The organism is Salinimicrobium terrae DSM 17865, from assembly GCF_000424665.1.
Lineage (GTDB): Bacteria > Bacteroidota > Bacteroidia > Flavobacteriales > Flavobacteriaceae > Salinimicrobium > Salinimicrobium terrae.
The window spans coordinates 115,343-576,715 of sequence record NZ_AUKI01000011.1 but is presented as its reverse complement, the minus strand read 5'-3'; the positions used below and the strand labels follow the sequence as shown (position 1 = coordinate 576,715).

375 protein-coding genes, 3 tRNA genes, 1 other RNA gene, 3 pseudogenes and 2 riboswitches (2 of these 384 only partly in view) are annotated in these 461,373 nt (G+C 40.4%); of the genes and pseudogenes, 180 read left to right on the top strand and 202 right to left on the bottom strand.

The window, feature by feature from the left end; all coding sequences use genetic code 11:
• The 11 genes from H148_RS0105095 to H148_RS0105040 all read left to right on the top strand — a co-directional run.
• A protein-coding gene (locus H148_RS0105095) for an alpha/beta hydrolase-fold protein (protein WP_029033841.1) crosses the window boundary here: on the top strand, positions 1-1,594 show its 3' portion. Its footprint begins 1,094 nt before the window's first position; only the last 1,594 of its 2,688 coding nucleotides appear in the window; its start codon lies off the left edge, out of view; the stop codon is at positions 1,592-1,594.
• 44 nt (positions 1,595-1,638) lie between these two features.
• Positions 1,639-2,805, top strand: a complete 1,167-nt coding sequence (locus tag H148_RS0105090; RefSeq protein ID WP_029033840.1) for an alpha/beta hydrolase-fold protein — start codon at positions 1,639-1,641, stop codon at positions 2,803-2,805.
• A gap of 75 nt (positions 2,806-2,880) precedes the next feature.
• A complete protein-coding gene (locus H148_RS0105085) occupies positions 2,881-3,840 on the top strand; it encodes a glycoside hydrolase family 43 protein (protein ID WP_029033839.1) in 960 nt (319 codons plus the stop codon).
• 100 nt (positions 3,841-3,940) lie between these two features.
• A complete protein-coding gene (locus tag H148_RS0105080; RefSeq protein ID WP_029033838.1) occupies positions 3,941-5,251 on the top strand; it encodes a family 8 glycosyl hydrolase in 1,311 nt (436 codons plus the stop codon).
• A gap of 89 nt (positions 5,252-5,340) precedes the next feature.
• Positions 5,341-6,879 (top strand): alpha-N-arabinofuranosidase, encoded by a 1,539-nt coding sequence (locus H148_RS0105075; protein WP_029033837.1) that lies wholly within the window; start codon positions 5,341-5,343, stop codon positions 6,877-6,879.
• 7 nt (positions 6,880-6,886) lie between these two features.
• A complete protein-coding gene (locus tag H148_RS0105070) occupies positions 6,887-9,274 on the top strand; it encodes a glycoside hydrolase family 127 protein (protein ID WP_211222974.1) in 2,388 nt (795 codons plus the stop codon).
• Between the two features lie 92 nt (positions 9,275-9,366).
• A complete protein-coding gene (locus tag H148_RS0105060; RefSeq protein ID WP_029033835.1) occupies positions 9,367-11,052 on the top strand; it encodes a ribulokinase in 1,686 nt (561 codons plus the stop codon).
• Complete coding sequence (locus tag H148_RS0105055) at positions 11,049-11,753, top strand: L-ribulose-5-phosphate 4-epimerase (RefSeq protein ID WP_029033834.1); 705 nt, start codon at positions 11,049-11,051, stop codon at positions 11,751-11,753. Before H148_RS0105060 ends, H148_RS0105055 begins: the two co-directional genes overlap by 4 nt.
• A gap of 9 nt (positions 11,754-11,762) precedes the next feature.
• Positions 11,763-13,271: an L-arabinose isomerase gene (araA, locus tag H148_RS0105050; RefSeq protein WP_029033833.1), complete on the top strand. Its 1,509-nt coding sequence runs from the start codon at positions 11,763-11,765 to the stop codon at positions 13,269-13,271.
• 18 nt (positions 13,272-13,289) lie between these two features.
• Entirely contained in the window at positions 13,290-14,480 is a 1,191-nt protein-coding gene (locus H148_RS0105045; RefSeq protein ID WP_029033832.1) for an aldose epimerase family protein, read from the top strand.
• A gap of 1 nt (position 14,481) precedes the next feature.
• Entirely contained in the window at positions 14,482-16,095 is a 1,614-nt protein-coding gene (locus H148_RS0105040) for a sodium:solute symporter (RefSeq protein ID WP_029033831.1), read from the top strand.
• A gap of 254 nt (positions 16,096-16,349) precedes the next feature.
• Here H148_RS0105040 and H148_RS0105035 read toward each other — a convergent pair whose 3' ends face one another.
• Entirely contained in the window at positions 16,350-18,326 is a 1,977-nt protein-coding gene (locus H148_RS0105035; protein ID WP_029033830.1) for a hypothetical protein, read from the bottom strand.
• 81 nt (positions 18,327-18,407) lie between these two features.
• A complete protein-coding gene (locus H148_RS0105030; protein WP_029033829.1) occupies positions 18,408-20,894 on the bottom strand; it encodes a glycoside hydrolase family 9 protein in 2,487 nt (828 codons plus the stop codon).
• A 141-nt stretch (positions 20,895-21,035) separates the two neighbouring features.
• Here H148_RS0105030 and H148_RS0105025 point away from each other — a divergent pair, with 141 nt between their 5' ends.
• Positions 21,036-22,406 (top strand): AGE family epimerase/isomerase, encoded by a 1,371-nt coding sequence (locus tag H148_RS0105025; protein ID WP_029033828.1) that lies wholly within the window; start codon positions 21,036-21,038, stop codon positions 22,404-22,406.
• A 164-nt stretch (positions 22,407-22,570) separates the two neighbouring features.
• Positions 22,571-23,695 (top strand): glycoside hydrolase family 16 protein, encoded by a 1,125-nt coding sequence (locus tag H148_RS17260; RefSeq protein WP_051286193.1) that lies wholly within the window; start codon positions 22,571-22,573, stop codon positions 23,693-23,695.
• 98 nt (positions 23,696-23,793) lie between these two features.
• On the opposite strand, the gene H148_RS0105015 is transcribed toward H148_RS17260, so the two are convergent.
• The 6 genes from H148_RS0105015 to H148_RS0104990 all read right to left on the bottom strand — a co-directional run bounded on the left by H148_RS0105015 (position 23,794) and on the right by H148_RS0104990 (position 34,789).
• The gene (locus H148_RS0105015) at positions 23,794-24,999 is read right to left on the bottom strand and encodes a glycoside hydrolase family 27 protein (RefSeq protein WP_029033827.1); all 1,206 of its coding nucleotides are present in this window, start codon (positions 24,997-24,999) and stop codon (positions 23,794-23,796) included.
• A 78-nt stretch (positions 25,000-25,077) separates the two neighbouring features.
• Positions 25,078-27,573 carry a glycan-binding surface protein gene (locus tag H148_RS0105010; protein WP_083961573.1) on the bottom strand — a complete coding sequence of 832 codons (2,496 nt, stop codon included), beginning with the start codon at positions 27,571-27,573 and terminating at the stop codon, positions 25,078-25,080.
• Positions 27,574-27,680: 107 nt separating this feature from the next.
• Positions 27,681-28,751, bottom strand: coding sequence for a hypothetical protein (locus tag H148_RS0105005; RefSeq protein ID WP_156877202.1), 1,071 nt, complete (start codon positions 28,749-28,751; stop codon positions 27,681-27,683).
• Between the two features lie 23 nt (positions 28,752-28,774).
• Positions 28,775-30,316, bottom strand: a complete 1,542-nt coding sequence (locus tag H148_RS0105000) for a RagB/SusD family nutrient uptake outer membrane protein (RefSeq protein ID WP_169578543.1) — start codon at positions 30,314-30,316, stop codon at positions 28,775-28,777.
• Between the two features lie 7 nt (positions 30,317-30,323).
• On the bottom strand, positions 30,324-33,443 hold the full coding sequence (locus H148_RS0104995; protein ID WP_051286188.1) for a SusC/RagA family TonB-linked outer membrane protein: 3,120 nt from the start codon (positions 33,441-33,443) through the stop codon (positions 30,324-30,326).
• Between the two features lie 473 nt (positions 33,444-33,916).
• The gene (locus H148_RS0104990) at positions 33,917-34,789 is read right to left on the bottom strand and encodes an AraC family transcriptional regulator (protein ID WP_029033822.1); all 873 of its coding nucleotides are present in this window, start codon (positions 34,787-34,789) and stop codon (positions 33,917-33,919) included.
• Positions 34,790-34,978: 189 nt separating this feature from the next.
• Between H148_RS0104990 and H148_RS17255 the strand changes: the two genes are divergently transcribed.
• The 7 genes from H148_RS17255 to bglX are packed head-to-tail and all read left to right on the top strand — an operon-like array spanning position 34,979 to position 45,337.
• A complete protein-coding gene (locus H148_RS17255; RefSeq protein ID WP_051286187.1) occupies positions 34,979-36,124 on the top strand; it encodes a glycoside hydrolase family 26 protein in 1,146 nt (381 codons plus the stop codon).
• Between the two features lie 16 nt (positions 36,125-36,140).
• Complete coding sequence (locus H148_RS0104980) at positions 36,141-37,976, top strand: sodium:solute symporter family protein (RefSeq protein WP_029033821.1); 1,836 nt, start codon at positions 36,141-36,143, stop codon at positions 37,974-37,976.
• 43 nt (positions 37,977-38,019) lie between these two features.
• Positions 38,020-39,183 (top strand): glycoside hydrolase family 130 protein, encoded by a 1,164-nt coding sequence (locus H148_RS0104975; RefSeq protein WP_037324616.1) that lies wholly within the window; start codon positions 38,020-38,022, stop codon positions 39,181-39,183.
• The gene (locus H148_RS0104970; protein ID WP_029033819.1) at positions 39,183-40,373 is read left to right on the top strand and encodes an AGE family epimerase/isomerase; all 1,191 of its coding nucleotides are present in this window, start codon (positions 39,183-39,185) and stop codon (positions 40,371-40,373) included. The genes H148_RS0104975 and H148_RS0104970 overlap by 1 nt, the downstream gene beginning before the upstream one ends.
• A 3-nt stretch (positions 40,374-40,376) precedes the next feature.
• Positions 40,377-41,627, top strand: coding sequence for a glycoside hydrolase family 26 protein (locus tag H148_RS0104965; protein ID WP_029033818.1), 1,251 nt, complete (start codon positions 40,377-40,379; stop codon positions 41,625-41,627).
• 15 nt (positions 41,628-41,642) lie between these two features.
• Positions 41,643-42,959 (top strand): glycoside hydrolase 5 family protein, encoded by a 1,317-nt coding sequence (locus tag H148_RS0104960; protein ID WP_029033817.1) that lies wholly within the window; start codon positions 41,643-41,645, stop codon positions 42,957-42,959.
• Between the two features lie 41 nt (positions 42,960-43,000).
• Positions 43,001-45,337 carry a beta-glucosidase BglX gene (gene bglX, locus H148_RS17250; RefSeq protein ID WP_037324614.1) on the top strand — a complete coding sequence of 779 codons (2,337 nt, stop codon included), beginning with the start codon at positions 43,001-43,003 and terminating at the stop codon, positions 45,335-45,337.
• Between the two features lie 168 nt (positions 45,338-45,505).
• Here the strand turns inward: bglX and H148_RS17245 are convergent, their stop codons facing one another.
• Positions 45,506-47,641 carry a CRTAC1 family protein gene (locus H148_RS17245; protein WP_051286185.1) on the bottom strand — a complete coding sequence of 712 codons (2,136 nt, stop codon included), beginning with the start codon at positions 47,639-47,641 and terminating at the stop codon, positions 45,506-45,508.
• A 465-nt stretch (positions 47,642-48,106) separates the two neighbouring features.
• Here H148_RS17245 and H148_RS0104945 point away from each other — a divergent pair, with 465 nt between their 5' ends.
• The 5 genes from H148_RS0104945 (at position 48,107) to H148_RS18800 (ending at position 57,989) form a co-directional block, all read left to right on the top strand.
• Positions 48,107-51,442, top strand: a complete 3,336-nt coding sequence (locus tag H148_RS0104945) for a CRTAC1 family protein (RefSeq protein WP_029033816.1) — start codon at positions 48,107-48,109, stop codon at positions 51,440-51,442.
• A gap of 130 nt (positions 51,443-51,572) precedes the next feature.
• Positions 51,573-54,605, top strand: a complete 3,033-nt coding sequence (locus H148_RS0104940; protein ID WP_029033815.1) for a SusC/RagA family TonB-linked outer membrane protein — start codon at positions 51,573-51,575, stop codon at positions 54,603-54,605.
• A 12-nt stretch (positions 54,606-54,617) separates the two neighbouring features.
• A complete protein-coding gene (locus tag H148_RS0104935) occupies positions 54,618-56,084 on the top strand; it encodes a RagB/SusD family nutrient uptake outer membrane protein (RefSeq protein ID WP_029033814.1) in 1,467 nt (488 codons plus the stop codon).
• Between the two features lie 95 nt (positions 56,085-56,179).
• The gene (locus H148_RS17240) at positions 56,180-57,583 is read left to right on the top strand and encodes a glycoside hydrolase family 2 protein (RefSeq protein WP_245583386.1); all 1,404 of its coding nucleotides are present in this window, start codon (positions 56,180-56,182) and stop codon (positions 57,581-57,583) included.
• Positions 57,522-57,989 (top strand): hypothetical protein, encoded by a 468-nt coding sequence (locus tag H148_RS18800; protein ID WP_245583385.1) that lies wholly within the window; start codon positions 57,522-57,524, stop codon positions 57,987-57,989. Before H148_RS17240 ends, H148_RS18800 begins: the two co-directional genes overlap by 62 nt.
• A gap of 97 nt (positions 57,990-58,086) precedes the next feature.
• Here H148_RS18800 and H148_RS0104925 read toward each other — a convergent pair whose 3' ends face one another.
• Positions 58,087-60,612, bottom strand: coding sequence for a glycoside hydrolase family 9 protein (locus H148_RS0104925; RefSeq protein WP_051286183.1), 2,526 nt, complete (start codon positions 60,610-60,612; stop codon positions 58,087-58,089).
• Between the two features lie 129 nt (positions 60,613-60,741).
• On the opposite strand from H148_RS0104925, the gene H148_RS17235 reads away from it, so the two are divergent.
• Both H148_RS17235 and H148_RS0104915 read left to right on the top strand, forming a co-directional pair.
• A complete protein-coding gene (locus H148_RS17235) occupies positions 60,742-62,886 on the top strand; it encodes a thioredoxin domain-containing protein (protein WP_051286180.1) in 2,145 nt (714 codons plus the stop codon).
• Positions 62,887-63,102: 216 nt separating this feature from the next.
• Positions 63,103-64,074, top strand: a complete 972-nt coding sequence (locus tag H148_RS0104915) for a type I phosphomannose isomerase catalytic subunit (protein WP_029033812.1) — start codon at positions 63,103-63,105, stop codon at positions 64,072-64,074.
• 77 nt (positions 64,075-64,151) lie between these two features.
• Here the strand turns inward: H148_RS0104915 and H148_RS0104910 are convergent, their stop codons facing one another.
• Genes H148_RS0104910 through H148_RS0104895 form a run of 4 tightly spaced genes read right to left on the bottom strand, consistent with a single transcriptional unit; the run spans position 64,152 to position 68,568 of the window.
• Positions 64,152-65,042, bottom strand: a complete 891-nt coding sequence (locus H148_RS0104910; RefSeq protein WP_029033811.1) for an SMP-30/gluconolactonase/LRE family protein — start codon at positions 65,040-65,042, stop codon at positions 64,152-64,154.
• A gap of 48 nt (positions 65,043-65,090) precedes the next feature.
• Positions 65,091-66,470 (bottom strand): sialate O-acetylesterase, encoded by a 1,380-nt coding sequence (locus H148_RS0104905; protein WP_029033810.1) that lies wholly within the window; start codon positions 66,468-66,470, stop codon positions 65,091-65,093.
• A 1-nt stretch (position 66,471) separates the two neighbouring features.
• Positions 66,472-67,470 carry an L-glyceraldehyde 3-phosphate reductase gene (gene mgrA, locus H148_RS0104900; RefSeq protein ID WP_029033809.1) on the bottom strand — a complete coding sequence of 333 codons (999 nt, stop codon included), beginning with the start codon at positions 67,468-67,470 and terminating at the stop codon, positions 66,472-66,474.
• 3 nt (positions 67,471-67,473) lie between these two features.
• Complete coding sequence (locus H148_RS0104895) at positions 67,474-68,568, bottom strand: SGNH/GDSL hydrolase family protein (protein WP_029033808.1); 1,095 nt, start codon at positions 68,566-68,568, stop codon at positions 67,474-67,476.
• 380 nt (positions 68,569-68,948) lie between these two features.
• Here H148_RS0104895 and fsa point away from each other — a divergent pair, with 380 nt between their 5' ends.
• The 7 genes from fsa (at position 68,949) to H148_RS0104860 (ending at position 76,707) form a co-directional block, all read left to right on the top strand.
• The gene (fsa, locus tag H148_RS0104890; protein ID WP_029033807.1) at positions 68,949-69,596 is read left to right on the top strand and encodes a fructose-6-phosphate aldolase; all 648 of its coding nucleotides are present in this window, start codon (positions 68,949-68,951) and stop codon (positions 69,594-69,596) included.
• Between the two features lie 11 nt (positions 69,597-69,607).
• Positions 69,608-70,450, top strand: a complete 843-nt coding sequence (locus H148_RS0104885; RefSeq protein WP_029033806.1) for a transketolase — start codon at positions 69,608-69,610, stop codon at positions 70,448-70,450.
• A 21-nt stretch (positions 70,451-70,471) separates the two neighbouring features.
• Positions 70,472-71,425, top strand: coding sequence for a transketolase family protein (locus H148_RS0104880; RefSeq protein WP_029033805.1), 954 nt, complete (start codon positions 70,472-70,474; stop codon positions 71,423-71,425).
• A gap of 215 nt (positions 71,426-71,640) precedes the next feature.
• Positions 71,641-73,320: a glycoside hydrolase family 43 protein gene (locus tag H148_RS0104875; protein ID WP_029033804.1), complete on the top strand. Its 1,680-nt coding sequence runs from the start codon at positions 71,641-71,643 to the stop codon at positions 73,318-73,320.
• A 52-nt stretch (positions 73,321-73,372) separates the two neighbouring features.
• Positions 73,373-74,554 (top strand): aldose epimerase family protein, encoded by a 1,182-nt coding sequence (locus H148_RS0104870; protein WP_029033803.1) that lies wholly within the window; start codon positions 73,373-73,375, stop codon positions 74,552-74,554.
• 128 nt (positions 74,555-74,682) lie between these two features.
• Positions 74,683-75,531 carry an aldo/keto reductase gene (locus H148_RS0104865; RefSeq protein WP_029033802.1) on the top strand — a complete coding sequence of 283 codons (849 nt, stop codon included), beginning with the start codon at positions 74,683-74,685 and terminating at the stop codon, positions 75,529-75,531.
• Between the two features lie 15 nt (positions 75,532-75,546).
• Entirely contained in the window at positions 75,547-76,707 is a 1,161-nt protein-coding gene (locus H148_RS0104860) for an endo-1,4-beta-xylanase (protein WP_029033801.1), read from the top strand.
• Positions 76,708-76,965: 258 nt separating this feature from the next.
• Here H148_RS0104860 and H148_RS0104855 read toward each other — a convergent pair whose 3' ends face one another.
• Positions 76,966-78,294, bottom strand: a complete 1,329-nt coding sequence (locus tag H148_RS0104855; RefSeq protein ID WP_029033800.1) for a glucuronyl esterase domain-containing protein — start codon at positions 78,292-78,294, stop codon at positions 76,966-76,968.
• 1,272 nt (positions 78,295-79,566) lie between these two features.
• On the opposite strand from H148_RS0104855, the gene H148_RS0104840 reads away from it, so the two are divergent.
• The 4 genes from H148_RS0104840 to H148_RS0104825 are packed head-to-tail and all read left to right on the top strand — an operon-like array spanning position 79,567 to position 87,974.
• Complete coding sequence (locus tag H148_RS0104840) at positions 79,567-82,734, top strand: SusC/RagA family TonB-linked outer membrane protein (protein WP_029033797.1); 3,168 nt, start codon at positions 79,567-79,569, stop codon at positions 82,732-82,734.
• 12 nt (positions 82,735-82,746) lie between these two features.
• A complete protein-coding gene (locus H148_RS0104835) occupies positions 82,747-84,384 on the top strand; it encodes a RagB/SusD family nutrient uptake outer membrane protein (RefSeq protein WP_029033796.1) in 1,638 nt (545 codons plus the stop codon).
• Between the two features lie 30 nt (positions 84,385-84,414).
• Positions 84,415-85,779, top strand: coding sequence for a glycan-binding surface protein (locus H148_RS0104830; protein WP_029033795.1), 1,365 nt, complete (start codon positions 84,415-84,417; stop codon positions 85,777-85,779).
• A 17-nt stretch (positions 85,780-85,796) separates the two neighbouring features.
• A complete protein-coding gene (locus H148_RS0104825; protein WP_029033794.1) occupies positions 85,797-87,974 on the top strand; it encodes an endo-1,4-beta-xylanase in 2,178 nt (725 codons plus the stop codon).
• Positions 87,975-88,562: 588 nt separating this feature from the next.
• Here the strand turns inward: H148_RS0104825 and H148_RS0104815 are convergent.
• The 6 genes from H148_RS0104815 to xylE all read right to left on the bottom strand — a co-directional run bounded on the left by H148_RS0104815 (position 88,563) and on the right by xylE (position 100,643).
• Positions 88,563-92,774, bottom strand: coding sequence for a hybrid sensor histidine kinase/response regulator transcription factor (locus H148_RS0104815; RefSeq protein ID WP_051286178.1), 4,212 nt, complete (start codon positions 92,772-92,774; stop codon positions 88,563-88,565).
• A 248-nt stretch (positions 92,775-93,022) separates the two neighbouring features.
• Positions 93,023-95,014 carry a sialate O-acetylesterase gene (locus tag H148_RS0104810; RefSeq protein WP_245583384.1) on the bottom strand — a complete coding sequence of 664 codons (1,992 nt, stop codon included), beginning with the start codon at positions 95,012-95,014 and terminating at the stop codon, positions 93,023-93,025.
• The gene (locus H148_RS0104805; protein WP_029033790.1) at positions 94,959-96,086 is read right to left on the bottom strand and encodes a glycoside hydrolase family 43 protein; all 1,128 of its coding nucleotides are present in this window, start codon (positions 96,084-96,086) and stop codon (positions 94,959-94,961) included. The genes H148_RS0104810 and H148_RS0104805 overlap by 56 nt, the downstream gene beginning before the upstream one ends.
• A gap of 129 nt (positions 96,087-96,215) precedes the next feature.
• Entirely contained in the window at positions 96,216-97,532 is a 1,317-nt protein-coding gene (xylA, locus tag H148_RS0104800; RefSeq protein WP_029033789.1) for a xylose isomerase, read from the bottom strand.
• A gap of 2 nt (positions 97,533-97,534) precedes the next feature.
• A complete protein-coding gene (locus H148_RS0104795; protein WP_029033788.1) occupies positions 97,535-99,028 on the bottom strand; it encodes a xylulokinase in 1,494 nt (497 codons plus the stop codon).
• A 1-nt stretch (position 99,029) separates the two neighbouring features.
• Entirely contained in the window at positions 99,030-100,643 is a 1,614-nt protein-coding gene (gene xylE, locus H148_RS0104790) for a D-xylose transporter XylE (RefSeq protein WP_029033787.1), read from the bottom strand.
• A 157-nt stretch (positions 100,644-100,800) separates the two neighbouring features.
• On the opposite strand from xylE, the gene H148_RS0104785 reads away from it, so the two are divergent.
• Together H148_RS0104785 and H148_RS0104780 are read left to right on the top strand one after the other, a co-directional pair.
• A complete protein-coding gene (locus H148_RS0104785; RefSeq protein WP_029033786.1) occupies positions 100,801-101,517 on the top strand; it encodes an NUDIX hydrolase in 717 nt (238 codons plus the stop codon).
• A 190-nt stretch (positions 101,518-101,707) separates the two neighbouring features.
• Positions 101,708-102,751, top strand: a complete 1,044-nt coding sequence (locus H148_RS0104780) for a LacI family DNA-binding transcriptional regulator (protein WP_029033785.1) — start codon at positions 101,708-101,710, stop codon at positions 102,749-102,751.
• Positions 102,752-102,767: 16 nt separating this feature from the next.
• On the opposite strand, the gene uxaC is transcribed toward H148_RS0104780, so the two are convergent.
• Both uxaC and H148_RS0104770 read right to left on the bottom strand, forming a co-directional pair.
• Entirely contained in the window at positions 102,768-104,195 is a 1,428-nt protein-coding gene (uxaC, locus tag H148_RS0104775) for a glucuronate isomerase (protein ID WP_029033784.1), read from the bottom strand.
• A 21-nt stretch (positions 104,196-104,216) separates the two neighbouring features.
• Complete coding sequence (locus H148_RS0104770) at positions 104,217-106,424, bottom strand: glycoside hydrolase family 3 C-terminal domain-containing protein (protein ID WP_029033783.1); 2,208 nt, start codon at positions 106,422-106,424, stop codon at positions 104,217-104,219.
• Positions 106,425-106,603: 179 nt separating this feature from the next.
• Here H148_RS0104770 and H148_RS0104765 point away from each other — a divergent pair, with 179 nt between their 5' ends.
• The 6 genes from H148_RS0104765 to H148_RS0104740 are packed head-to-tail and all read left to right on the top strand — an operon-like array spanning position 106,604 to position 115,741.
• Positions 106,604-108,769, top strand: coding sequence for an alpha-glucuronidase family glycosyl hydrolase (locus H148_RS0104765; protein ID WP_037324612.1), 2,166 nt, complete (start codon positions 106,604-106,606; stop codon positions 108,767-108,769).
• Between the two features lie 26 nt (positions 108,770-108,795).
• A complete protein-coding gene (locus H148_RS0104760; protein ID WP_029033781.1) occupies positions 108,796-109,539 on the top strand; it encodes an SDR family NAD(P)-dependent oxidoreductase in 744 nt (247 codons plus the stop codon).
• 10 nt (positions 109,540-109,549) lie between these two features.
• Entirely contained in the window at positions 109,550-110,710 is a 1,161-nt protein-coding gene (uxuA, locus tag H148_RS0104755) for a mannonate dehydratase (RefSeq protein ID WP_211222973.1), read from the top strand.
• A gap of 5 nt (positions 110,711-110,715) precedes the next feature.
• The gene (locus H148_RS17230; RefSeq protein WP_037324611.1) at positions 110,716-111,873 is read left to right on the top strand and encodes an endo-1,4-beta-xylanase; all 1,158 of its coding nucleotides are present in this window, start codon (positions 110,716-110,718) and stop codon (positions 111,871-111,873) included.
• A 13-nt stretch (positions 111,874-111,886) separates the two neighbouring features.
• A complete protein-coding gene (locus H148_RS0104745) occupies positions 111,887-114,742 on the top strand; it encodes a glycosyl hydrolase 115 family protein (RefSeq protein WP_029033779.1) in 2,856 nt (951 codons plus the stop codon).
• Positions 114,743-114,754: 12 nt separating this feature from the next.
• Positions 114,755-115,741: an aldo/keto reductase gene (locus tag H148_RS0104740; RefSeq protein ID WP_029033778.1), complete on the top strand. Its 987-nt coding sequence runs from the start codon at positions 114,755-114,757 to the stop codon at positions 115,739-115,741.
• Positions 115,742-115,841: 100 nt separating this feature from the next.
• Here H148_RS0104740 and H148_RS0104730 read toward each other — a convergent pair whose 3' ends face one another.
• Together H148_RS0104730 and H148_RS0104725 are read right to left on the bottom strand one after the other, a co-directional pair.
• Positions 115,842-117,617 carry an AMP-dependent synthetase/ligase gene (locus H148_RS0104730; protein WP_029033777.1) on the bottom strand — a complete coding sequence of 592 codons (1,776 nt, stop codon included), beginning with the start codon at positions 117,615-117,617 and terminating at the stop codon, positions 115,842-115,844.
• A gap of 79 nt (positions 117,618-117,696) precedes the next feature.
• The gene (locus tag H148_RS0104725) at positions 117,697-118,875 is read right to left on the bottom strand and encodes a class-III pyridoxal-phosphate-dependent aminotransferase (protein ID WP_051286176.1); all 1,179 of its coding nucleotides are present in this window, start codon (positions 118,873-118,875) and stop codon (positions 117,697-117,699) included.
• A gap of 198 nt (positions 118,876-119,073) precedes the next feature.
• On the opposite strand from H148_RS0104725, the gene H148_RS0104720 reads away from it, so the two are divergent.
• Positions 119,074-119,664: a DUF4136 domain-containing protein gene (locus tag H148_RS0104720; RefSeq protein WP_029033775.1), complete on the top strand. Its 591-nt coding sequence runs from the start codon at positions 119,074-119,076 to the stop codon at positions 119,662-119,664.
• A 64-nt stretch (positions 119,665-119,728) separates the two neighbouring features.
• Here H148_RS0104720 and purL read toward each other — a convergent pair whose 3' ends face one another.
• The gene (purL, locus tag H148_RS0104715; RefSeq protein ID WP_029033774.1) at positions 119,729-123,397 is read right to left on the bottom strand and encodes a phosphoribosylformylglycinamidine synthase; all 3,669 of its coding nucleotides are present in this window, start codon (positions 123,395-123,397) and stop codon (positions 119,729-119,731) included.
• Positions 123,398-123,704: 307 nt separating this feature from the next.
• A complete protein-coding gene (locus tag H148_RS0104705; RefSeq protein WP_029033773.1) occupies positions 123,705-124,922 on the bottom strand; it encodes an RsmB/NOP family class I SAM-dependent RNA methyltransferase in 1,218 nt (405 codons plus the stop codon).
• 75 nt (positions 124,923-124,997) lie between these two features.
• Between H148_RS0104705 and H148_RS0104700 the strand changes: the two genes are divergently transcribed.
• Positions 124,998-126,038 carry a WD40/YVTN/BNR-like repeat-containing protein gene (locus tag H148_RS0104700; protein ID WP_029033772.1) on the top strand — a complete coding sequence of 347 codons (1,041 nt, stop codon included), beginning with the start codon at positions 124,998-125,000 and terminating at the stop codon, positions 126,036-126,038.
• Between the two features lie 63 nt (positions 126,039-126,101).
• Here H148_RS0104700 and H148_RS0104695 read toward each other — a convergent pair whose 3' ends face one another.
• The 7 genes from H148_RS0104695 to H148_RS0104665 all read right to left on the bottom strand — a co-directional run bounded on the left by H148_RS0104695 (position 126,102) and on the right by H148_RS0104665 (position 133,079).
• Complete coding sequence (locus H148_RS0104695; RefSeq protein ID WP_029033771.1) at positions 126,102-126,530, bottom strand: Spy/CpxP family protein refolding chaperone; 429 nt, start codon at positions 126,528-126,530, stop codon at positions 126,102-126,104.
• A 1-nt stretch (position 126,531) separates the two neighbouring features.
• The gene (locus H148_RS18275; RefSeq protein WP_051286174.1) at positions 126,532-127,041 is read right to left on the bottom strand and encodes a hypothetical protein; all 510 of its coding nucleotides are present in this window, start codon (positions 127,039-127,041) and stop codon (positions 126,532-126,534) included.
• Between the two features lie 32 nt (positions 127,042-127,073).
• Complete coding sequence (locus H148_RS0104685; RefSeq protein WP_029033770.1) at positions 127,074-127,619, bottom strand: RNA polymerase sigma factor; 546 nt, start codon at positions 127,617-127,619, stop codon at positions 127,074-127,076.
• A gap of 342 nt (positions 127,620-127,961) precedes the next feature.
• Positions 127,962-129,785, bottom strand: coding sequence for an ABC transporter ATP-binding protein (locus H148_RS0104680; RefSeq protein WP_029033769.1), 1,824 nt, complete (start codon positions 129,783-129,785; stop codon positions 127,962-127,964).
• A gap of 10 nt (positions 129,786-129,795) precedes the next feature.
• Complete coding sequence (locus tag H148_RS0104675; protein ID WP_029033768.1) at positions 129,796-131,526, bottom strand: phospho-sugar mutase; 1,731 nt, start codon at positions 131,524-131,526, stop codon at positions 129,796-129,798.
• A gap of 52 nt (positions 131,527-131,578) precedes the next feature.
• Positions 131,579-132,538 carry a glycosyltransferase gene (locus H148_RS0104670; RefSeq protein WP_029033767.1) on the bottom strand — a complete coding sequence of 320 codons (960 nt, stop codon included), beginning with the start codon at positions 132,536-132,538 and terminating at the stop codon, positions 131,579-131,581.
• A gap of 10 nt (positions 132,539-132,548) precedes the next feature.
• On the bottom strand, positions 132,549-133,079 hold the full coding sequence (locus tag H148_RS0104665; RefSeq protein WP_029033766.1) for a DUF4199 domain-containing protein: 531 nt from the start codon (positions 133,077-133,079) through the stop codon (positions 132,549-132,551).
• Positions 133,080-133,252: 173 nt separating this feature from the next.
• On the opposite strand from H148_RS0104665, the gene H148_RS0104660 reads away from it, so the two are divergent.
• The 3 genes from H148_RS0104660 (at position 133,253) to mtaB (ending at position 136,371) form a co-directional block, all read left to right on the top strand.
• Entirely contained in the window at positions 133,253-133,504 is a 252-nt protein-coding gene (locus tag H148_RS0104660) for a type B 50S ribosomal protein L31 (RefSeq protein ID WP_029033765.1), read from the top strand.
• A 124-nt stretch (positions 133,505-133,628) separates the two neighbouring features.
• Positions 133,629-134,801, top strand: coding sequence for a GlmU family protein (locus H148_RS0104655; protein WP_029033764.1), 1,173 nt, complete (start codon positions 133,629-133,631; stop codon positions 134,799-134,801).
• A gap of 235 nt (positions 134,802-135,036) precedes the next feature.
• Positions 135,037-136,371, top strand: coding sequence for a tRNA (N(6)-L-threonylcarbamoyladenosine(37)-C(2))-methylthiotransferase MtaB (gene mtaB, locus H148_RS0104650; RefSeq protein WP_029033763.1), 1,335 nt, complete (start codon positions 135,037-135,039; stop codon positions 136,369-136,371).
• Here mtaB and H148_RS0104645 read toward each other — a convergent pair.
• On the bottom strand, positions 136,368-136,667 hold the full coding sequence (locus tag H148_RS0104645; protein WP_029033762.1) for a GNAT family N-acetyltransferase: 300 nt from the start codon (positions 136,665-136,667) through the stop codon (positions 136,368-136,370). The two genes, mtaB and H148_RS0104645, sit on opposite strands and share 4 nt — an antisense overlap.
• 202 nt (positions 136,668-136,869) lie before the next feature.
• Here H148_RS0104645 and H148_RS0104635 point away from each other — a divergent pair, with 202 nt between their 5' ends.
• Entirely contained in the window at positions 136,870-137,574 is a 705-nt protein-coding gene (locus H148_RS0104635) for an alpha/beta fold hydrolase (RefSeq protein ID WP_037324610.1), read from the top strand.
• Between the two features lies 1 nt (position 137,575).
• Positions 137,576-138,502 carry a lytic transglycosylase domain-containing protein gene (locus H148_RS0104630; RefSeq protein WP_029033760.1) on the top strand — a complete coding sequence of 309 codons (927 nt, stop codon included), beginning with the start codon at positions 137,576-137,578 and terminating at the stop codon, positions 138,500-138,502.
• A 55-nt stretch (positions 138,503-138,557) separates the two neighbouring features.
• On the opposite strand, the gene H148_RS0104625 is transcribed toward H148_RS0104630, so the two are convergent.
• Positions 138,558-139,259 (bottom strand): TlpA family protein disulfide reductase, encoded by a 702-nt coding sequence (locus H148_RS0104625; RefSeq protein ID WP_029033759.1) that lies wholly within the window; start codon positions 139,257-139,259, stop codon positions 138,558-138,560.
• A gap of 151 nt (positions 139,260-139,410) precedes the next feature.
• On the bottom strand, positions 139,411-139,926 hold the full coding sequence (locus H148_RS0104620) for a hypothetical protein (protein ID WP_029033758.1): 516 nt from the start codon (positions 139,924-139,926) through the stop codon (positions 139,411-139,413).
• Positions 139,927-140,091: 165 nt separating this feature from the next.
• On the opposite strand from H148_RS0104620, the gene rpmH reads away from it, so the two are divergent.
• From rpmH to H148_RS0104610, 3 genes are all read left to right on the top strand, one after another.
• Positions 140,092-140,250 carry a 50S ribosomal protein L34 gene (gene rpmH / locus H148_RS18470; protein ID WP_083961569.1) on the top strand — a complete coding sequence of 53 codons (159 nt, stop codon included), beginning with the start codon at positions 140,092-140,094 and terminating at the stop codon, positions 140,248-140,250.
• A gap of 103 nt (positions 140,251-140,353) precedes the next feature.
• Positions 140,354-143,206, top strand: a complete 2,853-nt coding sequence (gene carB, locus H148_RS0104615) for a carbamoyl-phosphate synthase large subunit (protein WP_029033757.1) — start codon at positions 140,354-140,356, stop codon at positions 143,204-143,206.
• A 185-nt stretch (positions 143,207-143,391) separates the two neighbouring features.
• Entirely contained in the window at positions 143,392-143,790 is a 399-nt protein-coding gene (locus tag H148_RS0104610) for a DUF423 domain-containing protein (protein WP_029033756.1), read from the top strand.
• Here H148_RS0104610 and H148_RS0104605 read toward each other — a convergent pair.
• The 7 genes from H148_RS0104605 to H148_RS0104575 all read right to left on the bottom strand — a co-directional run bounded on the left by H148_RS0104605 (position 143,780) and on the right by H148_RS0104575 (position 150,845).
• Entirely contained in the window at positions 143,780-144,742 is a 963-nt protein-coding gene (locus H148_RS0104605) for a bile acid:sodium symporter family protein (protein ID WP_029033755.1), read from the bottom strand. The two genes, H148_RS0104610 and H148_RS0104605, sit on opposite strands and share 11 nt — an antisense overlap.
• Complete coding sequence (locus H148_RS0104600; RefSeq protein ID WP_029033754.1) at positions 144,742-145,287, bottom strand: acyl-CoA thioesterase; 546 nt, start codon at positions 145,285-145,287, stop codon at positions 144,742-144,744. Before H148_RS0104600 ends, H148_RS0104605 begins: the two co-directional genes overlap by 1 nt.
• A 1-nt stretch (position 145,288) precedes the next feature.
• Entirely contained in the window at positions 145,289-146,428 is a 1,140-nt protein-coding gene (locus H148_RS0104595) for a serine hydrolase domain-containing protein (protein WP_029033753.1), read from the bottom strand.
• Between the two features lie 4 nt (positions 146,429-146,432).
• Positions 146,433-147,833 (bottom strand): DNA recombination protein RmuC, encoded by a 1,401-nt coding sequence (locus tag H148_RS0104590; RefSeq protein ID WP_029033752.1) that lies wholly within the window; start codon positions 147,831-147,833, stop codon positions 146,433-146,435.
• 30 nt (positions 147,834-147,863) lie between these two features.
• Entirely contained in the window at positions 147,864-148,577 is a 714-nt protein-coding gene (locus H148_RS0104585) for an ABC transporter ATP-binding protein (protein WP_342663238.1), read from the bottom strand.
• Positions 148,578-148,667: 90 nt separating this feature from the next.
• A complete protein-coding gene (locus H148_RS0104580; protein WP_029033750.1) occupies positions 148,668-149,699 on the bottom strand; it encodes a FecCD family ABC transporter permease in 1,032 nt (343 codons plus the stop codon).
• Positions 149,700-150,845 carry an ABC transporter substrate-binding protein gene (locus H148_RS0104575; protein WP_029033749.1) on the bottom strand — a complete coding sequence of 382 codons (1,146 nt, stop codon included), beginning with the start codon at positions 150,843-150,845 and terminating at the stop codon, positions 149,700-149,702.
• 58 nt (positions 150,846-150,903) lie between these two features.
• Positions 150,904-151,236, top strand: a riboswitch (cobalamin riboswitch).
• Positions 151,237-151,267: 31 nt separating this feature from the next.
• Here H148_RS0104575 and H148_RS0104565 point away from each other — a divergent pair.
• Together H148_RS0104565 and H148_RS0104560 are read left to right on the top strand one after the other, a co-directional pair.
• Complete coding sequence (locus H148_RS0104565) at positions 151,268-153,106, top strand: TonB-dependent receptor plug domain-containing protein (RefSeq protein WP_156877201.1); 1,839 nt, start codon at positions 151,268-151,270, stop codon at positions 153,104-153,106.
• A 2-nt stretch (positions 153,107-153,108) separates the two neighbouring features.
• Positions 153,109-154,149, top strand: coding sequence for a YncE family protein (locus tag H148_RS0104560; RefSeq protein WP_029033747.1), 1,041 nt, complete (start codon positions 153,109-153,111; stop codon positions 154,147-154,149).
• 68 nt (positions 154,150-154,217) lie between these two features.
• Here the strand turns inward: H148_RS0104560 and H148_RS0104555 are convergent, their stop codons facing one another.
• Together H148_RS0104555 and H148_RS0104550 are read right to left on the bottom strand one after the other, a co-directional pair.
• Positions 154,218-155,687: a S41 family peptidase gene (locus tag H148_RS0104555; protein WP_029033746.1), complete on the bottom strand. Its 1,470-nt coding sequence runs from the start codon at positions 155,685-155,687 to the stop codon at positions 154,218-154,220.
• A 72-nt stretch (positions 155,688-155,759) separates the two neighbouring features.
• A complete protein-coding gene (locus tag H148_RS0104550; RefSeq protein WP_029033745.1) occupies positions 155,760-157,208 on the bottom strand; it encodes a S41 family peptidase in 1,449 nt (482 codons plus the stop codon).
• Between the two features lie 131 nt (positions 157,209-157,339).
• Between H148_RS0104550 and H148_RS0104545 the strand changes: the two genes are divergently transcribed.
• From H148_RS0104545 to H148_RS17220, 4 genes are read left to right on the top strand one after another with little or no spacing between them, the layout of a single operon-like run.
• Positions 157,340-157,855: an RNA polymerase sigma factor gene (locus H148_RS0104545; RefSeq protein ID WP_029033744.1), complete on the top strand. Its 516-nt coding sequence runs from the start codon at positions 157,340-157,342 to the stop codon at positions 157,853-157,855.
• Complete coding sequence (locus H148_RS0104540; RefSeq protein ID WP_029033743.1) at positions 157,836-158,288, top strand: hypothetical protein; 453 nt, start codon at positions 157,836-157,838, stop codon at positions 158,286-158,288. Before H148_RS0104545 ends, H148_RS0104540 begins: the two co-directional genes overlap by 20 nt.
• A gap of 15 nt (positions 158,289-158,303) precedes the next feature.
• Positions 158,304-158,828 carry a DUF4252 domain-containing protein gene (locus tag H148_RS0104535; protein ID WP_037324609.1) on the top strand — a complete coding sequence of 175 codons (525 nt, stop codon included), beginning with the start codon at positions 158,304-158,306 and terminating at the stop codon, positions 158,826-158,828.
• Between the two features lies 1 nt (position 158,829).
• The gene (locus H148_RS17220; RefSeq protein ID WP_037324608.1) at positions 158,830-159,363 is read left to right on the top strand and encodes a DUF4252 domain-containing protein; all 534 of its coding nucleotides are present in this window, start codon (positions 158,830-158,832) and stop codon (positions 159,361-159,363) included.
• A 233-nt stretch (positions 159,364-159,596) separates the two neighbouring features.
• Here the strand turns inward: H148_RS17220 and purB are convergent, their stop codons facing one another.
• Together purB and H148_RS0104520 are read right to left on the bottom strand one after the other, a co-directional pair.
• On the bottom strand, positions 159,597-160,934 hold the full coding sequence (purB, locus tag H148_RS0104525; protein ID WP_029033741.1) for an adenylosuccinate lyase: 1,338 nt from the start codon (positions 160,932-160,934) through the stop codon (positions 159,597-159,599).
• A gap of 67 nt (positions 160,935-161,001) precedes the next feature.
• Positions 161,002-161,694 carry an SIR2 family NAD-dependent protein deacylase gene (locus tag H148_RS0104520; protein ID WP_029033740.1) on the bottom strand — a complete coding sequence of 231 codons (693 nt, stop codon included), beginning with the start codon at positions 161,692-161,694 and terminating at the stop codon, positions 161,002-161,004.
• 118 nt (positions 161,695-161,812) lie between these two features.
• Between H148_RS0104520 and H148_RS0104515 the strand changes: the two genes are divergently transcribed.
• Together H148_RS0104515 and H148_RS0104510 are read left to right on the top strand one after the other, a co-directional pair.
• Entirely contained in the window at positions 161,813-162,469 is a 657-nt protein-coding gene (locus tag H148_RS0104515) for a TrmH family RNA methyltransferase (RefSeq protein ID WP_029033739.1), read from the top strand.
• 36 nt (positions 162,470-162,505) lie between these two features.
• Positions 162,506-163,036, top strand: coding sequence for an SRPBCC family protein (locus tag H148_RS0104510; protein ID WP_029033738.1), 531 nt, complete (start codon positions 162,506-162,508; stop codon positions 163,034-163,036).
• A gap of 127 nt (positions 163,037-163,163) precedes the next feature.
• On the opposite strand, the gene H148_RS0104505 is transcribed toward H148_RS0104510, so the two are convergent.
• Genes H148_RS0104505 through rlmH form a run of 4 tightly spaced genes read right to left on the bottom strand, consistent with a single transcriptional unit; the run spans position 163,164 to position 166,934 of the window.
• Complete coding sequence (locus tag H148_RS0104505) at positions 163,164-163,919, bottom strand: carboxypeptidase-like regulatory domain-containing protein (RefSeq protein WP_029033737.1); 756 nt, start codon at positions 163,917-163,919, stop codon at positions 163,164-163,166.
• Positions 163,920-163,977: 58 nt separating this feature from the next.
• Entirely contained in the window at positions 163,978-165,816 is a 1,839-nt protein-coding gene (locus tag H148_RS0104500) for a DEAD/DEAH box helicase (protein WP_029033736.1), read from the bottom strand.
• 56 nt (positions 165,817-165,872) lie between these two features.
• Positions 165,873-166,454: a non-canonical purine NTP diphosphatase gene (locus H148_RS0104495; RefSeq protein WP_029033735.1), complete on the bottom strand. Its 582-nt coding sequence runs from the start codon at positions 166,452-166,454 to the stop codon at positions 165,873-165,875.
• Between the two features lie 6 nt (positions 166,455-166,460).
• On the bottom strand, positions 166,461-166,934 hold the full coding sequence (gene rlmH / locus H148_RS0104490) for a 23S rRNA (pseudouridine(1915)-N(3))-methyltransferase RlmH (protein WP_029033734.1): 474 nt from the start codon (positions 166,932-166,934) through the stop codon (positions 166,461-166,463).
• A 50-nt stretch (positions 166,935-166,984) separates the two neighbouring features.
• Here rlmH and nadC point away from each other — a divergent pair, with 50 nt between their 5' ends.
• From nadC to priA, 4 genes are all read left to right on the top strand, one after another.
• On the top strand, positions 166,985-167,842 hold the full coding sequence (gene nadC, locus H148_RS0104485; RefSeq protein WP_029033733.1) for a carboxylating nicotinate-nucleotide diphosphorylase: 858 nt from the start codon (positions 166,985-166,987) through the stop codon (positions 167,840-167,842).
• A gap of 3 nt (positions 167,843-167,845) precedes the next feature.
• Positions 167,846-168,772: a YihY/virulence factor BrkB family protein gene (locus H148_RS0104480; RefSeq protein WP_051286171.1), complete on the top strand. Its 927-nt coding sequence runs from the start codon at positions 167,846-167,848 to the stop codon at positions 168,770-168,772.
• Between the two features lie 22 nt (positions 168,773-168,794).
• A complete protein-coding gene (locus tag H148_RS0104475; protein WP_029033731.1) occupies positions 168,795-169,358 on the top strand; it encodes a chalcone isomerase family protein in 564 nt (187 codons plus the stop codon).
• A 97-nt stretch (positions 169,359-169,455) separates the two neighbouring features.
• The gene (gene priA, locus H148_RS0104470) at positions 169,456-171,909 is read left to right on the top strand and encodes a replication restart helicase PriA (protein ID WP_029033730.1); all 2,454 of its coding nucleotides are present in this window, start codon (positions 169,456-169,458) and stop codon (positions 171,907-171,909) included.
• Here the strand turns inward: priA and H148_RS0104465 are convergent.
• A complete protein-coding gene (locus tag H148_RS0104465) occupies positions 171,903-172,613 on the bottom strand; it encodes a LytR/AlgR family response regulator transcription factor (RefSeq protein ID WP_029033729.1) in 711 nt (236 codons plus the stop codon). The two genes, priA and H148_RS0104465, sit on opposite strands and share 7 nt — an antisense overlap.
• Before the next feature lie 163 nt (positions 172,614-172,776).
• Here H148_RS0104465 and rpsF point away from each other — a divergent pair, with 163 nt between their 5' ends.
• From rpsF to H148_RS0104450, 4 genes are all read left to right on the top strand, one after another.
• Positions 172,777-173,115: a 30S ribosomal protein S6 gene (gene rpsF, locus H148_RS0104460; protein WP_029033728.1), complete on the top strand. Its 339-nt coding sequence runs from the start codon at positions 172,777-172,779 to the stop codon at positions 173,113-173,115.
• Positions 173,116-173,118: 3 nt separating this feature from the next.
• A complete protein-coding gene (rpsR, locus tag H148_RS17215) occupies positions 173,119-173,415 on the top strand; it encodes a 30S ribosomal protein S18 (RefSeq protein ID WP_037324607.1) in 297 nt (98 codons plus the stop codon).
• 12 nt (positions 173,416-173,427) lie between these two features.
• Complete coding sequence (gene rplI, locus H148_RS0104455) at positions 173,428-173,877, top strand: 50S ribosomal protein L9 (RefSeq protein WP_029033727.1); 450 nt, start codon at positions 173,428-173,430, stop codon at positions 173,875-173,877.
• A gap of 180 nt (positions 173,878-174,057) precedes the next feature.
• Positions 174,058-174,531: a DUF6495 family protein gene (locus H148_RS0104450; protein WP_029033726.1), complete on the top strand. Its 474-nt coding sequence runs from the start codon at positions 174,058-174,060 to the stop codon at positions 174,529-174,531.
• 67 nt (positions 174,532-174,598) lie between these two features.
• On the opposite strand, the gene H148_RS0104445 is transcribed toward H148_RS0104450, so the two are convergent.
• Positions 174,599-175,837 carry an ABC transporter permease gene (locus H148_RS0104445; RefSeq protein ID WP_029033725.1) on the bottom strand — a complete coding sequence of 413 codons (1,239 nt, stop codon included), beginning with the start codon at positions 175,835-175,837 and terminating at the stop codon, positions 174,599-174,601.
• 126 nt (positions 175,838-175,963) lie between these two features.
• Between H148_RS0104445 and hisS the strand changes: the two genes are divergently transcribed.
• Together hisS and H148_RS0104435 are read left to right on the top strand one after the other, a co-directional pair.
• Positions 175,964-177,340: a histidine--tRNA ligase gene (gene hisS, locus H148_RS0104440; protein ID WP_029033724.1), complete on the top strand. Its 1,377-nt coding sequence runs from the start codon at positions 175,964-175,966 to the stop codon at positions 177,338-177,340.
• Complete coding sequence (locus tag H148_RS0104435) at positions 177,333-177,794, top strand: hypothetical protein (protein ID WP_029033723.1); 462 nt, start codon at positions 177,333-177,335, stop codon at positions 177,792-177,794. Before hisS ends, H148_RS0104435 begins: the two co-directional genes overlap by 8 nt.
• A gap of 79 nt (positions 177,795-177,873) precedes the next feature.
• Here H148_RS0104435 and hemG read toward each other — a convergent pair whose 3' ends face one another.
• From hemG to H148_RS0104415, 4 genes are all read right to left on the bottom strand, one after another.
• Complete coding sequence (hemG, locus tag H148_RS17210) at positions 177,874-178,443, bottom strand: menaquinone-dependent protoporphyrinogen IX dehydrogenase (RefSeq protein ID WP_051286169.1); 570 nt, start codon at positions 178,441-178,443, stop codon at positions 177,874-177,876.
• 167 nt (positions 178,444-178,610) lie between these two features.
• Complete coding sequence (locus tag H148_RS0104425; protein ID WP_029033722.1) at positions 178,611-179,543, bottom strand: aldo/keto reductase; 933 nt, start codon at positions 179,541-179,543, stop codon at positions 178,611-178,613.
• Between the two features lie 215 nt (positions 179,544-179,758).
• Positions 179,759-180,142 (bottom strand): hypothetical protein, encoded by a 384-nt coding sequence (locus tag H148_RS0104420; RefSeq protein WP_156877200.1) that lies wholly within the window; start codon positions 180,140-180,142, stop codon positions 179,759-179,761.
• Between the two features lie 228 nt (positions 180,143-180,370).
• Positions 180,371-180,444, bottom strand: a tRNA-Met gene (locus H148_RS0104415).
• A 166-nt stretch (positions 180,445-180,610) separates the two neighbouring features.
• Between H148_RS0104415 and H148_RS0104410 the strand changes: the two genes are divergently transcribed.
• The gene (locus tag H148_RS0104410; protein ID WP_029033720.1) at positions 180,611-180,997 is read left to right on the top strand and encodes an START-like domain-containing protein; all 387 of its coding nucleotides are present in this window, start codon (positions 180,611-180,613) and stop codon (positions 180,995-180,997) included.
• 49 nt (positions 180,998-181,046) lie between these two features.
• Positions 181,047-181,892: an aminotransferase class IV gene (locus H148_RS0104405; RefSeq protein WP_029033719.1), complete on the top strand. Its 846-nt coding sequence runs from the start codon at positions 181,047-181,049 to the stop codon at positions 181,890-181,892.
• Here the strand turns inward: H148_RS0104405 and H148_RS0104400 are convergent.
• The 5 genes and pseudogenes from H148_RS0104400 to H148_RS0104380 all read right to left on the bottom strand — a co-directional run bounded on the left by H148_RS0104400 (position 181,889) and on the right by H148_RS0104380 (position 186,414).
• The gene (locus H148_RS0104400; RefSeq protein ID WP_029033718.1) at positions 181,889-182,449 is read right to left on the bottom strand and encodes a YqgE/AlgH family protein; all 561 of its coding nucleotides are present in this window, start codon (positions 182,447-182,449) and stop codon (positions 181,889-181,891) included. The genes H148_RS0104405 and H148_RS0104400 overlap by 4 nt on opposite strands.
• Before the next feature lie 131 nt (positions 182,450-182,580).
• Positions 182,581-182,862 (bottom strand): annotated as a pseudogene (locus H148_RS0104395) (HU family DNA-binding protein); the annotation flags it as partial.
• A 174-nt stretch (positions 182,863-183,036) separates the two neighbouring features.
• Positions 183,037-183,984, bottom strand: coding sequence for a methionyl-tRNA formyltransferase (gene fmt, locus H148_RS0104390; RefSeq protein WP_029033716.1), 948 nt, complete (start codon positions 183,982-183,984; stop codon positions 183,037-183,039).
• Positions 183,981-185,885, bottom strand: a complete 1,905-nt coding sequence (locus H148_RS0104385) for a RecQ family ATP-dependent DNA helicase (protein ID WP_029033715.1) — start codon at positions 185,883-185,885, stop codon at positions 183,981-183,983. Before H148_RS0104385 ends, fmt begins: the two co-directional genes overlap by 4 nt.
• Positions 185,878-186,414 (bottom strand): AAA family ATPase, encoded by a 537-nt coding sequence (locus tag H148_RS0104380; RefSeq protein ID WP_029033714.1) that lies wholly within the window; start codon positions 186,412-186,414, stop codon positions 185,878-185,880. The genes H148_RS0104385 and H148_RS0104380 overlap by 8 nt, the downstream gene beginning before the upstream one ends.
• An 81-nt stretch (positions 186,415-186,495) precedes the next feature.
• On the opposite strand from H148_RS0104380, the gene H148_RS0104375 reads away from it, so the two are divergent.
• The 3 genes from H148_RS0104375 (at position 186,496) to murA (ending at position 188,863) form a co-directional block, all read left to right on the top strand.
• The gene (locus tag H148_RS0104375) at positions 186,496-186,789 is read left to right on the top strand and encodes a DUF493 family protein (RefSeq protein WP_029033713.1); all 294 of its coding nucleotides are present in this window, start codon (positions 186,496-186,498) and stop codon (positions 186,787-186,789) included.
• 103 nt (positions 186,790-186,892) lie between these two features.
• Entirely contained in the window at positions 186,893-187,534 is a 642-nt protein-coding gene (locus H148_RS0104370; RefSeq protein WP_029033712.1) for a DUF4290 domain-containing protein, read from the top strand.
• 15 nt (positions 187,535-187,549) lie between these two features.
• Positions 187,550-188,863, top strand: coding sequence for a UDP-N-acetylglucosamine 1-carboxyvinyltransferase (murA, locus tag H148_RS0104365; protein ID WP_029033711.1), 1,314 nt, complete (start codon positions 187,550-187,552; stop codon positions 188,861-188,863).
• A gap of 147 nt (positions 188,864-189,010) precedes the next feature.
• Here the strand turns inward: murA and H148_RS0104360 are convergent, their stop codons facing one another.
• From H148_RS0104360 to xerD, 4 genes are all read right to left on the bottom strand, one after another.
• Positions 189,011-189,310, bottom strand: coding sequence for an HPF/RaiA family ribosome-associated protein (locus tag H148_RS0104360; RefSeq protein WP_029033710.1), 300 nt, complete (start codon positions 189,308-189,310; stop codon positions 189,011-189,013).
• A 104-nt stretch (positions 189,311-189,414) separates the two neighbouring features.
• Positions 189,415-189,882 carry a hypothetical protein gene (locus H148_RS0104355; RefSeq protein ID WP_029033709.1) on the bottom strand — a complete coding sequence of 156 codons (468 nt, stop codon included), beginning with the start codon at positions 189,880-189,882 and terminating at the stop codon, positions 189,415-189,417.
• Positions 189,872-190,819 (bottom strand): aldo/keto reductase, encoded by a 948-nt coding sequence (locus H148_RS0104350; RefSeq protein WP_029033708.1) that lies wholly within the window; start codon positions 190,817-190,819, stop codon positions 189,872-189,874. The genes H148_RS0104355 and H148_RS0104350 overlap by 11 nt, the downstream gene beginning before the upstream one ends.
• 393 nt (positions 190,820-191,212) lie before the next feature.
• Positions 191,213-192,109: a site-specific tyrosine recombinase XerD gene (gene xerD / locus H148_RS0104345; protein WP_029033707.1), complete on the bottom strand. Its 897-nt coding sequence runs from the start codon at positions 192,107-192,109 to the stop codon at positions 191,213-191,215.
• Positions 192,110-192,219: 110 nt separating this feature from the next.
• Here xerD and H148_RS0104340 point away from each other — a divergent pair, with 110 nt between their 5' ends.
• The 7 genes from H148_RS0104340 to H148_RS0104310 all read left to right on the top strand — a co-directional run bounded on the left by H148_RS0104340 (position 192,220) and on the right by H148_RS0104310 (position 198,268).
• Entirely contained in the window at positions 192,220-192,807 is a 588-nt protein-coding gene (locus H148_RS0104340) for a porin family protein (protein WP_029033706.1), read from the top strand.
• 165 nt (positions 192,808-192,972) lie between these two features.
• A complete protein-coding gene (locus tag H148_RS0104335; protein WP_029033705.1) occupies positions 192,973-193,467 on the top strand; it encodes a hypothetical protein in 495 nt (164 codons plus the stop codon).
• A gap of 85 nt (positions 193,468-193,552) precedes the next feature.
• Entirely contained in the window at positions 193,553-193,966 is a 414-nt protein-coding gene (aroQ, locus tag H148_RS0104330; RefSeq protein WP_029033704.1) for a type II 3-dehydroquinate dehydratase, read from the top strand.
• 121 nt (positions 193,967-194,087) lie between these two features.
• Positions 194,088-194,660 (top strand): porin family protein, encoded by a 573-nt coding sequence (locus tag H148_RS0104325; RefSeq protein ID WP_029033703.1) that lies wholly within the window; start codon positions 194,088-194,090, stop codon positions 194,658-194,660.
• A gap of 72 nt (positions 194,661-194,732) precedes the next feature.
• Positions 194,733-195,455: a Dph6-related ATP pyrophosphatase gene (locus tag H148_RS0104320; protein ID WP_029033702.1), complete on the top strand. Its 723-nt coding sequence runs from the start codon at positions 194,733-194,735 to the stop codon at positions 195,453-195,455.
• A gap of 169 nt (positions 195,456-195,624) precedes the next feature.
• Positions 195,625-196,743, top strand: a complete 1,119-nt coding sequence (locus tag H148_RS0104315; RefSeq protein ID WP_029033701.1) for a vWA domain-containing protein — start codon at positions 195,625-195,627, stop codon at positions 196,741-196,743.
• Positions 196,744-196,792: 49 nt separating this feature from the next.
• On the top strand, positions 196,793-198,268 hold the full coding sequence (locus tag H148_RS0104310; RefSeq protein WP_029033700.1) for an AAA family ATPase: 1,476 nt from the start codon (positions 196,793-196,795) through the stop codon (positions 198,266-198,268).
• Between the two features lie 158 nt (positions 198,269-198,426).
• Here the strand turns inward: H148_RS0104310 and lpdA (H148_RS0104305) are convergent, their stop codons facing one another.
• The 5 genes from lpdA (H148_RS0104305) to H148_RS0104280 all read right to left on the bottom strand — a co-directional run bounded on the left by lpdA (H148_RS0104305) (position 198,427) and on the right by H148_RS0104280 (position 202,398).
• The gene (gene lpdA, locus H148_RS0104305; RefSeq protein ID WP_029033699.1) at positions 198,427-199,818 is read right to left on the bottom strand and encodes a dihydrolipoyl dehydrogenase; all 1,392 of its coding nucleotides are present in this window, start codon (positions 199,816-199,818) and stop codon (positions 198,427-198,429) included.
• 176 nt (positions 199,819-199,994) lie between these two features.
• Positions 199,995-200,504, bottom strand: a complete 510-nt coding sequence (locus tag H148_RS0104295) for a hypothetical protein (RefSeq protein ID WP_029033698.1) — start codon at positions 200,502-200,504, stop codon at positions 199,995-199,997.
• 2 nt (positions 200,505-200,506) lie between these two features.
• Positions 200,507-200,911, bottom strand: a complete 405-nt coding sequence (gene msrB, locus H148_RS0104290; RefSeq protein WP_029033697.1) for a peptide-methionine (R)-S-oxide reductase MsrB — start codon at positions 200,909-200,911, stop codon at positions 200,507-200,509.
• 100 nt (positions 200,912-201,011) lie between these two features.
• The gene (msrB, locus tag H148_RS0104285) at positions 201,012-201,500 is read right to left on the bottom strand and encodes a peptide-methionine (R)-S-oxide reductase MsrB (RefSeq protein ID WP_029033696.1); all 489 of its coding nucleotides are present in this window, start codon (positions 201,498-201,500) and stop codon (positions 201,012-201,014) included.
• Between the two features lie 28 nt (positions 201,501-201,528).
• Positions 201,529-202,398: an alpha/beta fold hydrolase gene (locus H148_RS0104280; RefSeq protein WP_029033695.1), complete on the bottom strand. Its 870-nt coding sequence runs from the start codon at positions 202,396-202,398 to the stop codon at positions 201,529-201,531.
• A gap of 151 nt (positions 202,399-202,549) precedes the next feature.
• Here H148_RS0104280 and H148_RS0104275 point away from each other — a divergent pair, with 151 nt between their 5' ends.
• Positions 202,550-203,374 (top strand): M48 family metallopeptidase, encoded by an 825-nt coding sequence (locus tag H148_RS0104275; protein ID WP_029033694.1) that lies wholly within the window; start codon positions 202,550-202,552, stop codon positions 203,372-203,374.
• A gap of 64 nt (positions 203,375-203,438) precedes the next feature.
• A complete protein-coding gene (locus H148_RS0104270) occupies positions 203,439-204,770 on the top strand; it encodes an MFS transporter (protein WP_029033693.1) in 1,332 nt (443 codons plus the stop codon).
• 69 nt (positions 204,771-204,839) lie between these two features.
• Here H148_RS0104270 and H148_RS0104265 read toward each other — a convergent pair whose 3' ends face one another.
• From H148_RS0104265 to H148_RS0104250, 4 genes are read right to left on the bottom strand one after another with little or no spacing between them, the layout of a single operon-like run.
• Positions 204,840-205,574 (bottom strand): head GIN domain-containing protein, encoded by a 735-nt coding sequence (locus H148_RS0104265; protein WP_029033692.1) that lies wholly within the window; start codon positions 205,572-205,574, stop codon positions 204,840-204,842.
• A 33-nt stretch (positions 205,575-205,607) separates the two neighbouring features.
• Positions 205,608-206,705: a hypothetical protein gene (locus H148_RS0104260; RefSeq protein ID WP_029033691.1), complete on the bottom strand. Its 1,098-nt coding sequence runs from the start codon at positions 206,703-206,705 to the stop codon at positions 205,608-205,610.
• Complete coding sequence (locus tag H148_RS0104255; protein ID WP_029033690.1) at positions 206,686-207,249, bottom strand: hypothetical protein; 564 nt, start codon at positions 207,247-207,249, stop codon at positions 206,686-206,688. Before H148_RS0104255 ends, H148_RS0104260 begins: the two co-directional genes overlap by 20 nt.
• Positions 207,239-207,799 (bottom strand): RNA polymerase sigma factor, encoded by a 561-nt coding sequence (locus H148_RS0104250; protein ID WP_029033689.1) that lies wholly within the window; start codon positions 207,797-207,799, stop codon positions 207,239-207,241. Before H148_RS0104250 ends, H148_RS0104255 begins: the two co-directional genes overlap by 11 nt.
• Before the next feature lie 217 nt (positions 207,800-208,016).
• On the opposite strand from H148_RS0104250, the gene lon reads away from it, so the two are divergent.
• The 4 genes from lon to H148_RS0104230 all read left to right on the top strand — a co-directional run bounded on the left by lon (position 208,017) and on the right by H148_RS0104230 (position 214,674).
• Entirely contained in the window at positions 208,017-210,467 is a 2,451-nt protein-coding gene (lon, locus tag H148_RS0104245) for an endopeptidase La (protein WP_029033688.1), read from the top strand.
• Positions 210,468-210,627: 160 nt separating this feature from the next.
• Positions 210,628-211,323: a (d)CMP kinase gene (gene cmk / locus H148_RS0104240; protein WP_029033687.1), complete on the top strand. Its 696-nt coding sequence runs from the start codon at positions 210,628-210,630 to the stop codon at positions 211,321-211,323.
• Positions 211,324-211,668: 345 nt separating this feature from the next.
• A complete protein-coding gene (gene rpsA / locus H148_RS0104235; protein WP_029033686.1) occupies positions 211,669-213,528 on the top strand; it encodes a 30S ribosomal protein S1 in 1,860 nt (619 codons plus the stop codon).
• Between the two features lie 150 nt (positions 213,529-213,678).
• Positions 213,679-214,674, top strand: a complete 996-nt coding sequence (locus H148_RS0104230; protein ID WP_029033685.1) for an NADP-dependent oxidoreductase — start codon at positions 213,679-213,681, stop codon at positions 214,672-214,674.
• Positions 214,675-214,764: 90 nt separating this feature from the next.
• On the opposite strand, the gene H148_RS0104225 is transcribed toward H148_RS0104230, so the two are convergent.
• A complete protein-coding gene (locus H148_RS0104225) occupies positions 214,765-215,316 on the bottom strand; it encodes a macro domain-containing protein (protein ID WP_029033684.1) in 552 nt (183 codons plus the stop codon).
• Between the two features lie 108 nt (positions 215,317-215,424).
• Between H148_RS0104225 and H148_RS0104220 the strand changes: the two genes are divergently transcribed.
• On the top strand, positions 215,425-216,165 hold the full coding sequence (locus H148_RS0104220) for an SDR family NAD(P)-dependent oxidoreductase (protein ID WP_029033683.1): 741 nt from the start codon (positions 215,425-215,427) through the stop codon (positions 216,163-216,165).
• 178 nt (positions 216,166-216,343) lie between these two features.
• Here the strand turns inward: H148_RS0104220 and H148_RS0104215 are convergent, their stop codons facing one another.
• The 4 genes from H148_RS0104215 to H148_RS0104195 all read right to left on the bottom strand — a co-directional run bounded on the left by H148_RS0104215 (position 216,344) and on the right by H148_RS0104195 (position 219,431).
• A complete protein-coding gene (locus H148_RS0104215) occupies positions 216,344-217,543 on the bottom strand; it encodes a DEAD/DEAH box helicase (RefSeq protein WP_029033682.1) in 1,200 nt (399 codons plus the stop codon).
• A 186-nt stretch (positions 217,544-217,729) separates the two neighbouring features.
• Complete coding sequence (locus H148_RS18270) at positions 217,730-218,455, bottom strand: DUF2927 domain-containing protein (protein ID WP_029033681.1); 726 nt, start codon at positions 218,453-218,455, stop codon at positions 217,730-217,732.
• Positions 218,456-218,466: 11 nt separating this feature from the next.
• Complete coding sequence (locus H148_RS0104200; RefSeq protein WP_029033680.1) at positions 218,467-219,042, bottom strand: pentapeptide repeat-containing protein; 576 nt, start codon at positions 219,040-219,042, stop codon at positions 218,467-218,469.
• Between the two features lie 5 nt (positions 219,043-219,047).
• Entirely contained in the window at positions 219,048-219,431 is a 384-nt protein-coding gene (locus H148_RS0104195) for an LPS-assembly protein LptD (RefSeq protein ID WP_029033679.1), read from the bottom strand.
• A 255-nt stretch (positions 219,432-219,686) separates the two neighbouring features.
• Between H148_RS0104195 and H148_RS17200 the strand changes: the two genes are divergently transcribed.
• Complete coding sequence (locus tag H148_RS17200) at positions 219,687-220,652, top strand: L,D-transpeptidase (RefSeq protein WP_083961567.1); 966 nt, start codon at positions 219,687-219,689, stop codon at positions 220,650-220,652.
• Positions 220,653-220,710: 58 nt separating this feature from the next.
• Here H148_RS17200 and H148_RS18265 read toward each other — a convergent pair whose 3' ends face one another.
• From H148_RS18265 to H148_RS0104110, 16 genes are all read right to left on the bottom strand, one after another.
• A complete protein-coding gene (locus H148_RS18265; RefSeq protein WP_051286167.1) occupies positions 220,711-221,616 on the bottom strand; it encodes an alpha/beta fold hydrolase in 906 nt (301 codons plus the stop codon).
• A 105-nt stretch (positions 221,617-221,721) separates the two neighbouring features.
• Positions 221,722-222,243 carry a VOC family protein gene (locus H148_RS17190; RefSeq protein ID WP_211222972.1) on the bottom strand — a complete coding sequence of 174 codons (522 nt, stop codon included), beginning with the start codon at positions 222,241-222,243 and terminating at the stop codon, positions 221,722-221,724.
• A gap of 62 nt (positions 222,244-222,305) precedes the next feature.
• On the bottom strand, positions 222,306-222,896 hold the full coding sequence (locus H148_RS0104175; protein ID WP_029033678.1) for a sigma-70 family RNA polymerase sigma factor: 591 nt from the start codon (positions 222,894-222,896) through the stop codon (positions 222,306-222,308).
• 118 nt (positions 222,897-223,014) lie between these two features.
• Positions 223,015-223,464 (bottom strand): OsmC family protein, encoded by a 450-nt coding sequence (locus tag H148_RS0104170; protein ID WP_037324606.1) that lies wholly within the window; start codon positions 223,462-223,464, stop codon positions 223,015-223,017.
• A gap of 32 nt (positions 223,465-223,496) precedes the next feature.
• Complete coding sequence (locus tag H148_RS0104165) at positions 223,497-223,721, bottom strand: hypothetical protein (protein WP_029033676.1); 225 nt, start codon at positions 223,719-223,721, stop codon at positions 223,497-223,499.
• Positions 223,718-224,035, bottom strand: a complete 318-nt coding sequence (locus tag H148_RS0104160) for a rhodanese-like domain-containing protein (RefSeq protein ID WP_029033675.1) — start codon at positions 224,033-224,035, stop codon at positions 223,718-223,720. Before H148_RS0104160 ends, H148_RS0104165 begins: the two co-directional genes overlap by 4 nt.
• Before the next feature lies 1 nt (position 224,036).
• Positions 224,037-224,321 (bottom strand): rhodanese-like domain-containing protein, encoded by a 285-nt coding sequence (locus H148_RS0104155; RefSeq protein ID WP_029033674.1) that lies wholly within the window; start codon positions 224,319-224,321, stop codon positions 224,037-224,039.
• A gap of 144 nt (positions 224,322-224,465) precedes the next feature.
• The gene (locus tag H148_RS0104150; protein ID WP_029033673.1) at positions 224,466-224,855 is read right to left on the bottom strand and encodes a DUF302 domain-containing protein; all 390 of its coding nucleotides are present in this window, start codon (positions 224,853-224,855) and stop codon (positions 224,466-224,468) included.
• A 219-nt stretch (positions 224,856-225,074) separates the two neighbouring features.
• The gene (locus H148_RS17185) at positions 225,075-226,673 is read right to left on the bottom strand and encodes a GMC oxidoreductase (RefSeq protein ID WP_051286164.1); all 1,599 of its coding nucleotides are present in this window, start codon (positions 226,671-226,673) and stop codon (positions 225,075-225,077) included.
• 45 nt (positions 226,674-226,718) lie between these two features.
• Positions 226,719-227,909: an MFS transporter gene (locus H148_RS0104140; protein WP_029033672.1), complete on the bottom strand. Its 1,191-nt coding sequence runs from the start codon at positions 227,907-227,909 to the stop codon at positions 226,719-226,721.
• A gap of 49 nt (positions 227,910-227,958) precedes the next feature.
• Positions 227,959-228,228, bottom strand: a complete 270-nt coding sequence (locus H148_RS0104135) for a YgaP family membrane protein (protein WP_029033671.1) — start codon at positions 228,226-228,228, stop codon at positions 227,959-227,961.
• A gap of 286 nt (positions 228,229-228,514) precedes the next feature.
• On the bottom strand, positions 228,515-228,787 hold the full coding sequence (locus H148_RS18725) for a carboxymuconolactone decarboxylase family protein (RefSeq protein WP_211222971.1): 273 nt from the start codon (positions 228,785-228,787) through the stop codon (positions 228,515-228,517).
• A 270-nt stretch (positions 228,788-229,057) separates the two neighbouring features.
• Complete coding sequence (locus H148_RS0104125) at positions 229,058-230,938, bottom strand: S9 family peptidase (RefSeq protein ID WP_029033670.1); 1,881 nt, start codon at positions 230,936-230,938, stop codon at positions 229,058-229,060.
• 131 nt (positions 230,939-231,069) lie between these two features.
• Positions 231,070-232,512: an SDR family oxidoreductase gene (locus tag H148_RS0104120; protein WP_029033669.1), complete on the bottom strand. Its 1,443-nt coding sequence runs from the start codon at positions 232,510-232,512 to the stop codon at positions 231,070-231,072.
• A gap of 93 nt (positions 232,513-232,605) precedes the next feature.
• The gene (locus H148_RS0104115; RefSeq protein WP_029033668.1) at positions 232,606-234,003 is read right to left on the bottom strand and encodes an amidohydrolase family protein; all 1,398 of its coding nucleotides are present in this window, start codon (positions 234,001-234,003) and stop codon (positions 232,606-232,608) included.
• 8 nt (positions 234,004-234,011) lie between these two features.
• Positions 234,012-234,395, bottom strand: a complete 384-nt coding sequence (locus H148_RS0104110; RefSeq protein WP_029033667.1) for a methylglyoxal synthase — start codon at positions 234,393-234,395, stop codon at positions 234,012-234,014.
• A gap of 278 nt (positions 234,396-234,673) precedes the next feature.
• Between H148_RS0104110 and H148_RS17175 the strand changes: the two genes are divergently transcribed.
• Entirely contained in the window at positions 234,674-235,438 is a 765-nt protein-coding gene (locus tag H148_RS17175) for a sterol desaturase family protein (RefSeq protein WP_037324605.1), read from the top strand.
• Between the two features lie 135 nt (positions 235,439-235,573).
• Here H148_RS17175 and H148_RS0104095 read toward each other — a convergent pair whose 3' ends face one another.
• Together H148_RS0104095 and H148_RS0104090 are read right to left on the bottom strand one after the other, a co-directional pair.
• Positions 235,574-236,827 (bottom strand): hypothetical protein, encoded by a 1,254-nt coding sequence (locus H148_RS0104095; protein WP_029033666.1) that lies wholly within the window; start codon positions 236,825-236,827, stop codon positions 235,574-235,576.
• 133 nt (positions 236,828-236,960) lie between these two features.
• Positions 236,961-238,829, bottom strand: a complete 1,869-nt coding sequence (locus H148_RS0104090; RefSeq protein ID WP_029033665.1) for a DUF389 domain-containing protein — start codon at positions 238,827-238,829, stop codon at positions 236,961-236,963.
• A gap of 159 nt (positions 238,830-238,988) precedes the next feature.
• Here H148_RS0104090 and pyrR point away from each other — a divergent pair, with 159 nt between their 5' ends.
• From pyrR to H148_RS0104065, 5 genes are all read left to right on the top strand, one after another.
• A complete protein-coding gene (gene pyrR, locus H148_RS0104085; RefSeq protein WP_029033664.1) occupies positions 238,989-239,531 on the top strand; it encodes a bifunctional pyr operon transcriptional regulator/uracil phosphoribosyltransferase PyrR in 543 nt (180 codons plus the stop codon).
• A gap of 2 nt (positions 239,532-239,533) precedes the next feature.
• Positions 239,534-240,466: an aspartate carbamoyltransferase catalytic subunit gene (locus H148_RS0104080; RefSeq protein ID WP_029033663.1), complete on the top strand. Its 933-nt coding sequence runs from the start codon at positions 239,534-239,536 to the stop codon at positions 240,464-240,466.
• Positions 240,463-240,795 (top strand): hypothetical protein, encoded by a 333-nt coding sequence (locus H148_RS0104075; protein ID WP_029033662.1) that lies wholly within the window; start codon positions 240,463-240,465, stop codon positions 240,793-240,795. Before H148_RS0104080 ends, H148_RS0104075 begins: the two co-directional genes overlap by 4 nt.
• Positions 240,796-240,822: 27 nt before the next feature.
• Positions 240,823-241,734, top strand: coding sequence for a ribonuclease Z (locus tag H148_RS0104070; protein ID WP_029033661.1), 912 nt, complete (start codon positions 240,823-240,825; stop codon positions 241,732-241,734).
• Positions 241,735-241,908: 174 nt separating this feature from the next.
• Positions 241,909-242,409: a CAP domain-containing protein gene (locus H148_RS0104065; protein WP_029033660.1), complete on the top strand. Its 501-nt coding sequence runs from the start codon at positions 241,909-241,911 to the stop codon at positions 242,407-242,409.
• A 319-nt stretch (positions 242,410-242,728) separates the two neighbouring features.
• Here H148_RS0104065 and H148_RS0104060 read toward each other — a convergent pair whose 3' ends face one another.
• The 3 genes from H148_RS0104060 to H148_RS0104050 are packed head-to-tail and all read right to left on the bottom strand — an operon-like array spanning position 242,729 to position 253,839.
• Positions 242,729-244,603, bottom strand: coding sequence for an OmpA family protein (locus H148_RS0104060; protein ID WP_037324603.1), 1,875 nt, complete (start codon positions 244,601-244,603; stop codon positions 242,729-242,731).
• A 16-nt stretch (positions 244,604-244,619) separates the two neighbouring features.
• A complete protein-coding gene (locus tag H148_RS0104055) occupies positions 244,620-245,528 on the bottom strand; it encodes a PorP/SprF family type IX secretion system membrane protein (protein ID WP_083961580.1) in 909 nt (302 codons plus the stop codon).
• 10 nt (positions 245,529-245,538) lie between these two features.
• Positions 245,539-253,839, bottom strand: coding sequence for a T9SS type B sorting domain-containing protein (locus tag H148_RS0104050; RefSeq protein WP_156877199.1), 8,301 nt, complete (start codon positions 253,837-253,839; stop codon positions 245,539-245,541).
• A gap of 544 nt (positions 253,840-254,383) precedes the next feature.
• Here H148_RS0104050 and pdxH point away from each other — a divergent pair.
• Genes pdxH through H148_RS0104025 form a run of 4 tightly spaced genes read left to right on the top strand, consistent with a single transcriptional unit; the run spans position 254,384 to position 258,530 of the window.
• The gene (gene pdxH / locus H148_RS0104040; RefSeq protein WP_029033656.1) at positions 254,384-255,028 is read left to right on the top strand and encodes a pyridoxamine 5'-phosphate oxidase; all 645 of its coding nucleotides are present in this window, start codon (positions 254,384-254,386) and stop codon (positions 255,026-255,028) included.
• Between the two features lie 2 nt (positions 255,029-255,030).
• Positions 255,031-255,516: a SixA phosphatase family protein gene (locus tag H148_RS0104035; protein ID WP_029033655.1), complete on the top strand. Its 486-nt coding sequence runs from the start codon at positions 255,031-255,033 to the stop codon at positions 255,514-255,516.
• Positions 255,517-257,625: a polyphosphate kinase 1 gene (gene ppk1 / locus H148_RS0104030; protein WP_029033654.1), complete on the top strand. Its 2,109-nt coding sequence runs from the start codon at positions 255,517-255,519 to the stop codon at positions 257,623-257,625.
• Positions 257,622-258,530, top strand: coding sequence for a Ppx/GppA phosphatase family protein (locus tag H148_RS0104025; protein WP_029033653.1), 909 nt, complete (start codon positions 257,622-257,624; stop codon positions 258,528-258,530). The genes ppk1 and H148_RS0104025 overlap by 4 nt, the downstream gene beginning before the upstream one ends.
• Here the strand turns inward: H148_RS0104025 and H148_RS0104020 are convergent.
• Together H148_RS0104020 and H148_RS0104015 are read right to left on the bottom strand one after the other, a co-directional pair.
• Entirely contained in the window at positions 258,517-259,098 is a 582-nt protein-coding gene (locus tag H148_RS0104020) for a MiaE family protein (protein WP_029033652.1), read from the bottom strand. The two genes, H148_RS0104025 and H148_RS0104020, sit on opposite strands and share 14 nt — an antisense overlap.
• Positions 259,099-260,991 (bottom strand): DNA polymerase III subunit gamma/tau, encoded by a 1,893-nt coding sequence (locus tag H148_RS0104015; RefSeq protein WP_029033651.1) that lies wholly within the window; start codon positions 260,989-260,991, stop codon positions 259,099-259,101.
• Positions 260,992-261,139: 148 nt separating this feature from the next.
• Here H148_RS0104015 and rnpB point away from each other — a divergent pair.
• Positions 261,140-261,461, top strand: an RNA gene (rnpB, locus tag H148_RS18280) — RNase P RNA component class A.
• A 388-nt stretch (positions 261,462-261,849) separates the two neighbouring features.
• On the opposite strand, the gene H148_RS0104005 is transcribed toward rnpB, so the two are convergent.
• From H148_RS0104005 to H148_RS0103995, 3 genes are read right to left on the bottom strand one after another with little or no spacing between them, the layout of a single operon-like run.
• Positions 261,850-262,383, bottom strand: a complete 534-nt coding sequence (locus tag H148_RS0104005; RefSeq protein WP_029033649.1) for an RsmD family RNA methyltransferase — start codon at positions 262,381-262,383, stop codon at positions 261,850-261,852.
• Positions 262,380-263,210, bottom strand: a complete 831-nt coding sequence (locus H148_RS17170; RefSeq protein WP_037324643.1) for a DUF3822 family protein — start codon at positions 263,208-263,210, stop codon at positions 262,380-262,382. Before H148_RS17170 ends, H148_RS0104005 begins: the two co-directional genes overlap by 4 nt.
• Positions 263,194-263,844 (bottom strand): hypothetical protein, encoded by a 651-nt coding sequence (locus H148_RS0103995; protein ID WP_029033648.1) that lies wholly within the window; start codon positions 263,842-263,844, stop codon positions 263,194-263,196. Before H148_RS0103995 ends, H148_RS17170 begins: the two co-directional genes overlap by 17 nt.
• A 116-nt stretch (positions 263,845-263,960) precedes the next feature.
• On the opposite strand from H148_RS0103995, the gene H148_RS0103990 reads away from it, so the two are divergent.
• From H148_RS0103990 to H148_RS0103980, 3 genes are all read left to right on the top strand, one after another.
• The gene (locus H148_RS0103990) at positions 263,961-265,400 is read left to right on the top strand and encodes an ATP-dependent DNA helicase (protein WP_029033647.1); all 1,440 of its coding nucleotides are present in this window, start codon (positions 263,961-263,963) and stop codon (positions 265,398-265,400) included.
• Between the two features lie 103 nt (positions 265,401-265,503).
• Positions 265,504-266,259, top strand: coding sequence for a 3-deoxy-manno-octulosonate cytidylyltransferase (kdsB, locus tag H148_RS0103985; RefSeq protein WP_245583383.1), 756 nt, complete (start codon positions 265,504-265,506; stop codon positions 266,257-266,259).
• Between the two features lie 98 nt (positions 266,260-266,357).
• Positions 266,358-267,203, top strand: coding sequence for a DUF2911 domain-containing protein (locus H148_RS0103980; protein ID WP_029033645.1), 846 nt, complete (start codon positions 266,358-266,360; stop codon positions 267,201-267,203).
• 50 nt (positions 267,204-267,253) lie between these two features.
• On the opposite strand, the gene H148_RS0103975 is transcribed toward H148_RS0103980, so the two are convergent.
• The 9 genes from H148_RS0103975 to H148_RS0103930 form a co-directional block, all read right to left on the bottom strand.
• Positions 267,254-268,228, bottom strand: a complete 975-nt coding sequence (locus H148_RS0103975) for a Gfo/Idh/MocA family protein (protein ID WP_029033644.1) — start codon at positions 268,226-268,228, stop codon at positions 267,254-267,256.
• Positions 268,218-269,930, bottom strand: coding sequence for a sodium:solute symporter family protein (locus H148_RS0103970; RefSeq protein ID WP_029033643.1), 1,713 nt, complete (start codon positions 269,928-269,930; stop codon positions 268,218-268,220). Before H148_RS0103970 ends, H148_RS0103975 begins: the two co-directional genes overlap by 11 nt.
• 108 nt (positions 269,931-270,038) lie before the next feature.
• Entirely contained in the window at positions 270,039-272,567 is a 2,529-nt protein-coding gene (locus tag H148_RS17165; RefSeq protein ID WP_051286160.1) for a PIG-L family deacetylase, read from the bottom strand.
• A 54-nt stretch (positions 272,568-272,621) separates the two neighbouring features.
• On the bottom strand, positions 272,622-273,161 hold the full coding sequence (locus tag H148_RS0103955; protein ID WP_029033642.1) for a mechanosensitive ion channel domain-containing protein: 540 nt from the start codon (positions 273,159-273,161) through the stop codon (positions 272,622-272,624).
• 66 nt (positions 273,162-273,227) lie between these two features.
• Complete coding sequence (locus H148_RS0103950) at positions 273,228-273,815, bottom strand: Maf-like protein (RefSeq protein WP_029033641.1); 588 nt, start codon at positions 273,813-273,815, stop codon at positions 273,228-273,230.
• Between the two features lie 2 nt (positions 273,816-273,817).
• Complete coding sequence (locus tag H148_RS0103945) at positions 273,818-274,729, bottom strand: geranylgeranylglycerol-phosphate geranylgeranyltransferase (protein ID WP_083961565.1); 912 nt, start codon at positions 274,727-274,729, stop codon at positions 273,818-273,820.
• Between the two features lie 12 nt (positions 274,730-274,741).
• Positions 274,742-275,068 carry a DMT family transporter gene (locus H148_RS0103940; RefSeq protein ID WP_029033639.1) on the bottom strand — a complete coding sequence of 109 codons (327 nt, stop codon included), beginning with the start codon at positions 275,066-275,068 and terminating at the stop codon, positions 274,742-274,744.
• Positions 275,065-275,577, bottom strand: coding sequence for a KdsC family phosphatase (locus tag H148_RS0103935; RefSeq protein WP_029033638.1), 513 nt, complete (start codon positions 275,575-275,577; stop codon positions 275,065-275,067). Before H148_RS0103935 ends, H148_RS0103940 begins: the two co-directional genes overlap by 4 nt.
• The gene (locus tag H148_RS0103930; protein WP_029033637.1) at positions 275,561-276,328 is read right to left on the bottom strand and encodes a Rossmann-like and DUF2520 domain-containing protein; all 768 of its coding nucleotides are present in this window, start codon (positions 276,326-276,328) and stop codon (positions 275,561-275,563) included. The genes H148_RS0103935 and H148_RS0103930 overlap by 17 nt, the downstream gene beginning before the upstream one ends.
• 129 nt (positions 276,329-276,457) lie before the next feature.
• Between H148_RS0103930 and H148_RS0103925 the strand changes: the two genes are divergently transcribed.
• Positions 276,458-279,661, top strand: a complete 3,204-nt coding sequence (locus tag H148_RS0103925) for a cytochrome c biogenesis protein (RefSeq protein WP_037324598.1) — start codon at positions 276,458-276,460, stop codon at positions 279,659-279,661.
• Between the two features lie 61 nt (positions 279,662-279,722).
• Here H148_RS0103925 and H148_RS0103920 read toward each other — a convergent pair whose 3' ends face one another.
• From H148_RS0103920 to gcvT, 7 genes are all read right to left on the bottom strand, one after another.
• Positions 279,723-280,565 carry a pirin family protein gene (locus tag H148_RS0103920; protein ID WP_029033635.1) on the bottom strand — a complete coding sequence of 281 codons (843 nt, stop codon included), beginning with the start codon at positions 280,563-280,565 and terminating at the stop codon, positions 279,723-279,725.
• A 43-nt stretch (positions 280,566-280,608) separates the two neighbouring features.
• Positions 280,609-281,337 carry an NYN domain-containing protein gene (locus H148_RS0103915; protein ID WP_029033634.1) on the bottom strand — a complete coding sequence of 243 codons (729 nt, stop codon included), beginning with the start codon at positions 281,335-281,337 and terminating at the stop codon, positions 280,609-280,611.
• Between the two features lie 133 nt (positions 281,338-281,470).
• Positions 281,471-282,358: a cation diffusion facilitator family transporter gene (locus tag H148_RS0103910; protein ID WP_029033633.1), complete on the bottom strand. Its 888-nt coding sequence runs from the start codon at positions 282,356-282,358 to the stop codon at positions 281,471-281,473.
• Between the two features lie 162 nt (positions 282,359-282,520).
• Positions 282,521-283,249: a YebC/PmpR family DNA-binding transcriptional regulator gene (locus tag H148_RS0103905; RefSeq protein ID WP_029033632.1), complete on the bottom strand. Its 729-nt coding sequence runs from the start codon at positions 283,247-283,249 to the stop codon at positions 282,521-282,523.
• 57 nt (positions 283,250-283,306) lie between these two features.
• Complete coding sequence (locus H148_RS0103900; protein ID WP_029033631.1) at positions 283,307-283,597, bottom strand: 4a-hydroxytetrahydrobiopterin dehydratase; 291 nt, start codon at positions 283,595-283,597, stop codon at positions 283,307-283,309.
• 72 nt (positions 283,598-283,669) lie between these two features.
• Entirely contained in the window at positions 283,670-284,488 is an 819-nt protein-coding gene (locus H148_RS0103895; RefSeq protein WP_029033630.1) for a sugar nucleotide-binding protein, read from the bottom strand.
• A 3-nt stretch (positions 284,489-284,491) separates the two neighbouring features.
• Positions 284,492-285,574, bottom strand: a complete 1,083-nt coding sequence (gene gcvT / locus H148_RS0103890; protein ID WP_029033629.1) for a glycine cleavage system aminomethyltransferase GcvT — start codon at positions 285,572-285,574, stop codon at positions 284,492-284,494.
• 141 nt (positions 285,575-285,715) lie between these two features.
• On the opposite strand from gcvT, the gene H148_RS0103885 reads away from it, so the two are divergent.
• Both H148_RS0103885 and hutH read left to right on the top strand, forming a co-directional pair.
• A complete protein-coding gene (locus H148_RS0103885) occupies positions 285,716-287,245 on the top strand; it encodes a bifunctional ADP-dependent NAD(P)H-hydrate dehydratase/NAD(P)H-hydrate epimerase (RefSeq protein ID WP_029033628.1) in 1,530 nt (509 codons plus the stop codon).
• A complete protein-coding gene (hutH, locus tag H148_RS0103880; RefSeq protein WP_029033627.1) occupies positions 287,245-288,750 on the top strand; it encodes a histidine ammonia-lyase in 1,506 nt (501 codons plus the stop codon). The genes H148_RS0103885 and hutH overlap by 1 nt, the downstream gene beginning before the upstream one ends.
• On the opposite strand, the gene H148_RS17160 is transcribed toward hutH, so the two are convergent.
• A complete protein-coding gene (locus H148_RS17160; RefSeq protein WP_051286158.1) occupies positions 288,720-289,121 on the bottom strand; it encodes a hypothetical protein in 402 nt (133 codons plus the stop codon). The two genes, hutH and H148_RS17160, sit on opposite strands and share 31 nt — an antisense overlap.
• Positions 289,122-289,248: 127 nt before the next feature.
• On the bottom strand, positions 289,249-290,646 hold the full coding sequence (fumC, locus tag H148_RS0103870) for a class II fumarate hydratase (protein ID WP_029033626.1): 1,398 nt from the start codon (positions 290,644-290,646) through the stop codon (positions 289,249-289,251).
• 195 nt (positions 290,647-290,841) lie between these two features.
• Here fumC and H148_RS18665 point away from each other — a divergent pair, with 195 nt between their 5' ends.
• Positions 290,842-291,015 carry a hypothetical protein gene (locus tag H148_RS18665; protein WP_029033625.1) on the top strand — a complete coding sequence of 58 codons (174 nt, stop codon included), beginning with the start codon at positions 290,842-290,844 and terminating at the stop codon, positions 291,013-291,015.
• 103 nt (positions 291,016-291,118) lie between these two features.
• Here the strand turns inward: H148_RS18665 and H148_RS0103855 are convergent, their stop codons facing one another.
• The 3 genes from H148_RS0103855 to prfB form a co-directional block, all read right to left on the bottom strand.
• Positions 291,119-293,650 carry a TonB-dependent receptor gene (locus H148_RS0103855; protein ID WP_037324595.1) on the bottom strand — a complete coding sequence of 844 codons (2,532 nt, stop codon included), beginning with the start codon at positions 293,648-293,650 and terminating at the stop codon, positions 291,119-291,121.
• Between the two features lie 203 nt (positions 293,651-293,853).
• Positions 293,854-294,198, bottom strand: a complete 345-nt coding sequence (locus H148_RS0103850) for an ArsC/Spx/MgsR family protein (protein ID WP_029033623.1) — start codon at positions 294,196-294,198, stop codon at positions 293,854-293,856.
• A 129-nt stretch (positions 294,199-294,327) separates the two neighbouring features.
• Positions 294,328-295,426 (bottom strand): peptide chain release factor 2 gene (gene prfB / locus H148_RS0103845; RefSeq protein WP_156877198.1). Its coding sequence is split into 2 segments (ribosomal slippage): positions 294,328-295,362 and positions 295,364-295,426, totalling 1,098 coding nucleotides; the frame shifts between segments, so codons are not numbered across the junction.
• Between the two features lie 91 nt (positions 295,427-295,517).
• Between prfB and H148_RS0103840 the strand changes: the two genes are divergently transcribed.
• Together H148_RS0103840 and H148_RS0103835 are read left to right on the top strand one after the other, a co-directional pair.
• A complete protein-coding gene (locus H148_RS0103840; protein ID WP_029033621.1) occupies positions 295,518-297,917 on the top strand; it encodes a zinc-dependent metalloprotease in 2,400 nt (799 codons plus the stop codon).
• Positions 297,918-297,952: 35 nt separating this feature from the next.
• Positions 297,953-298,981: a threonine aldolase family protein gene (locus H148_RS0103835; protein ID WP_029033620.1), complete on the top strand. Its 1,029-nt coding sequence runs from the start codon at positions 297,953-297,955 to the stop codon at positions 298,979-298,981.
• A gap of 104 nt (positions 298,982-299,085) precedes the next feature.
• Here the strand turns inward: H148_RS0103835 and H148_RS0103830 are convergent, their stop codons facing one another.
• Positions 299,086-299,415 carry a YbaB/EbfC family nucleoid-associated protein gene (locus tag H148_RS0103830; protein WP_029033619.1) on the bottom strand — a complete coding sequence of 110 codons (330 nt, stop codon included), beginning with the start codon at positions 299,413-299,415 and terminating at the stop codon, positions 299,086-299,088.
• A 125-nt stretch (positions 299,416-299,540) separates the two neighbouring features.
• Here H148_RS0103830 and H148_RS17155 point away from each other — a divergent pair, with 125 nt between their 5' ends.
• The 4 genes from H148_RS17155 to wrbA all read left to right on the top strand — a co-directional run bounded on the left by H148_RS17155 (position 299,541) and on the right by wrbA (position 304,943).
• Positions 299,541-301,610: a S9 family peptidase gene (locus H148_RS17155; RefSeq protein WP_037324592.1), complete on the top strand. Its 2,070-nt coding sequence runs from the start codon at positions 299,541-299,543 to the stop codon at positions 301,608-301,610.
• 87 nt (positions 301,611-301,697) lie between these two features.
• A complete protein-coding gene (gene capA / locus H148_RS0103820) occupies positions 301,698-302,738 on the top strand; it encodes a cysteate synthase (protein WP_029033618.1) in 1,041 nt (346 codons plus the stop codon).
• Positions 302,739-302,926: 188 nt separating this feature from the next.
• Positions 302,927-304,186 (top strand): cysteate-C-fatty acyltransferase, encoded by a 1,260-nt coding sequence (capB, locus tag H148_RS0103815; protein WP_029033617.1) that lies wholly within the window; start codon positions 302,927-302,929, stop codon positions 304,184-304,186.
• Positions 304,187-304,334: 148 nt separating this feature from the next.
• Complete coding sequence (wrbA, locus tag H148_RS0103810) at positions 304,335-304,943, top strand: NAD(P)H:quinone oxidoreductase (protein WP_029033616.1); 609 nt, start codon at positions 304,335-304,337, stop codon at positions 304,941-304,943.
• Positions 304,944-304,997: 54 nt separating this feature from the next.
• Here the strand turns inward: wrbA and H148_RS0103805 are convergent, their stop codons facing one another.
• From H148_RS0103805 to H148_RS0103785, 5 genes are all read right to left on the bottom strand, one after another.
• Positions 304,998-305,381 carry a DUF3037 domain-containing protein gene (locus H148_RS0103805; RefSeq protein WP_029033615.1) on the bottom strand — a complete coding sequence of 128 codons (384 nt, stop codon included), beginning with the start codon at positions 305,379-305,381 and terminating at the stop codon, positions 304,998-305,000.
• A complete protein-coding gene (locus H148_RS0103800) occupies positions 305,359-306,153 on the bottom strand; it encodes a HipA family kinase (protein ID WP_029033614.1) in 795 nt (264 codons plus the stop codon). The genes H148_RS0103805 and H148_RS0103800 overlap by 23 nt, the downstream gene beginning before the upstream one ends.
• 84 nt (positions 306,154-306,237) lie before the next feature.
• The gene (locus H148_RS0103795; protein WP_029033613.1) at positions 306,238-306,855 is read right to left on the bottom strand and encodes an SOS response-associated peptidase; all 618 of its coding nucleotides are present in this window, start codon (positions 306,853-306,855) and stop codon (positions 306,238-306,240) included.
• A 148-nt stretch (positions 306,856-307,003) separates the two neighbouring features.
• Positions 307,004-307,447 carry a hypothetical protein gene (locus H148_RS0103790; RefSeq protein ID WP_029033612.1) on the bottom strand — a complete coding sequence of 148 codons (444 nt, stop codon included), beginning with the start codon at positions 307,445-307,447 and terminating at the stop codon, positions 307,004-307,006.
• Positions 307,448-307,467: 20 nt separating this feature from the next.
• Positions 307,468-307,899 carry a hypothetical protein gene (locus H148_RS0103785; protein ID WP_029033611.1) on the bottom strand — a complete coding sequence of 144 codons (432 nt, stop codon included), beginning with the start codon at positions 307,897-307,899 and terminating at the stop codon, positions 307,468-307,470.
• A 213-nt stretch (positions 307,900-308,112) separates the two neighbouring features.
• Between H148_RS0103785 and H148_RS17150 the strand changes: the two genes are divergently transcribed.
• The gene (locus H148_RS17150; protein ID WP_037324589.1) at positions 308,113-308,337 is read left to right on the top strand and encodes a hypothetical protein; all 225 of its coding nucleotides are present in this window, start codon (positions 308,113-308,115) and stop codon (positions 308,335-308,337) included.
• A 192-nt stretch (positions 308,338-308,529) separates the two neighbouring features.
• On the opposite strand, the gene H148_RS0103775 is transcribed toward H148_RS17150, so the two are convergent.
• The 5 genes and pseudogenes from H148_RS0103775 to H148_RS0103755 all read right to left on the bottom strand — a co-directional run bounded on the left by H148_RS0103775 (position 308,530) and on the right by H148_RS0103755 (position 312,584).
• Positions 308,530-309,384, bottom strand: coding sequence for a universal stress protein (locus H148_RS0103775; RefSeq protein ID WP_029033610.1), 855 nt, complete (start codon positions 309,382-309,384; stop codon positions 308,530-308,532).
• Position 309,385: 1 nt separating this feature from the next.
• Complete coding sequence (locus H148_RS0103770; RefSeq protein ID WP_029033609.1) at positions 309,386-310,231, bottom strand: universal stress protein; 846 nt, start codon at positions 310,229-310,231, stop codon at positions 309,386-309,388.
• A gap of 11 nt (positions 310,232-310,242) precedes the next feature.
• On the bottom strand, positions 310,243-311,091 hold the full coding sequence (locus H148_RS0103765; protein ID WP_029033608.1) for a universal stress protein: 849 nt from the start codon (positions 311,089-311,091) through the stop codon (positions 310,243-310,245).
• A gap of 193 nt (positions 311,092-311,284) precedes the next feature.
• Positions 311,285-311,458, bottom strand: a pseudogene (locus H148_RS18465) (Hsp20/alpha crystallin family protein); the annotation flags it as partial.
• An 88-nt stretch (positions 311,459-311,546) separates the two neighbouring features.
• A complete protein-coding gene (locus H148_RS0103755) occupies positions 311,547-312,584 on the bottom strand; it encodes a response regulator (protein WP_037324587.1) in 1,038 nt (345 codons plus the stop codon).
• A gap of 215 nt (positions 312,585-312,799) precedes the next feature.
• Between H148_RS0103755 and H148_RS0103750 the strand changes: the two genes are divergently transcribed.
• Positions 312,800-313,066, top strand: coding sequence for a zinc ribbon domain-containing protein (locus H148_RS0103750; RefSeq protein WP_029033606.1), 267 nt, complete (start codon positions 312,800-312,802; stop codon positions 313,064-313,066).
• 115 nt (positions 313,067-313,181) lie between these two features.
• Positions 313,182-313,745 (top strand): plastocyanin/azurin family copper-binding protein, encoded by a 564-nt coding sequence (locus H148_RS0103745; RefSeq protein WP_029033605.1) that lies wholly within the window; start codon positions 313,182-313,184, stop codon positions 313,743-313,745.
• A 49-nt stretch (positions 313,746-313,794) separates the two neighbouring features.
• Here H148_RS0103745 and H148_RS0103740 read toward each other — a convergent pair whose 3' ends face one another.
• The 3 genes from H148_RS0103740 to H148_RS0103730 are packed head-to-tail and all read right to left on the bottom strand — an operon-like array spanning position 313,795 to position 316,346.
• Positions 313,795-314,796, bottom strand: coding sequence for an MlaD family protein (locus H148_RS0103740; protein ID WP_029033604.1), 1,002 nt, complete (start codon positions 314,794-314,796; stop codon positions 313,795-313,797).
• A 6-nt stretch (positions 314,797-314,802) separates the two neighbouring features.
• Positions 314,803-315,567 carry an ABC transporter ATP-binding protein gene (locus H148_RS0103735; protein WP_051286154.1) on the bottom strand — a complete coding sequence of 255 codons (765 nt, stop codon included), beginning with the start codon at positions 315,565-315,567 and terminating at the stop codon, positions 314,803-314,805.
• On the bottom strand, positions 315,564-316,346 hold the full coding sequence (locus tag H148_RS0103730) for an MlaE family ABC transporter permease (RefSeq protein WP_029033602.1): 783 nt from the start codon (positions 316,344-316,346) through the stop codon (positions 315,564-315,566). The genes H148_RS0103735 and H148_RS0103730 overlap by 4 nt, the downstream gene beginning before the upstream one ends.
• A gap of 189 nt (positions 316,347-316,535) precedes the next feature.
• On the opposite strand from H148_RS0103730, the gene H148_RS0103725 reads away from it, so the two are divergent.
• The 4 genes from H148_RS0103725 to H148_RS0103710 are packed head-to-tail and all read left to right on the top strand — an operon-like array spanning position 316,536 to position 324,303.
• Positions 316,536-317,483 carry a 1-phosphofructokinase family hexose kinase gene (locus H148_RS0103725; protein ID WP_029033601.1) on the top strand — a complete coding sequence of 316 codons (948 nt, stop codon included), beginning with the start codon at positions 316,536-316,538 and terminating at the stop codon, positions 317,481-317,483.
• Between the two features lie 56 nt (positions 317,484-317,539).
• Entirely contained in the window at positions 317,540-320,344 is a 2,805-nt protein-coding gene (locus H148_RS17140; protein ID WP_037324586.1) for a cation-translocating P-type ATPase, read from the top strand.
• 10 nt (positions 320,345-320,354) lie between these two features.
• A complete protein-coding gene (gene otsB, locus H148_RS0103715; protein ID WP_037324585.1) occupies positions 320,355-321,884 on the top strand; it encodes a trehalose-phosphatase in 1,530 nt (509 codons plus the stop codon).
• Positions 321,885-321,888: 4 nt separating this feature from the next.
• Positions 321,889-324,303 carry a glycoside hydrolase family 65 protein gene (locus H148_RS0103710; protein WP_029033599.1) on the top strand — a complete coding sequence of 805 codons (2,415 nt, stop codon included), beginning with the start codon at positions 321,889-321,891 and terminating at the stop codon, positions 324,301-324,303.
• A gap of 77 nt (positions 324,304-324,380) precedes the next feature.
• Here H148_RS0103710 and H148_RS0103705 read toward each other — a convergent pair whose 3' ends face one another.
• The 8 genes from H148_RS0103705 to H148_RS0103665 all read right to left on the bottom strand — a co-directional run bounded on the left by H148_RS0103705 (position 324,381) and on the right by H148_RS0103665 (position 333,723).
• Positions 324,381-324,701, bottom strand: a complete 321-nt coding sequence (locus H148_RS0103705; protein ID WP_156877197.1) for a hypothetical protein — start codon at positions 324,699-324,701, stop codon at positions 324,381-324,383.
• Positions 324,698-325,555: a protein-tyrosine phosphatase family protein gene (locus H148_RS0103700; protein ID WP_029033597.1), complete on the bottom strand. Its 858-nt coding sequence runs from the start codon at positions 325,553-325,555 to the stop codon at positions 324,698-324,700. The genes H148_RS0103705 and H148_RS0103700 overlap by 4 nt, the downstream gene beginning before the upstream one ends.
• Before the next feature lie 66 nt (positions 325,556-325,621).
• Complete coding sequence (locus H148_RS0103695; protein ID WP_029033596.1) at positions 325,622-326,194, bottom strand: pseudouridine synthase; 573 nt, start codon at positions 326,192-326,194, stop codon at positions 325,622-325,624.
• Between the two features lie 221 nt (positions 326,195-326,415).
• Positions 326,416-327,084: a helix-turn-helix transcriptional regulator gene (locus H148_RS18790; protein WP_029033594.1), complete on the bottom strand. Its 669-nt coding sequence runs from the start codon at positions 327,082-327,084 to the stop codon at positions 326,416-326,418.
• A gap of 215 nt (positions 327,085-327,299) precedes the next feature.
• Entirely contained in the window at positions 327,300-327,980 is a 681-nt protein-coding gene (locus H148_RS0103680; RefSeq protein ID WP_037324583.1) for a type 1 glutamine amidotransferase domain-containing protein, read from the bottom strand.
• A gap of 94 nt (positions 327,981-328,074) precedes the next feature.
• A complete protein-coding gene (locus H148_RS0103675; protein ID WP_029033592.1) occupies positions 328,075-331,095 on the bottom strand; it encodes an SbcC/MukB-like Walker B domain-containing protein in 3,021 nt (1,006 codons plus the stop codon).
• Positions 331,092-332,315 carry an exonuclease SbcCD subunit D C-terminal domain-containing protein gene (locus tag H148_RS0103670; protein WP_029033591.1) on the bottom strand — a complete coding sequence of 408 codons (1,224 nt, stop codon included), beginning with the start codon at positions 332,313-332,315 and terminating at the stop codon, positions 331,092-331,094. The genes H148_RS0103675 and H148_RS0103670 overlap by 4 nt, the downstream gene beginning before the upstream one ends.
• Positions 332,316-332,451: 136 nt before the next feature.
• Positions 332,452-333,723 carry a carboxypeptidase-like regulatory domain-containing protein gene (locus H148_RS0103665; RefSeq protein WP_029033590.1) on the bottom strand — a complete coding sequence of 424 codons (1,272 nt, stop codon included), beginning with the start codon at positions 333,721-333,723 and terminating at the stop codon, positions 332,452-332,454.
• Between the two features lie 533 nt (positions 333,724-334,256).
• Here H148_RS0103665 and H148_RS0103655 point away from each other — a divergent pair.
• Genes H148_RS0103655 through H148_RS0103640 form a run of 4 tightly spaced genes read left to right on the top strand, consistent with a single transcriptional unit; the run spans position 334,257 to position 341,239 of the window.
• On the top strand, positions 334,257-337,898 hold the full coding sequence (locus H148_RS0103655) for a chemotaxis protein CheB (RefSeq protein WP_037324582.1): 3,642 nt from the start codon (positions 334,257-334,259) through the stop codon (positions 337,896-337,898).
• Between the two features lie 2 nt (positions 337,899-337,900).
• Positions 337,901-340,120, top strand: a complete 2,220-nt coding sequence (locus H148_RS0103650; protein ID WP_029033588.1) for an ATP-binding protein — start codon at positions 337,901-337,903, stop codon at positions 340,118-340,120.
• Between the two features lie 11 nt (positions 340,121-340,131).
• A complete protein-coding gene (locus H148_RS0103645) occupies positions 340,132-340,701 on the top strand; it encodes a response regulator (protein ID WP_029033587.1) in 570 nt (189 codons plus the stop codon).
• Positions 340,679-341,239 carry a biliverdin-producing heme oxygenase gene (locus H148_RS0103640; RefSeq protein ID WP_037324581.1) on the top strand — a complete coding sequence of 187 codons (561 nt, stop codon included), beginning with the start codon at positions 340,679-340,681 and terminating at the stop codon, positions 341,237-341,239. The genes H148_RS0103645 and H148_RS0103640 overlap by 23 nt, the downstream gene beginning before the upstream one ends.
• On the opposite strand, the gene H148_RS0103635 is transcribed toward H148_RS0103640, so the two are convergent.
• A complete protein-coding gene (locus tag H148_RS0103635) occupies positions 341,232-341,864 on the bottom strand; it encodes a class I SAM-dependent DNA methyltransferase (protein ID WP_037324579.1) in 633 nt (210 codons plus the stop codon). The genes H148_RS0103640 and H148_RS0103635 overlap by 8 nt on opposite strands.
• The gene (locus tag H148_RS0103630; RefSeq protein WP_037324578.1) at positions 341,864-342,220 is read right to left on the bottom strand and encodes a SpoIIAA family protein; all 357 of its coding nucleotides are present in this window, start codon (positions 342,218-342,220) and stop codon (positions 341,864-341,866) included. The genes H148_RS0103635 and H148_RS0103630 overlap by 1 nt, the downstream gene beginning before the upstream one ends.
• A gap of 275 nt (positions 342,221-342,495) precedes the next feature.
• Between H148_RS0103630 and H148_RS0103625 the strand changes: the two genes are divergently transcribed.
• Together H148_RS0103625 and H148_RS0103620 are read left to right on the top strand one after the other, a co-directional pair.
• Positions 342,496-343,635: an MFS transporter gene (locus tag H148_RS0103625; protein ID WP_029033583.1), complete on the top strand. Its 1,140-nt coding sequence runs from the start codon at positions 342,496-342,498 to the stop codon at positions 343,633-343,635.
• A gap of 168 nt (positions 343,636-343,803) precedes the next feature.
• Positions 343,804-344,301, top strand: a complete 498-nt coding sequence (locus H148_RS0103620; protein ID WP_029033582.1) for a VOC family protein — start codon at positions 343,804-343,806, stop codon at positions 344,299-344,301.
• Here H148_RS0103620 and H148_RS0103615 read toward each other — a convergent pair whose 3' ends face one another.
• The 3 genes from H148_RS0103615 to H148_RS0103605 all read right to left on the bottom strand — a co-directional run bounded on the left by H148_RS0103615 (position 344,302) and on the right by H148_RS0103605 (position 347,065).
• Positions 344,302-344,802 carry a rhodanese-like domain-containing protein gene (locus H148_RS0103615; protein WP_156877196.1) on the bottom strand — a complete coding sequence of 167 codons (501 nt, stop codon included), beginning with the start codon at positions 344,800-344,802 and terminating at the stop codon, positions 344,302-344,304.
• A gap of 114 nt (positions 344,803-344,916) precedes the next feature.
• Positions 344,917-345,438 carry a DUF7935 family protein gene (locus H148_RS0103610; protein ID WP_029033580.1) on the bottom strand — a complete coding sequence of 174 codons (522 nt, stop codon included), beginning with the start codon at positions 345,436-345,438 and terminating at the stop codon, positions 344,917-344,919.
• A 7-nt stretch (positions 345,439-345,445) separates the two neighbouring features.
• The gene (locus tag H148_RS0103605; RefSeq protein WP_029033579.1) at positions 345,446-347,065 is read right to left on the bottom strand and encodes an FMN-binding glutamate synthase family protein; all 1,620 of its coding nucleotides are present in this window, start codon (positions 347,063-347,065) and stop codon (positions 345,446-345,448) included.
• A 181-nt stretch (positions 347,066-347,246) separates the two neighbouring features.
• On the opposite strand from H148_RS0103605, the gene H148_RS0103600 reads away from it, so the two are divergent.
• From H148_RS0103600 to H148_RS0103590, 3 genes are all read left to right on the top strand, one after another.
• Positions 347,247-349,571 carry an ATP-dependent helicase gene (locus tag H148_RS0103600; RefSeq protein WP_029033578.1) on the top strand — a complete coding sequence of 775 codons (2,325 nt, stop codon included), beginning with the start codon at positions 347,247-347,249 and terminating at the stop codon, positions 349,569-349,571.
• Positions 349,572-349,640: 69 nt separating this feature from the next.
• Complete coding sequence (locus tag H148_RS0103595) at positions 349,641-349,853, top strand: hypervirulence associated TUDOR domain-containing protein (RefSeq protein ID WP_029033577.1); 213 nt, start codon at positions 349,641-349,643, stop codon at positions 349,851-349,853.
• 70 nt (positions 349,854-349,923) lie between these two features.
• Positions 349,924-350,544 carry an L-threonylcarbamoyladenylate synthase gene (locus H148_RS0103590; protein WP_029033576.1) on the top strand — a complete coding sequence of 207 codons (621 nt, stop codon included), beginning with the start codon at positions 349,924-349,926 and terminating at the stop codon, positions 350,542-350,544.
• Positions 350,545-350,642: 98 nt separating this feature from the next.
• Here H148_RS0103590 and H148_RS0103585 read toward each other — a convergent pair whose 3' ends face one another.
• The 3 genes from H148_RS0103585 to H148_RS0103575 all read right to left on the bottom strand — a co-directional run bounded on the left by H148_RS0103585 (position 350,643) and on the right by H148_RS0103575 (position 353,072).
• Positions 350,643-351,476, bottom strand: a complete 834-nt coding sequence (locus H148_RS0103585) for an OmpA family protein (protein WP_029033575.1) — start codon at positions 351,474-351,476, stop codon at positions 350,643-350,645.
• A 91-nt stretch (positions 351,477-351,567) separates the two neighbouring features.
• On the bottom strand, positions 351,568-352,560 hold the full coding sequence (locus H148_RS0103580; protein WP_029033574.1) for a glycosyltransferase family 2 protein: 993 nt from the start codon (positions 352,558-352,560) through the stop codon (positions 351,568-351,570).
• A 68-nt stretch (positions 352,561-352,628) separates the two neighbouring features.
• Entirely contained in the window at positions 352,629-353,072 is a 444-nt protein-coding gene (locus H148_RS0103575) for a type I restriction enzyme HsdR N-terminal domain-containing protein (protein WP_029033573.1), read from the bottom strand.
• A 61-nt stretch (positions 353,073-353,133) separates the two neighbouring features.
• Between H148_RS0103575 and holA the strand changes: the two genes are divergently transcribed.
• The 6 genes from holA to H148_RS0103545 all read left to right on the top strand — a co-directional run bounded on the left by holA (position 353,134) and on the right by H148_RS0103545 (position 358,942).
• Positions 353,134-354,138, top strand: coding sequence for a DNA polymerase III subunit delta (holA, locus tag H148_RS0103570; RefSeq protein ID WP_029033572.1), 1,005 nt, complete (start codon positions 353,134-353,136; stop codon positions 354,136-354,138).
• A gap of 1 nt (position 354,139) precedes the next feature.
• On the top strand, positions 354,140-355,042 hold the full coding sequence (locus H148_RS0103565; protein ID WP_029033571.1) for a 1,4-dihydroxy-2-naphthoate polyprenyltransferase: 903 nt from the start codon (positions 354,140-354,142) through the stop codon (positions 355,040-355,042).
• Between the two features lie 70 nt (positions 355,043-355,112).
• Positions 355,113-355,793, top strand: a complete 681-nt coding sequence (locus H148_RS0103560; protein WP_029033570.1) for a metal-dependent hydrolase — start codon at positions 355,113-355,115, stop codon at positions 355,791-355,793.
• 8 nt (positions 355,794-355,801) lie between these two features.
• Entirely contained in the window at positions 355,802-356,836 is a 1,035-nt protein-coding gene (locus H148_RS0103555) for an o-succinylbenzoate synthase (RefSeq protein WP_029033569.1), read from the top strand.
• A 5-nt stretch (positions 356,837-356,841) separates the two neighbouring features.
• Complete coding sequence (locus H148_RS0103550; RefSeq protein ID WP_029033568.1) at positions 356,842-357,786, top strand: CPBP family intramembrane glutamic endopeptidase; 945 nt, start codon at positions 356,842-356,844, stop codon at positions 357,784-357,786.
• A gap of 55 nt (positions 357,787-357,841) precedes the next feature.
• Entirely contained in the window at positions 357,842-358,942 is a 1,101-nt protein-coding gene (locus H148_RS0103545) for an AMP-binding protein (RefSeq protein ID WP_029033567.1), read from the top strand.
• 117 nt (positions 358,943-359,059) lie between these two features.
• Here the strand turns inward: H148_RS0103545 and H148_RS0103540 are convergent, their stop codons facing one another.
• Together H148_RS0103540 and H148_RS0103535 are read right to left on the bottom strand one after the other, a co-directional pair.
• Complete coding sequence (locus H148_RS0103540) at positions 359,060-360,700, bottom strand: M1 family metallopeptidase (protein WP_029033566.1); 1,641 nt, start codon at positions 360,698-360,700, stop codon at positions 359,060-359,062.
• Positions 360,701-360,712: 12 nt separating this feature from the next.
• Positions 360,713-362,341: an acyl-CoA carboxylase subunit beta gene (locus H148_RS0103535; RefSeq protein WP_029033565.1), complete on the bottom strand. Its 1,629-nt coding sequence runs from the start codon at positions 362,339-362,341 to the stop codon at positions 360,713-360,715.
• 226 nt (positions 362,342-362,567) lie between these two features.
• Between H148_RS0103535 and H148_RS0103530 the strand changes: the two genes are divergently transcribed.
• The gene (locus H148_RS0103530; RefSeq protein ID WP_029033564.1) at positions 362,568-362,747 is read left to right on the top strand and encodes a CAL67264 family membrane protein; all 180 of its coding nucleotides are present in this window, start codon (positions 362,568-362,570) and stop codon (positions 362,745-362,747) included.
• Between the two features lie 93 nt (positions 362,748-362,840).
• On the opposite strand, the gene H148_RS0103525 is transcribed toward H148_RS0103530, so the two are convergent.
• Complete coding sequence (locus H148_RS0103525; RefSeq protein WP_029033563.1) at positions 362,841-363,506, bottom strand: hypothetical protein; 666 nt, start codon at positions 363,504-363,506, stop codon at positions 362,841-362,843.
• 99 nt (positions 363,507-363,605) lie between these two features.
• Here H148_RS0103525 and H148_RS0103520 point away from each other — a divergent pair, with 99 nt between their 5' ends.
• Both H148_RS0103520 and ettA read left to right on the top strand, forming a co-directional pair.
• A complete protein-coding gene (locus tag H148_RS0103520) occupies positions 363,606-364,088 on the top strand; it encodes a DinB family protein (RefSeq protein WP_029033562.1) in 483 nt (160 codons plus the stop codon).
• A gap of 104 nt (positions 364,089-364,192) precedes the next feature.
• Positions 364,193-365,881 (top strand): energy-dependent translational throttle protein EttA, encoded by a 1,689-nt coding sequence (gene ettA, locus H148_RS0103515; protein WP_029033561.1) that lies wholly within the window; start codon positions 364,193-364,195, stop codon positions 365,879-365,881.
• Positions 365,882-365,961: 80 nt separating this feature from the next.
• Here the strand turns inward: ettA and H148_RS0103510 are convergent, their stop codons facing one another.
• The 7 genes from H148_RS0103510 to hutI form a co-directional block, all read right to left on the bottom strand.
• Entirely contained in the window at positions 365,962-366,558 is a 597-nt protein-coding gene (locus tag H148_RS0103510; protein WP_029033560.1) for a response regulator transcription factor, read from the bottom strand.
• 34 nt (positions 366,559-366,592) lie between these two features.
• Complete coding sequence (locus tag H148_RS0103505) at positions 366,593-369,661, bottom strand: ligand-binding sensor domain-containing protein (RefSeq protein ID WP_029033559.1); 3,069 nt, start codon at positions 369,659-369,661, stop codon at positions 366,593-366,595.
• Positions 369,662-369,845: 184 nt separating this feature from the next.
• Complete coding sequence (locus tag H148_RS0103500; protein WP_029033558.1) at positions 369,846-370,643, bottom strand: MBL fold metallo-hydrolase; 798 nt, start codon at positions 370,641-370,643, stop codon at positions 369,846-369,848.
• A 62-nt stretch (positions 370,644-370,705) separates the two neighbouring features.
• The gene (locus H148_RS0103495) at positions 370,706-371,164 is read right to left on the bottom strand and encodes a GNAT family N-acetyltransferase (protein WP_029033557.1); all 459 of its coding nucleotides are present in this window, start codon (positions 371,162-371,164) and stop codon (positions 370,706-370,708) included.
• A 3-nt stretch (positions 371,165-371,167) separates the two neighbouring features.
• A complete protein-coding gene (locus tag H148_RS0103490; protein WP_029033556.1) occupies positions 371,168-371,518 on the bottom strand; it encodes a DUF1622 domain-containing protein in 351 nt (116 codons plus the stop codon).
• Positions 371,511-372,506, bottom strand: a complete 996-nt coding sequence (locus tag H148_RS0103485) for a formimidoylglutamase (protein WP_029033555.1) — start codon at positions 372,504-372,506, stop codon at positions 371,511-371,513. The genes H148_RS0103490 and H148_RS0103485 overlap by 8 nt, the downstream gene beginning before the upstream one ends.
• Positions 372,503-373,741: an imidazolonepropionase gene (hutI, locus tag H148_RS0103480; protein ID WP_029033554.1), complete on the bottom strand. Its 1,239-nt coding sequence runs from the start codon at positions 373,739-373,741 to the stop codon at positions 372,503-372,505. The genes H148_RS0103485 and hutI overlap by 4 nt, the downstream gene beginning before the upstream one ends.
• A 129-nt stretch (positions 373,742-373,870) precedes the next feature.
• Here hutI and H148_RS0103470 point away from each other — a divergent pair, with 129 nt between their 5' ends.
• The 3 genes from H148_RS0103470 to H148_RS0103460 all read left to right on the top strand — a co-directional run bounded on the left by H148_RS0103470 (position 373,871) and on the right by H148_RS0103460 (position 376,096).
• Positions 373,871-375,043 (top strand): trans-sulfuration enzyme family protein, encoded by a 1,173-nt coding sequence (locus H148_RS0103470; RefSeq protein ID WP_029033553.1) that lies wholly within the window; start codon positions 373,871-373,873, stop codon positions 375,041-375,043.
• A gap of 197 nt (positions 375,044-375,240) precedes the next feature.
• The gene (gene bshB1, locus H148_RS0103465; protein WP_029033552.1) at positions 375,241-375,957 is read left to right on the top strand and encodes a bacillithiol biosynthesis deacetylase BshB1; all 717 of its coding nucleotides are present in this window, start codon (positions 375,241-375,243) and stop codon (positions 375,955-375,957) included.
• Between the two features lie 63 nt (positions 375,958-376,020).
• A tRNA-His gene (locus H148_RS0103460) sits at positions 376,021-376,096 on the top strand.
• A gap of 413 nt (positions 376,097-376,509) precedes the next feature.
• Here H148_RS0103460 and H148_RS0103450 read toward each other — a convergent pair.
• Positions 376,510-377,538: a M28 family metallopeptidase gene (locus tag H148_RS0103450; protein ID WP_029033550.1), complete on the bottom strand. Its 1,029-nt coding sequence runs from the start codon at positions 377,536-377,538 to the stop codon at positions 376,510-376,512.
• A gap of 166 nt (positions 377,539-377,704) precedes the next feature.
• Between H148_RS0103450 and H148_RS0103445 the strand changes: the two genes are divergently transcribed.
• The 6 genes from H148_RS0103445 to H148_RS17135 all read left to right on the top strand — a co-directional run bounded on the left by H148_RS0103445 (position 377,705) and on the right by H148_RS17135 (position 385,867).
• A complete protein-coding gene (locus H148_RS0103445; RefSeq protein WP_029033549.1) occupies positions 377,705-378,124 on the top strand; it encodes a CBS domain-containing protein in 420 nt (139 codons plus the stop codon).
• A gap of 1,322 nt (positions 378,125-379,446) precedes the next feature.
• Positions 379,447-379,531, top strand: a tRNA-Ser gene (locus tag H148_RS0103430).
• 302 nt (positions 379,532-379,833) lie between these two features.
• A riboswitch (SAM riboswitch) is annotated at positions 379,834-379,935 on the top strand.
• A gap of 48 nt (positions 379,936-379,983) precedes the next feature.
• Positions 379,984-381,003 (top strand): homocysteine S-methyltransferase family protein, encoded by a 1,020-nt coding sequence (locus tag H148_RS0103425; RefSeq protein ID WP_029033546.1) that lies wholly within the window; start codon positions 379,984-379,986, stop codon positions 381,001-381,003.
• 4 nt (positions 381,004-381,007) lie between these two features.
• Positions 381,008-383,767, top strand: a complete 2,760-nt coding sequence (metH, locus tag H148_RS0103420; protein ID WP_029033545.1) for a methionine synthase — start codon at positions 381,008-381,010, stop codon at positions 383,765-383,767.
• Positions 383,768-383,808: 41 nt separating this feature from the next.
• Positions 383,809-384,765, top strand: coding sequence for a methylenetetrahydrofolate reductase [NAD(P)H] (gene metF / locus H148_RS0103415; protein WP_029033544.1), 957 nt, complete (start codon positions 383,809-383,811; stop codon positions 384,763-384,765).
• Between the two features lie 193 nt (positions 384,766-384,958).
• Positions 384,959-385,867: a hypothetical protein gene (locus H148_RS17135; RefSeq protein WP_051286153.1), complete on the top strand. Its 909-nt coding sequence runs from the start codon at positions 384,959-384,961 to the stop codon at positions 385,865-385,867.
• Here the strand turns inward: H148_RS17135 and xth are convergent.
• From xth to xseA, 5 genes are all read right to left on the bottom strand, one after another.
• Positions 385,834-386,610, bottom strand: a complete 777-nt coding sequence (gene xth, locus H148_RS0103405) for an exodeoxyribonuclease III (RefSeq protein ID WP_029033543.1) — start codon at positions 386,608-386,610, stop codon at positions 385,834-385,836. The genes H148_RS17135 and xth overlap by 34 nt on opposite strands.
• Positions 386,607-387,773, bottom strand: a complete 1,167-nt coding sequence (locus tag H148_RS0103400; RefSeq protein ID WP_211222970.1) for a PQQ-dependent sugar dehydrogenase — start codon at positions 387,771-387,773, stop codon at positions 386,607-386,609. The genes xth and H148_RS0103400 overlap by 4 nt, the downstream gene beginning before the upstream one ends.
• Positions 387,774-388,091: 318 nt before the next feature.
• A complete protein-coding gene (locus H148_RS0103395) occupies positions 388,092-389,222 on the bottom strand; it encodes a GAF domain-containing sensor histidine kinase (RefSeq protein WP_211222969.1) in 1,131 nt (376 codons plus the stop codon).
• Between the two features lie 200 nt (positions 389,223-389,422).
• On the bottom strand, positions 389,423-389,623 hold the full coding sequence (gene xseB, locus H148_RS0103390) for an exodeoxyribonuclease VII small subunit (protein WP_029033540.1): 201 nt from the start codon (positions 389,621-389,623) through the stop codon (positions 389,423-389,425).
• Positions 389,623-390,873 carry an exodeoxyribonuclease VII large subunit gene (xseA, locus tag H148_RS0103385; RefSeq protein ID WP_029033539.1) on the bottom strand — a complete coding sequence of 417 codons (1,251 nt, stop codon included), beginning with the start codon at positions 390,871-390,873 and terminating at the stop codon, positions 389,623-389,625. Before xseA ends, xseB begins: the two co-directional genes overlap by 1 nt.
• Before the next feature lie 189 nt (positions 390,874-391,062).
• Between xseA and H148_RS0103380 the strand changes: the two genes are divergently transcribed.
• Entirely contained in the window at positions 391,063-392,145 is a 1,083-nt protein-coding gene (locus tag H148_RS0103380; protein ID WP_037324575.1) for an NADH:flavin oxidoreductase/NADH oxidase, read from the top strand.
• A gap of 51 nt (positions 392,146-392,196) precedes the next feature.
• Here the strand turns inward: H148_RS0103380 and H148_RS0103375 are convergent, their stop codons facing one another.
• Both H148_RS0103375 and H148_RS0103370 read right to left on the bottom strand, forming a co-directional pair.
• Complete coding sequence (locus H148_RS0103375) at positions 392,197-392,553, bottom strand: phage holin family protein (protein WP_029033537.1); 357 nt, start codon at positions 392,551-392,553, stop codon at positions 392,197-392,199.
• 18 nt (positions 392,554-392,571) lie between these two features.
• Positions 392,572-393,231 (bottom strand): flavodoxin family protein, encoded by a 660-nt coding sequence (locus H148_RS0103370; RefSeq protein ID WP_029033536.1) that lies wholly within the window; start codon positions 393,229-393,231, stop codon positions 392,572-392,574.
• A 291-nt stretch (positions 393,232-393,522) separates the two neighbouring features.
• Between H148_RS0103370 and ku the strand changes: the two genes are divergently transcribed.
• Entirely contained in the window at positions 393,523-394,302 is a 780-nt protein-coding gene (gene ku / locus H148_RS0103365; RefSeq protein WP_029033535.1) for a non-homologous end joining protein Ku, read from the top strand.
• Complete coding sequence (gene ligD / locus H148_RS0103360; protein WP_029033534.1) at positions 394,303-396,726, top strand: DNA ligase D; 2,424 nt, start codon at positions 394,303-394,305, stop codon at positions 396,724-396,726.
• Between the two features lie 3 nt (positions 396,727-396,729).
• On the opposite strand, the gene H148_RS0103355 is transcribed toward ligD, so the two are convergent.
• Positions 396,730-397,776 carry a helix-turn-helix domain-containing protein gene (locus H148_RS0103355; protein ID WP_029033533.1) on the bottom strand — a complete coding sequence of 349 codons (1,047 nt, stop codon included), beginning with the start codon at positions 397,774-397,776 and terminating at the stop codon, positions 396,730-396,732.
• A gap of 231 nt (positions 397,777-398,007) precedes the next feature.
• On the opposite strand from H148_RS0103355, the gene H148_RS18940 reads away from it, so the two are divergent.
• Positions 398,008-398,130, top strand: a complete 123-nt coding sequence (locus H148_RS18940) for a hypothetical protein (protein WP_281169091.1) — start codon at positions 398,008-398,010, stop codon at positions 398,128-398,130.
• Between the two features lie 73 nt (positions 398,131-398,203).
• Positions 398,204-398,833, top strand: coding sequence for an NAD(P)H-dependent oxidoreductase (locus H148_RS0103350; RefSeq protein WP_029033532.1), 630 nt, complete (start codon positions 398,204-398,206; stop codon positions 398,831-398,833).
• Here H148_RS0103350 and ribB read toward each other — a convergent pair.
• The 13 genes from ribB to H148_RS0103270 all read right to left on the bottom strand — a co-directional run bounded on the left by ribB (position 398,830) and on the right by H148_RS0103270 (position 411,577).
• Entirely contained in the window at positions 398,830-399,966 is a 1,137-nt protein-coding gene (gene ribB, locus H148_RS0103345) for a 3,4-dihydroxy-2-butanone-4-phosphate synthase (RefSeq protein WP_425414059.1), read from the bottom strand. The genes H148_RS0103350 and ribB overlap by 4 nt on opposite strands.
• Before the next feature lie 31 nt (positions 399,967-399,997).
• Complete coding sequence (locus tag H148_RS0103340) at positions 399,998-401,449, bottom strand: LptF/LptG family permease (RefSeq protein ID WP_029033530.1); 1,452 nt, start codon at positions 401,447-401,449, stop codon at positions 399,998-400,000.
• Between the two features lie 6 nt (positions 401,450-401,455).
• Positions 401,456-402,100, bottom strand: coding sequence for an outer membrane lipoprotein periplasmic chaperone LolA1 (gene lolA1, locus H148_RS0103335; RefSeq protein ID WP_029033529.1), 645 nt, complete (start codon positions 402,098-402,100; stop codon positions 401,456-401,458).
• A gap of 16 nt (positions 402,101-402,116) precedes the next feature.
• Complete coding sequence (locus tag H148_RS0103330) at positions 402,117-404,477, bottom strand: FtsK/SpoIIIE family DNA translocase (protein WP_029033528.1); 2,361 nt, start codon at positions 404,475-404,477, stop codon at positions 402,117-402,119.
• A 289-nt stretch (positions 404,478-404,766) separates the two neighbouring features.
• Positions 404,767-405,126: a diacylglycerol kinase gene (locus H148_RS0103315; protein ID WP_029033527.1), complete on the bottom strand. Its 360-nt coding sequence runs from the start codon at positions 405,124-405,126 to the stop codon at positions 404,767-404,769.
• A complete protein-coding gene (gene tpx / locus H148_RS0103310) occupies positions 405,126-405,626 on the bottom strand; it encodes a thiol peroxidase (RefSeq protein WP_029033526.1) in 501 nt (166 codons plus the stop codon). Before tpx ends, H148_RS0103315 begins: the two co-directional genes overlap by 1 nt.
• Before the next feature lie 131 nt (positions 405,627-405,757).
• On the bottom strand, positions 405,758-406,006 hold the full coding sequence (locus H148_RS0103305; protein WP_029033525.1) for a DUF6952 family protein: 249 nt from the start codon (positions 406,004-406,006) through the stop codon (positions 405,758-405,760).
• Positions 405,987-406,298, bottom strand: a complete 312-nt coding sequence (locus H148_RS0103300; RefSeq protein WP_029033524.1) for a thioredoxin family protein — start codon at positions 406,296-406,298, stop codon at positions 405,987-405,989. Before H148_RS0103300 ends, H148_RS0103305 begins: the two co-directional genes overlap by 20 nt.
• A gap of 11 nt (positions 406,299-406,309) precedes the next feature.
• Entirely contained in the window at positions 406,310-406,948 is a 639-nt protein-coding gene (locus H148_RS0103295; RefSeq protein ID WP_029033523.1) for a peroxiredoxin, read from the bottom strand.
• A gap of 146 nt (positions 406,949-407,094) precedes the next feature.
• Positions 407,095-408,573: a Na+/H+ antiporter NhaC gene (gene nhaC, locus H148_RS0103290; RefSeq protein ID WP_029033522.1), complete on the bottom strand. Its 1,479-nt coding sequence runs from the start codon at positions 408,571-408,573 to the stop codon at positions 407,095-407,097.
• Positions 408,574-408,773: 200 nt separating this feature from the next.
• Positions 408,774-409,472: a purine-nucleoside phosphorylase gene (gene deoD / locus H148_RS0103280; protein WP_029033521.1), complete on the bottom strand. Its 699-nt coding sequence runs from the start codon at positions 409,470-409,472 to the stop codon at positions 408,774-408,776.
• On the bottom strand, positions 409,469-410,119 hold the full coding sequence (gene deoC, locus H148_RS0103275) for a deoxyribose-phosphate aldolase (RefSeq protein ID WP_029033520.1): 651 nt from the start codon (positions 410,117-410,119) through the stop codon (positions 409,469-409,471). The genes deoD and deoC overlap by 4 nt, the downstream gene beginning before the upstream one ends.
• Positions 410,120-410,353: 234 nt before the next feature.
• Positions 410,354-411,577: an aminotransferase class I/II-fold pyridoxal phosphate-dependent enzyme gene (locus tag H148_RS0103270; protein WP_037324572.1), complete on the bottom strand. Its 1,224-nt coding sequence runs from the start codon at positions 411,575-411,577 to the stop codon at positions 410,354-410,356.
• A 161-nt stretch (positions 411,578-411,738) separates the two neighbouring features.
• Between H148_RS0103270 and H148_RS0103265 the strand changes: the two genes are divergently transcribed.
• The 9 genes from H148_RS0103265 (at position 411,739) to lpdA (H148_RS0103220) (ending at position 424,700) form a co-directional block, all read left to right on the top strand.
• The gene (locus tag H148_RS0103265) at positions 411,739-412,194 is read left to right on the top strand and encodes an Lrp/AsnC family transcriptional regulator (protein ID WP_037324571.1); all 456 of its coding nucleotides are present in this window, start codon (positions 411,739-411,741) and stop codon (positions 412,192-412,194) included.
• Positions 412,195-412,498: 304 nt separating this feature from the next.
• Positions 412,499-413,806 carry a 4-aminobutyrate--2-oxoglutarate transaminase gene (gene gabT / locus H148_RS17130; RefSeq protein WP_037324570.1) on the top strand — a complete coding sequence of 436 codons (1,308 nt, stop codon included), beginning with the start codon at positions 412,499-412,501 and terminating at the stop codon, positions 413,804-413,806.
• Between the two features lie 115 nt (positions 413,807-413,921).
• Entirely contained in the window at positions 413,922-414,854 is a 933-nt protein-coding gene (locus H148_RS0103250; RefSeq protein WP_029033516.1) for a carbon-nitrogen hydrolase family protein, read from the top strand.
• Positions 414,855-414,870: 16 nt separating this feature from the next.
• Positions 414,871-415,278, top strand: a complete 408-nt coding sequence (locus H148_RS0103245; RefSeq protein ID WP_029033515.1) for a VOC family protein — start codon at positions 414,871-414,873, stop codon at positions 415,276-415,278.
• Positions 415,279-415,281: 3 nt separating this feature from the next.
• Positions 415,282-418,035: an aminotransferase class I/II-fold pyridoxal phosphate-dependent enzyme gene (locus H148_RS0103240; RefSeq protein ID WP_029033514.1), complete on the top strand. Its 2,754-nt coding sequence runs from the start codon at positions 415,282-415,284 to the stop codon at positions 418,033-418,035.
• Positions 418,036-418,045: 10 nt separating this feature from the next.
• The gene (locus H148_RS17125) at positions 418,046-419,998 is read left to right on the top strand and encodes a biotin carboxylase (protein WP_245583381.1); all 1,953 of its coding nucleotides are present in this window, start codon (positions 418,046-418,048) and stop codon (positions 419,996-419,998) included.
• A gap of 74 nt (positions 419,999-420,072) precedes the next feature.
• Entirely contained in the window at positions 420,073-421,338 is a 1,266-nt protein-coding gene (locus tag H148_RS0103230; RefSeq protein WP_029033513.1) for a C45 family autoproteolytic acyltransferase/hydrolase, read from the top strand.
• A 103-nt stretch (positions 421,339-421,441) separates the two neighbouring features.
• Positions 421,442-422,800, top strand: coding sequence for an NAD-dependent succinate-semialdehyde dehydrogenase (locus H148_RS0103225; protein ID WP_029033512.1), 1,359 nt, complete (start codon positions 421,442-421,444; stop codon positions 422,798-422,800).
• 493 nt (positions 422,801-423,293) lie between these two features.
• A complete protein-coding gene (lpdA, locus tag H148_RS0103220; RefSeq protein WP_029033511.1) occupies positions 423,294-424,700 on the top strand; it encodes a dihydrolipoyl dehydrogenase in 1,407 nt (468 codons plus the stop codon).
• Between the two features lie 323 nt (positions 424,701-425,023).
• Here lpdA (H148_RS0103220) and H148_RS0103210 read toward each other — a convergent pair whose 3' ends face one another.
• On the bottom strand, positions 425,024-425,308 hold the full coding sequence (locus H148_RS0103210) for a hypothetical protein (protein ID WP_029033510.1): 285 nt from the start codon (positions 425,306-425,308) through the stop codon (positions 425,024-425,026).
• 117 nt (positions 425,309-425,425) lie between these two features.
• Positions 425,426-426,790: an MATE family efflux transporter gene (locus H148_RS0103205; protein WP_029033509.1), complete on the bottom strand. Its 1,365-nt coding sequence runs from the start codon at positions 426,788-426,790 to the stop codon at positions 425,426-425,428.
• A gap of 238 nt (positions 426,791-427,028) precedes the next feature.
• Between H148_RS0103205 and H148_RS18575 the strand changes: the two genes are divergently transcribed.
• The 4 genes from H148_RS18575 (at position 427,029) to H148_RS0103190 (ending at position 429,940) form a co-directional block, all read left to right on the top strand.
• Positions 427,029-427,172 carry a hypothetical protein gene (locus tag H148_RS18575; protein WP_156877194.1) on the top strand — a complete coding sequence of 48 codons (144 nt, stop codon included), beginning with the start codon at positions 427,029-427,031 and terminating at the stop codon, positions 427,170-427,172.
• A gap of 181 nt (positions 427,173-427,353) precedes the next feature.
• Complete coding sequence (locus H148_RS0103200) at positions 427,354-427,566, top strand: hypothetical protein (protein ID WP_029033508.1); 213 nt, start codon at positions 427,354-427,356, stop codon at positions 427,564-427,566.
• A 74-nt stretch (positions 427,567-427,640) separates the two neighbouring features.
• Entirely contained in the window at positions 427,641-428,510 is an 870-nt protein-coding gene (locus tag H148_RS0103195; RefSeq protein WP_029033507.1) for an NAD(P)H-binding protein, read from the top strand.
• The gene (locus tag H148_RS0103190) at positions 428,510-429,940 is read left to right on the top strand and encodes a phytoene desaturase family protein (protein ID WP_029033506.1); all 1,431 of its coding nucleotides are present in this window, start codon (positions 428,510-428,512) and stop codon (positions 429,938-429,940) included. Before H148_RS0103195 ends, H148_RS0103190 begins: the two co-directional genes overlap by 1 nt.
• Before the next feature lie 152 nt (positions 429,941-430,092).
• Here the strand turns inward: H148_RS0103190 and H148_RS0103185 are convergent, their stop codons facing one another.
• A complete protein-coding gene (locus H148_RS0103185) occupies positions 430,093-432,285 on the bottom strand; it encodes a M3 family metallopeptidase (RefSeq protein WP_037324567.1) in 2,193 nt (730 codons plus the stop codon).
• Between the two features lie 126 nt (positions 432,286-432,411).
• Between H148_RS0103185 and H148_RS0103180 the strand changes: the two genes are divergently transcribed.
• Positions 432,412-432,975 (top strand): TlpA family protein disulfide reductase, encoded by a 564-nt coding sequence (locus tag H148_RS0103180; RefSeq protein WP_029033504.1) that lies wholly within the window; start codon positions 432,412-432,414, stop codon positions 432,973-432,975.
• Here H148_RS0103180 and H148_RS17120 read toward each other — a convergent pair.
• From H148_RS17120 to H148_RS0103165, 3 genes and pseudogenes are all read right to left on the bottom strand, one after another.
• Positions 432,972-434,506: pseudogene (locus H148_RS17120) on the bottom strand (GH3 auxin-responsive promoter family protein). The gene H148_RS0103180 and the pseudogene H148_RS17120 sit on opposite strands and share 4 nt — an antisense overlap.
• 109 nt (positions 434,507-434,615) lie before the next feature.
• Positions 434,616-436,988 (bottom strand): PAS domain-containing sensor histidine kinase, encoded by a 2,373-nt coding sequence (locus H148_RS0103170; RefSeq protein ID WP_029033503.1) that lies wholly within the window; start codon positions 436,986-436,988, stop codon positions 434,616-434,618.
• 428 nt (positions 436,989-437,416) lie between these two features.
• On the bottom strand, positions 437,417-438,766 hold the full coding sequence (locus tag H148_RS0103165; RefSeq protein ID WP_029033502.1) for a DEAD/DEAH box helicase: 1,350 nt from the start codon (positions 438,764-438,766) through the stop codon (positions 437,417-437,419).
• Between the two features lie 127 nt (positions 438,767-438,893).
• Between H148_RS0103165 and H148_RS0103160 the strand changes: the two genes are divergently transcribed.
• The 7 genes from H148_RS0103160 to H148_RS0103130 all read left to right on the top strand — a co-directional run bounded on the left by H148_RS0103160 (position 438,894) and on the right by H148_RS0103130 (position 449,916).
• Entirely contained in the window at positions 438,894-439,433 is a 540-nt protein-coding gene (locus tag H148_RS0103160) for an NADPH-dependent FMN reductase (protein ID WP_029033501.1), read from the top strand.
• Positions 439,433-440,743 carry an anthranilate synthase component I family protein gene (locus H148_RS0103155; RefSeq protein ID WP_029033500.1) on the top strand — a complete coding sequence of 437 codons (1,311 nt, stop codon included), beginning with the start codon at positions 439,433-439,435 and terminating at the stop codon, positions 440,741-440,743. The genes H148_RS0103160 and H148_RS0103155 overlap by 1 nt, the downstream gene beginning before the upstream one ends.
• 60 nt (positions 440,744-440,803) lie before the next feature.
• Positions 440,804-442,114 carry a tRNA lysidine(34) synthetase TilS gene (gene tilS / locus H148_RS0103150; protein ID WP_029033499.1) on the top strand — a complete coding sequence of 437 codons (1,311 nt, stop codon included), beginning with the start codon at positions 440,804-440,806 and terminating at the stop codon, positions 442,112-442,114.
• Complete coding sequence (locus H148_RS0103145) at positions 442,111-444,120, top strand: protein-disulfide reductase DsbD family protein (RefSeq protein ID WP_051286151.1); 2,010 nt, start codon at positions 442,111-442,113, stop codon at positions 444,118-444,120. The genes tilS and H148_RS0103145 overlap by 4 nt, the downstream gene beginning before the upstream one ends.
• 65 nt (positions 444,121-444,185) lie before the next feature.
• A complete protein-coding gene (locus H148_RS0103140) occupies positions 444,186-446,054 on the top strand; it encodes a CocE/NonD family hydrolase (RefSeq protein WP_029033497.1) in 1,869 nt (622 codons plus the stop codon).
• Between the two features lie 118 nt (positions 446,055-446,172).
• Entirely contained in the window at positions 446,173-448,008 is a 1,836-nt protein-coding gene (locus H148_RS0103135; RefSeq protein WP_051286206.1) for a DUF885 domain-containing protein, read from the top strand.
• A gap of 231 nt (positions 448,009-448,239) precedes the next feature.
• Positions 448,240-449,916 carry a sodium/sugar symporter gene (locus tag H148_RS0103130; protein WP_029033495.1) on the top strand — a complete coding sequence of 559 codons (1,677 nt, stop codon included), beginning with the start codon at positions 448,240-448,242 and terminating at the stop codon, positions 449,914-449,916.
• A gap of 252 nt (positions 449,917-450,168) precedes the next feature.
• Here H148_RS0103130 and H148_RS0103125 read toward each other — a convergent pair whose 3' ends face one another.
• Positions 450,169-451,215, bottom strand: coding sequence for a UDP-glucose--hexose-1-phosphate uridylyltransferase (locus tag H148_RS0103125; RefSeq protein WP_037324565.1), 1,047 nt, complete (start codon positions 451,213-451,215; stop codon positions 450,169-450,171).
• Positions 451,216-451,220: 5 nt separating this feature from the next.
• The gene (galK, locus tag H148_RS0103120; RefSeq protein WP_342663234.1) at positions 451,221-452,378 is read right to left on the bottom strand and encodes a galactokinase; all 1,158 of its coding nucleotides are present in this window, start codon (positions 452,376-452,378) and stop codon (positions 451,221-451,223) included.
• A 101-nt stretch (positions 452,379-452,479) separates the two neighbouring features.
• On the opposite strand from galK, the gene H148_RS0103115 reads away from it, so the two are divergent.
• Positions 452,480-453,205, top strand: coding sequence for an NUDIX hydrolase (locus H148_RS0103115; RefSeq protein WP_037324564.1), 726 nt, complete (start codon positions 452,480-452,482; stop codon positions 453,203-453,205).
• Positions 453,206-453,356: 151 nt separating this feature from the next.
• Positions 453,357-455,951, top strand: coding sequence for a cellulase family glycosylhydrolase (locus H148_RS0103110; protein ID WP_029033491.1), 2,595 nt, complete (start codon positions 453,357-453,359; stop codon positions 455,949-455,951).
• Positions 455,952-456,013: 62 nt separating this feature from the next.
• On the opposite strand, the gene H148_RS0103105 is transcribed toward H148_RS0103110, so the two are convergent.
• The 4 genes in view from H148_RS0103105 to H148_RS0103090 are tightly spaced (at most 56 nt apart) and all read right to left on the bottom strand, a layout consistent with a single transcriptional unit that may run on beyond the window.
• On the bottom strand, positions 456,014-457,456 hold the full coding sequence (locus H148_RS0103105) for an alpha-amylase (RefSeq protein ID WP_029033490.1): 1,443 nt from the start codon (positions 457,454-457,456) through the stop codon (positions 456,014-456,016).
• A gap of 56 nt (positions 457,457-457,512) precedes the next feature.
• Complete coding sequence (locus tag H148_RS0103100) at positions 457,513-458,652, bottom strand: SusE domain-containing protein (RefSeq protein ID WP_029033489.1); 1,140 nt, start codon at positions 458,650-458,652, stop codon at positions 457,513-457,515.
• 16 nt (positions 458,653-458,668) lie between these two features.
• A complete protein-coding gene (locus H148_RS0103095; protein WP_037324563.1) occupies positions 458,669-460,264 on the bottom strand; it encodes a RagB/SusD family nutrient uptake outer membrane protein in 1,596 nt (531 codons plus the stop codon).
• A 19-nt stretch (positions 460,265-460,283) separates the two neighbouring features.
• Positions 460,284-461,373 carry the 3' end of a SusC/RagA family TonB-linked outer membrane protein gene (locus H148_RS0103090; protein WP_029033487.1) on the bottom strand. Its footprint extends 1,835 nt past the window's final position, so only the last 1,090 of its 2,925 coding nucleotides appear in the window; its start codon lies beyond the right edge, outside the window; it ends in the stop codon at positions 460,284-460,286.

Sequence of the window (461,373 nt, the reverse complement as noted above, 5' to 3'; positions counted from 1 at the left end):
ACCAATGATCGTAGTGATGCCAAATGGGAGAGCTATGAAAGATGATCGCGCAGTGGGAAATATTTTTGACAGCACAAAGGTTGCCGCCTTTGCAACATTTGAAGAGGATCTTCTTAATGATCTGATTCCATTTATAGAAAAAAACTACCCGGTAATTGAGAATAGTGAGAACCGGGCTATTGCCGGACTTTCTATGGGTGGAGGACAGACTTTAAATTTTGGCCTGGGAAACCTGGATACTTTCTCATGGGTAGGTGCATTCTCAGCAGCGCCAAATACCAAAAGTCCTGAAAACTTGGTTTCACAGCCTGAAAAAGCCAAAAATAAGCTCAATTTGCTGTGGATATCCTGTGGAGATAAGGACAACCTGCTACCTATTAGTCAGCGAACTCATGAGTATCTGGTAGAAAAAGAGGTGCCACATATTTATTATATTGAGCCGGGAGGTCATGATTTTAAGGTTTGGAAAAATGGGTTATACATGTTTTCAAAACTTCTGTTTAAACCTGTAGATACTTCATTATTTAATAAATACAGTTTACTGGGGACACCCGCTTCGACAAATGTGGGTAATTCAAAATACCCTCAGATATTACCCGATGGCCGTGCTAATTTTCGTCTTAAAGCTCCTGCGGCAAGAGATGTAAAGCTGGATTTGGGCCGTAAATATGATATGGACAAGAACAGTGAGGGTGTCTGGGAAGTCACCACCGATTCCCTGAGTGAAGGTTTTCATTATTATTCTTTAATTATTGATGGAGTATCTGTTGCCGATCCCAATAGTGAAACATTCTATGGAATGGGAAGAAAGGCCAGCGGCATTGAGGTGCCTTTTAGAGGTGACGATTATTATACTTTGAAAAATGTACCCCATGGAGATGTGAGAATGGAACAATACTTCTCTCCTGTTTTGAACAGCTGGCGAAAGTTCTTCGTGTATACTCCACCGGGATATGATAAGGAGATCAATAAAAAGTACCCTGCACTTTATATCTATCATGGTGGCGGTGAAGATGAAAGAGGATGGGTGGAACAGGGAAGAACTAATATAATTCTGGATAATCTTATTGCTGAAGGCAAAGCAGAACCTATGTTGGTGATCATGCCGGACGGGAATATGCCTGTTACAGGATTTAGTGAAAACGGACTCAGGATGTTTGAAAGGGAATTAAAGGAAGGCCTGATCCCTTTTGTTGAAAATAAGTATCGGGTTATCGATAATGCAGAGAACAGAGCCCTTGCAGGTTTATCCATGGGGGGACTTCAAACGCTTTACGCGGGAGTACAGAATACAGATCTATTCTCTTACCTAGGGGTTTTCAGTTCAGGATGGTTCGCCAATGATAATGAAATAGCTGAGGGACAGTATAAATTCATGGCTGAAAATTCAGAAAAGATAAATAAGGATCTTAATGAATTCTGGTTATCTATGGGAGGTAAGGAAGATATTGCTTTTAATAATAACAAAGTTATGATGCAGCGATTTGATGAGATGGGTATTGATTATATCTATAGTGAATATCCCGGAGGCCATACCTGGCCAGTGTGGAGAAATGACTTATATAGATTCGCACCATTACTGTTTAAAAACTGAATACTGAAATAAGAGTCAATTAGGGAACCTGTAAATACGTAATTATGAGACATCAAATATTGCTGTTATCTTTTATTTTTTCCAGTGCCTTTTGTTTTTCACAAACAGGAGAGGAAAAAGTTGTGGAGGATTTCGAGCCTTCTGTCGTTAACCAGCCGGGAAAGGAATTTCCCAAGGTGAATTCAGAGGGAAGAGTGAGGGTGCAGATAGAAGCTCCCGAAGCAAACACTGTACAATTGGATATTGGCGGCGTAAAATACGATCTGCAAAAGGATGACAAAGGTGTGTGGATAGGAGAGTCGGCGCCGCAGGATGAAGGATTTCATTATTATCAGCTGAATATAGATGGCGCTTCGATACCAGATCCCGGTTCTAAATATTATTATGGTGCGGGCCGTTGGGGGAGCGGGATTGAAATTCCTGCGAACGATAAAGAGATTTATGCATTGAATAATGTTCCCCACGGTACCGTCTCTGAAAATCTATATTTTTCTGAAATTACTCAGCAATGGAGACGAAATTTCGTCTATACCCCTCCCGGATATTTTGAGAATTTAGATAAGGAGTATCCTGTGCTTTATCTTCAGCATGGGAGTTATGAAGATGAAACCGGCTGGTCCTCTCAGGGTCATGCAAACCTGATTTTGGATAACCTGATTGCTTCAGGTGATGCAGTACCTATGATCATCGTTATGGATAATGGCTATGCCTATAGACCTGAAGATCTGGAAAATACTTCAGAAAATCGTCCGCGGTCATCTTTTGAGAATGTGCTCATTGAGGAAGTAATCCCTCAAATTGATCATAAATTCAGAACGATTGCTGATCGGGAGCACCGGGCCATCGCCGGGCTTTCCATGGGTGCCAGCCAAACCATGAGCATTATTATGAACAACCTGGATCATTTTTCTTATTACGGCGGTTTTAGCGGCACGGCAAATTTTCCCGGCGATAAAGAACTTGATGCCGGAACTTTTTTGAATGGTGCCTTTAGCAATGCTGAAGATGTTGAGGAAAAATTGAATGTGATCTTTTTAAGCCTGGGTACCAAAGAGGCTGAAGTTTTCTTTAAAACCGTAAATGCATTTCGTGATATGCTTGAAAAACAGGATATTGAATATGTTTTATACTCATCTCCTGAAACCGGCCACGAATGGTTAACCTGGAGAAGAAGTTTATATCAATATGCACAATTATTATTTAATGAGTAACGGAAAGCATATTTCCAGCGCACAATAAAAGATTAAAATTTGACTAAAAATTCATTAACTGTAAAAAAATATACTATGAGGATTCAAAAAATTTTAACCGGCTTCAGCTTTATCTTGGCAGTGGGGACAGGCTTTTCCCAAAACCCTATTATCGAGACCCCTTTTACGGCCGATCCGGCACCGATTGTACATAATGACACATTATACCTGTACACCAGTCATGATACAGCATCTGTAGCTTCCACTAATTATGAAATGAAAGACTGGTTGGTATTTTCTACTACAGATATGAAGAACTGGACTAATCACGGTCCCAAACTCTCGCCTAAAGATTTCTCCTGGGCAACCGGAGATGCCTATGCAGCCGAGGTTGAGGAAAGGGATGGAAAATTCTATTTTTATGTTTCCACTTTTCATAAGGAGGATGACAGGAGTAGCGGTGGTGGAGCAATAGGAGTAGCAGTTGCCGATTCACCTCTTGGACCATTTAAGGATGCCAAAGGAGAAGCATTGATATACAATGAAATGACTACAGATAATCCACATGGCTGGGATGATATAGATCCTTCAGTATTTGTAGATGATGATGGACAGGCATATATGTACTGGGGTAATGGCAGTCTTAAAACTGTTAAATTGAAAGATAACATGGTGGAATTAGATGGTCCTATTCAGTATGATAATCCTAAGAATTTTATAGAAGGCCCCTGGGTTTACAAAAGAAAAGGAATCTATTATTTAGTCTATGCCAGCAAGGGAGAAGAGCGTGAAAGAATTGAATATGCAACCTCAGATAGTCCGGTAGGTCCCTGGGAGTATCAGGGAATTATAACCGGTAGTGCACCAAATAGTTTTACAATACATCCGGGAATTATCGAGTACAAAGGAAAGGACTATTTCTTTTACCATAACGGAGTGTTACCTACAGGAGGAAGTTATCGTCGCTCTGTCGCGGTAGATTACATGCATTACAATGATGACGGTACTATCCAGAGAGTAGAACAAACCGAAGAAGGGGTAGCGCCCATAGAGTAATTCTTTACCATTAAATCCCTGATCTAACTTCGAACAGGTGCCAAACCGTCAAGTCATTGGAGATAATCTGTAAGTACTCAATAATTAAAAACCCGGAAAAATGAAAAAAATATTTTTATCCTGTTTAAGTATTATCGCTCTGGTATTTTTTCCCTCAGACTCAATTGCACAAAATTGTGATGAGGAAGTAAAAGATCCACGTGGAAAAATGGAGCCCTGGACAAAGGGGGCCTGGGAAACCGGGGAATACCGAAACCTTTTCTTAGAAGCCGGTTATTCACAAGAAGATATTGACGCCAAACTGGCAAAAGCCTACTACGATGTTTTTGAAGGGCCTGAAAGAGTGTATTTTGAAGTTGAGGATTCTCTGGCCTATGTTTCTGATTTAAAAAATGAAGATGCCCGGACTGAAGGTCTTTCTTATGGTCTCATGGTCGCAGTTCAATTCGATAAAAAGGAGGTATTTGACCGACTTTGGCGTTGGACAGTAAAATATATGCAACATCAGGAAGGACCTCGAGAAGGCTATTTTGCCTGGAGTGTGGATCCTAAAACCGGAGAAAAGAATGCCGAAGGATCAGCCTCAGACGGGGAATTGTTTTTTGTAACTGCACTACTTTTCGCTTCAAATCTCTGGGGTAATGATACAGGGATAGACTATTATGCGGAAGCAAGGAGAATTTTGGATGCTATGTGGAGTAAAGATGGCACTGAAGGCGTGCGAAATGTGTTTAATGTGGAACACAAGCAGATTAATTTTGTGCCTCATGATGGCGGGTATGACTGGACCGACCCATCTTACCATGTCCCCGCTTTCCTTGAGATTTGGGCAGAATATGCCAACGATGGTCATGAAGAGTTTTATAGTGCGGCCGCCGATACTGCCCGGGTGTTTTTACATCGTGCAACACACCCTGAAACCGGGTTAACCCCAGATTATGCCGAATTTAGTGGTGCGCCACACAGCCGTGGTCAAATGGGGGACGCATTTAGGTACGATTCCTGGCGAGTTCCTATGAACATAGCTATGGATTACAGTTGGTTTGCAAAAGACAAGGAATGGCAACAACAATATGCAAACCGAATTCAAAATTTCCTATACTGTGAAGGTATTGAAACTTACGTAGATCAATATAACATAGATGGATCAACTCCAGACTGGATACTTCCCGCAGGAGGCTATCAAAAATTAAGGCATTCCCTTGGTTTGGTTTCCACTGCCGGCACAGCCTCTTTAATGGCTACACATCCTAAAGGTTGGAAGTTTGTTGACGAGGTGTGGAATGCCAAATTGGAACCGTATGAAGATGGATATTTTGATCCTTATTTTGATGGGCTTATGTACCTATTCAGCCTTATGCACCTAAGTGGAAATTATCAGATAATTACTCCTGAAATGGGTCCAAAGTAATGCGAAAGTGTCTACGATGTATTGTGGTTTTGTAAATTAATGGAAACAGAAAAAATTATTGAGCATTAAATATTTTAAATTAATAAGTCATGAAAATTATAAGCCTATTTTTTTCCCTTTTTATGTGCCATGCTTTGGTGCTAGCACAGGAGACGATAATAACTGTGAGTCAAGACCAGGAGGCTCCTGTCATTAGTAAACATATCTATGGCCATTTTGCCGAACATCTTGGCAGGTCAATTTACGACGGATTTTATGTAGGGGATACAAGTGCCATTCCTAATAAAGATGGTGTGAGAAAGGATATTATTAAGGCTTTAAAGGAAATCCAAATACCTAACCTGAGATGGCCCGGTGGATGCTTTGCCGACACGTACCAATGGAAAGATGGTATTGGTCCACAAGAAGACAGGCCTACTATGGTAAACGCATGGTGGGGTGGGGTGACAGAGGATAATAGCTTTGGCACTCATAATTTCCTGAACCTATGTGAAGAACTGGGAGCTGAGCCTTTTATTTCTGCAAATGTAGGTAGTGGAACGGTTCAGGATTTTATGGACTGGGTGCAGTATACTAATCACCCTGAAGGAAGTCCTATGGCCAAGCTGAGAAAAGAAAATGGAAGGGAAGAGCCGTGGAATGTAAAATATTGGGGAATTGGAAATGAAATGTGGGGCTGTGGCGGCAATATGACAGTCGAATATTATACCAACATCTACAAGCAATATGCAACGTTTATGGGCAGTGGAGGAAATGAAGATGAACTCTATAGAATTGCTGCCGGAGCTACGGGAGACGACTATCATTGGACAGAAGTTCTAATGCGTGATGTGCCAAAATCACTTATTGAAGCAGTTGGATTACACCATTACGCAGTAATAGATTGGGAAGAAAAAGGACCAGCCACAGGATATGATGAGGAGATCTATTTTAAAAGCATGAAAGAAGCCCTTAAAATGGATGAATTCGTAAGAAAACATATCGAGGTAATGGAGAAATATGATCCGGAAAAAGAAGTAGATCTTGTTGTAGATGAATGGGGCGGATGGTATGATGTTGAAGAAGGCACCAACCCGGGATTTTTATATCAGCAGAACACTATGAGAGATGCTATGATTGCCGGGGCGACCCTTAATATCTTCAATAATCATAGTGAAAGGGTGAAAATGGCCAATATTGCTCAGACGGTTAATGTTTTACAGGCAGTAGTACTTACCGAGGGAGAGAAAATGATCCTCACCCCAACCTACCACGTCTTTAAGATGTATACGGTACACCACGATGCACAGTTGTTACCGGTAAAGTTTGATTCTCCGGAATATATGTTTGAAGGTGAATCTTTACCGGCAATTTCTGTTTCAGCTTCTAAGGATGAAGCTGGAAACACCAATATTTCTCTCGTTAATATTGATGCTAAGAAGGAACATAAGGTTCAATTTGATTTGGCAGGCCTGGATGTGAAAAATATAGAAGGGCAAATTCTAAGATCGGATAAGATCCAGGATCATAATACTTTTGACGACCCCGATAATATTAACATCACTGAATTCAAAGATTTTGAACTTAGTGATGGTAATCTTGAAGTTAGTCTGCCACCGTTTTCTGTGGTTGTGTTATCTTCTAAATAGTGCTATTATGAAATCATTCTTTGCTGACATGAGAACAAATCTTTTAGGCTTAATCGTTTTTTTTGCTGCTTCAGCAATGCTGGGGCAGCAGTCGAAAATAGAAACTTTTAAGCTTGAAGATGTCAGCTTAGAGGAGGGACCTTTTCGGAATGCGATGTTAGTCGATTTAAACTATATTTTAGAGTTAGATCCCGACAAACTTTTAGCACCTTTTTTATGGGAAGCCGGATTAAATCCAAAAGAAGAAAGTTATCCTAATTGGGAAGATTCAGGTCTTGACGGCCATATTGGAGGGCACTATCTTACCGCCCTGGCACAAATGCAGGCTTCGGCGGGAAGTAAAAAAGCAGATTCCCTGCTTACATACAGTTTAAATGAACTAGAAAGAGTGCAGGAGGCGAATGGGGACGGTTATATTGGAGGAGTTCCCGGCAGTAAAGAACTATGGAGTGAAATTGCTAAAGGCAATATTGATGCAGCAAGTTTTAACCTGAATGGCAAATGGGTGCCTTTATATAATATTCATAAAACTTATGCGGGACTTCGAGATGCCCACGAAATTTCCGGAAAAGTCAAAGCCAAAGAAATGTTGGTCAAATTTTCTGACTGGATGCTGGAGGTTACCAAAGATTTTTCCGAAGAGCAAATCCAGGAATTATTGGTTTCTGAACACGGCGGGTTAAATGAAGTTTTTGCCGACGTCGCAGAAATCACAGGAGATGAAAAGTATCTGAAACTAGCCTATAAATTTTCACATCGAAAATTGCTGGAACCCTTAGCTTCCAAGAATGATATTCTCAACGGGATGCACGCTAATACCCAAATACCTAAAGTTATTGGATTTGAAACAATTGCCAGCTTAGATAATAATGAAAATTTTCATGAAGCGACCACTTATTTTTGGAACAATGTCGTCAATAAACGTTCGGTAGCCATAGGAGGAAACAGCGTAAGAGAACATTTTCATCCCAAGAATGACTTTTCGGAAATGATTTCCAGCGTACAGGGACCTGAGACCTGCAATACCTACAACATGCTTAAACTGAGCAAAAAATTGTTTGAAGCAGAGGGATTGGAAAAATATATTGATTATTATGAGGAAGGTCTTTACAATCATATTCTCTCCTCACAACATCCTGAAAAAGGAGGCTTCGTGTATTTTACTCCCATGCGCCCCGGACATTATAGGGTATATTCCCAGCCGGAAACCAGCTTTTGGTGCTGCGTTGGATCGGGAATAGAAAATCATGGAAAATATAATGAGCTTATTTATGCTCATACAGATGATGAACTCTATGTAAATCTTTTTATTCCTTCTACTTTGAATTGGAAAGACAAAGGATTTAAGCTAAGGCAGGAGACCAATTTTCCGAATGAGGAATCAACAACCTTTTTTGTTGAGAGTAAAAGACCTCAAAAATTGGGCATCAAAATAAGATATCCTCAATGGGTTATGCCAGGGAAATTGTCAGTCCTGGTAAATGGTGATTCAGTAGAAGTTACTGCAGAGCCTGGTAGCTTTATCTCTCTCAATAGAACATGGGAAAACACAGACAAAATAGAAGTTAAACTTCCAATGCATCTCTCTTCAGAAAGATTGCCAGACGGTTCCGATTATAAAGCTTTAAAATATGGACCTGTCGTCCTTGCTGCGAAAACCGGAAATCAGGACATGGATGGCCTTTTCGCTGATGCCAGTAGGGGAGGCCACATTGCTGCAGGAAAGGAGATACCCTTAACCGAAATGCCGTTCTTCTTGTCTGATAAGACAGAAGAAATTGAAAAGCTTGTAAAAAAGGTTCCGGGGAAAGCCTTGACATTTACCGCATCTGAGGTTTTATATCCTTCCAAATTTAAAGGTCTCGAATTTATCCCATTTTACAGGCTCCATGATTCCCGGTATGTAATTTATCTTCCTTTAGAAACTACTGAAGGAATTCAGAAAATCAGGAAGCAACTTAAACAAAAGGAGAATGAAGAAAATATGTTGGCTGCAATGACCATAGATAGAGTTGCTCCCGGCGAACAACAGCCCGAGTCCGATCATTTTATTGAAAGCGAAGATTCCAATATTGGGGTTAATCGGGACAGACACTGGCGGGATGCTGAAGGCTGGTTCAGCTATCGTCTTGTGGACAATGATAAGCAGGCACGCACCCTTAGAATAACTTATTTTGGAGGAGACAACGATCGTAATTTTAAAGTTCTGGTGAATGAGGAGGTAATTGCTGAAGAGAGTTTCCATGGATTAGAAGGAAACCGCTTCTTTGAAAAGAATTATACACTTCCAGCAGGACTTGTACAGGAGAGTAATGGATTAATTAAAATAAAATTTGAAGCACTTCCGGGCTCACGCACTGCCGGAATATACGACGTCAGATTAATGAAAAATTAAAAATGAAGATTAAATATGGGTGGTCGGGGTGAAAATCCAGAACACTTTTTAAAATTAATAAGCTTTGAATTTTTTATAAAGGAAGAAATTATATGAAAAGTTATGTAATAGGACTGGATTATGGGACAGATTCAGTACGAGCTGTTTTAATAAATACCGGGGACGGAGCAGAACTTGCTAAAGCAGTCTATCTGTATCCAAGATGGAAAGCAAAAAAATTCTGTGAACCAGCCGCTAACCAGTTCCGCCAACATCCCTTAGATCACATAGAGGGTCTGGAAAACACGATTAAAGAAGTGATCAAAAATAGTAAGGTTGATCCCAAACTGGTTAAGGGTATTTGTGTGGATACAACAGGTTCATCGCCAATACCCGTGGATAGTAAAGGAGAACCTCTTTCCCTGCAGGAGAAGTTTAAAGAGAATCCTAATGCCATGATGGTATTATGGAAAGACCATACAGCCATTCAAGAGGCCAATGAAATCAATGCTCTGGCCGCAAATTGGGGAGGTGAAGAGTATACCAAATATGAAGGAGGAATTTATTCTTCCGAATGGTTTTGGGCGAAGATTCTGCACATCGCCAGAGAAGATCAGGAAGTAAAAAATGCCGCTTTTTCATGGATGGAGCATTGTGATCTCATGACTTTTATACTTTGTGGGAGTTCCGATTTAGCATCCTTTAAAAGGAGCCGTTGCGCTGCAGGTCATAAAGCTATGTGGCATGAGGAGTGGGGAGGATTACCTTCTAAAGAGTTTTTGCGACAGCTGGATCCTTACCTGGCCGAATTAAGAGATCGTCTTTATGAAAAAACATATACATCAAATGAGGTTGCCGGCAATCTTAGTGAAGAATGGGCGCAGCGCTTAGGACTGACTACAGATACTGTTATTGCTGTAGGAACATTTGACGCACATGCGGGTGCTATTGGAGCTAAAATTGAAGAATATGCGCTGGTAAGGGTTATGGGTACTTCTACCTGTGATATCATTGTCTCTTCAAAAGAAGTCATTGGAACTAACACCGTAAGGGGAATTTGCGGACAGGTAGATGGCTCTGTTATTCCCGGTCTAATTGGCCTGGAAGCAGGACAATCGGCATTTGGAGATTTGCTGGCATGGTTCAAGGATGTCCTTTCATGGCCATTAGATAATTTGGTGTACACATCCGATGTACTTTCTGATGCACAGAAATCTCAATTGAGAGAGGAAATTGAACAAAACTTCATAAAAACCTTGTCCGAACAAGCTGAAAAAATTGAACTCTCCGAAAGTATTCCGGTTGCGCTGGACTGGATCAATGGACGCAGAACGCCCGATGCTAATCAGGAATTAAAAAGTGCTATAAGTAATTTATCTCTTGGCAGTAAAGCCCCCCATATTTTTAAGGCCCTGGTCAATGCAATCTGTTTTGGGTCCAAAATGATTGTAGACAGATTTGAACAGGAGGACGTTAAAATTGAATCTGTTATCGGAATTGGAGGAGTAGCGAGGAAATCCCCATTTATTATGCAAACACTTTCTAATGTCTTAAAAATGCCAATAAAAGTGGCTTCTTCAGATGAAGCACCTGCTTTGGGAGCGGCTATTTATGCTGCAGTGGCGGCAGGTCTTTACCCAAATGTCATAGAGGCAGGAAGGAAGCTGGGAAGTTCGTATGAAGCAGAATATTATCCTCAGCAAGGAAATTTGGAAGAGCTTGAAAATCATTTACAGGCATATAGGGAATTAAGTTCCTTTATTGAAGAAACCGTTAACGCCAAAAAACAGCTGATATGATTTCACAATTTAAAACACTGAAAGAGGAGTGTTATGAGGCCAATATTCAACTTAATAATCTTGGATTGGTCATTTATACTTTTGGAAACGTAAGTGCTGTAGATCGGGGAAGAGGAGTTTTTGCGATAAAACCCAGTGGAGTTCCTTACGAAGACCTAAAGCCGGAAGATATTGTAATACTTGATTTTGAGAACAATGTGGTTGAAGGTAAAATGCGACCTTCTTCAGATACCAAGACTCACGCGTACCTCTACAAAAACTGGGAAGATATTGGAGGAATAGCCCACACCCATGCAACTTATTCTGTAGCCTGGGCCCAGGCGCAGAGGGATATCCCTATTTTCGGAACCACGCATGCAGATCATCTTACTGCCGATATTCCGTGCGCACCTCCTATGAAGGATGAACTAATAGCCGGTAATTATGAACACAATACAGGAATTCAAATCCTGGATTGTTTTAAGGAAAAACAGATTTCCCATACCGAGGTTCAAATGGTACTTTTAGGTAATCATGGTCCGTTTACCTGGGGTGAAAATGCTGCCAAGGCAGTATATAATAGTAAGGTTTTGGAAGAGGTGGCAAAAATGGCATTTTTGACACGTCAGATAAATCCTGAGGCACCCCGTTTAAAAGATTCACTTATTAAAAAACACTACGAGCGTAAGCACGGCAAAGATGCTTATTACGGTCAAAAATAATTCACTAAAATGATAGATATACAAAAAAAGGAGATCTGGTTTGTCACAGGAAGTCAGCATCTCTATGGGGAAGAAACACTTAGACAGGTTGCTAAGAATTCTTCAGAAATAGTTAAAGGTTTAAACAACAGTGAACTTGTACCTTTAAAAATAATCCATAAAGACACGGTAAAGACTCCCGATGAAATCACTCTTTTACTTCAGCAAGCTAACGCGGCACAGGAGTGTATTGGAATTATTACATGGATGCACACCTTCTCACCGGCTAAAATGTGGATTAATGGTTTAAGCATTTTAAAGAAACCAATTTGTCACCTGCACACTCAGTTTAATGCTGAAATTCCCTGGGATAAGATTGATATGGACTTTATGAACCTGAACCAGTCAGCGCATGGAGACCGGGAATTCGGGTTCATAATGTCCAGGATGCGAAAAAAGAGGAAAGTTATTGTGGGTCATTGGAAGACTGAAGCTACCCAGAAAAAATTGGGTAACTGGCAGAGAGTAGCTTTAGGATGGGATGAACTTCAGAATCTCAAAGTGGCAAGGATCGGCGATAACATGAGACAGGTAGCCGTTACGGAAGGTGATAAAGTAGCTGCCCAAATTAAATTTGGTGTTGAGGTCAATGGTTATGACTCTTCCGATGTTGTAAAACATATCGAAGCGGTATCAGATTCAGATTTGAAGAAGCTTCTGAAAGAATATGAAGATTCTTATAAGTTAGCAGACTCCTTAAAAGAAGACGGAAAAAACCGCCAGTCCCTTATCGAGGCGGCCAGAATAGAACTTGGTCTTAGAGCCTTTTTAGAAGAGGGAGGTTTTAAAGCTTTTACAGACACTTTTGAAAATTTGGGTGAGCTAAAGCAGTTGCCGGGACTGGCAGTTCAAAGACTAATGGCAGACGGTTATGGCTTTGGAGCCGAGGGAGATTGGAAGACAGCTGCCCTGTTGAGGGCCATGAAGGTAATGTCCCCGGGAATGGACGGGGGAACCTCTTTTATGGAAGATTATACGAATCATTTCACAGGAGGACGTGATTACGTGCTTGGATCCCACATGCTCGAGATCTGTCCAACAATTGCCGATGGAAAACCGTCTTGCGAAGTTCATCCCCTGGGTATCGGAGGAAAAGAAGATCCTGTAAGACTGGTTTTTAATTCTCCTAAAGGTCCTGCCCTTAATGCCTCATTAATTGATATGGGGAACAGGTTCAGACTTATTGTTAATGAAGTGGAAGCAGTAGAGCCGGAAGCAGATCTTCCTAATCTTCCTGTAGCACGGGTGCTTTGGGACCCAAAGCCGGATCTGGACACAGCAGCAACTTCATGGATCCTAGCCGGGGGAGCGCATCATACTGTTTATACGCAGGCTTTGACAACAGAATTTCTGGAAGATTTTGCCGATATCGCCGGAATCGAACTTCTTGTAATAGATCAGGATACAAAGGTGCGAACTTTCAAAGATACCCTTAACGCTAATGAAGCTTATTACCACTTGTTCCAGCACGGAATGTAACTAACCAATTCAATTTAAATGAAAACTTCAAACATTAATCTATTCAAAACGGCATTTTTGGCCATAATTTTAATTTTTGCCAGTTGCAAAAATTCTGAAAAAGACAACATTTCGACCGTTGAAAACGAAGTTGAAGAAACAGAATTCAGCATCACTGAAGAAAGTTTTGGAACGACCTCAGGTGGTGAAGCAGTAAAAAAATACATCATCACAAACGGAAGCGGACTTGAAATGAGTGTGATCTCCTACGGCGGGATCATTACTTCCCTGAAGGTTCCTGACGAAGGTGGCAATTATGAAGATGTCGTCCTTGGTCTGGACGCAATATCTCAATATGAGGAAGGAAGTCCATACTTCGGGGCAATAATTGGACGCTATGGCAACCGGATTGCCAAAGGTAGATTTTCTCTGGAAGGTGAGGAATACGTTTTGGAGACCAATGACGGTCTAAATCACCTTCATGGTGGAGAAATAGGATTTGATAAGGTTATCTGGAGTGTGGAGCCTATAGAGGGAACAGACTCGGCTTCTCTAAGACTTACCCATACGAGTCCCGACGGGGCGGGCGGTTATCCCGGCACTTTAGAAACAACGGTTATATATACTCTGAATGAAGACAACTCCCTTGACATTGAGTACGAGGCAACAACCGATAAAACAACTATTGTCAACCTTACTCAACACTCTTATTTTAATCTGTCCGGTGATTTCAGTGAGACAATTCTTGATCACGTAGTAGAAATCAATGCTGACCAATTTTTACCGGTTGGAGAAACTTTAATTCCTACAGGAGAATTAAGATCTGTTGAAGGAACTCCTTTTGATTTTACTGAACCTACAGAGATAGGAGAATTAATTGTTCAGGAAGAGACAAATGAGCAGCTGGGAAGAGGTCCGGGATTTGATCATTGCTGGGTTTTGAATAACCCTGATAGTGGAGTGAGGTATGCAGCTTCTGCTTATCACCCTGAAAGTGGTCGTTTTATGGAAGTCTATACCAATGAACCGGGTCTTCAGTTATATACTGGAAATTTCCTTGATGGGACATTACCGGCAAAAGGTGGTGGTAACTATGAAAAGAGAACAGGGTTCTGTATGGAAACTCAACATTATCCGGACTCTCCCAATCAGGAAGGCTTTCCATCGGTAGTTTTAAAACCCGGTGAAAGGTATTCTTCTACAACTTCTTATAAATTCTCAGTAAAATAATATGCAGACTTTAGATACTTTTGACTGGCTCTCGATTGGTATTTATTTTGCCATTCTTTTAGGGATTGTAGTTTGGGTGATCAGAAAGAAACAATCTAATACAGAAGATTATTTTCTAGCAGGAAGGAATGTTGGATGGTTCGTAGTGGGAGCCTCCATATTTGCCTCAAATATAGGTTCTGAACACGTCGTGGGACTGGCGGGCGCCGGTGCCGGAGACAAGCTCCCCATGTTAATTTATGAAATTCAGGCATGGGTCGTTCTCATCCTGGGATGGGTATTCCTACCTTTTTATGCCAGAAGCGGGGTTTTTACAATGCCCGAATTTCTGGAAAAAAGATTTGATGCCCGCTCCAGGTGGGTGCTTTCCATTTTTTCCATTATTGCTTATGTGCTCACAAAGATTTCGGTAACCATCTACGCGGGAGGAATTGTTGTTTCTGCATTGTTAGGTATAGATTTCTGGACAGGGGCACTTTCTACCGTTATTCTCACTGGTATTTATACAGTGCTTGGCGGGATGAGAGCAGTGGTATATACCGAAACTCTGCAGGCTATAATCCTGGTATTGGGTGCCGCTTCATTAACCTTTATTGGCCTTGATCGGGTAGGAGGCTGGGAGAGTATGGTGGACACAGTTGGTCCCGAATATTTTGATATGTGGCGTCCTGCAACAGATCCCGATTTTCCATGGCCTTCCCTGTTGATCACCAGTACAATCGTGGGGATATGGTATTGGTGTACCGATCAATATATTGTTCAACGGGCATTAACGGCAAGAAATATTAAAGAAGGACGGAGAGGAACTATTTTTGGAGCATTATTAAAATTATTACCTGTATTCCTATTCCTTATTCCGGGGATCATTGCACTTACTCTTAAAATGAGAGGAGAACTCCATTGGGATTCCCCAGATGAAGCTTTTCCTGTTCTTATGAGTAACTTACTACCTTCAGGTCTAAGAGGTCTTGTTGCAGCAGGATTGCTTGCTGCTTTAATGAGTTCTCTCGCATCTGTTTTTAACTCCTGTTCTACTTTATTTACAGTGGACATCTATAAAAAGCTCCGACCAAATACCCCGGAGAAGAAACTTGTAAGAACGGGGCAGATAGCCACAGTGATCATTGTAATCATTGGAATTATCTGGATCCCTATTATGGCCAACATTTCAGGAGTATTGTATGAATATCTGCAAAGTGTGCAGTCATATATTGCACCTCCAATTACTGCAGTTTTCCTTCTGGGAATATTTTACAAGAGAATTAATGCTACAGGAGCCTTTGTGACTTTAATTACAGGTCTTATTGTGGGTGCAGTACGTATCGTTCTTGAGATAACCAAAGAATCCCTTGATCCCGATGGTTTCCTATATGTTGTTGGAGGTAGTAACTTCCTTTCTTTTGGAGCCTGGTTTTTCTTGTTCTGTATCATTCTGATTGTAGTTGTAAGTCATCTTACTGCTATTCCGGCCAAAGAAAAAACCGACAACCTTACTTTTCAGACCATTTCTGAGGAAGAGAAAAGAAATAATAAAAACAGTTATAACTGGAAGGATATTGTTGTCTCCATATTAATCCTAATCATTGTGGCAGCAGTTATGATCTTTTTTAGTTAATTAAAAAACAGGAAATATTTTTCTGTGGCAGTAGAAAATCCAGGAGTTAGGCTAGGCCAACTTCTGGATTTTCAATTTCAATGAATGAGCAGTTGAGGCATTTTAATTTACCGGAATCGCGGAAAGATCTGGTGCAGCTCCGGATGATTGTATGAGTTAATCCTTTTTAAGGTAATATCGCGCTCTACAATCAAAAAAACTCCTCATGATAAGGAGTTTTAATTTAATGCGCAGAATGAAAAGGGATTTCGGCCTTAATTTGTACTAAACAGAGACACATAACTTGCTCCCTCTAATAGGAATTTTGCATTGCCATTCTTTACTGGTACTGATTTTACTTTTTCAAAACCGGAGTTTTTATTGGTAATGTAGAGGTCCATCGACTTAACAGTAGATGGTATTCCTGTTAGGTCTACATTTCTTGTGGCGCCCCTATTCACCAGGTGGATCGTGTAATTTCCTTTACTTTGATCACCAAAAGCGGCAGCTGTCACTTCATCTTTGTCGGCAGTGATGGGGATTGCAAATACACCTTCGGGAGTGGAACCTAATTGTTTTAAATTGAAAAAACGCTGAGTAGGATAGAGTTCGTCTTCATAATTGCCGAAGATTCCACCTCCAGACATTACTGAATAATCTGCCGTAAGTTGCCACTGTAGGATTGTAAGTGGGGTAGCAGTTCTCAAAATTTTTAGGTAAACATCGATTTCATCCAGGGCATAAGTGGGCTCTTCAAATATTTGTGGATATCTCCATGCGCCGGCATCAATACTACCTTCCCCAATAAACAATGGTGCATCTACCCGATTGGAAATATCGGCCCATTTCAAGAGATTTTCGGGGGTCCAGCCACGCCAGGAATGAAAAGATACTCCCCCAATAAAAGGAATTGATTCCGGGTCGGTGGAGGCGAGGGTGGTGAAGTCCCAACCATTTGCATCGGCTGTATCTCCCAGGAGAAATTTTGTTTCCAGACCTTCCTGTCTGAATTTTCGCCCAAGCTCCTTGATCAACTCGTTGTGCTCCTCGGCTGTTTGCCGCACATCAATTCCAAGATCCGATTCATTAAAAGAAAACATCACCGTTTTCACGCCGTATTCCTCTTTTAAAAATAAAATATAAGAAGTTAGAGATTCATAGATTTTTTCCTTTTTTGACAGTTCCAATGGATTTCCCATGCTGCCGTCAGGATGTTTGCCTTTAAAGGGTTCTCCAATTATCGCCCATTCCGGGGCGAACCAGGCAGCCAGAATAACCGGAATTCCCTGCCGGTCGAGTCGTTGCGCCATTTCCATGGCTGCTTTCACCTTTGGATGGAGATTACCCTTTCTGGCCTCTGCCAATGGATCTTCATTTTCATTTTGATGCCACTCACGCCAGGGCATCTCAACCCTGGACCACGCTACCCTGAGGTTTTCAAGGGAATAATCAATTACCTGTGGGTCTGTTTTTGCATTTTGTAATCTAAAATTACCACCAATTCCCGCAAATTTATCTCCTTCCTGTTCCGGATAAATCTTCAGGTTTAAGGCTGAAGTGTCAATATCCCCTTCTGCTTCAATATTAAAAGTATTGCTGAAGGTTTTGTTGGCAGGAATATTTCCGGAAGCCAAAACAAAATCCAATTTAAGACTGGTATTTTCATTACTTCCAGATCTAATAATAACTTCTGTTGGCTTGGCAAAATTAACGGTTAGCTTGCGGGTAGGAGATTGGATAACCACTCCATTGGCCGGGGCTTTATACTGTGCTTCGGAAGTATTAGTGTTTATATCCTGCAAACTGATTTTTTCCGGTGCAATGAAACTAAAAGTTGTTTCCGGTCCAAATTCTTCAGGTAGAGCAATGCTGTAGTAAGCTCCGTCAATAATAGTGTCTTTAGGAGAGCGGAAAGAAATTTCAACTTTTGCAGTGCCTTTTCCAGTAGATTCAATAGAATTTGTCCATTCAATTTCTCCCATCTTATAGGAAAAGATCTTTTTGTTTCCGTTTCTTTTAAAATCAATTTCCTGACCTTCTTTCCGGGTGCGCCATATATCGCCCCATTGATTTTCCACAGCCAGACTACTATTGAATTCCATTAATTGATTGTCTACCTGAATTCCTGTCATATTTCCCCAGGTTGTAAACTCGGCCTGAGCACTGGAGTTCCAGGAGATTAGTATCACTGCGAAAAAGGCAACGGCCTTGATAAAGTTTTTTAAGGGGTTGTAGGTTAATCTGAATTTCATCATTATTTTTTTAAAATTTCTTCAGCCTTGGTTTTATAAGACCTAAAACTGGGTTCTCAAAAAGGGCATTTTTGAAACAATTTATTTTTCATTAAGCAGTTTATCGGCTGCGAGGATCAGGAAGAGATAATCTGTGGTTCCACCACCTAAGACGTATTCCGTTTGCTGCCACAGGAACGGCCACTCAAGCAATTCAGGGAAATCAGGACGAATTAGAGCTGTTCCCGAGCCAATTCCCCCCGGAATATGTGAAAAATCACCTCTGTTAACCCCATACGCCTGAGTAAGAGATCTGGATCCCACTCCCGAGGCAAAGGACGAGGTGTTAACCCCTGGATGAACTCCTAAAACGAAGTTCATGGCACTCAACATGTATTTGGCAGGGAAAATATCAGGGTAGCTGGTATGAAAATAATATTGTTTTACCCCAAAATCCTGAATTCCCCAACCTGCTCCCCAAATGTCGGGCTCATAAGGCATTCCGTAAGGCGTCTTTTTTTCCTGTTCCTGAACAGTCTGTAAGTGTCCTTTTACAGCTGCTCTTACCTTTTCTGTAAAGTTTTCATTATTGATTAACGGAAGAGCGGGACCTACTATCCAACCGGTGCGGGCGATGTTTTCAGCAATAAGATCTGTATTTGCTATAAGAAAATCTGAATATTTTTCCTCTTTTGTGGTTCTCAAAAGTTCCACGGCCAGCATCACTTTTTGAAGCTTATTGTCTGTCTCGGTAATGTCCCAGATCTCTTCGGAAATTTTCAAGCTTTGAAGTGCAAGATCGGGATTATAATCATTCATCACCCTGGCTGCAGCTGCCAATCCTGCTGCAGCGTCCAGTTCCCTTGCCGGATTATTCTCCGTGAAGACCCAACGGTCATCCGGTGCTCCTTCCAGACCCATTGCGATATCCTCATCTTCGGGATCATTTGAAAACGGGACATTGTCACTGTGCGTGACAGGATCACCAAGTAAAATATATTGTCGGTTGGTGGGTACAATAATTCCGCGGTAAAACCTACCGAGGGATTCATAGCCTCCAACGATGGAGAGCAGACCATGTTCAATCTGCTGAAGAATATCTGGTTTTCCATCGGGTCTCAGGATCTCAACAATTCTGGTATCCTGGTCAATGCTGGTGTTATCATAGTCCTCCTGAAATATCTCATAGATGTGAGATAAGCCCTGTACGGTGGCTGCCTGCGACTCTATTCGTAAATCGTAATCTCCCGCGTCATGCCAACCCCCTTGATTCAGTCTTGGCACATGTTCTCCGGGCTCAAACTTGGTGAGCGTTTCAGAGCCCTGAATATATCCGTCAAAATGATTATAATCTGTAGGAGCCATCCGGGCATCATCCATGTGACACAGCCCGTGCCATACCTTATAGCGGTCGTTTACCCGCATATGGCACATTTGAACCGGAAGAAAATATTCAAGAGTTGGCTGCCACACATCTCTTTTGTATACGTCCCTGCTAATCTGAAAAGGCTCTGTGGTATAATCCCCATATTCCAGAACGTACATTCCGGGATCAGTAATATTGGTAAAATCCAGCTGATAATATCTGTACCTCATAAAATCACCCCACAATTCAGGTTGTTGAGAGATAACTTCAGTAAAACCTCCGTCAGATTTTACTTTCAGAAGTTTAATTTGCTTTATGTCGGTGTCATTTTTGTCGGTTTCAACAACGGCTATTTTTTCCTGGGCAGGATGGTAGCCTACCTGGGAAACCTGCACTACGGGATCGTAGGTAAAGTTTTCAATAACATTAGGAGTTACGAGCCATTCGATAGCATTATTTGTAACGTTTGCAGGAACCAGCGACCGGACAATAAACCAGCCATTGCTATGAATGGCACGGCCGTCAAGAAGTTCCAGCTCGTTGTCCTTGAGATTTCGAATAGTTAAGGTTTGTCTAGGGTCTTCGGGTACTATGGTAAGTTCTTTTCCGGTAGCCATCGGTTCGAGACGGTATTCGCCGTCATCGGTATAAAATCCGGGGCCATTTGCCTGCCGGTTGAAGATTCCAAACTCATCTCCCATATAATAAGATTTTCCGAAGAGGATTCCCGGAAAAAGTTCAATGTTCATTCCCACTTTTCCAACCCATTCCTCCGGAAGCGGCTCGTCAAGATCAACTATAATCCTGAAGGATTTACCTTCGGGAAGAACTTTTAAGGTGTATGACATGTCAAGATCGGGATAGATGATCGGGTTGAAGCCCACCCGATCTTTAGAAGGATCTGGATAGCTCATGTCCACGCTTATTTCTCCTGTTTCACGATCAACCTGTCTTTCACTCACTTTGGGTACCGGCTGCCATTGACCCGGTGCAGGCTCCAACCGAAGATCGCCGTTGGTAGCAACTCTTATTCCATTTTGAATAATCCCAACTCCGCCCTGATGACTTTCGGGATAAAAATCATGGGCGAGCGTTACGTTTGCGCCTCTTATTTCAAGATATTCCTGATCATTAATTTTAAAAATATCAGTGGTGTCCGGAGTTTGCTGTGCAAATGCACCCATAAATAAAAAGAACGGGAGAAACTGTAGGTAAGTCTTCATGAAATGAAATTTAAAAATAAAAATATGGCTTTAATGAATTGTTAATTTAATACTTTTTTGTCGATTTCAGGTAGTATTCTTTCAGTAGGCCCGGGGTTTGAGCTAATATTTTATCTTTAAAGTTTAAAACCTCTATCCTCAATGAAATTCATTTTTCTCAACCTTTTTTCAGTCTTAATTTTCACAAGTTGTGTCACTACTCCAAAGTCTGAAAATGTAGACAATGGAATTCTACTTCAGGAATTGGAATTTGCTGCAAAAGAGCAGCTGCTTGATAAATGGTATCCTCTAACATTGGATTACGATGAAGGAGGATATTACAGCCAGATTACCCGAAAATTTGAGATAGGGGAAGTGCATGATAAAATGATTGTTACGCAGGCCCGGCACATTTGGACCAATGCAAAAGCAGCGGGTTTTTACTCTGAAAAAGAAGAATATCTGGAGAATGCGGAACACGGATTTAACTTTTTACGTGATAGGATGTGGGACCCGGTCCACGGTGGATTCTACAGTCTTGTGACCAAAGAGGGTGAGCCCATACTGCAAAAAGGTCAGGAAAAGTCCGCCTACGGGAATGCGTTTGCTATATATGGTTTGGCGGAATTTTATCGCGCCTCCGGAAATGAAGAGGCCCTGGAACTTGCCAGAAATACCTTTTACTGGATGGAAGCAATGGCTCATGATCCCGAACATAAGGGATACTTCAATGTTTTAGGATTGGACGGCAAGCCAATTGAACGAACTCCGGAATGGCCTTCCACCTCTGATGTTGGTTATAAGGACCAGAACAGTTCTATCCATCTTCTGGAAGCCTTTACCACATTATATGAAGTTTGGCCCGATGCATTACTCAGGGAGCGCCTTGAGGAAATGCTTATTTTAATCCGTGACACTATTACCACTGAAAAAGGGCATATGAACCTGTTCTTTCAGCCCGATTGGACGCCGGTAAGTTTTAAGGATAAGTCGAAAGAAGAAATAGCAAAGCATTATTATCTGGACCATGTTTCCTTTGGACACGATGTGGAAACCGCTTACCTGATGTTGGAAGCTGCTCATGCTCTTGGGCGGGAAAACGATTCGCTTACCCTTCAAAAAGGGAAAATAATGGTGGATCATTCCCTAAGAACCGGATGGGACCCTAAAGCCGGCGGATTTTATGACGGTGGCTATTATTACCAGGGTGAGGATCAAATTAAAATAGTTAACCATCGTAAAAACTGGTGGGCACAGGCAGAAGGTTTGAATACCTTATTAATAATGAGCCAGTATTTTCCCGAAGATGAAATGAATTACAGGCGCTATTTTGAAGAGCAATGGGATTACATCCAGACCTATATTTTGGATGATGAATATGGTGGCTGGTACGAGTGGGGGCTGGATAAAAACCCTGAAGCAAAGGATGGTTTAAAAGGGCATATCTGGAAAGCTTCCTATCATAATTTCAGAGCTTTGAACAATGTCATTACCGAATTGGAGCAAATGGAAAATCCTGAGGTTCAGAATTAATTTCTTGGATCTAACAAAGATACAATTAATTCATTTTTAGTTTAACAATTTACTTGTAACCTCTTTAAATACACCTACTAATAGGTATATTTGTTAATCTAAAATGATCTTCACGAAACACGATAATTATCATCAAATTGGATTTTGTAATAAAACCTGAGAATATGAATAGTAAAGTGGCACTCCTGCTATTGCTCTTTTTTATTTCCTGTGGAAACGAAGACGAATTAACCGATTCTTCCGCACCCGAAATTTCTGTAGCAACCGATAATAAAATTTATCTGCCGGGGGAAATGGCAACCATTTCAGTTGATGTGGAGGCTCCGGGTGGATTAAAAGAAGTCAAGATAGGACCCACGTCAATAACGACTTTTAAAGACGAAATTTCTGTAAATGATATTATTTCGGAGTACAGGATTCCCGAGGATGCTCTCCCCGGTGATCACAAAGTAATTGTAGTGGCTATAGATAAGCAAAATCCTCCTAAGACAGATACGGCAGAAGCAATCTTAAATATTGGGGAAAAACCTTGTCCGAATTATGACGAATCCGAATCATTAGATGGGGGATGGACAATGGTCTTTGAAGAAGAATTTTCGAGCGATCTTTCGAAGTGGGATGTCTGGACGGGCGGAGCATATAACAATGAACTGCAACATTATCAGGGTGACAACCTGGAAATCAATGATGGTGTATTGAAAATTTCTGCAAAAAAGGAGACGGTAAATGGATCGACTGACCCAAATAATGCTACTACTAAAGAGTTTAATTATACGTCCGGCAGAATTGAGTCGAAAGAATCCTTTTCTGCAAATACAGGAAGTCCCAAGGTAAGGATGGTGGCGAAAATCATGTGGCCCAACGGACACGGTTTATGGCCGGCCTTTTGGAGCTATGGTGATCCCTGGCCAACCCAGGGGGAGATAGATATTTTAGAAGCAAGAGGAAATGAGCCCACAGAATACCACACAAATTATTTCTACGGCACCCAGGAAGGTGTAAATTTGGTTCAGAATGCCACAGGAACAATAAACGCAGATACCGATTTAACTGCGTGTTACCATGTTTATGAATTAATATGGGAAGAAAATAAATTAACTTCTTATCTGGACGGGAAATTAGTGGAAGTGAAAACCGCTGGGGGTTACATTGATGAACTCTTTGGTAAAACACAGAATATCGTACTTAATTTGGCCGTAGGAGGTGATTATTTTAATAATCTCGATCCTGCATCAATTGATGAAGGAGTTATGTTCATCGATTATGTAAGAGTATATACAGCTGAATAATTTTTTTATCAATAGAAAACCGGAATGAGCTGGTGGCCAAAAAAATAAATGACCCCAAATTTCTCAGGGGTCATTAAATACTTGATATGGCAAAACCGTTAATTTTTAAGACGCACCATAAGAACATCGTGGGATCCTATTGTGGCTTTTAAGTTATTACCGGTATTTCCAATTTCTGTATGGTTGTAGAGATCCCGAATCTGAAATGTATTGTTTTTAACATCCAATCTTCTATTATTTAAATCGTCGCCAATTTGATGCTTGTTCCAATCAAAGTCGAGGTTTTTTGGTTCTTCTGCCATATTGACAAAAGCCATTGCCCACTCTCCGTCAGCCAGAGGTTTAACCCAGATTTCAAAGTCTCCTTCATTGCTGAAGCGCAAAGCCTGTATTCCAAGTTTATCCTGGTTTACAGCAATAACCTCTTTATTCGATAAAGTTTTGACAGTTTCTTTTGAGGCTGCTCTAAGGTCATTGCCCATAATAAGGGGAGAGGTCAGCATGCTCCACATTGCAAAATGAGTTCGGTCTTCAGCATCAGTAAGGCCATTTCCCACTTCCATCATATCATAATCGTTCCAATGCCCGGGGCCTGCTGCCTTGCGAATATTTCCACGCATATTGATTATTGGCCATATGCCCCAGGAGGACCATGTGCCATGACCTACTTCACAATCCCAGCAATTGATAATATCACCGGTAACGCGCCACATATGTCCAATATCTTCTGCCCAGGTCCAGGGTTCATTGTCTCCCCATTCGCAGATACTTAAAACGACCGGTCTACCGGCTTTATAAAGGGCGTCACGCATGGTTATATAGGAGGCTTCTGCGTTTTGCTTCCCGGTGTTGCACCAATCGTATTTTAAAAAGTCAACTCCCCATTCTGCGTATTTTTTTGCATCCTGGTACTCGTACCCACGACTTCCCGGATAACCTGCACAGGTCTTTGTGCCGGCATCGTTGTAAAGACCAAATTTAAGGCCTTTAGAATGCACATAATCTGCAAGAGCCTTCATTCCGCTTGGAAATTTGACAGGATCGGGAACCAGATCCCCATTCTCATCCCGTTCCATGCTCATCCAGCCATCATCAAGAACTATATATTCATAACCGGCATCTTTTAGACCCAATTCAACAAATTTGTCTGCAATGTCTTTTACAAGTTCTTCATTAATATCTGTAGCAAAAGTATTCCAGCTGTTCCATCCCATTGGTGGCGTTTCAGCGAGACCTTCAAATTTTTGTGAAAAGGCGTTTATACTAATAAAGATAAAAAGGAGAAGGAGGGTTCTATTTTTCATTTTAATTCAGGTTTGAAAAAAATATTCCCTGTCGAAAATTAAAACGGCAGGGAATATTTATAGGCTAATCAATATTGTTTATTTTTCTTCAAATCGCACGTTATCTATGGCAAAATTCAGTAACACGTCGGCGCCTTCGAAGGCCATACCGAATTCTGCATCAACCAGGCTGTAGTCGGGTTGCCCGATTAATGACAAAGGAATGGTTACGGTTACCCATTGCCCATCTGTAGAGAAAGGTTCCCCGGTTTCTTCCCACGGGGCCCAGTTGTAAAAAGCATCTACACCATCGGCATCACGGAATCTTATTCTGAAAACGCCGTCGGTAATTGGTTCAAACGTGGCTATGTCAAATTTCAGGACATAATCGTCAATATTTGATCCAACCATGTCTGCACCGTGAAAAGTGGAGGCGTCATTTCTCCAGAAAAGATCTACCCATCCGGTACCGCCGGTTTGGAAGTTTGCTCTTCCATAGCTACTACCGTCAAGGGTGATGCTTGGATCATTTTCGGCAACAACCTGGCCCCACCAGGGACCATTTGCATCCCAGTCGAAAAATACGGCATCGGCGTTTTCTACAGGATCGGGTCCTGCACAACCTCCAGGGGTATCAAAACGTACATTGTCAATGGCAAAGTTCAACATCGTATCTGCACCTTCGAACGCCATTCCAAATTCGGCATCTACGAGGCTAAAATCGGGTACACCCAATACAGAAAGAGGGATCTCGATGGTTTCCCATCCATCAGTGCTGAAAGGTTGCCCGGTGTCGTTCCATGGCTGCCAGTTATAGAAAGCATCTACGCCATCTGCATCACGGAACCTTATTCTGAACATCCCGTCTGTAATCGGTTCGATTGTGTTGATGTCAAACTTCAGGGAGTAACCTTCAAGATCATCTCCAACTATTTGAGCCCCATAAAGGGTTGAAGCATCATTTCTCCAGAAAAGATCAACCCAGCCAGTTCCACCGGTTTGGAAATTAGCCCTACCATAGCTGCTGCCATCAAGGCTAAGTGCAGGATCATTCTCTGCTACTACAGAACCCCACCAGGGCCCCTTTGCATCCCAGTCAAAGAAAACAAGCTCCGGATTGCCCACAGGGCAAACTCCTCCTTCATCTGTGGGGAAGCCAAGAACACTTACCAGTTCATTTGGAACGAGGACCCTGTTGATCTCGTGAATTATACCGTTTGTTGCCCCTATATTAGCATCAACAATTCCTGAAGGGATTGCATCGGCATAAGTCGGTCTTAACCTTGCATCTTCACCAGATAAATCGGCAGTGATTTCATCCCCCTGAAGAGTTGATATAGTGCCACCATCTGTTAATTGGCTTGACATTAAAACACCTTCGTGTAAGTGATATTTTAACAAGGCTTCAAGAGTTGCCAATTCTTCCTCTGTATTAAAATCATCAAGACTTGCAAAATTTTCAATAACTGCAAAGAGCGCAACAAAAGCCTCATTATTAGGTGCAAAAAGTGTTAATTCCTCGGTTTCAAGGGTGCTACCTATCCCTACTTTTTCTACAGCAGCAAGGAAAGAAGTATAACCCCGGTCTTCAGCACGAGCTTTTAAATTTAAAGTTGCCCCCAAAACGTTTTGAAAAACGGATTCAGGCAATAAAACCTTGTCGATTCCGTGAATCACCCCATTTATCGCTTGTACATCGGTAAGGACTACATTTCCAGTACTATAGCTGGCATCAGAAATAACTGAATTTCCATCTACAAAGAATGTATTACCATCCATGGCAGTAAATTCCGATCCGGGAACTAAAGCAGCCAGGGTGTTCTCTCCTGCTATCACATGGTACATCAAAATTTCCTGTAAGGTTTCGACGGGAATATCGGCCAAAGTTTCATAGCCAAAAGCACCATTCATTTGCATCATAAATGCTTCAAAAGCAGTATTGTTAGGTGCGAACACAGTAAATGGAAAGTTCTCATTTTCAGGGTTCGTAACTGAAAGAGCTTCAGCTAATCCTGCCAATTCAATAGCTTCAGCCAGCATGGAAAAATCTGGGTTTATCTGCGTGTGATGGACAATGGTAGGAGGTGCCAGCACCCCGTCCACTATATGCAATACCCCGTTGGTCGTACCAATATCAAAAGAGCCTTCTACAAAAGAGGCGGTCCCGTTTACTATCACTGTGCCCGAGGTGTTGATAAAAGCATCAAGAAATTCTCCATCCGGGCCGCTAGCCATTGTGGGGACATAACCTGTTGCCAGGTTTGGAGTAAAATCGGCGGTAGTAGTATTGATCACATGGTTTAGTAGCAGGTTCTCAAATTCGGCTTCTGAATAGGCTGAAACATCTATTCCATCAAAAGCTGTATTGTTGGGTGCGAATACTGTGTAGGTGGTGGAATTCCTTAGTATCGAATCCAAATCGACCTGTACCATGGCTTCAGAAAATGTACTTAGTTCAAGAGTCGATTCAATTACTTCAGTAAGATTTCGCGGATCGTCCCCTAGTTGCGGATACAGTTCCTCCTCCTTTTCGCAAGAGCTGAGACCCACGCAGAAAACGAGCATTAACAAGTAATAAATTCTATTTATTTTCATCTGTGTGTTTTTATTTAATTCTCAGATGCAGTCCACATTTTAAACTATTGTAAGCCGAAACTTTTTGTGTCAAAAATGTGGATTTACATCATGATTTTTTTTACCCATTAAAGGAATCCAAAATCATCTACATAAAAGATATACTGTGCAGCTCCTGTATTAGTAGCTTCCTGGAAATCCATCCTGGTGATAGTAGTTGGTGCCCCACCAGTTGGGTACCAGTCCCTAAGAGGAATTACATATTTAGTCCATTGTCCGGGAACCAGATCTACCTGTACGAACGAATCGAAATCGTTGAGGGCAATATTTACTAACTGTCCGGGAACAGTGCCATATAGTGAAACAGTTATAGCAGTATAAGCATTATAGGAAATAGGGGTCACAGGATTAAATGTCAATCCTGACCATCCTTCCCTTACACTTTCTATGGAATACTGGCCAAGTGCAGGGTCGGTGTTCTCCAAATCATAAGTTCCTCCCCATTGGCTCATTGTCCATTCGGGATTCAAAGTATCGATGTAAATAGAGTAACTAAATCCATAGGAATCTGACTGTGCCACTGCACCTCCGGCTGTTTCCACGTAAATGTAGGCCTGTTCTACCCCATCCGGCACTTCTACTGTAACCTGAGTTTCAGACATTGAAAGAATTTCTGCCTCACGTTCTACAAGGTTGCCTTCTTCTGCAGTGCCAGAAACGAAAGTTACTTTGCTGGTCTCAGAAAAGTCTCCTCCCAACAGCGTTACAGTTTTTACACCTTCATCTGTTGTTGCCTCCGTGAAATCCTCGATCGTCAAAAGTGAGAAATCATAGGTTGTTTCCCCTGCAAGATTTACCAACCTTAGTTGATTATCCTGTCCCACATACGGTGCCTCTTCGGGAATCGTAGTAAAGGTAAGATCATCGGTAGTCAAAGCAGGGTTAAAGCTCGCTCTTACACCATTAAAGTAAATTGCGGTTAAGGTGGAGAAATTTTCACCCCTAATAATATAGGTGTTTTCCAGCACTCCCTGAGTTACGGGAATATCTTCCCGGGCTTCGCTTACGCTTTCAATCACAGGTGGTTGGTCTCCGCCTTCTATCTCTTCAACATCAAACTCACTTTCACAAGAAGTGAAAGTAAAGACTGATAATATCAGGAACAAGAACGGAAATTTTGTTTTTCTACTAAATTTCATGGTTTTCATTTTATACTTAAAAATTAGTTTTCATCACCAAAATCGTAAGGAACCGGTGCTTCCAAAAGTGCCGGATTGTTTTGCGTTTCATTACTTGGGTAAGGGAACAACAGATCATCCAGGGTAGGAGTGAATGTTTCTGAAGCAACAGTTGGAGGGGTGACACTATTGTCAAAAGTTCCTTTTTCCTGCTCTGCCAAAAATGCAATAGCAAAATCAGGTCCCTGTCTCACAACATCGTACCAGAATTCCCCTTCGAGAGCTAGCTCAAGTCTCCTTTCCCGGAAAACATCATCCCAGGTGTAGGACTGGAGAGGTTCCAGGTCGGCCCTTAGCCTTACTTTATTAAGTGCCTGTAAACCTTGATCAATAGGTCCTCCGCCCATAATGGCAGCTTCAGCTTTTATTAGGAGGACTTCGGCATATCTCATAATATACGTGTTGTTGGGATAGCTCATCATTCCTCCACCCACATTTCCAACCACATACTTTTTGATTCCCACATTGGTCCCCTGGAAATTAATATTCTCAGGTACTGTAAACCCTCCATTTAAGTCCGGGTAAACAGCTCCGGGTTCCATAATGGTGGCGTAGAAGCGAGCATCATCTTCTTCATATAGTTGTTGTAAAGTTATTGATGGTCCTAATGCAGACCACCCATCAGCAAAACCTGTAATTCCTGAGGAACCGTAGAAGGATTGAATTGAATTCCCTTCAGAGTAAACTCCTGAACCAGCCCATTGTAAAGCGAATACTGATTCCGGATTATTATCGTTCTCAAGGAGGAAAAGATCATAATAATCTTCCATTAGATTAAAGGCCCCGGAGTTTATTACTTCATTAGCCAGTTGGTAGGCCATTGACCAATTTTCCTGATACAGGTGTACTTTGGCCAACATTGCTTTTGCCGAATTACTGGAAACTCTTCCTATCTCATAATTTGGATTTTCATTTCGCACATAAAGATTTTCAACAGCAAACCTCAGATCCCTTTCGATAAATTCATAGATATCTTCCACAAGGTGTCGCGGCACTACAGGCTCCAGAACAATCTCGGTGTTATCTGCTATTAACGGTACAGATCCAAAAATACGCACCAGATAAAAATAAGCAGTTGCCCTGATCATTCTTGCTTCAGCAATAGCGTTGTTCACAACTGCTTCAGGAACTTCGGGACTTACCTTTTCAGGTAAAGTGTTTATTACTGAATTTGACTGGGCTATTACAGCGTAAAGACTTTCCCATGCCTGAGTAAGTGTTCCGTGTTCACCAGTAATCGCAAAAGTTTGAAATTCAGAGTTTCGCGCATCCCAGGTCCGGGCATTACCCGAAGCCAATTCACCTATTCCCCAGGAAACATTGCTAACAAAGGCATACCACGGTCTGGAATAGAGGTGGTTCGTTGCAGCCTGCACTTCAGCCGGAGTTTGATAAAACTTATCTACGTTGTACGAGTCTTCCGGTGGTCTCTCTAAAAAATCCTCGCTACAAGAGGGAAAGAAGAGCACAGCGGAAAGTACTGCCAGTAAGAGTACTTTTTTGGATTCAATTAATTTCTTCATCATATTTTTTTTATAATTCGACATTCAGTCCCAGTGTAAAGGTTCTGGGGGAAGGATAACGCCCGTTATCAACACCCATCAATAATGTGTTCTGATTAAAAGTTCCTACTTCAGGGTCATATCCGGAGTAATTTGTAAAAGTGTAAAGGTTTTGGATACTTCCGTAGACCTTCAACCGGTCAATCCCAATCCTTTCGCCTATTTCTGAATCCAAAGTGTATCCTAAACTAACGTTTTGAACCCTAAGATATGAACCATCATCTATATAACGGCTTGACATTATAATGTTTGGATTGGCCTCACTACCTCTCACCAATCGTGGCTGTTGTCCGTCCGGGTTTGCCACAGACCAGTAATCAAGTACAATTGGATCCTGGTTTACGTAATAACTACTTCCAGCAGTTAAAGTGCGTTTTACTCCGTTAAAAATATCATTTCCGTAAGATCCCTGGAGGAAAACCGCAAGATCAAAGTTTTTATAGGTAAAATTATTTTGGAAGCCAAAGGTGAAATCAGGGTGGGGGTTTCCAATAAACGTCCTGTCATTGCTGTCTACCACGCCGTCTCCATTCACGTCCACGTATTTGATGTCCCCGAGCCAGGTAGTTCCAAAAAGGGCATCTCCAACTGGTCTTCCGAATTGAATAGGTGCATCTTCTAAATCCTCCAGGGTTCTAAAAAGACCTTCTACCTTATATCCGTAGAACATCCCGACAGGCTCTCCCACTTCAGTACGGGTGACGTTCATGTTTGAATCACTTATGTAAAGTGATTCATTGATAGGAAGACCTTCCCACAGTTCAGTCACTTCATTTTTGTAATGGGAAAAGGTAAGGGTTGAGGACCAGTTGAAATCAGAATCGCCAAGAGTGTTGTATGATATTGCAATATCAACACCCCTGTTCACCATCTCTCCCATGTTGATCCAGGGTGCTTCAATGGCTCCGGGGGATGCACCTCCGGTAACGAAATCTGTACCTGCATATTGGAATAAGAAATCTTTTGAAACTTTATTATAGAGTTCAATGGTGGCATTTAAACGATGGTTGAAAACACCAAAATCAATCCCTATGTTGGTTTGGGTTGAAGATTCCCATGTAAGGTCTTCATTCTTATAGTTTGCGTATTCAAATCCTGTTCCTAGTCCGGTGTTTATGGGAGTTAACCTTGTGCCGTAAGCGAAGTTAGGGATATTCTGGTTTCCTACTTCCCCATATCCTCCATAGATCTTTATGTCCCGCAGGCCATCAAAATCTTCCATGAAAGATTCGTTCGAGAGTCTCCATGATGCGGACACCGAAGGAAAATATCCCCATTTATTTCCTGCTGCAAACTTTGAAGAACCATCTGCCCTTAAAGATACTGTAAGGTTGTATCTGCTATCATAAGAATATATAGCTCGACCAAAATAAGATTCGAGGGCAGAGCTGCCTATATATTGATCGACTAAATCATCAGCATTCCCCTGACCCAAAACAGGAAGGTTGTTATTGACAAAATCAGCGTCAAACGCAGTGATTCCCTGCCAGCTGGATTCCTGGACCTCCTGTCCCAAAAGAACAGTAAGATCATGAACCTCTGCAAAAGAGTTGTTGTAGGTCAAAAGGTTTTTCAATATCCAGAAAGTGCTGTTTTCTCTTACCGTATTAAGTTCGTTTTGTCCACTTTGGATTTCCCCATAGTAATAGGTTGGCTGGAAACGGTCTCTGAGGTTGTTGCCAATATCCCCACCAATTTCTGTTCTAAAACTGAAATTTTGAGGTAGGTTAAATTCGATAAACATGTTTCCAAAAACTCTGTTTCTCTCAACGGTATTCTGAATGCTCAAAGCTTCAGCAATAGGGTTTCTAAGCCCGTAAGCTATCTCATCGGGAGTTACAGGGCCCGCAAAAGTTCCGTCGGGATTATACACCGGCGTCGCAGGATTATTTAAAAGTGACAAAGAGATGATACCATTACTGGCATTGTTCAAGGTAATCCTATCGTTGGTTCGGCTGGCAGACATATTAATTCCTGTAGTAATCCAGTCTTTAATATCTGCATTAACGTTTGCTCTTACAGTCAGACGGTCAAATCCTGAACCAATTACAGTTCCTTCCTGATCTGTATAAGATGTAGAGAGGAAATAGTTAACGCCCTCTTTTGCACCAGAAAACGCCAACTGGTGGTTTTCAAGCAAGGCATCATCAAATACCTGTGCTTGCCAGTCCGTTCCAGAACCTAAAAGACTGGGGTTGAGGAATTCAATTTGGGGATCAAGGGAGTAGATGGCGCCAATATTGTTTTGGTGAGTAGCGTACTGCTGTAAATTCATAACCTCCATCTTGTTTGTAGGTCTTTGAACTGCCAGATAGCCGTTATAAATTAATTTACTTTCCCCCAATTTACCTTTCTTGGTAGTGATCAAAACCACCCCGTTAGAACCTCTTGATCCATAAATGGCAGTGGCAGAAGCATCTTTAAGGATGTTGATTGATTCAATGTCATTAGGGTTAAGTGCGGCCAGAGGACTAAGGCCTTCGGGGCCGGCCTCACCTCCCGTAGGTACACCGTCTATGATGTACAGGGGTTCGCTGGAGCCGGTAATTGAGTTTACCCCACGGATTCTTACTGAAACAGCTGCTCCAGGTTGTCCAGAGTTTTTGGTCACGGCAACACCGGCAGCTCGGCCCTGCATAAGCTGGTCCACACTTACTTGAGGTACATTCTCCAGCTCCTCAGAACTTATTCGTGATACAGAGCCGGTAATGTTTTCCTCTAATTGTGTACCGTACCCTATAACCACCACTTCCTCGAGGGCTTCTGCATCTTCTGAAAGAACTATACTTAATTGTTGTCCCGGTCTTACCGATACTTCCTGAGTAACGAAACCTACATAGCTAAAAACAATGGCAGTGTTTCCTTCTATCTCAAGTTCAAATTTACCATCAAAATCTGTTGTGGTACCATTAGTAGTACCTTGTTCAATTACGTTTACTCCCAATAAAGGAATTCCGTTACTGTCGGTTACAGTACCACTCACTGTACCTTGTGCCTGTGCAATAGCAGTAGCCGTGCAAAAAATAAATATGAGGAGGATTTTGCCATAGCGATAGAAAACGTTTTCGCCCTCGATTGGATTTTTGTACATAAGATTGTATTATTAATAAAATTGGTTAACTGGGTAAAACTATCAGAAAGTCTTCTAACAAGATATGAGCAAAATCATTAGAATTAGAAGAATTCTTTTATCTCAAATTTAAAGCACTTGTTAAGTTGTTGTTAATATTATTTTATCATTTAATGATGATATTTTTTCCCTATTTATAAAAAAAATATGGCTATACTGAGAATTATTACCCTGGAAATTACACGTAATACCTGCGAAGTTTCCTTTGTGAAAGATTTCAGAAAATGGATTTATAAATTAATTCCTTCTTGCTTCAGGTTAGTTTTGTCCATTTCCTAAAGTGGGAACTTTTCATCCTCATTTATTTTATGGAGTAGACTGGTTGGCCCGGGAAAGTTGGTGGCGCTCCTTATAGTTGATCCATTTCCCCGCATCCATTGAATAAAAGATAAATTGTGATTTTGAGGAGGTTCGTTCGAAATATAAAAATTGTATTAGAGAACTCTTTTAATTCCGCTAAACTCTTCGCGATATTGGGAAGGAGTGCAATTTTTGCTCTTTTTGAATACCCTGTTAAAATTAGCGATATTATTAAAGCCACATTTAAAGGCAATTTCTGCAATACTAAGATCTTTTTCAATTAACCATCGGGACGCATAGCCGATACGAGTGTCATTGACATACTCAATTAGGGTTTTACCTGTTCTTTTTTTGATAAAACGATTAAAGGATACGGGGCTCATATTTACCAATCCCGAGATTGTATTTAATGAGATCTTGTTTTGGTAATTTTCCTGAACGTATTCATATATGATCTTGATCTTGTCACTGTTTTCAAAATCCTTATTATTAGAAGTATATGAAGAAAGTAAACGCTGGTTTCTTGAAGTTGCAAGGTCCTGAAGAATGGATATGAGTTCAAGAAAGTAATCAATACTGTCAATTTTTGAAAGCCTTAGGATCTTTGGTTTAACCTCTTTTGTAATTTTTTCTGAAAAAAGGATTCCATGAGCAGAACGTTCAAACATATCTTTAATAGGTTTCATAATTCTTCGACTTAATAGTTTTTCGTCAAAAAGGTCATTATGAAACTGTATTGTAATCTCATGGATGTTTTTATTCCTGCAGTTATGAAGTTCCCACCCGTGCTGAAGATTAGGTCCAACGAGTACCAGCTCAATATCTTCAATCTCTTCCATGCTGTCACCTATTACTCTTCTCACTGCTTTTCCATTCAGAATGAAATTGAGTTCATATTCCGGATGAAAATGTATGGGAAAGTCAAAATCATCTTTTACCCTGTCAAATACCAGAAAACTGTCTTCAGGGGAAAGAGGGGTTATTTCCCGGTGCACTTCAGGAGTCATTTTGGGTCCTATTTTGGTTCAGGAAAAAATTTCATTATTAAATGACAAAATCATATTAATTAAATCCCCACGGGCAGAGTAAATTTGAAAGTCATAATTTATTCGCGCAAAGTTTTTGAATTTGCAAATTTGGGCAGTTAAATATAAGCTAAGATTTTTTTAATATAAAATATATTGTCAATTAGAAGCATGAAATTCACATTAGACTTCAAGTATTTTGTTTCCAGGCTCATTATTTTTTCAATTCTTATTCAATTAATGGGTTGTAAATCCTTTTCAGGAGTTGATTTTAACGCTATCGATGTATCAGATGCAGAGGCAACCAATTCTGCCAAAATGCTGTATTATAACATACATAAAATATCAGAAAAAGGCATTGCATTTGGTCATGAGGATGCCACGGCTTATGGAATTGGCTGGAAGCATACAGACGATCCCTCCAGACTTCGAAGCGATATAAAAGAAGTTACAGGGTCATTTCCTGCGGTGCATGGTTATGATGTGGGCCACATTGAGCTTGAAAGAGAACATAACCTGGATACCGTTTCTTTTAATTTAATGAGAGATCACATTCAGCAGTTGCATGACAAAGGAGCGATCATCACTATAAGCTGGCATCTCGAAAATCCAGTTACAGATGGCAGTTCCTGGGATAAAACCCCGGCGGCTACTTCAATTTTAGAGGGTGGGGAGCAACGGGAGAAATATGAACTCTGGATAAAAAGGCTTTCCCTGTTTTTTAATTCTTTAAAAGATGATGAGGGGAATGTGATTCCTGTAGTCTTCCGGCCATATCATGAAATGAATGGTTCGTGGTTTTGGTGGGGAGGAGACAATATTTCTCCCGAAAATTATAAACAACTTTGGAAAGAAACCTTTCAGCTCTTAAGACAAAATAATGTACACAGTTTATTATACGCATACTCTCCTAATACTGTAAATAGTGTAGAAGAGTTCGATAAATATTATCCCGGCGACGAATACGTGGACATTCTTGGAGTGGACATCTACAACCACAGCGGAAATGAGTCTTTCACAAGAGATGTAAAAAGTAATTTAGAAATCGTGGGTCAAAAGGCACTTTTAGCCGATAAACCTTTTGCACTAACAGAAACCGGAAATAACAATTTTGGTGAAGATCCATATTGGTGGACGCAAACGTTATATCCGGGTATAAAAGATTCCGGGGCTGCATGGGTTTTGTTATGGAGAAATGCGCGTCCATCACATTATTTTGCTACCTATCCCGGAGAAATTTCTGAAGAGGATTTTAAAGAATTTGCAGAACTGGAAGAAATTCTGTTCCTGGATGAAGTAGAAGAGATCACCAATTAACAAAAGATAGTCCCCTATGTTACAAGGTTTAGACATTGCAATAATCTTAGCTTATCTGGTTGGCACCATTCTCATTGGTCTTGCACTTAGAAAGAAAGCGCAGAAAAGTAAGGATGATTATCTATTAGGAGGCAAGGACCTGCCCTGGTATATGCTCGGACTTTCTAATGCTTCCGGAATGTTCGATATTTCCGGCACCATGTGGCTGGTGACTTTGACCTTTGTATATGGTCTTAAAAGTATTTGGATTCCCTGGCTCTGGCCGGTTTTTAACCAGGTGTTTTTAATGGTATTCCTCGCCACCTGGCTTCGCCGCTCCCAAGTCACAACAGGTGCAGAATGGATTCATTTTCGCTTCGGAAGAGGGAAAGGTGGGAACCGTTCCCATAGTATTATTGTCATTTTTGCCATTTTAAGCTGTTTAGGTTTTCTAGCCTATGGCTTTATTGGTCTCGGGAAATTTGTGGAAATTTTCATTCCGTGGGAAGTGGTTTCCGCATATATTCCTTTCGATGTTCCGGCGCTCTATATTCCCCATTTCTACGGAATTGTTTTTACTTTGTTTGCTGTATTTTATTCCATCTTGGGAGGTATGTCGGGTATTGTGTGGACAGATCTTCTACAGTATTCCATCATGACCGTTTCTTCAATTGCTATTGCAGTTATCGCCTGGCAAGCGATGGGAGAGAGCACTATGAATGTGCCGGAGGGTTGGATGGATCCTCTTTTTGGTTGGAATCTGGACATTGACTGGACCGGAATTATTGATGAAGTAAACGTGAAGATTGCTCAGGATCAATATTCCCTGTTCGGCCTCTTTTTTATGCTCATGGTTTTCAAAGGAATACTCTCCAGTATTGCCGGGCCTGCACCAAATTATGATATGCAGAAGATCCTTTCTACAAAGTCCCCTTTGGAAGCTGCCAAGATGAGCGGGTTTGCTATTGTAGCTTTGATGCCTACAAGATATTTGATGGTAGGTGGTTTCTCTGTTTTAGCAATTATTTTTTACAATGATCTAAATCTTGAAACAGCCGGAATCCTGGATTTTGAGAAAATTTTACCGGCAGCTATTAGTCAGTTTGTGCCGGTGGGATTACTTGGTTTGCTATTGGCAGGACTTTTAGCGGCTTTTATGTCCACTTTTGCAGGAACTTTGAATGCCGCACAGGCATATATCGTGAACGATATTTACCTCAAGCGAAATCCCGATGCCTCTCCAACCAAGGTGAAAAACATGAACTACGGAAGCGGAATGCTGGTGGTACTTGTAAGTATTATTCTGGGCTTCTTCGTGCTCGACGTAAACTCCATTCTACAATGGATCGTTTCGGCGCTCTACGGTAGCTATGTCATTTCCAACACCCTCAAATGGTACTGGTGGCGATTTAACGGAGAAGGCTACTTCTGGGGAATGGTTTCCGGGATTATTCCGGCAATGATTTTTCCGCTGGTTACAGATACTCTTGATCTTTATTATTTCCCGGCTATTCTGGTGATATCGTTGATTGGAAGTATTATAGGAACGTATTCTGCTCCACCTACGAATGAAAAAATCCTTACCGATTTTTATAAAAAAACCCGTCCCTGGGGATTTTGGAAACCTGTACTGAACAAGGTCAAAGAACAGGATCCCGGATTTACTAAAAATTCAAATTTTTCAAGGGATATGTTCAACGTTTTCATTGGTGTGATTGCGCAGACGCTTTTGGTGATAATCCCGCTGTATCTCATTTTACATGACAATATTTCCATGATAGTTTCATTGGTCGTTCTTATAATATGTGTGGTGATCCTTAAAAAGAATTGGTGGGATCATATCAAAAAAGAATCCGGTGTAAACATTAAATAACATTCAGTATAATTCTTACAAAAAATAAAGCAAAAAGAAGTTAATGAGTAAAATACCTCAATACGAAAAGCTGATAAAAGAGCATAAAGAGTTTATTCAAATCCCGAATAAACCTTTGGAGCAATCCAACGGAATTGTCCATCGTTATCAAAATCCTGTTGTCACAGCAGCCCATGCACCCCTTCACTGGAGGTATGACTTTAATGCTGAAACTAATCCGTTAGGATTAGAAAGAATCGGTGTTAATGCCACTTTTAATCCGGGAGCCATAAAGTGGAATGGAAAATATGTTTTGTGCGTCAGGGTAGAAGGGAATGATAGAAAGTCATTTTTTGCGCTGACCGAAAGCTCTAATGGCGTTGACAATTTTGAATTCTGGGACAAACCTGTTGAGCTACCACAAACTGGAGAACCCGATACCAATGTATACGACATGAGGCTAACCCAGCATGAAGACGGCTGGATCTACGGAGTTTTTTGTACAGAGCGTAAAGATAAAAGTAACCCCGATACCAGCGCAGCAGTTGCGAATGCGGGAATTGTTAGAACTAAAGATCTTGTAAATTGGGAAAGACTTCCCGATTTAATTTCAACTTCAGGTCAACAAAGAAATGTCGTCATGCATCCGGAATTTGTCAATGGGAAATACGCTTTGTACACCCGCCCGCAGGATGGATTTATTGAAGTTGGAAAAGGTGGCGGTATTGGTCTGGGGTATATTTCAGACATGTCTAATCCAGCTTTGGAAAACGAGAAGATCATCAACCACAAGGTCTATCATACGGTTTATGAATTGAAAAATGGTTTGGGACCTGCACCGATAAAAACTGAAGAGGGTTGGCTACATCTTGCCCACGGTGTTAGAAACACAGCCGGAGGTTTGAGATATACCCTTTACCTTTTCATGACCGATCTCAATGATATTTCTAAAGTAATTCACCAGCCTGCGGGTTACTTTATGGCTCCAAATTATGACGAGACAGTTGGGGATGTGCCGAATGTACTGTTCGGAAATGGGTGGATCAAAGACAACGATGGAAAAATTTTCATCTATTACGCATCATCAGACACACGCTGCCATGTTGCAGTTTCTTCAATAGATAAGTTGGTGGATTATGTAAAGAATACCCCGGAAGATGGTCTTACATCACGAGCTTCGGTAAACGCGATCGTAGCTCTTGTAAACAGGAATAAAGAAGTAAGGTAATGACAAATTCCGTAGCACAATTAAAAACCGAACTTTCAGAAGAACTGGAAAATATCCTGGAATACTGGATAAATTTTAGTGTGGATGAAAAAAATGGCGGTTTTGTTGGGCAAAGGGATCATTACAATAAAGAAATACAGGGCGCTCCAAAAGGGATAATTCTCAATACCCGAATTCTATGGACATTTTCTGCCGTTGCTAATCATAAAACCGAAAAATCAGCTGTGCTGAGATCCCTGGCCGACCGTGCTTACGGGTATCTAAAAAAGGCATTTCAGGATGACATTTTTGGTGGCGTGTTTTGGGAATTGGATGCTGGAGGAAATCCTATTAATAGAAGAAAGCAGATCTATGCCCAGGCTTTTGCCATTTATGCACTTTCGGAATATTATATTCTTTCCGAAGATAAAGATGCTAAGGAATGGGCGTTAGAGCTTTTTGGAATGGTCGAAAAATACGCAAGGGAGAGAGAATTCAATGGTTATCTGGAAGCTTTTCAGGAGGATTGGTCTCCAATTGAAGACATGCGGCTGAGTGAAAAGGATAAGAATTCGGCCAAAACCATGAATACCCATTTGCATGTGCTGGAGGCTTACACTACGCTCTACAAGATCATAAAAGCTGATGCTGTAAAAGAAGCCCTTGATAATCTGATCGAACTTTTTCTTGAGAAGTTTTATGAATCTAAAAATCAGCATTTTCAGCTATTTTTTGATAATAGGTGGAACCGGGAAGGAAATATTGTTTCTTATGGGCACGACATCGAAGCCATCTGGCTCATGATCGAAGCCGCAAAGACATCAGGAAACAAGGAATTAATTTACAGGGCAGAAGGGATTGCTGTGCCTGTAGCAGAAACTTTTTTAAAGGAAGGGTATGTCTCCGGGAAAGGAGTTGTCAACGAAAAGGATCTGGATTCCGGGGAAATTGATACCGATCGCCACTGGTGGCCACAAGCCGAAGCTCTGGTTGGGCTTGATTATGCTTTAAAAATTTCTGGAGAAAAGAAATTTAGAGACGCGATTTTGGATATCTGGAAGTTCACCCGGGAAAATATTATTGATCACGAAAATGGTGAATGGTTCTTCAGAGTAAATGATATTAATCAACCTTATGTGCAGGAGGATAAATTGGGGATGTGGAAATGTCCTTATCACAATTCCCGTGCATGTATGGTCTTAACGAAATAAACCATGAAAAAAATATTTCTTTTTATGTTCATGTCATTGGTTCTTGCCGGGTGTAGCGAAGACAATGACCCAATTAATCCTGATCCGGATCCTGTAGATCCAGTGAGCCCGGTTGATCCAGTAGACCCACCGGAAGAGGAGGATTTTATCCTCCAGCCCGAAGATACCAGGACTTACATGGTTGATGCTGCAGCTACAGAAGAAACCGTTGCACTTTTCTATCGTCTAAAAACCCTGTCCAGAACCAATTTTATTGTAGGGCAGCAGGATGCCTTTAATGCATTTTTCGGCAATAATGGCGGAGATTCAGACATAAAAAAGGTCACAGGTAGCGATCCGGGTATGCTGGGATCGGACTTTATGTTCATTACAGACGACAATAACAACGGGGAACCCAACAATTGGTTTTATCAACAGGAACAGCAGATAATTGCAGATGCTGTTGAAGCTTACAACAAGGGAATGGTTAATCATTTTACCTGGCACTTAAGAGAGCCTTATGCAGGTGATCATTTCTACGCAGAAGACATGACCGCATTTCAACGGGAAAATGCATTTACCAGCATACTTCCGGGAGGTGCCAATCATGAATATTACAAAGAAAAACTACAGAAAGTTGCCCAGGTAACTAAAAGTCTAAAAGGGAGTGACGGAAAATTAATTCCTATAATTTTCAGACCTTTTCATGAGTTCGATGGAGGATGGTTCTGGTGGGGGGCTCCTTATGTTAGTGCGCAGGAATTCAAGACCCTCTGGAGGTTTACCGTAGAATATTTAAGGGATGAGCTTGAAGTGAATAATATTCTCTATGCCTATGCTCCCGATAATTCTTATACGACGGCGGCTACCTACCTGCAGAGATATCCGGGAGATGAGTATGTAGATATTCTGGGTATGGATAACTACGGCGACTTTTTACCCGGAGATGCTTCAAAACTTGCGGCTGCAAACGCGAAACTTAGAATGGTTTCAGAACTGGCAAAAGAAAAAGTGAAGATTGCGGCAATGACCGAAACCGGATTCTTTGTTCCGAACAACCCTTTGCCGGCAAATTTTTATTCAGAAAATCTTTACGAGGTGCTTACCGATAATTATATTCAGATTGGTTTTGTGATGTTCTGGTCGAATGCAGAAAACATTTATACCATTCCTGTGCCGGGACTGGATGGTGAAGAAGATTTCCTGGAATTCATTCAGAAGGAGGAGCCGCTGCTACTTCATGAAATGCCGAATATGTATAACATCCCTAATTAATTTCAAATTTTCACCATGAAAAAAGCATTTTTTATAATTCTAACTTCAGCATTTTTTCTTAGCTCTTGTGGCAGCATGAAAACTGTAGATGAAAGACCGGAGCTTATCACTGTGAAAGATGGGGTCTTTTACAAGGGCAACGAACCTTATTATTTTGTAGGTGCGAATTACTGGTATGGCCCCCTCATTGGAGCGCAAAATATTGGCGACAGGGAGAGGCTCATTAAGGAGCTTGACCTTATGAAGAGTAAAGGAATAGACAACCTGAGAATTTTAGTGGGTGCAGAAGGTGGTACCCAGGATTTTCAGGTCAAGCCTGCACTTCAGCCTCAACAAGGTGAGTATAACGAAGACCTGCTGGCCGGGCTTGATTTTCTTCTGGCCGAAATGGCAAAAAGAGATATGTATGCTGTTTTATATCTCAACAACAATTGGATATGGTCTGGTGGTATGTCGGCCTATCTTGAATGGAATGGATATGGTGAGGTTGCAAACCCATTTTTGGAGAAGTACTCATGGGATGATTATTTTCAATACACCCAACAGTTTCACACATGTACTCCCTGTCGGGAAGCTTTTATGGATCACGTGAAATTTATTATTGGCAGAACGAATCAATACACCGGCCTAAAATATACAGATGATACTACCATTATGTCCTGGCAGGTGGCCAATGAACCACGAATCTTCACCGAGGAGGACAGGGAGCCGTTCAGGGACTGGCTTGCAGAGGTAGTTGATCTTCTTGATGCTTTAGATCCCAATACCCTTGTTTCCACCGGGGCCGAAGGAAAAGCCAGCTATCTGCAGGACCTTAATGAATTTGAAAGCTTGCACTCCAATCCAAAAATAGATTATTTAACTGCTCATATGTGGCCAAAGAACTGGGGTTGGTATGACATTGAGAATGAAAAAGAAAGTCTGCAAGTTTCAATTGAAAATGCTTACGCTTATATTACTGAGCATGTTGAGGTCGCACAGAAATTGAACAAACCTATTGTGCTTTCAGAATTTGGTTTTCCCAGAAAAAAAGAAAGTTTATCTTTGAGTGCATCTGTTGAAAACAGGAATGAATTTTATGAAGCTCTCTTTATTAAACTAAAGGAAAGTTATGAGAGAAGAGGAGTTTTAGCAGGAGCAAATTTTTGGGGATTTGGCGGATTCGCTGAAACTGATCAAAAACGTGGAAAGTGGGAAGTGGGAGATGACTTTAGTGGAGACCCACCACAAGAGCCACAGGGCTTAAATACCGTGTTTGCACAGGATGAATCTACCCTCCAACTAATTAAACAGTATAACCAAATAGTTAATCCTGAAGCTGTTAAAAATTAGACTGAGGTCAGGATTTGATATAAACTCCTAATTTTTTTACAATGAAAATTAAATTTTCTTATTTACTGCTATTCTGTACTTCGCTTTCAATTACGGCTTGCAGTGCCCAGCAAAATAAAACAGATGATATTATGCCACAAAACGAACCTAAGGCTGTTGCTCTGCATAACGACCCGTATGCCAAAAAAATAGATTCCTTGTTGAGTATCATGACACTGGAAGAAAAAGCCGGGCAAATGAACCAATATAATGGCTTTTGGGAAGTGACCGGCCCTGCGCCAAAAGACGGGGATGCTGCTTTAAAGTACGAGCACCTGAGAAATGGTCGGGTTGGTTCCATGTTGACTGTACGGGGAGTGGATCAGGTTAGAGCCGTGCAGGAATTGGTAGTGGAAGAAAGCCGACTTGGAATTCCGCTTATCATTGGATTTGATGTGATTCACGGCTACAAAACCCTTAGCCCAATTCCTTTGGCTGAAGCTGCAAGTTGGGATATGGATGCAATAAAAAGATCGGCTGAAGTTGGGGCTGCGGAAGCTGCTGCTTCAGGAATCAACTGGACTTTTGCACCAATGGTTGACGTTTCACGAGATGCCAGATGGGGCCGCGTGATGGAAGGCGGAGGAGAAGATCCTTACCTGGGGAGTAAGATCGCAGCTGCAAGAGTAAAAGGTTTCCAGGGAGAAGATCTTTCAGATCCTCTTACGGTTGCTGCTACCGCAAAACATTTCGCAGGTTATGGTTTTGCTGAAGCGGGTCGCGAGTACAACAAAGCAGACATAGGAAACTCAACTTTATATAATATTATATTACCACCATTCAGGGCTGCGGAAGAAGCAGGAGTCAGGACGTTTATGACAGGTTTTAATACCCTTGATGAGATTCCTGTGACCGGAAATGAATTTATTTTAAGAGACATCCTGAAAGGAAAGTGGGGCTTTGATGGCTTTGTAATCTCAGATTATGCTTCTATTGAGGAAATGGTTACTCATGGTTTTGTAAGAGATGAGAAAATGGCTACTAAACAAGCCATTAGGGCAGGAGTAGATATGGATATGGAATCTTATTCCTATGTAAATGAGATCATGGCACTGGTAGAAGAAGGAAAACTGGATGAAGCGCTTGTTGACGATGCGGTGAGAAGAATTCTTCGGGTGAAATATGAACTGGGTCTTATGGATGATCCTTACAAATATTTAGATAAAGAAAGAGAGGCTGAAGTTGTTGGTAATCCCGCTCACCATGAAGCTGTACTGGATATGGCTAAGAAGTCAATTGTACTTCTTAAAAACGAAAGAAACCTCCTTCCGCTGAAGAAAAACGGACAAAAAATTGCCCTTATTGGAGATTTGGCAGATGATAAGAACAGTCCGCTTGGAAGCTGGAGAATAGCATCAGACGATAATACCGCGGTTTCTGTTCTTGAAGGAATGCAGAAATATGAAGGTAATGAACTTACTTTTGAACAGGGAGCTCAATTGGTAGTGGGAGAGGAGTCTTTTTTAACGGAGGTTAATTTCAATACTACCGATAAAAGTGGATTCCCTGCAGCTGTCGAGGCAGCTAAAAATGCAGACGTGGTGGTAATGGTTCTTGGGGAGCATGGATTCCAGAGCGGGGAAGGAAGAAGCCGTACGAATCTTGACCTTCCGGGCGTACAGCAGGAACTTCTTGAAAAAGTATATGAAGCCAACAAGAATGTAGTGCTTGTTTTAAATAATGGAAGACCTCTTGCCATTGACTGGGCTGCAGAAAATATTCCGGCTATTGTCGAAGCATGGCAATTGGGTACAGAAACCGGAAATGCAGTCGCGCAGGTTCTTTATGGGGACTATAATCCAAGCGGAAAATTACCTATGACTTTCCCACGAAATATAGGGCAGACTCCAATTTACTACAATCACCAAAATACAGGTCGTCCTGAAGATCCTGCACCGGGAGAGGAAAGAGTGTGGTGGTCTCATTACATGGATGTGGAAAATACTCCGCTCTATCCTTTTGGATATGGATTAAGTTATACCACTTTCAACTACGATAATCTAAAATTAAACAAGGATCAGTATGAAATGGGAGAGGATGTTCAGGTTTCAGTGGATCTTACCAACACCGGGAACTATGACGGGAAGGAAGTAGTACAGCTTTATATCAGAGATCTTTATGGGAGCACAGTGAGGCCTGTAAGAGAACTTAAAGGTTTTGAACTGGTGAACCTTAAAAAGGGAGAAAAAAGGACAATAAACTTTACGCTGACTGAAGATGAACTTGGCTTTTATACCAATGATGGGGAATACGTGGTAGAACCTGGAGAATTTGAAGTTTTTGTGGGAGGAAACTCCGTGGAGACATTGAAAACTTCATTTATGCTTGGGGAAGAATAATGACGCACGACTTTTATCTGCTAACCCCTCCTAAAACCAGAAAGAGAAATAAAACCTGAAGGAGCAGGACCGCCGGGAGGTGTTGTAAATAAAGTTTCATGTACAAAACAAAAGATACCCGTCAAAAATGCCATTTTTGACGGGTATCTTTTTTCTGCTTTTTCTAAATTACATCGAGATGGGCTGTAGATCTAATTCTTCTGCTTTAGCTTTACCTTCTTTAATTTTGTAGAAGGTATTTAAATCCAGGTTTCTAAATATTTGTTTGTTATTGCTGCCGGCCCAGTGCACCTTAACCTCCTGGATTGCCGATGCTTTGCCTAAACCTATTTGTGCTCTTAAAGTAGAAGCGCCAAAGCTACCTCCTGAACTTATCGTTTGAAAGATGGAGCGTTTTATCCCTTCTTCCATAATTATGACTTCGATCTTACTGCCAATGGCTCCTCTGTTTGCCTTTGTTCCTTCCAGCTTTAACGTAATCCAATTGTTATCATCCTGATATGGATTTATATAGACTGAATTAAAAAAATTATCCCCTACATAGGCTCCTCCCATGACCACGTGGATATCCTGGTCCCCATCATTATCAATATCTGAAAATGAGACGCCGTGACCTTTCTGAATATGCCCTAAACCTCCGGCAGTGGTCACATCCTGGAAGTCTTTTCCGGAATTATTGCGAAAAACCCTGTTTGGAATAATAGATTCAAAATTTACTTCTCCTGTGCTTAGGTAGATGTCGGGATAACCATCATTGTCTAGATCCCCATAATTGGCGCCCATGGCATAACCAACTTTGTTCAATCCTACTTCAGAAGAGACATCAGTAAAAAAGCCTTTATTATTTTTGTAAAGGCGCATAGTTTCCGCCTTATTTGGTTCTTTTAAATATTCTTTCACTATATCCGGAACAATAGTGTGAAAATCGCTTCTTCTATAACCGGCCACAAAAATATCCACCCATCCATCATTGTTGTAGTCAAAGGACCAGGTGGGAAAACTCGAAATTTTTTCCTTTAATCCCCTGCGGGATCCTTCTTCCTTAAAACTTATGTTCCCGTTTTTATCTTTTCCCTGGTTTATGTATAACAAATTTTTGCTTGAAGAATGAAGCGTGGAAACATAAATATCCATCCATCCGTCATTATTAAAATCTCCACTGGTCACTCCTTTTACATAGTAAGGTTCCTCTTCACTACTCACAGTAAGACCTGCACTGGTAGTTAAATTTGAAAAAGTTCCATCTCCATTATTTCTATAAAATTCAGAAGGATGAAAATCATCTTTGTCCGACTCATTTCCAATAAACATATCAATCCATCCATCATTGTCAAAATCGGCCCAGGTTGCCGTTTGAGTAGGATGAAAAGAAAGTAGGCCTGCCTCTATCGTAACATCGGTAAAGGTATTATCTCCATTATTTCTTAATAGGGAATTTGGGTGTTTGCCTAAAGTTCCCATCCAGGCACCTCTTAAAATAAAAACATCCAGAAAACCGTCATTATTATAGTCGGCCGGCACCATGTTCAAACCTCCCTTAACTTCTTCTAAACCTGCAGATGCGGTCTTTTCTATAAAACCACCTTTTCCATCATTGATAAAGTAATTAAGTTTACCAGATGGAAACCAACTTGAAACAAGCACGTCTAAAAGATTATCATTATTAAAATCATCTACTATACTTCCTCCCGATAAATCATTAACATTCAGACCAAGTTGAGGAGCTTTATCTTCGAACTTTTTTAAAGGATATTCCGATTCAAAAACACTTTCAGGAATTAACCATTTTTCAGGTACCCCTTCAGGATATTCTCCCAATGTCATATAGGCAATATTTAAAATCCAGAGACTATTGTAATCATGTGAATTCTGCCGTAAAAACTCCTCAAAAAGTTGAATAGCTTTTCTGGATCCTTCCGGAACCTGATGATAACCTTCAGGATCAATTGGAATAATACAGGACGCCGAAGCCTTATGATGATGTATGCAATTTTGTTGTTCCCCCAGGCGCATGTAGGCAAGAGCCAGTTTTGGGCCAATCTTTTCTTCTTCAAAGGCTTCCAGTTGATATCGTAACGTACCCATATTACTTTCCTTCCATAACCTTTCCAGAATCTCAATGGCATCTTTGGTTCTACCTGCATAAAGTAGTGCGTCAGCTTTTTTGAGGTTATAACGTTCTTTTTGATTTTGAGGGGCTATTCTGGAAAGACTATCGAAATAAGCAATTCTTAAAGGAGATGCATAAATATTTTCAGGAATATAAAATTGTTCTTCAGCTGTTCTATTTATTATTTCGGGCATGGTTTTCTGATTGTCACATGAAACAAATAGCAGAAATAGAATAAAAATATTGCCATTTATGCACTTTATAATATTATTCATCTTCTTGATTTTCAAGTAAAAAATTAGAGAGTATATTCTTTATGTTTGTGGTTTGACAAAGATATAAGAGAAATAGGAACTGTTTCATTTATTGTAAGACCATGAAGAGGTTTTGTACTAGTAATACTTTTCTAGGGAACTAATGCTTATTTTCGGCTAATTTTTAAGATGTCACTCTATTTGCCATAAGTGCAAAGGGCTGGGGAGAACAGGTAAAAGATTTCCTGCTTTTATTTCGGCTAACAGGTTATTAAAACTCACTGAATCAGGTAACTCATCAACACGTGGTTCAATTTTTTTTTAAATTTTGTTTCAGGAAATTAGGAATTCCATACATTGCATCCTAATTTTATGTTAATAACATTACTCTTAAATTGTAGTAATATGAGATTTTTTTTAAAGACAGTAGTAGTAGCGACTTTAATTGTACTAAGTAGTTGTAATAAAGAGAAAGATGTAGTGGCATCTAAATCTTCAGAACCTGAAATTTTTCGAAATATTTCTTCGGAAAGTTCCGCAATCGATTTCAGTAATAATTTAACCGAAAGTGATTCTTTGAATTACTTTAATTATTCCTATATATATATGGGTGGAGGTGTTGCGGCCGGAGATATAAATAATGATGGCCTGGAGGATCTTTATTTTACTGGTAACCAGGTACCCAATAAGCTTTATCTTAATAAAGGGAACCTTGAATTTGAAGATATCTCTGAAGCTGCAGGGGTTGCCGGAGACGACAGATGGTATACCGGAGTTACAATGGCCGATGTGAATGGGGATGGTTACCTCGATATTTATCTCTCTGTAGGCGGGAAATATGAACCTAAGAATAATCAGCTTTTCATCAATAATGGCGATGGGACTTTTGAGGAAAAAGCGCAGGAATATGGCCTGGATGATCCCGGAAACAGTGTGCAGACTACCTTTTTTGACTATGATAAGGACGGCGATCTTGATGCTTACATTGCCAACTATCCCCCAACTAGATTCGATTCTCCTAATTTTATTTACGAGTATAAAATGAAGAATGTCAGCGATCTCGAATCTGATCATTTATTGAGAAACGACGGTGGTAAATTTACAGATGTTACAGATGAGGCGGGAGTACGAAGCTTCGGATTGTCATTGTCTGCGACTGTTGCCGATTTAAATAACGACAGCTGGCCCGACATATACATTTCTAACGACTTTAGTTCTCCCGATTTTTTATATATGAACAACGGAGACGGAACCTTTAGAGAGGTTGTCAAAGAATCAACTTCACATACTGCATTTTTTGGCATGGGTGTGGACATTGCGGATTATAATAATGATGGGAATCTGGATATATATCAGGTAGATATGTCGGCCAGGAAGAACAGAAGACAGAAAGCCAATATGGCGAGTATGAACCCAGACCTGTTTTGGAGCACTGTTGATGCCGGTTTCCATTATCAATATATGCAAAATACTCTTCAAACTAATACGGGAGTTTTTGAAGATGAGAATCCGTTTTTTGCCGATCTGGCGCGAATAACAGGATCTGCTTCTACAGACTGGAGTTGGGGACCTTTGTTTGCAGATTTTAATAATGATGGGCACAAGGATTTATTTGTGACGAATGGAACAAGAAGAGAGATTAATAATAATGACTACTTTAATAGCCTTAAGGATACCAGGATGGCCACGGAAAATCAACTGGAAAAAAGTTTAAATATTCCGTCGGAAAAAGTAGATAACTTCATGTTTGAGAACAAAGGAGATCTATCTTTTGAAATTGCAAATGAAAAATGGGGTATTGAATTTGAAGGTTGGTCCAATGGTGTTGTGTATGCAGATTTAGATAACGATGGGGATTTGGAAATTGTCATTAATAACATTGATGATAAAGCTTCTTTCTTCGCAAATACAAGTTCTGAACACAATAATTTCGTCCAGATACAATTTGAAGGCAATGAAAAAAACGCTTTTGGACTGGGCACACGGGCTTATGTAAAAGCAAACGGAATGGAACAAATGCAGGAGCTTACTCTTACAAGAGGTTTCCAGTCTTCTGTAGCTCCTCAATTACATTTCGGTTTAGCACAAGCTGAAGTTGTTGATGAAATAAGAATAGTCTGGCCCAATGGAAAGGCCGAGATCGTGAAAGATGTGGAAGCTAATCAGCGACTCACTTTCAATTATTTAAATGCAACGGAAATGCCAGAAGAGGAACTCATCAAAAATGATCTTCTTTTTGCAACAGTAAAGGATACTATTTCATTCCCACAGTATCAACATGTTGAAAATGAGTACAATGATTTTGTGAAAGAGGTTCTTTTGCCTCACCGTACCTCTACTTTTGGACCGGGTGCCGCAGTAGGGGATCTTAATGGAGATGGCAGGGAGGATTTATTTGTTGGGGCTGCTTCGACTTATGAAGCAGGTCTGTATTTTCAAACTGCATCCGGTTTTGAAAAAAAGAGTAGTCCAGCATTTCAGCAGGATAAAATATATGAAGACTTAGGCGCATTAATATTTGATGCCAATGATGATGGACATAATGATATTTATGTGGTAAGTGGTGGAAACGAATTCGAACCAAACTCAGAATATTTACAGGACAGGTTGTACATTAATGATGGTCAGGGTAATTTCGAGAGAGATGAATCAGCGCTACCAGAAATGCGCACCAGTGGATCCAGGGTTTATCAAGCTGATTTCGATAAAGATGGTAAAGAAGATTTGTTAGTACTGGGACGGCTGGTTCCCGGAAATTATCCTTTGCCTGCAAAATCTTACATTCTTAAAAACGTGGGGGAGAATGGAAAAGCTAAATATAAGGATATTACTAAAAATATAGCTCCGGAGTTTCAGTCGTTAGGTATGGCTACCAGTGCGGAAATTTTAGATTTTGATCAGGACGGATGGGAAGACATAGTTGTAGTAGGAGAATGGATGCCTATACGGGTTTTTAAAAATTCTGAAAAAGGCTTTACAGAAGTTTCAGAAGAGCTTGGATTAACAGATACTACCGGATGGTGGTGGAGCATCAAATCAGGGGATTTTGACCAGGATGGTGATCAGGATTTTATTGTTGGCAATCTTGGCCGCAATTATAAATATTCGGCCAATGAAGATGAGACATTTGACATTTATTTTAATGATTTTGATGAAAATAATAAGCAGGATATCGTTCTGAGTTATTATAATGATGGGGAAAAATTTCCTCTAAGGGGACGAGAGTGTTCTTCTCAGCAGATTCCGGGAATAAAGAATAAATTTCCAGATTATCAATCTTTTTCGACTGCAACTCTTGAGGATGTTTATACTAAAGAAGAACTGGAGAATTCCCTTCATTACCAGGTTAAATCCTTTGCAAGCGTTTATCTTGAGAACAGAGACGGAAAATTCGTGCAGCATGAACTTCCTTCCGGTGCCCAGATTTCATCAATAAACCAGATTCTTATTGATGATTATGATAAGGATGGAAATCTTGATGCTTTGATTGCCGGGAACCTTTTTTGGTCAGAAGTAGAGACAACAAGGAATGATGCCGGCTATGGTATGTTTTTAAAAGGTGATGGAGCTGGTAATTTTGAAGGAGTCAATGCGTCAGAGAGTGGCTTTTTTGTTCCAGGCGATGTCAAAGATATGTTAAGATTAAATTTCGGGCAAAAAGATATAATTGTTGCAATTAAAAACAGTGACTTATTACAATTTGTGGAGGTAAACGAGGATGATTTCTCAGAAATTCAATAGACGGTTCTTGTAATATTTGAGGGGCTACACAGCGTTTTCCTTATAGGTTTGTTAATTTTTTATCGAAACCGATTGCGTATTGGAAATGTTTTTTATACATTTATCTCTAACTAACTTACAACCAATTAATATGAGAAAAAATCACTTAAAAAGTAGTTTGTACTTTTTATTCTTCCTATGCTCTGGATTAATTTCGGCACAGGAAGTAATAACAGGAACAGTTACTGACGCAACTGGTCCACTTCCCGGAGTGAACGTGGTGCTGGAAGGAACAACCATAGGAACTGTAACAGGTTTTGATGGAAATTATATCCTGGAAATCGATGAAGATCTGGGACCTGATGCCAGGTTAATTTTTAGCTACATTGGATTTGAGACACAGCAAGTAGCAATAAATGGTCGGTCTGTTGTTGATGTAAATATGGTTGCCGATGCAGAAGCATTGGACGATGTTGTGATCGTAGGATATGGTACCCAGTCCAGAGCTGAGGTTACCGGAGCCATTTCAAGTATAGATAGTGAAGCAATTAGCAGTCTTCCGGTAGCCACTGCAGAGCAAGCCTTGCAGGGTAGGGCTGCAGGAGTTACCGTAATTAATTCTGGTGCCCCGGGAAATTCACCGGCAGTGAGGATTAGAGGACTGGCCACGCCTAATAATAATGACCCGTTATATGTAATAGATGGTGTTATAGCAGGTGGATTAGGTAGTCTTAACCCAAATGACATTCAAAACGTACAGGTTTTGAAAGATGCTTCCACTACTGCTGTTTACGGTTCAAGAGGTGCGAATGGTGTCGTACTGGTAACCACTAAATCCGGAAAAGCTTCTCAGGAAGCCCAGCTAAGCCTTGATGCTTATTCGGGGGTGCAATTTCTTACCAACCGTTACGACCTACTAAATACCGAGCAATACATACAGTATGCAAGGGAGATAGCAGATCCTATCCCGCCCCGTATTACAGATCCTCAATATGCAGATTTCCTGGATAATGAAACAGACTGGCAGGATGAAATTTTTAGAACTGGAGTTCTAAAAAGCATTACACTGGGTCTTTCCGGAGGTAATGAAAGCAGTAACTATAGATTTTCAGGAGGTTACCTTAATCAGGAGGGTGCCTTAATTGAAACAGAATATGAAAGATTTAACTTTAGATCTAATAGTAATTTTAATTTTGGAAGACTTCGCTTTGGACAAACATTAAATGAGGCTCTTACTGCGCAGAATCCTGAACGATCCGATGGTGGTAGATCAGTTTTAGAACACGCAATTAAATCGGCACCTTATTTACCTGTCTATAATCCCGAAAACAGAGGAGGTTTTCAAGGTCCAAATACGGTAATTGATGGTCAGGATGCTGCAAACCCGGTTCGGGTGCAAACATTAGGTAGTGCTTTAAATAGAGGACTTACTATTTTAGGTAGTCTTTTTGCGGAATATGAAATAGTTGATGGACTTGTTTTTAAAAGCCAGGCAGGTTTAGATTATTACAAGTACAATGATGAAATTTTTATTCCTTCTTTTAATGATGACAGCGCGGGAGCAACCGGGGCAATAGGTTTTGCTCAAATTACTAAGAACAGCGGGACAAATCAATCCCTCACCCTTACTAATAGTTTAACCTATAAGTTTGATGTTGCAGATGTACACAATTTTGAGATTCTGGCTTTAGCTGAAGATCAAAGAATTGATAGTGAAAGTTTAAATGCGAGTAGCCAGAATCCTATTACTGATGATGTGGAAGAATTGTCTTTAAATCAGGCAGGATTGACTTCAGCATCTTCAGAATATAGAAGAGTAGGGTTTTTAGGCCGGATAAATTATAATTATGATCAAAAATATCTTTTAGCCGGTTCTTTCCGTAGAGATGCTTCTTCCCGCTTTGGTGGCAATAATCGTTGGGGGAACTTCTGGTCTGTTGCTGCAGGATGGAATGTAGCAAAAGAAAGTTTTATGGAAGATTCAGATATTAATAACCTGAAAATTAGAGGAAGTTGGGGTACAACCGGTAACGATTTGATTGGAAATTATCGTTATGCATCAACATTGGTAACAAGTTTCCTCTATCCAATTGGAGGTGCAGCCCTTGAAGGTACTACCGCTGAAGGTCTACCTAATCCAAACCTTAAATGGGAAGAAGTTACTATGAAAAATATTGGGGTGGATATAGGTGTATTTGATAACACCTTTACAGCTTCCCTGGAATATTATAGTAACCGTAGTGATGATCTTCTTTATGAATTACCATTGCCTTTAAGTTTGGGGTATAATGTCTCTACATTAGCGTCCAATGTTGGGTCTGTAAAAACCAATGGATTCGAGGCTGATTTAGGTTATAATGATTATAATGGAGATTTTACCTGGTCTGCTAACTTAAACCTGGGAACCAGTGATAATGAAGTGCTTTCTATAGGAAGCCTGACGGAGGTTCCGGGAGGATTTTTTGAAAACGAATACCTTACAAGAATTGCTCCGGGAGAAGCTTTATTCCATTTCTATGGTTTAAGAACAGATGGGATTTACCAGAATCAAGCAGAAGTGGATGCTGTGTTTACAGCGAACCCAGATCAAACAGCTGTGGAACCGGGAGATATCCGTTTTGTAGATATTAACGGCGATGGTACTATTAATGCCGCAGATAAAACGGTAATAGGAAATCCCTATCCAACATTTACCATGGGACTCAGTTTAAATGCTCAATATGGAAATTTTGATGCCTCTATATTTATTCAGGGAGCCTATGGACAGGATATTTATAATACAAATTTATATGACCTTGAGGGGATGCCGAGATTATTTAACAGTGGCGTGGCTGTTCTGGACAGATGGACCGGAGAAGGTACATCGAATACAATACCACGTGCTTTGGGAGCTCCGCAAAATCTTGGTGCATCAGACCGCTTTGTAGAGGATGGATCTTATACCAGACTTAAAAATTTAAATATTGGGTATACTTTTGATGATGATATTTTCGGTGACTCGATAGCTGACTTAAGAATATATTTAAGTGGACAGAATTTAATTACTTTAACAGATTATTCTGGTCTGGACCCCGAAATAGGTGTTGATAATGTTTTATTCCAGGGAACCGGAGCTATAGGTATAGACAGAGGGTTATATCCTCAACCTACTTCTATAACATTTGGTGTTCAACTAGGATTTTAAAAAAAAATAATTATGAAAAAAATAAAAATAATTTTAACGGTCTTTCTTGCAATATTCATTGTGAATGGATGTAATGAAGAAGATTTTGAACTAACGAATCCGAGCGGTCTTTCACCTGAAACATATTTTAGGACTGAAGCCCAGGTCCAGTCTGCAGTAAATGCTGTATATGCTAACTTGCAGACAATTGGTTTGTACACCAGAACTTATTTCTTTGCGATGGATCTTATGTCCCGTGAAGCTTTGGGGAATCCTCAGCTAGAAGCAGACAAGAGAGTTTATCTTGAATGGTCTTTTGATGCAAGTCATGCTCCAATTAGCTGGTACTGGGATTCCGCTTACAGAGGAATTAATAAAGCAAATTTTGTCATTAATAATGAGGAAAGAATTGATGCTATTCCATCTTCTCTTTTGACTGAAGAGAAAAAAGATAAATTTATTGGGGAAGCCAAGTTTTTAAGAGCTTTTTATTATTTTATATTAGTGACCCGTTTTGGTGATATACCGTTAATTACCACAATTCCTGAAAGTGGAGAGGGCTTCCCTCGTGCTCCCAAGGAAGAGGTTTACGATCAAATTGAAGCAGATCTTATTGACGCAACGCAGTTATTACTTCCTAAAGAAGCGACTGAGGACGGTAGAGCTGACAGAGGTGCTGCTTATGCACTCTTAGGAAAGGCGTACTTATATCAGGAACAATATCAGGAAGCTCTCGACGCGTTTAATGAAATTTATGGGGAGTATTCCCTCGAAGAAGATTACTTTGCTAATTTCAGGGAAGAAGATGAATTTGGACCGGAATCTATTTTTGAAATTCAGTTTGATGATGATTTAGGTAACTCTGCAGTTTGGAATTCCAATGCAGCAGGTGAAGATGCGAATGAAGTTACCTTCCGTGGCCAGGAATATGGATTTAATGACTGGTTTAATGCGTACCCGTCAGATGATCTTCTGGATGAATATGAAGAAGGTGATATCAGGTTTGATGAAACTTTCTATGTTGTTGGAGACACATTTGCAGGTGGAGTTATTGAAGAACTTCCTCTTGACAGAAATGCAGCCTGGAGAAAATATCAGAATTATTACAAAGATGTTAATGAGGACATGGCTTCGGGAATTAATTTTAAAGTAATAAGATACGCTGACGTTCTGTTGATGATGGCTGAAGCCGCCAATGCTCTTGGTATGCAGGAGGAAGCTATAGGATACATTAATCAGGTTAGAGAACGGGCAGAGTTGCCATTACTGGATTTAGATCTTGTTCAGGACGAGGTATTTGATGCCATAGTACATGAAAGGTTCGTTGAATTAGCCGGTGAACAAGTACGTTTCCCTGACCTTGTGAGATGGGGACTTGCTGCCGATTATCTTGGGGAATATGGTTTTCAGGAAGGAATAAACGAAATCTGGCCTATTCCTAATGATGAAATCGTGTCAAATGAGGCTATAGGACCGGAAGATCAGAATCCCGGATACTAATAAATTTAATATGTAAAATTGAAGCCCTTTCATTAAATTGAAGGGGCTTTTTTCATCTTACAGGTTTCTTTAATACTTTTAAAATATTAGATTATATGAAACATTTATTCATTTGTGTGTCACTTATTTTTACCACGATTTCCTCTATAAGCGTTTCTGCTCAGACCTTGATTCAGAATGTGGAAAACAGAGAAAAATTAAATCTTAATGGTCGCTGGAATTATATCGTAGACCCCTATCGAATGGGTTACCTGGACTACAGGCAGGAACCTTTCGATGAAAGCCCTTCTGGTAAAGGAGGTTTCTATGAAAATCTCAACGAAGGGAATGCTCCGGGTCGGATAGAGTACAATTTTGACCTTTCACCTACGTTGAAGGTGCCAGGGGACTGGAATTCTCAGGAGGAGAATCTCGAATTGTACGAAGGAACTTTGTGGTATAAAAGAGATTTTACGATTTTTCCGGATGAGGATAACCGGTATTTTATACATTTTGGGGCCGTGAATTATGAAGCTCACGTTTACCTGAATGGTGAGAAACTAGGAATCCATAAAGGAGGTTTTACACCTTTTCAATTTGAGGTGACAAATAATTTACAGGACGGTGAAAACTTCCTGGTGGTGATGGTAGATAATACCAGAAAGCAGGATGAAGTTCCTACAGTGAATACCGATTGGTGGAACTATGGTGGTATTACAAGAGATGTAAACCTTGTAATTACACCCGCAACTTTCATATCCGATTACAAGGTTCAATTGGCAGATAACATTCCTAACCTAATTAAAGGTCATATTCAATTAGATGGTGATTCCGGAAAGAATTCTGTTGAAGTTGAAATTCCTGAACTTGAAATAAGAAAAGTTTTTGATACCGATGCATCAGGAAAAGTTGAATTTGAAGTTCCTGTAGATGATGTGAGGTATTGGTCTCCCATGGATCCTAAGCTCTATACCGTAACTATTTCTTTAGAAAACGAAAGTATTAGTGATCAGATTGGCTTTAGAACCATAGAAACAGTGGGCAAAAATATCTTACTGAACGACAAATCCATTTTTCTCAAAGGAATTTCAATTCATGATGAAAATCCATTGATTGAAGGAAGACTGAGAACAGAAGGCGATATGAGGATGATGTTGCAGTGGGCAAAAGATTTGGGATGCAATTTTGTTCGGTTGGCCCACTACACGCATAACGAAACAATGATACGCCTGGCAGACGAAATGGGACTAATGGTATGGGCAGAAATCCCTGTGTATTGGACAATTTCCTGGGAAAACGAAGCAACATATCGGAATGCTGAGAGTCAATTAATAACGACAATAGAAAGAGATAAAAACAGGGCAAGTGTGATTATTTGGTCAGTTGGGAATGAAACGCCGGTCACAGAAGCCAGGAATACATTCATGGGTAATCTGGTATCAAAAGCAAGGAGTTTGGATGACACGGCTTGTTGCTGCTGCCCTGGAAGTAGAGCGAGAGGGCTACACAATAAAAGTTGATGATTCTTTAGGGGAAAAGCTGGATCTCGCCAGTTTTAATGAGTATGGAGGCTGGTACTGGGAAAAACCAGAAGAATTGTCGAAATATAATTTTGATATTCAGTTTGATAAACCTGTAGTGATTACAGAATTTGGCGGTGGAGCATTGGCAGGTTTCCACGGCGATAAAAATACCATGTGGAGTGAGGAGCATCAGGAATTTCTTTATGAAGAGCAGTTAAAAATGCTGACTAAGATTGACGGATTAAGAGGTATGACTCCGTGGATACTTGTAGATTTTAAATCTCCGAGAAGGCAACATCCGGTTTACCAGAACTTCTGGAATAGAAAAGGATTAATTTCTGAAACCGGCGAAAAAAAGAAAGCATTTTTTGTACTCCAGGAATATTATCAAAGTTTGAATTAAACTATTAAAGCAATAAAAATTCGGAGTTACCCAACTCCGGATTTTTATGTTTTAACTCTATCAATCTTATAATTTTCATATCCCGTTTTAAAGTCCTCTATTCATTCAAAAGGGAATTTACAGCATTTACGAGGTAAATGTAAGTTGAGCCTACACTTATAACATATTCATTTTGTCCCCAAAGGAATGGCCAATCTTCTCTGTTCTCGGGAAAGTCTGGCTTAAGGATCAATACCCCGGGCACTACTCCACCTGCAATAAAAGAAAAATCTGCGCGGTTCATCCCGTATGCAACTTTTTTGGATCTGGTTCCAACTCCGGAAACAAATGAGATAGAGGAATCAGGATGAGTTCCATAAATATAGTTTAATCCCTTAAAAACATATTCCTTGTCAATAAGATCTGGAAAAGCTTTGTGAAGCAGGTAATTATTCATTGCAAAAGAAATCACCTGTCCGTTTCCTGCCCAGCCGCCACGACCAATTGGTACACCAAATGGATTTTCCTCATAATGTGCATCCAGCTCACTCTGGTAAGCTTTTGTTCTTTCCCTCATCTTCTTCTCAAAAGAATTGTCCATAAAAGGAATTACCCTGGTAGCGCGACCGGCATGAGAAGCAAAATTAGTATCAATAACCGGCCACATTTCAGCAATACGATCGCCGTATTTTTGGTCTTTTGTTGCAAGTAAGAGTTCTACAGCTGCTTTTAGCTCTTCATCTTCTAATCTTCCTCCCGTGGTGTTGCCATGATGGAAAAGATCGGGCTCCTTAGCATGTTCTTCGTCCCAAACTCTTTTTGCAGTATTAAGAGATTCTTCTGCCAGTGCATCATTATAACCTTTAAGCACTCTGCTGGCCGCAGCAAGAGCGGCTATTGATCCATAGTTTAAAGGGGTAGATTTACTCGTGAACGCCCACCTGTCATCGAACTTACCACTTCTGTAACCGTCAGATTCAAGGGAATCCATGCTTTTGTCGTAGATAAGATTATCTGTCATCGTTAGGCCGTCACCCAGATGAGTGTACTGGGAGATATCAGGAACAATGATCCCGGGAATAGCATGACCTACGGCTCTATGCTGTGCAATTAAAGCCAGGGTCCCATGCTGGATTTGCTGAAGCATATCCGGCTCTCCATCAGGATTATGAATATCCACATATTTGGCTTCATAATCAACCAGGGTCTGATCGCGCTGAAGATTAAAATCTTCGTAAGCATATACTAAATTATTTACTACGTAGTAATGGGTTTGGGTTCTAATATCATAGTCTCCGGCATCGTACCAGCCTCCAATATTTAACCCGGGAATATGTTCCCCGGGCTCATATTGAGTATCTGTTGTTGGTCCCTGGGCATAGAGATCAAAGTGTACATGATTTACCGGTGCCTGTAAAGCATCATCTAAATGGGAAGCACCATGCCACACGCGGTAAGCCTCATTAACAAGCATGTGGTCCATTTGAACGGGGAAAAAAATGTCGTTTGTAGGATACCATGCGTCCTCATAAATGTTTTCACCTATTATAAACGGCGCGGTGGTTTCTTCCCCGTAACTAATTACATATGTGCCCGGCTCTCTTACTTCAGAAAAATCATAGTGTAAGTAGTTGTACCGGGTATATTGCCCCCATCTGGAAAGTTCACCTGTTTGCACATTCACTTTTTCGCCTTCTTCGGAAATTTTGTGAAGAGTGGCAGTTTCTTCAGGCGTAGCATTTTTATCCAATTCAATTACGGCTACTTTTTTCTGGTCGGGATGATATCCAACCTGGGAATGTGCAATTACAGGTTTACGGGTCCATCCCGGAATGGAGTTTGGAGTTATAAACCATTCCAAAACTTTTCCTGTTTTATCTTCCGGGAGCAGGCTTCTTACCACGAACCAGCCATTTTGTGCCTTGTCCCTTCCGTCGTGCAGCATTAATTCGGCACTTTCTGAAGTTATGGTTACCCTACGCTCGGGATCTTCCGGTGCCAATACAAGTTTTTGACCTGTAGCCATGGGTTTTGGTGAAGTGTAGCCGGTATGATCTTTTTTCATATCACTACTTGGATATAGCGGAAAAATATCTGCCTTTCCATCCATGTAATAGGTTTTTTCCCAATAAGCGGAAGGAATAAATTCCAGATTTAAACCGGCTCTTCCAACAAGGGCTTGGGGGACGGGCTCCTCCAGGTGCACACTTAGAATAACACCATTACCTTTAGCTTCGGCACGAATCATATATTCAAAATCGTAGTCGGGGTATTCCTGGTAGGTCTCGATTCGCCCGTTTGCCTGATCAACTATTCTTTCAGAAAAAGTAGGGATGGCATCCCATTGTTCAGGAGTGGCATGTAGTCTTACATCGCCATTGGTAGCCGTGCGCTCCCCAAAATGTATAATTTCAATGCCGCTTATTTTTGAATCACTAAAAAGACCATTGTACCAGTTGCTAAAGGCAAGGATATTCACCCCCGGTGCTTCAAAATACTCTTCCTCATTTAATTCCAGATCGGTTTTCTGGGCAAATAATGAAGGCAAGGAGAATAAAAAAATAAAAAGAAGAAGAAAAGCTCTCGGCCGTTTTAGCGGATAATAAGTCTGCTTTTTTTTTGAAATAAAATAGTAGTTTTCCATAGGGGACTTGTTTATAATGGTTCTCAAATCGAAGTATCGGTTCAAAGGACGCAATCGGTTCCGTTGAATATAATTAATTTGTTTAAAACCTCTTATATTTATCCCATAAAAATTTTATGTGAAATTGTTATGCCAATCAGAATAAACTTGAAACTTCCGTTGTTAATCATTTTGATTTGCAGCATAACAGCATGTAAAGATGACCCAAAAGAAGAGAATGTCAAAAGAAGTCGTCTTGCCGATGCCAGTAGTCCTTACTTAAGGGGGCACGCAGACAATCCCGTTGACTGGTATGAATGGGGACCTGAAGCTCTTGAGAAAGCCAAAGAAGAGGACAAGCCTATAGTTATTAGTGTTGGTTATGCTTCCTGTCACTGGTGCCATGTCATGGAAAGGGAGAGTTTTATGGATACCAGCGTGGCTGCGATTATGAACCGGGATTTTATATCTATTAAAATTGACCGTGAGGAGCGGCCGGACATTGATAAGATTTATATGAATGCCGCACAGCTATTGAATGGTAGCGGTGGCTGGCCATTAAATGCAGTAACACTTCCCAACGGAAAACCTTTTTTCGCAGGAACTTATTTTCCACCTGAAGAATGGAAGAATATTTTAACTCAAATTGCCAGGGCTTATAAAGAGAACAGGGAGCCTCTAATTGAAACTGCAAATGCTTTAACCGAAGGTATTAAAAGCACAAATAGCCTGAGTGGCCTTGGGGTGCAGAAGAATGAAATTTCCGAAGCTGAATATCTAACTGTAATGGAAAGCTGGGAGCCCAGGTTTGACAGAGAAAAAGGTGGTTACCTGGAGGAGCAGAAGTTTCCGTTGCCCGTGAGTTGGGATGCTCTTTTACAGCATTACTACCTTACTGAAGATGAGGAAGTGCTGGAAATAGTGAAAACTACCTTGGATAACATGGCCCGGGGAGGAATTTACGATCAACTTGGTGGTGGGTTTTCCAGATATACCATAGATCCTGAATGGCTAATTCCGCATTTTGAAAAAATGCTTTATGATAATGCACAATTGATTAGTCTATACTCCAAAGCTTATAAAGTTATTCCTTCAGAAGAATATAAAACGGTTATAGAGGAGAGTATTAAGTTTGTGGAGCGGAGATTGGCCAATGATGAAGGTGGTTTTTATTCTTCATTGAATGCAGATACCGACGGGGAAGAAGGCAAATATTACGTGTGGTCTACCGAAGAACTTCGCGGGATATTAAATCCTTCTGAAGTTGAGTTGGTCACGAACTACTACAACATCGAACCTTATGGGAATTGGGAAAGAGGAAAAAATATTCTTTATCACAGGTTTTCCCCGGAAGAGTTTGCCCGGGAAGAAGTTTTGGATTACAACAAGTTTAAAACATCTCTGGATAATGCTAAGGAAAAGCTGCTAAAAGCAAGGCAAAATAGAAATAAACCAACTGTTGATGACAAATCCCTGACATCCTGGAATGCACTCATGGTCGATGCTTATCTTAATGCTTATTTAGCTCTCGGTAATCCCGAATATCTGGAAAATGCAGTAAAAGGTGCCGAATTTTTAAGTGAAAAAATGCTAAAGTCAGATTATAGCTTGTGGAGAAGTTATAAAGATGGAGAAAGCGGGATAAATGCTTTTCTGGATGATTACGCCTTGTTGAGTCAGGCTTACATTAATCTTTACCAGGTTACGTTCGATATTGAATGGTTGCAGAAAGCACAGAATATTATTGACTACGCAATTAGTCATTTCAAAGAGGAGGGAAGTAGTATGTTTTATTATACTTCCGATGATCACAATAACCTTGTCGCAAGAAAAATGGAACTGGATGATAACGTAATTCCTTCTTCCAACTCAGTCATGGCACAAAATCTTTATGTCCTCGGTACGCTTTTGGAAAATGAAAGATATTTAATCATGAGTGAAGAAATGCTTGGCCAAATGTATGACCAGGTAATGGAAGATCCTTCTTTTTATGCCAATTGGACAAAATTAATCGGCACAAAAGCTTTTGGAGCATATGAAATTGCCATTGTAGGCAAGGATGCTCAACAGAAGAATTTTCATGTTCAGAAAGAGTATTTGCCAACATCCATTTTTATGGGAGGCAAAGAGGAAAATCTACCACTCCTAAAAAGCAAACTGATAGAAGGAAAAACGCTTATTTACGTATGCCAGAATAAAACCTGCAAATATCCTGTTGCTTTAGCAGCGGAAGCTATTGACATTATAGAAAACTACCGCACCGGTACGGAAGAGAATAGTAGCATCTGGAACTAATTTTTCTCGGGAGAAGTTAAGAAAATACGGAAATAATATATATCTGAACTAAACTAAAGATGTCTGATTCTAATTTAGAAACTCTTTTGACCAGGAGGGGGGCATGGGAATGTATTTTGCAGATTTTATAAATCATTTTAAATTAGTTAGAACCTTAATTCCTGTGAGATCAATTCCTGCAGCAATAACTATCTTTGTTGTTTTAAAGAATATTAAATGCTGAATTACCCAATCCGATTTGAACCCATTCTTAAGGAAAAGATCTGGGGTGGAAATAAATTGAAACAAATTCTAAATAAGGCTTCAACTTCCGAAAATACCGGCGAAAGCTGGGAAATTTCGGGTGTTAAGGGTGATATATCTGTTGTCGGAAATGGTTCTTTAAAAGGGCAGACTTTAAATGCCCTTTTAGAGGAGTATAAAGAGCGACTGTTAGGGGAGAAGAACTACAAAAAGTTTGGTGCCGAATTTCCCCTTTTGATCAAGTTTATAGATGCCAAAACCGAACTTTCTGTTCAGTTGCATCCACATGACAACATTGCCAAAAAGCGGCACAATTCCTTTGGAAAGACCGAAATGTGGTACATCATGCAGGCAGATGAAGGGGCAGAGATCAACGTAGGTTTCAAAAAGAGCATTTCCAAAGAGGATTATCTTGAGCACCTCAATTGTGGAAAGATCACCGATTTACTGAACTTTGAAAAAGTGGAAAAAGGAGATTCCTTCTTTATCAACACCGGCAAAGTTCACGCCATTGGCGCCGGAGTTCTCTTAGCTGAAATCCAGCAAACTTCAGATATTACCTATCGAATTTACGATTGGGATAGGGTGGACGATCAGGGGAAGTCCCGGGAACTTCATACAGATCTTGCTCTGGACGCGATAGATTTTGAGAAAAAGGAGGATTTCAAGTTGAAATATTCCCGGGTAGAGAATAAGTCTTCTAGTATTGCCGCCTGTGAATACTTTACCACCAATTTTCTTCCTGTAAAGGGGAATATAATCCAGGATTATTCAGGTTTGGATTCCTTCGTGATTTATATGTGTGTAAGCGGGGAGGCTGAGATCTGTGTTGATGGTAATTCAGAAAGAATAGTTCAAGGCGAGACGCTTCTTTTTGCCGCAGAGATTACGGAAGTAAAAATAGCTTCTAAAGGGGCAGAACTTCTTGAGGTTTATGTAGCCTAAATCAGAAAGATTAACCTAAAAGACCTTTCAAAAATGCCATTTTGAAAGGTCTTCTTGTAAAATCATTTAAGGTAAAATTACACCCCGCAAACATTCAGCCTTAGACTGAAAAGGGAATCCATGGCCGTGATAAATAAGGTTTTTTTATCCTTCCCACCAAAAGTGACATTGGCAGTCCAGTACTTATCGATTGGAATATGAAGAATTTTCTCTCCCTCTTTGTTAAAGACCGTTACTCCATCTCCGGTGAGGTAAAGGTTTCCCTGCTCGTCTAAGGTCATCCCGTCCGATCCCATTTCAGTAAAAAGCGTTTTCTCTTCCAGTTTTCCATCTTTACCTATGCTGTATTTCCAGGTCTTATTGTCTTCAATATCGGCTACAAATAAGGTTTGGCCATCGGGAGTTCCAATGATCCCATTGGGTTTTACTAAACCATCGGCAGCGATAAAAAATCCTTTACGATTTGGCGTGAGGTAATACACCCGTTGCTCTTTTATAGGTTGTTCGCTGTGAGTCCAGTAATCCCTTTTGTAAAAGGGATCTGTAAAAAAGATTCCGCCGTCGGGAGCGACCCAAAGGTCATTTGGTCCGTTAAGTCTTTTTCCCCGGAATCCTTCAAGCAGAACGGTGACTTCCTTTTTATTGTTAATCTTCCAGATCTCAGAATGTTTATCGGCAGCGGCGTAGAGATTACCTTCAGCGTCAAAGTAAAGTCCGTTTGCCCGACCTGCTTCTTCCATAAAAACAGAAACTTCATTTTTGTCAACAGACCACTTATGTATGCGATTGTTGGGTTGATCTGTGAAATAAACATTCCCCTCAGCATCGGAAGCAGGGCCTTCGGTAAATTCAAATCCGTCAGAAACTAGCTGCAATTCAGCGCCTTCTGATATTAAGTTGTTTTCCTGCGCCCTTCCGGTAACGCTGAATAGAATTGTGACAAAAAACAGGCTGGAGGGTATTTTCATTAATTTACAATTAAGTGGAAAAGATAAGGCTTTCCGGAATTTTATTCTTTATTTAATTTCTTCAGTAAAACTTGAGGCCGGAAGTCCTGCATCATTAAAAATATTTGAGACACTGGTATTTCCCCAGGAATATCTCACTGCTTTTGGATCCTGAATATTTTTTACATCCAGTTCAATAAAATTGTTTTTTAATTTCATCTTCACGGGCTCAAATCTTCCATCTGTCCCTGCCACCTCAAATTGAGACTTTTTATCTTGTGAATTCAGTTCTAGTTCGTCGGCATGAGAAAAATAAATCTGGAGTTTGCTCCCCTTTTTTTCTACCCTCTCAAAAAGGGGAAAATAAGCAGCTGTTTCTTTTTCATAAATTTCATGTAAGGCGAGATTGGCAAAGCGAAGACCCACACCTTTTTTATTGCGCGGGTGGATATCGTCTAAATCACCAATGTCACTGGTCATAACCATGCCCGTTTTTGGCATTTTAAGCACCCTACGCTGTGCATCTCTCACTTTCACACCCGAGAAGTTGTCGCCGTAATCATAAGGAGCTATCTGGGCGTAATAGAAAGGAAATTCATAATTCCATTTTTGGCGCCAGGAATTTATGAGAGCTGAGAAGATCTGTTCATAATGATCTGCATTTTCTGTATTCGATTCTCCCTGATACCAAAGTATACCCGCGAGCTTAAAAGGAGTTAGTGGAGAGATCATGGCGTTATACAACATACCCGGATCTCTCGGTCCATATTCAACTTCAGGTAACATTTTAGCTGCGCGGGAAAGCTCCTCATTTTTCTCTATAATTTCCGCCGGCATCCATACTTCAGCAGGAGTACCGCCCCAACTGGAATTTATAAGGCCTACGGGCACACCAAGCTCTTCGTTAAGTTTTTTTCCGAAGAAATAGGCAACTGCGCTAAAATGCTTCATCGTTTCGGGAGTACTGGCTCTCCATTCTCCATCGAGATCCTGTTGTGGGCATGATGCTGTTCTATTTAGTACAGTAAAAAACCTTATTTGGTCATTTTCTGCACCGGCAATAGCTTCTTCAGCATTATCAATCCCTGCAGCGGCAGTCCATTCCATATTTGATTGGCCGCTTACCAGCCAAACCTCTCCCAAAAGCACGTTTTTGAGCACCACAGTATTATACCCGCTGATGGTGATTTCCTGTGGCTCCCTAACGTCGGGCGTAGAAAGAAGAATTTCCCAGGTTCCATTGTTTCCAACTTTAGTTTGTAAGGTGTCGGCAGCCCAGGTAGTGGATATTCTTACTACTTCTCCGGGTTTCGCCCATCCCCAAATTTTTACTTCATCATTTCGCTGTAAGACCATATTATCTGAAAATATTGAAGGCAGGCTTACATTGGAAAAAGCTTCGACAGTGGACATGAGCGTTAGGAGAATTAAGGAAGTAATTTTTCTCATTTTATTCCTTCTTTAAAATAGATTCTATTCGGGTAATTTCATCTTTACTGAACTGGAGGTTTTGAAGTCCTTCAATATTGTCTTTTAGCTGTGAAACTTTACTCACTCCCACCAGCACCGAGGTAACTCTATGATCTTTTAACAGCCATGCAATAGCCATTTGTGCAAGGGTTTGATTACGATTCTCGGCCATGTGATTTAAATCTTTAACCTGCTTCAGGACCTGGGGAGTTATCTTATTTTGATCCAGATATCCACCTTCAATTGCTGCGCGGGAATCTTTGGGGATTCCGTCAAGGTATTTCGAAGTAAGAATTCCCTGCTCCAAAGGAGAGAAAACTATGCTGCCTAAACCTTCTTGTTCAAGAGTGTTAAGAAGTCCGTCTTCAACCCACCGGTCAAACATATTATAACGGGGCTGGTGAATTATGAAGGGAGTGCCCAGGTTGCGGAGAATTTCTGCAGCTTTTGCAGTTTGCCCTGCAGAATACTGAGAAACACCAACGTATAGTGCTTTTCCTTGTCGCACGATTTGATCCAGGGCACCCATGGTCTCTTCTAATGGGGTGGCGGGATCGGGTCTATGGTGGTAAAAAATGTCTACATAATCCAGTCCCATTCTTTGCAGGGATTGGTCCAGGCTGGCAATAAGATATTTCCTGGAGCCGAAATTACCGTATGGCCCGGGCCACATATCCCAACCTGCCTTAGTAGAAATTAGCAGCTCATCGCGATAAGAAAGGAAATCTTCTTTAAAAATTTTTCCAAAGTTGATTTCGGCCGACCCATAGGGTGGTCCGTAATTGTTGGCAAGATCGAAATGGGTAATTCCATTGTCAAAAGCTGTTCGTAGAAGCTGCCGGGAATTCTCAAAACTGGTAGTATTCCCAAAGTTGTGCCATAGTCCCAAAGAAAGAAGTGGAAGCTTAATTCCGCTTTTTCCACAACGGCGATATTGAATTTGCTCGTACCGGTCTTCGGCCGCGGTATATGGTTCCATAATCTATTTTTTATTTAGAAGGTTCCGGTAAAAAGGCACTAGTTCTTCGGCAAGGACCTCGTGATCGTCAACATTGGGATGACCGGTACATCCCCCGGCATTCATTTTTTGAAATTCAAAAATTTCAATGGGATGATCTGCCAGTTCTTCTTTGATCTCCTTTAGAATTTGAATTAATTCTTTTCCCTCTTCTGTTCCGGTCATAGGGCTGGAGAGAAGGGCCATCTGTGTTTCAGGATATATTTCAAATAAAGACTCGATAAAGGTTTTATAATTTTCCTTAAATTTTTCAGATTTAAAAGGGAGTCGGGTTTTTTGTCCGTCCCCAAGAGAGAAATCATTCGTGCCAAGGGCTATACTTACAATATCGGGGGCATCCTCTTTTTTAATTTTAGCTCTTTTGCCCTGGTTTCCATTGAGGTGGAGATAAGGATAAACTTCGGGCATTACCGGTTGATCTTCATCATTCCAGTTGCGGTAAATCCCCATACCCGAAACACAATTCACTTCAAAATCTACATCCAGTATTCGTGCCACCCGTGGGCCATAAGCCATGTAAACATTGTGCTGATCGTACCATTCTCCTTCCTCACAATTAATTTCACTGGGATCTGCACCCATACCACATGTTATGGAATCTCCTATAAACTCAATTTTAGCCCGCTTTTCTTCAGCGGGCTTTTCCATATTTTGAGCCCTGAGGCCATTGAATATAATAGCTCCGTTGGAGGCCTCAGTTTCTTTGTAAATGGCCAGGGTATTGACTGAATCTCTGTTAGGAAGGGCAAATTTCAAGGTGTCCTTGGTAATTCTAAACCGCCCCTGATATTCATTATTCAATTCTACCGCCACATAATGATGCTGTAGATTATCACTTTTGAGAAAGACAGTAACTGTATCTCCATAGACGTCTGCTTTTACTGAAGCTGCAGAGGCTATCAATTTTTCACCTTCAGATGAATTTAAGGTGCGGCCAGAGTAAATAAAACTATCATTTTCAGCATCAAAATATTGATTTTGAACGGTTTTTTCAGAAGCTTGTTCAGATTTGCAGCTGCTCAGAAAAAGCAGAGCGAGAATAAAAATTATTTGGCGCATTTATTCCATTTTAGAAACCCTAATTTACGGCTTTCCTGCAGATCCTGTTTTACCGATTCTTTCAAATCCTAATATTATTTTTTAATATTTTTCGAAATGCATTACCCGACTTTTTATTAATATAATTCCTTGTTGTTAGAGCTTAAGGGTATATCTACATTTGAATTAAAAAATAAAATCAGTTCCTCCTCTTCAATTCATTGAACCTTAATAATCTATTCGAAATTTGAGATTTCTTTTCTGCTTCTAGAAATTGATTTATTTTTGTAATCAGGCGTGAAAATAGCTGCAAATATGCTTTTAATTGTCATGAAAATTTGTTATTATTGTCTTATAGTAAATTTGACTATTAGAAGTTTAAATATAAATTAAATAATTATATGAAGTTTTTTATTGATACAGCTAACCTCGATGACATTAAAGAGGCACAGGAATTAGGAGTGCTGGATGGAGTGACAACTAACCCATCTCTCATGGCGAAGGAAGGAATTAAAGGCAAGGACAATATCCTGAAGCATTATTTAAAAATTTGCGAGATAGTAGAGGGAGATGTTTCTGCAGAAGTTATTGCAACAACCTTTGATGAGATTATAAAAGAAGGCGAGGAGCTGGCAGAGCTTCATCCTCAAATCGTGGTAAAAGTGCCAATGATACGGGAAGGGATTAAGGCAATAAAATATTTCTCAGACCAGGGGATACGTACCAACTGTACACTTGTTTTTTCTGCAGGTCAGGCTTTATTAGCAGCCAAAGCAGGGGCAACCTATGTTTCTCCATTTCTGGGAAGGCTTGATGATATTTCTACAGACGGACTTCAATTGATTTCGGAAATCCGGCTTATTTATGATAATTATGATTTCGATACGCAGATTCTGGCCGCATCCATAAGACACACGATGCACGTGGTTAATTGTGCAAAACTCGGAGCAGATGTGATGACAGGTCCGCTTTCTTCCATTGACGGTCTCTTAAAACATCCTCTGACCGATAGCGGATTGGCAAAATTCTTAGAGGACGCTAAATCTTAAAATAAACGAATATGAATATTAAGAAACTTGAAGCCTTCACTACACAGGTGCGAAGGGATATATTGAGACAAGTACATAAGGTAGATTCTGGTCATCCCGGAGGATCTTTGGGTTGCACAGAATTTTTTACCGCTCTCTATCAGGAAGTGATGGAGCATAATCCTGACTTTAACATGGACGGGAAAGGAGAGGATCTATTCTTTCTTTCCAATGGACATATTTCACCGGTATTTTATAGTGTTCTTGCCCGTAGCGGGTATTTTCCTGTAGAAGAGTTGAATACCTTTAGACTTATAGATTCAAGGTTACAGGGGCATCCTACTACTCATGAAGGTTTACCGGGCGTAAGAGTTGCCTCGGGATCCCTGGGGCAGGGAATGTCTGTAGCTATTGGAGCTGCGCAGGCTAAAAAACTTAATAAGGATTCTCATCTTGTCTATACATTGCATGGAGATGGAGAGTTGCAGGAAGGTCAAAACTGGGAAGCTATTATGTACGCTGCCGGGAATAAGGTGGATAACTTAATTTCCACTGTAGATCTTAATGGACAGCAAATCGACGGTAGTACAGATAATGTACTTCCAATGGGGAACCTGAAGGCAAAATTTGAAGCTTTTGGCTGGGATGTGATGGAGATCGAGAATGGAAACGATCTTAAGCAGGTGATCGACGGATTAAATGAGGCAAAGAGCCGGACAGGAAAAGGAAAACCTGTATGTATTCTGATGCATACAGAGATGGGTCACGGAGTGGACTTTATGATGCACACCCACGCCTGGCACGGGAAAGCTCCCAATGATGAACAACTTGAAAAAGCACTTTCTCAAAATCCTGAAACGCTGGGGGACTATTAAAATTTAAAAAGTAAAAAACAAATGAAGAAATATACAGATACAGGTAAAAAAGATACGCGCTCTGGTTTTGGAGCCGGTCTTACAGAACTGGGAAGGACCAATCCTAATGTAGTTGCTCTTTGTGCAGATTTAGTAGGTTCTTTAAAAATGCAGGATTTTATTGATGAAAACCCGGAACGTTTTTTCCAGGTAGGGATTGCTGAAGCCAACATGATTGGAATGGCTGCCGGTTTAACAATTGGTGGAAAGATTCCTTTTGCGGGAACCTTTGCAAATTTCGCAACCGGAAGGGTGTATGATCAGATAAGACAAAGTGTTGCTTACTCTGACAAGAACGTGAAAATTTGTGCCTCTCACTCGGGTGTAACTCTTGGTGAAGACGGAGCAACTCACCAGATCCTTGAGGATATAGGATTAATGAAGATGCTGCCCGGGATGACGGTTATTAATACTTGTGATTATAATCAGACAAAAGCTGCCACCCTTGCAATTGCAGAATATGAGGGTCCGGTTTATTTACGTTTTGGTAGGCCTAAAGTTGCTAATTTCACACCTGAAGATGGAAAATTTGAAATTGGAAAGGCTGTTCATTTGCTGGAAGGTAATGATGTGACCATAATTGCAACAGGTCACCTGGTTTGGGAAGCGATCAAAGCTGCAGAGCAACTGGAAGAAAAAGGCATCTCTTGTGATGTAATAAATATTCACACAATTAAACCTCTGGATGACGAAGCAATTCTCAAATCTGTGAAGAAAACAAGGTGTGTTGTTACCGCCGAGGAGCATAATTACCTCGGGGGACTTGGTGAAAGTGTCGCCCGGGTCCTGGTAAATAATCACCCTGCTCCCCAGGAATTTGTTGCAACACAAGATACTTTTGGTGAAAGCGGAACTCCCGAGCAGCTAATGGATAAATATGGCCTCAATGCTGAAGCTATTGTAAAAGCTTCACAAAAGGTTATCGGTAGAAAATAAACCTAAAGATTTTTTAATGTTGATAAAAAAAATGTAGAGAAGGGACAGGAGAAGCACGCTTGAGAAGGACATTTTGGAAGGTTTGTGCCATCAGGTCTTGATGGTTTCTCCAACAATATTTCAGTTAAAATTAAGGATTCCTTGTTTGAGTCCGTGTTTTTCACTCTATGGCATACTTTTTACACTGAAAAAACTTTAAAAATAAATTACTCAACATGAACTTTTTTCTAAAATTTAAAAAGTGCTTTTTTGTAGTACTTGTTGTCGTTGGAACTTTATTTCCTGCCGATGCTCAGAATACATTTCAAAACCCAATTCTTGCCGGATGGTACCCAGACCCTGCGATAACCAGTGATGGTAATGGCAATTTCTATATGGTACATTCCACCTTTGCGTTTTATCCCGGCATACCGATTTTTCATAGTACAGATCTGGTAAACTGGGAACAGATAGGCAATGTTATCGACCGGCCCGATCAAATAGATCTTGAAGGTTTTGGGGTTTCCCGGGCTATTTTTGCACCCGATATCAGTTACGATGAAGGTATCTTTTATGTGACCTGTACCGTTGTAGACGGCAAAGGAAATTTTGTAGTTACAGCCAAAGATCCTGCGGGTCCCTGGAGTGATCCCGTTTGGTTGCCGGAAGTTATTGGAATTGATCCAGGATTGTTTTTTGATGAGGAAAAATCTTATATCGTTTATAACAGTGATCCACCGAACAATGAGCCCTTGTACGATGGCCATCGCACCATCAGGATGATGGAATTTGACAAAGAAAATCTCAGAACAATCGGAGAGGATCGTATCCTGGTAAATGGAGGAGTAGATATTTCTACTGAACCGGTTTGGGCCGAAGGTCCACGTATCTACAAGCTCAATGGATATTATTACCTAATGACTGCAGAAGGAGGAACAGCTGTGAATCATTCAGAAATGATCTACAGAAACCGGGATATTGACGATGAATTCATTCCTTTTGAAGACAATCCTATTCTAACACAAAGGCACCTGGATCCAAATCGGGAAAATCCTATTACCTCGGCAGGACATGCAGATATTGTACAGCATCCAAACGGGGACTGGTATGGCGTTTTTCTAGCCGTGAGACCTTATGAAGGTGATTACTATAACACCGGAAGAGAAACTTTTATGACTCCTGTAAAATGGGAGAATGACTGGCCGATTTTTGATCTGGACGGTGAGGAGATCAAATATGAATATCCACTTCCTGAGGGAGTAAGCATTAATGAGTCTCTTTTTCCTTTAAATGGTAATTTTCAATTTAAAAAAGATTTTGATGATAGTGAACTTGATCTTCACTGGTTATTCTTGCGGAATCCAAAGGAAAAGTGGTATGACTTAAATGAGCGGAAGGGTTACCTCATAATGGACACCCGGCCCGAAACTGTCTCAGGGACTTCCAATCCCAGCTTTATTGCACACAGGCAACAACATTTGACTGGAGAGGCCGCTGTTTCCATGGAATTTGAAACAGAAAACTCAAATGAAAAAGCCGGACTGATAGCTTTCCAGAATGAATCTCACTACTACTTTATAGCAAAATCCTTTGAAGATAATTCTCCGGTTGTGCAGCTTTTCAAAGGTACCGAGGACGGAAAAGAGCTCTTGGCAAGTCAGAAGCTTTCTTCTTCAGGTGAAGCAATAGAATTTAAAGTGGAATTTAATGAAGATAACTATAGATTTTACTTTAAGACAGATTCCGGATGGAACAACCTTGGAGGTGACCTCAGTGGGAAATATTTAAGTACAAAAGAAGCAGGTGGTTTTGTAGGAAATAATATCGGAATGTATACTACCTCTCATGGAGAAGCTTCAGAAAACAAGGCTGTATTTGACTGGTTCAGTTATCTGGGAAATGATACAGTTTATTAATACGGGAGTGGGATTTTATTTTTAGTTCAGCTTTTAGAAATAAAACAAATCCATGAGAGCAATATCCAGATTTACTGTAAAAATTGGGGTTATATGTCTCGTCTTTGTATTTGCACAGTGTAAAAATAATCAGGAAAATTCCGTAGAACAGAAATCGCCGACTCAGGAAGAACAAGGAGTAATGGAAAAAACAGTATTTGGAACCACTCCGGAAGGGGAACAGGTGGAACAATTTATCCTAAAGAATGAGCATGGTATGGAAGTGAAGATCATCACCTATGGTGGCCGAATTACTTCCCTCAAAGTGCCCGATAAAGCCGGAAATTTTGAAGATGTAGTATTAGGTTTTGATGACCTGGAGCTATACCTGGAAGAAAATCCTTTTTTTGGAGCATTGATAGGACGTTACGGAAATCGAATTGCACAGGGAAAATTTTCCCTGGACGGGGAAGAATATACACTAGCCAGGAACAATGGTGAAAATCATCTGCATGGCGGGGAAAAAGGATTTGATAAGGTAGTCTGGAGCGTCAAAGAAAGTGCAAAGCCAAATACACTTGTCTTATCATACATTAGTGAACACATGGAAGAAGGTTACCCCGGCAGGCTTGAAACCTTTGTAACTTATACATTAAATGAAGATAATTCATTAGATGTGGTGTATGAGGCAACTACAGACAGAAAGACTATCGTTAATCTTACCCAACATGCTTACTTTAATTTGTCGGGCGATTTTTCTGAGACTATCCTGGATCATGTGATTCGAATAAATGCAGACGAGATCGTTCCGGTAAACGAGAACCTGATTCCTACGGGAAAATTCATGTCGGTTAACGATACTCCCTTTGATTTTACTGATCCGAAAACTATAGGAAGCCGAATAGATGCTGCTCATGAGCAGTTGGAAATCGCAGATGGTTACGACCACACCTGGGTTTTAAATGGACAGGACAATAAAATGACGTTTGCGGCTGTAGCATGGCACCCGGAGTCTGGCAGAAAAATGGAAGTATTCACCACTGAACCCGGAATGCAATTTTATACGGGTAATTTTCTCGATGGAACATTACCATTGCAGTATGGAGAGGGGACTTATGAAAAAAGAAGTGGTTTCTGTTTTGAAACACAACATTATCCCGATTCTCCAAACCAGGAAAGTTTTCCTTCGGTAGTATTGGAAGCCGGAGAAACTTATTCGAGTAAAACAAGTTTTAGGTTTTCAGTAGAGGAATAGGACGAATTAGGATCAGTTATTATTGATCAATTTTTTATGAAGCTATTCATTATTTATGAGTTGCAAATTTATAACGGAAAATGTCATTTTTGAGAACCCGCCTCATTTTTCAGGCGTAAATAATTACTATGGATATTAAAGATATTTCCGGTACGACAACATTAAGAAACGGGATAGCTATGCCTGTTCTTGGTTTGGGAGTTTATAAGGCTAAAGAAGGTAGGGAGGTTATCGAATCGGTGCAGCATGCTCTGGAAGCTGGTTATCGACATATAGATACTGCTTCTTTTTATGGAAATGAAAATGGCGTGGGGGAAGCAATTAGAACTTCAAATATTCCCAGGGAAGATGTTTTTGTTACTACAAAGGTGTGGAATGATGATCAGGGTTTTGAGCAAACGCTTTCGGCTTTTGACAGTTCTTTGAAGGAATTGGGAATGGATTACGCAGATCTTTATTTAATACACTGGCCGGTACCGGGGAAATATCTTGAAACCTGGAAAGCTTTGGAAAAACTTTACAATGAAGGTAGGGTAAAAGCCATTGGAGTATCAAATTGTCTTGAACATCATTTAAATGAAATTCTTGAAAATTTCGAAATTGTCCCTATGGTTCTTCAAAATGAATTCCATCCCAGACTTGTCCAACAGCCATTGCTGAACTTTTGTAAACGAAATAATATACAATATGAGGCGTGGTCTCCATTAATGAGGGGTGAAGTCTTTAAATTGGATATTTTAAAAGAGTTGGCAGATAATTATAACAAGACGGTTGCACAACTAATCATAAGGTGGAATTTGCAGAAGGGCGTGGTTACCATTCCAAAAAGTGTACACCGGGATCGGATTTTTGAAAATGCGGATGTTTTTGATTTCGTAATTTCAGGTGAATGTGTACGGCGTATAGATTCTTTAGACCGAGGAGAGCGCACAGGAGCACATCCCAATAATTTTATGGATCATTTTAGAGACAATTAATACTAAACAGGAGTTATGAAATTTCGGTTCAAAAAACACGTGCAGATCTTTTGCTTTTGCCTCTTTGGGAGCCTCATCTTTGGGAACGATAATGCAATGGCGCAAGCAGATTACGCAAAAGAAATCGATGATCCTTCTTTAAAAGAAGCTCTGGAAGATAATTTTCTCATAGGTACGGCGTTAAATGTGTGGCAAATTACAGGGAGACAGCCGGAAGCCATCGAAATCGTGAAACAGCATTTCAATTCTATAGTTGCCGAAAATGTCATGAAAAGTTCCAGAATCCAGCCCAGGGAGGGAGATTTTAATTTTGAACTGGCGGATCAATTTGTGGAATTTGGAGAGGAAAATGATATGCACATTCATGGGCACACCCTAATCTGGCATTCCCAGGCCCCGGATTGGTTTTTTGTGGATGATGAAGGAGAAACTGTTTCCCCGGAAGTTCTTAAACAGCGAATGAAAGATCACATTACGGCGGTAGTTGGTCGTTATAAGGGGCGGGTTCATTCCTGGGATGTAGTAAATGAAGCTATTGAAGATGACGGTAGTTATCGAGAAAGTGAGTTCTTTAAAATTCTTGGAGACGACTTTGTTAAACTGGCTTTTCAATATACACATGAAGTAGATCCTGAAGCAGAGCTTTACTATAATGATTATTCCATGGCCAATCCCGGTAAACGTGCAGGAGTCGTAAAAATGGTGAAAGAGCTCCAGGAAGCCGGAGTTACTATACACGGTATAGGAATGCAGGGGCATATTGGTTTAAATCATCCCGACCTAACTGAATTTGAAAAAAGCCTGGAAGCGTATGGTGCTCTTGGAAAAGTTGTAATTTCTGAACTTGATTTAAGCGTGCTGCCTTCTCCATGGGGGGATGCCGGAGCTGAAATTTCTCAGAATTTTGATTATGATGATAAAATGAATCCATTCCCTAATGGTTTGCCTGAAGAAGTGGAGCAGCAGTTTACCGACCGTTATGCAGAATTTTTTAAGCTTTTTCTAAAACATCAGGATGTTATTGCAAGGGTAACATTGTGGGGAGTTAATGATGGCCATTCATGGAAAAATAATTGGCCGGTAAGAGGAAGAACAGATTACCCACTTTTGTTTGACAGGCAGAATAATCCTAAGCCTGTGGTAAAGGAAATAATCCGATTAGGCTTAGAAGGATAATTTAATTTAAAGTTGAGCTGCCAGAAATAATTGGAGTGATACCTGCTTTTATTATCTGATTTATTGAAAAGCTAAGGCGCATTATACTGGGCTAATATTTTTAAAAACACCTTTTACATAGCCTATACCGTTATTGATTGATGGATCAAGGTATAAATTAGAACAAAATAGGACGGGATGATCTACGATTTCACCGGGTTTTAGAATAATTGTATTTTTAAATCTTCACAACAAATCCTTACATATAAATAGGTCGTTTTAAAAAAATCTTTCTGCAAATTGGATAAAGTATGGCCAATTTGGTTCTACCGTATGTCCGCCTTCGTGAATCCTGAATGCAATTTTTCCATCGGAAAGAAATTGACCTACATCGGGAAAATTAGTGGTACCCAATCCTTTTTCGTTTAAAAGCTCATAAACCGGGCTGGCGTTTACAGCGGCTAAAAACATTCCCCTGGCATCGACCCAGTTTCCTTCCACAGCAGGATCCCCGGTGCTAATAAAGACTGGACGCGGAGCTGCAAGGGCAATTAAATGATGAGCATCTACGGGAAGATCATCCACCGTTAAAGGTCCGGCATATTTGATGAAATTCGGAGCAAACCAATGGTATTCTGCGCTGGAGGCAAGATTTTCCACCTGTTCTCCAAAATTTCTTCTAAGGATCTTTGTTCCGCCCGCACCGGCAGAACCAATAAAACCAATGGCAAAACGGTCATCATATGCCATAGTGACCATAGCCGCTTTGCCATACCGGGACAAACCTTCTATAGCAACTTTAGAAGAATTTACATCCTGGTCTTTTTCAAAGTAATCCAGGGCTTTGGTTGCACCCCATGCCCAGGCGCGTAAAGCTCCCCAATCATCAACCTTTCTGGGTTCTCCTTTATTTACCAGGCCAATAATTCCTTCACGGAGTCCGGCGCCATTGTCGGCCTGATAACTGGTAGGAATCAAACTGGCGTACCCCCAGTTTTTTGCAAGCAACTGCTCTTGCCAGGGATTTTGAGTTTTTCCCTGGGGACTAAATCCTGCAGGCCAGTTCCAATCGAATTTGAGAACCACCGGTATTGCTTTTTCTGCATTTAATGGCGTTGTCAGGGTCATTTTGATGTTTACCTCAATCTCAGGATGTGAGGAATTATTCACAACCCCTAAGAGTTCCTTTACTTTGACCGGAAAATCACCAATTAAAGTATCTTCTTCGGAGATGACTTTCCAATTCACAGCTGGGATATTTTCTGGTAACTTGCCATACATTTCCCGGTTAAAAACTTCTAAGATCTCTTTCCTTCTTTCCTGCCATTGTTCCCTTGTACTGACTTTTCGGCCATCCTGAAATATCAATGGATCTGGTAAATTTCTTAGGTCAGACACTTTTGATTCGTCACTGTTGGCTGCATTGGGATCTGTGGGATTTCCCGATGGTCCGGGTCTGAGGGTATTTATACCTAACTTCCTCATCATCAGCTGATGATCATCGGTATTTAATCGGTTAATACTGTCCATTTTTGTCTGTGAGAATTGTGCAAACGAAGGTGAGCAGAACGAGATCAGGACAATAATCGAAGTCAGGATAGTTTTCATAATAAACAAGTTTAATTCGTTTAAAAAGATTTATTCAAGCTCCTCTGGCGATGTCATTACCAGGAGGGTATTACTTTGTAACTAATCCATTATAATAATATCTAATTATGCTATTTTATGCAATCGATTGATTAAAGATATGCGATTTTCTTAAGTTAGCCGCAAGGTTACAATTTATCTTTCAGTTTTCATCCTGAAGCAGCTTGGTACCGCAAAAAAAATGATCTTCAGGAATTTGATAGAAGTAAATCTATTTTCTGGTTGTTGATCGCACAATGTCTTATGCAATGGTCTGGGTCAATGTGCGACTGGCAGGAGGATGGCCATTTAGTTAGTCATCCAGACTTCTTGATTAGAATCGGGAAGAGAGAATCAGTTTACGACGCCTTTCATAGGAAGCTTCCTATAAAAATTGTTATAAGTAGTGGGAACATAGCAGCAGTGAGTAGTCGTGACACCTAAACTTTTTCTGTTACACCGGGGTTAAGGGCATCGGTGTGTGATACTGCGGGAGGGTATCCAGAAGATCAATGAATTCTAAATTGAAGTGGTGGTGAAGACAACCGGAAGCCAGAGAAAATTTTAGCAACAGTAGATCGTTCTCAAGTAAAGGTCAACCGGTAATATTTGATTTTTGTGACTGTTGAAGTTATTCTTCACACCAGCGGTCTCTTCTAAGGGAAAGTCGCTGGTGATTAGCTTTTATTGGGTACTTCCCGGCTTATTGAACTAAAGGCTCTATTTCACAGTCTTCAATCCTCAGAGATTAATATTCAAAAGAATTAATTTTTTTTGACCACCGTAAATTAACCATGTTTTTCCTGCACGCTGGCTTCTGAAGTTAGGTGTTAAGGAACTTAATTTCCTGCCTCGGCATTTTCGGGTTCCTTTTAGAGGACCATAGGGCGTACAACACTTTAACAAGACATAAAGATTTTCATCATGAAAAGGTTCTTTAGGGGGAGAAACATAATAGTTAGGATATAAGAAAGATTTCAGGTCGTGAAAAAATAAATAAAAATACATTTTGATCGGCAAGGCCCTATTAATACGGTAAATGCTTCAAAATTTATAGAGAGTTGCAACAAATGTGCTACATCTTTTGGGTTGAGCAGGATATATTTGTTGTTGACTCCAAGAGATTTTTAACTTATCTTTAGGAAATCAATCGATTTCGTAATACCGCTTAAAAATGGGATTTTGAGAGTATAATTTTTTCTAAAACAGGCAATCAATATTTATCTACAATTTTTTATTAAACCAAGTTCGACAATGACAAATCATTTAATCAGCGAATTACGCTTCAGGATTCGAAGTTTTTATTTCTTTATTCTACTGAGCCTAATAAGTTTTTCTGCTTTCGCACAGACTACGACAGTTACAGGAACAGTCACTGATGAAACCGGTCCACTACCGGGTGTGACTGTATTATTAAAGGGAACTTCCAATGGGGTAGTTACAGATTTTGACGGAGACTATGAAATAACCGATGTCCCTGCAAATGGGGTGCTGGTTTTTAGCTATGTAGGCTTTGTAACTGAAGAAATGTCTGTAAACGGGCAATCGGAAATTAATGTTACTCTAATACCAGATGTTTCAACTTTAGATGAAGTTGTTGTAGTTGGGTACGGGAGTATGAAAAGAAGTGATGTGACGGGAGCCATGGTTTCCATTGCCAGTGAATCTATTGAGGAGGCAGTTCCTACTACAATTGATCAGGTACTACAGGGACGCGCTGCCGGGGTACAGATACAGCAAAACAGTGGTGCTCCTGGAGCCAGTTCTTCCATTCGTATTAGAGGTATTAGTTCCATTACGGGTTCTAACGAACCAATTTTCGTTATAGACGGAGTTATTATAGATAGTAATACAGGGCAGGGTGGTCAAAATGCTTTTGCATCTATTAACCCATCTGATATTGCATCTATAGAAATTCTGAAAGATGCTTCTGCTACCGCTATTTATGGTTCCAGGGCGGCGAATGGGGTAATTATTATTACCACAAAAAGAGGACAGGCCGGGGAGATGAGAGTTAATTTTGACAGTTCAATAGGTTTTCAGGAGTTACCTAACAGGCTGGACCTGCTTAATCTACAGGAATATGCTATACATAGAAATACCAGGGCCGATTTAGGTATTGTGGAGCAGGATCCTTATTTTATACGTCCCGATCTTCTTGGAGAAGGGACCGATTGGCAGGAGGAGATGTTTACAAGAGCACAGAGGGAAAGTTACAATCTTTCTGTCTCGGGAGGTAACGAAAAGAGTAGTTACTCTATGAGCATGGGGTATTTGGAACAGGAAGGTATTGCTCTTGGTTCTTCTTTTGATCGATTGAACTTAAGAGGTTTGTTTGATACCCAGGTTAAGGAATATCTCAAAACTGGTATAAATTTTGCCTTTAGTGAAATTGATCAGAACACTACGTTTTCTGATGCATCACTAATCTTAACTGCTTTGAGACAAACTCCTAATGTTGCGGTGCGAAACGCTGAGGGTACATTTGATGGTCCCGTGACAGATGAATTTGTACAAACTAACCCGGTAGGTTTAGCGAGTATTAGAACAAATCGCAATGAAAACATAAATCTTAGAGCAAATACATACGCAGAACTCGAAATGTTAGAAGGCCTTACACTAAGATCTGAATATTCGATGGACTACGGTTTTCAAAATGGATACACTTTTAACCCTTCCTATACATTTGGGGCTATTGTGAATCCAACCAGAGAGGGTTCCAGGACGAAGGGCTACAGTAAGAACTATAGTATTCGAAATGTTTTAACCTTTGATCGCACTTTTGGAAATCATAGTATAAATGCCATTTTAGGACAGGAATTTCAGGAAAACTTCTATGAGAATCTCTATGGTTATAGGACCGGATATTTGACTAATGGTGCTACAGATTTGAACTTAGGGGATCCCTTAACTGCGAGAAATTCAAACTTTAGTTCCAGAAGTGCACTCTCCTCTTATTTCACAAGGGCCTTCTATTCCTTTGATGACAGATACTTATTAACTGCAACTTTAAGATATGATGGTTCTTCACAATTTAGTGAAGAAAATCGCTGGGGATGGTTTCCTTCTGCCGCATTGGCCTGGAGAATTTCAAATGAAGAGTTTCTTACAGACAATGATTACATAAACAATTTAAAATTGCGTCTTGGATATGGTGCTGTTGGAAACCAGAGTGCACCTAACTATGCATATACTTCTGTTTATGCCGCATCTGCAACTCCCTTTGGAACAGGACTCCTGGCTGCAAATACCGCTAACCCCGATTTACAATGGGAGACTACGTATTCCACGAACCTTGGTTTGGATTTGAATATGTTTAATAACCGATTGGAATTTATTGCAGATGTTTATTATAAGAAGACCGACAACCTGTTGCTTGCGGCTCCATATCCGGACTATTCAGGTACTACAGGTATAGGTTCAACCGCTCCACCGATTGTAAATATTGGTGCTCTTGAAAATAAAGGTCTTGAACTTACCCTGAATACTGTAAATGTTGATGACGGTAACTTTGCCTGGAGTTCGAATCTTGTATTTACATTGAACCGGAATGAAGTTCTGGCTTTAGCAACTGAAACAGGAATTATAAATCAAACGCTTCAACAAGGTTCAGATATTACTATTGTCACCAGGACGACAGTTGGAAAACCTATAGCACAGTTTTATGGATACCAGGTTATTGGCCGCTTTGAAGAGGCCACAGATTTCTACTATAGAAATGAAGCCGGAGACATAGTGCCTACCGCTTTACCTGAAGATATGGAGATTGGGGAAAATGGAGTTTGGATTGGTGATTATATCTTTAAAGATGTAAACAATGACGGAGTCATTAATGAACAGGATCGGGATTATATCGGAAATCCTCATCCGGATTTCACCTTTGGTATCGGTAATTCTTTTAGGTACAAAAACTTTGATCTAAATGTGCAACTTTCCGGAGTTTACGGGAATGAAGTGGTGAATTATCAAAGACGTTTTCTGGAAAATCCCAGGGAAAGCACCAACTTACTTCAATCGGCCCTCGGCTATGCCGAATTAGGACTAATTGATCCTGCCGGACCGGTTGATTATCGAAATGTAGCGGTAATTGGAGGAGATCCTTTTATGCCAAGGATCGCGGCTTCTTCGGCAGCTTCGGCCTCTAATTTCAGGTTTAGCGACAGATTTCTGGAAGATGGATCTTATCTGCGAGTTCAGAATATCTCCTTTGGATACAGATTTCCGGTTGATTGGATTGAAAGATTTAGACTTGATAATCTAAAAGTCTACACGAACTTACAGAATGTCTATACTTTTACTAATTATTCAGGCTTTGATCCTGAAATAGGGGCAATTAATCAGAATGTTCTTCTAACAGGAATAGATAATGGTCGTTACCCTTCGCCACGTATATATACCGTGGGCGTGAACCTCACCTTTTAAAAAAAACACGTTATGAATACAAAAAGAATATTTAAAACGCTTTTTATAGCGGGTCTGCTTTTCAGCTCTTATAGCTGTAGCGATGAACTAAATGTAGAACCAAACGATCGGATAGCCAAAGAAAACTTCTTTCAGTCTGAAGAAGATTTTCAGGCTGCAACCGGACCTCTCTATAACAGAGTATGGTTTTCCTTTAATGACAAATTCTATTTTGGATTAGGAGATGGCCGGTCGTATAATTTATACGCGCCGTATTCAGATTATGTTTACCCTTTCAGTGATCTAACCGAGACCGGATTAACCGGTCCTTTGGTAGAAGCATGGAGATCATTTTATATCGTTATTCAGCAGTCAAATAATACTATTGCTGCGATTAGTGAAAGTAGTGTTGAAGAAGAAATAAAAAACCAGTACATAGCTGAAGCCCGCTTCATGAGAGGTGTTGCTTACTGGTATTTAGCTTCATTATGGGGAGATGCCATAATTACTACAAGCCAGGCGGAAATAATCAGCAATCCTCTTATACCTAAAAGTCCTAGGAATGATGTTTTTGAATTTGCTATAAGAGATCTTGAATATGCCGCAATGTATTTACCTGAACAAGCGGGGCAGGCTGGACGTTTAACGCGATATGCAGCCTACGGAATGTTATCAAGAGTTTACCTTTCTTATTCAGGACTTATTGATGGCCCAAATAGCGGCAACAGAGATCCGGAACTTCTTAATCTTGCACAAATGGCTGCGCATAAAACTATTACTGAAGGGCCTTACGCTCTTCTGGATGATTACGCAGATCTTTTCATGATTGAAAACAATAACAATGCAGAGTCTATCTTTGCCCTGCAATGGGTTCCGAATGGAGAATATGGAGTTATAAATCCACACCAGGCTTATTTCGCTTTAGGATCGGAAATTACAGGTGATGATGCAGCGTGGGGATATTGGACACGAGCTTCTTACGATGTTCTTGCGGAGTATGAGCAAAATGACAGGCGCCGCAAGGTTACCTGGATGGCAGATGGAGATTTTTATCCGGAGTTAAGTAAAATCACTGGTGGTTATTTAGTTGACCATGAAAATACTTATGTGAATGTCAAAAAAGGGGTAGTTGGTTCCACCAGAGATAATCCTGCTATTTCAAGGATGAATTCCGGTTTAAATACTTACATGCTAAGACTGGGTGAAGTATACCTGAATTACGCTGAAGCAGTTCTGGGAAATAATGCCTCTACGAGTGATGCTACAGCATTAATGTACGTTAATGCACTCCGCGAGAGGGCCGGTCTTGCACCAAAGACAACTCTTACATTTGAAGATCTTTTACACGAGAGAAGGGTAGAGCTGGCATTGGAAGGTCAATTCTGGTACGATCTGGTGAGATGGTCTTATTATGAGCAACAGGAAGTGATTAATTATATTGAAAATCAGGAGAGAGCTGAGATCCTTCCATTTACCTACGATGCTGCGACTAATACAGTCACCATTGACGAAACAGTTGATGTAGGTACACGTGCTGTCGGAAATGTTGATGAAAGTATATTCCTATTGCCATACCCTGAATCTGAAGTAGTTCAGAATCCATTACTTCGTGACGCCCCTGTTCCTTATGAATTCACAGAAGAGCGTTTAACAGATGAATTGTTCAATTAAAACCGATTTTAAAATTAAATCCATATAAAAATGAAGGAAAATAATTTAAGCAATAGTTTTTGGGGCCGGATCTCCGTTTTTGGAATCCTCCTTTTTGGGTTGCTCTTCACAGCCTGTACGACAGACGATGAGACTAACGACAGTGAGATCACCGTTGATGCTGTTTATCTACAGGATGTGGATTCAAGTGTGCCGGACAGAGAGGTAACGTTTGCACGGATAGGTCAGCTGTTGCGTCTCGAAGGATCAGGATTTACAGGAGTTAGAAGGATTTATATTAATGGATTCCAAACAGATTTTAATCCTGTTTATGTTTCAGATAATTCAATGTTAATTCGGGTCTCATCAGATACTCCCATTATTGAAGCACCTGAAGATGTGCGCAACACTATTCGTTTAGTAAAAGATAACAGTGAAACTGTTGTTGCCTTTGATATACGATCATCATCCCCATCTATTTTTAATATTTCGCATACCTTACCTATGCCGGGAACAGAAATTACTGTTTATGGAACAGGTTTGTTTGAGGTAAGTAGGGTTGTCTTTCCAGGTGACGTGGCAGTTACAGAAGGAATTACTTACGACGAAGAAGACGGTGAATTTTTTACGGTTACCGTTCCTGAAGGTGTGTCGGAAGATGGTGGACCTATTTATATCGAATCTGCTAGCGGGGCAGCTTATTCTCCTGCTTTCTTTAATGTAGAAAGAGGGGTTATTCTCAATTTTGACGGCGTAGGTGCTATTGGAGAATTTGGTAATACTATTCGTCAGGACGAATTGGAATCTGCACCAATAGGAGAAGGTCATGTTTCACAGGGAACTTATGTACCTCACGGTCCTGCCGAAGGTGAGACATTCGATGCCGGTAAGAACCGTCTATCTGAAGTCTTTACCACCGGTAGTGAGAGCTGGCGTTCACAATTAACGCCGTTTATCCCGGCAGATACTCCGCTGGAAGAAGTGGCTTTCCAATTTGATATTTTTGTTCCCGAACCATGGGTAGGTACAGGATTTTTAAAGATCTTGTTGATTAACAACTTTAATGGTGGCGAATGGGCCGGTGGTGTTTACAACTATGTTCCATGGATTGTAGATGGCGAAGTAGTACCATTTGAAACTGAAGGTTGGAGAACGGTTACTATACCATTTACCGAATTCTATATGTTTAGCGATGACGGCGATTATACCTTTGGCGATCTGCTACAGTACCGTGAGTCTGCAACATACAAGAACTTTGGAATGTTCTTTGAGAATTCCAATATTTTGTTAAGCAACGTAACCGGAGTCCCCAGTGATATTGAATTTACTCCTTCAGAAACTTCAGTCCAGATCTATACGGATAACTGGCGGGTAGTTTCTTTGGAAACCCCCATCGTTACTGATTTTCCTGAATAATTAAAAAAGTTAGAAAAATGAAACAATTAAAAGCAATATCAGTATTTATACTTTGCACAGTTCTTTTGACAGGATGCGAAAGGGAGATCATGGAGTGGGAAGAGAGACCTGAGGATCAGCAAATAACCACGGCAGAACTACCTTTAGAACTGGAGGAAAAGATTGCCAGATATGAAGCATTAAAAACCTATACAGATTATATATTGGGCGTAGGTATCATCCTCGACCTTTACATGAATGATGAACTTTACAGAAATATTGTAAATGAAAACTTTGATGAAGTTACTGTAGGTTACGCCATGAAACATGCTGCAATGGTAAATGCAGAAGGGGAAATCAATTTTCAACCTATAGATGATTTTGTTGCACTCACAAACGAAGCGGGAGTAGATATTTATGGACACACGCTAGTGTGGCACGCTAACCAGAATGCAAGTTATTTGAACAGTTTAATAGCTCCAACCGTTATCCCGGGATCAAGCGGTTCAAATGCATTGGATTTGTCAGGATTACAGGATGGTAGCTTTACCGGTTGGGGAAAGAATAATCCCGGCGACGGTATTACTATCGTTGAAGGTGAAGGCCTTGCAGGCGGTGAAGCAATTGAATTAATTGCAAGTTCCGGTTCTGCAAATGCATGGGATTTACAGCTTGCCACTCCTGCAATTCCTGTTGTGGCCGGAAATGAATATGAAGTTTCATTTTACATTCGATCTGATCAACCTGGACAGGGACGTGTTTCTTTTGTCGGACTTGAGAATAACTATCCATGGAAGGATTGGTTAGGCACGGGAAGTCAAACTGAAGCTTTTGAAACCACTTCGCAATGGCAGCAGGTAAAATTCACTGTGAATGATTTTACGGCTGAGACTTTTGCTATGAATCTAGATCTTGGTTACATTCCAGGGGTGACCTATTATATTGATGTAGATAGTTTTAGTGTAGTAGATCTTGATGCTGAAACTGAGGTTGTAAATCTTATAGGCAACAGTGATTTTGAAGCTGGTAATCTTGACGGATGGAATGGCTGGGGAAATAGCTCTACAAGAGCAGTTTCTGCTGAAGGAGAAGGGTATGACTCTGGTTATGCCATGGTTTTAACCAACCCGACTGAAGCGCAATTATGGGAAGCGCAGCAGTTATACACTTTTGATGAGCCTCTGGAGGCAGGAACTGAGTATACCATTTCCTTCTTTATAAAAGCAGACTCACCCGCTACTATTCAATTTCAACTTCAAAATCCCGAGTATGCTGCGGATTATTCCGGTCCTATTGAGGTGGGAACAACCTGGAGTCAGGTGGTAAGAACTATTACACCTACTACAGATGATCGTAATAAATTCGTTTTTGATTTTGGACAAACAGCAACTACTTTATACATTGATGATGTTGTGGTAACCTCTGGCGAAGTAGCCACAGGAACCGGGCCGGTTATTATTGAAATGTCAGAAGAAGAGAAAGCTGAAGTTATTGGTGAAGCTATGGAATACTGGATAACAGAGATGGTTTCTCGCTATACAGATGAAGTTACTGGTTGGGATGTAGTAAACGAGCCTATGAGAGAAGGAGGTAGTCTTCGAGATGGAAATGTTACAGATCCTGCGAGTGATGATTTCTACTGGGTAAAATATCTTGGTAAAGATTACGCTGTTACTGCTTTTAAACTGGCACGGGAACATGCCGAACCATCAGATGTGCTTTTCATCAATGATTACAACCTGGAAGCCAGTATGGCTAAACTAGATGGTCTAATCGAATATGTGAATTATATAGAAAGCCAGGGAGCTACTGTTGATGGGATTGGAACCCAAATGCACGTAACTTTAAATACCAGCCGGGAAAATATTGTTGAAATGTTCCAAAAACTTGCAGCTACCGGAAAGATGATCAAGATATCTGAACTGGATGTTAGACTTGGAACGGCTTCCCCAACAATGGATCAGTTAATTGCGCAGGCCGATATGTATCAGTTCATCCTGGATTCTTTCAGTGAAATTGTTCCTGCAGCTCAGCAATATGGAGTAACAATTTGGAATGTTTCTGACAATCCGCAGGAACATGAATACTGGCTACCCGATGAGTCTCCTAACCTTTGGAATGCAGATTACGAAAGAAAACCTGCTTATAAAGGAGTGGCAGACGGGCTTGCCGGTCGTGATGTAAGTGAAGATTTCACCGGCGATTTAGAATTCTAAAGTTTAGATTAGTCATAGTAAAACAAAAAAACCGGGCATAATTGCCCGGTTTTTTTGTTTTACTATGAGTTTTTTTAATATCTGGTGATCAATTTTACCAGACTGTCTAATTACAATAATCGAATGAAAAAACATAATTGACCTTTTAAGAAAGGTAATTCTGAAAGAAGATTTTTTCAAGGCTATGGAAAGAAGCACAAATAAACCGCTGTAAGAAACATGAATCAGGATAATCTTCAATAAATGCATCGACTGGTGCTTAAAGATCAGGGAGAAATGGAAAATGTAACTCCAGTTCATTTCATTCGATATAATCCCGATAGCGGCTCACTTGAATAGAATTTCAAGACATTTACGTGATTACGAAAATAATTTTTGAGATTGTGAGGGAGCTGTAGAATTGAATAAACAAGAAATTCAGACTGTACAGATTTTAAAAAAGAGGGCTCAAAAATGTCATTTTAAAAACCTGTTGTGGAAACTTTCAACACGATCTTTCCACAATATTAGGAAATATCGGGAGGTGTAAACCGTGCTAATTTTCGTGCCTTTTTTCAGGCTTTTATAGCTATTTAGAAAAGCAATAAGCTACTCCTCTTTTATTTCCTTGGGAAGTACACCAAAGTGAGCTTTAAAGCATTTCGAGAAGTAGGAGGGAGACGAAAAACCTACGTTATAGCTTATTTCACTTACAGAAGAATCGCTACTTTCCTCAAGAAGTTCTTTTGCCCGTTCAAGGCGAATTTTTCGTATAAGTTCATTGGCAGTAAGTCCGGTTAAGGTTTTGATCTTTCGGTAAAGCTGACTTCTGCTAAGATTGAATTCGTCTGCAAGTTTTTCCACATTTAAATTCGCTTCCTTTATATTTTCCTGTGTATACCTGATGATCTCCAATATAAATTGTTGATCCAAAGAGGTAGAATTAGGCTCAATTTCCGTTTTATTGAAATCCCCCATGAACTTTGAAAAAAGTAGGGCTCTGTTTGAAATAAGCTGTTTCAATTGAGAGCGCATAATTTTCATCTCAAAAGGTTTATTTAAATAAACATCTGCACCTGCTTCAAAACCTTCTACCCAATCATCTGTCATGGCTTTTGCTGTTAACATCAATACGGGGATGTGGCTCGTCTTAATGTCTTTTTTCAATGTGGAACAGAATTCAATTCCATTCATTTTAGGCATAATCACGTCTGTGATGACAACATCGGGCATGTATTTTTTAGCCTTTTCCAGTCCTTCCCGTCCATCTTCGGCTACTACCACTTTATATTCAGCAACGAGTTCCTGCTGAATGTATGACCTCAACTCCAAATTGTCTTCTACAACTAAAACGGTTTTTTTATGGTATTCTTCCGGATCTTTTGGATATTCGATTTCCTCTGTTTTGAGGTCAGGTTGATTTTCGACAGATTCAGAATTTACTATTTCTGAAGGGTCAAAGTGTTCTTTATCTAGTGGAATTATAATTCTGAATTTTGTTCCTACACCTACCTCACTTTCTACCTCGATATCTCCTCTATGTAGCTCAACAAAACTCCTTACGACCTCCAGTCCTATTCCTGTTCCACTATAGTATTGTTCATTTCGCTCCTTTATTTGATAGAACCTATCGAAAATTTTATTGAGTTCACCGGGATCAATTCCTTTTCCTGTATCTTCTATATTAATCTCCAGAGCCTCCAAAGGGGTAGTACTATCTATAAGCTTAAAAAAATGTTCCTTCTTTCTGGCTACTATTGCGGTGATTATTCCGTTATTGGGAGTGCTTTTAAATGCATTGGAAAGGATGTTAAAAAGAATTTTTTCAATCTTATTTTTATCAGCCCATACCTTTGAAACTCCATTATCTGTTTCTATTGAAAGCGCGATGTTTCTCTGCTGAGCCTCTTCTCTAAAATATTCTACACTTTCATGCAGGAGTGCCTCCACATCAAAACAGGAAACATTAAGAGGGATTTTATCAAACTGAAGTTTTCTGAAATCCATCAGTTCGTCAATAAGCCGTTTTAACCGAATGGTATTTTTGTTAATGATCTTAAGTTTTTCCTTAAGTCTTAACGGAAGTTTGCCTTCTTGTAAAATGTCCTGAAGCGGACTTGAAATAAGTGTCAGCGGGGTTCTGAACTCGTGAGAGATATTTGTGAAGAACTGAATCTTTTTGTCATTAAGGGCCTCTTCATGAAGATGTCTTGCCCTTTCCTGTTCAATCGCGCGCTTTGTTTTTACTCGTAAATTGATGAAACGGTAAGAGGCATAACATATACTTAGAAAAACTACGAGATAAAGGAGAATTGCAGTATAGGAAAACCACCAGGGACGAAGTATCTCTATTTCCAGAGTCGTTGGTTCATCCTTCCATATTCCATCGCTGTTCGTGGCTTTTACTTTAAAGGTGTATTTTCCCGGCGGCAGGTTGGTATATGTAGCACTTCTGGTGTTTTGAACATAGTTCCAGCTGTCTTCAAACCCATCAAGATAATAGGCATATTGGATCTTTTCGGGTCTTGTAAAATCTATTGGGGCATAATCTATTGTAAACACCGAGCTTGAATGGCTAAGTGTTACTTTTTCAGTTTGCGAAATTACCTTTTCTAATGGAGAGCCCTCTTTCCCGGGTTGCACAGGCTCATTGAAAATCTTTAGATCTGTGAGATAAATGTTTGCCGGATTCTTGTTGATTATAAGCTTATCGGGATTAAAAAAATTGACTCCTTCATAAGAACCAAAATAAAGTGTTCCATTTTGATCTTTATATGCCGTGTTATTGTTAAAGTCGTCACTTAGTAAACCGTCATTTATAGAAAAGTTTTTCAAGGTATTGGTGTTCCTGTCCAGTTTTGTAAGTCCATTGTTACCGGCGGCCCATATAGAACCATTATTATCCTGGATAATTGATGATACCGTTATTTTATCAAAACCGTCTTCAGGTTTAATCCAGGAAAAAGAATCCTTCTTCATATTATAAACACCAAGACCGGAACTTTCTGTTCCTATCCAGATTCTTTGAGATGAATCTTCATAAATATCCAGGATTTGTCCGTTGTAGGATTGATTGTTCGAGTTTTGATAAAATCTGGAGGACATCACTTCAAGATCAAAATCCCCATTAATAATTTTTAATCTGAACAAGCCTGAACTTCCACCAATCCAGATATTATCCCTACTGTCCACATAAATTCTTCTAACATCACTGTAACTTATTCTTTCTTCTAAAAATGGCTCATGATCGTGAATAGTAAATTTTTTAGAAACCGGATTGTAAGAATGAACGCCCCGGGAGAATGTTCCAATCCAGATAGTGCCTTTTGAATCTTCAGAAAAGCTTAAAATCCGGTTAGAAGCTATTTCACCATTGGTATTTTTAACGCTGTAATTTCTAAAGGAATTCGATCCCTTCGCCAGGAAATAGATTCCGTAATCCCATGTCCCAACCCAAATATTTCCTTTGCTATCGATAAAGAGAGTCTGAACATCTGGCGAATCGAGACCATTGGCGATGTCATTCGGGTTATTTAATAAATGAGTAAAGGTGTCCGATTCTGGATTGTAGACATCTATGCCACCACCATCCATACCAATCCACAATCTTCCTCTTCTATCCTTAAGAATGCCGGTAACAGAACTTGACTGAAGGGAGTTTGGATTGTTTAACTTGCTTTCAATATCGGCAAACTTGTCGTAGGCTTTATCATAGATGCCAACGCCATTGTTATAATAAGCAATCCAGATTCGTTCCTGGTCGTCTAAAAATAAGGACCAGATCGAATTTGATTTTATACCATTATCATCAAATTTATCATTCAGGTAATGATTTAGGATATTTCCATTCCTGTCTATCTCAAACATCCCATCGTTCTCTGTACCGCACAAGATGGTTTTACGCGGGGTATCCAAAAGGGAAAGAATTCTTTTTGTAGTGATTGGAAAATGCTCAATCACATATCGACCATTTTCATTTCCATCTACTTTATACAAACCTTGTGCTGTGGTACCAAGCCAGAGGGTTCCTTTGCTGTCCACCCTGGTGGTTTGGATATGAGCAGCAATTTCTTCCTTTCCCTTGAATGTTATGAATTCAAAAGGGACTACTTCCTGAGATTCCTGAACATATTCGAAAAGACCTTTATCTGTGCCTATTAGAATTTTATTATCAAAACGAGCAATAGAGTTTATTAAAAAATTTCTAACCTCCTCAATGCCCTTTATTTCAATTTCTGAAGTTTTTAGAGTTCGAGGATTTATTATATACAACCCATGTTGATGTGTGCCTACGAGGATATTATCATTTGCCATTTCAAGAATGGCATGTACTGCAATATTGGGGACTTTTGATTTTCCTGAAAAATTGATTCTGATAAAATTGTCTAAGTCTCTGTTGTAAAGATCCAGTCCTGCTTCTGTACCTGCCCATAACCTGTTTTGGCTGTCCAGGTAAGTGATGTGAACCAGAGAATTACTTAAACTTGTAGTATCTCCCTCCTTAAACCGATAGGAGGTATAATCTAAGCCATTGTATTTGTTAAGTCCCAACCCATTTGTCCCCATCCATATAAAACCCTGCTGATCCTGAGAAATACTGGCGACAGCTCTTTGAGTAGGAATACTTCGCAGGGTCTCAAAATGATATTCCTGAAGTACTTTTTCCTGTCCGTAAAAAGGATTTACCAGCAAAAGAAAGATAGCAGTAGTAAAAGAGAAAAAAACCGCTTTACCCTTTCTGGTTTTTATCCTGCGGAAGTATGCAGCCAATGGTTGCAGGGCACTTTGGAAGATATTACATAAAGATAATTGCCCGGTCATTAATAAATATTAGATTTAAAGAACCTCATTTAAATTTATGAAAATTGAGGTCCTGCTTTCATCCTGAAGGATTTAAATCAGAAAAATAATATGTTTAATTAAAAACAATTTCTGTTCCACGTTTCCTTAAAAAGTTTTTATTCTTCTTTTTAAGGAATTATTGACGAAAAAGGCCATCATTCCAAATTTTACAATTTGGAATAATGGGTGCTAATTGAAATGATGAATTTTTGGAACTTAAAATATAATTAATCCCAATCATCTGTTCTAAAAGGAGATGCAGGCAAGCCTTCTTTGTTGTAAAGATTTGCGCTTTCAGGGTTGTCTGCCCAGGCATATCGTACGGCTACAGGTTCCTTAATTTCCGGATGATACACAAGAACTTTGTCTCCAATGATTTTTGCTTTTGCCCATTTGAATTTACCGTCTTTGCCTGCGAGGGCAAAATGAGAGAGAGATTTGCCATTTTTTGATATTAATCCTCCACCAACATTTTTAAAAGAAAGAATGATAGAATCTCCTTCCCTGGAAAAAGAATCAAAGAGAGGTCCGGCAGGAACTATATCTTCCTTATAGGCTACTTTTTTAGCTGTCCGGGCCAGTCGTTCTCCAATATCTTTTTTGTTGAGTGGGTGTATGTCATTCCATTCACCGACATCTATGGCAACTGCCATTCCGGTGTGAGGTACAGATAGAGTTTTTCTCTGAGCCTCTCTAAGCCTGGCCCAATTACTATCGCCCGGTTGGTCTTTGCTTTCCATAAAATTTGCAAGCTGCACATATAGGAAAGGCAAATTTTCCTGTCCCCATTTATTTCTCCAATCCTGGATTAGAGTTGTCATAAGAGCTTCGTATTCTTCGGGGGTGTCGGCATTAGATTCTCCCTGGTACCAAATAATACCTCTGAGTGTATAATTGGTCAAAGGATTTATCATTGCGTTGTAAAGACCCAGAGGTTTCCATCTAATAAAGGTTTGTCCCTGTAGACGTGGCATTTCAGCACCTAATTTAAATTTCCAGGTTCCGGTAAGGTCTATTTCTTCTTCCCCGGAAATAAGCTTGTATTTCTTATCTGTAACAAATCCTCCCTGCCCACTTTCGTTAATGATCCTAATACTGATAATATTCTCCCCCGGTTTCAAAACTTCCGCAGGAATTTCATAGCGCCGTGGAGGATATTGGTATGTCGTGTTCCCGATAAATTTTCCGTTCACAAAAACAGAATCTGCATCTACTATTCTTCCCAGTAGAAGTTTTGCCGGTCTTTGAGCCCAATCCTCCGGAAGATCAATTTTTTTCCGGAACCAGACAACTCCATTCTTAGGTCCCAATTCTGTGTCTGCCCAGTATCCAGGAATGTTCATCGATTTCCAGGAAGAGTCATCAATATTTGGAGATTTCCAGTTTTGTGCAAGACCCTTATCCTTTTCCTGAATTTCACTATACCATTTCCCAATACGGGTTCTGTCAGCTTGTTCTATGCTGTCAATAAGAGTGGGATCTTTATAACGTAAAGCCTCCTGGTAATGCTCAGGGAATTTTTTTAAGGCATCTTCACTAATCCATGCTTCAGCAGGAGATCCCCCTAAGGCAGAATTTATAATACCTATTGGAACATGATATTTTTCATACAGATCTTTGGCAAAGAAATAAGCTACTGCAGAAAATTCAGCAATATTGGTTGGGGTGACAGGCTTCCATTCTCCACCCTCTAACTTTTTTTTAGCCTCTGCAAAGTTATAGGTCTTTGGAACTTCAAAGAACCGTATTGCTTCGTTAGATGCATTTGCTATTTCCTCAGGATACAAAGGTGCGACTCTGGACATGGATAGTTCCATATTCGATTGTCCAGATGCAAGCCATACATCACCAAGGTATATATCCTCGAGATTAATTTTATTAATACCTGCGATTGTCATTCGGTAAGGTCCTCCTGCGGGGAGTTCGTCAAGAGAGATTGACCAGTTACCATTATCATCTGCAATAGTCTTGTACTCTTCTCCAAGGAAAGAAATAGAAATGGGCTCCTCTTCAGAAGCCCATCCCCATATATTTATCTCTGCATCTCGTTGCAGTACCATCCCGTCATTAATGAGCTTTGGTAGTTTGACCTGTCCAAAACTAACGAGGGAAGAGCTGCTAAAAAGGAGTGCAGTAACAAATAATCTTAGTATTAACATTTTACTAAAGATCAATGTCATCCTCATCTGCAAATGAGCTAATAGTCTTAATGGTTCCATCTTCGTTATATTCCATTTCTGCAACCTTCATACTTCTTAAATATGTTTTCCCACCCGAAAGGGAGCTGTCGTGATAAAACAAATACCATTTACCATTGTGTTCTACTATAGAATGGTGATTGGTCCATCCCAAAACCGGCTCCAGGATTACTCCCTGATAAGTAAATGGTCCATAAGGACTGTCTCCAATGGCGTAGGCAATATTATGAGTGTCACCGGTAGAGTAGGAGAAATAGTATTTGTCGTTATACTTATGAACCCAGGCTGCTTCAAAGAACCTTCTTTCATTGTCCCCTGTAGTAATGGGATTTCCTTCCTGATCTAAAATCTCAACATCTCTTAACTCCTCAGCAAACCCCATCATATCATCGCTCATACGGGCTACCTTTGGATTCAGTGCAGGTTCGTCATCTGCAGGATAAATGTCATCTTCACCCTGATACACGTTATCGCGATATCGCTGAAGCTGTCCTCCCCATATTCCTCCCACATACATATAGTATTCTCCGTCTGTATCTTTATACACGGCAGGATCTATACTGTAGCTGTTGGCGATAGGTTCATCTTGTGGAGTAAAGGGTCCTGCGGGAGAATCCCCAACTGCAACCCCAATTCTAAAGATGTCATTTTCATCCTTTGCAGGAAAATAGAGATAGTACTTTCCATCTTTTTCGGCAGCATCCGGTGCCCATAATTGTCTGCTGGCCCAGGGCACATCATCTACGTCGAATACCATTCCGTGATCTGTTACTTCACCTCCCACACTATCCATGGAATATACATGGTAGTCTCTCATGTTAAAGTGTGCACCTGTATCATCTTCGGGAATTCCGGAGTCCCAGTCATGGGAAGGATATACATAGATTTTTCCTTCAAAAACATGAGCAGAAGGATCTGCAGTGTAATTGTCTGTAACTAATGGTTCTGAAGCAAATTCGGGTAATGTATCATTTGAAACATTAAGATTTTCTTCCGTCTCTTCAGACTTACTTTCGTCACGGCATCCTGTCAATACAAGAACTGATAAGAAAAGTAAAGCGGTTTTTTGAAATTTTTTTAAATTCTGTTCCATCAAGGTAAATTTAGTGAGTAATGTAAAAGGATCTGTGGTAAGTTTTAATTAAAAATAATATGGTGTGTAAAACCGAAGCCATTACGGCTCCGGCTTTTATATTTGGTCGAAAATGGTGTTACTAAAATACTAGTATGAATTTGCAATAATTTGCTCTAGCAACTCCTGCTTTCCGCTTATTTGCTTTGGTTCACCATTTTCACGTCCTATTTTACTAAGTTCTTCAAGAGAAAGCTCTCCCTTTTCAAACTTCGCTCCGTTACCGGAATCAAAGGATGCATAGCGATCTTTTCGAATCTTTTTATAGTTTGTATTTTCAAGAACATTATTAGCGCAGATCAATCCTCTGGCGAATACATCCATTCCGGCAATATGTGCGATAAATTTATCTTCCAGGTCGGTTGAATTACGACGTACTTTAGCATCAAAATTAATTCCTCCGCCCTGTATTCCTCCACCTTCAAGAATGATGAGCATTGCCTGAGTTATCTCAAAAATATCAATTGGGAATTGATCTGTATCCCATCCATTCTGATAATCTCCTCTATTCGCATCAATGCTTCCCAACATTCCGGCATCAACAGCCACCTGCAATTCATGTTCAAAGGTGTGGCCTGCAAGAGTACCGTGGTTCACCTCAAGATTTAATTTGAAATCATTCTCTAATCCATATTTGTTGATGAACTGGAGGGAAGTGGCTGCATCATAATCATATTGATGCTTGGTAGGCTCCATTGGTTTGGGCTCAATAAAGAAATTCCCTTTAAATCCTTGTTTGCGGGCATAGTCTTTACAGGTGTTCAGAAAACGACCAAGATGGTCTAATTCTCTTTTCATATCTGTGTTTAGAAGGCTCATATATCCTTCACGGCCACCCCAGAAAACGTAGTTTTCTCCTCCAAGTTCCATTGTAGCATCCAGGGCAATCTTGGCCTGGGCCCCGGCAAAGGCTACTACATCAAAATTAGGATTTGTGGCTGCACCATTCATATAGCGGGGATTACTAAAAAGATTTGATGTTCCCCAAAGAAGTTTGATTCCGCTTTCCTTCTGCTTTTGTTTAGCATATTCGACCATTGTCTGAAGTCTTTTTTCAAACTCCGCCAGGGTTGGAGCTTCATCTACGACGTCCACATCGTGGAAACAGTAAAACGGGCTCCCTAACTTTGTCATGAATTCAAAAGCAGCGTCCATTTTGTCTTTTGCGCGTGTAATTGGATCATTGCTCTTGTCCCAGGCAAAAGTTTCTGTTCCGGGTCCAAAAGGATCTGCTCCCGTATTATTGAATGTGTGCCAGTATGCAGTTGCAAACCTTAAATGTTCTTTTAAGGTTTTTCCTGCAACTACTTTATTCTCGTCATACCACTTAAAAGCTAAAGGGTTGTCACTATCTCTACCTTCAAATTTTATTTGGTCAATGTCTTTAAAAAATTTATTTGTACTCATAATTAGTCATTTTCTATTTTAATATTCATTTTCCATTGTTCATAAATGTCCTGATATTTTTGGGACAGTTCCTTATTAGGCTCTAAGGTTTCCAGGCATTCTAATTTTCCCAATGCGTCCTTCAAACTGTCATAGTAACCAAAACCATAGGCAGCGCCCCTGGCTGCTCCTTCAGCTCCAGAGGTATTGTAAAGTTCAAGTTTGGCCTGAGTGGTGTTGCAAAAAATTTCTCTAAAAACCGGACTGAGGAAAAGATTTCCTTTTCCGGCGCGCACCACTTCTCCAGATGTACCCAGAGATTTAATGACATCAAAACCATAATTCATTGCAAACACAATACCTTCACATGCTGAACGAATTAAATGCGGGGGTTGATGGATATTAAAGTTAAGATTTTCTATGCCGGAATTTGCCTGTTTATTGTTAAAAATCCGTTCCACACCGTTACCAAAAGGATAAAATCGAAGATTTTCACTGCCGGGTTTTACCTTTGCAGCTTCCCGGTTAAGTACATCATAGGAAAGGAGTTCCTGGTTACCCACAGATACCACTTTTCGTAACCATTGATATAGAATTCCCGAACCATTAATAATCCCTAGGAGTCCGTTACGCTTTTCTTCCGGAGTATTACTTACGTGCAGAAAAGTATTAATTCGGCTTTTTTCATCATACACATCCTTATCGGTAACTGCGTAAATTACAGCAGAAGTTCCTGCTGTAGTGGCAATTTCCCCGGGGTTCAAAACATTTAGAGACAACGCGTTATTTGGCTGGTCTCCTGCGCGATACGTTATTTCCACATCACTGTTAAGACCTAATTCGCTTGCCACATCTGCATGGATTTTTGCCTGATGTCCAAATGTGGGTACGATCTCTGGTACAACTTCTTCAGGAAGTCCCATTTGTTCCAGGATTTTTTTGGCCAGTTTTCCTTCAGAAAAATTCCACAATGCAGCTTCAGAAAGACCGGAAGATGTAGTTTGGGGAACTTTGGACAATTTTGCCGCTATATAATCGCCGGGCAGCATCATGTATTTTGCTTTGGCGAAAAGCTCCGGCTCGTTTTCTTTTACCCACTTGAGTTTGGAAGCAGTAAAATTTCCGGGGCTTCCTAAAATTTGTTTTTGGCAATTTTCCAGCCCAATTTTATCGGCGGCCGCATTTCCTATCTCTGCTGCCCGGCTATCACACCAAATGATGGAAGGTCTTACTGGCTCCAGATTCTCATCTGTAAGAACCAGACCATGCATTTGATAAGCTATGCCAATACCTTTTACTTTTTTAAGGTCCAGGCCCTTCTGGCTTAACTCGCCCAGTCCTTGTTTTACATATTGCCACCATTTTTCAGGGTGTTGTTCTGCCCATCCAAACTGTGGTGCAATCATTTCCATCTCAAATTCGGGAGCGGTTACAGAACCTATAATTTTCCCTTTTTCAGCATCCAGAAGGGATAACTTTATAGAAGAGCTTCCCAGGTCAATTCCTAAAAAATACATATTAATCTTGTTTTTTGCGAATCCACAGGTTTTCCATGTCTTCGAGTGTTCTTCCTTTAGTTTCCGGTACATATTTCCAGATGAATAAGCCGGAAAGGATTGCCATTATTCCATATATCCAGTATGAAAAGCCATGATTAAAACTTTCAACAAGAGCTTCGTTATTGTTCATCATTGGGAAAGTCCATGAAACCGCCAGGTTAGCAAGCCATTGTACCGCTACGGCAACTGCCATGACTCCTTTGATCTTGTTTGGGAAAATTTCCGAAAGCAGTACCCACACTACAGGACCCCACGACATTGCGAAAGCCGCTATGTATAGTAGCATAAGGAGTAAAGCAGGAAGTCCTTCCACCTCAAGGTAAAGAGTGAAGCCCAGGCCTATCATTGCAATTGCCATAACAGCGCTACCTATCATCATTAACTTCTTTCTTCCAAATTTATCTACTGTCATGATTGCCAGTACAGTAAACAACATGTTTATAGCACCTACGATAATAGTTTGCAGCATAGAAGCATCTGTTTCCATACCCATTCCCCTAAAAATTTCGGGAGCATAATAAAGGACAACGTTAATTCCCACGAATTGCTGAAAAATAGAAAGCATAATTCCTATTACAACGACTCCCCAACCAAATGTGAGCCAGTGTGATCTGGTTCTACTGAAAGAAGCTTTAATTTCTGCTAAAATCTCGGTAGCTCTTTCGGGTCCGTTTAATTTTGTAAGAACTTTTATGGCATTCTCTTCATTGCCTTTCATGGTCTGGAATCTTGGGGTTTTCGGGACCATTAAAAGGAAAAGAAGGAATAAAAGAGCGGGAATACCTTCAGATAAAAACATGAGTCTCCATCCTGTCTCATTAATCCACTCCTCAGTTTGTCCGCTAACGATAAAGTAATTAACGAAATAGACGATTAGCATCCCTGTAACGATTGCGAACTGGTTAAAAGAAACCAGTTTTCCCCTGATATCAGCAGGGGCCATTTCAGCTATATAAAGTGGCGCAAGCATACTGGCAAGCCCCACTCCAATACCACCAATTATCCTATAAATTATAAACGAAGAAAGGTTATTTCCAGGAAATATATCCATGGCTTCAGGATAAGCTGAACCACATGCCGAAATTAGGAAAAGAAAGGCCGCTACGATTAAACCGTTCCGGCGGCCAATTGAATTGGCAATATTATCTCCAAAAGAGGCCCCTATTATACATCCCACCAGTGCACTGCTTATCATGAAGCCCAGTATAGAGTTTCTAAGGTTTTCTGTAAGAACATCGGGCAAAGCAAGAAACTGGAAATAGTATAAAGCCCCACCTATAATAAAGAATAGAGCAATGATCGTGTATGCTGTACTGCGTTTAAAAAATTTGAGGATAAAAGAACTAAAAAGCAGTACAATCGCACCAATACATATACTTAGAATTACCTTGAACTGGAAAATACTCGTGGCTGCAAACACTGGATCTGATTCCAGTGCAAAGATGAAATAATTTTCAAGAGCCCCTACAGCCCCGGATATCACTGCAGTGTCATAACCAAAGAGTAGACCGCCTAAACTGGCTACCACCGTTATGAGATAAATGCTTTTCTTACTTGTGGGTGTTGTCGCCATCTATTGAAGTGTTAAATATATCTTATAGTTTATTTGACTACAAGTTTAAATATTAATTTTTACTTTAGCAATATATTGATAACATATTCCTGAGTTTTACTATATATTTTGCCAGGTTGCATTCTTCAATTTGGCAGTCCAATAATTTGAGCCTCGTATGCACAAGGATGCCGTAAATAATAAGAAGGATTTAATTGAGACCGATGCCATGACGTCAATTACTATTGACTGCGTGATCTTTGGATTTCAGGAGGGGAGCCTGGAGATTCTGTTAGTAAAGCATGCCGAAGGAATCAGTAAAGGGAAATGGGGTCTTCCGGGAGGATGGATAAAGAAAAAGGAAAGTACCGACGCTGCAGCTTATCGTTTATTGCGGGAATTAACAGGATTGGATAAGTTATTTCTGGAGCAGCTGAAGGCTTTTGGTGATCCAGACCGGTTTCCTTTGGATAGAGTAATAACCATAGGATATTATGCGCTTGTGAAGCGGGAAAATTACAGGTTGAAGGCCGGTTTTACGGCTTCTGAGGTAGGTTGGTTTAAGATGAAGGATATCCCGGATCTCATCTATGACCACAACCAAATCCTGAATTTCAGCCTACGACATTTGCGAAACCGCATCCGTCAGGCTCCTATCGGATTTAATCTTCTACCAGAAAAATTCACTCTTTTGGAGTTAATGCATCTTTACGAGGAAATATTGGGAATTGAGATGGATAAACCCAATTTCCGAAGGAAAATTTTAAAAATGAAACTTCTACGTGATCTCAATGAAAAACAGGTAGGGGTTTCTCACAGGGCGGCTAAGCTTTATAGTTTTGATGAAAAAATTTACCACAAGTTGACAGAAAAAGGCTTCAATTTTGAATTTTAGAGAAGGAGAAATTGAAGCTTTTGTTAAAAGGTTTACCTGTTTCATCTTATCTCCTGTTGTACGTTAGCTGCTGTTGATACTTAAAAATTTATGGATAATCGGGCTGTATTAACATTTTCTTCTAACAGTTTCGTACATTCGTAAGGCGGATGGTTTTAAACCTCCTTTTTAGGCTCCTCAAAAATTACGAATGAAAAAAAAGAAGGAAGTTACCATTTATGATTTAGCCAGGCAGCTGAATTATTCTCCCTCCACAATTTCCAGAGCTCTTAATAATCATAAGAGTATTGGTCAGAAAACTAAAAAAGAGATTCAAAAGGTCGCTTCAGATCTTGGGTACCGTCCGAATTCCATAGCCGCGAGTCTGCGAAATAACAAAAGCAAAACCATCGGAATAATGGTAGCCAGGATTAACAGTCCTTTCATGTCTACCTTAATCAGTGGGGTTGAAGATGCTGCGAGGAAAGCAGGTTATAATGTAATTATAAGCCAGTCTAATGAAAAATATGAAAATGAGGTAAGAAATGCTAAAGCTATGTTTGACAGCAGGATTGGAGGTCTTATAGTATCTCTTGCCATGGAAACCCGTAATAATAGCCATTTTCAGCTGTTTTTAGATAAAAATATACCTGTGGTTTTTGTTGATCGGGTGCCTCAGGATTTTAATTCCTATCGGGTAATTATTGATAATTATGCAGCAGGATACAGGGCTACAAGACATCTTATTGAACAAGGATGTAAAAGAATTGCTCACTTTGCCGGCTTAGAGCATGTGAATGTTTATAACATGCGAAAAAAAGGATATTTGGATGCGCTTTTAGAAAACGGACAAGTCGTCGACGAAGAACTCATTATTGAACTCGATACAATGAGCCTCGAGGAGGGGAAAGAGGCAATGATGAAGTTGCTAGAGGGGAATGTGCCGCCAGATGGTTTGTTCTGCGCAAATGATGCTGCGGCTGTTGGAGCTATCCTTGGCGCCAAAAAGGTGGGGGTGAAAATTCCTGATGAACTTGCCATTATAGGTTTCAATGATGACCCTGTCGCCTCTATCGTGGAACCTTCTCTATCCACAATTTCTCATCCTGCACGAAAAATGGGAGAACTCTCTACTAAAAGGATCCTGGATCACTCCGAAGACAGTGAAGGTTCCAGGGTTTCAGAAATAACCATGTTGGATACAGAGGTTATTGTTAGGGATTCCAGCCTAAGAAAAAAACCCATAACAGAATAGTCAAAAATGTCTTTTTTTAAGATTGTTTTTCCACATCTGCCAATTGAGGGAATTGAAAGAATTCATTGGCATTATAATAGCAAATATCCTGGATAAGTTTACCTATCCAATCAAAATCTGCAGGGAGCTCATTCTTTTCAATGTCATTCCCGAACAAATTACATAAAATCCTTCTAAAATATTCGTGACGCGGCACAGAAAGAAAGCTTCTGCTATCGGTAAGCATCCCAACAAAACAACTAAGTAAACCCATGTTGGAGATTGTATTTAATTGTTTTTCAATGCCGTCCTTTTGATCCAAAAACCACCAGGCAGAACCATGTTGGATTTTGCCTTTTTGGGAATCCCCCACAAAATTCCCGGCCATGGTAGCCATAACTTCATTTTCTGCAGGATTTACGTTGTATAGAATAGTTTTTGGAAGTGACTTAATGCGGTCCAGAGAATCAAGGAATTTCGCTAGCGGCTTTGCTTGTTCAAAATCTCCTATGCTATCTACTCCTGCATTAGCTCCCAGATTTTCTAACATCCTGCTATTGGTGTCTCTTATGGGTCCCAGGTGTAACTGCATAGACCAGTTTTTGGCCGCATAAAATTTTCCAAGGTAAAACAGTAAACCGGACTTGTAGATCATTACTTCTTCAGAATTGAGGTTTTTTCCGGCTAACCTTTTCTGAAGAATTTCATTAAGCTGCTCTTCAGTAAAATCTTCGGAGTAGGCGAATTCCAATCCGTGATCAGATAATCTGCAGCTGTGGTCATGGAAATGATTTATCCTGCTTTCTGTCGCCTTCAGCAAGGATTTGAGATCTCTAATTTCAATTTCTGTTTTCCCCGATATTAGCTGTAAATAATCGACAAAACCTGCATTTTCAATATTCAGAAGACTGTCCGGTCGAAAAGTGGGTAAAACCTGAACTTCAAAGTTGTCCTCCGCTATTTGCCGGTGATAATCAAGATCATCTGCAGGATCGTCTGTAGTGCAAACAACTTTCACGTCCATTTTAACCAGTAAATTCCGGGTAGAGTAGGCGGGGGTTTTAATCAGGGAATTACACTGGTTGTAAATCTTCCTTGCATTGGCAGGGCTAAGGATATCTGTTATTCCAAAGTATCGCTGGAGCTCAAGGTGCGTCCAGTGATAAAGTGGATTTCTCATAGCATATGGAATTGTTTCGGCCCACTTCCCAAACTTTTCTTCGGGGGTACTGTTGCCGGTAATAAATTTCTCCGGTACACCAAGAGTCCGCATTGCCCGCCATTTATAATGATCACCTTCAATCCAAAGTTCAGTAAGGTTATTGAACCGGCGGTCATTGGCAATATCTTCTACCGGTAAATGGCAGTGATAATCAATTATAGGCATGTCTTTAGCATACTCGTGGTATAACTTTCTTGCAGCCTCTGTTTCCAAAAGGAAATTATCGTCTATAAAATTTTTCATTTTTCTTCTGGATTTTAGAAACTACTTTAAGGTGAAAATTGCTTCCTTTGTTGGAGCAACTCCAAGTTCTGTACTTCTTTTGCCCGGACTTGAACCTCCGAGATAGATTTTAAAATCGCCTGGTTCCAGCACTCTTTCTCCCTCCAGGTTCACTAGTTCCATCATTTCGGGTGTGATCTCGAATGTTAATTCTTCGGAAGCACCAGGTTCCAGTTCTATTCTCTGCACTCCAAAAAGCTGATATTTAGGTGCTCTTACAGAAGCATTTAAATCTGAAACATATAATTGAACAACTTCTTCTGCTTTAGCATTCCCCGTGTTTGTTACTGTTATCGCTGCATTTAGTGAATTACCTTTCCTGATCTTTTTATCTGAAAGGCTAATGTCTGAGTAAGTAAAATCTGTAAAACTTAAGCCAAATCCAAAAGGATACATGGGTTCTTCATTCATGTATTTATACGTTCTGCCCTCCATAGTGTAATCTTCATACGGCGGAAGGTCATCCAAGGATTTGGGGAAAGTTATGGGTAGTCTTCCGGAAGGTGATACTTTTCCAAAAATGACATCTGCAACGGCGTTTCCTCCTTCTTCTCCGGGATACCACACAAGAAGTACAGCGTCTGCAAGTTCATGAACTTCCTGAAGGTTCATAGGACTACCACCTGTAATTACGGCTATAAGTGGTGCATCACCTGCCGCTTCATTCAGTTTCTTAAGGTAATCTATCTGGTTTCGAGGCAGGTTATAATCCAAACGATCTCCAAAAGTTTCTGAAGCGATAGACTCTCCTTCTTCCCCTTCCAAAACTCCTGAAATTCCTAATACTGCAATTGTAGCATCGCTATTTCCGGCATTGGGCGAAGCCCAGTCCTGGGGGTTGGCGTTGGGATGATTTAGTAAGGTTCCCTGCCTGTACTGCATCTGGCTTTGAGGTTCAATAGCTCCTGCGAGACCTTCAAGAATAGTAACAAGATTGGGATTTATTCCGTGGTAATTTCCTAGAAGGACTTCAATACTGGTGGCGTTTGGGCCGGTAATAAAGTACTTGGAAAGATCATTTTTGAGAGGAAGGACATCGTCGTTCTTAAGCAGGACGATCGACTTCTGGGCAACTTTCCTGGCCAGAGCCCTGTTTTCATCAGTATCCAGATTTTCAGCTGATAGCTGTGAATATGGATTGTCCTCTGCCGGGTCAAAAAGGCCTAATTTGAATTTGGTTTTTAAGAGGATGGCGAGTTGCTCATCAATTTCTGCTTCAGTTACCAGCCCCTGGTTTACAGCCTCCACGAGGGAAGGATAAACGCTTCCGCAGTTTAGATTTACACCGCTTTTAATCCCCAAAGCAGCAGCTTCTTCAGGGGTTTCTACTACATTGTGACCTTCATAAAAATCCACCAGTGCCCAGCAGTCGCTTACAATATGACCATCAAAATTCCATTTATCCCGGAGCACGTCCTGTAATAAATATTTATTTGCACAACAAGGCTCCCCATTCGTGGCATTGTAGGCGCACATGATTGTTTCAACATCTGCATCTACCAAAGCTTTAAATGCAGGTAAATAAGTTTCCCACATGTCTTTTGGTGAGGCAACGGCATTAAATTCGTGACGCAGTTTCTCAGGACCGCTGTGAACTGCGTAATGTTTTGCGGCCGCTGCTGTCTTAAGATATTTAGGATGATCTCCTTGCAGGCCTTTTACAAAGGCAGTTCCGAGGAGGGCTGTTAAAAACGGATCTTCCCCGTACGTTTCCTGACCTCGTCCCCAGCGAGGATCTCTGAATATATTGATGTTGGGCGTCCAAAAGGTAAGTCCGCTATACTGGCGGCGGTAACCATGCTTTACTGCTGTATTGTGAGTCGCCCTGGCTTCATCAGAAATTGCCGTGGCTACCTCTAAAATAAGATCTTCATCAAAAGTAGCACCCATTCCAATAGCCTGAGGAAAAACAGTCGCGACACCCGATCTTCCAATGCCGTGCAGGGCCTCATTCCACCAGTTGTATTCTGGAATGCCCAGCCGTTCAATTGCAGGGCTGTTGTGCATCATTTGCCAGGCTTTTTCTTCCAAAGTCAATCGATTGACTAAATCCTCTACACGTTTTTCTGTACTAAGACTGGGGTCATTAAAAGGATAAATCGGTGCTTCTGCTGCTGTTTGTGCATAAAAGAAACCGGTATTGAGGCAAATTAACAGGCTTAGAGTTGTCTTTAAGATTGATCTTTCCATGAGAAGTGCGATGTTAGTTAATTCTTCGGTACGCTATTTGAAGAACAGAATCTTAACAAATAAAGCATAAATTTAAATGAGACGCAACCGATTGCGTAAAATGTTTTGCCGAAAGGTAAATTTTGTCTATTTTTCCATCCGTACCACGGTGGTGTTTTTTAAATTTTAATCCCCAGAAAATGACTAAAGCAGTTTCCTTTATTTTTTTATTATTTATTTCTCCTTTTGCACTTCATGCCCAGACCGGATATGACCTTTGGTTGCAGTACGATAAAATTGAGAACGAGTCTGTTAAAGAGGAGTATACTGAGCAGTTAAATAATTTAGTTTTATATGGTTCGGGTCCAACAATAGAGGTTGCAGTCTCGGAATTTAAAAATGCATACAAGGGTTTTTTTGAAGGCGATTTGCCGAAAGCCTTGTCAATCCAGAAAAACAGTCTCGTCATAGGAACCCGGGAAAATTTGCCTTCTTATGTATTACCTTCTTTAAATTCAGATTTTGCAAATATTAATTCCGAGGGATATATTATTAAAAAAATATTCATAGGCAATACACCTGCTACTGTTATAACCGCCAATACAGAAGAGGGACTTCTTTATGGAACTTTTAGGTTAATAAGAGAAATTCAGCTCAGGAACAATATACAGGAGATCGCACTGTCCGATTCTCCAAAGATCCAAATAAGAGTGTTAAATCACTGGGACAATCTGGATCGCACAGTGGAAAGAGGTTATGCAGGTTTTTCTATCTGGGACTGGCATCACCTGCCTGAACTCATTAAGCCGGAATATGTTGACTATGCCCGTGCCAATGCTTCCATAGGGATAAATGGTACCGTGCTAACCAACGTTAATGCCAGTTCTGTGGTATTGACTTCGCAGTACATTGAAAAAGTAAAAGCCCTGGCCGATGTATTTAGGCCTTATGGAATCAAAGTTTATCTCACCGCACGTTTTTCTTCCCCAATTGAAGCCGGGGATTTAGAAACTGCCGACCCTCTGGATCCGGAAGTAAAACAATGGTGGAAAGACAAAGCAGATGAAATCTATGCTGAAATCCCTGACTTTGGAGGATTTTTAGTTAAAGCAAATTCTGAAGGACAACCGGGACCAAACAACTATGGAAGATCCCATGTAGATGGCGCAAATATGCTGGCCGAAGCTGTAGCTCCTCATGATGGAATAGTGATGTGGCGCGCATTTGTGTATTCAGAACATGATCCTGAAGACAGGGCGAAGCAAGCATATACTGAATTTGTGCCTTTTGACGGTCAGTTTCACGACAATGTCTTGGTGCAGGTGAAGAACGGACCTATAGATTTTCAGCCTCGGGAGCCGTTTCACCCAATGTTTGGAGCGATGCCCAATACTCCGCTGATGATGGAATTTCAGATCACCCAGGAATATTTAGGTTTCAGTTCGCACCTGGTGTATTTGCCCAAAATGTTCGAAGAAACTCTGGATGAAGATACTTTTGTTCAGGGAGAAGGTTCGACGGTTGCAGAAGTGATCGATGGCAGCTTAGCTAATAAAAAATTAACGGGAATGGCCGGGGTTGCTAACATAGGAACGGCAAAAAACTGGACAGAACATCCTTTTGGACAGGCGAACTGGTATGGCTTTGGAAGATTGGCCTGGGATCCTTACCTGGATTCTGAAGAGATTGCCGAAGAATGGCTGCAAATGACTTTTACAAATGAAGAGGAGTTTGTGAATGAAATGACCGATTTGCTGATGAAATCAAGAGAGGCTGTCGTGAACTATATGACACCACTCGGACTTCATCATATTATGGATACAGGACATCATTACGGTCCCGGTCCCTGGGTAGATGATCTGGGACGGCCAGAGTGGAATCCTGTTTACTACCACAAGGCCGATTCTATAGGAGTTGGTTTTGACCGTACAACCTCAGGCAGTGATGCACTTGCCCAGTATGCAGATCCTATTGCAGAAAAATACGAATCTATAGAAACAACTCCCGAAAAATACCTGCTGTGGTTTCATCACGTGCCGTGGGACTACCAGATGGAAAACGGCCATACCTTGTGGTACAACCTGGCTGCAAAATACCAGGAAGGCGTGGAAGATGTAGAGGAGATGGTGGAAACCTGGAATAACATGGAAGAATATGTGGATGATCAAAGGTTTGAAAAGACTCAAATGCTGCTCCAAATTCAGCTGAAAGAAGCTAAGTGGTGGCGGAATGCGGTTTTGCTGTATTTTCAGCAATTCTCCGAAATGGAATTACCCGAATTCATTCCTGAACCCGAACATGATCTGGAATATTATCAGGCTCTGGAATTTCCTTATGCCCCCGGTATAAGTCCTACCTGGCATTAAACGATTAAACATACGAATTAAAAAATATGGAAAATAAATTAATAGCTATTGTTACCGGTGCAAATGCCGGACTCGGATTTGCAACTGCAAAGAAATTTTGTGACAATGGGATTATTACATATGTAAACGGACGAAACGAGGAAAAAACCTTAAAAGCTTGCGAAGAGTTGGGGCCAAATGCCAGGCCATTTATCCTCGACCTGAACAATCTTGAAGAGATTCCGGGAGCTGTGGCTAAACTGGCTGAGGAAGCAGGGAAAATTGATATCCTGGTGAACAATGCAGGAATAAATATGAAAAAAGAATTTCTGGAAGTTACGAATGAGGATTTCCAGTCAATCCTTCACACCAACGTTCTGGCCCTTTTTGCCGTGAGCAGGGAAGTTGCGAAAGTAATGAAGAAAAACAACTCCGGAAGTATTATCAACATCAGCTCCATGGCTGCCCAATACGGTATACCAAAGGTAATTGCCTACTCGGCCAGTAAAACTGCAATAGATGGGATGACCCGTGCAATGGCTGTAGATCTTTCTCAGTTTGGAATTAGAGTGAATGCTGTGGCCCCGGGATTCATAAAAACCAACATGTCGAGTAAGGCTTTGGATAATGATCCCGAACGTAAGAATAAAGTGCTTTCCAGAACCCCAATGGGTAGACTGGGAGAACCTTCAGATGTTGCAGATGCAGTTTTTTACTTTGCAACTTCAGAATCAAAATTTACCACCGGAACGGTTCTGCCGATAGATGGTGGAAACTCAATAGGTTTTTAGGATGTATAAAATGACTCAGACAATGCGCTGGTACGGTCCCAATGACGTACTCTCGCTGAAGGAACTAAAACAAGCTGGAATTACCGGAATTGTTACTGCTTTGCACGAAATTCCGGTAGGGGAAATCTGGACCGAAAATGCCATTTTAGAGAGGAAAGCAGAAATTGAAGATCTTGGCCTGGAATGGAGTGTGATCGAAAGCCTTCCGGTTCACGAAGATATTAAAAAGAGATCCGGAAATTACGAGCAGTACATAGAAGACTACAAGATCAGTCTCCGAAACATTGGAAAATGCGGAATTGAAGTAGTGGCCTATAACTTCATGCCAATCCTGGATTGGGTGCGCACCGAGCACCATTTTGAGAATAAGGAAGGTGCCACTGTTTTGCGTTATGATCCGGTTACTTTCGCTTTTTTTGATCTTTTTCTGCTGAAAAGGAAGAATGTCGAAGATGATTATTCCGATGCGGCAATTGCTGAAGCAAAGAAATTGGGAGAAAAACTTACTTCGGAAGAAAAAGATCAACTTTTTAAGAGCATTTTGCTTGGCCTTCCGGGAAGTAAAGAAAATTTCACTCCTGAAATTATAAAGGAACAGTTGGAGACCTATCAGCATATTAATGATGAGAAATTACGGGAAAATCTCGTTGCGTTTTTATCTGAAGTCGCTCCTGTAGCGGCAGAAAGTGGTGTAAAACTGGCTATCCATCCCGATGATCCGCCTTTTTCGGTGTTAGGGCTGCCAAGGGTGGTAAGTAAGCAGGAGGATTTGGAATATATTTTCAATAATGTCGATATTAACGCAAATGGACTTTGCTATTGCACCGGTTCTTTGGGCGCAAACCCCGATAATGACCTACTGGAGATCTTTGATAAATTCAGTGATAGGATCCACTTTTTGCACCTGCGGAATGTGAGGAAAGAAGCATCAGGAGTTTTTATGGAATCGGACCATTTAGATGGAGATGTTCCTATGACCGAAGTGATGAAGAAAATTGTTAAACTTCAGCAGGAGAAAGAAAAAAGCATTCCAATGCGGCCCGATCACGGGTATTTGCATTCAATGGAAAAAGATAAAAAATATTATGCCGGCTACTCATTTATTGGTCGGTTAAAAGGTCTTGCCGAATTGCGGGGTCTTGAACTCGGAATACTTGAAACTCTAAAATAAAAAACATGACACATCTCAATATTTTAAAAAAGTCGACTTTTTTGTTGCTGTCTATTGCACTCCTTACTGGTTGTAAAAATGGATCTGGTAATGAAGAGCAGGCGACCCTGGCCGCTGAAGAACAAGAGCAGGAAAAAGGCCTGAAAGATTATTATTCAGATTATTTCCCCATGGGCGTGGCGGTCGCACCAAGTACTATTAAAGGAGAATCTGCTGAACTTATCAAACAGGAATTTAATAGTATTACTCCGGAAAATGTTATGAAAATGGGACCCATTCATCCCGAAAAAGATCGTTTTAATTGGGAGCATGCAGATGCTATGGCTGAATTTGCCCGTGAGAATGACCTAAAAATGCGCGGTCATGCCTTGGTGTGGCATCAGCAGACCGGCGGCTGGATCTTTGAAGATGAAGATGGAAATAAGGTCGACAGGGAGGAGCTACTTAGACGGATGAAAACTCATATTGATTCTGTAGTTGGTCGTTATAAAGGAACGATCTACTCCTGGGATGTAGTAAACGAAGCAATCGCTGATAATCCTGATGAATTGCTCCGCAAGTCTGAGTGGCTGGAGATCATCGGTGAAGATTTTATTGCGAAAGCTTTCGAATATGCACACGCGGCCGATCCTGATGCAAAGCTTTATTACAACGACTACAATGCAATTATTCCTGAAAAAAGGGACAGGATATATAAAATGCTGAAGAACCTTGTTGAAAACGATGTACCGATTGATGGGGTAGGAATTCAGGGACACTGGTCAATTTATGGTCCTTCTGAAGAGGAATTGAGAAAAGCTCTCGATATGTATTCTTCTTTAGGCCTTGACGTTCAGATCACAGAACTGGATGTTTCCCTTTATCCCTGGGAGAAAGAAAAACGGGAACTTACACCTGAGGATGTGGATGAATTCACGCCCGAACTTGAACAGCGTCAAATAGAGGCTTATGATATGTTCTTTGACGTCTTTCGGGATTATAAAGATGTCCTGACAGGAGTGACTTTCTGGAACCTTTCAGATCAATATTCATGGTTGGATCATTATCCGGTGGAAGGCAGGAAAAATTATCCGCTGTTATTTGATGAAAATATGGAGCGGAAAAAAGCATACTACGAAGTCGTGGACTTTGAGAATGAAGAAGACGTGAATGTAGAAAAATAGAAAATCTCTAACTATGACTGCTCGATTAAGAAACACGTTCAACTTAATTTTATTCCTGTTGATGCCGGGAATCAGCGCCGTGCTTTTTGCGCAGGAATCATACATCGCTACTTCTGAAAAAAGCGGATATTTTCCTTTGGTGTCACAAAATGGTACTGCGACAATCTTTCTTGATGAAAATGATTTTAAAGGAGTTCATCTTGTGGCTGAAGATTTTCAAAAGGATATTGAAAGGGTAACAGGTAAGCTTCCGGAGCTTCAGACAAGTGCTGAAATAAATTCGGATATGCCTGTAATTGTGGGCACGCTGGGAAAGAGCAGCCTTATCTACCAACTTGTTCAGAACAACAAAATTGATGTTTCAGAAATTGAGGGAAAATGGGAAACTTTCGCGATTCAGGTGGTAAACGATCCTTTTCCGGGGGTGAAGCAGGCGTTGGTAATCGTTGGAAGCGATAAACGCGGAACTATTTTCGGAATGTATGATGTTTCACAGGAAATTGGTGTTTCTCCCTGGTACTATTGGGCAGATGTTCCGGCAGATGAGGCAGATGTACTTTATGTACAACCGGGAGTTCATTCCAGAGGTACCCCCAAAATGAAGTATCGCGGCATATTTATTAATGATGAAGCGCCGGCACTTGCAGGATGGGCAACAGAAAATTTCGGCGGATTCAACAGTGAATTTTATGAGCACGTGTTCGAATTAATTCTCCGTATGCAGGGAAATTACCTGTGGCCGGCGATGTGGGGGCGCGCCTTTTACGATGATGATCCCCGCAATCCCGTATTGGCAGATGAATATGGTGTAGTAATAGGAACTTCCCACCACGAGCCATTAATGCGTGCACATGATGAATGGCGCCGCTTTGGGGAAGGGGAATGGAATTATAACACGAATCCGCAGAACCTTCAGGAATTCTGGAAAGGTGGAGTGGAACGTATGGGTGAATTTGAAAGTGTAGTCACAGTAGGAATGCGCGGAGATGGTGACGAACCCATGAGCGAAGGCACAGCGATTGAGCTTTTAGAAAAAATTGTAGCAGACCAGCGGGAGATAATTTCCGAAGTTACCGGAAAGCCGGCAGAGGAGACTCCGCAGGTATGGGCACTTTATAAGGAAGTACAGGATTATTATGATCAGGGAATGCGCGTGCCCGATGATGTGACGCTGCTTTTGGCAGATGACAATTGGGGGAATATCCGCAAACTTCCAAATCCTGATGATGCTCCAAGAGAAGGCGGCTACGGAATTTACTATCACTTTGATTATGTAGGGGGGCCGAGAAATTACAAGTGGATCAATACCACCCAGATCTCCCGGGTGTGGGAACAAATGAATTTAGCATATGAATTTGGGGCAAACGAATTGTGGATCGTGAATGTGGGTGATATTAAACCAATGGAATACCCGACAAGTTTTTTCCTGGACTTTGCCTGGGATCCTGAAAAAATAGGAGCCGGAGACCTGAGGGAATACACGGAGGATTGGGCTGCAAGGCAGTTAGGAGAAAAGTTTTCTGAAGAAATAGCAGACATACTACTTACCTATACCAAATACAATAGCCGTAGGAAACCGGAATTAATCAGCCCTGAGACTTACAGCCTTACCAATTTTAATGAAGCTGATAGAATTGTAGAGGAATACCGGGAACTTGAAGAAAGAGCTGAAGCGATCTATGCGCAGATTTCAGAAAAATATAAAGATGCATATTTTCAACTGGTACTGTTTCCTGTAAAGGCATCGGCAAACCTTAATGAGCTCTATGTGTCAGCTGCAAAAAACAATTTATATGCAGAGCAGGGTAGAGCATCAGCGAATAAATACGCTGAAAGGACAAAGGAACTGTTTGACAAAGATGCTGAGCTAACGGAGCAGTATCACACTGATTTAGCAGATGGGAAATGGAACCACATGATGTCTCAAACCCACATTGGCTATACCTACTGGCAACAACCCGACCAGAACAACATGCCCGAAGTAAAAGAGATCAGTCTCCCTGAAAAAGCTGAAATGGGAGTAGCGGCTCAGGGTACAGAAAGAGTGGTCACGAGAAGCGGCTCCAGTGTTACTTTACCAACCTTTGATCCATTTAACGATCAGGAATTTTATGTTGAGGTATTTAACAAAGGCCAGGAATCTTTTCAGTATAAGATTCAGAAGAAACCTTCCTGGATAGAGGTCTCTGAGGATAAAGGTACAATAAAGGGTCAAAAACGGCTTTTTGTAAGGGTAAATTGGGACAAAGTTCCAAAAGGACAAACCAGAGGCTCCTTCAGAATAAATGGAGCCGGAGACAGAGTGACAGTAGAAGTGTCTATAAACAATCCGGAAAACAGAAATATTAAAGGTTTTGTAGAAAGCAATGGATACATTTCTATGGAAGCTTCTAATTTTTCTGAAAACCATCGGGTTAACGGTAACGGCTGGGAATTAATTCCAAATCTTGGAAGGACAGGATCTGCAATGGCTTCTTATCCTAAAGAGCCAACTCAGCAGGAAATCTCTGAAAATAACCCGTACCTGGCATATGATTTTCATAGCTTTAGTTCAAAAGAGGCAGAGTTGGAATTTTATTTCTCCCCAACGCTTGATTTCAGGAACCAGGGAGGTCTTGAGTTTGCTTATTCTATAGATGATGGAGAACCTCAGGTAATAAATATGCATGAGCAAACCGAGGACAAATGGGACACTTCAGTAGCGAATAACATTACAAAAGTAAGTACAATGATAGATCTTCAGCCGGGGAATCATACCTTGAAAGTTTATGCACTTGAAACAGGAATTGTATTACAAAAAATCCTCATCAAGACCGGGGAAGATAGAGGATCTTATTTGGGCCCTCCGGAAAGTGCGAAAGTTGAATAAAAAAATTGAGTAATGAAATATAGAACTTTAGGAAAGACAGGATTTGAAATTTCAGAAATTTCCCTCGGCACCTGGCAGGTAGGAGGGAAATGGGGATCTGGCTTTGATGATAAAAAAGCAGAAGAAATTCTCAATACTGCAATAGATAACGGCATCAATTTTATAGACACAGCAGATGTTTACGAAGATGGTCTCAGCGAAGCTGCAGTTGGAAGAGTAGTAAGATCCCGATCGGAAAAAATTTATGTGGCTACGAAGTGTGGCCGGAAAATTTCTCCTCATGTCAATGAAGGATATACTCCCGAAGTACTGACAAAATTTGTGGAAGACAGTTTAAAAAATTCCGGTCTGGAAAAAATAGATCTTATTCAGCTCCATTGTCCTCCTACAGATGTTTATTACCGGCCGGAGATTTTTGAGACTTTTGACCGACTTCGGGAGCAGGGAAAAATAGATCGGCTTGGCGTAAGTGTAGAGAAAGTGGAGGAAGGGATAAAAGCTCTGGAATACGAGAATGTTTCAACTGTACAAATTATTTACAATCTGTTTCGCCAGCGCCCACAGGAAAAGTTCTTTAAAATGGCTTCTGAAAAGAACGTCGGAGTAATAGTCAGAGTTCCTCTTGCCAGTGGATTATTAACCGGGAAATTCAGTAAAGATTCCCATTTCTCTCCTGAAGATCACCGCAATTTTAATCGTAACGGAGAAGCATTTGATAAAGGGGAGACTTTTGCCGGAGTAAATTTCAAAAAGGGAGTAGAAGCAGCGAATTCTTTAAAAGCCATTTTTCCCGAAAAAGAAAATCTCGCTCCTATGGCATTAAAATGGATCCTTAGAAGACAAGAAGTTAGTACGGTAATTCCCGGCGCTTCAAAAGTAGAACATTTGCTCTCAAATCTTTCTGTTGAAGACACTCCCGATCTAACTGAAGATCAGATTGAAAAAATGAATCTGGTCTATGAGGATTATATAAAAGAAGAGGTCCATCAGCGCTGGTAAAGGATCTGGATCTACTGGTTTTAAGAAATCTTATATGTTTAAATAAAAACGTCCGGCAATTCCCAGACGTTTTTTTTTATCATAATTCTTTTTTTTGGTTCTACCTTTCATAGATCCCATCATACAAATTTTGATAGAGTTTGATAACATTGCGGCGTTTTAGCTTCATGGTAGGAGTAAGATGTTCCCCTTCAATGCTCCAAACATCGGGAGTTAGTTCAAACTTCTTGATCTTTTCCCAGCTTCCAAACTTTTGATTATAGAAATCCACTTCTTCCTGGATTCGTGCCTTTACCTGTGGATTGGTGATAAGATCGGCATTACTTGGGCCTACCTCAATGCGTTTTCTTTTAGCCCATTCCCTCACGAATTCGAAATCGGGCTGAATTAGAGCTGCAGGCATTTTTTCACCTTCTCCAACAACCATTAATTCAGCAATGAACCGTGACTGCTTCATTTGGTTCTCAATGATTTGAGGTGCAACATACTTCCCGCCCGAAGTTTTAAACATTTCCTTCTTACGATCTGTAATTTTTAGAAATCCTTCACTGTCCAATTCACCTATATCTCCTGTGTGGAAATATCCGTCTTCGTTGATGGCTTCTTTGGTTTTTTCAGGTTCTTTATAATAACCTTTCATTACGTTGGGTCCTTTACACAAGATCTCTCCGTCTTCGGCTATTTTTACCTCCACATCTTTTAAGACTTTTCCCACCGTTCCAATTTTGAATCCGCGGTTCCTTTGATCATTTACAGAAATAACCGGTGAAGTTTCCGTTAGTCCATAACCTTCCATTACAGGAATTCCCGCAGCAGCAAAAACTCTTGCAAGTCTTGGCTGCAACGCAGCGCTACCCGACACTATTAATTCTATTCGTCCTCCCAAACCTTCCTTCCACTTGGAAAACACAAGCTTTCGAGCTAAATTAAGCTGTGTTTCATACCACCAGCCATTTGCTCCATAGGGTTCATATTCAAGACCAAGATCTACAGCCCAGAAAAATAGTTTTTGCTTAATTCCGCCCACAGTAGAACCTTTTGCAATGATCTTATCATAAACTTTTTCCAGAAGTCTCGGGACGGCCGATATTACATGTGGTTTTACTTCTTTAAGATTGTCACTTATCGTTTCTATAGATTCGGCAAAATGAATTGATACACTGTAATACTGATACAAATACAGGATCATTCTTTCAAAAATATGACAAACCGGTAGGAAACTTAAAGCAACATAGGTTCCGAAGTCAAAAGGCACCCGCTCCGAACTTAATAATACATCACTAACAATATTTTTATGGGTGAGCATTACTCCCTTTGGTCTACCTGTGGTTCCCGAAGTATAGATAAGAGTGGCAAGATCATCTTCTTTTACGGTATTTTTTCTGGCTTCAACCTCTTCCTGATTAGACGTGTCCTCTCCAAGCTTCAGGATCTCTTTCCAGTTGTCGGCTCCTGGAATTTCATCAAAGGTATAGACACCTTTTAACTGCGTGTTTCCTCTAATGGTATTGAGCTTGTTAAGGATTTCTTTGTCAGATACAAAACAATAAATGGATTCACTGTGAGTGATCACATATTCATAATCTTCTTCAGAAACAGTGGGGTAAATGGGCACATTTTGAGCTCCAAGTTGTAAGATTCCAATGTCCATAATATTCCATTCAGAACGATTACTGGTGGAGATCACGGCAATCTTGTCATTGGGTTTAATTCCCAGGCGTAACAAGCCGCGGCTTACTGCATTGGCCTTGTCGATATATTCCTGGGAAGAAATGGCTTCCCATTTCCCGTTGTACTTGGTAACCAGGGATTTTTCCAGGGGAGCATTCTCCAGTTGAAAATAAGGAAAATCAAAGAGTCTTTTTATCTCGGTCATTTATTAATTTGTTATAATAGTCTCTGCAAAATAGCAAAAGAAGCATCTATTTCAAATAAAAATTTAAAAATCTCTTTTTTTAAACACAGTTTTTTAGCAAATCGATTCCTTCAAGAGCTGTTTTCTGTGTCATCTCGAAATTAGGTAAGAAGAGGAGGGAAGATCCCTCAGTGTTTATTAGGAGACCATTTTTTAAAGCTCTTTGTTTTATTTCTGAAGCATACTCCTCATCTTTTAGGTCTACGCCAATAGCCGCCCCTTTAATACGCATCTCTGGATCGTTTCTGAAATCAATTTCAGAAACCCCCTTTTTGAAGATTTGTTCCAGCTGGTCAATGTTGTGAAAGAGCTTTTGTTTGTTCTTTTGAAGGTAGTTTAAAGCAGCAAGTGAAGCATCTACTGCAATGGGATGCCATCCATAGGAGGAATATAAGCCAATTTCCCCACCAACCTTTTTATCTATCTCTGGAGTTGTGATCACAGCTCCCATGCCGGCATGTCCTGCAGTAATTGCTTTTGCCATACAAAGAATATCCGGTTCAATATCAAAATGTTCAGTAGCAAACATTTTTCCGGTTCTTCCAAAGCCGGTGATCGCCTCATCCATAATCAGAAGGGTTCCTGTTTCTTTGCAGATTTTATTGAGTCCTGCCATGAATTCTTCTTCCGGAATTAAAACCCCCAGGTTGACGATTATAGGTTCCATGATCACGGCAGCTACTTCTTTGGTATAGAGCATTTTTTCTACCTGCTGAAGTTTTTCCTTATTTAATGGAAGCTCTAGTTTTTCACACCCTTCCAGGAGATTTGGGAACTTCTTTTGTTTTTTCGTAGCTCCAATACTCAAGGCTCCTATGGTATTTCCGTGGTAACTACCCTCTACGGAAAGGATTTTTTTACGGCCGGTGAACATGGTTGCTATTTCCAAGGCAGCTTCCACAGCTTCAGAGCCTCCCGTCATCCTGTAGCTCTTTTTGAGGTTTCCGGGGCAAAGTTCGGCCAGGAGTTCTGCTAGTTCGGTCCAGAGTCTATAATAAAAATTGGGATAAACATAGGTGGGACGGTCACTATTGCGTATTGCATCTTCAATTTCTTTAACTCCCCAACCCAGGTTGCCTACGCCTGCGCCTCCCAAAAAATCTACATACTTTTTACCATCGGCGCCATAGACATAACTACCTTCTGCTTTTACTACTTCCAGGTCCATGGCTGGATTACCACGTCCAAAATATTTTTCGTCTTTCTCTTTAGTATTCATATTGAGTTTTTCTTCTTAAGATAAAAATCAGTAATTGAAATTTTGTTATAAAAAGGTGAAATCCTGAGACGCAGTAATGGTATTAGTGTGGTAAAATCACCGTCTGTTGGTTAAATGTTTTATAAATGAGTTAATTAGCTGATGAACCAGCGGCTAAATCACTAAATTCAGGATAATGTAAAATTAAAAATTAGAGCTATGAAAAAATTAAATGTACTTATTCTATTGTTAATTGGAGGTATCCTGATTGGTTGCGGTCCACGTGTATCTACACAGAAAATGACAAGTAAAGATCTTAGCAACTATGACACCTTCGCTTTTCTTCCAAACGCAAACGTAAATGTTCAGGGAATGCAGATGGAATCTGAAGATGTTAGTAGGGCAGTGGTCGAGGCGGTTAATATGAATCTGCGGCAGGCAGGATATAACCTTGACCGGCAAAATCCAGATTTACTTGTACTGATCGAAACTGAATCTGATACAGAAATTACCACCACAACAGATCCTGTTTACGCAACCTATCCCTATACTACAGGAGTAGGCATGGTAAATCCAATTTATAACAATTATTACTACGGCGGCTATGCAGGTTACAGTAACATCATTGGATACGATACAGATACTTATGCTTATGAAGAAGGTACAGTAGTAGTTCGCCTGGTAGACAGGGAAACGAGAAATACTGTGTGGAGAGGTATAGCTTCTGAAAGTCTTGCGGGTGAGTCGGACCTTCAGGCTATACAGGAACTAGTAAATGCCATTTTTGAAGAGTATCCTTTGACTAACTAGATTTTAAGAACAGCTAAAAATAAAAAACGTCCGGGAGATTATTCCGGACGTTTTTTTTATTAATTTATTTCTTTTCAAGCCATTTCCTGGCATTTACAAAGGCTTCGATCCAGGGAGTGATCTCATCATTCCGATCTTTTGGATAATGTGCCCAGTTCCAGGGGAAAGTAGATCTTTCAAGGTGCGGCATCATCGCCAGGTGGCGACCATTGTCACTTACAATCATTGCTGTATTGTAATGAGAACCATTAGGGTTGGAAGGATAAGTCTCGTAACCATACTTCCCAATGATCTTATAGCGTTTAGTTTCATAGGGAAAACTGAATTTACCTTCTCCGTGAGCTGCCCATATTCCCAGCCTCGTGCCGGAAAGCGAATGCATCATCACAGAATCATTTTCTGAAATTTCCATTGAAGTGAAATTACATTCAAATTTATGTGATTCGTTGTGAAGCATTTTTGGCTTCTCTTCATGATCGGGATGCAATAATCCCATCTCAATGAATAATTGACAACCATTACAAACTCCCAGTGAAAGTGTATTTTCTCTCGCAAAGAAATTATCTAAAGCGGCTTTGGCTTTTTCGTTATATAAAAATGCTCCTGCCCAGCCTTTCGCACTTCCCAAAACATCTGAATTCGAAAATCCTCCAACTGCTGCAATAAATTGAATATCCTCTAGTGTCTCCCTACCTGAAATAAGATCGGTCATGTGAACGTCTTTTACATCAAATCCCGCAAGGTCCATCGCATAAGCCATTTCTCTTTCTGAATTCGATCCTTTTTCACGAATAATCGCAGCTTTAATTCTCGGTTTGTCACCTCGAGCGGAGTCGAGAGGTAAATTTCCTGAAAAACCTTTCGGAAACCTGAAGTGCAGCGGTTGATTTGCGTAATTTTTATAACGCTCTGCCGCATTATCTCTTCCACTTTGCTTTTGATCAAGCAGGAATGAAGTTTTTGACCAGATGTCTCGTAATTTTGGAATGTCAAACTTAAATATTTGATCCCCATTCTTTATTTTCAGATTCTTTCCTTCAGTGGCTTTTCCAATCTTAAAGAATGCTACGTCTTTCTCCTTCAAAAGGCCTTCTACTGAAGAATCTTTTGCCTGAAAAACAATTCCGCAGTTTTCTGAAAAGAGCAATTTCACACTGTCCTTTTCTTTCAGTTTGGAAAGATTTAATTCTGCAGCAAGATCAACATCTGCAAAGCACATTTCGAGAAGGGTAGTGATAAGTCCGCCCGAAGCTACGTCGTGTCCGGCAAGGATCAAATCCTTCCTAATTAATTCCTGAACAGCGTTAAAAGCAGAAGCGAATTTTTTATCGTCTTTAATGGTTGATGCTTCGGCACCTACCTTGTTTAAAATCTGCCCAAAGGAAGAACCGCCAAGCTTAAAATTATCCTGGGAAAAATTGATATAGTAAATAGCTCCGCCATTCTTTTGCAGTACCGGCTCCACTACTTTGGTAATTTCGTCACAATGACCGGCAGCCGAAATAATTACTGTTCCCGGTGCCAATACGTTCCCGTCTTCGTAACGTTGTTTCATGGAAAGGGAATCTTTTCCGGTAGGAACGTTAATTCCTAATGCGATGGCAAAATCTGAAACTCCCTGCACAGCTTCATACAACCTTGCATCCTCTCCTTCGTTGTTACAAGGCCACATCCAGTTAGCCGATAAAGAAACCGACTTTAAGCCTTTTTCAAGAGGTGCCCAAACAATGTTTGTAAGCGCTTCGGCAATCGAATTTCGGGAACCTGCTACGGGATCGATCAAAGCCGAAACAGGGGAGTGGCCAATAGATGTTGCCACCCCATTTTTTCCTTTGTAATCAAGCGCCATTACCCCGCAGTTGTTCAACGGAAGTTGTAATGGGCCGGCAGTTTGTTGCTTTGCCACTCTTCCGGTTACACAACGATCTACTTTGTTCGTAAGCCAGTCTTTAGATCCAACAGCTTCCAGAAGTAGCACTCGCTCCAGGTATTTTTGCAGATCTTTCGGGTTGTAATCCAGATCATCATATTTTCTGGCTACAGTTTTGTCTTTCATTAAAGTTTTCGGGGAACTTCCAAACATATCCCCAAGCGCCAAATCCATTGGTTTGTCACCTGTCTTTTTGCTTTCGAAAGTGAACTGTCTGTCCTCGGTCACGTGACCTACGGCATATAATGGAGTTCTTTCCCGCTCGGCGATCTTCTGCATTTGCTGCAAATTCTCTTCAGAAATGATAAGTCCCATTCGCTCCTGAGATTCATTCCCGATGATCTCTTTAGCCGAAAGTGTTGGATCTCCTACAGGAAGTTTATCCAAGTCGATTTTTCCGCCGGTGTCTTCCACAAGTTCACTAAGGCAGTTGAGGTGTCCACCGGCTCCGTGGTCGTGAATGGAAACAATAGTATTTTCATCTGCCTCAACCATTGCACGAATGGTATTAGCAGCACGTTTTTGCATCTCAGGATTTGACCGCTGGATCGCGTTAAGCTCAATCCCGCTGCTGAATTCACCGGTATCGGCTGATGATACCGCGGCACCTCCCATTCCAATCCTGTAATTCTCGCCTCCCAGAACAACGATTTGATCTCCCTTTTTTGGAGCTCCTTTGATGGCCTGGTCGGCTTTTCCATAACCAATCCCACCGGCCATCATGATCACCTTGTCGTAGCCAAGGGCTCTTCGATCTTCGGAATGTTCAAAGGTCAGCACTGAACCTGCAATAAGAGGCTGCCCGAATTTATTTCCGAAATCTGATGCTCCATTGGAGGCCTTGATCAGGATATCCATTGGAGTCTGGTAAAGCCATGGCCTTGCGGGAAAAGCATCTTCCCATTGCCTGTTTTCCTCAAGCCTGGAATATGAAGTCATATAAACGGCTGTTCCTGCCAGCGGCAGGGATCCTTTCCCACCTGCTAGCCTGTCGCGGATCTCGCCTCCACTTCCGGTGGCAGCACCGTTGAAAGGTTCGACGGTGGTTGGGAAGTTGTGAGTTTCGGCTTTTAAAGAAATAACTGACTCAAATTCCTTCTTTTTATAATAATCGGGTTTGTCTGCAGATTGTGGTGCGAATTGCTCTACTCTTGGTCCTTTTATAAATGCAACGTTATCCTTATATGCCGATACAATTTCGTTCGGATTTTCTTCAGAAGTTTTTCTAATAAGTTTAAAAAGGGATACCGGCTTTTGCTCGCCATCTATTTCAAAGACTCCGTTAAAGATCTTATGTCGACAATGTTCTGAATTTACCTGGGAAAACCCGAAGACTTCAGAATCCGTAAGTTTGCGGCCAATTTTTTCGGAGAGTTTTTCAAGGTATTCAACTTCCTCATCATTCAGCGCTAATCCTTCTTTGTTGTTATACGCCGAAATATTTTCTACTTCACGAATCGGTTCAGGCTCTATGTTGATCGTGAATATATCCTGATCCAGGCCGCCATACTTTTGAGAAAGCATAGGGTCATAGCCGGTATAGTGTTCATCAACCTCAATGAATTCCTCAATCCTGCGAATGCCTTCAATTCCCATGTTCTGGGTAATTTCTACAGCATTTGTGCTCCAGGGGGTGATCATTGCGGCACGGGGACCAACAAAAAAATCTGCCATGGCAGATTTATCTAGATGTTGTGCGTTACCAAAGAGCCAGTTTAATTTGACGATGTTTTCAGCCGAAAGTGTTTTATGGGTTTGAACCGCATACACCTTGTTTGGCTTGTTTCCGAAGAACAGGATCATTCTTTATATTTTGTGTTGTTGTAAGGAAACAAATTTACATTTTTTGAAGGAACTCCTTCGGCCTCAAAACAAAAAGAACACAAAATAATTAACTCTCAAAAATGGCATTTTTTGAGGCTGCTTGTATTAAAGATTGTAAGGGTCGGGCTAAAGCCCTTGGATAATATCTATTTGACCTGCGCCTGAAGGCTGAGGCTATTCAAAAAAATGTTCTTTTAAAAAAATATATGATACTATGAAAATAAATTACCTCCGGATAAATCCGGAGGTAACAAAAGATATCTTGTTAGGGGCTTTAGCCCAAGCCTTAGTTTTTCTTTTCGAGCAGAGCCATATAGAAGCCGTCAAAGCCTGATTCACTGGACAGGATCTTTTGTTCTTTTGCAAGGCTGAAATCTTTTCCTTCGTCAGATCCTAAAAACTTCTTCACCTGTTCTTCATTTTCTGAAGGCAATATAGAACAAGTAGCGTAAACCAACTTTCCACCGTCTTTTACCATTCTCGAATATTGGCTAAGGATCTCTTGCTGAGTTATTCTGATTGTCTCGAGGAACTCAGGCCTTAATTTCCATTTGGCATCGGGATTACGGCTTAGAACACCCAATCCGCTACAGGGAGCATCGATAAGCACACGATCTGCGCTACCGTAGAGCTTTTTAACCACTTTCGTAGAATCAATTACTCTTGGTTCAATATTATGAGCGCCGGCACGACGTGCACGACGTTTAAGTTCCTTCAGTTTGTTATCGTAAATATCGGTAGCGATTAACTGACCTTTATTCTCCATTAAAGCTGCTAAGTGCAGAGATTTCCCTCCGGCACCGGCGCAGGTATCGACTACGCGCATTCCAGGTTCAACCTGGAGGAAGTTAGCCACAAGTTGAGAAGAGGCATCCTGAACTTCAAAAAGACCGATTTTAAAGGCTTCAGTTCTAAAGACATTGGTTCGTTCCTTTAGTTGTAAAGCATCTGGGAAACCTTTCAAAAATTCAGTTACAATGCTCTCTTTTTGAAGCTCCTGTTGTAACTTTTCTTTCGTTGTTTTTAGGGTATTGGTTCTAAGGATTACAGGCGCCTGTTCGTTGAGGGCGTGAATTTCCTTTTCCCATACTTCTTCTCCCAGTTCTTTTACACCCATTTCATCCAACCAGTCTGGCACAGATTCCCGAAATTTCCTGATCTTGCTTAACTCGTCAAATTTTCCTTTAATACGGCGGGTAGGTACTGGTTCGATCTGCTTCCAGTCAGATGGTATTTCGATTCCTCTCAGTGTAGCCCAAACTGCAAACAGCCGAAAGAGATTTTCCCGGGAGTAGGGAGCTTTTACTTCAGCAATTTCAGAATAAAGGCGCTTCCATCTCACAATGTCATAAGTGGTCTCGGCAATAAAACTGCGGTCGCGGGAGCCCCAGCGTTTGTCGCGTTTTAAGGTTTTTGCAATCACCTTATCGGCGTACTCTCCTTCATTAAATATTTCTCCAAGGGCATCAACCGTTGCAAAGACCAGGTTTCTGTATAAGCGCATAAATTATGTTTAAAGCGGCAAAGGTAAGGTTTTTAAACTTCGGAAAATTCTATCTTTGGAAGCAAAATAAGATAAATGAAGCGCCTGATCCTGATACTTTTTATAGCCTTTGCAGCATGTAAATCAGAACCTGAACAGGTAGAAAGAAAGGTTTTTTCTGAAGTGGAAGTTGAGGTGTTGCTGGAAGATTCCGTTAGCATAAGAGCCATCGAGATCATTGGGGAGGATTTAGCTTTTGCAGGATCAAATGGCGCTTACGGAATTTATAATTCTAAACAAGACCAGGTAAGGGTGAGCCGGCAGCAGTACGATTCCATTTATCCCGAATTTCGCGCAGTTGCAGGAACTTCCGAAGATTTCTTTATGCTGAGTGTAGCGAATCCTGCCCTTCTTTACAAAACCGGGGACAGCGGCCAAATGGAGCTGGTTTACAAAGAGGAGGGAGAAAAAGTGTTTTATGATGCAATGACCTTTTGGAATGATAAAGAAGGAATTGCAATGGGCGACCCGGTGGAAAATTGTCTTTCGGTGATCATTACACGCGACGGCGGACAGACCTGGAATAAACTTTCCTGTGATCAACTTCCGGAAGTGGCTGAGGGAGAGGCAGCCTTTGCGGCAAGTAATTCAAATATTGTTGTAGAGGGAAATAAGGCATGGATCCTCTCGGGAGGCGCTCGCTCCCGCGTTTTCTTTACTCCGGACAAGGGAAAGACCTGGGATGTATTTGATACGCCACTTATACAGGGAGAAAGTACACAAGGAGGATATTCCATGGATTTTTACGACGAACAGCAGGGAATTATCACTGGCGGCGATTACACAACTCCCGAAGAAAATAAAGCCAATAAAGCCGTTACGACCGATGGCGGAAAAACCTGGAGCCTTATAGCCGAAGGTAAAGATCCAGGCTATAAGAGCAGCGTGCGTTATATTCCCGGTGGAAAAGGAGAAGAAATTGTAGCAGTTGGTTTTACAGGTATCTCTTACTCGGCAGATGCAGGAGAGAACTGGAAGGAGCTTTCTTCCGAAGGATTTTACACGATCAGGTTTCTCAATGATTCTGTAGCTTATGCAGCTGGAAAGAATCGGCTGGCCAAGTTAAAGTTCAGGTGAAAACAAATGATCCGGCGCTTTACGCAACCGGACCATTCCAACTAACCAACCAAAATCTATTAATTATTCATTCTTTCGTGCACGGTATTCACGCATCATTTTGTGATTAAATTCATCTTCCACCTTCTTTAACTGCATAATTCTCCGGGCGCTGAAGATATTTTTGAGGTCATTATAATATTTCTTTTTCAGCAAGTAATCTTCCCTCTCAAGTTCAACATATTCCTCGAGTTTTAAGTTTGCTTTATCTTCGCTGATACACTCTAGGTTTTCTATCTCGGCTCTTTCCTGCCGATAAAGTGCTCTTCTTTTTTCCTCATATTCGTTATAAACGGGCCAAAACTGCTGAGCTTCCTCGGTTGTCAAATTTAAACCGTCGGTAATGTAGGCAGTTTTAAGAGCTCTAATTTTCTCCCGGTGTGCTTCCCTGTCCTGGGCGGTGACAAAAATTCCCGTAAACAGGAAGAGAACCATAATTAAAATCTTTTTCATTCTAATCTTCATTAAGTAGGAATGCCGGCTCATCGACATTTTCGGTTAAATAATCGAATAGGGCTTCTTTATTAATATTTGGGTTCGTCGAAGCGGTTAATTCATAGTCAATAAAAGGCACCTGATTGGGATTTTCCATGTCCAGGGACTCTAAAAGGTAATTTTCAACAGCTATTACATCCAGGTCCTCAAAGCCTATCTCTCCATTGCCATTGAAAATCACAGAAGTAAAGAGGATTGCCACAACGGCTGCAACGCTGGCTGCATAAGACCAGATTTTTCGGTTGAAAAGTGGAACAACCTTACCTTTTTTGGGGGATTTTTCGAGTTTTTCAAATATCCTGTCTTCAAGTTGTTCAAAATAATTTTCAGGAAGCCGGAATGGATTTTCACCAAAAGCTTTTTCTTCCTGGGTTACACGTGCCATCATTCGGGCTTCAAAATCCTGGAAGTAACCTTCCGGAACTTTAAATCCTCCTGTTTTATCGTATGGTAACCTGTTCTCTTTCATTTGTTTATTTGACTGAAAATTCCTCCCAAGGTTTAAACATCTTTTAAAAAATCTTCAATTTTTTTGGTAGCATGGTGGTAAGAGGCTTTGAGTGCGCCTTCAGAAGTACCTAAAATATCAGAAATTTCCTTATACTTCAATTCTTGAAAGTATTTCATGTTAAAAACCTGTTGTTGTTTCTCCGGAAGCGTGGCTATCGCTTTTTGTAGCTTTAGTTGAATTTCATCTCCTTCAAAGTATACATCATTTTCAAGATTTTCAATTATTTGTTGCTGAAGCTCTTCTGAACTTAATTTTTGCTTTTTCGCCCGGTTATTTATAAAAGTTATAGCTTCATTTGTGGCAATGCGGTACATCCAGGAAAACAACTGACTTTCTCCTTTGAATTTCCCGATATTCCTGAAGACCTTGATGAAAGTATTTTGCAGGACATCATCGGCATCTTCATGGTTTTTCACAATATTCCGGCACTGCCAATAGAGCCTCTCCTGGTATAATTCCAGCAACTCCCTGAATGCAGCATCCCTGGATTCAGGATCCTGAAGGCGCAGGATTAATTTTTCTTCGGAAGAATTCAATTGTTGCGGGAACTTTTTTAAGCAGTTAAAGATAGGAGGAAATCCTTAGAAAATATAACGGTCAAAATGATGACAAGGAATCGATGAAATACATATTATCAAGATAAAATACACAAAAAAATTTTTTATGACAATTTTTGTAGTATATTCACATTGTGAAAAGTTAATCTTTTTTGCTCCAAAAAATAAAGATGCTCTGATCACCAGCCCCCAAATTGGTGCGGAGTTATGAAAAATGGATGGACCTACTTCATCCATTTTTTTCTTTTATGTATTACCTACAATAAAAAAGGGGTTCCAAAAATGACATTTTTGGAACCCCTTTTATTTTTTTTATATCTGTTAATCAAAAGACTGCATCTCAACAAGTTTTTGATAAACAGATTTTTTCGCCAGTAGTTCGCTGTGTTTGCCCTGCTCTACAATTTGCCCTTTTTGCATCACCACGATCTGTTCGGCATTTTGAATGGTTGAAAGTCTATGTGCAATCACAATTGAAGTCCTGTTTTTCATCATATTCTCCAGTGCCTTTTGTACGAGTCTTTCACTTTCCGTATCCAGTGCTGAAGTAGCTTCATCCAGGATCATGATTGGCGGATTTTTAAGTACGGCCCGTGCAATTGATAGACGCTGTTTTTGTCCGCCGCTCAATTTATTTCCACTATCACCAATATTTGTATTCAGGCCTAGAGGCAGGTCCTTAACAAATTCCCAGGCATTTGCAATTTTCAAAGCCTCTACAATTTCTTCATCTGTCGAATTATCTTTTCCAAGTCCTACGTTATTTCTAATAGTATCATTAAAAAGAATAGAATCCTGGGTCACCAGCCCCATCAAATTCCGAAGTGATTTTTTAGTCATATTTCTAATATCTACTCCATCTATCTTAATCGCACCTTCATTAACGTCATAGAAGCGGGTTATTAAGTTTGCGATGGTTGACTTCCCACTTCCCGACTGGCCTACAAGCGCAACCGTGGAGCCTTTTGGAACTTTGATGCTGAAGTTTTTCAGAACATTTTCTTCTTCATATCTAAAAGAAATATTTTCTATTTCCACTACCTCTTCAAAATCTGTTTTTTCAACCGCATTTTTGGAATCGGTTATTGTACTTTCGGCCTCAAGTACCTGAAAGATCCTTTCGGCGGCTGCATCTCCTTTTTTAACACTATAGGTTGCTTTACTTATTTGCTTTGCCGGAGTAAGTATATTATAGGCGAGACCCATGAAGGCGATAAAAGTTGCACCTTCAAGAGTACCTTCAATTAACACCATATTTCCTCCAAACCACAGGATGATCACGATCACAAAAATGCCAAGGAATTCACTGGTAGGAGACGCGAGGTTTTGCCGGTTTACAAGACTATCGAGAATTCTCTTGAGACGACTTGTTGAATCATGGAATTTATTCCTGAATTTATCTTCGGCATTAAATCCTTTTACAATTTTAAGGCTCGAAAGTGTTTCTTCTACAAGGGAAAGAAAATACCCATTTTCAGCCTGGGCTTCACTTGATTTGCTTTTAAGTTTTTTTCCAATAGTTGAAATAATAAATCCGGAGATTGGCAGAAAAACAAAAACAAATAATGTAAGCGTAGGACTTATAAGCAACATTGCTATAATCGTAAAGATGATCATGAGAGGCTCTCTTACAACAAGCTCGAGAATTGATAGAAATGAAGTTTGCACCTCATTCACATCGGCGGTTATACGTGAGATAGTATCTCCTTTTCGCTTTTCAGAAAAATAGGAAATAGGGAGCATCAGGATCTTGTCGTAAATGGCATTGCGAACGTCGCGTAGTACTCCATTCCGAAGAAAGGTAATAAAAAAGGCTGCAAGATAACCAAACAGGTTTTTCAAAAAGAACAGAACAACCACGATACCACACACAAAGAGCAGCGCCGCAACTTCATCCTCATTCACGCGACGGGTTACTTCAAAATTGAAGTAATCTATCATATAATCTTTCATACTTCCCAACCCGGCCCACTGCGGTTCTACTGCTACCTGCCTTGTTTTGTCAAATAAGATCTGGATAACAGGAATGAGCGCAAGAAATGACAGGGTGCTAAAGAGCGCGTAGAGAATATTACAAATAATGTTGAGGATCGCGAACCTTTTGTAAGGGATCGCGAACCTCATAATCTTCTTAAAATAATTCATGCAGGGTAGCTTAATCCAGTTTTAGGTCTGATTTTATACCGGCAATTTTATCTGAAAGTTGTTGTTTCACTTCCTCATAGTTCGCTGTATCATCGAGTGGTGCATTTACACTTATGTAGAATTTGATCTTTGGCTCAGTTCCACTGGGCCTGGCAGCAACTTTGGTTCCATTCTCGGTGTAGTAAATGAGAACATTAGATTTTGGTATATCCAGTGTTTCGATCTTTGCTTCTGTGAGGTCATAATGGAATGCTTTCGAACTTGCGTAATCTTCCACAAGAACAACTTTTTCTCCATCAATTTCGGTTAAGGGATTATCACGCAGGTTTGCCATCATGTTCTTGATCTGTTCGGCACCGTCAATTCCTTTTTTTACAAGGGAAATTAATTCTTCTTTATAGAGACCAAACTCCTGGTATAGTTCTAGTAATTTTTCATAGAGGGATATGCCTTTAGCTTTCATTTGTGCAGCGATCTCACAAGCTAAGAGGGTAGAGGTGGTCGCATCTTTATCGCGCACAAAATCTCCTACCATAAAACCAAAACTTTCTTCCCCGCCTCCTATATAATCCAGTCCGGGATTATCCTTAATCATTTTGGCAATCCATTTGAAACCGGTGAGGCCTTCTTTATATTCAACACCGTAATCCTCGGTCATCACTCTTAGCATAGGAGTGGAAACAATAGTGGAGCCTACAAATTGCCGACCATTGATCTTACCCTGTTTTTTCCATTGTTCAAGAAGGAACCAGGTCATCACCAGCATGGTTTGATTTCCATTTAAAAGTTCTAATTCTCCCTGAATATTTTTTACAGCTACTCCCAGACGGTCACCGTCGGGATCTGTCCCTATGACAATATCGGCATCAATTTCCTTTGCCTTTTCGAGGGCCATCTTTAAAGCCTCGGGCTCCTCGGGATTGGGTGATTCTACAGTGGGGAAATTTCCATCTGGTTCCGCCTGTTCCTGAACAATATGAACGTTCTTGTACCCCGCAGCCTCCAGAACCTTAGGATTAAGTTTTATGGCGGTTCCGTGAAGCGAGGTAAAAACGATTTTTAAATTGTCTTTTGCTTCCTGGGAAGTATCAAAACTGCCATTATTGACAGATGCCTCCACAAATGCTTCATCTACTTTAGTATCCACCAACTCAATAAGATCTTCATTGGCCTCAAACTTCACTTCGGAATATTTCAGGCTGCCGATTTCTTCTACGATCTCCTGATCTTGTGGTGGTACCAGTTGTCCACCATCCTGCCAGTAAACTTTATAACCGTTGTACTCCGGTGGATTATGGCTGGCTGTGAGAACAATTCCGCAGTGACAGTCCAGATGTTTTACCGAAAAAGAAAGTTCCGGGGTGGGACGTAGTTCAGAAAAAAGAAACACTTTGATACCATTGGCCGAAAAAACATCGGCTACAACTTTAGCAAGTTCCTTACTATTCCTGCGGCAATCGTATGCGATGACTGCTTTTAGATCTTCATCGGGAAACTGTCGCTTAAGATAGTTTGAAAGTCCCTGAGTATTTTTCCCAAGGGTATATTTATTGATTCTGTTGGTCCCGACTCCCATGATGCCTCGCATCCCACCGGTCCCAAATTCAAGATCCTTGTAAAAGCTTTCCTTCAGTTCATCCTGATTTTTCTCCAGGAGATCTTTTACTGTTGATTGGGTTTCATTATCAAATTCGGGATTTAACCAGGACTCTGCCCGTGATTTTACGTCATAGTAACTCATGCCAAAAAAATTTTTTCAGCAACAAAAATAAGGATTTATGTGGTAATGCCGGTTAAATCTCTCCTGTAGTTTCACTAATGCGGTAGCGCTCTTTTTCCCTGCTACTGCGTAAAATTAATTCTCCCAGAAAGCCGGCAAGGAACAATAAAGTCCCTAAGATCATGGTAGTAAGGGAGATGTAAAACCATGGATTATCTGTTACCAAAATGCTTGGCACTCCTTTATAGAGTTTGAACAATTTGGAGGCACCAATGGCGATAGCGAAGAGAAAACCGAAGAAAAACATAAGAACTCCGAGTGCCCCAAAAAGGTGCATTGGTCTTCGGGCAAAAGTCGACAGGAACCAAATGGTTATAAGGTCTAAAAATCCATAAATAAAACGCTCGGCTCCAAATTTGGTTTTGCCATATTTCCTTGCCTGGTGTTGTACAACTTTTTCGTCTATTCGAAAATAACCGGCATTCTTTGCCAGTACCGGGATGTAACGGTGCATTTCGCCGTACACTTCTATATTTTTTATAACGGCTTTCCGGTAAGCTTTAAGTCCGCAGTTAAAATCGTGAAGCTTGAGACCCGAAGTTTTACGTGCTGCGGCGTTAAAAAGTTTGGAAGGCAGGTTTTTGCTGAGAACTGAGTCGTACCTTTTCTTTTTCCAGCCCGAGATGAGATCGTAACCATCCTTAATAATAAGGTGGTACAGCTCGGGAATTTCTTCAGGATTATCCTGAAGATCGGCATCCATGGTAATAATGACATCTCCTTCGGCTTTTTCAAATCCTACGTGCAGAGCCTGAGATTTGCCATAGTTCCGGTTGAATTTAATCCCTTTTACAAAAGGATCTTCTGCAGATATTTTTTTGATCGTCTTCCAGGAATTATCTGTACTGCCGTCGTCAATAAATATTATCTCATAAGAAAAAGAATTGAACCGCATCACAGATGCGATCCAATTATATAATTCATTCAAAGATTCTTCCTCGTTAAGAAGAGGGATGACAATAGATAACTGCATTCAATTTTGTTTATACCTCGTACGGTCGTTTTTGCTTCATTATCGCACCGGCAATCAATCCAATTATAAGTCCGATAAACATGTACATAATTAGTGTTGCGGTAAAAGCAAACCAGGGTTGCCTGAAAACAGCGGTCATTTCCAAACCTTGTTCCCACTGCTCATCAGTCAGATTTGGATTACTTTCAAATGCTTTTTCCCGTTCTATTTCTATTGCTTGATCAGTAAGACCTGGCTCTATGACAGTAGTCATGAGAACTGACCAGGCTCCCGATAGCAATGCGGCTATTAGACCTACACCTACGGCCACTTTTATGGCTTCACCTAAAGAAAGAAATCCGCCGTTTTCCTTTTTAAAGGCTTTGACCCCAAAAACTACCACTGCAATGATTATTGAAAAAGTAACGATCATAAAAGACCAGTGGGGGCTAAGGTGATTGTTGGTGACGTAAATGATCACACCTAAAAGCACCAGGATAATCCCTAGTAATAAACCGTAATTAATAACAAATTTGCTTGCTTTAACTTGTTGCGTTTCCATTTTGGTAAAATTTGTTGATTTTAATTACAGTTAGTTAGCAAATATAACAAAACGTTACACAGGTGGTGGCGCTTTCTTTTTCACCTAAAATTAGGAAAGATTTACTTGTTGATTTAGAAAAATTAATTAAATTTGCACTTCGAAAAAATTACAAGATTTTAAAGAATAAAGAGATGAAGCAGGGAATCCATCCGGAAAATTATAGATTGGTAGCTTTTAAAGACATGTCAAATGACGAGGTTTTTTTAACCAAATCTACCGCGAACACAAAAGAAACTATTGAAGTTGATGGTGAGAATTATCCTTTAGTGAAGTTGGAGATCTCCAGAACTTCTCACCCTTTCTACACCGGGAAAGCCAAATTGCTGGATACTGCCGGTCGTATCGATAAGTTCAAGAACAAATACGCGAAATTCAAGAAGTAATTCTTGCGTCATATCATTATAGCTCAAAAGCCTCCTGTTTAGGAGGTTTTTTTTGTTAGGTACTTTATTAAACTTTCTTATTTTTTTTTAAAAAGTGTATTTTTAGCCCAGAAAAAGAAAACACATGAATTACATTCTCTTTGACGGCTCTGTTCGTTCTCAACTCCTTCCTTTTACTTTCACACGTCCCGTAGCCGATATAAGAATTGGAATTTTAACCATTAGGGAAAAATGGGAAAAATTTCTCAATACCACTACCTCCACAATAACTGAAGATTACCTTTCGGAAAAATGGCCTATGGTCGAGATGGAGGAGAATATTATGATCAATGCAGCTTTTTTGCCTACTGCTGAATTAATTGAACAGGTGAAAAATTTGCAGCCGGGAGAAGGTATTTTTTATGAAGAAGATGTAGTTGCTTTTCATGCATATGAGGAGCAGGAGGTGAATTTTGATGAATGTTCACATGTTGAGTTGGAAGGTAATGTTCTAATGGTGGAGCATACGTGGGATATATTCAGGCTCAATGGTGAAGCTATTAATGCCGATTTTGAACTTCTCACGGAGGATAGGAAAACTCAAAAATTGTCTTCTACCAATCAGGTAATTGCACCGGAAAATATTTTTTTAGAAGAGGGAGCAAAGGTGGAGTGCGCAATCCTCAATGCTTCTGAGGGACCCATCTACATAGGTTCAGATGCTGAAATTATGGAAGGGAGCATAGTTCGAGGTCCTTTCGCTTTATGCGAACATTCAACCTTAAAAATGGGTGCCAAAATATACGGTTCTACCACTGTGGGTCCTCATTCAAAGGTAGGAGGAGAGGTTAACAATTCTGTCATTTTTGGATACTCCAATAAAGGACATGATGGTTTTCTTGGAAATTCAGTTTTAGGGGAATGGTGTAATTTGGGAGCAGATACTAACACCTCTAATCTAAAGAATAATTATGCCGAAGTGCGGCTGTGGGATTATGCTTCTGAAAAATTTGCACCTACTGGTCTACAATTCTGCGGACTTATGATGGGAGATCATAGCAAATGCGGAATCAACACCATGTTCAATACCGGAACCGTAGTAGGAGTTAGTGCCAATATTTTTGGAGCCGGTTTTCCCCGGAATTTCATACCCAGCTTTAGCTGGGGTGGAAGCGGTGGGAGTACAACTTACGAAACTGTAAAAGCCTTTGAAGTTGCCGAAAAAGTGATGGCACGAAAGGATATAGAATTTTCAGAAGAAGATAAAGCAATCCTGGAGCAGGTATTTGAAGACACAAAGAAGTTTAGAAGAGAGTAATATAGTATTCAGTGTACGGTGCTCAGTGATCAGTTTGATCTTTCCTATATGGTTGTCTTTTTTCTCAATTAGAAATGAACAAACACAACTAATGCTTGTTTAAGATCAATCATTAATCTAATTGGACATTGAATTAAAGTTGATATCTTTGCAGCCTCTAAAATGGCATTTTTAGAAGCCTTTATATTTAGTTGAATTTCTGATGGTTACCTTTCAGGATTGAGAAGAAGAAGAAATGGAAGATCCAAAAAAAGTTGCTTTTTACACGCTTGGTTGTAAGCTGAATTTTTCCGAAACCTCTACAATTGCCCGTTCATTTAAGGACGAGGGTTTCACAAGGGTAGATTTCAATGAGTATGCCGATATTTATGTGATAAACACCTGCTCGGTGACTGACAATGCAGATAAACGATTTAAAACCATTGTTAAACAGGCGCAAAAATCTAATGAAAATGCTTTTGTAATTGCCGTAGGTTGTTATGCGCAGCTTAAGCCCGAAGAACTTGCGGCTGTAGACGGGGTTGACCTTGTATTAGGAGCAACCGAGAAATTCAAGATCACAAATTACCTGAACGATCTAACCAAAAATGACATGGGAGAGGTGCACTCCTGTGAAATAGAAGATGCAGACTTTTATGTGGGATCTTACTCTTTTGGAGATCGTACCAGAGCATTTTTAAAAGTTCAGGATGGTTGTGATTATAAATGTACCTATTGTACGATTCCGCTGGCGCGGGGTATTTCCAGAAGTGACACTTTAGAGAATGTGCTTGATAATGCAAAAAAAATAAGTGATAAGGGGATAAAAGAAATCGTACTCACCGGTGTAAATATCGGGGATTACGGAAAAGGGGAATTCGGCAACAAAAAGCATGAACATACTTTTCTTGACCTGGTGCAGGCCCTGGACACGGTAGAGGGAATTGAGAGGCTTAGAATTTCCTCTATTGAACCCAACCTTCTGAAGAATGAAACGATAGAATTTGTGGCGGAGAGTGACACTTTTGTGCCGCATTTCCATATTCCGCTGCAAAGTGGGAGTAACGAGATTCTCAAAAATATGCGACGCAGGTATATGAAGGAGCTATACGTAGACAGAGTTAATAAGATCAAAGAAGTCATGCCAGATGCGTGCATAGGTGTTGATGTAATCGTAGGATTCCCTGGAGAGACTGATGAATATTTTCTTGAAACCTATAACTTCCTGAATGATCTGGATATTTCCTACCTTCATGTCTTTACCTATTCAGAAAGAGATAACACTTTGGCAGCCGAAATGCAAGCTGTCGTGCCTCTAAAAGTTCGTAAAAAAAGGAGCAAAATGCTCAGGGGACTTTCTGCAAAGAAAAGGCGCGCCTTTTATGAGTCGCAGTTAAGTAAAGCGAAAACGGTCCTTTTTGAAGGGGAGAATAAAGAAGGATATATTCACGGCTTTACAGAGAATTATGTTAAAGTAAAAACACCCTGGGATCCTTCTCTGGTAAATACCCTGCACAAAGTAGACCTGCAGGAAATAGGAGAAGATGGAATAGTACGATTCTCTTATGTAGAAGAAGGGGTACTGACTTAAATGTTAATCCCAACCGGCAGCATACTCTTATATTTTCGACGATTTTTACGCATAAATCTCGCAATAGAAGGACTGGTGGGCATAACTCTTATTTCCCTTTCTTTTATAATATCCAGAACTTTTTCAATAAAAGGTTCCAGGTAACCTTTTTCTTTAAGAGAATCGCTCATTTCCAGTTTGGTAAGAAAGATCTTTCGATCCTGACTGGCGTATTCAATCTTGGCTAATTCTCCATCAATCTGAAGTTCAAATTGGCGAAGAAATTCGTTGTCAGTAACAGATAGCTGAGGGTCCATATGTAATAAGTTTTTTTAATAAGTATCAAAAAATCAGCCACTTTTAAAAAAAGATCATTTAAAAGCTAATGTGTGGCTTAATGGGCTATAGCCCAAAAGGAAATTTTATATTAAATGTTTATTTGGAGCGGTCAATTTCCCTTAAATTTGAAAGTAAAGTTAAGGATTTTTCTGCACAATTGGCTCTGGAAGCTTATAAAGTATGAGGAAAGACGCTGTTATTCATGTCTATTGTATGCCGGGATTGGCAGCAAATCCGTCGATCTTTGAGATGATTCGGTTACCTGAAGAAATTTTCAGGATACACTGGTTGGATTGGTTGCTTCCGCACCCCAAAGAGAGCCTGAAAGAATATTCAGCCCGATTGTGTAAAAAAATTGAACATGAAAATCCGGTGCTCATTGGAGTGTCCTTTGGCGGGGTTATTGTTCAGGAAATGGCGCAGCTAATAAAAGTGCGCAGGGTTATAATAATATCCAGTGTAAAGAGTGAAAAGGAATTACCAAGGAGGATGAGATTTGCCCGCCGTACCAAAGCATTTAAGGTGTTGCCCACCTCTTTGGCACAATACGTTGATGCGCTTGAGAAGGTAGCGGTAGGAGACTTTGCCAGAAAAAGGGTGAAGTTGTACAAAAAATATTTATCCATTACTGATACACGTTATCTTGACTGGGCAATAGAACAGATGATTTGCTGGGAGAGACCAGAACCCTACGAGGATGTAATACATATCCAGGGGGACAAGGATGAAATATTCCCCTACCGGTACGTAAAAGGCTGTATTACGGTACCCGGGGGTACTCATGTGATGATCATCAACCGTTTTAGATGGTTTAATGATCACCTGGAGGAAATTATCCTTACAGGAAAGCTAAATGAAGAGAAAGTAAAAGAATTACAAAGTTAATATGAAAGCGAAGAATATATTTATAGGAGGAAGTTTATTGGTGATCTGTTTTTTTGGGATTAATGCCGTACAGGACGCACCAAGTGATGAAAATCAGGAAAAGAAGATCATTAATGATTATAGAGTCTATGCTCTTCCAATGCCTGAGAATCTTGAATTTGCTGGAGAAAAGGTGCCGGTTGAGATTCCCGATGTCTATGAAAGAATGGACAGGGAGCTGCTGGTAAATACCTATTGGCAGTCAAATACTTTATTATTAATTAAAAGAGCAAATAAATATTTTCCTGTTATAGAACCAATTTTGGCTGAGTACGGTGTGCCAGATGATTTTAAATATCTGGCAGTAATAGAAAGCAGCCTTACCAATGCGGTTTCTCCTGCCGGCGCCCGCGGATTCTGGCAGTTTATGGAAAGTACAGGTAAAGAATACGGGCTGGAGATCAATGATAATGTTGATGAGCGTTATAATCTGGAGAAATCCACACGAGCAGCAGCCGAATATTTGAAGAAGTCGAAAGAGCACTTTGGAAGCTGGACTCTTGCAGCTGCCGCATATAATGCGGGAAATTACGGTGTAGATAGGCAAAGAGAGCGGCAGGATGTAAGAGACTACTACGATCTGCTTCTGGGAGAAGAGACGGGACGATATGTTTTTAGAATACTGGCTTTAAAGGAGATCATGCAGAATCCAAAGAAGTATGGTTTTAACTTCAGGCAAAAAGACCTTTATCAGCATATCCCTTCATATAAAGTTAAGGTGGATACAGCGGTAAGCGACTTTGCTCAATTTGCGCAGAACTTTGGAATAAATTATAAGGTATTAAAGATCCATAATCCATGGTTGAGAGAGGCTCATCTTAACAACAGTTCCCGTAAAGAATATCTTATTGAACTTCCGGAGGAGGGTTTTTATTCACCTACACCATAAAGGTTTAGAGAGAGGCAAATTTTCAGTTGAAGTTAAAAAGAAAAAGTTTTGTGAGCTAGGGAGTTGTATTTTCTTCTGCCGTGGAATACTGGCTGCTATCTTCTATTAGGAGCAAGAAAAGAGCACTGGATAAAGAATCGTAATTAAGATCAAAAGATTTTTCAAATTCGATACCAAAGGGATGTGAGACCTTTCTTCTAATGTCCAGAATATTTTTGTCTCTGTCAAGCAGGAAGGAAGTGGGCAAACCAAGGGAATGTTTCATCATCTTTATTACATAAGGGCTGTTGTTGTTCATCTCATCGACGTACAGAACCGTTATGTTTTCACTGTATTTTTTTGCAAGTCTTTTTGTAGTGCTATGATTATCCCAAAATAACATCACGAAATCCACCTGCTCTCCATATTTCTCTGCCAGTTCATTGAGGGCGGGAATTTCTCCTTCGGTTGGAACAATCCAGGAGGCGTATGTAGTGAGATAAACGGGTTTTTCAAATTCATTTAGATGAACAGATTTTTTCCTAAGGTCATTTACCTTAAAATTATCCATTCTACTACCTTTCAGGTTGTAATCTATCAGGGAATCAAATAGGAAATTTGCACGTTCCACATCCTTACTGCGATAAGCCTTGTCTGCGTGTTTTTTATATTTTGGAAGATGGATGGTTAAAGCTTCGGAAAAAGTTATCTGATCCTCCTGGGCATAGGAGGGAAAAAGAAATGTAAAGGGAAGAATTAGTAGTAAAAATTTCTGCATTCAGCCAGGGGTCCAAATTCCGTACAAAGGTACAGAACAGATAGTCCTGACTAAAAAAAACTCGTTTAACTACAGGGAAATCAGTTGAAATACCGGGCAGTAAAGTTTATGAAGAACCCCTAGATTTTAATTGACTCTAACAGGTTGATTTCTAGATCTTTTTCATCTGTTGTTTCATCATCTTGATCTGTTCATCAAGCATGTTATGCTTGTCCAGCTTCTTAGCTTCCTGTAGCAGCATTTGGGCTTCTCTTTTGCGTCTTTTCGTCATTGCAATTCCGGCGAGGTTGAGTTTTGCCATCGCCAGATCCTGCTTCATTGACAGACCCATTTTAACCGCTCTTTTAAAGAATTTTTCTGCCTGGGTCATGTTAGTTTGAGAAACCATGAGACCATGGAGGTACCAATAGTAACCCTGTTGTTTTTGGGTAAGAGCTTTCTCTGGATCCTTAATTTTATCCAGCCATTTTTTGGCACCTAGAAAATCCTGCTTTCGAAGCCTCAAAAAAGCCATAAGAATCATTTCATTCTTGTAGTAAAGGAAGACGAAAATACCTGCTAGAAGTAAAAGGAAAATACCATTACCAATGTTTCCTTCAAAAAATTGCCATATTGCGACTAGAACGAGAATGGCTGTAATGACTAACTTATAGACTTTATTAAACATTTGGAGTTGATTTTAAAGGCCGCAAAGGTAATAAAAACAATTGAAAATTATTTCAATCAAGGGTTTGCCTAAGTAAAAACTCTTTGTATATTTGCCCGCAGTTTTAGGAGGAGGTCTTAAAGCTATTTTTCAAAGCGATTTCAAAGAAGATTAAAGATAATTATCATGAAAAGAACGTTTCAACCATCTAAGAGGAAAAGAAAAAACAAGCACGGTTTCAGAGAGCGTATGGCAAGTGTTAACGGAAGAAAAGTGCTGGCTCGCAGAAGAGCAAAAGGTAGAAAGAAATTATCTGTTTCCTCTGAGCAAAGGCATAAACACTAGATGATAATGACCGAAAATAATAAAGGTGTTACTTTTTTAAGTAGCGCCTTTTTTTATACCCTGTAGGTTCCTATTTTTACAAACATTACACAAAATTTTTCTCATGCCGAAGAATGAAAACCTCAAGAAAATACTCATTATAGGTTCTGGTCCAATTATAATTGGCCAGGCCTGTGAATTCGATTACGCCGGTGCACAGGCTCTTAAATCGTTACGGGAGGAAGGGATTGAGACAGTCCTGATCAACTCAAACCCGGCCACTATTATGACCGATCCCTCAATGGCAGATCATGTTTATCTCAAACCTCTCACCACCAAATCCATAATTGAAATACTTAAAGAACATTCCGATATTGACGCGGTACTTCCCACTATGGGTGGACAGACGGCACTTAACCTCTGCATAGAAGCAGAGGAGAAGGGAATTTGGAGTGATTTTGATGTTAAGCTAATTGGGGTGGATATTGATGCCATCAATATCACCGAAGATCGGGAAAAATTTAAACAATTAATGGTACGTTTGGGTGTGGGTGTAGCCCCGGCACAAACGGTAACTTCCTTTCTAAAGGGTAAGGAAGTGGCGCAGGAATTCGGATTTCCACTGGTGATAAGGGCATCCTTTACTCTTGGTGGAAGCGGAGCAGCTTTTGTACATAGAGAGGAAGATTTTGATGAATTATTGACAGCAGGCCTGGAGGCTTCTCCTATTCATGAGGTGTTGATCGATAAAGCCCTTCTTGGGTGGAAGGAATATGAGCTGGAACTTCTACGGGATAAAAATGATAACGTGGTGATCATCTGTTCCATTGAGAATATGGATCCCATGGGAATCCATACAGGAGACTCTATTACCGTTGCTCCCGCAATGACGCTTAGCGATACCTGTTATCAAAGAATGAGGGATCTTGCCATAAAAATGATGCGGAATATCGGAGATTTCGCAGGAGGTTGTAATGTGCAGTTCGCCGTAAGCCCCGATGAGAAAGAGGAGATCATGGCCATAGAAATCAACCCCCGGACTTCAAGATCTTCGGCTCTTGCTTCAAAAGCTACCGGTTATCCTATCGCAAAAATTGCAGCAAAGCTTGCAATTGGTTACACCCTTGATGAATTACAAAATCAAATCACCAAATCGACTTCCGCTTTATTCGAACCTACGCTGGACTACGTGATCGTAAAAATTCCAAGATGGAACTTCGATAAGTTTGAAGGCAGTGACCGGACTCTTGGACTTCAGATGAAATCTGTAGGAGAAGTAATGGGAATAGGACGTTCTTTCCAGGAAGCGCTGCACAAAGCAACGCAATCCCTTGAGATCAAAAGAAATGGTTTGGGTGCCGACGGGAAGGGTTATACTAATTATGATGTAATCCTTGATAAGCTGAAGAACGCCAGCTGGGATAGGGTTTTTGTAATCTATGATGCAATCCAGTTAGGGATTCCGCTTACAAGAATTCATGAAATTACCAAAATTGACATGTGGTTTCTTAAGCAGTATGAGGAACTCTATGCTCTTGAGGTGGAGATTTCTAAATACAATATTGATTCCCTTCCCAAAGATCTCTTGCTTGAGGCCAAGCAAAAAGGTTTTGCCGACAGGCAGATAGCCTATATGGTAGATTGCCTTGAAAGTCAGGTGTATAAGAAAAGAGAAGAACTGGGAATTAATCGTGTATATAAACTGGTTGATACCTGTGCAGCCGAATTTAAAGCAGAAACTCCTTATTACTATTCCACTTTTGAAGCCGACATTGAGACCAAAGATGGTCTAAGATACGTGGAGAATGACAGTAAAGTTTCTGAAAAAAGAAAGATCGTAGTTCTTGGATCCGGACCCAACCGGATAGGGCAGGGGATTGAATTTGATTATTGTTGTGTTCACGGAGTTTTGGCCGCTAAGGAATGCGGTTACGAAACGATCATGATCAACTGTAATCCTGAAACTGTTTCCACCGATTTTGATGTGGCCGATAAACTATATTTCGAACCCGTTTTCTGGGAACACATTTATGATATTATCCGCCACGAGAAGCCCGAAGGTGTAATCGTTCAATTAGGAGGTCAAACTGCCTTAAAACTTGCTGAAAAACTCGATCGCTACGGAATAAAAATTATTGGAACCAGTTTTGAGTCTCTGGATCTTGCTGAAGACAGAGGTTCTTTCTCAAAACTGCTTCAGGCAAATGACATTCCTTATCCGGAATTTGGAGTAGCTGAAACAGCAGACGAAGCTTTGGCACTTGCAGATGAACTTGATTTTCCAATCCTGGTGCGGCCTTCATATGTACTTGGAGGGCAGGGAATGAAGATCGTAATTAATAAAAAAGAACTGGAAGCTACTGTGGTAGACCTGCTTCGGAAAATACCTAATAACAAACTTCTTCTGGATCACTACCTTGACGGCGCTATTGAAGCTGAAGCAGATGCAATCTGTGACGGGGAAACGGTTCAGATCATTGGGATCATGGAGCATATTGAGCCCTGCGGAATTCACTCCGGGGATTCAAATGCATTACTTCCACCCTTTAACCTTGGGGATCTTGTGCTTCAGGAAATAAAAGATCACACTAAAAAAATTGCACTAGCACTGAATACAGTAGGTTTGATCAATATACAATTCGCTATTAAAGATGATAAAGTGTTTATTATAGAAGCGAACCCTCGTGCTTCACGTACAGTTCCCTTCATAGCTAAAGCCTACCGTCAACCTTATGTCAACTATGCTACTAAAGTAATGCTGGGGGAAAATAAGGTGACAGATTTTAAATTTGAACCTAAACTCGAAGGATATGCTATAAAACAACCGGTCTTTTCCTTCAATAAGTTTCCGCATGTGAACAAGCAGCTGGGGCCCGAAATGAAGAGTACGGGAGAAAGCATTTTGTTCATTGACAGCCTCAAGGATGATACTTTCTATGAGTTATATTCCAGAAGAAAAATGTATTTGACAAAATAGGTCTCAAAAATGCCATTTTTGAAGAGGCTGTCTTAAAAGCTATTAAATCGTCATTCTGAATTTATTTCAGAATCTTATCAATCTGATAATTAGGATTAATTAGAACCTGAAACAAGTTCAGGTTGACGTAAATCAGTCTTTTCAGACAGCCACTTATTTTTTAGGTGGTTTTAATAGCGCGAAATATGAAAGAATTTGTTTTAATAGCAGGTGGTATCTATGGAACTCTAGCCGTCATTTTTGGAGCTTTTGGAGCTCACGGGTTGAAAAAGTATCTGGATAATGATCAATTAAAGAGTTTTGAAACCGGAGTAAAGTATCAAATGTACCACGCCCTGTTGTTGATTATGACCGGAATCATTTTTCCCTTTATAGGATACTCCCAAAACCTTATGGGCTGGTTTCTTATCATTGGAACTTTTCTTTTTTCCTTTAGTATTTATGGCCTGGTATTATCTTCAGCGAAGGGTCGAAAAATTGCATTATTGGGACCTGTTACTCCGTTGGGAGGAGTTTTGTTGGTAATGGCATGGACACTTTTCTGTATTAATGTTGCTGCGGTAGCGGAACATATCAGGTTTTAATTTCTTGCCTTTCTCTTTTTCTATATCCTTCAGCAAAAACTGCTACTACCAGTAATTGAAGAATATGGTAGAGCATTATAGGCAGTAGGTATAAAGCATTTGCTGCACTATTTCCGAAGATAACTTTAACCATAACCGAACCGTGCACCAGCGATTTCTTCGTGCCGCAGAACTTTGCAGTGATTTCGTCTTCAGTTGCGAAGTTCATCCAACGGGATACGATTGCAAGTCCGAAGTAGACAATAAAAAACAGCACTATGACCATTGCAGTCAATTTAAAGAGATCTACCAGTCCAACTGTACTGAACAATTCCGAAGCAAATGCACTACTGAAACTTGAATAGACGATCAATACAATAACAGACTTGTCAAAAAAGCTTATTTTCCCTGAATTTTTTCGTGCCATATTACCCAGGAACTTCTGAAGGAAAAGTCCTATTACGAGCGGTAAAATTATTTGAATTACCAGCTTTTGGACTACTGCTCCAAACTCAAATTGGGAGGAAGAAGCCATGAAAAGACTCATCCACAGGGGAGTCGCAATAATCCCGATTAATCCGGAAAGACTTGCATTAAATATTGCCGTGGGAAGGTTACCACGTGCCAGGGAAACCATTACTATGGAAGAGCTAACAGTAGAGGGTAGCGCTCCAAGAAAAAAGAGTGCAACCCACAAAGAGGAACCCATGCCGTCTTCAAAAAATGGCAACAAGCCCAGAGTCAACAGTGGAAAAATAATAAATGTTGTCAGCTGAATGATAATATGTACCCGGTAATTATAAAATCCGGCTTTAAATTCTGCTGGTGAGAGTTTTAAACCGTAAAAGAAAAAGATAAAACCTATTCCGATATCCGTGATAGTTTTCAGTGGCAGGATTTCAGGACCTTCCGGCAAAAACCAGGCAATAAGAATAGCAAAAAGCAGGGCTGCAATGAATCCGTTGAACCTCACTAATTCTCGATTTTGACATTATAAGTCTCTACGATGTGAAGGTGTTCTTCGGAAACAAAATCGGTTTCAGTAAATTCTTTTAGCTTTACTCTCTTGTTGTCGTACCTCTTAATACTTTTTGCAAACCTTCTAATGTCATCCCGGGATTTTAGAACGAGTCCGGGAACCTGCACAGATTTTCCTTCGCTGTCTTTTGCGACCATGGTAAAATAAGAAGAGTTGCAATGTTTTATCTTTCCGGTTTGAATATTTTCAGCTTCAACACGAATACCTATTTGCATGGAACTGCTGCCAACAAAATTCACCGAAGCTTTCATGGTTACCAGTTCCCCAATTTCAATTGGCTTCAGGAAATCAACGGTATCTACGCTCGCCGTTACACAGTAAACACCCGAGTGTTTTGAAGCACATGCAAAGGCTATCTGGTCCATGAGCGATAACACATAACCTCCATGTATTTTACCATTGAAGTTCGAGTGGGAGGGAAGCATAAGTTCAGATATGGTTACCTGGGATTCGGCAACTGTTTTAAAATCTTTGGTCATTCTATAAATTTTGATAGAGCAGGTTTATAAATTCTCCTATTTTTGAAGGCTCCAGCCAGCGGGTTACCACCACCAGATCATTTTCAGTATCAACTACAATGAAGTTGCCGCCAAAACCTGCAGCGTAAAAAACATGATTGGGTACGTTTTCCCATTTGCGATCTCCGCGGTTGAGCCACCACATATAGCCGTAGCTTTCATTTACTGCTGATGGTTCCATAGCTTTTTTAATACTTCCGGGAGAAAGAAGTTGTTTCCCATTCCAGCTGCCGTTGTTCATGTAGAGTAGCCCAAACCTGGCCATATCTTTGGTGTTGATGAACATACCGCCACCCGAATGACCGCCACCGCTTACAGATTGCATGTTTAACCCGTCAATAGGAACCCACGAATTGTCGTAGCCGTACCAGCGCCAGGTGGAAGAAGCCCCAATAGGATCCATAATTTCATCCCTCAAAACAGCCGGTAAAGGTTTTCTGAAAATATTGAGCAGGGAATAAGCCAGTACATTAACCCTTACGTCATTATATTCGAAGGTAGTTCCCGGCTCCTTAAGTTCCCGTCCCCGCCATTGATCGATGTTTTGAGAAGAAGAAGGTCTATCGGCCCAATCGAAACCGCCCCAGAGTTGGCCGCTCCAGTCCGATGTCTGCTGAAGTAGGTGTTCCCAGGTGATCTTGCTGTTATGCGGTCCTTCAAAGGTGTTATCCCAAATATACTCGTCCAGGTGGTCATCAAAGCTGTTGATCAATCCCTGCTGGTGCGCGAGTAAGGCTGTAGTTGCAAGAAAGCTTTTGGTGACGCTAAAGGTCATATCCACTCTCTCAATATCTCCCCACTTACCAATGATGTAGCCGTTCTTCAGGATCATTCCGGCGGGACCTCCGCGTTTTTTAGTAGGTCCAAGAATTTCATGATAGGGTTCCTGCTCAAAACCTTTCAGGATAGCCTGCCTTAGATCCCTTGACTCTGAATATTCGTTGTTCAAAGCAAATTCAATTGCTTCTGAAGGATCAATATTATATTCTGAAGCAGGTTTTTCCTGCCACTCATCTTCTGAAGGAAAATAAATATCCTGGCCAGAAAGCGAAAAGTTTATTGTGCAGATGAAAAGATAAAGAGTGTATTTAAGTGACTTCATGCTTTTAGTTTAACTGATTTTGATTTTCTTCTCCGCTTGCCTTGGAAAGCCATTTTTGCGATAACTTTTGTTTTGGCGAAATTCCAAGAGTTTCTAACTGTTCAATATCTTTTATCAAATTTTGTTGCCCTGTAAGTTTTTTCATGGCATCATCGTAAGCCGTAGTGGTAGACCTTAACCTTTTGCCCACTGTCTCCAGCTCATCCAGCAGCAACTTAAATTTGTGGTACAGCGAAGCCGCATGATTTGCGATCTCCAACGCATTTTGCTGCTGTTTTTCGTTGCTCCATAAGGTGTCAATGGTTCGTAATACCGAAAGCAACGTAGTGGGACTCACCAGCAGGATGTTCTTTTGAAATGCAGTGTAAAAGAAGGAACTATCTAAATTTTGGGCGAGGTATAAAGCAGGCTCAACTGGAATGAACATAAGCACAAAATCTGGCGACTCCATTTTGTACAGATCCTCGTATTTTTTTGAACTCAGGTTCTGGATATGGCTGTTAAGCGAGCGTAAATGCTCTTTTAGATAGCGAGCCCGTTTCTCCTCGTCCTCCTCATTTATATACTTTTCATAAGCCACCAGAGAAACTTTAGAATCGATAATCATCATCTTATCTCCAGGGAGATGTAACACCACATCTGGAAGCAATTTTCTTCCGTCTTCGGTTTCGTGAGATCTTTGTACAAAATATTCCCGATCTTTTACCAGACCCGATTTTTCCAGCACGCGCTCCAAAATTAACTCACCCCAGTTTCCCTGGGTCTTATTTTCACCTTTTAAAGCCCTGGTAAGATTGGTTGCTTCTTCACTTATCCTGACGTTCTGCTCGTGTAAAAACTGAAGTTGTTTTCCCAGCTGGGCATGACGTTCAATAAAATCATTGGAATTTTTTTCTACCTTTTCCTCAAAAGTTTTGATTTTTTCCTGAAGAGGAGACAGGATCTGCTCGATATTCTCTTTATTGATACTGGTAAATTTTTCTGATTTTTGATCCAGGATCTTATTTGCCAGATTCTCAAATTCCTTACTGAATTTCTCTTCTAGTTTCTCCAACTCTCCTTTTTGGTCCTCCAGTTTCATCTGAAGGTTCTTATATTCTGAGGTCCTTTCAGTCAATTGGGTGTTTAAAATGTCTTTTTTGTTCCTTATTTCTTCCCGTTCCCTACAGGCTTCCAAAAATTGTCTGTTCACTCCTTCTTTTTCTTCCTTTGCCTGTTCCTTTAGCTGAAAGACCTGCTCCTGAATTTGAGTTTTGTAATCCTGATATTGATTGTTGAGCTGTTCGTTTCTCTCTTTAAGAACATTCTGAATGCTTTTACTTCTGAAATTGGCAATTAAATAGCCCACTATTGTTCCAAAAAAGAGGATTCCGAGTGAAATAGCAAGAAGAATGGGATCTGTCATGAGCAGCAGGTTTGCTCAAAGATACTATTTTCAGGTTTTTATCCTGAAGGATTCTGTTGCCCTGTCAAAAACTATAAGGTCTGCGGGAAAGATGCTCTCAAAATGCCCTTTTTGGATGAGCTGTTGCGGAGAATCCTGGACAACCTCATTCGGCTTCATCAAAATTATTTTATCGCACAACTGCAGGGCTAAATTGATCTCGTGTGTCGCAAATATCACCACTTTTTGAGTCCGTAAACTAAGATCCCTTAATAATTTTAGCACCTGTGCCTTGTGATACATGTCAAGATGGGAAGTGGGCTCATCAAGTATCATTAATGGAGTGTCCTGAGCCAGGGCTCGGGCAATCAAAACCTTTTGTAGCTGACCGTCGCTGAGTTCATAGCATTTTTTCGCTTGTATTTCTTCGATCTTTACCAAAGCGAGAGCTTCCTTTATCTTTTTCCGATCCTCTATTGTCAAAGTTCCAATCCAGTTGGTATATGGTTGTCTTCCCAGGGCTACAAGTTCGGCTACTCCTAGGTTTTTAGACAACGGTTGCTCGGTAAGGACCAGGCTGATCATTGTTGCCAGCCTTTCAGGAGAAATATTCTCCAGGTTTTCCCCTTTGATCTTTATTTTTCCCGAAAGAGCAGGTTGTACTCCGCTTATTGTCCTCAAAAAGGTGGATTTTCCTACTCCGTTAACTCCTACAACCGCCACCAGTTCTCCTTCTTCAACAGCAATATTTATTCCCGAAGCAATAGTTTGCTCCTGTTGCTTTTTTCTGTAGCCTATAGCGAGGTCTTCAGTTTGTAAAATGATATTTTTAGTACCTGTTTCGATAATGAAAATTTAGAATAGAAATTTTCTTTTCCTCACCAACAGCCATATTACCACCGGTGCTCCCACCAGCGAAGTTATTGCATTTATAGGTAAGGTATATTCGCTGCCTGGCATTTGCGCCACAGTATCGCACAGTAACAGGAGAATTGCTCCTCCCAGAATCACTGCCGGTAGCAGGATCCTATGATCATTTACCGGAATCACCTGCCTAATAAGATGCGGTACTGCCAGCCCGACAAAAGCAATGGGACCGGCAAAGGCTGTAATGCTTCCGGCCAGGAAACTCGTTGAAATGATTAGCAAAGCTCTGTTGCGACCAATGTTCATTCCCAGGCTTCGGGCGTATTGTTCTCCCAAAAGGAGGGAATTCAGGTTTTTAATACTGAAGAGGGCAATTACAATTCCCAAAAACCAGAAAAAACTAAGCACTCCAAGTTCATTCCAGCTAAGGTCGCCCACACTTCCGTAGGACCAGAAGACATACTGCTGCAACTGTGCCGCCGGACTAAAATAGGCCAGTACGCTTACCACCGCTGAGGTGAGGCTGGCGAACATAAGTCCAATAATTAAGATTGCCATAGTGTCTTTTAATCTCACCGATGCCAGCATAACTGCAAGAAGTACGAGTAAGCTGCCCAAACTGGAGGCGATCACCAATCCCCATTTTGAAAACAGAAAACTTCCTGCCACTCCGCCAAACACAGTAGCTCCCATAAGAACGAGTGCTACTCCAAGGCTGGCTCCGCTGCTTAGTCCCAGTACATAAGGGCCTGCCAGGGGATTCCTGAACATGGTTTGCATAAGCATTCCGCTTACCGCAAGACCGGAACCCGCTAAAACAGAGGTAAAAGCTTTTGGGATTCGATATTCCATGATGATGTAATGCCAGTTGTCATTTTCGACTTCCGAAGAAAATAGAACTGCCAAAACATCTTTAAAAGGAATATTGACAGAGCCCAGACTTATATTAAGAAACCATACTGCGACTGTTACTCCCAGCAGGAGAAATAGAACTGTAGTATAAGTGCGGGAGGTTTGCAACTATTCCAGGGGTTTGTAAAAAGTAGTGTTGTAACTTGGGAGAAGTTTGGGGTGAAAAATAGAAATCAAATCTTTTAAAACAAGATCGGGCCGCATGGGGGCGAGCTCATAGAAAATTACCCCTCCGGTTTCTCCTTTTTCACTGGCGAAAGTGAAAATATTTTTGTCTTTAAAAGCTTCAAATCTCGTATAATGGGGAGAGGCTTTTCTTAGCTCCTCATAGGCTGTGAATTGTGAAGGTCCCATCCAGTAGTCTGCATGAGCGGCTTCGGCCAATACGGTTTCAATTGAAAGCGAGAGGCTACCTGTACCTTCTGTCTGTCCAAAAAGATAGTTGGCGTTGGCATCTTCCATAAACAAAGCTTGCCATGAATTTCCTGCAGGAAGATACCACTGATCTTTATACATTGCACCGGCCACGACTGTTGGAATTTCTTCAGCTTTTTCTGCAAGTTTTTTTGCTTCTAGATATTCCTGTTCTACCTCCTTAAAAAAGGCATTTGCAGCTTCCATTCTTCCGAAGAAGGCTCCAAAGAATTTTATCCATTCTACTTTTCCCAGGGGAGAATTTTCGGTCCAGTCGGCATTAAATACTACAGGAATTCCGCTTTTTTGAAGGGTGTTGAAGCTTTTGTTGCTGCCGTCTACAGAGAAGCCAATTACTACATCGGGCTGCAGGGCTAAAAGACTTTCGGTATTTAAAGCTTCATTCTTTCCTACTTCTTTTACTTTTCCTTCCGAAATTAATTTCCTGGTTTTTTCAGAAGAAATGTAATCCAGACCCGGGAAACCAACCAAGGACTCTTCCTCATTTAAAATTTCCAGCGACGGAATATGAGTAGTGGAGGTGACCACTATATTTTTAACCGGAATTTCAATTCGTGCATCGAATTTTATATCCTGTGGCACATCTGCTCCCTCTTTGGCAAGAAGGTATCGATAGGATCGGTCTGCATTTGGCCATGGATTTTCGACCGTAATGATCATGTGATCTTCAAAATCCATAATTTTTAATCCCGAAGCATATTTTACTTCAACCTCTTTACCCTCACGTGTTAGGAGAGGGGATTTTTCTTTTTCTTCAGATTTGCATCCGGAGAAAAAAACGAGAAGTGACAGGCAGAGGGTGAGTATTATTCTATTCATTGCAGGGTCAAAAGTAAGATTATTTAAAATTTTTGAGGAGGAAAGAATGTAAATGTTTACTTTCGCTTTGAATTTTGGTTCGATTGTTTTCTGAAAAAATTTCAGAAAGAAAAGACATCGATTAAAAGGGAATCAGGAAAGTTGAATTACGATGTACGAATTTAGAAGTACGATGTTGATTCAACTTTGAAGGAGACTAAAGAGATAGAATTACTTCGTACTTCCAACTTCTAAAATCTTCCTTCAAACAAGCCTGAGCTGTTCCCGCAACTGTAAGCTAAGTTCCGATACGTCGGAATGCCTTTTGTACACTTCATACCACTGTCCACTTGGATGGGAAGGTTAACAAAAGGACGCGAGCCAGGAGACCTGCCATTTTTCAGCAATTAAAAACCTTTGGCTTTCGGGAAAAAAGCCTGCGGATGATGAAAAATAGTGTCTTCTACATCTTATTCCCTCTATTGTTGTTGTCTCTCTCGGGATACGGTCAACTTGATTCCATAAATTACCTGGAAGAAGTCTTTCTGACCGATGATAAGCTGAAGGATTTTTCTACAGGACAGTCCGTCATAACGATCAACGACTCGGTTAGTAAACTCAGCCGCCCTTCACTGGGTGCTGTATTACAGTTCAACTCTCCAATTTATTTCAAAGAAAATGGTTTGGGGATGGTTTCTTCCCCATCCTTTCGTGGAACTACTGCATCGCAAACAGCAGTGTTATGGAATGGAATTAATATTAATTCTCAATTTAACGGGCAGGTTGATTTCAACACCATTAATACTGCAGGAATTGACCAAATTGCTGTTAGGGGTGGAGGAGGAAGTGTCATTTACGGAACAGGGGCAATTGGAGGTACCGTGCATTTAAATAATCGTCTTTCCTTCAATAATGGCTTTGAGCACGAACTTTTTATTCAATATGGTAGCTATAACACTGTTGATGCCAGATATAATTTAGAAACTTCAGGTGAAATTTGGAGTCTATCAATTTCGGGGGCAAGAAACAGTTCGGATAATGATTATTCTTATCCCAATGGTAGGGAAAATTTAAATGGGGGATTTTATAATAATGCTTTTGACATTGGAGTGGCATATAAATTCCGGCCCCGGAACTACCTGAGGTTTTTCAGCAGTTTTATAGATGGCGAAAGACATTTTTCACTGATTAGACCTTCGGAATCCCGCACAAAGTACAGAGATTTTAATAGCAGGAACTTATTTGAATGGGAAAGCCGGATCTCAGATTTTAAATCTACTTCTAAACTGGCATTTTTGGATGAGAACTACAGGTACTATGAAAACATAAATTCAGAAAGATTTTCATTCGGTGAGTCAGAAACCTTTATTGCCAGAAATGACCTTGAATACTTTGGTTTCAGGAATCTTCAGTTGACTTCGGTACTTACCAATACTTATACAGATGGTGAAGGTTCAGGAATAGAAGGTAATAGCAGAAACATTTTTTCCGCAGCAATCCTTATGAAACATGAGCTGACCGAAAAGGTAACATATGAAGCGGGATTTCGGAAGGAATTCACTGAAAATTATGAAAGTCCGGTACTTTTTTCAACTGGGGCAAAATATGATTTTTTCTCCTTTTATACGCTAAGGCTGAATGCCTCTCGAAATTTCCGAATCCCCACTTACAACGATTTATACTGGAATCCCGGTGGAAACCCCCTTCTAAAACCCGAAACTTCCCTCCAGGGGGAAATAGGGAATAATTTTAAGTTGAAAAACTTTAGTCTTGGCCTCACGACTTTTTATATAGACATCGATGACATGATTCGGTGGCTTCCCGGAGACGGTGGAGTGTGGCGACCGCAAAATGAAGATGAGGTTCACACCTATGGGTTGGAGACATTATCTGAGTGGAGAAAACAGGCAGGTCCCGGCATCCTGGGAGTGACTGCAATCTATTCTTATACAGCTTCAAAGAATCAAAAGACGGGAAAACAGTTGATCTACGTTCCCTATCATAAAGCAACGGCTGGACTTTCTTACACTTATAGAAGATGGAACTTTGATTATCAATTCCTTTATAATGGAGAGGTCTATACAAGATCGGATAATAATTCAAAATACAATCTGAATGCCTTTACAATTTCAAACTTTTCAGGAGCCTATGCCTTTGGTAAAGATAAAAATTACAGGATGGGAGCACGTGTACGAAATTTGTTTGATGAGGCTTACCGAAATGTGGAAGACCGCTGGATGCCCGGCACTAATTTTAATATTTACTTAAACCTTAATTACTAATTATGAAGCTTAGAAGATTTATTTTATTGTTAATGTTTGGCTCTTTCTTATTGAATTCCTGTAGTGAGGAGGACGATCCAATTATCCCTGAACCTGAAACCGGAGCCTATTCCGAAGGGCTGTTTGTTCTTAATGAGGGTGCCCAGGCAGCAGGTACAGTTACTTATATAAGTAATGATCTGGAGGTTGTGGAGAATGAAATTTATCAGGCGACCAATGATGATGATTTAGGGACGTTTCTTCAATCAATGTTTTTCAATGATGACAATGCCTATATCATATCCAATGGTTCAAATCTAATCACGGTAGTAGATCGCAACACTTTTGAAGTTGTAGGAAAGGTAGACAGTGACCTTGTGGTGCCTTATTATGCAGCAGTGACGGGAGGCAAAGCCTACGTGACCAATATTAATAGCTTTGACACCAGTGCCGATGATTTTGTGGCGGTAGTTGATCTTGAAACTTTAGAAGTAACTCATACTATAAATTTAAATACAGCTGCATCAAATATCCTTGAAGATGATGGATTTGTATATGTCCAGAATTCGTCTTTTGGGACCGGTAACACTATAACGGTTATAAATACAGCAACCAATGCCATCGTGGAAACTATAGAAGTAAATGACGGACTTACAGACATGGATATTGAAAATGCTTATCTTTACGTGTTAAGTTCAGGAAGCTTTGAAACTGTTGATCTTACAACAGGGGAAGTGGTCTCGGAATTGATCTTTTCTGATGAAATACAAGGATTTTCCAAATTAGATGTCGAGGAAGGTACGGCATATTTAACTTTGGACAATGCAGTTTATTCCATGCAGGTAGGAGCTACAGAAGGTCCTGTAGAACCAATTATTGAATACAGTAGTAATTCACAGTGGGGAAAGATGTATGGGTTTGAAGTCGAGAACGACAGGATCTATATTGGAGACGCCGGGGATTTTTCATCTAATGGATTTATTCAGGTGTATAATGTCTCAGGCGATCTTCTGGAGCAAATAGCTGTTGGGGTAGCGCCAAATGGTTTTTACTTTAATAAGTAAACCAGATTCACCTATAATAAAAAATCCCGCAGAATTGCGGGATTTTTTATTATAGGGAAGAGTGAAACCTATTTCATCTCCATAACTGGTACTTCATTAATGTACATTCTTTGGTAAGTAGGTTTGAACATGTCACTGCTACCTTCGATTTCAAATCTATCTGCTACCATGTGCTTCATTGTGCCGGTAGCCTGATCTCCCTGAGTTCCTCCCGAAATTGCATTAAGGGCAACTTTTAGCATTGGTTCCTCGGGATCTCCAAGTGGAAGGTAATTGAGGCCTTCGGCAGCTGAAATGTCTGGCGTTAGTCCCTCGTCATAATCACTTCTTCCATCAGAGTTCGCTATTTTAGAAATTAAAGGCTGTATTGCATATTTATGAGCCGGGTTAACATTTTGCTTGGCAAACATTACATGATCGGAATCATATAGAGTTCTTGAACTTTGATATTTACCTGCGGTATTACTTCCAATATGAACCACATCTATGTAGGGATCCAGTCCATTGATCAAAAGTTCACTGGCAGAAGCCGAACCAAATGTTGCAATGACATAAACCCTTCCAAGGTTAAGACTGTTGATTTGTTCTCCAGTATGTACTTTATTGTTAAACCTAAAGTTCACATATTCCGGTGCTTCTTTTTCATAAATTGCTTTCCACTTCTCATTCATGATCATTTCGGCCAGGATTTCTCCTTCAAAACCTCCTGTTATCATAGACGCGAGATCTGATGCCGTTTCAACTGATCCTCCTCCGTTATATCTAAGGTCGATTACAAGCTCATCAACTCCCTGAGACTTAAAATATCCAAAGGCTTCATTAAGTTGTGGATCAAAATCTGATGTAAAGCCGTTGTACATTAAGTATCCAACCTTTAAACCTTCATGCTCAATAACTTTTGCTATATGTACAGGATTTTCGGCCAACTCTGAACCTGTAAGGTCTGCTGTTTGACCGGTTAAACCTATACCGTCATTGCCAATCTCGGCATAAGAAACGGTGAAACTGTCCTGCGAAAGCATTTGTCTATAATTAGATCTGGTCAATTGTTGACCATCAACTTCCATAAAAATATCGCCTCTCTCTATTCCCGCCTGGTCTGCAGAAGAATTTGGAAGAACATATCTGGTTATAACAAAAACATCCTCTCCGTCTCCAATTCCTCCCCAGGCATAAATCATTCCTGTAGTTTTTTCTATACCGCTGTAAAGCATCTTTTCAAGTTCTGTGTAGTCATCCCACATAAAGCTAAACCTGTCATGAGAGGCTTGTAATTTTTCGTATACATCTTCCGGAGCATCATAATCTGCAAAGAAGTCTTTCTTTTCCTGGGTACTTTCAAAAAAATCTTTCTGAAGTTCTGGTACTTCAGCTTCATACAAATACCAGTCGGCCATAGCTCGATGAATAAAAAAGTCAACAGTGAGATCTCTTTCCTCAACTTCGGTTTTTGGATCTACTTCTTCTGATACTTCATCCTTAGAACAGGAGGTGAAAAATATTCCCAAAAGGAATACCGGCATAAAAAATTTCTTCATTTATAATTTATTTAATAATGGCTAAAACTAAGATAAACTGGAACAGTAGCAATTAAAAATCAAAAATATTTGTTAATAAGTCAAATTTTGTTCGAATAGTGGTAATTGATCTTTGGTGTACATTTTTTGATATAGTAGGTCGTACATTTGGTTTTCTCCTAACACTTCAAATGATTTATAATTTCTGTTCATCATTGGGGCTTCACCTTCAATAAGCTTTAACGTCAACGCCAGCAGGGGTTCCTGTGCATCACCCAGTACACCAAGATTTCTAATATTTTCGCTTATTTCCCAGTCAGGCGGCAGTCCATTCCAGTAATCACTTACATTATTAGCGTTCAATGTTTTGTATATCAAAGGTTGTACCGCATATGTGTGACCGGGATTTGCTCCGCTTCTGCGCAGATTTGATGAGTCATAAAGCGTAGTGGAAGCCTGAAATTTTCCCGTTGTATTCTCCCCAACCTGGACCACTTCAATATATGGTTTTAGGCTGTTGATCAACAGCTCGCTGGCCGATGCTGTCCTAAGGGTAGTAATAAAATAAATCTTGCCGAGGCCGAGGCTATTTATTGCCGCACCTGTTTTGATCTTATCGTTAAAACGGTTGATAAGACTTTCAGGTGCTGTGTTCGCAAGCAGGGTTTGGTAATCTTCATTCCATTGTTCTTTACTAAAGACCTTATTATTGAATTGGCCCGTGATCATACTTGCCAAATCATTAGCCGTCTCTACAGAACCTCCGCTGTTATATCTCAAATCAACGACAAGATCTGTAACTCCTTCAGCTTTAAACATAGCAAAGGTGTCATTTAAAACAGCATCAAAACTGCTTGTAAAACCGTTATACATAAGATAGCCTATTTTCCCGCCAGCAATCTCCAAAGTCTTGGCAATATAAACGGGATTTGTGGAATATTCTTCTTTTTGCAGGCTTACAGTTTCTCCTGTAGATATGATCTTATCGTCTATAATTTCTGCCAGACCTATGGTATATGACGCCGGCTGTAGAAGTCTGAAATAGTTTTCTCGTGTAAGCTGAATTCCGTCGACAGTATTGAACAAATCTCCCCTTTTAATTCCCTGTTCTTCTGCCGAAGTATTGGGTAGCACATATCTTACATAACCTAACACTTCCGGGGATAATTTGGAATAGGCAATGACTCCGTATTGCATTCCGTTTGAAAGATTAATACCGTCAAAAGATTTTTCCAAAGCTCTGTAGTCTGAAACCAAAAAACTAAATTCATCATGGTCGGCCACAAGTCCTTCGTAAAATAGGCTTTCAGGAGAAGAAAATGTCTGCAGGAATTCGTCGAGTTCTGCCTGGGTTGTAAAGCGATCATCTGCAAGATTAGGAACATCTGCTTTATAAAGATATATGTCATTCATCGCCCGCCAAAGAAAATTTTTGATCTCAAGATCACTGGCGGGAATAATTACATCATCAAGATCATTATAACAACCCGGGCTAAGGAATAGCAGGAATATGAGTAGCAGTAGGTTTCTGACAGATTTCATAGCTTTAGCAACTTTGTTCTTCCTAAATTTAATCGGAATAAATAAATTTTTTTGATTTTTCGGTAACAAATCTGATTTATAGCCGTCGTAAAGGAAAGGGGCAGTAAAAAGCCCTGACCAACCAAACCAAAATGAAACAGCATACTTTCATAAACCTTATGAAACCGGTGCAGGACAAGATGTACAGACTTGCTTTGCGGTTACTGGTTTCTCGAGAGGCGGCAGAGGATGCAACTCAGGAAGTAATGTTAAAACTGTGGAGCCGCAATGAGCAGCTCGATTCTTACAACAATCTGGAAGCATTTGCCATGACGGTTACGAAAAATCACTGTCTCGATCAACTTAAGTTGAAACAGAACAATAACCTAAGGATCGTTCACAACAATTACGAGTGTGGAGAATCTTCGTTGCAGCACAAAGTTGAGGTCCAGGATGATCTTAACTGGGTTCAAAAGATAATTGCGGGCCTGCCCGAGCAACAAAAGATCCTCATTCAATTAAGGGAAGTGGAGCAGTATGAGTATGAGGAAATCGCTAAAATGACCCAAATGAATGAAACAGCTATACGAGTGGCTTTAAGCAGAGCCCGAAAAAAAATAAAAGAAGAAATGATTAAAAGACACCGCTATGGAATCGCAAATAATTGAAAAATTACTCGACCGCTACTTTGAGGCCGAGACTACCGGTCCAGAGGAAGCAAAATTAAAAGATTACTTCACCTCTGGGGAAGTGGCCCCTCACCTGCAACAGTACATTCCGGTGTTCTGTTATTTTGACCAGGCAAGAACCGAACGCTTCAGCAAAGAAATCTCATTTACTCCTAAAACGGTAAAATTTTCGGCCGCTAAAAGAAAAGTATACTCCTGGGTGGCAATAGCAGCTTCCATTGTTATTCTCATGGGTGTAGTAGCACAACAGGAAGACCAGGTGAGTGATTTTGGAACTTATGAAGATCCAGAACTTGCTATGCAGAAAACCTTTGAGGCTCTGGAAATGATGTCCCTGTATATGAATGCCGGGACAGAAGACCTGGGTTACATTGAAGAATTTAATAACACTAAAGATAAAATTGTCAAATAATCTAAAATCAAAATCATGAAAAAGTTAACCTTAGCCATACTGGCATTTATAGTACCTTTTCTTTCCACGGCCCAGAACTTTGATAAGTACGAGAGCATGAAAGAAGTAGACGCGGTAGTAGTGACGAGCAAAATGTTCAAGTTGCTTACAAAAATTGACCTTAATGCCGATGATCCCGAAACTCAGGCATATATCGATCTTATTGAAAACCTTAAAGAGATGAAAGTTCTGTCTGCCACAAGAGAAGATATTCGTAAACAAATGGCTTTAGATGTTGCTTCCTATATTAAAAATGGTAGCATGGAAGAACTAATGAGAGTTTCTGAAGATGGAAAAAATGTTAGGTTCTACTACAAGCCGGGTAAAAATGATGACTACGTGAACCAGCTGTTCATGTTTATGGAAGGTGAGGACAAGAACAAACCAGTTTCTGTAATCCTAAATATAACCGGGGAAATTAATCTAGCACAGGTATCCAAACTGGCGAATGATTTCAAGATTCCCGGTGGTAAGGAGTTGGAAAAAGTAGAAACATACTAATATGAAAAAAGCACTTTTAATACTGGTGCTACTAAGCCTCGGGGTTGTTTCATGTGATAATGAAACAACCCTGCAGGAATTTTACGTAGAGCATCAAAACGACAACCAGTACCTGGCGTTTGATATTCCTGCCAGCCTGTTGACAGGTGATAATTCTGCACTGGATGCTGAGCAGAAAGCCACTTTGGAAACTATAAAAAAGGTGAATGTTCTTGGATTTCCTTTAAAAGAGGATAATAAGGAAACTTATGAAACTGAAAAGGAAAGATTAGCAAACATTTTAAAAGATGATCAATACAAGCAGCTTATGCGCTACGGAGGAGGAAATCGTAACGCCGAATTGTATTACCTGGGAGAAGAAGACGCCATAGATGAATTAATAGTTTTTGGAAGTGATGATGAAAAAGGTTTCGGAATTGCCCGTCTTACAGGAAATGACATGAATCCTGAAGCTTTAATACGCCTCCTGAAATCCTTCGAAAAAGGAGAATTAGACGTTGCCGGTCTACCTAAATTAAATGGGTTTTTGGATTAGAACCTGAAATATTTTGTGTAATAAAAGAGGCTTCAAAAATGTCATTTTTGAAGCCTCTTACTTTTTAAATGTATAAATAATTCTGCGAGTGATCTTTCGTAGCCCCTGTTAAAAACTTAGGGCCGTCAACCTGAACTCGTTTCAGGTTCTAATAGTTCTGAAAATCAGAACAAAAAGATGCTGAAATAAATTCAGAATGATGCTAAAATAGGTTTTTTAAACAGCCTCATTTATTAAATTCCGGTATAATTTTGCGGAGTTATTTGTTGTAGTTCCTCTTTTATTTCTTCGGAAACATCCAGTTGTTCTATAAATTGAGAAATGCTGTCCTTGTTTATTTTTTCATTTGTCCGGGTGAGGCCTTTCAAAGCTTCATAAGGATTTGGATATCCTTCCCTTCTCAAGATCGTCTGAATTGCTTCGGCTACTACAGCCCAGTTCTTTTCCAGGTCTTCATTTAATTTAGCTTCATTCAATAGAAGTTTGTTCAGACCTTTAAGAGTAGAAGAAAATCCAATCAAGGTATGACCAAACGGTACCCCAATTGTGCGTAGAACTGTGCTATCTGTTAGATCTCTCTGCAGGCGGCTTACTGGTAATTTGGCGGCAAGGTGCTCAAAAAGGGCATTTGCGATGCCTAAATTCCCTTCACTATTTTCAAAATCAATTGGATTTACCTTGTGTGGCATAGCCGATGAGCCTACTTCCCCTTTTTTGATCTTCTGCTTGAAGTAATCCATGGAAACGTAAGACCAAATATCTTTGTCCAGGTCCAGTATAATAGTATTTATGCGTTTAAGGGCATCAAACAGGGAGGCCATGTGGTCGTAATGTTCAATCTGTGTCGTGGGAAAAGAATGATGCAGACCAAGAGAACCTTGAACAAAATCTTTTCCGAAGCTTTTCCAGTTGATATGGGGATAGGCCACCTTATGAGCATTGAAATTACCCGTAGCCCCACCAAATTTAGCTGCGTTAGGAATATCCTGAAGAAATTTCATTTGTTCTTTCAGTCTCACAACAAATACCTTTATTTCTTTTCCTAAGCGGGTAGGAGTTGCCGGCTGTCCATGAGTTCTTGCAAGCATTGGGATATCTTTCCAATCCTGTGCCAGGTGTTCAAGTTTCTCAAGCAGGTCTTCCAAAGCCGGATGATAAACTTCTTCCATAGCCTCTTTGATACTTAGAGGTACTGCGGTATTGTTAATGTCCTGTGATGTAAGACCAAAATGAATAAACTCTTTGTATTCTGAAAGTTCAATATTATCAAATTTATCCTTGATAAAATATTCTACAGCCTTGACGTCATGATTGGTAGTTTTTTCTATTTCTTTAATTTCCTGGGCATCACGGCTTGAGAACTCGTTGTAGATCTTCCTGAGATCCTGAAATTTGGATTCGCTAATATCCTTTAACTGGGGCAATCCGTGTTCGACCAAAGCAATGAAATATTCAATTTCTACCCTTACTCTGTACTTAATGAGAGCCTGTTCACTAAAATAGTCTACCAAAGGTTTGGTTTTGGAAGAATATCTGCCATCTATGGGAGAAATTGCCTGAAGAGAGGTCATGGAATGCGGTTAAAAATTAAGGGCTAAAGATACATTTTCATGCTCAATCGTAAAAAGTATTTATTCTTTAAGTTTTTTGGTCTTTTCCAAGTAAATCCCGTACTACCTTAGGAACCCCGGTGGAAGCCTTTTCAGGAAAGATCTTTAAGTGTCGGGTTTCTTTAACAGAAGGTTTGGGATCTATGAAATAGACCGGAGTATCTTGCGGGGCATAGTGCAGTAGACCTGCAGCAGGATAGACTTGCATGGAGGTGCCAATGATCATGAGTATATCTGCCTCCCGGGTAATTTCCATAGCCGGCTCCATCATGGGCACGGCCTCCCCAAACCATACAACGTGCGGTCGCAACTGGTGATTGTGCTCGCAAAAATCTCCTTTATTCAAGTCAATTTCCCAGTCAAGGACCAGGTTCTCATCAAAAGTGCTGCGAACTTTTTTCAATTCTCCATGTAAATGAATTACATTGTTACTGCCGGCCCTTTCATGAAGGTCATCAACATTCTGGGTGATGATATGTACTTCATATTTTTCTTCAAGCTCCTTTAAAGCTTTGTGAGCAGCGTTTGGCTTAACGCCTTTTAACTGTCGCCTTCTTTTGTTGTAAAAGTCGAGCACCAATTCCTGGTTGCGTTCCCAGCCAATGGGTGAAGCCACTTCCATAACATCATGTCCTTCCCAAAGCCCGTCGGCATCTCTAAAGGTACTTATTCCACTTTCTGCACTTATTCCGGCACCGGTGAGCACCACTACTTTTTTCATTTCTGCTGAATTTGAGTTTTAAAATAAGCAGATTTCTTCAGAAATCACAATAATAAAGGCCACTTTAATTACGGCTCAAAAAAGGGAAATTAAGGTATGATTTCATAATTTCGCGGCCATGGAAGAGCACCTTCAACTGTTGACCTATCTGGAATCCTTTCTTACTGATAAGAGAAAGGATTTTTTTCAAAAAGTTATTGGGCAGCGCACCAATCACTTTACCATAGCAACCCAGGATGTTTATCAACTTCATAATACCAGTGCGGTAATTCGCAGTTGCGACGTTTTTGGAATTCAGAATATTCATGTAGTGGAAGAGGTAAATCTTAAAAAAATTGACAGAGAGATCGCCATGGGCGCTCAGAAGTGGGTGGACATTAATCGATACACTTCAACAAGAGATTGTATTGACACTATTAGAAAAAAAGGCTACAATATAGTGGCGACTTCTCCTCATAAAGGAAAAATGCTTCAGGATTTTGACATTTTTGAGAGATCAGCTTTCTTTTTTGGTACTGAAACCGAAGGACTTTCCGAAGAAGTGTTGGAGGAAGCAGATGAATTTTTACAGATCCCAATGGTAGGTTTTACAGAGAGTTTAAATATTTCGGTTTCCGCAGCAATTATCCTACAGGAAGTTACAGCGAGATTAAGAAGAAGTGAAGTAGACTGGAAGCTTTCAGAAGAAGAACAAGTTTTTAAACGAATAGAATGGGCGAAAAAGAATTTGAAAAAATCTGCTGAAATTATAGCCCGGTTTGAGGCATCACGATAAAATTATTTTACATTTAGGTCCCCTTAGTAGAAGAATATGACTCTTTTCTTTTATGTAATTATTGGAATTATCACTTTTGTCGCGTTTTTGCACGCCTGGGCAAAGAAGGAATATGACCTTAGTCGTACCGTAGTGATTAACCGTCCAAAAGCCGAAGTCTACGCTTGCATTCGGCAGCTTAAAAAACAACCACTATGGATGCCGTGGTACCTGAATGATCCAAAGGTGGTGATCAAGTACAAAGGCGAAGATGGAAAGGTGGGTGCGACTTCTTATTGGAAAGGGAGGAATAATATTGAGGGAATTCAAAAAGTTATCAAGGTCAAGGAAGGAAAAGTTTTTGAAACCCAATTGTTGTTTATTAAACCCTACAAATCTTTATCCTTAAACTATATGGCGGTAAAGGAGCTGGAGCCTGGACGCACTAAGATGGTTTGGGGGGTTAAAGGAGTGCATAAATTCCCCGCATCGGTTATTATGCTTTTTTACGGAATGGAACGCGCTTTAGGTAAAGATTTTGAGGCCGGACTCTACAATCTTAAAAATCACCTCGAGAGAAATAGATAATCTTTTCTGCTGAAATCTGTTGAAGAAACATCTTTGAGACATTCAAGATAGTTACTTCAATCTGGAATTTAGTTATAAAAAAATGCCGGAAATTTTCACTTCCGGCTGTATATTAATTCAAGTTCTTTTACCTGTTAAGAACCTTATATTCTTCATAGCAGCCGCTCATAGCATCGAGGATCTGGAGATCGTTGGCGGTATTAATAAAGTCGGTCGAGTAATTACAGCGGCGTAGTACTTCATCTATATCCATCCTGTTGATCCCTAGTACAGCCATTAAAGTTTGCCGGTCAAATTTGGTCTGCAATAGTCTTCTTATCTCGTCATCCTGTTTCATTTCCCTAAGCTTCTTCATTTGCTTTGGCTGTTGTCCAAATATATTATAGAGTGCATCTGCAGGATTAAAAACTGCTCCTAAAACTCTTGAAACCGCATTGGGACTGTAATCCCCACCTTCATATCCCTGATTAAGACCGGAAATACTGTAGCGGTAATTTTCATAAATGGGAATGTTTCTGGCGTCAATTTCCAGATAGCCTGTCAATTGAATTGGGCTTACCACAACTTCTTCGAGGGCAATTCCCAATTCGGTCATTTTTACCTTTACTTCTCCATATTTGAGCCAGTCATTCGTAACTCTTACCTGTATGGGTTTAAAACCCAGATAAGAGAAATATAAGGTATCATTGACCTCTGCTTTGATTTCAAAATCTCCTTCTTTATCGGAAACTGCACCAATTACCTGGTTAAGGTTTACTATATGGGCATTTTCAATAGGTACATCATTTGCCGCGTTAAGAACTTTCCCTGTCACCACAGTAGGTTCCTGGCTAAAAGCCGTGAAACTTAAAAACAGAAAAAGGGGAAATAAAAAATTTTTCATCTTGTGATCTAAGCTACTCACGTACCTAGGGAAAACTGTACCAAAAATAGGTTAAGCTCTACTTTTTTGATCTTCTTCTTTTAATTGAGCTTTCAATGCTGCTGCTGCGGCCTCCGCTCTTCTTTCCCTGGCGTCCGCCAGATCCTGCATCAGATGATCTTCTTTTCCCGCTTGCAGGAGAATCTGAAGACCTTCTGCGGCCTTTGTCTGTTCCCTTTGAAGACTTGTCAAAACTACGACCTCCTTTATCTTTTCCTTTATATCCTCCACCGCCTTTGCGCCCGCCGCCACTGCGTTCTTTACCGGCGCTCTTCTTGGTGATCTCTACATTGATGTGACGCCCGTTATGTTTAAAATCCTGAAAAATTCTTATAACTTCTTCAGCTTTTGAACTGTCTACATTAAAAAATGAGAAGCTGTCTTTAACTTCTACGCGATTTACATCGTCTCTTCCTAGATCAAGTGTTGCCTTAAGGAAATCTTTCAGGCTCATCCAGTCGAAATCGTCTTTTGCCCCAACGTTGATAAAAAATCTGGTGCTGTCACCTTCGTCTTCATACACTTCGTTAGATGCTTTTGCATTAAGATCCTGCGCGTTGTTATAATAATTAAAGAATCGGGTAAATTCTACCGAAAAGAATTTTTTAAGCAATTCTTCTTTTGTCAAACCTTCAAAAAGTTCATTGATGCTTGGCAAATAGCGATCGATCTCGTGGTTGATCTCCGTTTTACTTATTTCATTTGCGAGGTGGAAAAGCTGTACTTCACAGATCTCCCTACCATCGGGAATTTCTTTTCTTTCGAAGGATTGTCCAATGATTTTCTCAATTCCTCTGATCTTTCTTGCCTCACTTTTAGAAACAATGACCATAGAAACTCCGCTTTTTCCGGCTCTTCCTGTACGACCGCTACGATGAGTGTAGGTTTCAATTTCGTCGGGAAGCTGGTAATTGATCACGTGTGTGATATCATCAACATCAATTCCGCGGGCAGCAACATCTGTAGCTACAAGCATCTGGATCTGTCTTGCCCTAAAGCTTTTCATCACCAGGTCACGTTGATTTTGACTCAAATCACCATGAATTGCAGCTGCATTATAACCATCTTCGATTAATTGCTCAGCTACTTTTTGAGTATCTCTTTTGGTACGACAAAAGATCACTGAGAAAATATCTGGATTTGCATCTGCCAATCGCTTTAAAGCTGCATAACGGTCACGGGCATTAACCACAAAATACTCATGTGAAACGCTTGACGTTCCCATGTTCTTTGTACCCACAGTGATCTCCACCGGAGTACGCATAAATTTCTTTGCAATTGTCGCAACTTCTTTAGGCATGGTAGCTGAAAAAAGCCAGGTGCTTTTCTCTTTTGGAGTATGGGAAAGAATTTCGGTAATATCTTCATAGAATCCCATGTTCAGCATTTCATCTGCCTCATCAAGAATGCAGTACTCGATCGCTGAAATGTCGACCAGCCTTCTGTTCACCATATCCTGCATTCGACCGGGAGTGGCAACAATAATTTGCGCTCCTTTTTTGATCTGTGCAGCCTGCTCGGTAATACTGGCACCACCGTAGATCGCTACGGTATTAAGGCCTTTCGAATATTTTGAGTAATTCTTTAATTCATTGGTGATTTGCAAACATAACTCCCGGGTTGGAGAGAGAATAAGACCCTGGGTCTTTCTGTTGTTTGCATCAATCTTCTGGATAAGTGGAAAACCAAATGCTGCGGTTTTTCCTGTTCCGGTTTGTGCAAGGGCAACCATATCTGTGTCCTCCTGCAGTAAAATTGGGATTGCTTTTTCCTGTACTTCACTGGGCGTTTCAAATCCCATGTCGTTAATTGCCTGTAATAAGGCCTCATTCAATCCTAATAATTCAAATTTATTCATACATATCTAATAAGTTGCAAAGGTACAGATTTGTAAGCAGCTTATTAAATTTATATTTACCTGCTTATTTTGGTCAGGAAGTCAATGAGCTGGCGGGTTGCCCGGGCACGATGGCTAATGGTAGATTTTTCCTCCAGGCTCATTTCGGCAAATGTGACAGATTTTCCTTCGGGTTGAAAGACAGGATCATAGCCAAAGCCTTGTAATCCTTTCCTCTCAAAAATGATATTTCCTGAACAAATTCCTGTGAAGGTGTGGAGCTTTCCGTCAAGGTGAAGTGCGATTACCGTTTTAAATCGGGCACTGCGATTTTCTTTGCTTTCCAGTTCTACCAGCAGTTTGTCGATGTTGGCTTCACTGCTTTTCGCTTCTCCGGCATATCTCGCTGAGTACACTCCGGGGGCTCCGTTTAAAGCTTCTACCTCAAGCCCGGTATCATCGGCAAAACAGTCGTAGCCATATTTGTCCTTAACATAATCAGCTTTTTGAATAGCATTTCCTTCAATAGTTGGTGCTGTTTCGGGAATATCTTCTGTGCAGCCAATTTCTTTCAGGGAAAGGAGTTTAATTTCCTTCGGAAGCAGGGCCTGTACCTCTTTTAATTTATTTTTATTGTTGGTGGCGAATACTAGTTCCATGGTAATTTATTTGTGATGGTAAGGTTCATTCCGAAGAATAGTGAACGCTCGGTACAGCTGCTCAACAAAGAATAAACGAACCATCTGATGTGAAAATGTCATTATTGAGAGGCATAATTTTCCATCGGCGCGGGAGTAAACTTCTTCCGAAAAACCATAGGGACCGCCAATGACAAAAATGAGTTGTTTCATCCCGCTGTTCAAGCGCTTTTGAATATACTCGGAAAAGCCTTCCGAAGAGAATTGTTTTCCGTTTTCATCCAGCAGGACCACAAAATCTGAAGTATTTAGCTTATCGAGGATCAACTTTCCTTCCGCAGTTTTTTGCTGGTCAACAGAAAGGTTTTTTGTCTTTTTAAGATCGGGAATGATCTCAAGTTCGAACTTATTATAATGTCCAAGCCTGTTGACGTAGGTATCGATGAGGTTATGCAGGTTGGCATCATCGGTTTTTCCTATAGTCAGCAATTTTATGGTCATGATTAATTTTAAGTGTTTACTTTGTAACTTTAGCAAAAATAGGCACTGCAATGATTTCAAAAGAACAATTTGAAAAGGAAATTGAAATAATAATTGAAAATGCTTTAAGAGAAGACGTAGGAGACGGTGACCACAGCTCCCTGGCGTGCATTCCAGCTAATGCTCGCGGACGGGCTAAACTTTTGGTTAAGGATACTGGTATTCTTGCAGGTGTTGATTTTGTACGAAGGGTTTTCGAAAAAGTGGACCCCGAAATGAAGGTGGACGTCCAGATCCAGGACGGCAGCCGCATTAAACCACGGGATATTGTTTTTTATGTAGAAGGAGCTTCCCACTCTATTCTTAAAGCGGAAAGGCTCGTCCTAAACGGTATGCAGCGTATGAGTGCGATAGCCACTAAAACCAGAACTTTTGCTGAAAAACTTGAAGGTACCCACACCAAAATCCTGGATACAAGGAAAACAACTCCCGGAATTCGTGCTTTAGAAAAATGGGCTGTGAAGATTGGAGGCGGGGAGAATCATCGTTTTGCTTTATACGATATGATCATGCTTAAAGACAATCATATAGATTTTGCCGGCGGCATAGAAAAAGCAATAGGCAAAACACAAAAATATCTTTCTGATCAAAACCTTAATTTAAAGATTATCGTGGAGGCGAGGAATATTCATGAAATAAAGCAAATTTTAAACGCTGGGGGAGTAGACCGGATTTTACTGGACAACTTTAACTACGATGAAACCCGTGAAGCAGTTAACCTAATTAACAGGCGCTGTGAAACTGAATCCAGCGGGGGAATAACCCTTGAAACTGCAAGGAAGTACGCCGACTGTGGTGTGGATTTTATTTCCAGCGGAGCTTTAACTCATTCGGTTTACAATTTAGATCTTAGCTTAAAGGCCGTGTAATACATGGGGAACGGCGAGAAAACAAGTGCAAATACAAAGAAAGGTTTCACCCACTGGTGGACCAGCAGGGCCAAAAAGGTAATTCTGCCGGGGCTTGTGGGACTTTCTCTTTATGATTTGTACATAATTTTTTACGCCGGGTTGTTAAAAGGTGCGTTTTCGGCCAGGGCCAGTGCGATCTCGTTCAGCTTTTTTATGGCTCTTTTTCCTTTCTTGCTTTTTATTCTGAACCTTATTCCTTTTATTAATTTTATTGACGATTTTCAGCTGGAGTTTTTGGCTTTTGTGGATTCTTTGTTGCCGCCCGAGACCAGCGAGTTCTTTAATGATATTTTTTATGACATCGCAGCGCGAAAAAGGGGAGGTCTTCTTTCCATAGTTTTTTTGCTTTCAATTATTCTAATGGCAAATGGGGTAAATGCCGTATTTACCGGCTTTGAATTCTCTTACCACACCAAAAAAAACAGATCTATAATCAGGCAATATATTATTGCCGTGGGTATTTCTTTAATCCTGGCCCTTTTATTGCTTATAACAGTAGTAGTATGGGTATATCTCACCTATCTGACTGAGGATTTGAAGATGCTACAGGTAGTGAATGACGCTGTGGTTTGGGCCAATTTGGGGAGATATGTGATTTTTACAGTCATGATATATTTGGCTGTAGCGATTTTATATTACTTTGGAACAAAAGAGAGTCGATTAAGTCGATTTTTTTCAATAGGGGCATTTTTTTGTACGATCTTTATTTTGCTGAATACCTATCTTTTTGGGTTATACATTGAAAATTTTTCCGCCTATAATGAATTATATGGTTCTATTGGGGCTTTATTAATATTAATGTTCTACATATGGATAAATTCTAATATATTGTTGCTCGGTTTCGAACTTAATGCTTCGCTGATGAAGCTTAAAAGGAATAAAAAATAATACTTAAACAAAAAATCAAATTATGAAAAACCTGCTTTTATTATTAATGGCTGTTATGGTTTCCTCGACAGCGGAAGCGCAAAAAGAGGTAGGGGGAGTTATTCTTCCTGCTACTCAAAATTTTCATGACCACGACCTGCATCTCAATGGCGCCGGAGTGAGGGAGAAATTTTGGATTGATCTTTATGCTGCCGGTCTTTACCTTGACCAAAAAAATGACAATGCCCAGGAGATCCTGAATGCAGATAAACCTATGGCCATAAAGCTTCATGTTGTCTCAAAATTAATTACCAGTGATAAAATGGTTGAAGCTGTGACTGAGGGTTTTGAAAAATCTACCAATGGCAATACCGCTCCAATCCAAAATGAGATTGACAACCTACTAAGTTTCTTTAGAGAAGACATTCATAAAAATGACGTTTTTGACCTCGTTTACATTCCTAGCAAAGGAGTAGTAGCTTATAAAAATGGTAAAGAACGCGGAGTTGTGAAAGGAAAGGGATTTAAAAAAGCCCTTTTTGGGATCTGGCTCTCGGATAAGTCTGCGGATGACGGTCTTAAAAATGATCTTTTAGCAGGAAAATAATTTTTACGTTACAAATTATAAATAAACCATTCTTTTAAGGATGGTTTATTTTTTTACAAGTATTCCATTTATTTTTGCTAAAACCCAAGCCTCAAAAATGCCATTTTTCATCAATGTAATTTTACCGCTTCCGCTTGAGAAGCATTTCACTTACAGTGTTACAAAGGATGAGGCTGAATTCCTTCAACCCGGAATGCGGGTTGCAGTGCCTTTCGGAAAATCTAAAATTTATACCGGGATTGTTTCTGAAGTTCATCAAATTGATCCAAGGATTTATGAAGCTAAACCTATTGAGCAGATTCTTGATAAAACCCCGGTTGTAACTGAAACTCAGCTGAAGTTTTGGAGCTGGATAGCTTCCTATTATATGTGTGCTGAAGGCGAAGTACTTCGTGCAGCCATTCCCAGTGCCTTCCTTTTGGAAAGTGAAACTATAGTTCAACTGCTCAAGGGAGTAGAAGTGAAGGATGAAGATTTAAGTGATGATGAATTCCTGCTTTTCGAAGCTTTGCAGGCACAATCTTCTCTAAAGATCAATGAAATTATTCAGCTGCTGGATAAAAAAGCTGTGCTTCCGGTGATTAATACTCTGGTGGAGAAAAAAGTGGTGGTTGTAAATCAGGAGATTTATGAGCAGTATAAACCAAAAATCGAGCGCTATGTAAGGCTACATGAACGTTTTTATGAAGATGCTTCCATGCATGCATTACTTGATGATCTGAGCAGGGCACCAAAACAAAGGGAAGTGATTTTTACCCTTTTTGGAATGTCAGCTAAAGGGAAGGCTTCAATAAAAATTTCCGAACTCACAAAAAAGAGCGGTGCTTCGGCTACTGTGATTAAATCTCTAATTGAGAAAGGAGTTTTGGAGGAGCTGAAGGTAGAAGCTTCAAGATTTCATCAGGATTTTGAAGAACTGGCAGGAAGAGTCCGGCTTAATGAATTTCAACAGCAGGCATTACAGGAAATCGAAACTGCTTTTAAGACTGAAGATGTTTGCCTTCTTCATGGAATCACTTCTTCCGGCAAAACTGAAATTTATGTTGATCTTATTGAAAAGAAAATTTCTGAAGGAAAACAGGTGCTATACCTGCTGCCGGAAATTGCCCTTACAACACAACTTATTGTCAGGCTTCAAGATTATTTTGGAGAACAAGTCCTTATTTACCATAGCAAATATTCTGTCAATGAAAGGGTGGAAGTTTATCAGAATATTCTTCGGAAAGAAGAAAATGCACGTATAGTTATTGGTGTACGTTCCAGTATCTTTCTTCCGTTCCATGATCTCGGGTTAATTATAGTGGATGAGGAACATGAATCTACTTTTAAACAATATGATCCTGCACCGAGGTATCATGCCAGGGATTTGGCGGTAGTTCTGGGGAAGATGCAGAATGCGAAAGTGCTATTAGGTTCGGCTACACCCTCTTTGGAATCTTATTTTAATGCCGATCATTCCAAATATGCTCTGGTAAATCTCAATCGCCGATATGGTGATGTACTCCTGCCCGAAATTGAGATTGTAGACATTAAGGAAAAACATCGTAAGAAACGGATGACCGGTCACTTCTCTGACAGGTTGCTGGAAGAGATAAAGGAAACCTTGAGTATTAATGAGCAGGTTATTCTTTTTCAAAATCGTCGTGGGTTCAGCCCAATTCTTGAATGTAACACCTGCGGGCATTCCCCGCAGTGTCCAAATTGTGATGTAAGTCTTACCTATCACAGTCATAACAATCAACTGCGCTGTCATTATTGTGGTTATCACATGGCAATGCAACAGAAATGTATGGCATGTGACAGTGTGGAGCTTTCTACAAAAGGCTTTGGTACCGAACAGGTAGAAACAGAACTAAAAGCCCTTTTTCCTGATCATAAAATTGGCAGGATGGACCAGGATACCACGAGGGGCAAACATGGATATGAGAAAATAATTTCGGCATTTGAAGAAGGTGAAATTGATATCCTTGTGGGAACACAAATGGTCACGAAAGGTCTTGACTTTAGAAATGTGCGGCTGGTGGGAATAATGAATGCAGATACGCTGCTGAATTTTCCCGATTTCAGAGCTCATGAGAGAAGTTTCCAGTTAATGTTGCAGGTGGCAGGCAGGGCAGGACGAACTCAAAAAAGAGGTTTGGTGTTAATTCAAACCTACAATCCTCACCACCAAATAGTGCAACAGGTTTCTACCAACAGTTTTCATGAAATGTACAAGGAACAGCTTGAGGAGAGGCGCAACTATAAATATCCGCCATTCTACAGGCTCATAAGGATCACGCTTAAAGGCAGGGACTATTCAAGAGTCAATGAGGGAGCGGACTGGCTTGCGATTTCATTAAAAAACACCTTCAGGGAAAATATTCTGGGTCCTGAATTTCCGCCTGTAGCCAGAATTAGGAATGAATATTATAAGAATATTCTGATAAAGATTCCCCAAGGGCAATCTTTATCAAAAACAAAATATCTCATTGGCAGAATTCTTCAAAGCTTTAAAGCTATTGGAGCCTACAGGGGAGTAAAAACAGTGATAAATGTGGATCCTTATTGATTAGCAGCAAGTGCTTCAATAAGATTGGATTTTTTATGTCTGCTTAATGGAATTTGTTGCTTGTCGATCTCAATGTTTCTGCTGTTATAACGCTCAATCTTATCGAGATTAACAATGTAGGATTTATGGATCCTCAGAAATTTATTAGATGGTAACTGGTTCTCAAAAGATTTCATAGTGGCAAGCACAACGAAATTATCTTTTTCAGTTACAAATTTGACGTAATCCCCCAGAGCTTCAATATACTTAAGCTTATTAAGAAAAACTTTCCGATTCTTCAGGTTGCTTTTTACAAAGATATAATTGTCATCCTCTGGAGGTGCACCTTCATGTTTTAGGCGATAAAGATTGATTGCCTTGGATACTGCATTAAAAAACCGGTCTTTTGAAATGGGCTTATGCAGATAGTCTACAGCATCATAATCGAATGCCTTAAAAGCGTATTTTGTTTTTCCGGTGACAAAAATGATTTGTGGTTTATGAGGAAGATCATCTAACAGGTCGAATCCTGAAAGAATAGGCATTTCAATATCAAGAAAAATAAGGTCTACTTCGGTGTCCAGTAAGCCGTTTTTGGTTTCTATGGCATTGTTATATTCGGCCACCAGTTTAAGATTTGCATGATCTTTAATTAACTTGACAATAGAGAGTCTTTGCAAGCTGGAATCATCAACGACCGCACATTTAAGTATAACTTCTTCCACTTATAATAGGTTAGTACTAGCAATAATAGATAAAAAAAATCATAAAAAAAAGAAAAATGGTATTTCATCGATCAAAAAGGAAGTTTACCCACAAGGTTTCTGTTTTGTAATATTAAAGATTAGTGTTACTTTTGCAGCCAATTTAATTTAAAGTAAATTTTTTATGAATCATTATGAAACTGTTTTCATCTTGAATCCCGTTTTATCTGATGACCAGATAAAGGAAACAGTTAAGAAATACGAAGATTTTCTTGTTTCTAACGGTGCCGAGATGATATCAAAAGAGAACTGGGGGCTAAAAAAGTTAGCTTATCCTATTCAACACAAGAAAAGTGGATTTTACCACCTTTTCGAATTCACCGCTCCCGGTGAAGCTATTAATCCTCTTGAGGTAGAATTCCGAAGAGATGAGCGTATGATGCGTTACCTAACGGTGAGCTTAGACAAACACGCAATCGCCTGGGCTGAGAAAAGAAGAAACAGAAACAAAGAAAAAGCGTAAGGTATGTCATCAATTGAACAACAAGCCAAAGGAAAGAAAGACGGAGAGATTAGATATCTAACTCCTCTTAATATAGAAACCAGCAAGACAAAAAAGTATTGTCGTTTTAAAAGATCTGGGATCAAGTACATTGATTACAAGGATCCAGATTTCTTAATGAGTTTTGTAAACGAACAGGGGAAATTATTACCTCGTCGTTTGACCGGAACTTCTTTGAAATATCAGAGAAAAGTGGCTGTTGCCGTTAAGCGTGCACGTCATTTAGCATTAATGCCTTATGTTGGCGATTTACTAAAATAAAAAGGGGCTATTATGGAAGTGATATTAAAGAAAGACGTAGAGAAGTTAGGATTTAAAGATGATGTTGTTTCGGTAAAACCGGGTTACGGCAGAAACTTTCTAATTCCTCAGGGTGCTGCTGTATTGGCAACTCCTTCTGCGAAAAAAGTTTTAGATGAAACTTTGAAACAACGTTCTTATAAAGAGAAAAAGCAAATCGATGAAGCAAAAGCACAGGCTGCTAAACTTCAGGGATTGGATATTAAACTTACTGCAAAAGCAGGTGCCGGTGATAAGATCTATGGATCTGTAACCGATGCAGATCTTGCAGAAGCCCTTGCTAAAGAAGGTGTAGACATCGATAAGAAATACATTTCTATTGCAGGTGGAAACATTAAGCGTCTTGGGCAATATGATGCTACATTACGTTTTCACCGTGAGGTAGTTTCTAACTTCACATTTGAAGTTGTAGCAGAAGCTTAATCGCTGAACAAATTTCAATAAAGCCTGCTTCTAACGGAGTGGGCTTTTTTATTTGAGTGTGCAGTTGACAGTAAGAAGTAGACAGTTCAAATGCATAAACAATTAAGGAGTAAGGATAGGGATAAAAGCTGATCAAATAATTCCACTAATCCTGAATCCTGAATTTTAAATTTTGAATTTATGAAGTACGCCCGACTTACAAAAGAACAATTTGAAGAGTTACACCAGGAATTCATCAACTTTTTGGCTTCCCAATCTATTACTGCTGATGAGTGGAAGGAGATCAAAGAACAGAAACCTGACGTGGCGGAACAGGAACTTGATGTTTTCAGCGACCTGGTGTGGGAAGGAGTACTCAATCAGGCGCAGTACCTGGAGCATATCTCACCCAACCAGATCTACCTCTTCAAGATCACCGAATTGACCATCAATCTTATCGCTGTAGAAGTTAAGAATGAGGCTGTAGATATAACTACACGTCACGGTTATGCCTGGTTACAGCAGAACCTCATGGACGACAGGGTTAACCTTTATACTTCTTCAAAAAACATTAGTGACGACCGCAATAAAGATATTTTTGCTCTTATACAACAAGGTGCAGTTATTACTAAAGGAGAGCTATATGGATTTTTTGAAAAGCATCTAAATCTTTAAATGAGATAGGATCTAGATCAAAATCCTAAAAGCTGCCTACTGAATACTGAGCACTGAGAACTAATTTTTATTCGTATCTAAGCGACTCAATAGGATCCTGCTTCGCTGCTTTGGCGGCAGGATAACTTCCTGCCAGGACAGCTACAATTAAGGTTATTGCGGTAGCCCAAATTATAGCCATCCACGGAGTTGTGAATTCAAAGCCTACAGAAGTAGAAACAAGGAGGCCAATCAAAATTCCAAGGATAATTCCTATAACCCCTCCCATCTGACCAATAATAAGTGTTTCCATGAAGAATTGCATGGCAATGGTATTTTTCTTTGCACCCATAGCTTTTCGAACCCCAATTTCCCGGGTTCTTTCACTTACAGAAACCAGCATTATATTCATCAAAGCAATAGAGGAACCGAAAATGGTAATTATGGAAATGACCCATGCCGCAATATTGAGATATTGAGTAATAGAAAAAATACGGTTAAGCAGGTCGTCGCTCTTGGCAAGTCCAAAATTATTTTCTTCAACAGGATTCAATCCGCGAACGTTCCTGAAGGTGATAATAGCTTCGTCCTGGGCGCCTTCCAGCATCTCCTGGTCTTCCACCCGTACACTTAGATCATAATTGATGTTGGGGTGGGTAAACATGGAACGAGCAACCTGGATTGGAATTAAAACCCTAAGATCCTGGTTGTTCCCAAAGGTAGACCCCTTCGATTCTAAAACTCCAATTACTCTAAATTTCACTCCTCGAATCGAAATGATTCTATCCAGCGGCTCCAGCCCTTCCAGAATACCATTTTTAACATCACCACCAATAATGGCAACATTATTATTATTTTCGATATCAAAAATGCTGAAATCCCGTCCCTCTTCAATACTAAGTCCCGAATTACTTACGTAATTTTCATTTACTCCCAGGACACTTGCTTCCGGGTCTGTTTTTTCACTCTCATATTTAAGTTCGGCCCTTGAAGTTCCCGTGAAGGAAACGGCAACCTGGGTCTGAGGATATTCGTAGTTGTCTTCGAATTGCTTAACTTCCCTGTAACTTATTACCGGATTTACTTTCTCTCTTTCCCCTCCGTTCACCCTTATTTGGGAGTCATAACGCTGCAAATTAAAAGTATTGGTACCCATAGAAGCAAAATCGCTGGTTATGGTGTTTTCCAATGCGGCAACAGCGCTTAAGATCCCTACAAGTGCAGTGATTCCTATAGCTATGATCATTACCGTGAGAACAGTTCTTAGGACCTGACTCTTAATGGAAAAGAATGCAATGCGAACATTTTCTTTAAAAAGTGGAAACATGGGAAGGTTTCAGTTTAAAGAGTTAGACGCATTTCATTGCTTGTTGTTACAGAAACTCAATCGAAATCCTCCTGCGGGATTCTTTTTATTTTTCTGATATTTGTGCCTTAAAGAACAAGAATAAAAATGGCTCAAAAACCTTCCATTCCCAAAGGTACCCGTGATTTTTCTCCTACTGAAGTAGCGAAAAGGAATTTTATCATTCAAACCATTAGAGAACAGTTTGAAAAATTTGGATTTCAGCCTATAGAAACTCCGAGTTTTGAGAACAGTGAAACTTTAATGGGTAAATATGGGGAAGAAGGGGACCGACTCATTTTTAAGATCCTTAATTCGGGAGATTTTCTAAAGAAGGTCGATGATGAAACTTATGAAGGTAGAGATAGTTTAAAAATCACTCCTTCAATTAGTGAAAAAGCTTTGCGGTATGATCTTACCGTGCCTTTTGCCCGATATGTCGTGCAGCACAGGAATGAAATAGAATTTCCTTTCAAACGATACCAGATCCAGCCGGTGTGGCGGGCAGACAGGCCTCAAAAAGGGCGTTTTAGAGAGTTCTTTCAGTGTGATGCCGATGTTGTAGGGAGCGATAGCCTGTGGCAGGAGGTGGAGTTCGTCCAATTGTATGATGCAGTGTTTAGTTCGCTCGGTTTAGAGGGTGTGACTATTAAAATGAATAACCGAAAAGTTCTTTCAGGCTTTGCTGAAGTCATTGGAGAGTCCGATAAGCTTATAGATTTCACTGTAGCTCTGGATAAACTTGATAAAATAGGGGAGGATGGAGTAAAAAACGAAATGCAGGAGAAAGGGATTTCTTCGGAAGCAATTCAAAAAATTCAGAAGGTTTTTGACTTAGGAGGAACTTTTTCAGAGAAAATAGAAGTCCTTAAAGACATTTTAGAACCTTCTGAAGTTGGATCAAAAGGAATTGAGGAGCTGGAATTCATCAACAGCGCAATAGGAGAATTAGGTCTTGGAACTGCGACACTCGATCTTGATGTAACATTGGCTCGCGGACTTAATTATTACACAGGAGCCATTTTTGAAGTATCGGCCCCAGGAGGTGTGGCAATGGGTTCTATTGGCGGCGGAGGTCGGTATGACGATCTTACAGGCATCTTTGGAATGAGCGGCGTGAGTGGTGTGGGAATTTCCTTTGGTCTGGACCGAATTTATCTTGTGCTCGAAGAACTTGATCTCTTTCCTAAAACTGTAGCCAACAACATTAAAGCCATATTTATCAACTTCGGAAGTAAAGAAAGTCTGTATTGCCTTAAAGCGATTAAAGAGTTGCGTGCCGCCGGAGTTGCTGCCGAGCTTTATCCTGATGAAGCTAAAATGAAAAAGCAAATGAACCATGCAAATAAAAGAGATATTCCTTTTGTGATACTTGCCGGGGTTGAAGAAATTGAGAAAGGGAAATTTACTTTAAAAAACATGAAAAGCGGAGAACAGGATTCCGTAAGTCTTGAGGAGCTGAAGACAAAGATTAAGGATGAATAGAATTTCCGCAAGGTTTGGAGTATTGCCCATCTTCCTGGCACTGTTTGTTTCTTTAATGGCACCCTTCCTAGTCTACATGTGTGTGAATTCACCTGCTGCGGGACTTTTACTGCCTTTTCTTTATTTACTATTTGTTATTTATTTTTGGGTAACGGAATTCAGGACCAGAGCTCATTATGTCGTTATTGGGGAGAATAGAATTTTTTTGCGGAATTATTTCGGCCTGGGTAGTGAAAAGATTTTTGAGTACAGCGATTTTGACGGCTTCATAACTTCACAGCAGCCGGGAAGATTAGGAAACAAAGATTATATTTTTCTATTGAAAGATGAAAAAAGGCTGGTCTGCATTTCTCAATTTTATCACGGGAATTATAAGGCTTTAAAAAAGAGAATTGAAGATAAAATTCAATTTCTAGGTGAAAAGGAGTATGATTGGGGCTATGAATATAAATAGATGTTTAGATAGCTATTTTTTAATGATTTAAGGGCCTGACTTCAAATTAAATATTAGTTGCACCTCTTTAATTAAAATTTTAGTAAGAAACAGGTTCTCTAATAAAGGAAATCTCAGGCTTACTTTTCAATCCATTTATACTTTCACCAAACATTTTTACCCGCTGCCAGTCAGTATATTCTATTGGATGTTCGTTTTTTGTGGGGCCATTGGTAATGATCATAATGGCCTTGATCATTAACTTATCGAAAAATCCATATTTCTTATAGTCCAGACTTCCTGCGAAAACCCCTGTAAGATCGGGTTTCCACTGGATTGAATTTAAAAATTTTTTGAGGTAAGGGTTTGTTTCAGGTTCATTCTTATCAGCTTTTCTGGCTACCAAATTCACCGAAAAAAAGACGCCGTTGATTTGTTCCAACTCCTTTTGATTCTCATTAATAAATTTCTCAACAAGGGGATTATGCTTTCCATAGCGAATACTGGCACCTATAACAACAGTATCAAATTGTGAAATTTTTTGATCAAATTTGTCAAGGGAATTCAGGTGTATTTTGAGATCTTTTTGTTCCAAATGGGTGGCCAGATATTCAGAAATCTTTTTGGTCTGCCCATCTACTGTCGAGTATAAAATTGCAATAGGTTTCATAACTATTTACAATATAGGAGAAGGTATAATTCTATAATACTTTTGGCATAAAGTATTCTTCTATAAAGATAAGAATTCCTTCTCATTATCTTGTTGTAGAGTACAAAGTAATAAGTCGACAACTAACAAATGGACTGGTTTAACCAAACTGAATTGGGGGTCGTTTATTAACCTAATTTTTCCATTTCTTCCTGAGATAGATGTATCCTCACAGCTTCTTCAAATGCTTTGAGGTGTTGTTCCTTTGTGGCGCTGGCAATAGGTGCAGTGACTCCGGGACGTTGCATTAGCCATCTTAAGGCAACAGCAGCAATAGAAACTTCGTGAACTTTAGAAATTTCGTCCAGAGTATCAACTTTTTTCAATCCATTTTCATTGAAGTATTTTTTCACCATTTCTTCCCGTGCACCTTCCAGATCCTCTTTTTTGCGATACTTGCCGGTAAGGAAACCACTGGCCAGGGAAAAATAAGTAATCACTCCAAGATCATGTTCCTCAGCAATAGGTCGATATTGGTTTTCAAATTTGCTTTTCTCTACAAGATTGTATTCCGGTTGTAGTACTTCATATTTTGGAAGGTTATTTTCTCTTGCTGCCTTTAAAGAAGCCGATATTCTTTCCGGGGAAAGATTAGAAGCTCCTATGTGCCGCACTTTTCCTTGTTGAATAAGTTGCTCATAAGCTTCCAGAGTTTCTTCTACCGGAGTGTCTTCATTATCCCAGTGAGTGAAATACAAGTCAATGTGATCTGTTTTCAGGCGTCTCAGGGAATCTTCTGCGGCTTTTAAAATATAATTTTTAGATACGTCTCTGCCTTCTTTTCCAGGATTGGAACCCACTTTAGTAGCAAGAACAATATTATTCCGATTACTCCTTTCTTTCATCCATTTGCCAATTATAGTCTCACTTTCCCCGCCGCTGTTTCCGGGAGCCCAGTGGGAATATGAATCGGCTGTATCTATTGTCGTGAATCCTTTTTCAAATATCCTGTTCAGTATTTTAAAAGATTCTTTTTCATCCAGGGTCCAGCCAAACACATTCCCACCAAAAACTATGGGTGATATTTCAAGACTGGTAGCTCCGAGTTTTTTCTTTTGCATGTTAAATAAGTTATTGGCTTAAGATATTTCAGAAGGTGAAATTTATTTCTGAAAGAAATTACCTCTCAAATATGGCATTTTTGAGGCTTAAACTTTGCTGTGTTTTTTTTAGTCTCCTCATTCAGCAGTAAAAAACATATTGCGCAGAATTTTGATCTTATGGACGAAAATTCTCTGAGCGCAGACTAAAGTGTTTAAAGATTAATTACTTCCGTTTAACGGGGAATATTACCTTTGGCTTCTTCTTCCAGAATAAGCAGATATTTGTCAAATTGCGGCTGAGTAAGAATATCCCGCATTTCTCTGGTTTCTAAAATTTTGAGATCTTTAAGTCTGTTAAGTTTTTCGTCTTCAGAAATATTTTCATTCATTAATTTTTCCCGTTTAATGGCAAATTCCATTAATTTTTTTTCCATTAACAATGCTTGTTTGGCTCGTAACCCGAGATGGTCATCCCATTGTTCAACTTTATTTTGAGCCGCTATTTCCATTTGCCTTGTGGGATCATTTTGTGTCATATCCTGGGCCGAGCCTATAGTGCTGAAGAGGAATAAAAAGGTCAGACTAAATATAGTACGAAGATTTTTTATGGTTTTCATGATATATATTTTGAGGTTTTTATACGAATCTACGTTTAAAAATTATATAGATACACGTTCATAATTTACCCGTAAAAATGCTTTACACCAAGGAATTAAGAAAGAATTAGGTGGAAAATAATATAAGCTTAACACGGTCGGTTCCTTATTATTTTCGGAAAAATGTAACTAGCTGAAGGGAATGTAAATTGAAATGAAAAGGTCGGAATGAAAATTCCGACCTCTTTGTAGCGAGAACGAGATTTGAACTCGTGACCTCCGGGTTATGAATCCGACGCTCTAACCAACTGAGCTACCTCGCCATTTACTAAAAAGATAGAACCTGTAAGGGCTGTGCTGCCTTTTAGCGGGTGCAAATATAAAAACAATTTGTCTTGCCGCAAACTATCTTTTGGGAATTATTTAAATTGATTTCTTTTTAGGTTTATAATTAATATTTATATTGCCCGAAACTAACAAAATCGCAGCATGGACGATAAGATAAAGTATGAAATGGAGTTTCCAATCCAGGCTTCCCCCTCACTACTCTACAATTATATTGCAACACCATCTGGTTTAAGTGAATGGTATGCAGACAACGTGAACTCACGCGGAGAATTATTTACCTTTATATGGAACGGAAGTGAAGAAAAAGCAAAATTGCTTAGCAAAAAGTCGGGCGAAAGAGTGAAATTTCGCTGGTTGGCAGATGAGGACAGTCAATATTTTTTTGAATTACGCATTCAGGTAGATGAGATTACCAAAGATGTTTCTATCATGGTGACCGATTTTGCTGAAGAAGATGAAATAGATGAAGGGAAAATGTTATGGGAAAATATGATATCAGACCTTAAACAAGTGCTTGGTTCAGTTTAAAAATCCTTTAATATATAGTACCTTTGCCCGTTTTTAAACGGGTTTTTTTATGGTAAATATTAACGGACAATTGTTTGAAGAAGATGAAGCCTCACTCTCTATCGCCAACCGTGGTTTTGCATATGGGGATGCTGTTTTTGAAACAATTCGGGTTATTAATGGCAGGATTATTTTTTGGGAAGACCACTACTTCAGGTTGATGGCCTCGATGCGTATTATGAGAATGGAAATTCCTCTTTCTTTCTCCCCGGAATTTCTTGAAGCAGAAATCTTACAAATTGTTCGGGAAAATAACCTTTTTGAAAGTCAGGCCAGATTGAAGTTTATTGTTTCTCGAAAACCGGGAGGATTTTACACTCCTGCAACAAATGAAATAGACTATTTAATTAACGCTCAATCTCTTCCGGATGCTTTCTACCTGCTTAACGATGATTTTTATGAGGTGGAGCTTTTTAAAGATCATTATGTGACTGCAGGACTGCTTTCTACTTTAAAAACTAACAACAAAGCGGTAAATGTGCTAGCGGGAATTTATGCAAGTGAGAATGACTATCATAATTGTTTGCTGCTTAATGAACAAAAAAATGTAGTAGAAGCTTTAAACGGCAATTTATTCCTGGTGGTCGGTAATGTAATCAAAACTCCGCCGTTAAAAGATGGCTGCTTAAAAGGGATAACCCGGGGAAAAATACTGGAGATCGTAAAAAAATTACCCGATTACAGAATTGAAGAGGCTTCGATATCTCCCTTTGAACTACAAAAAGCAGATGAGATGTTCATCAGTAATGTGGTGATGGGCATACAACCGGTGAGAAAATACCGTAAAAAAGAATATGCGACAGAAGTAGCCAAAACATTGGTTGGCCGGCTGAATACAATGGCAAGATTAAGCTAGTTATAGGAGGGATTCTCGGGAGCATTGGACCAGATCACATAATTGCCTCCCAATTGCATCATTTTGTCTTTCCAGAATGTGCGGGGTTTGCGGTTTAAAATATCTTTATGGTCATTGTTTTCTGCAACTATCCATGAGTGGGCATGAAGTTCTTCATTTAGTTGATCAAATTCCCAGCCTGAGTATCCCAGAAAAAATTTGATCTCGTTTTCACCAATTAGATCCTGGCTTATAAGCTCCTTAACCGCCTCAAAATTTCCACCCCAGTAAATCCCACTGGCGATCTCAATACTATCAGGGATTAGATCCGGAATTTTATGAATAAAGTAAAGATTATCCTGTTCTACAGGACCACCATTATAAACCTTGAAATTTCCTGAAACTTCTGGCAAAAGATCCCGAAGTGTAAAATCCAACTGCTTATTAAGAATAAAACCCACAGAGCCACTCTCTGTATGATCTGCAATTAGCACAACAGACCTATTAAAGGAGAGATCTCCTGTAATAGTAGGTTCGGCAATTAGAAGTAATCCTTTAGCAGGTTTAAGTGTAGTCATTCTTCAATAGTTTCTGCAAACTTTCATTTAAATTAAAAAAATAATGTACAGCTTCAAATGGAAGGGAAAAAAATTAACAAAAAAACTCTCCCTATTGGGAGAGTTTAGTATTTTGTTAGCTTTTGTGAGAATTAGTTCACAGCTTTCTGAAGATCTGCACCAGCTTTGAATTTTACAACATTCTTAGCTCCAATCTTAATTGTTTTACCGGTTTGAGGGTTTCTTCCTTCTCTTGCAGCTCTTTTAGAAACTGACCAGGAACCAAATCCTACTAATGAAACGCGATCTCCTTTTTTAAGAGATTTTTCAACATTCTCAAGAAAAGACTCAAGAGCTTTTTTTGCAGCTGCTTTAGAAATTCCGGCGTTTTCAGCCATTGCATCGATTAAATCTGTTTTGTTCATAATTTGAGTTTTTAATAGTTGTTGGTTAAACTTTTAATAATTTGCTCTACAAATTTATATGGAAAACTTTCCCATGCAAGTAATATCAAGGGAAAAGCCGAATATTGTTAATAACTTCAACAAATTGTTGATAACCTTTGTTGATTTTTTGGAAAATACGCTCATATCAGCATTCATGAGGCTTCAGACAACTTTAGCATTTGAATAAAATTCATAGCCGTTCAAAAGATCTTTTACAGCCAATTTTTTCTTTCCCGGGAGCTGGATTTCCTTCACTATATAAAATCCATTGTTACATGCAATTTTAACTTCTTTACCTTCCTGCACTACCTTTCCTATAGTATGAGCATGATCAGCCTTTTGTATGTCACCTGCGAACACCTTCATCATCATTTTATCATTGCCGTTCTCCAGAATTGTCCACGCCGTAGGGTAGGGGCTAAGGCCGCGAATTAAATCGTAAATAACTTTTAAAGGTTGATCCCAATCTATTCTGGTGTTCTCCCGGGTGAGTTTGTGGGCCGATTTTAATTCTGCAGCCTCTTTTTGTGATGTAGTTTTAACCGAACCTTGCTTAATAGCTTCAAGTGTACTTAAAATAAGTGTGGCCCCCGCTTCCATAAGCTTGTCGTGTAATCGCCCGGCACTCTCACCTAGTTCTATTTTAACTTTTTCCTGCATGATCATTTCACCGGTATCAATTTTTTTATCTATAAAAAAGGTTGACACTCCGGTTTCAGTTTCGCCGTTAATAATAGCCCAGTTAATAGGTGCTGCTCCCCGGTATTGTGGTAGGAGGGAGGCATGCAGATTAAAGGTGCCGTAGGTCGGCATTTTCCACACTGCTTCGGGTAACATTCTGAAGGCTACAACCACCTGCAGGTTTGCATTGAGGTCTTTTAATTCTTTAAGGAAAGCTTCAGCTTTAAGGTTAGCCGGTTGTAAAATTTTAAGGTTTTGTTTTTTAGCATATTCTTTTACGGCCGATTCCTGCAGCTTTCTTCCTCTTCCGGCAGGTCTATCTGGGGCTGTGATCACCCCAACCACATTATAGCCTGCTTCAACTATTGCCTGTAGGGAATGCACCGCAAATTCCGGCGTACCCATAAAAACAATTCTTAAGTCTCTCATAAATGTTTTAATTTATATTTATTAGCAGCAGTAGTGGCGAGAGCTCCTTTCTCTATCAGTAATCCTAATACCTTTATTATATGTTCTTCCGGAAAAGGCAAATTTTCGGCCATTTCCCTTGAGGAATACTCCCGATCTTCCAGGAGACCAATAATTGCAAAATAGATCTTTTTCATTCCCTCCCTGTCCAGTTTGGTTGTTACAGATTTACAAACAGAACATATTCCACAGGGATCAGTATTTTTTTCGCCAAAATAGTGCAGTAACTGTTCGCTCTTGCATTGTTTGTCATTATTGACATAGGCAAGAACCTGTTGTATTTTATCTTTTTTGGTTTTCTCCTGTAGTTTAATATAGGGAATCACAGGATTTATTGTAATGTCATCTTCCCTGGGCACCAAAAAGGTGACCCTGGTATCATGTTGATGATGTTCAAATTCAATAATACCTTCCTTATGGAGCTGCTGCAGCAATTTTGCAGTTTCTTGTGAAGAAGTGCCGGCTTTACCCGCTATTATTTCCAAATTTATATCCACAAGGCTGTCGAAAGCCCCACCATAAGTTCTTAAAGCAGCTTTGACAACAGGGTCGTACTGAGGATTTCCCTCTAAAAACCACGTGACTTTTTTACCCGAGATTAAAAACTGAAGACGGGTTTTCTTCTGAAATTGTTCCGATAACGTCAATACACTTACACGATCAAGCAGAAGCATTGCATTATAAGCGAGTAAAGTATTTAACTCATACTTTTGACAGAATTGGTAGAAGTTGAAATAATGTTCTTCACCTTCACCTTCACCGTAAGCAATCCTAAAATAAGAATTCAATTTTTTGTAAATCAGCTTCACAATATCTACTCCGGGAAGGGTGGCCAAAAATTGATTTTTTAAAAGGGGTATATCACTTTTGTTCGTCAGGACTACTGCCTTTGCTGGTTTACCGTCCCGGCCGGCTCTCCCTGCTTCCTGGAAGTAACTCTCAAGACTTTCAGGTAAGTTTATATGGATCACCGTGCGCACATTTGCCTTGTCAATTCCCATTCCAAAGGCACTGGTAGCTACCATAACCCGTTTTTCTTCCTTTAGCCATTGTTGTAGTCGGGAAGACTTTTCAGCTTTCGGGAGTCCCCCGTGGAAAGAGGTGGCAGAAATGCCCTTTTTGACAAGAAAATGTTCAAGTTCAATGGTAGCTTTCCTGGTGCGCACATAAATTATCCCTGCCTCGTCATGTTCCTTAAGCAACTGCTCCAGGTAATAGTTTTTATCTTCTACCTCTTTAACCATATAGGCAAGATTTTCCCTTCGGAAAGATTTCTGAAGCACTTTTACCTCCCTAAGCTCCAGTTGCTGTGCAATATCTTTCACTACCGGAAGGGTTGCCGTTGCAGTTAACCCTACAATATTAACTTCCGGCTTCAGCTCCCGAAGAAGGGCAATATTTCGGTAAGCGGGCCTGAAGTCGTGGCCCCATTGCGAGATACAGTGAGCTTCATCTACTGCGATAAGGTTCACCTGCATCTGCTTTATACGCTCCTGTACCAATTCCTGCTGAAGTCTCTCAGGAGATATATAAAGGAATTTATAATTCCCGTAAATACAGTTGTCCAGCATGGTATCAACTTCCTTAAAAGCAATTCCGCCGGTTAATGCCATGGCTTTAATATTCTTTGCCTGCAGCGCTTTTACCTGGTCTTCCATTAAAGCGACTAAAGGAGAAATTACAATACAAATACCGGGTTTCATGAGGGCCGGTATCTGGAAACAAAGGGATTTCCCGCCACCGGTAGGGAGAAGGGCGATCACATCCCGGTTTTCTAAAAGTTCTTGAATGATTTCTTTTTGCAAAGGCCTGAAATAGTCAAAGCCCCAATATTGCTTTAATATTTCTTCAGGCTTATTCAAGATGCTCCAGGATAAAGGAAGTTCGCTGAGCAATAGTGCCTTCAGGGACTTCTACAGCTTCATATCCATGAAAGGCGTAGCTGCGGGCAAGCTCATCATGTATCTCCACTGCCTGCTCATAGGTTTCGTAACGTTCGTTATCTTCAGTATAGATTTTCTTCCATGGCGGAAGAATAAAAACCTTGTCGTATATATATTCCCGGCATACACGGTTAAAGGCGGGAGGATAATCATTCCCGAAGTAATTCATATAAGCCACAACATCGGTGACGCCACGATCAAGGAAGACGATTTTTGAAGTTAACTTCTCCGCATCCTCATATTGCCGAATTCTTCCCTCAAGCAGGAGTTCGCTGAACAAAAGAGGATCTTTTAAAAATAACTGATCAATTCCCTTTTTTTGGGCCTCCCTGATGATCTCCCGAGAAACCTCATGGAAGCAGAAGTAACCATTTTCTTCCAAAGCTTGAATGACAGATGTTTTTCCTGTTCCCGGGCCGCCGGTGATTACGATCTTTCTGGTTTTCACGCGGCAAATTTCGACATTTGCATCCAATTTAAAAAATAGATTCTATAATGTATCTTTGCATTTGTAAGGAAGATGAAAATCATGAGCAAAGAACAGGAGCCAGAAGAATTTTACCGTAAGTTGAAGTCACAGTTGCTGGATACTACAGATTGGCCGGCAATTTATCTTTTCAAGTTTATTGTACCTACAGATAAAGAAAAAATAAGGGACGTAGAAGATATCTTTGATAATCTTGGAGCGGTGATCAACACCAAACAGTCTAAAAAAGGAAAATACACGAGTGTATCTGTAAATGTAAGGATGAAAAGCCCCGATACGGTTATAGAGAAATATAAAGAAGTAGGGCAAAAAATCGAAGGAGTGATCTCTCTGTAAATAATTGCAGGATAATTTGGTAGAGCCGCTTTTTTCCTGAATAATTTTTTTAATTTGCAGTCGATAAACTTCTGCAGTATATTATCACCTAATATTATTCATTTTGACAAACGAATTAGAATATAACTCCGAAAGGAGTAAACTTATTATTCCTGAATATGGAAGACATATCCAGAAAATGGTTGAACACGCTGTTGAGATCAAGGATGATGAAGAGCGAAATAAAGTAGCCAGGGCAATTATTGCTGTAATGGGAAATCTTAATCCGCACCTGCGTGACGTGCCCGACTTTCAGCATATGCTTTGGGATCAATTATTTATAATAAGTGATTTTGAACTGGATGTAGAAAGCCCGTTTCCCAAACCTTCACGGGAAATGCTCGAAGAAAGACCGGAGAGAATGACTTATCCCCAAAACTTTCCTAAATATCGTTTCTACGGAAATAATATTAAAAGAATGATCGATGAGGCGAATAAGTTTGAAGAGGGTCCGGAGAAGGAAGGTCTGGTATTTACTATCGCCAATCACATGAAAAAGTCTTATCTAAGTTGGAACAAAGATTCTGTGGATGATAAGGTGATCTTCGAACATTTAAGAGAATTAAGTGGCGGAAAAATTAACATTAAGCATACCGAAGAAGACCTTAGCCAGGCTTCAGAATTATTGAGAAGCAACAAAAAATTTGCCTCGAAAAAGCCGTCTAAAAAAACACATAACAGAGCGCGCAGCCGCAAACGTCATTAAAATCTAAATTTCTTTATGGGAACTTTTCAAATAGAGGGAGGGCATGCTCTAAAAGGGGAAATTCAACCTCAGGGAGCAAAGAACGAAGCCCTGCAAATTCTTTGCGCCGTATTGTTAACTCCCGAAAAAGTCACAATTAAAAATATCCCCGACATTCTCGATGTCAATAAACTAATTCACCTGCTAAAACAACTGGGGGTGAAGGTGGAAAAAATAGAAAAAGGAACCTACACCTTTGAAGCTAACGATCTTGATCTCAATTATCTTAAAAGTGAAAAATTCAAGGAAGAAGGCAGTGGCCTGCGTGGATCGATAATGATAGTGGGACCTATGCTGGCGAGGTTTGGACATGGATATATTCCACGTCCCGGAGGAGATAAGATTGGCCGAAGAAGACTGGACACACACTTTGAAGGTTTTATTAAACTTGGAGCCGACTTTCGTTATAATAAAGAAGAGCGATTTTACGGAGTGGAGGCGCCCAATGGTTTAAAAGGAACTTATATGTTGCTTGAAGAAGCCTCGGTAACCGGAACTGCAAATATTGTAATGGCAGCTGTACTGGCCCAGGGAAAGACTACCATTTATAATGCAGCCTGTGAACCGTACCTTCAACAACTTTGCAGTATGCTTAATAGCATGGGAGCAAAGATCTCGGGCGTGGGATCAAACCTGTTGGAAATTGAAGGAGTAGATTCATTGAAGGGTTGTACCCACACTATCCTGCCCGATATGATCGAGATTGGCTCATGGATTGGACTTGCCGCGATGACCAAGAGTGAGATCACCATCAAGAATGTGGGATGGAAGCATTTAGGAGTTATCCCGTCCACCTTTAAGAAACTCGGAATTCAACTGGAGCAAAGAGGAGATGATATTTTCATTCCTGCTCATACCAATGGTTACGAAGTACAAAGTTTTATTGACGGCTCGATCATGAGTATTAGTGATGCACCATGGCCTGGCTTTACCCCAGATCTCCTGAGTATTATGCTGGTGGTAGCCACTCAAGCTAAAGGAGATGTTCTTATCCACCAAAAGATGTTTGAAAGCCGTCTTTTCTTTGTGGATAAATTAATAGATATGGGCGCTAAGATCATCCTTTGTGATCCCCACCGCGCTACTGTAATTGGCCACAATTTTAAGTCTCAGCTTAAAGCGACTACAATGGTTTCCCCCGATATTAGAGCCGGAATTTCCCTGCTAATTGCAGCACTTTCTGCAAAGGGAACTTCAATAATTCATAATATTGAACAAATTGACCGGGGTTATGAAAACATCGATGAGCGCCTGCAGGCAATTGGGGCAAGGATAAAGAGAGTAGCTTAAGGAGGATTTAAGGTTCAAGGTTTAAAGAGCCAAGAACCAGGATTCAAGAATTTGGATATAGAAAAAGGCTGGCGGAAAATCCTTTTCCACCAGCCTTTTTCTATGGCTTTACATTATACAATAATAACTATACAATATACATTTGTCCTAGTGGCTTTGCATTTCAGCTTTACGTTTTTTGAGTTGCTTTTCGAGATCTTTAACCGTCTCGGCGGCTGCGGCTTCAAAACTATCAGCATTTGAAGATGCATGAATTTTGGGCCCCGGTAGACTTAAATCTATCGCGCAAACTTTGCCTTCTCCATTAGTGGATTTCTGTTCTTTGAACATAACATCTGCGGAAATGACCCAGTCGTATTTATTTTCAAGTTTATCCAGTTTTCTCTGAACGAGTTGCTCGGCCGAACTTTTTGATTCTGTGTTTACAAATTGAATGTTTGTCTTCATAATCTCCTTTTTAATTTATTAATCATAAGATACCAAATTTGCAGGTAACTTGCGGTAGTTTATAAAAAATATAACGTTCTAAAATGGCATTTTTGAGTATACTTTTACTTTGGAAGTTTAGAAGTGATTTCTATAAATTTTACCTCCCCATTGTCCTGAAGTGCATACTCGTAGATTGACTTTCCCTGCACATGCCCATCATCATAAACAGCCAACACCCAGTCTTCGGTAATTACCTGCACCTCCCGGAATTCCATAGTGCCGCCAAGCACTGCTTTTATTGGTATTAAATCTTCCTGCTGTTTCAAAGCCTCAATTATATGTTCTTCAGGATCATTAATATTTTCAAATTCCTTTCCGAAGTAAACAGTGTGATCAATGGAGTTTTGAGCTGTTTCCCTTAGGCTCAAAAGGGAATCATTTAACTGCTCCTGACGACTGAGTTCCAGTGATAATGAATCAATTTTAGAATTATCGACCTGGATTTCACGGTCATCATTTTTGCAGCCGGTGAAAAACACCAAAAAGAGGATCAGAAATCCTCTTTTTGAAAGGTATGATTTACAGATCATAGATGTTATTATAAGGATTTCCGGGAGTCACAAAGAATTCACCGGTCACATAACGAAAATCACGCCCTATTCCTGCAATTTTCTTTAGGTCTTCCTCCTCCAGGTTTACTTTTATGCTTCCCAGATTTGAAATAATATGGTCTTTGGTGGTTGACTTGGGGATTACTGCCGTGCCACGTGCAACAGCCCATTTTATGAGTACCTGGGCAGGAGAAACATTATGTTTTTTAGCTACTTCTATAATTGCCGGTTCCTTTAGAAGTGAAGGTTCATTTTCGGCTTTCATTTTTTCACTACGGTCACTACTTCCCAGGGGAGAGAAGGCTGTACAGTGAATATTGTTTTCCTGACAGAACTGCAAAAGCTCCGGCTGCGGTAAGAAAGGATGCAATTCAACCTGATTCATTTCAGGAATTTCTGTTGTTTTTGACATAAGATCATTCAGCTTTTTACTGCTGAAATTAGATACTCCTATATGCTTTACAAGCCCCTGTTTTTTAGCTTCGATCATGGCATTCCAGGTCTCGATAATGGGAACTTCCTCCAGGGAAAGATAATCTTCATCCTTGGAAGGAAATGACACTCGATGTTTAAAAGCTACGGGCCAGTGAATCAGGTAAAGGTCTAGATAATCGAGCTGTAGATCTTTTAAAGTCTGCTTAAGGGCAGGGATTACATGTTCTTTTCTGTGAGAATCGTTCCATAATTTGGAAGTAACCCATACATCTTCTCTTTTGATCTTACCCCCGGAAAAAATTTCATTGAAAGCCCTGCCAATTTCAGCTTCATTGCCGTAAGTTGCCGCACAATCAATGTGACGATAGCCATTATTTAAAGCAATTTTTACTGCTTCTTCAACTTTTCCTTTTTCAGATTTCCAGGTGCCGAGGCCGATAGCCGGCATTTTATCTCCGTTCTTAAATTTAAGTGTTTCCATGTTTTCAATTTAATACCTTAAAATAAGGAGGAAAACGCGGCTACCAAAGGATTTGAGCAGGTTTAGGAAAAGTTTAATGTTCAAAAAATTTAGAAGTACGAAGGTAGAGGTACGAATTTTTGAAGAATCAAGAATTTATGATTAGAATAAAAATTTTGAATCCTGAACCATTGTTGCCCGATTAATAAAAATAAATATTCCAGAAACCATCTGCTAGTACTGATCCAACATTCACTTTCGCTGTTTGAGGAGGTGGTTTTATGATTTTAATTTTTCAAATTATAGTTTACAGGATATTATATACAAGTCTTGGCTCTAGATTCCAGAAGCGGAGCGATCCTGATTCTTTTCTCGGACAACAATGATCCTGAACCTTAAATTTTGAATTCAGGATTAACGTCTTGGATGAAACTCCTCCATCACCTTGCGCAAGTGAGAGCGATCCAGGTGGACGTAAATTTCGGTTGTAGTGATGCTTTCGTGCCCCAGCATTTGCTGAATTGCTCTAAGATCGGCTCCATTTTCCAGCAGGTGAGTGGCAAAAGAATGCCTGAAGGTGTGCGGACTTATTTTCTTTTTGATACCCGAGGCAGTAGAAAGTTGTCTTATAATAGTGAAGATCATCGCACGGGTGAGTTTTTTTCCGCGGCGATTTAAAAATAATGTGTCTTCATGCCCTTTTTGGATGTCCTGATAGGATCTTACATACTCACGGTAGAGATTAATATACTTTTGTGTAGCTTCAGCAATAGGTACAAACCTCGATTTGCTTCCTTTTCCGATTACTTTAATGAATCCTTCCTTAAAGAACAAATCACTTAGACGTAGATCTATAAGTTCAGAAACTCGTAAGCCACAGCCATAGAGAGTTTCGAGGATGGCACGATTGCGTTCTCCTTCGGCCTTACCTAAATCAATTGCAGCGATGAGAGCATCAATTTCTTCAGTAGAAAGAGTATCGGGAAGTTTTCGTCCGGTCTTTGGGGATTCAATAAGCTCTAAAGGATTAGTCTTTCGGTAATCTTCAAAAACCAGATAATTAAAGAAACTGCGCAGACCTGAAATTATCCTTGACTGGGAGCGGGCATTCACGTTTTTTGCGAGGGAATAAACAAATTGTTGCACCTCCTCTTCAGAAATGGAGACAGGAGATTCATGAATATTATTAGCATATATCCATTTAATCAGTTTCTCCACGTCTAAAGAATAATTTTCAATAGTATTTGCAGATAGTCCCCGCTCAATTTTGAGGTAATGAGAGTAATCTTTTAAAGCGTTTTCCCAGTTCACAGGCCAAAGATAGGTGCTAAAAGTAAGGATTTACGAGTACTTTAAGACAATGTGAGTTTTTCTTAACACTATGCCCCCTACATTTGTCGGGAACTTTAAAACATAGAATTATGAAAAAGTCAATTTTATTTATCGCAGCAATGGTTTTAAGTACCACGTTTGTAGCTGCACAGGAATTCGTCTACTTTGGAGCTAAGGGAGGGGTGAACTTCTCCAACTTCTCTGGAGACGGATGGTCAGATTTTGATGATGGAAGCGCAAGAACAGCATATCATTTAGGTTTAGTTGCCGAAGTGCCGGTTTCTGACCGATTTTCTATTCAGCCCGAGGTGCTGTATTCTGCACAGGGTTATGATATTGTTCGACGGGAGAATGATGAAGACCTGGAGCATAAACTAGATTATGTCACAGTTCCTGTTCTGGCCAAGGTTTATATCTTTAGAGGATTAAGTCTGGAGGCCGGTCCCCAGTTTGGATTTCTTGCGAACCACGAAGTAGGGACAGGTGAGAATGATGTAGAACTTCCAGATGATAACATCAATAATTTTGACCTGAGTCTTGGTCTTGGAGCATCAGTCAAACTCAGTAATTTCTTTATTTATGGACGTTATAATGCTGGTATGACCGATGTTTATGATATTGAAGGCGTAGATGTCAAAAACTCTGTAGTTCAGGCGGGAATAGGATTATGGTTCTAATCCTAATTGCAATTACTATAAAGAAGGGCAGTATTTACTGCCCTTTTTCTTTGGGTTGGAATCAAATGATAGTAAGAATTACCTTTCTAATTTATTTTAACAAATCGATTAATGTAATATCTAAATACCTAATTTAGTGATAGATAACCAATTAAATCTTTAATTATGAAAAAATACTTATATACTTTCCTTTTTCTGGCGTTAGCTTTTTCTTCAACTTATGCTCAGGGAGATATCCGTTTAGGGGTAAACGCAGGACTTCCTTTAGGCGATGCGGCTGATATATCCAGTTTTGGCCTTGGAGCAGATGTGGCATATCTTGTTGGAATGGGAGATACCTTTCAGGTGGGACCAATGGTTGGCTATAGCCACTTCTTTGGAGAAGATTTGGATCTGGGTGGTGGAAATTCTATAGAGCTGGATGATATTCAATTTCTTCCTTTGGCTGCCACTGCAAGATTTAGTCTTATGACCCTGGAACTCGGTGCTGATGTAGGATACGCATTGGGTATAAACGAGGGGAATGATGGTGGGTTTTACTATAAGCCAAAAGTAGGATTTAATCTGTTTGGACTTGCACTTATAGCTTCTTATACCGGGATTAGCCGGGATGGCGGTACTTTTTCTTCTTTAAATCTTGGAGCTGAATTCCGCTTGTAAATGATTTAAAATTATACAGCAGAATAACTTTTGATATAAAACGGAAACTTCGGTTTCCGTTTTTTTATTTTTTACATTTACCTTTATGAAAATAATAATCATTAACGGACCAAATCTAAACCTGCTAGGCAACCGGGAACCGGGAACTTATGGTAAGGAAACCTTCGAAACTTACCTTCAAAAGTTAAAAGAAAAATATCCTGATGTAGAATTCAGTTACTTCCAGTCAAATATCGAGGGTGAACTTATTGGCCGTCTTCAAGCAGCAGACGGAAATTTTGACGGAATAATTTTAAATGCCGCTGCTTATACCCATACCTCAGTCGGAATTGGAGATGCAGTAAAGGCTATTGCAACTCCCGTGGTTGAAGTTCATATCTCCAACACTTCTGCACGGGAGGAATTTCGCCATCGCTCTTTCATTGCTCCCAATGCAAAAGGAGTCGTCCTCGGTTTTGGGTTGCAGAGTTATGAGCTGGCTCTTTTGAGTTTTGAGTAACCTGATCCTGTTTATAAGTATTTGATCGTTGTATACGACCATTTGATCCAATATAATCTCAATTTTTAGTTTGCTATTTATTTTTGAAGATATTTGCAGCCTAACTTAAATCATATTAATTATGAAAAAACTATTGATTATCGCTGCGGTCTTTTTATCCGCTGGGACACTTAGCGCTCAGGAATTTGTTGAATTCGGAGCTAAAGGAGGGTTGAATTTCGCTTCTTTAAGTGGAGATGAAACTGAAGGTCTTGATGGTGTGACAAGTTTTCATTTAGGACTGTTAGCTGAATTTCCCTTGACCGATAAATTTTCAGTTCAGCCGGAAGTTCTTTATTCTGGGTTAGGAGCATCAGCTTCAGAGGGCGACGCGACCTTGAAATTAGATTACATAAGTGTTCCGGTAATGTTGAAATACTATGTTATGAATGGGTTATTTTTAGAGGCTGGTCCACAAATTTCATTTAACGTAGTTGCTGAAGCAGAAGAGGATGGAGAAACTGGTGAAGTAGAAAATATTAAATCTACAGATTTTGGTGCAGGTGTTGGAGTAGGGTACGAGCTTCCCATGGGTCTGTTATTTGATGCAAGATACGTCCTTGGCTTTTCGAACATATGGGATGGGGAGCTAGACGGCAGTGATTTCAGTCAAAAAAATAATGTGATTCAACTTTCCGTAGGATTTAAATTTTAAGACTATTTGACCTTACTAAAAAGTGAAAACTATGTTTTCGCTTTTTTTTTGGTTTTTCTTTACCTTCGGAAAATGAAAAAAGCCTTTTTAAACTGGAGTTCGGGGAAAGATGCGGCCTATGCGCTTTATCTTTTGCAGCAGGCCGATAATTTTTCCATTGAAAAGCTGGTAACGACGATTAATTCTGAAAACAACAGGATATCCATGCACGGTTTGCGACAGGAGCTTTTAATGGAGCAGGCTAAGATTATTGGGATACCCCTTCAAATTATTTCCCTTGACGGAAATGTTTCTATGGATACCTATAACCGGATCATGGAAAAGGAAACCGGAAAATTAAAGTCAGAGGGATTTACCCACAGTGTTTTTGGTGATATTTTTCTTGAAGACCTAAAACAGTATAGGGAGCAGCAGCTTCAAAAAGTGGATTTGCTACCGGTCTTTCCGCTGTGGAAAAAGGACTCCGCTGCTTTAATGAAGGATTTTCTTGCTTCAGGATTTAAAGCGATTACAGTAAGTGTAAACGCCAAAGTTCTGGATCAATCTTTTTGCGGAAGGATCATAGATCAGGATTTTCTGTCCGACCTTCCTGAAGGGGTGGATCCGGCGGGTGAGAATGGCGAATTTCACAGCTTTGTCTTTGATGGCCCAATATTCAAGGAGCCGGTGACCTTCCAAAAAGGGGAAATTGTGGAGCGTTCTTTTGATCCTGCTAAAACTAAAAAAGAAAATTGCTTTAAAGAGGAACAGGAAAGCTGGGATACCAAGTTTTATTACTGCGATCTATTTAGTTAATAGTTTTTGAAAAATAGTTATTAGGAGCTTGTGGACTTCAGAGGATTATTTAATCCAGTTCACCATGACCTTTAACCCAATTAACCAATCACCATTCACCAATCCCTCAATTAACACAAATTTATCCTCCTCTTCTGTGAATTAATGGCGCTATCAATTAAATTAGGCCATGGAAAGGCAACATGTGAGAAAAGGATTTATTTTTAAAAAGTTTGAGGAAGAGAATATTCCTCCATTTGATAAGCTCTTTGAGATCTTCAAAGAACTCATTACCCATACATCCGGTGATTTTGATGAAGCCATAGATTGGCTCGGACAATTAGACGTTGAGTACAAACTAACCGATGAGAATTACACCATTGATGACTTTATTGAAGACCTGAAAAAGAAAGGATATATCCGGGAGGAGATTGATGGTGGTGGAGGAATGGCTATTACTGCCAAGACCGAAAGAGCTATTAGACAGCAGGCACTAAACCAGATCTTCGGAAAACTGCGTAAAAGTAGATCGGGCAACCACAATACAAAACAGTCCGGGCTGGGAGATGAACATACTGGAGAATTCCGAAATTACAATTTCGGAGATTCCCTGGATAAAATTTCGATGACCGAATCTCTAAGAAATGCACAGATCCAGCACGGAGCAGATGATTTTCGAATGACCGAGGATGACCTGGTCGTTGAGGAAACCCATCATAAAAGCCAGATGAGCACAGTGCTCATGATTGATATAAGCCATAGTATGATCCTGTATGGTGAAGATCGTATTACTCCGGCGAAAAAAGTCGCTATGGCTCTGGCCGAGCTTATTACTACGCGTTATCCGAAAGACACATTAGATATTCTTGTTTTTGGTAATGATGCTTGGAGGATTTCAATAGGCGATTTGCCTTACCTGCAGGTAGGGCCTTACCATACGAATACTGTTGCCGGTCTTGAACTGGCTATGGATTTACTGCGTCGCAAGCGAAACACAAATAAGCAGATCTTTATGATAACCGATGGTAAACCCAGCTGCCTTAGGGAACGCGACGGTAGTTATTACCAGAATAGTGTAGGACTGGATCCATACATTATTGAAAAGTGTTATAATGCTGCCAGCCAGGCAAGAAAACTACATATTCCTATTACTACCTTCATGATTGCACAGGATCCTTACCTGGAGCGGTTTGTTAGGGAATTTACGCAGGCAAATCAAGGGAAGGCCTTTTTTACCGGACTAAAAGGTCTGGGCGAAATGATTTTTGAAGACTACGAGACTAACCGCAAGAAACGCATCAAAGGATAAAATACTATAGGCTCGAAAAGGCCTTTTTAAAACATAAATTTTGCAGAACATGGATATAGAGAAGCTCAAAACATTTGGAAGCTTGAAGAAGTTTGGTTATCAAAGCAAGAGTATAAAAACTGAATTAAGGCAAAACCTGCTGAACAAAATAAGAAAGAATGAACCCACTTTTGAAGGGATACATGGTTATGAAAACACTGTAATACCTGAACTGGAGCGCGCAATACTTTCAAAACACAATATCAATTTTCTTGGCCTAAGAGGACAGGCTAAAACCCGACTCGCAAGGATGATGGTCAATCTTCTGGATGAGTGGATCCCAATAGTGGAAGGCTCTGAGATCAATGATGATCCTTTTAATCCAATTTCAAGATATGCCCGAGAGCTGCTGGAAGAGAAAGGGGATGAGACCCAAATCTCCTGGGTTCACAGAAATGAACGTTTTTTTGAAAAGCTTGCCACTCCCGATGTGACAGTAGCCGATATCATCGGAGATGTGGATCCCATAAAAGCTGCAAACCTGAAACTGAGCTATGCCGATGACCGTGTGATCCACTACGGAATGATCCCCCGTGCCAACCGTAGCATTTTTGTGATCAACGAGCTGCCCGATCTACAGGCGAGGATCCAGGTGGCACTTTTCAATATTTTGCAGGAAGGAGATATACAGATTCGTGGATTTAAGCTGAGACTACCATTGGATATGCAATTTATTTTTACTGCCAATCCCGAAGACTACACAAACCGCGGGAGCATAGTTACTCCATTAAAAGACAGGATTGGATCTCAAATCCTTACTCACTATCCAATGGATGTAAAGACTGCGAAAAAGATCACTCAGCAGGAAGCTAAATTTGATAAGGAGCAAACCGAAATGGTTCAGGTTCCGGAACTGGCCAAAGATCTTTTGGAACAGATAAGTTTTGAGGCCCGGGATCATGAATATATTGATTCACGAAGTGGAATAAGCGCAAGGTTAAGTATTACGGCCTATGAAAATCTGCTAAGTACTGCAGAAAGGAGAGCTGTGAAAAATGGAGAAGAAAAGACACTATTAAGATTTGGAGATTTTCTTGGAGTCATACCTTCCATTACTGGTAAAATTGAGCTGGTCTATGAAGGAGAGCAGGAGGGAAGCGCTTTCGTAGCACAGGAGCTTATTGGGGAAGCTGTAAAAACATTATTTCCGACTATGTTCCCCAAGATAGAAAAGCTTCAGAAACCAGATGCCGAGGATCCTTATTCAGAAATCGTGGAATGGTTCTTTTCTGAAAGTGGATTTGAGCTACTCGATGAAACTTCAGATAAAGAATATAAGAGAGCTCTGGATTCGATTCCTGCGCTGGAGAAGCTTGTGAACAAGCATCAGCCAAATGTTTCTCAAGAGGATAAGTATTTTCTGAAAGAGTTTGTTCTTTGGGGATTAGTGGAATACAAAAAACTCAATAAGTTCCGCTTTGCTGAAGGTATGCAATTCAAGGATATTTATGGTAGCTATATTGAGGGTTTAAGGAATAATGAGTAAGAAGAATCTAGAGCCTAGAAACTAGAATCTAGACTTTCACAAAGATCTCTATAAGATACCTAAGTAGAACTTAAAGATAAAACCCTTCGAAAATTTTTTCGAAGGGTTTTATCTTTAGTCTAGTCTCTAGAATCTAGTTTCTAGTCTCTCAATAAGATCTACAAATGAATTACTTCCCCATAGGCATCAGCCACTGCTTCCATTACCGCTTCACTCATAGTTGGGTGAGGGTGGATGGCTTTTAGTACCTCATGTCCTGTGGTTTCCAGTTTGCGTCCAAGAACCGCTTCAGCGATCATATCGGTAACGCCGGCACCAATCATGTGGCAGCCCAGCCATTCTCCATATTTCGCATCAAAAATTACTTTAACGAATCCGTCGGGAGTACCGGCAGCTTTTGCTTTTCCGGAAGCCGAGAATGGAAATTTCCCAACCTTCAGTTCATATCCTGCTTCTTTAGCTTGTTTTTCGGTCATTCCCACAGAAGCGATTTCAGGCGTTGCGTAAGTACAACCGGGGATATTTCCGTAGTCAATTGGCTCAACATGCATTCCTTTGATCTTTTCTACACAAGTGATCCCTTCCGCAGAAGCAACGTGGGCAAGAGCAGGTCCTGCAACTACATCTCCAATTGCATAAATTCCCTTTACGTTAGTTTCGTAGTACTGGCTAACAACAATTTTATCTTTATCGGTTTTGATGCCTAGCTCTTCAAGCCCGATATTTTCAAGATTGGATTTAATGCCTACGGCTGAAAGTACAACTTCGGCTTCGAGGGTTTCCTCTCCTTTTTTGGTCTTAACCTTAGCTTTTACAAGATCTCCTGAAGTGTCAACACTTTCAACAGCAGAACCGGTCATTACCTTGATTCCGGCTTTTTTGAAACTCCGCTCAAACTGTTTTGAAATTTCCTCATCTTCAAGCGGCACCAGGTTTGGGAGATATTCTACAACAGTTACCTCAGTTCCCATGGTATTATAAAAATGAGCAAACTCAACTCCAATGGCACCAGACCCTACTACGATCATAGATTTTGGTTGCTTCTCAAGGCTCATCGCCTCGCGGTAACCTATTACTTTCTTTCCATCCTGCGGAAGGCCGGGAAGCTCTCTTGAACGTGCACCGGTGGCAATAATTATATGATCTGCAGAGTATTCGGACTTCTTATCGTTCTTATCTGTAACCTCGATCTTTTTTCCTTGTTTTAATTTTCCGAAACCGTCGATAACATCGATCTTGTTCTTCTTCATCAGGAATTGAACCCCTTTGCTCATGCTATCGGCTACATTTCGGCTACGCTTAATAACGGCACCAAAATCCTTTTCGGCTTTCTCTACTTTTAGTCCGTAGTCTTCTGCATGATTGAGGTATTCAAAAACCTGGGCACTTTTTAAAAGCGCTTTAGTGGGGATACAACCCCAGTTAAGGCAAACTCCACCAAGATTCTCCTTTTCTATAACCGCGGTTTTGAAACCCAACTGCGATGCACGAATGGCAGTCACGTATCCACCGGGACCACTTCCTAAAACTATAACGTCATATTTACTCATATTCGGAATTTTTTGTAACTGAATTTAAAGACAGCGAATTTACGGAATTTAACCTTAAAGCAAAAGTATATGATTTCAGGAATTACCTATAAAAAAGACCTTTTTAGCACCTTTCCACAAAAAAATTCCTTTCTCCCGACGGGAAAAAGGAATTTTAGTTAAAAAGGGGGATTCGGTTACTTTAAATCAAGCGCCTGCATTACGGCATCATGATCTGAAAAATCTATGCTCATTTCATCAACAAACTCCGATGGTACTACTACAAACTTGAAGTATTGATTTTGTAGATAATCTTCATCTAAGGTTGCCAGATCAAAGTTTCCGGTTATAACTATCTCCACGTCTTCATCTGTATGATTAAAAGAGTACTGGATAATCCTTCCGTCATTTAAAAAATACGATTTTGGCAGTAAACTCCATGTCTCCACATCACCTATAACCTCCAGTCTATAAGCTAAAATGGCGTCAGATTCGAAAACTTCAACATCTGCAGGAATTTCAAAATAATGATTATACAGATTAAAATCACTGTCAAAATCAAAACTTCTTGCAGTAAGGTCTCCAAATGTCTGTCCCAGTATATTAATTCCGGGTTCTCCCGGTGGTCCCGGTGGTCCCGGCTCATCACTGGAGCAGGAAGTAAGGCTAAAGGCTATAAAAGCGAATAATAATGTTATTTTTTTCATGTTTATTGGGATTTAGATTCAAATTCTATACTTGCCGAGTTAACGCAGTAGCGTTGCCCGGTCTCTGAGGGACCATCGTCAAAAACATGCCCGAGATGGCTGCCGCAATTTGCGCATAAGATCTCTGTGCGTATCATTCCAAAACTCCTGTCCTGCACGTATTCTATCGCACCTTCTTTGGCATCATCAAAACTGGGCCAACCGCAATTACTCTCAAATTTTTGATCACTTTCAAAAAGTTCTGCATTACAGGCCGCACAGCGATATGCCCCTTCCTGGAAATGCATGTTGTACTTACCGGAGTGGGGCGCTTCTGTTCCTTTTTCTCGCAAAACACGATATTGCTCATCTGAAAGCTTTTTTCGCCATTCAGATTCTGAACGTTCTATAGGATATTTTTTGACCATTTTTAGACTGTTAGACTGTTAGACTGTTAGACTGTTAGACTGTTTGTTTTAAAATTAAATAATATGAATGGTAGGCACTCTTAAACAATTGGTAAACTTTCTACCTGTTATCACTCTCCGGAAGAAAATTCATTGCCACGCCATTAATACAGTGTCGCTTGCCGGTGGTGTTTTTGGGGCCATCATTAAACACGTGTCCAAGGTGTCCACCGCATTGGGCACAAACAACCTCAGTGGCCGGGAATCCTCCCGTTCTGTCCGGGCGATAATCAACATTGCTTTCGCTAACAGGGCGGTCAAAGCTTGGCCAGCCGGTCCCGCTTTCAAATTTATTTTTGGTTTCGTAAAGTTCATTTCCGCAGGCTGCACAGACGAAAGTGCCGGGTTGTTCTATACGGTTCAACTCGCTGGAAAAAGCTTTTTCAGTTCCTTTTTGCCGCAATACCTTATATGCTGCAGGGCTTAATTCTGCTTTCCACTGGGCCTCGGATTTTGAAACCGGATACTCTTTTTGGTTTTTTGAATCCTGGGCATGACTGTTACAACTAAGGAGTAGTAATGAAAAAATGGCAATAAAAATGCGCTGCATGGTTCTTTTTTACCTGAAGATGCAAGAACTATACCGAAAGAAATTTAATGATTTTATTAATAACATCCTGATTCCCTAATATTCTACGGTGACCAAGACCTTTTGTGGTTAAAATCTCACTATTTTCAAGTTTTTCATGGATCTCATAAGCCGAATTGATCCTTACGTCAACATCATCCTCGTCATGTACGACCAGGGTAGGGGTTTTCACTCCTTCCGCAGAAACAGCACCCGAAAGAGTATCCATGTCTACTCCAAATTTGTGGTCGAAGTATGATTTCATTTTACCAGCCACCTTTTCATTCATTTTCATGTTATAGGCAAATTCTTTGGTAATGCGGGTAACGCTGTTTGCCGTACCTATGATCACGAGCTTTTTTACAGTCAGTCCGTCGGAAACGGCTTTCAGAGAAGCCATTCCACCCAGGGAATGACCAATAACAGCTTCAAATGGTCCGTATTTTTTTTCAAGAATCTCGATAGCTTCAATGAAGTGCGGCATCATGCTCGTCTTGCCTGCAGCTTTACCATGTGCCGGGGCATCAAAACTTACTATAGAGTAACCTGCTTTGACAAGCTCTTCGGCCATAACGGCGAGTTGCGTTCCCCTGCCACTCCAACCATGGGCCAATAATATCTTTTTCGAAGAATTGCCGTATTGATATACTACTATTTCCCGTTGGTAATGAGGGAGTATCAATTTTTTCTGTTTACTTTCTCTATCCATTTTCTTTTCCCGTTCAGGAAGCTTATACCTGAATGGGGTAAGAAAAAGTTTGGCCGCAAACCTGCTGGCAAGGAACGGAGATATCTTTGTAAGGATTTTTCCGGCGGCCAGAACGTAAGAAGGTACCAACAGCCTTTGTACCGGAGTTTTATCTTTATATTGTGTTGTCATAAAGGGAAAAAGCCTGCAAGATACAAATATGAAACCTTACCAGACAAAGCTTTAGAAGGGTTTTCAAATTTGGCAGGTATTTTGTTAAACCTAATCTAAAGCTTCAAGTGGAGCAGGGTCGATTTAGTAACTTTAACAAAAATCATTTATTATGAAACTTAGACAAATTACAATAGTGGTTAGTTTACTACTGCTTATGGCAGGATGTAAAACAAACCCTTTTACAGGTGAAAGAAATTTGAATTTTGTTTCCAATTCCCAGATCTTCCCTGCGGCTTTTCAGCAGTATGAAGAAGTACTGGCACAAAATGAGGTAGTTCGTAATACTCAAGAAGCAAATATGATCAAAAACGTAGGCAGGAAAATAGCAGTTGCTGCCGAAAGATTTTTGGATGCAAACGGCCATCCCGGTTATCTTGATGATTATCAATGGGAGTTTTCTCTTCTTAAGGATGATGACCAGGTAAATGCATGGGCTATGCCGGGAGGTAAAATTGCCTTTTACACCGGTATTATGCCTATTGCACAAGATGAAACCGGAGTTGCAGCTATTATGGCCCATGAGGTGGCTCACGCCGTGGCAAATCACGGAGCGCAGCGTATGAGTGCAGCCCAGTTACAGCAGGTTGGCGGTGCTGTAGTAGGAGCTGCAGCCGGAGGCCGAAGCGAGAGCACACAGCAAATCATTGCACAAGCATATGGTTTAGGTTCAAACCTTGGTGGAATGCTGCCTTTTAGCCGAAGCCACGAAAGTGAGGCAGACAGAATTGGGCTTACCTTGATGGCTATGGCGGGATATGATCCCACTGAGGCTGCCAACTTATGGAGAAGAATGGCTCAGGAAAGTGGAGGACAGGCACCGCCCGAATTCCTAAGTACCCACCCTAATCCACAGACAAGGATCAATAATATTGAAAAATGGGCTCCCGAGGCTAAAGCCGAGGCACGAAAATATGGGGTTACTACCTTTAAATAGGAATCTCAAAAAAACAGTATTTTAGGAGCTGCCAATTTTGGCAGCTCTTTTTATTTGCACTTATATGAAAGAACTCCCGAAAGGAAGTAAAAAATTGCTCAAGGCATGGGCTTTCTACGACTGGGCTAATTCTGTGTACAGCCTCGTAATTGCCTCTACAATTTTCCCCATTTTTTACGCTGCTCTTACTATAGTAAAAAATGATAAAGGAGAAGTAGTGCAAGATTCCGTGCAACTGCTGGGCTTTGATTTTAATAATGATTCCCTTATAAGTTATGTTACTGCAATGGCCTTCATGGTAGTGGCTGTGATTAGTCCTTTTCTTTCGGGCATTGCAGATTATGTGGGCAACAAAAAGAATTTTTTGAAATTCTTTTGCTACCTGGGAGCTCTGTCATGTATTGGTTTGTACTGGTTTACTATAGAGAATTTGTGGTTTGGCCTCACTTGCTATTTTCTGGCTCTTGTGGGTTTTTGGGCAAGCCTGGTATTTTATAACTCTTACCTTCCTGATATTGCATTTCCCGAACAGCAGGATAAGGTGAGTGCAAAAGGTTTTTCAATGGGTTATATTGGAAGTGTGATCCTATTGATTCTTTGTTTAATGATGGTACTAAATTATAAATGGTTCGGTTTTGAAGATGAGAGCATGCCTACCCGTTTATCTTTTGTACTTACGGGAATTTGGTGGATGGGGTTCAGTCAAATCACCTATTATTATCTTCCGAAGGGAAATAAAAAGGAAAAACTCACCCGGGATGTACTATTAAATGGATTTAAAGAAATAAAAATGATCTGGAGATCATTTGAAAACAATCCGAGGTTAAAAAAGTATTTGCGGGCATTCTTTGTTTACAGCATGGCGGTACAGACAGTAATGCTAGTGGCTACATATTTCGGTATTGAAGAGGTAAACTGGACAGGACAGGATGCAACTACAGGTTTAATTGTCAGTATCCTTTTAATTCAGTTGGTGGCGATAGCAGGAGCAAACATTACCTCCCGTCTTTCTGCAAAAATGGGGAATATTCAGACGCTTATTCTTGTGAATGTTTTCTGGATTGGTATTTGTATTTACGCCTTTTTTGTTGAAACTCCATTTCAATTCTACATTGCTGCAGGACTTGTGGGACTGGTAATGGGCGGAATCCAGACACTTTCCCGCTCTACCTATTCCAAAATGCTTCCTGAAGGTACTCTTGATACCACCAGTTATTTTAGTTTTTACGATGTTTCAGAAAAGATAGGGATTGTTATTGGTATGTCGCTCTACGGAATAGTGGCTCAGGTTTTTGGTAGCATTAGGTTTTCGGTTCTTTTCCTAACACTCTTTTTTGTTATCGGTGTTATTTTATTGCTGAAGGTTCCCCGTACCGGAAAACTGGCAAAAAAATAAGCGGCTTAAAAACCCCTTTTTGACACTGCAATGGGTGAGGTCTTTAAGCCGCTTTAATTAACGTAACCTCTAGTTCTTACTTATAGATCCCGAACCCAGGGTTCTAAAATCTTCTTTCTTTGGATTCCCGCGATATTCAATATCTCCGGAACCAGGCGTCCGGGCTTCTAAAGATTCTGAAGCGTAAACCTGAATATCTCCAGATCCAGTTACCATTGCCTGCACATTTTCACATTTAAAATCGAAAGCACTAATATCTCCCGATCCTGTTACTTTACAATCAAAATCTATGGAGCTTCCGGAGAGATCAATATCTCCCGAACCTGTAATATTTGCTGAAGTATTTTTCGCCTTAAGAGGAAGTTTTATGTCTCCTGAACCGGTGATACTAATGGAGAAATTTTCCGAAGTTATCATTTCTGATGATCTTATATCGCCAGATCCCGTTAAGCTCACCCCGTCAATGTCGGTAAAAGGAACAGTGATAGTAATTTCATTATTCCTGGAAGGATCCAGGGAATAACCTTTTTCAACAGAAATCTTTAATCTTCCTCCACTAACTTCAGTGAGGATATGTTGTTGTAGATTCTCTTCGGCTTCAATCTTAAGGTTTCCTTCTCTTCCCTTTACAAGAATGACATCCATTGAGCCGGTAAGAGCTACTGATTCATAATCAGAGGTATTCCTGGTTTGGGTAACCATATTCCCGTTGCCTTCAACTTTTTTGGTCCCTTGCCACCACTGGGCCTGAGTTCCGGTTATGCAGAAAAGGGCAACTAGAATTGTGGTAATTAATTTTTTCATGATGAGTATTTTTAGATTGATGAATTTTATTGACTAATTGGTAAATGAAACGCTGCCATAGCTTGAATCTACAGAAATTCTCCCTCCTGTATTTTCATTTAAATAATAGCCCTGGTAATAATTATCGCTCCCGCCCTGGTTGCGTTTGTTTACAGTAAAGTTACTGTTATTTATTCCATTTACTCCTCCATAAGCCGTTTTCACTTCAAACATAAAGGGAGCTCCTTTGTCATATCCTAACTTAACTCCTGTATAGTCACTATTGATATTGATGTCTTTAAAGCTCGGCATGATCTTTTGAACTACAAGAGAACCGTAATCCATGTTGATGTCCAGGATGCCGTATACAAGACCTAATTTTATTCCCAGATAATCACCTTCTCCTTTTATATTTTTTAATCTTTCTACTTTTAAAGACCCATAATCGTTGTTAAAACTTAGGTTCTCAACTTTGTGTATATTGGAATCTGTGTAATCTGCACTCAAATCCAAAGTTCCTGCTTCGTCTATTGTGAACTCAGAATAATCTGCATTGATCTTTGCACGCTTTACATACCCAATACTGCTGTTTCGGGTGTAGTCAAAATCCAATTGATTGTTATTTCCGTGGAGCTCACCTATCATGAGCTTTCCGTAGTCCGCTGAAATTTGAGCATCCCCTTTAAGCTTGTCCAGGTTGATGCTGCCGTAGTCATTGGAGAGATCCACCCGGTTGGTGACCGGAGCTTTCACTCTGTAGTTGATCTCCATATTGACATTACTGTTATTTAATCCGAAAAGACTTCCCCAAAAAGAATTATTGTTATCCTTTTCAAGCAGCGTTTTTGCAGTTACCTGTCCGCCAGATTGATTAAAAGCCACGTCTATTTCCCGCAGGCGTTCCTCAACTTTTTCCTCATCGTTGCCGTTGGTACGAACAATGACTTCGATCTCTACCCGGTTTTGATCCCAAGTGACAATATCAATATTACCATAGCTGTTGGTGATCTTGAGCATGTCATTGGGAGATACGCTAAAATCTTTTTTAATTTTTTTTGTTTTGGTGTATTTTCCTTTAAGATCTCCTTCTGCACAGGCTATTGCCGGGATAAGAAAGAAAACGATCAAAGCTTTATATAGTATTGTTTTCATGACTGTTGTTATTTAGGGTGTTTATTTCATTAACTTTTTCAACGACCATTTTTAAAAGGTCAATTCTTTTTTGAAAATTGGTGATCATAGCAAAGATCACTCTTTGATCCTGTCCGCTTTCTCCAAGATCTTTTTCCAGTTTTTCATAATCTTTTTCCAGTATCTCCAGTTGAGCTAAAGCATCATTAATCACTGCTTCGGTCTCGGGAGATTTTTGCTCCTGTATTGCAGCGAGTTCTGTTCTAATGACCGAGGAATAGAAATCCTGTGTTTGCTTCATCTCGGGTGACACATTTGCCAACTTCTGCTCCTGTGAAAAGGGATAAGTAAAGACTCCCTGAAAAATTAACACGGCTACTAGAAAACTTGCCGCTATAGCCATAACAGGCACCCACATATTTATCACTCCATTGTGCTGTGGTTTTTTCTTTTGAGGCCTTTGCCTTAGTTTTTCCCGAAACCGGTCTTCATGGCTGGAAGATGGTTCGGCAATGTCGAAATCCAGTCCCTCAAAAAGGTCTTTTAAGTCATTATTAGTTTTCATAGCTCAGTAATTTGGTGCGTAGGCTTTCTTTTGCCCGTGAAATTGTTGTTCTGCAATTGGCGTAGGTGATATTCAGAATTTCACAGATTTCCTCGTAATCATAGCCTTCAATCAAATGAAGGGTTAATGCCACGCGGTAATTTTCTTTTAATGATTCCATTGTTTTTAAGATCATTTTTACTTTTGGGTTTTGCTCTTCTTCTTCTGAAGCAATTCCTTCCGAATCATCTGCAGCATGTTTGAATTGATCTTCATACCGAACTTCGGTGTGGCGGGTATTTTTGTTATAAATCCCTATACTGTGATTGACCACAATCTTCTTAAGCCATGCCCCAAATGTGGAGGTTCCTTCAAAGGTTTCAAGTTTGTCGAAGGCCTTTAAAAAACATTCCTGCATGATGTCTTCAGCTTCGGCCGAATCCTTTACAATGCGCAGCGCCACGTTGTACATTGCTTTGCTGTACTTCTTGTAAATTTTCATTTGAGCACGTTCGTCCCCCCGACGACATTTCTCCAAAAGCTCATCAATATGTGTGGTGGTTAGTGTCAAGATATTAACGCTTTATAGTAAAGATAGGATGGATTTCAAATTGTTACAGTTTCAAAAAAATTTCTTTTAAAATTTTTTCTTTACGTGGCATAACAATTGAATTAATGCCCGAAGAATGTGCTTTAAATGCCTGATTTACGTTGAAAGTAAAGGTATTAAAGTAACTTGCAAATTAATGATATAAAAACTGCAATGACAGTTTGACTTAAAAACAGATATGGGCAGAACAAAATTTACAAACCTTGACAGTCTGTCATTACAGGGAATAGATGAAGATGCGGAGTTGATTCCCTTGATGACCCCCGAAGATGAAGAAGAAATAAACAAAGAAGACCTCCCGGAAGTACTACCTATTTTACCATTGAGGAATACAGTGCTTTTTCCCGGTGTGGTTATTCCTATTACGGCAGGTCGTGATGCCTCCATTAAATTAATCAATGAAGCTAACAACGATACAAAGGTAATTGGAGTAGTTTCCCAAAAAGATGAGAAGGTAGAGAATCCGGCTGCAAAAGATATTAATAAAGTTGGAGTAGTTGCACGAATACTCAGGGTCCTTAAAATGCCCGATGGAAATACAACTGTAATTATCCAGGGGAAAAAGCGCTTTGAAATAGATGAAGTAATCTCCGATAAACCTTTTTTAAAGGCAAAAATCATAGAAGTTCCCGAGGCACGTCCCGCACAGGAAAATGAGGAATTCGGAGCAATTATAGATTCTATAAAAGAACTGGCTTTACAAATTATAAAGAACAGCCCGAATATTCCTTCGGAAGCTTCTTTTGCTATCCAGAATATTGAGAGTCCCTCGTTCCTTATCAATTTTGTTTCTTCCAACATGAATCTTTCTGTGGAAGAAAAGCAGAAGTTACTCGAAACTAATGATCTTAAGGATCGCGCTCTTTCCACGCTCAAGTTTATGAATGTGGAGTACCACAAACTGGAGCTTAGAAATGATATCCAGAGCAAGGTGCAGAGTGATATGAGCCAGCAGCAGCGGGAATATTTTCTTCACCAGCAAATGAAAACTATTCAGGAAGAACTGGGTGGCGTTTCTCACGAAGGCGAAGTCGAGGAGATGCGTGCGCGTGCAAAAAAGAAGAAATGGAACGAAGATATACAGGAACATTTCAACAAAGAACTTGCAAAAATGCAGCGGATGAATCCGCAGGTGGCTGAGTATTCGATTCAGCGGAATTACCTAGACTTGTTCCTTGATCTTCCCTGGAATGACTTCAGCAAAGATAAGTTTGACCTTAAGCGCGCCCAACGTATCCTTGATCGTGATCATTATGGTCTTGAAGATGTAAAGAAAAGGATCATCGAGTACCTGGCTGTGCTGAAAATCAGAAACGATATGAAGTCCCCGATTCTTTGTCTTTATGGGCCTCCGGGAGTTGGTAAAACTAGTCTTGGTCGTTCTGTAGCCGAAGCTTTGGGAAGAGAATATGTACGTGTTTCCTTAGGTGGTCTTCGTGATGAAGCTGAAATTAGAGGGCACAGAAAAACTTATATAGGAGCCATGCCGGGAAGGATTATTCAATCCCTTAAAAAGGCAGGTACAAGCAATCCGGTTTTTGTACTGGATGAGATAGATAAGCTAAGCATTGGTCATAGCGGGGATCCATCTTCTGCTTTACTCGAAGTTTTGGATCCGGAACAAAACAGTGAATTCCATGATAACTTTCTGGAAATGCCGTTTGATTTGTCTAAAGTGATGTTCATTGCTACAGCAAATAACCTGAGTCCGATTCAGCCTGCTCTTCGGGACAGGATGGAGATCATTAACGTAACCGGTTACACTATAGAAGAGAAGGTAGAAATTGCAAGGCAACATTTGCTTCCGAAGCAATTGGAAGAACACGGTCTTACAAAAGAAAATCTCAAAATTGGAAAAAAGCAGCTTGAGAAAATAGTTGAAGGTTATACCCGTGAGTCGGGTGTGAGAAGCCTTGAGAAACAAATCGCAAAAATGGTGAGACATGCAGCCAAGAATATTGCGATGGAAGAGGAGTACAACAAAAAGATAAAGGACTCAGATATTCTTGATGTGCTCGGAAGCCCTAAACTGGAGCGTGATAAATATGAAGATAACGAAACTGCCGGGGTTGTTACAGGACTTGCCTGGACCCAGGTGGGAGGCGATATTCTTTTTATTGAATCAATTCTTTCTAAAGGAAAAGGAACTCTTAATATTACAGGTAACCTTGGGAAGGTGATGAAAGAGTCGGCTACCATTGCTCTGGAGTATATTAAAGGTAATGCCGAGGAACTCGGAATAGATCCCGAAGTCATGGAGAAGTACAATGTACACATTCACGTGCCCGAGGGAGCAACCCCTAAAGACGGCCCAAGTGCAGGTATTACGATGTTGACATCCCTGGTTTCGCTGTTTACCCAGCGTAAGGTTAAGAAAAGTATAGCCATGACCGGTGAGATTACTTTACGGGGAAAAGTACTTCCGGTTGGGGGAATCAAAGAAAAGATTCTCGCTGCAAAAAGGGCTCATATTAAGGAGCTCATCCTTTGTGTGGAAAACCGAAGGGATATTGATGAAATTAAGGAGGAATACCGTAAAGGTCTTACTTTCCATTACGTCAAGGAAATGTCAGAAGTTATTAAGCTGGCCATTCTTGATGAAAAGGTGAAGAATCCCAAAAAATTATAGTTTCAATTTTTTTAAAAAGGCTCCGGAAATTCCGGAGTCTTTTTTATTTAGGGAGGTTTTTCTTTAAAACCTGCTTTGAATGTTTATTTTTGTTAAGGTGCTAAAAATGCCATTTTTGAGACCTTATCTCTTGATATTTTTAGCTGAAGAACTCTAAGTTATGACGAAAAAGATCACCATTGCGATAGACGGGTTTTCATCAACAGGGAAAAGCACTGTAGCTAAACAGCTGGCCAAGGAACTAGGCTATGTTTATGTTGATACAGGCGCGATGTACAGGGCAGTGACACTTTATGCTCTTCGAAAGAACTACATTTCACAATTAAATTTTGATAAAGATGCATTGGTGGCTGATCTTTCTCTCATTAAGCTGAAGTTTATCTTTAACCCTGAAGTGGGTTTTGGAGAAATGTATCTGAACAACGAAAATGTGGAAAAGGAGATAAGGCAAATGGAAGTATCTCAATATGTAAGTAAGGTGGCCGCTGTGCCGGAAGTAAGAGAAATGCTGGTTGCTCAACAGCAGGAAATGGGGAGGGAGAAAGGTATAGTCATGGACGGTCGCGACATTGGTACGGTAGTATTTCCCGATGCCGAACTCAAAATCTTCATGACCGCCAGTGCTGAAGAACGTGCGCAGCGAAGATTTAAGGAACTTTCTGAAAGGGGAGAAGATGTGACCTATAAAGAAGTTCTGGAAAATGTGGAAGAAAGAGATCTTTTAGACACCACGAGAGAAGATTCTCCACTCGTCAAAGCCGAAGATGCTAAAGAAATAGATAATTCCCACCTCAGCTTAACGGGGCAATTCGAGAAGATCCTTGAGTTGTATAAGGAGGCAATTAGCAAAAATTAGATTCCAAATTATAAGCGCCAAATTCCAAATAAAAAATTTGAGAATTTGAAGATTTGAGAATTTGAAGATCTGTGGGAATCTGTGAGATCTACGGAAATTTGGTTTAAAGATCTGTTTTGGAGCAACATTATACAATCTACAATATCCAATTCCTTCAATCTCATTTCTCACATCTAAAATCTCATATCTACATTGTTAATTGTAAAAAATATTCGTATTTTTGCGCTCCTTTTAGCAATAGGTCGGAGGACTAAAAGGATTGAAAATCAATATTATAAACACTTCTGTGTTCTTTTATTGCAAGCATCTTCCGGAAGAATACAGGATACAAATTAATGATCAGCAATGGCTGAAGAAACAAAAAATCAAGAAGTTCAGGGTTCTGAAAACGCTGAAATTCAACCCGTAGCAGGTATGGCGACTAGCTCACAACCTGATGCAGAGGTACAGCAACAAGATCCTGAGCAATTCTTAAAGGAATTCAACTGGCACAACTACGAAGAAGGAATTGATCCTATCGACGATCAAAAGCTGGAAGAATTCGAAAAGCTTGTAGCAGAAAATTTCGTTGACACTTTACATGATGAAGTTGTTACCGGAACTGTTATTAACCTTACAGATCGCGATGCGATTATCGACATCAATGCAAAAAGTGAAGGTGTGATCTCTCTTAACGAGTTCCGTTACAATCCAGATCTTAAAGTTGGAGATGAGGTAGAAGTATTGATCGATGTTCGTGAAGATGCTACAGGACAGTTGATCCTTTCTCACCGTAAGGCTCGTGTTATTATGGCATGGGATCGTGTGAACAAAGCACATGACGAAAGTCTTATCGTTAATGGATACGTTAAGTGTCGTACTAAAGGTGGTATGATCGTAGACGTATTTGGTATCGAAGCTTTCCTGCCTGGTTCACAAATCGATGTGAAGCCAATTAGAGACTACGATGCATACGTTGGAAAAACAATGGAATTCAAAGTGGTTAAAATTAACCACGAATTCAAGAACGTTGTTGTTTCTCACAAAGCGCTTATCGAAGCAGATATCGAAGAGCAGAAAAAAGAAATCATTGGGCAGCTTGAAAAAGGTCAGGTACTTGAAGGTACTGTTAAGAACATTACTTCTTACGGTGTATTCGTTGACCTTGGAGGTGTTGACGGACTTGTCCACATTACAGATCTTAGCTGGTCTCGTATCAACCATCCCAATGAGATCGTTGAGCTTGATCAAAAACTGAATGTTGTTATCCTTGACTTTGATGAGGCTAAAACAAGAATTCAGCTTGGTCTTAAGCAGCTTAGCAAACACCCATGGGAAGCTCTTGACGAGAACCTTAAAATTGGCGACAAAGTAAAAGGTAAAGTAGTTGTAATCGCAGATTACGGTGCATTTATCGAAGTTGCCGAAGGTGTTGAAGGTCTTATCCACGTTTCAGAAATGTCATGGAGCACGCACCTGCGTTCAGCTCAGGACTTCGTGAACGTTGGAGATGAGGTTGAAGCACAGATCCTTACTTTAGATCGTGAAGACAGAAAAATGTCTCTTGGTATCAAGCAATTGACGCCAGACCCATGGACTGATATCACTTCAAAGTATCCTGTAGGTTCGAGACACACCGGTATCGTTCGTAACTTTACTAACTTCGGAGTATTCGTTGAACTTGAAGAAGGAATCGACGGACTTATCTATATCTCAGACCTTTCATGGACTAAGAAAATCAAGCATCCATCAGAATTTACTAATGTAGGTGATAAGCTTGACGTTGTAGTTCTTGAACTTGATGTAGAAGGACGTAAATTGAGCTTAGGTCATAAGCAAACAGAGTCTAATCCCTGGGATAAATACGAAACTGAATTCGCTGTAGGAACTACACACACTGCTGCAATTACAGAGATCGTTGACAAAGGTGCGACTATCGACTTTAATGAAGATATCACTGCCTTCGTTCCGCAACGTCACCTTGAGAAAGAAGACGGAAGCAAACTTAAGCAGGGAGAATCTGCAGAATTCCAGATCATTGAATTTAATAAAGAATTCAAGAGAGTGGTAGCATCTCATACTGCTATTCACAAGGAAGAAGAGCAGCAAATTGTAAAGCAGGCTCAGAAAAAAGCCGCTGCACAACAAGCTCAGAGCAGCACCACTATGGGTGATGTGAACTCAGAACTTCAGGCGTTGAAAGATAAAATGGAAGGAAAATCATAATCCTGAAATTTTTTCTAAATAAATCAAACCTCCTTAGGCAACTAAGGAGGTTTTTTTATACCTTTTTATTATCTAATGTGCGACCAGGCATATTTTTAAATAATTCTGAATTTTCCCCCGATTAAACCAACCAATTGAAATTGAAAAATTATGAGTAAAACTATACTTTTCAGAAATCGTCCGGCAGGAAGACCTTCTACAACAGATTTTGAGATTATTGAAGAAAATGATCCAAAACCCGGGGATGGAGAGGTCCTTCTAAAGGCTCATTATATTTCTGTGGATCCCTATCTCCGAGGGAGGATGCGTAATGAGCCATCCTACATACCTCCATTTAAGTTGAATGAACCCATGGAATCTATGGTTGTTGCCGAGGTGATGGAGTCCCGAAATCAAAATTTTCAAAAAGGAGAATTTGTCTCAGGAATGTTGAAGTGGAAAGAACTTCAAACTTCTGCCGGAACAGGTTTGAACCGGATAGACAGGGATTTAGCACCTTTACCTGCATATTTGGGATTGTTAGGCTTAACCGGTCTTACAGCCTTTCTCGCATTGGATAAAATTGGGGATTTGAAGCCGGGAGAGACTCTAGTAGTTTCGGGTGCTGCCGGAGCAGTTGGAAGCATAGCCGGTCAAATCGGAAAGATCAAAGGCTGTATGGTTGTTGGAATTGCAGGAAGTGATGAAAAAGTTGGCCATATAGAGGAGAAATTCGGTTTCGATAAAGGACTAAACTATAACAAGGAAGAAAATATGGCCGATGCTATAAGACGCATCTGTACCGACGGGGTAGACGTGTATTTTGATAATGTGGGAGGCGAGATTCTTGATGCCGTATTACAGACCATCAACAAAGACGCACGAATAATAAACTGTGGCGCAATTTCCCTTTACAATGAGACCCAGGTTCCTACAGGTCCCCGTCCTGAAGGTATTTTAATAAAGAAAACAGCCCTAATGCAGGGATTCCTAATTCGCGACCATGCGAAAGATTTCGGCCGGGCTTTACGACAGTTAAGTGCGTGGTTAAAGGATGGAAGTTTGGATTACGATGAAACTGTGGTTGATGGCTTCGAAAAACTTCCTGAAGCTTTTATAGGTCTTTTTGAAGGGAAGAATGTAGGCAAAATGGTGGTGAAAGTTTAAAGAGTAAATTTTAAGATTTGAATATTCTCAGCCCCGTTTGTGTAATAATATGATAACTGAGAAACCAAGTCACGAATGGCAATTTTTCTGTTACCCCGGATAATCCTTTCCCTGTAAAGTTTGCTCCAAAACCCTTTCATGCAATTCCAGATCCTGAGTGCTGAAGAGTACAAAAACGATCTGCTTCACATACTGAAGATTATGTATTTTCTCAATTACTGTTGAAAAAGCCACTTTTGCAGCGTCTTCAACAGGATATCCGAAAACGCCGGTGGAAATGGCCGGAAAAGCGATAGATGTTATCTTGTTCTGTTCGGCAAGTACGAGAGCATTTTTATAACATTTTGAAAGTAGCTCCTGTTCAGGTTTATCCCGGCCGTAAACGGGCCCCAGACAATGGATCACATATTCATTTGGAAGATTATGACCGCCCGTAATTACTGCTTCTCCCGGCTTTATAGGTCCTAGTGGTTGCGCTTCTTTGACAAGACCTGAGCCTGCCGCACGGTGGATGGCTCCGGCCACTCCGCCACCGGTTTCCAGCCTCGCATTTGCTGCATTCACCACAGCTTCACAATCCACCTGGTTTGCGATATCTCCCTGACGCAGTTCAATAATTACTCCTGAAATTGACTTTTTCATACCTCCCTAAAATAACAAATTTCCAGTCCTCTTCCAATCCTTCCTGATTTTAGTCATGCTTTTTTATTTCTACATTTTTTAACTTACATCAATCAAATTAAGTGAGTTATGAAAGGTAAAGTTGTAATCGTCACGGGTGCGGCTTCCGGAATAGGAGAGGCTACCGCGCTTCTTTTTGGTCGTGAGGGTGCTAAAGTTGTAGTTTCTGATATTAATTCCGAAGCCGGGCAAGAGGTTGTAAATCGAATTGAAAAAAACGGTGGCAAAGCCAGTTTTTTTAAAGCTGATGTAGCCTCGGCAGCCGAAAATAAAGCCCTTGTAGATTTTGCTGTAAAGACCTATGGCAAACTTGATATTGCAGTCAATAATGCCGGAATAGGCGGGGAGGCCAACAAGATCGTAGATATGAGTCTCGAAGGCTGGCATAGGGTTATCGATGTCAACCTGCACAGCATTTTCTACGGAATGAAATATCAGATTGAAGCCATGCTCAGGAATGGGCAGGGCAGTGTCATTAACATTGCTTCCATTCTGGGTAGTGTTGGTTTTGAAGGATCTGCAGGTTATGTTGCTGCCAAACATGCAGCTGTTGGAATGACACGCACTGCGGCGATCGAGTATTCCTCCCAGAAGATTAGGGTCAATGCGGTAGGGCCTGCCTTTATAGACACTCCATTGTTGGACCAGTTGGATGATGAGGTCAAAAATCAGCTAATTTCTCTGCACCCCATCGGTCGTCTGGGCCGCAGCGAAGAAGTAGCCGAATTGATCCTGTGGCTTGGCAGTGATAAAGCCTCTTTTGCTACGGGAAGTTACTATCCGATTGACGGAGGATACCTGGCAAGATAATTTGAAATACGAAGGTAGAATGACGAAGGAGAAGTGTGAAATTAAAAATAAATAACTAGAAGTACAGGTTTAGATGTAGGAAGTTTAGAAAATAAAAAAGAGTCTATTCCACTGGAGTAGACTCTTTTTTATAACAATATTTTCTGCTTACTGAGCACCGCCCCCTGACCACTTGAAATTACCGCCTTCTGCTACTTTGTCTGTTATTGCGGTTACGGTTTTGGGCTGCGGGTGCAGGTTCTGCATTAAGGTCCATAGGATAAGGATGTCCATCTATTACCGGAATCTTTATAGATGCCAGTTTTTCAATATCCTTTAGCTCCTTGCGTTCATCTGCAGCACAAAAAGAAATTGCAATTCCTTCATTTCCTGCACGACCGGTACGGCCAATTCTATGTACGTAAGTTTCCGGAACATTAGGTAGGTCGAAATTAAAAACGTGGGTAAGTTCATCGATATCAATTCCGCGGGCGGCAATGTCTGTAGCTACCAGAACGTTTAATTTACCGTCCTTAAAGTTGTTCAAAGCATTTTGACGCGCATTCTGACTTTTATTTCCGTGAATGGCAGCCGATCTGATTTTTGCTTTATCCAGGAATCTTGCAACCTTATCTGCTCCGTGTTTTGTGCGGGTAAAAACGAGTGCCGTTTCTATACCGTTGCTTTCCAAAAGATGAAGAAGTAATTTACGCTTATCAGGTTTGTTTGTAAAATAAACACGCTGTTGAATTTTATCAACCGTAGATGAAGGAGGGGTAACTTCCACTTTTACAGGATTCTTCAGCATCATTTTTGCCAGGTTCTGGATTTCTTCCGGCATGGTAGCCGAAAAGAAAAGAGTCTGCCTTTTTTCGGGTAGGCTTTTAATTACCTTCTTAACATCATGAATGAATCCCATGTCAAGCATCCTGTCCGCTTCATCGAGAACAAAAATTTCCAGTGACTTCAGGTTAATAAAACCCTGGTTCATCAGGTCGAGTAAACGACCGGGGGTAGCCACCAGAATGTCCACTCCGCGTTTTAATTTCTGAACCTGGCTATGCTGTGATACGCCACCAAAAATAACTGAATGGCTCAACCTGGTGTGTTTTCCATAGGCTTCGAGGCTTTCATCTATTTGAATCGCAAGTTCCCTGGTTGGGGTTAAGATCAAAGATCTAATTCCTCTATTTGAAGATTTCTTTTCATTTAATAATTGGAGAATAGGCAGGCCAAAAGCGGCTGTTTTTCCAGTTCCGGTTTGGGCTACTCCCAAAAGATCTTTTCCTGAAAGTACTACCGGTATTGCTTGTTTTTGGATTGGGGTGGGGTTTGTGTATCCCTGGGTGTCGAGCGCCTTAAGTAAGGCCTCATCTAATTCTAAATTTTTAAAAGACATTAAGTATTTTTATGTGAAATGCTGGAAAAGACGTTGCATTTTCTTGAAACAGCTGCTGTTTTTTATTCTGAACCGGCTTACAACTTGCCGTATATGAATGTAAAGAAGTTGGCAAAGATAAGCTTTTTATCTGCCGAAATTACAATGAAGCAAGAACCAGGCCGAAAGGGAACTAAAATCTCCCTGTTACTCTAATAAAATTTTTGCAAGAACTTCTTTGACATCCCGGCTATTGAGACCTGGCCTCATTTCAGGGTGGTAGAGGAGTTGTATTAATTCCCGGTCAATATTGGAATATTGAGTTATTGTAGTCCATTTTAGCTGAAATATACTTTCCTCATAAAGTTCTGAATCTCTCGCGAGACCAAGAGATTGAGTAAGTTCTTCACGTAAAAGATGCTTTTTAGCTTCAAGGGAAGTAGTTCTGTAAAGGTCCACATACATATTTCCTTTATAGAAATTGTTATTACCGTTGTAATAGACAGTGAATAATCCCCAGTTACTTTCTATATACTCCTTAATTTCTGGAAAAATTGAGGCATAATCCTGTCCACTTCCTAAAAAGATATAATAATTTGACTGTAGCGTATCTGTAACAATTTCTATCTGGAAACCATCGGTAGCTAATCCATTTATTTCAGTGGTTATTTTATGGAGTTCCTCCTCTAATGCTGTTGATGGTTCTCCGCCCACAAATATCTTCATTGGTTGTGCCCATTTTCGGGTTATGCGGCTTGAGTTTCCAAATTCAAAGCCAAGAGCGACATCTTCAAAATAACTTACAATTTCCTTTTCATAATCGGTTAAAAGCTCATAATAGGACTCGATTTCCGGTTCCTCAATTTCTTCCTTGGAACAGGAAGTAATAGTTAGAAGAAAGAATAAAATAAGGAGAGGTAAGAATTTTTTCATAGATTTCTGCTTCAGTCTCTTAAGTTGATTTTGTATTTGGTCAATAGTCCGTGTAAATCCATTTTTGAAAATTTTGCGTCGGTAATTCTATTACTTTCAGGGTCGATGCTGAAATTTTGAGAAGTGCTGAAATCTGCTTTTTCCAGTCGGGTATTGAAGAAAATAGCTCCGCTAAGATCCGAGTCCAGAAATTGGGCTGAAGTAAGATCAGCATCAGAAAAATCTACCTGCAAAAGCTTACAATTTTTAAAAGAAGTATTTTTTATTCTTAGTCTGGAAAAGGAAGAAAAGTCAAGGAGACAATTATCAAATGAAAAAGACAGTAAAAATGAATCACAATGCTGAAAATTCAGCCCCATTAATTTACAGTCTTTGAATTCTACATCCCTAAGGCTGCTGTTTTTAATCCTGGCGTTGCTTAGATCACAAGTTTCAAAAATGCATTTTGAAAATGTCATTTTTGACAGGTCAGTTTCAGCGAGATTTATTCCGTTAAAATTGCAATTTTCATATTCTCCCTCAGGAAGTAGAATTTCCGGAAAATCTTTTGAGGTGAATTCTTTGTCGCAGAAGTAAGCTTCGATCATTACATCTAACAGCCTTTTCCTTTCCCGCCTTTACAGTTTGAAGATTCGGCTACTAGATATGCGATACTTCCTCCAAGGTCAATCTTAAGTGTGGTAGAACCAAGATCTGAAGCCAATCGTTTTTTTCCGTTTAGCACCAACTCATTAAAGCCGCTTATGGTAAAAGTTTTGGTTTTTTTATCATAAACTATTTTTTCGGCCTTCTCAATTTCCACGATGGAAGTGGTAAAATGCACGTTTCCGGTGAGTTCCACAATTTGTTTGTCGTTGCGCAGCACACTTTCATCGCCGGAAAATGTAATTCCTTTACTCTCGAAGGTAATCGGGGCCTCCTGAGCCATTAATCCCGTTCCTGCCAATAGAAAGAAAAATAGCACCAAAATTTTCATAGTTGCATTTTTTAGTGCTCACAAGGTATAATTATTTTATAAATTATTATGGTTAATTTAAGATATTTTTTAAGGATTAGGCGCGATTTGTGACACATGCTTAAAGCTCCCAAAAGGTCATTTTTAAACTTCAGTTAAAAATTTCAGATCGTCCGGGATTTTTCAAATTTTTCCAGACATTGTTTGAGCTTTAACTTAATAAATTAACTCAGTAATAATACATTAAAAAAACCAAATAAGCAGGAGGCAACGCAAATGAAGGATACCATAGAATATCTATTTAATTTCTTTTTAGTAATTCTGGTTCTTTCCGGATTAAGTTCCTGTGACAGGTCTGAAAGGGTTGAAAAAGACCCGGATAATTCAATTGAAATTTCAACTCCAGAGGGAAATACAACTAAACAGGAGATCGAAGAATTACCGTTATTAATAACTTACCATCGGGACAGTCTTGAAAATTCTGCGCAGGTGGACAGCTTTTTAACCAGATATACTGAAGTGAATCAGAAGTTTATTTTTGCGCTTAATCGTATGGATGCAAATAGACTGGATGCGGGAGATGTTCTTATTATCCCCGACACACTTACAACCGATTTCCATGATTATTCCCCGTTTCCGAAAAATTTTGAGATTTTTGATTCGATTCCAAAAGTGGTTTTAATCTCGAGGCGTGTTCAGGGTTTTGCTTTGTATGAGCACGGGAATTTAATTCGATGGGGACCTGTGAGTTCGGGTAAAAAGACCACACCTACTCCCGCAGGGCTATTCTACGGAAATCACAAAGCTGTGCGTAAAGTGAGTACTGTTAATGACGCATGGATATTGCCTTACTATTTCAATTTTATGAATTTTGAAGGCGTAGGAGTACATGAGTACGACATGCCGGGATACCCGGCAAGCCACGCATGTGTGCGCCTACGAAATGAAGATGCAAAGGAAATATATAACTGGGCAGACCAGTGGAAGCTGGATTCTACCAGGCAGGTGGTGAAAAGAAACGGCACACCTTTTATGGTTTTTGGAGAATATGACTTTGAAAGCCCTGTGCCATGGTTGGATCTGGCAGAAAATCCAGATTCGAATTACCTTAGTGCAGATGAAATGAAAACTTTGCGCAGGTATGTTTCAGAATACCGAAAGGATAAAAGAAATTTTGATCCTTCAGGGATTCCTGCCGAAGAACTTCCTGTGCCTTCCGAAGGATTGGAGACAATTCAATAAAATTAGAAAGGTTGCCGGAAACGAATTCCCGACAACCTGTTCCCTCAAACAATTATCTTCAGAATTTATACTTTTCAGTATAGGATAAAATGGCCTTTTCAAGGTCCTCTTTGTCTTCTATAAACGGGACGTGTCCGCCTCTATTCTCCCATAAAAGCAAATATTCAAATTCCAGGCCTTTATAGTGCTCAGGTCCCACCATGAAATCCTCTTTTCCATAAAAATAAAGTACCGGCATCTGCATTTTTGCGGTCAGAGGCTTGAAATTCTCCCAGTACTCAGGATAATTCATGGCATATCTGCTCAGGTCTCCATTAAAATGTTCAATTTCAAAGGAGATCTGGTCTAATTTTGCAAAAGTTTCAGGATCCCTTGATCCCATTTTCCAGAACAAATCTTTTTCTCTTAATTTTCCGCCGAACTCACCCATCCTGTGAGGCATGGCAACTGTATCTCCTTCACAGGTGTAGGTTTCTCCAACAAACTCAGCAGCTTTAGGAAGCCAGCTTTCACAGGCCGATTCCGCTATGTTTATAGTACAATTCAACATGATCATTCCTTTCTGAGCTGCGGGAAACCTCTGCGCATATCTCATTTGCAAAACTCCTCCAAAGGAATGTCCCAGAGTAAGCCAGCTGTCATAGCCCAGTGCCAGTCTCACTTCTTCAAAATCCAGCGTCATTCTATCAAGGGAGTAATTTTGATCCTGCGCACTGCCAGATCTTCCTGCTCCCCGTTGATCCAGATACACTACAGTAAAATGTTGCTCCATAAAATCTCCGGAAAGTTTTTCAAACCAGTAACTGCCGGAACCGGGGCCGCCGTGAATGTACAGTAGCGGAGTTCCCTTACCTTTAACTTTTACGTAAAGTTGCACCCCGTCTGAGGTAGTGACAATCTTTTCCCCTGCAAAAAGGTTAAGGGAAATAGAAACAATTGCCATGAAAATGAATAATTTTCTCATAAGTTGATCTTAAATTTAAATACCCATAAAGAGCAAGATTCGATCTAAAGGAATCTGTCCCTCCAGAACTATCTGTCTCATTTTTTATACAGACTTTTTTAATAGCTATTTGTTACAGCCTGAAGTATTGCCAATAGAAATATTCTTCGAATCTTCTTCAGACTCTAACTGCTCAGAGGGATTTTTGGCTACTTTTCCGTCATTTCCGGTCCATTGTTCCATCACATTGGGAGCCGGTTTGGAATTGATGCCTTCTCCATAGACTGTAGCACTGCCGTAGGTATAAAATGCCTCCCAGTCTACGCCCTGTGGATCTGTGATCCAGCTTTTCTGACTTTTGGAGTAGCAACAGGTACAGTTGCCTTCTTCCCGAACAGTTCCTTTTGCCAGCTGCATATTGGAATAAATATCCTTAAGCTCTGCTTCATTATCTGTCTGCAGGCCCAAATGTTCAATTCCCAGTTCATCATGTCCGGTAGAGATGGCATAATTAATTCTTGGATCTTGCAGCATCCACTTTGCATAATCAGTTTTTACTACTGTGGGTTTGGATTTGAAAAGCGCGTTGTAGAATTCGATGCTTTCCTGTAGATCCTTTACTCTTACATGTACGTGAAATGTCTTCATGGTATAAATTTTTAATGATTTACCTCCAAGACGTAAGAAGTTTTAAAAAGACGCAGAAAAAATTAATTTTTTTCTGAAATCTGTTTTAAAGGCGTACAGGAATCTTTAATGGAAAAGAACAATATCCCACCGGTAGTATCTGTTTCTAAGTGGCAGCAGGTGATGAATTCGGCTTTTAACAGTGTGCGGGCACGTTGGATCCTGGATTTTGTGGCGGTGAGGCTAAGATTAAGGTGTTGAGCAATTTCAGCTTGTTTCATGCCTTCGAGGTCGGCCATTCTTAACGGAACAGCATACTCCGGCGGCAGAAAGCTTATTAATGGCTGAATATACTCCAGGGCTTCCTTAAAAGCCAGATTTTCATCCTCCTCGAAAAATTCCAATTCTTTTCCCGATTTACCCTTTTTGGATTCTTTCCGGAAATAATCAACCATGGTGTTGTGAGCGATCTGGTAGAGCCAGCTTCTCACATTACGGACTCCAGAATTGGAAAGGCAAAATTTATAAACCTTCAGCAAAACCTCCTGAAGAATATCGTTGGCAAGTTCCTGGTCTTTTACCCTCTTTAAAATATAATTTTTAAGAGCAGTTCTGTGTTCCAGCCACAGTGCAGGAACATCGCAGTTTGGGATTTTATCTTCCAGTGATTGCATTTTAAAGGAATTGCACAACTCTAAAATAGAGATAAAAATTAAAGATGGCCCAAAAAAAGATCCCGCCAAAGAAAAATTTCTTTAAACGGGATCTCCAGTGTAGGGGGATACTGTATAATTATGATACCAAATATTCTGCCAATTCTATCTGCGGTCTCAAAATAACTTCAGCTTTTATTGAATTTGTGATAAGACAAGCTTTTTCGGCTTTTATCATTATTTTTTCAGCCTTCTCCTTGTCCTCTTCATTAAAAATGGTGAGCACCGGCTCAAGAATGACCTGGGACATTACAAATTTTCCTTCCTGTTTACTTAATTTACCCTTTGCAGGGCAGGTAAGGCTTTTAAATTCAAGTTTTGAATTCTCGGCAATGGCCAAAAAAGTAGTCATAAAACAGCTGTTTACTGCAGCCGTATAAAGGTGCTCGGGAGACCAGATGCCGGCAATTCCCTTTGGGAACTCGGGAGGTGTAGCTACCTCAATACTGTCACTGAGTTCTGGCGATGAGATTTCACCTTTACGTTCTGACTTCCAGTTTAAGTCTACGGTATAGATATGTTCTTCCATGATAAAATGTTATGTGGTAAAGTTAAGTTTGCTTATTGTGATATTTTCTGATCTTGATCAGGTTCTACTGCACAATTTCCCCCGGCACAATTTCCTGCAGCACATCCAAAGGCGAAAATTCCCATGGCGGCGACATATAATCCTAATCCTAATCCCCACCACTGTTCTGCACTGGCAGCCTGGAAAGTTACCAGCAGCCCTATGATCACATAGACGGCCCTTACCCAGGTCCAATTTTTAAATAATCTGTCTTTCATCCTATCTTATTCTGAAGGTTTCTCCAGCCTCCTCCGTTGTGGACTTCTGTAAATCCTGCCATTTCCAGGGTGTTTTTTGCCGAAGCACTTCTCATCCCCGAAGCACAACAGGTGATCACGGGTTTATTCTTACTTCCAATCTTTTTCAGGTTTTGGCCAAGGCTGTTTAAAGGAATATTCTTTGAACCTTTAATGTGTCCGCCGTTGTATTCACCTTTTGTACGCACATCTACAATAACAGCTCCTTGCTGAAGTAGCTGGGAATAATCTGTCTTTGGCCCAAGTCCAAATATTTTTTTAAGAGTATCTATCATTTTATGAAGCTTTTGACTGTAAGTAATTTACTTGCAACCAGGATCCTGCATTTGTACATTCGAGCCCGGCTCTTGTTAAATATTGTTCTGCCTGCGCACTTCTCATGCCCGAGGCACAACAGAGAATTAGTGGGGCCTTCATAGATTTCAATTCTTCAATAGTATCTGGTAATTCTGTCAAAGGAATATTTATTGAACCAGCCACGTGACCACCATTGAATTCTCCTCTGGTTCTCACATCTAGTATTGTTCCTTCACCGGAGCGAATGATATTTTTAATTTCCATATTTATTATATTTTATAACGGCACAAAAATAAGGTCGGGTGCCCTCTGGTACAGTTACATTTGTTACACAAGAGGACCGCCAAAAAAAATCCGGCATCTTATAAAAGATTCCGGATCAATAAAAAATTATGCTGATAATTGAAATTAGTTCAGCTGCTCAATTACTTTTTTCAATTTTTCCCGCACCTGGGTCGCTACCCCTCCTAAAGTATCATTTTTAACGGCCTGCATAGAAGCTACGGGATCTACAGCTGAAACTTCAGTTTTTCCATCCTTCGTCTCCTGCACAATGACGTTGCAGGGAAGCATAGTGCCTATTTTACTTTCCGCAGTAATTGCCTGGTGTGCCATCTGTGGATTGCAGGCCCCAAGGATCCTGTATTTCCTGAAATCTACATCCAGTTTTTTCTTAAATGTTTCCTTTACATCAATTTCTGTAAGGATTCCAAAGCCCTCTTTTTTAAGTTCTTCTGTTACCTTATCAATTACAGTATCAAAATCCTTATTTAATGTTTTTGTGAAATAGTAGCTCATTGTTTTTGTTTTTTTCTGATTATTAAGATACTACAAAAAACGCTTTTTGGAAAGAAATGCACAGTTACAATTGTTACAGATGACATAAAACCTTAAGGGCAGGATTTTAGGGGGAAATCCTTGACCTTAAAGGTTTCTAATGTGAAATTACTTCAGTAAAATCAATATAAAATCTTAGAGAATTTGGAGCTATGCAAGTGAAAGATAAGATGTAATAAATCAAACGTTTTTAGAAGAGTGTTTCAAAAACACCTTTTTTGACACCTCTGCTTTTTCGGGAATGAAGGTCATTGCCCGTTCGGCTATTGCAGTTATGGAAAGACTTGGATTTACGCCGGGGTTAGCTGAGATCATGGAACCGTCGATGACAAACATATTTTGATAACCGAAAACCTCATTCCTTGAATTAATTACACCTTCTGAAATATTTTTACCCATTACGGCACCACCTAAAATATGTGCCGTAGTAGGAATGCCGGCGAGGCTTTCAAGCACGAAGGAAGTTGCTTTTCCATTGATCACTTTGCTGTATTTCGCGGTGAGGTCTTTTGACGCCGGAATATCTGAAGTCGGCTTTGTTCCCGAGCTTAATCCCGTTGATAACCATCCAAATAAATTCCTATTTAACCTGATGGTGCTATCCACGCTTTGCATAAAGAGTAAAACTGCGGTACTTCTTGACCAGCCATTGATAAAATAAGTTTTAAACCAGGAAACCGGAGATGAAATTAGCTGTCCAAAAACATTCAAGAAGCGATGCAGGGGAGTTTTTCCTATGGCCATGGGGAGATGCAATAATTTCCAAAAGTCCGAACCACGGGAATACCGCACTACCTCAAGATGACTGTCATCATCTGTGTGCAGCAGGCTTCCTATGGCAATACCTTTAGAGAGGTCACTGTCTTTATTAGCTGTAGAAACACTAATGAGGGTTTCATTATTTGTCCGGATCTCATCTCCAACTTTGTCTGATAACTTCGGAAGGCTTTTTTGCTTCAGTTTAAGTAGAAGTTTAACGGTGCCCAGAACACCTCCAGAAAAGATCACTCCTTTGCTATTTAATTTGCGGGTTTTTCTGAATAAGGAGGTGCTCGATTTTAGTTTCAGTTCATAACCTCCTGAAGGCAATGGTTTCACATCAAGAACTTCATTTTCGGCGAGGATCTCTGCACCCCGTTTTTGAGCTAGCCACAGATAATTCTTGTCAAGAGTGTTTTTGGAATTGTATCTGCATCCTGTCATACAACCCCCACAAAAGTTGCAGCCGATCCTTTCGGGCCCTTCACCTTTAAAATAAGGATCCTTGACGGTTTCTCCCTCTTTTCCGAAGTAAATGGCGACGTGAGGGTGCTCAAAATGTGCTTCCCGGCCCATCTCCCGGGCCATTTTTTTTAGTGCCTTGTCAGCATCAAAGAGCTGCGGATTTGGAGCTGCTCCCAACATTTTAAGTGCTTTAACATAAAAAGGCCTGAGTTCTTCTTCCCAGTTCTCAAGTTTGGCCCAGGAACCGGAGGTGTAAAATGCCTTTTTTGGGACCGGTAGCGTATTGGCATAGACCAAAGATCCACCGCCCACGCCGGTTCCCGAAATAACAGCAACATGCCTGAAGATGCTGAGTTTCATAATGCCGAAAAACCGCAGAGTGGGCATCCACAACCATTTTTTCAGATTCCAGTTGGTCTTTGGAAAGTCTTCAGCTTTAAACCATTTTCCTTTTTCAACCACCAGAACTTTATAACCTTTTTCAGAAAGACGCAGTGCACTTACCGAACCTCCAAAACCGCTTCCAATGATTATATAATCGTAGTCGTATTTCATTAAATTTCTACTGTTCCTTCTGAAAATTAAAACTTTTACAGGACATTAGGTGAAGACCGGCCTTCTTCTTTTTTTATATAAACCCACCAGTCCTATTATTGGTCCTGGGACTAACAATACTAGAAGGAAGGCCGGTTCCAGTACTTCCTGAAGAAAATTGATCAATTGAATGCTAAAGATCGTAATAGCAAACCCTATTGAGTTAACGATTGTTAGTGCAGTACCTCTGGCCGCAGGCGAAGCATTATTAGCAATAAGAGTTGAGAAAAGGGGAGAGTCGGCAACAACGACCATTCCCCAGAAAATTAGAAAAAAAATGAACAGAATTTCAGAAGATTGGAAGAAAATGAGCGGAGAGAGCAGACAACAAACGCCCGAAAGAAACAGGGCGACGGCGGCCGTTCTTTTCGTTCCCCGTTTTCGGGAAATATATCCACCCACCACACAGGAGATCCCTCCAGATCCAATTATTAAAAAAGAGAGTAAGGGGATATTAGAGATCGAATCCGGGTTTAAAAGTTGGTAACTCTTCAGGATAACAGGCACAAAAGCCCAGAAGGTATAAAGCTCCCACATATGACCAAAATATCCAAAAGCCGCTGATCTAAATTCAGGAACTTTGAAAACCTTGTAAAAGGCTGAAAAGTCTTTTTTAATCATAGCTGTTCGAAATGGCCCATTGGGCACTAAAAACAACATGAGAAAACCTCCAAGGGCAGCCAAAGTAGAGGTTGTCATAAGTACCACCTTCCATGGAATATTTTCGCTCATGGTCAGGGTTTTGAGTAGATGTGGAAATGCGGTTCCCAACACTAACGCTCCTACAAGGAAACCAAGGGAAACACCAAGACCTTCCCGATGATAATCTGAAGCGATCTTCATTCCTACAGGATAAATTCCTGCGAGGGAGAATCCGGTAAGAAACCGTAATAGCAGTAAACTCCCGGCAACGTTGCCTTCCCAAATCATACTCAGGTTGAAGAAGGCTCCAAAAATGGCCGAATAGAAGAACACTTTTGATGGAGAATATCTGTCTGCCACTCCAAGAAATGCAAAGCAAAGGGTTCCTAAAATGAAACCGAATTGTACTGCAGAAGTAAGGTGGCCCAGAGCAGCAGGATCCAGCTTAAAATTGAGCAACAGGTTGTCCATTACTCCATTTCCGGCGAACCACAGGGAGGTGCAGCAAAACTGTGCGAAAATAATTGTGATTAGAACCCCGCGGGAATTCAGCATGAGTAATTTTTTGTTTCTGCTGCTAAGAAACAAAAATAGCGGTTAAGTATTATGCCAGTACTTTTTTGAACTTCTTATTGATCTTTTGATTGATCTTCTGGGCAGGACTTTTCTTTTTACGGGTATCTATTCCGAAGAAATGGTTCACCGGGCAAACTCTGGTTATTGCACTTTCGGTTAATAAAGTTCCCGTCACAATAGATGTTATTCCTCCGAGTCTGCTTTTATATTTTCTAAGAAAAAAGTAGCCAAGCACCATAAGGCCTGGGCCTACAATACTTCTAATCAATTGATCTTCTTTACCTACATTCTCTTTCATGGTTTTTTAATTTAAAGTTCCTTTTAAGATACTATAAACCCCTGGAATTTCCAATTATTCAAGCGGATAATTCCAAAGAGAAAGGGAGAAAAAATTTAATTAAAATGGTCAATTTCTGTCAGGCCGGTAATATTGTTTTCCTGCAGGTCTTCGGTTAAATTCATCACTTTTCCAAATCTTTGAGAAGCTGTTATAAAACTGATAAAAGTTATTAGTTCAGCAATTTCAACTTCCGTTAACCGTTCCTTTAGATACCTGAAATGAGCTTCCTGAATTGATTTATGATCTACGGCAAAAAGTTCGGCAAAGGCAGTTGCAGTTTGAGCTCTTTGGTCTTTGCATCAAATTCAGGTTTGCCGCCTTTCACCATACAATATTCACATCCATTTCCAAAAGCGAGAGTACGGCGGACTTGTTCCAGTAAATTGGCATTAAGGGAGGTCTGATTGAAAAGGATTAGTTCGAGTTCATTCCATTTTTCAAGTATAGCCGGATTATGGCTTATTAATTTTTCAAAGGGTGTCTTACCGGTTTTTGAAAATTCTATTCTGGTGCTCATAAGGATCAATTGCTGCTATTTGGCAATGGCAACAAAATTAACCAAAGGGATGATCGAATGTTTTTCTTTTGTGAAACAATGCCCGAAATTAAAGCCTCAGCTTAAAGTTTATAATCTTTCAGGGCATATCCCCGGAAAAAGGCCATCCATAAATCAAAAAGGGAGTTGCAAAAGCAAGTGCTGGTTCTTCCTTTGCAACCCATATAATTTGCTTAGTTATAGCTCAAAAATATTGATTATAATACCCGGTGTTGATGTTGTTCCCAGGCTTTACATTTCCTCATCTTTAAGATATTTGTTCAGGAATTGGAGGATCTGTCTATACCCCTTGATCTCATTTTCTTTTTTAATAAAGCCGTGTCCTTCATCTTCAAAAATGACATACTCTACAGGCACATTATTTTTCTTTAATTGCTCCACAATTTCATCTGATTCCACTTGAAGTACCCGTGGATCATTGGCACCTTGTAACACCATCACCGGATTTTTTACCTGGTCTGCATGAAAAAGGGGAGACTTATTATATAGCGCTATGGAATCCTTTGTTGTTGGATCTCCCATTTCTTCGTACAAAGCATTTTTGAAGGATTCCCAGTAAGGCGGAATAGACTTAAGGGTGCGCAACCAATTGGTTACTCCAAATAGATTGACACCTACATCGAATTCTTCGGGAGTAAAGGTCATGGCAGCCATTGTCATGTAGCCTCCGTAACTGCCACCAATGATCCCAATGTTATCATCATCAATATAATCCTGAGACTGAAGCCAGTTTTTTCCAGCAATGACATCTTTGAGGTCTTCTTCTCCATGCTTCTTGTCGTCCATTTTAAAGAAAGTTTTACCGTAGCCGCTGCTACCGCGGTTATTCACTGCCAGGACTGCATAACCATGATTTACAAGATATTGTATTAAAGCAAAATAACCCGTTCTTGATTGTCCGCCCGGACCACCATGGACCCACACCAGAGCAGGAACTTTATTTTCTTCGGAAGCCTGATGTGGCTTGTAGAAGATAGCCGGAATTTCAAGGCCGTCAAAAGAATTATAACGAACAACTTCTGCAGAAACAAGATCGTTAGGATCTATTTCAGGATTCAGGGTATTGGTAAGTTTTTTGATCTCATTGTTTTGGAAATCGTATACATAGAGGTTGCTGGGTGCTTTGGAAGTTGCAGCTGTGAGACACATCAGGTTTTCGCTCTCTGAAATATCCACAGCACTAATATTGGCTCCCGGCAATTCCGGTAGGTCTACCATCTCACCGGAGACATTATTCCGGATAATTAATTTATTGGTACCGTCTTCATTGACAGCGATTACCCTGTACTTGTCATTTTCACTTAAATAACTGTACATTACATCCCAATCGGCCTCATACACCGGACTTCTTTCACCCGTGGCGGGGTCAAATTCCATCAGGTATTTGAATTCCCTTCCATCATCTGTGATGTAGTAGAATTTGTCATCTTCCTTGCTAAATCCGGAAGCAGAATAGGTTCCTTTTTCGTTTGATATTTCAGTCATTTTATCTTGGGAACGGTCATAAAGAAAAAGTTTGTTCTCACTGGTTGTTATTGGTTGTGAAAGCGCAATTAGATTTTCATCATGTGACAATCCCACTATTTCCAAACCTTTGTCATTCTGGTAAAGCATTTCTGGCTCCCATTGACCAATTTGCATTTTGTAAAAATCAAAAAATTTAGGATCTCGCTTATTAGAGATGTAATAAAGGAAATTCTTATCGTCACTCCAGCCGGCAAATTGTGCCTTCTCGTTTTCCCCTGGTGTTAAGTCTTTGGTCGTTCCATTATCTGACAGCAGATAGATATGATCGATCTCATTTCCTCCTTTATCTGCAGAATAAAGTATATCCTCTGTTCCCGGCACATAATCTATGGCAAAGAAAGAATCATCTTCAGAGTTCGTGATCTGTTTTTTAGTCCCATCACTTACATTGATCTCATACACATTAAAGATGCCCGATTCGTCACTGCTCATTAAGAGATGTTTTTCATCTTCAGAAAATTCACCGCCTCCAATTCGGGTATTTTCATAAAATTGCTCAATACTGTACTCTTCGACAGAAGTTGTGTCCTGCTGGCTCCAGATTGGAAAAGACATTAGTAATAATAAAAAAAGTGAATTTTTCATTTGGATTACTTTTTAAGTTAAAAATTAAAATGTGGGGGAGAGAATGATTCTCTATTTAAATAAAATCAAACAAATTCACATTTTTGATAAAACTGGTTTTGGGAGGAGGTAATAAACTATTCTTAATCCAGCTAAACAGAATTTAAAAGATTTCCTGCCATTCCTTCAAAAACAAAAAAGTGGAAGGGCAAAACCGTGTACCAGTAGAGCCGTCCGGCAAGTCCATTAGGGCGAAAAGTTGCAGTCTGTTGTAGAAAATGCTCTCCGTTTCTTTCGGTGATTTTGAACTCCAGCCAGGCTTCACCCGGCAACTTCATTTCTGCATAGAGGAGTAGGCGCCGGTTCTTCTTATCGGCAGCGAGGACGCGCCAAAAATCCAGAGTATCCCCGGTATTGATGTGATGCGGATGTGTTCGACCACGTCTAAGTCCCACTCCGCCTACCATCTTGTCCATAAACCCTCTAATCTTCCATAACCAGTTCCCATAGTACCAGCCTCGTACTCCACCAATGGCCCAAATATTATCCAGAACAGAATTTGGATTGCCGGTGATCTTTTTTTCCCTGTGGTCCTTAAAACAGCCATCTGTAGGGACATTGATGTGCTCGAGCAGGGAATTATCTGCATAACTTGAAGCAAGAGAGTCTTTCCAACTTGAGATCACGCTGTTCTGTTCTATTTTTTGAAAAGCAAGTTGCACAGCTTCTTTGTATGGAATTGGTCTTATCCCAAGCTTTTTTTCAAGTTTATTATCTCTGGCAATTACCTCTATTTTCATGCTGTCCACAAGATTCACGGCAAGTTTGTAGGAGGTAGACGTAACGAAATAAAGCCAATAAGAGGAAAGTCGGGGAGTCATTACGGGAACAGTGATGATCCTACGTTTAAAACCTCTAACTTCTGCAAATTGCAACATCATTTCTTTGTAGGTAAGCACATCTGGCCCTCCAATATCAAATGACCGGTTGAAGGTTTCATTTCGCAGAAGAACTCCAGATAAATACTCCAGCACATTCCTTATTGCCACAGGCTGACTTTTCGTAGTGACCCATTTGGGGGTTATCATTACCGGTAGTTTTTCCACGAGATCGCGCATGATCTCAAAGGAGGCACTACCAGATCCTACAATAATGCCCGCTTTAAGGGCTGTTAACGGGATATTGCTTCTTCTCAGGATTTCTTCTACATTTTTACGGGAAGAGAGGTGTTTGGAAAGTTCTTTTTCATTAGTGATTCCGGTAAGATAAATAATTTGCTTAACCGAAGTTTGCTCCACAAGCTTGAGAAAGTTGTGAGCAGATGCGGCTTCCATTTCTGCAAAATCTCCCGTGCCGGCACTCATGGAATGAATGAGGTAGTAAGCGGCATCAATATCCTTAATAGCTTCAGGAGAAGGAGGTTCTTTTAAAAAATCTACTTCCAGTAAAGAAATCTGCGGATTTAAGTAAATTCCTTCCGAAGGAAACCTGTTCCTGTCCCTTACACAACACACTACCTCATGCCCCTGCTCGAGTAGGACAGGGAGTAAACGTTTTCCTATATATCCTGTAGCACCTGTAAGGAGGATTTTCATAGCTTCACCTTAGATTTATCTAAAAAAATAAAAAGATCGTTAAAGCATGTCACGTTTGTCCACTACTTAAACTGATACAGAAATAAAGAAATTCTACTGCTTCACAGCCTGCATCATTTCCCGAAGTTTCTCCTGCTCATAAATCTCACCTTTTGCGAGCACATAGGACACTTCTCTAAGCTTCTCAATGTTTTCAAAAGGATTACTATTAAGGATGAGAAGATCTGCCATCTTTCCCGGTTCAATGCTTCCATAGGAATTTTCCAGACCGAAAAATGCCGGACCATTAATAACAGAAGTTTTTATAGCTTCTATTGGAGTTAATCCTGCAGCCACCAGTCTTTCAAGCTCATTGTGAAGAGATCCGCCGGGATAAACATAGGAGTTAAAAGCACCACAATCTGAACCTGCCATGAGTGGGACTCCGCTATCATACATGGGCTTGATCATTTCCAGGGATTTTTCTTCCATCTTTTCTCTCATCGTGCTCCCAGAAGCTCTGGCCCGTTTTGCACCTTCAATTCGTCCCCCGTAGGTTTTTTGCAAACCACTACTTATATACGGAAGCAGACTGTCTGTGCTGTGATCCACATCAAGAATTTCTGAAAGGGTTTTTCCTATGTGGAGCGTTGGGGTGACGAAAACCTTATTTTCTTTTAATTTCTGAAATACCTGTTGAGCCAATTGAGGATCATAAGTGTCGATGATTTCATCCATCATTCCATAACCGGGATTTACCCGTGTAAGGCTGTCGGCTTTTGGGGAACAGGCTTTCATGACGTAGTAAAGGTGCTCTGAACCATCCAATCCGAGATCCACGCCTTTTAAGATATCAGCTGACATAGGCATGTGTCCGGTCGTTTTCAAACCCCGTTCTTCGGCTGCGGCAATAATTCCGTAGAAAACTTCCTTTGTCAAACTGCCATCATACATTTTTACATAGTCCACTTTTAGCTGCTCGAGCGAATCAAGGGCAGCGGGAATATCCTCCAAACCGGCAACTTCAATGGAACCGTCCCAGGCAGGCTCGGGGCCGTCCAACTTTGGTCCCGATGTAAAAATGGCGGGTCCATCTAACTCTCCCGAATTTATTTTTTGCCTCCAGTCAAGCACGCTTTGAGTTATATCACCCCCGGCGTCCCGTACGGTGGTAACCCCATAGGCGAGAAAAAGAGGTAATAAGTCTTTATTTTCTGCCACCAGAGTGTCTCCGCCCCTAAAATGAACATGCATGTCCCAGAGTCCAGGCATTACATATTGGTTCTCAGCATCAATTACCTTTGTAGCAGTAAATTTTTCGCTCTCCTCTATATCCAGTACCGCCCGAATAGTATCCCCGGAAATAGCTATCATCTTCCCCGGCATTTCCTTCCCCGTTTCCACATCCAAAACGGTAGCGTTTAAAATAAGGAGGTCTGTTGATTCTTTTGGAGAATTACAGGCTGAAAAAAGCAAAAGACACATCAGGGCGCCAAAAAGGGTATTTTTCATTCTGAATTTTATTTCTGTTTTTGCTGATCCTTTTCATCCAGAATAAGAAGGTCGGCCGATGCCCTGTTTAGAGCAATGGGAATATTATTAATCACCGCAGTGCGGATTAAGGTTTGAATATCGTGCTCGTGTCCGTGAGGAGTTTCAGCATCAATGAAGAAAATGATCATCTGCACTTCTCCCTGAAGGATCTTTGCAGCCAGTAAAATATCACCTCCACTGGGACCGTGTCCAAAACCTTTTACTTCAATATCCAGCATCTCACTAAGGAGTTTAGAAGTATAGGTAGTACCTATAAGCTTATATTTTAATAAAGCATCACGATGTACCTTTGACCAGTTTAAAAGATCTGTTTTACGGCTGTTGTGGGCGATTAGAGCAATTGTGTTCATTCTTTTAGTTTTTCAGTTTGGATCAATTTTCCGACCTGTATCATCCAGATATTTACCAATTTTGTTACTCTCTCAAGAAAATAAATTTTTTCAAGGTATTTCTGAGAACCTTCAGGAAATTGTTGAATGTTTATCCGGGTCGATAACATAGGTGGGTAAATTTAAAGAATAAAGCTAAAGCAGGATTGGATGTCAGGAGGAAATCTTTTAAAAAATATAGAATTACCGTAGAAATTATTTTGACATAGATTTAAGATTCTAATTAGTACTTTAGGGCTATGACTGAAATTTTCTCCATTGAAGCCAACACCCCCGGAATACTTCTGGTCTATACTGCGATATTTTTCTTCGCTATCCTTTTCAGGTATTTTGTGGCGGCCGGTATTTTCTATTATTACTACTATGTAAAAAACTTCAGTAAATATGATAAGCGGCGACTGAGTAAAAGACTGGCAAGCCGTCAACAGTTTAAAAAAGAGATCAGCTGGAGCATAAAATCTTCGGCGATTTTCGCACTTGTTGGCGCTGTAACTTACTGGCTGTGGTTAGAAGGATACACAGCCGTATATCTCGAGCCGGCTCTTTATGGATTTTGGTACCTGCCGGTGAGTCTTTTAATCATATTGCTTATTCACGAAACCTATTACTATTGGGTACACCGCTGGATGCATCATCCAAAAGTTTTCAGGATCGTGCATAAAGTGCATCATGACAGTCGGATACCCACTCCGTGGACAGCTTTTTCTTTCCACCCATGGGAAAGTCTTATAGAAGCACTGGTCCTGCCTTTGATCCTGATTTTTTTACCCGTCAATATTTATATTTTGGGATTTTACCTCCTGGTGATGACGGTGAGCAGTGTGGTTAATCATCTTGACATAGAGGTTTATCCCCTCTGGTTCCAAAAAAGCCGATTTGGGAAATTATTTATTGGTGCTACCCACCACCATCATCACCATACCGAATTCATGACCAATTATGGGCTGTATTTTACCTTCTGGGATAAGCTAATGGCCACTGAAAGCAGAAAGATGCAGGACTAGGTACTTAAATATTCTTATCAGGTTGTTTTGTAGAAGGTTTCTTCTTTAACAGTTTTTCACCCTGCTATTCATTAAGAAATCAATACTGAAAGTGAATTCAACAAGTCTCCGGTAAAATTTGCCGACCAGAACTCCTTATTTACATTCAAAACATTTTTGAAGACTAGCGGGCAGGTTTAAATCTTCGCTTCCCTTTAAAGGCTCATTAATAAAATCAGCTTTTTCTATCTCTTCATGGAATTCCACAGCGTAATCCAGAAGCTTGTCTCTTCGATGTATAAGTTTTGAGGTTATTTCATTACCGTTGAGCTGCACCAGACTTTCGGGCCATACCTGCAGCGCCTGCTCAATTTTGGCATCCGATAATTGTTGTTGTATGAATTTTGCTTCTTCAACAAAAACTTCCTGTGGTACATCTTTTAAAAAATACAGATCAAAAGGATAAACAAAACCTGGAATATGGTCGATATCTTTTTCGAATGGTCTTACCATAGGCTGGACCAGGTGATTTGTTAGAATTGTGGGAATGACCCCATCTATCCTAAAAAAAGCATTATCCCTGTCTCCGGGGAGAGGAATTGCAACAATTTTCTGGTCCTGTTTCTGTAGAACCCAACCCCACTGTTTTGTATGCCGGTCCCAATCTCCAATAAGCAGATCAAAAAGCCGTGCCCGAACCAATTTGCGTTCATCTATTTGCAGTCCTTTGCCAAGATTAATTTTCATTTCCTGGAGATCGTCTGTATCTACTATTTCTTCTACATTCTCGTAAGGTGTCCAGTTTATTTCTCCTTCGGTTTCATATTCCAGAAGGAAAAGACGATCTCCATATTCTTGTACATATTCGCCCATAGCCGGATGTCCGGGAACATAAACGATCTTTGGATTTGTATGAAGGATATCAACGTGGTCCGACAATGCAGCTGCAAGTATTGCTCCATATGGGTGCTGGGCAGAAATCCCATCATTTACAATATTTTCCAGTGCCAGCGTTTTTGCAATTTCAGGAATTAATGGGTCAGGATCTTTATTGACACTTCTAAGGCTGTACAGTTTCCCCTGCCCGTCTAGAATATCCAGGGATTTAGTTTGATTGCCACCGCCTTCTTCTAGGATATCAAAAGAATCAAGTAAAAAAACTTCTGCCTGCACCCGTGCTTCCCATGCTTTGCGGTAATTCTCCCCTTGCATAAATTGTTTCAATGCATTGGCCTGGTAGCGGTTAGAAGTAATAATTGCGACATGCTCTCCTGCAGTATATTCTGCTGAAGCTTGTGGCTCTACTACCCTGGAAATAACTACTTCGGAAGGACCTATTGAAACAGACCAGTAGGTAAGACCAAGGAACACGAACAGGAGAATTAGGAGTAGGAGGAAAAATTTCTTCATTGGCTAATTAGCTTTAGCTTTGAAAAATAATAAAAAAAATTCCGTAATACCGGAAGCATTAAAAAACTTTGCGGCAAATTGTCAGTTAGGAGTGGAATTCAGAAAGTGAGTGAAGGTGCCTTTTCAAGGAGGTTTAGAATTCCATAGCTGAAACCACCTCCAGTCGTACCGGCAACTCGATCCTATTTTCAATTTCTTTTTTAACTGCCTGTATTTTTTGGGAGCTCATATTTTCGGGACCAACCAGTCGCAGAGATACCACCATGGGAGTTCCAAATCTTATCTGCACATCACGTAAGACTACATTTTCAATAGTGGTTCCTTCAAGCGCACGGGTAATATTTGCCTCCTGCATAATTCGGTTAAAAGAAAGGGATAAAGGAACAGCTACCAGAACTACAATGATCAGGGTATAAACAAGGCCCATTTTTGCTCTTTTAAATGGGGCAAAGCCAAGGAGGAGAAAGGTGAGGCCGCCAAACAGAATTATCCCAGCCAGGTTAGTTGCATACAAAAGAATAGCTCCCGAAAAAACTTCCCAGTCCCACCATCCAATTCCAATTCCCGATACCGCCAAAGGTGGCACCAGTGCAACCGCAATTGCCACTCCCGCAAGGCTTTTGGCAATACCTTCATTGGAATGGGCGTATGCTGCTGCAATACCCGATGAAACAGCTATTCCCATGTCGAGAAGAGTGGGAGAGAGTCGTGCCTCAATTTCCGGAGTAAGAACTTTCAATGGAATTAGGAGACTTACCACAGCGGCAAATACTAAGGAAATCAGGGTTCCTGCCGTGATGGTAATAAAGCTTTCTTTTAGCATGGAAATATCATATCGCACCATTCCCATTGAAAAAGATACTATAGGTGCAATTACCGGAGCCAGGATCATAGCTCCAATTATTACCGGGGAGGAATTGGCAAACAACCCAAAAGTGGCGATCAAGGTTGAGAGGATCATCATGGTCATGAAGGGAGTACTAACCATTGAATTCTCCCTAAGCACTTTAAACAGGTCCTGAAATTGCTCTGTGCTGGCACGGGGCAGGATTGGCAAACTTCTTCGAATGAGCTCCTTACGGGTCTCTCCTTTTGGCAGTCCTTCAATTTTTAGACTTTTTCTTCCGTTTTCTTTTTCAGCTTTTTCGCTGAAGATACTCTTCTGTTTAAGAATTACTGCTTGTTTATGAACTTCAAAATTCAACTCTTTTGCCTGCTTATTCTCTCCATCAATGGTGTAGTCCATTGTTTGGTCATCCACTATCTGCAGGTTAGATGTTTTTATTTTTCCGATGAAGGAGGGCAAACGGGTGAGGGTTTTTTTATTTGGGGCGAGACTTCGAAGAAAAAACCATAGCAGCACAAGGAGGTTCTGTGGGGCAAGTACAAAAACCTGAAAAGCTCCATCGCTTATTGAACTTTTTTCCAGCAAGCGTCTGGAAATAAGGGAGCTGGAGGCATGTTCTACAACAATAATTCCCAGGGCCGAAGTATGAATGATCTTTTCCCCATCTGTACTCAGCTGGTAGGAATGGTGCGAGAGGGAGGAAACCCGGCGAATATTGCGAATGATATTAATTACCTCCTGAAAGATGTTTTTTTTGCCATGTCTTTCCGAAAGCAAAAATATATCACCAATATTAGCCGTGCTAAAAACCGGAACATCATTACAAAACAAAAGATCGACCTTGTAAGGATTCTCACATTCTGAATATTCGCTAATCACTTCTTCAATATTTTCTGAAACGCCCAGACCTGTCGAAGTGAATTTATTCTCGGGGTGAGGAAGAATTGAAACTGCCCATTTGTTTTTGGCTGCCGTGGGAATAATTTCCCTTAAGACAGAATCAGATAAATAAAGTAAAAGGGAAGAATCCCTCTCAATATCGAATTCTTTATCAATAGGATACGATACCAGTTCATGCTCGATATTTTTTAATAGTGGGAGGATTTTCTCTTCTACAGATTCTTTGTCTTTGGGTTCGTGTAAAAGGTAAAGCATGAAGTTTTTACTGCAAGATAATCTTTAATTCACCTTTTTCTTAATGAGGGCCTTATAAAATTGTCTTTATTTGTAGGTCAACCGCAAATTTTATTTGATCCCTTTGACGGCAGTTCTCAGGAAAAAAATCATATTTTTGCTATGTTAACTTCTATTATTATGAGCCAAAAAATGCTGCTTGCTTCTAAAGAAATGAACATCATTTTACACCGTTTGGCCTGCCAGTTGATTGAAAATCATAATAATTTTGAAAACTCTGTTATAATAGGTATTCAACCGCGTGGAGTTTTCCTGGCAGATCGTATCCACAAAATTTTAAAAGAAGAATACGGCATTTCCGGAATAAAGATGGGGCAGCTGGATATAACTTTTTACAGAGATGATTTCAGGCGGAGCGATAAACCCCTGGAGGCCAATAAAACCCACATAAATTTTGTGGTGGAGGATAAGCGCGTGATCTTTATTGATGATGTACTTTACACCGGTAGGAGTATAAGGGCGGCTCTTACGGCGGTACAATCATTCGGAAGACCCAGTGAAATCGAGTTGTTAACGCTTATTGACCGTAGGTTTAGCAGGCATTTGCCAATTCAGCCTGATTATAACGGGAGGCAGGTGGATGCCATAAATGAGGAAAAAGTAAAAGTAAACTGGAAAGAAAACGAAGGAGAAGATGCAGTTTACCTTATAAGTAAAGTATAAACATGAGTGAATTAAGTGTTAACCATTTACTAGGGATTAAATATCTGAAGAAAGAGGATATTGATCTCATCTTCCAAACTGCCGATCATTTTAAGGAGGTTATAAACCGGCCAATTAAAAAAGTCCCATCTCTCCGGGATATTACCATAGCCAATTTATTTTTTGAAAATAGTACTCGCACAAGATTGTCCTTTGAGCTTGCTGAAAAAAGATTAAGTGCAGATGTAGTAAATTTTTCGGCTGCATCTTCTTCAGTAAAAAAAGGAGAAACTCTTATAGACACTGTTAATAATATCCTGTCCATGAAGGTGGATATGGTAGTTATGCGGCATCCCAATCCCGGCGCCGGAATTTTTCTTTCTAAACATGTAGGAGCCAGTATTATTAATGCAGGAGACGGAGCTCATGAACATCCAACTCAGGCTTTGCTGGACAGTTATTCCATTCGGGAGAAACTGGGGGAAGTGTCCGGTAAAAAGGTGGTTATAGTGGGAGATATTTTACACAGCAGGGTTGCTTTATCCAATATTCTGGCATTAAAATTACAGGGAGCCCAGATAAAAGTTTGCGGTCCCTACACTTTACTTCCCAGGTACATCAAATCTTTAGGCGTGGAGGTGGAGCCAAATCTGCGAAATGCGCTGGAGTGGTGTGATGTCGCTAATATGCTACGGGTTCAGAATGAACGTATGGAAATTAATTATTTCCCCAGTACAAGGGAGTATGTTCAGCTTTTTGGTCTTAATAAACAACTGCTCGATTCTTTAGATAAGAAGATCGTGATCATGCATCCCGGGCCAATTAACAGGGGAGTGGAAATCACCAGTGAAGTGGCCGATTCAGACCAGGCTATTATTCTGGATCAGGTGCAGAATGGGGTGGCTATTAGAATGGCAGTGATTTATCTCCTTGCATCAAAAATTAAACAACAATGAAAATAACAGAAAAGGAAGGTTACAGGATATTTGAGGACGAAAAAAATAATGTATCCGAATTTGCTGCATTTCTGGAAAGTATTCAGCCTAAATTTAAAGATGATAACGTGGTTGTGGATATCCTGAAATATGGAGATTTGGAATTGGATGAACTGCTGAAGTTTTTAGATGTTTCAAACAGGCACCGCAAAGGCAGGAGATCTTTTGTTATTGCCAATGACACTATAAATATTGAACAGGTGCCCGAAGAACTTCTGGTAGTGCCCACTCTACAGGAGGCAGAAGATATAATCCAGATGGAAGAGATTGAAAGAGACCTGGGATTCTAGATCTTTTTAATTTAAAGCTCCCGCACTATGAAATTGACCGTTTTAGGTTGTTATGCAGCTACTCCCAGAACCTTTACAAATCCTACTTCACAGGTTCTGGAGATCAATAATGAACATTTTCTTATTGATTGCGGTGAGGGAACCCAGGTTGAGTTACGACGGCATAAAATCAAATTTGGAAAGATCAAACATGTTTTTATTTCTCACCTTCACGGAGATCATTTTTACGGTTTGGTAGGACTTATTTCTACCTTTATGTTGTTGAACAGAAAGACAGAACTTCATATCTACGGACCAAAAGGAATAAAGGAGATTGTACTTTTGCAGTTGAAGTATTCCAATTCCTGGACAGGCTATCCGCTGTATTTTCATGAACTGGACTCCACAGAACCACAGGTGATCCTCAACACCAGGAAAGTGACTGTACAAACCATTCCTCTAAAGCATCGTATTTATGCTAATGGATATCTTTTTAGGGAGAAACCGAAACCCAGAAAACTTTTGATGGAAGAGGTGGAGAAGTATGCAATTGATGTAGCGTACTATAAAGGGATCAAAAAAGGGAAAGATGCAGTACTGGCTGATGGAAGGATAATTCCTAATGTTCAACTAACCGAAGATCCTGAACCTCCAAAAAGCTATGCCTTTTGCAGTGATACCGCATACAATCCACTTCTGGCTCAACAATTAAAGGATGTCACCGTTTTATATCACGAATCTACTTTCCTGGAAGAGCATGCTTATCTTGCTGCTCACACAGGACATTCTACAGCCCGGGAAGCCGGGGCTATTGCGAGGGAAGCCAATGTTTCTCACCTTATTTTAGGTCATTATTCTACCCGGTACGAATCCATAGAAACCTTTAGGCAGGAAGCTGCTGAAGTTTTTCCCCAGGTTCATCTTTCAGATGACGGGAAAATTCTTTCTTTTCCTACATGAACCGTTCATCGAATTAAATTACCATTCATCTTAAATACTTTTTAGCGCTATTTTTGTAGGGCCAAGGTAAAAATTATGTTAAATTTCTTCTAAACTGTGTAGTTCATCGATTAAATGGTTTGTTAATCGGAAATAATTCTTACTTTTCCTATCCCAAACCTACCGACTACCATTATGAAGAATTTAACCTCTTATGTCTGGTTAATTGCCATTTGTGCGGTTTCTCTTACTTCTTGTTCTAAAGAAAATATTGAGGAAGTAGAATCTGCGAACTTAACCACAAAACTTGCTCCCATTAATTACTCCTCATTAGAACTTGACGTTTTAGAATTGGTGAATGTATACAGGGAACAACAGGGGTTATCAACATTGCTTTACCTGGATGAAGGTTCCATCCAGGCCGCCAGCCACAATGATCATATGATCCACGATAATGAAGTGTGTCATCATTTTTTTGGAAGTCGTTATCAGGCATTGGTTAATTCGGTCAATGCCAAGGCTGTTAGTGAGAATGTGGGATATGGATACGATAGTGCCGAAGCTGTGGTTAATGCATGGGTAAAAAGTGATGGGCACCGAAAAAACATGGAGGGAGAGCATACGCATTTTGGTATTTCGGTTAAGGAAGGGAAAGATGGTCAATTATATTATACCAATATTTTCGTAAGAAAATAATCTGCATAAGGTTTTACTATTTTCATAATTATTTAAGGTTAGTTAAAAAGGGGCTCTCGGGCCCCTTTTCTTTTAAAGTATAAAAGATATTTCTTCTGAACGTTCAACGCTCTATAAGATCTTTGTTGATTAACATGTACCCTCATCCTGAAGAACAATCCAATTTTAGTCCTGTTACTTCTGAAGCAGTAATAACATACTTTAACAGCACGACACATTTAAAAAGATACAATCATTAATGTATCAGGATACAGGCATCCAAAAAAGAAAAGGAGACCCTGGGGCCTCCTTTTCGATGGTTGGTTAGCGGGTTGTTTAATTATTCCATTTTAACCACTTTAAAAATGGACCTTCGATTTAATTGGTGTTGTACTTCATTACAGTCTTTACAATCTATTTCTGGCTGTTCTTCGCCGTAGCCTCTGTATGTGATTATCCTTTCTGGAGCTATTCCGTGTTCAACAAGGTAATCGTAAGTCGACTGCGCTCTTCTTTCAGCCAGACGACGGTTATATTCAATTGAACCTCTTCTATCTGTGTGAGAACCAACTTCTATGACGAGTTCGGGGTAATCGTTCTTCATTAGATTGACCAGCTTATCTAGTTCGGCGGCAGCATCCGGACGAATGTTGTGCTTGTCAAAGTCGAAATATATCTTATTGATCTCTGCCAGGTACTCCATGTCACGTACAGGAGAAAGCTCTATATTATGAACGAGTTCTGTCTTATCATCCATATTTGAACTACTTATTCTCTCATTCTTGGTGTTGTATTTTATGTGTTTGGCCTCAAGAGGATAAATATTGTCTCTGGCAATTTCAGTCTGATATTGCCCAAGGGAATCGGTTTCTAAAAATGCAATTTGGCGGTTGTTTTCATTCATTAACCTTATAGTGGCATTAACAATAGGTTTATTGTTAATGGAATCTGTCACTATACCTTTAAGAACTAAAGGTGCCAGGATATTTATGTCGTAAATGTCATCATTTCCCTGTCCGCCTTCACGGTTTGAGGATATAAATCCACGGGTATTGTCACCACCGGAATATGAGAAGGCAAAATCGTCCATATTGCTGTTCACCGGTTCTCCTAAATTCTGAATTTTGTTAGGAGCCTCGGCAGTAACAACGAATACATCCAGAAGTCCGTAACCTTTATGTCCATCTGAAGAGAAGTAAAAATTACCATTTTCAGCAATAAAAGGAAATACTTCATTTCCAGGAGTATTTACCGGAGCACCTAAATTTTGAGGGGTGCCAAAAATGCCATTTTCTATGCTTACTTTATAGATGTCAGATCCTCCCATTCCGCCAGGAGCATCAGAAACATAATATAAGGTCTTACCATCGGCAGAAAGACTTGGATGGCCTACTGAATATTCATTATTTGTAAAGGGCAATTCTTCAATATTTGTCCATTCCCCATTGACAAGGGACGCTTTATATATTTTAAGGTGGTTTACACCTTCATCATCCTTCTTTCCGTCGCGTTTCAGGTAATTATTTCGTGTAAAATACATGGTTTGACCATCGGCAGAAAGGGTAACAGGACCTTCATGGCGTACTGTATTGACATCTCCGGGTACGGGAGTTACAGAACTGCTTCCAACAGTAGTTTTGTAGATATCCAAAAAGGGCTCTCCCGTCCAGTCATAAATTTTTGTCCTGGTGTTTGAATCTCCTCTTGCTGATGTGAAATAAATAGTTCCGTTATTTTCAAAGCCTCCGAAGTCACTAAATTGTGAATTGAATGGTACAGGATTAACTCTAAAACTTTCCAGGCCTTCATAAGTAGCAATTTCGTCTGTATTCAGCAGTTGTTTTACTCCCTGCGGATTACGGGCAGAATCCTGGTATTTTTGTAACCATTCGCGGGACTTGTCGTATTCTCTAACTCCGCGCAACATCTGTGCATATTTATAATAAACTTCCGGAGACACACCGGGCTGCTCTACCACCATTGCGTAGTAGTTCACGGCATTTTCGGGATCCCGAAGCTTGTAATAGCTGTTGGCAAGTTGTTCCTGATTATAAGCTGTGTTATAATCTCTTTCAAGTAGATCTTTATATTCTTCAATTGCCTTGGTGTAGGCAAAGCTCTCATATAACCGGTCTGCTTTCTTTTGTTTTGATGACTGGGCAAAAAGAAGTGCCGGAAAAATGAGCAACAGAAGTAGAAAGTAATTTTTGTTCATAATCCTATATTTTCAATTAGAAGAACCTTGGGGATTTGTATTTGGTATTACCGAGTCTAAATTCATAGATCAACAGGATCTCGTGAGAACCTGAAGTATAAGGTTGAAGATCTGAAATTGAATATTCATAACCGTAGCCTACCCTAAAACTTGGCAGAATTTGGAAATCAATAAAGGCTCCCACGGCATCCTCGAACCGGTAATTTGCTCCCAGGTAAACCTTTTCATTAAAAATGAATGTTCCTGAAACATCTACAGAAAGAGGTGCTCCTTTTGTCATTTTTAGAAGGGTAGTAGGTCGCAATTTCACACTTTCACTCAGGTCAAATACGTAACCTCCCGTAAAATAATAATGCACTTGCTCCAAAGCGACATATTCACTTTGTTCATTATTGTCATTATTAATGAATTTAGGAGCTGATAATCCCATGTACCAGTTTTGGGCAGAGAGGTAAAGTCCTGCACCAAAATTTGGTGTCCAACGATTAAAAGTTTCTCCACTAAAGAATGGATCACTAGGAACCTCTTCCATTAATTCTTCTTCAAGATTGTAATAACTCATCCCGCCTTTAAGACCGAAAGATAGAGTTGTAGCCTCTGAGACATTAATTGTATAGGAGAAATCGGCATAAGCATAGGTGTAATTTTCGTATCCAATATTGTCATTGATAATGGATACCCCGAGCCCCACCTTTTCATTTCGAAGAGGAGAATGGATAGATAGTGTTTGAGTTTCGGGAGCACCCTCTATACCTGCCCACTGACTTCTATGCAAACCCACTACTGAAATAGCGTCTCGGCTACCTGCGTACGCAGGGTTAATTGAAATAGTGTTGTACATGTATTGCGTAAACTGGGGCAATTGCTGTGCTTTGGCACTAACACTAATAAACAGAAGAATTATTATTGGGTAGATTTTTTTCATGTTCATTACTTTATTTTGTTCCTAGATAGATATAACCCTGAATAGGATTAAATCCGCTTTGTTGAATTTCTACAATATAGAAGTAGGTGCCGGAGGGTAATTGATCTCCGGAAACCGAGTTAATAGATGTTCCATCCCAGTTATTGGTATAATTATTTGAGCTGAATACTTCGTTCCCCCAGCGGTTAAAAACTTTTAAAGTATATATGAAACCACAGTCAATACCTTTTCCTACTTCAAAATTATCATTAATGTTATCACCGTTTGGAGTCACAGCTTTTGAGATACTGTTACTTATATCTTCAATCTCACATGGCAGAACCAGACCACAATCCTCGATCTCAATAGTGATCTCTGTAGAAGAGGGACATCCACCTTCAATTACGTAGGTGAAGGTGTAAAAACCAGCAGCTATATCTGTATTTAAAGAACTACCCGATAATGCTCCAGATAGATCTGTATCGATCCAGGTTCCTGTATCGCTACCACCACTCACCAGGTTATTCAAATCGAAAGATCCAGAGTCGTCGCATATTGCTTCGGAAGGACTGGTAACTATGAGATCTCCCTGCGGTTCCTCTATGGTTAAAGTAGCCGCGTCAGACACACATCCATTTTCGTTTTTTGCAGTTACAGTGTAATTACCTGGAACCAGACTATCGAAAATTCCGTCTGCATCTTCATCGGCAAATTCATTGCCCTCAGCATCAGTAAGGCTGAAGGTCACATCATCAACAAGGGCCAGAACCAGAAATCCTGATGGGTCCTCGCAGGTAGGCTGCATAAGTTCTTCGATAACCGGAGTTGCCGGGCCTTCCGGTGCACTGCTTATTGTTACTGAAAGTGCTTCAGAAACACATCCGTCAGCGTTTCTTGCAACTACAGTATAAGTCCCGGAAGCAAGTTCAGACCAGGAAGTAGTAGTTCCGAAAGCACCTCCGTTAAAGCTGTATTGCATTCCGTCAACTGCAGTAATACTGAACGATCCCGTTGCTACCTCACAGGTAGGCTGAACAGTTTCGGCTACTACAGGAGCGGCAGGAGTTTCAGGTTGTTCGTTTATTGTTAGAGAAAGTGCTTCAGAAACACATCCGTCAGTGTTTCTTGCAACTACAGTGTAAGTTCCCGCTGCAAGGTTGTCAAAAGTGACATTTTCAGAGAACGTTCCACCGTTAAAGCTGTATTCCAAACCGGCCACAGCAGTGACACTTAAGTATCCGGCTGCTATGTCACAGGTAGGCTGAACAGTTTCAGCTATTACAGGAGCGGCTGGAGTTTCAGGCTGAGCATTGATGGTTACAGAAAGTTCTTCTGAAACACATTCGTCAGCGTTTCGTGCTACTACAGTATAAGTTCCAGCTCCTAATTCATTCCAGGAAGTAGAAGTTCCAAAAGCACCTCCGTTAAAGCTGTATTGCATTCCGTCAACAGCAGTGATGCTGAAAGATCCTGTTGCTACGTCGCACGTTGGCTGAGAAATTTCAGCTACTACAGGAGCGGCTGGAGTTTCAGGTTGTTCGTTTATTGTTACTGAAAGTGCTTCAGAAATACATCCGTCAGCGTTTCTTGCAACAACGGCGTAAGTTCCGGCAGCAAGTTCGCTCCATGAAGTAGTTGTTCCAAAAGCACCTCCGTCAAAGCTGTATTCCATTCCGGCCACAGCAGTGATGCTGAAAGATCCGGTGGCCACATCGCAAGTTGGTTGAGCAACTTCGGCTACTACAGGCGTGGCAGGAGTTTCAGGTTGTTCTTCTATTGTCACAGAAAGTTCTTCAGAAATACATCCGTCAGCGTTTCGTGCTACTACATTATAAGTTCCAGCTCCTAATTCATTCCAGGAAGTAGAAGTTCCAAATGCACCTCCGTTAAAGCTGTATTCCATTCCGTCAAAAGCGTTAATGCTGAAAGATCCTGTTGCTACATCACATGTTGGCTGAACAGTTTCGGCTATTACAGGGGCAGCAGGAGTTTCCGGCTGAGCATTAATGGTAACAGAAAGTTCTTCAGAAGTACATTCGTCCGCGTTTCTTGTAACTACAGTGTAAGTTCCGGCAGCAAGCTCAGACCAGGAAGTAGTTGTTCCGAAAGTACCTCCGTCGAAGCTGTATTCCATTCCGGCTTCTGCAGTGATGCTGAAGGATCCGGTTGCAACCTCACATGTAGGTTGAGAAACTTCAGCTACTACAGGAGCAGCAGGAGTATCAGGCTGCTCGTTTATTGTTACTGAAAGTGCTTCGGATACACACTCGTCGGCGTTTCTTGCCACTACAGAATAAGTTCCGGCAGCAAGTTTAGACCAGAAAGTTGCAGATTCAAATACACCTCCGTTGAAGCTGTATTCCATTCCGTCAACAGCAGTGATGCTGAAAGATCCGGTTGCAACGTCACATGTCGGCTGATTAACTTCAGTTACTACTGGAGCGGCTGGAGTTTCGGGCTGATCATTTATTATTACAGAAACTGTTTCAGACACACAACCGTCCTCGTTTCGTGCAACTACAAAGTAAGTTCCGGCAGCAAGTTCAGACCAGAAAGTTGCAGATTCAAATACACCTCCGTTGAAGCTGTATTCCATTCCGTCAACAGCAGTAATACTGAACGATCCCGTTGCTAACTCACATGTAGGCTGAACAGTTTCAGCTACCACAGGAGCAGCAGGAGTTTCTGGCTGAGCGTTGATTGTAACAGAAAGTTCTTCAGAAACACATTCGTCAGCATTTCTTGCTACTACAGTATAAATCCCGGCAGCAAGTTCAGACCAGGAAGTAGTTGTTCCGAAAGTACCTCCGTCGAAGCTGTATTCCATTCCGGATTCGGCAGTGATGCTGAAAGATCCGGTTGCAACTTCGCAAGTTGGATGACTAACTTCAGCTACTACTGGCGCGACAGGAGTTTCTGGTTGTTCGTTTATTGTTACTGAAAGTGCTTCAGAAACACATTCATCAGCGTTTCGTGCAACTACAGTGTAAGTTCCCGCTGCAAGGTTGTCAAAAGTGACATTTTCAGAGAACGTTCCACCGTTAAAGCTGTATTCCATTCCGGCTTCAGCAGTTATGCTGAAAGATCCGAAAGCAACCTCACATGTAGGTTGAGAAACTTCAGCTACTACAGGAGCGGCAGGAGTTTCAGGCTGATCATTTATTGTTACAGAAACTGCTTCAGACATACAACCGTCCTCGTTTCTTGCAACTACAGTATAAGTCCCGGCAGCAAGTTCAGACCATGAAGTAGTAGTTTCAAATGCACCTCCGTTAAAGCTGTATTGCATTCCGTTAACAGCATTAATGCTGAACGATCCCGTTGCAATCTCACATGTTGGGTGAGTAACTTCGGCTACTTCAGGAGCGGCTGGAGTTTCAGGCTGATCATTTATTATTACAGAAACTGCTTCAGACCCACAACCATCCTCGTTTCGTGCAACTATAGTATAAGTACCTGCAGCAAGTTCAGACCAGGAAGTAGTAGTTCCGAAAGCACCTCCGTTAAAGCTGTATTGCATTCCGTCAACAGCAGTAATACTGAACGATCCCGTTGCTACCTCACAGGTAGGCTGAACAGTTTCAGCTACTACAGGAGCAGCTGGAGTTTCAGGTTGAGCGTTGATGGTTACTGAAAGTGCTTCAGAAACACATCCGTCAGCGTTTCTTGCAACTACAGTATAAATTCCGGCAGCAAGTTCTGACCAGGAAGTAGTAGTTCCAAAAGTTCCTCCGTTAAAGCTATATTCCATTCCGGCTTCAGCAGTGATGCCGAAAGATCCTGTTGCAACCTCACATGTGGGCTGAACAGTTTCAGCTACTACAGGAGCGGCAGGAGTTTCAGGCTGAGCGTTTATGGTTACTGAAAGTTCTTCTGAAACACATCCGTCAGCGTTTCGTGCTACTACATTATAAGTTCCAGCTCCTAATTCATTCCAGGAAGTAGAAGTTCCAAATGCACCTCCATTAAAGCTGTATTCCATTCCGGCAACAGCAGTGATGCTGAAGGATCCGGTTGCAACCTCACATGTAGGCTGATTAACTTCAGCTACTACAGGAGCGGCAGGAGTTTCAGGCTGATCATTTATTGTTACAGAAACTGCTTCAGACATACAACCGTCCTCGTTTCTTGCAACCACAGTATAAGTCCCGGCAGCAAGTTCAGACCATGAAGTAGAAGTTCCAAAAGTACTTCCGTCGAAGCTGTATTCCATTCCGTCAACAGCAGTGATGCTGAAAGATCCTGTTGCAATCCCACATGTAGGCTGAACAGTTTCAGCTACCAAAGGAGCGGCAGGAGTTTTAGGTTGATCGTTTATTGTCACTGAAAGTTCTTCAGAAATACATCCGTAGGCATTTCTTGCAACTACAGTGTAGGTTCCGGCAGAAAGGTTGTCAAAAATGACATTTTCAGAGAACGTTCCACCATTAAAGCTGTATTCCATTCCGGCAACAGCAGTGATGCTTAAAGATCCGGTGGCTACGTCACATGTTGGCTGAGAAACTTCAGCTACAACAGGAGCGGCTGGAGTTTCGAGTTGTTCGTTGATGGTTACTGAAAGTGTTCCAGAAACACATCCGTCAGCGTTTCTTCCAACTATAGTATAAGTTCCGGCAGCAAGATCAGACCAGGAAGTAGTAGTTCCAAAAGCACCTCCGTTAAAACTGTATTCCATTGCGTCAACAGCAGTGATGCTGAAAGATCCAGTTGCAACATCGCATGTTGGCTGAACAGTTTCAGCTACTACAGGAGCGGCAGGAGTTTCAGGTTGAGCGTTTATGGTTACTGAAAGCGCTTCAGATACGCATTCTTCAGCGTTTCTTGCAACAACGGTGTAAGTTCCGGCAGCAAGTTCAGACCAGGAAGTGGAAGATCCAAAAGCACCTCCGTCAAAGCTGTATTCCATTCCGCTTACAGCAGTTATGCTGAAAGATCCGGTTGCTACTTCGCAATTTGGCTGAACAGTTTCAGCTACTACAGGAGCGGCAGGAGTTTCAGGCTGATCGTTTATTGTCACTGAAAGTGCTTCAGAAATACATCCATCGTTATTCCTGGCTACTACAGTATATGTGCCGGCAGCAAGTTCAGACCATGAAGTAGTGCTTTCAAAAGCTCCACCGTTAAAGCTGTATTCCATTCCGGCTACAGCAGTGATACTGAAAGATCCGGTTGCTACTTCACATGTTGGCTGAGATACCTGAGCTACTACAGGAGCGGCAGGAGTTTCAGGTTGAGCATTTATTGTTACAGTCAGTTCTTCAGACACACATCCGTCTTCGTTTCTTGCAGTTACAGTATAAGTTCCGGCAGCAAGGTTGTCAAAAATGGCATTTTCAGAGAAGGTTCCACCGTTGAAGGCATATTCCATTCCGCTTACAGCAGTGATGCTGAAAGATCCTATTGCTACATCACAAGTTGGCTGAACAGTTTCAGCTACTACAGGAGCGGCAGAAGTTTCAGGTTGTTCGTTGATTGTTACAGTTAGTTCATCAGAAATACATCCGTCTTCATTTCTTGCAGTTACAGTATAAGTACCTGCAACAAGTTCAGACCATGAAGTAGTGCTTGCAAAAGCTCCACCGTCGAAGCTGTATTCCATTCCGCTGACAGCAGTAATGCTGAAAGACCCTGTTGCTACTTCGCAAGTTGGCTGAACAGTTTCAGCTACTGCAGGAGCAGCAGGAGTTTCAGGTTGAGCATTTATTGTTACAGTTAGTTCATCAGAAACACATCCGTCCTGGTTTCTTGCAACTACAGTATAGGTACCTGTAGCAAGGTTGTCAAAAGTGACATTTTCAGAGAACGTTCCTCCGTCAAAGCTATATTCCATTCCGGCTTCTGCAGTGATGCTGAAAGATCCGGTTGCTACCTCACATGTAGGCTGAACAGTTTCAGCTACAACAGGAGCGGCAGGAGTTTCAGGTTGTTCTTCGATGGTTACTGAAAGTTCATCAGAAACACATCCGTCTTCATTTCTTGCAGTTACAGTATAAGTACCTGCAACAAGTTCAGACCAGGAAGTAGTGCTTGCAAAAGCTCCACCGTCAAAGCTATATTCCATTCCGCTTACAGCAGTGATGCTGAAAGATCCGGTTGCTACTTCACATGTTGGCTGAGATACCTGAGCTACTACAGGAGCGGCAGGAGTTTGTGGTTGTTCGTTTATTGTTACAGAAAGTGCTTCAGAAATACATTCGGCAGCGTTTCTTGCCACTACAGTATAGGTTCCGGCAGAAAGTTGGTCCCATGAAGTTGCAGATCCAAATGCACCTCCGTTAAAGCTGTATTCTATTCCGCTGACAGCAGTAATGCTGAAAGACCCTGTTGCTACTTCGCAAGTTGGCTGAACAGTTTCGGCTACTAAAGGAGCGGCTGGAGTTTCAGGTTGTTCGTTTATTGTTACTGAAAGTGCTTCAGAAATACATCCGTCAGCGTTTCTTGCAACAACGGTGTAAGTTCCGGCAGCAAGTTCGCTCCATGAAGTAGTTGTTCCAAAAGCACCTCCGTCAAAGCTGTATTCCATTCCGGCCACAGCAGTGATGCTGAAAGATCCGGTGGCCACATCGCAAGTTGGTTGAGCAACTTCGGCTACTACAGGAGCAGCAGGAGTATCAGGCTGAGCGTTTATTGTTACCGAAAGTTCTTCAGAAACACATCCATCAGCGTTTCTTGCAACTACTGTGTAAGTTCCGGCAGCAAGTTCATTCCAGGAAGTAGTAGTTCCGAATGCACCTCCGTTAAAGCTGTAAGTCATTCCGGCTTCAGCAGTGATGCTAAAAGATCCGGTTGCTACGTCGCATGTTGGCTGAGAAATTTCAGCTACTGCAGGCGCAGCAGGAGTTTCAGGTTGTTCTTCGATGGTTACAGAAAGTTCTTCAGAAACACATCCGTCAGCATTTCTTGCAACTACAATATAAGTACCGGCAGCAAGTTCAGACCAGGAAGTAGTAGTTTCGAATGCACCTCCGTTAAAGCTGTATTCCATTCCGTCAACAGCGGTAATGCTGAAAGATCCTGTTGCAATGTCGCAGGTTGGCTGTGAAATCTCAGCTACTACAGGAGCGGCAGGAGTTTCGGGTTGTTCTTCTATGGTTACAGAAAGTGCTTCAGAAACACATTCGTCAGCATTTCTTGCAACAACGGTGTAAGTTCCGGCAGATAGGTCCTCAAAAATGATATTTTCCGAGAACGTTCCACCGTTAAAGCTATAATCCATTCCGGCTTCGGCAGTGATGCTGAAGGATCCGGTTGCTACGTCGCATGTTGGCTGACTAACTTCAGCTACTACAGGAGCGGCAGGAGTTTCTGGTTGCACGATAACAACTTCTATAGTCACAGTACAACCGGCAGTATCAGAAATTTCAGCAGAATAGGTGCCGGGAGCAAGACCTATAAGATCCTGTGTAGTGGCAGAAAAATCATTAGGTCCTGACCATTGAATGGAGTAACTTTGGCTTCCTCCCTGAAGAGAAAGATCTATTTCACCGGTATTTACTTCTCCACAACCTAAATCTGTACTGACGTAATTTACTGAAAGTAACTCATTCAGGTTTATTGTTTTTGTTAAGGAACTTGTAGAAATACCATCTTGTACAGTAAGCGTAACGTTGTATATACCTGCACCTTTAAAATCAAAAGCGGGATTGATTTCATTGCTATTGCCTAATCCGGCGAAATTCCAGGTGAATAAGTAGTTCTCTGTATCTCCTCCTGTAGTAAGATTTTCGAAGTCGACAAAAAAATCTTCACATGAAGTGGTGAAATCAAAATTAGCAACTAAAGGAGTTCTGACCAAAATAGAAAATGGAGCTCCATAGCACTGGGCATTCCTCGACAATTTGGTGCAAACTCTTTTTTTGTTATTGGTTTCCCAATCCATGTAGTAGTTTTTCAGTTCCAGTTTATCACCCCAATTCCAGGTAAAGGAAGAGATCTGCTCGATGCTCCCTTGGGGAATTTGTTGTCCTTCGAAAAGACAGGTTGAAACTTTTTCCTGAAAGACGTCATTAATATATACGTCATACTCCAGATATAGAGAATATCCATTTCCAGAACTTCCTCCAAAGCTCGCATAGATAAATCCTGAAACAGGATCTCCTATATTATAGCCTCCATTCGGATCGATAGGATTTTGATTTGCATCAGCAAAGAAAAAATCTGTTACTGTGACGTTCTGGCTGTCACATTGGGCAAAGGTTTTTCCTGGCGAAAAACTTATAAGTGCACCTATAAAAAAAGTAAAGACGGCTTTAAGACCACTTGAAGTATCCATAGAAACTTTCCGAGGATCTAAAAGGTTAGCCAAAAATGAGAGAGTAGTTTTCCAAATCATAGTCGTCATGTTTGAATTATTTCCCGACGACCAATCATATATAGATTAAAGGTCATTCGTGGTAATATATATTTCTGTTCGTTAATATTTGGTCAAGTTCATTTATCCTAAAGCTGGGATAAATTAAATTCTTTTGATTCTTACAAACTTAGTCGATCTGTAGAGGGGAAATCAGATCATCTGGGGCATCTGTCAATCAATTTCAGGAGTAAATGTATCTTCTTGAATCTGTTAAAAAAAGTATTTGAACATCTTTTAGATGTAGTGTGGGGTTTTACGGACAAACTGCACAAAGACAGTAAATTAAACAGGGGGTTTGAAGTCCTCAAATGAAATGGTAGATTATTGGATCAGCAAATTAAATGTGAAAGAAGTGAGAAAAATAGTAATAAAAACTTCTTATTTTTTGCTTATGGAACCCTTAATTTTTCTGGGCTTGTGAGAAGAAATTGCATTTTTAAATTCGAAGAAATAATTACACAATTCAACCTCTTTGACGCCGGTGGATATTAATTATAAAAGGTAGATTTTGTAAATTGGCAGTATGAAAAATAAACTCCACGATTATCGTAGGCTCTACCAGAAACATGAGTTGCTGGAGGAGGAAATTCCTCAGGATCCATTTGATTTATTTCATATCTGGATCAGGGAAACTGAAACTAATAAAGAAGTTGAGGAAGTAAATACAATGAATCTTTCAACTATTGGTTTGGACGGTTTTCCTATGACCAGGGTAGTTCTTCTGAAAGAATATGACAATGAAGGTTTTGTATTCTACACTAATTATGAATCTGAAAAAGGAAAATCTATAGCTAAAAGTCCTAAGGTATGCCTGTCTTTCTTCTGGCCTACGTCAGAGCGACAGGTGATGATTAAAGGTGTTGCAAATAAGGTTTCTACAGAAGATTCTGAAGCTTACTTCCAGTCCAGACCACGTGGCAGTCAACTCGGAGCCTGGGCTTCTCAACAAAGTTCTGTAATCCCGTCCCGTGAATATCTTCAGAAAAAACTGGAATTGCTTGAACAGGAGTTTACGGGAAAAGATATTCCAAAACCTGTATATTGGGGGGGATATAAAGTCATACCGTCTGAATTTGAATTCTGGCAGGGCAGACCAAATCGTTTGCATGATCGTATCTACTACAGTAAGGAGAATGAGAAATGGCGAATTGACAGACTAGCACCATAAATATGAAGAAATTAATACTCGTTAGGCATGGTAAATCTTCCTGGAAGGAAGATTTACCCGATGATGAACGTCCTTTAAAAAAGAGAGCATATAAAGATGCAGGACTGGTTTTAAACGCCTTTTCGGGGTTTCACCAAAAGCCGCTCAAGTTGTGGAGCAGCTATGCCAGTCGTGCTCTTGATACCGCAAAAATTTTTAAAGAAAGACTGGAGGTGGAAGACAAGGATTTTTGTGTCAAAGATGACCTTTATACCTTTGATAGTAAGAATCTTCTAAATGTCATTCGGTCATGCGAAGATGAAATTGAGAATTTAATGGTTTTTGGTCACAATCCGGCTATCACAGGAGTGGCCAACCAAATAGGAGATCAACATTTCTCCAATATCCCTACCACAGGTTTATGTATGATCCAATTTGAAGCAGAAAATTGGCAGGATATAAAAACCGGAAAAACTCTGTTGTATTTATTCCCAAAGAATTTGAGATAGATGGAGGGGAATCAGTATATAAATAGAGAATTGAGTTGGCTGCAATTCAACGCCCGGGTTTTACAGGAAGCTGCAGATAAAACGGTGCCTTTGATTGAGAGGCTGCGGTTCCTTGGGATTTTTTCAAATAACCTGGACGAATTTTTTAAAGTTAGATATGCCACAATAAAACGAATTGATTTAGCAGGAAAAGGAGGGAAAAGCGTTTTAGGAGGTATTAAGGCGAACAAACTTCTGGAAGAAATTACACAGATCGTAATTGAACAGCAAAGCGAAAGTTTAAAGATCCTGGATTCTATTCAAAACAAACTAAAGGAGCACAATATTTTTATTATAAATGAGAAGCAGGTTACAAAAGCACAACAACCCTTTCTCAAAAATTTCTTTATCCAGAAGGTAAGCCCTGCTCTTGTTACCATTGTCCTGAATGACCTTGACGAGTTGCCGCGTCTAAAAGACAGCGCTGCTTACCTGGCGGTAAAGATGGTGATGAAAGATGCAGTTCCAAAAAGGGTGAACTCGAAGATCGTTTCTGGCCAAATCAAGGAAAAAAAATATGTTCTTATAGAAATTCCCAGGAGTATAGAAAGATTTGTGGTACTTCCTAAAGAAGGTGATAAACAACATGTCATTTTGCTGGATGATCTTATTCGTTACCATTTACATTCAATTTTCAATATTTTTGAATATGAGAGTGTTACGGCTCATATGATTAAAATTACTCGTGATGCCGAACTGGATATTGACAGTGATCTTAGTAAATCCTTTATTGAGAAAATTTCGGCCAGTGTAAAAGATCGTATTGAGGGAGAGCCGGTGAGATTTGTATATGATATGAATATTGACCAGGATACCCTTCAGTATTTAATGAATAAGATGGGGATTGACGCAACCGATAGTATTATTCCGGGTGGTCGATACCACAACAGGCGGGATTACATGAATTTTCCAAGTTTGGGTGGGGAAGAGTTACAGTATAAACCTTATGAACCATTGCCTGTTCCGGGACTGGTTTTACAGGGAAGTCTGTTCAAAGAAATCGCGAAGAAGGATTACCTGTTACACACTCCTTACCAATCTTTTGCGTATACCGTAAAATTTTTGCGCGAGGCGGCACTTGATCCTGCAGTAAAATCGATTAGGATAACTATTTACCGGTTAGCCAAGATCTCTCATATCGCAAGTTCTCTTGTAAACGCTGTTAAAAACGGAAAAAAAGTAACTGTACAGATAGAACTTCGCGCACGGTTTGATGAAGTGGCTAATATTAATTATGCTGAACAAATGCAGCGGGAAGGGGTGAATCTTATTTTCGGGGTAAAAGGTCTTAAGGTACATTCAAAAGCATGTGTGGTTGAAAGACTGGAAAATGATAAAACCAGAAGATACGGTTTTATAAGCACCGGAAATCTTAATGAATCTACAGCCAGGGTCTATTCAGATCTGACCTTATTTACGAGTGATCAAAGCATTCTGAAGGAAGTTAGCAAAGTTTTTGATTTTTTTGAAGTGAATTACAAGGTGAATCGATATAAACATTTAATTGTCTCTCCTCATTACACCCGAAGCACCTTGGTGAAGTTAATCCAAACTGAAATTGATAATGCTAAAGATGGTAAGCCTTCCGGGATTCGGCTTAAGTTGAATAGCCTTTCAGATTATCCTCTTATCGATAAGTTATATGAGGCCAGCAGGGCAGGTGTAAAAATGAAATTGATCATCCGCGGGATTTGCTGTCTTGTACCCGGGGTGGACGGAATGAGTGAGAACATTCAGGTGATTAGTATAGTAGATAAATACCTGGAACACCCAAGAATCTACATTTTTGAAAATAGCGGAAATCCTAAAGTATATATTTCATCGGCAGACTGGATGACCCGAAATCTGGATTATCGGGTAGAGGTAAGTTGCCCTATTTACGATAAGGAGATTCAAAAGGAGTTGATGGATACTTTTGAAATTTGTTGGAGCGACAACGTTAAGGCAAGGGTAATTTCTATAAAGCAGGATAACGCTTACCGTCGTAATAACAAGCCACCATTGCGATCTCAATTTGCACTGTATGATTATTATTTTAAGAAACTGGAATTAGAAAAGGAAAAAGTTTGATCAACCAAAGAAAGTTTGCAGCCATAGATATTGGATCTAACGCAGTAAGATTGTTAATAATGACAATCACAGAGCAGGAGGGAAGAGAGCCGCTATTCAAAAAAACCTCACTTGTAAGGGTGCCTATAAGATTGGGAGCCGATGTCTTTCTCACTCAAAATATTTCTGAAGAGAATATTAAACGCATGATAGACACCATGCAGGCTTTCAAGTTGCTGATGCGATCTCATAAGATTGAGAAATTTAAGGCTTGTGCGACTTCGGCAATGCGGGAATCTCTCAATGGGGAAGAGGTGGTACAACTTATTCAGGATAAAACCGGATTGGAAATAAGCATTATTGACGGCACCGATGAAGCCGCAATTATTGCCGCTACAGATCTTCACGCCCTCATTCAATCTGACAAAACCTATCTTTATGTGGATGTGGGAGGTGGTAGTACAGAATTTACCCTTTACTCAAAAGGAAAAACCGTTTCTTCCCGGTCATTTAAATTAGGAACCGTAAGATTGTTGGAAAATATGGTTTCCCGGGATATGTGGACAGAGGTAGAGACTTGGATCAAGGAAGTTACCCGTAAGTATTCCAAAATTGATCTTATAGGCTCTGGCGGGAACATTAACAACATCTTTAAAAGCAGTGGCAAAGCCAATGGGAAACCTCTCAGTTTTTTCTATTTAAGCTCCTACTACCAGTTGTTACAATCCTTTACTTATGAGGAACGGATCACCGAATTAAATCTTAATCAGGATCGTGCAGATGTTATTGTTCCGGCTGCTAAAATATATCTTTCTGCAATGAAGTGGACTCGGGCACGAAGGATATATGTTCCAAAAATTGGACTTTCAGATGGAATTATTAAATCTTTATATCAGGAAACTTTGGAAGCCACTAGCCGTGCATAGTCTCTTTTTTACCAAGATCTTTCATAATTTGGGCCTCAAATTCCAGGAGATTTTGCCATTTTTCATCCACTACCTTTCGATCTCCATATTGTCGGGCAAAATTGAGGAACATGGTGTAGTGATTAGCTTCACTTACCATTAAGCTGCGGTAAAATTCTGCCAGTTCTTTATCCTCAAGATTCTCTGAAAGTAACCTGAAGCGTTCACAACTACGGGCTTCAATTAAGGCCGCATAAAGCAGGCGGTGCGTTAGGTTTGTGAGTCGGCTTCCACCTTTAGGGAAGAAGGTCAACAGTTTTAAAACGTATTCATCTTTTCGATCCCTGCCCAGGGTAAGCCCTCGTGCGAGAATCCTGTCATGTACCATTTTGAAATGTCCCATTTCTTCGCGGGCAAGGGCAGTCATGGCCGTGACCAGATCGGAATATTCGGGATGGGTGACGATAAGAGATATAGCCGTCGAGGCAGCTTTTTGCTCACAATAAGCATGATCTGTGAGGATCTCTTCAATATTTTTTTCAACGATATTGACCCAGCGTGGGTCTGTGGGTAATTTTAAACCTAACATTTAAACATCCAGATCAAAGGTGGAACGTAATTTCTCAATAAGGGGATTTTTCTCCCTCAATTTTTCAAACTTTTCGATAGCGGTAAAAGCAAACTTTTTCTCAGCCTTTTCATTCACCGTAACTTTCAACTGTATGTGGGTGTTTTGAAGTTTCTCCTTGAGAAAACCCATTAAATGATACTGCACTTTTTCCAGTTCCAGCTTCATAGTTTCGTTAGGGAGTTCCACACAAATATTCTTCCCCATAAGAGCGGGAGTATCGGTCTGCATAATTGAAGCCAGGATCTTTTCTCCCTTTTCGTTCTGCTCTTCACAAAATTCCTGCCATGCAGTCTGCATTTGTTCTTCAGAAAACTTACCGTTTCTTACAATTTCTTGCTCTGCTTTGGCTTCTCGTTTTTGAGCTTCAAGTTCTTTTTTCTTCTGAATACTTTTTAGAGAAAGTCCGGAAACTTTTTTTATTCCAACTTCATTTCCTGCATCCGCTTTTACTTCGGAAGGATTTTCTAGAGGAGGATTTTTGACAGCAGTTTCAGCTTGAGAAGCAGAAGGTGCCTGGAAATTTTCTTCAGGAATATTTGTTCCGGCTGAAGTTTCCTGTGTATCGGGTTCCCGCACCTCAGATTCAGAAGTTACAGGAGCACAATCGGCACTTGCTCCGGGAACAGGTTTTGGAAGCTGAGCATCAGTTGGGGCAGCTGAATCTCCCTTGGCGTATTCATTGTTGACAATGACTTCCTTTTCTTTGGTGGAAAGTTTGAAAGCCGGTGCGGGAATTGGTGCGCCCGTAAAGTGATTCGGCGGAATTATATAGCTGCTATCCTTTTTTTTTTCGTCACTAAAAGTGACAGAAGCGAGTTGCATAAGACAAAGTTCCACCAACAGGCGTTGGTTTCGGCTGCTTTTGTACTGTAAATCACATTGGTTGGCCAGTTCAATCCCCTTGAGGAGAAAAGCTGAAGAAGCCTGTTGCGACTGTTGGTAGTACAAAGCTTTCGTATTGTCTCCAACTTCAAGAAGATTTATTGTCTTGGGGTCCTTACAAACAAGCAGATCCCTGAAATGTGAAGCCAGCCCCGCTATAAAATGATGTCCGTCAAACCCGTGACTTAAAATCTCATTGAACAATAAAAGCAGCTGCGGAATTTCATTTTTCAGGATAAGATTTGTAGCCGAAAGATAGGTATCGTAATCGAGAACGTTCAGGTTTTCGGTGACCGCTTGCCGGGTGAGGTTTTTTCCGCTGAAGCTTACCACCCTGTCATATATAGACAAAGCATCACGCATAGCGCCATCGGCTTTTTGAGCAATGATGTGCAGGGCATCTTCATCAGCTTCCACGCCTTCCTGTTCAGCAATGTAACTTAGGTATTCCTTTGCGTCCTTAACGGTTATCCTTTTAAAGTCAAAGATCTGGCAACGGGAAAGGATAGTAGGGATGATCTTGTGTTTTTCTGTAGTTGCCAAAATGAAAATGGCATGCTTTGGCGGCTCTTCCAGGGTTTTAAGGAAAGCGTTAAATGCCGCCTGAGACAACATGTGTACCTCATCAATAATATACACCTTGTATTTTCCAACCTGTGGCGGGATACGCACCTGGTCAATAAGATTTCTTATATCATCAACCGAATTATTTGAAGCCGCATCGAGTTCAAAGATATTAAAAGCGAAATCTTCTTTGGGATCCTGGTTTCCGTCCTGGTTGATCTTTTTGGCGAGAATACGGGCACAGGTAGTTTTTCCTACTCCCCGCGGGCCGGTAAAAAGAAGTGCCTGTGCCAGGTGATTATGTTCTATGGCATTGAGTAGCGTATTGGTTATAGCCTGCTGGCCCACAACATCTTTAAAAGTCTGGGGACGGTATTTCCTGGCCGATACTACAAAATGTTCCATTGAAGTGCTTTGATTTGACAAATATAAAAATACAAAACCGAAGCCGGGAATTATCCCCGGCTTTTTATCCACAAATACATGTTGACACTCTGGGGATAAGTCAAATTTTATACCTCTTAAAAATGGCATTTTAGATGTATATTTGCAGCAAGCAGACCGCCTTATCGCTGCCCTGAATTAAAGCGGGGCGGAGGAAAGTCCGGACACCATAGGGCAGCATAGTGGGTAACACCCATCATCCGCCACGGCGGATAGGACCAGTGCAACAGAAAGGATGTACAGGTAATGCTGTAGTGAAATCAGGTAAACTCTATGCGGTGCAATGCCATGTAAACCGGCTTTTAAGGATTGCCCGTCCGTTGCCGGAGGGTAGGCAGCTAAAGACTTTTGGTAACAAAAGTTTAAGATAAATGATAAGGACTTCAACTTAGGTTGAAGAACAGAATCCGGCTTACAGGTCTGCTTTTTTAGCTTTTTCTTCCACCAGTCTCTTTGCCCATTCTTTGGCAGGCTTTAACTCCATAAAGATTTCGTATGGCAGTTTGCAAAAATTCTTTTCAAAATTTGCCATATTGAGGGAAGAAGGTATTTTACTTACTACACCAATACCGGCTAAGTTTTTTACCTCGTCAAGATTGAGATAAACGGTTGGGTTGACATTGTAGTTGTTTATCCTGTAGGAAAGGTAAACAAAAGGCCTGCTATCATAAAAGTCACTGCAGACCTCAACCAGGTCGGCAACTTGTTTCCCTTCCATAACTTGTCCTTCCCTTGGTTTGGATAAAACAAAATCAGTATGGAATTCAAGTATGGTAAATTCCAGTTCAAGTATTTTCAAGGGTAACGCCATCCTCTAAGTTAAGAAAAAAAACTGAAAACAGAATTCCCGTATTTCCGTACTTCCACGAAATGATCCAGGTGGGAAAGATCTATTTTTTTACTGTGTTCAATAATAAGTGAACCTCCTTCTTCAAGAAGATTTCTGGAAAATGTTAGTTCCACAATTTGCTGTAGTAATTCAACTTCAAAACCGTAAGGTGGATCTGCAAAAATGATGTTTGCAGTTTCTCCTGTCGCTTTAAGAAATTTAAATACATCACTCTTGACGGTTCTTACAGGAAGGTCCAGTTCCTCAGCCTTTTTATTAATGAACTTCACACATTCAAAATGTGCATCAACTGCAATTATCTCTGCCGCGCCACGGGAACCAAATTCATAGGTGATATTCCCTGTGCCGCTAAAAAGGTCAACTACTTTTAATGCTGAAAAATGATACTGGTTGTTAAGTATATTGAAAAGTGCTTCCTTGGCAAAATCTGTCGTAGGTCTTACCGGAAGCTTCTTTGGAGCAATAATTTTTTTTCCTTTATGTATGCCTGAAACAATTCTCATTCGAGTACTTTAAAAAGGGTGTAATGCATATAACCTTTAGGAGGCTCTTCTTTGCTGTTGAAAAGGTAACCAAATGAAGTTTGCAGAAATTTTATTTCCTTCACATAGGTGTAGGCAATATCGTAATAATCTGAATTCTCTTTTATTCTTCCCAAAAGGATCAATTCAAAACTCGAAGGATCAAGATCAAGTTGTTCTGCACAAAAGAGTAAATAATAAATAAAATCTTCCCGGGTTGTGCAGTTGAAGGTATTAGCCAGTTGTAATTGTCCTTTTTGATAAATCAGCAGATCATAACCTCCCGGAAAACAATTTAGATAAACCCTTGTGCCCTCTGTCTGGAAACGATTCTGGATCTGGAATTCTTCAGTTAATATACTTACACAATGGCGATACTCAAACTCCCCATACCTGTCGAAAAAGAAATTATTGATGTTAGTGTATGGGATATACACATTAACAATTTCTGCTGAAGGTATTTCATCCTGTGCCACATAATCTGTTTCCAGGATCTTCGTATTGTATTTTAAATATTCTGAAGTATTTCCTTCTTCAAAAAACGCCTGCGGTACCAGGCTGTATAACTCGTTGGAAAAAAGAACTACAACTTCGGGTTTTCCTCCTCCTAAAAAAGGCTCGTCCTCGTATTGTTTTTCTATTTGCTGCAACACCTGCGCAGGATTTAGTTTCCGGGAAAAGAGCATGTCCTTAAAAAAAACGATCCTTTTCTCGTCTTTGGAAAGGGCACAAAAAGAAAGTCCATTCAGGCTAACCTGAATGGACAACTTTATATTTTTATAATTCAATTCTTTATTCCGCGTCACCATATACTTTTGGCCAGTTACCACTGGTTTTGACATCTTCCATTGAACCAACCTGTATAAAAGGTCCGTTTACATCATCAACACCAACGATTTCTTCTTCCTGGTTAACAAGATCTTTATCCTGGTCATATAAAAGAACTTCTTTAGCAATTCTTGCAACAAATACAGGAATTTGAGTTCCACTTTTATCTAAAGTTCCTGCTTTTAATTCAAATTGTGCATCAACTCCTTCAACGGGCACATTCATCATATTCTTATAGCGATCTGAACCTTTGAAAAGGGAATCTTTAACAGATTTATAACCCAATGTATCAATAACTACGATTTCAATCCTGCGATCAACACCATACGCTTCTCTGTACTCTTCGTCCATAACAGTAGTATCCCTTCTTTGGGTAAGAGTGAATTGTGCAGTATCAATAAAACGAACCAGGTTGTCCCAGTTTCCTTCGAATTCTCCCGTTACAGTACGGTAAGCCAACTCTGCATCTCTTATATCTTTAAGATTCTCAATCACTTTGGCATATCTTTTTTCTTTGACTTCATTAAACTTTATGGGCTCATAAATTGAATTAAAAACCAGGTATCCAAGGAAGATGATCACAATCCAAAGAACTAACTGAATGACAAGTTTCATGCGGGTGCAGTTTAAGATTTAGTTTAGTATTAAGGCAAATCTACAATTTTTTTTTATTCACAAAAGATTCTTCCGAAAAAAACCTTGTTATCTTTGGGCTTCGACGGAAAATGCCCATGGAACAAATTAACGCTGCTTCATTCTACAATTTATTGCTTCAAGACCTGAAATTTGAAGCTAAAATTAAACAGGATATTGCACTACAGCAGCTTGCGACTTTTGTTATAGATGGGAAAAAAGACTCGCTGTTTCTTCTTAAAGGTTTTGCGGGTACGGGAAAAACTACAATAATTAGCTCTTTGGTTAAAAACCTGTGGCAGGTCAAAAAAAGCGGTATTTTACTGGCACCTACCGGACGGGCGGCAAAGGTGATCGCCAATTACTCCGGAAGGGAAGCCTTTACCATTCACAAAAAGATATATTTTCCAAAGAAAACATCGGGAGCCGGAGTAAGTTTTGTATTGCAGCCTAATAAACATAAGAATAGCATTTTTATTGTCGATGAAGCTTCGATGATCCCCGATGTCAACAACGATGCAAAAATGTTCGAGAATGGGTCACTGCTTGATGATCTTCTTCAGTATGTGTATTCGGGACATAATTGTAAATTGATCTTTATAGGAGATACGGCCCAATTACCTCCTGTGAAACTTGAGGTGAGTCCCGCATTGGAGGAACAAAAACTTCAGAATACTTACTTAAAAGAAGTAACTCACATTGAATTAGACGAGGTGGTGCGGCAAAGTGAGGAGAGTGATATTTTACATAATGCGACTTTGATACGTGAGGCTCTGAAAGAGGAGTTTTACGAAAGCTTCAGGTTTGAACTGAGTGGTAAAAAAGATGTGGTAAGGTTGATAGACGGGCACGAAATTATGGAAGCTATTGAAGATTCTTACCGCAACCTGGGCCATGAAGACACTACAATTATTGTGCGGTCCAATAAAAGGGCGAACCTTTACAATCAACAAATAAGGAACAGGATACTTTTCCAGGAAGAAGAGATTTCAGCAGGGGATTATTTAATGGTCGTAAAGAACAATTACTTCTGGATTAAACCCAACAGCGAAGCGGGATTTATTGCCAACGGAGATATTATTAAAGTTTTGGAAATTTTTGCAATTAAGGAACTTTATGGTTTCAGGTTTGCTGAAATTAAAGCGCAGATGGTAGATTATCCCAACATGCAGCCAATAGAAACTGTGGTGTTGCTCGATACCCTGGAAAGCAATAATCCCTCCCTCACATACGATGAGTCAAATCGATTATATCAGGAAGTTATGAAGGATTATGAGGAAGAGCGGTCAAAATATAAGAAGTTCATGAAAGTGAAGAACAACAAATATTTTAATGCTTTGCAAATAAAATTTTCCTACGCCATGACTTGCCATAAATCTCAGGGTGGACAATGGAATACCGTTTTTGTCGAGCAACCCTATCTTCCAAATGGAATTGATAAAGATTACCTTCGGTGGCTGTACACTGCCGTTACAAGGGCGCAAAAAAAATTATATTTGATTGGATTCAAAGATGATTTTTTTGCCCCGGCAGATTAGTCAAAAATTCCATTTTTGGAACCCTTTATTTTAACACCTAATTCAAACCAACTCTTTTAAAAAGTAAGTCTGGAAGAAAATTGAGAAAATTAATTTTTATTTTATGTCAAGTCAACCTCTCAAAATAATTGCCATGATTCCCGCGCGATATGCCGCCACCCGTTTCCCGGGAAAATTGATGCAGGACCTGCATGGCAAATCAGTAATTCTTCGCACTTACGAAGCCGCCAGGGAAACAAATCTTTTTGATAAGGTCTATGTTGTGACAGATAGTGATATTATTTTTGAAGAAATCACTAATAATGGCGGTAAAGTGATCATGAGCAGGAAGGAACATGAATGTGGAAGTGACCGTATTGCCGAAGCTGTAGAAGACATGGATGTGGATGTTGTGGTAAATGTACAGGGAGACGAACCGATGATAGACACAGAAAGTCTGCGGTTATTATTAGATGTTTTCCGCGGGAAGGATGCTGATCTTATTGATCTTGCCTCTTTAAAAACTCCACTCAGGGAAAATAAGGACATAACCAATCCCAACAATGTCAAAGTAATTACTAACAAAGAGAATTTTGCTCTTTATTTTTCCCGTTCTCCCATTCCATATCCACGCGATGAGGAATCGGGAGTTACCTGGTTTAAACATGTTGGAATCTATGCTTTTAGGAAGCAGGCCTTAATGGATTTTTACCGTCTGCCAATGCTGAAGCTTGAGGCTACGGAAAAAATTGAATGCATCAGGTATCTCGAATACGGAAAGAACATTAAAATGGTGGAAACTACTGTTAAAGGTGTAGGTATAGATACTCCTGAAGATCTTGAGGAGGCGAGGAAAATCCTTTCCGGAGAAAAAGAGTAGCAAAAATCACATTTTTGACACTTTGGTACAGTAAAAATTTCTCTGCTACTACACACTTAAAAATATTTATCTTTGATTAAAACTAACCTTTGACGATTATGAAAAAAATTCTGTTTATCCTGTTTGCAGGGCTTATGAGCAACTTTGCTGTCGCCCAAGTTGAAGTACCACCACCGAGCCCTTCTGCTAAAATTGAGCAGCAGGTAGGTCTTACCGATGTAACTGTAGAATATGCCCGGCCGGGGATGAAGGGCAGGACAATTTTCGGCGACCTTGTTCCTTATGGTGAAAGATGGCGCACCGGGGCAAATAACAACACTACTATTTCCTTTGATACCAATGTTACTATAGATGGGCAGGAGCTTGAAGAAGGCACCTATGCTATTTATACTGTTCCACGCGAAAATGAATGGGATGTGATTTTCTACAAAGACAACAACAACTGGGGGCTTCCGCAGGAATGGGATGAAGATAAAGTTGCTTTAATAGCAACAGCGCAAGTGCAGGAAATGCCTATGTCTATGGAGACTTTTACTATTCTTATAGATGAACTTCAAACTAATTCTGCATCCCTTAACTTCATCTGGGAAAATACATTGGCTACTCTGGACTTTGAAGTACCTACAGATGAGCGGGCCATGGCCAGCATTCAGCGGGTGATGAACGGTCCTACTGCGGGAGATTACTTTTCTGCAGCTACGTACTACCATGACGAGAAAAAAGATTTAAATAAAGCTTATGAGTGGATTCAGAGAGCCGTAGAATTAGCGGGGGATGATGCTTTTTGGGTAATAAGAAGAAAAGCTTTAATTGAAGCCGATCTTGGAATGAAAGAAGAGGCTATCGCTACTGCCAAAAAATCACTGGCTGCTGCCGAAAAAGCCGGAAATAAAGATTATGTGAAAATGAATATGGATTCCATTAAAGAATGGGAAGGGCAATAACATTCGGTTTATAAATTCATTAAAAGCGGCTGAAAAGCCGCTTTTCTTTTTTAATAGTCCAATTTAATTTCTTTTCTAATCTGGTCCAGCAGCGAGATTAGCTCCAGGCTTTTCTCAAAAGTCATGACGTCACTTTCTGTTTTGCCCTGTCTCAACATTTCCTGAACATGCCTCGCCTCATATTCGTAACCAAAAGAGGCAACATCAAAACTTTTGATTTCAGTTCCTTCCGGAGTTGTGATTACGATAGTGGAAGGATTGTGCCATTTGGCGTGGATTGCAATCGTTGCTTTTTCCAACTCAAATTCAGCAGTTGTGGGAGTGTTTTTGATAATGTTGCTATGCAATTCGGCTGTAGCTCCGCTGGAGTAGGAAAAAGTGACATCGCAAACTTCATCTATCCCGGTCTTTCCGAGCTGTGCTTTTGCTTCGATTTTTTCTGGAATTCCAAGGGTGTGCAGGGCGAGAAAGACAGGATAGATGCCAATGTCAAGCAAGCTGCCACCTCCAAGACTCTTCCTGAAAAGTCTTCCGTTTTCGTCGTAAGGCGCATTAAAACCAAAGTCGGCGGAAAGCTCTTTGATCCTGCCATATTTCCCGCTTTGCAATACTTCCACCAAATGTTCTATGTGGGGCAGGAATGGGGTCCACATCGCTTCCATCAGGAACACTCCCTTTTCCCTGGCTACAGATATCATTTCTTCCACCTGTTTTTTATTCATAGCGAAAGGTTTTTCACAAAGAACTGCCTTCCCTGCATTCAGGCAGAGCAGGGTGTGCTCATAATGAAAAACGTGAGGTGTTGCCACATAAACCACATCGATCTCCTCATCCTGCAGCATTTCTTCATAGGAACCAAAAGCCTTTTTAGCACCTGTTTCTTGTGCAAAAGTTTTCGCCCGTTCAAGGGATCTACTCGCAACTGCAAAAAGTTGTGCACCTTCAACTTCTTTGAGACTGGTGGTAAACTTTTTAGCAATCTTACCCGGACCAATTATTGCCCAATTTATTTTATCAGTTTTCATCTTTGGTAATTAGTGTTGCAGGCTTTTGAGGTAAAAATAATTGAAGGATAACAGCGATGACAATAACCAAAAAACACCCTACCAGGTTAAGCCAGAGGTAAGGCATGATATCCTGAAAGTAAAGCCTTATTATAACGACCTGAGTAATAACAGCGGCAATAAAAACAGCATTGCTTTTCACAAACTTTATAAAAAAAGCCAACAGGAATATTCCCAGAACATTTCCATAAAATATGGAACCAATTATATTTACAACCTCAATAAGATTATCGAAAAGATCTGCTATACTTGCCACAGCAATTGCAATAAGACCCCAGGCAAGAGTAAACCATTTTGAAGCTTTGACATAATGACTGTCCGTTCGTTCGCCTTTTACGTTTCTTTTGTAGAGGTCAATAACTGTGGTCGAAGCGAGAGCGTTTAATTCTGAAGCTGTTGAAGACATTGCTGCAGAAAGAATTACGGCAAGTAAAAGGCCTATCAGGCCTCTCGGAAGATTGTTCAGGATAAAATGGATGAATACATAATCCTGATCATTGGTCTCTACATTCGAATTCGCACTGGAAATTATTTGTGTTGCCTTTTCTCTTGTCTCTATTTCAGCCTCATTAAGCTGTAGCATTTCAGCTTTAAAGGTCTCTCTGTCTCCCTCAGAAAATTTTCCGGCGTTGGCGTATTTTATACTTATTTCCTGTTTTTGATCCTGAATCCCTTCCAGTTCCTGCTGAAGTTTTTGGTAGTCCGGAGCATATACCGATTGTGTCACCGCATTAGTCGCCGCCGGATTAAAGTTTAGTGGCGAATGATTAAATTGGTAGAAAACAAAGACCATTACTCCCACCAGGAGAATAAAGAATTGCATGGGAACTTTTAGAAATCCGTTAAAAATAAGCCCTAATTGGCTTTCCCTAACAGATTTTCCGGAAAGGTAACGCTGGACCTGACTTTGATCTGTGCCGAAATAGGACAGGGCAAGAAAAGTTCCCCCTATTATTCCGCTCCAGAAGGTATATCGGTTCTCGAGATCAAAGGAGAAATCAATAATATCTAGTTTTCCACTGGCTCCTGCTATTTCCAAGGCTTTGGTAAAAGTAATTTCTTGAGGTAAATATTGAATGATAAGAACAAGGGCCACCACCATTCCGAAGAAGATCACTCCCATTTGCTGTTTTTGAGTGACATTGACCGCTTTTGTTCCGCCTGAAACAGTGTATATCGTAACTAAAAGTCCTATAATAATATTCAGGGTAGTAAGATCCCATCCTAGAACTGCAGAGAGGACTATGGCAGGTGCAAAAATGGTGATTCCGGCAGCGAGACCGCGCTGTATTAGAAATAAAAAGGCAGTAAGCGTTCTGGTCTTTCGGTCAAACCGCGACTCAAGGTATTCGTATGCAGTATAGACTTCCAGCCGGTAATAAATAGGAATGAACACCATACAAATGATAATCATGGCAATAGGAAGTCCAAAATAAAACTGTACAAAACCCATCCCATCGTGGAAAGCCTGACCCGGGGTAGAAAGGAAAGTAATGGCACTGGCTTGAGTAGCCATCACAGAAAGACCTACAGTCCACCACCTGGCTTCATTTCCTCCACGAATATAATCCTGAACATTTTGACTGCCGCGGGTCTTATAAACCCCATAGGTAACTATAAAAATAAGGGTTCCGGCTAAAATGATCCAGTCGATTTGCTGCATATCAGGAGAAAATGGTCATTAACAGGTAAAAAAATATGATGTAAGCGGCATTAGCTATCAAAACTGCTGAATACGTTTTTTTCCACTGATATTTTTTAAGAGGTTTCATTAATTGGAATTAAAGGTTGGAGGAGAGGCTGAAGCCTCTTCTTTTCCGAGAGAGATCATATTTGCAAAAAGCCTGAAGGCTCCCGGCACTCCTTCAGGAAATTCTCTAAAAAAGCTAAGCCCGGTATAAATAAAATATCCTTTGCCGTATGAAGCTACGAGCAAGCTTCCTTTTTTTGGAGTTTCTCCCTTGTCATTCATCGCCAGGATAGGTGTAAACTCAGGTGCCCATTGATCCGGGAAATAAAGCCCACGTTCCTGAACCCAACCTTCAAAATCTTTCGCACTAATTTTGTTTGGAAAGTTGAGAATGGGATGATTTGGGGCAAGAAAGGTAATTTCAGCATTCTCATCTGTCACCCTGTCCCGTGAAAGTTCTAGCTCATAAGGAGCGAGTTCCTCGGTGACAAGTCCGTGGCTGGTGTTGTATTGCACAATGAGATTTCCGCCTTGATCAACATATTCAAAAAGTGCCTGCTGCCTGTAACGTAGCTCCTCAACAGTATTGTATGCTCTTATTCCTGTAACTACCGCGTCGTATTTATTCAAGGTTGAGGGAACAATATTCTTTGGATCAATTACATCAACAGAATAACCTATTTGTTCCAGCGCCTGAGGTACCACGTCTCCTGCTCCCGGAATATACCCAATCAAATTTCCCCTTTTTTGGATATCCAGTTTTACAAATTGTGTCTTGTTAGGCAGCACGAGCGTTTGAAGTGGAATGTGCGGATAATCCATTTGAACTACCGATTTGGAATATTTTGTTCCATTCACTACTGCAATTGGATTAAAATTCACTTGATCCTGTCCTGCAGGAGGCTGTACTTCAAAAAGGAAAGTCATTTCCTGACCTTTTTGAAGGGTGTCAAAAATGTGATATTCGGGAGATATTTTCCAACCCGGCATATTTTCATGCGTTAAAGTCCCTGAAATATCATTCTGCATAGCCTTTACTGTAACAGGAATCATCTCCGGCTTCTCTTTGGCAAAAACCATGACCTCGATCCCGGCGGTAACAGAAACTTCCGGCACTACCTCAAAAGGCCTATAGGTTTCTCCCGTAACAGGATCATTAGACTTATAAGTAATATTTCTTTCAAATGGAATATTTTCATCATTGATCCTCACCACAAATTCCATTTTTAATTCCCGCGGCGTTTCTGGTAGACCAATAAGTTCTTTATTTTCCACTTTGTACATTCCAAGGCTTCCATTTTCATTAAGCCAGTAAGGACTTGTGAAATTGAGATCTGTGGGAATTACAAAATCTAATTTTTCAGTGGAAGGGCGATTATTAGCAAGAGAAAGATCTATAGGAATTTCTTTTTGTTCCGGAAGTAGTTTAATAGAAACCAGTTGCGCCGTAATATTGCTTCTGTTTACGGCCTCCAGATTTAATTCCACCTCTTCTCCAGGCGTAGCGAGGGAAGAACCGGCCACAGCTTCCAGGTACAGACCCATTGAAGCCGTAATAATATCTTTGATTTGGTCCGACTTAATTTCTTTCCAGTGCTGGTCCTCCAGGTTTTGGATTAATTTGTAAGCTTTTACTAATTCGGGTACACTGGCTGCGGGATCTTTAAAGTTGAAGTTCTTTTGAACCCGATTGAGGATCTTTCCAATTTCTTTTCCTCCTTTTATGCGGGTCCAGGATGTATTGATACCGTGAAAAATATTATTGTTGTTTTTTGGATGTTCTCCTTCAAGAAGCTCGATATATTCTGAAGCAGTTCCTCGTGTGCCGGTGCTCCCAAAGCCTTGGGACTGATGCTGACTTCGACTAAGAGAGGCAATTTCGGTGTTTGACATTCCTTTAAGAGGAAAATAAATTCCGGTGTCAAAAGTTAGGAAATGGGACTTATCGGCTGCATCAAATGCTTCCTGAGATTCATAGAACCAGGGAGAAGTGTTAAAAAACAGCTTTTTTGGCTGCCATGTTCCAAGATCTTCTGCCAGCTGTGGATAAGCCGACTTTTCCCCCGCAAGATCAAAGGCGCGACTGCTTAAAATTGCCGAAGAGGTATGATGACCATGAGTCTCTCCCGCCGAATTAGCATCAAAACGGTTGATAACTACATCTGGCTTAAAGGATCTTATCGTGCGAACAACGTCTTTAAGCACTTCCTCTTCATTCCATAAATTCAGTGTCTCTTCGGGAGTTTTGCTGTAGCCAAAATCATTTGCCCTTGTAAAGAATTGCTCCCCGCCATCGATCTTACGGGCGGCAAGTAGTTCCTGGGTTCTAATCACTCCTAGAAGTTCCCTAAGTTGTGGACCAATCAAATTTTGCCCGCCATCGCCACGGGTCAAAGAAAGATAAGCTGTGCGTGCATTTAATTCATTACTGAAGTAGGAGATAAGCCTTGTATTCTCATCATCGGGATGGGCAGCTACGTAAAGTACCGAGCCAAGGAAGTTGAGTTTTTTAATTTCAGAATATATTTCCGAAGAACTTAATTTTTCCGGTTTTTGGGCCTGAGCAAGTGCCGTAATAAAAAGAAGAACGAGGCATAAAAGCTTCCGCATAAAATTTTCCTTTGATAAGGTTTCAAATATAAAAAGATTCCTCACCAAAACATCTTAGAGAGCATCTTTCCCTTCATCGGCATGATATTCTTTTTCAACTAATGAAACTGCTTTTTGCAGGATAAGATTATTGGGATAAGTGATTAACTCTCCTTCCAAAGTACGCAGGTGCAGGTGAAAGGCGCGAATATCTTCAATAATGGCATCAATGGGCATTTCCTTGTCATGAATTCTGATACGACTACCAATTTTATACGGAAAAGAAAAGAAGAGGATTATACCTGCAGTGATATTACTGAGTATCGACCAGATCGCGAACATTGCCACTCCAATTATAGCGAAGACTGAAGAGAAGATCAGAGCCAGTTCCTGCGGATTGTAACCCCAGGTAAGAGATAAGAAAAAAATAGCCAGAATTGTTACCAGTACATTGATGTACTTAAACATTAACCGTGTCCGGGTCACATGGATCCCGCTTTTGTGACCCACCCGGTTCGCTGTTTTCTTAAGTATGAACTGGAAAATCCATAACACCAGGATAATGGCTATGGTAGTGATAATTTGATTTTGATTGAGAATGAAGATATCTGGCATTCCTGAAATTAATTTTTGTAAATATACTTCTTACGCTTTGTTTTGCTTCGGAATTGAAACAGAAGTTTATTCTGAGATTTCCCGAAGGGTTTGATAAACGAGATGGGTAGGTAATCCTACCACATTGAAATAGCTTCCTGCAATACGTTCTACTCCAATAAGTCCAATCCATTCCTGTATTCCATACGCACCGGCTTTATCAAAAGGCCTGAAATTATCTATATAGAATTGGATCTCGTCTTCTTCCAGTTCGCTGAAGGTTACCCGTGTAATTGCATGTACGGTTTTCTGCTTTTCGAGGGTCTTGAAACAAACTGAAGTTATTACGTCATGCGTTTTCCCTGAAAGAGCTTTGATCATTTCCAGGGCCTGTGCAGGATCCTGTGGTTTTTCAAGTGCTGCTCCTTCATGCCAAACGATGGTATCACTGGTGACCAAAATATCTCCCGTAGAAAGTTCTCCTTCAAAGGCTGCAGCTTTTAATTCCGCCAGATAATTTGTGATCTCCACGTCCTTCAGTTTTTTTGAATAGATTTCTTCAACCGGTTTTAATCTTATTTCGAAATCAAGACCTAAATCTTTAAAAAACTGTTGGCGCCGTGGAGAAGCTGAAGCCAAAATAATATGATGATCTTTTAATTTTTCCTGTAGCATAATTATAGTAATACAAATTTGTAAAGTCCAATGGATAAAAGTCCTGTAGCCAGAATGAACTTTAGCACCACACTAAGATGGTGGTAATCTTTTATTGTTTCTGCGCCCGGAAGCTTCACCAGGAAGTATAGTAGAGGCCCCATTACCAAAAAAAGTGCATAAAACATTGCCGGCTTGCTTTCATAAAGATAGGTGTATATGTAATAGAGTATCCCAAGAAGTGGAAGCAGTGCAATTCCAAAAATAACGAAATTAGTCCTTTCCCGCCCCAGGAGAACCGGGAGAGTTTTATATCCTGCGTTGTAATCTCCCCTAATATCTTCCTGATCTTTCACTATTTCTCTTAAAAAATTGACCAGGAAAGCAAAGATCGCATAGTCAACCAGTATCAAAAAAATTACTTTTTGAGTGGGAAGATTCTGCGGCGTAATTGCCGGCACCAGGTCGAAAATCCCCACCATCACAATGATCATTCCTACCATAATGCTCACCACGAGGTTTCCCACTAAAACTGTTCCTTTGATCTGCGTAGCATAAAAATACAGAAAGGCCGAAGGAATTATGAATAGCGCCACAAATGATGGTTTTCCTACCAGATTACTGAGGTAAAATCCTATCCCGACCCCTATAATATTTAAGGCTATAAACCAGTTCCAGGCAGCTTTTTCAGAGATTTTTGTTCCTATGATCAGTTTTTCCGGTTTATTTATTTTGTCTGTTGGAATATCATGAAGATCATTGATGATATTTCCTGCAGCTGCAAGGCTTATCATGGAAGTTACCAACAGCGCAAAATCCAAATGACCTAAAGTTGTGTCAATCCCAAATGGTTCAAAAAAGAAATATTTCACCAGTACCTGAGTAATGATGATCATTAAAAGATTTGGAAATCTAATGAGCTTCAAAAATGGCATTATGAGCATGTCTTAGGCAGAAACGAATTTTAAACCAATTATTGAAGTGATAAGAGTGAACAGGAAGAACAATCGCCAGAAATGTATAGGTTCTTTAAAAACAAAAATCCCTATCAAAACAGTTCCAAAGGCTCCTATTCCTGTCCATACGGCATAAGCCGTTCCAATAGGGAGAGTTTGGGTGGCTTTGTATAACAGCGACATGCTTATTGAAAGACAGATAAAAAATCCTATCATCCACCAAAAGGCTACATTTCCCGAAGTTTCTTTTGCCTTCCCGAGGCAGGTCGCAAAGCCTACTTCAAAAAGTCCGGCGATAATGAGGAGGAGCCAGTTCATTTGTGATCATTCCATTTGCCCTGAACTTTCAGGACTTGTTCAATAACATCCCGTACGCAACCTTTTCCGCCTTTTTTGTGAGATACGTATTGAGAAACTTCTTTAATCTCGGCTACGGCGTCCTGGGGGCAGCAGGCCAAACCTACTTTTTCCATGGCGTAAAGATCGGGAAGGTCGTCCCCCATGTAAAGTACCTGATTGGGTTTTATATCGTAAACATCAAAGAATTCTTCCATTTGCTCCACCTTGTCGGGACATCCAAGGTATATATCTGTAATTCCGAGACCTTTTAGCCGGTGACGTACTCCTTCGTTTTTTCCGCCGGAGATTACACAAATCGTATAACCCTGTTCACGGGCGTACTTCATTGCGTAACCATCTTTTATATTCATTGTTCTAAGAAGTTCACCATCGGTGCTAATTTGGATGGAACCATCTGTTAATACGCCGTCGACATCAAAAATGAAAGTCGTTATTTGGGCTAAGAATTCTTTATAGCTTTTTTCCATGGAAGGTTTGTATTGCGGAAGTTAATAGTGTATAAATTTCCTTGTTTTCCCCGGAAGAATCCAGGAGTCGCAAATGAGCATCAATTGTTGAATGGTCATTGCGAATGGCAGGTCCGGTTTGAACCCTGGCAGGGGAAGCCTGTTGTACCTTATTTGCGGTTTCTGAAATGAGCGGCTTCAGAATTTCAAAAGGAATTTCTCCTTTTTGACAGATTTGCTCCCCTATAGCATAAAGGTGGTTCACAAAATTGCAAACAAATACTGCAGAAAGATGAAGTTTTTTGCGCTGCTGTGAAGATATCTCATAAGCCTTACCGGAGATCTTACCGGCGAGATTTCTTAAAAGCTTGAGATCTTCTTCGGAAGTTGCCTCAAGACAGAAAGGTATTTCAGAATAATCCACATCATTCTCCTTTGAAAATGTTTGCAGCGGATAAAAAACACCTCTCCGGGAACAACCTGATAGTGCATCAAGAGCAACCGAACCCGAAGTATGAACAACAAGACCAGATTTGTTTGAGAACTTTTTGGCCACGTCAGAAATAACGTCGTCTTTTAGTGCCATTAGATAAATATCGGCTTCAGCGATTTCCGAAATTTCAGTAGTAACTTCAGTATGCTTTTTAAAGAAACCAAGACTGGCTGCAGAATGATTAAAAACCTGTTTGATCCGGATACCTTCCGAAGCCGAAAAAGCTTTAAAAAGATGTGTTGCCACATTACCGGAACCTAAGACTATAATCTCCATCATGCGGCTAAATTACCAATTTTTTTTACCACTCCTTTTGCTGCTCCTTTAAACCTGAAAATGTGCAGTTAAAAAAATCTTAATTACTCTAAAAATCCATACTTTTGCACCGTTTATAAAAATAATGCCTCCATGCAAAAGAAATTAGCTTCCATCGTATTTTCCACCCGCTTAATGGCCTTTCTATTTATCGTCTTTGCGGTCTCTTTGGGAATGGGAACCTTTATTGAAAACTATTATAGCACAGCAACAGCAAAAGTCTGGATTTACAACGCCCTATGGTTCGAAGTGATCATGGCATTTTTTGTAGTGAATTTCGTGGGGAACATTTTCAGATTCGGCCTTCATAAAAAGGAAAAGTGGTCTTCATTACTGCTGCACCTTTCCTTTATTCTTATTCTGGTTGGAGCCTTTGTGACCCGCTACATCAGCTATGAAGGAATGATGCCTATAAGGGAGGGGAAAACAGAAAATACATTTCTTTCAGAAAAAACCTTTTTGACCACCTTTATTGACGGGGAGATTAATGGAGAGCCACGTAGAAGAGTGGTGGAAGAGGATGTATTACTTGCTCCGGGAGCTTCAAATGAATTTACTTTTAATACAGATTATAACGGGCAGCCGGTAAAACTTGAGATTATCGATTACATCCATGGGGCCGAAGAAGGTCTTGTGGAAGATCCTGAAGGAGAAAATTATTTAAAGATCGTTGAAGCCGGAGGGGGAGACCGTCATGATCATCATATCAAAGAAGGGGAGGTTTCAAATATTCACAATGTTCTTTTTGCCTTTAATAAACCAACAGAAGGTGCCATAAACATTACTCTTGAAGATGGGGAGTATTATATATCCTCTCCATTTGAAGGCACGTATATGAGAATGGCCGACCAGCAGCAGGGAAAGGTTGAGGCAGATTCTGTTCAGACTTTTCTTTTGAGGTCTTTATATAACATGGCAGGAATGCAATTTGTTTTACCCGATCCTGTTGTTAGAGGGGTTTATGATATCATTCCCACAGAGGAGAAAGCACAAGGACAACAAGATGCTGCTGTGGTAAGAATTACTACTGGCGGAGAAACTGAAACTGTAAAATTATTGGGAGGTAAGGGTATAGTGAACGATCCTAAAAAACTTAACATTGGCGGATTGGAATTTTACGTTCAGTATGGGTCTAAATTGTATGAACTTCCCTTTTCTATTAAGTTAAATGATTTTATTGCTGAAAGATATCCTGGCACAGAAAAGAGTTATTCTTCATTCAAAAGTAAGGTCACCGTTATTGATGAGGAGGAGATCTTTGACTACGACATTTTTATGAATCACGTTCTGGATTACGAGGGATATCGCTTTTTCCAGGCTTCCTTTGATCCCGATGAAAAAGGTACAGTGCTTTCTGTAAACCATGATTTCTGGGGAACCTGGATCACATACATAGGATACACCCTTTTATATATTGGCCTTATGTGGATCTTATTTGCAAGAGGTTCACGCTTTGGAGAGCTTAAACAAATGTTGGAAAAAGTGAAGAAGAAAAAAGCCAAGCTACTTACAGTTTTAATGGTTTTGTTTGTCTCCGGGACCGGATTGGCGCAGGAGGATGGGCATGAGCATGAAAATCCTTTGGCAATTCCAAAAGCCCGAATTGATTCCATTATTAAGGCTAATGTGGTTTCCGAAGAACATGCTGCAGAATTTGGCAAACTGGTAGTTCAGGACGCAGGAGGGAGAATGAAGCCGGTTAATACCTATTCCTCCGAATTACTTAGGAAGCTGAGCAAAAGTGATGATTACGAAGGCTTAACATCGGACCAGGTGCTGGTCTCCATGACCGAAAATCCTACAGTGTGGTACAATGTCCCTATTATTAATGTTAAGAAGGACAACGATAGTATCCGACACATTGTAGGAGTGCCCGAAGATCAAGAACATCTTGCCCTTACCAGTTTCTTCGATCAGGAAGGAAACTATAAACTAAGTCCTTATCTGGAAAGAGCTTATATGGCTTCAGTGCCAAATCAGTTTGAAAAAGACTTTATAGAAACCGACAGACGGGTGAACCTGCTGTACAATGCGCTACAGGGTGAAATTTTGAGAATATTTCCAATACCGGAAAATGAAAATAATAAATGGGTCTCTTATCCCGAAGCTGCAGAAGCCGGTTTTAAGGGTATGGATTCGGTATATACCAGGCAAATCCTGCCCATTTATTTCAATGCTGTGCGAACGGCTAAAGAAACGGGAGATTACACCCAGGCGAATGAGTTGTTGAGCAGTATTAAAGGCTTTCAGAAAAAATTTGGAGAGGAAGTAATTCCTTCAGAAGAAAAAATTGAAACCGAGATCCTGTACAATAAGTATGACATTTTCCGCAATCTGTTCTGGATGTACATGCTGGCAGGTGTGGTTATGCTTGTTTTTGTGATCGTTCAGATCTTTAAGGACAGTAAAATTATCCGCGGTTTAATTAAACTGAGTGCGGGTGCCATAATTATCTTTTTTGCCTTACATACTGCCGGACTCATTGCCCGATGGTATATTTCGGGTCATGCTCCAATGAGTGATGCGTATGAATCTATGATCTATGTGGCCTGGGCAACCATGCTCTTTGGATTGCTCTTCGGAAGAAAAAGTAATCTTACCATTGCCTCTACCGCTTTTGTGACTGCGATGATCCTCATGATTGCACACTGGAACTGGATGGATCCTTCAATAGCCAATCTGCAGCCCGTACTGGATTCTTACTGGCTTATGATCCACGTATCGGTAATCGTGGGTAGTTATGGACCATTTACGCTGGGGATGATCCTTGGAGCAGTGGCATTGCTGCTTATGATCTTTACTACTAAAAAGAACAAAAAGCGAATGGACCTCACCATTAAGGAGATCACCATTATTACTGAAATGGCTCTTACCATTGGACTGGTAATGCTTACTATTGGTAACTTCCTTGGAGGACAATGGGCTAACGAAAGCTGGGGACGTTACTGGGGATGGGATCCGAAAGAAACCTGGGCCCTTGTAAGTATTATGGTTTATGCCTTCGTGATCCACATGCGCCTAGTGCCGGGAATGAGAAGTCGTTGGTTATTTAATTTTATGGCGGTGATTTCCTTTGCAAGTATAATGATGACTTACTTTGGAGTTAACTTTTATCTTTCGGGATTACATTCTTATGCCAGTGGAGATAAAGTGATCACTCCGGATTTTATATACTATTCGGTTGCTGTGGTAGCACTTTTAGGAGCAGTTTCCTACTGGAGGTTCACCAAACACTACAAGAAAGGTAAGCGAAGCAGGTTAACGGCAGATTATATTAAAAAGAAAAAGAAAGAATAAAAAAATCCTGCCGAGAGGCAGGATTTTTTTATTTATTTCCTTTTTTAACTAAGTCGGAAAATCATTCAAACTTTCCCTGCTGGTAATCTGCATAAGCCTGTTCAATTTCTTCTACTGTGTTCATAACAAAGGGTCCCTGTGCGACTACAGGTTCGTCAAAGGGTTTTGCATGACCAAATAGTACCGTCGATTCTGCAAGGGCTTCTATTCGCAGATCTTCATCATCATTGTTGAATTCAACCAGGTGGAGGGATTGGACATTTTCTCCATTAATCTTTATTTCTCCCTTAATGATGTAGCACAGGATATTGTGGTCCTGTGGAACTTTGGTTTCAAAAATTCCATCAGATTCAAAGAAAAGTGTGCTGAGGTTAATATCGGTGAGGGTTTCAAAAGCTCCTTTTGTATTATTTAATTGTCCTGAAATCACCTGCGTTTTTACCTTGTCATTGTTAAAAGAAACCACCGGGATATCCTCTTTTTGGAGCCCTTTGTACTTCGGATCGGTCATTTTTAACTTTGCGGGAAGATTTACCCACAGCTGCAGGATCTCCAAAGGCCCCCCTTCTTTTTTAAATTTTTCTGAAGAAACTTCAGCATGGGTGAGGCCTTTGCCGGCAGTCATCCATTGCACTCCGCCGCTTTCGATGACACTTTTATTTCCGCCGGAATCTTTATGAGCAATGTCGCCATCCAGAATGAATGTTACTGTTTCCATTCCGCGGTGGGGGTGAGGGCCAAATGGCAACCCGTTGTTACCCGGCTGGTATCTTTGCGGCCCGTGGTGATTCAGGAACAGGAAAGGGTCTATCATCCTGAGCGATCTCGTAGGCATGGGAGAATAAGTGATAAGATCGGCTATGGGGCGATACTCTGCCTTATAAGTGCGTTTAATGGTTCTCATATTAATATTTTTTAAAAAGATTCAAAAATGTCATTTTTGAATCCTATTCTTTGTTTCTTACGTAGATGAGTTTGTATTTTCCTCTTCCCTGATTCTCTCGAGATTCGATCTCGAATTTATCGATAGAATTGATCATAGGGGTCAGTTTTTGAAAACCGTAGTTACGGGAATCGAAATTTGGCTGTTTCTTTTGCAGTAAACTACCTACGTCACCCAGAAAAGCCCAGCCGTCATCATCGGCAACATCCGAAATTGTGGACGCGATCAAATTGATCACTTTATTTGTGATCTTGTCATAATCACTTTTCTTTGTCGTTTTCTCCTTGCTTGATTCCTTGGATTCATTTTTCAGGATCTCGATGTAGATAAACCGGTCGCAGGCTACGATAAATGGATCGGGAGTTTTCTTTTCTCCGATTCCAATAACATTCATCCCTGCCTCCCGCAATCTTGTGGCGAGGCGGGTAAAATCGCTGTCACTTGAAACCAGGCAGAAGCCATCCACTTTTTGCGAGTACAGGATATCCATGGCATCTATGATCATGGCCGAATCTGTCGCATTTTTACCCTGAGTATATCCATATTGCTGAATAGGAGTTACTGCATTTTCAAGCAGCACATTTTTCCATTTGACAAGGTGTGGTTTGGTCCAGTCACCGTAAATCCTTTTTATTGTTGGGTTGCCGTATTTGGCAATCTCTTCCATCATTTCCTTTACATAGGCAGAAGGAATATTGTCACCGTCAATTAATACCGCTAATCTTACATCCATTAATTTTAACTTTCTTGATTATCCTATAAAGATAGGGAAATGATGCCGACCCTGCAGAGGAGGGAGGAGGATTAGGATTTTTTTAGCAGAGGGGAAAAGCTTTAAAAAAGTTATGCCTTAAAAATGGCATTTTTCAGGAGTTATCGGTTTCGTGAGGTTCGATGTGAATTAAAACATCAGCTATTTCGGGCATTTCATGCAACAGTCGATCCTTAAGATTATGAGCAATCTCATGTCCCTCATTCACCGAGAGCTCTCCGTCAACAATAACATGGAGATCCACATGATAAGTCATTCCGGTCTTACGAATAAAACATTTTTCGGTCTCTATTACTCCCTTTTCTTTTAGAGAAATTTCTCTAATCTCCTCTACCATATCGTCGTAAAGATGTTCCTCCATTATTTCTCCAAGAGCGGGTCTTAGGATCAAAAAGGCGTTATACAGGATGAAACCTGAAGCAAAAAGCGCAGCCCAGTCATCTGCCGTTTCGTAGCCTTTGCCCATAAAAAGCGCAATAGATATTCCAATGAAAGCCATGAGGGAGGTAATGGCATCACTGCGGTGGTGCCAGGCATCGGCTTTCAAGGAACTGCTGTTAGTTTCTTCGCTTTTCCTGTTGATAAACCGGTAGAAGATCTCTTTGGTAAGAATTATTGCGGCAAGGACAATAAGAGTGTACGGTTCAGGAACTTTATGTGGGGTCTGAATATTGTCAATGCTTTCCATCACAATAATAGTGGCCGACACAACAAGAAACCCTACTACGGCAAAAGTAACAAGAGGTTCTACGCGACCGTGACCGTAAGGATGATTCTCGTCTGCCGGGCGTGCTGAATATCGTAGTCCGAACAGCACCAGCAGGCTTGCAAAAACATCTGTTGTGGATTCTATAGCATCTGCTACAAGCGCATATGAATTTCCAAAAATGCCGGTTACACCTTTAATTATGGCTAAAGCCGCATTTCCAAAAATGCTGTAATAAGAAGCTTTTATTGCTTTCCGGTGCGATTCGGTTTTCATGAAATTTAAATCTAAAAAGGCTTTTTAGAAACCAATTTAAGCTCATTCTGAATTTACTTCAGAATCTCATTAATCTGATTATTTAAAAGGAATATAACCTGAAACTCCCGAAACATTGGGACAGGTTGACGTAAATCAGACTTTTAAGGGAGGCTCTTACCGTTATTCTTCCTCTTCAGTTGATTCTTCCATGGTGTGATATACATGCTGTACATCATCGTCTTCCTCAAGCTTTTCCAGAAGCTTCTCAACATCGGCAGCTTCTTCAGCAGAAAGACTTTTAGTCACCTGAGGAATATATTCGAATCCGGAGGAGATAATCTCGATGTCGCGGTTCTCCAATTCCTTCTGAAGGGCTCCAAAAGCTCCAAAAGGAGCGTATATAATGATGCCATCCTCATCTTCAAAAACTTCTTCGGCTCCAAAGTCGATTAGTTCCAGTTCCAGTTCTTCTGCGTCAAGACCATCTTTAGGAATCCTGAAGTTACACGTGTGGTCAAACATGAATTCAACAGAGCCTGAAGTGCCAAGGTTGCCGTCACATTTGTTGAAGTAAGAACGTACGTTGGCAACTGTTCGGTTGTTATTATCTGTAGCGGTTTCCACCAGTACTGCAATTCCATGTGGCGCATATCCTTCAAAAAGCACTACTTTATAATCCCCCTGACTTTTATCTGAAGCCCGCTTTATAGCACGTTCGATATTATCTTTGGGCATGTTAACACTCTTCGCATTCTGGATCACTGCCCGCAACCTGGAGTTGGTATCGGGATCTGGTCCGCCTTCTTTAACGGCCATGACAATGTCTTTCCCTATACGAGTGAAAGCTTTGGCCATAGCAGACCATCGCTTCATTTTACGCGCTTTCCTAAATTCGAATGCTCTTCCCATTTCCTATAATTAATTGTTGCGTAAAAATAGGAAAAATCATCAAGCTCCTAAAAAAGATTATTCGCCTGCATCTACTATATTCTCAATGCTTCGGGCGAGTTTAAAATCTTTTTCAGTCACCCCTCCTGCGTCGTGGGTGGAAAGTGAAATTTGCAGTTCATTATAGACATTTGACCAATCAGGATGGTGTTGATGGGCTTCGGCTTCAAAAGCAATCCGCACCATAACCGAGAATGCTTCCTTAAAGTTTTCGAATTGAAATGAGGTGTGAATGGCATTATCTTTAAATTCCCAACCATCGAGTTCTTCAAGTCTGCCGGTGATCTCGTTTTCATCCATTTTTTTCATAATTCCTGGTTTTAATACTTAAAGTTACACAACCTCTTAAAGGCCGAAGGGGAATTAGTAGAAGATTAACAACTACGAAACGAGAGTGCTTGAAACTACATCCTGAATAGAGATCTGTAAATTCTTGGGAAGTAGATTATCCTTTGGAATAACCGCTAAAAAGCGATCGAAATTGGAATCGTAGACATTTTTTAATAGTGGCTTCTTTTCTCCCAAAGTCTCACAAATTTCGGCAATGAGGTCATTGTGGTGAATTAGATCATTACTTCCCAGGTGAAAAACACCCTGCCGGTTTCGGTTAATGATATAATGTAGTTGCTGGGTAACCTTTACTTCATATGTTGCGTTTACCACTACGTTTGAAAACACTTCAATTGCCTCATGCTCTTTAAGTTGGCGCTTTAGTTCATTCACACGGGGTGAACTGGCGCCAAAAACCATAGGCAGCCTTGCAATTATATATTTGTTATTAGGTAATCGTAGCAGTGCATTTTCAATCTTGATCTTAAACCTTCCGTAGACACTCTGTGAAAGTGTTTTATCATATTCGTAGGAAGGATAGTTGGTAAAGGCATCAAAAACATTGGCCGAAGATAGAAAAATGAGCTTCGAGTCCTTATGCTTTTGGATATAGTCTATAATCTCAAAATGGGTATGCACCTGTGCGAGAAAATTCCCGCGGAGAGCAGAAACAATCACATTGGGACGCAGGTTTTCCAGTAGAATACTTATGCTTTCCCGCTCCAGGTCAAATTGATGAAATTTTTGATTTTTTTCAAAAAAAGCATTTTCTGAATGATATGTGGCGTGCGTATCAAAATAGGGGTAAAGCTCCTTATACAGGGAATTCCCGATAAAACCGCTTCCCCCTAAAATCAAAATTCTTTTCAAAAACTATCCTTTATAAAATGGCATTTTCACCACTGTAGCAGGAAGAGTTTTTTTGCGTATCTGAATATTTATTTTGCTCCCCGGCGTGGCCAATTCTACAGGAACATAGCCCATTCCAATACCCTTTTCAAGAGATGGGGACATAGTTCCGGATGTTACATTGCCAATAACCTTGCCATTGTCATCCACGATATCATAGCCCTGCCGGGGAATTCCACGTTCATCAAGTTCGAAACCGATAAGCTTTCGGCCTGGACCATTTTCCTTTTGTTTTTTAAGAGCTTCAGAGTTTACAAAGTCTTTTGTGAACTTGGTGATCCAGCCCAACCCTGCTTCTATAGGAGAGGTAGTGTCATCAATGTCATTTCCGTAGAGACAGAAACCCATTTCAAGTCGAAGCGTGTCTCTTGCGGCAAGACCAACAGGTTTAATACCATAATCGGCCCCGGCTTCAAATACTCTGTCCCAAACCCGTTGGGCATCATCATTTTTCACATAGATCTCGAATCCGCCGCTGCCGGTATATCCTGTAGCCGAAATAATTACATTTTCTGCCCCGGCAAAGGGTGCTACTTCAAAAGTGTAGAATTTTATTTCTGAAAGGTTAACATCTGTAAGAGACTGCATCGCCTCGGCAGCTTTAGGTCCCTGGATGGCGAGGAGTGAATATTCATCTGAAAGATCACGCATGGTTGCATCCATCGAGTTGTGTTGGGAGATCCAGTTCCAATCCTTTTCAATATTGGAAGCGTTGACTACAAGAAGATATTTTTCCTGATTGAAACGATAGATAATTAGATCATCTACAATTCCGCCTTCATTGTTAGGCATGCAGCTGTATTGGGCTTTACCGTCTGTAAGTTTGGAAGCATCGTTAGAGCTTATCTTTTGTATCAAATCCAGCGCATTTTCCCCTGTTATTAGAAATTCTCCCATGTGGGAAACGTCAAAAACGCCCACGGCATTTCTCACGGTTTCGTGTTCAATATTTACACCTTCATAAGAAACAGGCATGTTATAACCTGCAAAAGGAACCATTTTGGCACCAAGTTCTATATGAGTAGAGGTAAGGGCAATATTTTTCATTTGAAATATTATTTTGCGCAAATTTATTAATTTCAGAAAGGAATGAAGGTTTAATGGAGAAATTTTCAATAGAAATAAGTGGGGCAAAGGATGGGGCCACAGGAAATTCTATATTTGTATAACTTTTTAAACCGGGAACCTATGAAGATCCTTAGTGCCAAACAAATAAAGGAGGCCGATAAGCTCACTCTTGAAAAGCAAGGGATTACGTCAACCGAGCTCATGGAAAGGGCAGCAAGCCTTGTTTTTGAGGAGATCCATAAACGCCTGGAGGGAGCTCCTATTCCGGTTAAAATTTTCTGCGGAATAGGTAATAATGGAGGAGACGGACTGGTTGTTGGCCGCCAGTTAATAGAAGCAGGTTACGACGTAACTATTTATGTTGTGAACTACAGTGATCAGCGGTCAATGGATTTCCTGGTCAATTATGACAGGATAAAGAACATTAGCAAAGACTGGCCTACACTATTAAAATCTGAAGATGACTTCCCTGAAATAAATTACGGGGACTTTGTGGTGGATGCCATTTTTGGTGTAGGTTTGAACCGCCCGTTGCCAGGTTGGGTTGCAAAACTTGTGAGACATATCAATGCTTCGGGTGCTTTTATTCTTGCTATTGATATGCCTTCCGGTTTAATGGCCGATGCTGCCGTAGAAGACCGGGAATCGATCGTAAGAGCCAGTTATACCATCACTTTTCAGGTTCCAAAAATGGCATTTTACATGCCCGATACAGCCCCGTTTGTTGGGGATCTTCAAGTTCTGGAGATAGGTCTGGACCCGGAATTTCTGCAAAATGCCCCGGCTGAAGCCCAGCTTATTTCGAAACCTGAAGCCAAAGCCCTCTACACCCCCCGAAAAAGATTTTCTCATAAAGGAACCTATGGCCACGCATTGATAATTGGCGGGAGTTATGGGAAAATTGGCAGTGTATGCCTTACCGCCACTGCCGCATTACGGGCAGGAGCAGGTTTAGTGACTATTTTTGCACCAAAATGCAGCTACGAAATTCTTCAAACTTCACTTCCTGAAGCTATGGTCCTTACCGACCCACATTATGAGATCCTTACCAACTTAAAATTTGATCTTGAGCCAGACGTGATAGGTTTCGGAATAGGGGTAGGGACTAAAAAGGAGACGGTGGAGGCTTTTGAGCAATTGCTAAAAAATTATAATAAACCAATGGTAATAGATGCCGACGGTCTTAACATACTTTCCAAAAATAGTCCATTACTCAACCTTTTACCCGAGGGGAGCCTTTTGACCCCTCATCCTAAAGAGCTTGAGAGGCTAATTGGTTCCTGGAAAGATGATTTTGAGAAACTTGAAAAGGTGAGATCCTTCACTAAAAAGTACAAAATTGTCGTGCTAATAAAGGGCACCTATACTTTTACGGTGACCCCTAATGATATTTTTATTAATACCACCGGAAACCCCGGGATGGCAACGGCGGGTAGCGGAGATGTATTGACGGGGGTGCTTACCGCACTTATAAGTCAGGGTTACGAACCTTTGCGGGCAGCGGTTCTGGGAGTGTACCTACACGGAAAAGCTGGCGATTTGGCTGCCGAAAAAATGAGCTATGAAGGAGTAATAGCAGGAGATATAGCTAAAAATACAGGAGCTGCCATATTTGATCTTTTTGAAACCAAACAAACTAACAATTCCTAATGAGAGATTGCCATTATATAAGTTCATCTGTTCTTGATATCGAAGAAATAAGGGAGATCATAGAAAAAAAACAGAGTCTTGCATTAAGTGAGGAAGCAGTTTACCACATTGAAAAGGCGAGGAAATATCTCGACAATAAGATGAAGGAGAACAAAACCCCCATTTATGGTATTAATACCGGATTTGGATCATTGTGTAATGTGAAAATCTCTTCTGAAAATCTTACTAAACTTCAGGAAAACCTTGTAATGTCTCACGCTTGCGGAACCGGGGAAAAAGTATCAAAACCCATTATAAGGTTGATGCTTTTGCTCAAAATCCAGTCTTTAAATTACGGACATTCAGGAGTATCATTGGAAACAGTGAACAGGCTGATTGATTTTTATAATGAAGATGTATTACCTGTGGTGTATTCTCAGGGTTCTCTGGGCGCTTCGGGCGATTTGGCGCCGTTGGCTCACTTGTCTTTACCATTAATAGGAAAGGGGGAGGTTTATCTCGACGGAAAAATAATTTCTTCCGAAGAAATGTTGAAGAAGTTCGGATGGAAACCCATTACTCTTCAGTCCAAAGAAGGGCTGGCCTTGCTAAATGGCACGCAATTTATGAGTGCTCACGGAGTTTATGCACTTCTTAAGGCTAATCGTTTATCATTATGGGCAGATGTGATTGGAGCTTTGTCTGTGGATGCTTACGATTGCAACATTGCTCCTTTTGATGAATTGGTTCATCTTGTTCGTCCGCACCGGGGACAGATAAAGACGGCCGAAAGGATAAGGAAGATCCTTGCGGGAAGTGAAATAGCCGGGCAAGTAAAACAAAACGTCCAGGATCCTTACTCCTTCAGGTGTATTCCGCAGGTGCATGGCGCGACCAAGGACACACTGGATTTCGTCTATAAGTGCTTTAAAACTGAAGTTAATTCTGTAACCGACAATCCAAATATTTTTGTAGATGCCGATAAGATCATTTCCGGAGGGAATTTTCACGGGCAACCGCTAGCCCTCCCACTGGATTATTTGGCTATTGCGATGGCTGAACTTGGAAATATTTCGGAAAGAAGGATCTACCAACTGGTTTCGGGCTTGAGAGGTCCGGCATTTTTGGTTGATGCTCCGGGCCTCAACAGCGGATTTATGATCCCGCAGTACACAGCTGCAAGCGTAGTAAGCCAGAACAAACAGCTATGTACACCCGCAAGTGTAGATTCCATTGTGTCATCAAACGGGCAGGAGGATCACGTGAGTATGGGGGCTAATGCCGCTACAAAAGTGGTGAAGGTAGTAGAAAATGTTTCTACCGTACTGGCGATAGAACTATATAATGCTTCCCAGGCGCTTTCCTATAGAGGAAAACACAAAACTTCTCCAATGTTGCAAAAACTTATTGATGATTTTAGGAAGGAAGTTCCTTTGGTTAAGGAAGATGTTGTGATGGCACCCTTTATTCAAAAGTCTAAAAAGTTCCTGAAAAATTATTCTTTAACCGATTTTACTTTTGAATAACCGGCTAGATGTTCTTTCATCCATACAATTGCTTCTTCCAGCGAGCTGAAGATTTCAAAGGAGTTTTTGTTTGTGTAGAATTGTTGTTCAAGACGAGCAGTTTCCCGGGTTAGAGGATCTTTAGAAACTACGGCTATTGCTTTTAACTGAGGGTGTTCTGCCGATTCGTGGTAGACCATGGGATTTACAGCATAAGAATTTATCCTGTGGGAGATATATCCAAAAAAATCATCTCCAAAATTTTCACGACCTATCTTCAGGATTTTCCTGTTGGCCTTTACATCAAGGAGAGCACCTTCGCTCATTTCATTTATCAGAATCCGGTCATGAATCCAGATTACTCCGCAGTCCAGTTTAACTTTGTTTGTCATTATTTGTAGGGAATAAGGTCTTAAAATTAGGATAATAATTCGTAACAGATGTAATCAGGATTCGACAAAAAAAGAAGGTCTTCAAAATGTCATTTTTGAAGACCTTCTTTTAAAGAGAGTTAGCGGACTATTTCAGGGAGCCAACCATATCCTTGGGTTTTACCCATTCATCAAATTCATCGGCAGTGACATAACCCAGATTTACTGCTTCCTCTTTAAGAGTAGTGCCGTTTTTATGGGCAGTATTAGCGATCTCGGCCGCTTTATAATATCCTATTTTGGTATTAAGAGCTGTTACCAGCATCAAAGAATTATTCAAGAGCTCCTGGATCCTTGGTTTGTTCGGCTCAATTCCGGTTGCACAATGTTCATCAAAAGATGCACATGCATCCCCGAGTAGCCGGGCACTCTGAAGAATATTCGCTGCCATTACAGGTTTAAAAACATTCAATTCAAACTGTCCCTGCATTCCTCCCACATTAATAGTGACATCGTTCCCAATAACCTGTGCACAAACCATTGTTAGAGCTTCCACCTGGGTAGGATTTACTTTACCCGGCATGATGGAAGATCCCGGTTCATTTGCAGGAATAAGAATCTCTCCAATTCCGCTTCTTGGTCCTGAAGCCAACATCCGTACATCATTGGCTATTTTATTCAGAGAAACTGCGAGTGTTTTGAGAGCTCCGCTGGTCTCAACAAATGCATCGTGGGCAGCAAGGGCTTCAAACTTATTTGGAGCAGAAATAAAGGGGAGTTCAGTAAATTTAGCAATAAACTCAGCTACCCTTTTAGAGTAACCCTTCGGGGTATTTAATCCGGTACCAACTGCTGTTCCTCCTAAAGCGAGTTCAGAAAGATGTGGTAGAGTATTTTCCAAAGCTGTAATCCCGTGATCTAATTGCGAGACATAACCACTAAACTCCTGTCCCAGGGTAAGAGGAGTGGCATCCATGAAATGCGTACGCCCGATTTTTACAACATCCTTAAATTCTTCAGACTTCTTTTTCAAGGTATTACGAAGTTTCTTTACTCCGGGGATTGTCACTTCCACTGTCTTCTTGTAAACCGCAATATGCATTCCGGTAGGAAAGGTGTCATTTGATGATTGTGACTTATTTACGTCATCATTGGGCGAGAGCACTTTATCTCCTTCTCCAATAGTCTTCCCGGCCAGTTGTTGCGCACGGTTGGCAATAACTTCGTTAAGGTTCATATTACTTTGGGTACCACTACCGGTTTGCCAAATCACGAGTGGAAATTGATCATCATGCTTTCCTTCCAGAATCTCATCACAAACTTTGGCTATATAATCCCTTTTGTCAACTGAAAGAGCTCCCAATTCACAATTGGTAAAGGCAGCTGCTTTCTTAAGATAGGCAAAGCCGTAAATGATCTCCAGGGGCATAGAACCCGGCGCTCCAATTTTAAAGTTATTTCTGGAGCGCTCAGTTTGCGCTCCCCATAATTTATCTGAAGGGACTTTTACTTCCCCCATTGTATCTTTTTCTATCCTGTATTCCATGATTGTAATTGGTTTATTACAAATTTACATCTTCGACAAAAATATAAGCACTCAAAAGGGAACAAAATTAGTGTTGATAAAGGAAAAAAATCCTCCAAATTCTCTGGAGTCAGTAGAACAAAAAATAAAATAAAAACTTTTGTGATAACTTCCCAGAGTTTCTATCTTTGGCAAAGATTCAATAAATTAGGAAACATGTTTGAATTTGATCAATATCTGGGCTTTTTAGCTTTTCTTATTATACTTCTCATTGGATTTTGGGTAATGCTATTTTTAACTGCTATAATTCCTTACTGGATTGGAGGAGCTGTTAAAGAGATGCTGGATGAATATAAAGAAAAGAAACGCCTGGAGAAGGAAAAGGCTTAAAAAGGACATAAGGTCCTTTTTTTTGGCATTTGCCAGCCATTATAAAATACAGAAAGCCGTCATTTGACGGCTTTCTGTATTTTAAAGTATTTATTACGCTGCTCTAAAAGTCTCCTCCTTCATTACCCATATCATCACCATTCGAATCTTGTTGCTGACGTCTCTGATCTCTTTTTTGCTCATTAAATCTGTAGGTTAGAGAAAGGGTAATACTACGTTGTCTCCACTGGAACTCGCTTTCTCTCTCAAAGAATTCTGTGGTAGTAAACGACTCTCTCTTTCTGGAATCGAGCAGGTCCTGTACATTAAGGGTCAAAGAAGCTCTTTCATTAAATAATTCCTTACTCACAGCCATATCTACCATAAATAATCCTTCCGTTTCAGTTTGTGCTCCTTCAGTAGGACCCCTGTAAAACGCATTGGTTTGCCAGTCAATTTTCCAGGGCAGAGTAACCTTTGAGCTAAATCTTCCAAAGTAACTCGTATTCTTTGCACTGTAATCTACCCCGTTATAATCTCCTTCAGTATCAAATTGAAAAAAGTTGAAGCTACCATTAAGTCGAAGCCATTGAGTGGGATTGTATAATAGACCGGCTTCGGCACCTATCCGGGTGTTGGTCGCCAGGTTGATAGGAATGGTTCTTATCACCTGTGTCCCATCTACGGCAGTGGCTCCCTGCTCAACGCGCTCAAATGAATCTGTTTCATGTTGATAATAGGCTGAAGAGGTTAAAGTAAGTTTTTCCCATCTTTTTAAATAACCGAGATCAAATGCATTGGAAAAAGCGGGTTCCAGGTTAGGGTTTCCCTGAAAAATATTGGTACGGCTTGATCTTGATGGAAAAGGATTGATAAACCAGCCGCGAGGCCTGTTAATTCTTCTGTTGTAGCCCAGGGTAACATTTTCCCGTTCCCCAATTTCGTAGATAAGATTCACAGTAGGGAAAAGACCAAGGTAGTTGTTATCAAAATTAGTGTCTATGGGAATACCAAATTCCTCCTCCAGTTCATCCTCTGAGAGGTCCGATTCTATATTACCTTTTAGTTGGGTATTTTCAAGACGAAGACCAAGTAAAAATGAGAATTGTCCGAATCTATTTCCGTATTGGGAATATAGGGAATTTACATTCTCTGTATAGGTAAATTCATTTGAAAGTGGTGAAAGAAGCATATTTTCTGTATCTCTTTCTTCGAGGAACAACTGGTAATCTGTAATCTCTTCTTCAAAATTTCCGCGATAACCAGCTTCAAACTGTGCGTCTTCCCCTATAGGCCTTACATAGTCTACCTGCGCCAGATATTCTGTTTGATTTTCTTCAGTAAAAGTCTCCTCACTTGGGAAAAAAGGATTTTCTTCTGCAAGATCTACTTCTATAGTTTCGTCAATTACTCCATTCTGGGTTTCCATATCACGTTCAAACTGCAAATCGGCAGTTAGTTGGTGACCACTGTTGTTGAATTTATTCATGTAATTAAGAGAGATCTGGTAGCTGTTGTCTTCTTCCATCTCTTTTTCTCGTCTTACACTCTCAAGAGACGAAAAACCTTCCATGAACATCCTGCTGTAATTGGTCGTGAGATCTTCATCTTCCCCGTATCTATAGAACCCTGTAGTCGTTAGGGAGGACATATCATTTATATAATATTCAAATCCAAGGCTGGTATTAAAGTTTCGATTTAAACGATCGATCTGGCGATCTTCGATGATTCGGTCATAACGAGGATTAACTATCTCTCCTGTTTCCTCATCCACATAATCAAAATAACGGGTATCGGCGAAAGAATTTCCAGGAGCATCAAAATATCGGAATCCCGTAGTATTGAAAATATTGAATTTATTGGTTCTGTAGTTCACGTTGGCAGAAAGCCCCACCTGGTCCGGGTGACCAGCGCGTGCGGTAACCGATCCATTAAAGCCAAGAGTCTTTTCTTTGCGTAGAATTATATTCAAAATACCTGCTGTTCCTTCTGCATCATATCTCGCTGAAGGTGAGGTGATCACCTCGACCCGCTCAATTGCATCTGCAGGGAGCTGGGAAAGAACATCGGTATTTCCAAATCCGGCCATGGCCGAAGGCTTCCCGTTGATAAGGATCCGAACATTTTCATTTCCTCTAAGGCTTATTCCTCCTTCGATATCCACAGAGACCGATGGAACGTTATTTAAAGCATCGGCCACAGTTCCTCCTGCGGTCGTCAAATCCTTACCTATATTGTATATTTTTTTATCAAGACGCACTTCCACCTGTGTAGTTTCTGCTGTTACCACAACTTCCTCCAGTTCACCGGCTGCCATTCCAAGGGTAATGGTTCCCATGTCGAGATCACTGTTGATCTGGCGGTTTGGAAATGTTTTGGGTTCAAAAGAAATAAACTCTACTGTAATATTATAGGTTCCTTCCTGAACATCAAAAGAAAAGTTTCCCTGAGGATTAGTAATCCCCCCTGTCACCTTTGAAGGATCTGAAGTACTTTGGAAAGAAATTGTTGCGTATTCCAGCGGAGTCCCCTGTTCATCGGTCACTTTTCCCGAAACTTCGTGCTGGGGAGTTTGTCCTAAGGCTGTAAATGAAAAGAAAAAGATTAGGGAAAAAATCAAGGCACTGTGGTGATGCCGTTTTAAGGTCGTGATCATAGTCGGTTTTTATTCTTGGACAGAGAAAAAACCAAATGGTTTAATTTTTTATTGAAAAAAGTAAACATTTTTCATAACCAACTTATTACAAGCTAATTAATAGACTATTTATTCTAAGTAAAATAGAGTGGGAGAGAGAAAACTTAAAAGCCAACATCTTCTTAACCTGATTCAAAGCTCATCTTTAAGAAGAAGTCTATAAATTAAGCTATTAATTCTTCAATATTGGAAGCGGGTCTGCCTACAACAGCTTCGTGAGTTGTCTCTACAATTGGTCGCTGTATAAGTTTAGGATTTTCGGCCATTACTCTAATAAGCTCTTTATCGCTTAGGTCCCGATCACGGTAATTATCTTTCCAGATTTTTTCCTCTGTTCGCACCAGCTCAATGGGAGCCATATTCAGCTTCTGAAGAAGATCTGTAATTTCTTTTTGACTAAGCGTCTCTTTGAAATATTCTCTCACTTCAAAATCCTTCCTCGATTTCTCCAAAATTTCCAATCCTTCTCTGGATTTTCTGCATCTGGCGTTGTGGTATATTTTGATCATTTTTTTTCAGTTATGAGTTATGACTTATGAGTTGCCAGTTATCAATTATGAGTTATGGGGAATTTGATCATTGATTTGGCTGTTCTTGATATTAAGTTATACTGCCAACTAATTCCTGCGCACTGCTCACTAATCTTCGACCTTCTGTCCCATCATCATGAGAAAAGCCTTAAGAAACTGGTTAATATCACCGTCCATGACCGCATCTACATTTCCTGTTTCTTTCCCGGTCCTTACATCTTTGACCAGTTTGTACGGATGCATCACATAGTTTCTGATTTGTGATCCCCATTCAATTTTCATCTTGGAATCCTCTATTTCCCTGCGCTGTGCCTGTTGCTTCTGAAGTTCGATTTCATATAACTGACTCTTCAGTAACTGCATGGCCTTCGTCTTGTTTTCTAATTGAGACCGGGTTTCAGAATTTTCGACTACAATTCCCGAAGGTGCGTGGCGAAGCCTAACTGCGGTTTCAACCTTGTTTACATTTTGCCCTCCCGCACCAGATGATCTCATGGTTTCCCAGGAAATATCGGAAGGGTTGATATCAATTTCAATGGTATCGTCGGCCAGTGGATAGACATAGACGCTGGCAAATGAGGTATGTCTTTTGGCATTACTGTCAAAAGGAGAGATTCTCACCAATCTATGTACGCCGTTTTCCCCTTTAAGCCAGCCAAAGGCAAATTCTCCTTCTATTTCAATAGTGACGGTTTTAATCCCGGCGACATCCCCCGCCTGGTAATTAAGTTCGCGTACAGAATAGCCGCGATCTTCGGCCCACCGCAGGTACATGCGCATAAGCATTTCTGCCCAGTCACAGCTTTCGGTACCACCGGCACCGGCAGTTACCTGTAGCACTGCGCTTAAGCTGTCACCTTCTTCAGAAAGCATGTTTTTGAATTCCAGATCCTCTATGAGATCTGTAGACTTTTGGTGTCTTTCCTCGACATCTTCGGCCGTGGCTTCTCCTTCCTTGTAGAATTCATAGATCACCTCGAGATCGTCCACAAGAGTGACGGCCTCTTCGTAATCGTCCACCCATTTCTTTTCAGAATTGAGTTCTTTTACAAGAAGTTCCGCCTTTTTTGGATCATTCCAGAAATCGGGAGCCAGGGTCTTCTCCTGGAGATTGGATATTTCTATGTTTTTGGCATCAACGTCAAAGATACCTCCTTAACGCAACCAGGCGATCTTTGAGATCTTTAATAGTATCTATTGTAAGCATACTGTGAATTTTGAACAAAAATAGAATTTATGAGGGTTCCCGGAAACTATTTTACGAATATTTTATAGTTTAGGCCTCTCAATTTGGACCCATGAAAATCTTCTGTACACTCGCTCTTCTCCTTAGTACCATATTAAGTGCACAAGCCCAATTCCTGGAAAGCAAGGACGATCTTGTAAAGCAGGACGGATATTTTACTTTCTACTATTCAGAAGATGACGATGAAATTTATTTGGAGGTAGATCAACTTAATGAAGAATTTCTTTATGTACCCTCACTCGCCACAGGAATTGGTTCTAATGATATAGGACTGGATCGGGGCCAGTTAGGAAGTGAAGCTTTAGTAAAGTTTGAAAAGGCGGGAAATAAACTGCTCCTGGTACAGCCCAACCTGAAGTACAGGGCTGTGACAGAAAATGATGCCGAGAGGAGAAGCGTGGAGGAGGCTTTTGCAAAGTCAGTTTTGTACGGATTTGAAATAAAGGAAGAAAAGGACGGAAAATACATAATAGATCTCACTCCTTTCCTGATGGAAGATGCCCACGGTGTTGCGTCCCGCTTACAACGAGGGAACCACGGGAATTTCAAAATAGATAAATCAAAAAGTGCACTATATCTTCCACGCACAAAAGCCTTTCCTGAGAACGTGGAATTCGAGGCTATGCTGACGTTTGAAGGCGCAGCAACGAGTGGTGCTTTAAGAAGTGTAGCGCCTAATCCCGAGAATATTTCAGTTAATCTACATCATTCTTTTGTAAAATTGCCGGATGCAGGTTATGAAAAGCGGCCTTTTGCTCCCGGAAGTGGAGCTATATCCATGTCCTACTTCGACTACTCAACACCCGTTTATGAACCAATTGAAAAACGATTCATAATACGCCATAGATTGGAGAAGAAAGATCCCGATGCCATGGAAAGTGAGGTTGTAGAACCTATTGTTTATTATCTGGATCCCGGCACGCCTGAACCTGTAAGGTCTGCTTTACTTGAGGGTGCAACATGGTGGGCAGAAGCTTTTGAAGCTGCCGGTTTTAAAGATGCTTATCAGGTTAAAATGCTTCCTGATGATGTAGATCCGCTAGACGTACGTTATAATGTGATACAGTGGGTACATCGGTCTACTCGTGGATGGAGCTATGGAGCGAGTGTCGTAGATCCCAGAACAGGAGAGATTATTAAAGGTCACGTGAGCCTGGGGAGTTTAAGGATAAGACAGGATCTCATGATCGCACAGGCATTGATGAATAAGCCTTTTGCCGAGCGGGATGATAACTATGATGAAATGATGGAACTTGCACTGGCAAGAATTCGTCAGCTATCTGCTCATGAAATTGGACATACACTTGGTTTTGCCCATAACTTCGCTGCAAGTACAAACAACAACTCTTCTGTAATGGATTATCCCCATCCTATGATCAGTTTAGTTAATGGGGAACCAGACATTAGCAATGCTTACGATACGGGAATAGGAGACTGGGATAAATTTACGATAAAATACTCCTATGCCCCGGTTCCTGCAGGGGTTTCACAGGAGGATTTTTTAACTGATGTACTGGCAGAAGCACAGGAAAAAAACTTGCACTTTATTAGCGACAGTGATGCACGCCCTGCTGGAGGGGCACATGCAGATGCTCATTTATGGGATAATTCTGAAGATCCTGCTATAGAACTACAAAGAGTCCTTGAATTGAGGAAACAAGTCATTCAAAACTTTTCTGTTGATAATATCAGGACGGGAGAGGCCTATTCTTTATTGGAAGATGTCTTTGTGCCGCTGTATTTTTTTCATCGTTATCAAACCGAAGCAGCGGTAAAATATATTGGAGGTCTTAATTATTCTTATTCAGTTAAAGGAGATGAGGGGCCTGTAGTGGAAATTCTGAATAAAGAATCGCAGCAACAGGCTCTTAACATTGTACTTAGTACCCTGGATGCAGAGGTCGTTGCCATACCAAAGGATAAACTGAGTCTTTTCCCGCCAAGAGCTTTTGGATTTTCAAGGTCTCGGGAATCGTTTAAAAGTAATACAGGTGTGGCTTTTGATGCCTTGGGAGCAGCTGCAACGGCGAGTGATATGACGCTGTCCCTGTTACTTCATCCCGAAAGAGCTGCCCGGCTTGTACAGCAAAAAGCAGTCGATGTAAATCAAATAGGTCTTTCTGAGGTTCTTGAAGAATTAATTACTGAATCTGTTAAGGAAAAAAAGGAAGACCCTTACCTCCAAGAGGTGCAAAATTCGATCAATCACAACGTACTTCAGCATTTGATGAATCTGGCGGTTCATAAAGATGCTATTCCACAGGTAAAAGCATTTACCAACTTAAAGCTTGTAGAGCTGGAAGAATGGCTGAGAAAGAACAGGAAGAAAAATCCGGTAATGTATCGGCAGTTTCTAGAGGACATCAGGGAGTTTCAGAAAGATCCTTCAGAATTTAAGGCTCTACCTGTTGCTCCTCAAATTCCGGATGGTTCGCCAATTGGAACTTTTTAAAAATTATTCCGAAGAATATATAAAGAAATAAGAGCATGAAAGAAATAGACCTTAGAAGTGACACTGTCACAAAACCTACCGAAGGGATGATGCAGGCCATGATGAATGCCGAAGTCGGGGATGATGTTTATAAAGAAGATCCCACCGTTAATAAGCTGGAGAGAAAACTGGCCGATATGTTTGGGATGGATGAAGCGCTTTTCTTCCCAACAGGGAGTATGGCCAACCAGGCTGCAATTAAATTGCATACTCAGCCGGCAGATCAATTAATATGTGATAAATGGGCTCACGTTTTTAATTATGAAGGTGGTGGAGCATCGTTTAACAGCGGCGTTTCCTGTAAACTGGTTGACGGCGACCGCGGGATGATCACTGCAGCCCAGGTGGAGGAAAATATTAATCCGCCAGACTTTTATCACAGTCCGTTGACAACGCTTGTATGTCTTGAAAACACCACAAACAAAGGTGGGGGGGCTTGTTATGATTTTGAAGAGATCAAAAAAATAAGAAAGGTTTGCGATGAGCATAATTTAGGTTTTCATCTCGATGGCGCCCGACTTTTTAATGCGCTTGTAGCCAAGAAGGAAGGTCCCAAGGATTACGGAAAGATCTTCGATACTGTTTCTGTTTGTCTATCAAAAGGTTTGGGTACGCCTCTGGGAACTGTACTTATTGGGAATAAAAAAGTAATGAAGAATGCGATGCGGGTGAGAAAAGTCCTTGGTGGAGGAATGCGCCAGATAGGTTTTATGGCCGCCGCCGGAATCTACGCACTTGACAATCACGTGGAGCGCCTGGCTGAAGATCAAAAAAGAGCTTCAGAAATAGGTAAGACTCTAAAAGAGCAGGATTATATTGGAGAAGTGGAGCCTGTCGAGACCAACATTGTCATTTTCTATCTCAAAAATGCTTCAGATGAAGCAGCTTTTATGAAATCACTTCAGAAGGAGAATATCAGGATTAGTAATATGGGACAGGGGAAACTGAGGGTAGTGACTCACCTGGATTATTCCGAAGAAATGCACCAAAGATTTATTGAGGTGCTTAAAGGCATTAAATTATAAAAAAATATTCCCCTCCAAAAATGTCATTTTTGAAGGGGAATATTTAGTCTTTAGACGGTAGACGGTAAAATGCAATCTAAAATCTCTCGTCTCAAATCTAAAATCTAGGAGCCAAGCATATCATTCATTCCGGGAATATCGGGCATTCCTTCTTTTGCAACGGCCGCTAGTTCGGCTTCATTAACTTCAGTAGCACGGGCTACAGCTTTATTGATAGTTAGCACCAGGTAATCTTCCAGTTGCTCTTTATCTTCTAAAAGTTCATCGGCAATTTCGATGTTCTTGATCTCACGACTGGCGGTAATGGTAACCTTCAGCAAACCATCTGCAGACTGCTCGTCTAAAAGGACAGTTTTTAACCTTTCTTTAGTTTCTTCAACTTTTTTCTGGGTCTCTTTGATCTTGTTCATCATACCCATCATATCTCCAAACATATTGTCAATTTTATTGTTATAACAAAACTACCTAAAAAGGTCATATTAGAGAACTTATAGGTTCAGTTTTAAGTTTTCTTTATAAGAAAGCTTAACTTTGCAGCCGGTAAAATTGAAATGAAAGAATGAAAGTTGCTACTAAAGAAATTATTGCCCCGCGGGTAAAGAAGGTTCCGGTAAAATTGGAGAAACATGGAGATGTTCGGACAGATGATTACTTCTGGATGCGCGAGCGTGAAAACCCTGAAGTTTTAGATTACCTCACCCGGGAAAATATCTATAATGATGAAATGACAGCGCATACCAAACAGCTGCAGGAAGATCTTTTTCAGGAAGTTAAAAAACGTATAAAAGAGGATGATTCGTCTGTTCCATATAAGCTAAACGGCTACTGGTATATTACTCGTTTTGAAAAAGGTAAAGATTATCCAATCTATTCCCGAAAAAAAGAAACGCTCGATGCACCCGAAGAAATCCTCTTTGATGTGAACGAGATGGCCAAAGGACATGATTATTTCAAGTTGAGCGGACTTAGTGTAAGTCCTAATAATAAGCTTATTTCCTATGCTGTAGACACTTTAAGTAGAAGAAAATATACTATTTATATTAAGAATTTGGAGACAGGGGAAGTTTATCCCGAAAAAATAAAGAATACCACGGGAGGCGCTACCTGGGCGAACGATAATAAAACACTTTTTTATGCCCGTAAGGATGAAGAAACCCTGCGCAGTGATAAAATCTATAAACATCATCTGGGAACAAAAGCCGTGCAAGATGCACTTGTTTTCTTTGAGGAAGATGAAACTTTTCACACCTATGTTTACAAATCGAAATCACAGCGGTATATCATAATTGGATCTGACAGTACTTTGACTTCTGAGTACAGATTTATTGCTGCCGATGATCCCGATGGAGAAGTGAATATTGTACAGCCAAGAATAAGAGGGTTAGAATATAGTATAGCACATTACAGGGATTGCCTTTACATCATGACCAACAAAGATGGGGCTACCAATTTTAAATTGATGAAAGTCTCCGTTCATGACCCCGGAATGGAAAATTGGGAAGAGGTTATCCCGCACCGGGAGGACGTTTTATTGGAAGATATCGATCTGTTTAGAGATTACCTGGTAGTAAGTGAGCGCAGTAACGGTCTCAACAAGATCCACATTCGCAGATGGGATGGCACAGATTCTTACTTTTTACCCTTTGACAATGAAACCTACACCGCCTTTACCGGCACAAATCCAGATTTTGATACGGAGATACTCAGGTATACCTATAATTCTTTGACAACCCCAACACAGGTTGTGGATTTCAATATGAGAACCAAAGAAAAAGAGGTAAAGAAGGAGCTGGAGGTTCTTGGAGGAAAGTTTAAAAAAGAAAATTACGTTTCCGACCGAATATGGGCTACAGCACAGGATGGTACAAAAATACCTATGACTCTTGTGCATCGAAAGGAACTTAAAAAGGATGGAAATAATCCGGTGTTGCAGTATGCGTATGGGTCTTATGGATCTACAATCGATCCTTATTTTTCAAACGTTCGATTAAGTCTTTTGGATCGTGGATTCATCTTTGTTCTGGCTCATGTGCGTGGTGGAGAATATTTGGGCAGGAAATGGTATGAAGACGGCAAGCTTTTGAAAAAGAAGAACACTTTTACAGATTTTATTGATTGCTCAAATCATCTCATTAGGGAAAATTACACTTCTCCGGAACATTTATATGCCAGTGGTGGTTCTGCCGGCGGTTTACTCATGGGGGCAATAGCTAATTTGGCGCCTCAGCTTTACAACGGAATCATTGCCTCGGTACCATTTGTAGATGTAGTAACAACTATGCTGGATGAGACTATACCACTAACCACCGGAGAGTATGACGAATGGGGAAATCCCAACGATCCCGAATATTATTTTTATATGAAATCCTATTCGCCTTACGACAATGTCATAGCTCAGGAATATCCTCATATGCTTGTGACCACTGGTTTACATGATTCGCAGGTGCAGTACTGGGAGCCTGCAAAGTGGGTTGCAAAACTAAGGGAATTAAAAACTGATTCTAATAAGCTGCTCTTTCATACCAATATGGAAGCCGGTCATGGAGGAGCATCAGGACGTTTTGAGGCGCTAAGGGAAGTAGCTGAAGAATATGCCTTTCTTCTGGATTTAGAGGGAATCAGCCATTAATTAAAATATTTGACTTAAATTTGTTTCGTTTGTGATCGTATTTGTAATAAAACTTTTGAATGCGATTATTGTAAATAACTTCAATTTATGAGAGAAGATTTACAGGTTTTTGATAATGTGTTACAACTAGTAGGTAATACTCCTCTTATCAAATTAAACCGTATCACCCAGGACCTTAAAGGAGACTATTTAGCAAAAGTAGAAGCTTTTAATCCCGGGCACTCCACAAAAGATAGAATAGCACTTTATATAATAGAAGAAGCCGAAAGAAAAGGAATTCTTAAACAGGGCGATACAATTATTGAAACTACCTCGGGAAACACCGGCTTTAGTATTGCCATGGTAAGTGTGATAAAAGGATATGAATGTATCCTTGCGGTGAGTTCTAAATCTTCTAAAGATAAGATTGACATGTTGCGCTCCATGGGCGCAAAAGTGTATGTATGTCCTGCAAATGTCACTGCCGATGATCCCAGGTCTTATTATCAGGTTGCAAGAAGAATGCACGATGAGATCAAAGGTTCTGTATATATCAACCAGTATTTTAACGAGCTGAATATCGAGGCGCATTACCGCACCACCGGTCCCGAAATATGGAAACAGACTGAGGGAAAGATCACTCATCTGGTAGCCTGCAGCGGTACGGGCGGCACGATTTCGGGAACTGCAAGATTTCTTAAAGAACAAAATCCAAATGTGAGGATACTTGGAGTAGATGCGTATGGCTCTGTTCTTAAAAAGTATCATGAAACCAAAGAATTCGATTCTTCAGAAATATATCCTTATCGTATAGAAGGACTAGGTAAGAACCTTATTCCCACCGCTACAGATTTTGAGAGCATCGACAAATTCGTGAAGGTAAGTGATGAAGACAGCGCACATGCTGCACGTCAACTCGCCCGTACCGAAGGACTTTTTGTGGGTTACACCAGTGGCGCAGCAATACAGGGAGTACGGCAGCTGGCGGAGGACGGAGAGTTTAACAAGGACAGCAAAGTTGTCATTATCTTTCCAGATCACGGTTCCCGCTACATGAGTAAAGTCTTTAGTGATGACTGGATGAATGAGCAGGGATTTTTTGATAGCAAAAATGAAAAGGGTGTAAACCGGATAGAATTCATCAGATAGGGCAGGAATTTCTGCTGAAATGTTTCTTTATAATTTTCTTTCGTTTAATACCTTAGGCCTTCAATGGGAAGTAAAGAACTACCTCTGTTAATTATTTTCTGAAGTACAACTTTTTCAGCGTACTTATGGAACCAAATTCTGCAGTTGCTATTTATTTAGTACTTTTGCCGAAGTGAAAAATATATATAATGGCTGATTTATTTGATAAAATATATAAGGACAAAGGACCTTTAGGGAAGTGGAGTGAAGTAGCGGAAGGTTATTTTGTTTTTCCCAAACTTGAAGGCCCTATCTCTAATCGAATGAAATTTCGGGGTCAGGATGTCATCACCTGGAGTGTGAATGATTATTTAGGCCTTGCAAATCATCCCGAAGTTCGTAAGGTAGATGCCGAGGCAGCTGCAGAATGGGGCTCTGCTTATCCAATGGGTGCCAGGATGATGAGTGGTCATACCTCTTTACATGAGAAGTTGCAGGATGAACTTGCTTCATTTGTGAATAAGGAAGCTGCATACCTTTTGAATTTTGGATATCAGGGGATGGTATCTACCATTGATGCCCTGGTTTCTAAAAAAGACGTTATTGTTTATGATGTTGATGGCCATGCCTGTATAATAGACGGGGTACGCCTTCACCTTGGCCAGCGCTTTACCTATAAGCACAATGACATGGAGAGCATAGAGAAGAACCTGCAGCGTGCTGAGAAAATTACCGAACAAACTGGAGGCGGAATTCTTGTTATTTCTGAAGGTGTTTTCGGAATGCGGGGTGAGCAGGGGAAACTGAAGGAAATAGTTGCTCTTAAGGAAAAATATAATTTTAGATTACTTGTTGATGATGCACATGGCTTCGGAACTCTTGGTGCTACTGGTGCGGGAGCAGGTGAAGAACAGAGCGTACAGGATGGAATAGATGTTTATTTTGCAACATTTGCTAAATCCCTTGCCAGTACAGGAGCTTTTATTGCAGGGGATCGTGAGATCATGGATTACCTGAAGTATAATCTTCGTTCTCAAATGTTTGCCAAGTCCCTTCAAATGCAGCTGGTTATAGGTGCACTTAAGCGGCTTGACATGTTGAGAACAATGCCGGAATTAAAGGAAAAACTATGGGAGAATGTAAATGCTCTCCAAAATGGTTTAAAGGATCGTGGATTTGATATTGGAACGACTGAAAGTTGTGTAACTCCGGTCTATCTGGAAGGAAGTATTCCCGAAGCTATGGCCCTGGTCAACGACCTTAGAGAAAATCATGGAATTTTCTGTTCAATTGTAGTCTATCCCGTAATTCCAAAAGGAATGATCCTCTTAAGATTGATTCCTACCGCGACACATACCCTAGAGGATGTGGAAGAAACACTTTCTGCTTTCTCTGCGATAAGGGAACGCCTTGAAAACGGTACTTACAGAAGACTTTCGGCGGGAGTTGAAGCCTCAATGGACAAATAGATTTCTCGAAAATAAATTATAAAATCCCCTTTTAAGAGGGGATTTTTTATGCCTTAACTCGACAATTTTTATAATTTGTTTAGTAGAAAAAAATATTTTTAAGACTTATCTTATTGAAAATAAGTGAAATTATAAAATAAGATAAACTATGAAAGATTTAAAGGTAGCTGTGATCTATTACAGTTCAACAGGAACAAATTATCAATTAGCAAAATGGGCCGAGGAAAGCGCGCGAGAAAAGGGTGCAGAAGTCAGGTTTAGAAAAGTAAAGGAATTAGCACCCCGGGAGGCTATTAATGCAAATGAAGACTGGAAGAAACATTTAGAGGCTACAAAGGATGTTCAGGAAGCTTCAATGGATGATCTCGAATGGGCAGACTGCTATATTTTTAGTGCTCCCACCCGTTATGGGAATTTACCTTCCCAATTCAAACAATTCCTCGATATGACCGGCGGACTTTGGTTCAGTGGGAAGCTTGCTAATAAAGTAGTTAGTGGTATGACCAGCGCCAGTAATGTTCATGGGGGACAGGAATCTACGTTACTCTCTTTATACAAAACTATGTTTCATTGGGGTGCAATAGTTGCCGCACCGGGTTATACAGATGAGGCTATTTTTAATGCCGGTGGAAACCCTTATGGAGTAAGTATTACGGCAGGCAAAGAAGAACTTGGTGAGAAGGTGAAAAAAGCCGTGGCACACCAGGTAAAAAGAACCTTAACCATGGGAAGCTGGGTCAAAAAAGGAAGTAATTAAATCCTTTTTTTGAAGATATATATTTTAATAAGGAAGCTGCTTCGGCAGCTTTTTTTAAAGTACCAGCTCAGAGAAGAGGCGGTTTAACGTGTGGTCCAGATCATAACAAAGACCGGGATGGGGCCTTGATGTTTGAATTACTGAACTTCGTACAGCAGTAAGCCATCTAAAGCGGGAAGGTATATCCATTTGAGCAATAGGACCCCCATCTTTTGAACCCAGACATATCTTTTCAAAGGAAACCAAATTTTTCTCAAGCTGCTCGAGGTCAATGTCAGGACAAAGAATTAGTAATTTTTCAGCATCAAGTTTATATCTTACCTGCAGGTAATTTGATTTTTTACAAAACACCACAAGGCCCACGTTAAGGAACTCTTCCCGTTCTACTCGTGGTACTACCCTAATGGTAGCATATTCATATAAGTGCCTTTCTTGCATTCTGTGCTTCTTTTACAAAAATATTTGAATTCTCAAGTCGAATCTCAAGAAACTGAATATAGGCTTCTTTTATCTCCTCAGCAGAAAGTTCGCTTTCCCGCCACTGCAGCCATTCTTCGGGCAATCCTTCCACAATTTCCCTGATCTTTTTACTTTTCAGCAACTGTTTGATTTCGATATCAACTTCCGGAAGTTGAGATGCCTGGGGCAGCAATACATGGTCTTTTATTAAGCTGAAGGGACTTTTTGCATGCTTTTCCAGGTTAGTCCAGGAATGGTGGAAATAAAAGGAGGCTCCATGGTCTATAAGCCATAGCTCCCGGTGCCAAATAAGCATATTTGTGTTTCGGAAGGTACGGTCTACATTGGTGATCAATGCATCCAGCCACACAATTCTTGAAGCAGTGATTTCATCTACAATAGTAACTGCCGGATCAAAATTAATAGCCCCCGAAAGAAAATGCAGGGCAAGATTAAGCCCTTTACTACCCTGTAGTAGATCCTGAATTTCCTCATCTCCTTCTGTGCGACCAAAGGCTTCATCAAGATTAGCAAATACCAGTTCGGGAACTTTTAGTCCAATTGCCCTTGCGATTTCTCCACCCAGGAATTCGGCAATCAATGCTTTTACTCCGTGCCCTGCTCCGCGGAACTTCAGGACGTATTTGAAATCATCATCGGCTTCGGCCAGGGCAGGAAGAGATCCACCCTCACGCAAAGCTGTAATATAGCGGCAAACAGTGACAGTACGAATGTCTTTTATTTCTCCCATAGAAGATTCAAAAATGGCATTTTCTGAAGCAAATTTAAAATTCTTCAACAGAGTTAAAGGATAATTTTTGAAATATAAAGGCTTTTACACTTTTTGAGCCTTCAGGTTTACTTCATAAGGAAAGGCAAACTCTTGATGTGGTGTTCCTTCCAGCCAGACCGAATGATCCTTCTGATGGAGCACTACAGGCATTCGTTGTTTATTGTTATGGATCTCGCTCATCAATTCATTTGCCCCGGTGGTAACGATGCTATAGGAGTTAAGTCTTTTCCCCGTCACAGGATCATTCCAGTGAGCGTATATCCCTGCGAAGGCAAAAATTTCATCTTCGGAAGAAGTGATGAGATACTTTTGCTTGTTTTTTCCTTTTTCATCCATCCATTGCCATTCATAATATCCATTTGCTATAATTAAACATCGGTTTTCTAAAGAATTTCTAAAAGCAGGTTTTTCATCCAGGGTTTCAATCCGGGCATTGAGCGTAGCTTTTTTCAGTTGATCATTTTTTGCCCAAAAAGGAATCAGTCCCCAGTTGTAAAACAATATTTCGCTGGGAGAAACATCGGTGATCACAGGATTTGGGAGAAATTCGAAGCCGTTGATCTCGTCTTGCGGAATATAAAGTTCTGGTTCAGAAAAGCTGGCATTGAAAGTGTTTTCGATCTCGATAATTCTGGCGTTCAATTTTGTCCTGAAGCACATAGTTTTATTTAAAGATAAAATTTTTTGAAGAATTGAAATGGCGTCAAAAATGACATTTTAATGGCACTTTAATTCCACAAGAGCAATAAAAAATCACCTGGACCTTTGCCGGGTTCAGGTGACTTCAGGAAATAAGGTTACTTCCGTTCTAAGCCAGAAGGCGTTTTTGTTTTTGCTGTTTAAGAGCGTCGCTTACACATCTAAATATTTCTTTTTTCAGTCTTTTGTACTGCCTGGAATAATGGATAACATCATTAAGAATGCTCTTATGCTCCTGCCGGTAGATCCTGCCTTCTTTTGGCTCATCTACATCTTCAAGTAATCTCCTAAGTCTGGTGATGTGCTCATTCACGCGGTTATCCATGATTTTTAGTTCCTTTCGCGACAATTCCAGTTGTTCAATGAGTTCTTTAATGCGGGAAAAGAGCTGCGATTCAATAATAGGCATAGTGTATTCCTTAAGCATATCTTCAAAAAAACGTTGCTCGTCTTTTATAAAGTTTAGTTCAGATTTCCACTGCAAAGAGGAGAAATGCATTTCATCGGGTGTTTTCCACTCAACGTACCTGTAGTTATGTGCCTTATTTTCCATGGCAAATTGATTTTGACTAATTAGTTTTCTTTACTTGTTTGTCTTAAAAGACCGCCAGTATAGGAATAGATTTCCAATTTAAACTTCCTGAATTTTTGCGCAAATTTTAAAATTTTTTGTTCCAGATTTAAATGTTGATCATGGTAAAAAACTTCACAGCTTATGTCTTCGCATTCAAGTATGCCTTCAATATCATACCTGTGATTATGAACTTCCCTGGTAAGTTCAACGTTCTCCTGTTTAAAGTTTTGCAGGGTGTCATAGAAAATTTGAAGGCGCTCATAAAGGTTTAGTATATTCTTTTTAAATATATCTGCACCCAGGTACAGGTTTAAAAAATTGATTTCTTCATTAAAATAGGCCAGTCTCTCTTTCCACCTGTTGTTTTCTTTTAACAGGAGTTCTATCTCTTTTTCATTGGCAGAAAAACTTCTGGATGTGTTCCGGTTCATAATCTGCTGTTTTTAAGTATTTAAGGTAAGAATAATTACCTTCATCAAGATGATAAATGTCAGATATAAAAAAATATTTGCCTGATAAATGGAGGAATATTTGAAGAAAATAGTTACCCTGATAAAATTTAACTAAAATATTTTTAGTTGGTGTATTGAGTGTCAAAAAATAATATACATTTGACGCCTCAAACAATTAATAATTCATTTAAAATGAAAAAATCCTTTTTGACTTTTGCTGCTATCGCATTAGTATTCTCTTTTACTTCATGTAAAGAAACAACTACTGAAACTACTGAAGAAAGTACAGTAGAAGTTATCGAAACTCCGGAGGCTCCTGTTGAAGTGGAGGCTGTTGAGACTGAAGTAGTTGTAGATACTACCAGCACCAGCGGTACTGTAGTAGAAGACATTACAAATACTCCTTCTGTAGAATAATTCATTATTCTTTAGGAACCTGGCATTTCAGAATGTCTGAACAAGAATCCGTGGCGAGAGCCACGGATTTTTTCATTCTAAATAGGGTAGATACCCCGGGGCTTGCCTTGTTAGTAAATGTTGTAAAGTTTAAAACGTGTTCCATTAAAATGCTTCGCGGACTTGTCCCGGAGAAATTATACTTTACTCTTTTTAATCCGCCGCTTCTTGCGACTGGTGGAGTACTAGAACCGGTACTTTAGAAAAGTGTGCCAAATTTTTATATAGTGGGTTTAAGAGCAGGTTTTCTAAAAATGTGTGTTTTTTATTTATAAAAGCCACTAAATTACTTCCCCGACTCTCTACAAAGGAATAAATACCCAATGCTACACTAAGGTATTCCAGCGAATGAAAGGAGTGTCTTACCTCTGCCAGTTTTTTTCCGAGTAATTTCCTGTTGTGATGCTGAGATTCGTTTAATCCTCCTTCTTCCGCTATGTGCAGAATTCGTAGAGCGGCTTCAAATTTTTGGGTAAGGGATATTAGGAAGTGGAGGTCACCGGGGGTAAGTTCTGCTTTGAAGCTGTTTGCCAGAACAATTTCGTTTAGAGGTTGAAATACCATATTAGATGGGACCGATAATACCGGACAATTTTCAATCTCCTCCATTATATTTAATGTATTTGTTCCATAGATAACTTCTTTTGCCCCGGTATGTCCCTGGCTTCCTATAATGATCAACTCTATTTTTCTTTTTCGTAACTCTTTTAATATGGCATCTGTAAGAAGTAAATTGTGAGCCGCTATTTCAAATGAATGGTCTTTTCCCGCAGTAATTTTTAATTCTTCGACTACCTTGTTAATCTTAGTATTTGCATCCTGTCGGTTTTTTTCCAGCAAAGTCTTACCCGGTGTAGCAGATAACTGACTTTTTTCATGGTAATCAAAAACCTTATAGGCATGCATAACTATAAAATCCACCTTTTCTTCCAGGTACATATCCAGGGCATATCTTGCCGCATTTAAGGAATTGGCAGAAAAATCTGTCGGCAAAAGCACTTTTTTCATTTTACTTCCTCTTTTTAGACGGGATGACGAAGAATGGTACCTTCACATTGAAACCTATTTCATTGACAACAGGTGTGAATAAAAGATTTTCAAAAAAGGAATGCTTGTTGTTTATCATTATAAGCATGTCCATATCGTTTTCTTCCTGAAAATCGGTAATGGCACGAATTACACTTTTTCCGGTAATGCTGTAAAAATGGTGTCCAATATCCTTAAATGCCCTCGCCAGGGAATTTTTTCTGCTGGTTTGCGTAGGAGAGAGATCTACTCCAAAATAGACATGAAGTATATGTATTGTGGAGGAGTGGCTAAGGGCAATTTCCTTTAAGGTGTTCAATAATTTAGGAGTTTCCACTTCATAATCTGTAGGGAAGAGCATTTCTTTGGGAGGCTTGTACTCGTAATTAGCGGGTATGGCAAGTAACGGGCAGCGGGCTTTTTTAATGGCGTGTACGGTGTGGGTGCCAAAGAGAATTTCCTGAGCTCCTGTAGCTCCTTTTGTTCCCATTACGATTAAATCAATTTCTTCCTCAATAACCAGCTCTTTTATCTCATCATTCAAAAGATTGAAGGAGGAAACTTTTTTAAATTGATGTTTAGGATTTTTGAAGTTTCGGTTGATCCGCCTTAGAACCCTTTCCAGCCCCTCCATGGATTTGTGTTCATAGATTTCTGTTAAAGTGGGTTGAGTGGCGCTGTAAACGAGATATTCATTGTCATACAGGACAGGTGTGTAGGTATTAAGTAAATAAAAAATACACTCCTCTCCCTCAAAAAGTTGTACTGCGTATTTTACTGCATTGTATGCATTTTCTGAAAAGTCGGTTGGCAACAGGATCTTTTTCATGGGATAAAAATTTAAAAACGGTAAAAATTTTGAAGTACCAGGAACGGGATTTTTGGACGAAGTCCAATTTTATCAATTGTAGAAGTATATAAAATGTTTTCAAGATAGCTGTGACGGGAATTAACGAGGATAAGCAGGTCGATGTGGAGGTTGTCAATCATCTTTTCAATAGCCTGAGTCTTTTCCATTTCTTTGTCATGATGATCCTGCACCTTTAAATCATAAAATTGCTCCAATATGGCCCCTTTATTATCTTTTTGTCTCAAAGTTTCTTCGGAAAAGCGCGAAACGTAAAGCATGTGAATTTCTGAACAGAAGGAACGAGCGATTCCTCCCACTAATTTAAGTTCGCGGCGTTGATAGGGGAGAAGATAATTTGTGGGAAACAATATCCTTCGGGGATCTGAAAATTGGTAATTTTCGGGAATGCTTAGGACAGGGCACTGCACATATTTAACTATTTGCAGAGTATTGCTGCCAAAAGTTAACTTCCGGTCATTGGTTGCACCACGGGTGGAAGTAATGATTAGATCGACATTTTCTTTTTCGGCAAGATCATTCACTTCATCTATTAAAAGCCCGAAAGCCGGGACGGGATGGAAGGAATGTTTAGGGTTGGAGTACAATTGTTTTATCCGGGAGATAATGATCTCCAGCTCCCGGCTACATCTTTCTTTTACGGTGGCTTTATATTCTTCCAGAAAATCCTGGGTAATTACTCCTTCAAAATTGTAAACTTCATCGGCATAAGCGTGCAGCACATAAAATTCGCTTATCTCATATTTAAAGAGTTCTGCAGCATATCTTAATGCATTAAATGCGTTATCTGAAAAGTCGGTAGGAATAATTATTTTTCTCATTTCCTTGCGTTTTAATTAAAGTTAGAGGAAGTTTCCTAAAAGAAACATGACGGGTGTCATTTAAAGAAAAAGAGACTGTCCAGTGATAAGTTCTCGTCAAACTAAACCTTGTTCAGTGAGTAATTTGCTTCTGTGTAGGATGCAATTTATTATAATGACGACTCTTTACCAGTGTGGCAGTCTCTCCCACAGGTTAGGAAACCTTAATGGTTTTTGGCTTTTTGGCTTCCGAACCTTCTCTTTTGTTCAGTTTTAGCTTAAGAACTCCATCTTCGTAATGGGCAGAAACTTCTTTATCCTCATCTACAGATTCCGGAATGCTTACAGATCTTGAGAAGGAATTATAACTGAACTCCCTGCTCACATAACCTTCTTTTTCCTGTTAAGTTACAAAGCATTAGCCTTTGACAGAATGAGAAATGTCATGTTTAGGATAAAATAAGGTGCGAAAAATCCTAGTGTATTTCTTTCAATTTTTCCAGCTGGAGGATTTTTACATCTCGTCCTATTATGTCAATCAAACCATCTTTTTTAAGACAGGATAGACTTCTTATAAAACTTTCTGTTGAGATGCCGGCCACACTCGCCATATCACTCCGGGAAACCTTTATGATTGGAGTAGTATCCTTTTTTACCTTTTCGGCAAATTCCAACAAGGTGCTGGCAGTTTTTTTAAGTACCGATCCGTACGCGGTCTCGAGAAGATGAGTTTTAAGAACATCAAGATCGTGAGAAAGTACTTCGGCAAATTCAAGTATCAACTCTTGGTTTTGCCTGAGTAATTGAACAAATTCTTCATGAGAAATCCTATAAAGAATACTCGTTTCAAGGGCTTGTGCATTCTCCGGATAATGAGAAAATTTAAAACTATAGAAGCCCAAAAAATCCCCTTTTTGAGGTATGTTGGTTATGAGTTCCTTTCCATATTCATCCAGTCTAAAGGTTTTTACCAAGCCGTGTTCAAGCAGGTAAACATTCGAAGCCATCCTGTTTTCCGAATAGATTTCTTCATTTTTCTCTGCCTGTATCTGTTCCCCATAGGTGCGAATATACTCCCTGAATTCTTCCAGGTGAAAATGTGGTCTTTTTCCTCTTTGTTCCTCTTCCTCGCGAAGTATTTGCGTTCGCTTGGACAAACGGCTTTCCAGGGCCAGAATAAGATCTTCTTCATTAAAAGGTTTGGTGATATAGTCATCTGCTCCAAGATTCATTCCCCTTCGTACATCTGCAGGATCTGCTTTCGCAGATAAAAAGATGAAGGGAATATTCCTGGTGTAGCGATTTTGCTGAAGAGATCTGTAAACTTCATATCCATCAACATGGGGCATCATAATATCGGAAATTATGACGTCAGGAAGTTCTTTAAATGCCTTTAGTAAACCACTTTTTCCTTCGTGAGCAAGAAATACCCTGTAACCCGAGAGTTCTAATAACTCCTGAATGTTTTCGGCAAGTACGAGATCATCTTCTATAAGGAGGACCGAACTTTCCATAACGTTATATATTAGGCTGATAAGGAATAAGTTTATTAAGAAATAGAACTTATAATCAGATAGTTAAAGCCATTATAAAGATACGTTATTATAATTTATTTGTGAAATATTTAAGACTTAAAAATCTTTTATTATTCTCTTCTGTTTTTATCTTTAAAAGGTTCTTAACTGAAGTTTAAAGATCTGAACTATAGTTCCTTAAATACATATTTGCTATGAGACCATTTATTTGCCAATGTTGTGGACTTCCATTCTCTCCAAAAATTAGAGGAACAAACCGTGATCAAAGCTTAAGCTCCGATTACTGTCTGGATTGTTTCAAAAATGGGGAATTTCGCGATCATCATCTCACCATACAGGATATGGAGAAGAAGCTATTAATTAGAGCAAGACATCATGATGAAATAAGTCTCGAAGAAGCACACGATACCATTAAAATTCTCCCGGATCTAAAAAGGTGGAGGATGACACATATTCTGTAAAACCCTTTTTATCTACTAAAAAATAACTCCTGCCTCCCCATTAGTCTTTTAGCGTTAATTCTCTTTATCTTTGAATAACTCAAAAATGAGGGCTTAACGATAAAAATAATTTTACATGAAAAACCTAACAAAAACTCTGGCCGTTTTAGTCACCATATTAATGGTTAGCTGCGGCGATGAAAAAAAGGAACAGGAAACGATTACCATCGGGGAAGAGGGTACAATTGAAAAGATAGATACCCGGGACGAGGACCAAACAGCAGCAGATAATGTTGAATCCGGAGAAGCGATTCAGCGTCAGGACGGTGTGGTTCAGATCAATCTTACCGGTGACGATATGATGAAGTTTAACCTTAATGAAATAAGAGTTAAAGCAGGAGAAACCGTAAGATTAACTCTAACACATGTGGGTCAACTTCCTGAAAATGCAATGGGACATAATTTTGTTCTTTTAAAGCAGGGAACAGATGTAGTAGACTTTGGTCAAAGAGCTGCTACCGCATCGGGTAATGATTATATTCCCGAAGGCACAAACAATGTAATCGTTCATACAGAAATGATTGGTGGTGGAGAAGAGACTACTATTGAGTTTACAGCACCCGAGGCAGGTACTTATGACTACATTTGTAGCTTCCCAGGTCATTATATTCAAATGCAGGGAAAATTTATTGTTGAATAAGATTCATTTCATTAAAGGTAGAAAGGCTTTCTTCACAGGAAGCCTTTTTCTATTTATTATTGTTCTTTTTCTCCTCTGTTGCCTGTATCCTTTCCTGTCTTTTGAAGTAACCTCTAAATAAAATGTTGTGTTGCAGTGCTTCCATATTTTCATCAAATTTTCTGGTAGCTTTTTCAATGTTATGAAGAGTGGCATCCAGTTGATCCACTGCACCGGGATTATTAAGTATATAATTAAGTGTTCCTTCCCCACTTCTTATATCATAAGAAAACTGTTCGAGATTGGTCGTCACATTGTTTATCTGTAAAGCAGAAAGCTCCAGATTTGATATGATTCCTTCAATTTGTTTGGCAGCCGTGGTATCGCTTAGTAGTACACCTGCAACACTTTCTTTATAACTCATTTCATCAATTATTGAATTTACCCGGTTTACCATACCAGATACGTTTTGTGTTGCCTGCCTCAAACCTTCTATAGTCTTTTTAAAGTTGTTCGCCATTTCTTCATCTTTTATTAAAACTCCAATCGTGCCTTCTCCTTTATTTATGCTGTTTGTGATCTTCAGTAGGTCAGCAGTTAGGTGTGCAGCATTTTCATTGGTGGTGTTCAAGGTTGTCAGCATATCGGCAGTGGCAATTTTACTTATAGAAGGAATTGTATCACCGGGGTGCACTGGCATTGCAGGGACAGAGCTATTTTCTCCTGGCAAAAGATTTACAATCATGCTGCCAACCAGTCCGTCCGAACTTATGGTGGCAAGAGAATTTTTCCGGATAAGATCCATAGTATTTTGATTGATCCTCATATTCACCGCAATACTGGTATCGTTAATTATCCGTATTTTTTGGACGGTTCCAACATTTACACCGGCAAACCGAACATTATTCCCGGGTTGTAAACCATTTACGTCTTTAAAGACTGAAGTGATAACACTATTATCTCCAAACAAATTTTGACGGTTTCCTATAAAATAAACCGCAGTGACGAAAATCATGATTCCCAGAATCACAAAGATTCCTAATTTGAGGTTTTCTGAGTTAGAATTCTTCATTTCTTTTTATTTAAAGAAGGCCTGAATTTTTGGGTCTTCAGAAGTTGATAGTTCTTTGAAAGTCCCTTCTGCATAATTTGTTCCCTCCAGCAGCAAAATCATTCGGTCGGAGATAACCCTGGCGCAATCCACGTCGTGAGTAATGATCAATGAGGAAGTTTTATATTTTTTTTGAATGTTTGTCATCAATTGAATGATCTCCTTTGCCGTTATTGGATCCAGGCCGGTCGTAGGTTCATCATACAAAATAATTTTCGGTTTAAGAATAAGCGCACGTGCCAAAGCAATTCTACGCTGCATTCCACCAGATAATTCTTCAGGCATTAGATCAATGGTTTTAGCCAGTCCTACACTTTCCAGTGCTTCCAATACCAGTTTATTGGTGTTTTTAATATTCATTCTTTTAGTATGATGCCGTAAGGGAAATTCAAGATTTTCCCTCACTGTCATAGAATCGTACAATGCACTGCCCTGGAACAGGAAGCCTATCTCTGCCCGAAGCTCATCCATTTCGGTACGCTCCAGCTTTGTAATATCCTTATTCAAAACTTCTATTTTGCCGCTATCGGGTTCCATTAATCCTACAAGACACTTTATCATTACCGACTTTCCTGAACCTGATTTTCCCATAAGCACCAGGTTTTCATCTTCATACATTTCCAGATTGAAATTGTTTAATACAACTGTATCTCCAAATTGCTTCTGCAGGTTTTTAATTCTAATGACCGCTTTTCTTTTATTAATGGAGGTATATGTGTTTTCGTCCTTCATGTTCCATAGATAAGTTCGGTTAAAAAAACTGCTATGAAGTCAATAATAAAAAGCAACATACTGGTATATACTACAGCCGAATTGGAGGCACGACCTACACCGGCAGTACCTTTACTGCTGTTGTAGCCTTTAAAACATCCCACCAGCCCTATCGCAAAACCAAAAAAGAAGGATTTCCCTGTGGCCGGTAAGAGGTCCCGAAAACCGAGGGCGTCAAAGACCTGATTAAAATAAAGAGTAAAAGAGACTTGTCCTTTTATGTTTTCGACAAGTGCCGAACCTATTAGAGCAATAAAATCGCCAAATAGAATGAGCAGAGGAAGCATCAGCGTGGCTGCGAGAATCCGGGTAACAACCAGAAATTTAAAAGGGTTAGTTCCCGAAACTTCCATAGCGTCTATTTGTTCAGTAACTTTCATGGAGCCCAATTCTGCACCAATACTTGATCCAATACGTCCTGCACAGATAAGAGCGATGATCACCGGTCCTATTTCCCTTACAATGGAAATACTTATCATATTGGGTATCCAGGAGGAAGCCCCGAATTCTTCTAATGTGGGCCGGGATTGCAGGGTGAAAACCAGTCCAAGAATGAACCCTGTGACACCTACAAGTAAAAGGGATTTATTACCCATTTGGTAACACTGCCTCAGGAATTCCCTGAATTCGAATGGCCGGCTGAATAACTCTTTAAAGAATCGACCGGCAAACCTCGACAGAGCTCCTGTTTCAGTAAAAAAGGAGTAAAGGTTTTTAGCTATGGGAAAATTTCGGGTCATACCGCAAAATTTCTAGACTAAAACTACTTCAGAAATTTGATGATAACTATGATATCTCTCAGGTTTTGTATGATCACAGAAAACATTGGTGGGAAGGAGTTTCAGAATTTACCGCTACAGCTTTATTGTTCTAAAACTTATCTGTAAATTAGAGAGAAAGTCTAATTATATTAATACACTTTTCCGCTAATGATAATCACCTTAACCGCTAATCCTGCACTGGATATCTATTCTAAGACTGAAAAATTTGAACCTAATGAAAAACTTCGCTGTGAAAAGCCACTTATTGATCCCGGAGGCGGGGGAGTAAATGTCTCCCGCGTAATTAAAAGATTGGGAGGTGAATCTACTGCTGTTTACACAAAGGGTGGACACACAGGTAAACTTTTTTCCGATTTGTTGAAAAAAGAAGGTGTAAAAGAAGATCCCGTACCTGTAAAAGCCGATCTAAGACAGAATTTTGCAATTACTGAGACTTCCACCGGGAATTTATATCGTTTCGGTTTTCCGGGAGTTGAACTTGATGAATCTGAATATGAATCACTTCTGGAAAGAGTTGACCAATGCAAAAGAGGATCTTTCCTTGTCGCCAGCGGAAGTTTGCCACCGGGAGCACCCCGGAATTTTTATGCCCTTGCAGCGGCAAGAGCTAATAAATGCGGACTAAAATTCGTCCTGGATACCTCCGGGAAATCCTATAAAGGAGTACTTGAGCAAGGGGCCTATCTTTTAAAACCCAACAAAAGTGAATTAAAAGATATAACAGGAGAAAGTGCAGAGAACATAGACCAGCAAAAAACGATCATGTTGAATATCCTTCGGGATTATCCGGTTGAGAACATTGTCCTTTCCCTCGGTGGCGAGGGAGCTCTATTGGCTACAAAGGGAGAAGTTAAACACTTTCCTGCACCACAGGTGGAACATATAAGCTCCATTGGAGCAGGGGATAGTATGGTGGCGGGAATAGTTTACAGTCTTTTTACTGGACAACCTATCGAAAAAGCCATTTTGTATGGCTTGGCTTGTGGCAGTGCAACTATTAAATCTCCGGGAACAGAACTGCTTCAGAAAAAAGATGTAGAACTTCTCCATGAACAACTTCTAATAGAGACAAAGGGGGAAGGTAAAAAAGTTTAAAAGCGGGAAAAATAACATACTCTGGTACTTAACTGTCATCATTTTTACTAAGAACTATGGAAGTGAAAACAGAACAAAAACCTAAAGGTGCAGACGCTTACCGAAAACCGGGAGATGAAGTTGCAGGTGATTTTTCATCAAACCCAGAAAAAGGACTCACTGAAAGAGAAGCTGAGGAACGGTTGAAAAAATATGGTCTGAATAAATTAAAGAAGACGGAGAGCCGCAGTATTTGGGACCTTATTCTATCCCAGGTCAATAATCCTGTTATCTATCTTCTTTTTGCAGCTGCTGCTTTGGCTCTGGTTTTTGGTGATATTCCTGAAGGTATTGCGATTTTTATCGTGCTGCTGGTCAACACCGCTATAGGTTTTTGGATGGAATTTCAGGCACAAAAGTCCATGCAGGCCCTTAAAAAACTGGATAAAATTAGCACTATTGTTATCAGGGATGCTGAAGAGAGGGAAATTGATGCGGAAAATATAGTTCCAGGCGATCTCATTAAAATAGGAGCTGGGGATCTTATTCCAGCTGATGCGAGGATACTGGAAGCTACAGAACTTAAGGTGGATGAATCTCCATTGACCGGTGAATCTGTTCCGATTGAAAAAACTCATGAAGTAATGCAGGAGGAAATGCAGGTAGCCGATCGCAGAAACATCCTTTATAAAGGTACTGCTGTCACAGCAGGAACTGCAATCGCTCTTGTAGTTGGCACTGGAATGAATACCGAAGTAGGAAACATTTCTTCCCTGGTAGACGATCAGGAGCAGGAAGATACCCCACTCAATAACAAGCTTAACAAACTTACCAAGAAACTTATTTGGGTGATCCTGGCTATGGCCGCCGCTTTTTTCTTCTTTGGCTGGCTGGCTGGCAAAGACCTGTATCAACTGGTTCAGACTTCTATTGCATGGTCAATTGCGGCCATTCCTGAAGGTTTACCCATTGTCGCCAGTATTGCCCTCGCCCGTGGGATGGTACGTCTTTCAAAAAAGAATGTTTTGATTAAAAGCCTGAGTGCAGTGGAAACCCTGGGAGAGACTACCGTAATTTTTACCGATAAAACCGGAACACTTACAAAGAACGAACTTACAGTTCATAGTTTTTGTTTGCCGCAGGAACAGTTGCTGAAGGTTAACTGGCACGGGAGTAAACCTGAATTAAAAAAAGAGCAGGAGCAGAGCAGCGAACCAAATTTTAAGGAATTGCTAAAAATTGCTGTATTGGCAAATGACGCATCTCTGGGTATTTCAGGAAAAAATTCCGGAGATAAAACAGGTAATAAAGAAACTTCCCCGTCGAGGCCGGACTTTATTGCTTCTGAAAATCTAGAGGGAAAAGCAGAAGCAGAACAGCAGGAAAATATAGGAAAAGGAGATCCTCTTGAAATCGCCTTACTGGACTTTGTTAGCCAATTTGATCCTAAATTTTACGATGAATTGAAACACCTGAATCGGGAGCTCATTGATCCTTTTGATTCAGAGTCCATGGTAATGGGAACCATATATCGGGAAGACGGAGGATTATACGTGGCCGGAAAAGGATCAACAGATGCCATTTTGTCCCGTTCAACTAAAATCTTCAAAGATGGAAATCAGGAAGAATTAACTGAAGAAGAAAAGGGAAAATGGAATGAAAGGAATAATGAAATGGCAGAGGATGGTTTGCGGGTCCTGGGTTTTGCTTATAAAAAAATTAAAGATCTGCCAACAGGAGAAGAGGCTGAAGATTTTCTACATGAATTGATATTTGTGGGGCTGCTGGGCTTCATGGATCCACCCCGAAAAGAAGTGGCCACAGCGATAGAGACTTGTAAGGCTGCCGGAATTAAAGTAGTTATGGTGACCGGAGATCACCCCGGAACTGCCAAAAATGTGGGACGTGAGGTAAGCATTTTTTCAGAAGAAGAACATAGGATCCCAGTCCTGCATGGAAGGGATTTGAATAAGGAATTCGAACAAGAGAATCAGGGAAAACTGGTAAACATCCCGATTTTTTCCCGGGTAGATCCCGGACAAAAATTAAATCTTATAAGCCATTTTCAGGACCTGGGGGAAATAGTAGCCATGACGGGCGACGGGGTGAACGATGCTCCGGCCCTTAAAAAAGCTAATATAGGGATCGCTATGGGAAAAAGAGGTACACAGGTGGCCCAGGAAGTTGCAGATGTGGTTCTTAAAGACGACTCCTTTAATTCTATAGTTAAAGCTGTCGAACAGGGGCGCATAATCTTTGGGAATATAAGAAGATTTGTGCTTTATCAGCTATCTTATCACCTGGCCGAGATCATCCTGATAGCACTCGTTAGTTTTTCCCTGTTCATTCTGCCCATCCTGCCCTTGCAGCTACTTTTCCTAAACCTGCTATCAGATGTTTTTCCGGCACTTGCCCTTGGAATAGGAGAAGGAACTCCTAATGTGATGAAAATGCCGCCGAAAGATCCTAAGGAACCTATCATCACCCGTAAGAACTGGATGCAGATCGTTTTTTACGGAATAATCATAGCCGCTAGTGTTACAGGTGCTTATTTTTATTCCCACTTTTATTGGGGTGAAACAGAAGGGATCAACAACAATATCGCTTTTTTAAGTCTCGCATTTGCCCAGTTTTTACATGTGTTGAACATGCGGAGTGGCAGAGAGCCTTTTCTGAATAACCAGGTTTCCCGTAATAAATATGTCTGGATGGCGGTGATATTTTGTACGGCTGCCGTCTTTGCCGCATATTTTATTCCTGTATTGGCGGAAGTTCTGGATCTACAGCCATTGGAGGCCAAACATTGGGTGCTAATCGCTATTGCCAGCATTTTACCAACTTTTATTATTCAGACCATCAAATTCTTTAAAAAAGATTTCTAAAATAGGAAATATGAAATATAACATCAAAGCCGCAATAACCGATCTTGACGGGGTTATTACCAAAACAGCTGCACTACATAAAAAAGCATGGAAGAAGCTTTTTGATGAATATAATGAGCGACGAAAAAAAGAAGGCAAAAAACCTTTTCTACCATTTTCTGATAAAGATTACGCTAGGTATATAGACGGAATCCCACGGAATGATGGAGTTAAGAATTTTATAGCATCCAGAGGGCTGGAACTCCCTTATGGAACACCGGAGGATAACCATAAAAAAGAAACTTTATGTGGATTGGGAAATTATAAAAATCAGATATTTAAAAGTATTCTTGATGAAGAAGGGGTAGAGATTTACGAAAAAAATGTTCAGCAACTAAAGGATTGGAAAAGGCAGGGATTGAAAATCGGTCTGATTTCCTCGAGCAGAAACTGCAGAGAAATCCTGAAAATAACGGGTCTGGAAAATGGCCTTTTTGAAACCGTTATGGATGGGGTCACTTCTGCTGAAAGAAATATCCCGGGAAAACCAGCCCCCGATATTTTCCTCGAGGCGGCAAAAGAGTTGGGGGTAAATCCGCAGGAAGCTTTAATCATTGAAGATGCCCGGGTGGGAGTGGAAGCAGGAAGAAAAGGGGATTTTAAGTTGGTAATAGGCATTGAAAATGCTTCTACCAAAGAGGAGCTACTGGAATATGGGGCTCACCTGGCAGTCCGGAACCTTCAGGAATTGAGAATAGACTTTAAAACGGGAAGAGAACCTAAAGAACTTCCGGCTGCACTTGAGCAGTTTTCCGAAATAGAAAAAAAATACCTGCAGAACAAACCCCTGCTGTTTCTCGATTTTGACGGAACCCTGGCCCCTATTGTAGAACACCATGCCGACGCTGCAATTTCCGAAGAAATGAGGGAGCTGGTAAAGAAATTGGCACAAATCTATCCGGTGGCGGTGATAAGTGGGAGGGGAATGGCCGACGTTAAGCAAAGGATGAATGTTCCCGGACTATATTATGCCGGCAGCCATGGTTATGAGATATCTGGTCCTAATGATTTTTTTAAAGAAAATGAGGAAGCTCAAAAGGTACTTCCGCTCTTTGATGAAATTGAACCTATCATGAGGGAGCAGCTTCAGAATGTGGAGGGAGTGGATTTTGAGCGGAAGAAGTTTACTCTTGCAATTCATTATCGTCAGGTGAAACCGGAGCAAGAACAGGAAGTACATGGTAAGGTCAACAATGTGTTGAGGGAGTACCCCAAACTTACCGGAGCCGGGGGAAAAAAAGTTATAGAAATACGTCCAGATATTGACTGGCACAAAGGAAAAGCAGTAGAGTTTCTGAAGACTCAACTTTCAGATGAAAAACAACCTTTTTCGATCTATTTTGGAGATGATGTAACAGATGAGGATGCTTTTAAAGAAGTGGAGTATGGTCTGGGAATCCTGGTGGGTGAACACAGCCAGGCAACCTACGCCGATTACTCGCTACAGGACCTGGAGGAGGTAAAGATCTTTTTCAGAAAATTGATTGAGAGAGGAGGGTAAAAAAATGAAGGATTGGATAATTAAATATTCCGATTATTCTCCAGATAAGGAGCTGTTAAGGGAAGCACTTTGCACAGTTGGCAATGGTTATTTTGCTACTCGGGCTGCTTCGGAAGGTGCAATGGCAGGTGAAAATCATTATCCGGGCACTTATCTCGCCGGTGGTTATAATCGTCTCGAGACCACTATTGCAGGACGTGTCATTGAAAATGAAGACCTTGTTAACTGGCCCGACTGGACCTTGATAAGGTTTAAAATTGAGAATGGTGACTGGTTTGATATTGATGCCGTTGAGATTATTGAATTCGAACAATCCCTCAATCTAAAAGAAGGGCTCCTGGAGCGCATGATAAAATTCCGGGATAAGGAAGACCGGGAAACCTTACTTAATAGCCGCAGGTTGGTTAGCATGTCCGAAAAGCACCTCGCAGCAATTGAATGGAAAATAAGGCCTCTCAACTGGAAAGGCAGGATGGCAATACATACGGCCCTTAATGCTCACGTCTCTAATATGGGAGTTCCCCGTTACAGAGCGCTCAACGGCAGACACCTTATACCACTGGATAGAGGAAGTTTTGAAGAAGATGGACTATATCTTAAAGTGAAAAGCAGTCAGTCTGAAATTGTTATGAGCCAGGCCTGCAGGACTTGTATCAATTTTGAGCTATATGAACCTTCTGTTGAAAGATTTGATATAAAAGAAGAAAATTATGTAGCCCAGGAACTCATTTTTGATGCCAGAGAGAATAAAGTAATTACAGTTGAAAAGCTGGTGGCACTTTATACCTCCAGAGATATGGCAATTGCTAATCCTCTGACCGAAGCGAAGAAGCTGGTAAAAAGAAATTCCAGCTTTGAAGAGATTTTTAAATTCCACAAGATGGCCTGGGAAGAATATTGGGAACAATGTGATATACTTCTTAAGGCAGAAGGAGACCTCCATCAAGTCTTGTTAAGACTTCATATTTTTCATCTTTTTCAGACTTATGGATTAAAGACTATTGATTTGGATGTTGGGATGCCGGCACGGGGATGGCACGGTGAAGCCTATCGTGGTCATATTTTTTGGGATGAGCTCTTTATTTTTCCCTTTTACAATATTACCATTCCCGAACTTACCCGGGCGTTACTTATGTATCGTTACAGGAGATTAGCGGAAGCACGTTTTGCGGCTGCAAATGAAGGTTATAAAGGAGCCATGTTTCCATGGCAAAGCGGGAGTAATGGAAGGGAAGAAACACAAATAGTTCATCTCAATCCAGAATCAGGCAACTGGCTGCCGGACCATACTCATTTACAACGGCACGTAAATGCGGCAATAGCCTATAATGTATGGCAGTATTTCCAGGTTACCGGTGATCTACAGTTTCTTTCATTTTACGGTGCAGAATTGCTGCTTGAAATAGCAAAGTTCTGGAACAGCAAAGTGACCTATAATGAAGAAAGAGAGAAGTATGAAATTCATAAGGTAGTAGGACCTGATGAGTATCATACCTCTTATCCCGGGTCTTCGGAACCTGGTCTTCGCAACAATGCCTACACAAATATAATGGCGGTTTGGACCCTCAAACATGCTCTACTTGCAATAGAAAAATTAAATGACCGCAGGGCCAGGAATCTACTCGGGTTGCTTGAAATATCTGAAGAGGAGCTTTCCCGATGGAAGAAAATTTGCCGGAATATGTTTATTCCCTTTTTAAAAGATGGTAAAATAATTGAACAATTCGAAGGATTCGACCAACTAAAGGAATTAGACTGGAATAAATACCATTCCAAATATGGGAAGACCATGAGATTGGATCGTATCCTTGAAAAGGAAGGGGATGATGTCAAGAATTACAAGGCGGGAAAACAACCGGATGTTCTAATGCTCTTTTTCCTGTCTTCTTCAGAAGAGCTTAAAGAACTTTTAAATCTAATGGGCTACAACTTTGATCCTAAAGAACAAATTCCTTTGAACATTAACTATTACAAAGCAATTACTTCACATGGTTCCACCCTAAGTAAGGTGGTTTATTCCTGGGTTTATGCAAGGTCTCACAGGGATCAATCCTGGCAGGATTTTAAAGAAGCTCTTATCAGTGATTTTTCCGATATACAAGGAGGAACTACTGCCGAGGGCATACATCTTGGGGCTATGGCTGGAACGGTAGATCTTATCTACCGTTGCTATACGGGAATGGAATTTAAGAATGACTGCCTTTATTTTAATCCTGGTCTGCCTCACAATGTAAGAGAAATTCATTTTAGGTGCAGGTATCGTAGGCACTGGTTAGAAGTGAGGCTAACACAAGACCTTCTTTATTTTAAGAGCCACGGAGGCTGGCAGAATCTTATAAAAATTGTGGTAAATGATGAAGAAATTATTATGAAGAAAGGAGAGGAGAGAAGTTTTTCTTACCGGAAAAAAGAATGTTAACCAATAAAGAGACTTCAAAAAGATATCAAGCAGGTCATTATTCTAAAATTTCAACATTTTAAATTCTTAGAATATAATTAGGTTAATGCAGGAAAACTAACTGCCAGGATTAACAGGTTTACTATTGTTCCATATTTTGCATCTTCCCAATTGAGGGTAATTAAAAACTGCGAAAGCAATGCCCCACTTATAGACAAAATTGGCCAAAAAAAGGCACCGGTAAGGTAAAAGACATCAGCCATAACAAGAATTACAGTACAAGCCAGCCAGAGAACTCCTTCAGTACGGCCAATTTTCCTGGAGAGCGTGGGAAGGAAATCTCTGTAAAATGCCTTTACCAGCCCCATAAGATGGAGAATGGCATGGAGTAATAATAGAAGTGACACAAATATTTTCATGGAACTATAGAAGTTTTAATTTTTTTTCTTCCGTGCCTTGTAAAGATGGACTGCTCCTTTTGAGTTCCCTGTAAAATCATTACTGGGATTTTACTGTTGACAATACCTTTTTTTAATTGGGATGAGACCATTCTGTCAATGAGTGTTGTCTGTGATATTGGCATTATATGCAAATCGAAATGTTCCTGTCGCATCATTCTCCTCAATTGATCCCCGATTTGTTTTGTTTGTAGATTGACTATTTTTGGATGGCAAATTTCAAATTTGTGCTTTAGTTCAATTTCATCTTTCTCAATGTGGCCAGGACTTAATTCACCCCGATACAACCTTTGTATCTCCACAATTAAATCATGATTTCCAAAGAGATTTTTAAAAGGAGTAAGAGTGACTTCTCTTATTTCAACATGGGGTTCCAGAGTAATTAAAATCCTTTTTGGCAGGCAGAACTTCTTATTCTCAGGTTGAAATATTAGCGGGGATCCTGTAGCCCGAAAAAGCCTGTTAAGTAATTGCCCTTGATACTTCCCCAATAACCCTGTACTTGCAGTTATCAGGGACACCGGGTCTAACTGCTGCTTTAAAATATTTACAGAAGAAAGAAACTGAATTTGAACCTTTTTATCAGGAAAGATTTGGACAACCCCTTTCCGAAATTTCTGAAGTTTTTGATGAGCTTCATAATGGATGCAGTCCATCCGTTCTTTATTCTGAAATTCCAAGGAATGGGTATCGGCTGCTTCGGGAAGGTTTAGCAAGAAAAAGTTGTATTCATCTTCTCTTAACAATTTAAGGGTGTAAACGATCATCTGGATAGATGAGGAAGAAAAATCCATTGGAATAATCACATTTTTCATGACCCAACTAATTCATAGGTTAAGTTACAAAAAAACTAGCTGAAAAGAATGATAAATATCAGTTGCTCAGCATTTGAAACTATGGACTTCCTGTACCTTTCCCGCCTCCATGTTTTCCAGAAATTCACCTCCAATTCTAACCCTCACGAGCCTAAGAGTTGGGAAGCCAACGGCAGCTGTCATTTTCTTTACCTGGCGGAATTTGCCTTCGGTTAGGGTTATTGAGACCCAGCTGGTAGGTCCGTGGCGTGAATCTCTTATCGGTTTGCTCCGCGGTGGAAAATGGGGAGCTTCCGTAAGTTTTACAGCTACACATGGATTTGTGAGGTACTTCTTCCCATTAATCCCGATTTCTACGCCTTTACTCAACTTATTCATCTCCTCCTCTCCAATAATACCATCTACCTGCACAAAATATTCCTTTTCTACGCTGCCTCCCGTTATTTGTGCACTTACCTTCCCGTCTGTAGTAAGTAGCAGAAGTCCTTCAGAATCTTCATCAAGTCGTCCTATTGCCATAGTATTTTCGGGAAAATCGTGAAGCTCTCCAAGCAGTTTTTTATTCCTACGAGTCCGCTGATTGGTGATGAACTGACTTAAATATCCGTAGGGTTTATATATCCTGAAGTGTCTATGCATAAAAATTATAAAACAAAAGAGTTTTGTTCCTCAAAGATAAAATTAATGTTTGTTCTTGCTTTTTTAACAGAAAAGATCGAAAAATCCCCAAAAGTGGGTATTGGTGCAAATAATTTGAAATATTATTTTTACCGCATGAAGTTGTATCGTAAACATTTCAGCAATGAAAGATACAATTAAGTAAAAATCGGGGAAGTAGGGGGCCCCGATTTTTTTTGTTTTTATATAAGGTCATAAGCTCTGGCGTACTCAGTAAATTCAAAATTGGTGGAGATATCCAGCTTCTTTTTGATATTTTTTCTGTGGGTATGTACAGTATCGATGGAAATATTGAGTTCTTCTGCAATATCCGATGAACTCTTGCCAAGAGCTACCAACCTTAGAACTTCTTTTGCCCGCTTTCCAAGGCTTAAAAACTTACTAAGATTATTTTTAAAAAAAATATTTTCTTTTAAGAGACGCTCTGCCTTATTTTCAATATGCTTCATTCTGTTGATGGGAATAGCGGCTGTAACAAGATGAGTAGGAGTTCCGTCTGCAGCCTGATGGAATATTCTAACAGAACCAATATGCCAAACCCATTCTTCCCGATTTTTGAATTTAACTTGCTGGAAAAATGTAAATGTTTCATTGGGATCTTTGGCTTCTAGCAATTTCCTCAATTTGACCATGAAATCTTCCATGTCTTCATTGTTAAAGAATCGTTCAAGGTATTCCGGTCCCATTTCTAAAAGTTCCTGCAAAGTTGTACCAAGTTGGTCCAGCCCTTGTGAACTCATAAAGACTACTTTAAACTCTTTTTTGGTTAATTCATGTATGACCACAACACTTGGAATAAATTCGGCACAAGCAGAAAATATTTCCAGCTTTTGTTCAAAAGTTTTTTCCAAATTTTTTGTTTAAGATTTACTGAAATTAGTGAAATCTAAATTTTTTTATGAAAATAGACGTTGCTTAATCGATGAAAAGGTGAATAGTTTCGGTCTGTGTCACCAAAGCTCACAAAGACTGTCATTTTGGGAGATCAAAGAGCTTTTATTAGCGAAGCGTTCTTTAATTTAATAGCATTATACGAAAACAGGCGTAGACAATGGAACCTGCAAAATTATTTTAAAAGCTTGATTAACTCTCTTGCTGTTTTTTCTGCCGATGCAGGATTTTGTCCTGTGATCAAATTCCCTGATACCTTCACATTGGATGTAAACGGTATGGTGGCAGAGTTATAATTAGCACCCAAAGATTTTAAACGATCTTCCAGGCTAAAAGGGATTTTGTCACGAAGCCCCACCATTTTTTCTTCATTATTGGAAAAGGCGGTGACATCAATTCCCTGCAGTAGCCGGGGTTCTTCAGTGGCAGCCGAAAGAAGAGCTGCGGGGCCATGACAAACGGCTGCAATGGGTTTTTTGTCTCTGTAGAACTCCAGGACCAGACGGGAAGTATCCTCATCTGTTGCAAGGTCTCCCATGGGACCATGGCCACCGGGGAAAAATACAGCATCAAAATCATCGGCTTTTACTCCCGACAATTGCTGAGTGAATTCAAAATCCTTTTGAGCCTTTTCATCCTTTTTAAAGCGCCGGTTTGAAGAAGTGATGTTTTCTGTAAGCTGGCTTCTTGGGTCTACAGGAGGTTTTCCTCCTTTTGGACTGGCGAGGATAACATCATAACCCTTATCAATGAATTCGTAATAGGGGTCTGTAAATTCTCCCAGCCAAACTCCTGTTTTTGAATCGGTATTGATAAGTTCACTGTGAGACGTTAGAATAACAAGTATCTTTTTCATGTAACAACTTTTTGAGATTAATTAAGTTTACCAATTCCTCCCTAAGCAGCCAAAATTTTATCCTTTAATTAATATCGGCAGCAGGATTCAATCCCTAACCTTTTACTTGCAGGGAACTATAGCCCTGTCCATTCCTGGTAAGTTGAATTTGAGTAGCGATACGTTCTTTTAAGGAATCTACATGACTTATTAGGCCTATCGTTTTTGAAGATTCTGCCTGTAGTTTTTCCAGGGTGTCGAGAGTTTGATCCAGCGTCTCGGGATCAAGAGTGCCAAAACCTTCATCAATGAATAGCGAGTTGATCTCCACATTTTTGGATGCAAGATCGCTTAATGCCAGGGCCATGGACAAACTTAGCAGGAAAGTCTCACCACCCGATAATGTTTTAACAGATCTCCGCTGCCCTCCCATGTGTTCATCTATTGCCACCAAGCTGTCATCTTCTTCTAAAAAAGGTTTGTCAATACGATAACGATCACTCAGGTCTACAAGTCTCCTATTGGCCAGCACAAGAAGTTGGGAAAGGCTGAGATCCTGGGCAAAATCATTAAATTTTTTACCTGTGGCATCACCAATCAGATGGTTGAGCAACGCCCATCTTTTGATCCTGTTTTTTGTTGACTTAAGAAGCGCTTCAATTTCATCTATTTTCGCCCTGCGTTCGTTGTCATTTCGCTGCTTTCTTCTTAGCTCTTCACACTGTTCATTAAGTAATGCGCGCTGTGAATTTAATTCTCTTACCTTATTTGTAAGCACCTCTGCAGACTCCGGCACCTGCTTTTGTTGTAACTGCCCCAGTTGCTGCTGAAGAGTTTTTAAAGAGGCTTCGATTTTGGCCTTTTCAGAAGTTAGATCGTCTCTCTTCTTCCGAAGTTGTAAATATTGATTTTCCGGAAGTAATCTTTGCAGCGCTTCTTTGATCTCTCTGCAATTGGCTTCAGAAATTTTAGGTTTCAGGGCTTGTTCAAGCTTCTCAAGGTCTGCAGTTCTATCATTCATCTTCAGGTTGAGTTCTTTAGCCCGTCGACTAAAAGATTGCTTCTCATGTTGAAATTTGGTCCATGAACTTTGCAGTTCCAGGCAATCTGTATCTATATCGTCCCCGGTATAAAGACTGTCCAGTTCTTCTTTAATCTGTTTCCCTTGTCTAAGAATGCTTTTAATATCTAAGAGTATAGGAAGTCCTGCCAGAATTGCACTGAGTTTTTTCTTTTCCTGCTCAAACCTTTCCAGCAGGTCAAGTTTCTCCTCTTTGCTGTTGCAGAATTCTTTCCAGTTTTCACCCAACGGATTAATTTCTGAAAACTCCTCTTTAAAATGCCTTTTTTGAGACTCAAGTTTTCTATCGTTCTCTTTGATAAGCAATTGAATTTCTAAAATCTTTTTTTGGTAGTGGGAAAGGCTGGTTTCCCGGCTGGTGGTTTGTCTTTCCAGTCCAGAAAGCTCTTTTTTCAGTTTTAAAATTTTCTCTTGTAAACTGTCATCTTTGGCAGGTAAATCGGTTGCAAAAGGATGCTCTGTACTTCCGCAAAGAGGGCAGGGCTGCCCGTCTTTAAGATTTTGCCGGTGTTCTTCCAGGCTGGCTTTGAGAAGTTCATTTTCCCTTTGAAGTTGCAGAATCTCAACACTCTTCTGGAGTATTTGCATCTCTTTTTTAGCTGAAATAATCTCCTGGGGAAGCTCCTCTACCTGCGGAAGCAATTCTTTCTCTTCTTTTTTTGCTTTTCCAATTTCAGCGGAAAGAATTTCGATTGCCACCCATTCCTGTTGAGCTTTACGACCTTGCTGAAGTATTTGCTTTAACCGGGCTTTTTCAGCTTCAGGTTTTTCCAGGTCTACTTGGTTCAGCTTATCTTTTAGCTCCTGCAGGTTCCTTTCACCTGCAGCCTTCATTTCCTTCAATTTAGATTCTTCGGAGTCCAGATCTCCATTCAGTTTAAATGGAACTTCCCGCAATTCCGAATTAAACTGATTTTCCAAATGACGATATTGACTGCGTTTATCATCCCGTTGCTGCTGCAGGTTCCTCACATTTTTAGAAAAGGCCTGCAGGTGGTTTTCTATTTCTCCAGTTGCCGGTTCGGTCTTTAAAAATTTAGTTATTTTATCGAGACAAGTAGAAATATTATTTTTATTTTCCTCTTCTCCTTTTTTGAGAATATCAAATTCCTGTTTTAATTCTGTGCATGTCTTATCGAGATTTTGCCAGTTGCGAAGATCTTCGGCAAAAACCTGAACCTGTTCATGCTGTTTCAGTTTTACGCCGTTTTCTTCTTCAAAAAGAGCAATATTTCTAATGGCAGCAGTTTTTAAATCTTCTTGCCTGTTTATTTGCTCTTTCTGTTCAGAAATGTTTTTTTTAAGCTGAATATGTCTGTCCAGCTGCTGAATTTCTTTTTCTATGGGTTCACAAATCCTGGTCTTTTCTGCTAATGTTGATTTTAATTCTTTTAAAGCTTCCTCTTCTAAAAGGTCAGTTTTGAGCAGGTTTATTTCCCGCTGCCTTTCTTCAATTTCGGCATTTTCGCTTTTGAACTTTTGATAAACTTTTACTCCCACCTGCCGGTAAATTCCTGTGCCGGTGATCTTTTCCAGTAGCTCCCCTCGTTCGTCTTTTCTTGCTCTTAAAAATTGTGCAAAATCTCCCTGGGCTAAAAGCACAGATTTAATGAACTGGTTATAATTTAATCCTATTAGTTCTTCATTTTTTGAAGGAACATCGGACTTTTTGATGTCCAGCGGCTTTTCTGTAGCCATGTCGTAAATGAACATTTCATAATCCCGCAGGTTGTTATTGCGGTTTGTTGAAATGCTCCATTCCGAAGCATAAATTCCCTTTTTCGCCTGGTAAGTTACTTTTGCAAAAGCCTCTTTTTGATTTCGGGTGAGAAGCGCACCTTTGTTGATAATGTCATTTTTGCTGATTCTCCCGAGACGGGGAACCATGTTAAAAAGGGCAAGGGAAATCACATCCAAAATTGTACTTTTTCCACTTCCTGTGGGGCCGGTGATGGCGAAAAGGGAGCTTACGGTAAAGGGTGCTTGTGTAAAGTCTATTTCGTGCTTTCCCTTTAAAGAATTTATATTTTCAAATTCAATTTTTAGGATCTTCATATTTCTCCATTTTCATCACGGTGCAAATCTTCCAGAATTTCGTCAAAGGCGACCAATATTTCCTGCCTGGTTTCCGGGTCATAATCGTGTTTTTTAATGAGCTCCAGGAAAACATCTTTTGGCTGCAGGTCCTGTAACTGTTGTTCTCCTCCAAAGGCCTGGGCAGCACCCTTAATTTGATTTTCGAAACTTGCCCGATGCTTTACGATCCTGTAACCTTTTTTTTGAAAATTTGAAACCAACTCATCCAGTGCATAAATTTTTAGGGCATCATATTGTTCCTCCTTCAGTTCAACTTCAATAAGACTTTCGAGTTGTTTTTTCTCCTGTAGTTCCTGAAGTTTGAAAGAAAGCTCTTCAAGATTCCCAGTTACCTTCAGCAAAGAGCGAAAGACGGGCACAGGAAGACTGTGCGGCTCCCAGCCCTGAGAAGTATCTATTAATAAAACTCTTTTTAAATCACTTCGTTCGCTGAAGGAAAGGGGCATGGGAGAACCGCTGTAAAAGGCAGGTACAGCGGCTGCCACGCGCTGAGGTTTATGAATGTGCCCCAGGGCAATATAATTGAAATATTCCCCAAACCTGGAGGCTTCAAAAGCGGCCAGGTTCCCAATTTGAATCTCCCTTTCACTTTCTGAAGTTTCTATTCCTGCTGTGAAAAGGTGACCCATGGCAATAGCGGGAATATCGGGATATTCTGTTGCACAAATTTCTGAGGCTTCAAAAAAGGTGTTTTGAATTCCTATTTTGAGGGCTTCAATGCGGTCTTCATAACTGGATCCATCACCTGCTTTGCGAAGATCGGCATCACGAAGGAAAGGGATTGCTGCAATTACCAGTTCGGGCTTACCATTTTGATCGTTCACTGGAATTATAAGGTCTTCAGTATTGACCGGCATACCGCCAATGATGTCAATATCCAGCTCCTTCAGGATCTCTTTTGGGGCTTCGAGCATTGAGGGGGAATCGTGGTTGCCTCCTGTGAGAATGATCTTGCAATTAAAGCGGTTCATCTTTACCAGGGCCCGGTAATATTGGCGGCGAGCTTCAGAAGATGGATTGGCAAGATCAAAAATATCCCCCGAAACAAGCAAAAGATCAATATTTTCCTCTTCAATGGTCTTGCAAAGCCAGTCTATAAAGAGGTCAAAATCTTCAGCCAGTTCAATTTTGTGGAGCTTTTTTCCGATATGCCAGTCGGCCGTATGCAGGATTTTCATCAGGTTCAATTTTCAGCTTCCGAAGGTAAAGGAAAGCTTAATGTCCTGCAAAGTTAATCACTCTGGCGACAAAACATGTCGCCAAAGAATTACCTGTCAAAAATGACATTTTCAGAAAGATTAATTTTTACACCGTTTAATTAATTTCCAGCTTATCTCTAATTTTATCTATTGCACTTTCGATAGATTCATCGGGCTCAATAATATTATTCTCTCCCCAGAAAGATAGATCGGCAAAACCGGTAACGTCATCATTCATTATAACTCTTCGGCTTAAAAAACTGTCATCTTTTTTCACCCTTTCATTGTTGATCTGCCAGTTAGTAACTGCAAGTTCACTATTTACTTTGTAGCGCGAATTAAACAGTTTCCGTTTCCAGTTCACCACAAATTCCAGTTGGGTATGACCATAACCAAAATACCAGCGGCCGTCCTTTTGCCTGTAGGTGATATCGTAATTGACCTCCACGGGATACACCTTTGTCCCGCCGGGCTTTTTCTTTACAAACAAACTTGTAGCGGCCCTGCGGTTGTCTACATTTAAATTAAAAGAAGCTTTCACCAGTGAGAAGGTACTGGCATCAATAAAAAGTTTTCCGTAATACCAGGGCATACTCTTATCCTGTTCCTCAAAGTCTACCACGTACAGGTACTGTTCATCAATTTGGCTTGGATCATCAAAACTAAATTTGAAATTGGATAGATCCTGTTCATTAAAGATGTGAGTAGGATTCTTCATGATATCTATACTCAAAGGATTATATGGACCGCCCCGTAGTTTTAGAGCAAGGGTATCAAGCCTGTCATAATCGGCTGTTTTACGAGCTTTTACAAGAGCAATATCATCATCTGCATTAGAATCATAAGGTTTTTTGTGGATCTTTACCACAGCTTCAGAAAGAGAGACATTTTTACGCCCCCTTTTTATGGCTTCTCTGTAAAAGGCTGTCATGGTAGTTTGATCTGTAAAATAGTTGCTGCCCCTGTTTTTCAGCATATTTTGCACCAGGGCTTCAGGATCTGTGTAGGTGAAGATACTCACTTCCTGAAGCTCTTCCAGGGACTCCTGGAGTTCTACAGTCACATTTCCCTGTTGAAAGAACTGCAATGGTAACATGCGGCTTTGAAAACCAAGGTAGGAAACCAACACGTTTACATTTTCCAGATCTTTCGGAATTTTTAGAGAGAATTCTCCGTCTGTATTGGTCACTGTTGAAATGTTGGAATCTTGAACAGAGAGGTAAGCTCCGGCAAGTGGATCCTGATTCCGACTGTTGATCACCTGACCTTTATATTCGGTAAAACCGTCTGAAGACTGTTGAAGTGCGGCCAATACTTCCATGGGTAGGCTTAATAAAAAAACCAGAATTACCAGGGGCCTTGCGAAAGGTAGAATAAGATTTCTCATGGCACTTTAATTTAGATATTGTTCTTTCCAAGATACTGAATTTTAATTAATTGTTAAGATACAACGCTGAAAAATTTAGACGTTATCACAGAAAAAAGTTCCTCAATATCTCTTATTATATTTCGGAATTATTTTGATTTCATTGTGTTCAAAATCAATGATTTAAAAGTTACTTCTAATTTTAGTACTAACTGCCTAAAAAGAAGAGGGGAAGAGAATTCGAAAGCTATTCACAGGGGAAGATTGTTGCCATTCTGCCTCTCTTCAATCTTGCTCGTGATTACATTTTTATAAATTCCATAATTTATATTTAACAATTTTGATTAAGGCTAAAACTTCAGCTCTCTTAGGGAGGCAGGCTTTTTTCCCTATATTTATGGTGATTACTTAACAGATTATTAACAGTAAACAATTTCGCTTAGAATTAATTTCACCGCGATATTTTTGATACCTGCTTTTAATTCCTGCTTGGGATCGATTGGACCTCCTGCAGGTGCAGAAGTATGAAGGTTCTTGATAACCCCTATCAAGTTATGAGTAAAAAAATAAAGAATTCCCCGACCTTAGAATCTGGAATTGGAGCCTCTCCTTCCAGCGTAAGAATTGTAGCTATTGGAGCAAGTGCCGGCGGTCTTGAAGCTCTTAAAGCTTTTTTTGAGAATATATCTCAGGGATCAAAAAGCTCTTATGTAATTATCCAGCATCTTTCCTCCGATTATAAGAGTATGATGGGCGAACTTCTCGCACGTAGTACAGATCTTCCTATAATTGAGGTGAAAGAGGGAATGGAGGTAATGCAGGGGCAGATTTATTTAATTCCGCCTGCAAATAATCTGGTAATAAGAAACAGCAGACTTTACCTGTTGGAAAAGCCAAAAAATCCTACCCTAAATCTTCCTATAGATATGTTCTTTGAATCTCTTGCAAAAGAGCAACGGGAAAAAGCCATAGGTGTTATTTTGAGTGGTACGGGGAGCGACGGTACCCGCGGTGCCAGGGCCATTAAAGAGAATGATGGGATGATTATGGTCCAGGAGCCCGATGAAGCTCAGTTCGACGGAATGCCTAAAAGTGCTATAAGTACAGGATTAGTGGATTATGTTTTACCGGTGAAAGAGATGGGTAACGAATTGGACAACTTTCTTTCGGCTCCTGCTATTTTTCACTTTAAGGATGGAGATGTGGCTTATGACCAGTCTGAACTCATGAAAATCCTCAATTATGTAGATGAACAAACAGGACTTGATTTTAGGGAGTACAAAAGAGCCACTCTTGCCCGAAGAGTAGCCAGAAGAGTTAGTGTATGTAAATGCCGTTCCCTGGCCGAATATTATACCTACCTCTCTACCACTCAAAAAGAAGTGGATATCCTCTATAGGGAGTTCCTAATTGGAGTCACGAAGTTTTTTAGGGATAGCAAAGTGTGGGAAGTATTACGCGAAGAGGTAATTCCCAAAATTGTAAGTTCGAAGTTAGACGGGGAGGTTATTAAAATTTGGGATGTTGCCTGTAGCACGGGGGAAGAAGCCTATTCTTATGCGATGTGTTTCCTGGAAGAAATAGAAAAGCAGGGGAAAAATATTGAGCTCAAGATCTTTGCTACAGACATTGCAGAAAAACATCTTGAGATAGGGAGTAAAGGTTTATATCCTGAAAGCATTGCTGCAGACGTGCCTGCAGAATTCCTTTCAAAGTATTTTGTTAGGAGAACCCAAAAATATGAGGTAGTTGAAAATCTAAGGCGTGTAGTAATCTATTCCAAACACAACGTAATTAAAAATCCACCATTTAGTTATATGGATGTGGTTTCTTGTCGCAATCTTTTAATCTATTTTCAGTCTGCCATACAAACTAAGGCATTAAAAGTGCTGCATTATAGCTTAAAGCAGGATGGTATCCTGGTGTTGGGCACCAGTGAAAGTGTATATACTCAGGAAGATAATTTTAAGGCAATTAACCGAAAGTGGAAAATTTACAGGAATATACATCCAAATAAAAGATTAGAATCTCACTTTTCTCATACTCCCTCCTCTGCGGGGAATCTGCTTGAAAACAGGACGGTTAAAGAAAGACCAACGTATAAAGCTCCTACCAGTTCCAACTACAATAAACTCACAAATGATTTCAATGAAACTGTGCTGGACCATTTCCAGGCTGCAAGTGTCTATTTAGATTCAGATTATAATATCCTAGAGGCAATTGGGCAGTTCCGAAAATATGCTAATCTTCCGGTGAGTGGTTTCTCCACTAATCTCCTGGACATGTTGAGTACAGATTTGAAATATCTTGTGCAGAACAGCCTAAAGAAGTCGAAAAAACTTCAGCAGAAAGTTTATTATAAAGATGCCATTTTTGACCATCATGGAGAGAATAAGGCTGTGGATATTCTTGTAAAGCCATTGTCACTGGATGGCCTGGATTCAGAAACCTTTATGATCACCTTTTTGGAAAAGGAGCTAAATCTTGAAGATGTAGAAATTGTAGATAATATTACCCTCACTACCCGAACAAAGGAGTATGTTTCGAACCTTGAGGAGGAGCTAAAACAAACAAAAGAAGATCTTAATACCTCTCTTGAGGAAATAGAGACCAGCAATGAAGAACTGCAGGCAGCCAATGAAGAGCTACTGTCTTCAAATGAGGAGCTGCAAAGTACCAATGAAGAATTGCAGAGCGTAAATGAAGAGATCAATACCGTAAATGCAGAGAATCTTCAAAAAATGGAGGATCTCGCTGCTCTTAACGCCGATATTAATAACCTCCTTGAAAGCACCCGGATAGGTACAATATTTTTAGATTCAGATTTAAAGATCCGTAAATTCACTCCTGCCATTCAAAAACACTTCAGTTTCTTAAATTCAGATATCGGTAGGCCAATTAACCACTTTACAGGGAGTATAGGAAAGAGCAATTTAGTCGAGAGATGTCAAAAGGTTTTGGAAACGGGAACTCCGCTTGAAAAGTCGGTGATTTCAAAGGAGGGAGTGCATTATCTTAGAAGAATCTCCCCTTATATCAATTCAAATAACAAGGTGGATGGGGTGGTAATTACATTTATTGATATTGAAAATCTTCAAAAATCAAGGGAAAAGCTACAAGCCAGTGAGAAGAGGTTTAAGAGTTTTTACGAAGAAGATCCTGTGATGCACATAAGTGTTCATCCAGGTAGTTTTAAAATCCTCCACTGTAACAAAATGGCAGTGAGGCAGCTTAAATATGACTCTAAAGAAGAGCTGGTAGGAAAATCTATTTTTGATCTCTATAATAAAGAATCTCAGGCAGAGGCCTTAAGATCTAGTAGGAACTTTGCAGAAAATGGAATCCTGATAAACCTGGAACAGAAAATACTAACTAAAACCGGGGAATCCCTTCCGGTAATCCTCAATGCAATTTCTGAAAAAGATGAAGATGATAATATTCTAACCATTCGCTACACTTTCGTGGAAATTGCAGCTCTTAAAAAGGCCGAAGATCAACTCCGGGAACAAAAAGCAGATCTCGAAAGGGCAAACAGGGATTTGGAGCAATTCGTTTCAATATGTTCCCACGACCTGCAGGAGCCGCTTTCGACTATTAAATTCGGAATAGATATTCTCGGAAAGATGTATGCTCCCAAACTGGATGATAAAGGACAAAATTATGTTTCTTATATAAAACAGGCTTCCACCCGTCTTTCAGAACAAATTCGGGCATTGCTTGAGCATTCCAGGATAGGACGTAACGGGGAGAAGAAACTGGTCAATACTAAGGAAATTGTTGAAGTGGTCAAATATGATCTTGGTAAAAGGATCAAAGACACAAATGCAAAGGTACACAGCGGAGATTTACCTAAAATTATGGGCTATGAAGTTGAGCTGAGACTTCTTTTCCAGAACCTGATTTCCAACGCAATAAAATATACTCCCAAAGAGCGGAATCCCGAGGTAAGGATCTCAGCCTACAAAGAGGGGGAATATTGGGTATTTTCAATAGTCGATAATGGAATAGGTATTGCTAAAGAGGATCAAGTTCGTATTTTCACTATCTTTAACAGAGTGAAACAGCAGGATATTAGTGACGGTACAGGTGTAGGTCTTGCTCATGTGGAAAAAATCGTACATCTTCACAACGGAACTATCTGGTTGGATTCACAGGAAGGAGTAGGAAGTTCATTCTACTTTAAACTTAAAACATAATTATGACCCTCAGCTCTGTGCAACCTGGCGAGTTAAATCTGGACAACTGCGCCCGGGAGCCAATTCATATTATTGGCAAAACTCAGGCGCATGGAGTGCTGGTTGCATGTGATCCCCAAACGCTTAAGATCACACAAATGGGGGAGAATGTGGCCGAATATTTTGGATTGACATTCGAGGAATTATTTGGAAATGATCTCTCGTACCTTCTGGGAGAGGAACAGGTAAAGCAATTGGTGGAAATGTTATCTTTTAATGAAACAGCTATTCCACAGGACATATTGATCAATGACAAAAATTTCCTGATGCAGGTCCATCACTCGGGACCAAATCTTGTTCTGGATTTCGAACCGTACCAAGGAGGTCAATCATCTAATTTTTTTCAGAAGCAGTTAACTCAAATTCTCAATCAATTCCAGGCTGCAAAATCTGTTGATCAACTGTGTAAAGCCGCAACTATTCTTTCCAAAAAAATGTTTGGATACAACCGGGTAATGATCTATGAATTTGATGAGGAATGGAATGGAAAGGTCATTGCCGAGAGCAGGGAAGAAGAGATGGGGTCGTGGTTGGGACTTCATTATCCAGCAACAGATATTCCCGCTCAATCCCGGCAGCTTTTTCTGAAGCACAGGGTACGAATCATAACCGATGTTAATTACACGCCGGTTCCAATCATTCCCGAATTGTCACCTCTTACTAAAGAACCACTCGATATTTCCCGGTCGGGGCTTAGGGCCGTATCACCAATCCATATTGAATACCTGAAAAATATGGGTGTGGGGGCTTCTCTTACTGCTGCAATTATTGTAAAAGGAAAACTCTGGGGATTGATCGCCTGCCACCATTCCACTGCGAAACATCTGGATTTTTATCAACGGGAGAGTTGTCGTTTTTTGGCACAAATGTTTTCTACAGAACTTAGTTTACAGGAAAATTCAGCTTTAATTAGTCAGGGGAAACTTTCGGAAAGTATTAGGAAGCAACTGGTAGTGCAAATGAACAATGAAAATGATGTAGTCACTGCACTTTCTAAAGGTAATGTAAAGTTTACTCAACTTTTTCCCTGTGGAGGTGGCGCAATATTTATTAAAGATCGCTGGGCTCTTAATGGGAATACTCCGGAAAAAACTCAGCTGGAAAGACTGCTGAACTTTATAAAAGAACATCCTAAAAGCCTCTTTTTGACTCGAAATCTTTCTGCAGTATTTCCTGAAGCTAAGGCTTATAAGGAAACGGCATCTGGTGTTCTTTGTTTAAAGATTGCAGATTATAAATATATTTTCTGGTTTAAGCCGGAGGAGATCCAGGAGGTGAACTGGGGAGGTAACCCTAAGGATAAAGCTTTTTATAATGAAAAAGAACAACGGCTTAGTCCCCGCCAATCATTTGAGAAATGGTCAGAAAAACTTACCGGAATTTCTGAGGCCTGGCAGGAAACCGACAAGGAAATTGCAAGAGCTTTAAGGGAGAATATTAGTTATGTTATGCTGGCACAACAGCAGGAGGAGATTGAGGCATTAAATTTTAAACTTATTGAGGCCAATAAGGAGTTAAAAATATTTAGCTATGGACTTTCTCATGACCTTAGGGCTCCGGTAAGAGGAATGGAAGGAATTCTGGAAATTCTGGATGAGGATCACAGGACAGAGTTAAGTGAAGAAGGACAGAAGTTGCTCCAAATGAGCAGGGATCTTAATGAAAAGATGAACAATCTTATTGATAATATCCTTGAATATTCCCGGCTTAATCATAGTGATAGTCTGGAAGTGAAAAGTATAGACACTTCAGAAGTAATAGAGGAGGCTCTTAAATTTGTTAATGTGCAGGGCAGTTATCCCAAAACCACTGTGAAAATTCAGTCACAGTTACCCGAAATGAGGGGAGAACGCAGGATGCTTTTTCAGCTGTGGTCTAATTTGCTAAACAATGCCATTAAGTATTCTTCAGAAGAAGAAAACCCGCTCGTGGAAGTTGGGACAGAGAAGATTAAGGGACATCTTGTCTTTTACGTCAGGGATAATGGGATTGGTGTTCCGCCGAAACTAAAGGAAAAAATTTTCGAAACCTTTAAAAGAGGAGTGGGGAGCCGGTTTAAAGGAACAGGAATAGGACTGGCAATCGTTAAGAGAATTATTGAAAAACATGGGGGAGAAGTTTGGGTTCAAAGCGAAGAGGGTAAAGGTTCAATATTTTATTTTTATCTTGATCCCAAATTATAGAAGGCCTGTAAATGATCGAAATCCCGTTGAGAATACTGTTAGTAGAAGATAATGAAGCTGATGTATTGATCACCCGACGCACCATTCAAAAATTAGTAAGAAATCCACATATTGAAGTAGTTGAGGACCTTGGATCCTGCCGTGATATGCTTATAAACTTTATTCCCGATGTGGTGATCTCAGACTATAATCTGCCTACCTGTACGGGTTTTGATATTCTGCATTTGGTAAGGGAAAAAGATCCAGAGCTGCCTGTAATTTTTCTAACCGGTACTATTCACGATGAGGAACTGGCCGAGAATACTGTACTTGCAGGTGCTTCGGGTTACATTCTAAAGAAGTATATGAACAACCTGGAGGAAAAGCTTAAGCCTCTTCTCAATCAGGTGGTTTTTCGTATGAGTGAGAAAAAAGAAATAAGGGAGCGGCTTAGGCAAAATAAGATCAATATTAACCAGATCAACGATTATTTGGATAATCTTAAAGACGATAATCGGGACCAGAAAGAGAATATCAGCAAGATTAAAAAAAACATCAGGGACTACAATAGAGATAAGGATGAAGATGACAGAAAAACTTAAGGAGGAAACCAGGGAGCTACACGAACAAATCGAGGACAAAAACCTGGCCAGGCAGATCATGGATCACAGTATAAGCCTGGAGACTTACAAGTTGCTGTTGCTACAGAATTATATAGCTTACCGTGAAACAGAAACTGAAATTCAAAAATTCCTGCCTCATTATAAAGGAAAAAAGCACATACAGCTAAAGCAGGACCTGGAAGAGCTTGAAATATCGGAAGGTATACCTGTCAAAAAAGACATTTTTAAATGTAATTCCCGGGCCGAAGCATTTGGTGCTGCATACGTAGTAGAGGGATCGGCTCTTGGAGGTATGGTGCTGGCAAAGAATTTAAGCAAGTGTAAGGGTCTGGACCGAATCAACCAATACTTTTTCTTTAATGGTAATAAAGATAATCTTCAGGATTGGAAGAGTTTTAAAGAGGAGCTCGAGAAATATCCTTTTACAGAAGCTGAAGAAAAGGAGGCTGTAGAAAAAGCAAAAGATACCTTCAGGTTCTTCGAAAAAGTATTCGATAGTGAATTTAAAATTAGCTAATTCTATTTTCGAAGATAAGGGAAAGTAGCCGGGGTACCCTGGTTCTATCGTCTTCATCAAAGTGTTCATCGAGATCAACAAGCCTGAATTTATTTTTCCTGGCTGCATCAACGTAATCTGAAAGATGATGAGTAAAAGCAGGTGGGATTTGTATGCCCTTTGAGGTTTCAAACTGTGCTCTGCTACCTGCATATTGTTTTCCGGGATGGAGTTCACAAATATAAAATTTGCCATTTCTCTTTAATGCTCCTGCAGCTTCAGCAAAAATAGCTTCCAGATGTTCTATGTGTTCCAGCACCAGACTGCAGGTAATGAGGTTTGCCCATCCCGGTTTAACGGGCCAGGTATTTGTAATATCGGCTTCTACAAATATTACATTTTCTGCCTGCACCTTTTCTTTGGCCTTAGCAATCATATTTTTTGAAAGATCTATTGCCGTGACAAAACCCGCTTTTTTTGAAAGCCAGCCGGTATTTTTTCCGGTGCCGCAACCCAGCTCCAGGATATTACCGTAGTGTGGGTTTAAAAATATCTTTCGCAGCACCTCTCCTTCCAAATCACGGGTTTTATTTTCCATGGAATCATATGTTGCAGCCCAGAGATTGTAGGAGTCACGCGTAGTCATTACACAATTTTCTTTATCCAGTTTTTTGCCTCGTCCTTTTCCGATAAATTGAAATACTTAATTGTTGCCGCTGTAAAGGGTTTCATTAGTTGGGTAAGTTCTTTCTCCCATTTTTTATCACCTACCATAGCAATACGTTCCAGATTTTCCAGATTTTTGAAGTCAAAGCTTATGTCCCGCCACATAGCACTTAGACTCCAACCTTCAAATTCCTTCATTTCGAAGTACCATCTTATGGTTCCAAAGCTTCTTATTTTTTCCTGTAGCAGAGGGATAAGTCGATCGTAATCATCTTTGGTTAATTTTTTTTCTGCGACAGTATAAATAATATTGTGTTCAATTTGGATGGAGATCATAGTGAGAATTTCCTACAATTTGCAAAGAAAAGTACAGTCAGCCAAGAGGGAAATAAAAGGGAGTGGTTAAGCTGGTGTTAATTCGTGTTTAAGAAATGTTAACAGGTGAGAGTTTTCTTGGATAACTTCCTCTCTCTATAGCTGTAGGGAGTGGTTTGGACCTTAAAAATCCCCGAACCATCCAGGATACTGCCAACAATTTTTTTGATAATGATGGAGCAGAGGTATTTCGGCTTCCAAAAATTCACCTGATATTTGCCCTTTTTAAGAGGTATATGGAATTACAGAAACGGCAACGAATTGCCCTTGGCACCTTTTTCTTCATGTCTGGTTTTGCTTTTTCAACCTGGGCCTCACGTATTCCAACCATTAAAGCCTTCTTCGATCTCAATGAAGCCCAATTGGGAAATCTCCTGCTGGCGATGCCCGTAAGTTCTCTTGTTGGTTTACCCATATCCGGATGGTTAGTTTCAAAATTTGATAGCCGCAATCCTTTAATTGTCGCTTATTTCTTTTTTGCTCTGGGTCTGGTTATCATTGGGAGCGCCACTGAAATGATTTTTCTGGTGACAGGAATTTGTCTTTTTGCTTTTAGTATGAGGATCCTCAACATTTCAATGAACACACAGTCTCTCACGCTGCAAAAGTTATTTCCGCGGAAGATCCTCGGCTCCTTTCATGGACTTTGGAGTACCGGTGGACTTGTGGGGGTACTGCTTTCCACTCTTTTCATCAAACTAAACATTTCAATGCAAACGCATTTTTTATCGGTGGCCGGGATAGCAGCAGTTTTGGGTATAATGTCCTATGGTTTTTTGCTGCCAAAAGATCGTGCAACTGCCGGAAATAAACTAAGGCTAGGCAAACCTGATAAATTCATTCTTTACCTTGGCCTGCTTATCTTCTTCGCTTCTCTTTGTGAGGGTGGAATGTTTGACTGGAGCGGAGTATATTTTAGAGAAGTGGTGAAGGAAGAGCTTTTCACCTTAGGATATCTCATCTTTATGACTTTTATGGCGGTATCCAGGTTCTTTTCGGACCGTCTAATCGAACGATTTGGTATGCCCAAAATGTTCATTATTAGTTCGATTCTTATATCTTCAGGTATCCTGTTAATGATTCTTTTTCCGGAGTTTTGGCCTGCAATTACCGGCTTTAGCCTGGTAGGTGTTGGGGTAGCGGCTATTGTCCCCATGATTTTTAGCCTGGCAGGAACTTCTAAGAAATATTCGGCAGGAATGGCTATATCGATTATTACTACATATGGGATCGTGGGAATGCTGCTGGGACCTCCTTTAGTGGGCTATATAGCGCACCTATTTAATTTAAAAATATCATTCCTGCTGTTCCTTTTCGCCGGATTGTCATTTATTCCAGTTTCCCGCCTCTTTTTTATGCTAAAGGAGGAGCAGTAAAAAACAATTATGCCTTCGAAAATTTTATTTAAAAATGTCATTTTTGAAAGGATATTTTTTATGATTACTTTAAAATAGGTTTTCTTTTAGCTTTTTTATCTTCCAAATTACTCCATGGGGAGGCAAGGAATTTTTTATTTCTGACTTTTATCCAATAAAAAAAAGTTGATGGCACCAAATGAGCAGTACAGAGTACCTGAAAATACCAGAATTGGTCACGTCCACCTGAAGGTTTCCGATCTTGAAAGGGCTCTGGCATTTTACAACGGACTTTTAGGTTTTGAGGTGACACAAAAAATGGGAGATTCGGCAGCGTTTTTATCTGCCGGGGGCTATCATCATCATATCGGACTAAATACCTGGCATAGTAAAGGAGAGCCCGAGGCCTTAAAAAAAGGCGTAGGACTATATCACTCTGCCATAGTTTATAAGGAAAGAAAGGAGCTTGCCCGGATTCTTCAACGTCTTCTCGATGCTGAATACCCTCTTACAGGTGCTGCAGATCATGGAGTCTCTGAAGCAATATATCTTAATGATCCGGATGGAAACGGGGTAGAGCTTTACTACGACCGCCCAAAGGAAGAATGGCCGCGGAATAAGGATGGTTCACTGGGAATGTATACAAGAGCGCTGCATCTGGACAAACTACTGGCAGAACTTAAATAGTTAATTTCCTACAGGGTAACCTTTATCTAACCAATCTACTTTAATATTATCGCGCAGGTTGAGCAATTGATGGTTGGTGAACTGCATTTCGTTTAGAAGACTAAAGGCTGGCCGGATATTGGGACAAATGTCGAAAGGACAGCATCCACAATAGATTACAATTTCGGTATCCTTTGGTAAAAGTTCCAGTTCCTTTTTCAAATTGTTCAGACTCTGTGTTTCTCCGGAAGGACCTGTATCTTTAGATCCTGGAATAATATTTCCGGCACCTAAACTAAAGATCATTAGACTGTCTTCAGAATTCTTGATAAGATGTGCGAGATCCCTCGGTTCCAATAGTTGCTGCTTGGTCCACGGTTCACCATTAGTAGCAAGATTTTCAGTTTTTTCCTGTTTTTCCAGAACTTCATTATTTGAAATCCGCTGCTCATTGACCTCATTTTTACAGGCACCCGTAAATAGCACAAGAAAACACGTGGCTGCGTAGAAGAATTTGTTCATCTAAAAATTATTAGGGTACAAAAATAAGGTTTTACAGAAGAGCTGGTTGTTTAACCAGATAAGATCTTTCAAATTAAATAATTTGAATTTATCGGTCTTTTACACACCTTTAAATCACCAGAGATTTTTTACTTCTTTTTTAATATAGGAAAGCCCTGTTTCGCTTGGGGGTTGTTGATCGATTAATGAATTTACAATGTGCTGGCGAAGTTCATTGGAAGTAGTGATATCTTCACGTCCGGTGATCTTCCTGATGTTAGTAATTGTGGCGTTTTTTGATGCTTTTATGACGTTCCAACATTCATCACTTATATAAATTTGTTGTGCCAGGTTGTGTTCAAATTCCTGTTCAATGGACTTTATAAGCAAATTAGAATACGCTTCTTTCTCACTTCCCGTGGGTTTTACCCGTACCAGTAGATTACCTGGTGCAATTCGTTCAAGAAAGAGGGCCATCCTCTCATAGGCTTGCAATCGCAAAGGGAGAGCGTGTTTTTGGGTTTCTTTATGTAACAGGTATCTCCGGCGACGTTCTTCATTGCGGGTGTGAAGGTTAAAAAAATAGAAGGCGATCACGCCCACAACTACTGCCGGTAAGAGATAGAACAGCAACTGTAAAATTGAATCTTCTGCCATAGGTCTACTATTGATCTGCTACCGAGGTTTCTTCAGTTTCTACTTCTTTCACATCGGTTTCTTCACCTTTTCTGTATGAGCCGCCTAAGTTAGGACATCCTGCCAAAGTAGCAACAGTATCAAACGGAACTTTTGTTTTATTATATAAGAAAGTTTCAGATAACGGTTTGGCAATAAACCTGTCCCCTAAATTGATCTCCACGTCATCCATGGTAAATTGACATGGATGCTCATACCCACAGGCATGCGTAATTTCGAGGAGTTCTTTTCGAAAATTATTGAAGTAGTAGTTCACCCGTTCGGCCTTGTTCTTGACGTTTATCCCCGCCTGCAGCCAGCGATTTTGTGTCGCTACTCCCGTTGGACAGGTGTTGGTGTGGCAGGACTGGGCCTGGATACATCCAACACTAAGCATTGCTTCCCTGGCGACACTAATGCAATCGGCTCCCATAGCGAAGGCCATTGCAGCCTTAGCAGGAAAACCTAATTTACCACTGCCAATAAAAACTATGCGATTCGTAAGATCCCTTGCCTGGAAGATCTTATAAACATCTGTAAACCCATAGATCCAGGGTAGGGCAACATGATCTGCAAAGCTGGGTGGAGCTGCACCGGTTCCTCCTTCCCCGCCATCAATAGAAAGAAAGTCCGGTCCCCGGTTTGTTTCTGCCATTATACTCGCCAGTTCCCGCCATTCGTCCAGTTTTCCTATTGCTGCTTTAATTCCCACGGGCAAACCGGTATGTTCTGCAATCTCCTCTATCCAATCTACCAGCTCCTGCATATCACTAAAGGTATTGTGAGCCGGAGGGGACAGCACATCTTTTCCCATAGGCACATGTCTTATTTCTGAAATTTCCCGGGTGATCTTGGAAGCGGGAAGTACTCCGCCTTTACCTGGTTTTGCTCCTTGAGAAAGCTTTACTTCAATAGCTCTTATGCTGGGATAATCCTCCACTAGTTTAACGAGTTTTTCCATAGAAAAACTGCCATCGGGATTACGAATCCCGAAATAACCTGTCCCTATCTGAAACACAATATCTGCCCCTTTTTTATGGTAAGGAGAAAGTCCTCCTTCTCCTGTATTGTGAAAAGCATAGGCTTTTTTGCAACCAAGATTCAGAGATTCTATTGCTCTGGCAGAGAGGGAGCCAAAACTCATCGCCGAGACATTGATGACCGAGGCAGGTCGAAAAGGGCGGCGACGTTTATGATATTCTCCCATTACCTTGGCACAGGCAACAAAATAAGGGTCTTCCCGGTTAATGTGTTTTTCGGGCATGTAGTAAGGAATGACTGCATTGTTGATGAAGATGTAATTTACCTCATAGATATCCTGATCTGTCCCAAATCCCTCGTAGTTATTCTCATTTTTGGAAGATGCATATACCCAGCTTCGTTCTATGCGGTTGAAAGGTAATTCTTCACGATTTCCCGCCACTATGTACTGCCGTAATTCGGGGCCAATACTTTCAAGCATATATCTGAAGTGCCCTACAAAGGGAAAGTTGTGGAGTATGGTATGTTTCTTATTAATAAAAATGTCATAGATAACCACCAGACCAATAAAAATGAGAAGCCACATCCACCAGGAGATTTCCCCCAGAAATTCATAAAAATTTTCCATAAAAGAGGTTTTTTCCGAAAAACGAAAAGTTACTTCATAAAGCAGCACCTCCAAAATTAATCCTCTAAAATATTTGTAAAAAAGTTCTGCAGAGGTAATTGAAATGGGCAAAAAGATATAGACCAGGCTTCGATTTTTGCCACATTTTTAGTTATTTTCACCCCTTCAAAAGAAGTTACTATTGGAAAATTATTTAGCCGAATTAAATGATGCTCAGCGAGCACCTGTTTTGCAGAAGGATGGGGCTATGATCGTGATAGCTGGTGCAGGATCGGGGAAGACACGGGTTCTTACATACAGGATCGCCTATCTTATGAGTAAGGGGGTTGATGCGTTTAATATTCTGGCATTAACTTTTACCAACAAGGCGGCACGGGAAATGAAAACCCGAATCGCCAAAATTGTAGGTAACAGTGAGGCAAAAAATCTTTGGATGGGTACTTTTCACTCCATCTTTGCCAAAATGTTAAGGTTTGAAGCAGATAAATTGGGCTATCCCTCTAATTTTACAATTTATGACACCCAGGATTCCCAACGCCTTATTTCAGCCATTATAAAGGAAATGGGACTGGATAAAGACGTATACAAGTATAAGCAGGTCTATTCCCGTATTTCTTCTTACAAGAATAGTTTGATTACTGTAAAGGCTTATTTTCAGAATCCGGAATTAATGGAAGCCGATGCCATGTCAAAAAAGCCAAGGCTGGGGGATATTTACAGGGAATACGTGGATAGATGTTTTAAGGCGGGAGCGATGGATTTTGATGATCTTTTGCTGAAGACTAACGAATTACTGAACAGGTTTCCCGATGTGCTTCAGAAGTATCAAAACCGCTTCAGATATATTCTTGTAGATGAGTATCAGGATACAAATCATTCACAATACTTAATTGTAAAAGCACTTTCAGACAAGTTTCAGAATATTTGTGTGGTGGGCGATGATGCCCAGAGTATATATGCCTTTCGTGGTGCAAACATCAACAACATTCTCAATTTTCAGAAGGATTATGACGATGTACAGATGTACCGCCTGGAACAGAATTACCGCTCCTCAAAAAATATAGTTGAAGCTGCTAATTCTATTATTGAAAAGAACAAGACAAGACTTGAAAAGGTGGTTTGGACGGCCAATGAGGATGGGCCGAAAATTGTTGTAAATCGTTTGCTTACCGATGGGGAAGAGGGAAGGTTTGTCGCTGGATCTATTTTTGAAAACAGGATGGAAAGCCAGATGAACAATGGAGATTTTGCCATTCTTTATCGAACTAATGCGCAAAGTAGGGCTATGGAAGATGCCCTTAGAAAAAAAGACATTCCATACCGAATCTATGGCGGACTTTCATTTTACCAGAGAAAAGAGATCAAAGATGTGCTTTCTTATTTAAGGCTGGTAATCAACCCCAAAGATGAGGAAGCTCTTAAACGGGTAATAAATTATCCCGCCCGTGGCATTGGTCAAACCACAATTGACAGACTCACTATTGCTGCCAATCATTATAAAAGATCAATTTTTGAAGTGATAGAGAATCTGGATAAAATTGATCTGAAGATAAACAGGGGCACAAAGAATAAGCTGGAGAATTTTATCAATATGATCAAAAGTTTCCAGATTATGAACCAAACTGCCGATGCTTTCACTCTTGCTGAAAATGTTGCAAAAAAAACTGGGTTGCTGCAGGAATTGAAGAAGGATGGTACGCCAGAAGGAATTGCCAGGATTGAGAATATTGAGGAGTTGCTAAACGGGATAAGGGATTTTGTGGAAGGACAGAAGGAACTGGCCGATGCAACCGGTTCCCTTACCGAATTTCTTGAAGATGTGGCCTTGGCTACAGATATGGATAAAGATTCGGGCGATGATGATCGTGTTGCGCTAATGACCATTCATCTAGCCAAAGGGCTGGAATTTCCTTATGTCTACATAGTGGGAATGGAGGAGGATCTTTTTCCTTCGGCCATGAGTATGAATACCCGGTCTGAACTTGAGGAAGAACGGCGGTTGTTTTATGTGGCACTTACAAGGGCAGAGAAGAAGGCGTTCCTCACCTATACACAATCCCGGTATCGCTGGGGAAAACTTGTAGATGCCGAACCTAGCCGGTTTATCGAGGAAATAGATGACAAGTTTCTGGAATTTATGATCCCGCAGGATGATTATAAGTACAAGCCCCTTATTGATGCAGATATTTTTGGGGAAGTAGACAAAACTAAGTTCCGCCAAACAAAACCGGAAAGTGGAACTCCACCTCCTTCGCACAAACCTACAGAAGATCAGCTGCGGAAGTTGAGGAAGCTGCGACCTGCGAGTTCACCCGAAACTTCGGCTTCTCCGGCCCAGGTAATAAAACTTGAAGCCGGTGACGAGGTAGAGCATATGCGCTTTGGGAAAGGAAAAGTATTAAGTATTGAAGGAGTAGGCCAGGATAAAAAAGCTGAAATTAATTTTGAGACCGGGGGTATAAAGAAATTACTCCTGAAATTCGCAAAACTCAAAATGCTTTCCTAATACAGTGGTTAAGTAATTGTTATTCTTTAGCTTAACTCTTTCCCTGTTCTTATCTTTAAAATAAAAAAAATGATTAGAGAAGGAACAGAGGTGAAATGGAAGTGGGGAAAAGGTACAGCAACCGGAAAGGTAAAAAATACATTTGATCATGAGATAACTCACACCATCAAAGGGACAAAAGTAACCAGAAAAGGGAAACCCGCTAACAAAGCCCTGTTCATCCAGCAGGAAAACGGCAATGAGGTTCTCAAGCTTGAAAGTGAAGTAGAAAGAAACAATTAAATTTTTCTCAATCTATTATTAAAAGGCATCGAATTTTTGTAATTTTTGGTGCATTTAAAATAGTGGAATTATGGCAGAACTTATTAGGATCTACGAAGAGAACCCCAATCCCAGACATATTAAAAAAGTAGTTGAAGCACTTAAGGATGGTGCACTTATCATTTATCCAACAGACACGGTTTATGGTCTTGGTTGTGATATAACAAATAATGCCGCTCTCGAACGTATTGCCCAATTGCGCGGGGTTAAGCTTGAAAAGGCTAATTTTTCTTTTATCTGTGAAGATCTTAGTAACCTCTCTGACTACGTAAGGCAAATAGATACTCAGACCTTTAAGATCTTAAAGAGAAACCTTCCCGGGCCTTACACTTTTATACTACCGGGAAATAATAATTTACCAGCTGTTTTTAGGAAGAAAAAAACTGTGGGAATTCGAATTCCCGATAATAATATTTGTCGGGCGTTGGTTTCCGGTCTTGGTAATCCAATTGTTTCAACTTCTATTCGTGACGATGATGAAGTTTTGGAATACACCACAGATCCCGAACTCATTCTGGAAAAATGGGATAACCTGGTAGATATAGTTATTGACGGGGGATATGGAGATAATATTCCGTCCACAGTAATAGATCTCACGACAACAGAGCCCGAGGTGATCAGGGAAGGTAAGGGGAGTTTGGAGATACTTTAAATTCCGAACCATTTTATTTAATACCTTTTTCTGAAGAAAAAACAGATAGAAAAAGCCCGGTGAGTTACCGGGCTTTTAAAATTATATATTACAAATGCTTATTCAGCAGACTTCATTCCTTCATCAATAAGATTGTAGAACTGGTCAAGTTTCGGAAGAATAACAATACGTGTTCTTCTGTTCTTGGCTCTACCATCTGCTGTTTCATTAGTTGCAACCGGTACATAGTAACTTCTACCTGCTGCAGTCATTCTTTGCGGCTCAACTCCATGCTCTTCCTGAAGTACACGCACTACAGAAGTAGCTCTTTTCACAGAAAGATCCCAGTTGTCCTGGAGTACTGCATTTCTAATTGGCTGGTCATCTGTATGACCTTCTACCATAAATTCGATATCAGGACGGTTTTTAACAACAGTGGCAACTTTTCCTAATACTTCTTTTGCACGATCAGACACATTGTATTTTCCGCTTTCGAAAAGAAGTTTATCTGAAATCGACACATAAACAACACCTTTTTCCACATTGATTTGAATATCCTCATCACTCATATTTCCAAGTACTCCTTTAAGGCTGGTTACAAGTGCAAGGGTTACCGAGTCTTTTTTGGTGATTGCATCCTGCATACGCTGGATTTTCAAATCTTTTTCCTGAATGCTTTCCAAAGAGCGTTCAAGGTTTTCTGCTTCTTTCTTAGACAAAGTAGCGAGATCTCCAACATTATTCAACAAAGCGGTATTTTGATTGCTCAATTGATTTATTTGTTGTCCTAAACGTTCTTTTTCGTCTAAACAAGAGTTAAGTTTTACTGTGGCAGTATTTAATTTGTCTTGAGTCTCCTGTTGTTGAGCTTCCAGCTCGGCATATTTCTTCGATGATACACACGAAGAGAAAAGGAGGGCAGCAGTTGCCGATAAAAGCATGAATTTTTTCATAATTCTTAATTATTGTGATTAAATGTTAACGTGTCAAAAATACAAATTCTAATGTCTTAAAGAAAGATAATTGATTCCTATATCGATTATTTCACATCTTTTCGAACTTCGTATTTTTATTCACATAGTAAGACCATACAACGGAGGTTTTGTTGAAATATTTCCCATTTTTCGAAGAATTATTTCTTTTTTTCCACATTTTTTTGAAGTGGTAGTAGAAGCTAAAGTGGGCTTTCAGGATCGCAGTAGCATGTGAAGGATTCAGTAGCAGGAGCAGACGAATAGCTGCTACTCCATCCAGAATAAGCCTGGAAAATATTTTCAAAATCAGCCCCTTTTGAGGAGCATTCTTTATAAGTGCAAAAAGGCTGTTCCTAAAGTTAAAAAAGGTCTTTCTCGGATTCATGCTGTTCAAGGTACCACCTCCTAAGTGGTAAACCTTTGAAGAGCCTACTGCTTTCACCTTTTTACCCAGGTTGAACAGGCGCCAGCACAGATCTATTTCCTCCTGATGAGCGAAAAAATCCTCATCAAAGCCTCCTACTTTAAAAAAGTCCCTTTTTCTAATGACCATACAGGCTCCGGTTGCCCAAAAAACGTCAACTGTATCATCATACTGCCCGGAGTCTTCTTCCAAGGTTTCAAAGATGCGTCCCCGGCAGTAAGGATAACCTAAAGCATCAATATAGCCACCTGCTGCCCCGGCATATTCAAAAAAATCTTTTTTTCTGAAATTCAGGATCTTTGGTTGGACGGCAGCTACGGCCGGATCTTTCTCCATTTCTGCCAATAAAGGCGGGAGCCATCCCGGAGTGACTTCTACATCATTGTTAAGTAATAAAAACAGATCTTCCTCCAGGTTCTGTAAAGCGTCGTTATAACCTTTTGCAAAACCTCCATTCACTTTATTGTGAATGATCTCTACCTTCGGAAAATTCTCCTTTAAATATAAGATGGAATCATCTGTAGAAGCATTGTCGGCTACGTAAATAGTGGCTCCGGGAGAATAATCTACTACCGAAGGCAGGAACTGCTCCAATAATGCTCTTCCGTTCCAGTTAAGGATGACTACTGCTACTTTCACAGGTGCAAATTAAAGGAAAAATGAGAGATATAAAGCTGTTCCATATTAGGTGTCAAAAAGTGCATTTTTCAGGTCCATTCCGGAAGGTCTGTCAGGAAGTGATATTTTTCAGCTGCATAATCCAGCTGACAAAAATAATGCTGCAAACCATTGGTGACCATGAGATAGGTTGCTTTAAGGGCAAGGTTGTACCTGGCAATCTGGTCAAATGTTTCCTGCGTTATAGGTACTGAGGCTGCTTTGCATTCCACCACCAGGTGAGTGCTGCCATCTGGCCTGTAAGCAATTACATCATATCTTTTTATAAGATCATGTATCTTCAGCTGCTTTTCAACATTAAGTAAGCTTTTTGGAAATTTCTTTTCCTGGATGAGAAAGTGCACTACGTGTTGCCGTACCCATTCTTCGGGCGTAAGCAAAACAAATTTTTTCCGGAGTTCATCAAAAACAGCCACTTTATTTTCGCTATTTTTGAACCGAAATGAGTACCGGGGGAAGTTAAGTGTATGCATGCTCAAAAGTAGAATTTTTTTAGAAGAAGTCTTTGAATCCCCTCCCCAAAACCAGCTGTAAATGGATGACGTAAGAAATATAGTGACTGCCATTAAAAAAGGGGAGATTAAACCCATTTATTTTTTAACAGGGGAGGAGCCGTATTTTATTGATAAAATATCAGATTATATTGAGGATCACCTGCTACAGGAAGACGAAAAAGGCTTTAACCAGATGGTGCTTTACGGGCGCGATGTGACAGTGGATGAAATAGTTGGTAACGCTAAACGTTTTCCCATGATGGCCGAACGGCAGGTCATCATTGTAAAAGAAGCCCAGGATCTTTCCCGTACAATTGAACAACTGGTAACCTATGCCGAAAATCCTCAGCCTACAACTGTTCTCGTATTTAATTACAAGTATAAAAAGCTGGACAAGCGCAAAAAATTGCACAAGGCTATAGCTAAAACGGGAGTTGTTTATGAAAATAAAAGGCTCTATGAAAATCAGGTAGTAGACTGGATACAAAAAGAAATGCATTCCCGCGGATATCAAATGGCTCCCAAGGCTGCACAAATGCTGCTGGAGTTTCTGGGAAATCAACTTGACAAGATCGATAATGAATTAAAAAAACTTCAGCTTATTGCTCCTAAAGGAACCACCATTACCCCGGAGCTTATTGAAGAAAATATTGGAATAAGCAAGGACTTTAATGTTTTTGAGCTGCGGAAGGCTATCGGCAGTAAAGATAATCTCAAAGCCCACCGTATTATTAATTACTTTTCGCAGAATGAGAAAGATCATCCTATGGTGATGACGGTGGGGATGTTGTTTAGTTTCTTTGTTCAATTGCAGCAGTACCATTCCCTTAAAGATCAATCTGAAGCCAATGTTGCCAAGGTGCTTAAGGTCAATCGTTTTTTCGTAAAAGACTATGTTACTGCTGCCAGAAATTATAACATGAAAAAAGTAAGCAGCATAATTTCATATTTACGGGAAGCCGATATGAAAGGGAAAGGAGTAGGGGCTGCTAATGTGCCACAGGGAGATCTTTTGAAGGAGCTGCTTGTAAAAATTTTCAATTAGAATGGCTAAAATAAATACCTGGGTTAGTGCCGCGAGATTAAGAACGCTTCCGCTTTCAGTTTCCGGTATTCTGGTGGGAAGCGCTATTGCTGTAGCTCAGGATGAATTTAATTCGGTGATATTTACCCTGGCTTTGGCCACAACGCTGGGACTACAGATCCTTTCCAATTTCGCCAACGATTACGGAGATTTTGTAAAAGGTACAGATAACGAAGATAGGGTAGGCCCACAAAGAGCTCTTCAAAGCGGTATGATCACCCGAAATGAAATGTTTTGGGGTATGATAATCACCGGAATTGTTACTTTCTTTTTTGCGGTTACGCTTATTTATATTGCCTTCGGAACCCGAAGCTTGTTCTTCGGAATCATATTCCTGATATTAGGAATAGCCGCCATAGCTGCGGCGGTAAAGTATACCGTAGGTGATTCTGCTTACGGGTACAGAGGGCTGGGAGATATCTTTGTTTTTCTGTTTTTTGGACTTGTTGCCGTTTATGGAAGCTACTTTCTTTATGCTGTTGAATGGGACTGGAGGGTAGTTTTACCGGCTGCTACCATTGGCTTTTTAAGTGCCGGGGTTCTTAACCTTAATAATATGAGGGACCGGGAGGCCGATGCTAGGGCCGGGAAGAACACCCTGGTGGTGAAGATGGGAGCGGCACCTGCAAAACAATATCATTATTTTCTTCTGCTTGCAGCCTTCTCCTGCATGATACTTTATTCGGCATTTTCATTTACGGGAATAGATGATCTCCTTTATCTTATTGCTTTTATTCCTTTGTTGCTGCATCTGAAAAGAGTAATGGAAAATAAGAATCCGGTGCTGTTGGATCCCGAACTTAAAAAACTAGCCTTAGGAACTTTTTTACTGGCAGTTTTGTTTGGGATTGGTCAAATATTATAGCTTCTAAAAATGGCATTTTTGGAAGGTCTTTCCCTCAGGATTTCGTAATTTGTTTTGAAAACATCATATCATGAAAATTACTCATTACGCTCATAGCACATTTTCGATTGAAGTTAAAGGAGTTCATCTTTTGGTAGACCCTTTTATCTCCGGAAACGAGAAGGTTAAGGATAAGGTGAATATTGATGATCTTACAGCAGATTATATCTTGCTCACCCATGCCCACCAGGATCATACTCTAGATGCTGAAGCCATTGCTAAACGAACCGGAGCAGTGATCATTAGCAACTTTGAAATTGCGACCCACTATGAGAATAAGGGCCTGGAGGTGCATCCACTTAACCATGGCGGCAAATGGAACTTTGAATTTGGAACGGTGAAATACGTCAATGCCATCCATACCAGTTCCTTTCCCGACGGAAGTTATGGTGGCCAACCCGGCGGATTCGTAATTGAAGGGGAGCACAAGAACGTCTACATCGCAGGAGATACTGCTTTAACTATGGATATGAAGCTTATTCCCATGCACACCAAGCTGGACCTGGCGATCCTTCCAATTGGCGACAATTTTACCATGGGAATAGAAGATGCCATTATTGCCAGTGATTTTGTGCAGTGTGATAAAGTGCTCGGCTGCCACTATGATACTTTTGGCTATATAGAAATTGACCATGAAGAAGCAAAACGAAAATTTTACGAAAAAGGTAAAGATCTTATGTTGCTTGAAACAGGAGAAAGTATTGAACTTTAGAAAATTGAATGCAGGCAACATACCATAAATATATTTTGAATTTTAAACACCCCAGCGGAACTTCCCGGGGCATTCTTACGGAAAAGGAAACCTGGTTTTTAATTCTGAAAAAAAACGGCATAACCGGAATTGGAGAATGCGGAATTTTAAGAAGTCTTAGTTACGACGATCGCCCCGATTATGAGGAAAAGCTGAAGTGGGTATGTGAGCATATAGATCTTGGTATGGAGCAACTTTGGGAAGAACTCAGGGAATTTCCCAGCATTCAGTTTGGAGTGGAAATGGCCTTTAGATCTTTGAAAGCTGAAGATCCTTTTCTGTTGTTCCCTTCAGGATTTACCCGTGGCAAAGAATCCATTCCAATTAACGGACTTGTATGGATGGGAGAGGAACAATTTATGAAGGAGCAGATTATTCAGAAGATAAAAGAGGGCTTCAGGTGTATTAAGCTGAAAATCGGCGCTATAGATTTTAAAACTGAGATAAGTCTGCTGAAGTTTATCCGAAAAGAATTTCCTTCCGAAGAAATTGAAATAAGAGTTGATGCCAATGGTGCTTTCAAGCCTTCCGAAGCAATGGAGAAACTGAAGCGGCTTAGTGAACTGGAGCTTCATAGCATTGAACAACCCATAAAACAGGGCCAGTTGCAGGAAATGGCTGCTCTTTGTGTGAAAACGCCCCTGCCTATAGCTCTTGATGAGGAACTAATAGGAGTTACTGCTGTAACAGAAAAGCAGAAACTTCTACAAACAATACAACCTCAATATATCATTTTTAAGCCTAGCCTCATTGGCGGATTTAAAGGGACAGAAGAGTGGATCGACCTTGCACGGGAGCAGAAAACCGGCTGGTGGATCACGAGTGCGTTGGAGAGCAATGTGGGTTTAAATGCAATTGCACAACACACTTTTACACTAAACAATCAAATGCCACAAGGTCTTGGAACCGGAGGCCTTTACACCAATAATTTTGAAGCCCCACTGGAAGTGGAAAACGGGAATTTGTGGTACAGATCCACAAAGCAATGGCAATTTAATCTATAAAAAAAATGTTTATAAAGCAGGCATACAAGGCAAAGACTGATTGGTGGCGATATTTTATTGGCCTAATAATAATTTTTTTAGGCTGGCAATTATTTGGGTCATTGCCTTTTATGGCAGCTTTATTTTTTGAAGCGGGGCCAGAAGTGCTTACACTCACGCAGGCAGAAATGATGCGGGTTCTGGATTCAAATCTTAATTTTTTTCTACTACTGTTATCTTTTGCCGTGGGACTGGCAACCCTTTTTTTTGTAGTCAAAGTTTTACACAATCAAAAGATAAAAGACGCCACCACTTCCCGCAAGAAAGTTGACTGGGGGAGGTTTTTCTTTGGATTTAGTATAGTGGCTGTATTTACCATAGTTACAACCATCATTGATTATAATATGCAACCCGAGGACTACATATGGAATTTTAATATGGTGCCTTTTCTAATTCTTGCAGCTATTGCTCTCGTCATGATACCCTTGCAAACCAGTTTTGAGGAATACCTTTTCAGAGGTTATCTTATGCAGGGAATAGGTGTATTGGCAGGGAACAGGTGGGTTCCGTTGGTTATTACTTCTGTAGTCTTTGGAGGTATGCATATTTTTAATCCGGAGGTCGCAAAACTGGGTTATATCATAATGGTATATTATATTGGCACCGGTTTTCTGCTTGGAATAATGGCCCTTATGGACGAAGGTCTTGAGCTCGCCCTGGGATTCCACGCCGGTAATAACCTCATTGGTGCCTTGCTGGTAACGGCCGACTGGACTGCGTTTGAGACAAATTCTGTTTTAAAAGATATTTCAGATCCTTCGGCAGGGCTGGATATACTACTGCCCATACTTATCGTTTACCCGGTCTTTCTTTTGCTTATGGCAAAAACTTATCGCTGGAATAACTGGAAAGAGAAACTCTTTGGAAAGGTGAGTCCCCCGGAAAGTATAAAGTATCCTGAAGAAATTTAGATTTTCTGAACAATTCGTTAACTTTAGCAATTAAGCGTTAAATATGACGAAAGTGATGCAAACTAAATTTAGCTTACCTGAGACACATCCAGAATTCAGGCTTAATGGCCTGTATTATAGTAATGAAGAACTAGCTGCAGTAGCCTATAGTCTTATCAAAGAAGGAGAACCTTATGAAGGCCACGCCGGGAGTTTTCTGCTTGACTGGCTTAATGATAAGGAATATATTGAAGTAAAGACATCGGGCTCCACCTGTCCCCCAAAGAAAATTTTTATTAAAAAACAGCAAATGGTAAATAGTGCCCGGGCAACAGGGAAGTTCTTTGATCTGGGGCCAGGTACTACAGCGCTGCATTGTTTACCTGTAAATTTCATCGCCGGTAAAATGATGTTGGTTCGGGCTATGCTTTTAGGCTGGAAACTTGACCTTGAATTGCCAAAGGCAAATCCGCTGGACCGTATTTTTAAGATCTATGATTTTTGTGCCATGACACCATTCCAGCTGGATAATTCTCTTAGCCGTCTTCACCTCATTAAAAAATTGATAGTTGGAGGGGGAGCCGTGTCAAGTAACCTGCGCAACCTGGTTCAGGGGATAGGAACAGAAGTCTATGAGACCTATGGAATGACCGAAACCGTTTCCCATATTGCCGCCCGTCGCGTAAATGCAAAAGGTGAGGCACAGGAGGACCCTCTTCCCTTTACCACTCTCCCAAACGTTAAAGTTGATATTGATGACAGGAGTTGTCTTGTAATCGATGCACCCCAGTTAACTGAGGACACTTTGGTGACAAATGATGTTGTAGATCTCATTTCTGAAAACAGTTTTGTCTGGAAAGGAAGAATTGACAACGTTATTAATTCCGGTGGGGTGAAGCTACATCCTGAAGAAATCGAAGCCAAGTTGGCTCCAATTATTGCACACCGGTTCTTTATTACCTCATTGCCAGATCCGGCACTTGGAGAAAAACTGGTATTGATGGTGGAAAGTGAATTTTCTGAAGTTTCTTTAAATCATCTGGAAAGAGAGATCAAAGCCTGTCGTAAACTCGGAAAATTTGAGATTCCTAAAAAGATATATTTTGTGGAGAAATTTGAAGAAACTGCTAACGGCAAGATTCATCGTGCCAATACATTAAAAAGCAGGATGAACTAGGTAATAAGGAATCTTTTACAAAAGAATTAAACTGCCTCTGGGCATAAGAATCATCAAATAAATTCCAATCTATTAAGATTCAGAAAGAAGTTGCATAAGGCGCCAAAAAAGGCTTTTTTAAACTTGTTTCAGGTTTGTACGCTTAATATAAAACTCCTTCTCTTTTACCTGTACTTCCTCAGGAGAATTTATCTGTTGCTTTAGTTTTTGCCATTTTTGGTTAGGGTAGAGGCGGATTTCTTTTCCTTTGATGATAACATCTACAGGCATATTAAAACCGTCAACATCTGCCTGCCATTTATAAAGGATGTGATCTCCTTCTTTTTTAAACTGTAATTCGGGTAAAGCAGCGTGTCTTAGATATTGATCGAATACCGGCTCCAAATCGTACTCAATGGCAGCATTGAAAAAATCTTCGGTAGTTTGAGTAGTGATGATCTTATGGCGGTTGGCTTCGGAATAATCTTTTAGAGTTTTCCACCACAATTCATCGTCATTATAAATGCTTCTTATGTTGTTCAACAGGTTGGACCCTTTATAATACATATCTCCCGACCCTTCACTATTCACTCCATAGGTACCAATGATCTTTTTTGTGTTGCTGATGTTGTTTCTTACTCCTTTAAGATATTCAAGTGCTTCCTCTTTTCCCCAACGGCATTCTATGTATACAGCTTCAGAATAAGCGGTGAAACCTTCATGAATCCACATGTCGGCAATATCCTCTGCTGTAATGCTGTTTCCAAACCATTCATGTCCAGTCTCATGGATAATAATAAAATCCCACTTAAGACCTATTCCTGTCCCGCTCAGGTCGTTCCCCAGGTAACCCATCTTATATTGATTCCCATAGGCGACCGCGCTTTGATGTTCCATCCCCAGGTAAGGAGTTTCCACTAGTTTGAAACCATCTTCTTCAAAGGGATAAGCTCCAAATTTTTCGTAAAAGCAGTTCATCATGAATTTTACCTCTTCAAATTGCTTTTTTGCTTTTTCCAGGTTGTAGGGTAGAACGTAGTAGTCGAGATCAAGGTGCCGAAATTGATCTTTAAAATGAACATAATTACCAATGTTCACTACAATATTGTAATTGTTTATGGGGTTATTCACCTTCCAGTTCCAGCGGGTGAAACCATCATCGAGAACTTCTTTCCCTACAAATCTTCCGTTGGAAACGTTCATGAGGTCGTTGGGCACTGCAACCCCAATAAGGACTTCTTCGGGTTCGTCGCTCTGGTGATCTTTATTGGGATACCAAAGACTGGCACCTGTTCCTTGTACGGCAACCGCGATCCAGGGATTTCCTTGCTCATCCTTTTCGAAAACAAAACCTCCGTCCCAGGGAGCATTCTTTGCAACTATGGGATTTCCTGAATAGAAAAACCGGATGGAATCAACAGCATTTTTTTCCACTTTTGGTTCCAAATCAATGAAAACAGCATCATGCTGCCGGTCAAAATCCATTCTTTTTCCACGGAAGAGAATAGAATCCACTTTCATATTTCTGAAAAGATCTACCTGCATTACCGGCAGGTCTTCTTCGGCCTGAAAGCTAATTGTGTTATAGCCTGAAATGAACTTATTTTCGGGTTCCACCTTTACCTGTAAATTGTACTTGAGGACATCATAGCTTCTTTCGGGCCGTAAAGAACCACGAAGGGTATCTGCTTCTGTGAATTCGATTTTATTAGTCACTACCTGTGCCTGTAAAGGAGCAGTAATAAAAACCATAAGTAAAAGATAAGCTGAAAATCGCATTTTTGAGAGGTATTAGGTCTGGATCACTCCCAGGTTAAAATCTTTTTCAATTGGGGCATGATTGGCTGCTTCAATTCCTGTAGAAATCCACTTCCTGGTATCAAGGGGATCGATCACGGCATCTGTCCATAAATGTGCGGCAGCGTAATATGCCGAAGTTTGCCGGTCGTACCTTGCTTTGATTTTGTCAAAAACCTCCTTTTCTTTTTCGGCATCTACTTTTTCACCTTTTTTTGCCATTGAGGCTGTTTCTATTTGAGCAAGTACTTTGGCTGCCTGTGTTCCACCCATTACGGCGAGTTCTGCACTTGGCCAGGCGAAAATAAGTCGGGGATCATAGGCTTTTCCACACATAGCATAATTACCGGCTCCATAAGAGTTCCCAATGATAATGGTAAATTTTGGAACTACTGAATTACTAACAGCATTTACCATTTTTGCACCGTCTTTAATGATTCCGCCGTGTTCACTCTTACTTCCAACCATAAATCCCGTAACATCCTGAAGAAATACCAGCGGAATCTTCTTTTGGTTACAATTTGCAATAAAACGGGTTGCTTTGTCGGCAGAATCTGAATAGATCACTCCTCCAAACTGCATTTCTTTTTTGCCACTTTTGACGATCTTTCGCTGGTTCGCCACTATTCCTACTGCCCAGCCGTCAATTCGGGCATAAGCTGTTATTATTGTCTGGCCATAGTCTTCTTTATATTCCTGAAATTCTGAATCATCCACGAGTCGCGCTATGATCTCCTTCATGTCATATTGCTCATTTCGTTGCTTTGGAAGAATTCCATAGATATCCTGTGGGTCTTTTGCGGGTTTTATTGGTTTTTTTCGATTATATCCTGCTTTGTCACTGTCCCCAATTTTATCGATAAGACTTTTTATGGTTTCCAGGGCATCCTTGTCATCTTTAGCTTTATAATCTGTAACTCCGCTAATTTCGCTGTGAGTAGTAGCTCCACCAAGGGTTTCATTGTCAATAGATTCTCCAATGGCGGCTTTGACCAGGTAACTTCCCGCAAGAAAAATACTTCCCGTTTTCTCAACTATTAAAGCTTCATCACTCATAATAGGAAGGTAAGCGCCACCGGCAACACAACTTCCCATAACCGCAGAAATCTGGGTAATCCCCATACTGCTCATCACGGCGTTATTTCTGAAAATTCTTCCGAAGTGTTCTTTATCGGGGAAGATCTCATCCTGCATAGGCAGGTATACTCCTGCAGAATCCACCAGATAAATAATAGGTAATCTATTTTCAATAGAGATCTCCTGGGCCCTTAGATTTTTCTTTGCGGTAATTGGAAACCAGGCACCGGCTTTCACTGTGGCGTCATTGGCAACAACTATACATTGTTTACCGGAGATCTTTCCAATCTTTACCACAACGCCTCCACTTGGGCAGCCGCCGTGCTCTTCGTACATTCCTTCTCCCACGAAAGCACCTATTTCAATGGCTTGATTTGCATCATCAAGTAAATAATCTACCCGTTCCCGTGCTGTCATTTTTCCTTTAGCGTGATGCTTGGCGATGCGTTTTTCCCCGCCTCCCAGTTTTACCTGCTTCAGGCGCTGCTTAAGATCTGAAACTAATAGTTTGTTGTGGTCTTCGTTCTTGTTGAATTCAATATCCATTTATAAGCTCTAAAAGTCGATTTGTAGATTAAAATTGAACAGTATTGGCTCATTCCAAAATATCCAATTTTTTGAGTGGATGCTAAAATACAAAAACCCTGAAACTAAAATTCTTTAAAAAAACATATTAAAATGCGATATTTGTCATAGGAGAGGTTGTTCCACAAACACTACTTTTACCTCCATTTGGTAAAGACTGCCATTCAATTAACTACTTGCTATTATTATGGGAATGAATAAAAATACAATTTTTGGGTGGGCATCCTTTTGTATGCTCCTGGTTGGAATAGCCCTGGTTTTACTGGGAGTCTTAAAGTACAGAGACTATGCCATAGGTTTCTCTACAGCCGGCATTGGCTTCTTCATAGTTTCTTGGGCCTTTAACGCTCTAAAAGGAAGAGTTTAAATCCTGGATTTTCTTTAAATTTATTAACATCAAAAAGGGGCTAAAGATTGTATTCTTTAGCCCCTTTTTATGTCATTAGCGCAAACTGCACGATTAAAACGCAAAGCCTATTCCAATATTTGCCATAAATCCTTGAAAGAAGATGTCTGGAAATGAGAATTCTTCGACAAGATCAAAGGTCTCTGTTTCGGAAGTGCCATCATCGTATTGGGCTATGTAATCAAATGTTTTAGGCAGTGAAGTAAAGGAATAACCAATTTCTGGTCTTAAATAGAATAAGCCGCCAATTTTTGCTCCTAGCTTTATATTGAATGAGCTTTGATTGTAATCTATTTGACCTGTGCCCTCCTTACCGTCATTTTCAACAGAGATCTCTCCATCAAATTTGAATCTATTATAACCCAACCCACCGTACAAACCCTTTCCTGCCTTAAAAAAGTAATAATTCAAACCTCCTTCAATATAAGAGAAATTGGCTTCTGTAGTTTCAGTACCGCTGCCTTCTTCTTCAGAAAGAAACCAATCAGATTTTATGGTAGAATAATCCAGGCTAACGGCAAGCCGGTCATTAAATAGAGGGGTGACATATTCAAGATTTCCCCCGACTATATTAGGAAATCCGATTTTTACGCCCAGGCGCACCGGTCTCACTTTATAATCCCTTTCTTCAGGAATATCTGTCTGAGCTTGCGCAGTGTGGGAGAAAGTAAGAAAGCAGGCCAGCAGCAAAGTACCAATTGAAGTAGTTTTTATTTTCATAGAATGAATTTTGAGTTTTAAGAGGGGAAATATATTTCTTTAAAACAGAGGCTACAATACCCATTATTGAGTATTTTTAGGAGATATATTTGGCACTTTATGGATTCCGTAGCTGATAACTTAAGAGAGACATTGGTGAAACACCTACGTGGAGGTGAAGCTTTTTTACCCATTGAAAAAATGCTTGAGAAAATGCCATTTTCTGAACTTGGAAAGCGACCTGCAGGACTTCCATATTCCTTTTATGAATTGTTCTACCATATAAAGTTTACTCAAGATGACATTTTAGAGTACTGTAAGAATTCCGATTACCAAGCCCCGCAATGGCCCGAGGATTATTGGCCTGCCCAACAGACACCTAATGACAAAACCGAGTGGGATCAACTTAAAACTGCTTATTTCAATGACAGGAAAGAACTGGAAAAACTTATTCTTTCTGAAGAAAAAGATCTTCTTGAGCCTGTTCCTTCAGGGGAAGAGCATACTTTTTTAAGAGAGATCCTCCTGGTCATTGAACATACTGCCTATCACAGCGGCCAGTTATTGATAATCCTTAGGCACCTGGGGCTGTATTCCTCTTAAATTAAATTGACGGGCATTTCTTCAATCAAGCTTAAAATTTTGGATATTTGTTTAGAAATAAAATTAGAAAGGTTTTTACCTTCAGAAATGAAAAATAATATTTTATGGCAGATGATAAGAAAGTAATTTTCTCCATGTCGGGGTTAACGAAGACATACAAAGGAGAGAATACACCGGTTTTAAAAAATATTTACTTAAGCTTCTTTTATGGAGCCAAGATTGGCATCCTGGGACTTAATGGTTCCGGTAAATCCACTCTTTTGAAGATCATAGCAGGAAAAGAAAAAAATTATCAGGGTGATGTAGTGTTTGCTCCCGGATATACAGTTGGTATGCTGGAACAGGAGCCGGAACTGGACGATGAAAAAACTGTTCTTGAAGTAGTTAAGGAAGGCGCGGCTGAAACTGTTGCTATTCTTGAAGAATATAACAAGATCAATGATATGTTTGGCCTGCCCGAAGTCTATGAGGATCCCGATAAGATGCAAAAGCTTATGGATAAACAGGCTGAACTTCAGGACAAAATTGATGCAAGTAATGCCTGGGAACTGGATACTAAGCTTGAGATCGCCATGGATGCTCTTAGAACTCCAGAGTCTGATAAAAAAATCGGAGTACTTTCCGGTGGGGAAAGAAGAAGGGTAGCACTTTGTCGCCTCCTGCTTCAGGAACCCGATGTATTGCTGCTTGATGAGCCTACTAACCATCTTGATGCAGAATCTGTTCTATGGCTGGAACAACACCTTCAGCAGTATAAAGGAACTGTGATCGCAGTGACTCACGACCGTTATTTTCTGGACAACGTGGCAGGCTGGATCCTAGAACTTGATCGAGGAGAAGGTATTCCATGGAAAGGAAATTACTCCTCATGGCTTGATCAAAAAGCAAAACGACTTGCACAGGAACAAAAGCAGGCGAGCAAACGTCAAAAAACATTGGAGCGGGAGCTTGAATGGTCACGAATGGCTCCAAAAGGAAGACAGGCAAAGCAGAAAGCCCGTCTAAATAATTATGATAAGCTCATGAGTCAGGATCAGAAGCAAATGGATGAGCAGCTGGAGATCTATATTCCTAATGGGCCACGCTTGGGAACGAATGTTATAGAAGCAAAGGGAGTGAGTAAAGCTTTTGGAGACAAACTTCTTTATGAGGATCTGAATTTTAAACTTCCGCAAGCGGGAATAGTAGGTATTATTGGACCTAACGGTGCCGGTAAAACTACAATCTTTAAAATGATAATGGGCGAGGAAGACCCCGACAAAGGAACTTTTGACGTGGGAGAAACAGCAAAGATCGCCTATGTGGATCAAAGCCACACCAACATTGATCCCGAGAAAACCATTTGGCAGAACTTTAGTGATGAGCAGGAGCTGGTTATGATGGGTGGCCGCCAGGTAAATTCCAGAGCATATTTGAGTCGATTTAACTTCAGCGGAAGTGAACAAAATAAAAAGGTTAGTAAACTTTCCGGTGGGGAAAGAAACAGGCTACATCTTGCCATGACTCTAAGAGAAGAAGGCAACGTACTCCTGTTGGATGAGCCTACCAATGACCTTGATGTAAATACCTTACGGGCTCTTGAAGAAGGATTGGAAAATTTTGCAGGCTGCGCGGTGATCATCTCCCACGACCGTTGGTTCATGGACAGGGTATGTACACACATTCTTGCATTTGAAGGAAACTCTGAAGTTTATTTCTTTGAAGGCAGCTTCTCGGAATATGAAGAGAATAAAAAGAAACGTCTTGGAGACGTTGCACCAAAAAGAATAAAGTACAAAAAACTGGTGCGTTAAAAAGCTACCATTTTTCAAATTATCCATTATTGTCTGATAAAATTTTTAGGCTAATAGTGGATAATTTTTTTTGGTCAGGTTCAGGATTCTAGTCGGTTTGAAAGGACGAACCTTATTAATTCCCCTTTTTTATTCAGCTGAAGTTTTTCCTTTATATTTTTTACATGAGTATCAACAGTAAATTTTGATATACATAATTCTTTTCCAATAACCTTGTTCGTTTTTCCTGTTGCCAAAGATTGCAGGATCTCAATTTCGCGTTTGCTCAGTTGCTCAGTTAACGTAGGATCTGTTGCCGGTGGAGATAATGCTTCTCTGTTTTTTATGGCTAATTTGAGGGTAGTCAATAATTGTTGATTATTAAATGGTTTAATAATATAAGCATAGGGCGTAACAGCTTCTGCATTTTCCATAACCTGTGGATTTGAATAAGCTGTTAAGAAAATCACCGGTCCGTGTTGATCCAGCTGGTGAAACTTCTGAATAATTTCAATTCCATTAATTTTTTCCTGAAGGTTTATATCGCATATCACCCCGTCAAATTGTTCATTCTCCAGGTTTTCTATGGCTCTTTCGGCATTTGATGAAATAATTGCTTCATAGGAATTTCTTAACAGGAAAATCCTGAGGCTTTCTGCTATAATTATTTCATCTTCAATTATTAGAATTCTATTCATAATCACAGATTTATATTTAATTTATTCGTGAAGCTCAGCACTTAAACCTGATAATAATCCTTGTTCCTTTAGGTACCTCCTCAATCTCTAAGTCACCCTTTAACTGGTGGGCTAAATTTTCTATAAGGTTCAACCCCAGTGAATTGTCTTTGTTTCTGGTATTTTTTGGTATTCCCTTACCATTATCTGAATATTCCAGTCTGATTTTTTCGTCCTCTGTGGAGAGGGATATATGGATTTTTTTGTTTTCATCATTGGTATGAAATGCATGTTTTAAGGTGTTGGTTACAAGTTCATTTATTATGATCCCCAGAGGAGTAATACATTTTTTGTGTACTTCAAGTACTTCAAGATCAAAATCCAGGTGTACTCCTTCATCCATGAAAAGAATAAGTTCATTGGCGAGTGTTGAAATGAATTGATCTAACCTAAAAAACTCCCCAGGTCTTTTCGCACTCAGCAGGTCATGGATCGTTGCAATAGTAAAAAGTCGGTTTTGGGCAGTCTGCAAATTATCTTTCGCCAGTTCATCACTAATACTTTCCTTCTGAATATCCAATAAACTGGCAATAAGCTGAAGATTATTCTTTACCCGGTGATTTAACTCCTGCATAAGAAAAGCAATATTGTCCTTTTGCTCCTGCGCAAGATTTATAGCCTCACTAAGATCTTCGTTGGACCTTCTTAATTCGGCCGTTCTACCTTCTACCATTTTGTGCAGGCGCAGGTTTTCGGCTTTTTTCTGATTATACCTATAGAAGTAGATAGAAGTAATTAAAAGTAAAAGAACTAATACAAGTAACACTCTGAAGTAGGTAGTTTCATACCATGGTGCACGTATAGTTAAAACGAGGGAATCATGTTTACCCCATTTGAGGTCATTGTTACTGCCTTTAACCATAAATTTATAGGTGCCAAGATTCAAGTTCGTATAAGTAGTAGTTCGCTCTTTAGTCACAGGCCGCCACTCCTTGTCAAATCCCAGCATCTTAAATTGGTATCGGTTTTTTTCCGGAAGAAGAAAATTAAGTGAGGTATAATTAAATGTAATTACATTTTCATCGTGATCAAAGGAGATTGTATCAGTATAAATAATATTCTGATCTAAAGGTTTTCCGAAAAGTTCCACATTCTCAATAATAGTTTTACCTACATAATTGTTCACCGGAATACTGTCTGCATGAAATATATTAAAACCATTCATTCCGCCGAAATAAAGATAATCCAGGCTATCTTTATAGGCTGCCTTGCCATTAAATTCATTGTTTTGAAGTCCGTCCTGTTCAGTGAAATTTGTGAACCTTTCTGTGTCCGGTTCAAGTCTGGATAACCCGTGGTTGGTGCTTACCCATATATCATTATTGTTGTCGGAAAGAACTCCATAAATAAAATCATTGGGCAATCCCGGCTGTTCAAGGTATTGAGTTATGATGTTGGTCTTGAGATCCAATTTGTTCAATCCTTTTGCCGTTCCAATCCAAAGGTTATTGTTATTATCCTGCGCAATACTAAAAACCCTGTTATTACTTAAAGAACTTGGTGAGTCGGGATCATGCTCATATTTACTTGTAGTCTCCCTGGTGATGCGATAAAGTCCGTCGTCTGCTCCCAGCCAAATAGCTCCGTCCTCCCCAAGAAATGAGGCGCGGGATCTGTGAAGTTCTTTTCCATTAATTTTTACGGGATGGGATTTAAAAGTTTGTGGATCTACAGAGAAAATCCCGGAAGACCAGGTGCTCACCCATATACTGTCTTTTGACAGAGGGATGATTTCAGCCACATCTCTGTCCGGAATTTGGGTCAAATGGGTAACTTCTTTAAAAATGTCTTGCTGTCTGTTGTATTTTTCAAGCCCCTGATTAAATCCTCCTCCCCAAATTTGGCCCTGCATATCTTTTACAAGGGTATAACCCAACCTGTCGGTACGGTACAATTCGTAAGTACCTGCATTTAAATCGTGTTTTACATAACCTATTGTGGTGGTCATCCACAATGTTTGCTTCTCTCTTAGAAAATTGAAAATACTTATGTAATCCTTTTCCGGCTCATTTTTAAGGTCAATGCGTTTAGGAGTGAATTTTTGTCGGGCAGGATGATAATAGAACATTCCCTTACCCTGAGAAGCCATCCATATTCCATTGGTCGAATCCCTCTTGATTTGTAGTATTTCCACGGGGGAATATATTTCCTTTTCAAATCCTGCCAGTACTACAGGATTAGACTCATATGATTCCTTGTTAAGAAACTTCAAACCATTTGTTGAACCCAGGAGGTAATAATCACTGTTCCAATTAAAAAAATGACGAATGCCAGCTTCTTCACCAGACTGATCTATAATTTCCAGTTTTCCTGCGGAACGGGAATAGTTAAAAAGACCTTTTTCAGTACCAATAAGAATTTGTTGATTCTTATTAGGTTGAAAGGCATATACCGGATTGTTATCTAAAATATCAAAATTAGGTATATCTTCAATGGTCATCTGGTTAAGATCCAGGTTTAAAACACCATTGAAGTAAGTTCCCAGCCATATATCATTATCTGTATGTTTTATAAGACCAAGAACATAATCGTTGGCTGTAGTTTTGGGTAAGGGAATGGTATTTATTTCATTTGACCTCCTGTCAATCAAAATGCAGTTTTTTAGTGTACTTATAAGTATATAATTTCTATCAATTTCATATACACCATGTGCATAGCTAAGAGACGGGTCTGCAGCTATTTTTTTATTTTTCCTAAAATGTATGAATCTATCCTGTGAGGGAATATAGGCTTGCACAGAATGGGTATTGGTTCCCAGCCAAAGAGTGTCATTAGTATATAGGAGGCCACGAATATGATCATCTGTGAGTCCAACACCGACCTGGTTATTTTGGGAAAATGTTTTCATGCTATAACCATTAAACCTGTTAAGTCCGTCTTCTGTTCCTGCCCAGAGATAACCGTTTTCATCAAAATCAAATTGGAGAACGTTGAGTTGAGAAAGTCCTTGCTTCTGTGCGATGTGAGATACAGTTATGGTATCGAGGAGGGCAAGCCCGGATTCCTGGGACCATCCGGTTAGAGTAGATATAACGCAAAAAATTACAAGTATAGGTTTACCCATTCTAAAGGTTTGGAAGCTTTAAAACTAATTATTTGAGAGTAAAATTTACAAAAACTTTAAGAAATTTCCATAAAATCAACATTTGAAAACGGCCATTGCAAAAACTTTATGGAGATTATATTGATTTACCAGACAATAAAAAACCCGCTAAAAAGCGGGTTAAATTATTCTAAAAGTAGGTTACTTATGATTCATCAGGATACCAATTAGCTAGAACAACTTCCACATTACTGTTGCCTTCGTTGACCAACTGTTTAAATTTTTCGACATCGGCTTTTCCATCTTGTCCGCGAAAATGATAGGGATATACTATTTCCGGTGCAAATTCTATAACAGCATCTGCTGCTGCGTCAACAGGCATGGTGTAAGGTAAGTTCATTGGTACCAGCGCGATGTCTATGTTTTGCAGATTTCTCATTTCAGGAATATCCTCTGTGTCACCGGCAATATAAAGTCGCTGGCCATCCTTTTCAAGTACATAACCATTTCCAACTCCTTTAGGGTGGTATTGCAGAGCTTCTTCGCGGAGATTGTACATTGGAATGGCTTCAATGGAGATCCCGCTTTGAGCGAGAGTCTCGCCATTACTCATAAGGGTTACTTTAGTAGCCAGGGAATCGGGTAGTTCATCTTTTACAGCTTGTGGGGCAATGATTGAGATATTTCCAAGATTTAGTCCCGCAAGGGTTTCTGCGTCCAGGTGGTCGCCATGAGTATGGGTGATCAATACCATATCTGGCTCATCCATTCCGTCAAAGGCTTCGGCACCTCCCACCGGGTCGAGGTAAATAGTGGTCTCTCCCCAATTAATTACAGCCGTAGCGTGAGAAATTGGATTAATATCGATTTCGGAAATATCAGCAGTGGCTTCCGTATCTCCTTCCATAACGTCTTCCCCGGTAACGGCAGGAATTGCCCGTTTTTCATCCTTACAGGAAAACGTAATAACAGTGACTATAAAAAGTAGTAAAATTCGTTTCATAATTTTCAGTTTGGTTAAAACTAATTAAAACTGAAACTTTTCGCCATCAGTTTAATAGTACTTTAAGAAAGCAGAAGCTCCATTTTAATGTCTCCCCGGGCATAAGGGTTGTTCTCACCTATGGGAATTTCCTTAAAACCAGATTTTTTATAGATGTGGATTGCGTTTTCTAATTTTCGGTTTGAAAAAATAATAAGCTTTTTCCAGCCTCTGCCGAGGGCGAATTCAAGAGTATGCTGCATGAGCTTTTGACCAATCCTCTTTCCTTGTGCGGCCGGCCTAACGGCCATTTTGGTTAATTCAAAAATCCCGTCCTCAATTTTCATTAAAGCAACTGTGCCAATTATCTTTTCGTCCTCCCGGACAAAAAAAATAGTGCCTCCGGGTTCAATAATATATTTTTCCGGTTTTCCCAGTACCTCTTCATCATGAGGCTCTACCCAAAAATATTTTTCAAGCCATTCAACATTAAGTTGTTTGAAGTCTTTTGCGTATTTAGGTTCAAATGAAATTATTTCCATGTATTAGCTCCCGATTTCCTTTTTTTGCCAGGGCCATTTGCCCTCAAGTTCTACCTGTAAAGAAAGGCTTAAAAATGTTCTTATAAGTACAATTACCCCAAGAACCAGTACATTTTCCATAGTAGGCGCAGTACTAACTGTAGCAATAATGTCTCCCGCCACAAGAAATTCAAGGCCTAATAAAATAGCTTTTCCAAGATCATGACGAAAAGTTCGGTAGCTGCTGCCATCTTCATGTTGGTCGAAAAAATATCTCCAAAGGGCGAAAAAAGGACCAAAGACCATTACCAATACTCCCGCAACTTCAATGATAAGGGCGGCCCATTCAACGTAATATTGTACAGTTTCATGCATGTGTTTTCTCTTTTATAAAATCCAATACCAGGTAACTCAAAGCTTTTCCGGTAGAATAATTTGAAATTGCTACTGCTTCACAAATGTGAAGATAACAACAATTTATTTCTTTGGCCACTTCCTTTATGAGGGCTCTTGCTTCCTCCAGGTTAAGACCCGATGGAGAAACTGCACTGCTGGGGAAATTTGCGATTGCATCACAATCCAGTTCCAGTCCAAATTTCTCCTTTTTTACGAAATCCAGATTCTCTTTAAATGCCGCTGGGCGCTGCTGCTTCGGAAGCTCTTCCAGCAAGCTGTGATGAAGTGCTTCGGAAGCATTCATTTCATCGAAAATGTACTGTGGCGTGTAGTTTTGGTGTAGTCCAAATACAGAATATTTCTCTAAAAAGCCATTTTTGAGTGCATAGCTGAAGCCGTTCCCGCTATGACGATGCTCCAGTCTTCGAAGATCGGTATGAGCATCAATGTTCAGAACGTTTATGCGGTGACCAAAAGCTTCGGAGGCACCTTTTAGGTTTCCGTAGGCATTGTTATGGCCTCCACCAATTATCACCGGAAATTTTCCTGCTGAAATGACATTTTTGACTACCTCACTTACTGCGGAATCCAACCGTTCCACTAGATCGCCCAGCTTCTGAACATAATTAGGATCTGACACATCAATATTTCCTGCCTTTTGCATTAATTCTGAAGTATTTATCTCACCCAGCAGCAAAATATTTTCTCCTGAATTGTGTTGATTTTCCTGAACATTGAGAAAAACTTTTAAAAATGCTTCCCAAGCATTGGAAGTTCCGGGATTGCCGTAGTTTGCCCGCACCCCTATATCTTCGGGGATGCCAAAAATGACAAATTCTGCTTCCGTTTTTTCAAGGTCTTCCAGATTTGTGGCGAGCTTAATTTTTTCTCCCAGTTTTGTTTCCCCCGGCCTGGGAGAAAACATAGTGGAAAGCTGCCTTTCAGAATAAAATTTCAGCCGACTCATTTAATCTTTTTTCCGTTTATGTAAATCGAGTCGATATGGTTGGTACCAAAGGAGTAAGGCATGAATCCATAAGATGGGATCTCATCTGTAAGGATAAGGTTTGCGGCTTTTCCTTTGGTTATACTACCATGGGTGTCGAGGATATTCATTGCGTAAGCTGCATTAATGGTGGCAGCATTAATAGCTTCTTCAGGATTCATTTTCATCTTTATACAAGCCAGTGAGATCACGAGGTTCATGTTCCCGTTTGGCGTGCTCCCGGGATTGTAATCTGTGGCCAGGGCGAGTGGTAAACCGGCGTTGAGTATTTCTCTTGCAGGTGTATAAGGAATCCCCAGGAACAGCGAGCAGGAGGGAAGTGCCACAGGAATGGTATCACTGTCTTCTAAAGCGTCAAGATCATCGGGTTCCATCACTTCCAAATGATCTACCGAGAGCGCTTTATGCTCCACAGCGGTTTTGATACCGCCAATCGAATTAAACTGGTTGACGTGTATTTTTGGTGTAAGACCGTATTTTTGACCCGCCTCCAGAACCCTATGAGTATCTTCCACTGAAAAATAGCCTTTTTCACAGAAAATATCCACGAACTCAGCCAGCCCCTCGTCAGCGATCTTTGGCATCATTTCCTTAATAAGCAGGTCCAGATAACCGTCTTTATCATCTTTGTATTCGGGCGGAATCGCATGTGCTCCTAAGAAAGTGGCTTTTATGGGCAGATCGTAGTTTTGTTTTAATTTCCTTATTACCCTTAGCATCTTCAACTCTGCTTCGGTAGTTAAACCATAACCCGATTTTATTTCAATTGCAGTGGTTCCCATCTTGATCACCTCCTCAAGACGTTTAGCCGATTGCAGGTAGAGATCATCTTCAGAAGTTTCCTGTAGCTTTTTTGCCGAATTGAGGATACCTCCGCCTTTTTCGGCTATTTCCTCATAAGTTAGTCCGTTAATTCGATCTATGAACTCCTGTTCGCGATTTCCGGCATAAACAAGATGAGTATGAGAGTCGTTCCAGCCCGGCAGCAGGAATTTTCCGGAGCCATCAATTTCAGAAACTCCTTCAAAAAAGGGCAAATCCTGCATCTTTCCGAAGTCCGCAATTTTACCGTCCTCTACAAGTAACCAGGCATCGTCAATTACCGGGAGCTCCTTCATTTCGCTGCCTTTTAGAGGCTTAAGAGTTTCCTCCCGAACCTGGATAAGTTGTTTAATATTCTTAAAGATGGTTTTCATAACGTAAAGATAGGAAAGTGTTGAGAATTCACAGGGTTTGCCAATGAGGAGCTTCAAAAATGCTATTTTTGATACCCCGTCTTTTTCAGTATTTATTTTTACCTTAGAGGAAGAAATTTTCCTTAAAATATGACTCAGAAAAAACCCGGTTTAAATACTATTTGTACCCATGTTGGGGAGGTGAAAGATGAACAGTTTAAAGGAGCGGTATCTCCGCTTTATATGTCTACTTCCTATGCCTATGAAGATGTGGAAGTGAAACGTTACCCCCGTTACTTTAACACTCCCAATCAACGTGCGCTTGCACAGAAAATGGCAGCGCTGGAACATGGGGAGGCTGCTCTTATCTTTGGAAGCGGAATGGCTGCAGTGAGCACAGCACTATTTGCTTTTTTAAAGAAGGGGGATCATGTGGCGTTGCAAAGAACACTTTACGGTGGCACCAGTAATCTTGTGGTGGAGGAATTTGAAAAATTCGGGATCGAGTATTCTTTTGCGAAAGATCTTTCTGCTAAGGCTTTTGAAAATGAAATTAGAGAGAATACTAAAGTGATCTATATTGAGACACCTTCTAATCCTTTGCTTACGATAACAGATATTGAAGCAGTTGCAAAACTGGCAAAGCAACATGGGCTGGTGAGTATGATCGATAATACTTTTGCTTCCCCGGTAAACCAGAACCCCATTGACTTTGGCATTGATGTGGTGATACATTCGGCTACCAAATATATGGGCGGACATAGCGATATACTTGCGGGAACTGTGATTTCTTCTGAAGAAAAGATCGACAGGATCTTTCAACTAGCCAAAAACTTCGGCGGAAGCCTTAGTGATTTTACCGTATGGCTATTGGAACGCAGTCTCAAAACCATGGGACTGAGAGTAAAAGCCCAGAATGAAAACGCTCAAAAAATGGCTGAATTTCTCGAAAATAATGAGCTGGTGAAGAAAGTGTATTATCCCGGCCTCCCGTCGCATGAAGGACATGAGCTGGCAAAGAAACAAATGCACGGTTTTGGCGGGATGATGTCTTTTGAACTTAAAGATCTGGATTCTGAAGCATTTATGAAGTACCTGAAGTTGATCAAACCTTCTATGAGCCTTGCAGGAGTAGAATCAACCATTCTTTCTCCTACCAAGACTTCTCATGCTTTGTTAACTCCTGAAGAAAGAGCAGAACAGGGGATAGGTGATAATTTGATGAGGTTTTCTGTAGGGATAGAAGAGCCTGAAGATCTCATTGCTGATATTGAACAGGCATTGGAAGAAACGAGAAAGGATATGCTGGATGTACGTTTGTAAAAGAGCCAAGAAACAAGAGCCAAGAATCAAGACAAAAAATATGAGCTCCAGAGGAGCGATATATTTATAGAAGAAAAGCATCAAGAAATAAAAGCTCCGGAGGAGCGATATATTTTAGTGATCAGTGATCAGAGAATAAAAAATATTTGTGAAGTCGTGGCTATTTTAGGCCTGGAGGAAAAAAGAAATAAGAAAAAATGAAATTAGATATACTAGCCGTTGGTTCTCACCCCGATGATGTGGAACTAAGTTGTTCTGCAACTCTGGCTAAAGAAATTTCCAGAGGAAAAAAGGTTGGAATCCTCGACCTTACCAGGGGCGAATTGGGAACCAGGGGTACTGCAGAAATAAGAGAAAAAGAAGCTGCCGATGCAGCAAAAATTCTGGGTGTTTCTATGCGTGAGAACCTGGAATTCAGTGATGGGTTTTTTACGAATAATGTAGCCCACCAGCTTGAGATCATTAAAGTCCTTCGAAGGTATAAACCGGAACTGGTGTTGTGTAACGCAATTGATGACCGTCATATTGACCATGGTAAAGGTGCCAAGTTAGTAGCCGATGCCTGCTTTTTAAGCGGACTGCGAAAGATTGAAACTATCTTTAACGGCAATTCCCAGCATGCCTGGCGGCCTAAAAATGTATTTCACTACATACAGTGGAAGAATTTAACTCCGGATGTGGTTGTTGATGTCACTGGCTTTATGGATAAGAAAATGGAATCTGTAAAGGCTTATCGCTCGCAATTTTGGGATGAAGAAAGTAAGGAGCCGGAAACTCCTATTTCAAGTAGTAATTTTTTTGACAGCATCACCTACAGAGCCAGGGATTTAGGACGACTTGTCAATGTGGAATATGCTGAAGGATTTAACGTAAACCGTCATGTGGCGGTAGATTCCCTGTTTGATCTTATATAAAAAATTAGATTTTTTTCTTTTGTAGAAGAAAGGATTTATACTACATTTGCATCCGATTAAAATGGTGGTTGTAGCTCAGCTGGTTAGAGCGCTGGATTGTGGTTCCAGAGGTCGCCGGTTCGAACCCGGTCTTCCACCCGGAAAGCTTCTTGTGAAAACGAGAAGCTTTTTTTGTTTCATAAACTTTGTTGAGAAGAAAATAGAGGGTGAGAAGCCTGTCCTGAGGGAGGCGAAGCCGATTCGAAGGGAACAGGTCTTCCACCCAGAAAGCTTCTTGTGAAAATGAGAAGCTTTTTTTTTGGAAAATTTTTGAGAAGACGATAGAGGGTGAGAAGCCTGTCCTGAGTCCCTCGACATCCCTCGGGATAAACTTTGACGAAGGGAACCCGGTCTTCGACCCGGAAAGCTTCTTGTGAAAACAAGGAGCTTTATGTATGTCCATTTCCAGTAGAAGAATGAAAACAGGTTCCGTCTTATCAGCCCAAAAAACAAAAACCTAACAGGTTTTTAAGACCTGTTAGGTTTGGGATTGTTATGGCATTTGATAAAGAATTATTCTCCCGAGTCTGTCAAAGTGGGTTTATCAACATAAGGGCGGGTATCGCGATTTGCTATCTCCCAGGCAGTAAGGAAAATTAACTTTGCTCTTTTCTCCAGAAGGTCATATTCAATTTTGTCCGGTGTATCGGTCGGACGGTGATAGTCTTCATGTACTCCGTTAAAGTAAAATATGATAGGGATATCGTTTTTGGCAAAGTTGTAGTGGTCACTTCGGTAATAGAACCTGTTTGGATCATTTTCGTCATTGTAAGTGTAGTCGAGGTTGAGGTTAATATATTTTTCGTTCACTTCTTCACTCAGGTTATGAAGTTCTGTACTGAGTTTATCACTTCCAATTAGATATACATAGTCACCCGCGCTCTCCATGTCAGTTCCGATACGTCCAATCATATCAATATTTAAGTTGGCCACTGTGTTTGCCAATGGAAAAACGGGATTTTCAGAATAAAATTTAGAACCTACCAAACCTTTTTCTTCCCCTGTCACATTAAGAAACAAGATAGATCGCTTAGGAACAAAACCGTCTTCCTGTGCTTTTTTAAAGGCTTCAGCAATTTCCAGAATTGCAACTGTGCCCGAGCCGTCATCATCGGCCCCGTTGTAAATATTCCCTTCATCATCAATCCCAACATGGTCATAATGAGATGAAATAACCAGCACCTCTTCAGGTTTACTGCTGCCCTGAATATAGGCTAAGACATTTTCTGTATCCTTCACAGTTTCGCGAGTGAAATAGCTACCGGGAACTTCCTGGTAATAGTCATTCTCACCCAAAGGAGAAGCAATGTCCAGACTTTGGTATTCTTTTTTGAGGTACTCGGCAGCCATTTTTTGTCCGGGTTCTCCAGTTTCCCTTCCCTCGAATTCATCACTGGCAAAAATGTATAGGTGGTCCTTTAGTTCTTCAGCAGTAATAGTGTTGGCATATTCCATAGGATTTGCTTCGGAAATATCCCGGGGTGGCTGTGCTTTACAGCTTATGAGACTCACTACAAGAGAAAATAATATTATTTTTTTCATGTTTAAATTCAATTTTTTAGATAAAGTTGGCAAGATAAGAGATTTAATAGAATTCTGGTTTTAAATCTATTTTGACTCATGTTTTTTTATTGAATATTCATTCTTTTTGCTAGAAAATAAACCAGATTAATTGTATTTTTAAGTAGTTGTTGTAAATATCTGGCCGATGAAAAGTGATGTCCCCGTTTCCGAAATTATGACGAAAAATATCCTGCGTCTTTCCCTGTCCGACAATCTTTCGACGGCAGAAGCTCTTATGAAGAAGAACCACATAAGACATTTACCGGTGGTGGAGAAAGAACGGATTGTAGGAATGGTAAGTCTGAATGATTTGCTGCGTATTTCCTTTGCAGATGCCGTTGATGTAGATGGGGGAGACATTGAAACTACAATTTATGATATGTTCACAATCGAACAGGTTATGACAAAAAAGGTGGAGTATATATCTTCTGAACATACAGTAACCGAAGCTGCCGAGTTATTTTTACATCACGAGTTTCATGCCCTGCCCGTTGTGGACGATGATTGTCTTACAGGGTTAGTTACTACAACAGATGTGATCAAATTTTTTCTAAGTAATCAATAGAGACCAAAATAAAAAAGTGAGAAGAGTGTTGTAGGGGGCTACTCTTCTCACTTGTAGTGCCTAAAGGCATATTATTGTTCCTCAAAATAAGCCATTTATTATAATAAATGCAGCCGGACAAGGTTGGTTTAACCTGCATTTAACAGAAGTTGTAGGAACTTTCTATCTGTTTATCTGTAGACATCTAAAGTATCTCTCTCGCTTTGATCTTTTTTATCAAAAAGCCTTTCTTTAATTTCCTTTTTCTTTACTGATTTTTTGTGTTTCATATAAGACCGCAGGAGAAAGTACAGACCAACAGAGTAAAAGACATTATCGATGTACTTGAATTTATCAAGATCAACAAAATAAATTCCGAATAAAAGCAGATCAGAAACCGTAAGTCCCATAACCGCTATAAAAAGGAATGCAGAAACATCTTGGCAAAGCGAATACTGTAGAAAAAGGCACTTAAAACTAAAATGAGAATTAGGAATCCGTTGGTGTAGAAAAGCAACCTTAGCCAATTATTATCTATGCTTTGATTAAAGTATTCTTCCAGTAAAAAAAGGATTAATGTGTTTATTAGAAAGAATAATAAAATGGACAGGATATCAATTTTAGAAACCTTCGGAACCTTTATTTCCCTTAATGTGAGAAAAACAAGGATGGAGATAGAAAAAATGTGTAAAACATAATAACCGGCTATGATAATTAAGGACTCCCAGAAAACCAGTAGTAAATCGCACAAGAACAGTAGTAAGAACACGGCCAGACCATAAAAGTTCCTGGAGGTAAAAATTTTTAGAGCAAAAAGAAGAAAAATTCCTGAAGTTCCTAAACGGAGCCATTGATTAGCTATGATTTCAAACTGCAAAGAAGCCAAACTAAAAATTAGGATAACGGCAGCAACAATGGACAACAGTGTCTTGAAATTCATATTAAAATCTTCCAGACAAAACTATGAACTAATTTGCATGCTTTAAACCATTCAGAACATTTTCTACGTAAAACATTTATTCTTAACCGATTCTTACAATTTGTTAGATATTACTACTATAAGCATTACTATGTATTTAATAAAGCAATACGATACCTCAGATTCTTTTGTAGTCATTTTAGTCTCGCCTTACTGATGAAGTACACCTATTTTTTCCTTTAACTTATTATTATAAGCCGAAGGACAAATTGTACTACAGTGAAAAATAGGGAGATAGAAACCATGAAGGTCAGAGGTTCATTTGGAAAAGAATATTCTTTAAAATCAACTGAATTCCTCCGATTTAAAAAAATCAATATTTTGAGTTTTATTTGAAAAAGCTTTTTATATTTGCAACCGCTAAGGAGAAATGGCAGAGTGGTCGATTGCGGCAGTCTTGAAAACTGTTGAGGGTAACACCTCCGGGGGTTCGAATCCCTCTTTCTCCGCAAATGAAAACCCGTAACGAAAGTTGCGGGTTTTTTCCATTTCAGGAGACTTATAAAGTTCGCTTTTGAAAGACAAAAGGCTAAAAAGCTCAGCAATAGCAAGGTTAATGTTTCTTACCAGGTTTCCCTCTGATCACCTCAGGGCCGTTACACCTTCTCAGCTAATTTTTTTAGTTGATTCCAGACCCACTATAGCTACGTAGTTGGTAAAGCTTAAAAGAAAATATACTTATAGACAGATATTTTTATTTGTTATTCCCACAGTATTAGATATATTTGTCCTTAGTTCATTTTTTATTAAACTGTTATCAAGAAAGGTTGAGGGATTAGACCCTGTGAAGCCTTAGCAACCCTCCTTTGGAGAAGGTGCTACGTTCTACCACGCCCAAGTGGATAGATAACTAAAGAATTCTTCCCCGTCTTCTTTTTTGATAGCCATATAGCGCAAACTAATGTCAAAAATAGAAGAGATACTCTCACAAAAAATATTGATCCTTGATGGTGCCATGGGTACCATGCTGCAGGAATATAAATTTACCGAAGAAGATTTCCGCGGAAAACGTTTTGCCGACTGGCCTGTTTCCCTTAAAGGAAATAACGATCTTCTTTCCATAACACAACCAGAAGCTATTGCTGCAATCCACCGGAAATATTTTGATGCCGGTGCAGATATAGTCGAAACCAATACATTTTCGGGAACTACCATTGCAATGGCCGATTATGAAATGCAGGACCTGGTCTATGAACTTAATTATGAATCTGCCAGGATTGCGAAAGAAGTGGCTCAGGAAGTAACTCTCGAAAATCCTGAAAAACCCCGTTTTGTGGCCGGTGCCATTGGCCCCACAAATAAAACTGCCAGCATGTCGCCAGAGGTGAACGACCCGGGATTCAGGGCGATTACTTTTTCCGAATTGTCTGCTGCCTACAAAGAACAGGCAAAAGCTTTGATTGATGGGGGAGTGGACGTATTACTGGTGGAGACTGTTTTTGATACTTTAAATGCTAAAGCCGCACTTTTTGCAATAGAAGAACTGAAGGAGGAGCTAGCTGTTGATGTTCCGGTGATGATTAGTGGGACAATTACAGATGCTTCAGGAAGAACCTTAAGCGGGCAAACTGCTGAAGCTTTTCTTATTTCCATCTCTCACATTCCGCTCCTTAGCGTGGGCTTCAACTGTGCGCTTGGTGCTAAACAACTCACTCCGCACCTTGAGGTCCTGGCCCAAAAAACAGATTATGGAGTTTCGGCTTATCCTAATGCTGGTCTGCCCAACGCTTTTGGTGAATATGATCAAAGTCCGCGGGAAATGGCAGAGCAAATAAGGGATTATCTGTCCCGTGGGCTAGTCAATATTCTGGGTGGTTGCTGCGGAACAACTCCAAAACACATTAAAGCTATTGCTGAAATAGCAAAAGAGTATAAGCCACGACAATTCAGAAAAAATTTGAGCCAAACTGAAACAGAATAGAAAAATGATCGAAGGAAAAAATACATCAAAAGACACACTTTTAAGAGGTAATGAGAAGAGGTATTTGAAACTTTCAGGTCTGGAACCGCTGGTCATCACCCCCGACTCAAATTTTGTAAATATTGGAGAACGAACTAACGTTGCCGGTTCAAAAAAATTCCTAAGGCTAATTAAGGAGGAAAAGTACGATGAAGCACTTTCTGTAGCACGCGACCAGGTTGAAGGTGGAGCACAGATCCTGGATGTGAATATGGACGACGGCCTTATTGAAGGGAAAGAAGCCATGGTCAAATTCCTGAATCTCATAGTAGCCGAACCGGATATCGCCCGAATTCCAATCATGATTGATAGCTCCAAATGGGAAATTATCGAGGCAGGGCTCCAGGTAGTGCAGGGAAAGTGTGTGGTCAATTCTATTAGTTTAAAAGAAGGTGAGGAGGAATTTTTAACTCATGCAAAAAAAATAAAACGCTATGGAGCGGCCGTGGTGGTGATGGCCTTTGACGAAGTAGGACAGGCAGACAATTACGAACGAAGAATAGAAATTGCGAAAAGGTCTTACGATCTTCTTACTCAGAAAGCCAAATTACCACCTGAAGATATAATTCTTGATCTAAACATCTTTCCGGTAGGTACTGGAATGGAGGAGCACCGGCGCAATGCAATAGATTTTATAGAAGCCACACGTTGGGTAAAAGAAAACCTTCCGCATGTAAACCTGAGCGGTGGAGTAAGTAATGTTTCCTTCTCTTTCCGTGGAAATGATCCTGTACGGGAAGCAATGCATTCTGTATTTCTTTATCACGCTATAAAAGCCGGTATGAATATGGGAATTGTAAATCCGGCACTCTTGGATGTTTATGATAATATTCCAAAGGATCTGCTTGAACATGTGGAAGATGTGATTCTTGATCGCAGGGATGATGCTACAGAACGACTGCTGAGTTTCGCTGAAACTGTGGTAGGAACAGCAAGGGAAAGCAAGACAGACCTTTCCTGGAGGGAAAAGCCGCTACAGGACCGAATTACTCATGCTTTGGTGAAGGGAATTGATGAATATATTGTGGAGGATGTCGAAGCCGCGAGGGAAAATTCCTCCCGAACTTTAGATGTAATTGAAGGGCCTCTCATGACCGGAATGAATGTAGTAGGAGATCTGTTTGGCAGCGGTAAAATGTTCCTGCCCCAGGTGGTAAAGTCGGCAAGGGTAATGAAAAGAGCAGTAGCACACTTGCTACCTTATATTGAGGAGGAGAAAGCGAAGCTTAACTTATCTGATTCCGACGGAGAGCAAAAAAAGTCCGGAACCGGAGGCGCCGGCAAAATCCTTCTCGCCACGGTAAAAGGGGACGTACACGACATAGGGAAAAATATTGTGAGCGTAGTATTGGCCTGTAACAATTATGAGATCATTGACCTGGGGGTTATGGTTCCGCCAGAGAAGATCATTGAAACCGCTAAAGCCGAAAATGTTGATGCAATTGGCCTTAGCGGGCTCATCACACCTTCTTTGGATGAGATGGCTTTTCTTGCCAAAGAAATGGAACGGCAGGGATTCGTGGTGCCGTTATTGATTGGTGGCGCCACTACTTCAAAGGCCCATACGGCTGTTAAAATCGATCCTCAGTATAGCAAAACGGTGGTTCATATTAATGACGCCTCGAGGGCTGTAACCGTGGTGGGAGACCTGCTTAAGGAAGAAACCAGGCAGAAATATATGGCCGATCTTAAAACTGAATACGACACCTTCAGAAAAAACTTTAAAAAGAGAGGTAAGAGAAAGGAATATCTCAGCATTGCTGAAGCACGAGAGAACAAATATAAGATCAATTGGGAAAATTCTGAAATTTTTAAACCTAACAAGCCGGGAGTGCAGGTAATTGAAGATCTCGAGCTTGAGAAACTGGTATCTTTTATTGACTGGACACCTTTCTTTAGAAGTTGGGAGTTACATGGGAAATTCCCAGCTATTTTGACCGATGACGTGGTAGGAGAGCAGGCGACTTCCTTATTTAATGATGCTAAGGAACTGTTGAAAAAAATAATAAAGGACAAGCTTTTGACCGCCAAAGCGGTATACGGACTTTTTCCCGCGAACACAATAAATGATGATGATATTGAGGTTATTGCTGAAAAAGCAGGTGCCAAAAATGTCATTTTCAGAACCCTTCGGCAGCAGCTGAGTAAATATGAAGGGAAACCCAATTTTGCCCTGGCGGATTTTATCGCACCCAAAGAAACGGGAATTCAGGATTATATAGGATGTTTTTGTGTGACTACTGGTTTCGGAACCGATGAGTTGGCCAGTAAATTTGAAAAGGATTATGACCAGTACAATTCAATTTTAATTAAAGCCCTTTCAGATCGTCTTGCCGAAGCTTTTGCCGAATATTTACATAAGCAGATTCGAACAGAGGATTGGGGTTACGCTCCTAATGAAGAACTTAGCAATGATGAATTAATTAAGGAAAGCTATAAGGGAATTCGTCCCGCACCGGGGTATCCAGCCTGCCCCGATCACCTTGAAAAATTGACTCTTTGGGAGCTTCTAAAAGTGGAAGAGAGAATAGGAGTGAAGCTCACAGAAAGTCTTGCCATGTGGCCTGCTGCCAGTGTTAGTGGATATTATTTTGCGCATCCTGAAGCCCGGTACTTTGGTGTAGGTAAGATTACCAAAGACCAGGTAGAGGATTTTGCCAAAAGAAAAGAAATTGGATTCGAGGTAGCCGAAAAATGGCTCAGTCCTTCAATTGCAGATGAATAAGATTAAATCCAAATCTTCAGAAAGATAGAATAATTTATAAAATGAAAATAACCGAACATTTAGCTGCTTCAAAGAATAAAACCGTTTTCTCTTTTGAAATTCTACCCCCTCTAAAAGGTCAAAATATTCAGTCAATTTTTAATGGAATTGATCCATTAATGGAATTTAATCCCCCCTTTATTGATGTTACCTATCACCGTGAGGAGTATGTTTATATAGAGCGGGCAAAGGGTCTGCTTGAAAAAAGAGTGGTACGTAAACGTCCCGGAACGGTAGGAATATGTGCAGCTATCCAGAGTAAATATAAAGTAGACGCAGTTCCACACATCTTATGCGGCGGATTTTCAAAAGAAGACACAGAAAATTTTCTTGTTGATCTCGATTTCCTGGGAATAAAAAATGTCATGGCACTTCGTGGAGATGCCGTTAAAAGTGAGATTTATTTTACTCCCGATCCTCAGGGGCACAACTACGCAAATGAATTAGTTGAACAAATAACCGACATGAATCGGGGGAAATTTCTGGATGAGGCTCTTGAAAACAGCCATAATACCGACTTCTGTGTTGGTGTGGCAGGTTATCCTGAAAAACACATGGAAGCGCCCAGTCTTGAAAAAGATATTCAGCGGCTTAAAGCTAAAATTGAGGCAGGGGCCGAATACGTGGTAACCCAAATGTTTTTCGACAACGAAAAATTTCTGAATTTTGAAAAGCGCTGCCGGGAAAGCGGAATAGAAGTTCCAATTATCCCCGGACTCAAACCCATTGCCACTAAAAAACAGCTCTCCCTCATCCCACACAGGTTCCACATAGACCTGCCAGATGAACTTACGCGGGAGGTGGAAAAATGTAAAGACAACAACGAGGTTCGCCAGGTAGGAATTGAATGGTGCATAAAACAGAGTAAAGAATTGGTTGCAGCCGGTACTCCGGTACTGCATTATTATTCTATGGGAAAGAGTTCTAATATTAAAGCAATTGCCTCAGAGATTTTTTAAATTAAAATTTAGGACAAAAAGAGGCGCCAAAAATGACATTTTTGACACCTCTTTTTTTGTTGTGTAATCTTTAAAAGAAGTTGTTTTCCCGGTACAGGTGGAAAATTTTTTCTCTCATTCATTAGATGATTTTTGTCAATATTTTTTTCCGGAAAGAATGCGAAATTGAGATGGTTTTTCAAACCTCTCAAAAATGAGAAATTTCAGGACAATTTCTGTTTTATCTGTACTAACCGCAATTTTTGGAGCGGTTGCAGCTGCTACCGGAATCTTTTATACTTCCGGAGGAGAATCATATCTCTACGAATCCATCAGGGGACAGGAAATTGAGATCTACGGCCGCGGACTTTACCAACACATGTCTTCTGAGGTTGCTGTACAGGGAATCGCTCATGATTACGTTATTCTGTTCCTTGGAGTTCCCGCTCTATTAATATCAACTTACCTTCTGAAAAAGGGAAATTTAGCGCGTATTTTATTTCATGCGGGACTTCTTAAATTTTTCTTTCTCACCTATCTTTTCTACATCAATATGGGAATGTACAATGCTATGTTCCTTGTTTATGTACTTGCCACTTCAACCTCTTTTTTTGCTCTTGCATTAAGCCTTACAAATGTGGATATCCAGAATATAAAAAGGAAGTTTCATTCCGGGCATTATAGAAAAATTATTGGTGGTTTTCTAATTCTTGTGTCTTCGGCTATTGGTCTGCTTTGGTTGCAAATAATTGTGACTCCGATACTCGATGGCAGTATAATTCCTCCATCAGTAGAACATTATACCAGCCTTACCGTGCAGGGACTTGACCTTTCCATCTTTTTACCTATAGCATTTGTTGGAGGATTTTTACTTATTAAGGATAGGAATTGGGGTTATTTAATGTCTGCTGTCACCCTGGTGTTTCTTTGTTTCCTGATGACTGCTCTGGTGGCTAAAATAATTGCGATGGCAATAACGGGAGTGAATGTAGTGCCGGTGATATTTGTAATACCCACATTTTTGGTCCTTTCAGTTATCTGCAGTTTTATGTTTTTCCGACGAATGAGGCCCGAACAAAAGGGGAGAACCTATTCTGCAAGTTCGATCCAGACCGGCACATGATCACTTGTTTTTTCCCAGCCTCTCACATCATGGTCAATTCCGGCAGCTTTTAACCGGTCATTAAGATCCGGACTTAGTAAAAAGTGGTCAATACGCAATCCTGCATTTCTTTGGTAAGCATTTCTAAAGTAATCAAAAAAAGTATAGATGGTTTCCTCGGGATAAATTTTCCGAATAGCATCTGTCCATCCTTGTGCCACGAGATTATGGAAAGCCTCCCGGACTTCCGGTCGAAAAAGGGCATCATTCACCCATCTTTCAGGTTTATAGACATCCTTTTCTGTAGGCATGACGTTGTAATCTCCGGTAAGTACAACGGGAACATCATGCTCCAGTAGCTCTTTGGCTCTTTTTGAAAGGCGTTCAAACCACCTTAATTTATAATCGAATTTTGGACCTGGAGCAGGATTTCCATTTGGGAGATAAAGGCAGCCAATCACAACGTCGTTTATAACTGCCTCCAAATAGCGGCTCTGTATATCTTCAGGATCTCCTTCCAGGCCCCGGCTCATTTCCTGGATCTCGAGATTTTCTTTTGCCAGTATAGCTACTCCGTTCCAGCGCTTTTGTCCATGCCAGATTGCCTTATACCCTGTTTTTTCAATCTCCGTCTTTGGAATTTTTTCATCCGGTGACTTTAATTCCTGAAGGCAAACGACATCTGGGCTAGATTCTTTCAGCCACCTAAGCACTACGGGGAGCCTTGCATTTATACCATTTACATTGTAAGTGGCTATTTTCACTGCAGGGGCTCAAGCTTAAGGATAAGACCATTGTCCTCATCTGTAAGTACCCACAGGTTACCGTCGGGTCCTTCTTCCACATCCCTTATTCTTTCATTCAGCGGAATACGTTCCACTTCTTCTGCCTGTCCATTGTTCACCTGTACTCTAACAAGACCGGAAGATGTAAGCCCGCCTATAAACATGCTTCCTTTCCATTCCGGAAAGCTGTCTCCATTGTAAAAGGCCATTCCCGATGGAGAAATTGTTGGTGTCCATACGATTTCGGCATCAGCAAACTCCGGTCGGGTAGTGGGATCGGGAATTTTGCTGCCATCATAGTTGTCACCCCAGCTCACCACGGGCCATCCATAATTGTTTCCGGCTTCGGCTATCTGTAGTTCATCTCCACCTAAGGGACCAAATTCGGCTATCCAAAGTTCCCCTGTTTCTGGATGAAGAGCTGCACTTTCTATATTTCTATGCCCGTAAGACCAAATCTCGTCAAGGGCATTTGGATGATCAAATGTTGGATTGGCTTCAGAAGCAGTTCCATCTTCATTCAGGCGGACTACCGTACCCAGATGACTGGAAAGATCTTGTGCGGGTTCAAACTTAAACCTTTCGGCAAGGGTGAGAAAAATATCATTTTCGGGAGTAAATACTATGCGTCCCCCAAAATGGTTGGGACCTTCAACCGCCGGTTCCATTTTAAAGATTGTTTCAAATCCCTCCAGCCGGTCATTCTGCAGTTTACCTCTTCCCAGGGCAGTTGTTGCCGTTCCATTTGGTCCGGGTTCAGAAAAGGAAACGTAGACCATCTGGTTCTCCTCAAAATCAGGATGAAGCGCTATGTCTAACATTCCGCCCTGGCCTTCTGAGAAAACTTCAGGGGCACCTTCTAATGGTTCTGAAACAATAGAATTCTTCAAAATGCGAATAGTTCCTGCACGCTCGGTGAATATTAGCCTTCCGTCAGGTAAAAAAGCCATTCCCCATGGGTGATTCAGGCCTTCAGCTACTTTTATAATTTTAACACCGCCGGCATCTGTCTTTACAGTACCCTTAATATTTTGAGCTACCGCTGCAATGCTGAATAGCAGCATTATAAAAATTGTGATTCCCAGGTTATGAAATTTGGGCAAATCATATGAAATTATCCTTGTTTGTATTTCCTTTTTCATGATATCTTTTTAATGGTACCTATGTAAGATATAAAGAGTTGATAGGCATACCAAAAGGCTTAGTAAACACTTAACAGAGGTTGTTTAAGGTTTCAGAATTTTTTGGTGAAAAAGGGTATATATGAACTTCCGCAGGTTAATAATTTTTGATTTTTTGTAGAGTCAAATATAGATGGCAGGAAGCAATTTTAATTTTTTTGAAGTATTCTAAAAATACCTGCAATCGAACCAAAACCGGAATGTACCTTGCATCAAGGCAAAACAAAAGTGGTCATAGAAAAGGGATGCTCAAAAATGACATTTTTGAGCCTGAATTTATTACGACTTTTGCTTCTTCAGGGGAATTTGTAAGGAAAATGTAGTTTCTTGTTCTGTTGATTTTACCTGGAGGGTTCCGTTGTGAGCTTTAGCAATTTCAGAGGCTATATAAAGACCAAGACCTAAACCTTTTTTATTTTCTCCATTGGGGTCTCTGTAAAATGGTTCAAAAAGATGAACCAGAGAATCTTCGGGAATCTTCTCTCCTTTGTTGGTCACCTTTAATACAAAATGATTTTTGGAAGTGACTGCAGTAACTTCCACCGGGGCCTTGAAATCGCCATGTTGGTCCGCATTACTCAATAAATTGCCGAAAAGTTGTCCAAGCCGGTCTTTATCACAGTACACTTCCTCTTCAAGCGCTATATTAAATATGATTTTTCTTTCGGCGGAATTGATTTTTATCTCATTGATCACCTTTTCAAACATGGTGACCAGGGTTCCATTATGGGATTTCCTGTTGAGGACTATACCTTCTCCCATCTTTCCTTTTGCAAAATCCAATACATTGTCAATAAGCGTTTGCATCCTGAAAGATGTAGATTTGATCATCGCTGCCTGCTTCTGCGTTAGTTCTTCTTTAGACATCTTAAGAAGAATGTCGGCACTCATTCGCACTGTAGCAATTGGATTTTTTAGGTCATGTCCCAGGATTGCAATGAACTGGTCGCGTAATTCAGCAACTTCCTGTTCCTCTTTTAGCTTTTCTTCGGCCCTGGTTATCTTATCCACGGCATCCAGATGAAAGGAAATAAGTTCGGCAAAAAGCTGAAACATTCCGGCAACTTCCGGAGTATTGATCTTTTGAGGACTAGCGTCTATGGCGCAGAGCGTTCCAAAAAACTCGCCATCTTTCCTGTAAAGAGGAACCGAAATGTAGCTTTGAATGTCGTAGATCTTTGGCGTATGATGATCGAAATAGGCCGGATCTTTTGAAACATCATCAATATATACCGCCTTCCTATGTTTCTGTACTTCGTGACAAATCGTAGTTTCTACTTTGAGTTCATCTCCCGGTTTTAGGCCAAAAGAAATTTGATCTTTTGCCGCGCAGGCGATCCAGCGATTATCGGTCACCCGAGCAATAGCCGCAAATCCCATATTTGTGGTACGACAAATTACATCCAGCAACTGGGGAATAATGGAGATTTGATTAACGGCAACTACATCGCCAGTAAAATCTTTTTTAATGATGGTCTCGATAAAGTAAGAAATTAAGTTTGTGAAAAACCAACTGGCAATTTACACTTTTTTAACATTATCTTCTAATTTATTTGTGTTAGACTTTTATTAATGTTATTTGATTACTATCAATAAAAATGGTTTTTAGACTATTTGTTATCAATTGTTTTTAGCGTTTCAAGAACGTTTTGTTCAGTTTTAAAAAGCTTTTCCCTGCACATTTTTAGAAGAAAAGAAGCCCGTTTTACTTTTGCATCCAACTCATCTATGCCAATTTCGGCAATTTCCATTTCCAGAACGATTTGTTGCAATTCGGTTAATGCCTCTGTATATGTAATTTTTGTTCCCATTATTTGTCGTTGATATTTTTAATCTCCGCGGAAGCTTTGCCCGAGAGGAATTCGGTTTCTACAAGGTCTCCCTCTGCTAAAAGGCTGGCATTGGTGATAACCTTTCCCTCTTTCCTGGTGATACTAAAACCTCTTTTGAGAATATTGGCCGGGGATAAATGTTCTACTGAAATGGCTATATTTTTTAATTCTGAACTTTCCTGTTTCAGCAAAGCCTTACTAGCTGAAAAGAGCATCTGTTGATAGAAGGAAAGGATATTTTTTTCCCTGTCAAGTGTTCTGCCGGCTAAAAATCCGAAGGAACTCGAAGCCTGTGACAGTTGCGTATGCTGTCTCTCAAAAAGCAGCATTGCGCCCGATTTTATTTTATGAGCACTCTCTTCAAGAGGTTGTGAAAAATTATGAAATTCCTGAAGTAGAAACTCCGCAATTTTAGTAGGCGTTATAAAACTTTTGTAACTAACCAGCTCACTAACGGTCTCGTTAGTGGAGTGGCCAATTCCCGTTAAGACAGGTAGCGGAAATATGGCAATTTCCTTCGCCAGGTTATAATTGTCATAACAGCTCAAGCCTATCTCGCCGCCGCCGCCTCTAATTATAGCAACTGCATCAAAGATCTTTTTATACTTCTTGATCTTTTTGAGCTGGGCATTGATAGTGGAAACTGCTCTTTCCCCTTGCAGAACAGCCGGGAAAAGTTTGTAGTGGAATTGATAACCCCAGGGATTACTGTCGATTACATTCAAAAAATCCTGGTATCCCTTGCTGCTCTCCACAGAAATAATGGCAAGGGTTTTTGGCAACTTTGGGAGGAGCGTATCTTTATTGGCTTCAAAAATGCCTTCGTCATTCAGTTTTTTTATAGCCTCGGCACGTTGTTTAGCCAGTTCCCCAAGAGTAAATTCTGGATCTATGTCCAAAATGTTCAAAGCGAGACCGTAAACCGAATGAAAAGTCACCGTCGCCTGGACAACTACAGTCATATCATCGCGAAGATCTTCATTTAAAACACTCCTAAACTTTTCATTGATTTTATCAAAGTTCGATTTCCAGATATTGCCGCGTAATTCCGCCACAATCTTACCATTACTTTTTTCAACAAGATCGGGGTAACAATGACCAGTATGAGGATAATGATTGAGTTTAACTATTTCAGCTTTTACCCATACCATCTTACTACAGTGCGTATTGATAACATTTTCAATTGCCAGAGTAAGTTTGGATAGAGGAAAGATTTGTTTAGTTGACATAGCTTGATCTTACGAGCTAAGATATTGTAAAATACGATGCCGAAAAATAATTGGTTCAAAAATGGCATTTGGACAACCTCTTCCAAAGCGTAATTAATTTAGCTGATTTGTAAATGTTGTTTTCTTATTAAAGCGGCCGGACTTCCCTTAGTGTTTTCATTATTTTTGAAAAAATTTGAAAAGGGAATTATGAGTAAAACCTCCCCACGGCTGTTTGAGCCACTTAAAATAAAATCTATTGAATTTAAGAACCGCATAGGGGTTTCACCTATGTGTATGTATAGCAGTAAAGACGGTTTTGCCAATAACTGGCATTTGGTCCACCTGGGAACACGTGCTACAGGAGGTGCAGGATTAGTAATTTCTGAAGCTACCGCGGTTTCACCCGAAGCCCGCATAACTCCCGACGATCTTGGAATATGGAAAGATGAACATATCGAAAAACTGAAGGAAATAACGGCATTTTTGGAAGATCAGGGGAGTGTGCCGGGAATTCAACTGGCTCATGCAGGTAGAAAAGCTTCAACCAGCAATCCCTGGACCGGTGGAAAATATCTTACTGAAGAGGAGGGAGGATGGGAACCGGTTGCTCCTTCGGCTATTCCATTTTTTGAAGAAAATCCTGCTCCTTTAGAACTTGATTCGACCGGAATTCAAAAGGTGATATCAGATTTTAGAGAGGCTTCAAAAAGGGCATTTTTAACAGGCTTTAAAGTTTTGGAAATTCACGCTGCCCACGGCTACTTATTGCATGAGTTTCTTTCACCACTTAGTAACCAAAGAGAAGATAGTTACGGAGGATCTTTTGAAAACCGTAGCAGACTTTTGCTGGAGGTGACAAGAGCAGTAAAAGAGGTCTGGCCAAATCATTTGCCATTGTTCGTGAGGATCTCAGCAACAGATTGGGCTGCAGGAGGCTGGAACGAAGAAGAATCCGTAAAACTTGCAAAGCTTCTAAAGCTGGAGGGAGTTGATCTTATTGATTGTTCTTCCGGGGGACTTGTGCCGAATGTTAGCATTCCTGTAACAAAGAAATACCAGGTGCCTTTTTCCGAAAAAATTAAATCTGAAGCCGGGGTTTTGTCGGCCGCAGTAGGTCTCATTACCACCCCTCAGGAAGCTGAAGAAGTGCTGGAAAAAGAGCAGGCAGATCTTATTCTGCTAGGCAGGGAATTATTGAGAAATCCCTACTTCCCTCTCGAAGCGGCTGCTGCCCTGGAGGCCGATATTAAATGGCCCAATCAATATTTGAGAGCAAAACCACGGAATTAAAAATAGTCCCGCCGGAGATTACGGCGGGACTACTCTTTAAAATTTCAATTTTTATAGAATTATCCAGTCTACCAGCGAACCTACAATGGCAATTATTATTGCCAGCCATAGAGAAGGCATAAATCCGTGAGTTTTGAAACCGCTACTAAGTTTATCTGCCAGTTCGATAATGATCGCATAAGCAATGATCCGGGTAATAAAACCAAGACCCAGGAAATAAAATATTCCAAGGGTGGCTACATTGAGTAGTACGGTGAGGATCCAACTCAAGAAAAAGCTTAGAACACCGATTAGAAGCGCAACAACAATGGCTGTTTTCCAGCCTTTAAGTTCTACTTTTGGTAACATTTTCGCTGCAATTAGAAGGACAGCGGCATCAATAATGACATGTATTAGCCAGTCAAGCATAATGGTTGGTTTTAATTATTATTCTTGGGTATCGCTTATTTTTTTTGCTTTTTTATTTAATTCGTTGACATTGGTCTGGTAGGGATTTTCCTTTAAGACCTTCGCAAGGTGGGCCATGTTGTAAACCATGTTGTACAGGTTACGGTTAGTAAAATAATGCCGGTCACCTTTTGCTTCAATATAGGCGGGGCCCGGTCCTGCTTTACCAACATAGTAGCTAAAAGCATTAACAGGTACGGTAAAACCATGTTCTGAAAGATCAAAGCAAATGCTGGAAATGGCTTTTTTGGCACCATCTTCATTTCCATCTACCATCACCCCTCCAACTTTATTGAAGGTTGGATACCGGCCTGTTTCTTCATCGGCTTCGTCCCAGATCCCGTCGAACCTTTCGGCCACCAATTTAGCAACAGCACTTCTGTCTCCTCTCCAAATTGGAGTGGCGATAATCATGATATCACTATCTTTTACTTTCTGAAGAATTGCCGGCCATTGGTCACCTTCCCCTTCGTCTGATGAGTTACCGAATTTCACATCGTGATCTACGACTCTAACTGTCTCTGTTTGCACATCAAGTTCTGCAAAGATCTTTTCTGCCTGTGTGATAAAGGCAGCCGTGTTCGAGGTTTCAGGGGATTTTTTAAGTGTACAGTTGAGAAATAGTGCTTTTAAAGCCATAATATGATCGTATTTTTTGCAGCACCAGTATTTGATGCCCGGATTTTAATATATTAAGGAATGTCTTTTTCAGTTTTACAGCATTTGGTTACCATAATGTGGTATCTCCATTTTCTAATTTAATTCCTTTTAGAGCTATAGCAAAAGGATTAAGAAAGCTTTAGAGATTTTTTTCTCAATTCTTAACGGAAAATTGAGACGACAGCGGCTACCGTTAACACAATGCTAATCCTTATGACTAAAGTTAAAATTTCAGGTATCTTGTAGGTAAACAATTAAAAACAGCAAATCATGAGGTCAATTTGGAACGGCTCGATAAGCTTCGGTCTGGTGACTATCCCTATAAAAATGTACTCGGGCAGTGAGGAAAGGAAACTCGATCTTGACATGCTCGACAAAAACGACCATGCCCGAATTAGATATAAAAGAGTGAATGAGGCAACCGGGGAGGAAGTGGAGTGGAAAGACATTGTTAAAGGTTACAAACAGGATGATTCTTATACCATTCTGGAAAAGGAAGACTTTGATAAGGCCAACATGAAAAAATCCCGCACTATTGATATTGAAGAATTCATTGAAGAGAAAGATGTGGCAGATGTTCTTTTTAAAAAGCCCTATTTCCTGGAGCCACAAAAGGATGGGGAAAAGTCCTATAACCTGCTTAAGGCGGCATTAAAGGATACCGGGAAACTGGGAGTTGCTACCTTTGTGATGCGTGCTAAAGAGAACCTCAGTCTTGTAGGAGTATATAAAGAAGCCCTGGTACTGCATGTGATTAGATTTTCCGATGAAATTCGTGATCCTTCAGAATTAAAACTTCCCGATACCAAAGTTTCTAAAAAGGAGATCGATATGGCAAAGTCCCTTATCGAACAATATACCGATGAATTTGATTTTGAAAAATATAAAGACGTATACAACGATCAACTGCTGAAAATAATTAAGGCCAAGGCCGGAGGCAAAAAGTCAAAAGCTGAAAAATTTGAGTCTAAGGCCACTCCTGCTACAGATCTTATGGCTCAATTAAAAGCAAGTCTTGATAAAAAGAAGAAAAAAAGTAAAGCATCCTAGATGGCACTGGATGAATATATCAAAAAACGGAATTTCTCTGAAACTCCCGAACCCGATGCTAAATTTGAAAAGAATAGAGGTCGGCTGCGATTTGTAATTCAGAGGCACCGGGCGACGCGCCTGCACTATGATTTGCGACTTGAAATGGAAGGGGTTTTAAAGAGCTGGGCTGTACCAAAAGGTCCTTCCATGAATCCCGGAGATAAGCGGCTGGCCATTAAGACCGAAGATCATCCTATTAAATACCTCAGCTTTCACGGTACGATCCCAAAAGGAAATTATGGGGCAGGGGAGATGAGCATTTGGGATGAAGGAACCTACGAACCTGCGGGAGGTGGTGACGAAAAAGATCTTCTAAAAATGCTAAAAAAAGGAGACCTGAAAATCACATTTTCGGGAACCAAGATCAAAGGAACTTTTGCTCTAGTCCACACCCGAAGAGAAGGGGAAAAAGATAACCAATGGCTGTTGATTAAAAAGAGCGATGACTTCTCTACAGATCTTTCCTACGATGCCGAAAACCTGAGTGAACATGCTGCTTCAGAAAAGGTGAAGAAGCTGGAGGTAACAGAACTTATTAAACCCATGCTGGCCACCAAAGCTCCGGAGATCTTTAACAAAGCAAACTGGATTTATGAACTCAAATGGGATGGTTATCGTGCCGTTGCCAATATTCAAAAGGGTAAAGTCGATCTTTATTCCCGGAACGGGATCTCTTTTAAAACAAAATTTAAGGAAATTCATGAGCAGTTAAAAAATATACCTCATGATGTTATACTAGATGGGGAAATAGTGGCCTTGAATGAAGCAGGAATGCCCGTTTTTCAAAAACTTCAGAATTACCAGAATGAACCTTCAGGAGAATTGCGTTTTTATGTTTTCGACCTCCTGTATCTAAATGGCCACAATACAATGGACCTTCCGCTCACGGAGCGAAAAAGTCTGCTTCCGGAGATTATTGAAAATGTTCCGCAGGTATTTTACTGTGATCATGTGGAGAGCATGGGAAAGGCCTTTTTCGAACAGGCAGTGGAAATGGGAATGGAGGGTGTAATTGCCAAAAAAGCAGATTCTAAATATTCTCCCGGCACCCGAAGCGACAAATGGCTCAAAATAAAAGCCTTTGAGAGCCAGGAGGCACTTATTTGCGGTTACACGGACTCGGACACCGGTGGAGCTTTTGGATCTCTCATTTTGGGGATGCACAGAAATGAGGAGCTGGTCTATATTGGGAACTGCGGAACAGGATTCAGCGACCAGGACAAAAAGGATCTTTTTGAAAAATTCAAACCTTTAATAACAGAAGAACGATTATTTAAGAAGAAGGTCAATTTAAAAGGGAGAGTGCCCACCTGGCTCGACCCGGAACTTATTTGTGAGGTTCAATTTTCTGAATGGACAAATAGTGGTCATATGAGACATCCTTCTTTTAAAGGGTTGCGGATGGACAAGATCCCACGGGAAGTGACTAAGGAGAAAACAGTAAAAGTACCTAAACAAAAGCCTTCAAAAAAAAAGGAAGGTGATTCGCTTGAAATTGGAGGAATTTCTGTCCCTATTAGCAACCTCGATAAGCTGTACTGGCCCGAATCGGGGCTTCGGAAATATGATCTCATAGAATACTATTTGCAGGTAGCAGACAGTATTTTGCCGTTTCTGAAGGACCGACCTCAAAATTTACACCGTCATCCCAATGGAATTCTCGAAGAAGGATTCTATCAAAAGGACACGGCAGGAATCTTTCCGCACTGGCTGGATTCTACTAAGGTATTTTCAAAACATAACAATAGGGAAATCGAGTACATAATGTGCCAGAACGAGGCCAGCTTAATTTACATGGCCAACCTTGGTTGTATTGAAATAAATCCGTGGAATTCCAGGGTCCAGAATCTTCTTCAACCAGACTTTACTGTTATAGACATAGACCCTTCAGAAAAAACCACTTTTGAGCAGGTAATTGAAGTAGCGCAGGTGGCTAAAGAAATTCTGGATAAGGCCGGGATTGAAGGATATCCCAAAACTTCCGGCTCCAGCGGAATCCATGTTTACATACCTCTGGGTGCAAAATACACCTATGATGAAGCTCGTGACTTCACTAAAATCCTTTGCTATTTTATACAGGAGCATCTTCCGGCACTGACTTCAATGGAGCGGAATGTGAAAAAAAGAAAAGGAAAGATCTACCTGGACTTTTTGCAGAACCGCAAAGGACAAACCCTGGCAGCACCCTACTGCGCCAGACCTAAGCCCGGTGCAACAGTTTCGGCACCCCTGGAATGGAAGGAGGTAAAAAAAGGATTAAATATGAAAGATTTTACAATTAAGACAATGCCGTCAAGAATTGAAAAGAAACCTCACCTTTTTAAACCGGTACTGGGAAAGGGCATTGATATTGAAAAAGCCCTTGAAACTTTGTCCGGTTAAAATTTAGTCTTCCTCATTTTTGTCATCCCCTTCACTTTCAGGGAACTTCTGGTTAAGAAAATATTTTGGACTCACCCCGTATTTTTCCTTAAAGATCTTGGAAAAATAACTTCGATTGTTGAGGCCAATTTGCCCTACAATCTGAGAAATATTATGGTCTGTCCCGCTCAACATCTCCTTTGCGGCTTCCAGTTTTACCTGTTGGATATATTTGTTGACAGTTAAATCGAACAAATATTTAAATCCTTCCTGTAATTTATTCACGTTTGTACCTACCTCCTTTGCCAGATGGTCTACAGAATAATTCTGGTTAAGATCCTGATTGATTATTTCAACCGCTCTTTTTACTTTTTCAACATCACTTCTTCTAAGCAAGACAGCTTTATTTCCGTTCTCCTGATCATCATTGAACTGGCTAATTTGTTTAGCCAGCATTTCGTAGGCTTTACTCTCCAGAAAAATAGAGCGTAAAAAACCGGAGTTTTCTTTATTAGCTATGGTTTCAACAGTATCGGCTGACTGGATACTGTAGTTTCCCTGATAAAAAAATAATTCCTCGGCCACGTCATCCTGGAATAATTGCTGTAACCTGGGGTCAAGATCCTTATAATCTGAATTTTTCCTTTTGTTGAATTCCGCTCTTATGATCTCCAGACTAAATACGTGGCAGGTCTCATTCGCCTTAAATAACAGCACATGCCCATTATGTCCACTGCTCGAAACTATTATATTCTGGTAAGTATCTATGTTGTGAATTTTCATATCTTCTTCGAAAGCATGTCTAACTCTGCCTTGCGAACAAAAGATGAATTTTAATGGATGGGTTTTGTTAATGGTGAAATGTATGGACAGATCCTTGAAGAAGGTGACATTATATTCTATAACCCCGACTCCCCAGGTAAAGCTTGTTCCTCTTATAAAGCCCTTTCCTAAATTTTCGGGCAGCTCCAGTGTTAATTCTCCGCCATCTCTTTGAATTGGTGACTTAAATTGCTTTGATAAACTTTCAATGATCTCTTCAACCGGAAGAGTTTTTACGAAAATTTCCATTGTACGAGATTTAATCTATTGATTTTTAAATTTTTTATCTTAAAAATCAGGTTTTTTTATTAAGATGTTTGACAAATCTAAAATCTTATAGGTCAAACTTATATTTTTTTTGAAGATACTTTAATTAAAGTTGTGTTATAGATTGTATAAGTTGTGTCAATAACGGTAATCTTTAACAGCCTTTTAAGGTAGTTTTGACGATTGGGACCATTGGGTCTCTAACCTTCTAATATGCTAATATTCTATTTGATGTTGGGTCTTGAAATTCTGGTGGTCTTGATCGTTAGTGGATTTTTGATCCGAAAGGTCTATGATCTTTATCGGGATCGAAGAGAGCGTAAGCGCAACGCTTAAATTAGTTTCTTCAGCTTTTTCAGTTATTTGCAGCCTCTCTTTGTGTGGCGTATCTTTGTGAAAATTTTAAGCAATGAATAGTATAACCGCTTTACAGTGGCGCTATGCGGTAAAACAGTTTGATCCCGATAAAATACTTGCAGTAGAGAAGATTAATGTGCTGAAAAAAGCATTTAATCTTACTGCTACCTCGTATGGCCTGCAGCCTCTTAGATTGGTCCTGGTCCAGGATAAAAGGATTCAGGAAAAACTAATGAAAGCCTCCTTTAACCAGAAGCAAATTGGCACAGCCTCTCATGTACTGGTTATTTGTATAGAGAATACTGTAGACAAGGATTTTATTGAAAACCATTTTAGAATGGTTCAGGATATACGGAAAACACCCGATGAAATCCTGCATTCTTTTAGAGAATCGTTAATAGGAGACTTTGAACAAAAGCCGGTTGATGAGGTAAAGATATGGGCTACCCATCAGGCATATCTGGTATTGGGTACTTTACTTACTGTTTGTGCAGTAGAAGAAATTGATTCATGTCCTATGGAAGGTTTTGAACCAAAAAAATATAACACGATCTTGGAGCTGGAAAAGCACAAACTGGAGGCCGTCCTTGCCTTACCGGTAGGATATCGTTCAGATGATGATTTTTTTGCCTCCTTAAAAAAGGTAAGAAGACCACTTCAGGAAACAGTGATCGAGATCTAGTAATTCACATACTCGATAATTTCGAGACCGTATCCAATCATTCCAACCCGCTTGGTCTGTTTGCTGTTGGACAGGAGACGAAGTTTATGAATCTCAAGATCATGTAATATTTGAGCTCCAATTCCAAAATCTTTTGAATCCATAACCAATGGCGGAGCTTTCAATTCCCCCTTTTTTTGGCGGTCTTTTAGTTCTCCCAGCCTCTTGAGCAGATTAAGAGACTGGCTTTCCTGATTAATAAAAACTATAGCCCCTTTTCCTTCCTCATTAATGGCTTTGAACATATAATCAAGCTTTTTATCGGCATCATTAGTTAAGGTGCCTAAAATGTCATTATTAACAAGGGTTGAATTCATTCTTACCAGGACAGGATCTGAAGATTTCCAGGCGCCTTTTGTAAGAGCAATGTGCACTTGCTTATTCGTAGTTTGTTCATATGCTCTTAATCTAAAACTTCCAAAGCGGGTAGTGATATCGAAATCTTCTTTTTTTATTATGAGGGAATCGTGCTGCATCCTGTAAGCCACCAGGTCTTCTATAGAGACGATTTTAAGATCAAATTTTTCTGCTACCTGGAGAAGTTGAGGGAGCCGTGCCATGGTCCCGTCTTCGTTCATGATCTCCACAATTACCCCGGCAGGAGGAAAACCTGCTAACCTGGCGAAATCTATAGCTGCTTCGGTATGTCCCGTTCGTCTTAAAACGCCACCTTCTTTGGCTTTAAGCGGAAAAATGTGCCCCGGCCTGCTTAGATCGAATGGTCTTGTCTCCGAATCTATTAAAGCTTTTATGGTCTCGGCCCTGTCTGATGCCGATATTCCTGTGGTGACTCCATTCCCTTTGAAATCTACAGAGATGGTGAAGGCAGTCTCCATGGGATCTGTACTGTTGCCCACCATCATTTCCAGTTGTAGCTCTTTACATCGTTTTTCGGTAAGGGGAGCACAAATAAGTCCGCGACCGTGCGTCGCCATAAAATTTATCATTTGTGGTGTCACCTTAGAGGCTGCAGCCAAAAAATCTCCTTCATTTTCGCGATCCTCATCATCAACAACAATAATTACCTTTCCGGCCCTAATGTCATCAATAGCTTCTTTTATAGTATGTAAACGGAAGGATTTTTCCTTACTCATGGCTTGCATTTGCTTATTGCCGGCAAAGATATTAATCCTTTTCGGAACGGCCCATAATCTGTGTTCTTTTCAGAAGCCTCTTAATTGGCTCAAAGAGAATGCTAAAGCTAAATAAACCTTGATCTGTAGTTGCTCTATAGGTTAGGAAAATACCAAGCGGAAGCATAATGAGAGTAGAAAGCCAGGTACCAAGAAATGGACTTATTTTACCCTCCTCGGCGCTGTTCTTGGCAAAGATCCCAATAAAGTGATAAGTAAGAAAAAGAAGAACTGCTATCACCATAGGCAGTCCCATTCCTCCTTTTCTAATGATGGCCCCCAGGGGAGCTCCTACAAAAAACAGAACAATACAGGCTACAGCAAAAACATACTTTTCATGTAGGGCAATTTCAAATTTATTTAACCTTTTGGATGCGATTACCAGTTCTGTCTGTTTATTATTGACAGTTACCAATGCTCCGTTCACATTGCCGAGAGCCAGATTGACAATTTGAGATGCCTCGTGTGTCTCGTATAAAGGTAAAATGCCATTTTCCGGGTGTACAATTGTATCTTCAACGGGATCACCTTCGTTCTTAAGGTTCTCAATACCTGTACGATGATACATGTTTCGGGAAAAAATTTCAAGCTCCCGATTATAAGAAGTTGAAAAAGAATCTATGGTTCGGTTAAGCTCAGAGACCTTTAACATGTTATGAGAGTTGCTGTACCTTTCCTCATCAAGATCCACATCATTAAATCCTGACAGGTCCATATTGATCACATACTCTTCAAAATAGCTTTTTGCAAAGGGCTTTTTCATTCGGTCCCGAGGGGATGTGGACATGATTTCATCGTAGTAATTACCATCTTTGAGCACCAAACTCAGAATATTGGATCCTGTACTTCCTACCAACTCACCTTCAGTAGCTTTTATTACCGTGAAATTTCCCTGCCGGCGCTCATTCTTCTTATGAATTATTACGTCGTGAAGATATTGATCTTTTTCTCCCGACTTTTTATCTACTTTAATATTAATCTGCCCCAGGTCATTAAATACGCCTTCAGAAATAACCATGGCAGGTTTTAACTGGGCTATATTTTTTCTAAGGTTTATGGATTTATATTCGGCAGCAGGAATTACGTTGTTTGCAAACAGAAATGCAGTAACGCTCACCAGCAAGATGAACACAGTTAAGGAACGCATTGCTCGCTGTAAAGAAATTCCTGCGGATTTCATCGCGGCAAATTCATAATTTTCTGCAAAACTACCGAAAGTCATTATGGAAGTTAGCAGAATACTTAATGGTAAGACCAGTGGTACCAGCTTGGGACTAAAATAGAGCAGAAATTTAAAAATGATCTCGAGATCGAGATCCTTACCTGCCAGTTCCCCAATGTACAACCAGATGGTTTGCAACACGAATATGAACATAAGTATTACAAAAACCGAAAAAAAAGTTTTTAGGTAACTGGTAAGTATGTACCGGTCTAATATTTTCAATTATTCTTAATCTAACCTGTTAATGTAGTAGTCTTTGTACCTGTCTTCTTTAAAATTGAACAAGGTTTGTGGCAGGGGTTGATTGGTTTTGAAGCTGTTCACAGTAATTGTGACCTTGGTACCATTCTCCTGAGTTTGAATAAGGTTGTAAATGTGCTTTGTTTGCTTATCAATTCCAAGGAGAATCTCTTTAATCTCGGCATTAGAATTAATAGGCGTAAGCCTAACATATTGAATTTTACGTCCTTTAAAATCCTTGACAGGACCTAGTTCAGATTTATATCCATTATTGTAAAATGTCAACATTTTTGATGGACTAATATCCTGGTCTACCTGGGGGTTATAGGATGAGATATTGATCTCTTCATCTTCAGGAATAATAGTATACAATTTCTCTCCATCAAAGAGACGGGTAGTTCCCATGATGTTAAGAAGATATTTTTCTCCTTCCAGACTTACATCTCCCCGGGTTTCATGTTTTACATTATCTGCAGTATTTTCTAAGGCATATTTAAATTCAATAATAATGTTGTCGTAAGACTCCACCTTGGAAGATACTTCGTCGAGTAACTGTTTCGCCTCCTTTAAAGACTGGGCATTTACTCCCATAAGAGTCATAAATGCTACTGCTACTAAAACTAATTTTTTCATCTTTTTAATAATTGTTCTATTCATCATTCAACAGCTGGTTAAGACTTTCAATATCCTGTACCAATACCTGTCGTGCTTTACTGCCTTCAAAAGGTCCAACTACGCCGGCGGCCTCCAATTGATCGATGATCCTTCCTGCCCGGTTATATCCTAATTTCAATTTTCTCTGAAGCAAGGAAGCCGAACCCTGTTGTGCAATAACAATGACTTCGGCGGCTTCGCGAAAGAGTTTGTCCCGATCGCTTACATCAATATCAAGAGATGTGCCACTTTCCTCTCCACTATACTCCGGCAAATGATAAGCATCGGCATAAGCTTTTTGTGAACCAATATATTCGGTGATCTTGTCCACCTCAGGAGTGTCTACAAAAGCACATTGAAGCCTTAGAAGAGTATTTCCCTGGGTGAAAAGCATATCTCCCTTTCCTATCAATTGATCGGCACCCTGACTGTCTAAAATGGTGCGCGAGTCAATCTTTGAGGTAACTCTGAAGGCAATCCTCGCCGGGAAATTTGCTTTTATTATACCCGTAATAACATTAACCGACGGCCTTTGAGTAGCAATAATTAAATGGATACCAATAGCTCTTGCGAGCTGAGCCAGCCTTGCAATGGGTGCTTCAACTTCTTTCCCTGCCGTCATGATGAGATCGGCAAACTCGTCTACCACCAGAACAATGTATGGCAGGAACTTGTGACCATTTTCAGGATTTAATTTCCGTGCTTTAAATTTCGTGTTATATTCCTTAATATTTCTCACCATTGCATCCTTAAGCAACTCGTACCGGTTGTCCATTTCGATACAGAGGGAATTAAGAGTATTGATTACTTTGGTGTTATCGGTAATAATAGCCTCTTCGGTGTCCGGTAGTTTGGCCAGGTAGTGTCTTTCGATTTTATTAAAGAGCGTCAATTCCACCTTTTTTGGATCTACCAGAATAAATTTAACTTCGGCGGGATGTTTACTGTAAAGCAGGGAAGTAAGAATAGCATTAAGTCCAACAGATTTCCCTTGTCCTGTAGCTCCTGCCATGAGCAGGTGAGGCATTTTTGCGAGGTCAACTACAAAGGTTTCATTAGAGATAGTTTTTCCCAGGGCCATGGGTAATTCCATTTCGGCATTTTGAAAACGGGGAGAGGCGATTACGCTTCTCATAGAAACCATAGTGGCATTTTTGTTAGGAACTTCGATCCCGATAGTTCCTTTACCCGGAATGGGGGCAATAATTCTTATTCCCAGAGCCGAGAGCGAAAGAGCAATATCATCTTCAAGGCTCTTGATTTTTGAAATCCGTATTCCTGCTTCGGGAATGATTTCGTAAAGTGTTACAGTGGGACCAACGGTTGCCTTAATCTGAGCGATGTCAATTTTATAGTTTTTAAGGGTATCAACAATTTTATTCTTATTCTCCTCAAGTTCTTCCTGATCTATTGTAATTCCCCCGCCGTTGGCATTGTGGTCCTTCAAGAGTTCAATAGTCGGGAATTGATAATTTTTTAATTCAAGCGTAGGATCAAATTCCCCGTAATCTTCAACAGCTTTTCGACTTCGGCTATCATCCACCTCTTCTTCCTCGGCAGCGGTTTCCACTTCCATGGCAACATCATTGGGATTTTCTTCTGAACGTATGACTACCTTTTCGGGTGCAGGTTGAGAAACCTTGGGTTTTTCAGTCTCCAGTGTTACCGGCTGTGGGTGTGAAACAGACTGGGTTTCTTCCGAAGGTTTTTGCACTTTAATATCTTCAGCAACAGAAGAAGTTTTGAAATCTTCAGAAATATCTTTTTTGGTTCTTTTAAAGACTGAAATTAATTTCTCCGGAGTGAGTTTTAGCCTTATTACAATGTAAACTATTAAGAAAAAAGTCAATAAAAGTACCGTACCTGTAAACCCAAGATAATCCTGCAGGTAATCATTCATTTCGTAACCCACGGTACCACCCAGAAGTGCATTGGAAGCAGCAAAAAATCCAAGGAAGATCGATAGCCATATCATCACCATCATACCCCAGAACCAAAACCGGAACAATGGTTTCTTATTTAAGCTCATAAAATAGTAAATCCCGGTGGTAATTATTAAAAAGGCAAAGGCAAAGGCTGCAACCCCAAAACCTTCGTAGATAAAGAAATTACTTATAGCTGCTCCAAATTTGCTGAGTAGATTTTTAGTTTCTACCTGGCGATTTTCAAGTTGCGTTAGCGTACTTTGATCTGCCTGCCAATTGAAAAGAAAAGAGGTGAAAGCGATCAAAAGGGCAAGACCAAAGAAGATCAAAAAACTTCCCAGGATCACCTTTCCCCTGGGAGAAAGTTTAAACGAGGACTTCGAAAATGTGGATTTTGAAGAAGATTTTTTGACAGCTTTTCTTTTAGCCATGACAGAACTGAAGGTTTGGGGGCAAAAATACAAATTAGTGCAAGCTAATATAAAGAAAAGGATAAATCTATTTCACAGAAGAATTAAGGGTATTTTAAAGCAATGAATATTAGTGCCTGAATTTTAAAAAAACTTATTTTTAGAGCCATCGTTTTTCAAATACAAAGAATTTTATACATCACTTTAATTGGGAATGGAGCTTTTTTGCAATACAATTCTACAGGTTTCAACTTTTGGTGCACAAACCAACGGTGATCTGGAAAAATCTGTCTGGAACTTTATTCAGTAGTTAAAAAATATAGGGAAGATAGATAATGAGGCCAATGATGACGGCAACAATTGCTGCGAAGAAAACAGCTCCTGCCGCCACGTCCTTAATACGTCCAATTTTCACGTGAAAATCGGCATGGACAAAATCGGCAATATTCTCTACTGCCGTGTTAAGACCTTCGGAAGCCATTACTAGGCCAATAGCCAGGATCTGCAACATCCATTCTGTGGAAGTAATTTCAAAATAGAATCCGGCAATGGTTACAAAAATGGCTATTACAAACTGGACCTGGATACTGGGCTCATGCCTAAGTAATAGCCATGCGCCTTTTATTGCATAACCACCCCCTTTAATACGGCCGGTAATAAAATCATACATTACACCAGAGGTTTAAGAGCCTCCAGGTAATCTGGCTCCTGTCCAATCTCTTTTACCTGTTCGGTATACAGGATCTTTCCATTCTCGTCCAGCACAATTACCACTCTTGATAATAGTCCTTCCAGAGGACCATCAATAATTTCCAGACCATAATCTTTTCCAAAGTTACGCTCCCTGAAATCAGAAAGATTAACGACATTTTCAACTCCATTATCCTTAATAAACCTTTCCTGAGCAAAAGGAAGGTCTCTGGAGATATTCAGGACTACAACATTATCCAGGTCGGCCGCTCTTTCACTGAAATTGTTTACTGAAGTTGCGCAGACATTGGTGTCTATGCTTGGAAAAATATTCATGATCACTCGCTTTCCTTTAAAATCCTGAAGGGTGGCTACGCTTAAATCTGACTTCAATAATTCGAAATGTGGTGCTCTTTCTCCTTTTTCTGGTAGGTGACCGTAAGTCGTTACAGATTTCCCGTTGTGCGTTATTTGTGACATATTCAGCTTTCTTCGTTTGGTGAGTTACTAAAATTAAAATTTTAGAGCTGGTATTTTACTAAAATTGTCATAAAACAAAATGGCTGGCCCAAAAACATGAGCCAGCCATTTAATATAAATAAATGTGCGTATTACTTATCTATAGAACTTAGCACTTTCTTCATGAAGTTGTTTGCCGCATCTCTTTCGGGCATCCCTTCATCAATCATCTTTTGAACCTCGAGGGCACCACAAATATTACTGATCAATTCACCCACTACATCCATTTCTTCATCACTTACTGACCTGTGGTCACAAAAAGACTCCAAAACTTCAAGTGTGTGTTCAAGTTTTTCCTGATCGTTGTTCTTTTGCAGATGTCTAATTACTGGTAACTTCATTAACTAGGTCTTTTAAAAGTTCAAATTTATTGGTCTGCACCTGGTCTACCAATTTTCCATTTTTAAAGGCTGCAAATGTTGGCAGGTTGTCAACTTTGGCCATTTTTCTGGACTCAGGATATTTTTCGGCATCTACCAGGAGAAAAGTTGCATCTTCATTTTCGGCAGCAAGTTTTTTAAATTTAGGTTTCATTACCCTGCAATTTCCACACCAGCCGGCCATGTACTGTACGACAACAGTATCATTTTCAGCAACTACTTCTGCCAGATTATCGTTAGTCAATTCTCTCATTTCAATCTATTTTAGTTAGAGCTAAGGTAAGACGCTACTCCCTGACGGTTTGCATTCATTGCTTCCTTACCTTCTTCCCAGTTTGCAGGACAAACCTCTCCCTTTTCCTGAACGTGAGTATAAGCATCGATCAAACGCATAAATTCTTTTACATTTCTTCCAAGTGGCATGTGGTTAATACCTTCGTGGAATACTGTTCCTTCTTCATCAATGAGGTAAGTAGCACGGTAAGTTACGTTGTCACCTTCTACAGTGTAAACTCCTGTTTCTTCGTTATAGCTTTCATTTGAGATATCAAGGATTCCAAGCTGGTTAGCAAGGTTTCTGTTAGAATCGGCAAGGATTGGGTAAGTTACTCCTTCAATACCGCCATCATCTTTAGAGGTGTTTAACCAGGCGAAATGCACTTCTGGAGTATCACATGAAGCTCCAATTACCATTACATTTCTTTTCTCAAATTCAGCAAGGGCTTCCTGGAACGCGTGTAATTCTGTAGGGCACACAAAGGTAAAATCTTTTGGGTACCAAAAAAGCAATACTTTTTTTGCGTTATTCTTTGCTTCTTCGAATACATTGATCTTAAAGGTGTCACCCATATCATTCATTGCGTTAACCTCTAAGTTTGGAAATTTTTTTCCTACTAATGCCATAGTGTTTTATGTTTTATAATTATTGATTTTATTTCTGGTGCAAAGATAAAAACAAAGTGCGGCCTTACTAAGGCCGCAAATCTTTATTTTTTATTTTGTGATAGTTTTTGTCAATTAGAAAAACTGTAAACAATAAGAGTAGGTTATTAAGAAGATACTTTAGTGCCCAGTTGACGGATTTTAATATTAAATGCCGCAAAAAATAAAGTCATGAATGGGCTCAGGTAATTAAAAATTGCATAGACAAAATAAGATGCTACAGGAACTCCGAGTACCCCGCTGTGATATGCTCCGCAAGTATTCCAAGGAATTAATACAGAGGTCACGGTACCCGAATCTTCCAGCGACCGGCTAAGGTTTTCTGGTGCTAATCCTTTATCACGATATGCTTTGGCAAACATTTTCCCAGGCACCACTATGGCAAGATATTGGTCTGAAGCTGTTGCATTTAAAGTAAGACAGCTTAATACAGTACTTGCAAATAACCCGAAGGTGGTGTGGAACAGGTTCAATAAAGCTTTGCTAATGGTAGCAAGGGCGCCTATGGCATCCATAACACCTCCAAAAACCATTGCACATATGATCAACCATATAGTTCCTAACATACCCGCCATTCCACCGGAAGAAAACAGGTCGTTTAGTTGCGCATTGTCTGTTGTTATAGAGGTATCAACTGTGATAGAATTCATTACCCCGACATAAGCTGCTTCAAAAGAAAGATATTCATAACCTGCAACAGCTGTTACCACCTCCGGCTGAAAAATAACAGCAGCTGCAGCTCCCAAAAGCGTTCCTAATAAAAGAGCCACAAGAGGAGAGGTCTTCATAACTATAAGCACAATTACCAAAGCCGGTACTACAAATAACCAGGGGGTGATATTAAAGGCGCTGTCGATGGAGGCGAGAATGGTGTTAGTATCTGGAGTTCCAGTAGGTTCAAGTGTGAAGCCAAGGATGATAAAGATAATAAGAGTAATAATAATTGTTGGCACCGTAGTAAGGGTCATATACCTTATGTGCGTAAAAAGATCGGTTCCTGCCATGGCAGGAGCGAGATTGGTTGTATCACTTAAAGGTGACATTTTATCTCCAAAATATGCTCCCGAAAGTATAGCACCTGCCGTCATTCCTACTGAAATACCCAATGCTTCGGCTATTCCAATTAAGGCAATCCCTACCGTAGCCGAGGTAGTCCAGCTACTTCCGGTTGCAACCGAGATTACCGCACAAATGACCACGGTTGCCGCAAGGAAAATAGTAGGGTTAAGGATCTGTAATCCATAATAGATCATCGTGGGAATAATGCCACTAATAAGCCATGTTCCCGCGAGCGAACCAACCATAAGCAGGATGAGGATTGCGCCGGTAGTGGATTTAATATTATTTGCCACCTCCTCGATCATAGTGTCAAAAGAGACCTTATTGAATATGCCAACCACTGCTGCCACTGCTCCGCCCAGGAGAAGGATGAATTGATTCGAGCCACTTAGTGAATCATCGCCATAAACAAAAACGTTATAAGCAAGCATCCCAATAAGGGCAAAAACAGGAAAAAGAGCTTCCCAGATATTTAATTCACGATTTTCAAGAACTTTTGTGTCTTTAATGAACTTTTCGTCTTCCATTTAAGGGGTCTAAAATTTGAATTCGTAATGTTACGATTTTTCAATAAAAGTTGAAAGGTGACGCTTCAATACTTAGGCCTGGGGCCGCTGTTTTGAACATATAATACCAGATTGTCCTGAATTTTAACAGTTGCAGTAAATTAAAAAAGGCGAAAACTCCCAGAAGAATTTCCGCCTGATTATGTTCTTGGATAGATTTATCACCCCAATTCAAGGGCGATCTCCACCATTCCTTTAAAAGTTGTTTCCCTTTCTTCGGTTGTAGTTTTTTCTTTGGTCACCAAAGAGTCTGAAATTGTTAGCAAAGAAAGAGCATTCACTCCATGTTTTGCGGCGATTGTGTATAGACCCGATGATTCCATTTCAACGCAAAGTACTCCGAAATTTGACCATAACTGGTAAGACTCAAATTCGTCGGCGTAGAATTCATCACTAGTAAGGACATTACCCGCTTTTACCGGAATATTTTTTTCTTTTGCTATTTCGATGGCCTGCTGAAAGAGATTAAAACTTGCCGTGGGTGCAAAATCGGCCCCTTGAAATCTATATTGGTTAATACCCGAAGTAGAGGAGGCTGCCATGGCAATTACAATGTCACGGAGTTCTACACTTTTTTGATATGATCCTGCACTGCCTACCCGAATGAGATTTTTTACGTCGAAATCATTGATCAATTCATGTGCGTATATCGAAATAGAAGGAACTCCCATCCCGGTACCCTGCACTGAAATTCTGCGGCCTTTATATGTTCCTGTGTACCCAAACATATTGCGCACCTCGTTGTAACATTTTACATCTTTAAGATAAGTCTCTGCTATCCATTTTGCTCTTAAAGGATCTCCCGGTAATAAAACTGTTTCTGCTATATCGCCTTTTTGGGCGCCTATATGTATACTCATTGTTTTAATTCCTTTACTATTGATACTCCAGAAGATGTTCCTATTCTTTCCACCCCCGCTTCAATATAAGAAAGCGCAGTGTCCAAATTCTTGATTCCGCCAGAGGCTTTAATTTTTGCCTTACCATCAATAGCTTTCTTCATTAACTCAACATCCTCCATTTTGGCACCATCATTTCCAAATCCGGTAGAAGTCTTTACAAAATCTGCCTTTGCTTTAACAGCAATTTCACTTGCCAAAACAATTTCCTGCGGAGTTAAATAACAGGTTTCAATAATTACTTTTAACACTTTTTCTCCGGCTACTTTTTTTATAGCTGTGATCTCCTCTTCAACCTTTTTAAAGTTTCTGGACTTTAATTCCCCAATGTTGATCACCATGTCAATTTCTTCGGCTCCGTCTTTTATCGCCTGTTGTGTTTCAAAAACTTTTGCTTCTGTGGACATTGCTCCCAGGGGAAATCCTATTACAGAGCAGACTTTAACATTAGATCCCTGCAGTTGTTTTGCTGCAAAACTAACATATCCGCTATTCACACAAACCGAAAAGAAATCGTACTCCTTAGCTTCTTTACACAGATCAATAATATCCTCTTCTGTAGCTGTTGCTTTGAGAATTGTGTGATCTATGTATTTGTTTATTTTAATCATATCAATAAGTTTTTACAAAAATGTAACAAATTTGCCGCTTCAAATATGATCCTGGTCAAAGCTTAAGGAACATTCTTACCGGCAAAACCTCACAAATATAAAGATTCAAACTTATTTCTACAGGGGAAAGATTTAAAATTAAGAGGCTCCAAAAATGCCCTTTTTGGAGCCTCTTAGTTTAGGTGCTTCAAATCAGAAAATTAGCTCCTGGTTTATGTATTGCTTGGAAATTTATTCAGCGTTTTCTTCTGCAGGTTCAAGGATCCCAATTTCCTCCATGCACTCCCTCATCATTTCATAAGTACGTTCAATATCATTGTCAAGCCCAATGGAGAATCTAATGATCCCATCTGAAAGACCCATTTCCTTTTGTTCTTCTTCAGGAATTTCGGAAGATGTTGAAGTTCCAGGGGCGCTAAAAAGGGTTTTATAGAAACCAAGACTCACAGCAAGATAACCAAGGTTCTTTTTTTGCATCAATTCCATCAGCTCATTTGCTTTATCCAGAGAACCGGCATCAACGACGAGCATTCCCCCGTAACCGTATTCTTCGTTCATCATGCTTTTGTACATCTCATGCCCGGGGTGACTTCTAAGGCCGGGATATACAGTTCTTAGCCCGTCTTGTTCGAATTTTTCAGCAAGATACAGTGCATTTTGACTATGTTGTTTGATCCTGATGTGAAGCGTACGCAAATTCTTCAGGATGGAAGCGGCGCGTAAAGAATCCATGGTTGGTCCAAGAAGCATACTTGCTCCGTCGTTTACACTGCGAAGTTCATCAATAAAATTCTGGGTACCGCAGGCAACTCCGCCAACTGTGTCACTGGAACCGTTAATAAATTTTGTAAGACTGTGGATCACCACATCGGCACCCATGGTTGCCGGAGAAATGGCAAGGGGAGAAAAAGTGTTGTCAACTACAAATTTAAGACCGTGCTTTTTTGCTATTTTTGAAAGACTTATAAGGTCAGCTACTTCCAGTAAAGGGTTACTCACGGCTTCACAATATAAAACCTTAGTGTTCTCGGTTATTGCTGCTTCCACTTTTTCAAGATCGGTAATATCTACAAAGGAAGTGCTGATATTCAGTCGTGGTGCAAAATTTTTCAGAAAAGCATAGGTCCCGCCGTAGATAGTGCGGCTGGAAATCACGTGATCGCCTCCCTGGCATAGTTGTAAAAGCACCGGAGTAATAGCTCCCATTCCGCTTGCTGCAACGTTGGCTGCTTCTGTCCCTTCCATTGCTGCAAGAGCTTCACCAAGATATAGATTGGAAGGAGAGGAATGACGGGAGTATAAATAACAACCTTCGGCATCTCCTTCAAAGGTGTCGAACATCGTTTTTGCTGAAAGAAAGGTGTAAGTAGAAGAATCTGAAATACTGGGGTTGACCCCACCAAATTCCCCGAAATACTGAAGATCCTGGATCTTATTAGCCGGTTTAAATTTCATGATGTTGAGATTTTTAATTCCTATCAAAGAAAAGTAGTTTAAGAAAGAATATCAATGATCGTTCTCATCTTCGGAAAAAATATCTATCAAAAATGATATTTAAAGATATTGTTTCTGCTATTTTAGCTAAAACTCCTGTTTTATAGAAAATTTTAAAGATAATGCAAGACTCAACAGATCAAAAATTACTCGCTCTTCTTCAGGAAGATTCCAAAAAGACGAATAAAGAGCTGGCAGGAAAACTTGGGCTATCGGTAACCGCAGTTTATGAACGTATTAAAAAACTGGAAAGGCTAGGGGTGATCTATAAATATGTTGCCCTTGTAAAACCGGAAAAGGTGGAGCGTTCTTTTACGGCTTTTTGCCAAATCAAACTTGTGCAGCACACAAAGAAAAATGTCACTGGTTTTGAAAGCCAGGTAGCTAAACTCACCGAAGTGCTTGAAGTTTTCCATGTAAGTGGAGAGTACGATTATATTTTAAAAGTAATGGTGAAAGATATGGAAGCTTATCGTGAGTTTATGCTTAACAAGCTTACTGCTCTTGAGCACATAGGGAGTACCCAGAGTACCTTCGTGATTAGTCCGGTAAAGAATACAACAGCTTTATCCTTATAAACCAAAACCGGTTTCCAGAACTTTAGTTTATGAAAAGTAGTTTGGTGCTGACCATAATGTTTCTCCTCCCTATACACAGGATTAAAACCGATTTTTGTCTGGATGTCATATCGATAAATATTACTTGTTTTAGGCATATTTTCATCAGTAAAGCAATCCCATAACTACATTTTTTAAGTCATTATTCTGAAAATACGGGAATAATGCAAAAGTTATTGTATATTAACAGACCGCATAAGCCTGAGAGTAGATCATTCGATCCTTGTAAGCAAGCGGTTTTATTCACATAACAATTCAAATTTTTATGCCCGAACAGCAGACCCGATCTCAGGAGCTCCTTAACAGGAGGAAAAATATAGTTGCCAATGGCGTAGGTGTTTTTAATACAGCCACAGTAAAAGAGGCTAAAGGAGCCATAATTACAGATGTAGATGGCAATGAGTTAATAGATTTTGCAGGAGGAATTGGTGTAGTAAATGCAGGCCACTGCCCGGAACCGGTCGTAGAAGCTATTCGTGAGCAGGCAGGGAAATATCTTCATACCAGTTTCAACGTAGTAACCTATGAGCCCTACATTCAGCTTTGCGAGGAACTTGCCGAGATCCTTCCACACGGTGAAAAAACTAAGGTAATGCTAATAAGCACAGGGGCAGAGGCTGTTGAAAATGCTGTTAAAATAGCCCGACAGGCCACCAAAAGGCCTGCTGTCCTTTGTTTTACGGAAGCTTATCACGGCCGTACTTTACTGGGAATGAGTCTTACAAGCAAGGTGAATTACAAATTTTCTTCGGGGCCATTCGCACCGGAAATATACCGTATTCCTTTTCCAAATTTCTATAAGTATCACGGCTCCATGGACATGGAAGAATTTGTGGACACAGAATTGACGCGCCTGAAGGAGAGTGCTCATAGTATGGTGGATATCAATAGTGTTGCGGCAATTATTATTGAACCTATTCAAGGGGAAGGAGGCTTTAATCCTGCTCCCCAACGATATATGGAAGGGTTGCGATCGTTTTGTGATGAACATGGAGTTTTGCTGATTATGGACGAGATCCAAAGTGGATTTTGTCGTACGGGGCACTGGGCCAGCTGGCAGCATTATAATGTCCAGCCCGATATAAGCACTTATGCAAAATCATTAGGATCGGGACTGCCAATAGCCGCTGTTGTAGGAAGGGCAGAAATTATGGATGCCGCAGGTTTCGGAACAATAGGAGGTACGTACATAGGCAGTCCTTTATGTTGTGTTGCCGCATCGGCCACAATAAAGTACATGAAAGATAATGACCTCAATGAGCGTGCTCTTCATATAGGAAAGATCATTACAGATCATATGGAAAATCTTAAGCAGGAATTACCCGAGATAGGAGATGTAAGGGGTATTGGTGCTATGATTGGAATTGAACTCGTAAAAGATAATGATCCAGGAAAACCTCACTCAGAACTCTGTGATAAGGTGGTCAAAGGATGTTCGGCAGACGGACTTATAATCTTAAGCGCCGGTACCTTTAAAAATGTTATTCGGATTCTATCACCTCTTGTGATTACCGATGAGCAGCTAAAGAAAGGACTGGATATTTTGGAAAAGCAGATACGGGCAAATATTTAGCTATAAGGCACAAATTGAGTCGATGACGTTTTCCTCGGAAGAATCTTTGCCTAAAGATTAATGGGCAGGGTCAGCCATAAGATGTTGACAGGCTATGAATTTAAAAAATTAAAAAATGAAACCTTTTGCAATTGCAGGAATACAAATGAAAGTATCAGCGGTCGCTTCCAATGTGGAAATGATGAAGCTGAAAATAGATATAACAATGAGTCTCTACCCATGGGTGGAAATGATCGTATTCAGTGAATTATGTGGCTATGGCCCCCTTACTCATACAGCCACTGAATTTCCCGGCGAGTTTGAACAAGAGATGCAGGCAATGGCTAAGAAACATGGGGTGTGGTTACTTCCCGGTTCTGTATTTGAAAAAAGTGAAGGTAATATTTATAACACAGCGAGCGTCATCAATCCCCAGGGAGAGGTGGTAACACGCTACAGAAAAATGTTCCCATTTTATCCTTATGAAGTAGGTGTAACCCCGGGATCAGATTACTGTGTTTTTGACGTTCCCGGAGTAGCAAGGTTCGGGGTTTCAATTTGTTACGATATGTGGTTTCCGGAAACAGTCCGCACGCTGGCAGTGATGGGGGCAGAAGTTATCCTGCATCCTACCATGACAGGAACTATAGACAGGGATATTGAACTTTCCATTGTACGTGCAATGGCCGCAGTAAATCAATGTTACTTTTTTGATGTTAACGGGCTTGAGTCTGGAGGGAACGGGCGTTCCCTCGTGTGTGGTCCCGATGGCAGAGTGATCTATCAGGCAGAAGGCACTGAAGAGATAATTCCATTGGAACTAAACATCGATCGGGTAGGGAGAAGTCGCGAATTAGGGGTACTCAGATTAGGGCAACCTCTGAAAAGCTTCCGGGATCATTTGGGGGATTTTACAATTTACCAAAAAGGAGCTCACCTCCCGTATCTTAATTCTCTGGGTCCTCTAATAAAACCAACCAAACTGGATACCCTGGCGAAATTGAAAATGCAGGAAAATGAATATGAACCCCCTTCAGATCCTACAGGGTACAAGGGGTTTGGAAAATAATTAAAAACAAAAAATAATGGGTGGCGTAACATCAGGAAGCAAGAAGGACAAAGGAGTTTTTAAGGATTTTGTAAGCTGGTTCGAGATTCCCGCAGTGAACTTTCAGCAGGCTGTGGATTTTTATAACTACATCTATGGGATTGAAATGGAAAAAAACTTTGATGGTAACTATGCTATGGCTTTTTTTCCTGCTAGTGAAGGTATAGGCGGAGCTATAGTTGCCGGTCCCGGATCTACTCCCAGTGATACCGGACCATTAATATACCTGAACGGGGGAAAGGATCTGAACCTTATCCTCAAGAAAGTAGAGAAGGCCGGAGGCAGGATAATAATGCCTAAAACACTTATCAACAAGGAATCGGGATATTTTGCCATTTTCATAGATTCCGAAGGAAATAAACTTGCCTTACACTCAAAAAAATAAAATATGCCGGGAAAAAAAACTGACAGTTCACATCATTACAACATTGCTCAGCTCCGGGTGGAATTCTGGAATAAGCTCAAAGCTGAATCTACGAAACTGGAATCTAGCAATAGAGGCTCTGTTGATGAGAAAAATCATAAGCAGAACCTGGAAAAATTGCTTAAAGAAATCAAAGGTGTGGAGAGTTACTTTGCTTTTCCCGGACTTTTCCGTCTTAACGCTCTGCATGAAATGTTGAGTAGACAGGAGCACACAGCCCTAGCGAACAGGATAGCAGAAATAACAAAACACCTGGTAAGTGAAAGTTACAGGGTTAGTGTCGATTTTATGGAAGAGGAGGAATTTGGAAGTGAACTTTCTGAAAATTCTGAATCGAAGGACAGGTTAAATAAAACCTATTTTGAAGTTCTGTTTCTGGATGATATTTCTTCGCAGGAGGAAAGCAAATTACGACAGGAAATGAGGGATCTACGGGTTTCAAGTGATCAATTTAACTACGGGATCGTGGTGCAGCGTTCGTTTCAGGACGCCATGATCGCTCTGCTTTTTAATTATAATATTCAGGCAGTAGTGGTGCGTTATGCTCCGCCATATCATTCCAAAAAAATAACACCTCTTATAAAACCATTTATTCAAAATGTCCTTAAGCTTGACCTAAGTTCTTCCCCAAGGACAGACCTGGGACCAATTTTAGGCGGACTTATTCGTAAGATCCGACCGGAGCTGGACACTTATTATGTAACGGATACTTCTTTGGGAAATCTCAAAGATTCGACCCTTAAAAGCTTCAGAAGAATATTTTACAGGGCAGAGGATTTGCAGGAACTACATCTTACCATATTGAGAGGAATTAGTGAGAGATATGAAACTCCTTTCTTTTCTGCTATTAAAGAATACAGTAAGAAACCTACCGGGATATTCCACGCAATGCCGATTTCCCGGGGAAATTCAGTTTTTAAATCGAGATGGATCAATGACTTCGGAAATTTCTATGGAAGAAACATGTTTCTTGCAGAAACCTCTTCCACTACCGGTGGGATGGATTCTCTTCTGCAGCCCACAGGTTCTTTAAAGAAAGCGCAGAAAATGGCAAGTGATGCCTATGGCTCTCAACAGACATTTTTTGTCACGAATGGAACATCAACAGCAAACAAGATTGTAGTGCAGGCACTCGTGAAACCCGGCGATGTCATCCTTATTGACCGAGACTGTCACAAATCCCATCATTACGGACTTGTATTGGCTGGAGCTTTTCCGGTCTACCTTGACTCCTATCCTATAGAAGAATATTCCATGTATGGTGCGGTACCACTGCGGCAGATGAAAGAAAAATTATTGAAATTGAAAGAGGCGGGAAGACTTGGGCTGGTAAAAATGATGTTGTTGACCAATTGCACCTTTGATGGTTTAGTCTACAACGTGGAAAAGGTAATGCAGGAGATCCTGGCCATCAAACCGGATATGATCTTTCTGTGGGATGAAGCCTGGTTTGCTTTTGCCGGGTTCACTTATAACTATAAACAGCGAACAGGAATGTTTGTGGCGCAAAAGCTTTATAGTAAATACAGGAGCAGGAGCTATAGAGAGGAATATGAAAACCATATTAAAGGTTTGGGAGAAAATGAAGATCCCACTCTTCCCGATCCCGACAGGGTAAAGATCAGGGTATACTCCACACAAAGTACGCACAAAACGCTGAGTAGTTTTAGACAGGGTTCTATGATACATATATGGGATGAGGATTTTCGCAGAAAAAGTGAAAATACATTCATGGAAGCATATATGACTCATACTTCAACTTCACCAAATTACCAAATGCTCGCTTCCCTTGATGCCGGCAGGAGACAGGTGCAATTCGAAGGATATGAATTAGTGGAAAAGAGTATAGAAATGGCAATGGTCCTGCGGGCAAAGATCAATGACCACCCACGCCTGAACAAATACTTTGATGTCCTAACCGTCAGCGATTTCATTCCGAAGAAATACAGGGAATCAGGTTTATCAGAATATTACACCAAGAAAGAAGGCTGGAACAGGATGGAAACAGCATGGGAGAAGGATGAATTTGTGTTGGATCCTACTAAAATAACATTACATATTGGTCGTACGGGAGTAGACGGGGATACCTTCAAGAATAGATACCTCATGGACAAATTCAACATCCAGATCAATAAAACTTCGAGAAATACGGTTCTTTTTATGACCAATATCGGTACTACCAGAGGTAGTGTCACCTATCTTACCAATGCACTTTTAAAAATTGCAGATGAGTTGGATCATGAATTCGCTTCTTTAAGTGTGAAGGAAAATAAGATCCGCCAAAACCGGATCCATTCTCTTACCAAAGATTTTCCTCCCTTACCGGATTTTAGTTATTTCCATAACTCCTTTCAGGCCGTTCCGGGAGTTCCGGGCGGAAATATTCGTGAGGCTTTTTTTCTTGCTTACAATGAAGATAACTACGAATATGTACCATTAAAAGAATGTTTGCCTGCCATGGAAAATGGGAGAATACTGGTCGCATCCTCTTTCATAATTCCTTATCCACCGGGATTTCCGGTATTGGTTCCGGGGCAGGTAGTAAGTGAAGAAATCATTCGTTTTTTGACTGCACTGGATGTAAGTGAAATCCACGGTTACAGAGGTGATTTGGGGCTAAGAATCTTTAAAGAAAATGTGCTTAACCGGCAAAAAACCGCAACTTCAATAGGCGGAATGGCGAAAAAAATGAACAAAGATATTATTAACGAATCCTAAAACCAGAATTATGTCTAAGAAATTAAATAGCACCGATACGAAAAAAGACGCTGCAAAAAAAGCAGGTCCTTCAGGATCCAGTAAGGAGCAGAGGGAAATAAATCCCAGTCGAAATAAGACAGAAAAGACAAAAAAAGGTAAAAAGGAAATGGATAAGAAAAGAGATACTAAAGCCAAAAAATCGGAGGGTTCAGCTACTTCAAAAGAAAAGAAAGATCAGAAAAAATCTGCTCCCATTCGAAGTAATGCTGAAAAAGGACGAAAAGCTACTGCTGCTGAATTAAAAGGAGAAAAGAAGAAATCCGGAAAAAAAGGCGCCGGAACAGATACTACATTAAATGCTAAAGAATATCAGAAAACTCTTGCGCCAAAAGGGAAGAAAGAGAAAGCTATTCCTGTGCGCAGTAATGCTGAAAAAGGAAGAACACCTATGCCTACAAAGCTCAAAGGGAATCAGAAAAAAAGCTCGGGATCTCCCGGGCAGGTTGAGAGTCAGAACCAGGAAGATTCGAAAGATAAATTAAACGGTGTTTCAGATATAAGGAGGTGGTTTCACACCAATGAAGAACCTTTATACTTCATTAGTGCCACCAATTTCAACCTTCTTGGAGCAGATGAATGGATTAAAGGTTTCAGATTTATCTGTCACATTGAATGTTTTGATGGTTTGCATCCCAACGTTTTTTCACCAAAGAAAGAGATTCCCCATGACGATTTTGAAGGGATTGAAGATATCAACAACTATTTATTACAACATCCCGAAGTACAGGATTACTTAAAAACGCGATCTGTAGACGGAAGGGCAGGTAAGGCTATGTTCCTGATGTTTAATGAAAAGACTGAAGAGCTTGCCGAAAAACTGGGGCTGGAGATCATGTTTCCCACTGCAGAAATGCGAACTTTCCTCGATAATAAAGTAAATACAAACAGGATTGCCGAAAAAGCCGGTGTAGCCTGTGTGCCATATGTGCTTTCCCAGGTAAAAGACTATGAACATCTTACAGAGATTGCGAAGGATTTAGGCAGTGAGCTCGTAATACAAACTCCTTTCGGCGATTCAGGTCACACGACTTTCTTTATCTCAAATGAAGAAGAATTCAACAAACATGGGAGAGAGATAATGGAAGAAGATGAAGTGAAGGTAATGAAACGTATTCGTTGCAGAGGTTCTGCTATTGAAGCTTGCGTTACCAAGCACGGAACCATTGTTGCGCCGCTCATGACAGAGCTGGTAGGTTTTAAAGAACTTACACCTTACGAAGGGGGTTGGTGCGGTAACGAGATCTATCCTAATGCTTTCACACCCGAATTAAGAGAGAAGGCAATAGAATACACCCAGCTCTTTGGAAATCAGTTACGTAAAGAAGGGTATAAAGGATATTTTGAATTGGATTTCCTTATCGACCAGGATAATGGTGAAATTTATCTTGGTGAACTTAACCCAAGGGTAACCGGTGCTAGCTCAATTACTAACCATGCAGTGTTTGCGCTTGCTGATGCTCCTTTATTTGTATTTCATATCCTCGAATGGATGGGAGTAGACTATGAATTGGATGTAGATGCACTTAATAAGCGTTGGTCCAATCAAAACAATATTGATGGATGGAGCCAGCTTATCGTCAAACATACCGAAGACACCGTTGAATATGTTACTGAATCTCCCAAATCAGGGATCTGGAGAATGTATGATACCGGTCATATCCAGTTCGATAGAATGGATACTCACAGAAGAGCTGTGGAAAATGAGAATGAGGCTTTTTTCCTCAGGATCACAAAAGAAGGGGATTATCTATATGAAGGGGCCGATATGGGTATTCTGGTTACCAGAGGTCGTATGATGACAGACGATTTTAAACTGAACAACAGGGCCAAACACTGGCTAAAAGCCATTCGCTCCCAGTTCAAATCTGAAATGGTCGAGGACAAAAAGAAACCGAACCTGAGCGGTTCTTTAACTAAATAAAAAAATAATTAACAGTGGAGACTGGATAATTCGGACTACTTTACTGACTTTAAAAATTGCTATAAAAATATTCTATGAAGTTACATTTTCGTGCGATTTCTGAACCCGGGGAGCCGGGCCTGAAATGGCAGAAGTTATTTAATACTCACTGGCCGGCCTACAAAGCCTGGTATAACTCAAAAGGAAAAACACATTACCCCGATCTAAAAACCTCACAGGCTGCGCTTAAAAAATATATGCCTGAAATGTGGCCGACTTACAAGCGGCTTTGCAAACTTGCAGGAGCAGATGCGGTGGCTGCCAGATTTCTCACCGGATTTCAACCGCCGGCTTATATCAGTGGCTGTTCTCAGGCCGTTATCACCGGAGAGGAAGTTCAATTGGTACGCAATTATGATTATCATCCCGATCTTTCGGAAGGGACACAATTAAGGACGGCCTGGAACGGAAAGAAAGTGATTGCTACAAGTGATTGTCTTATTGGGGTTCTGGACGGAATGAATGAAGACGGGCTTGCTATTTCCCTCACTTTTGGGGGACGAAAGGAGGTCGGAACCGGTTTTGGTATTCCAATGATCCTGAGATATGTGCTGGAATTTTGCAGTAACGTGGAAGAGGCTGTTAAAGCCCTAACACATATACCGTCTCACATGTCTTATAATGTGACAGTAGTTGATAAAACCGGAGCTTTTAAAACTGTGAGATTGGCACCAGATCGTGCACCTGTGGTTACAGATGCTACTTTTGTCACTAATCACCAGGGGAAAGTAGATTGGCCCGAAAATGCTGCTTTCAACAAGACCGTAGAGCGTTCTGCTTTTTTAAAGAGCAAACTATCAGAGAAAGGTATGAACGCAGAGAAACTGGCTAACAGTTTCCTTGAGTCGCCACTGTATAACACTAAATTCTCGGATAGTTTCGGAACTTTGTATACAGCTGTTTATCGTCCTATGGAGGGAGTGGTGCAACTGCGCTGGCCCGGGGATTATGTGCTTCAGAGTTTTGAAGATTTTGAGGAAATGTCCAGGATCATAGATTTCGACCCTGCTTCTGCTAATAAGTCGGTTCAGCAACCTACTCCAAATCCTGTGGCAATGGATGCTTATCAACCTCCCATTCAGAAATTTAAGGAGCGAAAAAGTCCAACGGACTGGCAGGAAAAATTATGTGAGATCATGGTGGACGCTATGGCTGCGGCAAACCCTTCAGCAGATAAAAAACAGCTCAACAAGCTGCGGGAAAATCTTATGGATGACGGACAGGTTTCATGGCAGGCAATGGCAAATTTCTGGTCAAATCCGGGAAAGGGTAGCCGCGACTCCTGGGATAAACGTTCATAGAACTACAAATTATTAAAGGGATTAGTAACAGCAGTGGCTGCTTATTAATCCCTTTTTAATTTTTCAATAATAATATTCAATAATCATTTCACAATACTATTAAATGGAATTCCAGAGCATTAATCCGTACAATGGAGAACAGGTAGGAAGCTACACTGAACATACATCTGAACAATTGGAAAGGATCCTGAATAAATCTGGTGAAGCTTTTAAAACCTGGAGCCGGGAACCCCTTGACTATCGTACAGAACTTATTCAAAAAGCCGGACAGGTTTTAAGGGATAATGTGGAGGAATATGCCAGAATGATTACTATTGAAATGGGAAAGCCAATTAGTGAGTCAAGAGCTGAAGTAAATAAATGTGCATGGGTCTGCGATTACTATGCTGAGAATGCAGAATCTTTTCTCAAGCAGGAAGAAATCGTTACAGATGCCAAACAAAGTTTTGTCAGGAATGATCCAATGGGTGCCGTTTTTGCAATTATGCCCTGGAATTTCCCTTTTTGGCAGGTATTCCGGTTTGCTACTCCAACCTTAACAGCAGGGAATACCGGTTTATTAAAACACGCTCCGAATGTGTTCGGCTGTGCTACAATGATTGAGGAGGTTTTTACAAAAGCAGGATTCCCTGAAGGTGTTTTTCAAAATCTAATCGTTCATCATGACCAGACGGAAAAGATCATAGCACATGAATCTGTAAAGGCTGTGACATTAACCGGAAGTGAAATGGCAGGTTCTGCCGTTGCAACTTTGGCAGGGAAGTATATTAAAAAAAGCTTACTTGAACTCGGTGGCAATAATGCATTTATAGTTTGGGAAGACGCAGATATAGATCAGGCAGTAAAAACAGCTGTTTCAGCGAGGATGCTTAACTGTGGCCAAAGCTGTATCGCCGCGAAACGCTTCATTCTACTGGAAGGGATCTATGATGAATTCGTTTCAAAATTCACAGAGGCTGTGGGTAATTTAAAATCAGGCGACACAATGGATTTGGCTACTCAGGTAGGTCCTCTTGCGAGGAAAGATCTTGCAGATCAGCTCAATCGTCAGATCAAAGAATCTGTTGAACAGGGTGCCACAATTCTTCTTGGAGGAAAGCAGAATGACTGCTATCACGAGCCCACTATCCTGGGTGATGTGAAGCCGGGAATGACCGCTTTTGATGAAGAAACTTTTGGTCCTTTGGCGGCGGTGATAAAAGCAAACAATATTGAAGAGGCTTTTGAGCTGGCAGAGAACTCCAAATATGGGCTGGGAACCACTGTTTTTACAGAAAATACCAAGAAGGCCGTGGAGATGGCATACATGGTGAGCGATGGCGCTTACTTTGTAAATGAACTCGTAAAATCAGATCCACGATTACCCTTCGGAGGAACCAAACGCTCAGGATACGGGCGTGAATTAGCTAAAGAAGGAATGATGGAATTTGTCAATAAAAAGACAGTTTATGTAAAAAGATAAAAAGAGACAGGATCGCTCCGCTTCTAGAACCAAGAGCCAAGACTTCTCAAATTTCTGAAAATGAAAATTAATGGTGTAATTTTTTTAATTCACAAAGACCGTGAAATTTGCAGCTTCGGCAGGAGCGAAAAATTTTTAGGGTGCAATGAAATTTTTTTGGAGCTCCAGCGGAGCGGCATCTGATTCAGTTCATCAATTCCGATCGTTCGGGAGGGAGGAAAAATAGATCCTATTTAGAAAGAGTTCCGAAGGAGCAGGGGGAAGATTCTTTTTTCACAACCCTCACTTCACGATTTAAGAATTTGACTGGCACGAGGGACGGATATCGGGTTACCGGTTTCAGGACCTGAAATTTGTAACCTCGAATATCAAAACGTTTCTTACTTTATTTTCAATACTCAATATCAATTCTTACTACTAGTACTAGCTTTTCAATTATCATTAATAGTCGTACTTTTGTTACTCTTATAAAAATTCAACAAAAAATTTACTTATGAGCAAATATGATGTTGCTGTTATAGGTTCAGGCCCGGGAGGTTATGTAGCTGCAATTCGCTGTGCCCAGTTGGGAATGAAAACCGCACTTATAGAAAAATATTCAAGCCTTGGAGGTACCTGTCTGAACGTGGGATGTATCCCAAGCAAAGCTTTACTGGATTCTTCTCACCATTACGACGATGCAGTAAAGCATTTTGAAGAACACGGGATCGAAATTCCGGGAGAGGTAAAAGTGAATTTGGAAAAAATGATCGAGAGAAAACGATCTGTGGTGAATCAAACTGTAGACGGGATCAAATTCCTCATGAACAAGAATAAGATCGATGTTTTTGAAGGTTTGGGTTCATTTAAGGACGAAACCCATATTGAGGTCAAAAAATCTGAAGGTGAAACTGAAACCATTGAAGCTAAGAATATCATCATTGCCACAGGTTCAAAACCGGCAAATCTTCCGTTCATTAAGTTAGATAAAGAACGAGTTATCACTTCTACCGAAGCTTTGGAATTAAAAGAAATTCCGAAGCACCTTGTAATTATAGGAGGCGGAGTAATTGGTCTTGAGCTAGGGCAGGTTTATATGAGACTTGGAGCAAAGGTCTCGGTTGTTGAATTTATGGACAGCATTATTCCTACCATGGATAAGGCTTTGGCGAAAGAATTGACCAAAAGTCTTAAGAAGCAGGGTATGAAGTTCTACGTTTCTCACCAGGTGAATTCCGTGGAGCGCAATGGGAAAGAAGTTGTCATAAAAGTAAAAGATAAAAAAGATAAAGAAGTGGAGTTTAAAGGAGATTACTGCCTCGTTTCTGTGGGTAGAAAACCTTATACTGAAGGTCTGAATGCAGATGCCGCCGGAGTCAAGATCGATGACCGCGGAAGGATTGAAGTAAACGAGCAACTGCAGACTTCCACCAAGAATATTTACGCAATAGGAGATGTCATTAAGGGGCCAATGTTAGCGCATAAAGCTTCGGAAGAAGGCACTCTTGTAGCTGAAGTAATTGCCGGACAAAAGCCGCACATCAATTACAACCTTATTCCCGGGGTGGTTTATACCTGGCCAGAAGTTGCTGCAGTTGGAAAGACGGAAGAGCAGCTAAAAGAAGAAGGAGTGAAGTATAAAGAAGGAAAATTCCCAATGCGGGCTCTTGGAAGATCGAGAGCCAGTGGAGATACAGACGGATTTGTAAAGATCCTTTCAGATGAAAAAACCGATGAGGTTCTTGGAGTACACATGATAGGAGCAAGAACTGCCGACCTGATTGCTGAAGCTGTCGTTTCAATGGAATTCCGCGCTTCTGCCGAAGATATTTCCAGGATGAGCCACGCTCACCCAACCTATGCTGAAGCTATTAAGGAAGCTGCCCTCGCAGCGACCGATAACCGGCCTATTCATAGTTAGAACAAAAATATATTTTGAAATCACCTCTCAAAAATATCATTTTTGGGAGGTTTTTTTGGGTAATACAGAGGTTTAAAAAACTTTAGAATCTGGTTTTTGTTTCATCTCTTTCACTACATTTATATCAAAATAAATACGTTACAAGATGCCAAAAGAAAAATCCCCTTCAAAGAATTCAGCTAAGAAAGAAGCTGTGCTGAGCCTAAAAGAGAAGCGTGCTGCCAAAGCCGCCAAGAAAAAGAACAGAAGCTAATTTATAGAATACATAAAAAGAGAAAAGGCTGTCACGAGACAGCCTTTCCTATTAGTGGGAATTATTCAGCTTAATCCTCGCCTACAAATTTAAAGAAACGGCTTTTTCCGCCGTCTTTGGTTTCTTCCTGGTAAAGGAACTGCAAATTATTCTCGTCAAAGATCCTGAAAAATTCTTCCCAGGAAATATTTTTTAAGTTGTCCTCTGCATAGCCTGGAAAATTGATGCGAAGTAATCCGCCGCCTTTACTGCTGTTGGAAGTGCTTTCCACTACAGCGGGTTTACCATCCCTGTCCTCGGTCCAGTTTTTAATAGTATTATGATCTTTTGTGGTTTTTGAATCTGATGTTGCCATGTGATCTGATTTTTTAAAATAATTACTACTCTAAAATGCTTTTTTTGAATCGGAAGAAAAAGTCTTTTAACAGCAAAAATTTATTTCTGTTAAGCTATTGTGAACCAGGTAAAGAAGTTAATTTCTTTTACGAAATAACCTTAGTTTCCAGTAGCCTCGCTTGAAGTATATAAAAGCAACTATAGCCGCGATAAGGTTAGAGATAGGAAAAGCCCACCAGATTCCTTCGTAGCTTAAATCTGTCCTGTGTGAAAGCATGAAGGCAACAGGGAACCTTATGATCCATAGGTTTAGAATTGAAATGAGCATGGAAGCTTTGGTGAATCCGGCACCATTAAAAACCCCGTTTAACACCTGTTGTACACCGAGGAGTCCAAAGCTCGGAGCCATGATCTTTATAAAGTAAGCTGCATCCTGGATAACTTCGGGATCATTGGGGATAAAGAACGCAGTGATAGGTACAGCGAAAAAGTACATGAGAATTCCCATTCCGGTGAGCCCGAAAAAGGCAATCTGGCTACTTAGATTGGCGACTTTTTCAGCTCTTTTGATCTTTATGGCTCCAATATTTTGTCCCACCAAAGATGTCGTAGCAATTGCCAGTCCCAGAGCCGGAATTATTATAAAACTTAATATACGGGCACCAATTCCATAGGCTGCAACCACTTCGCTGCCAAAGCCTGTTACCAGGACCACCATAAAAGTCATTCCCAGAGCTCTTGTAGATTGTTCAATACTGGCTGGAATACCCAGATTGACAATCTTTTTTAAGGTGGAAAGATGAGGTTTCATTTGATTAGCGTGGATCCTGATACCACTTTTACCTTTAAACAGGATCCAGAGACCTATAGCTGCCGAAATTGCCTGTGTGATTATACTGGCAACTGCAGCACCTGCCACCCCATACCCTGGTACCGGGCCATAGCCATAAATAAAGAGCGGATCCAGGATAAGATTCAGAAACACCGTACCGAGTACGATATAGACCGGTAACATAACATTCCCGATTCCTCGCATAAGGGATTGAAAAGCAAAGAACATGAAGAGGAATACAAATCCAATAGAAGACACCTGGAAATAACTCACTGAATCATCAAGTATTTCGGGACCGGCACCAATGAGCCTCATAAGTGGTGCAGCCGAATAATTACTTAATATGGAAAGTAAAAGCGAGATGAAAAAAATGAGAGAAATAGTCTGTGAAGAATTAAAATCTACTCCTTTTTGATCCTCGGCACCAAAATATTGGGAAACAAGTACAGTTCCTGCGAGGGTTAATCCCGAACCTAAAGATAATACAAGAAATAAGAGGGGAAAACTTATACTTACTGCCGCGACTGCATTAGCTCCCAGTCTACCTAACCAAAAAGTATCTATTAATTGGTAGGCTGTTTGAAGTATGTTTGCCAGGATAATAGGAAATGCTAAATAGAAGAGAGATGTGAATATCCCTCCTTCGGTATATTTCCTTTTTTGCTTCATGAGCGACAAAAATACGGTAGCCGGTAACCAATTAATGCTAAAACTTTAATAATTCATGTTCCTATTTTAAGGAGACTGTAAAAGCGGAGCCATCCTTTATGAAACTGCACCTGTATTTAAATTTCTCCAAAATATTTTAAACTGAAAATTGCAGAAGAGAATTTTATTTTGTAATTTGATTATAATCAATAAGTTAGGTTTCTGTTCTTAATAGGAATAATTAAAATTCTAGCACATCATGAGCGCTTTAACTAACATTTGGAATAATTACACTGTTGAATTTTCCACTACTCAAAAAGTCATCGTAGCGATTGTACTGGGAATGATCTTTTTGATCGCTCTTCTTGCAATAGTGTTGATCATAATGGAAATTGCACAGTAGAACGAAAATTAAATAGTGAAAAAATGCACCTCTTTTTCAGGGGGTGATTTTCTATTGAATGATCTTTAAAGAAGGATATTCCAGAAAACCTCATAGCACTAAGTATGTAATTCCTTATTTTCTCAAAATTTTATTATCTTTAGGTACAACCTTTTAGCTGTTGCTAAGAAAAATCTCAATTATGGATGTTACCACAATCTACAAATTGATGAAGCCTCATCTTGATTTGTTGAATCCTTCCGAAAAAGCTGCTCTTTCTAAATTGATAACCTCTCCAAAACCCTCGAAGGTGACCTGCACCCACAGAAAAAAACTTTCCATTACTAAAGCAAAAGAACACCTTAAGATTTTTTGTCGACAGGAAATGGAGCGGGAAAAACAAACGGCTATCTAATTTTTTGTTAATCCTTGATTTTCCTCAAACTCTTCAAATTATTTCCTTTAATTTCAGGATGAAAGAAAATAACTATGAAGGAGAAAATTCTATTAGCGGGAGCTTCGGGAGCTTTGGGTCTGGAAGTACTTAAATTGCTTCACGAACAGGGAAAAGATGTAAGGGCACTCGTCCATTCAGCAGATGGAGCCGACAAGGTTTCAGATTATACAGATGATATCTGGAAAGCAGATGCCAGTGAAGGAAATGAGATCATTAAGGATATTACCAAAGACGTATCCATGGTTATTTCCACCCTGGGAAAAAGTGTTAGTCTTTTTACCGATCGTGGTAAATCCTTTATGGAAAATGACTTCTATGCAAATTCCAATATTCTGGATGATGCTAAAAAGAATAAAGTTAAAAGATTCCTTTATGTCTCAATAAAAGGAGCCGAAAAGGCGCTTGAATATGAGGTTGCCAAGTCTCACAAAATGTTCGAAGATGCCCTGGAGGCTTCGGGATTGGATTATACCATTATAAGGCCTGTAGGATTCTTTTCGGGTTTAAATGATCTGGCTATTATGGCCAAAAGAAAAGTTATTCCAATCATTGGGGATGGAGATTCGAGAACGAACAGCATACATCAAAAAGATCTTGCAAAAGTGGTGGTAAGATATTTAAATGAAGGACCTGAAATCTTAGAAGTAGGCGGACCTCTTGTTCATACCCGCCGTGAAATGGCCGATATGGTAGCCGATAGAATTGGAGGAAAAGTAATTCCCGTTCCCGAAAAGGTGGCCGAATGGGGAATGTTCCTGCCCGAGATGGTAGATGACGACATATCGGCAAAGCTGAAATATTTTAAATATGTCACCACAAATGATATGATAGGCGAAAAAAATGGAGATATCACCTTTGAACAATATTTAAGTGGTCTCGATCTCGAAAAAGATTTACCTTAATGTCTAAATACGATGCAATTGTAATAGGATGTGGAAGCAATGGAATAGCCGCAGCCATAAGATTACAGGAAAAAGGATTAAAAACTGCTATTTTTGAACAGGCATCTGTACCTGGTGGTGCCACTAAAACCCAGGAGTTGACTTTACCCGGGTTTAAACATGATGTGGGTTCTGCTATTATGCCGTTAGGACTTGCTTCCCCTTTTTTTAAAGATCTCCCTCTGCAGCAATACGGCCTTGAATGGATATTTCCCGAAATTGCTTATGCACATCCTTTTGAGGATGGAACAGCCTTTGGATGCTACAAGGATATTCATGCCACCGCAGCACAATTGGGCGAAGATGAAGAAGCTTACCTTAATCTTATAAAACCTTTACTGGATAACTGGGATAAGCTGGGCGAAGATCTTTTAGGACCTCTGGGAATTCCCGATCATCCCATGGCTTTTATGAAATTTGGACTAAAGGCCTTGCCTTCCGCAAAGATCATAGTGGACAGATACTTCAAAAATGACAAAACCAAAGCTTTTTTTTATGGTTCGGCAGCTCATTCAACTCTTCCTCTTACCACACTTGCGTCGGCCTCTTTTGGCTTGGTTCTTACCACCAGTGCGCATAAATATAACTGGCCTTTTCCAAAAGGAGGCGCAGGGAACTTTATTAATGCATTAACTGAGCATTATAGGTCTCTTGGAGGTGAAATTTATTGTAATAACTGGGTGGAAGACATAAGAGATTTACCAAACGCCTATGCCTATCTCTTCGATTTAACGCCGCGCCAGTTATTGAAGATAAAAGGACTCAACTTTAGCTCTCTTTATAGAAAACGATTAGAATCCTATGAATACGGAGCAGGAGTATTTAAAATGGATTGGGCATTAAGCGAACCTATTCCTTTTACAAATGAGAAATGTCGTAAAGCAGCGACTATACATTTAGGCTTTACACCACAGGAAATAGAAAATTCAGAAAAAGGGATTCATGACAAGAACATGACTAAGACTCCCTATGTTTTAATTGCCCAGCATACTCCTTTTGATTCATCCCGTGCACCTGAAGGTAAACACACGGCCTGGGCTTACATTCATGTTCCTAACGGCAGTACAGTAGATTATTCGGAGATAATAGAGAACCAGATCGAAAGAGCTGCTCCGGGTTTTAAAGATACTATTCTGGAGAGATCTTCTATGAATACCGTGGACATGCAAATGTTTGATCCCAATCTCATAGGAGGTGATATTAATGGAGGCAAACAGGATATTACACAACTTTTCACGAGACCGGTGGCACGTATTTCACCTTATTCCACCCCAGATCCCCGGGTGTACATATGTTCTTCTTCAACTCCGCCGGGAGGAGGAGTCCATGGGATGTGTGGTTTCCATGCCGCCCAAAAAGCTTTAAAAGATCATTTTAAGGAATTAAAATAAAAGAGAAAAGACTGCCTGAAAAGCTAAGATTTCCGTCAACCTGAACTTGTTTCAGGTTCTATCTTTTAATCAGAATAGTGATTCTGAAAAAAATTCAGAATGACGTTTAAATAGCTTTTCAGACAGCCTCTTTTAATATTGTAAAGGAATGGTTACTGGTTCTCATCTTCTGAGGGAACGGGGAAGCCACGATCTCTCATAAGAGCATCTATGGTTGCATCCCTTCCTCTAAAGAGCCTGTAGGCTTCAGCAGGATCCATTGCACTCCGGGGAGCGAACAGATACTGCACCAGTTTGGCAGCTACATTTTCATCATAAAATCCTCCCGGTGCCTCTTGAAAAGCTTCCGCAGCATCTGATGTTAATACATCTGCCCAAAGGTATCCATAATAACCTGTGGCATAACCCTCGCCCGAGAAAACGTGTCCGAAATGCGGAGTCCTGTGCCTCATCACTATTTCTTTAGGCATGTTAAGAGCAGCCAGAGTTTCCTCTTCAAAAGTATCCATGTCAATATCTTCAGGATCTGTCGTATGTAACTTCATATCCATCAAAGCAGAAGCGAGGAACTCTGTTGTTGCAAATCCCTGATTAAATGTTGATGCTTTTTTGATCTTTTCAACCAATTCCTGTGGTATGGGCTCACCTGTCTCGTGATGAACTAAAAAGTTATTGATAACCTCATCGGTAGAAAGCCATCTCTCGAGTAACTGTGACTGAAATTCAGTGTAATCTCTTACTCCGCTGTTTAGAATAGGATATTTTACTTCTGAAGCAAAGAAATGCAGAGCATGACCAAATTCGTGAAAGAAAGTGGTGGCATCATCCCAGGAAATTAAAGCCGGTTCTCCCGGAGCAGGTTTAACAAAATTGGAATTATTGGAAGCTAGAACTGTTTCTTTTTTACCATCCATTTCGGCATGACTGCGATACTGAGAAGCCCATGCACCAGATCGTTTTCCTTTGCGGGCATAAGGATCAAGATACCATAGCCCTATGTACTCTCCCGTATCCTTGTCTGTCACTTCCCATACATTTACATCTTCATGAAAAACCGGAACTATACCCTGAGGTACCGGAGTGAATTTGTAATTAAAAATCCTGTCGGCTGTATAGAATAATGCATCTGTTAGTTTATCCAGCTGCAGGTATTGCTTAACTTCATTAGATTCAAGATCGTATTTTTGCTGCCTTACTTTCTCGGCATAATAGCGGTAATCCCATGGTGCAATGATAATATCCTTTCCTTCGGCTTCTGCGATGGCCTGCATATCGGCTACCTCTTCTTCTACCCGTGCAAGGGCAGCAGGCCAAACAGCTTCCATTAACTCCATAGCTCTTTCAGGCGTTTTAGCCATCCTGTTTTGCAGTCTCCATTGGGCATAGTTATCATACCCCAGAAGTTCCACCCGCTCATCCCGTAACTTCAGGATCTCTTCTATAAGTTCTTTGTTGTCATACTCATCATCATTGTCGCCACGGGAATAATAATTTTCCCATACTTTCTTTCTCAGTTCTCTTTCATCTGAATAGGTGAGGAAGGGATCCATAGAAGAGCGGGTATTCAGAACGGCATATTTTCCTTCCTCTCCGCGATCGGCCGCTGCTTTAGCCGCTGCTTTCACGTAGGATTCAGGTAATCCGCTCAATTCGTCTTTTTCAAGAAAAACTGCGTAATTCTCTTCTTCTGCTAAAACATTATTGCTAAACTGGGTGTAGAGCCGTGAGAGTTCTTTGTTAATTGCAGCATACCGCTCTTTTTCAGCTTCATTAAGGTCTGCACCCTCCATGGCGAAATCTTCATACATAAGCTGTACTGCCCGTTGTTTTTGTGGAGCGAGAGGATTTTCCAGGGATTGCTCGTAAACAGCTTTTATTCTCTCAAAAAGCTCTTTGTTTTGAGAAATTTTTGAGGAGTATTCTGAAATTTTCGGGGCCAGTTTCTGTTGGATTTCTCTAAATTCAGGTGAAGACATGTTGCTGCTCCAAATACTGTAGTAGGTGAAAACGCGATCAAGTGCCTCGCCCGATTTTTGCATCGCCAGGATAGTATTGTCAAAAGTGGGAGGCGCAGGATTTGCAGAGATCATAAGAACTTCCTGCAGGTGAGAAGCCATTGCCTGCTCCATTGCAGGTTGAAGTTCTTCCAGTTTCATTTCATCAAAGGCAGGCACTCCGCCGTAGGGCCCTGTCCACTCCTGTAAGAGATCGTTTTTCATAGAAGTTTTTTGTACGGTTTCCGCCTGTTCATTTTGGGGCGTAGGGGCAGGGGAGTTACCCGAACCACATGCTGATATGATCATGGTTGTGATTAAACCAATACTTAATTTTTTCGTAGGGATCATTTTCAAATTTCATTTAGATTTTCGGTTCTCAAGATACTAATATTCTAAAAAGGAAGAAGGTTCAAAAATGGCATTTTTGACAGGTGGGTTTTTAAACCTATTTTTGATGAATTATTAAATTGCAGCATGGAATTTCTGAAAAAGAACTGGTCCAACATTCTATTTATAGTCATTATTGTCCTTTTGCTTATTCCACAAACACGAAAACCTATACAGGTAACGATGAACCGCATTATTGCGTTTAGCCCGACCAGAATAGCTGTAGACGATAGAGAGACTTTGGAAAATTATAACTGGAATCTGGTAAACCTGCAGGGGGAACCTGTGAATTTTAAAACAAGTATAGGCGAAGTAGCCGTAATAAACCTCTGGGCTACTTGGTGTCCTCCCTGCATAGCAGAAATGCCTTCTTTTCAGAAGTTATATGATCAATACGGGGACAGGGTAAATTTCTATTTTGTTTCTACCGAAGATGAAGGAAAACTTCAGCAGTTTTTAGATAAAAAAAACTACAGGCTTCCTGTTTACAAGCCATTGAGTATGGCTCCTGAAATATTGCAGTCGCGCAGTTTGCCTACTACATATGTGATCTCAAGAGATGGTAAAATAGCGGTAAATAAAAAAGGTTCTGCTAACTGGAATGATTCAGGTTTTAAAGATCTGCTCGACCAGTTGCTGGCCGAGGATTAATGTTCTGTTTGAAGAGAGTTTTTAATATTGAGTAGTTCTTCTACAAATTCCCGACTGTTGGACAAGCGAGGTATTTTATGTTGTCCTCCTAACTTATCCTTTCGTTTTAACCATTCGTAAAAAGTACCCTCGGGCATTTCCCGTACAACGGGTCTTTCAATTGCAATGTCATTTTTTCGCTTTGCTGCGTAATCGTCATTATACCTTGCCAGCTCTTTATCCAGTGCCTGCGTAAAATTTTCCAGATTTTCCGGAGATCTTACAAATTCAATAAGCCATTCGTGGTAACCTTTTTTGCGACGATCATAAAAATAGGGGGCAGCTGTGAAATCCCTTAGTATGGCTCCTGTTTCCCGGCAGGCTTGAGAAATTGCTTTTTCGGCGTGTTCTGCAAAAAGATCTTCCCCAAAAACATTTATACAGTGTTTCGTGCGGCCACTAATGGTGAAACGGTAAGGTTTTTTGTACTCGTAAATTTAATCGTATCGCCAATCTTGTACCGCCATAGACCCGAATTTGTGCTTATCACCATAGAATAATTCTTACCCATTTCTACCTCATCCAAGGTTATGACTTTTGGATTTTCAGAAAGAAATTCTTTTTCAGGGATGAATTCGTAGAAGATTCCGTAGTTAAGCATGAGGAGGAGAGAAGGATCGTTTTTTTGATCCTGAAGTCCAAAAAAGCCTTCAGTAGCGTTAAATATTTCTAGATACCTAAGGCTTTTGTCCCTGTCCAACTCTTCAAATAACGGCCTGTATGGTGCAAAAGAAACAGAACCATGAAAGAATACTTCAAGATCTGGCCACACATCCTGAATATATGATATTTTTTGTTCCTTAATAATGTACTGAAGTAAAAGCAACATCCACATAGGAGAACCTGCAAGGCTGGTCACCTTTTGATGAGAAGTTATTTCGGCGATCTTCTTAATCTTCTCTTCCCAGTTATTCATCATAGTCACCTCCAGCCCAGGAGTTCTTCCAAACTGAGCCCAGAAGGGCAGGTTTTTCATAACGATAGCTGAGATATTGGCTATGTAATAGCTGTTATTATGAGAATGTTTTGCTTCCTGACTCCCGCCTATGGAAAGATTTTTTCCTGAAAAAAGTTTGGCATCGGGATAATTCCTTATGTAAAGTGCGAGCATATCCCGTCCTCCCTGGTAATGGCATTGTTCCAAACCTTCGGTCGAAACCGGAATGATCTTACTGGTGGCCCCGGTAGTACCCGAGGATTTCGCGAACCACTTAATGGGTGTAGGCCAAAGTACATTCTTCTCTCCCTTAAGGATTAATTCAATATAAGGATAAAGATCTTCATAATTATTTAGAGGGACCTGTTCAATGAACTGCCGGTAATTCTGTATATCTTTAAAATGAAATTTCCTTCCGTAGTAGGTATCCTTAGTATTTTCCAGAAGTTGCTGCAGGACTTTTTGTTGAGTCTCATGAGGATTATTAATGGAATTTTCTAAGTCTTCGATCCGGTTCTTCATCACCAGATTGCCTATGGAATCAATTATCCCCATATATCGCGATCAACTTTTTGTAATAAGTTTTAGGCTGGATCTTCAAAAAAACCCGGTCCTTACAATTGCCGAAGATACACAATAATCGCTTTTTTTTGGCTGCACCTGCTTATTTTCCTTGAATTACGTCTTCATGACAGGGAAAAGTCAGTACAAATGAAGTTCCTTCTTTAGGTACACTCTGTACTTCAACAGTAGCACCATGATCCTCCAAAATATTTTTTACAGAGCTTAGCCCTATTCCCATTCCTCCGGGTTTTCGAGTGTAAAAAGAATCGAAAAGTCTTTCCAGTTGGTCTTTTTCCATACCGCATCCATTATCTGTAATGGCGAGGGTATAGGTGTTTTTCTTTTTATTTATACTAATAGTTAATTCTCCTTCATGAGGTACCATTGCCTCGCTGGCATTAACGATGATATTAAGAATTGCTATTTGAAGTTTTTCTTGATCTGCATTAATGAAATAAGGGCCACGATATTTTTTATGAACATTAACCCCTGTTAGATAGATCCTGTCCTTAGCAAGCCCAAGGGCTTTATTTGTAGTTTTTGCAAGGCAGCACTTTGTCATTTGTGGCTTGGAATAATTTGAAGCTGTTAAAAGATCTGTAACTAAATTATTTAAAGTTGAAGTGCTCCTCTTAATAATACCAGTATAGTTTTTCAGTAACTTCTTTTGAGGTCCGCTATTTAATTTTTCCATAATGTCTGCAGACATGCTGATACTAGCCAGAGGATTTCGTAATTCGTGGGCCAGCGTTCTTGCTATCTCCCCTGTAATGGAAAGTTTTTCTGCATTGATGAGGGCTTGCTGAGTTGCTTTTTGAGATTGTACGCTACGGAGAAGAACTATATATTCAACAACATTCTCCTTCCTGTTTCTTTTAAATACTTTTCCCCTCGCATTATAGCACTCCCATTGTTTCTCACTGGTTTTAAGCCTGAATTCCACTTCAACTACATCATCATCTGAAGCTGTTCCAAGGCTGGTATGGAATGCAAGGGTCTTTTGCCTGTCCTGAGGATGAATCAATGGAAGAATATCCAGTAGGGGCATACCTTCCACATTTTCTGCGGTCATGCCTTCTGCTGCCACAAGATCACGATTGATATACTTCACCTTTTCATTATAGAGGTCGAAGATCAAAATTAAATCAGGGGAAGTATCTATGAGCTGCTTCTTAAATCTGATGTTTTCCCTTAACTTCTTTGCTTTAATTTTATTCCTGGTAATATTTTCTAAAGAACAAATAAGCAGCCCTCTCTGGCGCCTGCTTGTGATCCTGAACCAGTTATTCCTTCCGTCCCGATCAACTTCTATCTCCAAATCTGATGACTCTCCGGTTAACATAGTTTGTTTAAGGGTTTCAAAAACACCTTTTTCGGTTGCTTTTGGATTGTACTGAAGAAAACTGCGCCCTACCATTTGGTTTTGATTGTAGTATCGATTTACTACCTTATTTACCCTTACATAGGTAAAATCTACAACATCATAATTTTCCCCGAACAATGGCTTCATTACAAAGATGCCCTGGTTTACTGTGTCAAAAACCATTTGGAGGAGTTCGTTGTTCTCTTCCAGTTCATAGGTTCGGCTTTTTATCTTTAACTCGAGATCTTCGTTTAATTTTTTAAGCTTTTCTTCTGCCTCCTTACGAGGTGTAATATCTGAAAACAAGCAGGCAACTTTTTTATTGTTTCTGCCTCCAATGGGAAAAGCAAATACATCAAACCAACGGTTGTGGGCGGCGGCATAATCTTCAAAACGTACTGCTTTTCCTGTAGATGCAACCTTGCCCAGAGTTTGGAACCAATGGCTTTCATGCTTTTCATAAAACTCTCTCATGGTTTTACCAAGAAGATCCCTTATTCCTGTATGCTTTTCAAAAGCGGGATTCACCTCCACAAAAAGATAATCTATGGGATTCTTTTGCAGGTCAAAAATCATTTCTACAACTCCGTAACCCTGATCCAGGGAGTTAACCAGTACTCTATAGCGGTTTTGGCTCTCCTGTAGTAATTTTTTTGTTGCGATATCAAGGTCTTTTCTCCCCTGCAGTCTGGAATTTTCTATAGGTTTTGCAAGGGTAAGAACATAATTAGCGCCTCCTTTTTTAAAACCTTCATAAACCCGACTTTCAAACCGGAATTTTTTCCAATTACCTGAAGTTGACTTTACACGCAGGATCACAGTTTTTTCCCCAATGTCCTGGGGATTCCCAAGGCTTCCCCAAAAGTGCAAAAAGATCGGATAATCTTCAGGATGAATAGTTTCCCTAAAAAAATTACCTGTTCCCTCTTTAACTGTAAAGAAATTTCTGAAGTACTGCAAGCATCTATTATTGACTGCTTTTAAAGAGAAATCTTTAGCAGAATTGATAAACAAGATAAAACCCTCATTATCATGCCCACTATAGGTATTGAAAAGGTTGCGAGCCGTGCCTTTAGAAATTTCATCTGGCATAAAAGTAGTTTTTTGCATAGAAAAAAATTTATGAACAGCAAGTAGGGGATTTCTTGTTGATCTGGCATTTAGTTAAAAGGGGGAGAAGTTAAATTTAATATAAATAATGGATTTATAACCATCAGAGTGCCAGAATTTTATGAATAAATTTGAGGATGTATTCTAAACCCGCATACTCATTGAGTTTTAGCGTTATGAAACCAGAGACAAATCTTTTATTTTATAAGCTTAAGCTGCGGGAAATTTTTTACAAAATGAAGATATAAGTCATTGTCTAAGAAAAAATTAACAGATTTTGGATGCTATAACAGATAAAAATTTAAGTATAATTTAGGTGCAGGTAAAAAAAGATCTTGTACAACTTATCGAAAATATTACCCTTTTTATCCCTTGATCAACTCCACAAATAATAAATAATGAGCTCAGGAACTTCGTAGAAGTTCTCATTATTTCTTTTTTTTGCGATTGTAATTCTTGTCTCCCCTGGTTTTCGGTTTTTTGTATTTTTTCTTTACTTCTCTTCGGTAAGATCCCCCAAGATTGACCTTCTGATTTTTTTCCTTTTTTTCATGAAAAGCAGGACCCGGTTTATATTCATCTGAAAATTTTCCAGGATTGTAGATTTCATCAGATTTTGGCTGTTCTTCCGGAATAAGTTCAGAAGAAACGGGAACTGATTCAGGTAAGGATTTTACCTGGATCTTGAGATCCATGAGAGACTCAATTTTTTCAAGGTTTTCTTTTTCAGATGTTGTGGTAAAAAGTAAGGCATGACCTTCTTTTTCGGCTCTTCCGGTTCGGCCAATGCGATGAATATAGTTTTCCGGATAGGCTGGTGTGTCAAAGTTAACCACATGGCTTACCTGTTCAATATCAAGGCCTCTTGCCATAACGTCTGTGGCTACGAGTATGCGGCAAAAGCCATCCCCAAACTGTCTTATGCTCCGCAACCTGTAATTTTGGGTTTTGTTTGAGTGGATCACCGTGCACTCTTCCGGAAATAAAGGATTGAGGTTTTCAAAAAGACGATCGGCTATACGTTTGTTTCCGGCGAAGATGAGGACTTTATGGAAAGACTCCATGTCTTCTAAAAGATGTTTCAGGAGGTTGACTTTCGTGTAGAAGTTAGGTACTTCATAGACCTCCTGTTTGATATTTTCGAGAGGAGCGCCACTCGCCGCTACAGATACAGTCTCCGGATTTTTAAAGTTCTCCTGAATAAGCTTTTCTACGTCTACAGTCATCGTAGCCGAGAACATGATGTTCTGCCGACTCTCGGGGATTAACTCCAGGATGTTGGTAAGCTGAAACCTGAACCCCAGGTCCAGCATTACGTCAACTTCATCTATTACCAGTTTTTGAATAGATTTTAATTGCAGGTCACGATTAATCGCGAGATCATACAGGCGCCCGGGAGTTGCAACTAAAATATCCAGACCCTGTGCTACCAGTTGTTTTTGGGTATTAATGTTGGTGCCGCCGTAAATTCCGAGAATCCGGGTGTTGATGTATTTTGTGAGTTTCTCCAGCTCTTCTACTACCTGCACCACCAGCTCCCGTGTTGGCACCAGGATCAATATTCGGGGATTTTTTTGTTCAGAATACCTTAGGGTCTTCAGAAGGGGAAGGAGGTAAGCAAGTGTTTTTCCGGTACCGGTCTGTGCGATTCCCACCATATCCCTTCCTGAGAGAATTACAGGTAATGATTGTTCCTGGATTGGAGTGGGGTTGTAGATTTTTTGATCTTCAAGTGCATTTAAAAGAGGGGTAGTAAGGTTGAGGTCCTGGAAAGTCACAGAGTAAGATTTTAAGAGAGCAAAGTTAAGGTTAAATTGTGGAAAGCTTTTGGGTTTTGTTTAACTCCAACTTCATCTTCATTTCTTCCACGCCTATTTTGTATTTTTGAACTTCAATTTTTCACCTATGACCAAAATATTGGCTTTTGCCGGCTCCAGCAGCCCCACTTCCATAAACCATCAACTCATACTCAATATAACCGGAAGGATCTCAGACCATACCATCGAGGTGCTTAACCTTCATGAATTTGAATTTCCCATGTACAGCATTGTAAAGGAAAAAGAAGGATTTCCTCAAAATGTGAAGTTCCTCTATGAAAAAATAGTAGAAGCGCCGGCACTTATCATAGCTGTAAATGAATATAATTCCAATGTTTCAGGTTTTTTTAAAAATATTATAGACTGGCTGTCAAGAGTGGAGAAAAAGTTTCTCGATGGTAAGAAGATCCTTTTAATGAGCACATCTCCGGGGCAACGTGGTGGTGCCTCGGCACTGGAATATTGTAAAAACCAGTTTCCCAGGTTTGGAGGTAACGTAGTGGAAAGTTTTAGTCTGCCGTTATTCTATGAAAATTATGATTCTGAAAAAGAAGTAATTGTGAATGAGGTTTTTGACTTGGGAATTATTGATGTGGTGACCTCTTTTTCTCAGCAAATAAATGAATAGTGCGAGTATCGAAAAAGGTCATTTTAGAAGAAGATTTCCCAATTAAAGAGGTCCTGCTTAATTGGGCAAGACAGTTCAATGAAGTAGTTTGGTTTGATAGTAACGGGCACCGGGACCAATATTCTCAATATGACGCCGTACTGGCTGTAGATGCTTTTACTGCCATACAAACAGATGCTTTTGAAGCTTTTAATAAGCTGAAGGAATACCAGGAAACTACCCGGGACTGGATCTTTGGATACCTTTCCTATGACCTCAAAAATGACGTGGAAAACCTGGAAAGTGAAAATTACGACGGCCTCAATTTTCCTGAATTATTTTTTTTTCAGCCAAAGAAGATATTATTCTTAAAGGGAAATGAGCTTGAACTGCGCTACCTGAAAATGGTGGACGATGAAGTGGAAGAAGACCTGGAACATATCCTACAAAAAGGGGATTTTCAGAAAGAATTTTTTTCCAGGGAGGGAAATTCTGTAAAAATGCAGGCTCGCATCTCCAAAGAAGATTATGTGCAAAAAGTGGAAAAAATGCAATTCCACATCCAACGGGGAGATATTTATGAGGCAAATTTTTGCCAGGAATTCTATGCTGAAGGAGTAGAATTTGATCCACTTCAAAAATTTATGGCCTTAAATGCCATTTCAAGGCCTCCATTTGCTACTTTTCTTAAGAACTACGATCAATATCTCCTATCGGCTTCGCCGGAAAGATATCTTCAGAAGAATGGTGATCAATTGATTACACAGCCAATAAAAGGGACAGCTCCCAGGGCCCGTTTTGATCCGGAGAAAGATGAAATGTTGGCACTTCAGCTTGAACAGGATCCTAAAGAAAGATCAGAAAATGTAATGATTGTGGACCTGGTTCGCAATGACCTCTCAAAAACAGCAAAAAAAGGTAGTGTTGAGGTTGTAGAGCTATGTAAGGTTTACAGCTATCCCCAGGTACATCAAATGATCTCTACTGTAAAAGCTATTTTGGATTCAGGGATACCGGCGGTAGAAGTTTTACGCACCACGTTTCCTATGGGAAGTATGACAGGAGCCCCAAAGATCTCTGCTATGGAGATCATAGAAGAATTAGAAGAAACTAAGCGGGGTCTGTATAGCGGGGCAGTGGGATATTTTGATCCATCAGGCGATTTTGATTTCAATGTAGTGATTCGCAGCATTCTGTATAATGCAACTGCTAAATACGTGTCATTTTCTGTTGGAGGGGCTATTACTTCCAGATCTGTGCCCGAAAATGAATACCGCGAATGCCTGGTTAAGGCTGCGGCACTTAAACAGGTGATGGAGGAGCAGGAATAAAGAGAATTCTTCAGAAAAAAGAGCGTTAAAAGCCATTTCATTTTTGATATCTTTGAGCCTATGCTGTTAGCGTTTAAAAATCACCTTAAGGAACAATTTCCTGAAACTTTTGAAGGAAAGATCCTTCTTGCCGTAAGCGGCGGAGTAGACAGCGTGGTTCTTGCCAATCTTTGCAGGGAAATTGGGTTAGATATTTCTCTTGCCCATTGCAATTTTCAACTTAGAGGGGAGGAAAGTAACGAGGATGAGGTGTTTGTAACGGAACTGGCAGATGCACTGGAAGCAGAAGTCTATATTGAAGGTTTTGAGACAGAAGCCTATGCGACAAAAAAGAAGATTTCTATTCAAATGGCGGCACGTGAGCTGCGATATAATTGGTTTAGAGAGCTTCAGGAAACATTACAGTTTGACTACGTTTTTACTGCCCATCATGTTAATGATAACCTGGAAACCGTTTTGATCAATTTCATAAGGGGAACAGGGCTTGAAGGCCTAACGGGAATTCCCGATGTCAATGAATTCGTTCTCCGGCCGCTGTTACCTTTTACCCGAAAGCAGATCGAGGATTACGCACGTCTTCAAAACCTGAAGTGGCGGGAAGACAGCAGTAATGATTCTGTAAAATATTTCCGGAATAAGGTGAGACTGGAGATAATACCCAAATTGCTGGAGTTGAATCCGCAGCTGTTGGAAAGTTTCAGTAAGACCAGGAGCCATTTGCAGCAAAGTTCTCAGTTGGTCGAGGATTACATTTCAGTGCTTTTTCCGAAGATCGCAAAACAGGAAGAATACGGTTATTCTTTTGAGGTTGCAAAGCTTCAGGCGATTCCCAGTACAAAAGCAGTGTTATACAACCTCTTTAGATCCTTCGGGTTTACTGAATGGGAGGATGTCTATGGCCTGTTGGAATCCCAACCTGGTAAAATAGTCTACTCCAAAACTCACCGTCTTATAAGAGACAGGGACAAACTACTTCTTACGTTACTGTCGCCAAAAAAGGAAAAGGTGTATGAGATCCGGGAGAATGAAGAGGTAGTTATGTTGCCCATTGGAACTTTTCATTTTGAAACTGTAGATGATTTTCAAAAAGGTGATGCCAGGACAATTTATCTTGACCGGGACCAAATCCAGTACCCCCTTATTGTAAGGAAATGGGAGGAGGGCGACTATTTTTATCCATTTGGTATGAAAGGCAAAAAGAAACTGAGTAAGTTTTTTAAAGATGAAAAATTATCTTTGCCGCAAAAAGAAAATTGCTGGCTTTTGTGCTCCCACGACAAAATTGTTTGGGTTATAGGCCATCGGTTAGATACACGATTTGCGGTTAAAGATGAAACCAAACAAATTTTGCGATTAAGTTACACACCATGAGATTACCGGTACTTTTAATACTGTTCTTTTTTACATTTTTTGGCACCCATGCTCAAATCTTTGATCCCAATAACCTGGGGCAGGGGATAGAAGATCCCATTGAATGGGAGGCAGCTGTAGAGCAGGAGAATGATTCCATTTATAACCTCATTTTTACCGCCCGTTTGGATGCAGGCTGGCACCTGTATTCCCAGGAAGTGGTTGACATAGATATTGCACCAATTCCTACCGCATTTTCTTTTTCCGAATCACCTGAAAAATATGAACTTGTTGGTCCTACCCGGGAACCGGATGTTCCGGCCATGTATGATGCTGTTTTTGAAGCCGATATTACTTATTTTAAAGATGAGGCTGTTTTTAGGCAAAAAATTAAAGTTTTAGACCCCACAGATCTTGTTATAACTGCGGAAGTTTATTTTTCAGTGTGTGATGATGAGAAGTGCCTGCCGCCCGAAACGGAACAGTTCACTTTCAATATTGGCGACAATGAGGTGGTCGAAGGATTTACAAATCTTGAAGTTTCAGATAAAGATCAGCGGCTTACCGAAGCTTTGAATATAAATGTAAAGGGAGTTGGCGGAACCGAAATTACTGAAGAAGGAGGCGATGGCTATACAACCATATTCTTCCTCGGCTTTATTGGAGGACTGATTGCTTTGCTGACTCCCTGTGTATTTCCAATGATCCCGCTTACTGTATCCTTCTTTACAAAAGGTGCAAAGACACGAAGGAAAGGATTGGTAAATGCGATAATGTACGGAGTTTTCATTTTCTTGATCTACTTGTTGCTTAGTCTGCCATTCCATCTCCTGGATTCGCTGGATCCTGAAATCCTGAACAACATTTCCACAAATACCACACTGAATATCCTATTCTTTGTGATCTTTATTTTTTTCGCTTTTTCCTTTTTTGGATATTACGAAATCACCCTGCCAACTTCCTGGAGTAATAAAATGGATGACAAGGCTTCCAGCTTTGGCGGGATCTTAGGAGTGTTTTTTATGGCACTTACCCTGGCGCTGGTTTCTTTTTCCTGTACCGGTCCTATTTTAGGTTCTCTATTGGGTAGTTCCCTTACAACAGATGGTGGTGCGACTCAATTGTCTTTTGGAATGGGAGGATTTGGCCTGGCACTGGCTCTACCTTTTGCACTCTTCGCCCTTTTTCCTAACTGGCTTAATTCTTTACCAAAAAGCGGCGGCTGGCTTAATTCGGTTAAAGTGGTATTAGGATTTATTGAATTGGCACTTGCATTTAAATTCCTTTCCAATGCCGACCTTGTACAGCACTGGGGGCTTCTAAAAAGGGAGATTTTTATTGGGATCTGGATCATTGTCGGAATAGGGTTACTGCTTTACCTTATTGGCGTACTAAGATTTCCGCATGATGGTCCAAAGACCAAACTGGGAAAAGGAAGGTTGTTTCTGGCAATAATTACACTTGCATTTGTCGTCTACCTTATTCCGGGCCTTACAAATACTTCTCACGCCAACTTAAAACTTTTAAGTGGTTTCCCTCCACCATTGTTCTACAGTATTTATGAAAAGGAAACTGAAGGACCTTTAGGATTAAAAGCCTATAAAGATTTTGACGAAGGGGTGGCCGCAGCAAAGGCTGAAAACAAACCCATTCTTCTTGATTTTACAGGCTGGGCCTGCGTGAACTGTCGTAAAATGGAAGAGCAGGTTTGGAGCGAACCTGAAGTTTTTGACCTTATGAAGGATGATTTTGTACTTATTTCTCTCTATGTCGATGACCGGAAAGAACTTCCTGAAGATCAAAAATTTAATTATCAGAAGCCAACGGGAGGAATAAAGGAGATCGAGACGATAGGAGACAAATGGGCCACATTTCAGACTCTAAACTTCCGGAATAATTCTCAACCCTATTACGTGCTGCTTGATCATGAAATGAACATGCTTAACGAGCCTGTAGGTTATACTCCCGATTCAGATGAATTTGCCAGTTGGCTGGAAGAGGGGGTGGAGGCATTTTCCCGTGAGTAAATTTTATATCATTTAGTTGTTGGAAGGAATTCCTATCTTTAGCGACTTCAAAACAAAATTTACAAATGAAATTTACCAGAACTTTCTTTCTGCCGGTACTGTTTTTGCTGGTTGGCAGCCTTGGCTTTGCACAAGCCGAAATTGAATTTAAAGTTGAAGAACACTATAACAAACGCGAAGTAGTGATCCCTATGCGGGATGGAATAAATCTTCACACCACCATATTTTCACCAAAAGATACCTCAAAAGAATATCCTATTCTTTTGACTCGGACACCATACAGTGTGAGGCCTTATGGGGAAGATCAATTCCGATCGAGGTTAGGTCCCAATGAATATTTGATGGAGCAGGGAAATATCTTCGTGTACCAGGATGTACGGGGAAGGTGGATGAGCGAAGGGGTCTATGACAATATGCGCCCGTATATTCCCAATAAAAAAGGGCAGGAGATTGATGAAGCCAGCGACACTTACGACACGGTTGAATGGTTGATGAAGAATGTTGAAAACAACAACGGCCGCGTAGGTATTTGGGGAATTTCTTATCCCGGTTTTTATGCTGCTTATTCTCTCCTTGCAAATCATCCTGCAATTAAAGCTGTTTCCCCACAAGCGCCTATAGGAGACTTTTTTTTTGATGATTTCCATCACAACGGAGCATATTTTTTAAGTTACTGGCGCGCTACGGCCGTGTTTGGATATGAGAAGAGTACACCTTCAGATACCGCGTGGTATTCTTTTCCGGAGTTGGATACGAAAGATCAATACCAATTCTTTCTCGATGCAGGCCCACTTCAGAATCTTGATAAATATTACGGAGAGGACAATGTTTTTTGGCAACAGCTTAAAGAACATCCTAACTATGACGAATATTGGCAGAAACGCGGAATTGTTCAGCATTTAAATGACATAAAGCCGGCCGTTATGGTTGTGGGCGGATTGTTTGATGCTGAAGATCTTTACGGTCCCTTCAACATCTATAAAGCCATTGAGGATAACAGTGACAATTTTAATATGCTCGTAATGGGACCTTGGAGCCACGGCGACTGGGCTCGTCAAACTGAGCGGCAGGCGATCGGAAATATTTATTTTGGAGATAATATTTCTGAAAATTACCAAAAGGAGGTTGAGACCGTCTTTTTTAATCACTTTTTAAAAGGGGAGGCTGATGGTTCTGTACCTCTTCCCGAAGCTTATATGTTTGACACCGGTTTGCGGGAATGGAAAAGCTACGCAGCCTGGCCTCCAAAAATGGCAGAAAAGAAGATATTTTATTTGGCAGATGATCAGGAGCTTGTGGAAGGTCCTTTAGAAGATCTAACTCTTACCGAAGGAGCCGAAGAATTTGTGAGCGATCCGGACAAACCAGTACCTTATTCTGAAGATATTAAAATGGTTTTCACTCCACGAAAGTATATGACCGATGATCAACGTTTTGCAGCCCGTCGACCCGATGTGCTGGTTTATGAAACTGAAGTGCTTCAGGAGGATTTGACTCTTGCCGGAGAAGTACTTGCAAAACTGCAGGTGGCTACAACCGGAACAGCGGCAGACTGGGTTGTGAAAGTAATAGATGTTTTCCCGCCCGATGCCGAAGATTACGAGGAAACTCAGGACTACCTGTCCATGAGCAACTACCACATGATGGTTAGAAGTGAGGTGATTAGAGGGAGGTTCAGGAATAGCTTTTCCGATCCCGAACCTTTTGAGCCTAACAAGAAAACGGAAGTGAACCTGCAACTTCAGGGTGTCCATCATACTTTTAAAAAGGGACATAAGTTACAGATCCAGGTTCAAAGCACATGGTTTCCGCTAATAGATAGAAATCCGCAGACTTATGTAGATAATATTTTTAAGGCCGAAGATGAAGATTTTCAGAAACAAACTCACAAAGTTTTTAATGATTCCCAGATCATCTTAACGGTACTTGAATAAATATAACAGGTGTCAAAAACAGCCTTTTTGACACCTGATTTTCTAATATAAATTGTGGGAAGACTTCAGCAATTTTCAGACTTTCATTTTCGTTATTTCAGTAATAAACACAGCACTTATGAATTTAAAAGCATTATATATTCCATTATTTCTGTTTTTCAGCTTCAGTCTAACCGGTTGTAATGATTCCCCTGAAGAAAGAGAAATTACTTCGGAAGAGATTCAGCAGGAAACAGCACAATTGAATGCATTTTTTGAAGAGGAGTTCCAAAAAGATCTTGAGGAATCCCCAATGCTTCAAACGCGGCTTGGAATTAAAACCGATTATGACGCATGGGATGATTATTCCCATCTGCGTTATGCCGAAGATTTAGAAAAGGCAAGGAGAAGACTTGATTTTTTGAAAAAGGAGATTGATCCTGAAGTTCTTGAAGGGCAGGATGCACTTAGCTATGAGCTTTACAGACAGGAGCTCGAGAATGAAATAGAGGATTATGACTTTAGGCTGTACAATTATCCTGTGAATCAAATGTTTGGAGTTCACGCCGAACTACCTGCATTTTTGATCAACATGCATAAAATCGATTCTGTGAGTGATGCCAAAGCGTATATCGCGCGGCTAAATAAAGTACCACAAGTGATGGAAGATGTGATTACGGGACTGGAGCTGCGTGAAATGAACCAGATCATGCCCCCAACTTTTGTTTTTGCTCATACCGTTGAAGCTTCACAAAATGTTTTGGCCGGTCGTCCTTTTGAAAAATCGACCGAGGCAAGTGCTCTTTTGGAAGACTTTAGTGAGAAAGTGGAGCAACTGGATATTCCGGAAGCTCAAAAGAATGAGTTGATTCTGGAAGCGCAGGAAGCATTGCTTACTTCGGTAAAACCGGCTTATGAAAACCTGATTGCAAAGTTGGAAGACCAGCAACAGCGTGCTACAAATCAACATGGAGTATGGAAATTTCCCAAGGGAAATAAGTTTTACGAAACCGCTCTAAAAAGAACTACTACGACAGATCTTACTGCCGAAGAAATACACGAAATTGGTCTTAGTGAAGTAGCGCGAATCCATAAGGAAATGGAAGACATAATGGAGCAAGTGGGCTTTGAAGGCAGTCTTCAGGACTTTTTTAAATTTATGAGAGAAGATGAGCAATTCTATTATGAAAATACTGAAGAAGGGCGCGAACGTTACCTGACGGAGGCTACTGCACTTATCAACACGATGAAAGGACGTTTGGATGAATTGTTCCTAACCAAACCAGAAGCCGATATTATAGTAAAGGCAGTGGAACCTTTCAGGGAGAAAAGTGCTGGAAAGGCATTCTATCAAAGACCTGCTTTAGATGGTTCCCGTCCCGGAACATATTATGCGAATCTCTACGATATGGAAGCTATGCCAATCTATCAAATGGAAGCATTGGCTTATCATGAGGGGCTTCCCGGTCACCACATGCAGTTGGCTATTGCCCAGGAACTGGATAGTTTAGCAATGTTCAGGAAGCTGGGAGGCTATGGTTCATATATAGAAGGCTGGGGCTTGTACAGTGAATTACTGCCTAAGGAAATTGGATTTTATGAAGATCCTTATTCAGATTTTGGACGGCTGGCCATGGAACTCTGGAGATCGATAAGACTCGTAGTAGATACCGGGATTCACTCGAAAAAATGGACCCGTGAAGAGGCGATAGATTATTATGTACAGAATTCACCAAATGCTGAAAGTGATGCTGTAAAAATGGTGGAACGACATATTGTTATGCCAGGTCAGGCTACGGCCTATAAAATCGGAATGAATAAGATCCTGGAATTAAGGGAGTATGCAAAAAAGGAATTAGGGGAAGAGTTTGATCTAAGAGAATTCCATGATGTAGTATTGACGAATGGGTCTGTGCCTCTGAATGTGCTTGAAGAACTTGTTGTTGAATGGGTCCAGATAGAAAAAACTTCGTAATAGGGGTAGAGGAAATGAAGCGCATAGAAGACCGAAATTTATATTATTCAGTCATGACGTTTCTCTATTCTTAAACAAACTTTCGGAAAGTTGAAAAGCAGTTAATAACTTTTAAATGTAAATTATACGGTTATTAAGGTCAAACTGCTATATTTAACAAAATTTTCTGAAGGTTGCCCTAAGATTCCCGGGTACCTTGAGGAGAAGATTAATCTTCCTTAACCACTCTTTATGGAATTTGCATTCTTGGATCAGATCATTTTTGCGGCCTATGCTTTGATGATCATTGGGATAGGTCTCTATGTTTCCCGAGGCAAGGGTAAAACTTCTGAAGACTATTTTCTTGCCAGTAAATCACTCCCCTGGTGGGCTATTGGAACTTCCTTAATTGCAGCCAATATTTCTGCTGAACAATTTATCGGAATGTCGGGATCGGGTTTTGCAATTGGGCTGGCAATTGCATCTTACGAATGGATGGCGGCTATTACGCTTATCATAGTAGGGAAATATTTTCTTCCCATTTTTATTGAAAAAGGCCTCTATACAATACCTGAATTCATTGAAGTACGCTACGGGACAAATCTTAAAACTATTCTGGCGATCTTTTGGATTGCACTTTTCATATTTGTAAACCTTACCTCGGTTCTTTACCTGGGGGCAACAGCCATTGATACCATTGTAGGTGCGGGTGATGGATCGATTTTTCTTTATGCAATCATTGGTCTTGCTCTTTTTGCCGCTGCATACTCGCTCTATGGCGGACTCGCTGCCGTGGCCTGGACAGATGTGGTACAGGTAGTTCTTTTAATTCTTGGTGGTTTAATCACCACCTACATAGGTCTTTCTCACGTAGCTGAAGATGGGGGGATTATTTCGGGAATGATTAAGGTTTATGAAGAGGTTCCTGAGAAATTTTCAATGATCCTGGAGAAAGGGGAGATCATCACTCCCGGCGGAAAAGATGCCTGGTGGGACCTGCCAGGGCTTGCGGTATTGCTTGGAGGAATGTGGGTTGCAAATCTCTACTACTGGGGTTTTAACCAGTACATTATTCAAAGAACCCTGGCAGCAAAAAGTCTCAGGGAGTCTCAAAAAGGGATAATTCTCGCTGGATTTCTTAAACTTCTAATTCCGTTGATCGTAGTTGTTCCCGGTATCATAGCTTATGTAATGAACACAGGTCCGGGTGGTGCTTTTGGTCCTGAATATACCGATCCTTCATTCATTGCCGAAGGCGGCAGGATCATCAATGATAATGCCTTCCCGTGGCTTATAAGAGAGTTTGTGCCTGTAGGGCTTAAAGGCCTCGTATTGGCCGCATTGGCTGCCGCTATCGTATCTTCTATAGCGTCCATGCTTAATTCTACGGCTACTATTTTTACCATGGATATCTACAAACCTTATATCCAAAAAGGAGCTTCAGAAAAGAGGCTTGTAAATGTCGGGCGGATTTCAGCTACCATAGCGCTGATTATTGCGGTGATACTGGCACCACAACTTCGAAATTTAGGGCAGGTATTCCAGTATATTCAGGAGTACACAGGAGTAGTGAGTCCGGGAATTCTGGCGGTATTCATGTTAGGTCTTTTCTGGAAAAAGACCACCAACAATGCGGCCATCTGGGGAGTTTTAGCTTCCATTCCAATTGCCCTTTACTTTAAGGTGGGCACGAACGGTTGGGTAGATGGATCTTTCTTCCTCGAGCTACCATTTATGCACCAAATGTTCATCACCTGGATCCTTACCATGTTAATCATGGTGGTCATTAGCTATATCGAAACCAGAGGGGTAGATCATCCAAAGGCAATAATAATTTCTAAAGACCTGTTTAAAACTGGCCCTGCCTTTAATATTGGAGCTTTCGTGATCATGTTGATCGTTGCAATGCTATATGCGATCTTCTGGTAATTCCTAGGTTCAAGATTCAAGATTCAAGGTTCAAGGTTTGAAATTTTGACTTTTGACAAAAATGTCGAATTGACTAAAGAGGGAAGGAATACCAGTGATGAGTTAAAGGAGAGCAGATCGGTAATAAACTTCTGTAGAAGTTGACCATTGTTAGCAAGTAACCATATTCGGGCAAACTAAAGACTCAATCCCCGAACTCTTAACCCGGAACTGGCAATCCGCAACCTCTGGGCACATCAACTTTTTAAATGTTTATTGATCATTGTGCAAGTAATGAACATCAGGTAACTCCCGAAGGGTTTCAGCAGCCTGTTCGGCTGTGATGTCCCGTTGTGGTCCGGCGAAGAGTTCATAGCCTACCATAAATTTTTTCACGGTTTTAGACCTTAGTAGAGGTGGATAAAATGACATATGGAAATGCCATTCCGGGTATTCCTGTCCATTGGTTGGTTGTTGATGAATCCCGGAGGAATAGGGAAATGAAGTTTGAAAAAGGTTATCATACCTAATGGTGAGCTGCTTTAAAATTTTGGCATATGCATTTTCTTCCTCCACGGTAAGTTGTCCTATATGTTGCATTTGACGTCTAGGGATGATCATAGTTTCATAAGGCCAAATTGCCCAATAGGGAACAAGTGCTACAAAATGGTCATTTTGTAAAACGATCCTCTCCTTAGATTCCAGTTCCTGTTTCAGATAATCTCCTAACAGGCTTTTTTTGTTACGATTCCAGTAACTTTTCTGATGCTCCGTCTTTTTTTGTACCTCAACCGGAACTGATAATTGAGACCAGATCTGTCCGTGAGGATGTGGATTACTGCACCCCATCATATCACCTTTATTTTCAAAGATCATGACATAGTTTATGTCTTCCCGACTGGCAAGGTCTGTATATTCTTCTTTCCATTTCTGGACAACCTTTACAATATCACCGGTGCTCATTACAGGTAAAGTAAGGGAGTGGTCGGGTGAAAAGCAGACTACCCTGCAGATCCCGGTTTCTGAACTTGCCTGTAATAAACCCTCTTTAAATTCCCCCTTAGGACCTTCGGGCAACAAAGCGGAAAAATCATTCTGAAAGGTGTAGGGATCTTTATATTCGGGATTTTTATCGCCACTGGCTCTTGTGTTTCCCGGACATAAAAAACAATCGGCATCATACGAAGGACGCTCTTCTCCCGCCACCTTTTCGAGCTTTCCCTGCCAGGGCCTTTTTGTTCGGTGAGGAGATACCAGAATCCATTCTCCTGTTAGAATATTGTATCTTCTATGAGGGTGCGTATTGAAATCTTCAGACATAATTTTTATTTACGAAGGTGTGTACCCTTTTCAGGTGAAACGACTATTGCTTCAGGTTTAACATTGAACTCTTTTTGATAAGCTTCCGAAGCAATTTTGATAAAATCCTCGACCGCATTCTCTTCAATAAGATTAATGGTACAGCCGCCAAATCCACCGCCCATCATCCTGGCGCCCTTGACAGGCTCATAATCTGTGGTGAGATCCACAAGGAAATCCAGCTCTTTACAACTAACCTCATAATTGTCTCTAAGCCCTTTATGTGAATCATACATAAGTAGCCCAAACTGTCCAAGATCTTCCCGCCTTATAGCTTCTACCGCTTTAAGAACGCGATCATTTTCTGAAATAACGAAATGAGCCCTTTTGTACAGGACTTCCGGAAGAGAATCCCGAAATTCGACCAGGCGCTTGAGATTTATATCCCGTAGAGATCTTACTTCGGGATACCGTTGATTTATATGATTAACAGCTTCTTCACATTCCTTCCTTCGGGTGTTGTACTCACTTGTAGCGAGGCTATGTGATACCATTGTATTTAAAAGAAGGAGCTTATGATGTTTAAAATTAGCAGGTATATACGTGGCTTCAAGGCTGCGGCAATCGAGTAAAATAAGATGCCCCTCCTTACTTAGAACCGATGCGTATTGATCCATGATCCCGCATTTAGTACCCACATAGTTATGTTCTGCATCCCGGGATAGCTCGGCGATAGTCTGGCGGGAAAGATCAAGATCGAAAAGCTCATTGAGGCCAAAGGCAATTCCACTTTCCAATGCAGCCGAAGAACTTATACCGGCTCCAACCGGAAGATCACTTTCTATAATACAATCAAAACCTTCGGGATATTTTCCTCGCTTTTGAATTTCGTTTACCACTCCTAAAATGTAATTTTCCCATTGTTCTTCCCTCCTGGATATCTTCCGAAGATCAAAGCTGAAGCTTTTGCCATAGGTTTTACTGTAAATATTACAGGAGTAGGGGGTGGAATTGGATGCGAATTGCAATTTAATGGTTTTATCTATGGCCGTTGGTAAAACAAATCCATTGTTATAATCTGTGTGTTCTCCAATGAGATTGATCCTACCGGGGGCGTAGACAGTAAATTTACTTTTAAAATCTCTGAATTTTTCGGGTATGGTATTCTCCATAGTTCTTTTCACGATCCTGAATTTAGTTCTTCAAAGTTAATAAATGTATATCGTACATTAATTTTTTATCCCGAAAAAAAATGGTTTTTTTGTATATAGTAACACCACTATCAATGTACAAAGAAAAAGAGGAATTGCCTGCTGTCACCGGGGATTTCTATGAGCAGAGCGAAAAAATGTATGTGGCTACAGATTGCATAATTTTTGGATTTGACTCGGGAAATTTAAAACTGCTTCTTTTTAAGAGAAGGGTGGCCCCTTTGGAAGGAGAATGGTCACTTATAGGAAGCTTCGTAAAGCTCGACGAGGATGTTTCGGCTGCTGCCGAGAGAGTCCTGGAGGAGATCACAGGTCTCAAAAATGTGTTTATGGAAGAGCTTAAAGTATATGGTGCGGCAAATCGAGATCCCGGCTACAGGTGTATTTCGGTTGGACAATATGCTTTAATACGGCTCAAGGATTATGACAAAGAGCTGGTAGAACATCATGGCGCAGTATGGCATGATGTAAAAGAGTTGCCATCATTAGTGCTGGACCATGAGCAAATGGTGGAAGATGCCCTTGAAAAGTTGAAGCAAAAAGCACGCTATCAACCTTTAGGCTTTGAACTACTGCCTGAGAAATTTACTATTCCCCAACTTCAAAGTGTTTACGAAGCCATTTTTCAAAAGGAACTGGATACCCGAAATTTTCGCAAAAAGGTCTTCTCCCATAATGTTCTTGTAAAACTTGATGAGAAGGATAAATCCGGCTCAAAAAGAGGTGCTTTTTTCTATATGTTCGACCAAAAACGGTATAAAAAACTTGTAGAGAAAGGTAATGATTTCGAAGTTTTTTGAGAGGTCTGCGCAATTACAGAAACCGGCTACAAAATGTAGAAGTTTTCCGTCATTAATAGATAGAACCTATTTTAGTGAATGATCAAAGTCAGGGAAAAATTCTTGGCGAAAATATTTTCCGCAGAAAAAATCTACAGTGAAACAAAATAACATGAAAAATAATATTAATTACGTCTTCATTCTGGCCGTCCTTGTCCTCACCAGTAACATTAGCTTTTCACAGGATGTCAAAAATGAAAAAAAAGGAAATGTTTATGTGGATGAAAGCGGTGTAATGCGCTGGGATCGGAACAATGAGGAGGTAAAAGGTTTTGGAGTGAATTATTCTGTGCCATTTGCCCATGCTTATCGCACGGGACAAAAACTTGGAGTAGATCTTAAAGAAGCCATGCGGGATGATGTGTATCATTTTTCCAGACTGGGTTTTGATCTTTATCGCATTCATATTTGGGATACCGAAATAAGTGATGAGGAGGGAAATCTTCTTAAGAATGAACGTCTTGATCATTTTGATTTTCTTATCAACGAACTTAAGAACCGGGGAATTAATTTTGTGCTAACACCAATAGCTTATTGGGGAGGTGGATGGCCGGAACCTGATACCGAGACCCCCGGATTTTCTCATAAATATGGAAAAGAAGGCAGTCTCACTAATCCTGATGCAATTAAGGCCCAGGAAAATTATTTGGCTCAATTCCTTGAGCATGTCAACCCGTACACAGGAATTGCTTACAAGGATGAGCCGAATGTAATAGCTTTTGAAGTGAGCAATGAACCGCACCACCGGGAGAGCCCGGAAAAGGTGAAGGAGTTCATCGAACGAATGCTCACGTCTATGAGATCTACCGGCACCAAAAAGCCTATCTTTTATAATGTTACTCATAGCATACAACTTGCAGAAACTTACGCTGAAGCGGGGATTGATGGAGGGACATTCCAATGGTACCCTACAGGTCTCGGATTTGGAAAGGAACTTGAAGGAAACCTTCTTCCAAATGTGAACAATTACCAAATTCCTTTTGATGATGTGTGGGAGAAACACGGGCTGGCAAAGCTTGTTTATGAATTTGATGCAGCCGATGTAATGAAGTCTTACATGTATCCCGCCATGGCACGAAGTTTCCGGCAGGCAGGAATTCAAATAGGAACTCATTTCGCTTATGATCCCACTTACATGGCCGCGGGTAATACAGAATATGATACCCATTATATGAACCTGGTATACACGCCGCAAAAAGCCTTAGCTCTAATGATAAGCGGAGAGATTTTTCATGAGCTGCCAATGGAGCAAGATTTGGGAGGATATCCTGCAAATCTCACCTTCGGAAATTTTAGTATAAGCTATGAGAAGGATCTTGCCGTAATGAATTCTGCTGAAAAATTTATCTATACGAATTCTACTGAAAGTCAGCCGAAAAACTTGAAAAAGCTGAAGCAAATAGCAGGCTTTAGTAATTCTCCTGTAATAAAATACGAAGGTAAGGGAGCATACTTCTTGGACAAGATGGAAAATGGGGTGTGGAGGCTGGAGGTGATGCCAGATGCTATCCTGGTTGACAATCCCTTTGGAAATAATAGTCTTGAAAAAACTCTGACGGTAATTAAGCACGGAAAGTGGGAGATGGAAGTGCATCTTCCTGAACTTGAAACAGAATTTGAGATCATTGGGATCAACAAAGAGAATGATATTTCTAAAATGTCATCTGACCAGAGTTTTTTGGTGGAACCGGGAACTTATATACTTTCCAAAGAGAGCAAAGAAATCAGTTCTTCTTACAGAGGTTGGACAGATGAAGATTTTTCAGCTTTTGTAGCTCCTGAAAGTACCGTGGATAGAACTTATTTGGTGCATGAACCCGTTCCAACGCTCTCAGCGGGGCAGGAGCATGAGATTTCGGCTACTGTTGTGTCTAATGAGCTGGTCGAGCAGGTACAGGCGTGGTTTAGAAATGGAAATACCTATGAAAGTGTCGACCTTCAGCAGGGAGAGGCATATCAGTATACTGCAGTGGTGCCGGAAGAGCTTCTTAAAAACGGCTTTTTAGAGTACCGTGTAATCGTCACCACTCCCGGGGGAACAAGAACCTTTCCGGGAGGGCAGGAAGGTAATCCGGGGCAATGGGACTTTGATCCCGATGACCCGTACACCGTTCGTATTGTTGAGCCCGATGCTCCTGTATATCTTTTCAATGCTTCAGAAGATACAGAAGATGTGGTAAGAAAGTGGCTGCCTACAAACAATGTGGTACCGGCAGAGCACCCGGGAGAAGCAGAGTTTCAGGTGGATGTAAAGAAACTATTTGAAGTAGATCCGGAAAATACAAATGCAGCGCCTGTTTATGATTATTCCTTCAGATATAATTTTAACAGGAGAGTAGAGGGTAGGGAAGGAGTACTGGAAAATAAAGAAAAGCTGGTGCTCAAAGGTCGGGCCCTGAACGAAAAACCGGTCAAAATACAGGTGGCGCTTGTGATGGACAATGGCAGGTCCTTTGGTAAAATCATTGAACTACAGCCGGAAGTAGAGGAATATGAGATCGATCTATCTTCCCTTGAGCCGGTACAGACGGTCACACTTCCAAGACCATACCCCACTTTTTTACCACTTTATTTCAAACACAATGTTCAGGAACCTTTTAATATTGAAAATGCTGAGAGTTTACAATTTTCGATTGGTCCCGGATTGAATTCAGTCGAACAACAGGAACAACATGGAGTTGGAATTATTTCGGTAAGACTGGAATAACCCATATCTTAAAAAAAGAAAGGCCGGTCAATAGACCAGCCTTTTTAATACTTCCGAAGAGTTTATTTCATAAGGGAATACACCGCGTAGCCATTGGCAGGTGCTCTTAAAGAAACATTCCCATCTTTATCTGTAGTAGGGCTGTATTCAATATTGCCTGTATAATCCATAATTCTGGACAGGTTCCAATCTGTATCTATATTATCTTTTATTTTGGCATTACCATTAGTATTTAAATAAAGGATTAGACCAGGATTGGAGGGAGTTCGGGCTCTTTTCATAATGTACTCATCTTCATCTACGTACAGTACTTCCACGTCTCCAGTGGCAATTGTATTATTGATTAGGATCAACTGCTGTAACTGGCTTTTGAACTCTTCGTTTTCATAATCTGAGTAGAAAATGGTAGGGTAACCGGGATGTGTAAGAATAAAAGCATAAGCTTTCATTTTATTTTCCATGGCTATAAAATTATCTTCATTCTCATCTTTTTCAGTATCGTGATTTGCTGTGAAGGTAACAGCTTTGTCCGGGTAGGTTTTCCAAACCATATCTCCGGTTAAATAAGTAAGATCATCATTTCTGTCAAAAGCTTCATCAAGTTTATAAAAGGTGGCGAAATCAAAAACTGCTACGCCGGTTTCTTCAATGTAATTCTCTAGGACAACTGGATTTCCATCCCACAATTCTGCCACTGCAAACCCACCAACTTCTCCCATCCATTCCTTTACTACCCATGGCTCATATCCCAATACATAGTCAAATCTCCAGCCGTCAAAACCTATTTCATTTTTGTAGTACTTAGCAACTGAATAATCCTCTGCCCACAGCCAGTCCTGAACGTATTCCTGATTGTGGTCCAGATTAGTTTCTTCATAGAAAAGGCTACCGGGATCATTTGGACTAGTGCTGTTGGGATAAAAATTTTCAAAATCACGATTGAATTTCCCTGAAGCATTACCATGCTCCTTGTTGAAGACAGTATAGGTGTACTTCTCACGATAAGGATTCCATTCAATGCCTCCACCTGAATTATGATTAATCACAATATCGGCGATCACTTCAATATTATTTTCATGAGCTTTTGAGATTAGGTTTTCAAGTTCTTCCCTTGAACCAAACCTGGTTTCAATACTTCCATGCTGGTTAAATTCGCCAAAATCAAAATAATCGGATATATCATACCCCATGCCTCCTGCACCAGATTGACCTTTTGTAGCAACCGGTAACCATATCCGGTTCACACCCGTATCTGCCCAATCATCAACTTTTTCTGCCAATAAATCCCACCATTCTCCTACAGGTTCCACATCCCAATAAAATGCCTGCATCATAACTCCGGAACCATTGTCATAATCGGCAAGATTGATTGGTTGTGCCTCTACAGGAGGTGGGTCTACCGTTTCACTCTCCTGGTCTGTATCCACCGTATCATCGTTTGTCGAACATCCTGCAAGAAGGAGTAGACTAACAAAAAAGGGATAAAATAAATTGCTATTTTTCATATTATTAAATTTTCTAAAATGGCTGCCGTAAAGCAGCCATTTTAGAAGGGTTAATTTTATTCTTCGGCCTGAGGGATCAGTATATAACGACCTGTTATATCGTTAAACCAGACATCATATATTCCACCTTCTGCAACGATATTTGGGTCATCACTATTTGCACCTTGTCCACTTGGGAAAGTTGTATCTCCCCAACTTGCTGTCCAGGCATCATTTGCACGGAACTTCATTTCTCCATCTGAAAGCTCTACGTCATTTGCAAACCAGATATGTGGATCAAATTCAGATTGTGTCAAATCCGTATCTGCGTCCCATCCTCCTGCCTGAGCTGGACCAACAATTCCAATAGCATCATAAGTAACAGCTCCAGAAGCGTCATAGGGTTCAAAAGAGTAGGTCATATCATCAATATTCATGGTAAAGCTATAGTAACCGTTAGCATCAACAGGGAAAGCAGATGGATCTCCACCAAGAATAGTACTGTTGCTAAGGTTGCCATTGTCAAGCCCCCATTGTGGCTGCCATGCACCTAGTGTTTCAAGAAGTTTGAAACCTTCTGACTCACCACTTCCATTGAATCTTCCAGTAAAGTGGAACAGGTTTTCATTTTCTCCATCTCTAAAAAGTGGAGTGTTGTTATTATCCGGTTCCCAACCGGCAGCAGTAACATCTCCTACAAGAAAGAAATTAGTAAAGGTTTCTTCCTCTTCCCCTGTTGTTTCAGGAATAACTACATTTATTGGTTGTATTTCAGATGCATGAACCATTTCACCGGCAGTACCGGCAGTGGCTACCACCTGGACATAAAATGTTCCTGTATTAGGAGCCTCGGTGGCAGGATCATTATCTAATCCAGCATCTTCAGCAAGATTTAATAATTGTTGCACTTTGACAGCTAGATTTGTTCCTGCAGTGCTTCCTAATAAAACAGGGTCTGTCATATCCTGGGATGTGGAACCTAAAACGTCATAGTTTATGTTTGTAGGAACCTCAAGATCTATTTCATTCCAAACAAATCTTTCGACAGTATTTTCTGCGGTAGAGGTAGTTAAAACATATTCTGAAGAGAAAGTATTTTCAAAAGAAATTCCCTCTGGATCCGGTTGTGCGATGAAAACCACATCATCGTCTGAACTACATGCATTAAAGCCTGTGAGAGCTATTAAAGCTATTATTAATGTTGAAATTTTTTTCATTTTTCTTTATTTATAATTAGTATCCTGGATTTTGTGTTAAGTTGGTGTTGACCCCAAGGTCTGAAGCTGGAATAGGGTAAAGGTTCCTAAATGCTGCAGTGGTAGCTCCCCTGGGTGTATTTCCTTTCCATGCCCAGGTTCCATTTGTGGAAAACTGGTCAAAACGAATTAAATCTGTTCTGCGATGGGCCTCCCAGTATAATTCCCGGCCTCTTTCAGCCAGGATAAGATCAAGGTTGAACTCATCTGCAGGAACAAGATTGACATTTTCCTCATATGCTCTTTCTCTTAACTCATTTACGTAAATCAATGCCTGATCCATACTTCCGCCTCCACCACGTAAAACGGCTTCTGCATACATTAGGTAAACATCACCCAATCTAAATAGGGGAAAGTCTGTGTCAACATGTTCTCCCGTAGAATCACTTCCCTGGTTTCCATCAACATCAACATTTTTGTATTTTCCTACAGCATAACCATCTGTAAAGGCAGTAAGGTCATTGATCTCGAGGTTTTGACCTTCTGTGTAGAACATTTCCCGTTCGTCTCTGGAGTCTGCCCCATCAGGAAAAAGATCTACAAATTCAGGAGTAGTCCTGAGTCCGGCCCATCCTGAGTTAACTCCGAATTCTTCGGGATCCATATCTCCTCCAATAGAAGCATGGATAACGAAAGTTAATCCTCCATAAGAATTTGTATTAATTCCATCAAAAGCTATAGGGAAAATGATCTCGTTCTGTGCTCCGTTTGTATTGTTGTCAGCGAGGAATAATTTTTGATAATCATCTACAAGTTCATATCCGGCACCAATAATCTTTTGTGTGTAGGTGATAACATCTGAATAACGCTCAGTTCCCGTATACTCTTCGGCATTTAAATAAAGTTTAGACAATAAGGTCCAAACTGCACCCTGATCTACACGCCCATATTCATTTTGTCTTGCCGGTGCAACCTCATTTTCGATTGCAAGCAATTCACTTTCGATATAAGCAAAAAGTTCTGCTCTTTGAATTTGTTCGGGTAAAAAGGCTCCAACAGGGTCTTCCTCTGTAATGAAAGGAGGGTTTCCATAGAGGTCTAAAGCATGGTAATAGCTCAAAGCTCTAAGGAACCTGGCTTCAGCTCGGAACTGAAGGATTTCATCTCTTTCAGATTCATCTATACCATTGGCCTCAAGATTACCTTCGCCTGACTGCCGGATGAACTCATTGGTCAATGCCACCTGGTATAAAATCCTGGAATACATAGTCCTAATAAAGGGGTTTCCTGAAGTCCAGTTTTGAGTAACAAGTTCGGGCAAACCTGCGTCATTCCAGCCTATCACCGCTTCATCTGTCGGTAATTCCTGTAGCATCCAGTAAAGGCGCATGTACTGCGAGAAACCTTCATCAAGACCAACGAGATCGGGATCTCCGGCCGGTCCTTCCTGACCGCTTACTGCAAGACCTGCATATAATTTCGCCAGAAATTGTTTATAACCTTCCACATCTGTCAAAAGCTCGGCAGGAACCTGCCTGTTATCCTCCGGCTGTAAATCCAATTCACTTTCACAGGAGCTCAAAACCCCCAGGCTTAGGAAAAGGATAAATAATGATTTTAATTTACTATACATCTTCATTTAGTTTTTGTTTCTAAAAAGTAAGGTTAAATCCTAAAACGTAAATTCTCGGCCTTGGATAGAAATTATTGTCTATCCCGCCTGAAATTTCAGGATCTAAACCTTCATAATCTGTTATGGTAAGAACATTGCTCACAGTAAAAGAGGCTCTAAAATCTACTTTATCTCCTGCAACCAGATATCCAGCAGAAATGTTATCAAGCTTCACAAAGTCTGCGCTTTGCACGTAATAATCTGAGAAGAACTGACTATCATTGAATTCGGTTTCCAGAACGTTCACGTTATAGTTGGAATAGTAAGGCTGAGGAGTAATAGTTCCTGCAGTTCTAAATCCTGTACTGGATTGGGCGTTATTGTACATATATCCGCCAAAGCTTCCGCGGAAGGTAAAACTAAAGTCAAAATCCTTATACGTGAGGGTATTTGTAAGACCCATAAACACATCGGGAGACGCTTTTTTATAAGGTTGTCTGTCGATCTCTGTAATCACGTTGTCGTCATTTACATCCACATAAGCTCCTTCAACGGGTTCGCCTTCCTGATCATAAACCTGACGGTATACGAAGAAGGTTGAAGGATCGATTCCTGTTTTCCAAAGCTGGATAGTGTTTCCTACACCTCCGCTGATACCTCCCTGGGGAATAAAAAAGTTTGGGTTCTCTCCTAGAGATAGTGCTGTAATTTCAAGATCCTGAAAAGTAAGGTTATAGTTCAAATCCCAGTTAAGATTGTCTGTTTGAACAAGTCCGGCATTTAATCCAACCTCAATACCTTTACTTACAGTTTCTCCCACGTTTGTAACAAGTTGATCTGATAAATTGGCACCTGCAGGTACCGGAACAACGGCTAAAAGGTTTTCGGTTGTTCTGTAGTAGGCGTCCACACTTCCGCTTAAACGGTCGTTAAAGAAACCAAAATCAACCCCCACGTTATAAGTTTCAAGTTCTTCCCATTGTAGATCCCGGTCATACTCCTCAGGCCTTAGGGTAGGATAGAAGGTGTCACCGAACTGATATCTGGCACCTACAGTACTCGGAGTATAGATTCCAAGATAACCATAATTAGAACCAATTTCCTGGTTTCCTGTGACTCCATAACCCGCG

Coding starts and splice junctions, on each gene's coding strand:
- H148_RS0103700 (WP_029033597.1), bottom strand. CDS start 325,555: ATGAAAAATGTGATTATTCCAATGGATTTTTCTTCCTCATCTATCCAG.
- H148_RS0105000 (WP_169578543.1), bottom strand. CDS start 30,316: ATGATGAAGAAATTAATTGAATCCAAAAAAGTACTCTTACTGGCAGTA.
- araA (WP_029033833.1), top strand. CDS start 11,763: ATGATAGATATACAAAAAAAGGAGATCTGGTTTGTCACAGGAAGTCAG.
- H148_RS0104885 (WP_029033806.1), top strand. CDS start 69,608: ATGAATATTAAGAAACTTGAAGCCTTCACTACACAGGTGCGAAGGGAT.
- H148_RS0105060 (WP_029033835.1), top strand. CDS start 9,367: ATGAAAAGTTATGTAATAGGACTGGATTATGGGACAGATTCAGTACGA.
- H148_RS0103145 (WP_051286151.1), top strand. CDS start 442,111: ATGAGATTACCGGTACTTTTAATACTGTTCTTTTTTACATTTTTTGGC.
- H148_RS0103495 (WP_029033557.1), bottom strand. CDS start 371,164: ATGGAAATAATTTCATTTGAACCTAAATACGCAAAAGACTTCAAACAA.
- H148_RS0104350 (WP_029033708.1), bottom strand. CDS start 190,819: ATGGAAACACTTAAATTTAAGAACGGAGATAAAATGCCGGCTATCGGC.
- rpsA (WP_029033686.1), top strand. CDS start 211,669: ATGGCTGAAGAAACAAAAAATCAAGAAGTTCAGGGTTCTGAAAACGCT.
- xylE (WP_029033787.1), bottom strand. CDS start 100,643: ATGGCGACAACACCCACAAGTAAGAAAAGCATTTATCTCATAACGGTG.
- H148_RS0103785 (WP_029033611.1), bottom strand. CDS start 307,899: ATGAACCGGAACACATCCAGAAGTTTTTCTGCCAATGAAAAAGAGATA.
- H148_RS0103990 (WP_029033647.1), top strand. CDS start 263,961: ATGGAACAAATTAACGCTGCTTCATTCTACAATTTATTGCTTCAAGAC.
- H148_RS17170 (WP_037324643.1), bottom strand. CDS start 263,210: ATGGTGACGCGGAATAAAGAATTGAATTATAAAAATATAAAGTTGTCC.
- H148_RS0103520 (WP_029033562.1), top strand. CDS start 363,606: ATGGATTCCGTAGCTGATAACTTAAGAGAGACATTGGTGAAACACCTA.
- H148_RS0103530 (WP_029033564.1), top strand. CDS start 362,568: ATGGGAATGAATAAAAATACAATTTTTGGGTGGGCATCCTTTTGTATG.
- H148_RS0103950 (WP_029033641.1), bottom strand. CDS start 273,815: ATGCTACAGGAAAAATTAAAAGATCATCATATTATTTTGGCTTCAGCT.
- H148_RS0104875 (WP_029033804.1), top strand. CDS start 71,641: ATGAACTTTTTTCTAAAATTTAAAAAGTGCTTTTTTGTAGTACTTGTT.
- H148_RS0103730 (WP_029033602.1), bottom strand. CDS start 316,346: ATGACCCGAAATTTTCCCATAGCTAAAAACCTTTACTCCTTTTTTACT.
- H148_RS0104075 (WP_029033662.1), top strand. CDS start 240,463: ATGAAAATAACAGAAAAGGAAGGTTACAGGATATTTGAGGACGAAAAA.
- H148_RS0104855 (WP_029033800.1), bottom strand. CDS start 78,294: ATGAAAACTATCCTGACTTCGATTATTGTCCTGATCTCGTTCTGCTCA.
- H148_RS0103920 (WP_029033635.1), bottom strand. CDS start 280,565: ATGAGAACCATTAAACGCACTTATAAGGCAGAGTATCGCCCCATAGCC.
- H148_RS0103800 (WP_029033614.1), bottom strand. CDS start 306,153: ATGGGAGAAATAAAAGACATTCGTACTGTCACTGTTTGCCGCTATATT.
- H148_RS0104830 (WP_029033795.1), top strand. CDS start 84,415: ATGAAGGAAAATAATTTAAGCAATAGTTTTTGGGGCCGGATCTCCGTT.
- H148_RS0103915 (WP_029033634.1), bottom strand. CDS start 281,337: ATGGATGTAAGATTAGCGGTATTAATTGACGGTGACAATATTCCTTCT.
- H148_RS0103160 (WP_029033501.1), top strand. CDS start 438,894: ATGACCAAAATATTGGCTTTTGCCGGCTCCAGCAGCCCCACTTCCATA.
- H148_RS0104995 (WP_051286188.1), bottom strand. CDS start 33,443: ATGTACAAAAATCCAATCGAGGGCGAAAACGTTTTCTATCGCTATGGC.
- H148_RS0103640 (WP_037324581.1), top strand. CDS start 340,679: ATGAAGATGACAGAAAAACTTAAGGAGGAAACCAGGGAGCTACACGAA.
- H148_RS0104745 (WP_029033779.1), top strand. CDS start 111,887: ATGACTGCTCGATTAAGAAACACGTTCAACTTAATTTTATTCCTGTTG.
- H148_RS0104840 (WP_029033797.1), top strand. CDS start 79,567: ATGACAAATCATTTAATCAGCGAATTACGCTTCAGGATTCGAAGTTTT.
- rlmH (WP_029033734.1), bottom strand. CDS start 166,934: ATGACCATAAAATTGCTGACTATAGGAAAAACCGATGATGCCAACCTG.
- purB (WP_029033741.1), bottom strand. CDS start 160,934: ATGACCTCTCTTCAGGCAATTTCTCCCATAGATGGCAGATATTCTTCC.
- H148_RS0105040 (WP_029033831.1), top strand. CDS start 14,482: ATGCAGACTTTAGATACTTTTGACTGGCTCTCGATTGGTATTTATTTT.
- hutI (WP_029033554.1), bottom strand. CDS start 373,741: ATGAAAACCATCTTTAAGAATATTAAACAACTTATCCAGGTTCGGGAG.
- H148_RS18800 (WP_245583385.1), top strand. CDS start 57,522: ATGACACGGCTTGTTGCTGCTGCCCTGGAAGTAGAGCGAGAGGGCTAC.
- H148_RS0103170 (WP_029033503.1), bottom strand. CDS start 436,988: ATGCAAAAAACTACTTTTATGCCAGATGAAATTTCTAAAGGCACGGCT.
- H148_RS0103835 (WP_029033620.1), top strand. CDS start 297,953: ATGAAAGAAATAGACCTTAGAAGTGACACTGTCACAAAACCTACCGAA.
- H148_RS0103695 (WP_029033596.1), bottom strand. CDS start 326,194: ATGCATAGACACTTCAGGATATATAAACCCTACGGATATTTAAGTCAG.
- H148_RS0104050 (WP_156877199.1), bottom strand. CDS start 253,839: ATGATTTGGAAAACTACTCTCTCATTTTTGGCTAACCTTTTAGATCCT.
- H148_RS0104135 (WP_029033671.1), bottom strand. CDS start 228,228: ATGAAAGAGAATGTAGGTAAAGAAGATCAATTGATTAGAAGTATTGTA.
- H148_RS0103225 (WP_029033512.1), top strand. CDS start 421,442: ATGGAATTCCAGAGCATTAATCCGTACAATGGAGAACAGGTAGGAAGC.
- bshB1 (WP_029033552.1), top strand. CDS start 375,241: ATGAAATTAGATATACTAGCCGTTGGTTCTCACCCCGATGATGTGGAA.
- H148_RS0103970 (WP_029033643.1), bottom strand. CDS start 269,930: ATGCAGCAAATCGACTGGATCATTTTAGCCGGAACCCTTATTTTTATA.
- cmk (WP_029033687.1), top strand. CDS start 210,628: ATGACGAAAAAGATCACCATTGCGATAGACGGGTTTTCATCAACAGGG.
- H148_RS0104310 (WP_029033700.1), top strand. CDS start 196,793: ATGGATATAGAGAAGCTCAAAACATTTGGAAGCTTGAAGAAGTTTGGT.
- H148_RS0104335 (WP_029033705.1), top strand. CDS start 192,973: ATGAAAAAATACTTATATACTTTCCTTTTTCTGGCGTTAGCTTTTTCT.
- H148_RS0104895 (WP_029033808.1), bottom strand. CDS start 68,568: ATGCGCCAAATAATTTTTATTCTCGCTCTGCTTTTTCTGAGCAGCTGC.
- H148_RS0104700 (WP_029033772.1), top strand. CDS start 124,998: ATGAAGCGCCTGATCCTGATACTTTTTATAGCCTTTGCAGCATGTAAA.
- H148_RS0103630 (WP_037324578.1), bottom strand. CDS start 342,220: ATGATCTCCATCCAAATTGAACACAATATTATTTATACTGTCGCAGAA.
- H148_RS0103765 (WP_029033608.1), bottom strand. CDS start 311,091: ATGAGAAAAATAATTATTCCTACCGACTTTTCAGATAACGCATTTAAT.
- H148_RS0104550 (WP_029033745.1), bottom strand. CDS start 157,208: ATGAAATCTGTCAGAAACCTACTGCTACTCATATTCCTGCTATTCCTT.
- H148_RS0103665 (WP_029033590.1), bottom strand. CDS start 333,723: ATGAGAAATCTTATTCTACCTTTCGCAAGGCCCCTGGTAATTCTGGTT.
- H148_RS0104225 (WP_029033684.1), bottom strand. CDS start 215,316: ATGAAAAAGTCAATTTCAGGAGTAATTATTGAACTGCGTCAGGGAGAT.
- bglX (WP_037324614.1), top strand. CDS start 43,001: ATGAAAATTAAATTTTCTTATTTACTGCTATTCTGTACTTCGCTTTCA.
- mtaB (WP_029033763.1), top strand. CDS start 135,037: ATGGAAGATCCAAAAAAAGTTGCTTTTTACACGCTTGGTTGTAAGCTG.
- H148_RS0103195 (WP_029033507.1), top strand. CDS start 427,641: ATGAAGGAGAAAATTCTATTAGCGGGAGCTTCGGGAGCTTTGGGTCTG.
- H148_RS17255 (WP_051286187.1), top strand. CDS start 34,979: ATGAAATTCACATTAGACTTCAAGTATTTTGTTTCCAGGCTCATTATT.
- H148_RS0103675 (WP_029033592.1), bottom strand. CDS start 331,095: ATGAAGATCCTAAAAATTGAATTTGAAAATATAAATTCTTTAAAGGGA.
- H148_RS0103355 (WP_029033533.1), bottom strand. CDS start 397,776: ATGGAAATTTTCGTAAAAACTCTTCCGGTTGAAGAGATCATTGAAAGT.
- H148_RS0104675 (WP_029033768.1), bottom strand. CDS start 131,526: ATGAGTTACTATGACGTAAAATCACGGGCAGAGTCCTGGTTAAATCCC.
- H148_RS0104515 (WP_029033739.1), top strand. CDS start 161,813: ATGGAAGAGCACCTTCAACTGTTGACCTATCTGGAATCCTTTCTTACT.
- H148_RS0104375 (WP_029033713.1), top strand. CDS start 186,496: ATGAGCAAAGAACAGGAGCCAGAAGAATTTTACCGTAAGTTGAAGTCA.
- rpsF (WP_029033728.1), top strand. CDS start 172,777: ATGAATCATTATGAAACTGTTTTCATCTTGAATCCCGTTTTATCTGAT.
- ppk1 (WP_029033654.1), top strand. CDS start 255,517: ATGGAGGGGAATCAGTATATAAATAGAGAATTGAGTTGGCTGCAATTC.
- H148_RS0104915 (WP_029033812.1), top strand. CDS start 63,103: ATGCTGAATTACCCAATCCGATTTGAACCCATTCTTAAGGAAAAGATC.
- H148_RS0104265 (WP_029033692.1), bottom strand. CDS start 205,574: ATGAAAAAATTAATTACCACAATTCTAGTTGCCCTTTTCTGCATAACC.
- H148_RS0103105 (WP_029033490.1), bottom strand. CDS start 457,456: ATGAAAAATAGCAATTTATTTTATCCCTTTTTTGTTAGTCTACTCCTT.
- H148_RS0105025 (WP_029033828.1), top strand. CDS start 21,036: ATGAAATTCATTTTTCTCAACCTTTTTTCAGTCTTAATTTTCACAAGT.
- H148_RS0105075 (WP_029033837.1), top strand. CDS start 5,341: ATGAAAATTATAAGCCTATTTTTTTCCCTTTTTATGTGCCATGCTTTG.
- H148_RS0103300 (WP_029033524.1), bottom strand. CDS start 406,298: ATGAGAGAATTGACTAACGATAATCTGGCAGAAGTAGTTGCTGAAAAT.
- H148_RS0104780 (WP_029033785.1), top strand. CDS start 101,708: ATGAAAAAAAAGAAGGAAGTTACCATTTATGATTTAGCCAGGCAGCTG.
- H148_RS0104080 (WP_029033663.1), top strand. CDS start 239,534: ATGAGTGAATTAAGTGTTAACCATTTACTAGGGATTAAATATCTGAAG.
- fmt (WP_029033716.1), bottom strand. CDS start 183,984: ATGAGAGACTTAAGAATTGTTTTTATGGGTACGCCGGAATTTGCGGTG.
- H148_RS0104610 (WP_029033756.1), top strand. CDS start 143,392: ATGAAAGAATTTGTTTTAATAGCAGGTGGTATCTATGGAACTCTAGCC.
- H148_RS17175 (WP_037324605.1), top strand. CDS start 234,674: ATGACTGAAATTTTCTCCATTGAAGCCAACACCCCCGGAATACTTCTG.
- H148_RS0104960 (WP_029033817.1), top strand. CDS start 41,643: ATGAAAAAAGCATTTTTTATAATTCTAACTTCAGCATTTTTTCTTAGC.
- H148_RS0103185 (WP_037324567.1), bottom strand. CDS start 432,285: ATGATCCCTACGAAAAAATTAAGTATTGGTTTAATCACAACCATGATC.
- H148_RS0103625 (WP_029033583.1), top strand. CDS start 342,496: ATGGAATTACAGAAACGGCAACGAATTGCCCTTGGCACCTTTTTCTTC.
- H148_RS17125 (WP_245583381.1), top strand. CDS start 418,046: ATGTCTAAGAAATTAAATAGCACCGATACGAAAAAAGACGCTGCAAAA.
- H148_RS0104770 (WP_029033783.1), bottom strand. CDS start 106,424: ATGGAAAGATCAATCTTAAAGACAACTCTAAGCCTGTTAATTTGCCTC.
- H148_RS0104420 (WP_156877200.1), bottom strand. CDS start 180,142: ATGAAAACCATAAAAAATCTTCGTACTATATTTAGTCTGACCTTTTTA.
- H148_RS0103595 (WP_029033577.1), top strand. CDS start 349,641: ATGATTAGAGAAGGAACAGAGGTGAAATGGAAGTGGGGAAAAGGTACA.
- H148_RS0103125 (WP_037324565.1), bottom strand. CDS start 451,215: ATGTCTGAAGATTTCAATACGCACCCTCATAGAAGATACAATATTCTA.
- kdsB (WP_245583383.1), top strand. CDS start 265,504: ATGTCAAGTCAACCTCTCAAAATAATTGCCATGATTCCCGCGCGATAT.
- H148_RS18275 (WP_051286174.1), bottom strand. CDS start 127,041: ATGAAAGAGAACAGGTTACCATACGATAAAACAGGAGGATTTAAAGTT.
- H148_RS0104005 (WP_029033649.1), bottom strand. CDS start 262,383: ATGAGAATTGTTTCAGGCATACATAAAGGAAAAAAAATTATTGCTCCA.
- H148_RS0104625 (WP_029033759.1), bottom strand. CDS start 139,259: ATGCAGAAATTTTTACTACTAATTCTTCCCTTTACATTTCTTTTTCCC.
- H148_RS0104230 (WP_029033685.1), top strand. CDS start 213,679: ATGAGTAAAACTATACTTTTCAGAAATCGTCCGGCAGGAAGACCTTCT.
- H148_RS0104020 (WP_029033652.1), bottom strand. CDS start 259,098: ATGTTAGGTTTAAAATTACCCACAGACCCACGCTGGGTCAATATCGTT.
- H148_RS0103565 (WP_029033571.1), top strand. CDS start 354,140: ATGGCTAAAATAAATACCTGGGTTAGTGCCGCGAGATTAAGAACGCTT.
- H148_RS0104155 (WP_029033674.1), bottom strand. CDS start 224,321: ATGGAAATTAAAAATATCATTCGCTCCGGTGAAGGAACAATACTAGAT.
- H148_RS0105010 (WP_083961573.1), bottom strand. CDS start 27,573: ATGAAAATAAATAGAATTTATTACTTGTTAATGCTCGTTTTCTGCGTG.
- H148_RS0103900 (WP_029033631.1), bottom strand. CDS start 283,597: ATGAAAAAAATGGATGAAAACGAGATCACCGGCAGACTTGAAGAACTC.
- H148_RS0103555 (WP_029033569.1), top strand. CDS start 355,802: ATGCAGGCAACATACCATAAATATATTTTGAATTTTAAACACCCCAGC.
- H148_RS0103790 (WP_029033612.1), bottom strand. CDS start 307,447: ATGGAAAATAAGGCACATAACTACAGGTACGTTGAGTGGAAAACACCC.
- H148_RS0104825 (WP_029033794.1), top strand. CDS start 85,797: ATGAAACAATTAAAAGCAATATCAGTATTTATACTTTGCACAGTTCTT.
- H148_RS0104035 (WP_029033655.1), top strand. CDS start 255,031: ATGAAGAAATTAATACTCGTTAGGCATGGTAAATCTTCCTGGAAGGAA.
- H148_RS0104725 (WP_051286176.1), bottom strand. CDS start 118,875: ATGAATACTAAAGAGAAAGACGAAAAATATTTTGGACGTGGTAATCCA.
- H148_RS0104795 (WP_029033788.1), bottom strand. CDS start 99,028: ATGTATTTTTTAGGAATTGACCTGGGAAGCTCTTCTATAAAGTTATCC.
- H148_RS0104965 (WP_029033818.1), top strand. CDS start 40,377: ATGAAAAAAATATTTCTTTTTATGTTCATGTCATTGGTTCTTGCCGGG.
- H148_RS0104595 (WP_029033753.1), bottom strand. CDS start 146,428: ATGAAGTCACTTAAATACACTCTTTATCTTTTCATCTGCACAATAAAC.
- H148_RS0103885 (WP_029033628.1), top strand. CDS start 285,716: ATGAAGATCCTTAGTGCCAAACAAATAAAGGAGGCCGATAAGCTCACT.
- H148_RS0103470 (WP_029033553.1), top strand. CDS start 373,871: ATGACTCAGAAAAAACCCGGTTTAAATACTATTTGTACCCATGTTGGG.
- H148_RS0104320 (WP_029033702.1), top strand. CDS start 194,733: ATGAAAAAAGCCTTTTTAAACTGGAGTTCGGGGAAAGATGCGGCCTAT.
- hemG (WP_051286169.1), bottom strand. CDS start 178,443: ATGAAACCTATTGCAATTTTATACTCGACAGTAGATGGGCAGACCAAA.
- H148_RS17245 (WP_051286185.1), bottom strand. CDS start 47,641: ATGCCCGAAATAATAAATAGAACAGCTGAAGAACAATTTTATATTCCT.
- H148_RS0104645 (WP_029033762.1), bottom strand. CDS start 136,667: ATGGACCCTCAGCTATCTGTTACTGACAACGAATTTCTTCGCCAATTT.
- H148_RS0103955 (WP_029033642.1), bottom strand. CDS start 273,161: ATGCCAGATATCTTCATTCTCAATCAAAATCAAATTATCACTACCATA.
- H148_RS0104805 (WP_029033790.1), bottom strand. CDS start 96,086: ATGGAACAGAATTTAAAAAAATTTCAAAAAACCGCTTTACTTTTCTTA.
- H148_RS0104445 (WP_029033725.1), bottom strand. CDS start 175,837: ATGTTTCCACTTTTTAAAGAAAATGTTCGCATTGCATTCTTTTCCATT.
- H148_RS0103575 (WP_029033573.1), bottom strand. CDS start 353,072: ATGCATACACTTAACTTCCCCCGGTACTCATTTCGGTTCAAAAATAGC.
- H148_RS0103995 (WP_029033648.1), bottom strand. CDS start 263,844: ATGAAACTTGTCATTCAGTTAGTTCTTTGGATTGTGATCATCTTCCTT.
- H148_RS0105070 (WP_211222974.1), top strand. CDS start 6,887: ATGAAATCATTCTTTGCTGACATGAGAACAAATCTTTTAGGCTTAATC.
- H148_RS0104705 (WP_029033773.1), bottom strand. CDS start 124,922: ATGCGCTTATACAGAAACCTGGTCTTTGCAACGGTTGATGCCCTTGGA.
- H148_RS0104425 (WP_029033722.1), bottom strand. CDS start 179,543: ATGCAAAAGAAAAAACTCGGAGCTACCAGTCTTGAAATATCACCCATA.
- tpx (WP_029033526.1), bottom strand. CDS start 405,626: ATGTCACAAATAACGCACAACGGGAAATCTGTAACGACTTACGGTCAC.
- H148_RS0103935 (WP_029033638.1), bottom strand. CDS start 275,577: ATGGAAAAAAGCTATAAAGAATTCTTAGCCCAAATAACGACTTTCATT.
- lolA1 (WP_029033529.1), bottom strand. CDS start 402,100: ATGAAAAAATTAGTTTTAGTAGCAGTAGCATTTATGACTCTTATGGGA.
- H148_RS0103980 (WP_029033645.1), top strand. CDS start 266,358: ATGAAAAAAATTCTGTTTATCCTGTTTGCAGGGCTTATGAGCAACTTT.
- fsa (WP_029033807.1), top strand. CDS start 68,949: ATGAAGTTTTTTATTGATACAGCTAACCTCGATGACATTAAAGAGGCA.
- H148_RS0103605 (WP_029033579.1), bottom strand. CDS start 347,065: ATGGAAAATTTTTATGAATTTCTGGGGGAAATCTCCTGGTGGATGTGG.
- carB (WP_029033757.1), top strand. CDS start 140,354: ATGCCGAAGAATGAAAACCTCAAGAAAATACTCATTATAGGTTCTGGT.
- H148_RS0103490 (WP_029033556.1), bottom strand. CDS start 371,518: ATGCATGAAACTGTACAATATTACGTTGAATGGGCCGCCCTTATCATT.
- H148_RS0104510 (WP_029033738.1), top strand. CDS start 162,506: ATGACTCTTTTCTTTTATGTAATTATTGGAATTATCACTTTTGTCGCG.
- H148_RS0104015 (WP_029033651.1), bottom strand. CDS start 260,991: ATGGAACATTTTGTAGTATCGGCCAGGAAATACCGTCCCCAGACTTTT.
- ku (WP_029033535.1), top strand. CDS start 393,523: ATGAGGTCAATTTGGAACGGCTCGATAAGCTTCGGTCTGGTGACTATC.
- H148_RS0103650 (WP_029033588.1), top strand. CDS start 337,901: ATGACCCTCAGCTCTGTGCAACCTGGCGAGTTAAATCTGGACAACTGC.
- H148_RS0103270 (WP_037324572.1), bottom strand. CDS start 411,577: ATGAAATTTAAACCGGCTAATAAGATCCAGGATCTTCAGTATTTCGGG.
- H148_RS0104115 (WP_029033668.1), bottom strand. CDS start 234,003: ATGAAAAATACCCTTTTTGGCGCCCTGATGTGTCTTTTGCTTTTTTCA.
- H148_RS17235 (WP_051286180.1), top strand. CDS start 60,742: ATGCCAATCAGAATAAACTTGAAACTTCCGTTGTTAATCATTTTGATT.
- H148_RS0104665 (WP_029033766.1), bottom strand. CDS start 133,079: ATGGAAACGCAACAAGTTAAAGCAAGCAAATTTGTTATTAATTACGGT.
- mgrA (WP_029033809.1), bottom strand. CDS start 67,470: ATGGAACCATATACCGCGGCCGAAGACCGGTACGAGCAAATTCAATAT.
- H148_RS0103305 (WP_029033525.1), bottom strand. CDS start 406,006: ATGAAGTTACCAGTAATTAGACATCTGCAAAAGAACAACGATCAGGAA.
- H148_RS0103250 (WP_029033516.1), top strand. CDS start 413,922: ATGAAACCTTTTGCAATTGCAGGAATACAAATGAAAGTATCAGCGGTC.
- H148_RS0103205 (WP_029033509.1), bottom strand. CDS start 426,790: ATGAAGCAAAAAAGGAAATATACCGAAGGAGGGATATTCACATCTCTC.
- H148_RS0104760 (WP_029033781.1), top strand. CDS start 108,796: ATGGAAAATAAATTAATAGCTATTGTTACCGGTGCAAATGCCGGACTC.
- H148_RS0104555 (WP_029033746.1), bottom strand. CDS start 155,687: ATGAAGAAATTTTTTATGCCGGTATTCCTTTTGGGAATATTTTTCACC.
- H148_RS0103485 (WP_029033555.1), bottom strand. CDS start 372,506: ATGAGTCGGCTGAAATTTTATTCTGAAAGGCAGCTTTCCACTATGTTT.
- ettA (WP_029033561.1), top strand. CDS start 364,193: ATGGCAGATGATAAGAAAGTAATTTTCTCCATGTCGGGGTTAACGAAG.
- H148_RS18665 (WP_029033625.1), top strand. CDS start 290,842: ATGTTTGAATTTGATCAATATCTGGGCTTTTTAGCTTTTCTTATTATA.
- H148_RS0103945 (WP_083961565.1), bottom strand. CDS start 274,729: ATGCCATTTTTGAAGCTCATTAGATTTCCAAATCTTTTAATGATCATC.
- H148_RS0104480 (WP_051286171.1), top strand. CDS start 167,846: ATGGGGAACGGCGAGAAAACAAGTGCAAATACAAAGAAAGGTTTCACC.
- H148_RS18940 (WP_281169091.1), top strand. CDS start 398,008: ATGCTAATATTCTATTTGATGTTGGGTCTTGAAATTCTGGTGGTCTTG.
- H148_RS0103265 (WP_037324571.1), top strand. CDS start 411,739: ATGCAAGACTCAACAGATCAAAAATTACTCGCTCTTCTTCAGGAAGAT.
- hutH (WP_029033627.1), top strand. CDS start 287,245: ATGAGAGATTGCCATTATATAAGTTCATCTGTTCTTGATATCGAAGAA.
- lon (WP_029033688.1), top strand. CDS start 208,017: ATGGGCAGAACAAAATTTACAAACCTTGACAGTCTGTCATTACAGGGA.
- capB (WP_029033617.1), top strand. CDS start 302,927: ATGGCTGATTTATTTGATAAAATATATAAGGACAAAGGACCTTTAGGG.
- H148_RS0104120 (WP_029033669.1), bottom strand. CDS start 232,512: ATGAAAATCCTCCTTACAGGTGCTACAGGATATATAGGAAAACGTTTA.
- H148_RS0104405 (WP_029033719.1), top strand. CDS start 181,047: ATGGTAAATATTAACGGACAATTGTTTGAAGAAGATGAAGCCTCACTC.
- H148_RS0104275 (WP_029033694.1), top strand. CDS start 202,550: ATGAAACTTAGACAAATTACAATAGTGGTTAGTTTACTACTGCTTATG.
- deoD (WP_029033521.1), bottom strand. CDS start 409,472: ATGAGTATACATATAGGCGCCCAAAAAGGCGATATAGCAGAAACAGTT.
- H148_RS0103380 (WP_037324575.1), top strand. CDS start 391,063: ATGAGTAAAACCTCCCCACGGCTGTTTGAGCCACTTAAAATAAAATCT.
- H148_RS0105080 (WP_029033838.1), top strand. CDS start 3,941: ATGAAAAAAATATTTTTATCCTGTTTAAGTATTATCGCTCTGGTATTT.
- gcvT (WP_029033629.1), bottom strand. CDS start 285,574: ATGAAAAATATTGCCCTTACCTCTACTCATATAGAACTTGGTGCCAAA.
- H148_RS0103425 (WP_029033546.1), top strand. CDS start 379,984: ATGTCAAAAATAGAAGAGATACTCTCACAAAAAATATTGATCCTTGAT.
- H148_RS0104545 (WP_029033744.1), top strand. CDS start 157,340: ATGAAACAGCATACTTTCATAAACCTTATGAAACCGGTGCAGGACAAG.
- H148_RS17160 (WP_051286158.1), bottom strand. CDS start 289,121: ATGACAAACAAAGTTAAACTGGACTGCGGAGTAATCTGGATTCATGAC.
- H148_RS0103315 (WP_029033527.1), bottom strand. CDS start 405,126: ATGTATGATTTTATTACCGGCCGTATTAAAGGGGGTGGTTATGCAATA.
- H148_RS0103610 (WP_029033580.1), bottom strand. CDS start 345,438: ATGGCAGAAGATTCAATTTTACAGTTGCTGTTCTATCTCTTACCGGCA.
- rpmH (WP_083961569.1), top strand. CDS start 140,092: ATGAAAAGAACGTTTCAACCATCTAAGAGGAAAAGAAAAAACAAGCAC.
- H148_RS0103975 (WP_029033644.1), bottom strand. CDS start 268,228: ATGAAAACTGATAAAATAAATTGGGCAATAATTGGTCCGGGTAAGATT.
- H148_RS0104175 (WP_029033678.1), bottom strand. CDS start 222,896: ATGCAATCACTGGAAGATAAAATCCCAAACTGCGATGTTCCTGCACTG.
- H148_RS0104535 (WP_037324609.1), top strand. CDS start 158,304: ATGAAAAAGTTAACCTTAGCCATACTGGCATTTATAGTACCTTTTCTT.
- H148_RS0103510 (WP_029033560.1), bottom strand. CDS start 366,558: ATGAATAGAATTCTAATAATTGAAGATGAAATAATTATAGCAGAAAGC.
- H148_RS0103655 (WP_037324582.1), top strand. CDS start 334,257: ATGAGTAAAAAAATAAAGAATTCCCCGACCTTAGAATCTGGAATTGGA.
- H148_RS0104215 (WP_029033682.1), bottom strand. CDS start 217,543: ATGTCTTTTAAAAATTTAGAATTAGATGAGGCCTTACTTAAGGCGCTC.
- H148_RS0103735 (WP_051286154.1), bottom strand. CDS start 315,567: ATGAAGGACGAAAACACATATACCTCCATTAATAAAAGAAAAGCGGTC.
- H148_RS0104165 (WP_029033676.1), bottom strand. CDS start 223,721: ATGAAAGACAGATTATTTAAAAATTGGACCTGGGTAAGGGCCGTCTAT.
- H148_RS0103840 (WP_029033621.1), top strand. CDS start 295,518: ATGAAAATCTTCTGTACACTCGCTCTTCTCCTTAGTACCATATTAAGT.
- H148_RS0104325 (WP_029033703.1), top strand. CDS start 194,088: ATGAAAAAACTATTGATTATCGCTGCGGTCTTTTTATCCGCTGGGACA.
- aroQ (WP_029033704.1), top strand. CDS start 193,553: ATGAAAATAATAATCATTAACGGACCAAATCTAAACCTGCTAGGCAAC.
- H148_RS0104860 (WP_029033801.1), top strand. CDS start 75,547: ATGAAATTTCGGTTCAAAAAACACGTGCAGATCTTTTGCTTTTGCCTC.
- H148_RS0105005 (WP_156877202.1), bottom strand. CDS start 28,751: ATGAAATTTAGTAGAAAAACAAAATTTCCGTTCTTGTTCCTGATATTA.
- H148_RS0103750 (WP_029033606.1), top strand. CDS start 312,800: ATGAGACCATTTATTTGCCAATGTTGTGGACTTCCATTCTCTCCAAAA.
- H148_RS0104200 (WP_029033680.1), bottom strand. CDS start 219,042: ATGATCGAAGCTTACTTCTGCGACAAAGAATTCACCTCAAAAGATTTT.
- purL (WP_029033774.1), bottom strand. CDS start 123,397: ATGATCCTGTTCTTCGGAAACAAGCCAAACAAGGTGTATGCGGTTCAA.
- H148_RS18725 (WP_211222971.1), bottom strand. CDS start 228,787: ATGAGCACCAGAATAGAATTTTCAAAAACCGGTAAGACACCCTTTGAA.
- H148_RS0104435 (WP_029033723.1), top strand. CDS start 177,333: ATGAATAGAATTTCCGCAAGGTTTGGAGTATTGCCCATCTTCCTGGCA.
- H148_RS0103110 (WP_029033491.1), top strand. CDS start 453,357: ATGAAAAATAATATTAATTACGTCTTCATTCTGGCCGTCCTTGTCCTC.
- H148_RS0104520 (WP_029033740.1), bottom strand. CDS start 161,694: ATGAAAAAAGTAGTGGTGCTCACCGGTGCCGGAATAAGTGCAGAAAGT.
- H148_RS0103100 (WP_029033489.1), bottom strand. CDS start 458,652: ATGAAAAAAATTTCAACATTAATAATAGCTTTAATAGCTCTCACAGGC.
- H148_RS0104505 (WP_029033737.1), bottom strand. CDS start 163,919: ATGAAAAATTTTTTATTTCCCCTTTTTCTGTTTTTAAGTTTCACGGCT.
- H148_RS0104195 (WP_029033679.1), bottom strand. CDS start 219,431: ATGAAAATTTTGGTGCTATTTTTCTTTCTATTGGCAGGAACGGGATTA.
- H148_RS0104150 (WP_029033673.1), bottom strand. CDS start 224,855: ATGAGCTACTATTTCACAAAAACATTAAATAAGGATTTTGATACTGTA.
- H148_RS0103635 (WP_037324579.1), bottom strand. CDS start 341,864: ATGACTACGCGTGACTCCTACAATCTCTGGGCTGCAACATATGATTCC.
- H148_RS17140 (WP_037324586.1), top strand. CDS start 317,540: ATGGAAGTGAAAACAGAACAAAAACCTAAAGGTGCAGACGCTTACCGA.
- holA (WP_029033572.1), top strand. CDS start 353,134: ATGGATGACGTAAGAAATATAGTGACTGCCATTAAAAAAGGGGAGATT.
- H148_RS0103540 (WP_029033566.1), bottom strand. CDS start 360,700: ATGCGATTTTCAGCTTATCTTTTACTTATGGTTTTTATTACTGCTCCT.
- H148_RS0104560 (WP_029033747.1), top strand. CDS start 153,109: ATGAAGCTTAGAAGATTTATTTTATTGTTAATGTTTGGCTCTTTCTTA.
- H148_RS0104660 (WP_029033765.1), top strand. CDS start 133,253: ATGAAGCAGGGAATCCATCCGGAAAATTATAGATTGGTAGCTTTTAAA.
- H148_RS0103615 (WP_156877196.1), bottom strand. CDS start 344,802: ATGAACAAATTCTTCTACGCAGCCACGTGTTTTCTTGTGCTATTTACG.
- H148_RS17185 (WP_051286164.1), bottom strand. CDS start 226,673: ATGAAATACGACTACGATTATATAATCATTGGAAGCGGTTTTGGAGGT.
- H148_RS0103620 (WP_029033582.1), top strand. CDS start 343,804: ATGGCACCAAATGAGCAGTACAGAGTACCTGAAAATACCAGAATTGGT.
- H148_RS0104065 (WP_029033660.1), top strand. CDS start 241,909: ATGAAGAATTTAACCTCTTATGTCTGGTTAATTGCCATTTGTGCGGTT.
- H148_RS0103725 (WP_029033601.1), top strand. CDS start 316,536: ATGATAATCACCTTAACCGCTAATCCTGCACTGGATATCTATTCTAAG.
- H148_RS0103775 (WP_029033610.1), bottom strand. CDS start 309,384: ATGAAAAAAGTGCTTTTGCCGACAGATTTTTCTGCCAATTCCTTAAAT.
- msrB (WP_029033697.1), bottom strand. CDS start 200,911: ATGGTCAAAAAATATCCTATAGAACGTTCAGAATCTGAATGGCGAAAA.
- H148_RS0104575 (WP_029033749.1), bottom strand. CDS start 150,845: ATGAATAGAATAATACTCACCCTCTGCCTGTCACTTCTCGTTTTTTTC.
- H148_RS0103445 (WP_029033549.1), top strand. CDS start 377,705: ATGAAAAGTGATGTCCCCGTTTCCGAAATTATGACGAAAAATATCCTG.
- H148_RS0103140 (WP_029033497.1), top strand. CDS start 444,186: ATGAAATTTACCAGAACTTTCTTTCTGCCGGTACTGTTTTTGCTGGTT.
- H148_RS0103115 (WP_037324564.1), top strand. CDS start 452,480: ATGTACAAAGAAAAAGAGGAATTGCCTGCTGTCACCGGGGATTTCTAT.
- H148_RS0103770 (WP_029033609.1), bottom strand. CDS start 310,231: ATGAAAAAGATCCTGTTGCCAACCGACTTTTCAGAAAATGCATACAAT.
- H148_RS0104635 (WP_037324610.1), top strand. CDS start 136,870: ATGAGGAAAGACGCTGTTATTCATGTCTATTGTATGCCGGGATTGGCA.
- H148_RS0104990 (WP_029033822.1), bottom strand. CDS start 34,789: ATGACTCCTGAAGTGCACCGGGAAATAACCCCTCTTTCCCCTGAAGAC.
- H148_RS0103180 (WP_029033504.1), top strand. CDS start 432,412: ATGGAATTTCTGAAAAAGAACTGGTCCAACATTCTATTTATAGTCATT.
- H148_RS18270 (WP_029033681.1), bottom strand. CDS start 218,455: ATGAAAAAATTCTTACCTCTCCTTATTTTATTCTTTCTTCTAACTATT.
- H148_RS0103830 (WP_029033619.1), bottom strand. CDS start 299,415: ATGTTTGGAGATATGATGGGTATGATGAACAAGATCAAAGAGACCCAG.
- lpdA (WP_029033699.1), bottom strand. CDS start 199,818: ATGAGTAAATATGACGTTATAGTTTTAGGAAGTGGTCCCGGTGGATAC.
- H148_RS0104270 (WP_029033693.1), top strand. CDS start 203,439: ATGAAAGAACTCCCGAAAGGAAGTAAAAAATTGCTCAAGGCATGGGCT.
- H148_RS0105055 (WP_029033834.1), top strand. CDS start 11,049: ATGATTTCACAATTTAAAACACTGAAAGAGGAGTGTTATGAGGCCAAT.
- H148_RS18265 (WP_051286167.1), bottom strand. CDS start 221,616: ATGAGAAAATTATTCATTTTCATGGCAATTGTTTCTATTTCCCTTAAC.
- hisS (WP_029033724.1), top strand. CDS start 175,964: ATGGCTCAAAAACCTTCCATTCCCAAAGGTACCCGTGATTTTTCTCCT.
- H148_RS0105085 (WP_029033839.1), top strand. CDS start 2,881: ATGAGGATTCAAAAAATTTTAACCGGCTTCAGCTTTATCTTGGCAGTG.
- H148_RS0105030 (WP_029033829.1), bottom strand. CDS start 20,894: ATGAAGACTTACCTACAGTTTCTCCCGTTCTTTTTATTTATGGGTGCA.
- H148_RS0104910 (WP_029033811.1), bottom strand. CDS start 65,042: ATGAAAATACCCTCCAGCCTGTTTTTTGTCACAATTCTATTCAGCGTT.
- lpdA (WP_029033511.1), top strand. CDS start 423,294: ATGAGCAAATATGATGTTGCTGTTATAGGTTCAGGCCCGGGAGGTTAT.
- H148_RS0103200 (WP_029033508.1), top strand. CDS start 427,354: ATGGATGTTACCACAATCTACAAATTGATGAAGCCTCATCTTGATTTG.
- H148_RS0103740 (WP_029033604.1), bottom strand. CDS start 314,796: ATGAAGAATTCTAACTCAGAAAACCTCAAATTAGGAATCTTTGTGATT.
- H148_RS0104450 (WP_029033726.1), top strand. CDS start 174,058: ATGAAGTACGCCCGACTTACAAAAGAACAATTTGAAGAGTTACACCAG.
- H148_RS0103400 (WP_211222970.1), bottom strand. CDS start 387,773: ATGAAAAAGGAAATACAAACAAGGATAATTTCATATGATTTGCCCAAA.
- H148_RS0104055 (WP_083961580.1), bottom strand. CDS start 245,528: ATGAAAAAAATCTACCCAATAATAATTCTTCTGTTTATTAGTGTTAGT.
- xseA (WP_029033539.1), bottom strand. CDS start 390,873: ATGTCAACTAAACAAATCTTTCCTCTATCCAAACTTACTCTGGCAATT.
- H148_RS17220 (WP_037324608.1), top strand. CDS start 158,830: ATGAAAAAAGCACTTTTAATACTGGTGCTACTAAGCCTCGGGGTTGTT.
- H148_RS0103190 (WP_029033506.1), top strand. CDS start 428,510: ATGTCTAAATACGATGCAATTGTAATAGGATGTGGAAGCAATGGAATA.
- H148_RS0103095 (WP_037324563.1), bottom strand. CDS start 460,264: ATGTATAGTAAATTAAAATCATTATTTATCCTTTTCCTAAGCCTGGGG.
- H148_RS0103930 (WP_029033637.1), bottom strand. CDS start 276,328: ATGATGGAGATTATAGTCTTAGGTTCCGGTAATGTGGCAACACATCTT.
- H148_RS0103230 (WP_029033513.1), top strand. CDS start 420,073: ATGAAGTTACATTTTCGTGCGATTTCTGAACCCGGGGAGCCGGGCCTG.
- H148_RS17200 (WP_083961567.1), top strand. CDS start 219,687: ATGAAGGATACCATAGAATATCTATTTAATTTCTTTTTAGTAATTCTG.
- H148_RS0105035 (WP_029033830.1), bottom strand. CDS start 18,326: ATGAAATTCAGATTAACCTACAACCCCTTAAAAAACTTTATCAAGGCC.
- H148_RS0104945 (WP_029033816.1), top strand. CDS start 48,107: ATGAGATTTTTTTTAAAGACAGTAGTAGTAGCGACTTTAATTGTACTA.
- H148_RS0104865 (WP_029033802.1), top strand. CDS start 74,683: ATGGATATTAAAGATATTTCCGGTACGACAACATTAAGAAACGGGATA.
- H148_RS0104590 (WP_029033752.1), bottom strand. CDS start 147,833: ATGACAGATCCCATTCTTCTTGCTATTTCACTCGGAATCCTCTTTTTT.
- H148_RS0103550 (WP_029033568.1), top strand. CDS start 356,842: ATGTTTATAAAGCAGGCATACAAGGCAAAGACTGATTGGTGGCGATAT.
- H148_RS0104785 (WP_029033786.1), top strand. CDS start 100,801: ATGCACAAGGATGCCGTAAATAATAAGAAGGATTTAATTGAGACCGAT.
- H148_RS0104680 (WP_029033769.1), bottom strand. CDS start 129,785: ATGAATTATTTTAAGAAGATTATGAGGTTCGCGATCCCTTACAAAAGG.
- H148_RS0104975 (WP_037324616.1), top strand. CDS start 38,020: ATGAGTAAAATACCTCAATACGAAAAGCTGATAAAAGAGCATAAAGAG.
- rpsR (WP_037324607.1), top strand. CDS start 173,119: ATGTCATCAATTGAACAACAAGCCAAAGGAAAGAAAGACGGAGAGATT.
- H148_RS17240 (WP_245583386.1), top strand. CDS start 56,180: ATGAAACATTTATTCATTTGTGTGTCACTTATTTTTACCACGATTTCC.
- H148_RS0104090 (WP_029033665.1), bottom strand. CDS start 238,829: ATGCTTTACCTTTTACACGAACCCAAAGACAAAGAATCTGTAGAAGAG.
- H148_RS0103350 (WP_029033532.1), top strand. CDS start 398,204: ATGAATAGTATAACCGCTTTACAGTGGCGCTATGCGGTAAAACAGTTT.
- H148_RS0104720 (WP_029033775.1), top strand. CDS start 119,074: ATGAAAAAATTAAATGTACTTATTCTATTGTTAATTGGAGGTATCCTG.
- H148_RS0104970 (WP_029033819.1), top strand. CDS start 39,183: ATGACAAATTCCGTAGCACAATTAAAAACCGAACTTTCAGAAGAACTG.
- fumC (WP_029033626.1), bottom strand. CDS start 290,646: ATGGAATACAGGATAGAAAAAGATACAATGGGGGAAGTAAAAGTCCCT.
- H148_RS0104540 (WP_029033743.1), top strand. CDS start 157,836: ATGGAATCGCAAATAATTGAAAAATTACTCGACCGCTACTTTGAGGCC.
- H148_RS0104495 (WP_029033735.1), bottom strand. CDS start 166,454: ATGGAACTAGTATTCGCCACCAACAATAAAAATAAATTAAAAGAGGTA.
- H148_RS0103705 (WP_156877197.1), bottom strand. CDS start 324,701: ATGAAAATATTTGTGTCACTTCTATTATTACTCCATGCCATTCTCCAT.
- H148_RS0103745 (WP_029033605.1), top strand. CDS start 313,182: ATGAAAAACCTAACAAAAACTCTGGCCGTTTTAGTCACCATATTAATG.
- H148_RS0104340 (WP_029033706.1), top strand. CDS start 192,220: ATGAAAAAGTCAATTTTATTTATCGCAGCAATGGTTTTAAGTACCACG.
- H148_RS0103210 (WP_029033510.1), bottom strand. CDS start 425,308: ATGGCAACATCAGATTCAAAAACCACAAAAGATCATAATACTATTAAA.
- pyrR (WP_029033664.1), top strand. CDS start 238,989: ATGAGCCAAAAAATGCTGCTTGCTTCTAAAGAAATGAACATCATTTTA.
- H148_RS0104400 (WP_029033718.1), bottom strand. CDS start 182,449: ATGACTACACTTAAACCTGCTAAAGGATTACTTCTAATTGCCGAACCT.
- H148_RS0103135 (WP_051286206.1), top strand. CDS start 446,173: ATGAATTTAAAAGCATTATATATTCCATTATTTCTGTTTTTCAGCTTC.
- xylA (WP_029033789.1), bottom strand. CDS start 97,532: ATGAGTACAAATAAATTTTTTAAAGACATTGACCAAATAAAATTTGAA.
- H148_RS0103805 (WP_029033615.1), bottom strand. CDS start 305,381: ATGCAAGAAAGGCACTTATATGAATATGCTACCATTAGGGTAGTACCA.
- capA (WP_029033618.1), top strand. CDS start 301,698: ATGAGAGAAGATTTACAGGTTTTTGATAATGTGTTACAACTAGTAGGT.
- H148_RS0103525 (WP_029033563.1), bottom strand. CDS start 363,506: ATGAAAATAAAAACTACTTCAATTGGTACTTTGCTGCTGGCCTGCTTT.
- H148_RS0104500 (WP_029033736.1), bottom strand. CDS start 165,816: ATGAATAAATTTGAATTATTAGGATTGAATGAGGCCTTATTACAGGCA.
- H148_RS0103295 (WP_029033523.1), bottom strand. CDS start 406,948: ATGGCATTAGTAGGAAAAAAATTTCCAAACTTAGAGGTTAACGCAATG.
- H148_RS17150 (WP_037324589.1), top strand. CDS start 308,113: ATGAAAAAATCCTTTTTGACTTTTGCTGCTATCGCATTAGTATTCTCT.
- H148_RS0104880 (WP_029033805.1), top strand. CDS start 70,472: ATGAAGAAATATACAGATACAGGTAAAAAAGATACGCGCTCTGGTTTT.
- H148_RS0104295 (WP_029033698.1), bottom strand. CDS start 200,504: ATGAAAAAAATAACATTATTATTCGCTTTTATAGCCTTTAGCCTTACT.
- H148_RS0104810 (WP_245583384.1), bottom strand. CDS start 95,014: ATGGAACCATTAAGACTATTAGCTCATTTGCAGATGAGGATGACATTG.
- H148_RS0104925 (WP_051286183.1), bottom strand. CDS start 60,612: ATGGAAAACTACTATTTTATTTCAAAAAAAAAGCAGACTTATTATCCG.
- H148_RS0103710 (WP_029033599.1), top strand. CDS start 321,889: ATGAAGGATTGGATAATTAAATATTCCGATTATTCTCCAGATAAGGAG.
- H148_RS0103245 (WP_029033515.1), top strand. CDS start 414,871: ATGGGTGGCGTAACATCAGGAAGCAAGAAGGACAAAGGAGTTTTTAAG.
- H148_RS17260 (WP_051286193.1), top strand. CDS start 22,571: ATGAATAGTAAAGTGGCACTCCTGCTATTGCTCTTTTTTATTTCCTGT.
- H148_RS18575 (WP_156877194.1), top strand. CDS start 427,029: ATGAGCGCTTTAACTAACATTTGGAATAATTACACTGTTGAATTTTCC.
- H148_RS0103450 (WP_029033550.1), bottom strand. CDS start 377,538: ATGAAAAAAATAATATTATTTTCTCTTGTAGTGAGTCTCATAAGCTGT.
- H148_RS0103940 (WP_029033639.1), bottom strand. CDS start 275,068: ATGAACTGGCTCCTCCTCATTATCGCCGGACTTTTTGAAGTAGGCTTT.
- uxuA (WP_211222973.1), top strand. CDS start 109,550: ATGACTCAGACAATGCGCTGGTACGGTCCCAATGACGTACTCTCGCTG.
- H148_RS0104940 (WP_029033815.1), top strand. CDS start 51,573: ATGAGAAAAAATCACTTAAAAAGTAGTTTGTACTTTTTATTCTTCCTA.
- H148_RS0103590 (WP_029033576.1), top strand. CDS start 349,924: ATGGCAGAACTTATTAGGATCTACGAAGAGAACCCCAATCCCAGACAT.
- priA (WP_029033730.1), top strand. CDS start 169,456: ATGCCATTTTTCATCAATGTAATTTTACCGCTTCCGCTTGAGAAGCAT.
- H148_RS17155 (WP_037324592.1), top strand. CDS start 299,541: ATGAAAGTTGCTACTAAAGAAATTATTGCCCCGCGGGTAAAGAAGGTT.
- H148_RS0103585 (WP_029033575.1), bottom strand. CDS start 351,476: ATGAAAAAATTCATGCTTTTATCGGCAACTGCTGCCCTCCTTTTCTCT.
- rplI (WP_029033727.1), top strand. CDS start 173,428: ATGGAAGTGATATTAAAGAAAGACGTAGAGAAGTTAGGATTTAAAGAT.
- H148_RS0104730 (WP_029033777.1), bottom strand. CDS start 117,617: ATGACCGAGATAAAAAGACTCTTTGATTTTCCTTATTTTCAACTGGAG.
- H148_RS0103240 (WP_029033514.1), top strand. CDS start 415,282: ATGCCGGGAAAAAAAACTGACAGTTCACATCATTACAACATTGCTCAG.
- H148_RS0103545 (WP_029033567.1), top strand. CDS start 357,842: ATGCAAACTAAATTTAGCTTACCTGAGACACATCCAGAATTCAGGCTT.
- H148_RS0103905 (WP_029033632.1), bottom strand. CDS start 283,249: ATGGGAAGAGCATTCGAATTTAGGAAAGCGCGTAAAATGAAGCGATGG.
- H148_RS0104870 (WP_029033803.1), top strand. CDS start 73,373: ATGAGAGCAATATCCAGATTTACTGTAAAAATTGGGGTTATATGTCTC.
- H148_RS17230 (WP_037324611.1), top strand. CDS start 110,716: ATGACACATCTCAATATTTTAAAAAAGTCGACTTTTTTGTTGCTGTCT.
- H148_RS0104095 (WP_029033666.1), bottom strand. CDS start 236,827: ATGAAGAAATTTTTCCTCCTACTCCTAATTCTCCTGTTCGTGTTCCTT.
- metH (WP_029033545.1), top strand. CDS start 381,008: ATGATCGAAGGAAAAAATACATCAAAAGACACACTTTTAAGAGGTAAT.
- pdxH (WP_029033656.1), top strand. CDS start 254,384: ATGAAAAATAAACTCCACGATTATCGTAGGCTCTACCAGAAACATGAG.
- H148_RS0104765 (WP_037324612.1), top strand. CDS start 106,604: ATGACTAAAGCAGTTTCCTTTATTTTTTTATTATTTATTTCTCCTTTT.
- H148_RS0105090 (WP_029033840.1), top strand. CDS start 1,639: ATGAGACATCAAATATTGCTGTTATCTTTTATTTTTTCCAGTGCCTTT.
- H148_RS0103375 (WP_029033537.1), bottom strand. CDS start 392,553: ATGCTTGACTGGCTAATACATGTCATTATTGATGCCGCTGTCCTTCTA.
- nadC (WP_029033733.1), top strand. CDS start 166,985: ATGATTTCAAAAGAACAATTTGAAAAGGAAATTGAAATAATAATTGAA.
- H148_RS0103910 (WP_029033633.1), bottom strand. CDS start 282,358: ATGAAAACCGAATCGCACCGGAAAGCAATAAAAGCTTCTTATTACAGC.
- H148_RS0103535 (WP_029033565.1), bottom strand. CDS start 362,341: ATGGATATTGAATTCAACAAGAACGAAGACCACAACAAACTATTAGTT.
- otsB (WP_037324585.1), top strand. CDS start 320,355: ATGAAATATAACATCAAAGCCGCAATAACCGATCTTGACGGGGTTATT.
- H148_RS0104125 (WP_029033670.1), bottom strand. CDS start 230,938: ATGAAAAATTCACTTTTTTTATTATTACTAATGTCTTTTCCAATCTGG.
- ligD (WP_029033534.1), top strand. CDS start 394,303: ATGGCACTGGATGAATATATCAAAAAACGGAATTTCTCTGAAACTCCC.
- H148_RS0103560 (WP_029033570.1), top strand. CDS start 355,113: ATGAAAATTACTCATTACGCTCATAGCACATTTTCGATTGAAGTTAAA.
- murA (WP_029033711.1), top strand. CDS start 187,550: ATGGGAACTTTTCAAATAGAGGGAGGGCATGCTCTAAAAGGGGAAATT.
- H148_RS0104410 (WP_029033720.1), top strand. CDS start 180,611: ATGGACGATAAGATAAAGTATGAAATGGAGTTTCCAATCCAGGCTTCC.
- H148_RS0104670 (WP_029033767.1), bottom strand. CDS start 132,538: ATGCAGTTATCTATTGTCATCCCTCTTCTTAACGAGGAAGAATCTTTG.
- H148_RS0104905 (WP_029033810.1), bottom strand. CDS start 66,470: ATGAGAAAAATTACTTCCTTAATTCTCCTAACGCTCATGTCCACTGTC.
- xseB (WP_029033540.1), bottom strand. CDS start 389,623: ATGGGAACAAAAATTACATATACAGAGGCATTAACCGAATTGCAACAA.
- H148_RS0103505 (WP_029033559.1), bottom strand. CDS start 369,661: ATGGGTAAACCTATACTTGTAATTTTTTGCGTTATATCTACTCTAACC.
- H148_RS0104630 (WP_029033760.1), top strand. CDS start 137,576: ATGAAAGCGAAGAATATATTTATAGGAGGAAGTTTATTGGTGATCTGT.
- H148_RS0104360 (WP_029033710.1), bottom strand. CDS start 189,310: ATGAAGACAAACATTCAATTTGTAAACACAGAATCAAAAAGTTCGGCC.
- uxaC (WP_029033784.1), bottom strand. CDS start 104,195: ATGAAAAATTTTATAGACGATAATTTCCTTTTGGAAACAGAGGCTGCA.
- nhaC (WP_029033522.1), bottom strand. CDS start 408,573: ATGGAAGACGAAAAGTTCATTAAAGACACAAAAGTTCTTGAAAATCGT.
- H148_RS0104355 (WP_029033709.1), bottom strand. CDS start 189,882: ATGATCTGTAAATCATACCTTTCAAAAAGAGGATTTCTGATCCTCTTT.
- H148_RS0104220 (WP_029033683.1), top strand. CDS start 215,425: ATGAAAGGTAAAGTTGTAATCGTCACGGGTGCGGCTTCCGGAATAGGA.
- H148_RS0103850 (WP_029033623.1), bottom strand. CDS start 294,198: ATGATCAAAATATACCACAACGCCAGATGCAGAAAATCCAGAGAAGGA.
- H148_RS0104475 (WP_029033731.1), top strand. CDS start 168,795: ATGAAAAACCTGCTTTTATTATTAATGGCTGTTATGGTTTCCTCGACA.
- H148_RS17165 (WP_051286160.1), bottom strand. CDS start 272,567: ATGCGGAAGCTTTTATGCCTCGTTCTTCTTTTTATTACGGCACTTGCT.
- H148_RS0103855 (WP_037324595.1), bottom strand. CDS start 293,650: ATGATCACGACCTTAAAACGGCATCACCACAGTGCCTTGATTTTTTCC.
- H148_RS0104620 (WP_029033758.1), bottom strand. CDS start 139,926: ATGTTTAATAAAGTCTATAAGTTAGTCATTACAGCCATTCTCGTTCTA.
- H148_RS0103680 (WP_037324583.1), bottom strand. CDS start 327,980: ATGAAAAAGATACTTGTTATTCTAACGTCTCACAGTGAACTTATCAAT.
- H148_RS0104170 (WP_037324606.1), bottom strand. CDS start 223,464: ATGGAAGAACATATCTATACCGTAGACTTAAACTGGAAGTCAGAACGT.
- H148_RS0103330 (WP_029033528.1), bottom strand. CDS start 404,477: ATGGCTAAAAGAAAAGCTGTCAAAAAATCTTCTTCAAAATCCACATTT.
- H148_RS17190 (WP_211222972.1), bottom strand. CDS start 222,243: ATGAAGACATTTCACGTACATGTAAGAGTAAAGGATCTACAGGAAAGC.
- H148_RS0104060 (WP_037324603.1), bottom strand. CDS start 244,603: ATGAACAAAAATTACTTTCTACTTCTGTTGCTCATTTTTCCGGCACTT.
- H148_RS0104315 (WP_029033701.1), top strand. CDS start 195,625: ATGGAAAGGCAACATGTGAGAAAAGGATTTATTTTTAAAAAGTTTGAG.
- H148_RS0104600 (WP_029033754.1), bottom strand. CDS start 145,287: ATGACCAAAGATTTTAAAACAGTTGCCGAATCCCAGGTAACCATATCT.
- H148_RS0105045 (WP_029033832.1), top strand. CDS start 13,290: ATGAAAACTTCAAACATTAATCTATTCAAAACGGCATTTTTGGCCATA.
- H148_RS0103670 (WP_029033591.1), bottom strand. CDS start 332,315: ATGAAAATCCTGCATACGGCCGACTGGCATATCGGAAAAAAGCTCCAC.
- msrB (WP_029033696.1), bottom strand. CDS start 201,500: ATGCAGCGCATTTTTATTGCCATTTTTTCATTACTACTCCTTAGTTGT.
- H148_RS0104070 (WP_029033661.1), top strand. CDS start 240,823: ATGAAATTGACCGTTTTAGGTTGTTATGCAGCTACTCCCAGAACCTTT.
- H148_RS0105015 (WP_029033827.1), bottom strand. CDS start 24,999: ATGAAAAATAGAACCCTCCTTCTCCTTTTTATCTTTATTAGTATAAAC.
- H148_RS0104160 (WP_029033675.1), bottom strand. CDS start 224,035: ATGATAGATACTCTTAAAAAAATATTTGGACTTGGGCCAAAGACAGAT.
- H148_RS0104260 (WP_029033691.1), bottom strand. CDS start 206,705: ATGAAAACAATACTATATAAAGCTTTGATCGTTTTCTTTCTTATCCCG.
- H148_RS0103645 (WP_029033587.1), top strand. CDS start 340,132: ATGATCGAAATCCCGTTGAGAATACTGTTAGTAGAAGATAATGAAGCT.
- H148_RS17135 (WP_051286153.1), top strand. CDS start 384,959: ATGAGAAATTTCAGGACAATTTCTGTTTTATCTGTACTAACCGCAATT.
- H148_RS0104835 (WP_029033796.1), top strand. CDS start 82,747: ATGAATACAAAAAGAATATTTAAAACGCTTTTTATAGCGGGTCTGCTT.
- H148_RS0103925 (WP_037324598.1), top strand. CDS start 276,458: ATGCAAAAGAAATTAGCTTCCATCGTATTTTCCACCCGCTTAATGGCC.
- H148_RS0104280 (WP_029033695.1), bottom strand. CDS start 202,398: ATGACAACACAATATAAAGATAAAACTCCGGTACAAAGGCTGTTGGTA.
- H148_RS0103795 (WP_029033613.1), bottom strand. CDS start 306,855: ATGTGCTTCAGGACAAAATTGAACGCCAGAATTATCGAGATCGAAAAC.
- gabT (WP_037324570.1), top strand. CDS start 412,499: ATGCCCGAACAGCAGACCCGATCTCAGGAGCTCCTTAACAGGAGGAAA.
- H148_RS0104140 (WP_029033672.1), bottom strand. CDS start 227,909: ATGCTGAATTCCCGCGGGGTTCTAATCACAATTATTTTCGCACAGTTT.
- metF (WP_029033544.1), top strand. CDS start 383,809: ATGAAAATAACCGAACATTTAGCTGCTTCAAAGAATAAAACCGTTTTC.
- wrbA (WP_029033616.1), top strand. CDS start 304,335: ATGAAAGATTTAAAGGTAGCTGTGATCTATTACAGTTCAACAGGAACA.
- H148_RS0104655 (WP_029033764.1), top strand. CDS start 133,629: ATGAATTACATTCTCTTTGACGGCTCTGTTCGTTCTCAACTCCTTCCT.
- tilS (WP_029033499.1), top strand. CDS start 440,804: ATGCTGTTAGCGTTTAAAAATCACCTTAAGGAACAATTTCCTGAAACT.
- H148_RS0104740 (WP_029033778.1), top strand. CDS start 114,755: ATGAAATATAGAACTTTAGGAAAGACAGGATTTGAAATTTCAGAAATT.
- H148_RS0103500 (WP_029033558.1), bottom strand. CDS start 370,643: ATGAAACGAATTTTACTACTTTTTATAGTCACTGTTATTACGTTTTCC.
- H148_RS0104255 (WP_029033690.1), bottom strand. CDS start 207,249: ATGAAAACTAATAATGACTTAAAAGACCTTTTTGAGGGACTGGATTTC.
- H148_RS0104110 (WP_029033667.1), bottom strand. CDS start 234,395: ATGAACACAATTGCTCTAATCGCCCACAACAGCCGTAAAACAGATCTT.
- H148_RS0104565 (WP_156877201.1), top strand. CDS start 151,268: ATGATGAAAAATAGTGTCTTCTACATCTTATTCCCTCTATTGTTGTTG.
- H148_RS0104980 (WP_029033821.1), top strand. CDS start 36,141: ATGTTACAAGGTTTAGACATTGCAATAATCTTAGCTTATCTGGTTGGC.
- H148_RS0103755 (WP_037324587.1), bottom strand. CDS start 312,584: ATGGAAAGTTCGGTCCTCCTTATAGAAGATGATCTCGTACTTGCCGAA.
- ribB (WP_425414059.1), bottom strand. CDS start 399,966: ATGAGTAAGGAAAAATCCTTCCGTTTACATACTATAAAAGAAGCTATT.
- H148_RS0104935 (WP_029033814.1), top strand. CDS start 54,618: ATGAAAAAAATAAAAATAATTTTAACGGTCTTTCTTGCAATATTCATT.
- H148_RS0104815 (WP_051286178.1), bottom strand. CDS start 92,774: ATGACCGGGCAATTATCTTTATGTAATATCTTCCAAAGTGCCCTGCAA.
- H148_RS0103370 (WP_029033536.1), bottom strand. CDS start 393,231: ATGGCTTTAAAAGCACTATTTCTCAACTGTACACTTAAAAAATCCCCT.
- H148_RS0103130 (WP_029033495.1), top strand. CDS start 448,240: ATGGAATTTGCATTCTTGGATCAGATCATTTTTGCGGCCTATGCTTTG.
- H148_RS0104695 (WP_029033771.1), bottom strand. CDS start 126,530: ATGAAAAAGATTTTAATTATGGTTCTCTTCCTGTTTACGGGAATTTTT.